Origin of the sequence: Azospirillum sp. TSH58, from assembly GCF_003119115.1 — a bacterium.
Classification (GTDB): domain Bacteria; phylum Pseudomonadota; class Alphaproteobacteria; order Azospirillales; family Azospirillaceae; genus Azospirillum.
Map to the genome: position 1 here is coordinate 1,496,512 of NZ_CP022364.1, position 447,207 is coordinate 1,943,718.

Below are 447,207 nucleotides of genomic sequence, written 5' to 3' on the forward strand. Positions count from 1 at the left end.
CGCCCCCTTCGCCGCGGCCTTTTGCTGCGGCGCAGCATTTTTCGAAGGGTGAAGGCGTTATCCATGGTTTTCCTGTTGCACTACCTGCCGTCCCTGTCGCTGGTCGCGGTGAGCGGGCTTGCCGGTCTGGCGTTGGGCGTCCTGTCCACGCTGCTTCAGGACCGGCGGGCGATCCTGACCGCGCAGGCCGGGGCCGGCGCGCTGTTCGTCCTCCACTTCTTCGCTCTGGGTGCCCATACGGGCATGCTGATGTGCGCGCTCGGCCTCGTGCAGATGGCCGCCGCCTATCCGGAACGGCGCCCGCGCTGGCTGCGCGTGCTGTTCGCCCTGACCGTCCCGGCGGCGCTGGCCGTCGCGGCGGCGACGTGGCAGGGACCGATGTCCGCCCTGTCGGCCACGGGCTTCATTCTTGGCACCATCGGGCGCTGGCAGGGCACGGTCGGGCGGATGCGGCTGTTCTTCCTGTCCTCGACGGTGGTGGGGGCCGGCCACAACGCGCTGGCCGGCTCGGCCTTCGGGCTGGCGTCGGACGCGATGACGCTGTCGGGCCATCTGCTCAGCCTGTGGCGCGCCCGCCCGGCGGTTCGCCGGCGGTCGGTCCTGGCTCTGCATTGACGAACGGAAGCCGCGCCGGGGACGGTGCCCCGGCGCGGTCCTGGCGATGCGTTGGGATGATCAGCGCTTCGCTTCGGCGGTGCCGGCGGTTTCCCGGCGCTCCAGATAGGTCTTGGTGAGCTGCGGCAGGCGCTGTTCCAGCCACGCGGCCATTTCCAGCTCCTCGTCCAGGCTCGGCTGGAGCATGCGGGCGATCTCCGGCTCCCCGGCCTGCTCCGCGGCGGCGATCAGGGCGCGGTAGTTGGCGATCTCGAAATGCTCGAAGGAATAGTCGAAGATCGACGCCTTCACGATCTCGTCGGACGCCACGACGCCGGACAGCGACTGGGCGTTGCCGATCAGCATGGCGACGCCGGTCTTGATGGCCGAGGTGTCGGTGCCCAGACGCTGCAGGCACTGCTTCAGCCGGTCGGCCTGCCGGTTCGACACCTCGATGTGTTCCTGCACCTTGGCGAGGACGTCCGGGTAATTCTTGATGCGCTCCGCCTGCCGCTCCAGCATCTCGATGGCCTGGCTTTCCATGGCGTGGGCGTCGCGGAGCCAGTCGATCAGGGTATCCTTGGTGGTGTTGGCCACAGATCCTCTCCCTCGTTGTGTTATCGGACAGTCCATTGGGGATGGACCGACAACAGGCGCGGCTGTGGTTCGTCACCATCGGGCGATGCGGCCCGACCAACCGGAGCACCCTTCGGATGCATCAAGGAACCTTCACCGGGGCGGGAGGTTTTCCAAGCGGATGGGCAGCCTGCCAGGGGAGGGAGCGGCCATGTCGGCACATGAACCGGCCATGATGGGAAAAGACCAGATCGTCGACACCCTCAACGATCTGATCCGCATCGTCGAGGACAGCCACGAAGCCTATCGCCAGGCCGCGGAAGCCTTGGAGGACGAGGATCTGAAGGCCCTGTTCAACGATCTGGCCGCCCAGCGCGGCGCCATCGTGCGCGAGGTGCAGCGCCTCGTCGCCGAACAGGGCGGGGCGCCGGACATGGGCGGCACCGTGATGGGCGGCGCGCACCGCTTCTTCCTGGAATTGAAGACCAACGTGCTGGGGCATGACCGCGAGGCGATCCTCGCCGAGGTGCAGCGTGGCGAGGGCGAGTGCGTCCGCGCCTACGAGGAGGCTCTGGCCAAGGAGCTGCCCCTGCCGATCACCGCGGTGGCGGTGCAGCATCTCGACCGCATCCGCGCCGACCGCGACCGCATGACCCTGCTGCGCGGCGGCGCCGCGGCCTGATCCGGCGTTCCTGAAAAGAAGGCGCGAGGCTACTCCGCGGCGGCGGCCTGCCGGTTCTCCAGATCCGCCAGCAGGGCGCGCTTCTGGTCGGCGTCCATATGCTTCCAGCCGCGGATCTCCTCCAACGTGCGCAGGCAGCCGATGCAGTAGGCGCGGTCGGCGGTCAGCTTGCACACGCTGATGCAGGGGGACGGGACGAACTCGTTCTCGGCGGCCAAGGTCATTGCAAAATCCAGATGACGGCGGGACGGAGCGCGGCGGCCTGCGTTGCGGCGGCGCCACCGTCGCTCCGGCCGGGAGTGCCCGCTTCTGAGGCATTTTGGCGGCTTTGACAAGCCCTACCGTGGCTGTCGGCTATCTTGCCCCAACGACGGGAAGAGTGCCCCCATCGCAATCAACCCCTGCGCCACAAATTTGTCGACAAAAGGCCGAAAAGCCGAACTTTTCCGACAAGAAGTCTCCAAAATTGCAGATCACAAGATGGTTTGCCGCGACCCGCGGCATCCAACGAGGGAGATTTCCGTGAAGCGAACGTCGGTGGGGGGCTTGCTCGGCGTCATGGTGCTGGGCACGGTGTTGACGGCTTGCGGAGTGACGCCACAGGTGCCGGTGTCGTCGATAAGGCCCGGTTCCAGTGAGAATCTGGTTGGATACCCCGCCGCGCCCTCCGTCGCGCCGGCCCCTGCGGCCCGCTCCGCCGGAACTTCCTTTCCCGCTTCGGAGATTGCCAGATCGCCGGGGCGGTTCGACACGGCATCGCCGAACGGATTCGTGCCGGTGACCGAAGCGCCTGTCTCCACCTTTTCCGCCGACGTGGACACGGCGTCCTACGCGGTGGTCCGCCGCCTGCTGAACGAAGGGCACCCCATCCCATACCCCGTCTTGCGGGTGGAGGAGATGGTCAACTATTTCCACTACGATTACCCGCGCCCGGAGTCGCCCGCCGCTCCCTTCCGCCCGACGGTGGCGGTCTATCCATCCCCCTGGACGGAGGGCGCGCGCATCCTGCACATCGGCATCCGCGCCTACGACGTCGCCCGCAAGCAACGACCCGCGCTGAACCTCGTCTTCCTGGTGGATGTGTCCGGCTCCATGGCGCCGGGCGACCGGCTGCCGCTGCTCAAGCAGGCGCTGCTGATGCTGGTGGACGATCTGCGGCCGGATGATCACGTGGCCATCGTCAGCTACGCCGCCAACAGCGGCGTGGTGCTGGAGCCCACCGCCGGAACGGACAAGGAAACCATCCGCGCGGCCATCCAGGGGCTGACGGCGGGCGGCCTCACCGCCGGCGACGGCGGAATCCAGGCGGCCTACGCGCTGGCGGAGAGGAATTTCGACAAGGCGGCGGTCAACCGGGTGGTGATCGGCACCGATGGCGATTTCAACGTGGGGATCGTCGATCCCAAGTCGCTGGAGACGCTGATCGCGGGGAAGCGTGAGACGGGAGTCTACCTGTCGGTCCTCGGCGTCGGGTTGGGCAATCTCAACGATGTGGTGATGCAGCGGCTCGCCCAGGCGGGCAATGGCAACGCCGCCTACATCGACGGCATGCAGGAGGCCAAGAAGGTCCTGCGCGACGAGCTGTCCTCCACCATGGTGCCGGTTGCCGACAATGTGAAGTTCCAGGTCGAGTTCAATCCGGCCCTGGTCGGGCAGTACCGGCTGATCGGCTATGAGACGCGGGCGCTGCGCCGCGAGGATTTCAACGACGACCGGGTGGATGCGGGCGATGTCGGCGCCGGTCATGCGGTGACCGCGCTCTATGAGTTCCTGCCGCCGGGGGCCAAGGGCAAGGGCGTCGATCCGCTGCGCTACGAGGCCAGCCACAAGGCCAGCCACAAGGCCAGGACGACCAAGGATGCGGCAAACGCGGACGAGTTCGGTTTCCTGCGCCTGCGCTACACGCTGCCCGGCCAGTCCCAAAGCCGGCTGATCGAGCGTCCCATCCGCAAGCGCGAAGCTCTGGCCTCCGTCGAGGCCGCTCCCGCCGAGGCCCGTTTCGCCCTGGCGGTGGCGTCCTTCGCCGGGAAGCTGCGCAGCGCGGGGGGCGGCGAGACGATGTCCTACGCGCAGATCGCCGATCTGGCGCGCGGCGCCCGCGGCGGCGACCCCGACGGCACGCGGGCCGAGTTCATCCGCCTCGTCGAACTGGCGGGCAGCCGGGCCGCGCGGTGACGGCGGTCATTGCCGCAAAAGGAAACGGGGCGGCGCCGGGCCACCCCGTTCCTGAAGCGCAAGGCGTTCCGCCCCACGCTCGGACGTCTCAGTCGGAGATGTTGGGCGGGTCGGGATCGTCCGACCAGTCATCCTTCGGAGCCGGGTAGCGCTCCAGCCACTTGCGGACCAGGGCGACGTGGCCGGCCTCCTCCTCCGCGAACTCGCGGGCGAGGCGGGCGACCTCCGGGTCCTTGGTCTCGGCGGCGACCGAGGCGTAGTAGTTGTTGCCCTGATGCTCGCTCAGCAGCGCCATCTTCAGCGCGTGGTGCGGCTTCATCAGGTAGTGGGCGTTCTCGAAGGCCGCGGCCTCCGGCGATTCGGTGGTGGCGTCCCACTGGAACTCCCAGGGGGCGACCTTCGGCAGCGGGCCGAACTCGCGGGCGATCTGCTTCACCTCCTCGGCGTGCTTGCCCGAATAGGTGGCCAGATCGCGGAACAGCTTGGCGACCTCCACATTGTTGTGGGCCTCCATGCTGTCGGCCAGTTCGGTGTAGCGCTCCGCCGCCTCGATCTCCAGCGCCAGCGCGTGGGCGAGGAACAGGCCGACGTTGGCGGCCCCGTTCAGCACTTTCGTCTTCATACCGCGAACCCCTCTTCGATCTGGGCGATGCTGCGGGTGGCCGCCGATTCCGGCTGGAACGGACGGCGGTTGCCGGCGAGGAAGATGCCGAGGCCGAACCCGTCGTCCTCAAGGACGGCGCGCATCGCCTCGTTCGGGTCGTCCGTCGGCTCGCGGCCGTAGGGATGGACCGTGCTCTTCCAGTTGCGCTGCTCGGGGCGGAAGGTGACGCAGGGCGACAGGATGTGGATGACCGAGAAGCCGGGGTGCCGCACGCCTTCCACGATGAGGCGGGCGACCTCGTTCGGGTTGTTGGAGAAGCCGCGGGCGACGAAGTTGGCGCCGCAGGCCAGCGCCAGGGCGACCGGCTGGATCGGGTTGACGCCCGGCCCTTCCGGAGTCAGCTTCGACTCGCACCAGTCGGCCTCGGTGGTCGGCGAGGCCTGACCCTTGGTCATGCCGTACACCTGGTTGTCCATGACGATGTAGGTCATGTCGACGTTGCGGCGGCAGGCGTGGAGGAAGTGGTTGCCGCCGATCGAGAAGCCGTCGCCGTCGCCGCCGAAGATCAGCACGTTCAGCTCCGGCCGGGCCAGCTTCACGCCGGACGCCACGGCCAGCGAGCGGCCGTGCACCGTGTGGTAGCCGTAGACGCTGGTGTAGGCGGGGATGCGCGACGAGCAGCCGATGCCCGACACCACGACGGTGTCGTGGCGCTCCAGCCCCATGGTCGCCATGGCGCGGGTGATGCCGGCCAGCACGGAATAGTCGCCGCAGCCGGGGCACCAGATGGGCTTCACGTCGGACTTGTAGTCGCCGGGCAGCGGGCCCACGACATCGTCGGTCAGATGGGTATCCATGGATTTCGTGCTCCGGCCGGTCAGATCAGGGAAAGAAGCGTCTCGTGCACCTCGCGGGCGCGGATCGGCAGCGGGCCGGGGCGGCTGAACACCGACACCTTGCCCGGCAGGTCGTAATGCCCGCGGAGGAACTTGTGGAACTGGGCGCCGTGCGTCTGCTCGACGACCAGAACCTTGGAGACGCCGTCCAGCGCCGCGGCCAGCTTGGCCGGCTGGACCGGGGAGATCAGGCGGATGGCGACCAGCCGGGCCTTGGTGCCGGCGGCCTCCAGCCGGCGCACCGCCTCGCGCGACGGGCCGGTGGCGGAGCCCCAGGTGACGACGGCGATCTCGCCCTCGCCCTCGACGTCGGCCCAGGCGTCGCCGTAGTCGTAGCTGGTCAGCTTGCGCAGGCGCTTGTCGAGCTGCTTCTGGTGGTCCGACGCCTGCGAGGACGGCAGGGCGTTCTCCGCATGCTCCAGCCCATCGGCGGTGTGCTCGCCGCCCGGCATGCCGGGGATGGCGGCGGGGGAGACGCCCGATTCGGTGTTGGCGTAGCGCAGGTACTTGCCCTCGCCGCCGAGATCGGTCGCCAGCAGGCGGTTGGCCTTGTGGGGGGCGTCGGCCGGCTTGTCGACGATGGCGCGGGACTGGCCCATCGCCTGATCGGACAGCACGATCGCCGGAGTCTGCAGCGCCTCGGCCAGATGCACCGCCCACTGGGTGGTGAACAGGCAGTCGCCGATGGAGGTCGGGCCGACCACCAGATGCGGGGCGTCGCCGTGCAGGCCGTAGACGGCGATGTTGAGGTCGGACTGTTCGGACTTGGTCGGGATGCCGGTGGACGGGCCGCCGCGCTGCACGTCGACGATCACCACCGGGGTTTCGGAGGCGACGCCCAGGCCGATGCATTCGGTCATCAGCGACAGGCCGGGGCCGGCGGTCGCGGTGATCGAGGGCACGCCGCTGAAGGAGGCGCCCAGGCACATGGCGATGGAGGCCAGCTCATCCTCCGCCTGGACCAGCTTGCCGCCGGTCTTGGCGAGGTTGGGGGCCAGCCACTCCAGGATCTCGGTCGCGGGCGTGATCGGGTAGGCGGCGCAGAACTTCACCCCGCCCTTCAGCGCGCCCAGGCCGGCGGCCTCGTTGCCGGAGATGTTCCAGCGGGTGGCGCCCTCCTTGTTGGGGGCGGCCAGCTCCAGGCCGAGGTTCCAGCCGGCGGCCTCCTTGGACCCGGCGTCGATGCCGGCGTTGGACGCCTGGATGGCGGCGTCGCCCTTCTTGCCCAGCGCCTTCTGGATCACCGCGTCGATGCCGGCGCGCGGCAGGCCGACGATCGCCGCGACGGCGCCGAGGCCGACCATGTTGACGCGCCCGCCGGGGATGCGCCCGGCCAGTTCCTTGATCGGCAGCTCGACCTGCTTGGCGCCGCTGGCGGCCAGGACCGCGGGCACCTCGCCCTGGCTGGGGTCGGTGATGATGACGCTCTTGTCCGACAGCGGAAGCTCGGCCGCGAAGCGCTCCACATTCTGCCAGTCGAAGGCGATGATGATGTCGAAGCGGTCCCCCGGACCGTGAACGGGTGTCGGCGACAGGCGAACGAGGGCGGCGGCTTCACCGCCACGGATCTGCGGGCCGGTCGACCGCGACATCAATCCGTACCATCCCACGTTGGCGGCGGCATCCAGCAGCATCTGTCCGGCGGTCATCGCGCCGGCGCCACCGCTGCCCACCAGGGCAATCGTGACCGAGTCCACTGTCATTGGTTAATCCCTTGCGTCCGAATGTGAGTCGCCCGACGCCCGTACGGCTACGTCAGCATTGCGGAACAGGGGAATGATCTGGCGCAAATCGGACGGAAGACGTCACGATTTTGCGAAGTCGCGTCATGGAATGGCCCGACCAATTTCTTGCCCGGCGACCGGGAATCCCTTTGCGCCGACTGGTGCCGGGATTGTTTCCGGACCGGAATGGCAGGCGCCGTCGCAGGCTACTCGCTGTAGCGTTCTTCCCGCCAGGGGTCGGCGTCATTGTGATAACCGCGGACCTCCCAATAGCCGCGACGGTCCTCCGCCAGGACCTCGATTCGCTTCACCCACTTGGCGCTCTTCCAGAAATAGAGCTTCGGCACGACGACTCGGACGGGCCCGCCATGGTCCCGGCTGATCGGCTGGCCCTCCCAGCCGGTGGCGAGCAGCGCGTCCTCCGCCGCGAAGGCCTCCAGCGGCAGGTTGGTGGTGTAGCCGTCCGAGGAATGGCAGAGGACGAAGCGGGCCTCCGGCCGCGGCCTCACGACCGACAGCAGGTGCCGCGTCGACACCCCGTCCCAACGGTTGTCGTAGCGCGACCATGTGGTGACGCAGTGGATGTCGGAGACGACGCGCTCCCGCGGCTGGGCCTGCAGGTCCGCCCAGGTCCAGGTGACGGGATTCTCGACCAGCCCGTCCACCGCCAGGGTCCAGTTCGCCTCGCTCACCCGCGGCAGGATGCCGAGGTCGAGCACCGGCCAGCTTTCCACCAGGCGCTGGCCCGGCGGCAGGCGGTCGCGCGCCGGGTCGGCGGTCTCCCCGGTCAGGCCCCTGCCCTCGCGCGCCCATTGCTCCTTGGTGGCGACCAGCTTGTCGCGGATCCGGCCGTCTTGCGGGATGTCCCGGGGGCCGTCCTGTGGCCCGTCTTGCGGGGTGTCGTCGGCCATGGCGGTCCTCCGAAGGGGTGGATCGGCAGCGATGTCTCTGGTGGGCGGTAAGGATTTATGCATGGATGGGCGCCGGTGTCAGCGCCGATGCCGTGGTTTCTTGCGGTGCGAAAGACTGATCCGCCGCCCTTTCGTCCCATTTTCCACGGTTGGACTGGAAATAGACGGTTCGGACGGTCGCCCTGCCCCTGTTCACGCCCTGTCTTGCTCTGATAGCATGTCCGCTATGCATTACCTGCCACGTTGCCGCCCATGACCACTGCCCTGCCCGTCGCCCCGCACGCCGATGCGGCGCCCACCGGGCTGGATAGGGCCGGGCTGGATAGGGCCGGGCTGGATAGGGCCGGGCCGGACAGGGCTCCGGAGGATGTGGCTGGGTTGGCCTGGCTGGACGCGCTCGCCACGCCGCTGTGGCTGCTCCATCCCGATGGCCTGACCCTGTGGCTGAACGGCGCCGCCCGCGCGCTGATCGGCCTGGAGCGCGACGCGCCCGCCGCCGCCGTCCGGGTCGGCCTGTCCAGCCGATTTCCCGCCGCGCTGGAGCAGGCCGCCGCGGGGCGGACGGTGGAGGCGCGGGCGACCATCCACGCCCCCTGACCATACCGCTGGAGGTGGATCTCCGGCTGGTTCCGGCGCCGCGCCCGAGCGGGCTGATCCTGGCGGAAGCGCCCGCCGACAGCGGCGCCCGGCAGGAGATGATGCGGCTGAACGAGCAGCTCATCGCGCTGTCCTACGCCTATCCCGACATCCGCTTCGAACTGCTGCGCGACGGCACCATCCTCGACTTCGCCGCCGCCAGCCCCGGCGACCTGAACGTCCCCGCCGAGCGTTTCCTGGCCCACCGCGTGCAGGAGGTGCTGCCCGATCCCGCCGCCGGGATGCTGGCCGCGGCGCTGGGGCGGCTGAACGAGGGGCAGACGGTCATCGGCCTGGATTTCTCCCTGCCGCCGCCACCTGGCCAGACGGGGGCTGGCCAGACGGGGGCAGGGCAGACGGGGGCAGGGCAGACGGGAGCCACCAAATTCTTCGAGGCGCGGCTGGTCGCTTTGCCGGACAGCGACCGGGTGATGTGCAGCATCCGCAACGTCACGGAGCGGGTGCAGGCGGAAAGCGCGGCGCGGCGCGCCCATCATCTGCTGTCCGACGCCATCGAATGCATCACCGAGGGCTTCGTGCTGTACGACGCCCAGGACCGGCTGGTGCTGTGCAACGGGCGCTATCGGGAGCTGTTCTCCGCCAACACCGACCTCATCACGCCGGGCGCCAGCTTCGAGGAGGTGCTGCGCGGCGGGGTGGAGCGCGGCGTCTATCAGGTGCCGGACGGTGACCTGGACGGCTGGATCGCGCGGCGCATCGAGCAGCACCGCGGAGCCGGCGCTCCCATGGAGGTGCGGCTTCACGACGGGCGCTGGATCCGCATCGAGGAGTGGCGGACCCACGAGGGCGGGACCGTCGGCATCCGCGCCGACATCACCGACCTCAAGGCCCGCGAGACCGAACTGAGCGCCGCCCGCGACGAGGCCGAACAGGCCAACCAGCGCAAGTCCGACTACGTCCACCATCTGAGCCACGAACTGCGCACGCCGCTGAACGCCGTGCTCGGTTTCGCCCAGATCATCCATGACGAGATGATGGGGCCGAACAACCCGCGCTACCGCGAGTATGCCGGCCAGATCGCGGCGGCCGGCGTCTACATGCTGGACCTCATCAACAACCTGCTCGACCTCGCGCGGATCGAGGCGGGGCGGATGGACCTGCACGAGGAGGCCTGCAACCTGTCCCTGCTGGTCGATCTGACCTTCGGCATGATGCAGCCGCGGGCGTGCGAGGCGGCGGTGGCGCTGTGCATGGAAATCCCCGACGATCTGCCGAGCCTGCACGGCGACGCCTCGCAGATCCGGCAGATGCTGACCAACCTGATCGGCAACGCCATCAAGTTCTCCCCACCCAAGGACGGGCGCGTGCGGGTGCGTGCGGAACTGACGGAGGACGGCGGCATCGCGCTGACCGTCGCCGACAACGGCATCGGCATGCGGCCCGAACAAATCCCGGTGGCGCTGGACGCCTTCGGACAGGTGCATGGCCGCAACCAGGGCCATAATCAAGGCCGTGACCGGGCGGCGGAGCGCGGCTCCGGCCTGGGCCTGCCGCTGACCCGCGCGCTGATCGCGCTGCACGGCGGCACCTTCCACATCGACAGCCGGGTCGGGGCGGGCACGACCGTGCGGCTGACCTTCCCGGCCTGCCGGGTCGGTGGGGGTGTGCAACGGTTCTGAGGGCCGGCGGCGCTCTGCCCTGAACAACGCTCTGCCCTGAAACGCGCCCCTCTGAAACGCGCCCCTCTGAAACGCGCAACGGCCGCGCGCGCGGAACGCGCGGCGGCCGTGGACTCACAAGACGAAACCCGCAGGAAAGACGGGCAGCCTGTCGAGGCGCGCGGACTTGGCCTTAAGCGGCCTTGCGGACGGCGGCGGCCTCGGAGAAGACCTTCACGACCTGCTCGACGAAGGCGGCCAGCTCGTCATGGCCCAGCGCCGTGATGGTCACGTTGTCCACCACCAGGGCCTCGTCGCTGATCTTGCCGCCGGCGGCTTCCAGCTCGGCGCGGACGGCCTCGGGGGCGGCCAGCGTGCGGCCCTTCAGCTTGCCCGGGATGGCCAGGAGCTGGATGCCCTGGTCGATCGCGGCGATCGGCTTGCCGGCGTCCAGGAAATGGCCGACGATGCGGCGGGTGTGGGCGCTCTGCTGGAGCTTGGTGACGCTGCGCTCGCCACCCGGCAGCAGCAGCATGTCATAGTCGGCACCCAGAACCTCACCGACCTGCTTGTCCACCGGGAAGTAATGGCCCCAGGACTTGCCGTGCCAGCCGTTCACCAGACCCTGTTCAGGGGAAATCGTACGAAGAGTAGCGCCGGTCTTGAGGAGAGCCCGTTGCGGCTCCGTCATCTCCAGTTCCTCAAAGCCGTTGGCGACGAGAATGGCAATGCTCTTTCCTGCGAGGGGTTGATCCATACTGTCTTGTCCTTTCATCGTTCAACCAGAATGCGCGGGCCATCGCCGAGAATGCGCCGTCGGGGAAAAGAAACGGCGCACGCCGCGCAAGATCTTGCGCGGCGATGGGACCCGCAGCCGGCCCTCGTCACGTGAGGTCCGGCGGGGGGGCAATTACGCCCCTGATCGGTTTGTGGTGAGCATGGAACACAAGTGGCGGCAACGAGGTCCCAAGTCAATGGCTTATTCCGCACTGCAACGCAGCTTCCCCACCATCGGGCAGGGCAACCGGCGCGGCGATTTCGCGGTCGCGCTCAAGACTTAATCACGATTTCCCGATTGTGGCGGTTGGGATGGCGCAGGTCAGCCATGCCGTCACGGCGCGGCTATGAAAACGGGGTGTGACAACGAATGGTCGCAGAAAACGGACCGCCACAAAAAAGAAGCGGCCGGAGGCGGACCCCCGGCCGTTTGAAGTCAATAGCGTCAGCCGTTCGAAGAGATCCGGCTCGCACACCGGATCGGGAACCACCGGTCACCGGGGCGGCGGGCCGAAGCCAACCGTCCGGAGGATCGGCGCAAACCGGTCATACGGCCCGAGCCGGGGAGGCTGCCGCGATGGGCGGCCGTATGACCCTTTCACACTTTGCGGGGGCAAAGTGCTGTCTCGTTCGAGGCGGGCGCGTCCGGCGAATGGCGCCGGGCGCGCCCACCGGATGATCAATGGAACTGATCGGCCTCGGTGGAGTCCTTGTAGGCGGTGGTCGAGGACTGGCCGCCCGAGATCGCCGTGGCGACCGCGTCGAAGTAGCCGGTGCCGACCTCGCGCTGATGCTTGGTCGCGGTGTAGCCTTCGGCCTCCGCCGCGAACTCCGCCTCCTGCAGCTCCGAGTAGGCGGCCATGCCGCGCGCCGCGTAGCCCTTGGCCAGCTTGAAGGCCGAGTAGTTCAGGCTGTGGAAGCCGGCCAGCGTCACGAACTGGAACTTGTAGCCCATGGCGCCGATCTCGCGCTGGAACTTGGCGATGTCCGCCTCGTCCAGGTTGGCCTTCCAGTTGAAGCTCGGCGAGCAGTTGTAGGCCAGCAGCTTGTTCGGGAACTCCTTGCGGATCGCCTCGGCGAAGCGCTTGGCCTCCTCCAGGTTCGGACGGGAGGTCTCCCACCACAGCAGGTCGGAGTAGGGGGCGTAGGACAGGCCGCGGGCGATGCAGTGCTCCACACCCGTGCCCTTCTTCAGGCGGAAGAAGCCCTCCGAGGTGCGGCCGGCGTCGAAGTCGATGAAGGGATGGTCGCGCTCGTCAACGTCCGAGGTGATGAGCTGCGCGGACTCCGCGTCGGTGCGGCAGAGCACGATGGTCGAGGTGCCCATGGTGTCGGCGGCCAGACGGGCGGCGTTCAGCGTGCGGATGTGCTGCTGCGTGGGGATCAGCACCTTGCCGCCGAGATGGCCGCACTTCTTCTCCGACGCGAGCTGGTCCTCGAAGTGGACGCCGGCGGCGCCGGCCTTGATCATCGCCTTCATCAGCTCGAAGACGTTCAGCGGGCCGCCGAAGCCGGCCTCGGCATCCGCGATGATCGGCGCGAACCAGTAGGTGTCGCCCTTGCCCTCGGCCGTCTGGATCTCGTCGGCGCGCTTGAAGGTGTTGTTGATGCGCTCGACCACCGCCGGCACCGAGTTGGCCGGGTACAGGCTCTGGTCCGGGTACATCTGGCCGGCCAGGTTGGCGTCGCCGGCGACCTGCCAGCCCGACAGGTAGATGGCCTTCAGGCCGGCCTTCACCGCCTGCATCGCCTGGTTGCCGGTCAGGGCGCCCAGCGTGTTGATGTACGGCTCGGTGTTCAGCAGTTCCCACAGCCGCTGGGCGCCCAGTTCCGCCAGCGTGTACTCGATCTTGACCGAGCCGCTGAGGCGCTTCACGTCGTCCTGGGTGTAATCGCGCTTGATGCCTTCGAAGCGCGCGGCGCGGAGAGCGGCCTTGGTCTTTTCATCGAGCGACATGGTCGTTTTCCTTCTTTTCGTCACCGTTGCGCTGCTTTTGAGCGCTGCCCTGACAAAACAACTAAAACGACCTTCGCTGCCTTGCAACATGCCCTTGTTTGTAAAAGGGTCTGTTTGTAAACTGCTGTCTGAAAAGCTCTGTAAATCGGTAAATATTGTAAATCAGCTCAGCTGGAGTTGGGGCGGTCATGGACAAGAAGGCGATGCTGGGTCCGAAGGTGCGTCGGCTGCGCCGCGACCATGGGCTGACCCAGGCCCAGATGGCCGAGCAGCTGGGCATCTCCCCGAGCTACCTGAACCTGATCGAGCACAACCAGCGCCCGGTCACCGTGCCGCTGCTGCTGAAGTTGGGCCAGAATTTCGGGGTGGACCTGCAGAGCTTCGCGGAGGACGAGGAAAGCCGCCTCGTCGCCGGGCTGCGCGAGGTGTTCGCCGACCCGCTGTTCGACGGCTCGGACATCAAGAACCAGGACTTCCGCGAACTGGCGGCGGTGGCCCCGACGCTGGGGCAGGCGGTGGTGGCGCTCTACCGCGCCTTCCGCACCAGCCGCGACGACCTGCAGACCCTGTCGGAACGGGTGGCCGACCGCGAGAAGCTGCATCTGGTCCAGACCTCCTCCTTCCCGCAGGACGAGGTGCGCGACCTGTTCCAGGCCCATTCCAACCATTTCGCCGATCTCGAGGCGGCGGCGGAGGAACTGTGGCAGGAGGGCCGGCTGGAGAAGGGCGACCTGTACCGCGGCCTGACCGATTACCTGCTGAACAACCACAGCGTCCGCGTCCGGCTGCTGCCCTCCGACATCATGGGCTACGCGGTGCGCCGCTTCGACCGGCACGGGCGGCGCATCCTGCTGTCGGAGATGCTGGCGCCGTCCGGGCGCAACTTCCAGCTCGCCTGCCAGATCGCCCTGCTGCGCCACCGCGACCTGCTGAACCAGATCGTCGAGTCGTCCGGTCTGACGGGGGACGAGGCGCGGCGCTTGGCCCGCATCGGTCTCGCCAACTATTTCGCGGCGGCGGTGGTGATGCCCTACGCCCGCTTCTGGGAGGCGGCCAATCAGGTTCGATACGACATCGAAATATTGCGGCGCCGGTTCGATGCCTCGTTCGAACAGGTCTGCCAGCGGCTGACCACGCTGCAGCGGCCGGGGGCGAAGGGCGTTCCCTTCTTCCTGATGCGGGTGGACAGCGCGGGCAACGTGTCCAAGCGCTTTTCCGGCGCCGGCTTCCATCTGGCGCGCTTCGGCGGCGGCTGTGCCCGCTGGATCGTCTACGAGGCCTTCCGCACGCCGGGAAAAATCCACAGCCAGCTGGCCCAGATGCCCGACGGCACCACCTACTTCTCCATCGCCCGCACGGTGGTGAAGGCCGGCGGCGGCTTCCGCAGCCCGCCGCAGCAGTTCGCCATCGCGCTGGGCTGCGATCTCCAGCACGCCGCGCAGATCACCTATGCGGACGGTGTGGATCTTGAAAACACCGAGGCGGCGACGCCCATCGGTGTGAATTGCCGGCTCTGTCCGCGGTTGGACTGCTCGCAGCGCGCCTTCCCGCCGCTGAACCATCGCCTGATTGTCGATGAGAATCTGCGGGGTTTGTCGCCCTATCTCTTCGCCCCGCCGGCGGGAGAGTAGGGCCGGCTATTCCGCGATATCGTCTTGTGGTAAGCGAAAAGCCACAACAAAATTGTTGGTATAAATTAGTGGTCTGTTGACGAATTTGTTGTTAAAGAAATGTGCTGCAATGCGGCACGGCTTGGCTTCTGAAACGACACCGGCCACAGCATGCCGGTCACCGAAACGGACCTGCGGATTCCATGAGCAATCTGATTCATGAGCGCGTCCTGCGCGTTCACCACTGGACGGACACGCTGTTCAGCTTCACCACCACGCGCGATCCCTCGTTCCGTTTCGATCCCGGACAGTTCACCATGATCGGCCTGGAGGTGAACGGCCGTCCGCTGCTGCGCGCGTACAGCCTGGTCAGCGCCAGCTATGAGGAGACGCTGGAGTTCTTCTCGATCAAGGTGCAGGACGGCCCGCTGACCTCGCGCCTCCAGCACCTCAAGGAAGGCGACACGCTGCTGGTCAACCGCAAGGCGACGGGCACGCTGGTCACCGACAACCTGCTGCCGGGCCGCAACCTGTACCTGCTCAGCACCGGCACCGGCCTCGCCCCGTTCCTCAGCATCATCAAGGACCCGGAGATGTACGCCCGGTTCGACAAGGTGATCCTGACGCACACGACGCGTACGGTCGGCGAGCTGGCGTACGGCGACATCATCAACACCGTCCTGCCGGAGAACGAGTTCTTCGGGGAGGACGTGAAGCAGAAGCTGATCTATTACCCGACCGTGACGCGCGAGCCGTTCCGCAACCAGGGCCGCATCACCGACCTGATCCGCGACGGCAAGCTGTTCTCGGACGTCGGGCTGGCCCCCTTCGACCGCGAGGTCGACCGCGTGATGATCTGCGGCAGCCCGGCCATGCTCGACGAGACCAGCGGCATCATGAACGAGCTGGGCTTCTCCATGGGCCACAACGGCGAACCCGGTCATTACGTGATCGAAAAGGCTTTTGTGGAGCGCTGAGCGGAATCGCTGGAATAAAGCGGGCCGTGGTTCGTTGATGGGACGTGACGATGGCACGTCATCAACTCCAGTCGGCCCATCGGGCCAGACCGGTCCTTGACGGGCGCGCCTCCCTCGCGGGGGCGCGCCCGTTTTCCTTTTCGCCAGACCGTTTTGCCGATCCCGCATTTGGTGTAGACATCCCCTCCATGCGCCTCATCACGATCCTCGCCGTGCTGCTCGTGGCCGGCCTCGCGAATTTTGCCGTCTGGTCGCTGCCGAACCAGCCGGTGCCGCTCGACCCGCCGCCCGGCGGCAAGCTGAAAAGCGTGTCCTTCGCGCCCTTCCGCGACGGGCAGAGCCCGCTGACCCAGACATTCCCCAGCACCGAGCAGATCGACGAGGATCTGGCCGCGCTCGCCCCGCAGGTGGCGGGGGTGCGCACCTACACGTCGCTGGAGGGGCTGGAGGTGGTGCCGGAGCTGGCCCGCCGCCACGGCATGCAGGTCACCATGGGGGCGTGGCTGTCGTCCCGGCTGGACAAGAACGAGAAGGAGGTCGCCTCCCTCATCGACCTCGCCAACCGCTACCCGGACGTCATCACCCGCGTGATCGTCGGCAACGAGGTGCTGCTGCGCCGCGAGCTGACGCCGGAGCAGGTGACCGGCTACATCGACCGCGTGAAGGCGGCGGTGAAGCAGCCGGTGTCCTACGCCGACGTCTGGGAATGGTGGTTGAAATACCCGCAGATCGCCGATCACGTCGATTACCTGACCATTCACCTGCTGCCCTATTGGGAGGACGTGCCGACCGACGTGGCCGGCGCCATGGAGCGCATCCGCGGCAGCTACCGCACGATCGCCCAGCGCTTCCCCGGCAAGCCGATCCTGGTCGGCGAGACCGGCTGGCCGACGGAGGGCCGGTCGCGCGGCGCCGCGGTCACCGGGCTGGTCAACAAGGCCAAGTTCGTCAACGGCTTCGTCCGCCTCGCCGAGCAGGAGGGCTTCGACTACAACGTGATCGAGGCCTTCGACCAGGGCTGGAAGGCCAAGCTGGAAGGCACGGTGGGCGGCCACTGGGGCCTCTACACCGCCGACCGTCAGGCGAAGTTCGCCCTGGCCGGGCCGGTGGTGGAGAACCGCCAATGGCCGATGCTGTTCGGCGTGTCCTCCGGCCTCGCCCTGCTTCTGGTCGTCGGGCTGACGCTGCGGGGCCGCCCGCTGACCGCCGGGGCCTTCGCCGCCCTGGCCGTCCTGGCGCAGGCTCTGTCCACCCTGTTCGTCCACGCCGTCTGGGGGGCCCTGCACGGCAAGCACTACCCGCAGGACGTGGCGCTGTCGGTCGTCATGCTGGCCGCGACCGCCGTCCTGTCGATGGCCGTCCTGCTGGCCGCCCGGCGGGCGCTGGGCAGCGGCGGTCTGGCGCTGGAGCCCCTGGCGCCGCTGCGCGGCCGTCCGGCGCTGTCGCGGCTGGAGACGGTGGGCAAGGCCTCTGCCGTCCTGCTCGCCCTTCTGGGGCTCGTCTGGAGCTTCCTGATCGTGTTCGACGGGCGCTACCGCGACTTCCCCAATTGGTACTTCGCCCTGCCGGCGCTCGGTCTGCTGGCGCTCGGCGCCATGCGCGCCGCGCGGCGTCCGCAGGGCGTGGGGGCTCTGGCCGCCTGGGGGATCGGCGGGCTGTTCCGCCCCGCCGTCCCGGTGGCCGATGCCCCGGCGAAGGGCCTGTGCGGCGCCGTCCGCCGCCTGCCGCTGGAGACGGCTCTGGCCGTCCTGCTGCTGCTCGGCGCGGCGCTGACCGTGCTGGCCGAAGGCGTGGTGCCGATGGAGTCGCTGATCTACGGGCAGCTTCCCTTCATGGAAGCGCTGCACGAGGTGGTGTGGACCAGCCCGAACTGGGAAGCGCTGTCCTGGGCCGGGCTTCAGCTTCTGCTGGCGGTGCCCTACGCCGCCGCCGTCCTGGCCGCCCGCCGCGGCGAGACCGCGCGCGCCGGCCACCCCTGGGTCCGCGTCGCCGGACCGTGACGCCGCCCCCCCTCCCCCGCCCGGCGCGGCGGAGGGGGAACGCCCCGCCTCAGGCCGCCTTTTCGCTTTTCCGGCGCTTCTGATGCTCCGCGGTCCAACGCTTGGGATCGTGCAGGAAGGCGTGGATTTCGCCCTGGGCCTGCGCGTCCAGGTAATGGCCGCGGTTCGCCACCTCCAGCACGTCCCACCAGGTCGCCAGCGCGTGCATCGTGATGCCCAGCGGGGCCAGATGCTCCTGGATCTCGTCGAAGATCCCGTACTGGAACAGCACGAACAGGTCGCGCACGTCGCAGCCCGCCTCCTTCAGCGGCTGGGCGAAGCGGACCTTGCGGTGGCCGTCGGCGGCGATCTGCTCGACCAGCAGCACGCGCCAGCCCGGTTCCACCCGCCCTTCGATCCGGTGCTTGTAATCCTGCTCCCCCTCGGGCGCCTCCTTGCGCACGAAGACGAGGGGAAGGCCCATCCGGTCGGCGATCAGCGCGGCCCAGGGCACGCCGGCCCCCTCGGCGGCGGCGATGGCGTCCAGTTCGCCGTCGCCGATCTCCTGCCCGATCATCCGCAGGGCGAAGTCGAGCACCTCCTCGCGCACCGCGGGGTAGGAGAACAGCCGCCGCCCCTCCAGATGGACCGGGCTGACCAGCCCCGAGCCGTGGCGGCACAGATGGTCGGGGTCGTACCGGACGCAGCCGGTCTCGATCAGATGGCGGGCCACGCTGGTGGCCCCTTCGCGCAGTTCGATGTCCCAAGCGTCCGGAATCATGGCCTTCCCCCGTCGTTTTCGTCGTTGTCAGCCTCGCGCCTTCCCCCGGATGATCACCCGTTCGGGGCGGTCCGCAACCCCTCCACACGCGCCGGGGCGGGCGCTTTGGCGGTAGCCGGAACGGGGGAAGACAACGCGCCGCAGCCTTCCTTCGCCTGCAGTCGTGTGCGCAGAGACGCCGGAGCGGTTGACACGAACCGCGACAAACGTTGAAAAAGAGAATCGAATTGTAGCCATGCAGCTTCGCAGGGCGGGGCGGGGAGCGACGGTGATGTCGGACATCCAGGGCTGGGGCCAGGGCGAGGACGACGACCTGCTGTTCGCCGACGAGGACGCTCCGGACCCGTCGTCCGCGAATTCCGGCCCCGCCGCCGCCCCCTGGAAGCTGCTGATCGTCGACGACGATCCGGAGGTGCACGCGATCACCCGCGTCGTGCTGAACGACGTCACCTTCGACGGGCGCCGCCTGCACTTCCTGTCCGCCCATTCGGGGGGCGAGGCCCAGGCGATCCTGTGCGACCATCCCGACATCGCCGCCGTCCTTCTGGACGTGGTGATGGAGACGGAGGACGCCGGCCTGCGGCTGGTCCACCACATCCGCGAGGTGCTGGGCAACCGGCAGGTCCGCATCATCCTGCGCACCGGCCAGCCCGGCCAGGCGCCGGAGCGGCAGGTGATCGTCAACTACGACATCAACGACTACAAGGCCAAGAGCGAGCTGACCGCCCAGAAGCTGTTCACCACCACGGTGGCCGCCCTGCGCTCCTACCAGCACATCGACGCCATCGAACGCAACCGGCAGGGGCTGGAGACCATCGTCGACGCCGCCGGCGCCCTGTTCGAACAGCGCTCCATGGACCGCTTCGCCGTCGGCGTGGTGGAGCGCGTCGCCGCCCTGCTGCCGCGGGCGGCCGGCGCCTTCCTCTGCGCGGTACCGCCCGGTCCGAATCCGGACGGAGCGGCGCCGGACGGCCGGACCCGGGAGGCGGAGGTGCTGTGCGGGACCGGCGTCTTCGCCGAGGCGGCCGGCCGGCCGGTCAGCGCCGTGCTGCCCGGCGCGGCCTGCGCCGACATCGCCGCCGCCCTCGCCCGGGGCCGCAGCCTGCACCGCGACGACCACAGCGTGGCGCTGTTCCAGACCCAGAGCCCCGGCCCCGGCGCGCTGTTCATCGGTGGGCACGGCGGCCTGCCGGAGGTCGAGCGGCGGCTGGTGGAGATCTTCTGCTCCCGGATGTCGGTTGGGTTCGACAACGTGTCCCTTTACGAACAGCTCCGCCTCGCCCAGATCGCCACGGTGCACGCCCTGGGCAAGCTGGCCGAGTACAAGGACGAGGTCACCGGGGAGCATGTCCGGCGCATCGGCCGCTGGGCCACCGCCATCGCGCGGGAACTCCAGGCGCGCGGCACCGGCGGCGGTGACGCCGACGACCGCTTCTGCGAGCTGATCGGGCTGGCCAGCATGCTGCACGACGTCGGCAAGGTCGCCATCCCCGACCGCATTCTGCGCAAGCCCGGCAAGCTGGACCCCGAGGAAATCACCCAGATGCGCGAGCACGCCACCATCGGCGGGCGCATCCTGCGCGACGCCTCCGGTCCGGTCGGCGGGCGCAACTACCTGACGATGGGGGCGGAGATCGCCGAGAGCCACCACGAGAAGTTCGACGGCACCGGCTATCCCCATGGGCTGGCGGGCGACGCCATCCCGCTGTCGGGCCGCATCGTGGCGGTCGCCGACGTCTATGACGCCCTGCTGCACCGCCGCCCCTACAAGGAGGCGTGGGAACTGGCGGCGGTGATCGATCTGATCCGCGCCGAGTCGGGCCGGCATTTCGACCCGCATGTCGTCGACGCCTTCGTCGCGATCCTGGAGCGCGGCGGGCCGGAGGCGTAGCGGCCATCCGGGCCGGAGGCCGGCGGGATCGGGGCGGGACCGCTCAGGCCGGTTCGGGGACCCGGTCGTCGGCGACGATGCGGTTCTTGCCGGACTGCTTGGCCGCGTACATGCGCTGGTCGGCCAGATCGACCAGCCGTTCCCAGTCCACCGGGCGGTCGTGGAGGTATTCGGCGACGCCGATGCTGGCGGTCTGCGGGGTTCCGTCCGGGCGCTTGCCCAGCCCCCGCTCGTGCAGCCGTTCCACCGCGGTCAGGGCGCCCTGACGGGACGTGTTGGGCATGATGACCACGAACTCCTCCCCGCCCCAGCGGACCAGCACGTCGGACTGGCGCAGCATGGCGCGTATGGCCTCCGCCGACCGCCCGAGCTGCTTGTCGCCCTGGTCGTGGCCGAACCGGTCGTTGATCGACTTGAAATTGTCCAGGTCGAAGAAGATCACCGACAGCGGATGGTCCGAGCGCTGGGCGTGGGCGAATTGCAGCCTCAGAAGCTCCTCCCCGATTCGGCGGGAGAAGGCGCCGGTCAGCCCGTCGTGCGACGCCTGATCGACCAGGGCCATCATGAAGTGGAGCTGGCTCATCGCCGCCAGCGTCGCCACCACCATGATGAGCACCAGCAGCCACAGGGCGCCCAGATAGGAGGGGAAGGGGAAGACCAGCGAGCCGTAGACACCGGCCAGCATGTGGGCCGCCAGCATCGGCGTCGCGAAGGCCAGCCCCTCCAGCGCGGTCAGCGGGAAGACGCTGAGCCCCGCCACCATCACGAAGGGCAGGAAGGCGTAGCCGGCGGCCACCGCCAGCGCGCTTCCCGCGATCATGTCCTCGTTCAGCATGGGGTGCGAGGCGAGGAAGAAGACCGTCGGCACCGACAGCAGCAGGGCCAGCCCGCGCCACGCGCTGCCCATGTCGTCGCAGATCCGGTAGCCGAGCGCCAGCGCGCCGAAGGCGAAGCTGGACACCAGCCGCAGGCCGGCCAGATAGCCCCACAGGGGCCAGGGGAAGATGAAGACGTCGATGACGATCCACAGCGGCGTCAGCACCGCGAACACGGCCGCTACCATGCGGACGCGGGAATGGATCAGCACGGCCCGGCGACGCTGGATGATCGGGGTGTGTCCGCCCGGATGCATCAGGTCGCGCAACTGCTCGAAGGAGAGATCGCCGCTCACCGCCTGGAATGCCCTCTCCGCGAACCGCCTGAGGAGATTAAGCGCTTGTTGATACACGCGATGCCCCCCATCGGCAACGGCAATTGCTGTGATTTCCAGGGATACGTGCGTATGCGGCGCGGCCTGTGGCATCAACGCATTTGTACGTGATTTGCCGGGACAGTCTTCCCGCCGTCCGCCGCTGTCAACGCCGAAGTGGTCATACCACTGGGGCAAAAGCACGCGGCCCGCCATGAAAAAAGGCCCGGCGACGGGCCGGGCCTCTTCATGCGGTCGGAACGCAGGAGAACCGCTCAGTCCTTCAGGTCTTCCCACAGCTCCTTCACCTTGGCGAAGAAGCCTTCGGACTGCGGGTGGGAGCCTTCCTTGCCGGCGGTGTCGAACTCGCGCAGAAGCTCCTGCTGCTTCTTGGTCAGGTTGACCGGAGTCTCGACGACGGCCTGGATGTACATGTCGCCGCGCTGCTGGCTGCGCAGCACCGACATGCCCTTGCCCTTGATGCGGAACTGGTGGCCGGACTGGGTGCCGGGCGGGACCGTCACCTTGGTGCGGCTGCCCTCGATGGTCGGCACCTCCACCGTGCCGCCCAGCGCGGCGGTGGTCATCGGGATCGGCACCCGGCAGTGGATGTTGGCGCCGTCGCGCTGGAAGATCGGGTGCGGCGCGATGGCCAGGAAGATGTAGAGGTCGCCCGGTGGCGCGCCGCGCAATCCCGCCTCGCCCTCGCCGGCCAGGCGGATGCGGGTGCCGTCCTCCACGCCCGCGGGGATGTTGACCTGGAGGGTCTTCTCCTTGCGCAGGCGGCCGGCGCCGCCGCAGCTCTTGCAGGGGTCCTTGATGACGCGGCCCTGGCCATGGCAGGCCGGGCAGGTGCGCTCGATGGTGAAGAAGCCCTGCTGGGCCCGCACCTTGCCGTGGCCCTGGCAGGTCGGGCAGGTGACCGGCTGGGTCCCCGCCGCCGCACCGGAGCCGCTGCAGGAGTCGCAGGCGACGGTGGAGGGAACGCGGACGTTGGCCGTGGTGCCCTTGAAGGCCTCCTCCAGCCCGATCTCCAGATTGTAGCGCAGGTCCTGGCCGCGGCCCGACGCGGCACCGCCGCCGCGGCGCCCGCCCATGAACTCCCCGAACATCTCGTCGAAGATGTCGGCGAAGCCGCCGCCGCCACCGCCGAAATCGAAGCCGCCGAAGCCGCCGCCGGCCCCGCCGCGCCCGTTCTCGAAGGCGCCGTGGCCGAAGCGGTCGTAGGCCGCGCGCTTCTGCTCGTCCTTCAGGACGTCGTAGGCTTCGCTGATTTCCTTGAACTTGTGCTCGGCGTCTTTGTCACCCTGGTTGCGGTCCGGGTGATACTGCATCGCCATCTTGCGGTACGCTTTTTTGATCTCGTCCGCGCTGGCGCCCTTCGCCACCCCGAGCAGCTCGTAATAGTCCTGTTTCGCCATGGGCCCCGACCGCCTTCACATTCAACAGACCAATCGTATCTCCGGCCCGCCACCGCAGGAAGGATGACGGGCCGGACGATACTGCATGGCGCCGGGTTCTCCCGGCTGTGACACCGGAGGCAACGGGCGGTTGCCCGACGATTGCCTCCGGTTCCGAACGCTTACGCCGACTTCTTCTTGTCGTCGTCCACTTCCTCGAAGTCGGCGTCGACCACGCCCGGCTCGTTCGGGGCGGCACCCGAAGCACCGGCGGCACCGGCACCGGGGGCCTCGCCCTGGCCGGCCTTGTACATGGCCTCGCCCAGCTTCATCGACACCTGGGCCAGGGCCTCGGTCTTCGCCTTCACGGCCTCCAGGTCCTCGCCGTCCATGACCGACTTCAGCTCGGCCACGGCGGCCTCCGCGGCGGTCTTGTCGGCGGCGGGGATCTTGTCGCCGTTCTCCTTGATCGTCCGCTCGGTGGTGTGGATCAGCGCGTCCGCGTGGTTGCGGGCGTCCACCAGCTCGCGCCGCTTCTTGTCGTCGGCGGCGTGGGCCTCGGCGTCCTTGACCATCTTGTTGATGTCGGCGTCCGACAGGCCGCCCGACGCCTGGATGCGGATCTGCTGCTCCTTGCCGGTGGCCTTGTCCTTCGCCGTGACGCTGACGATGCCGTTGGCGTCGATGTCGAAGGTCACCTCGACCTGCGGCACGCCGCGCGGGGCCGGCGGGATGCCGACGAGGTCGAACTGGCCGAGCAGCTTGTTGTCCGCGGCCATCTCGCGCTCGCCCTGGAAGACGCGGATGGTCACCGCGTTCTGGTTGTCCTCGGCGGTCGAGAAGGTCTGCGACTTCTTGGTCGGGATCGTCGTGTTGCGGTCGATCAGGCGGGTGAACACGCCGCCCAGCGTCTCGATGCCCAGGCTGAGCGGGGTCACGTCGAGCAGCAGGACGTCCTTGACCTCGCCCTTCAGCACGCCGCCCTGGATGGCGGCGCCGATGGCGACCACCTCGTCCGGGTTCACGCCGCGGTGCGGCTCACGGCCGAAGAACTGCTTCACCGCCTCGATGACCTTGGGCATGCGGGTCATGCCGCCGACCAGGATCACCTCGTCGATCTCGTTGGCCTTCAGGCCGGCGTCGCGGAGCGCGGCCTTGCAGGGCTCGATCGTGCGGGCGACCAGCTCGTCCACCAGGGCTTCCAGCTTGGCGCGGGTCAGCTTGACGTTCAGGTGCTTCGGGCCGGACTGGTCGGCGGTGATGAAGGGCAGGTTGACCTCGGTCTGCATGGCCGAGGACAGCTCGATCTTCGCCTTCTCGGCGGCTTCCTTCAGACGCTGCAGGGCCAGACGGTCCTTGCGCAGGTCGATGCCCTGCTCCTTCTGGAACTCGTCGGCGAGGTAGTCGATGATGCGGGCGTCGAAGTCCTCACCGCCGAGGAAGGTGTCGCCGTTGGTCGACTTCACCTCGAACACGCCGTCGCCGATCTCCAGCACGGAGACGTCGAAGGTGCCGCCGCCCAGATCGTACACGGCGATGGTGCCGGCGCCCTTCTTCTCCATGCCGTAGGCCAGAGCGGCCGCCGTCGGCTCGTTGATGATGCGCAGCACTTCCAGCCCGGCGATCTTGCCGGCGTCCTTGGTCGCCTGGCGCTGGCTGTCGTTGAAATAGGCCGGGACGGTGATGACCGCCTGGGTCACCTTCTCGCCCAGATAGTTCTCCGCCGTCTCCTTCATCTTCTGCAGGATGAAGGCGCTGATCTGCGACGGGCTGTACTTCTTGCCGACGGCCTCCACCCAGGCGTCGCCGTTGTCGCCGGGAATGATCTTGTAGGGGACGAGGCCCTGGTCCTTCTTGGTCAGCGGATCGTCGTAGCGGCGGCCGATCAGACGCTTGATCGCGAAGAGGGTGTTCTCGGGGTTCGTCACCGCCTGACGCTTGGCCGGCTGGCCGACCAGACGCTCCGCGTTCTGCGCGAAGGCGACCATGGAGGGCGTGGTGCGAGTGCCTTCGGCGTTCTCGATCACCTTGGCGCTGGAGCCTTCCATGACGGCCACGCAGGAGTTCGTGGTGCCGAGGTCGATGCCAATGACTTTGCTCATGTTCAGCCTCTGTTGTTCGGCAGATGCGTGGCGGCCCGTTTGGTCCGGCACCGCCGCGATCCCCTTGGGGTCGGTGGAACGGTTGGGTGGATTCACGTCTGTCGCCGGAGATATAGGCAGGTGCGTTTCGGGCTGCAACGTCCTGGTCATTCCGCCAACCGTCAAAAGACCAAAAGGTGACGCGCACGCCGGGGCATATCGTCGCGCCTGCGGCTTCGCGCCGCAAGTGAATACCGGGGTATTCAGAAGCATAAGGCGTGCAACGGACCTCCTTCGCCACCCCGTTGCGCCGGAAGCGCTCTGTTACAGGGCTTTAACACAAGCAAAACCCCCGCAACCCAGCCATGTTAACTTTTCATTAACAAGTAATGGTGTGCATTAATGCGCACAATCAATTGCCGGTTGCCTTGCTTCTTTGTTGTCCGAAGATTCTAATAGTGGAGAATCGAAGGAAATATGATATATCCCTCGGTGGTAAGGGGGCCGCTTTTGCTCGCAGGCATGGCTTTCCGAAGCGGGACCGTGTGCAGCATTCCATGGGGGATCAAGATGATGGACGAACGGCGCGACATGGCTCTGGCCATCAAGTCCTGCCTCGACAGCCTTATGGACGACGCGACGAAGTGCGACCTGGACGATCTGGCGCGCTTCATCAGCCTCGCCGCCCTGGCGGCGGAGGAGGCGGCCATGGCCTTCGATCCGAAGGCGGCGCAGTTGAAGGCCCTGATGTCCGGCGGCGCCGGTCACTGCTGACCCGCGGACTTCCGACCGCCTGAACGCGGATCGCCCGAACCGGCGCGGGAACGCCGGGGACATCGGGCCTGCACGGTCAGGTTGCAAATTCCAGTTTGCGAAGTCCAGCTTGCAAAGTCAGGCCGCGAAAGAAAAAGCCGCCCTCGCCGGGGCGGCTTTCCTGTTTCCGGGCGCTTGCCGAAACCTTCTACAGGATCTCCGCCGCGCGGATCGCGCCGTCGAGCAGGGCCAGCGTGTCGGCGCAGGACTCGTCCCCGTCCATGACCATGGGCAGGCGGTAGCTGAACATGGCCGCCGCCGCCTTGCCGTCCCGCTCCGCCCCGACCAGCCAGAGGTAATGGGCGTCGGTGCCGCCGTCCTCCTCCGTCACCATCACGGCCTGGGCCAGCACGCCGTCGTCGCCCCAGGGCTCGACGATGCGGTCGCTGGCGCGCTGGTCGTCGGGGCGCACGAAGCGCAGCGCCATCTCGCGCAGCACCGCCACGGCGCCGTCCGGCCCGTCCTTGGGCGCCACCCGGTCGGTGACCAGCCGCAGCACGCCCCCCGCCGGGGCCGGCGGGTGGAAGGCGGCCACGGCGTGGCCCTCATGCTCCTCCACATCCGGGCGCCAGCCGTCCGGCAGCCGGAATCGCACCACCCCTTCCCATTCCACGCTGTGGCCCATCCCATGGCCCGCTGCGTGGCCGTCCTCTCCGCCCGTCACGGCATCCTCCCCTGATCCTGTGCCGGCACTTTAGGCCGAAGCGCCGGCGAATCCAGCCTTGATCGCGGCCCGCCGAGCCACCATGGTCCGGCGATGATCATTTCCGCCAGCTACAAGACGGACATCCCCGCCTTTTACGGGCGCTGGTTCCTGAACCGGCTGGAGGCCGGGCATTGCCGCATGGTCAACCCCTACGGCGGCCAGACCTACCGGATCGGCCTGACCCGCGCGGAGGTCGACGGCTTCGTCTTCTGGACCAAGAATCTCGGCCCCTTCCTGCCGGCGCTGGAGGAGGTGACGGGGCGCGGCTTTCCCTTCGTCGTCCAATACAGCGTCACCGGCCTGCCGGGCGCGCTGGAGCGCTCCGTCCCCGACGCGGAACGCGCGGTGGAGCATATGGCCCGGCTGCGCGACCGCTGGGGGCCGCGCGCCGCCGTCTGGCGCTACGACCCCATCGTGACGGCACCCATCGTGAAGGGGGGGGCCACGCCGCCGTCCTGGCACCGCGAGACCTTCGCCCGGCTGGCCGGCCGGATGCGCGGCCTGACCGACGAGGCGGTGGTGTCCTTCCTCCAGCCCTACCGCAAGACGGCGCGCAACCTGGACGCCGCCGGCGTGCCCTGGCGCGACCCGGCCCCGGAGGAGAAGCGCGCCCTGCTCGCCGATCTGGCCGGCATCGCCGCGGAGCACGGCATGGCGCTGACGCTGTGCACCCAGCCGGAGCTGGCCGGCGTTCCCGGCACGGCGCCGGCCCGCTGCATCGACGCGCAGCGGCTGTCCGACGTCGCCGGACGGCCCGTCGCGGCCAGGGAGAAGGGCAACCGCCCCGGCTGCCTGTGCGCGGAAAGCCGCGACATCGGCGATTACGACACCTGCCCGCACGGCTGCGTCTACTGCTACGCCGTCGCCAACCGCGCCACGGCGCAGCGGCGCTTCGCCGACCACGATCCGGCGGGAGAGTTCCTGTTTCCAAGGCCGTCGGCCTGACCGAACGGATGAGGCCGGGGCCCTGCCGCGTATGACGGAAGCTTGCGGCAACGGAGAGCCTGCATCCTTCTTCCTACACAAAACAATGAATTCGTCATACTCATACCGGATATAATTGAATAGGCATCGCCTGAATATTTATGACAGAGAATATTTCTCGTATTCCGCTTCTTATGGCTGAAAAGTGTTTCATTGATAATGAGATTTTGAAAATTGTTGCAATAATTTTGATGTTATTTTTGCCGGGCCGTAGACTTTCACTTTCGCTGTGTCAATATGCCCCATCAATGAAAACCATGGGGTCTGGCCATGCTCGGCATGCTTCGGAAAGACTACAAGATAAGTCATAAGACAACGGCGCTTGATACCGTTCGCGCCAACATCATGATCGCCGACAATGATCTGAAGATCACTTATATCAATCCATCGGTCACATCATTTCTTCGTGAAGCCGAAGCGGACCTGCGCAAGGAACTGCCGAACTTCAACGTCGACACTCTGGTCGGCAGCAAGATCGACGTGTTCCACAAGAATCCGGTTCACCAGCAGCGCATGCTGGGCGCCATGACCCGCCCGCACAGCGCCACCATCCGGGTCGGCACCCACCAGTTCGATCTGCTGGTTTCCCCGCTGATGAAGGACGGGCAGCGCATCGGCTACGTCGTCGAATGGGCCGACGCCAAGGAGCGTCTGCTGAACCTGGACTACGCCGCCCAGGTCGCGGCCATCCACCGCTCCCAGGCGGTCATCGAGTTCGACACGGACGGCACCGTGAGAACCGCCAACGAGAATTTCCTGACGGCGTTCGGGTACCAGCTGGGCGAGGTCCAGGGCAAGCACCACAGCCTGTTCATCGATACCGACCACAAGACCACCCCGGAGTACAGCGCCTTCTGGGACGACCTGCGGCGCGGCACGTACCGGTCGGGCCAGTACCGCCGGATCGGCAAGCAGGGCAAGGTGGTCTGGATCGAAGGGTCCTACAACCCGATCTTCGACGAGCACGGCAAGGTGGTGAAGATCGTCAAGTTCGCCACCGACATCACCAACCAGATGAATCTTCTGAGGGACCTCAAGGTCCTCCTCGACCAGAATTTCGGCGAGATCGACCAGGCGATGGCGCAGTCGTCCTCCGAGGTGCGTTCCGCGGCGCTCGCCGCCGAGCAGACCTCGGCCAACGTGCAGACGGTCGCCGCCAGCGCCGAGGAGCTGGCCGCCTCCATCGGCGAGATCTCGCAGAGCATGGCCAACTCGCGGACCGCCGCCGACACCGTCTACGACAAGGCGAACGCGGTGGGCGCCAACGCGGCGCGCCTGACCGACGCCGCCCAGTCGATGAACAGCATCGTCGGGCTGATCCAGAACATCGCCAGCCAGATCAATCTTCTGGCGCTGAACGCCACCATCGAGGCGGCGCGGGCCGGCGAGGCGGGCAAGGGCTTCGCGGTCGTCGCGTCGGAGGTGAAGAATCTCGCCAACCAGGCGGCCAAGGCCACCGAGCAGATCACCCGCGAGATCGACCTGATCCAGGCGACCTCCGCCGAGGTGGCCGGGGCGCTGGACGGCATCCGCTCCGGCATCGAGACCGTGCGCTCCTTCGTCACCGCCACCGCCTCCGCCGTCGAGGAGCAGAACAGCGTGACCCAGAGCGTGTCCGGCAACATGCAGAGCGCCGCGACCTCGGTGCAGACGGCGTCCGCCAACATCGCCGGCATCTCCACCGCGGTGTCGCAGATGGCCCAGGCGGTCGAGCGGACGCGCAGCGCCGCCGTCGTGCTGGTGCGGTGACCGGAGGAGGAAGCTTTACGGGCAGACCTTCTTCACGGTCTCGACCAGCTTGTCCGGGTTGAAGGGCTTGACCAGCCAGCCGGTGGCCCCGGCCTCGCGGCCGGCGGTCTTCTTGGCGGGATCGGCCTCGGTGGTCAGCAGCAGGACGGGAGTCGCGCGGTTGAGCGCGCTGCCGCGGATGGCCCGGGTCAGGGCCAGACCGTCCATGCCCGGCATGTTCAGGTCGGTGATGATGCAGTCGAACTTCTGCCGGTTGACCTCCGCCAGACCGGCGGTGCCGTCCGCCGCCTCGGTGACGCCATAGCCGGCGTTGCGCAGCGTGAAGGCGACCATGTCGCGGATGGTCTTGGAGTCGTCGACGGTCAGAATGGTCTTGGCCACGGGTCCGGTTCCCTGAATGGGCGGCGGCCCCGAACGGGCAATTCACGGGTCGCCGCGAGACTCCCCGACGCGAATCGGGGTTGCGATGCGAATAGGCGAAGGAACCGCCCGGCGCAAGCCCTTCGGTGCGCGAGGGACCGCGGGCGGACGCCCCCTCGGGAGACGGGCCAGGTAAAAAAGCGGCGCGCCGGACCATGCCGCCGCGCCGCCGCAAGAGACGTGCCTCCTGCCGTCCGGAAGACGGTCAGGCTTTCGTATCGACGTGCTGGCCGCCCATTTCGTGAGGACCGGCCTTGGCGACGCCCACCATGGCCTCGCGCAGCAGGCGGCCGTGGATGGTGTAGCCGGGCTGGAGCACCTGCACGACGGTGCCGGCGGGCTTGCCGGTGTTCTCGATCTCGAACATCACCTGATGGAAGTTCGGGTCGAACAGCTCGCCGGTCGGGTCGATCTTCTTGATGCCGGCACGCTCGAAGGCGGAGATGAGCTGGCGCTCCGTCGCCTCCACGCCGACGGCGAGGCCCTTCAGCACGTCGTCGTTCTCGCGGCCCTCGGCGGGGACGGCCTCCAGCGCGCGGCGCAGGTTGTCGGCCACGGTCACCAGCTCCTTGGCGAAGCTGGACACGGCGAACTTGCTGGCGTCCTCGCGGTCGCGCTGGGCGCGGCGGCGGGTGTTCTCCACCTCGGCCATCTGGCGCAGGAGCTGGTCCTTCAGGCTGGCGACCTCGGCCTCAAGCTGGGCCACGCGATCCCCGGCACCGGCGTCCGCGGCCTTGTCCTGGGCGGCCTTGTCCTGGACGGCTTCGGTCTGCTCCACCTCGGCTTCGGCGGGCTTGTTCTGCTCTTCGCTCATGGCTCTCTCGTTGTCGTCTTGGGTCGTCGTCTGGTGGGGGATGGGTGAAGCATTGCCAAGGGCGTCACCCGACAAGGCGGCTGATGACCTTGGCTGTATAATCCACAAGCGGGATGATCCGGGCATAATTGATGCGGGTCGGGCCGATGACGCCGATGGCGCCGATCACCTGCTCGCGGCTGTTCTGGAACGGCGAGATGATCAGCGAACAGCCGGAATGGCCGAACAGCACATTCTCCGCGCCGATGAAGATCTGCACCCCGTCGCCCTTCCCGGTGGCGTCGAGCAGGCGCAGCATGGTCTCCTTGGTCTCCAGCGCCTCGAACAGGGCGCGCACGCGCTCCAGGTCCGACAGGGCGGTGACGTCCTCCAGCAGCTTCGCCTGGCCGCGCACGATGAGCTGGCCGCTGTTCTGCCCGCCGCTGCCTGCCCAGGTGGCGAGGCCGGCGGAGACCACGCGCTGCGACAATTCGTCCAGCTCGGTCTTCTGGTCCTCGATTTCGCGCAGCACGGCCTGCCGCGCCTCGTCCAGCGTGCGGCCGACCAGCTTCGCGCTGAGGAAGTTGGAGACCATCTGCAGCGTCGCGGCGGGCACGCCGACCGGAACCTCGATGACGCGGTTCTCGACCAGCCCGTCCTCGTTGACCAGCACGACCAGCGCCCGGCCGGGGGCCAGCGAGACGAACTCGATGTGCTTCAGCGGCCGATCGGTCTTGGGCGCCACCACCAGACCGGCGCAGTGCGACAGGCCGGACAGCAGGGTCGACGCCTCGCCCAGCACGTCCTGCAGCGACCGACCGGAGGAGGCGCATTTCGCCTCGATGGAGCCGCGCTCGTCCTCGCTCAGGCTGCCGATCTCCAGCAGGCCGTTGACGAACAGGCGCAGCCCGGCTTCCGTCGGGATGCGGCCGGCGGAGGTGTGGGGGGCGTAGAGCAGCCCCTGTTCCTCCAGGTCGGCCATGACGTTGCGGATGGTCGCGGGCGACAGGGCCATGCCGAGCCTCCGCGAGATCGTGCGCGAGCCCACCGGCTCGCCGGTCGCCACATAGGCGTCGACGATCAGCCGGAAGATCTCGCGGGACCGTTGGTTCAGCTCGGTGATCATGGCGGGGCGGGAACCGGACGATGCTGTTGGGTTGCGGAAGGGGCGTCCCGAATTTAGGCAGGTGTCCCCGCCGAATCAACGTGCGCCCCGGTTGCGCGCTGGACGGCGGGGGCAGCGGGCGCTAGCTTGCCGCCGATTTCAACAGATTTGCGGATCATGCCCGATGCGTCCCTCCGGCCGCGCCCACGACCAGTTGCGCACCATTTCCCTTGAGCCCCATTTCAGCAAGCACGCCGAGGGGTCCTGCCTGGTGCGTTTCGGCGACACGCACGTCCTGTGCACCGCCAGCGTGGACGAGGGCGTTCCCCGCTTCCTGAAGAACACCGGCCTCGGCTGGGTCACCGCCGAATACGGCATGCTGCCGCGCTCCACCCACAGCCGCACCGACCGCGAGGCCGCCAAGGGCAAGCAGTCGGGCCGCACCCAGGAGATCCAGCGCCTGATCGGCCGCGCGCTGCGCGCCGTCACCGACCGCGCCGCCATGGGCGAGAAGCAGATCAAGATCGACTGCGACGTGATCCAGGCCGACGGCGGCACCCGCACCGCCGCCATCACCGGCAGCTTCGTCGCCCTGCATCTCGCCTTCCAGCATCTGATGCAGATCGGCGCCCTCAAGACGATGCCGCTGACCGACCATGTGGCCGCCGTCTCCTGCGGCATCTACAGGAACGCCAGCGTCCTCGACCTCGACTACGCCGAGGATTCGACCGCCCAGGCCGACGCCAACTTCGTTCTGACCGGACAGGGCGGCATCGTCGAGGTCCAGGGCACCGCCGAGGAGCGCCCCTTCAGCGAGCCGCAGTTCATGGAGCTGCTGGCGCTCGCCCGCAAGGGCATCGACGAGCTGGTGGCCTTGCAGAAGGCGGCGATCGCGGTGAAGTAAAGGCGCGGTTGCGCATTGCCCCCACCCTGACCCTCCCCTGCGACAGCGGGGGAGGGAGGGACCCGCGAAGCGGGAGGGTGGGGGCAACAGTCCACATCGAAGGAACTTCCCATGACCACGCCTCCCCGCCGCTTCACGGGCGGCACGCTGGTGATCGCCAGCCACAACAAGGGCAAGGTCCGCGAGATCGCGGCGCTGCTCGGCCCCTACGCCGCCTCCTTCGTGTCCGCGGGCGAGCTTGGCCTGCCGGAGCCGGAGGAGACGGGGACCACCTTCGTCGCGAACGCCGAGCTGAAGGCCCTGGCCGCGGCCAAGGCGGGCCATGTCGCGCTGGCCGACGACAGCGGGATGGTGGTGCCGGCGCTGAACGGCGACCCCGGCATCTACTCCGCCCGCTGGGCGGGTCCGGAAAAGGACTTCCAGATGGCCATGGGCAAGGTCGAGGACGGGCTGAAGGGCCAGACCGACCGTCGCGCCTGGTTCGTCTGCGCCCTGTCGCTCGCCTGGCCGGACGGCCATGTCGAGACGGTGGAGGGCCGCTGCCCCGGCACGCTGGTCTGGCCGCCGCGCGGCGCGCATGGTTTCGGTTACGATCCGATGTTCATGCCGGATGGCCACGACATCACCTTCGGCGAGATGGACCCGGCCAGGAAGCACGAGATGAGCCACCGGGCCGACGCCTTCCGCCAGCTTGTGGAGCGATGCTTCAAGTGACTCCTGATCCTGGCTTCGGGATCTACATCCACTGGCCCTTCTGCAAGGCGAAGTGCCCGTACTGCGACTTCAACAGCCACGTCCGCGACCGGGTCGAGCATGACCGCTGGCGCGCCGCGCTGGTGCGGGAGCTGGATCATTACGCGGACGCAACGCCCGGCCGCCGGGTCACCTCGGTCTTCTTCGGGGGCGGCACGCCGTCGCTGATGGAGCCGGCGACGGTCGGCGCCGTCCTGGAGCGCATCGCCGCCCGCTGGACGGTGGGCAGCGATTTGGAAGTGTCGCTGGAGGCCAACCCGACCTCGGTCGAGGCCGACAAGTTCCACGCCTTCCGCGCCGCCGGGGTCAACCGCCTGTCGATGGGCATCCAGGCGCTGGACGACGCCGCGCTGAAGTTCCTCGGCCGCCAGCACAGCGCGGCCGAGGCGACCGGCGCCATCGCGCTGGCCGCCCGCACCTTCCCGCGCTTCAGCTTCGACCTGATCTACGCCCGCCCCGGCCAGTCCGTCGCAGCGTGGGAGGCGGAGCTGACCCAAGCGCTGGACCACGCGGTCGGCCACCTGTCGGTCTACCAGCTGACCATCGAGGAGGGCACGGCCTTCTTCCCCCTGCACGCGCGGGGCGATCTGGTGCTGCCCGACGAGGATCTGGCCGGCGACCTCTACGAGGCGACGCAGAGCCTGCTCGATCGCGCCGGGCTGCCCGCCTATGAAATCTCCAACCACGCCCGCCCGGGCGAGGAGAGCCGTCACAACCTGACCTACTGGCGCTACGGCGATTACGTCGGCGTCGGCCCCGGCGCCCATGGACGGCTGACCCTGGACGGCGAGAAAGTCGCCACCCGCGCCCACCGCGCCCCGGAGATCTGGCTGGAGCGGGTGGAGCGCGACGGCCACGGCGCCGCCGCGCCCGAACCGGTCGCCCGCGAGTCCCGCGGCTCGGAACTGCTGATGATGGGGCTGCGCCTGCGCGAGGGGGTGGCCCGCGCCCGGCTGGTCGAGGAGACCGGCCGCGACCTCGACGGGCTGGTCGATCCCGCCGCGCTGGAGCGTCTGGTGGCCGGCGGTTTCCTGGAGATCGGCAAGGACACGTTGCGCGCCACCCACGAGGGGCGGCAACGGTTGAACGCCGTGCTGGGGGCTCTTCTGGCCTGACCGCGCCAATACCCGGAAACGTGGTGTGACAAAGGCGCCCAGTCCCCGGCGCGCGCCGCATTTTTATACGTCCGTTTATGTTTTTCCTGTGACTGTCGATCATTCTTGGAGTCCCGGCAAAGACAAAGGCAAACAACCGCCGCTTGCCGGGACGCGGGACAGGGCAGACAGTTTCAGGCAGACATCCCATGATCCTCACGAGGCTTTCCATTCGGGCCAAGCTGTGGGCGCTCGTCGTCGCGGCTTCGGTCGCATCCTTCGCCATCGCCGGCGCCGGCCTTTATCTCAATTACAGCCGTATGCACGCCGACCGGCTGGAAACGCTGCACAGCATCGTGGAAACCGGGGTCACCCTGGCCACCTCGCTGGAGGCGGACGCCGCCGCCGGCAAGATCACCCGCGAGGAGGCTCAGGCCCGCTTCAAGGCCGCGGTGGCCGGCATCCGCTACGCGGGCGGCAAGGAGTATCTCTTCGCCCACACCTTGGACGGCTACGGCTTCGCCCACGTCAACGCGAAGCTGATCGGCGCCGACGTCAAGCCGCTGAAGTCGGCCAACGGCGTCCACATGATCGTGGAGTTCATCCGCATGGTCCGCGCCACCGGCGACGGCCTGCTGGAGTACGACTGGCCGCGCACGGTCGGCGGCACCGACATGGCCGTGAAGCTGGGCTATGTCCGCGGCTTCGCGCCGTGGAACATCTTCATCGGCAGCGGCATCTTCATCGACGACATCCGGGCCGCCTTCCTGGAGCAGCTGTGGACTCTGGCCGCGGTCATCCTGGTCCTGGCGGTGCCGGCCATCGGCCTGATCGCCTGGGTCGGCACCGACATCAGCCGGGTGCTGCGCGGGCTGGGCGCCAAGATGCGCTCGCTGGCCGACGGCGACCTGTCCACCCGCTTCCCCGAGGCGGAGCGCGGCGACGAGATCGGCGCCATGGCCAAGGCCGTGCTGGTCTTCCAGAACAACGCCCGCGACAAGCAGCGGCTGGAGGCCGAGCAGGCCGCCTCGGCCCAGCGCGCCGGGGAGGAGAAGCGCCGCGCCATGCTGGCGCTGGCCGCCAGCTTCGAGCAGAGCATCGGCGCCGTCGTCCGCACCGTCTCCGACGCGGCGGCGACGATGGAGGAGCGCGCGGCCGAGATGAACCGCGCCGCCGCCCAGACCGACGAGCTGGCGACCTCGGTCGCCGCGGCGACGGAGCAGACCTCCGCCAACGTGCAGACCGTGGCCGCCGCGTCGGAGGAGCTGGCCGGCTCGATCCAGGAGATCAGCCGTCAGGTCGCCGAGTCGTCGCGCATCGCCGGCGAGGCGGTGACCCTCAGCGGCCGGGCCAACGGCAAGGTCGGCGGACTGGCCGAGGCGGTGCAGAAGATCGGCGCCGTGGTGCAGCTCATCAACGATATCGCCAGCCAGACCAACCTGCTGGCGCTGAACGCGACGATCGAGGCCGCCCGCGCCGGCGAGGCCGGCAAGGGCTTCGCCGTGGTGGCGAGCGAGGTGAAGGCGCTGGCCAACCAGACCGCCAAGGCCACCGAGGAGATCGCCGCCCAGGTCGCCAACATCCAGTCCGTGACCGGGGACGCGGTCGGTGAGATCCAGGGCGTGACCCAGGTCATCCTGCGGGTGAACGAGATCGCCACCTCCATCGCCTCGGCGGTCGAGGAGCAGGGGGCGGCGACCCGCGAGATCAGCCGCAACGTCCAGGAGGCGGCGGGCGGCACGCAGGAGGTGTCGGCCAACATCACCGGCGTCACCGGTGCCGCGACCCGGAGCGGCGCCACCGCCCGCGACGTTCTGGAGATGTCGCGCCAGCTCGGCCACCAGCTCGACACGCTGCACCGCGAGGTCGGGGGCTTCCTCCAGCAGCTCCGCGCGGCGTAAGGTGGGGTGAACGGACCGGGAAAGGGGTTGGGATGCGCATCAGTCTGGTGGTGGCCGCGGCGCGCAACGGCGTGATCGGCCGCGACGGCACCCTCCCCTGGTCCCTGCCCGGCGACCTGAAGCGCTTCCGGGAGCTGACGATGGGCAAGCCGGTCCTGATGGGCCGGCGCACCTGGGAGTCGCTGCCCCGCAAGCCCCTGCCCGGCCGCGACAATCTGGTGGTCAGCCGCAGCGTCCCGCCGGGCGAGCGGGACGGCGCGCGCTGGTTCGGCACCCTCGACGCGGCGCTGGACTGGTGCCGCGATCACGGAGTCCCGGAGGTCGCGGTGATCGGCGGCGCCGAGCTGTTCCGCGAAACCCTGCCGCTGGCCGACATCGTCCACCTGACCCGCGTCGAGCGGGATGTGGAGGGCGACACCGTCATGCCGCCGCTGGGGCCGGAGTGGGTGGAGACGGAGCGTGGCCCGCTGCTGACCGAGAACGGTCTGGATTACCGGTACCTGGACCTCGTGCGGCGCCCTGCCGGCGCCAAGGCGTGATGGGTCAGGCCAGGAGCGCCCGCACCCTCTCGGCGTCCTCCGGGCTCGCCGGGTTGTAGACGAGCATCGTCAGGTCCGGCCGCCCGTCCACGGCGAAGGCCGAATATTCCAGCTCCAGGGTGCCCAGCGTGGGATGGCGCAGGCGCTTGACGCCCTCGCCGAAATGGCTCACGTCGTTCGCGGTCCACAGGGCGGCGAATTCGGGACTCTGGCGCGACAGGTCCTCGACCAGCGCCCGCACCGGTTCGTCGGCACCGGCACGCGCCGCATCCGCGCGGAAGGCGCCGACGACGAAGCGCGCCACCCCCTCCCAATCGAACTGGGCGGCCCGCACGCGCGGATCGCAGAAGATCAGCCGCAGGATGTTGCGCCGGGCCGCCGGCAGGGCCCCATAGTCGGTCAGCACGGCAGCGGCGGCGCGGTTCCAGGCGACAACGTCCCAGGTCGCCGTCTTGATCAAAGCGGGGCTGGGATTCAGCGCGTCGAGCACCCGCTGCAGGCGCGGCGTGACCGCTTCCCCCACCGGATAGCGCAGCGTCGGCAAGCGGTTGAGGCCGAGGAGGAAGAGATGCTCGCGCTCCGCGTCGGTGAGCATCAGGGCGCGGGCGATGCGCTCCAGCACGTCGGCGGACGGCGCTCCGCCGCGCCCCTGCTCCAGCCAGGTGTACCAGGTGGTGCTGATGTTCGCGCGCTGGGCCACCTCCTCGCGGCGCAGGCCGCGGGTGCGCCGGCGCTCCGCGGAAAAGCCGAAGGCCGCGGGATCGAGCTTCGCCCGGCGGTCCTTCAGATAGGCGCCCAACCGGCTCTCGGCGGGGCGGTTCTCGGGGGGGCGGTTCTCGGCGGGGCGGCTCTCGGTGGAGCGGCTTTCCCCAGCCGCGTTCGCCGTCTTGGACAACGTCTCCGTCATGGCGCGCCGGCCCGTCCTGTTGGTCATTATACCCCGATAACGTCACGACTTTACCAGGATAAGCCCCCGGCGGACAGTGGCCCCCGACCCTGATCGGAAGAGGTTTCCCCATGCGTGTCTTCGTCACCGGCGCCACCGGCTTCGTCGGCTCGGCCATCGTCCAGGAATTGCTCGCCAACGGCCACCGGGTGCTCGGCCTCGCCCGCTCCGACGCGGCGGCGGCGGCCCTTGCCACGGTCGGGGCGGAGGTCCACCGCGGCTCCCTCGACGACCTGGAGAGCCTGCGCGCCGGGGCCTCCGCGGCCGACGGCGTGATCCACACTGCCTTCAATCATGACTTTTCGCGCTTCGCCGACAACTGCCGGGAGGATCATCAGGCGATCCTGGCGCTGGGCGAAGCGATGGAGGGCAGCGACCGCCCCCTGCTGGTGACGGCGGGCGCGGTCGTCGCCGCGCGCGGGCCGGTGGCGGTCGAGAGCGATCCGCACCGGGCGCCGTCCGACGCCCTGCCCCGCCGCACCGAACTCGCCGCCGAGGAACTGGCCGCCCGCGGCGTCCGCGTCGGCGTCGTGCGCCTGCCGCCCTCGACCCACGGCGTCGGCGACCATGGCTTCGCGCGCATCCTGCACGACATCGCCCGCCGGACCGGCGTCTCGGCCTATGTCGGCGACGGTGGGAACCGCTGGCCGGCGGTGCACCGCCGGGACGCGGCGCGGCTGTACCGGCTGGCCCTGGAGGCCGGCGCCCGGGGCGGTCCGTTCCACGCCATCGCCGAGGAGGGCGTGCCGCTGCGCCGCGTCGCCGAAGCCATCGGCGAGCGGCTGGGGCTGCCGGTGGTGTCGAAGGCCCCGGAGGAGGCGGCCGCCCATTTCGGGTGGTTCGCCTTCTTCGCCGGCATCGATTGCCCGACCTCCAGCGCCCACACCCGCGCCCTGCTGGGATGGGAGCCCCGCGAGACCGGTCTCATCGCCGACCTCGGCCAGCCCGGCTATTTCGCGGACTGACCGGCGGGGGGTGCTGGGGAGCTTCGGCCCTCAGGCCCCCTTGTTCTCGCCCTTGTTCTCGCCCTTGTTTTCCCGGTGGCGGCGCTCGATGGCGTCCCACAGCGTGGCCTCCAGCGCCGACCCGTCGAGCCGGTTGATCTCCTGGATGCCGGTGGGCGAGGTCACGTTGATCTCGGTCATGTAGTCGCCGATCACGTCGATGCCGACGAAGACCAGCCCCTTCTCGCGCAGCACCGGGCCGATGGCCTTGCAGATCTCCTGCTCGCGCGGGGTCAGCTCCGTCTTCTTGGCGCTGCCGCCGGCGTGGAAGTTGGCGCGGGCCTCGCCCTCCTGGGGCATGCGGCTGACGGCGCCGGCGGGCTCCCCGTCGATCAGGATGATGCGCTTGTCGCCCTGGCGGATCTCCGGCAGGTACTTCTGCACGATCACCGGCTCGCGGTAGAGCTGGGTGAACAGCTCCAGCAGCGAGCCGAGATTCTCGTCGTCCGGCTTCAGGTGGAAGACGCCGGCCCCGCCGTTGCCGAACAGCGGCTTGACGATGATGTCCTTGTGCTTCGCCCGGAACTCCAGGACCGCCTGCTTGTCGCTGGTGATCAGCGTCGGCGGCATCAGGTCGGGGAAATGGGTGACGAACAGCTTCTCCGGCGCGTTGCGCACCTCCGCCGGGTCGTTCAGCACCAGCACCTTGGGCTGGATGTGCTCCAGCATGTGGGTGGCGGTGATGTAGGCCATGTCGAAGGGCGGGTCCTGGCGCATCAGCACCACGTCCATGGTCGACAGGTCGACGATCCGCGGCTCGCCCAGCGTGTAGTGGGCGCCCTTCTGGCGGACCACGGTCATCTCGCGCACGCGGGCGGTCAGGACGTTGCCGGTCAGGCTGAGGTCGCGCGGGTGGTAGTGGTACAGCGTGTGCCCGCGCTTCTGCGCCTCAAGCGCCATCATGAAGCTCGAGTCGGTGTCGATGTTGATGGACTCGATGGGGTCCATCTGGAAGGCGACGGCGAGGCTCATCCTGCGGGTCTCCGAAACGGGCTTTTGAATGGGATCAGTTCAGTTGGTTCTTGAGCTGCTGGATCAGCGCGGCGACCTGATGGCGGTGCCGTTCGCTGGCCGTCAGCTCCAGGAAGGTTTCCAGCGCGGCGATGGCGACGCCGAGGTTGCCGTTGTGGGCCTCCAGCAGGCCGGTTTCCCGCCACAGCGACGCCTCGCCCGGCGCGAACAGCCGCATCGCCTCCAGCACCTCCAACGCGCGCGGCACGTCGCGGGCGGAGAGGTGGCGCAGCTTGATGTTGTTCTGGAGCCGCAGCAGGATCTCGCGGTTGGACACCGTCTGGTAATGGCCGGGCTCCAGCTCCGCGGCGCTGCCGGCGGTGGCCTTCAGCAGGTCGCGCAGGTCCACGGCGGTGCGCACCTGCCCCTCGTTGAAGGGGTCGAGGATGGCGCGGGCGCCGTCGGCCTCCAGCCGCACCAGGAAATGGCCGGGGAAGTTCAGCCCCAGCATCGTCCAGCCCTGCGAGCGGGCGGCGTGCAGATACAGGATGCCCAGCGCCACCGGCAGGCCGCGGCGGCGGTCGATGACGCGCAGCAGGTTGGCGTTCTGAAGGTCGTCGTAGGTCTCGTGGTCGCCGGCGTAGCCGTGCCGCTCCACGATGACCTCGTGCAGCCAGGAGATGCGGGCCTCCAGCCCATCGAGGGTGGGCGAGACGCGCTCCGCCAGATCATGGGCGATGTCGGCGAGGTGACGGCGGTAGTCGGCCAGCGCGGCGCCCGGCACCTCCAGCGCGCCCAGCGCCAGGGCGGCTTCGGCCAGATCGATCTGCTCGTCCGGCTGCTGCCCCACGCGGCGCAGGATGTCACGGGCCTCGGCGCGGCTGGTCACGGGCGGCGTCCTTCCTCTTCTTCAGCCTTCGCGTCAGGCCCGCCACGCGTCCGGGACGTGGCGCGGCCACGACCAAGGGGTAACGAGCATGACGTCGAAGCGCAAGACATAGCCGGCATACTGCGGGTTGGCCCCAAGATAGGCGTGGGCGGCGCGGGCGAGGCGGCCCCGCTGGCGGGCGTTGACCGCCTCGTTCGCGGTGTCCCAGTCGGCGCGGGCCTTGACCTCGACGATCGCCAGAGTGTCGCCCCGCCGGGCCACGATGTCGATCTCTCCCATCGGGGTGCGCAGGCGGCTTTCCAGGATGCGGTAACCCTTGAGCCGCAACGCCATCCGGCAGAGCTGTTCGGCGTAGCGGCCGTAATTCTCCGCCCGGCGGCGCAGGGCGTCCGGGGCGCTCATGGTTTCCCCTCCCGCGACAGCTCCAGCGCGCGGGCATAGACGGTCCGCTTGTTCTGGCCGGTGCGGGCGGCCACGTCGGCGGCGGCGTCGCGGACCGACAGGCGGGTCAGCGCCTCGCTCAGCAGGGCGTCCACGTCGGCCTCGGTCGGGGTGGCCTCCTCGCCGGGCGGGCCGATGACCAGGACGACCTCGCCCTTCGGCGGGCCGGCCTCGGCGTAGTGGGCGGCCAGCTCCGGCAGGGTGCCGCGCCGCACCTCCTCGTAGAGCTTGGTCAGCTCCCGCGCCACCGCGGCCTCCCGCGCGCCCAGGATGTCGGCGAGGTCGGCCAGCGACTCGGGCAGGCGCTGCGGCGACTCGAAGAAGACCAGCGTGGCGGGAACGTTCTTCAGCTCCCCGGCGGCGGCGCGGCGCGCGCTGCTCTTGTTGGGCAGGAAGCCGGCGAACAGGAAGCGGTCGGTCGGCAGGCCGGACAGCACCAGCGCCGCCAGCGGGGCGGAGGCGCCGGGCAGCGTGGTGACCGCCACCCCCTCCGCCACGCACTCGCGCACCAGCTTATAGCCGGGGTCGGAGACCAGCGGCGTGCCGGCGTCGGTGACCAGAGCGATGGATTCGCCCGCTTTCATGCGGCCGATGAGGACCGGACGCATCTTTGCCGCGTTGTGTTCATGATAGGAGACGAAGGGCGTGTGGATGCCATGGATGCCCATCAGCTTCGCCGTCACCCGCGTGTCCTCGCAGGCGATGGCGTCGGCGCGGCGCAGCGTGTCGAGCGCGCGCAGCGTGATGTCGGCGGCGTTGCCGATGGGGGTGGCGACCACATAAAGGCCGGCGCCGAGTTTACTTGCGGCCCTCGGCTCGCTACCTTCAGCCTCACCAGAGACGCCGGGCCCGGAAACGGGCTCGGGCGCCGGACCGGATGTGGAGATCGTTGGTGGCACGCTTGACGACACCTTTCTCGCGCGCTTGGGGGCAGCGGGCTGCCGCCGCCCTGTTGGTTGTCGGCACGCTTTCGGCCTGCTCGACTGTAAAGGCCCCGGCGCCGCCGACTCAAGCGCCGCAAGCGCCCGTCGCCGCCGTTCCGGCCGCCCCGCAGACCTTGAAGGTGGCGATCCTGCTGCCGCTGTCCGGGTCCAGCGCCGCCATCGGGCAGGCCATGCTGGAGTCGGCGCAGATGGCGCTGTTCGATCTGGCCGGCGACCGGTTCGAGCTGCTGCCCCGCGACACCAGGGGCACGCCCACCGGCGCGGCCGACGCGGCGCGGCAGGCGATCGCCGAGGGGGCAAGCCTGATCCTCGGCCCGCTGTTCGCCGCCGACGTGGCGGCGGTGAAGCCGGTCGCCCAATCCGCGGGCGTGGACGTGCTGGCCTTCACCAACGACTGGACCCAGGCCGGCAACGGCACCTATGTGCTGGGTTTCGTGCCCGCCGATCAGGTGACCCGCGTGGTCGGCTTCGCCCGCTCGCGCGGCGCCACGCGCTACGTCGCGCTGGCGCCGCGCACCGCCTACGGCGACGCCGTGGTCAACGCCGTGCAGGCGGCCTCGCGCCAGTTCGGCGGACAGGTGGCGCAGGTCGAGCGCTACGACCCGGCGGTGACCGACCTCGCCCAGCCGGCGCGGCAGGTGACCCAGGCCGGCGTTCAGCCGCAGGCGGTCATGCTGGCCGAAGGCGGGCCGCGCGCCCAGGGTCTGGCGTCGGCGCTGTCGGCCAACGGGCTGAGCACCCAGCAGGTGAAGCTGCTCGGCACCGGCCTGTGGGACGAGCCCGGCCTGGGCCAGGAACCCGCCCTGGCCGGCGCCTGGTTCGCCGCCCCGGCCCCGCAGAGCCGCGCCGATTTCGAGGCGCGCTTCGAGAGGACCTACGGGCGCAAGCCGCCGCGCATCGCCACCCTGTCCTACGACGCCACGGCGATCGCCGCGGTGCTGGCCAAGATGCCCGACGCCTCGGGCCGCTTCGACCGCGCGGCGCTGAACAACCCCAACGGCTTCGAAGGCATGGACGGCGTCTTCCGCCTGCGCGCGGACGGCGTCGTGGAGCGCGGTCTGGCCGTCCTGGAGGTCACCCCCGGCGGTCCCCGCGTGATCGATCCCGCCCCGTCCAGCTTCGAAGTGCTGGGGCAGTGATCGTAAAGCGCTGAGACACAAAGGTTCTTAACCACAAGGGCACAAAAGCACGACGACGTTCGTGTCTTTGTGCCTTCGTGGTGAGCCCAACCTTATCCGTGCAGCTTCGCCAGACGGCGGGCGTTGGCGCGGACGGTGCGGTAGGCGGGGGTCATGCCGGCCTGGGTCAGGGCCGTGACCGACTCGACCATGTAAAGCGCGGCGTGGATGCCCGCCTCCACCGACTCGGTGACGGTGCGGTGCTGCAACTCCACCAGATCGGCGGGGCTGCGGCACTGGCCGAGGCCGCTCACCATCACCATGGCGACCTGAAGCTGGCCCTGCATCAGGGTCATCCAGGCCTGCTGCATCTCGCCGATGCCCTTGGCGACGGCGTGGGTGGCCTCCACCATCGCCTCCACCTTCTCGGAGCCCATGCGGACGAACTCCGGGTTGGCGAGGTCGATGGGGTTGTTCATGGCCGCCGCCATCATCGCGGTGCGGTAGCCGATCGTCTGGGCCGCCGCCACCCCCATCTCGCCGGTCTTGACGCCGGTCCGGGTCAGATCGCCCGCCACCGTCAGAAAGCGTTGCGTCGGTTCGCCGTTGCCGGCCTTGCGTCTCGCCATTCGCTCCACCTCACCAAAGGCCCGGACCGGGCCAAAAAATCCGTCCGGGCCGAAAAACCGTGACCCGGACGCCAACGCTGCACTGCAGCATTTGGTTCCGGGTCCAGTCTTTACAGGGAAGCGAGCGCGCGGTCGAGGTCTTCGACGATGTCCTGGGCGTCCTCCAGCCCGACGGACAGGCGGAGCAGGTTGGGACGGATGTTCGCCGCCGCCTTCTCCTCCACCGTCAGCTTGGAATGGGTGGTGGTGTCGGGGTGGGTGATCAGGCTCTTCGAGTCGCCCAGATTGTTGGAGATCATCACCATCCGCAGATCGTTCAGGGCGCGGAAGGCCTCCTCCTTGCCGCCCTTCAGGAAGATCGACAGCATGGTGCCGCCGCCGGTCATCTGGCTGCGGACGAGATCGTGCTGCGGGTGGCTGGGCAGGCCCGGATAGAGCACCCGCTCCACCTTCGCGTGGCCTTCCAGGAACTCCGCCACCGTCAGGGCCGCGGCGCTCTGCGCCGACACGCGCAGCTCCAGCGTCTCCAGCCCCTTCAGCAGAAGCCAGGCGTTGAAGGGCGAAATGGTCGGGCCGGTGTGGCGCAGGTAGGGGTGGATCACCTCCGACCCGTACTGCTTGTCGTTGGTCAGAATGATGCCGCCCAGACAGCGGCCCTGGCCGTCGATGTGCTTGGTCGCCGAATAGATGACGACGTCGGCCCCCATCTCGAACGGGCGCTGCAGCACCGGCGTGGCGAAGGCGTTGTCCACCACCACCTTGGCCCCGGCCTTGTGGGCCAGCTCGCTGACGGCGCGCAGATCGACGACCTCCAGCCCCGGGTTGCTGGGCGTCTCCAGGAAGACGACCTTGGTCGGCTTGGCCAGCGCCTCTTCCCACTGGGACAGGTCGGTGCCGTCGACGAAGACCGCCTCGACCCCGAAGCGGGCCGACAGCTCCTTGATCACCCAGTAGCAGGAGATGAACAGCGAGCGCGGCGCCACGATGCGGTCGCCGGTGCGCAGGTTCGACCACAGGGCGCCGTGCACCGCGGCCATGCCGCTGGTCGTGGCGTAGGCCCAGGCCGCCCCCTCATACTCGCACAGCCGGTCCTCGAACATCGCCGTGGTCGGGTTGCGGAAGCGCGAATAGACGTGGCGGGAGCCGTCGTTGACGAAGGCGCTCTCCGCCTCCTCCGCCGAGCCGTAGACGAAGCCGGAGGTCTGGTAGAGCGCCTCGCAGGTCTCGTCGAAGGACGAGCGGCGGACGCCGCCATGGACCAGACGGGAGCGCGGGCGAAGCCCCGCGACGTTCGGATTGCGATGATCGGTGCGCGCCATGGCCGCTTTGTCTCCTCTGTCCGCCGGCGGGGCAGACCGGCACAACAAAAAACGCCCCGACCGATCGGGTCGAGGCGCGGACGCGGCTCGGACCTTTTTAGCGGGTTGTTTTACGTGGCCCGCAAGCCGGTCGACCAAATCACCACGTGTCCTCGCTTGTAGGACCGCCGCGTCGCGCCGTCAAGGGACAAGGAAGCCGTGATAAAAAGAGGCCGCCCTGCGTCAACATCGCGCAGGACCCGAGGGCGCCGCCCGCTTGCCCGGCGACGGCCCGGACCGGATCATGGCCGCCGGACGTCGGAAAGGGGTGCGGGCCGTGCAGTATCGCAAGGAGCAGGAGCGGCACTTCGCCCGTCTGGTGCTCACCGGGCGCTTCACCAGCCAGGACGCCGGCCCGGTGCGGCAGGCCATCGCCGACGTGAAGAACGGGGCCGAGCGCCGGCATCTCCTCGACCTGACCGGGCTGGAGTTCATCGACAGCGCCGGCATCGGCCTGCTGCTGGTGATGAACGGCGAGGCCCTGTCGGCGGGCAAGGCGCTGTCCCTGCTCTGCGCCTCCGGGCAGGTGCGCAAGGTGGTGGACCTGACCCGCATCGCCATGATCATCCCGGTGCACGAGACGGTCGCCGACTACATCGCCGCCAGCGTGCCCGAGGCCCTGCTGGCCGCCACCCATCCCTGCGCGCCGGGCGAGGACCCCATGGCCGTCGCCGCCCGCGCGCTCCACGCCAAGCCGGTTCTGCCGCCCGCGGTCGTGCCGCCGGACACCGCCGAGCGGGACAGCGCTTCCGGATAGGCCGCTCGCAGGACTGGCGCGGGCTTCCCATGTGAAGCACTGGACAGATCCCGTTCCGCGTTGGGGGAGGCACCGAATGGTTCATCTGCACAAATCGCTGGAATCCGCAGCGTCCAAGGCCGCCGAGCGGGAGGGCCGCTCGCTCGACCAGTTCGTGACCGAGGCGGTGGAGGAGAAGCTGCGCCACGCGCAGCGTCATGTCACCCCCATCCGCGACCGCGGTGCCCCGTTGGACGAGGACGCCGTGGAACGGGCGTAGCGCCCATGGGATGGGATTGCGACGGCTGTGGTTCAGCGCTATATTTCCCGTACCAGTGGTCAATAGACGACACCTCCGGTACCGCACGCTCGGAAAGGCCGATGGCCGGAACGGCGTGCACACGAAAAGAGGGGCGGCGCTGCTACGCCGCCCCTCCGTCGTCTGGGTTACAGCACGGCGACGAGCAGCGCGAGGATCGCGACGACCGTCTGGATGACCGTGCAGATCACCAGCACCTTACCAGGGGTCAATAAACACACCCCCTTTCCGCCGCTTGGATGACAGCGCCCATCCTCCGGAGGACGAAGCGCTGCGGCGGCGGGTTTTCATACAATGGCGTGTTTTTCTTCGCAATTACTCCCGCTTAAGAGAGCAATCCACGCAACCGGTACAACTCGTCGAGCGCCTGCCGCGGCGTCAGGCTGTCCGGGTCGATGGACTTCAGCGCCTCCTCCACCCGCGACGGCTCCGGCGGGGCGGCGGGGGACGTCGCGGGGGTTGGCGGCTGACGCTTCAGGGCGGCGCTGAACAGCGGCAGGTCTTCGGCCAGACGGTGGATGGCGGCGTTCTGGTCGCCCGATTCCAGGATGGTCAGCACCTCCTCGGCGCGGCCCACCACGGCGCCGGGCAGCCCGGCCAGCTTCGCCACATGGATGCCATAGCTGCGGTCCGCCGCCCCCGCCGTCACCTCGTGCAGGAAGACCACGTCGCCCTGCCATTCCTTGATGCGCATGGTGTGGCAGGACAGGCCCGGCAGCTTGCCGGCCAGCATGGTCAGCTCGTGGTAGTGGGTGGCGAACAGCGCGCGGCAGCGGTTGACGTCGTGCAGATGCTCCACGCAGGCCCAGGCGATGGACAGGCCGTCGAAGGTCGCGGTGCCGCGCCCGATCTCGTCAAGGATGACCAGCGCGCGGTCGCCGGACTGGTTCAGGATGGCCGCGGTCTCCACCATCTCCACCATGAAGGTGGAACGGCCGCGCGCCAGATCGTCGGCGGCGCCGACGCGGCTGTAGAGCCGGTCCACCACCCCGATGTGCGCGCTTTCCGCCGGCACGAAGCTGCCCATCTGGGCCAGCACGGCGATCAGCGCGTTCTGGCGCAGGAAGGTGGACTTGCCGGCCATGTTCGGGCCGGTCAGCAGCCACAGCCGGTTGTCCGGGGCGAGGTCGCAGTCGTTGGCGACGAAGGGGCCGGCGTTGCCGGCGTCCAGCACCGCCTCCACCACCGGGTGGCGCCCGCCCTTGATCGAGAAGGCGAGGCTGCCGTCCACCACCGGCCGGCGGTAGCGCCGCTCCGCCGCCAGCTCGGCCAGCGAGGCGGCGACGTCCAGAGCGGCCAGCGCGTGGGCGGCCTGGGCGATGGCCTCGGCGCGGCTGGTCACCTCCTCCACGAGGTCGTTGAACAGCTCCAGCTCCACGGCCAGCGCCTTGTCGGCGGCCTCGGAGATGCGGCGCTCCAGGTCCGACAGCTCGACCGTGCCGAAGCGCACGGCGTTCGCCATGGTCTGACGGTGCATGAAGACCTCGCGCCCCTTCTCGGACATCAGCTTGTCCGCGTGGGTCGCCGTCACCTCGATGTGATAGCCGAGCACGTTGTTGTGCTTGATCTTCAGCGCCGGCACCCCGGCGATGCCGGCGTATTTGACCTGGAGCCCGGCGATCAGCCGCCGGCTCTCGTCGCGCAGGGTCACCAGCTCGTCCAGCGCGTAGGAATAGTCGCGCGCGATGAAGCCGCCGTCGCGGGCGAGCAGCGGCAGTTCCGGCGCCAGCGCCTGGGTCAGCTGATTGACCAGCTCGCTGTGCTCGCCCAGCCCCTTGGCCACGGCGCCCAGCCCGTCGGGCAGCGGGCCGCCGGGATGGCCGTTCAGCAGCAGGCGGATGGCCGAGGCCTGGGCCAGAGCGTCGCGCACCGACGCCAGATCGCGCGGGCCGCCGCGCCCCAGCGTCAGGCGGGACAGGGCGCGCTCCAGGTCCGGGCAGCGGCGCAGCGCCTCGCGCAGGTCGGCGCGCAGCCGCTCCTCGCCCAGCGCGAATTCGACCATGTCCAGCCGCTTGGCGATGGCCGCCGGGTTGGTCAGCGGCGCGGAGAGCTGGGCGGCGAGCAGACGCGCGCCCGCCCCGGTCACCGTGCGGTCGATGGTGGCGAGCAGGCTGCCGCGCCGCTCGCCGGTCAGGGTGCGGGTCAACTCCAGGTTGCGGCGGGTCGCCGCGTCGATCTCCATGACGGCGCCGGGGCCGAGCCGGCGCGGCGGCGACAGGCGCGGCACGCGGCCCTTCTGCGTCAGCTCCACATAGGCGACCAGCGCGCCGGCGGCCGCCACCTCGGCGCGGGAGAACTGGCCGTAGGCGTCCAGCGTGCCGACGCCGTAGAGGGCGAGCAGCCGCTGCCGCCCGTTCTCGCTGTCGAAGCGCGGGGTCGGCTGCACGGTCAGGCGGGACTTCCACTCGCCCCACAGCTCGTAGAGGTCGGGACTCTGGCACAGCTTCTCGGAGACCAGCACCTCCTGCGGGTCGAGGCGGCCGAGCGCGGCGCCCAGCCCGGCGCGCTCCACCGGCTGCACGACCAGCTCGCCGGTGGACAGCTCCAGCCAGGCCAGCCCGAGCCCGCCCGCGGCTTCCGCCACCGCGGCCAGCCAGTTGGAGGCGCGGGAGTCGAGCAGGCTGTCCTCGGTCAGCGTGCCGGGGGTGACGATGCGGATGACGCCGCGCTTCACCACCGACTTGGAGCCGCGCTTCTTGGCCTCCGCCGGGTCCTCCATCTGTTCGCAGATGGCGACGCGGAAGCCCTGGCGGATCAGGCGCTGCAGGTAGGATTCGTGGCTGTGGACCGGGACGCCGCACATCGGGATGTCCTCGCCCAGATGCTGGCCGCGCTTGGTCAGCGCGATGTCCAGCGTCCGGGCGGCGTTCACCGCGTCCTCGAAGAACATCTCGTAGAAGTCGCCCATCCGGTAGAACAGCAGGCAGTCGGGATGGGCCTGCTTGATCTCCAGATACTGCGCCATCATCGGGGTGGCGTCAGGGGGAATGGTGATGGGCGGAATGGCGGCGGGCGCGTCGGACACGGGTCTTCAACCGGTTGCGTTGTGACGGGCAAGGTCGGGCCGGCACCCTAGCACGCCCGCGCTGGTGCCGCGATGACCGCTTCGTTAGACTGTTCGATGCCCGTAGAACGAGCAAGCCGAAGCCGAAGGAGACCGCCGTGACGCAAGCGCCCGACAACACAGATGGCCCGACCACGAACGGCCAGGACACCGTCCGGGAGGTGCGCGAGGTCGTCGCCCTGTTCAAGACCCGCGAGGCGTTCGACAAGGCCGTGGCCGCCCTTCTGGACGCCGGCTTCGACCGCGACGACCTGTCGGTGCTGGCCAGCCACACCTCGCTGGAGGCCGCCGACCGGCGCCCGCCGGCCCCGACGGACGAGGCCCTGACCGGTCTGGTCGGTGAGCTGAAATACGCCTTCCCCCTGACCACCGCCGGGCTTCTCGCCATCGTCGGCGGCCCGATCGCCGCGCCGCTGGCGGCCATCGTCGCCGCCGGGCTGGGCGGCGTCGCCATCAAGGATTACCTGGACGAGCTGACCAGCCACCCCGACACGGACGAGTTCAGCCGCGCGCTGGAGGCCGGCGGCGTCATCCTGTGGGTGCGCACCGCCGAGGTGGAGGACGAGGTGGAGGCCGCGGAGATCCTGGAAGGCAACGGCGGCGCCAACATCCACCTGTCGGTGCGCGAGGAGTAAGCCGAGACCAAAACGCCGTTCGTCAGGCGGCGCAGGCGCGCCAGTCGCCTCCGCCGCCGACCACGGTCAGGCCCCGCAGGCGGAACTGCGCCCGCACCACGGCGGCCCAGCCCTTGCGGATCTGGGCGATCTTGACGGCGTCGGACGCCTTGGCGTCGGTGGCCGTGCCGCAGATCTCGAACAGAAGCGCGTCGCCGATGGAGCCGGGGCACAGCGCCAGGGCGTGGACCAGCCAGGCCATCAGCTCGGCCGGGGTGTGGCGCGGCAGGCCGCGCTCCGCCAGGGTCAGGGCGTTCCCGAGGTTCGCCAGCTCCCGCCGTGCCGTTCCGGGGTTCGGGATCATCAATGGCCTCCCTCGCGCGTGTCTCACGGACGACTCCTTACCTCTTTGGAATGGAGCGCGTCAGTGACGGCCATCACAGCACTGCCGTCCCTGCGGCACTCCGAATGGGATCATGCAGGAAACAGACGGCAGCCACTTTTGGTGTGCCGCGTGCGAATTATCCTCTTTCCCGTTATAGTCAGGACGCCGCACGGTCCGTCGCACCCCTCGCAGTCCTGGGAAGGCTCACGTTTTGCCGATGCTCTCCACCCGCGCCGCCTCCGCCGACGCGTCCGACGCCAAGGACGCCGGCACCGCCAACATCCCCAACAAGCGCGCGATCCTGTCCCGGCGCAAGCTGGCGGAGGACCTGGAAACGCTGGTGGCGGAGCATGGGACCGGCGACAAGCTGCGCCCCGCCCTGATCGCCCGGCTGCGCGGCGCGCTGAACGACGGGCGGGCGGAGGTGCGCGCCCGGTTCGAGGCGAAGGGATCGGGCGAGGACTGCGTGCGGCAGAACTGCTACCTCGCCGACGGGGTGGTGCGCTCGCTGGCCGACCTGACGGTCACCCACATCTTCCCCTCGCCCAACCCGACCTCCGGCGAGGTGTTCGACATCGTCGCCACCGGCGGCTACGGCCGGGGCGAGCTGGCGCCCTTCTCCGACATCGACCTGCTGTTCCTGCTGCCCTACAAGCGCACCCCGCGGGTGGAGCAGGTGGTGGAGTACATGCTCTACATCCTGTGGGATCTCGGGCTGAAGGTCGGCCACGCCGTGCGCAGCGTCGACGACTGCATCCGCCAGTCCAAGGCCGACGTCACCATCCGCACCGCCATCCTGGAATCCCGCTACCTCTGGGGTCCGCGCAAGCTGTTCACCGAGCTGCGCCGCCGCTTCGACCGCGAGGTGGTGGCCGGCACCGGGCCGGAGTTCGTCGAGGCCAAGCTGGCCGAGCGCGACAACCGCCACCTGAAGCTGGGCGACAGCCGCTATGTGCTGGAACCCAACCTGAAGGACGGCAAGGGCGGCCTGCGCGACCTGCAGACCCTGTTCTGGATCGCCAAGTACCTGTACCGGGTCGAGGATGTGGACGATCTGGTCGGCAAGAAGGTGCTGCTGCCGGAGGAGGCGCAGCGCTTCGCCAAGGCGCAGAACTTCCTGTGGACCGCGCGCTGCCACCTGCACTACCTGACCGGGCGCATGGAGGACCGGCTGACCTTCGACGTGCAGACGTCGATCGGCAACCGCATGGGCTACACCGACCACGCCGGGACCAAGGGCGTGGAACGCTTCATGAAGCATTACTTCCTGGTCGCCAAGGACGTGGGGGACCTGACCCGCATCTTCTGCGCGGCGCTGGAGGCGGAATCGAAGCGCCCGCCCAAGTTCAACATCCTGCGGCTGGCGGCGCTGGCCCGCCGCAAGGACGTGGACGGCTTCGTGGTGGACGGCGAGCGGCTGAACGTGCGCAGCGACCGCCAGTTCAAGGACGAGCCGCTGGACATGATCCGGCTGTTCCACACCGCCCAGCAGAACGACATCGACATCCACCCCAACGCGCTGCGCGCCATCACGCGCTCGCTGTCGGTGGTGGGGCCGAAGCTGCGCGCCGACCTGGAGGCCAACCGGCTGTTCCTGGAGATCCTGACCGGCCGCAAGGACCCGGAGATCACGCTGCGCCGCATGAACGAGGCCGGGGTGCTGGCCCGCTTCATCCCCGACTTCGGCCGGGTGGTCGCGCAGATGCAGTACGACATGTACCACGTCTACACGGTGGACGAGCACACGCTGTTCGCGCTCGGCATCCTGCACAAGATCGAGATGGGCGAGCTGACCGACGAGCTGCCGCTGTCGTCGGAGGTGATCCACAAGGTGGTGTCGCGGCGCGCGCTCTATGTCGCCGTGCTGCTGCACGACATCGCCAAGGGCCGCGGCGGCGACCATTCCATCCTCGGCGCGCGGGTGGCGGAGAAGCTGTGCCCGCGGCTCGGCCTGACGGCGGAGGAGACGGAGACGGTCGCCTGGCTGGTGCGCTGGCACCTCGCCATGTCCTACACCGCCTTCAAGCGCGACCTGGAGGACGACAAGACGGTGCGCGACTTCGTCTCGCTCGTCCAGTCGCCGGAGCGGCTGCGGCTGCTGCTGGTGCTGACGGTGGCGGACATCCGGGCGGTCGGGCCGCAGCGCTGGAACAACTGGAAAGCCACGCTGCTGCGCGAGCTGTACAACCGGTCGGAGGAGGTGATGTCCGGCGGCCTGTCGGTCGAAGGGCGCGGGCGCCGCATCCAGGCCGCCCAGGCGGCGCTGCGGGCCGAGCTGTCCGACTTCGACGACGCCGATTTCGAGCGGCATCTCGCGCTCGGCTACCCCGCCTATTGGCTGGCCTTCGACGCGGAGACGCTGGGCCGGCAGGCGCGGCTGGTGCGCGAGGCGCTGCGCGACGAACGCCCGCTGACCGTCAACACGCGCATCGACCGCGGCCGGGCGATCACCGAGGTGACGATCTTCGCCACCGACCACCACGGCCTGTTCTCCCGCCTCGCCGGGGCGCTGGCGGCGGCGGGGGCGGACATCGTCGACGCCCGCATCTTCACGATGACCAACGGCATGGCGCTGGACGTCTTCACCGTGCAGGACGCGGCGGGCGGCGGCGCCTTCGAGAGCGGCGACAAGCTCGCCAAACTGTCGGTGATGATCGAGAAGGTGCTGTCCGGACAGTTGAAGCCGCTGCACGACCTGACCAAGCGCAAGGCCCCGCACGCCAGCCGCACCCGCGTCTTCCACGTGCCGCCGCGCGTGCTGATCGACAACAACGCCTCCACCACCCACACGGTGATCGAGGTGAACGGGCGCGACCGCCCCGGCCTGCTCTACGATCTGACCCGCGCGCTGACCAACCTGACCCTGCAGATCTCGTCGGCGAAGATCTCGACCTACGGCGAGAAGGCCATCGACGTCTTCTATGTGAAGGACGTCTTCGGCCTGAAGGTCACCCACGAGAGCAAGCTGGCCCAGATCCGCGAGCGGCTGCTGCACGCGCTCGCCGATCCGTCCGCATAAAAGCCGGGCCTCAGGACAGCCGGTCCTCCGCCCAGCCGTCGAGCGCCTTGGCGGCCAGACCGGCCAGCACGCCGGTCGCCATGCCGGCGGCGTAGTCGGACGCCCAGTGCCGCTCGGTGGCGAGGCTCGACCAGCCCACCGCCGCGGCGAAGCCCAGGCTGACCATGGTCGCCGGGGAGAGGCCGCGGTTCAGCCCGACCGCCGTGGTCAGCGCCGACACGTTGATGGCATGGCCGGAGGGGAAGGAGGCGTGCTTGCCGTCGGCCTTGCCCCAGCGGCTGGGGTCGCGGCCCTGGTTCGGGCGGGCGCGGCAGACGACGCGCTTGATCCCCTTGCCGGCCACCGTCCCCAGCGCGATGGCCAGCAGCCCCTGCCGGGCGAGGCGCGACCAGCCCGGCTTCTCCATGCCCAGCCCGGCGGCCCACAGCGCTCCCAGCGCCGGCATCAGCACCATGCGGGAACTGGGCACCTGAAGCCCGTCGCGCAGGGCCGGCACCTCCGCGCCCAGGGCGACGGCCTTGCGGCGGGCGGTTCCGTCCAGCCCGTTCACGCCGTCCAGAACGCGGTCCGTGAAACCCTCGTCGCTCATCTCGCGGATCTCCCAAAGCACGCCCCCGTCGCCGCGGAGGCCAAGCGTAAACAGCCGCGCTGCCGTTTCGTGCCCGCATGGTCCCGCAAGGCAGGGGTGCCCGGCGCGAGGGGGGGACCGGCTTGGCAATCGCCGACCATTCGGCTGTTCGCCCACCCAGTCCTCCCTCCCGCCGCGGGAGAGGGTGGCGCCGAAGGCGCCGGGTGAGGGTCATTCCAAGGATCACGGACCCAACCTCCGCGGCACCCTCACCCTTCCCACGCTGCGCGTGGGCCCCTTCCCTCTCCCGGGGCGGGAGAGGCTGGAGTCGGCGATTGCCAAACCGGTCCGCCGCGGCGCCTTGGCAATCGCCGACCATCCGGCCAGCCGCTGGCCGGACATCCGCCAGACATCGGCAAGACCAGACCATGAAATCCCGAGTCGCGACTCGCCCGCTTGGCCCCGCCTTGGCAATCGCCGACCAATGCCCGAGTCGCCATAAGTCTGGGCCGAGTCTCCGATGATTCCCACAAGGGTCCTTGGCGAACACCGACGAGTCTTCTGGCAATCGCCGACGCACCCCCGAGTCGTCCCCAGGCAATCGCCGACCTAGCAAATAGACTCCAGCAATTAGGTCTCAATTAGCCTCGTCGGCGATCGCCAAATGGACTCTCCCGGCGGTGCATGATCGACTGCAGGCAGAATGGACGGGGGGACCTATGGGCGACGTGCACCAACTCATCATGACGCATGGCCGGCGCGAGGCGCGGAACCTCGTGGACCCGAAGCGGGCCAGCGTCGTCGATGTCGCGGCGGCGGTGCTGGAGGACGAGTCCAACGCGCTGGGCATCACCTACTCCGGATTCTGCCTGACCAGCCTGCCCCACCGGAAGCTGGCGCCGGACGCCGAATGGCGCCGCGACCAGGGCCGCGTCACCCTGCTGGTCGAGCCGGGCAAGGAGCGCAAGCGCGACGGCAGCCTGATGCCGGTCGGCGTGCCCTACGGCGCCAAGGCGCGGCTGATCCTGCTCTATCTCCAGACCCGCGCCATCCAGGACAACAGCCGCGAGATCGAGCTTGGCCGCTCGATGAACGACTGGCTGGACCGCATGGGCGTGTCGGCCGGCGGCTCCACCTACAAGGCGGTGCAGGAGCAGGCGACCCGCATCAACCTGTGCCGCCTGACCTTCTTCTGGGACAAGGACGGGGCCGAGGGCTTCGCCAAGGAGAACATCGTCAACGGCGGCATCCGCCTGCGCGACGACGACGGCCAGGGCACGCTGTGGCGCGAGACGGTGCAGCTGTCGGAAACCTTCTTCGCCGCGCTGAAGCGCTCCCCCGTCCCGATCTGGGAGCCGGCGATCCGCCACATCGGCGGCTGTTCGATGGCGATCGACGTCTATGTCTGGCTGGCCTACCGGCTGCACGTGCTGCGCGACCCGATTCCGGTGACCTGGAAGGCGCTCTTCACGCAGTTCGGCGGCGGCTACAAGGAGCTGAAGCACTTCAAGCCGGAGTTCCGCGTGGCGCTCGATCTGGCGTTGGCCGTCTACGAGGCGGCGCGGGTGGAGTTCTCCGACACCGGGGTGCTGCTCTACCCGTCGCCCCCGCCGATTCCGGAGCGCAAGATCCTCCCCGCCGCGCGCGGGTAAGTCGGCGATTGCCAACCCTTCCGGCTCCGGAATCGGAGTCGGCGATTGCCAGAGCCCCAGCGGCCGGGGCTTCGCCTACCCGCCTTGCCTGCCCTGCCTTGCCTAGCCTGCCTTGCCTAGCCTGCCTTGAAGGCCTGCACGTTGCCGCCTTCCCGCGTGTAGACCTGCATCGGGCGGCAGGTCTCGTCCATCTTGACGATGAGGACGCCGGCCTTGTCGCGCGGATAGAGCCACATCTCGTACTGCGACACCCGCGCGCTCGGCCCGGTGCGCGCCTCGCTGTAGATCGCGGTCCGGAACTGCCCGACCGGAATCCCCTCCCCGGCGAGGACCGAGGCGACGGGACGGTTGCAGGGGCCCTTCACCATGCCGTTCAGCGCCTCCACCGCTCCGGGCGCCGGGTCCGCGGTGCGCGGCGGCCCCAGCGAGGCGCAGGCGCCGAGGCCGAGAAGGCCGGCGCACAGGATGATCCCGGCGGTCCTGCGATTGCGCGAACGGCGTCCGGCGTGGCGATGCATCGCGGCCTCCCTGCCCAATGACGGTGTTGGTGACGGTGTGCGGTTACCTCTGCGCAAACACGGCAACGGGGAAAAGGTTCTCACCGGCCCTTGGCAATCGCCGACCATCGGGAATCCGGCGGGCAGGCGGACAGAAAAAAAGGCGGGGCGCAGCGGCCCCGCCTTCCTTCCTTTCCGAATCGGCCGGATGGACTCAGTCCACCTGGACCTTCTCGCCGTTCTTCCAGGCCCAGAACACGTAGCCCGGCTGCTTCAGGTCGCCCTTGTCGTCGAAGGACAGCGAACCGACCACCGTGTCGAAGGACGGGCCGGCGCGCAGCGCCTTCGCCACGGCGTCGGACTTGGCGCTGTTGGCCTTCTGCACGGCCTCGGCGTAGGTCTGCACCGCGGCGTAGGCGAACAGGGTGAAGCCGTCGGTGCGGATGTTCTTGGCCTGCAGGGCCTCCACCACCGGCTTGGCGGCGGGGTTGCGCTGCGGGTCGGGGGAGAAGGTGAACAGCGTGCCTTCCGCCGTCTCGCCCGCGATGTTCCAGTAGGACTGCGGCTGGATGCCGTCGGCGCCGATGATCTGCGGGCGGAACTGCTGGTCGGCCGCCTGACGGGCGATCAGGCCCAGCTCCTGGTCGTAGCCGCCGTAATAGAGCACGTCCACCCCGTCCGACTTCAGCCGGGTGACGAGGGCGGAATAGTCCTTCTCGCCGGCGGTGATGCTGGTGAAGGCCGCCTCGGTGATGCCGGCGGCGTTCAGGCGGCGCTTCACGTCGTCGGCGAGGCCCTGGCCATAGGCCTGCTTGTCGTGGACGATGGCGACCTTCTTGCCCTTGTAGCGGTCGGCGATCAGCTTGGCCGCCACCTCGCCCTGCTGGTCGTCGCGGCCGCAGACGCGGAAGACGTTCTTCAGGCCGCGGTCGGTGAGCTGCGGGCTGGTCGCGGTGGGGGAGATCATCACGATCCCCTCCTCGCCATAGACGTTGGAGGCGGCGATCGAGGCGCCGGAGCAGACATGGCCGATCACCGCGGCGACGTTCTGGCTGACCAGCTTGTTGGCGGCGGCCACCGCCTGCTTGGCGTCGCAGGCGTCGTCGGCGATGGTCAGGACCAGCTTCTGGCCGAGCAGCCCGCCCTTGGCGTTGATGTCGGCCACGGCGGCCTCGACGCCGGCACGGGTCTGCTCGCCGTAGGCGGCGGCAGCTCCGGTCATCGGGCCGGCCAGCGCGATGGTGATGTCGGCCTGGGCGGCCCCGGCCCACAGGCCGGCCCCCAAGGCGACGGCGGCGGCGGTCACAGCCAGCTTCGCACGGATCATGGGTGGATTCCTCTCTCCGGGAACAGGTTCTTTTTATCGAACGTCTTTTGGGAGCGGAGACCGCGGGTGCTGCCTCCGAAACAGGCAGACAAGCAAAGGGGCGGGGCGGGCGCAACGGTTAAACAGGCGTAGGCAGCCGCACGCCCGGCGCATGGCAGGCCGTCCCGGCGGCAGAGCCGGATCAGTCGGCCAGTTCGCGCTGCAAGGGATCGGGGTCCGTCAATCCATTTGGAGCCAATCCATTCGAAGCCAATCCATTCGAAGCCAGAGCGGTCGGCGCCAGGGCCAGGGCGATGGCCCGGCGCAGGTCGTCGGCCAGGACGGGCTTGTGCAGGATGCTGAACTTGCCGGCCTCGGCCTCGGCCAGACGCTCCGGGGCGGTGTCGCCGGTCACCAGGACGCCGGGGATCGGGCGCTTCGACCGCCGGCGCACCTCGCGGATGGTCTCGGTGCCGGTGTGCCCTTCGCCCAGCCGGTAATCGGCGACGATCACGTCCGGATCGGGGTGGCGGCGCAGCACCTCCACCGCCTCGCCGAAGCTGGCGGCGGGAAACACCTCGTGCCCCCATTGCCGGATCATCGCGCACAGCCCCTCGCGGACGATGGGGTCGTCCTCGACCACCAGCACGCGGGCGCCGGCCCGCATCCGGGCGGTCACGGGAAAATCGTCCGGCAGGGTGTCGGCCGGGGCGGGGGCGTCGGCGAGCGGCACCTCCACGCGGAAGACCGATCCCCGCCCCGGTTCGGAGCGCAGGCTGACCGGGTGGTTCAGCATGCCGGCCAGCCGGCGCACCACGGCGAGCCCGAGGCCCAGCCCCTGGTCGCGGTCGCGGCTGGCGTTCCCGACCTGCACGAACTCCTGGAAGATGTCCTCCTGCCGGTCGGTGGGGATGCCGATGCCGGTGTCCCACACCTCGATCCGCAGCACCGCGCCGCGCCGCCGGCAGCCGACCAGGATGCGCCCGCGGTTGGTGTAGCGCAGCGCGTTCTCCACGAGGTTCTGCAGGATGCGGCCGAGCAGCATCGGGTCGCTGTCCACATGGGCGCCGCAGGGTATGATGTGCAGCAGCAGCCCCTTGCGCACCGCCACCGGGCGGCTGTTGGCGGCGATGCGGTCCAGAAGCTCCGTCACCGGGAAGACCGCGCGCTTCGGCTCCACCGCCCCGGCCTCCAGCCGCGACACGTCCAGCAGCCCGTCGAGCAGCAGCTTCAGGGCGCCCAGCGCGCGGTCCATCGTCGTCAGGATCTTGCGCATGGCGGGGTCGGTGGCGCGGGTGGACAGCGCCTCCATCAGCAGCATCAGCGACTGCACGGGCTGGCGCAGGTCGTGGCTGGCCGCCGCCAGGAACTTCGACTTGCCGATGTTGGCCCGTTCGGCCTCCCGCCGCGCCTCGGCCAGCGCGGCCTGGGCGGTCTTGTGCTCGGTGATGTCGCGGACGGTGGCGATCACGCTGACCAGCCTCCCGCCGGGGCCGCGCACCGGCGAGGCGCGCAGCTCCAGCCAGACCTCCGGCGCACCGCCGGCCGCACCGGTGCCCCCGCGCCGGAACTCCGCGCTCATGTCCCCGGCGTCCTCGGCGCCGTCGCACAGCGGGCACAGCCCCGACTCGTCCCCCATCAGGCCGGCCAGCACCTCCCGCGCGGCGCGCCCGTCGGCGGCGCCGGGAGCGATCCCCATCAGCCGGGCGAAGGCGGGGTTGGTGTAGACCACCGGCACGCCGGGCCGGGTGGCGTCGGCGATCAGGATGCCGTCGCCGCTCCATTCCATGGCCCGGTTGCGGATGCGCAGCGCCCGGTCGCCGTGACGCCGCCGCTGAAGCTCCACCAGGAAGGCGGTGGTGAACAGCAGGATCACCGCGGTGGTGGCGGCGGCCCAGACGATCGAGACGAAGCGGTTCTGCCTCCACGCGCCGAACACCGTCTCCACCGACTCGCCGACCACCGTCATGAGCGGGTAGTCGGCGGAGGCGCGGAAGGCGTAGATGCGCTCGACCCCGTCCACCGGGCTGACGACGCGGTGATGCTGGACCGTTCCGCTGCCGGCCTCCGGCCACAGGCCGGAGCCGCGGAAGCTGCGCCCGAACACCTGGTCCTGAAGGGCCTGGCGGGCCAGAAGGGGGCCGTCCGCGCGGGCGATGGCGACCGAGCTGTCGTGCGGCAGGTCCAGCCGCCCGTAGAAACGGGAGAAGATCTCCGCCGGGACGTCGATCACGGCGACCCCGCGGAACATCCCGTCCGCCCCCTCCAGACGGCGCGACACCGGGATGAACACGTCCGACGTGCCCGGACTGACGAAGGGCAGGCCGATGACGAAGCCCTTCTGGTTCCCCTTGCGGTGGACGCCGGACTTGTGCCGGGCGAACTCCTCCCACTCCAGCACCGGGTTGCGGGTGGTGGTCCGTCCCAAGCCCATGGACAGCCAGCCGTGCGCATCGTAAATCCGGATGGAGGCGGCCAGCCCTTCCTCGAACGACCGCCGGGTGGGAATCAGGAGCGGAATGTCCTTTTCGACATGGGAGGCGAGGTCGATCAGAAGATCATCCAGCCGGCGGAAGGTGGCGATGGCCTGTTCCTCGACCAGCTGCGCCATCGCCGCCGTGTGCTGGCGGGTCGTCTGGTCGAGGAAGCGTTCCTCGCGGTCGATGCGGGTCAGCAGCGTCCACCACAGCGCCGCGATGGCGACGGCGACCGCAACGGCGGGAAGAACGAGACGGGCCTCCATCCCCCGCGGAAAAGCGATCCATCGTCGCACTGCCGACCTCAAACACTGCCTAAAGGTCATTATGCGCCAGCCGACCTCCCCCTTCAATGGACAAACCGGCGACCAATGATACAAAAAGTAGAGAATAATCAAACTTTTGCGGGTTGTTTGGCACCGCTGCCGCGGGAACTGGCGCCGAATGCGGCGGTCGGCGGATGAGCTTCGCCCGCGCCATCGCCACCGTCGGCAGCCTGACCCTGCTGAGCCGGCTGGCCGGCTTCGCCCGCGACATCCTGACCGCGGCGGTGCTCGGCGCCGGGCCGGTGGCCGACGCCTTCTTCGTGGCGCTGAAGCTGCCGAACTTCTTCCGCCGCCTGTTCGCGGAGGGGGCCTTCAGCGTCGCCTTCGTCCCGCTGTTCGCGGCGGAGCTTCAGCGCAACGGCCGCGCCGCCGCGGTGGCCTTCGCCGAGCAGGCGCTGGCGATCCTGCTGTCGGTGCTGCTGCCCTTCACCGCGCTGGCCATCCTGGCGATGCCCGCCCTGATGCACGTCCTGGCACCGGGCTTCGTGGACGAGCCGGCGAAGTTCGCGCTGGCCGTCGACATGGCGCGGCTGACCTTCCCCTACCTGACGCTGATTTCGCTGGTGGCCCTGCTGGGCGGGATTCTGAACGCGCTGGACCGCTTCGGCCCCTTCGCCGCCGCCCCCATCGCCTTCAACCTGACGCTGATCGCAGCCCTGCTGACCGCGCCGCGGCTGGGGCTGGAACCGGGGCGGGCGATGGCCGCGGCGGTGACCCTGTCGGGGGTGGTGCAGCTGGTCTGGATGGGCTGGGCCTGCCGGGCGGCGGGGGTGACGCTGCGCCTGACCCTGCCGCGGATGACCGAGGGGATGCGCCGCCTGTTCCGGCTGGTCGGGCCGGGGGCCATCGGCGCCGGGGTCATGCAGATCAACCTGTTCCTGAACGTCGTGCTGGCCTCGCTGCTGCCGTCGGGCGCGGTGTCCTTCCTCTATTACGCCGACCGGCTGAACCAGATGCCGCTGGGCGTCATCGGCATCGCCATCGGCACCGCCCTGCTTCCCGTGCTCGCCCGCCACGCCGCGGCGGGGGACGAGCGGACGGTCCGCCATTACCTCAGCCGCGCCCTGGAGTTCAGTCTGCTGCTCGGCCTGCCGGCGGCGGTGGCGCTGGGGGTGGCCGGGGCGCCCATCGTGTCGGTGCTGTTCGAGCGCGGCGCCTTCGGCCCGGCGGAGGCGCAGGCGACGGCCTGGGCGCTGGCCGCCTACGCCATCGGCATCCCCGCCCATGTCATCGTCAAGGCGCTGAACGCCGCCTTCTTCGCCCGCCAGGACACGGCGACCCCGGTGCGCGTCGCCGTGGTGGTGACCCTCGCCAATCTGGCGCTGGGGATCGCGCTGATGCCGGTGCTGGGGCATGTCGGGATCGCGCTGGCCACCGGGCTGACCGCCTGGTTGAATCTCGCCTTGCTGGCCCATGCGCTGCACCGCCGGGGATTCCTGCAGCTGGACGGGCGCTTCCTCGGCCGCGCGCCGCGCATCGCCGCGGCGGCGCTGGGCATGGGGGCGGCGCTGCTGGCCGGCGCGGCGCTGCTGGCGCCGGGGCTGGAGGCGGCCTCCACCCTGGTCCGCTTCGGGGCGCTGGCCCTGCTGGTCGGCGGCGGCGTGGCGGTGTTCGGGACGCTGGCGCAGCTGACCGGCGCCACCGATCTGGCCGACCTGAAGGGCTTCCTGCGCAAGGACACCCCGGAATTGGAGCCGCCCGTGTCTTGACCCCGCCCGGTTCCGGCGCGATAACAGCCGCCTTCCAGAAGTTTCGAGCGAGAGTCCTCCCGTGAACCGCATCTTCTCCGGCATGCAGCCGACCCGGCAGCTTCACCTCGGCAACTATCTGGGGGCGCTGCGCAACTGGGTCGAGCTGCAGAACAGCTACGAGTGCATCTTCTGCGTCGTCGACCTGCACGCGCTGACCATCGACCAGGACGCGGAGGTCCTGCGCAACAACATCCGCGAGGTCACCGCGGCCTACATCGCCGCCGGCATCGACCCGGAGAAGAACATCCTCTTCAACCAGTCCTTCGTCCCGGCCCATTCGGAGCTGGCCTGGATCCTCTCCTGCCACACGCCGCTCGGCTGGCTGAACCGCATGACGCAGTTCAAGGAGAAGGCCGGTAAGCAGAAGGACATGGCCAACCTCGGCCTCTACTCCTACCCGGTGCTGATGGCCGCGGACATCCTGCTCTACAAGGCCACCCACGTCCCGGTGGGCGAGGACCAGAAGCAGCATCTGGAGCTGGCCCGCGACATCGCCGGCGCCTTCAACCGCCGCTACGACACCGAGTTCTTCCCGCTGCCCAAGCCGCAGATCCTGGGCGAGGCGACGCGCGTGATGTCCCTGCGCGACGGCACCAAGAAGATGAGCAAGTCGGACGAGTCCGAATATTCGCGCATCAACATGACCGACGACGCCGACACCATCGCGACGAAGATCCGCAAGGCCAAGACCGATCCGGAGCCGCTGCCGGACAATGTCACCGACCTGGAGAAGCGTCCGGAGGCCGACAACCTCGTGACCATCTACGCCGCCCTGTCCGGCCAGACGCGCGAGCAGACGGTGCAGCAGTTCGCGGGCGCCCAGTTCTCCGGCTTCAAGGCGGCGCTGGTCGACCTGTCGGTCGCCAAGCTGGCCCCGATGACCACCCGCATGAAGGAGCTTCTGGACGACAAGGCGGAGATCGACCGCCTGCTGCGCCGCGGCGGCGAGCGCGCGGCGGCCATCGCCGAGGCGAACCTGAACGGCGTGAAGGACATCATCGGCCTTCTGCGTCCCTAACTTCACGACCGAAAGGCGTCCGCCGTGACGGCTCCCATCCTGCTCACCGGGTTCCAGCCCTTCGGGGATCACGCCGTCAACCCGACGGCGCTCCTCATGGAGCGGCTGGCCGGCGAGCCGGGGGTCGTCACCGCGGTGCTGCCCGTCGAATACGACGCCTGCGGCGCGGCCTTCGCCGCCCTGCTGGAGGAGCACCAGCCCGCCGCCGCCCTGTGCTTCGGGCTGGCGGCCGGGTCCGAATACATCAAGATCGAGCGGCTGGCCTGGAACCGCGACGAGAGCGAGCAGGCCGACAACGCCGGGGTGGTGCGCACCGACGACGCCATCGAGCCGGACGGGCCGACCGCCTACGGCTCCACCCTGCCGGTCCCCACGCTGGTCCGCGAGCTGGCCATCGCCGGCCTGCCGGTGACCTTCAGCGACCACGCCGGCGGCTTCGTCTGCAACCACCTGTTCTACCGAGCCCGCCACGCGATCGAGACGGCGGACCTCGACGTTCCCATGGGCTTCATCCACCTGCCGCCGCTGCCGGAGCAGGTCGCCGACCAGCCGGGCCGCTCCGGCCTGACGCTGGACCAGCAGGAACAGGCGGTGCGCCGGCTGGTCGGGCTGCTGCGCCAGGGGCTGGGGATCGCCGCCTGATTGAAAAGGTACTGATCTTTCACGGATTTCGCGGATTTTGGCACGGATGGACCGGATAAACGGATTTCGCGAAATCCGTGTTCAAATCCGCGAAATCCGTGAAGACCCTGTTGTCTGGCGACGGAGCGCACACCCCATCACGCCCGCTGCGCCAGCCGCTCCATCTCCTTCGCCCAGCCCGCGTAGTTTTTGTAAAACTCGGCCAGCGCCGGATCGCTCCGGGTGCGCTCGGCCATCGCCTGCATCAGCGGCGCCTGGGCCGCCGCCAGTTCCCGCGCGTCGGTCCGCCGGGTCGCCGTCAGGAAGGACGACAGGCTGGTGACCAGCTTTCCCCCCGCCGGGGCCGCGGCCATCTTCGCCAGATCGTTGACGATCCACGGCATGTATTTCAGCACATAATCGGCGTAGATCCGCATGACCGGCGCCTGCTCCAGCAGGTCGGCGCGCTCGCGGTCGAAGTCCGTACGGTCGAGGATGGCGTGGTTGCGGTAGACGACCGGCGCCTCCGCCGAAACGTCGCACTCCCAGCCCTTGCGCGGGACCAGCAGGTCGGCCTGATCCTTTTCCTCGCGGTAGGGGTAGAAGGGCATGGTCCGGCAGCGCGACGGCTTGTCGGCGTGGATGCCGCAGAGGTTGTCGGCCTGCAGCGCCGGGCAGGGGAAATGGTTCGGCAGATAGGCGGAGGGCTGGATCAGCACCGCCACCGTCTTGCGGTTGGGCAGGCGCACGGTCGTGCCCAGCCGGGCGGCGAGGTCGTAGGATTTCGCGTTCGACCGCACCACCGTCCAGACCAGCGCCAGCGGGAAGCGGACGGCGTGGGCCACCGCGTCCTTGAGCGTCAGCGGCAGCAGCCCGTGGCAGCATTTTCCGCAGGCGGTGCAGGCGAAGCGCGGTTCCATTCTTCGGGTCCCCGTCCGGCCTCTACCGGCCGCAGCAGGCCTTGAACTTCTTCCCCGACCCGCAGGGGCAGGGCTCGTTGCGGCCCACCTTGACGACCCGGCGCGGCTCGCCCTTCGGGTTCACCTCGCCCGCGCTGTAGAGCCATTGGCCATCGACGCGGCGGAAGGACGCGCGCTCGTGATGGCGCATGTCCTGGCCGTCGCGGCGGAAGTGGATCAGGAACTCGACGGTGCCCTCGTCGCCCTCCTCCGTCGCGCGCAGCACGTCCAGCCGCTGCCAGTCGCACTCGTCGGCCACCCGCTCCGCCTCGGCGCGGTTGAAGTCCTCGCGGATCTCCGGCGCGTGGGTGCGCTCCACATGGTCGAGGTCGTGGCGCACGAAGGCGGTGTAGCGCGACCGCATCAGCGCCTCGGCCGTCGGAGCGGGGGCGCCGGCCAGGATCGGGCCGCAGCAGGTGTCGAAGGAAAGGCCCGAACAGCAGGGGCAGGCGGAGGAGGTCATGGCGCGCGCGTCCGTCGGTGGGTCCGGGGGTGGTGTGGCAGGACAGGCCACCCCGGTCAAGCGCCGCTGACCAAACACAACGGATGGGCAGGGTGCTTCAGGCCGAACGGGCGCGGCGCGGTTCGGACGGGGTGTGGACGGTCGGCTTCACGATGGCGCGCAGCTCCTCAAGGAAGGCGCGGCCGGTGTCGGTGAGCGTGACGATCTTGCGGCGGCGTTCGCGCGGGTCTTCCTGGGCCTGGACGAGGTCGAGTCCGGCCTTCCCGAAGCTGTGCCAGCGGCTGAGCGCGGCGACGTTGCGCGACGCGGAGGATTGGGCGATGCCCAGGCGTTCCGCAAGCTCGCCGATGGAAATCCCTTCGTTCCCCGCGATCGTCATGAAGGACAGCGCGTATTGGATCGGCAGGTCGGGATCGAGCTTGCGAAACGCCTCGAGCACATGGACGACGGTGGTCACCTCGTCAGCGCGAACGTGGGCCGGCATCAGCGACCCTCCCCGAGCGAGGACCCCATCGGGCCGGTGTGTAGATGATGTTCAGGCGTCCAAGCCATACCACGAATTCCCCGTTATCCCGCCGGGCGTCGAAAAAACGATCCGGAGAGGCCCAGTGGGCGTGCTCAACGAAGACCGAACGACCGCAAAACCCCAAAAAGACACACATGGCTTCCTCTCGATATCCGGAATTCGCGTTCCAATGCGCAAGGTTGAAGAAGGGAGCCGGTAGCTCGCTGGGTGGTATGGTTGGACCAATCGCCCTGTCGGCGATTCGGGATGGTGGATACGATGGCTTTCATCGTGGTCTCCGTGGGTTGAAGGAAGGCGCGGCCCCGAAGGGAAACCGCAGGATCGGGTATCGCCTGTCAGCGATACGCTTGCAACGTCAAAAATGACCGGGCATCCGAAAGGTTCCGCTCCCGGATGTGTTGGGCCGGACCATAGCCCGCTTCGGTTCCGTCCAGCCCGATGTCGCGCCGCAGATGGGCGCTCAACGTCTCCACCCCGGCGTCGTCGCCGGCGGTGTCCAGCCACTGCCGCAGCAGGGCGTTCCACAAGGTCTGCATGACTCCTCTCCTTGGTGCAGAGGAGCAATTAATCCGCTATCGGATGATTTCCGTCAAGCCTGATTCAGCCCTGTCGGACCAAGCGGTTGGGCTGTGCCGACATTCGTGCATCCGGGCAACCCTGCGGTTCCGCCCTTGGCGATCCGCTTTTCCCGCCGTATAGAGTCCCGTCATGAAGGCGAGCCCAAGTACCACCTGCATCGTGCTCTGACGCGTTTGACGCGGAGAGCCTGAACGCGCGCGCCCCGGAGGGGAGCCCGCGGTGTGTGTCTGCGCCCGTGTGCAGGCGGAAAGCCGCCGGATCGGCGGCTCACATGCAGTGAGCAACGTCATGGAAAACGTCTTCGAAAGCCCGTTCAAGGGCATGTTGCTGGAGAAGCAGGTCACCAACCCGAACATCATCGTCGGCCGGTACAGCTATTATTCCGGCTATTATCATGGCCACAGTTTCGATGACTGCGCCCGGTTTCTTCTCCCGGATGACGGTGTCGACCGGTTGGTGATCGGCAGCTTCTGCTCGATCGGGTCTGGCGCGGCCTTCATCATGGCGGGCAACCAAGGCCACAGGAACGACTGGATCAGCACGTTTCCCTTCTTCTGGATGCCCGAGGTGCCGTCGTTCGCCGGCGCGCGGAATGGCTATCGGCCTGCCGGCGACACGGTGGTCGGCAATGACGTCTGGATCGGTTCGGAGGCGATCGTCATGCCCGGCGTCACCATCGGCGATGGCGCGGTGATCGGCACGAGAGCTCTGGTGACGCGCGACGTCGAGCCTTACGCGATCGTGGGCGGCAATCCCGCCCGAGTGATCCGGAAGCGCTTCGAGGACGATCTCATCGCGATGCTGCTTGAGATGAGGTGGTGGGATTGGTCCGACGACCAGTTGCAGGTCGCCATGCCGATCCTGACCAGCGGCGATGTCGCGGGGCTTTATCGCCACTGGCGAGATGTGATCGAACGCGACTGACGGAAACCAAGGCGGCTTCGCCTGTTCACGCCGGAACCGGCGAAGCCGCCTCGCGGCCGGGCGATGCCGGACGCGTCCGGAACGCTCAGGGCGGTGGGCGGCGGCCGACGCGGGCGTCCCAGCCCAGCATCGCGACCTCGGCCACGGCTTCCAGTTCGGCGCGCTCCGCGCCGTCGCGGGCGAGGATCGACATGCCGGCCTGCACCGTCTGCACGAAACGGGCGAGCGCGTGGAGGTCGACCGAGGCCGGAATTTCGCCCTCGGCCACGGCGCGCGTCAGGCGCTCCGTCAGGATGTCGACCGCCGAGGCGCGCGCCGACCGCACCACCTCGCCCAGTTCGGCGTGACCCTCGCTGCCGACCGCGGAGAGCGTCACCATGCAGCCGCGCGGCATGTCGCCGCGGCAGCCGGTGAGCGCCGCGGCCGAGTCCATCAGCAGCGCCATGACCGCCTCGCGCGCCGTGCCGGCGGCGGCGAACCGCCCCCAGACCAGCCCCTCGTAGCTCTTGCGGTAATGGTTCACCGCCTCGACGTAGAGCGCCTCCTTCGAGCCGAAGGCGGCGTAGAGGCTGGGCGAGGCGATCCCCATGGCCTCCGTCAGGTCGGCGATGGAGGTCGCCTCGTAGCCCTTGCTCCAGAACAGGCGGGTGGCCTGGGTCAGGGCGGCTTCGCGGTCGAACGCGCGGGGCCGTCCGCGTCCGCGGGCGGGCGGCGGCGTGTCGGTGCGGTGGTCCGCGGGCGGTGTCGGGCGTGATTTCTGCATCGATCACTATGTAATCCCGCCGCCGCGTGGGGGCAACGGGCCTCGGCGTCCGTGGTCCATATTCTGTATCGATCAACACAAAAATCATTGACCGACGCGGCAAACGCCTCTAGCTGTTTTTGTATCGAACGACACAGAAAGGTTGGGTCATGGGTGAGGCGATTGGTGATCTGGTTGGAAAGCGTGCCCTGGTGACGGGCGGGTCGCGCGGCATCGGCGCCGCCATCGCGCTGGCGCTCGCGGAGAAGGGCGCGGACGTGGCGATCTCCTACGAGCGGTCGGCCGAACGCGCCGCCGAGGTCGTCCGGGCGATCGAGGCGAAGGGCCGGCGCGGGGTCGCCGTCCAGGCCGACAGCGCCGACCCGGCGGCCATGGCGACCCTGGTCGGCCGGACGGTGGAGGCGCTCGGCGGCCTCGACATCCTGGTCAACAACGCCGGCATCGCCCGCCAGGGCATGGTCGCGGAGATGAGCCTCGCCGACATCGACGCGCTTCTCGACGTCAACGTGCGCGCCGCGGTGCTCGTCGCGCAGGCGGCCATCCGGCATCTGAAGGAGGGGGGGCGCATCGTCTTCATCGGGTCGTGCCTCGCCGACCGCATCACCGCCCCGGGCGTCACCGTCTATTCGATGACCAAGTCGGCGCAGATCGCCCTGACGCACGGCCTCGCCCGCGAACTCGGCCCGCGCGACATCACGGTGAATCTGGTCCAGCCGGGGGCGACGAACACCGACATGAATCCGTCGGACGGCGCCCATTCCGAAATCCTGCGCTCGCAGACGCCGCTCGGCCGCTACGGCCAGCCGGAGGACGTGGCGGCGGCCGTCGCCTTCCTGGCGAGCCCGGCGGCCCGGCAGATTTCCGGGGCCACCCTGACGGTGGACGGCGGCCTGAACGCCTGAAGCCCAAACGCCTGATTCCGGAACCGGTTCGGGGAAGCCTTTGTTCGAAAAGGCTCTCCCGGACGGCTTCGGCCAAGGATTAACGATCCGTTAACGACGAATATGGGGCGACCCGAGGAGCGCCACGCCAACACCGACGCCAGCAACGGAGACGCCACAGATGCGGCACGCACCGATGAGAACGGCCGATTTCCCCGCCACCCGGCCGCCGCCGCAGGGTGCCGCCTGATGAGCCGTTCCGCGACGCTCGACGGACTGCGAGGCTATTTCCTCGTCTTCATGATGGTCAACCACGTGGTGCTGGCCGGCGGCGTGCTGCTCGCCAAGGTCAACCACGCCGAACTCGGCTATGTGCAGGACGCCCAGGGCTTCGTGCTGCTGTCGGGCATCGTCGCCGGGATGTACTACACCCGCGTCTGGACCCAGCGCTCCCCCGAGGCGGCCCGGCGGCGCCTGTTCGCCCGCGCCCGCGAGCTGTACGTCTCGACCATGCTGGTGATCGCGCTGGTCACCGCCATGGTGGTGCTGGTCCCCGGCGCGCGGGAGCCGCTGGGCGGATTTCTCGGCCATCTGGCGTGGCTGGAGCCCGGCACCCTCCTGGCGAGCGCGCTCCTCCTGCACTCCCCGACCTTCACGGATCTGCTGATCCAATACATCCTCTACCTCGCCGCGACGCCGCTGCTGCTCCGCCTGATCCTCGACGGCCATGCCCGCAAGGTCGCGCTGGGCAGCGCCGCGCTGTGGGCCGCCGTGCAGATGGGCCTGCACGTCCCGGTGCTGAGCGCGCTCGACGACGGGCTAGGGCGGCTCAGCGACGGGCTGGCGGTGCGCGGGCCGTTCAACCCGCTCGCCTGGCAGGTGCTCTACGTCGCCGGGCTGCTGATCGGCAGCGCGGTGCAGCGGGGCCGCTTCGACGCCGACCGCTGGTTCCCGGTCGAGCGGCCGCCCTGGCTGGTGCCGGCGCTGGTCACCGTGGTGGTCTGCGCGGCCTGGCACCTGTCCTTCGTCCATGAGCTGGTCGGCCCGGCCGTCGGCGAGCGCTTCCTGCGCTACGTCGACCGCACCGAGTTCAGCCTCGTCTACCTCGCGAACTTCGCGGCGCTGGCCTACGTCGTCTCCTGGCTGCTCATCGCCGGGCCGCGGTCGTCCCACCCGGTCGCCGCCGGCACCGCCCGGCTGCTCACCGCGCTGTTCAACCTGCCCTTCCTTCGGCTGCTGGGGCGGCACTCGCTGCAGGTCTATCTGTTCCACGTCCTGGTCGCCTACGCGATCCTGCTGATCGACCTGTTCGGCGGCCCCTTCAACCAGCTCACCAAGGCGGTCCTGCTGCTCGCCAGCGTCGCCAGCCTCGCCATCCCTGCCCTGTGGCGCGAGCGGAGCCGCGCCAAGCCGGCGGAGCGGGGCGCCGTCCGGATGGGCTCGTCGCGGGGGTGAGGCCGCGGGGGCGCGGACGGACAGGACCCGTCTTGTCCTGGACAAGCCCGCCCCGCTGGGCCAAAGAGAAAGCATCAAAAGTGGTGGGACCGCTGGAAGGGCCATCGCCCGGCCGATCCCCGCCCGCCCTTTCGCTGCTGAGGACGATCGACCCGCGTGACGAGACGCGCCCATCATCGGTGGTTCGGGACCCTGGCCGCCGCCCTGCTGGCGGTGGCGCTGGCTCCGGTGCCGGCCCAGGCCGACCCCCGCTTCGTGCCCGGCCCCTGCTGGTTCTCCGTGCCGGAGGGCGAGGCCGCGCTGTGCGGGACCGTCGGCGTGCCCGACCGGCGCGACCGGCCGGCGGCGCGGGCCTTCCGCCTGCCGGTCGTCGTCCTGCTCTCCACCGCCAAGCAGCCGTCCCCCGACCCCGTCCTGTTCCTGGAGGGCGGCCCCGGCGCCTCCCCCTTCGGCAGCGGCGAGGCGGTGGAGGAGCGGATGGAGGTGTGGTGGTCGCTGACCGCCGGCTTCCGCCGGTCGCGCCACGTCGTTCTGTTCGACCCGCGCGGCGCCGGGCGGGCCGAGCCGGACACCGACTGCCCGGAACTGGACGTGCTGGGCGCCTCGCCCCGCCTGCGCCCGGTGTCGCGGGACCGCCGCGCCGCGCTGGAGCGCACGGCCATCGCCGCCTGCCGCGACCGCTTCACCGCCAACGGGCTGGACGGCGCCATGTTCACCACCCCCATCGCCGCCGACGACGCCATGGACGTCGCCGCGGCGCTGGGCGCGCAGCGGGTCAATCTGTTCGCCGTGTCCTACGGCACGCGGGTGGCGTTGGAGATCCTGCGGCGCCATGGCGGGCGGGTGCGCACGGCGGTGCTCGATTCCATCTACCCGCCCGACGTCAACGCGACGGAGGAGGCGCCCTGGCTGGTGCACCGGGCGTTCCGGCGGCTGTTCGACGACTGCGCGGCCAACCGCGTGTGCCGCGCCGCCTATCCGGACCTGGAGCGCCATCTTCTGGAGCTGGTGGAGCGGCTGGGCAAGGCCCCGGTCGACGTGCCGGTGGGCGATCCGGAGATTCCGCGCTGGGCGCGCATGGACAGCGCCGCCGCCCTGTCGGCCCTGCTGGAGGCGATGGCCGAGGGCGAGAGCGTGCCCCGCCTGCCCGCGCTGATCGAACGGGCGTGGCGCGGGCGCTACGACCGCCTGACCGACTGGGTGCCCGCCCCCTGGCTGGGCGACCCCGACTCGGCGGAGGGCATGGCGTTCTCCATCGAATGCCGGGAGACGGTGAACCCCGCCGACCCGCTGCGGCTGGCCGACGCCGCGCGCCGCTTCGCCCCCTACGGGGCCGTCACCGCCGACGATCCCGGCCGGCGCGTCTGCGCCCAATGGCCCGCCGCCGCGCAGGAGGCGTCGGAGCGGCTGCCGGTGGCCAGCGCGGTGCCGGTGCTCCTGCTGTCCGGCGCCTACGACCCGCTGACCCCGCCGGACTGGGCGGAGCGCGCCGCGGCGACCCTGCCGAAAAGCCGGCATCTGGTCTTCCGCAGCGCCGGCCATCTGGTCACCGCGTCGGACGACTGCGCCGTCGCCGCCGCCACCCAGTTCGTGGACTCGGAAACCCTGCCCGCCAACGCCTGCCCGGCGGCGGCCAAGCCGCCGGGGTTCCAGCCGCCGTGAGCCCCAGGGACAGGCTTACTTCAGCGCGTCCAGCATGAAGGCCGGCAGGGCGAAGCTGGCGACGTGGATGTCGGGCGTGTAGTAGCGGGTGGCCAGCCCCGCCGCGGCGAAGCGCGGACGGATCGCCTCCGCCGTCTGGCGGCGCAGCGCCGCGTCGTCGGTCGCCCAGCCGAAGGCCATGAAGCCGCCGTAGTAGCTGGGCACCGGTGCCACGAAGAAACTCGCGTCCCCGAACAGCCGGCCGAGCCGCCGGTGGCTGTCCTTCAGCTCGCCCGGCTGGAGGAAGGGCACGCCGTTCTGGGTGACCAGCACGCCGCCGGGGGTCAGCCGCGCCTTGCAGTCGGCGTAGAACGCCTCGGTGAAGAGGACGGCGCCCGGCCCGTGGGGGTCGGTGGAATCGACGATGATGACGTCGAACCGCTCCGTGGTCTCCTTGACGCCCTTATTTTTTACGAAGGCGCAGCCGTCGGCGATCACCAGATCGGTGCGCGGATCGTCGAAGGCGCCGGCGCTGATCGACGGCAGATGGGCGATGGACAGGTCGACCACCGAGCGGTCGATCTCCACCATCGTCACCCGCTCCACCGCCTTGTGCTCCAGGCAGCGGCGCAGCATGCCGCCGTCGCCGCCGCCGACGATCAGCACGCGGCGGACACGCCCATGCGCCAGGATCGGCACATGGGTCAGCATCTCGTGATAGACGAACTCGTCGCCCTCGGTGGTCTGGACGACGCCGTCGAGCGCCATCACGCGGCCCAGGACCGGGTTCTCGAAGATCACCAGGTCCTGGAGGCCGGTGCGATCGCGGTGCAGGACGCGGCCCATGCGCAGGCGCTGGGCCACGTCCTTGTGCAGCGTCTCGTCGTACCAGCCGGAGCCGGAGTCGCTCATGACCCGGTTTCGCCGCGCAGCAGTTCGTCGCACTTCACGCCCGTGGGCTTGAAGGCGCGCTCCAGCACCGGGATGGCCTTCATGGGCTGGGCGTCGCCGCACATGAAGATGTCCAGCGCGGCGTAGCCGCGTTCCGGCCAGGTGTGGATGCTGATGTGCGACTCGGCGAGCACCGCCACGCCGGAGATGCCGCCGTTCGGCGTGAAATGATGCAGATGGATGTGCAGGAGCGTCGCCCCCGCCACCTCCACGGACTCGATCAGCGTGGAGCGGACATGGTCCAGCTCGTCCAGACGTTCGGCGCCCCACAGATCGACGATCAGGTGCGTGCCGGCGCAGACCTTGCCATCGCGGACGATGAAATGATCCTTGCGGTCGTCTGTGGATTCCTTCCAGGGACCAGAAGTCACGTTGGTCCGGTTGGAGATTTGTCCTTCCGTTTGGGCTTTCCTTGGATCGCTTCCCAAGTCCATCCCCAATTGGAAGAGAGAAGCGGTCTTCGCCATCGTTCTCCCCCATCAGCAGATGTTCCGCGCAGATGGCGCGGAGGAGGGGGGCATATGGGACAAATTCGCATGCGAATCAACACAATTCTGTCCCGGCATCTCCTTTGTGCTTGGCGGCAGGCCTCTGGCGCGGTGCGCGGCGGCGGCGCATAATCGCCTGTCCGCCGCCTTCCGGAGCGGTTTGGCAATCCTGTCTGGAGGTCCCCGCCATGACCCGCAAGCCGCTGATCGGCGTTCCCGCCTGCACCCGCATGATGGGGGAGCATCCCTTCCACGTCGTCGGCGACAAGTATGTCCGCGCGGTGTCGGACGGGGCCGGCGGCATGCCGCTGCTGATCCCGGCGCTGGGAACGGCGCTGGACATGGACGAGGTGGCCGGCCGGCTCGACGGGTTGCTGGTCACCGGAAGCCCGTCGAACGTCGAGCCGCACCGCTACGGCGGGGCGCCCAGCGAGCCGGGCACCATGCACGATCCGGAGCGCGACGACACCACCCTGCCGCTGATCCGCGCCGCGCTGGAGATGGGCGTGCCGCTTCTTGGCATCTGCCGCGGCTTCCAGGAGCTGAACGTGGCGCTGGGCGGCACGCTGCACCAGCGGGTGCACGAGGTGCCGGGCTACGCCAACCACCGCGAGGACAAGGAGGCGCCGCTGGCCGTGCAGTACGGGCCGTCGCACAGCGTGCGGCTGACCCCCGGCGGCGTGCTGGAGAGGCTGGCCGGCGGCGAGGCGGCGGTGACCGTCAATTCCCTGCACGTGCAAGGGATCGACCGGCTGGCCGACGGGCTGATCGTGGAGGCGATGGCCGAGGACGGGCTGGTCGAGGCGGTGCGGGTGGCGGGGGCGCCGGCCTTCGCGCTGGCCGTGCAGTGGCACCCGGAATGGCGGTTCTGGGAGAACCCGCTGTCGGCGGCGATCCTGCGCGCCTTCGGAAGCGCCGCCGCCGACCGGGCGCGGCGGCGCCTTTCCTGAAAATATGATTTCAGGACAATAGATCAGGTCAACAATTGGCGGGTGCCGCGTGCCCAGGAATTGGGCACGCCGCCCTCAACCCATCGGCGTCAGCCGGCCCGCGAGATGCGGCGGAGGAAGTCGATGAGCTGCGCCTGCTCCTCGGCCGAGAGATCCTTCACCATGGCCTTGTCATGGGCCTGGATGCGCGGAATCAGCTCGTCCAGCAGCTTCTCCCCTTCCGGGGACAGGCGGAGCGCGTAGGAGCGGCGGTCGTTGGGCGAGGGCGCCCGGATGACCAGACCGCGCGACTCGAGCCGGTCGATGACCGCGACCATGGTCGAACGGTCGATGCCCACCGCCGAGCCCAGGTCGGACTGCGACAAGCCCTCGTTCTCCTTGATCATGATCAGGACGCCGAACTGTCCCGGCGTCATGTCGTGGGGCGCCACGGCGTTCTGGAAGCTCTGGAACACGGCCACCTGCGCCTTGCGCAGATTGTAGCCGACGAGCTCCGGCAGAGGGCCGAGGGCCATCTTTCCGGTCTTGCTCGGACGCTGGCGGGTGCGCCGGTCCGAGGGGGTGGGGCGGTCGATGTCGGTCAACGTGAAAGCCGTCGTTTATTGACTGGTCTATTGGTCGTGTAAAATGCAGGCAGGTGCCGATTTTGTCAGCAAGAACCACACAATCCGCTCCGAATGCATAGCACCCATTCCCGTTACGCATTGGTTCCACCCGGAAGCGGCTCCACCTCTAGCCCTATGAAGTGATCGCGCTCCTGACCCCGGACCCCCCGGAAACAGGCATGCCGGCGCGGTTGCCCGCCGACGGTTCATTCCCCTGCCGCAGACGGGTTCCAAAAACGGAGCTTCCGACGCCCGGTCCCCCCCAGGCCGGGCGTCTTCGCGCCAAAGCCCCGGCCCAACGGCTGGGGCTTTTTTCTGGGGCTCTTTCCGGTAGGGTGGTTGCCCGAACCGCACCCCCTCCGAAAGAAAGGCGCGCCATGGCCTACGCCATTCCCCTGTGGCCCCAGCCCACCGTTCCGGTCGCCGGCGGCGATCCGTTCCCGGTCCGCCGCATCTACTGCGTCGGCCGCAACTACGCCGCCCACGCGCGCGAGATGGGCGCCGATCCGGACCGCGAGCCGCCGTTCTTCTTCATGAAGCCCGCCGACGCCATCGTCGCCGACGGCACCGCCATCCCCTACCCGCCCAGGACGGCCAACCTGCACCACGAGATCGAGCTGGTCGTGGCGATCGGCACCGGCGGGCGCGACATCCCGGTGGAGCGCGCGCTGGACCATGTCTACGGCTATGGCGTGGGGCTGGACATGACCCGCCGCGACCTGCAGAACGCGGCGAAGAAGGAAGGCAAGCCCTGGGACATGGGCAAGGGCTTCGACCAGTCCGCCCCCTGCGGCACGCTGCGCCGCGCCGCCGACATCGGCCACCCCGACAAGGGGGCGGTGACGCTGTCGGTCAACGGCGAACTGCGCCAGAAGGGCGACCTGTCGGACCTGATCTGGTCGGTGTCCGAGACCATCGCCTACCTGTCCGGCCTGGTCGAGCTTCAGCCGGGCGACCTGATCTACACCGGCACGCCGGAGGGCGTCGGCCCGGTGGTGGCCGGCGACCGGCTGGAGGGCGCGGTCGAGGGCGTCGGCGCCATCGCCGTCACCATCGCCTGACGTCGCCATTACGGATCACCGGACGATGCGCATCGCCACCTGGAACATCAACTCCGTCCGCATGCGGATGGACCTGCTGCTGCGCCTCATCGACGAGGCGCAGCCGGACGTCATCTGCCTTCAGGAGACCAAGGTCGTCGACACCGACTTCCCCATGGCCCCGCTGGCCGAGAAGGGATACGTCCACGCCCACATCCACGGGATGAAGAGCTACAACGGCGTCGCCATCCTGTCGAAGCTGCCCTTCGCGTCGCGCGACGTGCAGCACTGGTGCGGCAAGCAGGACTGCCGCCACGTCTTCGCCGAACTGCCCGGCGGGATCGAGCTGCACAGCGTCTACATCCCGGCGGGCGGAGACATTCCGGACCCGGAACAGAACGACAAGTTCGCCCACAAGCTTCAGTTCGTGGACGAAATGACCGAGTGGTGGACGACCCGGCGCAGCCCGGACCGCCGGATGGTCATGGTCGGCGACCTGAACATCGCACCGCTGGAGAACGACGTCTGGAGCCACAAGGAGCTTCTGAAGATCGTCTCCCACACCCCGGTGGAGGTGGCGAAGCTGACGGCGATGCAGGCGTCCATCGGCTGGGTGGACGCGGTGCGCCATTTCGTTCCGCCCACGGAAAAGCTCTACACCTGGTGGAGCTACCGCGCGAAGGACTGGGCGGCCTCCGACCGCGGCCGGCGCCTGGACCACATCTGGGTCACCCCGCCGCTGAAGGACGCGCTGACCGGCCACCGCATCCTGCGCGAGGCCCGCGGCTGGGAGCCCAAGCCGTCCGACCATGTTCCGGTGATGGTCGATCTGGCCGTTTGATCTGGACGTGTGAACTGGCCCCGTGATCCGGACATGTGATCCGCCGGGTCACCGCTCCGTCAGAGGCACGTTCATCGCCACGACCGACGGCGTCCCGTCCTCCGCGACCCGGAAGCGGTGGGCGCAGCCGTCGGTCAGGCGATGGGCGGGCTTGCCCACCATGTCCCAGCCGGTGGCCAGCGCGTAGAGCGCCCGCATCACCCCGTTGTGGGCCACCGCCCCGGTCGGCACGCCCCGCGCGCCCACCTCGGCCAGCCAGGGGATCAGCCGCGCCTGCACGTCGCGCGGGCTCTCCCCGCCCGGCGCCCGGAAGTCGAGGCCCATGCGCTCGCGGTCCGCGGTCAGGGCGCCGCTCGACCGCAACTCCTCCAGCAGGCGGCCTTCCCACGCGCCCCAGCTCATCTCCACCAGACGCGGTTCCGGCGCCGGGTCGAGGCCGAGCAGCCGGGCCGTCTCCCAGGCCCGCCGCTTCGGGCTGGCGACCCAGCGGTGGCCCAGCACGTCCGGCGGCAGCCTCCAGGTCGCGACTCGGGCGCGGCCCTCGTCGGAGAGCGGCTCGTCGATGCCGCCCTGGAGGCGGTGCGCGGCGTTCCAGGCGGTCGGCCCGTGGCGCAGGATGATGAGGTCGGTCATGGGGTCCCTTTCCGCGCGGCGCGCCGGACGACTCCGTCCAGAACCGCCACCGCGTTGCTCAGATCGTGCTCGGCCGCGGCGATGCGGCGCGCGGCCTCGCCGAAGCGGCGGCGTTTCCCGGGGTCGTCGAGCAGCGCCCGGACCGCGGCGGCGAAGGCCTCCGCGTCGCTCACCGGCGGCAGCAGGCCGGTCACCCCGTCGCGCACCACGTCCGGCACTCCCCCGGTCCGCCCCGCCACCACCGGCAGCCCGGCGGCCTGGGCTTCCAGCAGGGCCATCCCGTAGGCCTCGTTCACCGCCGGCCAGACCAGCAGGTCGGCGGCGGCGTAGAGGGCGGTGAGGGCGGAAGAGCTTTGCTGGCCGAGGAACAAGACTCCCTCCCCTGCGAAGCGGGGGAGGGTCGGGGTGGGGGCAAGCGCGCCTCCCCCGAACAGCGCCTCGATCCGGGAACGCGCGGGACCGTCGCCGGCGATCAGCAGATGCGGACTCGCCCCCACCCCGGCCCTCCCCCGCTGGGCGGGGGAGGGAGAGAGGGCTTGGGCCAGAATCTCGTAGGAGCGTTCCTTGTCGCCGCCGCGCATCATGCCGACCGCCAGCAGCCACGGGACGTCCGGGTTCAGGCCGTAACGCGCCGCCAATTCCGCCCGGTGCCGGTCGCGCTCCGCGGCGGCCGCCGCGAAGGGACGCGTGTCGAGGAAGGGCCGCAGCCGCACCAGCCGGTCCGGCGATTGCAGCAGCGGCAGCACCCCCTCCGCGTCGTGGCCGGCGAGGGTGACGACGGCGGCGGCCTGCCGGATCGCCGCCTCGGCGGCGCGGTGGCCGGCGGCGAAGGGGCCGGTGGCGCGCTTGGCCGCGAAGGACGCCTCCGCCACCACATAGGGGATGCCGAAGCGGCGGCTGACCGCCGGGCCGATCCAGTCCGGCGCCTTGTGGTACAGGTGGTAGGTGAACCAGAGGTCCGGCGGGTCGTCCCGCCAGCGCGCCGTCAGGCGGTCGGCGCAGCGCGCGCCCAGCGCGGCCAGACGCTCCGCCCGGCCCGGACGGCGCCCGTCGTCCCAGCTGCGCAGGGTGCTGGCCAGGGTCACCGCGTGCCCGGCCCCCTCCAGCGCGGCCATCAGCAGCCGGGCCATGCGCCGGTCGCCCGAGGGCACCGGGTGGGTCGGGGATTTCAGCGGGGCGTAGAAGGCGATGCGCATCGCGGCCCCGGGGTCATGATGGACAGGACGCTCAGAACGGGGTCGGTTCCCGCGCGCAGACGACCCGGTTCCGCCCGGCGGCCTTGGCGCGGTACAGCGCCTCGTCCGCGCTGGACAGCATGGCGTCCACATCGCGCGTCCCGGCCGCGCAGCAGGCCACGCCGATCGACACGGTGAAGCGCACCGTCTCGTCCCCCGCCGGGACGGCGAGTTCCGCCGTGCGGCGGCGGATGCGCTCGGCCACCATGCGCGCCCCGGCGATGTCGGTCTCCGGCAGCAGGATGGCGAACTCCTCGCCGCCGGTGCGGCCCAGCAGGTCGTTCTCCCGCAGCAGGGCGCGGCTGGCGGCGGTGAAGGCGCGCAGCGCCTCGTCCCCCACCGCGTGGCCGTGGGTGTCGTTGATGCTCTTGAAATGGTCGAGGTCGAGCATCAGCAGGGTGACCGGCCGGCCATAGCGGCGGGCGCGGGCCAGCTCCTGCTCCGCCGCCTCGACGAAGTGGCGGCGGTTGGACACGCCGGTCAGGGAGTCGGTGATCGAGAGCCGGCGCAGCCGCTCCTCCGACTCCTTCAGCGCCGTCACGTCGTTGATCAGGACGTAGATGACCGGCAGCCCGTCCCAGGGCAGGGGCGACATGCTGACCTGGACGCAGGTGCGCTGCCCGTCGGCGGACATCATCACCCCGTCCTGGGACCGCACCAGCTCCCGCTTGCGCAGGCAGCGCAGGAAGGCGTCCCGCTGGTCGTCGATGCCCGATTCCTCGACGAAGTCCAGGAAATGGCGCCCGACCAGGGCGTCGCCGCTCTGGCCCAGGATGCGCGCGGCTTCCTGGTTGGCGAAGACGATGCCCATTTCCTGATGGATCAGCAGCCCGGCGGGCAGCAGGTCGAGCATGTCGCCCAGCTTGCTGCGCGTCAGCGACAGCTCGTGGCTGGTGGCCACGGCGTCCCTGTCGTCGTCGAAGTCGATAAAGGAAAGGGTGTCCGGTTCGGAAGAGCTGTACAGACTCGACATGACGTCGCAAAGGTGGAGCAAAGCCGCACTCTATCCCGTCGTCAGCCGCCGTGCAATGCACAGCATCCTCCGAAGGATGGAAGAAACGTCTCGCTATTTTCAGTTGTGAAACACTCGTGCAGCCGGTCGATGCCCGAGTCGCTGCCGAAGTCGCGCCGCACCCGCGCGGCACCCGCCGCCCCCAGCGCCGCGCGGCGGGCCGGGTCGCGGAGCAGCGACTCGAGCGCGCCGGCCAGCGCGGCGGGGTTCTCCGGCTCCACGAGCGTGCCGGTGACGCCGTCCTCGATCAGCTCCGCCACCGCGGCGGCGCGGGTGGACAGGCAGGCCAGCCCCTGGCTCTGCGCCTCCATCAGCACGTTGGGCAGCCCGTCGCGGTCGCCGTCGCGCGCGGTGCGGCAGGGCAGGACGAACAGGTCGGCGCGGCGGTACTGGGCGATCACCGCGTCCTGGGCCTTCGCCCCCTGCCAGTCGATCCGTCCGTCCAGCCCCAGCGCCGCCGCCTGCGCCTTCAGCGCGGGCAGCCGGTCGCCGCCGCCGATGTGGGTCCAGCGCCAGTGCAGCCCGGCGGGCAGGCGGGCCAGCGCGTCGAGCAGCAGGTCGAAGCCCTTCTTCTCCACCGCCCGCCCGACCGACAGAAGCCGCACCGGGTCGGCCGGATCGGACCCGTCGCGCGCCGGGCGCGCGTCCGGCGGGTCGGGGAAGCGGCTGAAGTCCAGGCCGTGGTAGAGCAGCTCCACCCGGTCCGGCTCCGGCGCCAGGGCGCGCAGGCGGGCGAGGCCGAGCGCGGTGCAGGTGACGCCCCAGCGCGCCTCGGCCAGCTTGTCCCGCAGGTCCCAGTCGGGGGAGGTCCAGATGTCCTTGGCGTGGGCCGAGAAGCTCCAGGGCAGGCCGGTCAGCAGCGCGGCGTAGCGCGCGACGCTGGCCGGGGTGTGCAGGAAATGGGTGTGCAGCCAAGTGACGTCCGCCGGCAGCTCCGCCGCCAGCACGCAGGCCTGGCCGAAGCGGCGCACGCGGTTGCGGCTGGGGTCGCGCCGCAGGTCGGCCAGCCAGGCGGCCCGCGCCGCCGGCCAGCCGGGACGGCGCCGCGCCGCGGCCAGGGCGCGCAGCACGCGGCCGGGCGCGTCGTGCAGATATTCGGGCAGATAGGTCACCGGGGCGGTGACGCGGCGGTTCAGCTCGTGCACCGCCTTGTCGGTCGGTTGACGCAGACTGACGATCAGTTGACGCAACCCCCGCCGCTCCAGCCCCAGGATCTCCTGCGCGATGAAGGTTTCCGACAGGCGGGGCCAGCCCTTGACGATGACGGCAACGGTCACGCGGCGTCCCCGGCGGCCATCCGGCGTTCGGGCGCGCAAGGGGACTGCGACGGCCCCAGGGCCGGAGCCGAGGCCGAATCCGGCAGGTAGCGCGCCGACAGGCGGTTGACGCTCTCCAGACCGCCGAGCAGGCCCGGCACCACCACCGAGGAGGGCGGGGCCTGCCAGGGCAGCCGGCGCAGCGCCGCCGCCATCGCCGCGGCGTCGCGCACGCCGTCGTCCATCAGGACGGAGACCAGACCCAGTTCCTGCGCGCGGGCGGCGCGGATGGTCTGCTCGCGCCGCGGCACCTCGCGCGGGACGATCAGCGCCTTCTTGTCGAAGGACAGGATCTCGCAAAAGGTGTTGTAGCCGCCCATGGCGACCACCCCCACCGCCCCCTGCATCAGCCGCTCGATCCGCGCCTCGAAGGCGGTGGCCTCGACGTTGGGCAGGGCCTCCGCCCGGGCCAGGAACTCGGCCTGGAGGTCCGGCTGCATGAAGGGGCCGAACACCAGGACGGCGCGGTAGGGGATGCCGGGATCGCTCTCGTAGGCGCGCAGCACCCAGTCGACCAGCGCCTCGCCGTCGCCGCCGCCGCCGGGGGTGACCAGGATGTAGGGCTCGTCCGGCAGGCCGGGGCCGTGCGGGACCGCCGGGGGCACGGTGCGGTGCAGGTAGCCGGTGTAGACCATCTTGTCGCGCACCGACTGCGGGACCTCGATCCCCTCCAGCGGGTCGCAGATCTGCGGCAGGCCGTAGGCCCAGATCTCGTCGTACAGGTTTTCCAGCGCCGGCAGGACCTTCTTGCGCTCCCACTCCGGGGCGAGCAGGGCCGGCTCGTCCATCACGTCGCGCAGGCCGAGCACCAGCGGCACGCCGCGGCCCTTCAGAAGCTCCAGCGTCTCCCGCACCTCGCCGCGCAGGCCGAGCGGTTCCTTGTCAACGATGAACAGGTCGGGCTGGTAGATCTCCGCCGTGTGGCGGATCAGCGAGGCCCGCATGGACAGGATCTCGTCGATGTCCAGATGCAGGTTCAGCGCCGTGTATTCGCCGTTGCGCAGCTTGATGACGCCGGGGATGCGCACGAAGTCCACCCGCGTGCGGAAGTCGAAGCTGCCGACGATCGGCGAGCCGGACAGGATCAGCACGGACAGGTTGCCGTAGCGCTCCACCAGCGCATGAGCGATGGCCCGGCAGCGGCGAAGATGGCCGAGGCCGAACGTGTCATGGCTGTAGATGAGCACGCGGCCCGAGGTCGGACGTTCGCTCATAGACTTCCTACCTCTCCCGATTGGCCTCTTGTGTCCGGCCGCGGCTTGGCCGATGAACGGGTGTGCGCCGTGCCGCCGCCGGGATGGCGGCGGACCGCTTGCGGGCTCACCATATCCTCAGCGGCCAGGCGGCAGAGGGGGTAAGGTGTCTGCCCGCTCCCGGCACCGGCGTCCCCTTGCGTAGATTGGCGCTATGGAATCCAGCATTTTCCGATTCATCCTTCGGCACAGCGTCCGTCAGCAGATCATGCTGACCCTGATGACCCTGGCGTCCTTCCCCTTCCTTTATGCCTCGCTCGACCTGCCGAAGCGGATCGTCAACGAGGCGATTGCCGGGAAGAAGCTGCCTGAGTCCTTCCTCGGATTCCATCTCGATCAGGTGACTTACCTGTTCGTCCTATGCGGACTGTTCCTGACTTTGGTGCTGGTCAACGGCGCGTTCAAGTATGTCATAAACACCTACAAGGGCCGCCTGGGCGAGCGGATGCTGCGCCGCCTGCGGTACGAGCTGTACGTGCGCGTCCTGCGCTTCCCCCTGCCCCGCTTCCGCAAGATGTCGTCCGGGGAGATCATCCCCATGATCACGGCCGAGGTGGAACCGCTGGGCGGCTTCATCGGGGACGCCATCGCCATCCCGGTGTTCCAGGGCGGCACCCTGCTGGTCTACATCGCCTTCATCTTCGTCCAGGACCCGGTGCTGGGGGCAGCGGCGGTGTCGCTGTACCCGTTCCAAGGCTGGCTCATCCCACGGCTTCAGCGCAAGGTCAATCAGCTTGGCAAACAGCGCGTACGTGCCATGCGCCAGATCGCCGACCGCATCGGCGAGACGGTGTCCGGCATCCAGGAGGTCCACACCCACAACACGGCGTCGTGGCATCTCGCCGACCTCAGCCACCGCCTGGGTGACGTGTACCGCATCCGCTTCGAGATTTACCAAAGAAAGTTTTTTGTCAAATTCCTGAACAATTTCATAAACCAGCTCACCCCGTTCTTCTTCTATTCGATCGGCGGATATCTGGTGATCCACGGCCAACTCTCCTTCGGCGCGCTGGTCGCGGTGCTGGCCGCCTACAAGGACTTGGCCGCTCCTTGGAAGGAACTCCTCGACTGGTACCAGCAGAAGGAGGACAACCGGATCAAGTACGAGCAGGTGGTGGAGCAGTTCCACGTCCCCGACCTGCTGGCCGAACGCCTGCTGCGCGAGGAGGAGGACGTTCCCTTCACGGGCAGCCTGTCCTTCCGCAACGTCGGGTTCGGGGAGGACGGCGGCTCGCCCATCCTGGAGGGGGTGACCTGCGACATCCCGCTGGACGGCCACACCGCGCTGATCGGCGTCGGCTCGGGGCGGGACGAGCTGGCGCAGCTCGCCGCGCGCGTGCTGCTGCCTTCGTCGGGCCAGATCCGGCTGGGCGAGCATGATTACGCGGAACTGCCGGAAAGCGTCACCGGGCGGCGCGCCGCCTATGTCGGGGCCTCCCCCTACCTGTTCTCGGCCTCGCTCTACGAAAATCTCGTCTACGGGCTGCGCCACCGCCCGCTGCGCGAGAACGGCGAGAGTGAGGAGGCGGCGGAGCGGCGCAAGAACCGGATGACCGAGTCGGTGCTGTCCGGCAACGCCACCGACGACGTGCACGCCGACTGGATCGACTACGCCGCCGCCGGCTGCGACGGGCCGGAGGATCTGAAGGCGCGCATCCTGCGCGTGGTGACGATGGTCTCCCTTCAGGACGACGTCTACGGGATGGGTCTCAACCGCACCGTCGATCCGGAGCGGCGCCCCGACGTGGCCGCCCGCGTGATGGAGGCGCGCGACGCCATGCGCGCCATGATGCTGAACAACCCGGATCTGGGACGGCTGGTGGAGCGCTTCGACCCCGACCGCTACACCATGAACGCCACGCTGGCGGAAAATCTGCTGTTCGGCACGCCGGTCGGTCCGATCTTCCAGACTGACGCGCTGGCCTCCAATCCCTATATGTTGCATGTGCTGGACAAGGTGGGGCTGACCGACACCATCCTGGAGACCGGCCACAAGGTGGCGGAGACCATGGTCGAGCTGTTCGCCGGCCTGCCGCCCGGCCACGAGTTCTTCGAGCGGTTCTCCTTCATCGGCTTCGCCGAGCTGCCGGAGTACCAGGCCATCCTGGCGCGCACCGCGAAGGAAGGGCTGGGGGTGCTGCGGCCGGAGGAACGGACGCGGCTGATGACCCTGCCCTTCAAGCTGATCGGCGCCCGCCACCGTCTGGGCCTGATGACCCCGGACCTGGAAAAGAAGCTGCTGCAGGCGCGGCATCTCTTCGCCAGCGACCTGCCGGCCGACCTGAAGCACGCCGTCGCCTTCTTCGACCCGGATGCCTACAACGCGGCGGCCAGCATCCAGGACAACATCCTGTTCGGCAAGATGGTCTACGGGCAGGCGCAGGTGCAATCCAAGGTGGGCCGCATCGTGGCGGAGCTGGTGGACCAGCTTCACCTGCGCGACACCATCGTGGAGGTCGGACTGGACCATCAGGTGGGGGTGGCGGGGTCGCGCCTGTCCGCCGCGCAGCGCCAGAAGGCGGCGCTGGCCCGCGCCCTGCTGAAGCGCCCGGACCTGCTGGTGCTGAGCGAGGCGACGAGCGGCCTGGACACCAGCAGCCAGAGCAAGGTGCATTCCGCGATCCTCGGGGAACGCAAGGGATGTGGTCTTGTGTGGGTTCTGCAGCGAGCCGGCTTGGCACGGGCGTTCGAGCGAGTCATTGTGATGAAGGACGGTCGAATCGCCGAGCATGGCCGCTTCGACGAGTTGAACAAGCCCGGTACGTTGTTGCATGAATTGATATCCGCCGAATAAAGCCGGCGGCGTTGAGGAGGCAGACGGCATGAGCATCGCCGAAGAAGTCAATTGCCTGCGCAGGATTCCCCTGTTCGCCAACATCGACACTTCCAAGCTCAAGCTTCTCGCCTTCACCAGCGAGCGGTTGAGCTTCCGGTCGGGCGACATCCTGTTCGAGCAGGACGAGATGGGCACCTGCGCCTACATCCTGCTGCGCGGGGAGGCGGAGGTGATCATCGCCGGCCCCGGCGGACCGCTCGCCGTCGCGACGCTGGGGTCGAACGAGATCGTCGGCGAGATCGCCATCCTGTGCGACGTGCCGCGCACCGCCACGGTCCGCGCCAGCACCGACCTGGAGGCGCTGTGCGTGCCGAAGGACCATTTCCTCCAGATGATCGCCGACTTCCCGCAAATGGGGCTGGAGATCATGCGCTCGCTGGCCCACCGCCTGGAACAGACGACCATGCGCCTGCGCGAAGTCCTGGCCGCCCAGGCCACGTGAATTCCGGCGACCGGACGGCCCATGCGTGTTCTCTTCCACGTCCAGCATCTGCTGGGCATCGGCCATGACCGGCGCGCCGCGCTGATCACCCGCGGGCTGGCCGAGGCCGGCGTCGCGGTGACGGTGCTGCGCGGCGGGCATCCGGTGCCGGGGATCGATTACGGCGCGGCGGCGGAGATCGTCCAGCTTCCCCCGGCCCGCGCCGCCGACAGCAGCTTCAAGACCCTGCTGGACGAGCACGGCCGGCCCATCGACGACGGCTGGCGCGCCCGGCGCCGCGCCGCGGTTCTGGAAGCCCACGACCGCGTGCGGCCCGACGCGCTGCTGGTCGAGTCCTTCCCCTTCGGGCGCCGCGCCTTCCGGTTCGAGCTTCTGCCGCTGCTGGAGGCCGCGAAGGCCGGCGGGGCGGTCACCGCCGCGTCGGTGCGCGACATCCTGGTGACCAAGGCCAAGCCGGAGCGGCTGGAGGAAACCGTTTCGACGGTGGAGCGGCTGTTCGACCATGTGCTGGTCCATGGCGACCCGGAGCTGATCCCCTTCGCGGCGACCTTCCCCGCCGCCGCGCGGATCGCCGACCGCGTCCGCTACACCGGCTATGTCGCGGCCCCGCAAGGCGCGGACACCGCAACGGCGGACGGAACGGACGAGGTGGTCGTGTCGGTCGGCGGCGGGGCGGTCGGCCTGCCGCTGCTGCGGGCGGCGCTGGCGGTGCGTGCGTCAACTCCCGCCGGACTTGACGCACCCTGGCGCCTGCTGGCCGGGCCGGACGTGCCGGAGGCGGATGTCCGCGCGCTCGCCGCCGATGCCCCGCCGGGCACCGTCGTGGAACGGGCGCGGCCCGACTTCCCCGCCCTGCTCCGCCGCTGCCGCCTGTCGATCAGCCAGGCCGGCTACAACACCGTGCTCGACCTGCTCCAGGCCGGCTGCCGGGCGGTGGTCGTCCCCTTCGCCGCAGGCAGCGAGACGGAACAGGCCACCCGCGCCCGCCTGCTGGAGGAGCGGGGCCGGCTGGCCGTGGTCGACGAGGCCACCCTGACCCCGGACACCCTGGCCGCGGGCGTGGCCAGGGCGCTCGCCCTGCCCCCGCCGCCCGCCATCCCGCTGCGCCTGGACGGCGCCGCCGCCACCGCCCGGCTGCTGCTGGACGCGGTGGCCGCCCATCATGGCAATCGTCTGGGCAACCGGCGCTAAACCAATCAAGACGCTTGGATTTTTCCAGTGCGGAGGCCATGCTGAGGTCACCGCGTTCGCTGTCCTTCTAACCCTCTCCCCTCTGGGGAGAGGGGAGGGTGAGGGGGGTGCGCAAGGCGGTACGTCCGGCACAAGCGCAACCCCCTCACCCCAACCCTCTCCCCAGAGGGAGAGGGAACAGAACAGGCGATGACCGTGACCGCAACCGCCCCTTCCGACAGCCCGCCGCGCGCCGGTTGGGACGAACTGGCTGCCGAGTTGGACGCCTGGGCCGCCGCCGGACGCACCGCCACCCTCTGGTGGCGCGACGACGACGCCGTCGAGCCGACACCCGACCTTGACCGGATGATCGCCCTGTCCGTCGAGACCGGCGCGCCGCTGGCTCTGGCGGTCATCCCGGCGGGCGTCAAGGACACTCTCGCCCCCGTTGCCGACGCGGCCCCCGCCGTCGCGGTGCTTCAGCACGGCTGGTCGCACGCCAACCACGCCGCTCTCCCCGCGAAGAAGGCGGAGCTTGGCGCGGCCCGGCCCGCCGCCGCCGTGCTGGCCGAACTGGCCGAGGGACGGAACGTGCTGGACCGCCTGTTCGGGCCGCGCGCCCTGCCCGTCCTGGTGCCGCCCTGGAACCGCATCGCCCCCGGCGTCGCGGCGGGCCTGCCCGCGGCGGGTTTCGCCGGCCTGTCGGTGTTCGGGCCGCGACGTGTGTCAACCGTCAACATGATGTGTGTCAATACACACATCGACCCGGTGGCTTGGAAGGACGGCAAGCGTTTCCTGGGCGACGCGGAGTCGCTGGGCATGGCGGTCGCCCATCTGCGCGCCCGGCGGCTGGGCGCGGCGGACGCGGCGGAGGCGACCGGACTGCTGACTCATCATTTGGCGATGGACGACGAAACCTGGGCCTTCACCGCGCGTTTCCTGAGCGTGACCCGCCGCCATCCGGCGGCCCTTTGGCTGTCCGCCGATACCCTGTTCGCCGCAGAAGGACCTCGCTGAGACATGGCCGAGCTGCCCATGGCCCGATCCTCGACCGGGGAGACGCCGACCATCGCGGAGATGCGCTACCCCACCGGGGCGCTGGCCGGCGACTACGCGCGGGCCGGGGCGGGGCTGGCGCTGACGGCGCTGCCGCTGGCCTTCCTCCCCGTCACCCCCTGGATCGCCGTGCCGCTGGCGGCCTGCGCGCTGCTGTTCGCCGTCTTCGCGGCGCGCACCCTGCAACGCCAGCTGACCCGCCTGACCATGGACGGCGAGGGCCTGCGGGCCGACGGGCCGCTCGGCGGCGCCGTCCGCTGGGACGCGCTGTCCGGCCTGAAGCTGCGCTACTACGCCACCAAGCGGGGGCGCGACGACGGCTGGATGCAGGCGGCGCTGACCGGCGGCGGCAGGACCCTCCGCTTCGACAGCACCCTGGAGGGCTTCGACGCGGTGATCGAACAGGCCGCCCTCGCCGCCGGGCGCAACGGCGTGGCGCTGACCCCGGTGACGGTGGACAACCTGATCGCTCTCGGCATCGAGCCGCCGGAGGACCCCAACGAAAAGAGGCCGGCGCCATGAGCCGCACGCTGCTCCGGGTGGAGGACCTGAAGGTCGATTTCCAGGTGCCGGGCGGCGTGGTCCACGCGGTGCGCGGTGTGTCCTTCCGGGTGCGGGCGGGCTCCACCGTCGCCCTGGTCGGGGAATCCGGGTCGGGCAAGTCGGTGGCGGCGCAGTCGATCCTGCGCATCCTGCCCCGCAACGCCGTCATTGCGGACGGAAGAATCCTGTTCGACGACGGGCTGGTCAACGATGGCGTCGGCCCCGTCGACATCGCCGGGCTGAAGGCCGACGGCACGGCGATGCGGGCGCTGCGCGGCGGCCGCATCTCGATCATCTTCCAGGAGCCGATGACCTCGCTGTCGCCCATGCACACGGTGGGCGACCAGGTGGGCGAGGCGGTGCGGCTGCACCAGCGGGTGACCGCCCGGCAGGCCCGCGCGCAGGCCGAGGACATGCTGCGCCGGGTGCGCTTCCCCGACCCGAAGCGGGCGCTGGACACCTACCCGTTCGAGCTGTCGGGCGGCCTGCGCCAGCGCGCGATGATCGCCATGGCGCTGGTCTGCCGCCCCGCCCTGCTGATCGCCGACGAGCCGACGACCGCGCTGGACGTCACCATCCAGGCGCAGATCCTGAAGCTGATCAAGGATCTCCAGGCCGATCTCGGGATGGCCGTGCTGCTCATCACCCACGACCTGGGGGTGGTCGCCAACCTCGCCGACGAGGTGGTGGTGATGCACCGCGGGCGGATCATGGAGTCCGGCACGCGCGAGGACATCTTCGCCGACCCCCGCCACCCCTATCTGAAGGCGCTGCTGAACGCCGTTCCGCGCTTCCACATGGCGCCGGGGGAACGGCTGGTGCCGATCCGCTCCATCACCTCGCAGGGCGGCAGCCTGCTGGAGAAGGACCACCGGCCCTGGCCGCCCGGCGCCGACGCGGCGGGGCCGCTGCTGGCGGTGGAGGGGGTGCGCAAGCGCTACGGGGCGCGCAAGGCCGGCTGGTTCGGCGCCAAGGCCGGGGCGGGCACGCTGGCGGTGGACGATGTCAGCTTCGCCATCGCGCGCGGCGAATGCGTCGGGCTGGTCGGGGAATCAGGCTGCGGCAAGACCACCCTGTCGAAGATCCTGATGCGCGCCCTGACCCCGGACGCCGGCAGCGTCCGCTTCAACGACCATGGCCGGGTCGTCGACGTGCTGGGGCTGGAGGGTGCGGCCCTGACCGCCTTCCGCCGCAAGGTGCAGTTCGTCTTCCAGGACCCCTACGGCTCGCTGAACCCCCGCATGACCGTCTTCGAGATCATCGCCGAACCGCTGGTCATCCACGGCATCGGCGACGAGGCGGAGCGCGCCGCGCGGGTCAAGGAGCTGATGGGGCTGGTCGGGCTGGACGCGCGGCATCTGCGCCGCTACCCGCACAGCTTTTCCGGCGGCCAGCGCCAGCGCATCGGCATCGCCCGCGCGCTGGCCCTGCGGCCCGAGCTTCTTCTGCTCGACGAGCCGGTGTCGGCGCTCGACGTGTCGATCCAGGCGCAGGTGCTGAACCTGCTGAAGGACCTGAAGGAACGGCTCGGCCTGACCTACCTGTTCGTCAGCCACAATCTGGCCGTGGTGGATTACATGGCCGACCGCATCCTGGTGATGTGCCGCGGGCGGATCGTCGAGTCGGCCCCGCGCGAGGATCTGTTCCGCAACCCGGTCCACCCCTACACCCGCGCCCTGCTGGCCGCCGTTCCGGAGCCGGACCCCAGCCGCCCGCTGTCGCTGACCGACCTGGAGGAGGGCCGCGCCTCCGACCCCGCGCGCTGGCCGGCCCCCTTCACCATCGACGCGGACCACCAGCCCCATCTGGTCGATCTCGGCGGCGGCCATTGCGTGCGCGCCGACGCCTCCATCCGCGTGCGGGAGGTGGCGTGATGATGTGGACTGTTCCCACTCTGATGCCCAATACCCTCTCCCCCCCGGGGAGAGGGAAGGGTGAGGGAGAATGGCGGCGACGTGCCCTGCTCCTTCTCGCCTTCCTGGGTCTCAGCGCCTTCGACGCGGTCGAGACGCCGATGCTGGCGAACGCGGTCGGTGCCGGATCGCTGCCGCCGGTGGAGAAGCGGCTGCCGCTCACCCCGCTGGTCGAGCCGATGGACCGCCCCTGGCAGTCGCCGGGGCGCCATGGCGGCGACCTGCGCCTGCTGATGGCGCGGACCAAGGACACACGGCTGATCTACGTCTACAGCTACGCCCGGCTGGTCGCGCTGACCCCGAACCTGCGCATCGTGCCCGACATCCTGGAGCGGGTGGATGTCGAGGAGGGGCGGATCTTCACCTTCACGCTGCGCCGCGGCCACCGCTGGTCGGACGGCCATCCCTTCACGGCGGAGGACTTCCGCTACTGGTGGGAGGACATGGCGAACAACGCCAAGCGCTCCCCCGGCGGGCCGCCGCCGGAGATGCTGGTGGCCGGGGAGGCGCCCAAGTTCGAGGTGCTGGACGCCGCCGCCGTGCGCTACACGTGGTCGCGCCCCAACCCCTTCTTCCTGCCCATGCTGGCCGGGGCCAAGCCGGTGGAGATCTACGCCCCGGCCCATTACCTGCGGCGCTTCCACCCCCGCTTCACCGAACCGCTGGAGCTGAAGCAGCGCGTGGAGGCGGAGCGGCAGAAAAGCTGGCAGCAGCTTCACAACCGCAAGGACAATCTGACCGAGTTCGACAACCCGGACCTGCCGACCCTGCAGCCCTGGGTGCCGACGACCGCTCCGCCCGCGGAACGTTTCATCTTCGTAAGGAACCCCTATTTCCATCGGGTGGACCCGGCGGGGCGGCAGTTGCCCTACATCGACCGGCTCATCATGACGGTGGCCGACGCCAAGATCATCCCGGCCAAGACGGGGGCGGGCGAGAGCGACCTCCAGGCGCGCTACCTGCGGTTCGACAACTACACCTTCCTGAAGCAGGGGGCGAAGCGCAACGACTACCGGGTCACGCTGTGGCGAACCGGCATCGGGGCGCAGATGGCGTTGTTCCCCAACCTGAACTGCAACGACCCGGTGTGGCGCGCGCTGAACCGCGACGTGCGCTACCGCCGCGCCCTGTCGCTGGCCATCGACCGCGAGGAGATGAACCAGGTCATCTATTACGGCCTCGCCATTCCCACCAACAACACGCTGCTGGAGGTCTCACCGCTCTGGACGCCGGCCTACCGCGACCGCTGGGCGCAGTTCGACGTCCGGCAGGCCAACCGGCTGCTCGACGAGATCGGCCTGACGGAGCGCGACGTCAACGGCGTCCGCCTGCTGCCCGACGGCCGCCCGCTGGAGATCGTGGTGGAGACCGCCGGGGAGAGCACGGAGGAGACCGACGCGCTGGAGCTGATCGCCGACGGCTGGCGGCGCGTCGGGGCGCGGCTCTACATCCGCTCCTCGCAGCTCGACGTGTTCCGCAACCGCATCTTCGCCGGCGACACCTGCATGTCGATTTCCCGCGGGCTGGACAACGCCATCGCCACCGCGGAGATGAGCCCGGCCGAGCTGGTGCCGGTCGATCAGGCCAAGTACCAGTGGCCGAAATGGGGCCAGTTCTTCCAGACCATGGGCAAGGACGGCGAGCGCCCCGACATGCCCGAGGCGCGCGACCTGCTGGAGGCCTTCCGCGCCTGGCGCGACGCGCCGGACGAGGCGGGGCGGGCGGCGGCCTGGACGCGCATCCTGACGCTCAACGCCGAGCAGGTCTTCACCATCGGCACGGTGGCCGGGGTGCCGCAGCCGGTGGTGGCGCGCCGCACCCTGCGCAACGTGCCGGAGGAGGGTCTGTTCAACTACGACCCCGGCGCGCATTTCGGGCTGTACCGGCCCGACGGCTTCTGGTTCGACGGAAAGGGGTGAGGCCATGCTGGGCTACGTGATCCGCCGCATCCTCATCATGATCCCGACGCTGCTGGCGATCAGCGTCATCACCTTCGTCATCATCCAGCTTCCCCCCGGCGACTATCTGACCACGCTGGTCAACGAGATGCAGAGCCGGGGCGAGAGCATGGACCAGGGCCGGCTGGCCATGCTGCGCGAGACCTACGGCCTCGACCGGCCGATGCACGAGCAGTACGCGCTGTGGCTGGCCGGCATGCTGCGCGGCGACTTCGGCTATTCCTTCGAATACAATCTGCCGGTGTCGGACGTGGTGGGCGACCGGCTGTCGCTGACCGCCATCGTGTCCTTCGCGACCATCCTGTTCATCTGGGTGGTGTCCTTCCCCATCGGCATCTATTCGGCGACGCGGCAGTACAGCCTGGGCGACTATGTCCTGACCTTCCTCGGCTTCCTGGGTCTGGCGACGCCGAGCTTCCTGCTGGCGCTGGTGATGCTGTACTTCGCCAACGTGTGGTTCGGCACCTCGATCGGCGGGCTGATGGACCCGCGCTACATCGGCCAGCCCTGGAGCTGGGGCAAGGCGATGAGCGTGTTCGAGCACATGTGGATTCCGGTGATCGTCATCGGCACCGCCGGCACCGCCGCGATGATCCGCCGCCTGCGCGCCAACCTGCTGGACGAGCTGCACAAGCCCTACGTCGTCACCGCGCGGGCCAAGGGCCTGCCGCCGGGCCGGGCCCTGGTGAAATACCCGCTGCGCGTGGCGCTGAACCCCTTCGTGTCCGACATCGGCAACCTGCTGCCGCAGGTCGTCTCCGGCGCCGCCATCGTGTCGGTGGTGATGTCGCTGCCGACGACGGGGCCGATGCTGCTCCAGGCGCTGCGCAGCCAGGACATGTATCTGGCCGGCTCCTTCCTGATGTTCCTGGCGGTTCTGACGGTGATCGGGGTCTTCCTGTCCGATCTGGCGCTGGCCGCGCTCGACCCGCGCATCCGCCTGAGCGGGGGAGCCAGCCGATGAGCAGCACCCTTCCGACCCGGGCTGCCCTGCCCAACACACCCCTGCCCCACACCGTCGACACCGCCCCCTGGGACCCCGACGAGGTCGAGCGGCTGTCGCCGGAGCAGGAGCGCTTCACCACCGCCTCGCAATGGAAGATGGTCTGGTGGAAGCTGCGGCGGCACAAGCTGGCGGTGGCGTCGGGGATCGTGCTGCTGCTGCTCTACGCTTCGACCCTGGTCAGCGAGGTCCTGGCCCCCTACGCGGTGGACAGCCGCAATTCCCACTTCATCCACGCCCCGCCGCAGGCCGTGCATCTGTTCCACGAGGGGCAATTCGTCGGCCCCTTCGTCTACGGCTACAGTTATCGCCTGGACATGGAGATCCTGAAGCGGGAGTACACGCCGGACACCACGAAGGTCGAGCCGATCCGCTTCTTCTGCCGCGGCGACCGCTACGCGTTCTGGGGGCTGGTGGAGAGCGACTGGCACCTCGCCTGCCCGGCGGACGGCGGGACGCTGTTCCTCATGGGCACCGACCGGCTGGGGCGGGACCTGCTGTCGCGGATGATCTACGGGACGCGCATCTCGCTGACCATCGGGCTGATCGGCGTCGCGGTCAGCTTCGTGCTGGGGATCGTGATCGGCGGCATCGCCGGCTATTACGGCGGCTGGGTGGACAACCTGATCCAGCGGCTGATCGAGATCATCCGCTCCTTCCCCGAGCTGCCGCTGTGGATGGCCCTGTCCGCGGCATTGCCCGTCACCTGGAACCCGATCTTCATCTATTTCGGGATCACGGTGATCCTGGGCCTTCTGGAATGGACGGGCCTCGCCCGCGCCGTGCGGTCCAAGCTGCTGGCCCTGCGCGAGGAGGACTTCACCACCGCCGCCCAGCTGATGGGCGCCAGCCCGGCCCGCATCATCGGCCGCCATCTGCTGCCCAGCTTCATGAGCCACCTGATCGCCTCGGCGACGCTGGCCATCCCCGGCATGATCCTGGGCGAGACGGCGCTGAGCTTCCTCGGCCTCGGCCTGCGCCCGCCGATCACCAGCTGGGGGGTGCTGCTGACCGAGGCGCAGAACATCAACGTGGTGGCGCTGTACCCCTGGCTGATGCTGCCGGTGCTGCCGGTGATCGTGACCGTGCTGAGCTTCAACTTCCTCGGCGACGGCCTGCGGGACGCCGCGGACCCGTATCGGTGAGCTTCAGGGCTTCTTCTTCGCCGCAGGCTCCGGCTGCTCCTTGAGGGAGGCCAGCACCATGCGGACGCGGGCGAGGTCGGCGTCGCCGCCTTTCGCCGGGGCGGAGGCCGGCGCGGCCTTGCCCGGGGCGCGCTTCGGCGGGGCGGGCTCCGCCGCCGCGACCTGAGTCCGCGGGGCGGCGGGAGCGGGAGCGGGCTTGGTGGCGACCGCCTTGCCCGACGCGGCCTTCGCGGGGGTCGCCCTGGCCTCCAGGATGCGGGGGTCGCCGCCCTTCGGGCTCCAGGTGCGGACCGGGCCGGTGTCGACATGGACGTGGCCGGTGTGGGGGTAGAGCGCGTAGCCGCCGCGCTGCAGGGCCGCGGCCTCGTCGGCGAGGCGGCGGGGCGGAACGCCGGGGATGGAAATGTCGGCGGCCTGCCCGCGCAGGTGATAGCTGTTTTCCGCCACGTTCGGGTTGCTGCGCGCCAGCGTGACGTTGGTCAGCGGCGAACGGTAGCCCGAGGTGATGTGGACCGGCGTGTCGGGGCCGGCGCCGCAGCGGTCGCGCAGGTCGGCCAGAAGCTCGACCAGCGTGGGATCGACGGGCACCGTCTCGCCGGTGCGGCGGTCGCGGAACAGGGTGGCGATGCGGTCCAGGGCCTGCGGGTCGTAGCCGTCGGCGCGGCGGTAGGTGACGCTGACCGTCTCGCCGCTGGCGGGATGGTGCAGGACGATCGAGCGGGGGCCGCCGTCCAGCGAGGCCTGGGGACCCGGAGTGGAGGCGCAGCCGGCGAGCGTTCCGCCGGCGAGCAGGCCCAGCAACGATAAGCGCAGAAGATGCCGCATGCGTCTCCCCAGAGTTCTCTCTGCGGTTGCAGGCGGTTTTCATACCATAATTGTCACACGATCCGGCAGTGACAACCGGCCACGGGACGCGAACGGAGGCTTGGCCGTGTCCCCGGCGCATCACTGTCCAAGGGGATAGGTGTCAAGTCAGAGAGGAAGCGCCATGCCTTCGCGGGCGACCAGCGTGCCGGGGCGCCGGGCTTCGGCGGCGGTGGCGATGACGTCCAGGTCGGCGTCGCTGCGCCGGGGGTCGTGGTGGAAGATGACCGCGCGCTTCACATCGGCCTCGTCGGCGATGCGCAGGCATTCCTCCCAGGTCGAATGGCCCCAGCCGACGCGGGCGGCGTATTCGGCGTCGGTGTAGGTGCAGTCGTAGATCAGCAGGTCGCTGCCGCGCACCAGCTCCATCACGGCGGGGTCGCGCCCGTCGGCGGGGTGCTCGGTGTCGGTGACGTAGCACAGGCTGCGCCCGGCGAACTCCACGCGGTAGCCGGTGGCCCCGTCCGGATGGTTCAGCGCGACGGTGCGCACGGTGACGCCCGGCTTCACCGCCAGCGTCTCGCCGCTGACGAAATCGTGGAAGGTGCAATCGGCGCGGAAGATCTCCACCGGGACCGGGAACAGCGGCGCCGACATCATGCATTCCAGGACGGAGCGCATCGTCCGCTCCCGCTCCAGATGGCCGGCCCTGATCCGCACGCGGCTGGCCGCGTCGAAGGCCGGCGCGAAGAAGGGCAGGCCGCAGATGTGGTCGAGATGGCTGTGGGTCAGCAGCAGATCGACGTCCACCGGCTCCCCCCGGCGCATCAGCGCCTCGCCCAGCGGGCGCAGGCCGGTGCCGGCGTCGAGGACCAGGAGAGCATCCCCGCAGCGCAGCTCGACGCAGGGGGTGTTGCCGCCGTAGCGGACCGTATCCGGTCCCGGGGATGCGATGCTGCCGCGCACGCCCCAGAAGCGGACGGTGAATTCCGGCGGGGTGTCAGGCGCACCGGAACAGGCGTCGGAAACGGTTCGTGCCGTCATGGTACCGACAATTTGGCGGTAGGACCCTCGCGAGTCGAGTGAAAAGGTTGTTTCACGAAACGACCCTCCGGCGCGTTTATTTGCCGGTCCGGCGGCAAGAAGACAGACGTTCCGCCTCGATGGAAGGGGGGATGGCGCAAGACGGGGGTAGGAGGAAAAGGCGTGCCGCACCGCCGAGATGTGGAGATGCCCAATCCAATAAGATGTGGTAGTTTGCGCCCGTTCGCCCATCGACGCGAAAAATCGCCTCCGGACCCCGACCCCTCGGATGGACCCAGACAAACTCGCCAAAGTCCTCGCCATGGCCGAGTCGGAGCATCAGGGCGAAGCCCAGTCCGCTCTGCGCGCCGCGCGCATCATGCTGTCGAGGGCCGGCCTGTCGTTCCGCGATCTCGCCCGCGGCGCCCGTCCGCTGTCCGCCACCCCGGAGCCGCCGCCCGCCGCCAGCGCCCCGCCCCCCGACCGTCCGCCGCCGCCCGACCAGCTCGTCCAGGGGCTGCGCCGCCAGGTGCGCGATCTGGAGCTGGAGGTCGCCGGGCTGAAGCGGCAGCTTGAAAAGAGCAACGGCGACATGGAGCGCCAGCGGGAGGAGGCCGACCGCTGGCGCGGCCTCGCCCGCGAGACCGCGGAAAAGCTCTGGGACCTCGGCAAGGCGCTGGAGCGCAAGCACAGCCGCCACACCAGCCTGGACAAGCGCCGCGCCATCCTCGACCTGCTGCAGGACCCCGGCAGCGCGCTGCTGGCCGATCACGAGATCGCGCGGCGGGTCGGCACCTCGCCCAAGCTGGTCGCCCATTGGCGCCGCCGGCTGGCCATCGTCGGGCGGAAGATCCGCCTGCTGCCCGTGGTGCCGCGCGGCCGCGGCCTGTGGGGCGGCGGCCGTCCGGCCGGTACCGCCCGCGGCGGGGCGGCGCTGGAGGGAAAACGCCAGCGCTGGATGGGCTATCCGATCGCCGTCACCATCTCCGACCGGTCAGGACCGCCCGGCAAGCGGCCCTGACGCGGCGTTCCCGTTTCAGTTGGACGATCCGTTCCCGTCGGTGGTCGCGCTGCCCATGTCCGCCGGTCCCTGGGCGGTGGGCGAGCGATCCGTCACCGCGACGCGCCAGACCGTGTTCGACAGGTCGTCGGCGACGATCAGGGCGCCCTTCGGGTCCACCGTGACGCCGACCGGCCGGCCATAGGTGTTGCCGTCCTCACCCATGAAGCCGGTCACCACCTCGACCGGATCGCCGGACGGGGCTCCGTCGCGGAAGGGGACGAAGATCACCTTGTAGCCGCTGGGCACGCTGCGGTTCCAGCTGCCGTGCTCGCCGACGAACACCCCGTCGGCGAAGCGTTCGCCCATCACCGGCGAGGAGAAGGCCACGCCGAGCGCCGCGACGTGCGAGCCCAGGCTGTAGTCGGGCTTGATCGCCGCGGCGACCATCTCCGGCTTCTGCGGCTGGGCGCGCGGATCGACGTTCTGGCCCCAATAGCTGTAGGGCCAGCCATAGAATCCGCCCTCGCGGACCGAGGTCAGGTAGTCGGGGACGAGGTTCGGGCCAAGCTCGTCGCGCTCGTTCACCACCGCCCACAGCGTGCCGGTTCCCGGCTGGATGGCCAGCGCGGTGGGGTTGCGCAGGCCGGTGGCGTAGGGCCGGTGCGCGCCCGTCCGGGCGTCGATCTCCCAGACCATCGCGCGGTCGGCCTCGGCGGGCATCCCGCGTTCCGTGATGTTGCTGTTGGAGCCGATGCCGACATAGAGGAACCGACCGTCCGGGCTGGCGGCCAGCGACTTGGTCCAGTGGTGGTTGATGTAGGAGGGCAGGTCGGTGACCTTCTCCGGCGGTCCCTCGGCGCGGGTCTGTCCCTCGCGGTAGGGGAAGCGCACCAGCGCGTCCTGGTTCGCGACATAGATCTGGCCGTTCACGAAGGCCAGCCCGTAGGGCGCGTTCAGATGGTCGGCGAAGACCGTGCGCTCCTCGTATTGCCCGTCGCCGTCGGCGTCGCGCAGCAGGGTGATGCGGTTGCCGCTGGGCACCGAGGTCGTCCCCCTGGCCTTGATGACGCCCGCGATGACGTCCTTGGGCCGCAGCGCCGGGGCCGAGCCGCCCCGGCCTTCGGCGACCAGGATGTCGCCGTTGGGAAGGACCAGGGTCTGTCGCGGGATGCCGAGGTCGGTGGCGATCGCCGTGACGGTGAAGCCCTCCGGCACGGTCGGCTTCCGGTCCCCCCAGTTGGCGGGATTGGCGATCTTCATGCTGGGCAGAAGACCGTGCTGCTGCTCGGGCAGAGGCGGGTTGGCGCCGTAGACGGGCGGCGACGGGTTGCTGTCGTCGCAGGCGGTGAGCAGGGCGACAAGCGCGGCGGCGGCCAGCAGGCTGGAGCGTGTCATCGCGTGTCTCCCATGCGGTGGCCCATAGGCTGGCCCACGCGGAGGCTGGAGAAGCCGAACCAGGTCGCCAGGGCGGCGGTCAGGGTGACGGCCGCCGACAGGATCAGACCTTCCGGCATGATTCCCCAGGCGTCCCGCGCGTGCACGAAGGCGTTGACGAGGCCGAGCGCGACCGTGATGAACAGCAGGACGAAGTAGGCGAGCCCGTGACCGCGGCGCCGGCCGGCGCGGAACAGGTCGATGAAGGCCCAGAGGAGCGAGACGCCGGCGAAGACCATGCCGCCGGCGATCAGCCAGGCGGCGAAGTTGCTCCACTGGATCTCGAAGCTCCTGGAATAGGCGATGTCGCAGAGAAGGCCCCCCAGGAACAGCGGAAGGGAGGCGGCGAGCAGGACCGCGTGCAAGGGATGGATGGCCCTTGCCGGTCTGCCGTGATCGACGATGGCTACCAAGACGTCATCTCCTTGCCCGACCGGGGTCCGCGCCGGGACGGCGCGGAAATCAATCCTTTCAATGGGCAAGCAGGAAGATGGTTCCGCGCCGCCGCGGGCCGGCGATCAGGGCACCAGCCGGTAGCCGCCGGGCTCCGTCACCAGGATTTCCGCGTTGGACGGATCGCGCTCGATCTTCTGGCGCAGGCGGTAGACGTGGGTTTCCAGCGTGTGGGTGGTGACCCCGGCGTTGTAGCCCCACACCTCGCCCAGCAGCGTCTCCCGCCCGATCACCGCGCCGCCGGCCCGGTACAGGTATTTCAGGATCGCCGTTTCCTTCTCGGTCAGGCGGATCTTGCGGGCGCCGCCGTCCGCCAGGAGCAGCTTGCCCGCCGGGCGGAAGCTGTAGGGGCCGATGGCGAAGACGGCGTCCTCGCTCTGCTCGTGGACGCGGAGCTGGGCGCGCAGCCGGGCCAGCAGCACCCCCATGCGGAAGGGCTTGGTGACATAGTCGCTGGCCCCGGAATCGAGCCCCAGGATGGTGTCGGCGTCGGAGGCCGCCGCGGTCAGCATGATGACCGGGCAGCGCACCCCCTCGCGCCGCAGCAGGCGGCACAGGTCGCGCCCGTCCATGTCCGGCAGCCCGACGTCGAGCAGGATGGCGGCGAAACCGCCTTCCCGCGCCACGGCCAGGGCCGAAGCGCCGTCCCCGGCCTCCACCGTCTCGAATTCCTCCAGAAGCTGGAGCTGCTCGGCGAGGGACTGCCGGAGGGCGGTGTCGTCGTCGATCAGAAGGATGCGTTTCGCAAGCGTCATGCGGGGGCGTTCACCGGTGGCTCCGGGCGCGGAACTTATCATGGCCCGTGCGGGATTGCCCTAGCCTTATCGGAAGGGCCGCCTGTGCGGATCGTCAGGTCCCCCACAGGCTGTCCAGCCGGGCCGCCCCGGCGGCGTCCGGGGGAAGGACGACCGCCGCCTCCGGGGCGAGGCCGAGATCCGCCACCGCCCGCGCCGCCGCCGCGTCCGGCACGGCGACGGCGCGCATCAGCGCCAGCGCGCCCTGCTCCAGATGGCGGCGGGCGGCGGCTTCCTCCTCCGTCAGGCCGGGCTCCAACCAGAGGAGACGGTCCACCAGCGCGACGAGCCTCAGGCGCCGGTTGTCCATGGCGAGGGCGGCGGCGAGGCCGGGCAGGGCGCCGCCGTCCACCAGCACCCGCGCGCCGTCCGGCAGGCGCGACAGCGCGATGTCCGCCGCCAGCACCGCCGAGGGGTCGAGCCGTGGGTGATCTCCCGGCAGGGCATGCCGCGCCAGGCTCCGTCCCTGCGCCTCCAGCGCCAGCGCCATGCGTTCCGCGTAGCCGTCCGGCGCCCGGTTGGCGGGGAAGAGGACATGCAGGGCCGGCTGGTCCGCCATGGCGATGGGTCTCGCGTGCAAGGGAGGGAAGGAGAGGCGGCGAGCATAGCGCAAGCCGGATTCGCCCGCACCGGCGGCGGTTTGCGCCATCGTTGCACCGCCGGCAACGGTGTGGCGCGCGGGATTTGCTGGACAGGGGTGCGCCACCTGCGCTTTGCTTCCGGCGCTCTCCGACCCATGTCGGGATCTTTCGCCCTTCGGGGCGCAGCACGCGAAGCCTCCGTTATGTACGCCGACGCCCCTTCCGACTCCGCCCCGCCCGAAGCCGTCCTGCCGATGGACGAAGCCGCCATGCGCGCGGTGGACCGCGCGACGGCCGCCCTGCGCCGGGGCGAGGCCGTCGCCATCGAGACCGCCGACGGCAGCGTCGGCGCCGCGGTGTCGGTGGAATCCGTGGCGATCGACGCCGTCCAGCGGCTGGTGCAGCTGACCGGCGCCGCGCCGGTCCTGGCCGTCACCCGCCGCCGCGCCACGGTGCTGAAGCTGATGGGGGAGGGGACGGGCGTCGTCGCCCTGTCGCTTCCCCGCTGCCTGACCGCGGACGAGGCCCACGCGCTGGCCGATCCCGAACACCGCCCGGACGGCGACATGCCGGACGGCCTGACCGCCACGGCCATGGACCCCGGCTCGCGCGAGACCGCGGCGGTGGACCTCGCCCGGCTGGCGCGCCTGCTGCCGGCGGCCATCGTCGCACCCGCTACTGGACACACGGCCACCGGCCACACCGGCAGCGCCGCGGAATGGGCGGCGAAGCACGACCTTCTGCTGGTCCGCGCCCGCGACATCGCCGACTACCGCGTCCATGTGGTGCGCACGCTGCGCCGGGTGGCCGAGGCGCGCGTGCCGCTGTCCGGCGCCGAGAACACCAGCATCGCCGCCTTCCGTCCCATCGACGGCGGGCCGGAGCATCTGGCGATCATCGTCGGCAACCCGGTGGCGGGCGAGCCGGTGCTGGCCCGCCTGCATTCGGAATGCTTCACCGGCGACCTGCTGGGCAGTCTGCGCTGCGACTGCGGCCAGCAGCTGCGCGGCGCCATCGCCGAGATCGCCCGGCAGGGCAGCGGCGTCCTGCTCTATCTGGCGCAGGAGGGGCGGGGGATCGGCCTCGTCAACAAGCTGCGCGCCTACCGCATCCAGGACCGCGGCTTCGACACGGTGGACGCCAACGAGATCCTCGGCTTCGAGGCGGACGAGCGGGTCTATCTGCCGGCCGCGGAGATGCTGCGGCAGCTCGGTTTCACCGCCGTGCGGCTGATGACCAACAACCCGGAGAAGCTGCGCCAGCTCGCCCGTTGCGGGATCGAGGTGGTCGAACGCGTTCCCCACATCTTCCCGTCCAACGGCCACAACGAAGGCTATCTGCGCACCAAGGCGGAGCGCAGCGGCCACATGTTCTGAGACCGCTCGTCCTAAGAGTCGACTCTTCGGGGGGCAGGAAACGCCCCTTGCCCGGCAGCTCTTGCCGGGTCGCGGTCCGGACCCGGGCCGAAAGCGCCCGAGGACGCGGGATTTCAGCCCAAAGGACTGGCACGCCGGTTGCTTAGGGTAGGGCTGGACACCGCGACGGGAGACCGCCCATGGCCATCGACGCCACCACCATCGACGCCGCCGCCGCTTCGCGGCCGGTGCAGCGCGAGCGGTCGCCGGCCCAAGCGGTCCCCGCCCTGACCGTCATGGAAAGCCGGGACAGCCCCGACCGGTACGAGGCCGAGGCCGAGATGTCCTTCGGCGACTTCCTGGACATCATCAACCCGCTCCAGCACATCCCGCTCGTCAACACCGTCTACCGCGAGATCACCGGCGACACGATCAAGCCGTCGTCGAAGGTCATCGGCGGCATCCTGTTCGGCGGCCCGTTGGGCGGCATGGCGTCCATCGCCAACGCGGTGGTGGAGCAGGCCCAGGGCAAGGACATCGGCGGGCAGATCATGGCCTCGCTCGGCTTCGACGGGGACGCCGCCACCGGCCATCCGCCCACCGGCAGCGCCGGAACCACCGCGGTCGCCGCCTTGCCGGACTCCGCCGCCGGCACCTCGGCGCCGGCTACAGCCACTGCGGCCGCTGCGGCCGCGGCCGCCCAGCCGGCCCGCACCGTCACGGCGGAGTTGCCGGACGCCAAACGGTCCGCAGCGCCGCCGCATGGGGTGGGAGCGGCGGTGGCCGGGTCCGGGCGCGACGGACTTGCGGACCCCGCCACGCCGCATCCCTCGCGCATGCCGGCGCGCGACACCCCGCTGGCGAACAGCATGATGGCCAAATACGCCGCCGCCAAGCCGCACCCCTCCACCATCGGCTTCGCCGCCGCGGCGGCCCCCACCGGGGCCCGGAAGGCGGCGGAAACCCAGGCGCCGGGAGCCCAGCCGCCCGCCACCCAACCGAACGCGGCGGCCGACGGCGGTGCGGCGAACGCGGCCAACGCGCCGGCACCGGCGAACGCCGCTCCGGCCGCCGCCAACAGCAACGCCTTCGCGCCCGTGACACCGGACATGCTGTCTGAGACGATGATGCGCAATCTGGCCAAGTACGAACAGGGCCGGCGGGCCGCGCAGGCCCCGGCGCCCAGCCTGCGGGTGTCGGGCTGAGCGCGATGACCCCGGTTTCGGGTGAGGGAAGGGGCGATGGAGATCACGGTTCGTCTTGAGGACCCGCCGTCGGAAGGCCGTCTCGACTGGCCCGGCGGGTCGTTCCGCTGCGTGCTGGGCCGCGGCGGCATCCGCTCCGACAAGCGGGAGGGCGACGGCGCCACCCCGGTCGGCCGCTTCGCGCTGCGCCGCGTCCTGTGGCGCGCCGACCGGCTGGAGCGGCCCGAGACGGGCCTGCCGGTGTCGCCCATCGCACCCGGCGACGGCTGGTGCGACGACCCCGCGGACCCCGCCTACAACCGCCCGGTCAAGCGTCCCTACGCCGCCAGCCACGAGGAGCTGTGGCGCGAGGACCATGTCTACGACGTCATCGTGGTGATGGGGCACAACGACGACCCGGTCGTGCCCGGCCTGGGCAGCGCCGTGTTCATGCATGTGGCACGGCCCGACCGGGCGCCCACGGCGGGCTGCGTCGCGCTGCCCCTGCCGGACCTGCTGCGGCTTCTCAAGGAGTGCGCGCCGGGCACCGCGCTGACCGTGGCGGACCCGGCGGGGTGAGGAAGCCTTACCCGGCGGCGGGGGTGGGGCGCGCCCCGAAGATCGCCGTGCCGACCCGCACATGGGTGGCGCCGAAGCGGATCGCCGTCTCGTAATCGCCGCTCATCCCCATGCTGACCTCGGGCAGGCCGGCGCGGCGGGCCATGTCGGCGAGCAGGGCGAAATGCATCGCCGGCTCCTCGTCCACCGGCGGGATGCACATCAGGCCGGTCACCGGCAGGTTCCAGCCGTCACGGCAGGCGGCCAGGAAAGCGTCCAGCTCCGCCGGGGGGATGCCGGCCTTCTGCGGCTCCTCGCCGGTGTTGACCTCGATCAGGCAGCGCGGGCGGCGGCCGCTGCGCGCCATCTCCTCGGCCAGGGCCTCGGCCAGCTTGGGCCGGTCCACCGTCTGGATCACGTCGAACAGGGCCACCGCGTCCTTGACCTTGTTGGTCTGGAGCGGGCCGATCAGGTGAAGTTCCAGGTCCGGAAAACGCTCGCGCAGCGCGGGGAACTTCGCCTTGGCCTCCTGCACGCGGTTCTCGCCGAAGACGCGCTGGCCGGCGGCCAGGGCCTCCTCCACCGCCTCCACCGGGTGGGTCTTGGAGACGGCGACCAGCGTCACCGCGCCGGGAGCGCGCCCGCTGGCGGCGCAGCCGTCCAGGATGGAGCGGCGGACGGCGTCCAGCCGGGCCGTGACGGTGCCGTCCGGTGTATCGGTGTGCGATGCGGACATGCCGGTTTTCCCCTTGTTCTGGCCCCTTGCTCTGGCCCCTTGCTCTGGCCCCTTCCGCGGCGCCTGCCTGTACAGGGACCGGAGGGCGTGGTAACGGACGCACCGACGAAACGCAAGCACCCCGAGGAGAACACGGCATGCGTGGTTGGATGCGTCCCCTGATCCTGTCGGCGCTCATTCTGGGGGCCGCGCCGTTCACGGCCGGCAGCGCCCTTGCCCAGAACGCCGCGAACCCAAACGCCGGGAACCAGAATGGCGGCAAGCCCGCCGCTGGCAAGGAAGCCCCGAAGGAGGCGCCCAAGGAAGCTCCCAAAACGGCAGCGGGGTCGGCCATCGCCCAGGCTCCCTTCGCCGTGCAACCGTTCCCGCTGCAGGACGACGGCACCTACAAGGAATTCTTGGGCGCCGCCGCCGCTGACCTCAACCGGCGCTGCACCAAGCAGGAAAATTATGGTTGGGAGTTCAAGAAGGACGACGACGCCCGCCGTGACCAGATCCTTGAATCCACGCTGGGCGGCTTCCGCAAGGCTGGCTGGAAGCTGGGCGAGGTGAAGGTCCGCTCCATCCGCGATCCGGGAACCACCGCCTACACGGCGGAGAAGGCCAAACAGCGCCTGCTGGCCGTCTGGACCCCGATGGAGAACGCAGCGATCTTGCTGCTCTGCGAGACCGAAGCGGCGCCAGCGACCAAGAAGTAAGAACCAGCGACAAAAGGAAAACGGCGGCGGATGGGTATCCGCCGCCGTTTTTGTCAGACCTGCCGCAAGGCCGATCAGAAGGCCAGACGGGTGTCGATCATGATGATGTGCGCGCGGTCGTCGGGGCTGATGCCCCCGTTGTCGATCGTCGTCATCTTCGAGTCGAGGTCGAGGTAGCTGTACTCCAGGCCCGTGGTCAGGCCGGGCGCGATGGTGTAGGTCACGCCGGCCTGATACAGCTCGGCCTTGACCGGGGCCACGAAGCCGGTGTTCGGGCTGGTGCCGTTCGAACGCGACTGCGAGTAGTTGGCGGCCAGGATGAGCGGGCCGGTGGCGTACTGGGCGCCGACGATCCAGATGTCCTGCTTCTCCTTCACGGTCAGCGACTTGTCGTAGCCGCTGTCGCCGCTGTAGGCGTAGCTGCCGCCGATCTTGAAGTCGCCGTAGCCGACGTTCAGGCCGGCGTGGACCGAGCTGAGCTTCTCGAAGCGGGTGGCGCCGACGCCGACGCCGTCATCGACCGCATCGCCGAACTGGTAGAAGGCGCTGGCCGCGACGCTGAAGCCGCCGAACTCGTTGGTGTAGGTGCCGCCGGCCTCGACCACGTCCTGGAAGCCGCCGTTGTCCTGGCGACGGTTGATCGAGGTGTGCGAGTCGCCGGTGCGCGGCGTGTAGGAGACGCCGCCCTGGAAACCGGCGATGGTCGGGGTCAGGTAGATGACCTTGGTGCCGACGTCGCCCGAGGCGAAGGCGCGGAAGTTGTTGGTGGTGGTCGGCAGCAGCGAATAGGTCTGCGAACCGCCCAGGAACTCCACCGTGTTGTTGTCCGGACCGCCGGCGATGCCTTCGACGTTCGGGCCGATGATGCCGAACTCGTCCGACAGGCCGTTGATCGTGCCGGCCTGCAGGGTGCCGAAGCCGCTGTTCACGAAGATGAAGGCGCGGTCGGCGTCCATCGTGCGGACGTTGCCGGCGCCGTTGGCGGCGCGCATGCGGACACGGCCGCCGTACTCGAGGCCGTTGTCGGCCGTGGCGACCGGCGTGACGGTCACGCGGAAGCGGTTGGCGAACTCCGTGGAGCGGGTGCCTTCGTCACGGTCCTGCTCGACATAGGCGCCCTGGAAGAACGCGTCGCCGCCGATCTTGACCTCGAACTTGGTCTGGGCGGAAGCCACGCCGCTGCAGGCGATGATCGCGATGGCTGCGCAGCCCGTAACAAGAGAACGCTTCATTGATGGTCCATCCTTCTAGCAGGCTCCCAAGGAGACTGGAGCCGTGCGGTTGTGCTTCCCACCAATTACTAAGCCACCCGTTCGTTTACCCGGCAAGGGCGATTTAACAGGGGAAACGGTTCAACGGTAACACAGTGGCCATTCCGACACAGTCATAAGTGTTTGATCACCAATGGTTTTTCCCGTATGCCGTAAATATAGCACATTGCCTGTCCAGATTTTGAGCGCAGTGAACAAACTTTACGCACAGAAATGCGCCATGTGGACAGCCCGCCGGACGGGGAACGGCGCACGGAAAAGGCGCAGCGCGACGGACGCGGCGCGATGAACAAGGAGGATGAACAAGGGGAGTGCACAAAGAAAAAGGGCGGTGGCCGAAGCCACCGCCCTTCTCCATCCACGGATGACCGCAGATTAGAACGCCAGGACCGTACGGAGCAGGACGACGTGACCGTCGTTGTCCAGGTCCGCAGCGGCCGTGCTCAGGTCGCTGTCGGCCTTGAAGTAGTCGTACTGAGCCTGCAGGGTCAGGCCCGGAGCGACGGTGTAGCCGGCGCCGAACTCGTAGACTTCGATCTTGCGGCTGCCCGGGGTGTACAGGCTGCCGGCGTCCTTGCCGTTCTTGTAGTTGGCGCCGACGACGATCGGGCCGGCGGTGTACTGAGCGCCGACAACCCAGAGGCGGCTCTTCTCGTTGTCCGAGGTCGCGGTCTGGATCTGGCCCGACTCACCGAAGTCGGTGTACGAACCGCCGAGCGAGAAGCCGGCGTAGCCAACCTGGGCGCCAACCTGCCAGGCGTTCAGGTCCTCGACGCTGGCGCCGACCGTGGTCGTGCCGGCGGCGTTGCCCCAGTAGTAGCCAGCGCTGGCCTTCAGCGAGACGCCGCCGAAGGTGTTGCTGTAGTTGGCGCCGACTTCGACCAGATCCTCGAACGTGGTCGAGAAGCCGCGGCCGGTGGCGGTGACCGAGGTCAGGTCAGCGCGGTTGACCGAGGCGTGCGAGTCGTCGTTGCGCGGGGTGTAGCTGGCGCCCACCTGCAGGCCGGCGAAGCGCGGCGAGAAGTACACGATCTTCGTCGCGTTGTTCTCGACGACCAGCGACTGGCTCAGGATCGAGCCGTTCAGGCCGGCGAGGCCGCCGGCGATGTCGGTGGTCTGGCCGATCCAGGCGGTGACGCCGTCATAGATGCCGAGCTGCAGGTAATCCTGCGGAGCGGTGACGTAGGTGGCGTCGTTGAAGGAGTTGGTCACGCCCATCTGGACCTGACCGAACGCGCCCTGCGCGAAGATGTAGCCGCGGTCGGCGTCCATCGTGCGGGCGTTGTTGGCGCCCGAGTTGGCGCGCATACGGATGCGGCCACCGTACTCCAGACCGTTGTCGGCCTTGGCGGTCGGGGTCACGATGACGCGGAAGCGGTTGCGGAAGTCAACCGAACGGGCACCCTCGTCGCGGTCTTCGTTGACGTAGCCGCCTTCGAAGTAGGCGTCGCCGCCGACCTTGACTTCAAACTTGGCCTGAGCGTTGGCGGCGCCGGCACCCAGAGCCAGAGCGGCAGCGGCGCAGCCCGCGAGCAGATAACGGTTCATGATTGTTGCCTCCATCCTGGCAGCAGAATTTTCAGCCCGGTTAACGTCCTGGCTGGCTCTGTGGTACGCAGATGCGGGGACGCCAGCAAGCCGGAAATCGCAAAGTTGCAGCAATGAAGGAACAGTGTGTCCGACGGAACACACTCGTCTTGTGCACCGCCGTCGTGATTCCGCAGCGCGCACGGACCGGCTGAGCGGGCTCCGGCGATGCCCCGGACACAGCAAAGGCACAGGCTGCGGTCCGCATCGGCTGTTGCCGCGGGCGGGCTTTTATGGTCTTTTCACCCGCATCCGCCGCGGTATCGTGCGCGGTACCCCGAATTTATGATCCAGGTTCCGACCATGCGCCGTTCCCGTGTCCTTCGCCTTGCCCCCGTCGTGCTCGCGGCGTCGCTCGCCGTGGCCGGTTGCTCCAGCTGGGGCGGCCAGACGGAAACCGTCGATGAGCAGATCAAGAAGGAATACAAGTTCGGCAGCCTTCTCGGCACCGACGGCGGCTTCAGCCTGTTCGGCAAGAACAAGCGCAACGGCGCCGAGCAGGGCGATCCCAACGGCATCGGCGTCAACAGCTTCCTGTGGCGCGCCTCGCTGGACACGCTGTCCTTCATGCCGATCGTCTCGGCCGATCCGTTCGGCGGCGTCATCCTGACCGACTGGTACACGCCGCCGGACACCCCGAACGAGCGTTTCAAGGTCAACCTGTACATCATGGACCGCCAGCTCCGCGCCGACGGCGTGCGGGTGTCGGTGTTCAAGCAGCAGCGCGCCGGGTCGGACTGGCGCGACAGCACGGTCGGTCCGGAGACGGCGACGACGCTGGAGGACGCGGTGCTGACCCGCGCCCGCCAGATCCGCGTCGCCCAGCAGGCCGCGGCGCGCTGAGCGGACGCGCCGGCCGCTCAAGCAAGGCGGGGCGGGGCGCCGGACATCGGTCCGCCGCCTGTCATCCCGCCGCCGGCGTCTTATTTCTCTAGACCCACGAAACTCACGGAACGGCGTCTGCGGTCATGTCGCGTTACAATGTCAAGGAAACCGAAGCGAAGTGGCAGGGCGAGTGGGAGCGGCAGGGCTGCTTCACCGCGCGCGAGGACGCTTCCCGTGAGAAGTACTATGTGCTGGAGATGTTCCCCTACCCGTCGGGGCGCATCCACATGGGGCATGTCCGCAACTACACCATCGGCGACGTGATCGCGCGCTACAAGCGGGCCCGCGGCTTCAACGTGCTGCACCCCATGGGCTGGGACGCCTTCGGCCTGCCGGCGGAGAACGCCGCGCTGGAGAAGAAGACCCACCCGGCCAAATGGACGCGCGAGAACATCGCGGCCATGCGCGCCCAGTTGAAGACGATGGGCCTGTCGATCGACTGGGACCGCGAGATCGCCACCTGCGACGTGGAGTATTACCGCCACGAGCAGAAGATGTTCCTGGATTTCCTGAAGGAAGGCCTGGCCTACCGCAAGGAGTCCTGGGTCAACTGGGACCCGGTCGACAACACGGTTCTCGCCAACGAGCAGGTGATCGACGGCCGCGGCTGGCGCACCGGGGCGCTGGTGGAGAAGCGCAAGCTGTCGCAGTGGTTCCTCAAGATCACCGCCTACGCCGACGAGCTGCTGAAGGGGCTGGACACGCTGGACCGCTGGCCGGAGCGCGTGCGCCTGATGCAGGAGAACTGGATCGGCAAGTCCACCGGCGTGCGCTTCCGCTTCGACCTCGTCGGGCGGGCGGACAAGCTGGAGGTCTTCACGACCCGGCCCGACACGCTGTTCGGCGCCTCCTTCGCGGCGATCTCGGCCAACCATCCGCTGGCCGCCGAACTGGCCGCCGGCAACCCCGCGCTGGCCGAGTTCATCGCCGAATGCAACCGCCTGGGCACCAGCGAGGAGGCGATCGAGACCGCCGAGAAGCGCGGCTTCGACACCGGGCTGAAGGTGGTGCATCCCTTCGACCCGTCCTGGGAGCTGCCGGTCTACGTCGCCAACTTCGTGCTGATGGACTACGGCACGGGCGCCATCTTCGGCTGCCCGGCCCATGACCAGCGCGACCTGGACTTCGCCCGCAAGTACGGCCTGCCGGTCACCCCGGTGGTCGTCCCGGCGGACGCCGATCCCGCCGCCTTCACGGTCGGCGACGAGGCCTACACCGGCCCCGGCCTGCTGCGCAACTCGCGCTTCCTCGACGGGCTGGAGGTCGAGCCGGCCAAGCAGGAGGTCGGCAAGCGGCTGGAGGAGCAGGGGCAGGGCGAGCGCACCACCCAGTACCGGCTGCGCGACTGGGGCGTCTCCCGCCAGCGTTACTGGGGCTGCCCGATCCCGGTCATCCATTGCGAGAGCTGCGGCATCGTCCCGGTGCCCGAGCGGGATCTGCCGGTCGTCCTGCCGGAGGACGTGACCTTCGACAAGCCCGGCAACCCGCTGGACCACCACCCGACCTGGAAGCACACGAGCTGCCCGAGCTGCGGCAAGCCGGCGGTGCGCGAGACCGACACCTTCGACACCTTCATCGAGTCGAGCTGGTATTTCGCCCGCTTCTGCTCGCCCAAGGCCGAGGACGTCGCCTTCACGCGCGAGGCGGTGGACTACTGGCTGGCCGTGGACCAGTACATCGGCGGCATCGAGCATGCCGTGCTGCACCTGCTCTACTCCCGCTTCTGGACGCGGGCGATGAAGCAGTGCGGCTACCTGAACGTGGAGGAGCCCTTCGCCGGCCTCTTCACCCAGGGCATGGTCAACCACGAGACCTACAAGGACGCCGGCACCGGCGCCTGGCTGGCGCCGACCGACATCCGCAGGAACGATCTCGGCGACTACATCCGCAACGACAACGACGGCCCGGTGACGGTCGGCCGCGTCGAGAAGATGTCGAAGTCCAAGAAGAACGTGGTCGACCCGGCGCACATCATCGGCACCTACGGCGCCGACGCCGCCCGCCTGTTCATGCTGTCCGACAGCCCGCCGGAACGCGACCTGGAATGGACCGAAGCCGGCATCGACGGCGCCTGGCGCTACATCAACCGCCTGTGGCGGATGGTGACGGAATCGCCGGTCGCGCTGCCGCCCGTCGGCGCGCCGAAGCCGGACGCTCTGAGCGCCAAGGCCGAGGCCACCCGCCGCATGGTCCACAAGGCGATCGCCGGCATCTCGGAAGACCTGGAGAAGTTCCGCTTCAACAAGGCGGTGGCCCGCGTGCGCGAGCTGTCCAACGCCCTGGCCGAGCTGGACGGAACGGGCGAGGGTGAAGCCTGGGTCCTGCGCGAGGGCTTCGAGGCCACCGTCCGCCTGATCGCCCCGATGATGCCCCATCTCGCCGAGGAGCTGTGGGCGCGGCTCGGCCACGCCACGCTGCTGGTCAACCAGCCCTGGCCGCAGGCCGACGCCGCCCTGGTGGTCGAGGACTCGGTTACCATGGCGGTGCAGGTCAACGGCAAGCTGCGCGCGACGCTGGAGCTGCCGCGCGACATGGCGAAGGACGCCGCGGAGCAGGCCGCCCTGGCCGACCCGAACGTCCAGCGCGCCCTGGAGGGCAAGCCGGTGCGCAAGGTCATCGTCGTCCCGAACCGGGTGATCAATGTCGTCGTCTGACCTTCATAACGACAATGGCCATAACGACAATGGCCATAACGACAATGGCCATAACGGCAAGGCCGGCGTGCGGCGGCGGGGGCTTCTCGCCCTCACCCTGCTGGCGCCGGCGGTGCTTGCCACGGCGGCCTGCGGTTTCCAGCCCATGTATGGAACGCTCGGGTCCAACAGCATCGGCACCGCCGAGCTTCAGCAGGTGGACATCGGAGTCATCCGGGACCGCTATGGCCAGAAGCTGCGCAACCTCCTGATCGACCGCTTCTACGCCGACGGCCGCCCGGCCGCCCCGCGTTACCGGCTGGAGACCACGCTGACCGCGTCGGAGCAGAAGCTGTCCCTTCAGAAGGACGCGACCGCCACCCGCGCCCAGCTCGTCGTGAACGCCCCTTACCAGCTTATCGACGCGGCGACGGGCGCGATCCTGTTCCAGGCCAACGCGCGGTCCTACATCAGCTACAACGTGCTGGAGCAGCAGTACGGCGCCCTGGCCACGGTCGAGAACGCCTACGACCGCGCGCTTCTGGAAATCTCGAACGAGATCACCACCCGCGTGGCCGCCCAGCTCGGCCGCAAGCTCTGATCCGCACTGGACAACCGGAGGCCGGACCTCCGCCACCGACGGTGTCTTCGTGAAGCTGCAAGCCCGGGCGATCGACGGCTTCCTGCGCAGTCCCGATCCCAAGATCCGCGCGGTTCTGCTCTACGGCCCGGACACCGGTCTGGTGCGCGATCGCGCCATGGGTCTGGGCCGCACCGTGGTCGCCGACCTGTCCGACCCCTTCCGAGTGACGGAGATGCTGGGCCGCGCCGTCGCCGACGACCCGGCGCGTCTGGCCGACGAGGCAGCCGCCCTGTCCTTCACCGGTGGCCGCCGGCTGATCCGCGTGCGCGAGGCGGAGGACAACGTCACCGCCGCCTTCACCGCCTTCCTGGCCGATCGGACGCCCGGCGACAGCCTCGTCATCGTCGAGGCCGGCGATCTCGGCAACCGGTCGAAGCTGCGCACTCTGTTCGAAGGGGCGGACGGCGCCGTCGCCATTCCCTGCTATGTGGAGGAGGAGGCGGCGCTTGGCCGGGTCATCGCCGACATCCTGCACGGCCACGGACTGACCGCCGACCCCGACGCGCTGACCTTCCTTGCCGGCAACCTGGTCGGCGACCGCATGGTGGCGCGCGGCGAGATGGAGAAGCTGGCGCTCTACATGGGCACGGAGACGCGCGTCCGGCTGGAGGACGCCCAGGCCTGCGTCGGCGACAGCGCGGCCCTGTCGCTCGACGAGCCGATCTGGGCGGCGGCGGAGGGCGACTTCGCGACGCTCGACCGCTCGCTGGCCCGGCTGTTCGCCGAGGGCATGTCCCCGGTGCCCATCCTGCGCGCCGCCCAGCGCCATTTCCAGCGCCTGCAGCTGGTCGCCGGGCAGGTGGCGGCCGGCAAGTCGGCGGACGCCGCGGTGGAAGCGCTGCGCCCGCCGGTGTTCTTCAAGATGAAGCCGCGGCTGACCGGACAGGCCCGCCGCTGGCCGGCACCGCTGGTGCGGCAGGCGCTGGAGCGGCTGGTCGAGGCCGAGGCGGACTGCAAGCGCACCAGCATGCCCGACCAGACGCTCTGCGCCCGCGTCCTCTTCCAGCTCGCCTCGCTGGCGCGCCGCTGAACCTCTTCCTTACGTCGCGGCCCCTTACTTCGCGGCCAGGAACTGCGGCACGCGCAGCAGGATCAGCTCGTTGTGGTCCTGCTTGCCCAGCTCGCGGCCCGACGAGTAGGGGAGGTTGTTGTCGTTGCCGACGACGATGTGCTCGGCGTCCACCACGTCGACATTCTCGATGGTCACGAAGGGAAAGGTGAACTTGCCCTTGTCCCCGCCGAGCCGGGCGACGCCCTTCGGATCGTCGATGTCCATCAGGTCGACGTAGCCGACCTTCTTCACGAAGCCTTCCGCGTCGGCCTGGGCGAAGTCGATCTTGTAGACGCGCTTGAACTGCGCCGGCGCGTTGAAGCAGTCCGGGGTGGGCTGGCCGGCGCAGCCCTTGGCCGGGTTGCCCTCGCCGTTGTCGCGCTCGATGATCAGGCCGGTGGTGGCGTCGATCATGTTGAAATCGCCGATGTTGTTGCCGTTGGCCTCCAGAAGGTACTTGAAGCTGCGGCCCGTGAAGTCGCCCTTGGCGACGTCGAATTCGGCGATGCGCAGATACTCGCGCCCGTCCTTGGTCTCCCAGGCACCACCCGTCCACAGCGGGCCTTCGAACAGCGGATAGAGGAACCGACCGTCCTTCGACGCGGCCATCCCTTCGAAACCGCGCGAGCGGCGCACCTCGAAGCCGACGGCGCCCGGCACCGCCGGGGTGGACACCGCGTAATGATCGGGGGAGCGGACCGGCTTGCCGTCGACCTTGCTCTCATGCAGAGACAGCAGCGTGCCGGTCCGGTCGGTCACCAGGATGTAGGGGCCGAACTCGTCACCGAAATACATCCGCTCGCCGACAATCTGCACGCTCTCGACGTCGAAATCGGCGCCGGTCAGATAGCGTTCCTTGGTCGCCTCGGTGACGATGGGGAAGGGCACCTTGCGGTCGGGATCGCGCAGGAACAGCGTCTCGGCCACCGCCGCCTTGCCGGTCTTCCAGTCGATGGTCAGCCTGTGCACCGTCAGCATCGCGTCGGCGGAGTTGCCCTTGCTGCCGAAGCCGTTGTCGGTCAGCACCAGGAAGCTTCCGTCGCCCAGCGCCTTGATGCCGGAGAAGCCCTGGACCGGCTGGCCCTCGAAGGGCAGCGCCATGCCGGTGCCGCGCGCCGCGCCGGGGGCCGACAGGAAGGACGTGCCGTCGATGCTGCGGAGTTGGTCGACGCGCTTGCGGTCGGCCGCGGTGAACTTGCCGGAGGTGCGGAACAGGTCCGGCGCGTCGGCGGGCGGGGCGACGAAGGTCGCGGCGTCGATGACGCCGTGGCCGGCCAGTTCCGCCGGGAATTTCTGGTCCGCAAGAGCCGGACCGGCGAGCAGGGTCGCGGTGAGGCCGGCAAGGCATAGGCCGTGGATGGGCTTCATGAATCTCCCCCTCTGTGTCGGCTCCGGCCGCGTCGATGCGGCCGGACGACCCTGTTTAGGGGGAGATCATGTTAGTGCCGTTTCACTAAAGTGACAGTTTGGTTCCGCGACGTCCTACTCACCACCGAGGCGCCGCAGCACGTCGTCGAGCTGGTCCAGCGTCTGGTAATGGATGGTGATGGAGCCGCCCTTGCCCTGCGGCGTGATGGCGACCTTCAGCCCGATGCGGGCCGAGATCTCCTCCTCCAGGTTCACCAGATCGACGTCCTTGAGCGTCGGGTCGGTGGCGGCGCCGCCGCGCCCACCACCGGCCTTCTTCGGCTTGGTCGGGGCGCCGCCGCGCATGAGGTCTTCGGTCTGGCGAACGTTCAGCCCGCGCTTGACCACCTCGCGCGCCACCGACACCGGATCGGAGGAGGTGAGCAGCGCGCGGGCGTGACCGGCGCTGAGCGCCCCGTCCTGCACCATGCCCTTGACCGGGTCGGGCAGGGCGAGCAGGCGCATCATGTTGGCGACGTGGCTGCGGCTCTTGCCGACCGAGCGCGCCAGATCCTCCTGCGTGTGCTCGAACTCCTCCATCAGGCGCTTGTAGCCTTCGGCCTCTTCGAGCGGGGTCAGGTCCTGGCGCTGGATGTTCTCGATCAGCGCGATTTCCAGCGCCTCACGGTCCGACAGCTCGCGGATGACGACCGGCACCTCGTGCAGGCCGGCGACCTGGGCGGCGCGCCAGCGGCGTTCGCCGGCGATCAGCTCATAGGAGTTGGTCGTCTCCGAATCCCGGCGCACGAGCAGGGGTTGGAGGATGCCCTTGTCGCGGATCGACTCGACCAGCCCCTGCAGCGCCTCGTCGTCGAAGGTCCGGCGCGGCTGGTATTTGCCGGGATGGATGAACTCGATGGGCACCTGCTTGGACTGGCGCACCTTGTCGAGCGCCGAGTAATCCTCGGCCGCCTCGCCGAACAGGGCGGACAGGCCACGGCCCAGGCTGGCGCGGCGGGCACCGCCGTCCGAACGTTTGGTATCCTCCATCACGCGCTCAGCCTCTTCTCACGGCGCAGCACCTCGCCCGCCAGATGGATGTATGCCTGCGACCCGGGGCAGCGCATGTCGTAGATCAGCACCGGCTTGCCGTGGGACGGCGCCTCCGACACCTTCACGTTCCGCGGGATGACGGTGTCGTAGACCTTCTCCCCGAAGAAGCCGCGCACGTCGGCGGCCACCATGTCGGACAGGTTGTTGCGCTTGTCGAACATCGTCAGGACGACGCCATGGATGTCCAGATCGGGGTTGAAGGCGCGCTTCACCCGCTCGATGGTGCGGACGAGATGGCTGAGGCCCTCCAGCGCGTAGAACTCGCACTGCAGCGGCACCATCACGGCATGGGAGGCGACCAGCGCGTTCAGCGTCAGCAGGCCGAGCGCCGGCGGGCAGTCGATCAGCACGTAATCGTATTCGAGCGCGCTCTTGTCCACCGCCTCGCGCAGCCGGAACTCGCGCCGCTCGGAGGTGACAAGCTCGACCTCGGCGCCGGACAGATCGACGGAGGAGGTGATGATCGACAGGTTCGGCACTGTCGACACCGTCGCGGCGTCTTCCAGCGGCATGCCGTCGAACAGCACGTCGTAGATGCCGACCCGCCGGTCGGCGCGCGGAATGCCAAGACCGGTGGAGGCGTTGCCCTGGGGATCGAGATCGATCACCAGCACGCGCTTGCCGATGGCGGCCAGGGCGGTTGCCAGATTGATGGTGGTCGTGGTCTTGCCCACGCCGCCTTTCTGGTTGGCAATCGAGATGACCCGAGCGGACGGGGCAGCGGAAGAATGGGCAGAGGGCATGTCAGCCTCTCGGGAAGCCTCGGAGCGGGAATGCATCAGAGTCGCGGTCTTAGACACGGGCGATACCACTCACACGCAGGATGGTTCCGGTGGGGTCGGTGCGGCTGTCGAAGCGCTCGGTCCGCATCTTCCAATATTTGGTGGTATCGGTCAATTCGTCGGCCACATTTTGACCCTTGGGAAACAGTGCCGCACCCCTGTCTTGGAGGAAGGGATGGGCCCAGGTCAGCAGGTCGTTCAGCGGCGCGAGAGCGCGGGCCGTCACCACGTCGGCGGCGATCGGCGGCACCGCCTCGATCCGCTTGTTGTGCACCGTGACCGACGCTCCGGCGACGCGGGCCGCCTCGCGCAGGAAGGCGCATTTGCGGGAGTCGCTCTCCACCAGATGCACCTCCGGCACGCCCATGATGGCGAGGACGAGGCCGGGAAAGCCGGCCCCGCTGCCGAGATCGACCAGCACCCGAGCGCCTTCGGGCAGCAGCGGATGGAGCTGGGCGGAGTCGAGGAAGTGTCGGCGCCAGGCGTCGGGCAAGGTGGAGGGGCCGACGAGGTTGATCTTCGGCTGCCACTTGCGCAGCGTCGCCTCGTAAGCGGCAAGCCGGTCCAGCGTTTCACGTGAAACACCGGTTTCCGCCTGGAAGGCCGCGGCATCGAACAGACTCATCAGACGGCCACCTTCACGTCGCGCCGTTTCACGTGGCGGAGCAGGGCGACCAGCGCCGCCGGGGTCATGCCGGGAATGCGGGCCGCGGCGCCGAGGGTCGCCGGGCGGGCCTGCCGCAGCTTCTGCCGGATTTCCGCCGACAGGCTGCCGATGCCGTCGGGGTCGAGATCGTCGGGAAGCTCCAGCGCCTCGTCCTTGCGGAAGGCGCGGATGTCGGCCTCCTGCCGGTCGAGATAGCCGGCGTATTTGCCGTCGATCTCCAACTGCTCGGCAACGTCGGCGGGGATCGCCGACAGCTCCGGCCACAGCCGGGCGAGGACCGACAAGTCGAGATCGGGATAGCGCAGCAGATCGGCGGCGGTCCGGCGCACACCGTCCTGGTTGACCGCGATGCCCTGCCGCTGCAGCTCCGCCGGGGTGGCCTGAAGGGCGCGCACCAGTGTGCGGCCGGCGGACAGCGCCTCGGCCTTCGCCGTGAAGGCGTCGCGCCGCGCCGACCCGACGCAGCCGATGGAGAGCCCCTTGGGCGTCAGCCGCTGGTCGGCGTTGTCGGCGCGCAGGATCAGCCGATACTCGGCGCGCGAGGTGAACATCCGGTAGGGCTCGTTGGTCCCGCGGGTGATCAGGTCGTCGACCAGCACCCCGATGTAGGCGTCGGCGCGGTCGAGGACGAAGCCCTCCGCCGACCCACCGGCCAGCAAAGCGGCGTTGATGCCGGCCATCAGGCCCTGCGCCGCCGCCTCTTCGTAACCGGTGGTGCCGTTGATCTGGCCGGCGAAGAACAGGCCGGGGGTCCGGCGGGTCTCCAGAGTCGGCTTCAGCTCCCGCGGGTCGACGAAGTCGTATTCGATGGCGTAGCCGGGGCGGATCATCACCGCGCGCTCCAGCCCCGGCATCGTCTTCAGGAAGCCGAGCTGGACGTCGCGGGGCAGGGAGGTCGAAATGCCGTTCGGGTAGACCGTGTCATCGTCCAGCCCTTCCGGCTCCAGGAAGATCTGGTGGCGCTCCTTGTCGGCGAAGCGCACCACCTTGTCCTCGATGGACGGGCAGTAGCGCGGGCCGGTGCTCTGGATCTGGCCGGAATACATCGGCGCGCGGTGGAGGTTGCCGCGGATCAGCGCGTGCATCTCCGGCGTCGTCCAGGTGATCGCGCAATCGATCTGCGGCGTGTCGATACGGTCGGTCAGATAGGAGAAGGGCGGCGGCGGCGTGTCGCCGGGCTGCTTCTCCAGAGCGTCCCAGTCGATGCCCTTGCCGTCGAGGCGCGGCGGCGTGCCGGTCTTCAGGCGGCCCAGCGGGAAGCCCAGACGCGCCAGCGTGTCGGACAGGCCGATGGACGGCGCCTCGCCGACGCGGCCCGCCGGGGTGGTCTCTTCACCGATGTGGATCAGGCCGCGCAGGAAGGTGCCGGTGGTCAGCACCACGGCCCCCGCGGCGAGGGTCTCGCCGGAACCGGTCACCACGCCGGTCACGCGCCCATCGTCGGCGACGGTCAGGTCCTCGGCGCCGCCAGCCTCGATGGACAGGTTCGGCTGCTCGGCGAGGATCGCCTGCACCGCCTGCCGGTAGAGCTTGCGGTCGGCCTGGGCGCGCGGGCCGCGGACAGCGGGTCCCTTGCTGCGGTTCAGAATGCGGAACTGGATGCCACCGCGGTCGATGGCGCGGGCCATGACACCGTCGAGCGCGTCGATCTCGCGCACCAGATGCCCTTTGGCCAACCCGCCGATGGCCGGGTTGCAGGACATCTCACCGATGGTGTCCAGCTTGTGGGTGAGCAGCAGGGTGCGCGCACCCATGCGCGCCGCGGCGGCGGCAGCCTCGCAACCGGCGTGGCCTCCGCCGACAACAATGACGTCGAACGTTCGCATGGCCGGACCATAGCCGAGTCAGCGCCGGACGCCAAGCTCTGCGACGCAGCACAGCCCGTGTTTCACGTGAAACAGGGCGGGGCGGCGCGTTTGTCACGCCGCCCTCCGATCATTTGCCGATGCAGAAGTCCCGGAAGATCACGTCCAGCAGGTCTTCGACATCGACCCGTCCGGTGATCCGGCCAAGGGCGCGGCTCGCCAGACGCACATCCTCGGCCATCAGTTCCGGCAAAGGCGCGGTCAAGGCGCGGCGCAGGGCATCCCGGCACTCCTCCAAGGCGGAGCGGTGCCGCGCGCGGGTCAGGGCGGGGGCGCCGCTGCCGGCCAGCCGGTCGGCGGTAAACGCCGTCAAACGCCGTTCCAACTCCGGCAGGCCGGAGCCGGTCCGAGCCGAGACCGCAACCGCGGTTTGGTCACCAACCGTGGGGACAGCCGTCCCGGCAAGGTCGGTCTTGTTCAGGACGACGACCGTGTCGGCGTCCACCAGGGCGACCGTCGCCGGGTCGAGCGTGGGCAGGGCGGTCGCGTCGAAGACCGCCACCTTCACGTCGGCGCGGGCAGCGCGGTCGAGCGCGCGACGGATGCCTTCCTCCTCGACCTCGTCGGCGGCGGCCTCGCGCAGGCCCGCCGTGTCGGCCAGGACCACCGGGTAGCCACCAAGGTCGAGATGGACCTCGATCACGTCGCGGGTGGTGCCGGCGCGCGCCGAGACGATGGCGGCCTCGCGGCGGGCGAGGGCGTTCAGCAGGCTCGACTTGCCGGCGTTGGGCGCGCCGACGATGGCGATGTGCAGCCCCTCGCGCAGCCGCTCCCCGCGGCCGCGGTCGTCGAGATGGGCGTCGATCTCGGCGGCGAGGGCGTCCAGCACCGGACGCGCGGCGTCCGACACACCGGAGGGCAGGTCCTCGTCGGGGAAGTCGATGTCGGCCTCGATGTGGGCCAGCGACCGGGTCAGCCGCTCCCGCCAGCCGTCGTAGAGCGTGCCGAGCGCGCCTTCCATCTGGCGCAGCGCCTGACGGCGCTGGGCGGAGGTTTCCGCGTCCACGAGGTCGGCGACCGCTTCGGCCTCGGTCAGGTCGAGCTTGCCGTTCTCGAAGGCGCGGCGGGTGAACTCGCCGGGTTCGGCGACGCGCAGGCCGGGCAGGGTGGACAGCGCGTCCACCACGCCGGCCACCACGGCGCGCCCGCCATGCAGGTGCAGCTCCACCACGTCCTCGCCGGTGAAGCTGCGGGGGGCGGTGAAGCGCAGCACCAGGGCGTCGTCCAGCGCCTCGCCGGTCTTGGGATCGCGCAGCCGGACGAGGGTGGCCATGCGGGGTTTGGGAAGGGGTTTGCCGGTCAGGGCGGCGAGCGCGTCGCCGGAGGCCGGGCCCGAAACGCGAACCACCGCCACACCGGCGCGGCCGGGGGCGGTGGCGAGGGCGAAAATGGTCGGGATCATCGTGCCAACTGTCATCGTGCCGGATCCGGAACGATCAGCCGACCTGTTCCGGCAGCAGCTCTTTTTGTTCCGGCTTCAGCATGAGCCGCTCCACACGGCCACCATCGACCAGATGAGTCTCCAGGATCGCGTCCACGTCGGCGAAGGAGCGGTAGGTGTACCAGACGCCCTCGGGATAGACGACCAGCACCGGACCCAGCTCGCAGCGGTCCAGGCAACCGGCGGCGTTGATCCGCACGCGGCCATCCAGCCCCAACTCGCGGGCGCGGGCCTTCATGTAGTCGCGGAGCTTTTCGGACCCCCGGGCGGCGCAGGAGCCGCGCTTGTGTCCGTCGGGGCGGCGGTTGGTGCAGGAGAAAACATGGGCTTCGAAGTAGGGCTTCGGATCGGTCACTTGCGTCCATCCTGTCCCATGGCGGCGGCCATCTGGGACCAAAACATCTTCTGAAGCTGCTCCATGCCCTGAATTCCCGCCGGCAGCCACGTCTTCATCATCGTCTCGGGGTCCATGGCGAGCAGGGAGGCCTGCATGCGCTCCTGGATCTCCTGCATCATGGCGTCCTGCATGGGCTTCACGTCGGGAAGGCCCAGGAAGTGGCGCGCCTCCTCGGGTGTGCAGTCGATGTCGATGGTGATCTTCATGGCCCCATTCCCTTTGAAAGCGCGCGGTACGCAGGAAATTAAGGGTTGAGCGACGCTTCGGCTCATGCCCCACTATACAGATAGGAAGCCCTGGCGCAACGGCACCGCCGCGCCAGTTTATTCCCAACCACGCCACAGACCGGAAACGCCTGCGATGCCCGCGAACCTGCTTTGCCGGGAGACCAGCCCCTACCTGCTCCAGCACAAGGACAACCCCGTCCATTGGATGGCCTGGGGTCGCGACGCCTTCGAACGGGCCAAGCGCGAGAACAAGCCGGTGCTGCTGTCGGTCGGCTACGCCGCCTGCCACTGGTGCCACGTGATGGCGCACGAGAGCTTCGAGAACCCGGAGATCGCCGGTGTGATGAACGAGCTGTTCGTCAACATCAAGGTGGACCGGGAGGAGCGGCCGGACGTCGACCAGATCTACCAGTCCGCCCTGGCCATGCTGGGGCAGCAGGGCGGCTGGCCGCTGACCATGTTCCTGACGCCGGACGCCGAGCCCTTCTGGGGCGGCACCTATTTTCCGCCGGAGTCGCGCTACGGCCGGCCCGGCTTCCCCGACGTGCTGCGCGGCGTGGCGGAGACCTACCGCAGCAAGCCGGAGAACGTGACCCGCAACGTCGCCGCGCTGAAGGACGCGCTTGGCAAGCTGGCCGAGAACCGGGCGGCGGGGGAGGTCGACCTCGCCATGCTCGACCAGATCGCCGACCGGCTCGTCCGCGAGGTCGATCCCTTCCACGGCGGCATCGGACACGCCCCGAAATTCCCCCAGGTGCCGATCTTCACGCTGCTGTGGCGGGCCTGGCTGCGCACCGGGAAGGAGCCCTACCGGGAGGCGGTCACCAACACGCTGGCCCACATGGGCCAGGGCGGCATCTACGACCATCTGGGCGGCGGCTTCGCCCGCTACTCGGTGGACGAGATGTGGCTGGTGCCGCACTTCGAGAAGATGCTCTACGACAACGCCCAGCTTCTCGACCTGATGACGCTGGTCTGGCAGGCCGAGCGGGAGCCGCTGTTCGAGGCGCGCATCCGTGAAACGGTGGGCTGGGCGCTGCGCGAGATGATCGCCGAGGGCGGCGGTTTCGCGGCGACCCAGGACGCCGACAGCGAGGGCGAGGAGGGCCTCTTCTACATCTGGAACGAGGAGGAGATCGACCGCCTCCTCGGCCCCGGCGCGGAGGTCTTCAAGCGCGCCTACGGCGTCACGCCGCAGGGCAACTGGGAGGGGGCGACCATCCTCAACCGGCTGCACCGCATCGAGGCGCTGGACGCCGAGACCGAGGCGACGCTGGCCGAACAGCGGGCGATCCTCTGGCGGGAGCGGGAAAAGCGGATCAAGCCGGGCTGGGATGACAAGGTGCTGGCCGACTGGAACGGCCTGATGATCGCCGCCCTCGCCCAGGCCGGGATGGTCTTCGACGAGCCGGAGTGGATCGCGGCCGCCCAGCGCGCCTATGTCTTCGTGCGCGACCGCATGACCGCGGACGGGCGGCTGCTGCACAGCTGGCGGGCCGGGCAGCTCAAGCACCGGGCGACGCTCGACGACTACGCCCACATGGCGCGCGGCGCGCTCGCCCTGCACGAGGCGACCGGCGATGCCGGCGCGCTGGAACAGGCGCGGGACTGGGTGCGGGTGCTCGACGCGCATTTCTGGGACGCCAAGGCCGGCGGCTATTTCTACACGGCGGACGATGCCGACGACCTGATCGTCCGCACCAAGTCGGCCGGCGACGCGGCGACCCCCAGCGGCAACGGCACCATGCTGGCCGTGCTGGCGACGCTGCACCACCGCACCGGCGAGGCCGCTTACCGGGAGCGGGCGGACGCCCTGGCCGCCGCCTTCTCCGGCGAGCTGAGCCGCAACTTCTTCCCGCTGCCGACCTATCTGAACGCGGCGGAGCTTCTCCAGACGGCGCAGCAGATCGTCATCGTGGGCGACCCGCAGGCGCCGGACACCCGGGCGCTGCGCCGGGCGGTGCTCGACCGCCCGCTCCCCGACCGCATCCTCACCGTCCTGCCGCCGGGGACGGATCTGCCCGCCGGGCACCCGGCGCATGGCAAGGGCATGCAGGGCGGGGTCGCGACCGCCTATGTCTGCACCGGCATGACCTGCTCCCCCCCGGTGACCGCGCCCGACGCGCTGGGCGCCGCCCTGGCCCGGAGATGACCGACATGGCGCAGACCCCAAACAACGCAGCCATCGGCAGCCTGACCGTCGACAGCCCGCTGGGCCTGCTGACCCTGACCAGCGCGAACGGCGTCGTCGTGGCGCTCGATTGGGGCCGGCTGGGCCAAGACCGGCCGGACCCGGTGCTGGAGGAGGCGGCGCGCCAGCTCCGCGACTATTTCGCCGGGACGCGGTTGGATTTCGACCTGCCGCTGGCCCCCCGCGGGACGGCCTTCCGGCAGACGGTCTGGGCGGCGATGCAGGCCATTCCCTACGGCGGCGTCCTGACCTACGGCGACGTCGCGCGGCTGCTGGACACGGCGCCGCGCGCCGTGGGCGGGGCCTGCGGGGCCAACCCGATCCCGGTGATCATCCCCTGCCACCGCATCGTCGGGGGCGGCGGGGCGCCCGGCGGCTATTCCGGCCTGGGCGGCCTGCGGACCAAGGACTGGCTGCTCCGCCACGAGCGGCGGTACCGGGTGACACCGGAACAGGCCGGCGATACGCTGGAGCTTCAGCTTCTATAGGAAGGGAAGGGACCGACCACCATGGTTCACGCGATCCGCATCCACGAGTACGGCGGACCCGAGGCACTGCGCTGGGACGAGATCGAGGTGGGCGACCCCGGCCCCGGTCAGGTGCGCCTGCGCCAGACCGCCGTCGGGCTGAACTACATCGACACCTACCACCGCTCCGGCGCCTACAAGCTGCCGCAGCTTCCCGCGATCATCGGGACCGAGGGCGCCGGCGTGGTCGAGGCCGTGGGGCCGGACGTGACGACGCTGAAGGTCGGCGACCGGGTGGGCTACGCGCCGCTGATCGGCGCCTACGCCGAATCCCGCCTCGCCCCCGCCGACCGGCTGATCCCGTTGCCGAGCTGGATCGAGGACCGTCAGGCCGCCGCCATGCTGCTCCAGGGCATGACCGCGCAGTTCCTCCTGCGCTCCACCTACACGGTGCAGCCGGGCGACACCATCCTGGTCCAGGCCGCCGCGGGCGGCGTCGGCCAGATTCTCTGCCAGTGGGCCAAGCATCTGGGCGCCACCGTGATCGGCACGGTCAGCAGCGACGAGAAGGCGGAGCTGGCCCGCGCCGCCGGCTGCGACCATCCCATCGTCTACACGCGCGACAACTTCGTGAACCGCGTGAAGGACCTGACCGACGGGCAGGGCGTGCCGGTGGTCTATGACGGCGTCGGCAAGACGACCTTCATGGACAGCCTGGACTGCCTGCGGCCGCGCGGCTTCATGGTGCTGTTCGGAGCGGCGTCCGGCCCGGTCCCGCCGCTGGATCTGCAGGTGCTGGCGGCCAAGGGCTCGCTCTACGTCACGCGCCCGACCCTGTTCAGCTACGTCGCCAAGCGCGACGACCTGATGGCCAGCGCCGCCGACCTGTTCGAGGTGGTGCATTCCGGCGGGGTGACCATCAACGTCGGCCAGACCTTCGCGCTGCGCGACGCCGCGGAGGCCCACCGGGCGCTGGAGTCGCGCGCCACGACCGGGTCCACGGTGCTGCTGCCGTAAGGGGGAAGAAGGGGGTTCGGCACAAGTGCAACCCCCTCACCCTAACCCTCTCCCCGGAGGGGAGAGGGAATAACATCTCACTCGGCGGCCCAGAGCGGGTTCTTCAGCTTCTTGAGGAGTTCCGCGTGGGCGGCCAGCTCCTCCTCGCTGGGGGCGTGGGCGCGCGGGGCGCGGTAGGGGCGGTCAATGCGGATCGACGCGGGACCGCCCGCCGCCGGGCCGGAGGCCAGCGCCAGACCGGCCTGACGGCCGCCGCGCAGCTCCAGATACACCTCGGCCAGAAGCTGGGCGTCGAGAAGCGCGCCGTGGTAGGTGCGGCTGGAATTGTCCACGCCGAAGCGCTTGCAGAGCGCGTCCAGGGTGGCCGGCGCGCCGGGGAACTTCTGCCGCGCCATCAGCAGCGTGTCGATGGCCCGGTCCTTCGGCATCACCGGATAGCCGGCGATCCGCAGCTCCCAGTTCAGGAAGTGCATGTCGAAGGCCGCGTTGTGGATCACCAGCGGCGCGTCGCCGATGAAGGCCACGAACTCCGCCACCACGTCGTTGAACAGCGGCTTGTCCGACAGGAACTCCGTCGTCAGCCCGTGCACCGCCACGGCGTCCGGCGGCACGTCGCGCTCCGGGTTGACGTAGCAGTGGAAGGTCTTGCCGGTGGCGACGTGGTTGTGCAGCTCGACGCAGCCGATTTCGATCAGCCGGTGCCCTTCCTCGGGCTTGAAGCCGGTCGTTTCCGTATCGAGGACGATCTCACGCATGAACCACCTGTCCGGGCTGGTATCCCCGCGGCGGCCATTGCCGGCCGCGGCGCCGCTTCACGTCGGCGAGGATGTTGCGCAGCGCCCGCCGGGTGGCCCGCCGCCCGTCGCCGGTCTTGACGACATGGTCGGCGCGCCGCCGCTTCTCGGCGTCGGGCGTCTGCCGGGCCAGAATAGCGGCGAACTTCTCCGCCGTCATGCCCGGCCGCGCCATCACCCGTGACTTCTGCACCAGGAAGGGGGCGGTGACCACCACCGTGCGGTCCACCTTGCGCTCTCCGCCCGTCTCGAACAGCAGGGGAATGTCCAGAACCGCCACGCGGACGCGCCGCCGCGCCGCCTGCTTCAGGAAGCGCCGCTGTGCGGCCTGCACCGCCGGGTGGAGGATCGCCTCCAGCCGCTTCAGCGCCGCCGGGTTGCCGAACACCGCCGCGCCCAGCGCCCGCCGGTCCACCGCGCCATCCACGACCACGCCGGGAAAAGCCGCCGCGATGGCCGGCACGGCCGCGCCATGACGCCCCAGCAGCCCATGCACCACCGCGTCGCTGTCGCAGACCGGCGCACCCATGCGCTTCAGCATGCGCGCCGCCGTGCTCTTGCCCATGCCGATGGAGCCGGTGAGTCCCAACACGATCATCGCGCGCCCTCAGCCCTGGAGAACGGCGGCCTTCAGCGCCTCGGTCACCTCCGGCTCCCGGCCGAACCAGGCGGCGAAGCCGGGGCGGGCCTGGTGGAGCAGCATGCCGATGCCATCCACCACGCGGTTGCCGCGGGCCTGCGCCGCGGCCAGCAGCGGGGTCATCAGGGGGGTGTAGACGATGTCGGTGACGACGGCGGAGCCGGGCAGGGCGCGCAGATCCAGTTCCAGCGGCGGCTGGCCCGCCATGCCCTGGGTCGTCGTGTTCACCACCAGCGCCGCCCCTTCGAGGAGGGTTTCACGTGAAACCCAGTCGGCGGTCTCGATGGCGCCTCCGATATCGGCGGCCAACTCGTCGGCCCGCGCCCGCGTGCGGTTGACCAGCCAGACCCGCGGCGCCCCTTCGTCGAGGAGGGAGGCGACGACGGCCCGCGCCGCGCCACCGGCCCCGATGACCAGCGCCGGCCCGTCCGCAGCCTTCCAGCCCGGCGCGCCACTCCTCAAATTCTCGATGAAACCGAAGCCGTCGGTGTTGCGACCCTCCAGCGACCCGTCCTCGCCGACCACGATGGTGTTGACGGCGCCCATCCGCTTGGCGGTAGCGTCCAGCCGGTCAACCGTGCGGTAGGCGGCCTCCTTGTGCGGCACTGTGACGTTGCAGCCACGGAAGCCGAGAGCGGGCAGGGCGCGGATGGCCTGCTCGATGCGGTCGGGCTGTACGGCCAGCGGCACATAGGCGCCGTCGATGCCGTACTGCTCCAGCCAGTGGCCGTGCAGCCGGGGCGAGCGCGAATGACCGATCGGCCAGCCCATCACGCCGGCCAGCTTCGCCTTGCCGCTGATCGTCATTCCGCAATCACCCCATGCACCCGCAGGAACCCGAGCAGCGGCAGCAGCGGCAGCCCGAGGATCGTGAAGAAGTCGCCGTCCACCCGATGGAAGAGCTGCGCGCCCAACCCCTCCAGGTGATAGGCGCCGACCGACCCCAGCACGTCGTCGCCCGCCGCGTTCAGATAGGAGTCGAGGAAGGCGTCGCTGAAGGGACGCATGGTCAGGCGGGCGCGATCGACATGGTGCCACAGCCGCTCGCCGTCGCGGATCACCACGGCGCAGCTCACCAGCCGGTGCGTTCGGCCGCGCAGGTCCTGCAACTGCGTCCGTGCCGCGTCCCGGTCGGCGGGCTTGTCGAACCAGCGGCCTTCGCAGTCGAGCATCTGGTCGGCGCCGATCACCAGGGCGCCGGGGTGCTTGCGGGTGACGCGCTGCGCCTTCAGCTCGGCCAGAGCCTCGGCCACATCCTCGACCGGGGCTCCCTCGGCGCGGGCGGCCAGCTTGATCTCCTCCTCGTCCACCGCGGCGGGAGCGAGCGTGACGCGCACCCCGGCGCGCTCCAGCATCTCCGCCCGGGTGCGCGAGCCGGAGGCGAGGACGACGGTGGGAACCGCTCCGCTCACGTCAACGGCCCCTCTGGAACGACGCCGGGCAGGCCGCCGCTCTGGCGGCGGGCGAGCAGCATCATGATCTCCGCCGCCGTCTCCTCGATGGAGCGGCGCGACACGTCGATCACCGGCCAGCCGCGCCGGGTGAACATCCGCCGCGCGTCGGTGACCTCGGCGCGCACCACCTCGGGATCGACGTAGGTCGAGGACTCGTTCTGGTTCAGCAGCTTCAGCCGGTTGCGGCGGATCTGCACCAGACGGTCCGGGTCCTTGGTCAGGCCGACGACCAGCGGCCGGGTCAGCTTCTCGATCTCCGGCGGCATCGGGCATCCGGGGACGATCGGGATGTTCGCCGCCTTGATGCCGCGGTTCGCCAGATAGATGCAGGTCGGCGTCTTGGAGGTGCGCGACACGCCCATCAGGATCACGTCGGCCTCGTGCAGGTCCCAGCTCGACTGGCCGTCGTCGTGCGCCAGCGCGAAGTCCATCGCGTCCATGCGCCCGAAATATTCGGCGTCCAAGGCGTGCTGGCGGCCGGGCTGGCGCTGCGATTCCACGCCGAGGAAGGCGGCCAGCGCGTTGATCAGCGGGTCGAGCACCGGGATGCAGGGGACCTGCACCTCGCGGCAGAAGTCCTGGAGGCGGCGGCGCAGCTTCTCGTCGACCAGCGTGAACATGACGAGGCCGCGATTCTCCTGGACACCCTCCAGAACCATGTCGAGCTGCCGCTCGGTCCGCACGAGATTCCAGAAATGCTCGACCGGGCGAACATCGTCGAACTGGATGACGCAGGCGCGGGCGACGCTGTTGATCGTCTCGCCGGTCGCGTCCGACACAAGATGCAGGTGGAACTGTCTCATCCGTCCCCAACGTGTTGTGGAGAACCCGTCCGAATCTGTGGACAACGGGGATCTCCTGGATTCTGTCCCTCCGGGCGGGACTCGTCGCCCCCGCTGGCGCCCCCTTCGGGACAATCCGCGCGCCCTCTTCGGAACATGGGTACAATGACTCGCGCGGACCATGTTATCCACGGGATTCCCAGGCTTCCCGATATAGCATTTCCGCCATTTCCGGAGAAAGCGTCCGGAGTCGTCCACAGAATCCGATTTTCGTCCACAACGCGCCGTCCCGCCTGTGGACGATTCCGCGCAAAGCGGGGATTCCCGTTTTCCACAGGCACCCACCACCCCTTCTTTCTTTCTCTCTTTAAAAAGAATACTGAGTAGAGGGGAGACAACCCGCAGACCCGATTCACTCATAGGGGAACGATCCGCCGTGTCCGAGGCCGTGACCAAGATTGCCAAGCCGATGCTCGCCGCCCTCGCCGGCGAGGTGCGTTCGCGCCCGCCCTTCTGGCTGATGCGCCAGGCCGGCCGTTACCTGCCGGAATATCGGGAATTGCGCGCCAAGGCCGGCAGCTTCCTGGACATGTGCTACAACCCGGACCATGCGGTGGAGGTGACCCTGCAGCCGCTGCGCCGCTACGACATGGACGCGGCGATTCTGTTCTCCGACATCCTGGTGGTGCCGCACGCGCTGGGCCAGCCGCTGGCCTTCCTGGAAGGCGAGGGGCCGAAGCTGGACCCTGTGAGAAGCGTGGAAGACCTCAAGCGCCTGTCGCGCGACCGGTTCCACGAGCGGCTGGAGCCGGTCTACGAGACCGTCCGCCGCCTCTCCAGCGCGATTCCGGCGCACACCACGCTGATCGGCTTTGCCGGGGCTCCCTGGACCATCGCCTGCTACATGGTCGAGGGAGCCGGGTCCAAGGAGTACGCGCATGTCAAGCGCTGGGCCTACGGCGACCCCGCCGGATTCGGCGCGCTGATGGATCTGCTGGTCGAGGTGACCGCCGATTACCTGTGCACCCAGATCGAGGCCGGGGCCGAGGTCGTCCAGCTTTTCGACAGCTGGGCGGGTGTCCTGCCGGCCGGAGAATTCCGCCGCTGGGTGATCGAGCCGACGCGGCGGATCGTGGATCTCATCAAGGCGCGCCACCCCGCGATTCCGGTCATCGGTTTCCCGCGCGGTGCGGGCCTCTCCTATGAGGCCTACGTGGTGGGCAGTGGGGTGGATGCCGTCGGGCTCGACACCACCGTCCCGGTGGCTTGGGCGGCCGGGAATCTGCAATCCAGATTGCCGGTGCAGGGCAACCTCGACCCGATCATGCTCGCCGCCGGTGGCGAGGCCCTGCGGACCGCCGCGTGGGAGATTCTGGAGGCGCTCGCCGGCAAGCCCTTCGTCTTCAATCTGGGCCATGGCGTGATCCAGACCACGCCGCCGGACCATGTCGCCGAGCTGGCCCGTCTGATCAAGGACTGGCCGAACCGCGGCTGAGGCCCCGGCAGGTTAAAAAAGCGCGCAACAGGAAGGGAAGGGGAGACCGGTGCTTTATCTCTGGGTCAAGGCTCTGCACGTCATCAGCATCATCGCCTGGATGGCCGGGCTTCTCTATCTGCCGCGGCTGTTCGTCTATCATTGCGAGACGGCGCCGGGCTCCGAATCCTCGGAACGGTTCAAGGTGATGGAGCGCCGCCTGCTGCGCGCCATCATGAATCCGGCGATGGGTGCTGCCTATCTCTTCGGAATCGCGATGATCGTGATGGAGCCGGCCTGGATGAAGCAGGGCTGGCTGCACGCCAAGCTGCTGTTCGTGTTGGCGCTCACCGGCACGCACATGATGATGGCGCGCTGGCGCAAGGACTTCGAGGCGGACCGCAACACCCGCCCGCAGCGCTTCTTCCGCATGTGGAACGAGGCGCCGACCCTGCTGATGATCGGCATCGTCATCTTCGTGATCGTGAAGCCGTTCTGACGGGATGGGGCGGTGGTCAGCCCCGCCGCCCCATCACCCGGCGGGTGACCGCCTTCTCCGCCTCCACCGCCAGGAAGATCGCCAGACCGGCCGCCGTCATGGCCACCCACTGGGTCCAGTCCACCGCCGCCGTGCCGAACAGGCTCTGCAGGGGCGGGGCGTAGGTGAAGGCGAGCTGGAAGACCAGCATCAGGCCGATGGAGATCCACACCGGACGGCTGCCGAACAGCCCCTGCCGGTTCAGCACCGAGGCGGTGACCGCCCGCGCGTTCAGCAGGAAGAAGATCTCCCCCATCACCAGGGCGTTGACGGCCATGGTGCGGGCGACCGGCGTGGGGTCGCCGTGCCCTTCGTGCAGCAGGAAGAATCCGAAGCTGGTGGCGACCAGAAGCGCCATCACCAGCACCATGCGCCCGATCAGGAAGCCGGGCAGGATCGGCTCGTCCTGCGGACGGGGCGGGCGCTTCATCACCGCGGCCTCGGGAGGCTCGAAGGCCAGCGCCAGGCCCAGCGTCACCGCGGTCACCATGTTGACCCAGAGAATCTGGACCGGGGTGATCGGCAGGGTGTAGCCGGCCAGCACCGCCACCAGGATCACCAGCGCCTGGGCGCCGTTGGTCGGCAGCATGAACAGGATCGTCTTGCGCAGGTTGTCGTAGACCGTCCGCCCTTCCTCGACCGCGTGGGCGATGGAGGCGAAGTTGTCGTCGGCCAGCACCATGCTGGCGGCCTCCTTCGCGGCCTCCGTCCCCTTGCAGCCCATGGCGACGCCGACGTCGGCGCGCTTCAGGGCGGGGGCGTCGTTCACCCCGTCGCCGGTCATCGCCACCGTGTGGCCGGCCGTCTGGAGCGCGCGGACGAGGCGCAGCTTGTGCTCCGGCGTGGTGCGGGCGAAGACGTCGGCGTCGCGCGCCACGGCGACCAGCGCCGCGTCGTCCAGCCGGTCCAGGTCGGTCCCGGACACGGCGTCGCCCGACAGGTTGAACCGACGCCCGATGGCCTGGGCGGTGCCGGCGTGGTCGCCGGTGATCATCTTGACGCGGATTCCCGCCGCCTGGCACTGGGCCACCGCCGCCACCGCCTCCTCGCGCGCCGGATCGATGAAGCCGCACAGGCCGAGCAGGGTCAGCCCCTCCCGCACATCGTCCATGTCCAGCACGGTCTGGCCGGGCAAAGCGGGGCGGCCGGCGAGCGCCAGCACGCGCTGGCCGCGCGTCGCCAGATCCTCCACCCGCGCCAGCCAGCGGGCGGCGTCCAGCGGCGCGCTGCCGCCGTCCGCGGCCCGTACGTGCGTACACATGGACAGCACGCGCTCCGGCGCGCCCTTGACGTACAGCAGCCCGTGGCCCTCATGGTCATGGTGCAGGGTGGCCATGAACTTGTGTTCGGATTCGAAGGGGATGACGTCGGTGCGCGGACGGCGGGCGGCCTCCTCCCGCGCGTCCAGCCCGGCCTTCATGCCCAGCGCCAGCAGGGCGCCGTCGGTCGGGTCTCCGGCCACCGTCCAGCCGCCGCTGCCGTCCCCGCCATCCTCGCCGCGCTGCAGCTCCGCGTCGTTGCACAGCAGGGCGGCGCGGGCCAGCTCGGTCAGGACGGGATCGGCGGCGGGGTCCAGGGCGGCGCCGTCGCGGCGGAACTCGCCTTCGGGGCGGTAGCCGGTGCCGGTCACCGCGCAATCGCCCGCCGCGGTCACCACGGTCTGCACGACCAGCTCGTTGCGGGTCAGCGTGCCGGTCTTGTCGGAGCAGATGATCCCGACCGAGCCCAGCGTCTCCACCGCCGGCAGGCGGCGGATGATGGCGTTGCGCCGGGCCATGCGGGTGACGCCGATGGCCAGCGTGATGGTCATCACCGCCGGCAGCCCTTCCGGGATCGCCGCCACCGCCAGACCGACCGCGGCCATGACCATGTCCGCCCAATGCTCCCCCTGGACCAGCGAGCCGTAGAGGAAGGTCAGCGCGGTCAGCGCCAGGATGCCGATGGTCAGCCAGCGGCCGAAGACGGCCATCTGGGCGAGCAGCGGCGTGGTCAGCTCCTCCACGCCCGCCAGGAGCGTGCCGATGCGCCCCAGCTCCGTCCGGTCCCCCGTGGCCACCACGACGCCGGAGGCCTGTCCCTGGGCCACCAGCGTGCCGGAATAGGCCATGCCGCCGCGCTCCGCCAGGGGAGCGTCCACGGCCACCGCGTCGGCGCTCTTGGCGACCGGCACGGATTCCCCGGTCAGCGCCGCCTCCTGCACGCGCAGGCCCTTGACCCGGACCAGCCGTAGATCCGCCGGCACCTTGTCGCCCGAGGCCAGAAGGACGCGGTCGCCGGGCACCAGATCCTCCGCCGGAACGGTCACCTGATGGCCGCCGCGCAGCACCACCGCCTGTGGCGACAGCATGTTGCGGATGGCGTCCAGCGCCTGCTCCGCCTTGCCTTCCTGGACATAGCCGATGGCGGCGTTGATCAGCACCACGCCGGCGATCACCGCGGCGTCGACGAACTCGCCGAGCAGGACCGTGACGATTCCCGCGCCGATCAGCACATAGATCAGCAGGTTGTCGAACTGGGCCAGGAAGCGCATCAGCGCCGACCGCCGGGGCGGCGGGGTCAGCCGGTTCGGACCGTACCGGTGCCGGCGGCCGGCCGCCTCCTCCGGGGTAAGCCCGTCGTCGGGGCTGTCCAGCGCGGCCAAGGCCTGGTCCGGAGGCTGGGCGTGCCAGGGCAGGGGGTCGGTGGAGGCTTCGGGAGCAACGATGGTTCCGGTTCCGGAACGGTCATGCGGGCTCATGATGTCAACCAAACCGTTTCTGTCCTGAACGCCCAGGTCGTGCCCTGGTGGCCTGGATAACAGGGGATGCGGCATCATGACCCGGACGAGGTGATCCGGACAGGGACGCGCAAGATTCCGCCCCGTTTCCAAGAATTCGCTTTCATTTGACTTGCAGACGGCGTTCCGCTAACCATCTTTCCCACCACGGGGCGGCAAGCCTCGCGGGCACCCATCCCACATCCGCCGTTCCGTCCCTCCCCAACGATCTGGGCGCGACGTCCGACAGGCATTCCCAGCCTTCAGCGCCGTCCGACGCTCAACCGACGCACCCTGCGCCGGCCCGGGACCTCTGGCACTCCCCCTCGCATGACCGATTCCCTTAAGGCACCCCCATGCATCTCCAAGAGCTGAAGTGCAAGAGCCCCGCCGAACTGCTGGCGTTCGCCGAGGAACTGCAGATCGAGAACGCCAGCACGCTGCGCAAGCAGGACATGATGTTCGCCATCCTCAAGCAGCTGGCGGAAAACGATGTTCCGATCTACGGCGACGGCGTGCTCGAGGTTCTTCAGGACGGCTTCGGGTTCCTGCGCTCGCCGGAGGCCAACTATCTTCCCGGCCCCGACGACATCTACGTCAGCCCCAGCCAGGTGCGCCGCTTCGGCCTGCGCACCGGCGACACGGTCGAAGGGCAGATCCGCGCGCCCAAGGACGGCGAGCGCTACTTCGCCCTTCTCAAGGTCAACACGATCAACTTCGATGCGCCGGACAAGGTCCGCCACCGCATCAACTTCGACAACCTGACCCCGCTCTACCCGGAAGAGCGGCTGCGCATGGAAGTCGACGACCCGACCAAGAAGAACTACACGGGCCGCATCATCGACCTCGTGGCGCCGCTGGGCAAGGGCCAGCGCGGGCTGATCGTCGCCCCGCCGCGCACGGGCAAGACCGTGATGCTGCAGAACATCGCCCATTCCATCGCGACCAACCACCCGGAAGCCTACCTGATCGTCCTGCTGATCGACGAGCGTCCGGAAGAGGTGACCGACATGGCCCGCTCCGTGCGGGGCGAGGTCATCAGCTCCACCTTCGACGAGCCGGCGACGCGCCACGTCCAGGTCGCCGAGATGGTCATCGAGAAGGCCAAGCGCCTGGTTGAGCACAAGCGCGACGTGGTGATCCTGCTGGACTCCATCACCCGTCTGGCCCGCGCCTACAACACCGTCGTTCCCTCCTCGGGCAAGGTGCTGACCGGCGGTGTCGACGCCAACGCGCTGCAGCGCCCGAAGCGCTTCTTCGGTGCCGCCCGCAACATCGAGGAGGGCGGCTCGCTGACCATCATCGCGACCGCGCTGATCGACACCGGCAGCCGCATGGACGAGGTGATCTTCGAGGAGTTCAAGGGCACCGGCAACTCGGAGATCGTGCTGGACCGCAAGCTCTCCGACAAGCGCACCTTCCCGGCCATCGACATCTCCAAGTCGGGCACCCGCAAGGAGGAGCTGCTGGTCGACAAGGGCACCATCTCCAAGATGTGGATCCTGCGCCGCATCCTGATGCCGATGGGCGTGACCGACGCGGTGGACTTCCTGGTCGACAAGCTCAAGCACACCAAGTCGAACTCGGAATTCTTCGAGTCCATGAACCAGTAGTCGAGGATTGTCTCTCCCCCCGTCCGGTCGAAGGGCGGGGGAGGGCACGAAAAAAGGCGGGAGGCCCCGTGGAGCCTCCCGCCTTTTGTTTGTCCGAAACCGATGGCCCGGATCAGGACGGTGCTGTCAGAACCGCGTCATCAGAACGGCGACTGCGGGGCCTCTTCGGCCTGGGCCTGCTGGCCGGCGGTCTGGCGGCGGTACAGGTCGACGAAATCGATCGGGTTGATCATCAGCGGCGGGAAGCCGCCGTCCTGGGTGCAGCCGGCGACGATGGCGCGGGCGAACGGGAAGAGCATCCGCGGCGCCTCGATCAGCAGCACCGGGCGGTGATGCTCCTGCGGCAGGCCCGGAAGCTGGAACAGGCCGCCGTACGCGACCTCGACCAGGAAGGCGGTCGCCTCGGCCTGCTTGGCCTCGCAATGCAGCTTCAGCACGACCTCGTAGACGTCCTCGCCCATCGGCTGAACCTGCACGTCCACGCCGATGTTGACCTGCGGCTGCGGCTGGCCGGGCAGCAGGCTCTGCGGGGCGTTGGGGTTCTCGAAGGACAGGTCCTTCACATACTGCGCCAGCACATGCATCGGCAGCGACGAGGCGGCTTCCTGATCTTGACCGTTGATCTGCTGATCGGACATGGACAACTCCTGGCCGCTGGGCGGCATCACGATGGAAAGGTCTTCAAGACCCGCTGGCTAGCACGGAACCGCGGGCTCCACAAAGTGAAACCGGTGCGTTTCACCCGCGGTCGTTGCGGTGGGGCGAACCGGGCGGCGCCCAGCGGGAGTCACCCAGCTTGGGCATGTCGTCGGGCCCGTCGCGGTCCGCCGGACCGGCGCTTCCCGGACGGCCGCCGTCGGGGTCGACCTCCTGGTAATCGACGTCGATCACGCCCGGCGGCGGGCGGTTGCGCGGGTGGCCTTGGGGGCCGCCCTCCGATCCGGCGGGACCGCCGCTGCTCCAGGTCCGTCCGCCCATCCGTCCGCCCATCTGGTAGGACGCGACCCCCTTCATACGGTCGAACAGCCAGCGGCCCAGGGCGTTGCGGATGGGGCGCACGAACAGCAGGATTCCGACGATGTCGGTCAGGAAGCCGGGGATGATCAGCAGCAGGCCGGCGACGACGACGCAGAAGCCCTCGAACACCGCGCCGACCGGGCTCTCGCCGCGCTCCGCCGCCTGCTGAGCGCGCTTCAGGACGGACAGGCCCTGCCAGCGGATCAGCACGGACCCGAGAATGGCGGACAGGATCACCAGCCCGACCGTCGGGCCGGCGCCAATCCAGTCACCGACCTCGATGAAGGTCGCGATTTCCGCGATCGGCAGCAGAAGGAACAACAGCAACAGTGGATTCATGGCCGTCCTTGCTCTTTCAACCCCAAGGGCCTATCTACACCAGGGTACGCACCCGATCTTTGGTTGGAAGAACAGCTCCGGCACGGGTCATCGGGTGGAATCCTCGGCGGAGAGAGCGAGCAGGGACTTGGTCCCGGCACCGTTCCGGTACACTTAATGCTCACCCGCCGAAGGGTCCAGTAGTGGATCAAGCGGGGCCGGTGTTTTCGGGGCCGGCCTTCAGTCACCCGGAAGGATGGATGATGGGAGATGGGTTTGTGTTCGTCGAGATCCTGATCTTCGCGATGATCGCGGCGTTTCTCGTGTACCGGCTGCGCAGCGTGCTCGGCCGCCGCACCGGTGAGGAGCGTCAGCGGCCGAACCCCTTCACGGCCCGCCCCAACAACCAGCCGGACAACGTGGTGGCGATGCCCAACCGCGAGCGGCCTGTGCCGAACGCCGCGCCGTCGCCCGACGAGCCGGTGTCGCTGGCCACCGCGCTGGAGCAGATCAAGGCCGCCGACCCCAGCTTCGACGAGAAGTATTTCCTGCAGGGCGCCCGCGGCGCCTTCCAGATGATCGTGGAGGCCTTTGCCAAGGGCGACACGGCCACCCTGCGCCCGCTGCTCTCCGACGAGGTCTACGACAACTTCGCCCGCGCGGTGCGCGAGCGCCAGGCGGCGGGCGAGACGCTGGAGACCCGCATCGAGACGATCACCGACGCCGACGTGGTGGAGGCCCGCATGGACGGCCGCACCGCGCTGGTCACCGTGAAGTTCGTGTCGGAGCAGATGAACGTCGTGCGCAACAGCGCCGGCGCTGTGGTGGACGGCGATCCCAACGCCGTGGTCGAGGCCGTGGACGTCTGGACCTTCGCCCGCAACACCCGGGCCAGCGACCCGAACTGGTCGCTCGTCGAAACCCGCACCCCTCAATGACCGATCGGTTCTGATGCTCTCTCTTCCGGTTGTTCGTCTCAGCGCCGCGGCAGTCCTTGCCGCGGCGTTTCTCATTGGCTGCGAGCGGAAGGAGGAGGAGGCCAAGGCGCCGCCGCCCCCGCCGCCCGAGAAGCTGGTCCTCACCCCCGTCGCCTTCAGCGCGCTGCCCGGCTGGAACGCCGACCGCGTGGCGGAGGCCGTCCCGGCCTTCCAGCGCTCCTGCGCGAAGGTCAGGGCGCTGGCCGCCGACCGCTCCATCGGCCCGGACGGGGTCGGCGGCAAGGCGGCGGACTGGCAGGGCCCTTGCGCCGAGCTGGCCAAGCTGCCGCCCGGCGACGATGCCGCGGCACGCGCCTATTTCGAGACGTGGTTCACCCCCTACGCCGCGGCCAACAACGCCGAGCGGCGCGGCCTCTTCACCGGCTATTACGAGGTCGAGCTGAAGGGCAGCCGGACGGCGGACCCGGCCTTTCCGGTGCCGCTCTACAAGCGTCCGGCCGATCTGGTGATGGTCGATCTCGGCGAGTTCGCCGACCGCTGGAAGGGCGAGCGCATCGCCGGGCGCGTCACCGCGGGCCGGCTGAAGCCCTTCGAGGACCGCGCGGCCATCGAGGCCGGCGCGCTGAGCGGCAAGGGGCTGGAACTGGTCTGGCTGCAGGACCCCATCGCCACCTTCTTCCTGCACATCCAGGGATCGGGCCGCGTCAGCTTCCCCGACGGGACCGAGACGCGCGTCGGCTACGCCGCCCAGAACGGCCACAAATACGTAGCCATCGGGCGGGAGCTGATCGACCGCGGCGCCCTGAAGCGGGAGGAGGTGTCGCTCCAGACCATCCGCGCTTGGCTCCAGGCCAACCCCGGCGAGGCGGCGGCGCTGATGAACAAGAACCCCTCCTACGTCTTCTTCCAGGAGCTGAAGGGGGAGGGGCCGAACGGCGCCCAGAACGTCGCCCTGACGCCGGGACGCAGCCTCGCCATCGATTCCAAGTTCCTGCCCTACGGCGTGCCGGTCTGGCTGGACGCCGAGGACCCGCTGGACGCCCGGACGCCGCTGCGCCGCCTGCTGATCGCCCAGGACACCGGCGGCGCCATCCGCGGCCCGGTCCGCGGCGACGTCTTCTGGGGCCACGGTCCGGAGGCGGAGGCGAAGGCCGGCGTGATGAAAAGCGCCGGGGAATACTACGTCCTGCTGCCCAAGACGGTCGCCCCGGCGAGCTGACCGCCGCCTGTTTCCCCCCGCCGAGGAACCGAAGCGCAGCGGCTTCGGTTGTGTCAACCACCGCCGATCTTGGTCGTTCTGGCCAACGGCGGCTCTGGTTGACACACGGGGGGAGGGGGCCATGACCCCGCTCGAACGCCAAATCGACAGGCTCAATGAAATCGAAGGGCTGGCGCGGCTCGGCTACGCCGCGCGCGGCCTCGTCTATCTGATCGTCGGCTGGTTCGCCGTCACGGCGGCCTATGGCAGCAACCGGCCGACCGACACCAAGGGCGCGCTGGTCGAGCTGTTCCAGCACCCCTTCGGCTCCGTCCTGCTGGCGCTGACCGCCCTTGGTCTGGCCGGCTACGCGCTGTGGCGGGTCATGCAGGCGGTGCTGGACGTCGATCATGCCGGGACCTCGCCCAAGGGGCTGGTGGTCCGCGCCGGCTTCGCCGTCGCCGGGGTGATCCACGCCGGTCTGGCGGTCTTCGCCATCAAGCTTCTGGCCGGGCGCGGCGGGGGCAGCGGCGATGGCGAGGCGGCAGCGCACGACTGGACGGCGTGGCTGCTCACCAAGCCGATGGGCCGCGTCCTGGTCGCCGCGGTGGGGGCCGCCATCATTGGCGCGGCCATCGCCCACGCCGTCAAGGCCTACAAGGCCAGCTTCCGCCGTGAACTGGACGCCGACCCGAACACCATGAAGGTGATCTGCCCGATCGGCCGCTTCGGCTTCGCCGCCAAGGGGCTGGTCTTCGCGGTGGTCGGCAGCTTCTTCATGGTGGCGGCGTGGCAGTCGGACTCGTCGGAGTCCGGCGGGCTGCTCAAGGCTCTGCAGTTCCTTCAGCAGCAGCCCTACGGTCCCTGGCTGCTCGGGGTGGTGGCCGCCGGGCTGTTCGCCTTCGGCGCCTTCAGCGTTGTCCAGGCCGTCTATTGCCGCATCGACGGCGAAGCGGCGGAGCGGCAGATCCGCGCCATGGTGTGACCAGGGCACCGGACCGGAAAGGCCGGGCCAAAAGGAAAGGGCGCCGGGGGTTTCCCCGGCGCCCTTCTGTCTCAGGCCGACGTTTCAAGCCGACGTTTCAAGCCGATGTTTCACGTGGATCGTCTGCCGAGCCTCACCCCTGGGTGATCATCGGGCCGAGGCGGCGACCGGCGAAGACGTGGATGTGCAGGTGCGGAACCTCCTGGTTCGCATCCTCGCCGCAGTTGGACAGGATGCGGTAACCGGGCTCGGCGGCGCCGGCGCCGCGGGCAACCTCGCCAACCGCGCGGAACAGGCCGGCGATCTCCGCCTCCGTCGCGCGGGCGCTGAAATCGTCCATATCGACGTAGGCGCCCTTCGGGATCACCAGGATGTGCGTCGGGGCCTGCGGGTTGATGTCGTGGAAGGCCAGCGCGTGCTCGGTCTCCAGGACCTTCTTGCACGGGATCTCGCCGCGCAGGATGCGGGCGAAGACGTTGTTGGGATCGTAGGTCTTGGCCATCGCGTCGTTTCCCCTTCCGCCTTGAACTTCGTTAAGCCTTGCGCGCCTTCTTCTCGGCGATGCCGCTGGTGCCCTCGCGCTGGGCCAGCTTCTCCCACACCTCGGCGGGCTCCAGACCGGCGTCGGCCCACAGCACCATCAGGTGATAGAGCAGGTCCGCCGATTCCGAGGCCATCGCCGCCTTGTCGCCGCGCACCGCCTCGATGACCGTTTCCACCGCCTCCTCGCCGACCTTCTGGGCGATCTTGGCGGTGCCGCGGTGGAACAGCTTGGCGGTGTAGGAGGTCTCCGGATCGGCGCCCTTGCGCGCCTGGACGGTGGCGTAGAGCCGGTCCAGGACCTCGGCGTTGACGGCCTTCTTGTCCTCAGACATTGGACGCCTCCACCCTGCGCGCCGGGCGCACCGGGATGCCGGCGTCGGCGAGCGCCGCCTTGGCCTGTCCGATGGTGTAGGTGCCGAAATGGAAGATGGAGGCCGCCAGGACCGCCGTGGCGTGGCCTTCGCGGATGCCCTCCACCAGATGGTCCAGCGTGCCGACGCCGCCGGACGCGATCACCGGAATGCGCAGGCCGTCGGCCACCTTGCGGGTCAGGGCGAGGTCGAAGCCGCTCTTGGTGCCGTCGCGGTCCATCGAGGTCAGCAGGATCTCGCCGGCGCCGTAGGACTCCATGCGCTTGGCCCATTCGATGGCGTCGATGCCCGTGGCCTTGCGCCCGCCGTGGGTGAAGATCTCCCAGCGGCCCGGCTCGACCTGCTTGGCGTCGATGGCGACGACGATGCACTGGGCGCCGAACTTCTCCGCCGCCTCCTGCACGAACTCCGGACGGTGGATGGCCGCGGTGTTGATCGACACCTTGTCGGCGCCGGCCAGCAGCAGCTTGCGGATGTCCTCGACCGTGCGCACGCCGCCGCCGACGGTCAGCGGCATGAACACCTGCTCGGCGGTGCGGCGCACCACGTCGTAGATGGTGTCGCGGTTCTCGTGGCTGGCCGTGATGTCGAGGAAGGTCAGCTCGTCCGCCCCCTCCCGGTCATAGACGCGGGCCTGCTCCACGGGGTCGCCGGCGTCGATCAGATCGACGAAGTTGACCCCCTTGACGACCCGCCCGTCCTTGACGTCCAGGCAGGGGATGACGCGCATCTTGAGCATCAGCCGGCCTTTCCGGTGACGGGGGCGGGGGAGAGCAGGTCGAGCGCCGTCTTCGGATCGATGCGCCCGTCGTAGAGCGCGCGGCCGCAGATGACGCCCTGGATGCCGGTGTCCTCCTCCTTCTTCAACGCGATCAGATCGTCGATGGAGGAGACGCCGCCCGACGCGATCACCGGGGTGGTCAGGTGGAAGGCGAGGTCGGAGGTCGCCTCGACGTTCACGCCGCCCATGGCGCCGTCGCGGTTGATGTCGGTGTAGATGATGGCGGCCACACCGCTGTCCTCGAACTTCAGCGCCAGATCCAGCGCCTTGATGGTCGAGGTCTCGGCCCAGCCGGCGACGGCCACGTAGCCCTCGCGCGCGTCGATGCCCACCGCGACCTTGCCGGGGAACTCCTTGCAGGCCTCGCGGACCAGCTCCGGCTCGCGCAGGGCGACGGTGCCGAGGATGACGCGGCTGACGCCCTTCTCCAGCCACATGGCGATGGTCTTCAGGTCGCGGATGCCGCCGCCCAGCTGCACCGGGATGGTCACGGCGCCCAGGATGCTCTCGACCGCCTTGCCGTTGACCGGCTTGCCCTCGAAGGCGCCGTTCAGATCGACCAGATGCAGCCATTCGAAGCCCTGGCTTTCGAACAGGCGGGCCTGGTCGGCGGGTTCGGTGTTGAAGACGGTCGCCTGGCTCATCTCGCCGCGCAGCAGCCGAACGCAGGCACCGTCTTTGAGGTCGATGGCGGGATAGATGATCATCGCGGTGTCTCGTCCTATGGCGTGTCGTGAAGCGTGTCGGGGGTGAGGTCTTTCACATAGAAATGTCCGGCCAGCCTGTTGCCGTCCACCAGCGCATAAAAGGGATGCGTGCCCCAGCGCTTGAAGCCCAGATCCTCGTACAGCGCGATGGCCGCGCTCTGGGTCTCGCGCACGTCGAGGTTCAGCACGCGGAAGCCGGACGCCCGCGCCTCCTCCTCCACCGCCACGGTCAGGCGGCGGGCCAGCCCGTGGCCGCGCGCCCAGGGGGCGACGAAGCTGGTGGTCAGGGTGGCGGCGTGGGCCTGCGCCTCGTTGTTGCGGGCCGGCTTGACGAGCTGGGCGGAGCCGGCGATGACGCCGTCCAGCCGGCCGACGAACAGGATGCGCTCCGGCACCACCAGAACGCCCTTCCAGTAGCGTTCCATGATCTCGCGGGCGGGCGGCGCCACCCAGCCGAAGCCGCCCCCCGCCTTCACGGCGTCGTCGGCGGCGTCGCACAGGTCGTGCAGGTCGCCGGTCTTCAGCGTGTCGATGCGTTCGACCGTGACGTCGGCCATGGTCAGACCCGCCAGGTCAGGAAGTTGGCGACCAGGGCGAGGCCGGTCTCCTGGCTCTTTTCCGGGTGGAACTGGGTGCCGACCAGATTGTCGCGCCCGACCACCGCGGCGAAGGGTCCGCCGTAATCGGCGCTGGCGATCACGTCCTCCGGCCGCTCCACGGCGAAGCGGTAGGAGTGGACGAAATAGGCGTGCGCCCGCTCCGGCAGCCCGGCCAGCAGCGGATGCTCCCGCCGCACGTCCAGCTCGTTCCAGCCCATGTGCGGGATCTTCAGCGCCGGGTCGGCGGGCTCCAGCCTCACCACCTCGCCCTTGATCCAGCCCAGCCCCTCGGTCACGCCGTATTCGCGCCCGCGTTCCGCCATCAGCTGCATGCCGACGCAGATGCCCAGGAAGGGGCGGCCCTTGCCGTGCACCACCTCGTCCAGCGCGTCGAGCATGCCGGGGACCTCCGACAGGCCGCGCTTGCAGTCGGCGAAGGCGCCCACGCCCGGCAGGACGACGCGGTCGGCCTTGCGCACGGCGTCGGCGTCGGAGGTCACCAGGACCTGGAAGGAGGCGTGGCACTCCGCCGCCGCGCGCTCCAGAGCCTTGGCGGCGGAACGCAGGTTGCCGGAGCCGTAATCGATCAGCGCAACGGTTTCCATGAAACGAGGACCTTCAGGAGAGACCCGGCCTTTTCGGCGCAGCCGGTATTTCAGAGTTCGAAGCCGCCGGTTTTTTTAGAGGGAGCCGCCCAGCGTCCCCTTGGTGGAGGGCACGGCGTCGCGCTTGCGCGGGTCGATTTCGATCCCGGCCCGCAGCGCGCGGGCAAGCGCCTTGTAGCAGCTTTCCACGATGTGGTGGTTGTTCTCGCCATAGAGGCATTCGACGTGCAGCGTCACGCCCGCGGCCATGGCGAAGGCCTGGAACCACTCGCGGAACAGCTCGGTGTCCATGTCGCCGATCTTGTCGCGGCTGAAGGACACCTTCCAGATCAGGTAGGGCCGGTTGGAGAAGTCCAGCGCGACGCGGGTCAGCGTCTCGTCCATCGGGATGTAGGCGTGGCCGTAGCGCTGGATGCCCTTGCGGTCGCCCAGCGCCTTCGCCACCGCCTGTCCGATGGCGATGCCGCTGTCCTCGGTCGTGTGGTGGGCGTCGATGTGCAGATCGCCCTCCGCCGCCACCGACAGGTCCATCAGGCTGTGGCGCGACAGCTGCTCCAGCATGTGGTCGAGGAAGCCGACGCCGGTCTTCACGTCATAGACGCCGGTGCCGTCCAGATTCACGGCGACCCGGATCCGGGTTTCGGTGGTGTTCCGCTCGATCGAGGCGCGGCGGACGCCATTGGCAAGGCTCTGGTCCATGAGTCCGGGTTTTATCAGGAAGCGCGCGGGCGCGCCAGTGGCGCAGCCTCCGAAAACGCCTATGACCGTCGGTCGCGATGCCGCATAATGCGTGTGTGCTCATCACCGTGCACACGTTCAACGCGCATAATGGGATATGCCACCGGACATGCCGACGCCCGGACGCCTTTTCCCGGCCCTCGCCGCCCTTCTGGCGCTGGCCGCCTGCATGGGCGGGGACCTGCCGCAGACCCGCAAGGCGCCGCCCGTCGCCCGCGGTTCGACGGAGCCGGTCCGCTTCGACGGCCTCTCGCTCGGCTCCATGCGTCGGGGCATGGTGACGGGACGCTATGTCTGGGCGCTGGAGTGCTGGCCGCCCTACGAGGACGTCCATTGGACCAGCGGGCGCAGCCTGCACGAGAACTCCACCTTTCAGGAGCGTTTCGCCGAGGTTCTCGCCGACGCCGGCTACGACGTGGCGGGCGTCCAGGGCAGCGACTACGAGGCGGAGTTCGACCGCAAGCGCGCCCGCTACATCCTGCGCGGCGACCTGCGCGCGGTGAACAGCGACCTGTGCCGCCGCCGGAGCTGGCTGACCGGCCGCAGCGAGGGCGTGTCGGGCGTCGGCAGCCTGCGGGTGGACTGGGCGGTCTACGACGCCGTGACGGGCCGGCTCGTCCACCGCGTCACCACCACCGGTGTCGCCCGCAAGGACAGCGGCGTGCCGCAGGGCGACGTTCTGCTGATCGAGGAGGCCTTCGGCACGGCGGTGGAGGCGCTGGGCGCCGACCCCGGCTTCCGCGCCGCGGTGTCGCGGGGCGGGGCGATAGCGTCAAGTGGCCCCGCCATAGTGTCAAGTGGCCGGGGGGGAGTGTCAACCGCCCCCCAGAGAGCGTCAAGTGTGGCCCCGGTAGTGTCAAGTGGGGTGGCGGGTGTGTCAAGTGCGCCCCCGGATGCGTCAAGTGGCCCGGCTGTGGTGTCAACCGCGGCGGTCAAATCTGTGATGGTCGATCCCGGCGGCGCCTCCGCCGGACCGGCTCCCTTCCTGGAGGAAGCCCGCCCTCCAACCCTGATCCTGCGCGTCGCCGACCCGCTCCAGGGCTACGCCGACGACCCCGCCGCCCGCGTGTCCGCCGCCACGGTTCGCGTCGGGCCGGAGGAACGCAAGGGCCGGGGGATCGTGCTGGGGGAGCTGGACGGCCAGTCGCTTCTGCTGACCCTCGACGCCGGGCTGGACGCCACCGTCACCGTCGCGCCCTCCCGCGGTGTCGTGCTGGACGGGACGGTCATGGCGCGCGACGTTCCGGGCGGCATCGCCCTGGTCCGCGTGCCGGCGCGGCTGCGCGCGGCCCCGCTGCGGCTCGGTGACCCGGCGGTCAGCGAGCCGGTGATGGCGGTGCTGAGCCGTGGCGACGACACGGCGGCGGGCATCCTGGCGGCCCGGCGCGCCGACCCGCAGGCGGCGCCGGGGGTGGAGGCCACGCTGCTCCAGGCCGACCTGACCGGGCCGGACCCGGCGCCGGGCGATCCGCTGGTCGACGAGGCTGGCAACCTGCTGGGCGTGGCCCGTTCGGGTCCGCTGCCAAGCGGCGCGCACGGCCTGTCCGCCTTCGTCCCGGTGATGGAGGCGCTGGCCCGCCTGGGGGTGGAGGTGACGCAGCTCTCCCCCCGGTCAATTCCGTCCCGTGGGATACCGGCCCATGACGCCAGACTTGACGGGACCCGCCGTCCCCCCACATAGACCCGTGTTCCGATGTGCCTATGTCGGCCGGCGTCGCGCCGGGCCGTTCGGGCACGGGCGATCCTTCCTTCGAACACGGTCCCGATGACTTCCCACGATCCCATCCAGTGGCACGGCACCACCATCCTCTCGGTCCGCAAGAACGGGCAGGTGGTCATCGCCGGCGACGGCCAGGTGTCCGTCGGCCAGACGGTCATGAAATCGAACGCCCGCAAGGTGCGCTGGCTCGCCGGCGGCACGGTGATGGGCGGCTTCGCCGGCGCCACCGCCGACGCGCTGACCCTGTTCGAGCGGCTGGAGACCAAGCTGGAGAAGCACCCCGGCCAGCTCCTGCGCGCCTGCGTGGAGATGGCCAAGGACTGGCGCACCGACCGCTACCTGCGCCGGCTGGAGGCCATGATGGCCGTGGCCGACCGCAACGTCAGCCTGATCCTGACCGGCAACGGCGACGTGCTGGAGCCGGAGGACGGCCTGATCGGCATCGGCTCCGGCGGCGCCTACGCCCTGTCGGCGGCGCGCGCGCTGGTCGACGTCGATGGTCTGGACGCGGAGGCCGTGGCCCGCAAGGCGATGAAGATCGCCGCCGGCATCTGCGTCTACACCAACGAGAACGTCACGCTCGAAAAGCTCTAACCCTCAGACCGGGTCCCACGCCATGTCCGCCCCCAGCACCGCCCCGAGCATCGCCGCCGCCACCGCCGCCTTCAGCCCGCGCGAGATCGTCTCCGAACTCGACCGCTACATCGTCGGCCAGCACGAGGCCAAGCGCGCGGTCGCCATCGCGCTGCGCAACCGCTGGCGCCGCCAGCAGCTCCCCGAGGGGCTGCGCGAGGAGGTTCTGCCCAAGAACATCCTGATGATCGGCCCGACCGGCGTCGGCAAGACGGAGATCGCCCGCCGCTTGGCGAAGCTGGCCCAGGCGCCCTTCCTGAAGGTCGAGGCGACCAAGTTCACCGAGGTCGGCTATGTCGGCCGCGACGTCGAGCAGATCGTCCGCGATCTGGTGGAGGCCGCCATCGGCCTGACCAAGGAGCGGCTGCGCAAGGAGGTCGCCGCCAAGGCCGAGCTGCGCGCGGAGGAGCGCGTGGTGGACGCGCTGTGCGGCGAGAACGCCAGCCCGGAGACGCGGCAGAAGTTCCGCAAGATGCTGCGCGAAGGCACGCTGAACGACCGCGAGATCGAAATCCAGGTGGCCGACACCGCCGGCGGCCTGCCGACCTTCGACATCCCCGGCATGCCGGGCGCCCAGATGGGCATGCTGAACCTGAACGACCTCTTCGGCAAGGCGATGGGCGGGCGCACCAAGTCCCGGCGCATGAGCGTCGCCGAGAGCTACACCGTTCTGATGGCGGAAGAGTCGGACAAGCTGCTCGACCAGGAAAAGGTCGTTTCGGAAGCGATCCAGGCGGTCGAGCAGAACGGCATCGTCTTCCTCGACGAGATCGACAAGATCTCCGCCCGTTCCGACTACAAGGGCGGCGCCGACGTCAGCCGCGAGGGCGTGCAGCGCGACCTGCTGCCGCTGATCGAGGGCACGACCGTCAGCACCAAGCACGGCGCGGTGAAGACCGACCACATCCTGTTCATCGCCTCGGGCGCCTTCCACCTGTCCAAGCCGTCGGACCTGCTGCCGGAGCTTCAGGGCCGCCTGCCGATCCGCGTCGAGCTGAAGGCGCTGGAGCAGGACGATTTCCGCCGCATCCTGACCGAGCCGGAAGCCAGCCTGATCAAGCAGTACAAGGCGCTGCTGAAGACCGAGGAGGTCGATCTCGTCTTCACCGACGACGCCATCGACGAGCTGGCCCGCCTCGCCACCGAGATCAACGCGACGGTGGAGAACATCGGGGCGCGGCGCCTGCACACCGTCCTGGAACGGCTGCTGGAGGACATCAGCTTCACCGCCAGCGACAAGGCCGGCCAGACCGTGACCATCGACGCGGAGACCGTCCGCGCCCAGGTCGGCGGCCTCGCCAAGAACGCCGACCTGTCGAAGTTCATTTTGTAAGCCGTCATACGGTGCCGCGGGGCGGTCCCCCGCGGCGCTTTTCCCCACCCGCCTTGATCGGCGGCCCGGCTGGCCTTAGGATGGCCGGCGTCTCACCACGGCAGGATGCGCAGAACGATGGATTTCAACCCGACCGCAACGTCCGTTCGTTTCGTCTTCGGGGAAATCCGCATCCATGCCTGCTTCCATCACACCGCCCGCCATCACCCTGGCGAACCTGTCCTGGTCCACGCCTGACGGGCGCACCGTCCTATCCGACATCAGCCTTGGGTTCGGCCTTGAACGGACCGGGCTCGTCGGTCGCAACGGCACTGGGAAATCGACCCTTCTCAAGCTGATGACGGGCGCGTTGCGTCCGCAGTCCGGGACGGTGTCCGTCCGCGGCAGCCTGGGTATCCTGCGTCAAAACCTGTCCGTGGGGCCGGACGATACCGTCGCCGGGCTGTTCGGCGCGACGGCCATGCTGGAGCTGCTGCGCCGCGCCGAGCGGGGCGACGCGGACGCCGACGCGCTGGCCGAGGTGGATTGGACGCTGGAAGGCCGCATCCGGTCGGCGCTCGGCCGGGTGGGTCTGGATGCGGAGCCCGAGACGCCGCTGACGCGCCTGTCCGGCGGGCAGCGCACGCGCGCCGCCCTGGCGGCGGCGATCTTTCCGGAGCCCGATGTCCTGCTGCTGGACGAGCCGACCAACGATCTCGACCGCGAGGGGAGGGAGGCGGTCATCGGTCTGCTGGTCTCCTGGCGGGTCGGGGCGGTGGTGGTCAGCCACGACCGCGACCTGCTCGACCGCATGGACGCCATCGTCGAGCTGACCTCCCTCGGCGCGACCCGCTATGGCGGGAACTGGAGCCAGTACCGCGCCGGCCGGGCGCTGGCTCTCGACGCCGCCCGCCACGATCTGGCGGACGCCGAGAAACGCGTGGCGGAGGCGGCCCGGACGGCGCAGGCCACCGCCGAACGGAAGGCGCGAAAGGACCGGGCGGGGCAGCGGAAGGCGGCGAAAGGCGATCTGCCACGCATCCTCCTCGGCGGGCGGAAGGAGCGCAGCGAGGCCACCGGCGGCGACAACGCCCGCCGGGCGGCCCAGCAGAAGGCCGACGCGCTCGACGCCGTGACCGCCGCCCGCGCGCGCATCGAAGTCCTTCAGCCGCTGTCGGTCGTCCTGCCGCCCACCGGCCTTCCGCCCGGCCGGACCGTGCTGACGCTCGACGGCGTCACTGGCGGCTATGAAGCGGGGAGGCCGGTCGTCCGTGACCTGTCCTTCACCATCACCGGGCCGGAGCGCGTCGCCATCACCGGACCCAACGGGTCCGGCAAGACGACCCTGCTGGGGCTCGTCGCGGGCCACCGTTCCCCCTGGTCCGGGACGGTCCGCGTCCTTGCCGGCGCCGTCATGCTCGACCAGCGGGTGAGCCTTCTCGATCCGTCGGGGACGATCCTGGACAATTTCCGGCGTCTCAACCCGCGGGAAGGAGAAAACGCCTGCCGGGCGTCGCTGGCCCGCTTCATGTTCCGCGCCGACGCCGCGTTGCAACGCGTGTCGACCCTCAGCGGCGGGCAGACGCTGCGCGCCGGCCTCGCCTGCATCCTCGGCGGTGCGGTCCCGCCGCCCCTCCTGATCCTGGACGAGCCGACCAACCACCTGGACATCGATTCCATCGAAGCGGTGGAAGCCGGGCTGCGCGCCTACGACGGGGCGCTGCTGGTGGTCAGCCACGACGACGCCTTCCTCGACGCCATCGGGATCACACGCCGGCTGGACCTCACCAGTCGGTCAGGAAGCGGTCCTTCGGCAGGTGGATGACCACCGAGGTGCCGGCCCCCTCCAGCGAGCGGATCTCCAGACGGCCGCCGTGCCGTTCCACCAGCGACTTGGCGATGGACAGGCCCAGCCCGATGCCCTCGAACCGGCGGGCCAGCGAGGAATCGCCCTGGAAGAAGGGCTGGAAGACGGTTTCCAGACGGTCCTCCGGGATGCCCGCCCCGCTGTCGAACACCTCGGCCACCAGGGCGCCCGCGGAATCCACGCGGGCCGACACGCCGATGCGCCCGCCCTCCGGCGTGAACTTGATGGCGTTGGACAGGAGGTGCAGCAGCACCTGTTTCAGCGCCCGCGGGTCGGCCAGCAGGGGCGGCAGCTCGCTGGCGATGTCGGCCTCGACCTGCAGCTTGCCGCGCTCCGCCCGCTTGGCGACCAGACGGACGCAGGACACCACCACGTCGCGGAAATCGCAGAGCGACTCCTCCAGATCCACCTGACCGGCCTCGATGGTGGCCATCTCCAGCAGGTCGTTGATGTTGGCCAGCAGCAGCTCGCCCGACCGTTTGATCTCCGCCGCGAAGGTGACGTACATGGGGTTTTCCAGCGACCCCAGCATCTGCTGGTGGATCACGTCGGCGAAGCCGAGGATGCCGTTCAGCGGCGTGCGCAGCTCGTGGCTCATGTTGGCGAGGAAGGCGGTCTTGGCGCGGTTGGCCAGCTCCGCCGCCTCCTTGGCCTCGATCAGCGCCTGCTCGGCGGCCTTGAAGGCGCTGAGGTCGCGCAGCATCGCGACGAAGACGTGGAATCCCGGCAGATCGATCTCCGACAGGGAGAGCCAGACGACCATCCGGCTGCCGTCCCGCCGGAGGACGGTCACCTCCCGCCCCACGCCGATGACCTGCCGGACCCCCGTCTCCCTGTAGCGGCGCATGTGGTCGCCGTGCTGCGCGGCCTCCTCCGGCGGCATCAGGACGGCGATGTGCCGGCCGGTCAGCTCGTCCGGGCTGTAGCCGAGAAGCAGCTCCGCCGCCTGGTTGGCGGCCAGGATGACGCCGCGGGCGTCCACGGTCAGGATGGTTTCGACCGCCTGTTCCACGATGGCGCGGTTGCGCGCCTCGCTGCGCTGGAGTTCCTCGTCGGCGGCGCGGGCGGTCGTCACGTCCTCCATCACCGCGGCCAGCGCCCGCACCCGCCCGTCGGGGCCGTGCAGGCAGGACGGGCGCATGGCGGCGCGCATCACGCCGCCGTCGGCGCGCAGGAAGCGCTTTTCGAAGGGCTGCGGCGCTGCTTCGCCCCGCACCACCCGGTCGAAGCGCAGGCTTTCCCACGCCCAGTCCTCCGGATGGGTGACGTCGGCCAGATGACGGCCGGCCATGTCCTGGGGGCTGTATCCCAGGTTGTCCGCGAAGGCGGGGTTGGCGGCCAGAATGCGCCCGTCCGGCGCGGCCACGATCATGCCGACCGACGCGCTGTCGAAGATGGAACGGAACAGGGCGTCCGTGACGCCGTCCCCCGGCATCATGGACCCGACCTCGGCGGTCATACGATAATCCCGTCTGGTCAAGCCTGGATTCGGGGTTTCCCGGATCGGATGGTAAGGGATTTGGCGCGGTGAAAGCGAACGCGAAACGTCCGGCTGCCTATGCCGAAGGTGCGACCGATTAACCCACAAGGCAATTCAGGGCGTTACGCGGCGTTCCCGTCCTATCGGCGGCGGGGAGCCGCCCGCCGCCGCACCGCCGCGCCGCCGCGGGCCGGCGCCTCGTCCAGCAGAAGCAGCAGCCGGTCCAGCGTGCCGTCGTCCAGGTCGTGGATGCGCTCGGCCAGACGGTTCGCCAGCTCGGTCGCCTTCGGGTTGAGCCCGGCGGTGTCCACCGTCACGCGCGGGTGCGACAGGTCGGCCAGCCGCTCCAGCTCCTCCGCCTCGTCCCAGATGATGCCGAAATAGGCGCAGATCTGCCGGACGAGCTGGGGCGAGGGCTGGCCCCGCTTGCCATGCTCCAGCGCCGACAGATAGGCCGAGGAGATGTGCAGGTCCGCCGCCATCTGCTTGAGCGTCACGCTCTTGCCCTCGCGCAGCGCGCGGACCCGTTCGCCGAAGGGTGTCATGGCGGCCCCGTCCTATCGGTGATGGTCGCGCCGCCGCTTGACGAGGACGTACAGCGCCCCCTCGCCGCCGTGCCGGGGCTGCGCCGGGCGCACCGCCAGCACCATCGGGCGCAGGGAGGCGTCGGCCAGCCAGCGCGGCACCGACTGGCGCAGCACGCCGGCCCCGCCGGTGTAGGTGCCCTTGCCGGTGATGACCAGCACGCAGCGCCGCCCCTCGTGCCAGGCGCGGTGGACGAAGCCGGACAGGGCGCCGTGGGCCTGGGCCTGGCTCATCCCATGCAGGTCGATGCGCCCGTCGATCTCCATCTCGCCGCGCGCGAAGCGGTCGGCGGTGCGGCGGTCGATGTTGTCGAGGTTGCCGACCTTCAGCGGCGGCTGCGACGGGCGCCCGCCCTTCGGCACGCCGCCGCGCGGCGGCAGGGTGGGGGGCGGGGAGGCGGTGGTGGCGACCGGTTCCGGCTCGCCCGCCGGGGCGGCGGGAGGATCGGGGTCCTCGACGATCCGGCCCGGCATCGGCTCCGCGTCGCGCATGGCGATCCGCCACAGGCGCCGCTCCTCGGTGGAGACCGAGCGGCGGCGGCTCATGGCAGGGACCTCGGCGCGGCCCGTCCGGGTGCGCGGGTCGAAGGGCGGGGCGGATCAAACACGGTTATGCAGGGGGCTGGGCACGGGTTCCGGCACGGACGATTCTCCGATAAACCCTTGAACGCTCAGCCGTGTCAATCCTCCACCAGCAGAATGTGGAGGCGCCGCGGCCCATGGGCGCCCAGCTCGATCCGCATCTCGATGTCGCCGGTCCGCGACGGCCCGGTGATGAAGTTGACGGTGCGGGGCAGGGCGCCGTTTCCGCCATCCGTGCCCCCGGCCGCGCGCAGCCGGTCCCAGGCGTCCTCCATGGTGCCGACGATCTGGCCGCGCCGCAGCACGACGATGTGGGTGTCGGGCAGGAAGTTCAGCGTGGTCGGTCGTTCCGCTCCCGAAAGGAGCATCAGCGAGCCGGTTTCCGCCACCCCGGCGAAGGCGCCGGTCAGCGACGCGCCGTCGCTGTCGCGCGCCCGTCCCCTGGTCACGGTCAGGGTTGGGCGCTGGTCCCAGGGGATGGAGTCCAGGGCGGCGTCCGGGGCGATGCGGACCTCGGCGGGCAGGTTCAGCCCGGCCAGATAGTCGGCCACCGCCCCCGGCACCTCGGCCATCCCGCCCAGCAGCTCCACGGTGGCGGAGACCTCGGTCGCCATGGCGGCGAACAGCTCGACCTGCCGGTCGTGGGGATGCTGGGCGCGGGCCGGGATCAGGTTGCGCGGGTGGGTGGCGAGCCTTTGGCGCGCCTCCTCGGAGCCCTCGGCGGACTTCAGCGCCTTGCGGATGCCGCCCAGGATCTGGGCGCGGGCGGAGCTGGTGTCGGCCATGGTCAGCGCGTCCCCTTCTTTTCGGCCGAATTCTTCTCGGCCCACATCTGCTGGAAGGTTCGGCCCTCCGGCGCCGGCATGTCGCGGTGCTGCGTCCAGCCCCGGGCCAGCGGCAGGCTGGCGAAGCGCCCCTTGCCGCGGCCCAGGGCCCCCAGCGCCCGCACCGCCATGCGGGTGGCCGCGTGGTACAGCGCCGGGCGCCGCGCGAACCAGCCCCACAGGGCCAGCCCCCGGCGCATGGCGGCGGGCTGGAGATTCTGTTCGAACTCCTTCTCCCGCCAGTGGCGCATCATCTTGGGCAGGGGGATGCGCATCGGGCAGACCGCCTCGCACCGTCCGCAGAAGGTCGAGGCGTTGGGCAGGTGCCCGGCCTCCTTCACCCCGAGCAGGGCCGGCTGCATCACCGACCCGATCGGCCCCGGATAGACCCAGCCGTAGGCGTGCCCGCCGACCGAGCCATAAACCGGGCAATGGTTCATGCAGGCGCCGCAGCGGATGCAGCGCAGCACGTCCTGGAACTCGGTGCCGAGCAGCGCCGACCGCCCGTTGTCGAGCAGAACGACGTGGAACTCCTCCGGCCCGTCGAGGTCGCCGGGGCGGCGCGGCCCGGTGGAGAAGGTGGTGTAGGCCGACGCCTCCTGCCCGGTGGCGGAGCGCGCCAGCAGGCGCAGCACCAGCGCCGCGTCCTCCAGCGTCGGCACCACCTTGTCGATGGTGGCGATCACCACATGGACGCGGGGCAGGATCTGGGTCAGGTCGCCGTTGCCCTCGTTGGTGACGATGACGGTGGAGCCGGTCTCCGCCACCATGATGTTGGCCCCGGTGATGCCGACGTCGGCCTGCTGGAACTTGCGGCGCAGCACCTGCCGCGCCTCGGCGATCAGCACCTTGGGCTCGTCCAGCACGCGGTCCGCCGGCAGGTCGGTGTGGGCCTGGCGGAAGGTGCCCTCCACGTCCGTCTTGGACAGGTGGAAGGCCGGGGCGATGATGTGGCTGGGCGGCTCGCGGCGGAGCTGGATGATGTACTCGCCGAGGTCCGTCTCGATGGGGGTCAGGCCGTTGGCCTCCAGATGGTCGTTGATCCCGATCTCCTCGGAAATCATCGACTTGCCCTTGGTGACGGTCTTCGCCCCGACCTTGCGGCAGATGCCCAGGATGGCGTCGCGCGCCTCCTGGTCGGTGCGGCACCAGTGCACATGGCCGCCCTGCTCGGTGACCTTGCCCTCGAAGGCCTCCAGGTAGGTGTCGAGGTTGGCCAGCACGTGGTTCTTCAGGTCGCGGCCCTGGTCGCGCAGAGCCTCGAACTCCGGCAGCCGGTCGGCGGCTTGGCGGCGGCGGTTGACGAAGCCGGCCGGCGCGATGGCCAGGACCTTCTGAAGCCGCTCGTCGCTCAGCGCCTTGCGGGCGTTCTCGGGAAAGGCGTGGGTGGTCGGCTGCATGGCGTTATGCCTTCTCGCCAATCGGGGGGGTGTCGGTGACGCCGGCCAGCACCTCCGCGACATGGCGGACGCGGACGGCGGAGCCCTCGCGCTTCAGCTTGCCCGCCATGTTCAGCAGGCAGCCCATGTCGCCGGCCAGCAGCGTGTCGGCCTTCGTCTCCTTGATGTCCGCCGTCTTGGCCTCGACCATGCGGTTGGAGATGTCCGGGTACTTGACGCAGAAGGTGCCGCCGAAGCCGCAGCAGACCTCCGCCCCCGGAAGCTCGTTCAGCGTCAGCCCCTCGACCTTGGCCAGCAGGCGGCGCGGCTGTTCCTTGACGCCCAGCTCGCGCAGGCCGGAGCAGCTGTCGTGGTAGGTGATGGTGCCGTCGTAGCGCGCGCCGGTGTCCGTCACCCCCAGCACGTCGGTCAGGAAGGACACCAGCTCGTGGGTGCGCGCCGACAGGTGGCGGGCGCGGGCCGCCCAGGCCGGATCGTCGGCCAGAAGCTCCGGGTAATGCTTGCGGATCTGCCCGGCGCAGGAGCCGGATGGGACGACCACGTGATCGAACCCCTCGAAGGCGGCGATGGTGCTGCGGGCGAGATCGCGCGCGGTGGCGCGGTCGCCCGCGTTGAAGGCGGGCTGGCCGCAGCAGGTCTGGGAGGCCGGAACCTCGACCGTGCAGCCGGCGTCCTCCAGCAGCTTCACCGCGGCGAAGCCGACCGTCGGGCGGTAGAGATCGACGAGGCAGGTGACGAACAGCCCCACTCGGGGGGCGGGGCGGGTGTCGGCCATGGTGTCCTGTTCTTCTTGTGTGCTTGTCCCCTCACGGTGGCGACTGTAGGTCGTCCCGCCGGGGATGGCAACGGGCCGGGCCGGCGGCGTCCGGTCGCGGCCCGTCTGAAAAACACCCCTTGGTTGCAAAAATAAGAAGAAAAGAAAATCAAACAGAAAGTGAAACAAACAATACGAAAAACGCGCCTCCTATTTCCAAAAACATGGGAAAAGTTTTTACCGAATTGAAATCTAAATTCACATATTTTCCGTATACGAGGACAGGCCGGCTGATCGTTTCGGTCATGGGTCTCTGCTGAAGGTTGTATCGATTATCGTGCGAGGGGAGGGGGACAAGGCGATGAGTCTGATGAGTTTTTTCCGGGGTGGACCGGCTGGTGGCAACGGGCGCGGCGCTGAACTGGCCGAGCTGACCGAGGCGCTCGACCTCTATGGCAACCACGCCGGCGTCGGCCTGTGGGACGCGGTGTTCCACAACGGCGACCCGGCGCATCCGCAGAGCCGCTGGACCTGGTCCGGGCAGTTCCGCCGCCTGCTCGGATTCGAGGGCGAGCAGGATTTTCCGAACCTGATGACCTCCTGGTCGGACCGCCTGCACCCGGACGACAGCGCCCCGACCTTCGCCGCCTTCGGCGCCTTCCTGGCCGACGCCAGCGGCCGCACGCCCTTCAACGTGCGCTACCGCGTCAAGATGCGCGACGGCTCCTACCGCTGGTTCCGCGCCATCGGCGGCTGCCGGCGCAACGCGGCCGGCGTGGCGCTGCGCGCCTGCGGCTCGCTGATCGACGTCCAGGAGGAGGAGGAGATGCGCCAGCGCGCCGGCTCCCTCGCCGCCGACTTCGACGCGAAGGTCAGGAGCGTGGTGCAGGCGGTGTCTGGCACCTCGACCGACATGCAGGGCGTGTCGCGCCAGCTTGGCGCCCTGTCGGAACGGTCGACCCGCCAGAGCGCGGAGGCCGCCACCGCCACCGCCCAGGCGGCGTCCAACGTCCAGGCGGTCGCCGCGGCGGCGGAGCAGCTCTCCGCCTCCATCGCGGAGATCGGCCAGCAGGTCGAGCGGTCCGTCGCCATCGCCCGCGAGGCGGTGTCGCGCACCGAGCAGATCGGCGGCACCGCCGACAGCCTCGCCCAGTCGGCGCAGCTCATCGGCGACGTGGTGAAGCTGATCCAGGGCATCGCCGGCCAGACCAACCTGCTGGCGCTGAACGCGACCATCGAGGCGGCGCGGGCCGGCGAGGCGGGCAAGGGCTTCGCCGTGGTGGCGAGCGAGGTGAAGAGCCTCGCCAACCAGACCGCCAAGGCGACCGAGGACATCTCCGCCCAGATCGCCGGCATCCAGGGGGCGACCAACCAGACGATCGGCGCCATCCAGGGCATCGGCGAGACGATCCGCTCGATCAACGAGATCTCCACCACCATCGCCTCGGCCGTGCAGGAGCAGGCGGCGGCGACCCAGGAGATTTCCAACAACGTCGCCCAGGCCGCCCGCGGCACCGACGAGATCGCGCGCAGCATCGAGGCGGTCAGCGTGGCGGCGAACGAGACGGCGCAGGCCTCCAGCCTCGTCATCCGCTCCTCCTCCGACCTGTCGGGCCAGTCCGACAGCCTGAAGCATCAGGTCGAGACCTTCCTGCAGGCGCTGAAGGCGTCCTGATGGAAATCCGGCGCGGGGAAGGGGGATTCCCGCGCCGGCCTTCTATCGACATCCCATTGCTCAAGCCACCAGACTCACCGCGATCGCGCACATGACGACGCCGATGCCGGTGTCGAGCGCCCGCCACGCGCCGGGCCGGGCGAAGACGGGCCGCAGCAGCCGCGCGCCGTAGCCCAGCGCGAAGAAGAACAGGACGGACGCGGTCATCGCCCCCAGCGCGAAGGCGTGTTTGCTTTCGGCGAACTGGGTGGACACCGACCCGACCAGCACCACCGTGTCGAGATAGACGTGCGGGTTCAGCCAGGTCAGCGCCAGGCAGGTGGCCAGCGTCGCGCCGAGCCCCGCCGGAACCGCCGTCGCCGGGTCCAGCGCGCCGCCCGCCCGCCAGGCCGAGCGGAAGCTGCGCAGGCCGTAGACCAGCAGGAAGGCCGCCCCGGCGTAGCGGGTCGCCGTCTCCAGCCAGGGCAGCCATTGCGCGGCCTGGGCGAAGCCGCCGACCCCGGCCAGGATCAGCAGGGCGTCCGACACCGCGCAGGTCGCGCAGACGGCCAGCACATGCTCCCCGCGCAGGCCCTGGCGCAGCACGAAGGCGTTCTGCGCGCCGATGGCGACGATCAGGCTGAGACCCAGCAGAAGGCCGGGAAGGAAGGCGGAGAGCATGGCGGCCCCATTCGTTGGCGATATCGGTGGCGGAGGCCGTTCCCCTACCATCGCCGTCTGGATTAGAATAACTAAAGTCCCTTATCCCGATTAAGGAACGCTAATCCATGCTGGACTACGCCCTGCTCGCCGCGCTGGCCGCGGTCGTCCGCACCGGCAGCTTCGAACGGGCGGCGGCGCAGCTCCACGTCACCCCCTCCGCCGTGTCGCAGCGGGTGAAGCTGCTGGAGGAGCGGATGGGGACGATCCTGGTGGTGCGCGGATCGCCCTGCACCGGCACGCCCGCCGGCCTGCGGCTGAGCCAGCACGCGGAGCGGGTGGCGCTGCTGGAAAGCGACTTGCGCGACGGGCTTCCCGGCCTGCCGCAGGACGGGCCGGCGGTGACGGTGCGCATGGCGGTCAACGCCGACAGCCTCGCCACCTGGTTCGTTGCCGCGATGGCCGGGACGCCGGACGTGCTGTTCGACCTCGTGCTGGATGACCAGGAGCACAGCGCCGACTGGCTGCGCCGGGGGGAGGTGCTGGCGGCGGTGACGTCCGGCGCCCAGCCGGTGCAGGGCTGCGACAGCACCCCGCTGGGCGCGCTGCGCTACGTGGCGACGGCCAGTCCGGACTTCCTGCGCCGGCACTTTCCCGGCGGGGTGGACGCGGCGGCCCTGGCCCGCGCGCCGCGCCTGACCTACAACAGCAAGGACCGGCTGCAGACGCAGTGGACCCGGCAGGCCTTCGGGGTGGAGATCGCCTCGCCGACCCATTGGATGCCCTCCACCCACGCCTTCGTGGACGCGGCGCTGGCCGGGCTCGGCTGGGGGATGAATCCGCAGCCGCTGGTCGCCGGCGCTTTGCGCGACGGGCGGCTGGTGGCGCTGGTGCCCGACCAGCCGCTCGACGTGCCGCTGTTCTGGCAGCGCAGCCGCATCGCCAGCCGCACCCTGGCCGACATCACGCGCTCGGTGTTGACGACGGCGCGCGCCCACTTGACACAAGTGTGACGCCTACCGGTTCGCCACCGGCACCATCATGCTCGCCAGGAAGAGGGCGGCGGCGGCGACCACGATGCTCGGCCCGCCCGGCAGGTCCCAGTTCAGGGAGGAGAGCAGCCCGCCCAGCACCGCGGCGATCCCGAAGACCGAGGCCAAGGCGGCCATCGCCTCCGGCGTGCGGGAGAAGCGGCGGGCCGCCGCCGCCGGGATGATGAGGAGCGAGGTGATCAGCAGGATGCCGACGATCTTCATCGCCGCCGCGATCACCAGCGCGATCAGCAGCATGAAGGCCAGCCGCAGCGCCTCCACCGGCATTCCTTCCACCCGCGCCAGATCCTCGTCCACCGTCACCGCCAGCAGGCGGCGCCACAGCAGCAGCAGACCGCCCAGCGCCGCTGCCCCGCCGGTGTAGATCCAGGCCAGATCGCTGGCGGTGACGCTCAGGATGTCGCCGAACAGATAGGCGACCAGATCGACGCGCAGCGTCTCCAGGAAGGCGATGGCGACGAGGCCCAGCGACAGCGACGAATGCGACAGGATGCCCAGCACGGTGTCGGAGGCCAGCGCGCGGCGCCGCTGCAGCCCGACCAGCGCCAGCGCCAGCGCGACGCAGACCCCGACCACCCCGATCAGCGGGTTGACGCCCAGCAGGAAGCCCAGCGCCACCCCCAGCAGGGCGGAATGGGCCAGCGTGTCGCCGAAATAGGCCATGCGCCGCCACACCACGAAGGAGCCCAGCGGCCCGGCGACCAGCGCGATGCCGCAGCCGGCGGCCAGCGCGCGCAGAACGAAATCATCCATGGCAGCAGTCCCCGTCATGGCCGGGCACCACGGCGCCGTCGGTGGCGTGCGCGTGGTCGTGGTGGTGGACATAGACGGCCAGAGCGTCGGCGTGGCCGCCGAACAGCGCGCGGTATTCCGGGTGGCGCCGCACGTCCTCCGGCGCGCCCTGGCAGCAGACATGGCCGTTCAGGCAGAGCACGCGGTCGGTGCGGGCCATCACCGTGTGCAGGTCGTGGCTGACCAGAAGCACGCCGCAGCCGCGGGTGCGGCGCAGCGTCTCGATGCGCCCGAACAGCTCGGCCTGCCCATGGACGTCCACCGCCTGGTCGGGCTCGTCGAGCACCAGAAGCTCGGGATCGCCGAGCAGGGCGCGGGCCAGCAGCACCCGCTGCATCTCGCCGCCCGACACCGTCTGGACCGGGCTGGCGGCGAGGTGGGAGACGCCGGCCTCCTCCAGCGCCGCGGTGATGCGGGCCTCACGCACCGGGCGCCACAGCGCCAGGAAGCGGCGGACCGTCAGCGGCAGGGTCGCGTCGACCGTCAGGCGCTGCGGCATGTAGCCGATGCGCAAGCCCTTGCGGCGCTCCACCACCCCGGACGAGGCGCGGACGAGGCCCAGCACGGCGCGCACCAGCGTCGTCTTGCCCGCACCGTTGGGGCCGATCAGCGTGACGATCTCGCCGGGCCGCACCTCCAGGTCCACGCGGTCGAGGATCGTCCGCCCGCCCAGCCGCACCGTCAAACCCTTCGTATCGATCAGGGGAGGGGCCAGGGACGGGATCGGCGATCGCGCCGCGTGGGGGGACGCGTGATGGGCCCCGTGATGGATTGACATGTTATGTTATAACGTGACATTGCTGGAAACGAAGACAGCTATGCGCCGGAAAGACCCGGCTGTCCAGTCAGACGATGAGGAACCCACCCATGCGCGCCGCGATGCGTCCCCTGCCGCTCCTTGCCCTTGTTGCCACCCTGGGCGCCGCGTTCCCGGCGCTGGCCGAGGCGCCGAAGGTCGTCGCCTCGATCAAGCCGGTCCATTCCCTGGTCGCCGCGGTGATGGAGGGGGTGGCGGAGCCGGCGCTGATCGTGCGCGGCGCGGCGTCCCCCCACACCTACGCCATGAAGCCGTCGGACGCGAAGGCGCTGGCCGCCGCCGATCTCGTCTTCTGGATCGGGCCGGAGCTGGAGGGCTTCCTCGACAAGCCGGTGACGGCGAACGCCAGGAAGGCGACGTCCGTCACGCTGCTGGAGGCGCCGGGCGTCACCCTGCTCGACGCCCGCGAAGGCGGCGCCTGGGAGGCCCACGACCACGGTCATGAACACAAGCACGATCACGACCATAAGCACGATCACAGGCATGACCATGAGGACGATCACGGGCATGACGAGGTGAACACCCACATCTGGCTGGCCCCCGCCAACGCCCGCGCCATGGTCGCGGCGATCGCCGAGGCGCTGTCGGCCAAGGACCCGGCCAACGCCGCCGCCTACACGGCCAACGCCGAACGCACCGCCCGCTCCATCGACGCGCTGGACGCGGAGTTGAAGGCGACGCTGGCCCCGGTGGCCGGCAAGCCCTTCGTCGTCTTCCACGACGCCTACCAGTATTTCGAGGCGCAGTACGGCCTGAACGGCGTCGGCGCCATCACCGTCAACCCGGAACGCCGCCCCTCGGCCAAGCGCCTGTCGGAGATCCGCGCCAAGATCGGCGGCCTCGGCGCCGCCTGCGTCTTCGCCGAACCGCAGTTCGAACCGGCCCTGGTGAACACCATCGTCGAGGGCACCCCGGCGAAGAAGGGCGTGCTCGACCCCGAAGGGGCGGATCTGAAGGACGGCCCCAGCCTCTACCCCGCGCTGATGCGCAGCATCGCCGCGTCGCTGAAGGACTGCCTCGGGTCCTGATCCTTCACGGCGCTTAAGCCCCGCCCCCGGCTGTGCTAGACCCGTGTCGGAATTCTCCCAGGGAGGCAGGCATGAAGATCGGGGTCGTCGGGTGCGCGGGGCGCATGGGGCAGATGCTGGTGCGCGAGATCGCCGCCACGCCGGGCTGCACGCTGGCCGGCGGCACGGAGCGGGTGGGCGGCCCCGCGCTCGGCAAGGACATCGGCACGCTCGCCGGCATCGAGCCGCTGGGCGTCGTCGCCATCGAGGACACGGCGGCGCTGTTCGCCGAGGCCGACGCGGTGATCGACTTCACCAGCCCCGACGCCAGCGTCCGCCACGCGGCGCTGGCCGCCCAGTCGGAAACGGTGCTGGTCATCGGCACAACCGGCATCGGCCCGGCCCAGCAGGAGGCCATCGCCCAGGCCGCCACCCACACCCCCATCGTCCAGTCGCCGAACATGTCGCTGGGCGTCAACCTGCTGTTGGCTCTGGTCGAGCAGGTCGGCCGTGCGCTGGGCGACGACTACGACATCGACATCCTGGAGATGCACCACCGCAACAAGGTGGACGCTCCCTCGGGCACCGCGCTCGGTCTTGGACGGGCGGCGGCGGCGGGGCGCGGGGTGGCTCTGGAGGATGTCTGGCAGAAGGTCCGCGACGGCCACACCGGCGTGCGCCCGCGCGGCGAGATCGGCTTCGCCACGCTGCGCGGCGGCGACGTGATCGGCGACCACACCGTGGTCTTCGCCGCCGAGGGCGAGCGGGTCGAGCTGACCCACAAGGCGTCGGGCCGGCAGATCTACGCCAAGGGCGCGGTCCGCGCGGCGCTGTGGGCCAACGACAAGCAGCCGGGCCTCTACAGCATGAAGGACGTGCTGGGGATGTGATCCCCTACGCTGCGGCCCCCTTATGCCGCAGCCTCGTCCTCCGGCATGGCGTGCCCCTGCTCCCAGGCGAGCAGGGCGCGCTTGCGGGGGACGCCATAGCGGTAGTTGTGGATGATCCCCGACTTCTGGATCACCCGATGGCAGGGGATCAGCACGCAGACCGGGTTGCGCCCCACCGCCGCCCCAACCGCCCGCATGGCGGTCGGCTGGCCGATGGCGCGGGCCACGTCCTCGTAGGACACGACGGCGCCGGAGGGGATGCGCAGCAGCGCCTCCCACACCTTGATCTGGAAATTGGTGCCCTTCATCAGAAGGCGCAGCGGTTCACCCCCTGTGGAACCGTCCTTGGCGGAACCGTCCCAGCGGAAGGCGCGGGCGGCGACCGGGCGGGTGGCGTCGGCGTCCTCGACCAGACGGGCGGCGGGCCAGGCGGCGGCCATCTCGGCCAGCGCGTCGCGCCCGTCCTCCTCCTCGGCGAAGCTCAGCCAGCAGACGCCGCGTTCGGTGGCGGCGACCAGCGACGGGCCGAAGGGGGTCGGGTGCAGGCCCCAGCGGATGGTCAGCCCGCCGCCCAGCGCCTTGTACTCGCCCGGCGTCATCGCCTCGCAGGCGACGAACAGGTCGTGCAGACGCGACGGGCCGGACAGCCCGACGTCCAGCGCCACGTCCAGCACGCTCTGGTTCGCGGCGAGCAGCCGCTTGGCGTTGTCCAGCGTCAGGAATTGCAGGAACCGCTTCGGGCTGATCCCCGCCCACTGGGTGAACAGCCGCTGGAAATGGAACGGGCTCATGCCGGCGACCGCGGCCAGCTCGTCCAGTCCCGGCTGGTCCTGCCAGTGGTCCACGAGGTGGCGGATGGCGGCGGCAATGGCGCGGTGGCGCCGCGCATCGACTGGATCTTCGGCGCGATTCAGGCACGACATGGCGGTTCTCTCCCAGGCTCCATGACCGGCGCAGGATGCGCCGCCGGAGCGGGCCGACCAACCCGATTCTTGCGCAAACACCCTGCGGTCAGGGCACCGGTTCGGGATGGCAGGGGGTGCTGCGCCACCGCGCCAGAGCGCCGCGCAGCGCCTGGGCGAAATCCGCCCGCTCGTCCGGCGTCAGAAAGGCGCCGACGGTCACCGACTGCCCATGCGAGGAGAGGGTCACCTGGCTGCCGTGCCGGGGCGGGTCGTCCATGGTGACGCGCAGCCAGTTGGGCTGGAAGCTCCAGCGCCGCTCCGGCTTGTTCCAGACGACGCGCTGGACGGTCAGGTCGGTGTCGGTCAGGCGCACCCGCTCGTAGAGCCGGGCGGCGCGGTTGTTGACGCGGAAGGCCAGCCAGAGGATCAACACGTCCAGCCCGCAGAAGGGCACCACCGGCCACGCCCCAGTGGCGGCGAAGATCCCGGCGATCAGCAGGTTGACGAGGATCACCACGCCCATCAGAACACGGAATCCGTGCCGTCCCAGGCTGCGGTGCGGGTGCAGGATCGCGTCGAAGAAGACGCGGGGAGCCGGGGGCAGGCTATGACGGGCCATGGTCATGCACACAAACTAGTGCGGCCCGGGCGCGCGTTCCAGCCAGCGCGTCGGCCCCTTCGCCATGTTTGCATGGATGGCCAGGGTCCCGCTATGCTGCGCGCCATGAAGCCCGCCGCCGTCCAGGAATTCTTCCGCCGCCTCAGCGCCGCCAACCCGGAGCCGAAGAGCGAGCTGGAATACGTCAATCCCTACACCCTGCTGGTCGCCGTCGTGCTGTCGGCCCAGGCCACGGACGTGGGCGTCAACAAGGCCACCGGCCCGCTGTTCCGGATTGTCACCACGCCGCAGCAGATGGTGGAGCTGGGTGAGGAACGGCTGCGCGGCTGCATCAAGACCATCGGCCTGTTCAACACCAAGGCCAAGAACGTCATCAAGCTGTCGGAAATCCTGGTCGCCCAGTATGGCGGGGAGGTGCCGCGCGACCGCGAGGCGCTGGAAACCCTGCCCGGCGTCGGGCGCAAGACCGCCAACGTGGTGCTGAACGTCGCCTTCGGCGAGGAGACCATCGCGGTGGACACCCACATCTTCCGCGTCGGCAACCGCACCGGCCTCGCCCCCGGCAAGACGCCCGACGCGGTGGAGGCCAAGCTGCTGAAGGTGGTTCCCAAGGCCTACCGCCGGCACGCCCACCACTGGCTGATCCTGCACGGCCGTTACGTCTGCAAGGCCCGCAAGCCCGACTGCCTCGTCTGCCCGGTCAGCGACCTGTGCGGCTTCAAGGACAAGGTCCTGCCGGCCGCCGTGGTGTGAGGCGTCGTGTGATGTTTCCCGTGAAACGCCTGCGATAACTGGAAAAAGAAAAAGCCCGGCGGAGGTTCGATCCCCGCCGGGCTTGATCGCGAAGCCGCGTTTAACGGCGTTTAGCCGTCCACCACGATGGGGTCGAGCGCCGACGCCGTCGACGCTGGGGCCGGGGCCGCTTCCACCGGGGCGGCGGGAGCCGCGGCGGGCTTGGACGCCGGGGTGTATTTGCCGATCTCGCCGTTCAGCAGGGCGCCGGCCTCCACCGCCAGCTCGCCGTACTTGATCGAGCCGTTGATCTTGCCGGTGGAGCGCACGGTCAGGCGGCCGCGCACGATGATGTCGCCCTCGAAGCGGCCGCCGATGTCGGCCTCGTCGATCTCCACGGCGCCCTTGAACAGGCCGGTCTCGGCGATCTCGATGGACCGGCCGTCGCGCAGCTTGGCCTCCACCGTGCCTTCCACGACCAGCACGTCGCAGGACCCGATCTCGCCGTTCAGCGAGATGTCGCGGCCGACGATCAGACGGCGCTGGTCGCTGGCGAGCGGAGCGGCGGGCGCCGGAGCGACCGGGGCGGGGGCAGCGGCGGGCGCTGAAGCCGGAGCGCCGTACCCCTCGGGGCGGCGCGGCGTGGCACCCGGCAGATCGACGGTGCGGCGCGGAATGTCCGTCGGCTTGTAGCTCGAACCGGGGATCGGGGCGCCGGCCGGCGGCTTCGGGGTGCTCGTGTTCATCTCGGGTCCCTTGGAGGAAATCGGCTCGGGTTGCGGCGCGCGGGCGGCCGGGGCGGGGGCGGCCGGCGGCTTCGCCGCGGACGGGTTGCTCAGGGAGGCGAGCGGCGACACCGCCGCCGCGGGTTCGGCGGCGCCCGCCTGCGGTGCGGCCGGGGTGGCCGGGTCGGCGCTTTGGGTCTTCGGCGCACCGACGGGCGGATTCTTTCGTCCGAACAGCATGAACGTTGATCCCCAGGTCAGTCAGGTCGTTGAGGTCGGGTCATCGGAGGCGGTTTCGCATGAACCGGGCCCGATCGACGGCAGCCAAAAGACCACCCCGCCGGGGTAACACGGTCATCCGGCCGGCCGCAAGTGGGCTTTGGTGCACGGTCGGGGCCGCGCCGCCCGGCGGTCCGTCACGCCCCTTCCCGGCGGGGAAGGCCCGTCATGGACCCCGTCATGGAATGGTAGATATGGACCATGAAGGCGCTCGCGATCACCGGCACCAGCAGGTTGACGAAAGGAATTGTCGAAAGAAAGGCAATTACCGCGCCAGCCAAAAATGGTTTCAACGGGCTGGAACGCCGCAGAAACCCCGCCTCCTTCCGTCCCATCCGCCGGATCGCCACCATCTCGAAGTATTCGCGGCCGAGGAGATAGCCGTTGGCGGTGTAGAAGATCAGCAGGTTCAACCCCGGCACCATCAGATACAGGGGCAGGGCGAACAGGTTGACCAGCAGGACGATGGCGAAAAAGCGCAGCGCGGTCAGCAGTTCTTCCCCAAGGCCGGTCTGGCGGGGCGGCGGCAACTGCGGATAGTGGCGCCGCTCCACCGCCTGCACCACCTCGTCCAGGAAGAAACTGGACACCATGCCGACCGTGGCCGGAAACAGCACCCAGGCCAGCAGCAGGACGGCCAGCCCGCCCAGAACGTCCAGCACCCCGTCCACCCAGGCGTAGCCGGTCAGCGCCGTGTGGAACAGCGCCCACCACACCGCTCCGGCCAGAAGGGCGAAGGCCAGGATGGCGGACAGCACGCCGATCCACACGACGCGGCGGGATGCCGGGTCGGAAAGCTGTCCGATGGCGAGAAGCAGGGCGCGGATCATACGGGCTCTCTTTTCGATGGGGCCGTGGCGGTCGGGCGACGCTTATCTACGACGGCGGGCCGCTCCGTTCCAGTGGTCCCGCCCAAGGGACGCGGCCTGGCGGCCTTGCGCCGCGCTTGAGATGTGAAGACGGGCCGCTATACTCGCGCCCGGTTTTCATCCACGGTCCAGACACCGCATTTCCCCGCATCTCAAGGAGCGCCCATGGCCACGGCCGAATTCGACGTCACCGGCATCGGCAACGCCATCGTCGACGTGATCGCCCATGCCGACGACGCCTTTCTCACGGCCAACGGCATCGAGAAGGGGGCGATGACGCTGATCGACGCCGCCCGCGCCGAGGAGCTGTACGGCCGCATGGGTCCGGGCATCGAGGTGTCGGGCGGCTCCGCCGGCAACACCATGGCCGGCATCGCCTCGCTGGGCGGCAAGGGCGCCTACATCGGCAAGGTCCATGGCGACCAGCTCGGCCAGGTCTTCCGCCACGACATCCGCGCCGCCGGCGTGCATTTCGAGACGGCGGCCGGCCATGGCGGCGCCCCGACCGCGCGCTGCCTGATCCTGGTGACGCCGGACGCCCAGCGCTCGATGAACACCTTCCTTGGCGCCTGCGTGGAGCTGGGGCCGGAGGACATCGACGAGGCGCTGATCGCCAACTCGCAGGTCACCTATCTGGAAGGCTATCTGTGGGACCCGCCCCGCGCCAAGGAGGCCTTCCGCAAGGCGGCGTCCACCGCCCACGGCGCCGGGCGCAAGGTGTCGCTCTCGCTGTCCGACAGCTTCTGCGTCCATCGCCACCACGCGGAGTTCCTGGACCTCGTCGAGGGCCATGTCGACATCCTGTTCGCCAACGAGCATGAGATCACTGCCCTCTACAAGACCGACCGCTTCGAGGACGCGCTGGAGGCGGTGAAGCGCCTCGGCAAGACCGCCGCCCTGACGCGCAGCGAGAAGGGCGCCGTCATCGTCTCCGGCGGCGAGGTGGTCGAGGTTCCGGCCGCTCCGGTGGCCCGTGTGGTCGACACCACGGGGGCCGGCGACCTCTACGCCGCCGGCTTCCTCTACGGTTTCACCCGTGGCCTGGCTCCGGAGGTCTGCGGCCGCATCGGCGCGCTGGCCGCGGCGGAGATCATCAGCCATGTCGGCGCCCGCCCGGACGTCGTGCTGGCCGATCTGCTGCCCGATCTGCTGAAAGGCGCGGGCGTTCCGGCCTAATTGCCGGAACAGCGCCTGTAGGGTATAAGCTGGCGGACCTTCCCGTCCGCCGGCTTTGCCCCCATGCAAGTGTATCTGCCGATCGCCGAGATGTCGGTCAACGCCCTGCTCGTGCTCGGCATGGGGGGGCTCGTCGGCTTCCTGTCGGGCATGTTCGGGGTGGGCGGCGGCTTCCTGATGACGCCGCTGCTGATCTTCATCGGCGTTCCGCCCGCCATCGCGGTGGGCACCCAGGCCAACCAGCTCGTCGCCGCCAGCGTGTCGGGCGTGCTCGCCCACTGGCGGCGCGGCAACGTGGACGTGAAGCTCGGCGTCGTCATGCTGCTGGGCGGCATGGTGGGCACGGTGGTCGGCGTCTGGATCTTCTCCATTTTGCAGCGGATCGGCCAGATCGACGCGGCGATCACGCTGTCCTACGTCTTCTTCCTGGGCACCATCGGCACGATGATGATGGTGGAGGCCAGCCGCGCGCTGATCCGCCGCCGCGCCCCCACCGCCAAGCGGGGCAAGCTGCACCGCCACATGTGGCTGCACGGCCTGCCGCTGAAGATGCGGTTCCAGCGTTCCAAGCTCTACATCTCCGCCCTGCTGCCGGCCGGGATCGGGGCGGTCGGCGGGATGCTGGTGGCGATCATGGGCATCGGCGGCGGCTTCATGCTGGTGCCGGCGATGATCTATCTGCTGAACATGCCGACCGGGCTGGTGGCCGGCACCTCGCTGTTCCAGATCATCTTCACCACGGCCATGGCGACGCTGCTCCAGGCGGCGACCAACCAGACCGTGGACGTGATGCTGGCGCTGCTGCTGCTGATCGGCGGGGTGGTCGGCGCGCAGTTCGGCACCAAGGCCGGCGGCCGGCTGCGCGGCGAGCAGGCGCGCCTTCTGCTGGCCTCGCTGGTCGTCGCGGTGGCGCTGAAGCTCGCCTTCGATCTGGTGGTCGAGCCCAACGACGTCTTCACCATCTCGACGAGGATGTCGTGACGGCTGTCGGCAAGGGCGCCGGGCGGCTGTGGTCCGTCCGGGTCGCCGGCGGGCTGGCGGGGCTTCTGGCGGGGGTGTTCCTGGCCGCGACGGTGTGGGCGCAGCAGCTCGTCGCCGACCTGTCGAGCCATCTCATCGCCATCACCACCGGCTTCACCGGGACGGAGGTCGTGCTGTTCGGCACCACCGACGGGGCGGGCGACGTCGCCATCGTGGTGACCGGCCCGCGCACCCCGGTCACGGTGCGCCGCAAGGAGCGCATCGCCGGCATCTGGATCAACGCGCGCAGCGTGCGGTTCGAGCAGGTGCCCGGATACTACATGGTCGCGACGAACCGGCCGCTGGACCAGTTCGTCGGCCGCCCGGTGCTGGAGCGCCACCAGATCGGCCTGCCGAACCTCCAGCTCGGCCCGCGCGAGCAGCTGGCCCCGGACCAGCTCGCCCTGTTCCGCTCCGCCCTGATCCGCAACAAGCAGCGCGCCGGGCTCTACGGCATCACGCTGGGGCAGGTGTCCTTCCTGGGCGAGCGGCTGTTCCGGACCAACATCTATTTCCCGGCCAACGTGCCCACGGGGCTGTACAATGTGGAGGCGCTGCTGATCCGCGACGGCGAAGTGGTCAGCGCCCAGACCACGCCGCTGGTGGTGTCCAAGGTCGGCTTCAGCGCGGAAATCTACGACTTTGCGCGCAACCAGCCGATGATCTACGGTGTTGCCGCGGTGATTGGCGCCATCGCCGCCGGCTGGCTGGCCGGCGCCATCTTCCGGAGGGTGTGACCGATGTCCGATCCGATTGCGACCGATCCGATTGTGACCGATTCCACGGCGACCGGCCCGGCCGCAGCCGAACCGGAGGCCGCGGCCAAGCCGCCGGTCCGCATCTTCCTGGTCGTGGTGGACGAGAGCCCGGAGCTTCAGCTCGCCCTGCGCTACGCCTGCCTGCGCGCCCGCAAATCGGGGGGCAAGGTGGCGCTGCTCTACGTCATCGAGCCGGGCGAGGTGCAGCAGTGGCTGGCCCTGGAAAACCTGATGCGCGAGGAGCAGCGCGCGGAGGCGGAGCAGAAGCTGCAGAAGCTGGCGCGCGACGTGAACCGCCTGACCGGCACCCTGCCGGCCCTGTACGTGCGCGAGGGCAACCGCCGCGACGAGGTTCTGGCCCTGATCGACGAGGAGCCGAGCATCTCCATCCTCGTTCTGGCCGCTGGCGTCGATCCGGAGGGGCCGGGGCCGCTGATCTCCTACTTCACCAACCGCGGACTCGCGAAGATGCGCATTCCGCTGACCATCGTGCCAGGGGGCATCGGCATCGACGCGCTCGACGCCATCACGTGACGCGTCAACGCCCGTAAAGGGCGGTGAGGCTGCGCTGGTCGATGTCGGACCGGTCGTCGGTCAGCACGGGATGGCCCTCCAGCCCGGCGGGGGCCAGCGTCTCCAGGATGCGCGAGGCCGCGTACGCCGCACCCGCCGGAGCGGCGCGCAGACGTACGCTCAGATCCTCAAGCGTACGCGCCTCCTTCGTGGCGATCAGCAGGTAATTCCCCCGCCCGGCGTCGGCGACGTACACCGACGGGAAGACCGCGCCCTGCGTCGCCGCCAGCGGCCCGACCAGGGCGTCGCGGTCCATGGGAGAGGCGACGTTCATGACCAGCACGCCGCCCGGCGCCACCCGCCGCTCCACCGCCGCGAAGAACTCCCGGGTCGCCGTGAAGAAGGGGATCAGCGCGGTCGAGTAGAGATCGACGATCACCACGTCATGCTGCTCCGGCGACCGCTCGACATGGCGGCGGGCGTCCTCCACGGCGACGCGCACCTCGGGCCGCAGGCCGAACCTCTCGCGCGCCACCTCGACCACCGCGGGGTCCAGCTCCACCCCCAGGATGTCGGCGCCGGGCCAGACGTCGAGGATCTCCTTGGCCGCCGCGCCGCCGGCCAGCCCCAGCACCAGGACGCGCGTGCCGTTGCCCAGGGCCGGGACAGCGGCGAACAGGTCGTAATAGAGGCCGGTCCGCCCGCCGTCCTTGCGCAGCCGCGACTGGGTCGCCCAGGCCACGTTCAGATGCAGGCGGATCTGCTCGGCGTCCTCCTGCACCATGATGGTGTTGTGCGGCGTCTCGCGGTAGAGGGCGAAGCCCTGCCCCTCGCCATGGCCGGCGGCCCAGGCCAGGGGAACCGCCAAGGCCGCGACGGCGGCCACCCGTTTCCCACCCGGAACGAACAGGCAGGCGAGCGCCGGCAGGACCGCCGCCAGGGCGTAGCCCGCCGACACCCCGACCTGCGGGATCGCGTAGAAGGAGGCGAAGAAGGTGCCGCCGATGCTGCCCAGCGTGCCGACCGCGTAGATCCGCCCCGCCGCCGCCGCACCCGTCAGGCTGCTCAGGCCCGCGCAGATCGGCGACACCATGGCCAGCGCGAAGGACGGCAGGCCGAGGATCAGCGCCGCCCCGACGACCGACCCCTCCACCGCGTTGAAGCGGCCCGCGGCATCGGCCAGCATCGGCTTGCCCAGCCAGGGCGTCAGCGCCGCCGCGGCGACCCCGGCCAGCAGGGCGGCGCGCAGCGCCGGCACCGCCTTCGGCCCGTCGCCGAGCTGCCCGCCGGTCCAGTAGCCGGCGGCCATGAAGGTCATCACCACGCCGATGACGGCGCCCCATTGATAGACCGAATAGCCGAAATGCGGCGCCATCAGCCGCCCGCCCAGGATCTCCATCATCATCAGCGACCAGCCCGCGGAGAAGGCGGCGGCGGCCAGCGCGACGGGGCGGAGGGACGGGCGGGCGGGGGAGGGATCGGGACCGCTCAAGGCCGGGGCCCGGGGGTTCGTTGCAGCGCCCAGTTCATCAAACCAAGTCTTCCATCAGCCCGTGTGTTCTCCCTTCAGCCCATAGACCTCGATCGGGTCGTTCAGCCCCTTCACCGGATGCCAGCCGACCGGGACGAGGCGGCTGGCGCAGGCTTCGGCCACCTCGGCGGAGGTCAGGACGTTGCGGTCCAGGCGGCTGCACAGCCCCTCGATCCGGCTGACCAGATTGACCGCCGGGCCGATGACGGTGAAGTCCAGCCGGTTGGCGGAGCCGATGTTGCCGTACATGACCTCGCCCATGTGCAGCGCGATGCCGCAGCGCAGGGTCGGCTGGCCCCAGGCGGCGCGTTCGGCGTTGCGGGCGGCCATGTCGGTCAGGGCCTCCTCCGCGGCGTCCAGCGCCTTGGCGCAGGCGGCGGCCCCGGTCGGGTCGCCCTCCTCCAGCGGGAAGATGGCCAGCATGGCGTCGCCGATGAACTTCATGATCTCGCCGCCGCGGCTTTCCACGGCGCCGCCCATGATCTCGAAATAGCCGTTCAGCAGGGCGATCAGCTCCTCGCGCGGCAGCCGGTCGGCCAGCGAGGTGAAGCCGCGCAGGTCGCAGTACCACAGCACGGCGCGGACGTTGGCGCCGGTGCCGCGGCGGATGTCGCCGGACAGGATGCGCGCGCCGGTGCGGTGGCCGACATAGGTGTCCAGCACCGTCGTCGCCAGCCGCCGCAGCGCCAGCGTCTCCAGCACCGCGCCCAGCGCCGGCAGCACCGCGTCGACCAGCGCCAGATCGGCGGTGGAGAAGCCGCCGGGCCGGTCGGTGGTGAAGCTCAGCACGTTGCGCCGCCCCCCGGCGAACAGCACGGTCATGGCGACATAGTCCGTCGCCCCCTGCGCCCGCAGCTCGGCGAAGACCGGGTAGGGCCAGGGCGGCTCCATCTGCTCCAGCCGGTAGCGCAGGCCGTCGGCGCCGTCCTCGATCAGGGTGGCGAAGGGGCTGGTCAGATATTCGGTGCTGTTTTCCGTGCCGTGGGCGCGGGTGGTGGTCTCCACCTGATCGGCGTTGCGGCGCCAGAAGAAGGCGATGGTGCGGATCTGCGGGTGCAGCAGGGGCAGGGCGCAGACCGCGCGCAGCAGCGGGACGCCGGACGCCATCAGGCGCCGGCAGAAGCGGTCCATCATCGGCTCGAAGCCGGGGGCGTGCCGGCCTTCCAGCAGCAGCCATTCGACGACCTCCCGCGCGGCGTCGTCGATGGAAGAGGCCGCGGGGGTGGCTGGTGCGGTGGCCGGTGCGGTGGCCGCGGGCGGTGCCATGCTCACGGATCGATAACCATAAAGATGCGATGCTTGATCTGTCGGCGGATTCTGCCCAAGTTTCGCCTACGCCGCCAGTGTTGTTCGGCGCCGATGGAGGATATCACCATGTTCATTCAGACCGAGCAGACGCCCAACCCGGCGACTCTCAAGTTCCTGCCGGGGCGTGACGTGCTCGGACGCGGCACCGCGGACTTTCCGTCCCGCGATGTTGCCGCCGCTTCGCCGCTGGCCCAGCGGCTGTTCGAGATCGACGGCGTGCAGGGCGTCTTCCTGGGCGCCGACTTCGTGACCATCACCAAGGCCGGCGACAAGGAGTGGTTCCTGCTGAAGCCGTCGATCCTCGGCGTCATCATGGAGCATTTCACCGCCAACCGCCCGGTGCTTCTGGAAGAGGCGGCCGGCGACGGCCACGCCGCCAGCGCGGACGACGACGAGATCGTCACCCAGATCAAGGAGCTGCTGGACACCCGCGTGCGTCCGGCGGTGGCCCAGGACGGCGGCGACATCACCTTCTACGGCTTCGAGGAAGGCGTGGTGTATCTGGAGATGAAGGGGGCCTGCTCCGGCTGCCCCAGCTCCACCGCCACGCTGAAGGCCGGCATCGAGAACATGCTGCGCCACTACATCCCCGAGGTGGTCGAGGTCCGCGCCGTCCGCTGACGGCACCACCGGACGGGCGCGGTCGGCACCGGCGGACCGCGCCCGCCGGCGTGCCCCCGCGCCTATTCCGGAACCACGAACTGCATGCCCAGCCAGCGCCAGCGCCCTTCGGGGGCGGGCAGGGTGCAGTTCACGCGCGTGCGGCCCGGCGGGAAGGGGTCGCGGATGCGCACCTCCACCCGGTCCTCCGTCACGCGCTCCAGCGTGGTGCGGCCCTGGCCGGCGGCGAAGCAGGCCAGCCGCGCGATGTCGCCGACCTCGTCCGACACGGTGAAGCCGATCGACGGCGGGTTGACGGCCAACAGCGGATCGTCGGGCGTCAGGTCGGTCACCGGCAGCGGCAGCGCGTTGGCGGCCAGCCGGAAGCGGTCCACGCTGCCGAAACTCTCGTTCATCACGAAGCGGGGCAGGGCCGCCCGGTCGGCCTGCGGGTGCAGGACGCCGGACTGCTGGCCGAAGGCCGCCGCGAAGCCCTGCTCCGTCACGATGGTCCGCACCGCCGACGACACCTCGCCCTGCGGGTAGGCGAACAGGGTGGGGCGCTGCCCGGTCTCCGCCTGCAGGCGGTCGGCCATGCGGCGCAGCTCCGCCCTCACCTCGTCGGCGGGGCGGGACACCAGCGACTGGGTGGAGGCGCCGAGCCCGCCCAGCGTGACCCCGGCGGCGGCGAGCTGCCGGACCTCCGCCCAGGTCATGTGGGCGGGCGATCCGCGGTCGATGGCGTCGGTCGCCACGAACAGGGTGAAGGGCAGCCCCGCCGCCTTCAGCCGCGGCCACGCCTCGCGGAAGGCGGAGCGGCTGGCCTCGTCGATGGTGATGGCGACCGTCCGGTCGGGCAGCGGCGCGCCGCTGCGCAGCGCCTCCAGGATGCGGGGTAGGGGCAGGACCTGATAGTCGCCGTCCTGAAGCTCGTCGAGATGGGCTTCGAACTGGTCGATCCGGATGCTGATGGACGGGGTCTGGTCCTCGCCGAACCGGTCGTAGGCGAAGACGACGGCGGTGTTCGCCGTGCCATCCGCCGCAACGCCGGGCGCCGCAACGCCTGGGCTTCCCGCCAGGGCCTGGAAAGCCCAGGCGGCGGCCACGGCGAAGAGGGTGGCGGCGCGGCGGAACGGCATGGCGGCCTGTCGTGGGTCCGGAACGGTCGCGCGGCCGGACGGGTGGTCCGGACTGCGCCACGGCTGATGTGGCACAGGCACGCCGCCGGGAACAAGTCCGCAACACATACGGTGCGCTTCAGGCGCCGTCGTGATGCAGCCTTGCAACAACCCCTGTGACATCCGGCCGCGGAGCCGGCGCCCGAGGACCGGGCCGGCGGGGGTCAGCCCATCGTCAGGCCGCCCATCATCAGACCGCCAAGCGCGGCGTCGGTCAGCAGGGGGTAGCGCTGCTCGTCCGGCAGTTGATAGTGCCACCACTCGCAGCTGTAGTGCCGCCAGCCCGCCGCCGTCATGACGCCGAGAAGGGCGGCGCGGTTGCGCTGCTGCTCCGTGGTCAGGTCGGTGCGGCCATGGTGGGACCGCTCGGTCATGTCGTCGAAGCCGGTGCCCATGTCCAGCGGGCGCCCGGTCCCGTCGGCCAGCGTCAGATCCACCGCGATGCCGCGGGAATGGGTGGAGCCGCCCGACGGATCGGCGATGTAGGAGGGATCGGGCAGCGCCCGCCACAAGGCCCATTGCGCCTCGACCGGGCGGAAGGCATCGTACAGCCGCAACCGGCAGCCGATGCCGCGCGCCAGCCGGATCGCCGCGCGCAGCGCCGCCGCCGCGTCGGGGTGCAGCAGGCAATGCGGGTGCCGGTAGATGGGCACCCCGGTCAGGTTGTCCGGCGTGGCGTACAGAAGCTCGATGTCGACGTCGAAGTCCGGTGGTGCGATGGGTGTGAGCATGATCCATGCCGTCAGGGAAGGTCGGGGCTGTCTATCACGCTCTTGACCCAGGCTTGAAGTGGGGCTTTGAAGATGGCGGATCCGACGACGCGTGTGAGGCGATGAGAGTTCTGGGACTGGACACGGCGACTTCCGGCTGTTCCGCCGCGCTGTGGGACGACGGTGCCGTCACGGTGCGGCGGCGCGAGCCGATGGCCCGTGGGCAGGCGGAAGCGCTGGTGCCCCTGGCGCAGGCCGCGCTGGCGGAGGCCGGCTGCGCCTTCGACGCGCTGGACCGCATCGCGGTGACCGTCGGGCCGGGCGCCTTCACCGGGCTGCGCATCGCTCTGGCCGCGGCGCGCGGCTTCGCCCTGGCCGCCGGGCTGCCGGTGGTCGGCGTCACCAGCTTCGACGCGATCGCCCATGGTTTGCCGGAGGCGGAGCGGGACGGCCGCGCCCTGCTGGTCGCCGTGGACTCCCGCCGCAGCGAGCCGTTCCTGCAACTGTTCCATCCGGACCTGACGCCGTTCGGCGAACCGGCGATGCTGGAGCCCGCCGCGGTGCCGGGCTGGCTGGACGGTCTGCTCTCCGGCGATGCTGGAACCGGGGCCGCGGCCGAACCGCTGCTGGTCGCCGGGGACGGGGCGGCGGCGCTGCGCCCGCTTCTGGAAGGGCGCGCCGACACCGTCTTCGCCGAAGGTCCGGGCACGCCCGACGCCGCCGTGGTCGCCGCCCTGGGCGCCCGGCGGGAGGTCGGGTTGCCGGCCCAGCCCTTCTACCTGCGTCCGCCCGACGTGTCCCTGCCGCGGAAGACGGCATGACGGCGGCCCCGTCCGAGACCTCCCACCCCAGGACGTCCCATCCGGTCCGCCTTCAGAGCGCCGGCTTCGCCGACGCCGCGGTGATCGCGGCGTTGCAGCAAGGCTGTTTTCCCGACGATCCCTGGGGCAGCGAGGCCGTCGCCAGCCTGATCGGCCAGCCCGGCTTCTTCTCCGTGCTGGCCTTGCGGGAGGACGGGGAGGGCGACGATCCGGTCGGCTTCCTGCTGGCGCGGGTCGCCGCGGAGGATGGCGAGATCATCGCCGTCGGCGTCCGTGCCGACGCGCGGGGGCAGGGCACCGGGCGGCGGCTGGTCGCGGCGGCGCTGGACGGCGCGCGGGCGCTGGGCGCCACCGCGCTGTTCCTTGAAGTCGCCGAAGACAATGGTATGGCGCAATCCCTGTATAAATCCTGTGGTTTCTTTGCCGTGGGCCGTCGTCCCGGCTATTACCGCAGGGTGGACGGAAGGGTTGCCGCCCTGGTGTTGCGGTATTCGTACACCGACGAATAAACCTTAACCTTTTTGAATCAACAAGCGGTGCACCCCGTCCGGCTCATCCGGATTTTCGGGCGTCACGGCGAGAATGGAGTGACCCAGTTCGGCTAAGGATCGGGGTACATTCTCCAAGGGTTCGCCAGCGTTCAGCCGGACTTCAAGCGTCTGCCCGGCCGCCATGCGCTCCACCGACAACTTGGTCTTGACGAAGGTTAACGGGCACACCTCGCTGGTGATGTCCAAAAACAAATCCGGAGAATTTTTTTCGTACACTGCTTCCTCTTTAAGAGCAAAGGATGGATATTGCGCGCGGCCACAAACCTCTTTATATGGAGAGGAACGCCAAGCTGCGGAGCAAGCTTACATGAGCAATGGTAACCCTTCCAACGCGCTGTTGTCTCTGACCACGGAGATCGTGGCGGCGCATGTCTCGAACAATACAGTCGCTCTCGGCGATCTTCCGACGCTGATTGAGCAGGTGTACAAGTCACTCGCGAATGTCGGGACCGAGCCGGTTGCGACTGAGGAGCGTCCGCAGCCCGCGGTGCCCATCAAGAAGTCCGTCACTCCCGACTACATTGTATGTCTGGAGGATGGCAAGAAGCTGAAGATGCTGAAGCGCCATCTGAAGACGGCCTACGACATGTCGCCTGAGGAATACCGCGACCGCTGGGGCCTGCCGGCCGACTATCCGATGGTCGCCCCGAACTACGCCCGCCAGCGCAGCTCGCTGGCCAAGCAGATCGGTCTCGGCACCCGCGCCCGCCGCGGCGCGGCCTGAGGTTCAACGGGCCTGAGGTCCAATGGGCCTGAGGTCCAATGGGCTTGTGCGTTGGTGTCCGGCGGACCGCCGCCGTTCGGTCCGGTCCGCCCCGGAACCCCACCGCCCGGATGTGACCGTCTCTTCCCTCCCGCGTGATCATCGCAGTCCCGCCTTGCCGCCGTCCCCGTCCGCCGGGGCCGGACCTTGTGGCTTGCCCGGAATCCGGGCTTGCCGGGGACGGGTTCGTCACGTCGCGGTTGACCGGCAACCGGCCATTCGTGTTATCCCTGTTCCGTGCCCGACCGGGCTCCGGATGGAGAACCGGCGGTTGCCGCGACCCGAACAACGCCAGCGAAGCGTCGAGTATGGCTGATACAGGCACGGACCAGGGCAGCTCTTCGGATCTGCGCATGGGCTCCCTCGAAGTGCGGCTGGCCGAAAGCGCCGCCGAGATCGACTGGGCCCAGGCGTTGCGCTACCGCGTCTTCTACGAGGAGATGTCGGCGGTGCCGTCGCCGGACATGGCCGCGCGCCATCGCGACTTCGACGATTTCGACACCATCTGCGACCATCTGCTGGTCATCGACCACGCCCGCGGCGACGGCCCGGAATCCGTGGTCGGCACCTACCGGCTGATCCGCCGCCCGGCGGCGGCCAAGGCCGGGCGCTTCTATTCCAGCGACGAATACGACATCGGCCGGCTGGTCAGCTATCCGGGGGAGATCCTGGAGCTGGGCCGGTCCTGCGTCGACGCCGCCTACCGCACGCGCGGCAGCAGCATGCAGCTTCTGTGGCGCGGCATCGCGGCTTACGTCTTCCACCACGACATCGCGGTGATGTTCGGCTGCGCCAGCCTGCCGGGCACCGACCCGGTGGCGATGGCCGAGCCGCTCGCCTATCTGCATCACTTCCATCTGGCTCCGGAGGAGTTGCGCCCGGTGGCGCTGCCGGAACGCTATGTCGGCATGGATCTGATGCCCCGCGACCGGATCGACCCGAAGCGCGCGCTGACCGTCCTGCCGCCGCTGATCAAGGGCTATCTGCGGCTGGGCGGCTTCATCGGCGACGGCGCGGTGATCGATCACCAGTTCAACACCACCGACGTGTCGATCGTGGTGAAGACCGACCTGATCACCAACAAATACTCCAAGCACTACGAGCGGCGCAGCCGCGACGCCCAGATCGCGTGACCCACATCGCATCAGCAAGCGGGCGCACCGGGAGACGGATGGCATGACGGCGGTGGATGCAACCGGTGCGCGTGCCATGGGGTCGTCGGTGCGGGGCGGGCTGCGTCTGGCCGCCTATGTGCTGTGGACGCTCCTGCTGGTCCCGGTGCAGGCGCTGGCCGTCGCGCTGCGGTCGCCGCTGCGCTTCCGGATACCGCGATTCTATCACCGGGTCTGCGCCGCCATCCTGGGCATCGGCGTCGTGGTGCGCGGCGAGCGCGCGGCGGACGGGCCGGTGCTGTTCGTCTCCAACCATTCCTCCTACCTCGACATCACGGTGCTGGGGTCGGTCATTCCGGGCTCCTTCGTGGCGAAGAGCGAGGTCGCCGGCTGGCCCTTCTTCGGGGCGCTGGCGAAGCTCCAGCAGACCGTCTTCGTGGAGCGCAAGGCCCGCGCCGGGGTGGAGAAGCAGCGGGACGAGCTGGGCGCCCGGCTGGACGCCGGCGACAGCCTGATCCTGTTCCCCGAAGGCACCTCCAGCGACGGCAACCGCACGCTCCCCTTCAAGACGGCGCTGTTCGCGGTGGCCGCCCGGCGCATCGGGGACCGGCCGCTGACCGTGCAGCCGGTCAGCATCGCCCCGACGCGGCTGGACGGCATCCCGATGGGGATCGCCTTCCGTCCCTGTTACGCGTGGTACGGCGACATGGATCTCGCCCCCCATCTGTGGACGGTCTTCACGCTGGGCCGCATGACGGTGGAGGTGGAGTTCCATCCCCCGGTGACCATCGACGGCTTCTCCAGCCGCAAGGCCCTGGCCGACCATTGCCAGCGCGCCGTCGCCCGCGGCGTCGAGCGCGCGGTGTCCGGAAGGCCGCTGCCTTCCGCAACACCGTGACGGAAACTTTCCACACCACGAAATGGAAAGACGACCTGCGGGCACGATTGACTCGTTTTCCCGCACTCGTGCTACCATATCGGCAGGGTGCGATGCCGCGACGCGGCGGGTCGCGCGCCGGATTGCGCCGCTTGGACCGGTGCCGTCCAGGCGCGCGTTTTTGTATTGGTCGAGATCGCGGTTGGCCCAGATCGCGGTTGGTCGGGATCGTTCAGCGCTGTGGAAGGGATCGTTGAGTAAGAAGCTCTTCATCAAGACCTGGGGTTGCCAGATGAACGTCTATGACTCCGCCCGCATGGCGGATGTCCTGGCACCCCTGGGCTACCGGCCGGTGGACGAGCCGGACGGCGCCGACATGGTGATCCTCAACACCTGCCACATCCGCGAAAAGGCCTCCGAGAAGGTGTTCTCGGAACTGGGCCGGCTGCGCCAGCTCAAGGACGTCAAGGCCGAGGCCGGGGACGGCCGGATGATCCTCGCCGTGGCCGGCTGCGTCGCCCAGGCCGAAGGCGAGGAGATCGTCGCCCGCGCCCCCTTCGTGGACATGGTGTTCGGGCCGCAGACCTATCACACCCTGCCGGAGATGGTGGCCAAGGCCAGCCGCAAGGCGGGCAGCGTGCTGAACACCGACTTCCCCGTGGAGTCCAAGTTCGACTTCCTGCCGGACGAGAGCGCCAGCCAGGGCGTCTCCGCCTTCCTGGCGGTGCAGGAGGGCTGCGACAAGTTCTGCACCTTCTGCGTGGTGCCCTACACCCGCGGCGCCGAGTTCTCGCGCCCCAGCGCCCAGATCCTGGCGGAGGCCCGGCGCCTCGTCGCGAACGGCACGCGGGAGATCAACCTGCTCGGCCAGAACGTCAACGCCTGGCACGGGGAGGGGCCGGACGGCACCACCTGGGGCCTCGGGCGGCTGGTCCGCGAACTGGCGGACATCGACGGGCTGGAGCGCATCCGCTACACCACCTCGCACCCGCGCGACATGGAGGACGACCTCATCCGCGCCCACGCCGAGGTGCCGCAGCTCATGCCCTACCTGCATCTTCCGGTGCAGGCCGGGTCGGACCGCGTGCTGGCGGCGATGAACCGCAAGCATACGGCGGACGACTACCGGCGCCTCGTCGACCGGTTGCGCGCCGCCAAGCCGGATCTGGCGCTGTCGGGCGACTTCATCGTCGGCTTCCCCGGCGAGAGCGACGCCGATTTCGCGGCGACCCTGCGCCTCGTCACCGACGTCGGCTACGCCCAGGCCTATTCCTTCAAATACAGCGCGCGTCCCGGAACCCCGGCGGCGCTGGAGCACGGCCAGCTGCCGGAGGATGTCAAGGACGCCCGTCTGGCCGCGCTCCAGCAGTTGCTGAACGCGCAGCAGCAGGCCTTCAACCAGAGCTTCGTCGGGCGCACCGTGCCGGTCCTGTTCGACCGCGTCGGCAAGCGCGCCGGCCAGCTTCTCGGCAAGAGCCCCTATCTGCAGTCGGTGCACGCCGACGCCAACGAGCGGCTGCTCGGCCGCATCGTCGAGGTGCGCATCGACGCCGCCCATCCGAACAGCCTTGCCGGCAGCGTGGCGACCGGTGAATACCGCAGCTCCGCCACCGGCACGCAACCCGTGGAGGCGACCGTTTGAACGGCTTGCCCGATCAACGCCCGGATCAACGGATTGATCTGAACTTCGACGACAACCGGCTGCTGCCGATGCTGTACGGGGAGCATGACCGCCACCTCGCCCGCATCGAGAACCAGCTGGGCGTCTCCCTGATTTCCCGCGGCAACACGCTGACCATCGCCGGTCCGGCGGAATCGTCGGAAGCCGCCCGTTCGGCCATCGACGCCCTCTATGAGCGGCTGAAGCGCGGCATGAGCGTCGGCACCGGCGAGGTGGACGCCGCCGTCCGCATGGCGACCGGCGTCGGCGGCGCCCTGCGCGACCAGAATCTGGCGACGCTCAGCCGGGGCGAGGTCGCGGTGCGCACGCGGCGCAAGGGCGCGATCACCCCGCGCTCCCCCATGCAGGCGGCCTACCTCCAGGCTCTGGCGGAAAGCGAGATGGTCTTCGGGCTCGGCCCGGCCGGCACCGGCAAGACCTACCTCGCCGTCGCCCAGGCGGTGGCGCTGCTGACCACCGGCCAGGTGGACCGCATCATCCTGTCGCGCCCCGCCGTCGAGGCGGGGGAGCGGCTGGGCTTCCTGCCCGGCGACCTGAAGGAGAAGGTGGACCCTTATCTGCGCCCGCTCTACGACGCGCTGCACGACATGCTGCCGGCGGAGCAGGTGAAGAAGCGCCTGGAGTCCGGCGAGATCGAGATCGCCCCGCTCGCCTTCATGCGCGGCCGCACGCTCGCCAACGCCTTCGTCATCCTGGACGAGGCGCAGAACACCACGCCCATGCAGATGAAGATGTTCCTCACCCGCCTGGGCGAGGGGGGCCGCATGGCGGTCACCGGCGACATCTCCCAGACCGATCTGCCGGCCGGCGCCAAGTCCGGCCTGCGCGAGGCGCTGGACATCCTGGAGGGGGTGGAGGGCATCCGCTTCGTCCATTTCACCGCCGCCGACGTGGTGCGCCACCCGCTGGTCGCCCGCATCATCCGCGCCTATGACCGTGCCGAGGGCGCCCGCGCCGACGCCCAGCGCAAGCCTGCCCCCCGGCGGACCACCGCCGCGGACGACGGTGGGCCGGACGCGGATGCGGAGGGAACACCGTGATGGCCGTCGATGTCGTCGTTTCACGTGAAGCGGGCGAGTGGGCGGACAACGCCGAATGGCTGTGCGAACGCGCCGCGCTCGCCGCGCTCTCCGTCACCTACGACGAGGAGGAAGGGCCGGCGGAGCTGTCCGTCGTGCTGGCCGACGACGCGCTGGTGCACCGCCTGAACCGCGAATACCGCGGCAAGGACAAGCCGACCAACGTGCTGTCCTTCGCCCTGACCGAAGCGGAGGAGCCCGAACTGGGCGAGGACGCGCCGGTCATGCTGGGCGACGTGATCCTGGCCTGGGAGACCGTCGCCCGTGAAGCCGCCGAGCAGGGTAAAACCCCTTCGGACCATATGACCCACCTTGTGGTGCATGGCGTTCTTCATTTGCTCGGGTATGATCACGAGACGGATGACGAGGCCGAGGAGATGGAGCAGCTCGAAACCGACGTGCTCGCGACCCTCGGCATCGCCGATCCGTACGCCGCCACGCGCTCTCCGCCCGGAGAGCCGAACCTGGACGAACAACCACCGGACCGATGAGCGAGATTTCCGACAGTCGAACGCCCCGTGAAGACGGGGCCGAAGATCAACAATCCTTGGGCCACCTGTTTCGCGGGTGGATGAGGACCGTTTTGGGGGGGCGCGATGACGCCACCCTGCGCGCCACGATCGAAGACCTGATCGAGGATCAGGACAGCGGCGAGGGATCGCTGGGGGCGGGCGAGCGCGCCCTGCTCGCCAACATCCTGAAACTGCGCGACCGCACCGTCGACGACGTGATGGTGCCCCGCGCGGACATCGTCGCGGTGGATGTGGACACGCCGTTCCCCGCCCTCGTCCAGCGCATGGCGGAGGAAGCCCATTCCCGCCTGCCGGTGTTCCGTGAAACGCTCGACGACGTCGTCGGCATGGTCCACATCAAGGACGTGCTGGTGGCGATGGCCAGCCGGACGCCGGTCGAGCTGAAGGACATCGTGCGCGATCTCAGCATCGTCGCGCCCAGCATGCCGGTGGTCGACCTGCTGGTGCAGATGCGCCAGAAGCGCCAGCACATGGCGCTGGTGGTCGACGAGTTCGGCGGCATCGACGGCCTCGTCACCATCGAGGATCTGGTCGAGGAGATCGTCGGCGAGATCGAGGACGAGCACGACGAGGAGGCGACCCCCCATTTCGTGGAACGTCCCGACGGCTCGATCATCGCCGATGCCCGCGTCTCCATCGAGGATTTCGAGGACCGTGTCGGCACCTTCCTGACCGAGGAGGAGCGCGAGGACATCGACACGCTCGGCGGTCTCGTCGTTTCGCTGGCCGGGCGGGTGCCGGGCAAGGGGGAGACGCTGATCCACCCCTCCGGCCTGGAGTTCGAGATCGTCGAGGCCGACCCCCGCCGCATCAAAAGGCTGCGCGTCCGAACCGCGCCCGCCGAGAATTCCGCCCTGGCCGAGGTCGGGTAAAACCCCGCAGGGTTTTTCACCACGAAGACACGAAGGACACAAAGACGGCACAAAGAGGCTCTACCGCATCCCCGGCATCACGGGCGGAGCGGAGAGCGCTTTGTGACCTTCTTCGTGCCCTTGTGCCTTCGTGCCCTTGTGCCTTCATGGTGATTCCGTTTCCAGACCAGCACCCGCCCCGACAGCCGTCACCGGCCCACCCGCATCCGGAGTGTTCCCCCCTTGACCGCCACCGACATGACGACCACCCCGGCCCGGCTGGGCCGCCTGTCCGCGGGTCTGGCCGGGCTGGCCGGCTGGCGTCGGCTGCTGGCGGCGGCGGGCTTCGGCGGGCTGGCGACGCTGGCCCTGCCGCCGGCCGACGCGGTGCCGCTGCTGCTGATCGCCTTTCCGGGGCTGCTCTGGCTGCTCGACGGGGCGCGGACGAAGCGGCAGGCCTTCGCGGTGGGCTGGTTCTTCGGCTTCGGCCACCACCTGCTCGGCCTCTACTGGATCAGCGCGGCGCTGTTCACCGACATCGAACGCTTCTGGTGGGCGCTGCCGCTGTCGGCGGCGGGGCTGCCGATCCTGCTGGCGATGTTCTCCGGCTTCGCGACGCTGCTGGTCTGGATGCTCCGCGCCAGAGGACTGGGGCAGGGGCTGGGGAGGGTGGTTCTGTTCGCCGCCTCCTGGGCGCTGTTCGAATGGCTGCGCGGCCATGTCTTCACCGGCTTCCCGTGGAACCTCGTCGGCTATGGCTGGACGGGCTTTCTGCCGGTTCTGCAGGGCGTCTCGCTGATCGGCGTCTACGGCCTCAGCCTGCTGACCGTGCTGGTGGCGTCGCTGCCGGCGGCGCTGGCCGACGCGGCGGTGCCGCGCCGCCGCGCCTGGGGCGCGCTGGCCGCCGGGCTGGCGCTGTTCGCGGCGCTGGGCGCCTGGGGCGGGCTGCGGCTGGCCGGGGCGTCGGAGGCGACGGTTCCGGACGTGCGGCTGCGGCTCGTCCAGCCGGCCATCGACCAGCGGCTGAAATGGGCGGCGGGCGAACGGGTGCGCAACATCCAGCAGCAGATGGAGTTCTCCGCCGCTCCCTCCCGCGAGCCGATCACCCATGTGATCTGGGCGGAGACCGCCGTGCCCCTGTTCCTCGACCAGGACGCCAGCCTGCGTCAGGCGCTGGGGTCGGTCACCCCGCCCGGCGGGCTGCTCATCACCGGGGTGCCGCGCATGGAGGCCGGGCCGGAGGGCGCGCCCCTCTATTACAACAGCCTGGCGGCGGTCGACGGCAGCGGCGCGGTGACGGGGCGCTTCGACAAGTTCCACCTCGTGCCCTTCGGCGAATACATGCCGCTGCGCCGCTGGCTGCCGGTCGGGGCCATCGCCGGCAACGGGGCGGAGTTCTCCGCCGGTCCGGGTCCGGTGTCGCTCGATCTCAAGGGCCTGCCGCCGGTCAGCCCGCTGATCTGCTACGAGGTGATCTTCCCCGGCGCCGTCCTGCCCGCCACGGAGGACGGCGCCGGGCGGCCACGCTGGATGCTGAACCTGACCAACGACGCCTGGTACGGCAACACCGCCGGGCCGCACCAGCATTTCGCCATCGCCCGGACCCGCGCGGTGGAGGAGGGGATGCCGCTGGTCCGCGTCGCCAACACCGGCATCTCCGGCGTGGTGGACTCCCACGGCCGTGTCACAGCCATGCTGCCGCTTGGTCACAGGGGTGTGGTCGATGCGGCCTTGCCGGAAGCGCTGCCCACCCCCACTCTCTACGGACGAGTGGGCGATGGCGCGTTTGGGTTGCTTCTTTTGACCTGTTTCGCGGTGGGCCTGCGCACACGACATCGCGGTTAGCGCAACCGAGACTCTTTTTTCAATCACGCGCATCGGGAGCGCTCGGGCGCCCTTGACTGCATACATGGATATGTCGTATCAAGGTTGCACAACTGTTTCAGGGAATTAGAGCAATGCCAGCAACAGAAACGCGGGGCCGCCGGGCCGCTGCCGGTCGCCCCAAGACGGGCAAGCCGAACCCGATCGACGTTCACGTCGGCTCCCGCGTCCGGTTGCGCCGGACCCTTCTCGGAATGAGCCAGGAGAAGCTGGGCGAGGCCATCGGCCTGACCTTCCAGCAGGTGCAGAAGTACGAACGCGGCGCCAACCGCATCGGCGCGTCGCGCCTGTTCGACCTCAGCCGCGTCCTGGACGTTCCGGTGTCCTTCTTCTTCGACGACATGCCGGCGGAAGCCGCCGCGGCCCCGGTTGACGACGACGAGAGCGGCGCCGCCGGTTTCGAGGAGCGTTCGAGCGGCTACGAGCCCGATCCGATGGCCAAGCGCGAGACGCTGGAGCTGGTGCGCGCCTACTACCGCATCAACGACCCGTCGGTGCGCAAGCGCCTGTTCGAGCTGACCAAGGCCGTTGCCAATTCCGGCATGGTCGAAGCGGCCGAGTAACACGGTTCAGAGACCCGAGCCGAGCAACCGGAAGCAATCCGGACGGCAGGAAGATTGGGGAACGCGGCCCTCCGGCCCGTTCCCCAAAGTTTATTCTAGGCGAATTTCCGTGGCTCTCCCCCAACCTCGGGGAGATCGCTTGACCTGGAACGCAAACCTTGTCACATACGGAAAATGACTGGCTTACCGTGGGTGCTGCGCCGGTCTTCCTAAATTATTCTGTAAAATAGCCCCCGCCCATTGCCGAGGTTCGCCGTGGCCAAGCTCAACTACGTGTTCACCAGCGAGTCCGTGTCCGAAGGCCATCCGGACAAGGTGTGCGACCGCATCTCCGACGCCATCGTGGATCTGTACCTGTCGCACGACCCCTACGCCCGCGTGGCGGTGGAAACCCTGGCGACCACCAACCAGATCGTTCTGGCCGGTGAGGTGCGCGGGCCGGAAAGCATCACCCCCGACATGCTGGTCCAGGTCGCCCGCGCCGCGGTGAAGGACATCGGTTACGAGCAGGACGGCTTCCATTGGGAGAAGATGGACGTCAAGTGCTTCGTCCATTCCCAGTCCGCCGACATCGCGGTCGGCGTCGACGCCGCCGGTGAGAAGGACGAGGGCGCGGGCGACCAGGGCATCATGTTCGGTTACGCCTGCAACGAGACCCCGGCCCTGATGCCGGCGCCGATCTACTACAGCCACGCCATCCTGAAGTCGCTGGCCGAGGCCCGCCACTCCGGCGCCGCCCCGCAGCTCGGCCCCGACGCCAAGAGCCAGGTGACGCTGCAGTACGAGAACGGCAAGCCGGTGCGCGCCACCGCGGTGGTCGTCTCCACCCAGCACGCCGACGGCCTGACGCAGGAGGAGGTGCGCGAGATCGTCCGTCCGCACGTCATCAACTGCCTGCCCGCCGGCTGGATGTGCGACGAGGCGAACTTCTACGTCAACCCGACCGGGCGCTTCGTCATCGGCGGTCCGGACGGCGACGCCGGCCTGACCGGCCGCAAGATCATCGTGGACACCTACGGCGGTGCCGCCCCGCACGGCGGCGGTGCCTTCTCCGGCAAGGACCCGACCAAAGTCGACCGTTCGGCCGCCTACGCCGCGCGCTACCTCGCCAAGAACGTGGTCGCCGCCGGCCTGGCCGACCGCTGCACGATCCAGCTCTCCTACGCCATCGGCGTGTCGAAGCCGCTGTCGGTCTATGTCGACACCCACGGCACCGGCACGGTCGACGAGGACAAGCTGTCGGAGGTCCTGCAGAAGCTGGTGGACCTGTCCCCGCGCGGCATCCGCACGCATCTGGGCCTGAACCGTCCGGTCTACGCGCGCACCGCCGCCTACGGCCATTTCGGCCGCGATGCGGAGGCCGACGGCGGCTTCTCCTGGGAGAAGACCGACCTCGTCAACGACCTGCGCGCCGCTTTCTTCTAAGAGCGGCTTCTTCCAAGACCGGACCCGATCGTCCGGGATGCAGGGGCCCCACGGCCCCTGCGTTCGTTTTGGGACCCTGCTGTCACGATGACCGACTCCTTCCTGGACTCGTCCAAGAGGCTCTACGGGCGGCGCAAGGGGCGTCCGCTCCGCAAGCGCAAGACCGAACTGCTCGACGGGCTCCTGCCGTCGCTGGAAATCCCGGTGCCGCAGCCGGGCGACCGCATCGATCCCCACGCCCTGTTCGCCAACCCCATGCGCGACGTCTGGCTGGAGGTCGGCTTCGGCAGCGGCCACCACATGGCGTGGCAGGCGGCGAACAACCGCGATGTCGGGGTGATCGGGGCGGAGCCCTTCATCAACGGCGTGGCCGGCCTGCTCAAGCTCGTCGACGACGAGGGCGTGCAGGACAACGTCCGGGTCCTGCCGGACGACGCCCGTCCGCTGCTCGACGCCCTGCCGGACGCCTCCATCGGGCGCGCCTTCGTGCTGTTCGCCGATCCCTGGCCGAAGAAGCGCCACTGGGAACGCCGCTTCATCGGCCCGGACAACCTGCCGCGCCTCGCGCGCGTGCTGAAGGACGGGGCGGAGCTGCGTCTGGCCAGCGACGACATGGGGCTGGTGCGCTGGATGCTGGAGCACACGGTGCGGCACCCGGATTTCGAATGGACCGCGCGCGGCCCGTCCGACTGGCGCCACCGCCCGGCGGACTGGCCGCCCACCCGCTATGAGGAGAAGGCCATCGAGGCCGGGCGCAAGCCGGTCTTCATGCGCTTCATCCGCAAGGCGCGGGGGTAGACACCACCGGGTCGCCGTAATGCTCCACCACCGGGAACGGGTCGTAGAAGTGGTGGAGCAGCGCCTTCCAGCGGGCGTAGCGGTCGGACCCGCGGAAGCCGTCGGTGTGGTCCTCCAGCCGGTCCCAGCGGACGAGCAGAAGGTAGCGGTCCGCCGCCTCCAGGCAGGGCCGCACCTCCAGCCCGAGGAAGCCCGGGGTCGCGGCGATCAGGGGCTGCGCCTCGGCCATCGCCCGTTCGAAGGCCCCGCCCTGGCCGGGCCTGACCGTCAGGAGGGCCGTTTCAAGGATCACGGTGATCGGCCTTCTCAAGGTGTTTTCCGTGCGGCGCGACGGCCGCCGAAGGCTTGACCTTACCCCGGCCGGACCCGCTCACCAAGCGCCGGGCATAGGACCTTGCGGAAAAGCGCTTGCGGCCTGCTCCGGAATGTCTATATTCACCGCATGAACCCATACGGATCGGCGGCTCGGGAAACCGGGCCGGCGGGACGCTTTGCGGGTGGGCTTTGGCCCACTTATTTTTTTATCAGCGTATGGAATCCCCGTGTTGGTCCCAAGGCGCTGTGCCAGGGGAGACCGCGGGGGCGGGTCAGGTGGAATGGAAGCAACCGGTCGTATCGAGCAGATCATCACGCCGTCGGTCGAGGCCATGGGCTACGAACTCGTGCGTGTGCAGTTGACCGGTGGGCAGCGCATGGTTCTGCAGGTCATGGCGGAACGCGCAGACGGCGCGCCCATGACGGTCGAAGACTGCGCCGACATCAGCCGCGCGATCTCCGCGGTGCTCGACGTTGAAGATCCGATCAAGAGCGCCTACACGCTGGAGGTCAGTTCGCCCGGCATCGACCGGCCGCTGACCCGTCTGAAGGATTTCGAGCGTTTCGCCGGTTTCGAGGCCAAGCTGGAGACCCGGCTCGCCGTCGATGGCCGCAAGCGCTTCAAGGGCATGCTGAAGGGCGTCGACGACGGCCTCGTGTGCATCGAATCGGAACAGGGAGCCGCCCGGCTGGAGTTCGACAACATCCTGCGCGCCAAGCTGGTTTTGACGGATGAGCTGATCCGCGCCAGCCAGGGCCAGGGTTGACGGCCGCTCCGGGCTTCACTCGAAGAACAAACGCCAGTCCAGGAAGTGTGACGGATGGAACTGCTGCAAGTCGCTGACGCGGTTGCCCGCGAAAAGAACATCGACCGGGACGAGGTCCTGGAGGCGATGGAGCAGGCGATTCAGAAGGCCGGGCGCTCCAAGTACGGCCACGAGCACGACATCCGCGCCCGCATCGACCGCAAGACGGGCGATATCCACCTGACCCGCCACCTGGAGGTGGTCGAGGCGGTGGAGAACGAGGCGACCCAGGTGACCCTCGCCTACGCCCAGCGCCGCAAGCCCGGCGCCCAGGTCGGCGACTTCCTGGTCGATCCGCTGCCGCCCATCGACTTCGGCCGCATCGCCGCCCAGACGGCCAAGCAGGTCATCGTCCAGAAGGTCCGCGACGCGGAGCGCAAGCGCCAGTTCAACGAGTACAAGGACCGCACCGGCGAGATCGTCAACGGTCTGGTCAAGCGCGTCGAGTACGGCAACGTCACCGTCGACCTGGGCCGCGCCGAAGCGATCCTGCGCCGCGACGAGCTGCTGCCGCGCGAGCACTTCAAGAACGGCGACCGCGTGCGCGCCTACATCTTCGACGTGCGCGAGGAAGCGCGCGGCCCGCAGATCTTCCTGTCGCGCACCCATCCGATGTTCATGGCGAAGCTGTTCGCCCAGGAAGTGCCGGAGATCTACGACGGCATCATCGAGATCAAGGCGGTCGCCCGCGACCCGGGCTCGCGCGCCAAGATCGCGGTGATCAGCAACGACAGCTCCATCGACCCAGTCGGCGCCTGCGTCGGCATGCGCGGCAGCCGCGTCCAGGCGGTCGTCGGCGAGCTGCAGGGCGAGAAGATCGACATCATCCAGTGGAACCAGGAGCCGGCGACGTTCATCGTCAACGCCCTGGCCCCGGCCGAGGTCGCCAAGGTCGTGATGGACGAGGACAACAGCCGCATCGAGGTGGTGGTGCCGGACGACCAGCTGTCGCTGGCCATCGGCCGCCGCGGGCAGAATGTGCGGCTGGCCACCCAGCTCACCGGCTGGGACATCGACATCCTGACCGAGCAGGAGGAGTCGGAGCGCCGCTCGGACGAATTCCGCACCCGCTCGCAGCTCTTCATGGAAGCGCTGGACGTGGACGACGTGATCGCCCATCTCCTGGTCGCCGAAGGCTTCACCTCCGTGGAGGAGATCGCCTACGTCGAGACCGAGGAGCTGGCCGAGATCGAAGGCTTCGACGAGGACGTGGCGGAGGAGCTGAAGCAGCGCGCCCTGAACTTCCTCGACGAGCAGGACGTCCGCATGACCGAGAAGCGCCAGGCGCTCGGCGTCGAGGACGCGGTGGCGGACGTCACCGGCTTCAGCCCGACCCTGCTGGTGAAGCTGGGTGAGAACGGCGTGAAGACGATGGACGACCTTGCCGATCTCGCCGCGGACGAGCTGCGCGACATCCTCGGCAAGGAGGCCCCGACGGAAGACGAGGCCAACGAGATCATCATGGCCGCCCGTGCCCACTGGTTCGATGGCGAGGAAGGCGCGCCCACCCCGGCGCAACCCTCGGCCGACGACCAGGCGGCGCAGAGCTGAGCCGGGATTTGGGACGCACAAACGGTACGGATGGTTGGGCTGAGCGACAGGAACGAACAGACTCCGGCGAACGGTGACCCGGACGGCCTCGCGGCCGAAGGGGAGGCGCTGCTGCCGGCGGACCTGGAAAAGGGTCCGCTGCGGCGCTGCATCGCCACCGGTGCCGTGCAACCCAAAGACGGCATGATCCGTTTCGTGGTATCACCCGACGGCGAGATCGTGCCCGATCTGGAGGAACGGCTTCCGGGCCGCGGCCTCTGGCTGTCGGGGGACAAGGCGGCCTTCACGAAGGCCATCGCCAAGAACATGTTCGCCAAGGCGGCGCGGCGCGCGGTGCGCGTCCCGCCCGATCTGGCGGAGCGGCTGGAGAGGCTGCTGGAGCGGCGGTGCCTGGATGCCTTCGGGCTGGCGCGCCGGGCCGGGCAGGCTCTGGCCGGATACGAAAAGGTGCGCGAGGCGCTGAAGACCAATCAGGTCGGACGCGCCGGACCGCCCTATCTGCTGGTCGAGGCCAGCGATGGTTCGCCCGACCAGCGGGGCAAGATCACAGCGCTGGCGCCGGATATGCCGGTCGTGGACCTGTTCGACGCCGCGGCGATGGCCGCGGCACTGGGACGGGAAAACGCCGTGCATGCGGTGGTGGCGCGCGGGAAGCTGGCCAAGGGATTGGCACGCGACTCCGCGCGTCTCAAGGGTATCAAGGGCTTTGTCGCCGGCTCTCCGCCGGCCGGCCACGTAAGCAACGTCTGACCATTCGGGAACCGATGACCGACAGCAACGACCAGGACCAAAAGAAAGTCTTGCACCTCTCCGGCTCCGGCAAAGGGAAGCTGGAGCTGAAGAAGCCGGTCGAGACCCAGGTCCGGCAGAGCTTCTCCCATGGCCGGTCGAAGCCCGTGACCGTGGAGGTCAAGCGTAAGCGGGCCGTGGAGAAGGGCGCCCTGCCGGGCGTGGCCGACGGCGGCGCCGCCGCGCGTCAGGCCGCCCAGGGCATCCCCGTCCGCGGCGTGCCGGGCCAGCGCCAGCGCGGCGGCGGCGGTGCCGTCCGTCAACTGACCAACCAGGAACGCGAAGCGCGCATCCGCGCTCTGCAGGGGGCGGCCGAAGACAACCGCCGCCGCGCCGAGGAGGAGGCCGAGGCCGCCGTCCTGGCCGCCGAAGCCGCTGCCCGCGCCGCCGAGGAGGCGGCCTCCCAGCCGGCCCAGGCGGTCGAGGAGGAGCCGGAGATTCTCGACGCCGAGACGCTGCGCCAGCGCGAGCTGGCCGAGCTGCGCGGCATCGAGGAGGCGGAGCGCGCCAAGGCCCAGGAGGCCGAGCGCCGCCGCCAGGAAGAGGAAGCCAAGCGCAAGGAGGCCGATGAGGCCAAGCGCAAGGACACCGAACAGACCCGTCCGCAGGGCGCGGGCGCCCGTCCCGCCGCCGGTGGCGCCGGTGCGCGCACCGCGGCCACCACGGAGGCTCCGGCCGCCCGTGGTCCGGGCGCTCCGGCCGCTCCCCGCTTCGGCGAGGAAGAGGACGACCGCCGCGGCAAGCCCGGGAACAAGAAGGCCCCGGCGCCGGCTCCGGTCCGCAAGGCCGCTCCGGGCGCCGATCGCCGCAAGGGCTCCAAGATGACCGTCTCGCAGGCGCTGAGCGACGAGGGTGGTGAGCGCACGCGCTCGCTGGCCGCCGTCCGCCGTGCCCGTGAGCGCGAGCGGCTCCGTCAGATGAGCCGTCAGGAGACGCAGAAAGTGACCCGCGACGTCGTGCTGCCCGAGGTCATCACCGTCCAGGAGCTGGCGAACCGCATGGCGGAACGCGGCGCCGACGTGATCAAGCAGCTCATGCGCATGGGCGTGATGGCCACCATCAACCAGACGATCGACGCCGACACGGCGGAGCTGATCATCGCCGAGTTCGGCCACCGGGTGCGCCGCGTGTCGGAGGCGGACGTCGAGGTCGGTCTGCGCCTCAACGACGATGCGGAAACGGCGCTGGTGCCGCGTCCCCCGGTCGTCACGATCATGGGCCACGTCGACCACGGCAAGACCTCGCTGCTCGACGCCCTGCGCCAGACCGACGTGGTCAGCCGCGAGGCTGGCGGCATCACCCAGCACATCGGCGCCTATCAGGTGCAGCTGGAGTCGGGTGCGAAGATCACCTTCATCGACACGCCGGGCCACGCCGCCTTCACCGAGATGCGCGCCCGCGGCGCCAACGTCACGGACGTGGTGGTGCTGGTCGTCGCCGCGAACGACGGCGTCATGCCGCAGACGATCGAGGCGATCCATCACGCCAAGGCCGCGAAGGTTCCGATCATCGTCGCCATCAACAAGATCGACCTGCCCGACGCCAAGCCGGACCGTGTCCGCCAGGAACTGCTCCAGCACGAGCTGGTCGTGGAAGAGCTGGGCGGCGACATCCAGACCGTGGAAGTGTCGGCCAAGGCCAAGCGCAACCTGGACAAGCTGGAGGAGGCCATCCTCCTGCAGGCGGAAATCCTGGAGCTCAAGGCCAACCCGGAGCGCACCGCCGAGGGCGTCGTGGTCGAGGCCAAGCTGGAGCGCGGCCGCGGTTCGGTCGCCACCGTGCTGGTCCAGCGCGGCACGCTGAAGGTCGGCGACGTGTTCGTCACCGGGTCGGAGTGGGGCCGCGTCCGCGCCCTGGTCAACGACCGCGGCCAGAGCGTCGAGCAGGCCGCCCCGGCCAGCCCGGTCGAGGTGCTCGGTCTCAACGGCACGCCGCTCGCCGGCGACGACTTCACCGTCGTCGAGTCGGAAGCCCGTGCCCGTGAGATCGCCGAGTTCCGCCAGCGCAAGAAGCGCGAAGCCGCCAACGCGGCGTCGGCGCGCGGCTCGCTGCAGGACATGTTCAGCCGCATCCAGGCCGGCGAGGCCAAGGAACTGCCGGTCGTCATCAAGGGCGACGTGCAGGGCTCCATCGAAGCGATCTCCAACGCCCTGGAGAAGCTCACGGCGGAGAACACCGAGGTCAAGGTCCGCGTGCTGCACGCGTCGGTGGGTGCGATCAACGAGTCCGACATCACGCTGGCGAACGCCTCCAACGCGATGGTCATCGGCTTCAACGTCCGCGCCAACCCGCAGGCCCGCGACATGGCCAAGCGCGACGGCGTCGAGATCCGCTACTACTCGATCATCTACAACGTGATCGACGACGTGAAGGCGGCCCTCACCGGCATGCTGTCGCCGACCCTGCGCGAGCGTTTCATCGGCTACGCCGAGATCCGCGAGGTGTTCAACATCACCAAGGTCGGCAAGGTCGCCGGTTGCATGGTCACGCAGGGCACCGTCAAGCGCGGCGCCGGCTGCCGCCTGCTGCGCGACAACGTCGTCATCCACGAGGGCACGCTCAAGACGCTCAAGCGCTTCAAGGACGAGGTCAAGGAAGTGCGCGAGGGTTACGAGTGCGGCATGGCCTTCGAGAACTACGACAACATCCTGGCCGGCGACATCATCGAGGCCTTCGAGATCGAGGAGGTGGCGCGCGAGCTGTAAGCCCGCCGCCGCACCCCGGTTCGTTGACCGGCTGCAGTTGACGTTACAGATGATGACGTTACAGATGACAAGGGCGCCCATGCGCCCTTGTCGCGTTTTCGCGGAGGGGCGGACCCCTCCCGCACCGCATTCGGGATCGACAGCATGAGAAAGAAACACGATCTGGCCGGAAAGCCGCCGTCCCAGCGCCAGCTCCGCATCGGCGAGGAAATCCGCCACGCCCTGGCGGACCTGTTCCGGCGCGGCGACTTCCACGACCCCGAACTGGCGGACCTGAACGTCACGGTGACCGAGGTGCGGATCAGCCCGGACCTGCGCAACGCCACCGCCTTCGTCACCCCGCTGGGCGGCGGCGCGATGGACGAGACGCTGACGGCCCTGCGCCGCGCCGCCCCCTTCCTGCGCGGCCAGGTCGCCCGCGCCATCAACCTGCGCCACGCCCCGACGCTGAGCTTCGAGGCCGACACCTCCTTCGACTATGCCGGGCGCATCGACGATATCCTGCACAGCCCGGCGGTCGCCCGCGACGTCGGCTACCGCTCGCTCGCCGACCGCGTGAACGGCGACGACGACCATGACGACGAGGACGACGGCTGGGACGAGGAGGAGGACGAGAACGCAACGGACGACCTCGACGGCGATGACGACATCGACGACGGGGACGACGACGACGAGGATGAGGGCAACGGCGGCGAGGGCGAGGGGCGCCGTGGCTCGTAAGCGCAAGGGCGAGCCGATCCATGGCTGGATCGTGCTGGACAAGCCGGCGGGGATGACCTCGACGCAGGCGCTGTCCAAGGTGCGGCGCCACCTCAACGCCGAAAAGGCCGGGCACGGCGGCACGCTGGACCCCATCGCCACGGGCATCCTGCCCATCGCGCTGGGCGAAGCGACCAAGACCGTCTCCTACGCCATGGACGGCGAGAAGACCTACCGCTTCACCGTGGCCTGGGGCACCCGCACCACCACCGACGACCGCGAGGGCACGGCGGTGGAGACCTCCGCCGTGCGCCCCGACGCCGAGGCGATCCGCGCCGCTCTGCCCGCCTTCCTGGGCTTCGTCGAGCAGATCCCGCCGCAATACTGCGCGCTCAAGATCAACGGCGAGCGCGCCTACGACATGGCCCGCGAGGGGGAGGTGGTGGACATCGCCCCGCGCACCGTCCGCATCGACCGGCTGGAGCTGATCGAAACCCCGGACGCCGACCATGCGGTGCTGGAGGTGGATTGCGGCAAGGGCACCTATGTCCGCTCCATCGCCCGCGACCTCGCCCAGCGGTTGGGGACGGTGGGCCACATCCGCGATCTGCGACGCCTGCGCGTCGGGTCCTTCACGCTGGACGGGGCGATTTCCCTGGACGATCTGACGGCGATGGAGCAAGGTGCCGCGGTCGAAAGACTTCTGCTGCCGATCGAGACCGCGCTGGACGACATCCCGGCGCTGGCCCTGACGGACGCGGAAGCGCACCGACTGAAGCACGGCCAGACGGTGGCCCTCCTCACCCGGCAGGACCGCGAACGCCTCACGGCGCTGCGCGGTGACGTTGGTGGGGATGGCACCGTTATTGCGCTTTTCGGTGGCAAGCCGGTGGCGCTGGCGCGCGTGGAGGGGGCGGAGGTCCGTCCGGTGCGCGTTCTCAACCTATGAACGATGGAGACCCCGATGTCGATCACGCCCGATCGCAAGCAGGAACTCATTAAGGACTATTCCCGCGGCACCAACGACACCGGTTCGCCCGAGGTCCAGGTCGCGATCCTGTCCGAGCGCATCCGGAACCTGACCGAGCACCTGCAGGGCCACAAGAAGGACTTCCACTCCCGCCGTGGTCTGCTGGTGATGGTCGGTCAGCGCCGCCGTCTTCTCGACTATCTCAAGAAGAAGGACAACAGCCGCTACGCCACGCTCATCGAGCGTCTGGGCCTGCGTCGCTGATTTCCAAAAGGCGTCCGTCCTGGTGACCGAACATCCGTCCCGATCAGCGCTCGACCCGCCGCACCGCGTTCCGGTGCACAGGGAAGCGGCGCGCTGGTTGGGGCGTTCGGCTGTTAGCGAAGGTATGTTCTAGTCAGACGGCCGGCCCGGACCTTCCGGGACCGGCCGTTTGGTTTTTTTAGCCCTTTTCGGGTTTTGCCCTTTGTTGGGTTTTCACATGCGGGGTCCGACGACCGATGACCCCGGCTTAGGCCAGCAATCCGGCGGGCCTAGGTGTCGGATGGAAGGAAGAATCCATGTTCAAGGTTTTCCGCAAAGAAATCGAATGGGGTGGACGCAAGCTGACGTTCGAGACGGGCAAGATCGCCCGTCAGGCCGACGGCGCGGTGCTGGTCACCTATGGTGAGACCACGGTCCTCTGCACGGTCGTCGGCGCCAAGTCGCCGAAGCCGGGCGTCGATTTCTTTCCGCTGACGGTCAATTACCAGGAAAAGTCCTTCGCAGCCGGCAAGATTCCCGGCGGCTTCTTCAAGCGTGAAGGCCGTCCGACGGAGAAGGAGACGCTGGTCAGCCGCCTGATCGACCGTCCCATCCGTCCGCTGTTCGCCGATGGCTTCCGCAACGAGACGCAGGTCATCTGCACCGTGCTGAGCCACGATCTGGAGAACGATCCGGACATCGTCGCGATGGTCGGCACCTCCGCCGCGCTGACGATCTCCGGCATCCCGTTCCTGGGTCCGATCGGCGCCGCCCGCGTCGGCTACATCGACGGCCAGTATGTGCTGAACCCGACCATGGACGCCGTTGACGGTTCCGCGCTCGACCTCGTGGTCGCCGGCACCCAGGACGGCGTGCTGATGGTCGAATCGGAAGCCAAGGAGCTGTCCGAGGAGGTCATGCTGGGCGCCGTGATGTTCGGTCACAGCGGTTTCCAGCCGGTCATCGACGCCATCATCGATCTGGCCGAAGAGTGCGCCAAGGAGCCGTGGGACCTGCCGGAGCCGGCCTACGACCGCGCCGCGCTGAAGGCGAAGCTGCGCGCGACCGTCGGCGCCGACGTGGAGGCCGCCTACACCGAGACGGTCAAGCAGGTCCGCTACGAGAAGATCGGCGCCGCCAAGGCGAAGGCGCTGGAGGCTCTGGCCGAGGCCCATGAGACCCAGGCGATCGTGACCGAGTTCAAGGAGCTGGAGGCCGACATCCTGCGCGGCGCCGTTCTGAAGACCGGCCGCCGCATCGACGGCCGCGACACCAAGACGGTCCGCCCGATCGTGTCGGAGGTCGGCGTGCTGCCGCGCGCCCATGGTTCGGCGCTGTTCACCCGCGGCGAGACGCAGGCGCTGGTCGTCACCACGCTGGGCACCAGCCAGGACGAGCAGATCATCGACGCGCTGCAGGGCGAGTACCGCGAGCATTTCATGCTCCACTACAACTTCCCTCCGTACTCGGTGGGCGAGGCCGGCCGCATGGGCTCGCCGGGCCGCCGCGAGATCGGCCATGGCAAGCTGGCGTGGCGCGCCATCCACCCGCTGCTGCCGAAGAAGGAAGACTTCCCCTACACGCTCCGCGTGGTGTCGGAAGTGACCGAGTCCAACGGCTCGTCGTCGATGGCGACGGTCTGCGGCACCTCGCTGTCGCTGATGGACGCCGGCGCTCCGCTGGCGCGCCCGGTGGCCGGCATCGCCATGGGCCTGATCAAGGAGGACGACGGCTTCGCGGTCCTGTCGGACATCCTGGGTGACGAGGATCACCTGGGCGACATGGACTTCAAGGTGGCCGGCACCGACGCGGGCATCACCGCGCTCCAGATGGACATCAAGATCACCTCGATCACCGAGGAGATCATGAAGATCGCCCTGGGCCAGGCCAAGGACGGCCGCCTGCACATCCTGGGCGAGATGTCCAAGGCCCTGACCGGCGCCCGCGAGGCGGTGAACGAGAACGCCCCGCGCATCACCGTGATCAACATCCCGAAGGAGAAGATCCGCGACGTGATCGGCTCCGGCGGCAAGGTGATCCGCGAGATCGTGGAGCAGACCGGCGCCAAGATCGACATCGAGGACGACGGCACGGTGAAGGTGGCCGCGGTGGACACCAAGGCCGCCCAGGCCGCCATCGACTGGATCAAGGGCATCGTCGCCGAGCCGGAAATGAACGTCGTCTACACCGGCAAGGTCGTGAAGGTCGTCGATTTCGGCGCCTTCGTGAACTTCCTGGGTTCCCGCGACGGCCTCGTCCACATCTCCGAGCTGGCGCAGCAGCGCGTCGGCAAGGTGTCGGACGTGGTGTCGCAGGGTGACTCGGTGAAGGTGAAGGTCATCGGCTTCGACGACCGCGGCAAGGTGAAGCTGTCGATGAAGCAGGTCGATCAGGCCACCGGCGAAGACCTGACCAAGAAGGACGCTCCGGCGGCGCAGTAGCTTGTATGTTTTCAGGAATATGTGGGTGGAAACGTCCACATATTCCTGAGCTTCATTTTTTCGGATTCCGACTCCTTAGATGATCTTTTTGGGCTTCGCTCAAACCGTATACTCCGTCCAAACAGGCGTTTGATAGATCTGCTCCATCAAACTTGGCTCCCGAAAGGTCTGCGCGCATCAAATTTGCGTTGGACAGATTGGAATCACGAAAATCTGCATTTTGTAGGTTTGCGGCAGTAAAGTTTGCACTGATTAGATCGCATTTTATAAATTTTGCAGACGGCATATGCGTACCGTTAAAATCTGCACGACGCATAGACGATTCTCTGAAACTTGCATCAAAGAGTTTTGCAACTGAGAAGCGGGCGTTGCTCAGGTCGCATTCCAGGAAAGCTAAACTATTAATATCAGAACTGGAAAAGTTCGCACTTTCAGCATTGCACTCAGTAAAATTAACATTTTCTCCGGTTGCGTTCGCAAGATTAGCGTGGCTCAAGTTAGTCTTCACAAATTTTGTTCTAGTAATATTGCAGCGGCGAATGTTGCTATTTTCCAGGTTTGATGATTCAAATATTGAACCTGTTAAAACCGCACTTTTTAGCACACCGCCTGGGTAAATGAGGTTCTTAAAATGAAAGAATTCAAGAATTTCTAATGGTAAGTGGTCTTGATCTTTGTCGAAATCACCTTCTAGAGGAATTCTAAATTGCCTGGTAATTCTTGACAGTAGTTCACCAGCGTCATCACCATTGGGCCAATCGAATGTTGACGAGCTGCCTCTTTCTTCCTTATTAGACGCGCGCATGCACGAGCTTATACACGCAACTAAAGCGATTTCTGCGTTCCGAACAGCCCGCAAAGCATCAGAAAAATGTGTAAATCGCCCATCACTGATAAGTACACCATGTCGGGCAGAGTTTTCCAATAGTACCTTCAATAGGCTAGCAAATTGATCGCGACGAGATTGGCCAATTCTATCAATTTCCTCACGCAACATTATTAAGAGATCATGATCTAATTGGGTATTGCCTGTAAGTTCAACCCAATTTAGCAATGAAGTATCAACATATTCACTTTTCTTGGTCATAGAAATAGATAAGCTTTCCACTTCACGAACTATTCTTTTTACGCAAAGAAATTCCTGAAACGACTTATGAGTAAATTCGAAAGATCTCTCGTTAAACCCCTCTCGAGGGACGCAAAAGAAGCTTTCAAGAACAACATTTAACCCGACGTCAAAAGCAGGAAATGCACCATCAAGAAGATAAGAAATAGAGTTTTTCTGAAAGTGATTACCAACAAACTTGTAGCTCACTGTACGAGAACCTGAATGCCATGCTGCGACTGCAATTTCTTCTAGTGTTTTGGACAGCTGTGCTGGAGTAAGAACATCAACTGACTCTTTTGTGCGATTTTCACGATGAACTCGTTCGGTGACAAGAGTGAATATACGGTTATAGAGACTAGAAATGTCTTTGATGTTCTGAATAGAGTGCTCACCCTCAATAAGAACGAGTTGTGCCAATAGATAGTTTAAAAGGGGCTGCCGTGTTAAATCTTCTAATCTTCTATCGGATCCACAAAGAAATTTAGGCATACCGTTCTCAAAGCCGAATCCTCGCCACCAATCGCCTCTTTGGTCGACATTAAGATCAGGACTTAGGTATCTTAGCTTGCGTGCATCATCGTCGTTAATAACGTATGGAAGGATATTCAATGTAAGGTGATGTGAGCTAATTGCCGCCGATGTGACAGTAGCCGAAACCGGTCTCCCGGCAATTAGGAGCAAGATTGTGGTTGAGCGTTCATTGAGAGAAAGAGCGTATCGTTCTAGATCAGTTGTAAAATTCCGCACTATATTCTCGGACTCCTCACCGGCTCTCGCCAGCTCATCGAGTCCATCGAGTATAAGGATAATTGGATCACCAATATGGCCATTGAACTCTAAAAGAGGGTTATGACCTAAAGACCTTTCCAGGTAGCTAGACAGGGCTGCTTCAGAATTTCCACGATAGTTGATGCGGCTCAGGGGAATTAGAAGAACCTTTCTGTTCGACTGCGCCAACTGAGCTGCAAACATCTTAGTGAAGCTTGATTTCCCAGAGCCTGGTTCCCCGGATATAACTCTTATAAACTCATTCTTCGATTGCTTGGAAATCCAGCTATGCAACTCCTGGTCAAGCCAAACAACATCCTTATCTTCAAAAATAGGTTGTTCACCTTGGTCTGCTTGCCCTATCTCATTTCTAGAAACTACGGGCTTCGAAGCTCTGGCTCGTATATAGACACTTCTAAGGTTCACAGCCGGTACCTTTTCTGCGTCGAGACAGAATAATGGTTCATCAACTAATACAACAAGCCGTTCTCTATACTCGCACCACTCCTCCATTTGTTTTGCCATGGAGTCCGCAAATGTTGGGAGAAGTATACTTTCCAAGGGTGCATACGAATTCCTATTTTTTCTCAACTCCCTTGCAATGAACTTTATGAAGTTCATCCTAATTGATCTGCTAATAGCATCCCTATGAGCTATAGGAACTCCAACAACGTTCTGAACATGGGATAGCATCGATATGACATCGTCAACAGCCTCCCATGACCAAGGCTTTCGGAACGCATCAGGCGTTAGTTCTATTGGTTTGCTGTGAGCAATTCCACCAATCCTATTTTCCAGCTCCCTGATATCTACACTCGTAATAAGCTGTGGAGCCTTACGAAGGTAATCCTTCATTGTGCATTCTACAGCGCATAACAATGAAACATGGATGAGTTGATGTGCCAATCGCTCCGCATCATTACAAAATTTCTCATCCTCAGAAAGGTTAATGTTGAGAATATCAACTGATGTTTTCGCAGCTTCATAATAATCACCTTTAAACACATCCACGCTGACCTTTAACAATGTCTGTGCGATCCTTTTCCAATCAATTCTGACGTACACCAACTCACTCCATCGGCATCTCTCTCGGAAATGTCGATGATGTTACTCTATGTTTCTGTAGATGAGCAATATGGCGTGGTCGTAGCGGCCACGCTCATGCAGCTGCTTCACCCGGTAGCGGTCTGTGGTGGGGTAAGAACGCGGATCAAAACCCCGTCTCCATGCGTTCAAGCCATTGATTTTGCTCAGCATAGCGAAGGTTTTGATCTGCACTCTAAGTCCATTTTAGAACCGCTACAGCCGCCCCGCCCCGAACGTGTCACAGGCGTTCAATTCGCCCCGCTCCAGACCGGTGCGGAACCATTGCACCCGTTGGGCGGAACTGCCGTGGGTGAAGCTGTCCGGCGTCACCGTGCCGCGCGACTGCTTCTGCAAGCGGTCGTCGCCGATGGCGCTGGCCGCCGTCAGGGCCTCCTCGACGTCGCCGGGCTCGATGATCTGGCGCTCGCGGTTGGCGTGGTTGGCCCACAGCCCGGCGAAGCAGTCGGCCTGAAGCTCCAGCCGCACCGACAGCCCGTTGGCCTCGGCCTGCGATCCGGCCTGCCGCTGGGCCTGCTGCACCCGGTCGGAAATGCCCAGCAGGTTCTGCACATGGTGGCCAACCTCGTGGGCGATCACATAGGCCTGGGCGAAGTCGCCCGGCGCGCGGAAACGGTCGCGCAGGTCGCGGTAGAAGCTGAGGTCGATGTACACCTTGCGGTCCTGCGGGCAGTAGAAGGGACCCATCGCCGCCTGGGCGAAGCCGCAGCCCGAATCCACCGTGCCGGAGAACAGCACCAGCGCCGGGTCCTGGTAGGTGCGGCCCAACTGCTGGAACTGGGCGGACCAAGTGTCCTCCGTGTCGGCGAGCACGACCGAGACGAAGCGCTTCAGCTCGTCGTCGCCACCGCCGCGCGGGGCGTCGGACTGCTCGTAACGGGCCTGCTCCTGCGGGGCGGTGCCTTGCAGCAGGTCCAGCGGGTTGATGCCCAGCAGGAGCGACACCACCACGATCACCGCCAGACCGCCGATGCCGATTCCGCCGCGCCCGATGGGGATGCCGATCCCGCCCGTGCGGAAGCCGCCGCTTCCCGGCGCGCCGCGCCGGTCCTCGACATTCTCGCTCTCGCGACCGTCCTGCCACCGCATCGCCCGATCCTCCCCCGACGCATTGCCAGAGGAAAACCGGCGAGGGGGCGTGGCTGTTCCGGCGCTCCGCCGGATGCGTCAACGCGGGCGCTTGACCGCAAGCGGGGCCGTGCCATCTCCTAAGGCATGAACCACCGCTCCTTCGTCCCGACGGAACCCGCAACCGACACCGGCCCGCTGCCCTTCCGCGTGTACTGGTGGCAGGCTTTGGTCTTCTGGCTGCTGACCAACACCTATGGTGTGTTCGAGCGGGGTGGGGAACCGTTTCCCGGCTATCAGCCCTCGCCGCTGCAGCCGCCGGGCTGGGCCTTTCCGGTCGTCTGGTTCAGCATCAGCCTGATCCAGCTCTGGGGCTGCGTGCGGCTGCTGAACGCCCCCTGGACGATCCGCTGGCGCCCGGCGCTGATCGGGATGCAGGGGGCGCTGTGGCTGCTCTACGCCAGCTTCGGATTCGCCTATTTCACGATGGGCAGCCCGATCCTGGCGGCGGCCTGGACCATCGCCTACTTCATCATCGCCTCGACCTGCGTCCTGCTGGTCTGGCCGGACGACCGGGCCATCGCGGCGAGCTGGCTGCCGCTGGTGCTGTGGACCGGATTCGCCTCCATCGTCGCGGTCCATGGCGTCGTCCTGAACCCGGATCCGCTGTTCGGGCTGGGGCCGGGGCTGGGAACGCGCTGATCAGCCGCGGTAGCGGTGGGTCGCCCCGGTGAAGTCCTCCGCCACATAATTGCCCTCGCCGTCGGGCCGCACCCAGCCCGGCGCGGCGGGGGCCTTGCCATGCCCGCCGGGGATGTCCAGCACATAGGTCGGCTGGCACAGGCCGGAGACACGCCCGCGCAGTCCTTTCACCAAAGCCTGTCCCTCGGCCAGGGTCGGGCGGAAATGGCTGGTGCCGGCGGCGAGGTCGGGATGGTGCAGGTAATAAGGTTTGATCCGGTTGCGCACCAACCCCCGGAACAACGCCTCCAAAACCGCCGCGTCGTCGTTGATGCCCTTGAGGAGCACCGTCTGGCCGAGCAGGGGAATGCCGGCCTCGGCCAGACGGGCGATGGCGCCGCGCGCCTGCTCCGTCAATTCGTCGGCGTGGTTGACGTGGATGGCCATCCAGGTCGCCAGCTCCGGCGCCTTCAGCGCTTCGACAAGCTCCGCGGTGACGCGCCCAGGGTCGGCGACGGGGATGCGGGTGTGCAGCCGGACCACCCCGACATGCGGAATGTCCGACAGGCTGCGGACGATGTGGGAGAGGCGCCGCGGCGACAGCAGCAGGGGATCGCCGCCGGTCACCACCACCTCCCAGACCTCGGGATGCGTACGCACGTACGCCAGGGCGGCGTCCAGCTCGTCGGGCGACAGGGCCTCGCCGCCGGGGCCGACCATTTCCCGTCGGAAACAGAACCGGCAATAGACCGCGCAGGCGTGCAGCGGCTTCAGCAGGACACGGTCGGGATAGCGGTGGACAATCCCCTTCACCGGGCTGCGCGCCACGTCGCCGATCGGGTCCGCGCGCTCCTCCGGCGCGGTGTACGCCTCCTCGGGGGAGGGAACGTACTGCGCGTACAGGGGATCGCCGGGTGCGGCGTCCGCCAGCGTTTCCAGCAGGTACGGCGTCAGGGCAATGGCGTAGCGGTCGGCCACGGCGGCCACGGCCTCGCCCGCCGCGGGCGTCATCAGCCCGGCGGCCACCAGATCGGTCACGCTGTGGGCTGCCTTCATCGCTCGTTCCCGATTCACCGCTTTGCGCCTAGTATGAGAGGCCCGCTCTTACTCCCGCAGGACCCATGCTGTCGACTCTTCCCCGCCTGATCGGCCACCGCGGCGCCAAGGAAAGCGCGCCGGAAAACACGCTCGCCAGCCTGCGCGAGGCCGCCCGCCAAGGCGCCGCCTGGGTCGAGGTCGACGTGATGCTCACCCGCGACCGCGTGCCGGTGCTGATCCACGACGACACGCTGGAACGCACCACCAGCGGCGCCGGGCCGGTGCCGGACCTGACCCTGGCGGAGCTGAAGGCGCTGGACGCCGGCTCCTGGTTCGACGCCCGTTTCGCCGGCGAAACGGTGCCGACCCTGGAGGAGGCGCTGGGCCTGATCCGCAAGTTGGGCCTGGGGCTGAATCTGGAGATCAAACCCTATCCCGGCCAGGAGGTGCCGACGGCGGAAGCCGCGCTGGACCTGCTGAAGCGGCTGTGGCCCGGTGGCCTGCCCCTGCTGGTGTCCAGCTTCGAGGTGCCCTGCCTGGAGGTGGCGCGCGATCTGGCGCCGGACATTCCGCGCGGTTACCTGCTGTGGGACCCGCCCGCCGACTGGGCGGCCATCGCCGACCGCATCGGCGCCGCCACCCTGAACGTCCACCAGAACCGCCAGACGGCGGAGAGTATCGCCGCCTACCGCGCCACCGGGCGCCCGGTGCTGGCCTACACGGTCAACGACGCGGCGCGGGCGCGGACGCTGTTCGGCTGGGGCGTGGCCGGACTCTTCACGGACGCGCCGGGCCGGCTGGCGGCGGAGCTGGCCGGGCAGGCGCCCTTGTAAGGCGGTTGCAAAGCGGTTGCCCTTGGGGTCGCCGGTTGACGTTTGGGGCAAAGTCGCCGTGACAGATTTTTTTCTAACACCGCGAATCCGCTCGTCCGCACGGAAATTTCCTCATATATAGATCGCTCATGGCGGCTGGGCCGTCGGGGGCATGACTCCCGGCGGCGTTTTTCGTCGTCTTTCGGGTCGCGCTGTCCGGGCGCCCGCGCGCGGGCGCTCTCATGGTCTTGGAGGTTTCGTTGAAGGCGCTTAAGCCGTTGCTGATGTCTGGCCGGGAGGTTCTGCCGCTCGTCGAGGGTGGCAAGGGAATTGCCGTCTCCAACGGGGAAAGCTCGGGCGCCTGGGCGGCGGCCGGGGGGATCGGCACATTCTCGGGCGTGAACGCCGACAGCTACGACGAGAACGGGAATCTCCTGCCGCAGGTCTATCACGGCAAAACCCGCCGCGAGCGCCATGACGAGCTGATCAAGTTCGGCATCCAGGGCGGCATCGCGCAGGCCCGCATCGCGCACGAGACGTCGAACGGCCAGGGCCGCATCCACATGAACGTCCTGTGGGAGATGGGCGGCGCCGAGCACATCCTGCACGGCGTGCTGGAAGGCTCCCAGGGCCTGATCCACGGCGTCACCTGCGGCGCCGGCATGCCCTACCGCGTGGCGGAGATCGCCGTGCATTACGGCGTGCACTACTACCCCATCGTGTCCTCGGCCCGCGCCTTCCGCGCCCTGTGGCTGCGCGCCTACCACAAGTTCCGCGAGAACCTCGGCGGCGTGGTCTACGAGGACCCGTGGCTGGCCGGCGGCCACAACGGCCTGTCCAACTCCGAGGACCCGCTGAAGCCGGAAGATCCGTTCCCCCGCGTCCTGGCGCTGCGCCAGATGATGAACAGCTTCGGCCTGAACGACACCCCCATCGTCATGGCGGGCGGCGTCTGGTGGCTGTCCGACTGGGAAGACTGGATCGACAACCCCGACCTCGGTCCGGTGGCCTTCCAGTTCGGCACGCGCCCGCTGCTGACCCAGGAGAGCCCGATCTCCAACGCCTGGAAGCAGCGCCTGCTGACGCTGAAGGAAGGCGACGTCTTCCTGAACCGCTTCTCGCCGACGGGCTTCTACTCCTCCGCCGTCAAGAACCCGTTCCTGATGGACCTGATGGCCCGCTCGGAGCGTCAGGTGGCCTATCTGCCCAAGCCGGTGGGCGAGCATTCCGCCGAGCTGCCGCTGGGCCCGCGCGGCCGCCCGGTCTATGTGACCGAGACGGACAAGGCCCGCGCCGAGGGCTGGCTGTCCCAGGGCTTCACCAGCGGTCTGAAGACGCCGGACAGCACGGTCATCTTCGTCACGCCGGAGCAGGCGGAGCGCATCCACCGCGATCAGGTCGATTGCATGGGCTGCCTGTCGGCCTGCAACTTCTCCAACTGGGCGCAGAACGAGGAAGGCACGAACGGCAAGCGCGCCGATCCGCGCTCCTACTGCATCCAGAAGACCCTGCAGGCGGTCAGCCACACCGACGACTGCGAAAACCAGCTCATGTTCGCCGGTCACAACGCCTTCCGCTTCGCGTCGGACCCCTACTACAAGGACGGGTTCATCCCGACCGTGAAGCAGCTGGTCGAGCGGATCGCCACCGGCTACTGACGCCGGCGGTACGCGGGTTTGCGGGGGGCGCTTGCCCCCCGACCTGAAATCGTTCTAAAGTGAACGGGCTGCGGCGGATCGCCGCGGTCCGTTTCGCGTTTCGACTTTGTGACCTGAACCACGGCGAACAGACGACGATGACCGGCACCCGACCCTTCAAGCGCGCCCTCGACCGCCTGCAGACGGCCGGCTTCCGCCCGACGCGCCAGCGTCTGGGGCTGGCCCGCCTGCTGTTCGAAGGGGAGCACCGCCACGTCACCGCCGAGCAGCTCCACACCGAGGCCATGGGGGCGGACCTGCGGGTGTCGCTGGCCACGGTCTACAACACCTTGAACCAGTTCACCGCCGCCGGCCTGCTGCGCGAGGTGGTGGTGGAGGCGGGCAAGTCCTACTTCGACACCAACACCAGCGACCATCATCATTTCTTCCTGGAAGGGACGGGCCGGCTGGAGGACATCCCCGGCGACGACGTGGTGGTGCAGCATCTGCCGCCGGCCCCGCCGGGCACGCGCATCGCGCGGGTGGACGTGATCGTCCGGCTGAGCGCGGACCAGGGCGACGACCGCTGAAGGCTCGCGGCCGCAGGCCGCTTCCGGAAAAAATCCGTCTCCCGACCGGGCCTTCAGGGAATTTCCGGAACATTGACGCGTTTTGGGAGCAATGGCATAAGCCGTAGCCGAGGCTCGGCCGCCGGAGGCCCCACGCCCGCGCGCGGCCGGGCCGGACAGAACCCCGTCTGGAGAACGCCGCCATGTCGCTGAAGGGCACGAAGACCGAGCAGAACCTCAAGGCGGCCTTCGCGGGGGAGAGCCAGGCCAACCGCCGCTATCTCTATTTCGCCCAGAAGGCCGACGTGGAAGGCCACAACGAGGTCGCCGCCGTCTTCCGCTCCACCGCGGAGGGCGAAACCGGCCACGCCCACGGCCATCTGGAATTCCTGGAGGAGGCCGGCGACCCGATCACCGGCTTGCCCATCGGCGACACGGTGAGCAACCTGAAGGCCGCCATCGCCGGCGAAACCCACGAATACACCGACATGTATCCGGGCATGGCCCGCACCGCCCGCGAGGAAGGCTTCGAGGAGGTCGCGGACTGGTTCGAAACGCTGGCCAAGGCCGAGCGCAGCCACGCCGGGCGGTTCCAGAGGATGCTGGACCAGCTGTCGTCATGACGGCGCGCCGCACCGCGATCACCCGCGCCGACATCCTTCCCCCGGACCGCTACGCCCTGGAACGCGCCGCCCGCCGCAGCGCGCTGGTCGCCGTGAAGAAGACGCGCCGCGTCGCGGTCGGCCCCGACGCCCTCGTCCTTTTCGAGAATTACGAGACGATGTGGCAGCAGGTCCACGAGATGCTGTTCATCGAGCGGGGCGGCGAGGCGCAGATCGACGGCGAACTGCGCGCCTACAACGGCCTGATCCCTCAAGGGGCGGAACTGGTCGCCACGGTGATGTTCGAGATCGCCGACCCGGCGCGCCGCGCCGCCGAGCTTGGCCGGCTGGGCGGGGTGGAGCGCACGGTGACGCTGCGCTTCGCCGGCCACACGGTGACCGGCCGGCCGGAGGAGGACGTGGAGCGCACGAACGGGGCCGGCAAGGCGTCCGCCGTCCATTTCCTGCATTTCGATTTCACGGCGGAGCAGATCGCCGCCTTCCGCACGCCCGGGACGGAGGTGATCCTCGGCATCGGCCACCCCCGGTACGGCCACATGGCGGTGATGCCGGAGGCGGTGCGGGCGGAGCTTGCGGGGGATTTCGGGTAGGGGAGACCCTTGCCCCCTCCCTGACCCTCCCCCGCTGTCGCAAGGGAGGGGATAAAAGTCCCTCTCCTGCGAAGCGGGGGAGGGAAGGGGCCCGCGGCGCCAGCCGTGGGAAGGGTGGGGGCAAACGAAGGGTGGGGGCACGCCGCCCCCGTTACTCGAACGTCTCGTCCTTGTAGGCGCCCCAGAACTCTCCACGGCTCATCCAGCCGCGATAGCCCTTCAGGTCCACCTCGCACCACTCGCCCTTGCATTTGCGCAGCCAGCCGATCACGCCCGGCTGGGCGCGTGCCACGACGGCGGCGTCGCCGCGCGGCTCCTTGCGGACGGTGCGGATGTCGCCGGTGATGACGATGCTGCGCTTGCCCGACAGCATGCTCTGGTGCACCCAGCCCTCGCTGCCTTCCCAGTCGCGGATGCGGCGCCAGGTGTCGAATTCCTGCGTGATCTCCACCGGCATTTCCTTGCGGGTGAACACCCATTCGATGGGGTAGCGCACGTTGGGGCCGGTGCGCGCATTCACCTCGCCCGAGCGCAGCGACACGAAACGGGGGATCGGCAGGCCCGAGGCGTGGGTCGGGTCCTTCTCGCGCCGCCCGCCTTCCGACGCGTCGGCGGTGGACGGCGTGACCGGCGCCAGGGCTGCGACGGCCAGCGCCAGAACGGCGAGAGCGCGGCGGATGGCAGACGTCGTCGGCAACGGCAACACCGGCAGCCCCGTGCTGTGGAGATCGGAAGGATTTGAGTCGGACGCACTATAATTAGGGGTAGCCGCCGGGGGCAAGCGCAAGGCGCGGGCGGGCGTGCGACGTCGGTTCTTGTCACATGGCGGGGCGGTTCATCAGGCTGGCCGCCGCGCCGAATCGTCACTGCCATCTGGACAGCTTCCCAACCGCTTGATAGGACAAGCGTCGGCCCGGAATGGGGGAGGCACCGTCCAATGACCGAAAAGAAGAAGCCGCTCGTCGTCGTCACGCGGAAACTGCCCGACGTCATCGAGACGCGGATGATGGAGCTGTTCGACGCACGGCTGAACTCCGACGACGAGCCCTTGACCCACGCGCAGCTCATCGACGTGGTGCAGACGGCCGACGTGCTGGTCCCCACCGTCACCGACCGGATCGACCGCGAGGTGATCGAGAAGGCCGGGCCGCAGCTCCGCCTCATCGCCTCCTTCGGGACGGGCGTGGACCACATCGACCTGAAGGCGGCGCGGGAGCGCGGCATCAGCGTCACCAACACGCCGGGCGTCCTGACCGAGGACACGGCGGACATGACCATGGCCCTGCTGCTGGCGGTCGGCCGCCGGGTGGCGGAAGGCGAGCGGCTGGTGCGCTCCGGCCAGTGGAAGGGCTGGGGGCCGACGACGATGCTCGGCCACCGCATCCAGGGCAAGCGGCTGGGCATCCTCGGCATGGGCCGCATCGGGCAGGCGCTGGCGCGCCGGGCGCGGGCCTTCGGCATGTCGATCCACTACCACAACCGCCGCCGCGTCTATCCGGACGTCGAGCAGGAGCTTGAGGCGACCTACTGGGAAAGCCTGGACCAGATGCTGGCGCGTATGGACGTGGTGTCCATCAACTGCCCGCACACCCCGGCCACCTACCATCTGCTGTCGGAGCGCCGGCTGAAGCTGCTGCGCCCGCACTGCTTCATCGTCAACACCTCGCGCGGCGAGGTGATCGACGAGACGGCGCTGACCCGGATGTTGTCGAAGGGCGAGATCGCCGGCGCCGGCCTGGACGTGTTCGAGCATGAGCCGGCGGTGAACCCGAAGCTGCTGCGGCTCGACAACGTCGTCCTGCTGCCGCACATGGGCTCCGCCACCATCGAGGGCCGCATCGACATGGGCGAGAAGGTCATCATCAACATCAAGACCTTCGCGGACGGCCACGCCCCGCCCGACCGCGTCCTGGAAACGCTGCTGTAAGGCGGTGGAAGAGGGCGTCTAGAGGACGCCCTCATACAGGACGCGGTCGGGCGGGGTGCCGGATCGCTCATGCCGATGAGTATGGCCCTCTCCCTCGTCGCTTCCAAGTGGGCGCCATCCAAGGGCTCGCTGCGGTTACTCCGCGGCCAGCCCGCCGCCCAACTCGATGCGGACCTCGACGACACCGGGCTCGTCCAGGTTCTCCTTGCGGATGAAGCCGAGCGCGCGGCACATGCCCAGCATGCTGGTGTTCTCGCGCAGGACCTCGCCGTAGACCTCCTTGATCCCGCGGGAGCGGGCGTAGTCCAGGATCTTGTTCATCAGCTGGTAGCCCAGCCCCTGGCCCTTCATGTCCGAGCGCACCATCACGGCGTATTCGGCGCGCAGGTTGTCGGGGTCGGCGGTGATGCGCACCACGCCGTACATGATGGTGTCGCCGGTCTCGGGGTCCGGCCCGACGGCGACCAGACCCATCTCGCGGTCGTAGTCGATCTGGGTCAGGCGGGCGGCGGCCTGGTGCGACAGGCGCTTCAGCGGCGCGAAGAAGCGCAGCCGCAAATCCTCCTGCGTCTGGTTGGCCACCATGTGGTGCACCAGCGGCTCGTCCTCCGGCAGGATGGGGCGGACGAGGAACTGGCGGCCGTCCTTGATGGTGATGCGGTCCTCCAGCCCCTTGGGGTAGGGGCGGATGGCCAGACGCTTGGCGCCGGGCAGGGCCGGCACGCCGACCTTGATGCGGGCGTCGAGCGCCAGCACGCCCTCCGCGTCGGCGAGCAGGGGGTTGACGTCCAGCTCGGCGATCTCCGGGAAATCGACGATGAGCTGGGAGATCTTGTTCAGCGTCAGCGCCACCGCCTCCAGATCGACCGCGGCGCGCGAGCGGTAGCCCTGCAGCTGGCGCCAGATGCGGGTGCGGCCCATCAGCTCCGTCGCCAGCTTCATGTTCAGCGGCGGCAATGCCAGCGCATAGTCCTCCACCACCTCCACCCCGATGCCGCCCTCGCCGAACAGCAGGACGGGGCCGAAAAGCTCGTTCTCGGTCATGCCGACGATCAGCTCGTAGGCGTCGGCGCGCACCGCCATCTCCTGGACGGTGAAGCCCTCGATGCGGGCGTCGGGCACCGCCTCGCGCACGCGGGCCAGCATCGCCTCGGCCTCGGCCTTGACCTCCGCCGGCTCGGTCAGGTGCAGGGCGACGCCGCCGACGTCCGACTTGTGGGTGATGTCCGGCGACAGGATCTTCAGCGCCAGCGGCCCGCCGATCATCTCGGCGCAGTGGGCGGCCTCCTCCGGCGTGTCGGCGCGGCGGGTGTCAACCACCGGGACGCCGTAGGCGGCGAGCACGCGCTTGGCCTCGTACTCGCTCAGCCAGTCGCGCTTCTCGGCGATGGCGCGGGAGATGATCTTGCGCACCGTGATGCCGTCGGGCTGGAAATCCTCCGGCACCGACGGCGGCGTCTCCATCAGCAGCTCCTGGTTCCGGCGGTATTCCACCAGATGCAGGAAGGCGCGCACCGCGTGGCTGGGCGTGTCGTAGGTGGGGACGCGGTTGGCGGCGAACAGCTTGCGCGCCTCCGCCGCCGTGTTGTCGCCCAGCCAGCTGGTCAGCACCGGGTGCTTGCGCGTCTTGTTGGCGATCATGGTGTCGACCACCGCCTGCGCGGCGGCCCGCCCGTCGGTCACCGCGGTCGGGCAGTTCAGCACCAGCACGGCGTCGTTGTTGGGGTCGGCCATCAGCGCGTTCAGCGCGTCGGCGTAGCGCTTGGGCGGGGCGTCGCCGCCGATGCGCAACGGGTTGCGGGCGCTGCCGGCGCCCAGCGCCTTCTCCAGCGCGTCCATCGTCTCCGGCGCGAACTGGGCGAGCCGCCCGCCGGACAGGATCAGGCTGTCGGTCGCCATCACGCCCATGCCGCCGCCGTTGGTCAGGATGGCCAGCCGGTCGCCGGTGATCGGCGCGCCGGTGCCCAGCGTGCCCACCGCGTCGAACAGCTCGTCCAGCCCGGTGACGCGCAGGATGCCGGCGCGGCGGAAGGCGGCGTCGTAGACGGCGTCGGACACCGCCAGCGCCCCGGTGTGGGAGGTGGACGCCTCCAGCGCCTCGTCGGTGCGGCCGGACTTGATGACGATCACCGGCTTCTGGCGGGCGGCGGAGCGCGCCGCCGACATGAACTTCCGGGCGTCGCTGATGCTCTCGATGTAGAGCAGGATGGCGCGCACCGTGGCGTCGCCGGCCAGATAGTCCAGCAGGTCGCCGAAATCGACGTCCGCCTTGTCGCCCATCGAGATCAGGTGCGAGAAGCCGATCCCCCGCGCCGTCGCCCAGTCGGCGATGGAGGTCACCACCATGGAGGACTGCGCCACCAGCGCCACGTCGCCCTTCTTCGGCGTGACATGGCCGAAGCTGGCGTTCAACCCGCGGCCCGGCACCATGATGCCCAGGCTGTTGGGACCCAGGACGCGCATCAGGTGGGGCTTCGCCGCCTCGCGCAGGGTCTGGGTCTGCTCCTTGGAAAAGCCGCTGGAGATGACGATGGCCGCCTTGGTCCCGCGCTTGCCCAGCGCCTCGACGGTGGCGGGCACCGTGGCGGCGGGGGTGCAGATCACCGCCAGATCCGGCGTGATCGGCAGATCGTCCACCGTTTTGTAGGTCAGCACCCCCTCGACCGCACGCTCGCCGGTCACCGGCATGATCGGGCCGTCGAACCCGGCGTTGAACAGGTTGCGGGCCACCACGGCGCCGATGGTGCTCGGCTTTCGGGTCGCCCCGATCAGAGCGATGGATGCGGGTTTGAACAGGCGGTCGAGGTTGCGAACGGTCATGGCCGGGTTCCGGGGGTTCGTCTCACACAGCAAGGCTCGAACAGCCGCCACTCCGTTAAAGATCGGACCGGGGCCGTCGACTTGCAATCAGCGGTAAGGAGGCAATCGCAGGACGGGAACGCGACCGATCGCCGCTCATGTTGCGGTGCAACATACACATTGGTCATACCTTTGTACAGGCGCCCTTTGTCGCGCCCCCCTCCGAAGCGGATATCCCCGCTGCGCATCGGGGCTTGAGCGGGCGGGCGCGATGCTCCACCCTGTTGACCCTCAACGGAAAAACAGGGAGCGGGAGCCATGAAGGTCGGGATCGTCGGGGCCGGCGCGGTGGGCGCCACGGCGGGATTCGCCATGGTGATGAGCGGTTCGGCCAGCGAGGTCGTGCTGGTCGACATGAATGAGAAGCTGGCGGCGGCCCAGGCGCAGGACATCGCCCACGCCGTGCCCTTCGCCCGCGCCGCCCAGGTGCGCCAGGGCGGCTACGCGGCGCTGGCCGGGGCCGGCGTGGTGGTGCTGGCCGCCGGCGTGGCGCAGCGGCCCGGCGAGACGCGCCTGCAACTGCTGGAGCGCAACGCGGCGGTGTTCGGCGCGATCATCCCGGCGGTCCTGGCGGCGGCGCCCGACGCGATCCTGCTGGTGGCGACCAACCCGCTGGACGTCATGACGCAGATCGCCACCCGCATCTCCGGCCTGCCGCCGTCGCGGGTGATCGGCTCCGGCACGATCCTCGACACCGCGCGGTTCCGCGCGCTGCTGGCCGACCGGCTGGGGGTGACGGCGAAGTCGGTGCACGCCCATGTGGTGGGCGAACATGGCGATTCGGAAGTCCTGCTGTGGTCGGGCGCCTCCGTGGCCGGACTGCCGGTGGACCGCGCCGCCGAGCGGCTGAAGCGTCCCCTGACGGCGGAGGACCGTGCCGCCATCGACGAGGGGGTGCGCCGGGCGGCCTACCGCATCATCGACGGCAAGGGCCACACCGCCTTCGGCATCGCCGGCGGCCTGTCGCGCATCGTGGCGGCGATCGCCGGGGACGAGCGGGCGGTGCTGACCTGCTCCATCCTCAACGACGAGGTGCTGGGGGTGCCGGACGTGGCGCTGTCGCTGCCGCGGGTAATCGGGGCGGGCGGCGTCCTGGAGACGGTGATGCCCGACCTGTCGGAGGATGAGGCGGCGGCGCTGAAGCGCAGCGCGGACATCCTGAAGGAGGCGGTGACCTCGGTGGAGAAGTCGCTGCCGTGATGGGGTGAGGAGGAAAGCGGGGCCGGTTCGCGTTGCAGGACCGGCCCCGCGGTGCGGAGCCGGTCCTTGCAACCCGTCCAGTCGAGAGGCGCGTCAGACCACCGGGCCGAGCTGACCCTTGGTGGCGGCGGCGGCGCGCTCCATGCCTTCCTGGATCTTCTTGGCGGCTTCCTGCTCGTCGCCCCAGCGCAGGATCTTCACCCACTTGCCCTTTTCCAGATCCTTGTAGTGCTGGAAGAAGTGGGCGATCTGCTCGGTGGTGATCTCCGGCAGGTCCTTGTAGGACTTCACGTTGCTGTAGAACGGGTGCAGCTTGTCGACCGGAACGGCCAGCAGCTTCTCGTCCTCGCCGCCCTCGTCCTCCATGAACAGCACGCCGATCGGGCGCGAGCGCAGCACGGCGCCCGGGATCACCGAATGGCGGCCGACCACGCAGACGTCCACCGGGTCGCCGTCACCCGACAGGGTGTGCGGGATGAAGCCGTAGTTGCAGGGGTAGTACATGGCGGTGTGCAGGAAGCGGTCGACGAACATCGCGCCCGACTCCTTGTCGATCTCGTACTTCACCGGCTCGCCGCGCAACGGGATCTCGATGACCACGTTCACGTCCCACGGGGCGTTCTTGCCGACCGGAACCTTGCTGAGATCCATGGAAAACCATCCTTCGACTGCAAAAGCGGGTTGCGCTTGGTTGTGGACGCGGGCCAAAGCTCCCGGCGCCGCGCGCGCGGAGTTTAGGCAGATGCGGGCATAAGTCAAAGCCACTTGCGCAGGTGCGGCAAAGGGACGAGCCTTCGCCATGCCCTTCATCCTTCTTGCGCTGCTCTGTCTCGCCTTTTTTCCCCTTGCGGCGCGGGCCGAACCCCCCGCGAAGGCTGTCCACGCCATCGCGATGCATGGGGACCCCGCCTATCCGCCGGGCTTCGCCCATTTCGCCTACGTCAACCCCGACGCGCCGAAGGGCGGCGCCCTGCGCCAGGCGGTGACCGGCGGCTTCGACACGCTGAACCCCCATGTGGTCAAGGGGGTGCCCGCCCTGGGTCTTGGTTTCGTCTTCGAAACGATGCTTGCCCGCTCGTGGGACGAGCCCTTTTCCCTCTACGGCCTGCTGGCCGAGAGCCTGGAGGTGCCGGAGGACCGCGGCGCCGCCACCTTCCACCTCAACCCCGCCGCGCGATGGCACGACGGGACGCCGGTGACCGCCGCCGACGTGCTGTTCTCGCTGGAGGTCCAGCGCGCCCACGGCACGCCGAACCGCCGCCAGTATTACGCCAAGGTGGCGAGCGCCGCGGCGCCGGACGACCGCACCGTGCGCTTCGTCTTCGCCCCCGGCCCGGACGGGCGTTTCGACCGCGAGATGCCGCTGCTGATGGGGCTGATGCCGATCCATGCCAAGGCGTGGTGGGCGGGCCGGGACTTCGCCGCCACGACGCTCGACCCGCCGCTGGGCAGCGGCCCCTACCGGGTCAAACAGGCGGAGGCCGGGCGGCGCATCGTCTACGAACGGGTGGCCGATTACTGGGGGCGGGACCTGCCGTCGCGGCGCGGGCTGTTCAATGTCGATGCGCTGGATTTCACCTATTACCGCGACGACTCGGTGGCGCTGGAGGCCTTCCTGGCCGGGCAGGGCGACGTGCGGCGCGAATCCGATCCCGCCAAATGGGCCACCGGCTACGACGGCCCGGCGCTCCGCGCGGGGCGGATCGTGCTGGAGGAACTGCCGCACCGCCGCCCGGAGTTCGCCCGCGGGCTGATCTTCAACACCCGCCGCCCGCCGTTCCAGGACATCCGGGTGCGGCGGGCGCTCGGCCTCGCCACCGATTTCGCCTGGATCGGCAAGACCCTGTTCCACGGCGCGCTGGTCCGCACCGCCAGCTATTACCCGAACTCCGAACTGGCGGCGGAGGGCCTGCCGGGGCCGGAGGAGTTGACGGTGCTGGAGCCCTTCCGCGACCGCCTGCCGCCGGCGCTGTTCACCGAACCCTTCACCCTGCCGCACACCGACGGCGGCGGACCGGCGGGGGCGCGGGGCAACCTGCGCGAGGCGCTGCGCCTGTTGGCGGAGGCGGGCTGGCGGGTGAGGGGCGGGCGGCTGACCGACGGGGCGGGACGCCCCTTCGCCTTCGAGATCCTGCTGGGCAATCCGGCGGACGAGCGGGTGGCGCTGGAATACGCCCGCTCGCTGGAGCGGCTGGGCATCGCCGCCACGGTGCGCACGGTGGACAACGCGCAGTATCAGGCGCGCCTGGATCATTTCGATTTCGACATGACCCTGCGCTGGTGGATTTCCAGCCTCTCGCCGGGCAACGAGCAGCTTTACTATTACGGGTCCGAGGCGGCGGACCAGCCGGGCAGCCGCAACTATCCGGGCATCCGCGACCCGGTGGTGGACGCCATCGCCGCCTCCATCGCCGAGGCGCGGACGCGCGCCGACCTCGTGGCCCGCGTCCGCGCGCTCGACCGGGTGCTGCTGTGGGGCCATTACATGGTGCCGCTGTTCCACAGCCCGGCGGACCGCATGGCCCGCTGGTCGCGGCTGAAGCACCCGGAGGCGACGCCCCTCTACGGCCCGCTGGTCGAGTCCTGGTGGATCGGGGAGGGTGGCTGAGCCTCACCATGCCCGCCATGGACCCGGTAGGCGTGCAGGATCACATCGGCCACGGCGTCCAGATCGGTGAAGCGGTCGGTGTTGACGATCAGGTCGTACTGCAGCGGATCGCCGTTGGAGACCTTGAAGAACTCCTTGAAATACTTGGCGCGGGCGGCGTTGATCCGCTGCACCTCGTGCAGCGCGTCGGCCACCTTGGCGGGATCGCCGCCGGCCAGCCGCGCGGCGCAGACCTCGTCCGAGCCGACGATGCGGACGCGGAAGCGCGGCGCCCCGCGCAGCAGCAGATGCGCCCCGCGCCCGACGATCACCCCGCCGCGGAAGGCGATGCCGTTGACCACGCGGGTCAGCAGCCGCTGGTACTCGGTCAGCGGGTCGTGCAGCCCCATCAGGCTGGCGTAGAGGAACATCCCCGCCCGCCCCGGCAGCTTCTCGTCGAGCTGGCGCATCAGCGCGGGATCGGAGGTGGCCGTCGCCACCACGGCGTCGAGGATTTCCTTGTCGAAGCAGGGCACCCCCAGCGACTCGGCGAGCTTCGCCGCGATCGCCTCGCCGCCGGTGCCGTGCTCGCGGGCGATGGTGACGACGGGGGGCGGGGACTCCAGCGGGCCGGAGCGGGGCCGGTGCGGCTGGAACTGGTCGGTTCGGACGTAGGTCAGAAGCGCCTGGAATTCGTCGCGGGCCATGGCTTCCCTCCGCGAACGGTTGCGACGAGTCCAGTGTCCGGCGGGGCGGCGGCGGGGTCAACGACGCCCAAGGGGGAGAGGCACGCCGCCGCACCCCTTCCGCGCGCCGCCGGAAAGGACCCTACAGCACGCGGACCGCGATCACCGTCAGCAGGACGACGATGATCCACAGGGCGATGCGCTCGCTGATCCGGCGCTCCACCCAGCGGTCGAGCATGTGCTTGACCGAATGGGGGTGCAGGCGCAGGCCGCCGTCGGCCAGTTCGGCGGCGGCGCGTTCGGCCTGGTTCACCAGCCGGGGCAGGCGGCGGATCGTCGACACCGCGGCCTCCAGATCGTCGAGAATCTGGGCTTCCGGCCCACGGTTCTCGCGCATCCAGTCCTCGATCAGCGGGCGCGCCAGCTCCCACATGTTGATGTCGGGGTTCAGGATGCGGCCCACCCCCTCCGCCGTCAGCATGCTCTTCTGGAGCAGGAGGAGCTGCGGCTGGGTCTCCATCTCGAACTGCTCGGTCACCGCGAAGAGCTGGGCGAGCAGCCGGCCGACGGAGATCTCGCTCAGCGGCTTGTTCTGCAGCGGCTCGCCGATGGCGCGGCAGGCCTGGGTGAAGACCTCGATCGACTGGTGGCGGGGGACGTAGCCCGCCTCGAAATGCACCACCGCGACCCGGCGGTAGTCGCCGGTCAGGAAGCCGATGAGCATGTCGGCGAGGTAGGTCCGCGTCGCCCGGTCCAGCCGGCCCATGATGCCGAAATCGACGGCGGTGATGTTGCCGTCCTGCGTCACGAACAGGTTGCCGGGGTGCAGGTCGGCGTGGAAGAAGCCGTCGCGGAACACTTGGTTGAAGAAGCTGGCCGAGGCCTTCGCCAAAATCTCGTCGCGGTTGAAGCCGGCGGCGTCGAGCCTTTCCGACTCGTCCACCTTGAAGCCGCGGATGCGCTCCAGCGTCAGGACGCGGCGCGCCGTGCGGTCCCAGTCGATGGCCGGCACGTTGAAGGTGGGGTCGTCCTTGAAGTTGTTGCCCAGCTCCGACGCCGCCGCGGCTTCCATCCGCAGCTCCATCTCCAGGCGGGAGGTGCGGGCGAAGGTGTCCACCACCTCGCGCGGGCGCAGCCGCTTCAGCTTGGGCATGACCATGACGGCCAGCTCGGCCAGCCAGTAGAACAGGTCGATGTCCCGCTCGAAGGCGTTCTCGATGCCCGGCCGCAGCACCTTCACCGCGACCTCCCGCCCTTCGGCGGTGACGGCGAAATGCACCTGCGCGATGGAGGCGGCGGCGACCGGCACCTCGTCGAAGCTGCGGAACAGCTTCCCGATCGGGGCGCCCAGCTCCTCCTCGACGATGGCGCGGGCTTGGGCGCCGGGGAAGGGCGGCAGCTTGTCCTGAAGCTCGGCCAGATCCAGCGCCATCCGCTCGCCGACGAGGTCGGAGCGGGTGGACAGCAGCTGCCCCAGCTTGATGTAGGTCGGCCCCAGATCGGCCAGCGCGCGGGCCAGCCGCTGGCCGACGCGGCCCGGCTCCTTGGCGTTGCCGATCCAGCGCCAGAACAGCGCGAAGCCGGGGGCGGTCTGCGGCAGCGTTTCCGGCAGCGCGTTGTAGCGCGCCAGCGTGCGGCCGATCACGAAGAGGCGGCCGATGTTTCGGGCGGTCCGGAACAGCATCCGGTCAGATCCGCCAGCCGGAATGGATCGCGGCGATGCCGCCCGTCAGGTTGCGCACGCGCACCGCGCCGAAGCCCGCGGCCTCGATGCGCTTGACCATGGCCTGCTGCTCGGGGAAGCGGCGGATGCTCTCCGCCAGATAGCGGTAGCTGTCCTCGTCCCCGGCCACCATGCGGCCGAGCCGCGGCAGGACCTGGAAGGAATAGACGTCGTAGATCTCGCGCAGGACCGGAAGGACCACGTGGCTGAACTCCAGGCAGAAGAACTTTCCGCCGGGCTTCAACACGCGGCGCGCCTCGGAAAGCGCGGCGTCGATGCGCGTGACGTTGCGCAGGCCGAACGCAATGGTGTAGGCGTCCACCGAACGGGAGGCGATGGGCAGCCTTTCGGCGTCGCCGACCGTCCAGTTCACGCCGGTCAGCAGGTTCCGGTCGTAGGAGCGGTCGCGCCCGACCCGGACCATCGACTCGGTGATGTCGCAGACCACGGCCCGCCCGCCGCCGCGCTCCAGGAAGCGGAAGGCGATGTCGCCGGTGCCGCCCGCCACGTCGAGCAGCGTCATGTCGGCGCGCGGCGCCACCATCTCCATCAGCGTGTCCTTCCACAGCCGGTGGATGCCGCCCGACATCAGGTCGTTCATCAGGTCGTAGCGCCCGGCCACGCTGTCGAAGACGGCGCGGACGAGGCCGGACTTGGCGTCGGGATCGACGGGGCGGTAGCCGAACCAGTTCCCTTCGGCCCCGGCGGACACGCCGGTGGCCTGGGCCGGAGCTGCGGGCTGGGACGGGGCGGAGGGGGTGCGCGGATCGGTCATGGCGCGCAACATAGCGCGCGACCTGGGCTTGCGCCAGCCGGGGCGTTGCCGTGACGCACCCCCGGCGCGCGGTTTTTGCGGGCTTGACCCCGCGCCCCGCCTTCGCCACCGTGCCGCGGGTGGACGATGGGGGACGGACGGGGGGACCATGGCCACGCTGCAGGAAGCCCTGCTGATCGCCTTCGACCTCCAGCGGGAGGGGCGCTTCGCCGAGGCCGACTCGGTCTACGGGCAAATCCTCGACGCCGTTCCCGGCCACCCGCCGGCCCTGCATCTGCGCGGCCTTCTCCTCGCCCAATGCGGGCGGCTGGAGGAGGGCTGCGCCCTGGTCGGGCAGGCCGTCGCCGGGGATGGGAGCCAGCCCGACCCGCAAGCCAACCACGCCAACCTGCTGGAGGCTCTGGGCCGGTTCGGCGCGGCGGCGGAAGCGCTGGCCCGCGCCGCCGCCCTCGATCCGGAGCGGGTGGCGCTTCTCAACAATTTCGCGGTGCGCCGGCTGGCCGCCGGCGACCCGGCGACGGCGGAGCGGGCCCTGCGCGCGGCGGTGGAGCTTCGGCCGGGGCTCGCCGACCCGCGCATCAACCTTGCCCGGGCGCTGGACGCGCTGGGCCGGACGGACGCGGCGCTGGCCCAGCGGCGGGCGGCCGCGCTGCTGGCGCCGGACGACGCCGGCCTGCTGGGCGCGCTGGCCGCGCGGGCCGACGCGGGGGAGAGGGACCTGCGCCGCGCCCTGCGGCTCGACCCGGAGCGGGCGGCGCTGTGGAACCGGCTGGGGGCGTGGCGGAAGGACCGCGGCGCGCTGCCCGCCGCCCGTAGCGCCTATGAGCGCGGGCTGACGCTGGACCCCGCCGACGCCGCGCTGTGGAACAACCGGGCCAACGTGCTGAAGGGGCAGGGCGATCCGGACGGCGCGCGGGACGCCCTGCGGCGGGCGGCGGCGCTCCGGCCGGACTCGGCGGCCATCCGCAACAACCTGTCCGACGCCCACACGCTCTGCGGCGATCCGGCGGCGGCGCTGGCGGAGGCGGAGGCGGCGCTCGCCCGCGATCCCGCCCTGGCCGACGCGCGGCTGGCGCGGGCCTCGGCGCTGCTGGCGCTCGGGCGCTTCGCCGAGGGCTGGGACGCCTGGGAGGACCGCTGGTCCGCCGAGCCCTGGTGCCGCACCGCCGGGCGCTTCCCGCAGCCGCTGTGGACCGGCGGGCCGCTCGGCGGCGGACGGCTGCTCGTCTGGGGGGAGCAGGGGGTGGGCGACGAGCTGATGTTCGCCACGCTGCTCCCCTTGTTGACGCAATCGTCAACGAAAGAGACGCAATCATCAACGGGGGCTTTGGCGGGCTGCCTGTTGGAATGCGACGCCCGGCTGGCGCCGCTGTTCGCCCGCGCGCTGCCGGGGGTGGAGGTGGTGCCGCGCGGCCCCCGGCCGGACCCGCGCCTGTCCGCCCCGGACATCGCGGCGCAGATCCCGTCGGGCAGCCTGCCGCGCCTGCTGCTGCGCGCCGAGGAGGATTTCCGCCGGCTCCGCCCGATCCTGAAAGCCGATCCGGCGCGGGTGCCGGCGCTTCGGCGGACCGGCCGGCGGCCCCTGGTCGGCATTGCCTGGCACACCACCAACCCGAAATGGGGACGCCTGCGCAACGTGCCGCTGGCCGATCTGGCGCGCACGCTGCACGGCGCGGGCGCCGAGATGGTGGTGCTGCAATACGGAGACTGCGCGGAGGAGGTGGCGGCCCTGGCGGCGGAGGGCATCGCCATCGCGCTGCCTGCCGGGCTGGACCGCAAGGACGACCTGGAGGGGCTGGCCGCGCAGATCGCCGCCACCGACCTCGTCGTCACCATCGACAACGCGACCGCCCATCTGGCCGGCGCGCTGGGGCATCCGGTCTGGCTGCTGCTGTCCCACGCGCCGGACTGGCGCTGGCTGATGGGACGGGACGACAGCCCCTGGTACCCCTCCGCCCGCCTGTTCCGCCAGACCCGGAGCGGCGACTGGTCCGGCCCGGCGGAGGCGGTGGCGCGCGCCTTGCGGGGGCTGGTGGACGGCGCGGAGGGCTGAGGGCGCCATTCCGCCGCCGCCGCGGGCGACCCGTTCCCGAATGGGCGTCGACAGGTGCCCCTTGCGTCAACCGGCGCTTCCCACCATCCTCCTTGCCATCATGCCCGAGCTTCCCGAAGTCGAAACCGTCTGCCGTGGCCTCGCCCCGCATCTGGAGGGGCGGACGCTGGTCCAGGTGCTCCAGCGCCGCGCCAACCTGCGCGTTCCCTTTCCGGCCGGCTTCTGCGAGCGGCTGACCGGGCGCCGCGTCGAGTCGGTGCGCCGCCGCGCCAAATACATCCTGGTCCATCTCGACGACGGGACGGTGCTGATCGCCCATCTCGGCATGTCGGGCCGCATGATCATCACGCCGGAACGGCCCGCCGCCTGGGGCGCCCACGACCATGTCGTGCTGGAGACCGACGCCGGGACGGTGGTGACCTTCAACGACGCCCGCCGTTTCGGCCTGATGGACCTCGCCATGGCGGAGACGCTCGCCGAGCACCCGCTGCTGCGCGCCCTCGGGCCGGAGCCGCTGGGCAACGCCTTCTCCGGACCGGTGCTGGCCGACCGGCTGGCCGGGCGGATGACCAGCATCAAGGCCGCCCTGCTGGATCAGAGCGTGGTCGCCGGGCTCGGCAACATCTACGTGTCGGAGGCGCTGTTCCTCGCCCGCCTCAGCCCCACGCGCATCGCCGCCACGGTGACCGGCGCCAAGGCGGAGCGGCTGGCCACGGCGATCCGCGAGGTGCTGGAGCGGGCCATCGCCGCGGGGGGATCGTCCTTGCGCGACTACCGGCAGGCGTCGGGGGAGCTCGGCTACTTCCAGCACCAGTTCTCGGTCTACGACCGCGAGGGCGCGCCCTGTCCGGGCTGCAGCTGCGACGTGGCGAAGACCGGGGGCATCCGCCGCATCGTCCAGGCGGGCCGTTCGACTTTCTATTGTCCGCAACGCCAGCGTTGATATAGGTGGAGGGTATGACGGCTCCATCGGCCACCGCCAGGGCGGCGCTCGCCGCCCTCCTCCTCGCCGGCCCCGCCCTTGCGGGTCTGGCCGGGGTTCCATTGCCCGCCACCTCGTCCGCCTGGGCGGCCGACTCCGCCCGTTACGTCGAAGGGATGGGGGACGTGCCGGTCATGCCGGGCCTTGCCCCCGCCGAGGAGGCGCCGCTGGTCTTCGACAAGCCCGCCGGGCGCATCGCGCAGTCCGTCATGGCGGGCGCCATGGACCGCAACGCGGTCCTGTCCTTCTACAACCAGACCATGCCCCAGCTCGGCTGGAGCCGCACCGCGCAACGGGCGGGCGGGGGCGCCAGTTTCCTGCGGGAGGGCGAGGAGCTGCGCCTGGAATTCGTCGAGCCGGCCCCCGCCACCGCCGCGAGGGCCACCGCCCGGAAGGCGGCGGCCACGGTCGTCCGCTTCTCGCTGATTCCGCGCTGAGTCCTCCGGAAGAGGCCAAGAGCAAACCAGAAGCACCCCCGCCCGGAGCGAGGGGGCAAACCACGGGAGCCTGCTGCATCATGCCGTACGAAACCATTCTCGTCGAAACCCGCGGACCGGTCGGGCTCGTCACGCTGAACCGGCCAAAGGCGCTGAACGCGCTGTCCGACCTGCTGGTGACCGAGCTGGGCCAGGCGCTGGACGCGCTGGAGGCCGACGACTCCGTCGGCGCCATCGTGGTCACGGGTTCGGAGAAGGCCTTCGCCGCCGGCGCCGACATCAAGGAGATGCAGAACTTCTCCTACATGGACGTCTACAAGGCCAACTTCATCACCGCCAAGTGGGAGCGGCTGGCCAAGTGCCGCAAGCCGACCATCGCCGCGGTCGCCGGCTACGCGCTGGGCGGCGGCTGCGAGCTGGCGATGATGGCCGACTTCATCCTCGCCGCCGACACCGCCAAGTTCGGCCAGCCCGAGATCACCATCGGCACCATCCCCGGCGCCGGCGGCACGCAGCGCCTGACCCGCTTCGTCGGCAAGTCCAAGGCCATGGAGATGTGCCTGACCGGCCGCCTGATGGACGCCGCCGAGGCCGAGCGCGCCGGCCTCGTCAGCCGCGTGGTGCCGGCGGCGGAGCTGGTGGACGAGGCGGTGAAGGTCGCCGAGAAGATCGCCAAGCTCTCGCGCCCGGTCGTCATGATGGCCAAGGACGCCGTCAACGCCGCCTACGAGACGACCATGTCGGAGGGCATCCGGGTGGAACGCCGAATCTTCCACGCGACTTTCGCCATCGAAGACCAGAAGGAAGGCATGGCCGCCTTCGCCGAAAAGCGTCAGCCCGATTGGAAGCATCGCTGACATCCCCCGACTCCTCCCCCGTATCTAGCGGGGGAGGGGCAGAAATCCGTCAAGATCTCGTAATCTTTCCTTTGCCGAAAAACAGTGTTGGACGGTGCCTTGACTCCCATTCGGCTGGAGCGTATAAGGCCCCCTCGCACTGGGACAGGCGTGTCGTCCGGAGTAGGGTTTTCATGGCCAATCATAAGTCTGCTGAAAAGCGCATTCGTCAAACCGCGCGTCGTACGGAGATCAACCGTAACCGCGTCAGCCGTATCCGCACCTTCGTGAAGAAGGTCGAGACGGCGATCTCGTCCGGCAACAAGGCTGAAGCCGCTGAGGCTTTCAAGGCCGCGCAGCCGGAACTGATGCGTGGAGCCTCCAAGGGCGTTCTGCACAAGAACACCGTGTCGCGCAAGCTGTCGCGCCTGTCGGCCCGCATCAAGGCTCTCTGAGTTTACTCGGCGTTATAAAGCCGCGCACCAGGTCTGGGCGCGGCTTTTTGCGTTTTTGATAAGTACAGTCTCCGTTCCTTCCGAGTCCTCCGGCAATACTCCGGCGGGGCAGGGGATCACGGCTGCTGGATGGCGAGTCGCCTCCAGCGGTTCTGGTCTTGCGTGAAGGCAGGGGCGGGGGGCGGGGACGCTGCGTGATTTTTGCCGCAGTCCGGACCGTTCGCTTTCTGTCCTATTGCCACGGCGGGGGCGGCTGATTAGACTTTCCATCCGTTGGGAATGGCGCACCGATGTTGTCTTTGATGTCACGCGTCATTCGCTGAAGGACGGAGACGTTCAAAGCGGCGGGCAAGGCTGCGGGGCGCTCAAGAGGCTCGACTCAACCCGTTGCTCCTGGAGCGATGCTTTTCTTAAAACTCGACGTGGCAAAGGCGGAGTCCAACTTCGCCGAAGGGATAGTATTGCCGCCCAGTTGGGAGGCATCCACCGTTGGAGTCTTCAGGAGAGGAACGTTTTGAAGGCGCGGGACCTAAGTTAAGGGGTCTGAGTTGAGTCGGCGGGACGGTGCCCCCTGCGGCGCGGGGCCGTCCGGGGGGAAAGGAGCGGGGTAGGGGAAGCATGTCGGTCGGCGCGTCGTTGGATCAGCAGTGGGCCCGCATCCGGGGCCGCCTCAAGGACGAGGTGGGCGAGATCGCCTACCGCAGCTGGCTGCAGCCGCTTTCCTTCGCCGGCATCCGCGGCGGGGAGGTGCGCATCGTCGTGCCCACCCGCTTCATGCGCGACTGGGTGCTGACCCACTACGCCGACCGCATCCGCAACCTGTGGGCCGGCGAGAATCCGGACGTGCTGTCCATCGACGTCGTGGTCGCCTCGGCCAACGCGCCGTCCATGCTGATGCCGGACGAGAATGGGGGCGAGGCGTCGCGCGACTCCGATCCGGTCGACGGCGCCGTCGGCGGCGGTCCGGTTCCCCCGGCGCCTGCCCCGCGGGCCGCGGCGTTCAGCCAATCCGCTTCCTACGGCGCGACCTCCTACATCGGCTCCTCCTATTCGGCGGGGCCGCCCTCCTTCGCGTCGGACGAGTCGCCCACGGCGGTCGCCTCGGTGCTGGAGGACCGGACGGACATCTCCGCGCCGCTGGACCCGCGCTTCACCTTCGAGAATTTCGTGGTGGGCAAGCCGAACGAGCTGGCTCACGCCGCCGCCCGGCGCGTCGCCGACGCCACCTCGGTCACCTTCAACCCGCTGTTCCTCTATGGCGGGGTCGGGCTGGGCAAGACCCACCTGATGCACGCCATCGCCTGGCAGATCCGGCGGAACGATCCGAACCGCAAGGTGATCTACCTGTCGGCGGAAAAGTTCATGTACCAATTCATCCGGGCGCTGCGCTTCAAGGACACCATGGCCTTCAAGCAGCAGTTCCGCTCGGTGGACGTGCTGATGATCGACGACGTGCAGTTCATCAGCGGCAAGGACAGCACCCAGGAGGAGTTCTTCCACACCTTCAACGCGCTGGTGGACCAGAACCGTCAGGTCATCATCTCCGCCGACAAGAGCCCGTCCGACCTGGAAGGCATGGAGGAGCGGCTGCGCTCCCGCCTCGGCTGGGGCCTCGTCGCGGACATCCACCCGACCACCTACGAGCTGCGGCTGGGCATCCTCCAGGCCAAGGCCGACGCGCTGAACGCGGCCATCCCGCTGAAGGTTCTGGAGTTCCTCGCCCACAAGATCACCTCGAACGTGCGCGAGCTGGAGGGGGCGCTGAACCGCATCGTCGCGCACGCCGAGCTGGTCGGGCGGGCCATCTCGCTGGAATCGACGCAGGAGGTGCTGCACGACCTGCTGCGCGCCAACGACCGGCGCGTCACCATCGACGAGATCCAGAAGCGGGTGGCGGAGCATTTCAACATCCGCGTCGCCGACATGCATTCGGCCCGCCGTGCCCGCGCCGTGGCCCGGCCGCGGCAGGTCGCCATGTACCTCGCCAAGCAGCTCACCGCCCGCTCCCTGCCGGAGATCGGGCGCAAGTTCGGCGGGCGCGACCACACCACCGTGATGCACGCGGTGAAGAAGGTGGAGGAACTGCGCACCACCGACCCCGCCTTCGCCGAGGACGTGGAGCTTCTCCGCCGCATGCTGGAAAGCTGAGCGGGCCGGTTGGCCGGCTCGGAAAGCGGCAGCGGCGTGGAATGCCCCTTCCAAAAATGATGGCATTTTATACAAAACCCTTGTAAACACCCCGCTGGTGCCTGCAAGGGGTGGCTGCCATGAAGTCCGGCTCAACCGCGGAGACGAACGTTCTCGTCGCCGACGACTCCTCCGTTGTCCGGAAGATCCTGAAGGACCACCTGGAGGCGTACGGTTACCGGGTCCTTCTGGCGCGCGACGGGCGGGAGGCGCTGGACCTCTACCACCTCCACGACATCCACATCCTGATCACCGATCTGGAAATGCCGCGGATGGACGGGCTGGAACTGTGCTGGCTGATCCGGGCGGAGGACGACCAGCACCGCACCTTCTCCATCCTGATGACCGCGGACGACGACATCCAGCGCCGGATCGAGGCGTTCGACGCCGGCGCCGACGAGTTCCTGACCAAGCCCATCGACATGCCCATGCTGCGCGCCCGCGTGCGCGCCGGCGAACGCATCACCCGCACGCACCGGGTGATGGCGGAGATGCTGAACACCGATTACCTGACGGGCGTCCTGAACCGCCGCCGCTTCATGGAGCGGCTGGAGCAGCAGCACCGGCTGCTTCAAGGCGGAAACGGAACGGACCAGGCCACGCCCTTCGCCGTCGCGCTGTTCGACATCGACCATTTCAAGCGCGTCAACGACACCTATGGCCATTCCAACGGCGACCTCGCGCTGACGCTGTTCGCCCAGACCTGCGCGGCCCGCGTGCCGCCCGGCGGTTTCCTCGGCCGCCTGGGTGGGGAGGAGTTCTGCATGGTCCTGCCCGCCCCGCAGGTGGAGACGGCCATCGCCAAGGCGGAGGAGATCCGCGTGGCGACCGAGGCGCTGACCGCCCGCACCGCCGAGGGCGCCCTTTTCGCCTTCACCGTCAGCATCGGCATCTGCCCGGCGGACGGGACGGAGACGGTGGCCGATCTGATCAAGCGGGCCGACGAGTCGCTCTATTTCGCGAAGAACAGCGGGCGCAACCGCACCGTGGTCTGCGGCATCGACGGCGTGGTGGTGAAGGCCCGCTTCTACGTGATGTGAGCCCGGCGGCGCCTATGACAGGCCGATGAAGTTTGCGCCCACTCCCGCTTGAGCCATGGACGGCGCCCGGATATCGCGGCACAGTTGCCGCTGCGGCGGAGTCCGGCAGGACCGGCCCCGCGACCGGCAAAGCCAGCATGAATTCGGGCCAATAAGAAAAGGGGAGAGTAGGTGCCATGACCAAGGTTCCGCAAACCACCAGCCTGGAACAGCGCTCCAGCGCCGAGACCCAGCGCGCCGCCAAGGGCTTCACCCGCCGCCTGCTGCTCCAGGGCGCTGCGGCCGTCGCGGGCGTCGCCTCGGTCGGCCCCTTCATCCTGCGCGAGGGCCACGCCGCGTCGGGCAGCGTCAAGATCTTCTCCTGGGCCGGCTACATCAGCCCGGACATGCTGGCCGACTTCGAGAAGAAGACCGGCATCAAGGCCACCCTGACCGAATACGGCACCAACGACGAGCTGCTGAACCAGCTCAAGGCCACGGGCGGCGCCGGCTTCGACATCATCCATCCCACGGTGGACCGCGTGCCGAACTATGTGGAGTTCGAGCTGGTCCAGCCGCTGGACGAATCGAAGGTCAAATGGGACGGCTGCCTGAAGTCGGCGGTCGAGGGCTCCGCCGCCATGGGCGGCGTGGTCGGCGGCAAGCGCTTCTTCGCCCCCGCCGACTGGGGGACGGAGGCCATCGCCTACGACCAGGCCAAGGCGCCGCTGACCTACGGCACCGCCAGCTACGGCGACCTGTGGAAGCCGGAGCACGCCGGCAAGGTGACGGTGCGCGGCCATTCCGGCCTGATCGGCATCGGCCTGTGGCTGGAAGGCCAGGGCAAGCTGCCCCACCCGATCCGCGAGCAGTTCAAGGACGAGGCGAAGGCGCGTGCCAACTTCGACGCGATCCTTCAGGTCGCCTCGGCCAACAAGAAGGCCATCGGCCAGTTCTGGTCGAACGAGAACGAGGCGCAGGGCGCCTTCCGCACCAACGGCTGCGTCATCGGCCAGACCTGGGATTCGTCCGCGGTCGCCCTGCGCAAGGAGGGGCTGCCGATCCGCTTCCTGGCGCCGAAGGAAGGGGCGCTGGCCTGGATGGAGGGCTTCGCGATCCCGGCCAAGGCGGCGAACCTGGAGCAGGCCTACGCCTGGATCAACTGGTTCTACACGCCGGAGGCGGGCGCGCTCTACACCAACCATTCCGGCATCTCCAGCACGGCGGTCGGGGCGGAGGCGCATCTGTCCGACCTGAACAAGCAGTTCTTCGCCGACGCCTATCCGGGCGACGCGCTGCAGAAGCTGTGGTGGTGGCCGATCCAGGAAGCCTGGTACGTCTCCATCCGCAACGAGTACCAGGACCGCTTCCTGGCGGCGTGACAATTCCCCTCTCCCGTCCCCATCGTCCCCTCTCCCCCCTGGGGAGAGGCAGGGTGAGGGGGATGCGCTTTTGCCGGACGCACCGCCACGCGCAACCCCCTCACCCGGCCCTCCGGGCCACCCTCTCCCCGGAGGGGAGAGGGTTAAGGGCGGCGGCCCAACCGGGGATTTCCAGCATTCCAATCAGGTGCCTATGAGTCAGGACGTCCAGCTCGAGTCCGTCACCATGCGGTTCGGTTCCGTCACCGCCGTCCGCGACGTGTCGCTGACGGTCGGGGCGGGGGAATTCTTCAGCTTCCTCGGCCCGTCGGGCTGCGGGAAGACCACCATCCTGCGCATGGTCTCCGGCTTCATGGAGCCAACGGAGGGCGCCATCCGCATCGGCGGCCGCGACATGCGCGGCATCGGCCCGAACAAGCGCCCGACTGCGCTGATCTTCCAGAACCTCGCCCTGTTCCCGCTGATGACGGTGGCGGAGAACATCGGCTTCGGGCTGGAGGTGCGCGGCGTGCCCTCGGCGGAGCGCCAGGGGCGGGTGCGCAAGCTGCTCGACCTCGTGGCCCTGCCGGACGCCGCGGACAAGAAGGTGACGGAGCTGTCCGGCGGCCAGCGCCAGCGCATCGCCATCGCCCGCGCGCTGGCGGTCGAGCCCGCCGTCCTGCTGCTGGACGAGCCGCTGTCGGCGCTGGACCTCAAGCTGCGCCAGCACATGCGCGCCGAACTGCGCGACCTGCAGAAGCGGACCGGCGTGACCTTCATCTACATCACCCACGACCAGGGCGAGGCGCTGACCATGTCCGACCGGATCGGCGTGATGTCCAAGGGCGTGCTGGAGCAGGTGGGCGACGGGCGGGCCATCTACGACCATCCGGAAACCGCCTTCGTCGCCTCCTTCGTGGGAGAGAACAACCGCTTTGCCGGCACCGTCGCCGGGTCGGCGGACGGCATGGCGGCTCTGGACACGCCCCGTGGCCGTCTGGTCGGGCGCAACCCGCGCCGCCTGTCGCCCGGCGACCGCGCCACCCTGTTCGTCCGGCCGGAGCGCATGGCGGCGGGGGCGGGGGCGGAGAACGCGCTGGAGGCGCGGGTCACCCACCGCGATTTCGAGGGCGCCTTCATCAACGCCTTCCTGGAGGGCGGCATCACCGTCCAGGTCCCGCACCTCGGCGACGAGCCGCCGCTGACCCCCGGCGAGCCCGCCCGGATCGCCTTCCGGGCGGAGGACGCGGTGATCCTGCCCGACGCCCCGGCCTGAACGGGTTCAACGCCCGACCGTCACCGCCACAGGGATGGCCGCGCGGAAGGGCACCTTCTCGAAGTCGCTGACCAGCGCGTCCAGCCGCACCGCCCAGGAGCCGGCCACCGGCAGGGCCACCCCGTCCGCCGCGTAGACGCCGGGCGCGACCTTCGGCAGGGGGCGGGTGATGCCCTCGATCCCGGCGGCGGGCAGGGCCAGCTCCGCCGACACCTCCAGCGCGTCGAGCGGCGCGCCGTCCGGTCCGGTCAGGCGCATCTCGACGCGGTTCGGCCCCGGCGTGGCCGGAGTCACCGTGACGATGGCCATGCGCCCGCGCGCCACGACCGCGGTGCTGAAGCCCGCCGGCTTCTCGGCGAAGACCGGCAGGGCCTGGGTGCGCGGCGGCGGGGTGGTGCCCAGCCCGGCGGTGAACAGCACGACCAGCGCGGCCACCACCATCTCCGTCTGGACGCTGGCGCGCAGCCGGGCCGCGGCTTGCCCGCCCATGGTCTCCAGCCGCGGCGTCAGCCGCCACCGGTTGACGGCGGCCAGCGCCAGCAGGGCCAGCGCGCAGACGATCTTGCCGGTCCAGATCTGGCCGTAGGCGGTGGTCAGGATGGCGCGCGGGTCGGCGAGCTGCAGCGCGCTCAGCCCCGCCCCGGCGAGCAGCAGGACGGCCACCGCCGGAACCGCCCCGCCCGAGAAGCGGCGGACCAGCCGCAGCGACTCCGCCGGCGTCTCCGTCCGCAGCAGCACGGCCAGCGGCCAGAAGCTCCCGATCCAGAAGGCCACCGCCAGTCCGTGCAACGCCACCAGCGGCACGCTGAGCCAGCGAGGCTCCGCGGTCGCCGCGTGGCCGGTGGCGGCGAGCGCCAGCGCCGCCCCGACCGCCCCGGTGACCAGCAGGACGCGGCCCGCCGTCCCTCGCTCCTCCAGCGCCAGCCCCAGCGCGGCGGCGATCAGGCTGAGCAGGGCCAGGAGGGCGCTCGCCCCCGCCGTGCTCGTCAGCCCGGCGATCCAGGGAGAGCCTCCGACCAAGGCGGACAGCGGCGCCCCTTCCAGCACCGCGCCGGCCAGCCCGGCGTTCAGCACCGCCACCAGGGCGGCGACGCCGATGCCCAGGCACAGGCCGGGGCGCAGGCGGCGGTTCAGCGGACTCCACCGCCCCGCCACCAGCACCAGGAACAGCCCGCCGCCCACCGCGGCGAGCAGGCTTCCGTAATGGAGCGCCCGCAGAGCGGCGGCGGCCAGCAGCGTGGCCGGCGGCGTCGCGCCGCCCAGCGCCGCCGGTCGTTCCGGTTCCACACCGATCCCGAACAGGAGCGATCCGGCGACCGGATGGCCGTCCGCCGAGCTGACGCGGTAGCTGAGGACATGGGTCCCCACCGCCAGCCCGCCGGGCAGGGCGACGCGCAGCGCCCCGTCCCCGGCGGCCGGGGCGGGCAGGGGAAGCGTCATCCCGCCGGGGCCGATCAGCGTCACCGAGACCGGCCGCACCGGCTCGTTGAAGCGCAGCACGGCCTCGGCGGGCGGGCCATCGAGCCGCGCCCCGTCCTCCGGGGCGCTCTCCACCAGCACGGCATGCGCCAGGGCCGGCGCGGACAGGGACAGCAGCATCAGGGCGGCGATCCACCCCACGACCAGCCGGCGCATGCGTTTCCCCTTCCCTTACGGCTTGGCGGTCAGGGTGACGCCGGGGGCCGGCTCCTTGACGTCGTGGTCGGTCTTGCCCGGCTCCGGGATCTCGATCCAGCGGTGCACGCCCGTCTCGCACTCCTGCACCACGGGGAAATAGACCACGGTGCCGGGCGCGGCGTCGGGCAGGCGGGCGCGGAAGACGAACTCGTCGTAATGGGCGTCGGGCAGGGAGCCGCCGGTCCAGGCGATCTCGGTGACGCCCTTGCTCAGCGACTCGCCGTAGTAATCATAGGCCTTGGCGTATTGGCCTTCCTTGATCGTCAGGGTCCAGCCGGGCTTGGGCATCGGCTTCACCGCGATGACGCCCTCCGGGATCTGCACGCGCAGGGCGACGGTGGGGGAGGCGCCGCAGCCATGGCCGACGCGCAGCACGCCCTTGTAGGTGCTGGCGGCCGGGGCCTGCTTGGTCTCCAGCGTGGTGTGGGCGAGGGCGGCGGAAAGGGGCAGGCAGGCGAGGACGGCGGCGGCCAGCAGGGCGCCGCGGGTGTTGCGGATCATGGGAACTCTCCGGTGTGTGCACAGGCGCCGGATGCGGCCGTAGGGCTTGTTCCGACCGACGGGGTTTCCGTTCCCGCAGCGGCCCCCACCCCGGCCCTCCCCCGCTCCGCAGGGGAGGGAGAGGGCCGCGACGCGGCGTCCGTCCCCTCCCCTGCGAAGCGGGGGAGGGTTAGGGAGGGGGCACCGTCACCGACGACGGGGAGACGGAAAGAGAAGCGGTCGCGTGTCGGGAAAGGCCGTTCAGCGGCGGGTCCGTGCCTGTGGATGCGTGTGTGTCTGCGAGGGAACTCGGTTCAGACACCCACCGGAGGCGCTCGGGCGGAGAAGGCGCGCGGGGGTCTCCCGACTCCGGCCGCGTCGTCCGCGGGCAGCGGAAGGGCGGCCAGCGCGATACCGGCCGGCGGCAGCGGGGCCGGCGCCACGGCCGGACCCAACAGGGACCCGCCGCCCAGCGACAGGCAGATCGGGCAATAGGTGACGTGACCCGGCGTGCCGTCGGGGACGGGGCCATGGTCGGCGTGCGGCGCGGCGGAAGCATCGGGCGCGGCGCCGGAATGGCAGATCGAGCCGGCCATGGCGAATTGCGCCGACTCCGCCAGCACCCTGGCCAGCGGCGCCGGGACGTGGGTGGCCATGGCCAGGGCGTGGAAGACCAGCACCAGCGCGGCTACCCACGCTGTTGCCTCCCTCATCACGCCGGATGTCCGCCATGCACGCATGGCGCCACTATGGGCACAGTCCGGCGACCGAAAAAAGGCAATAAAATTGTGGTTATTGGGCGGGGCATGGCCTCGCTTGCGCTCCGGCCCGGGGTCGTGAGAGGCTTTCGATCCTAGAATATCGGCGGGTGGGGGATGGTCATGGGCGGCGTGCTGCGCCGGTACGGTCCGGTTCTGACCGCGGCGATCCTGCTGGCGGTGGCCGCGTGGCTGCTGCTGCTGGTCGTGCTGCCGCAATTGCTGATGGTGGACTTCTCCTTCCGCCCGTCGCTGCCGCCCAGCAAGGCCGGCGGGCCGGAGGACGTCTACACGCTGCGCAACTATGCGACGCTGTGGACCAACCAGATCCATCTGGCGATCTTCCTCAAGACGATCTGGGCGAGCAGCCTCGTCACCGCCGTCACGCTGGCCGTCTGCTACCCCGTGGCCTTCTACATGGCGCAGGTGGCGCCGCGGCGGCGCCTGCCGCTGCTCGTGTTGATGCTCGTCGTTCCCTTCTGGATCAACGAGCTGCTGCGCACCTTCGCCTGGTACATCATCCTGGCCTTCAACGGGCCGCTGAACGCGCTCCTGGTCGGGCTCGGCCTCTTCTCGGAGCCGCAGCGGCTGCTCGGCGGCGATGCCGGGGTGATCATCGGGATGGTCTACGTCTACATTCTCTTCATGGTGTTCCCGATCATGAACGCCATGGAGTCGCTGGACCGCAACCAGATCGAGGCGGCGCGCGACCTGGGGGCCGGCTGGCTGCGCATCCACCGCCGCATCGTCATCCCTCACGCCAAGCCGGGCATCGCGGTCGGCTGCATCATGACCTTCATGCTGGCGGCGGGCAGCTACGCCGTGCCGGCTCTCCTTGGCGGACCGCAGAGCCGCTGGTTCACCGAGGTCATCTACAACTGGTTCTTCGAGGGCGGGAACTGGAACCAGGGGGCGGCCTACGCCTTCATCCTGCTGATCCTGTGCATCGCCTTCATCCTGCTGATGATGCGGCTGTTCCGCGTCGGCCTCACGGACATCGCCAAGTGACGGGTAACGCGACATGACCGCCGCCACCTTCCGCCGCTGGGTCACCGGAGCCTATCTGGTCCTGTTCTTCGGCTATCTGTTCCTGCCGCTGGGGATCATGGCGGCGGCGACCTTCAACAGCAGCCGCTTCCCGACCGTCACCCCCTGGATGGGCTTCACGCTGCAATGGTTCGGCGCCCTGTGGGCCGACCAGCGCATGTGGCAGGCGCTGGGCACCAGCCTGCTGGTCGGGGCGGGGGTGATCGCGGTGGCGGTGCCGCTGGGGCTGGCGGCGGCGCTGCTGCTCGACCGGCTGCACAGCCGGGCGCGGACCTTCCTCTACGCCGTGATGGTGTCGCCGCTGCTGACGCCGGGGGTGATCGTCGGCATCTCCACGCTGGTCTTCTGGCGGGAGTGGTTCGGGGTGACCGGCGGCCTGTTCCTGACCATCCTGGCGCAGTCCAGCTTCATCGCGGCCTACGCGATGCTGCTGTTCCTGGCACGGCTGCAACGGTTCGATGCGACGCTGGAGGAGGCGGCGCTGGATCTGGGCGCCACCCACGGGCAGGTGTTCCGGCGGATCACGCTGCCCTATCTGACGCCGGCCATACTGTCGGCGTCCTTCCTGGCCTTCCTGCAGAGCTTCGAGAACTACAACACGACGCTGTTCGTCCGCGGGCTGGACACCACGCTGACGGTCTACATCGCCTCGAAGGTGCGCACGGGCCTGACGCCCGCGGTCAACGCGCTGTCGCTGATCCTGATCGCGCTGACCATCCTGGGCGCCGTCGTTTACGAAATCCTGCGCCGGCGCGAAGCGCGCCGGCAGCCGGACCCCGCGTGACGGCGGCGCTTGAAGCGGATGTTCATCCGCTTCGGACCGCGACGGCGGTCCCGGCCGCACATGCGGCCGAAGCCCGCCTCTCGCAGGAACATTGTTCCCGCTGACGGCAGGCGGATGCCATCGGCATCCGCTGAGAGCCGGCGAATGAGGCGTTAAAAACTAAAGCGAACGAAGTTCGCCTTACTCTTCGCTTTCGTCCGCATCCGCTTCGATCTGGGCGGCCAGATCGCGCAGCATGTCGATGACGTCCTCGTGGCTGGTCTCGTCCACGGCGGTGTTCACGGCGGCCTCGATCATGGCGACGGCGATGTAGGGGCCCAGGACCCCGCCTTCCTTGATCGCCGCCTCGAGATGCTTCTCGGCGACCGACAGGGCCTTCTCGAACAGGGCCTCGGCCGTCTGGTTGGTGCTGTCCTTGCTCATCTTGCGGTCCGTTGCGGGTGTATGGTGCGACTCCTATAACACCGGCCCGCCCGGCTTGGCGCGGCAAATCGGGACGCTGCGGGGAATGACCGTCATGCCCGGGCTTGCCCCCGCCCGCCGCACCGGCCACATTCGGCCCGAACCATCATCCGACAGGCGACCATGACCGATCCGACCCGTCCCGACCTCTACCGTTTCTGGATCGCGGAGCATGTGCGCTTCGCCGACCTCGACGCGCTCGGCCACGTCAACAACAACGCCATCGGCGTGTATTTCGAGCAGCTCCGCGTGTCGCTGGTCCATGAGTGCGGCGGTTTCCGCAGCGACTCCCCCTGGACCGTGGTGCTGGCGCGCAGCGTCATCGACTACAAGGCGGAGCTGCTGTTCCCGGCAAACATCCGCGTCGGCGCGCGGGTCGCGAAGGTCGGCAACACCTCCGTCGTCCTGGGGGCGGCGATCTTCGACGGCGACCGCTGCATCGCCGTGCAGGAGGCCGTCTGCGTCATCGTCGACAAGGACAGCCACCGCCCGACGCCGGTGCCGGCCGACCTGCGCGACGCCCTGGCCCGCTACGTGTGAGGACGCCGTGCCGCCCGTATTCCTCGACCGCCGCAAGCTGCTGACCGGCTCCGCCCTGCTGGCCGGGGCCGCCCTGCTGCCGCGCGCGGCCCGAGCGGCGGTGGTGGAGGAGGGAGGGGTGGTGAACCTGTCCGCCGGCCCGGCCCGCGTCAATCTGGCGGGGGCTGGCTTCCCCGACACGGCGGTCTGGGCTTATGACGGACGGATTCCGGGGCCGGAGCTGCGCTTCCGCCAGGGCGACACGGCGCGCATCGCCTTCGCCAACGCGCTGCCGGAGCCGACGACCATCCACTGGCACGGCCTGCGCGTTCCCAACGCCATGGACGGGGTGCCCGGCCTGTCGCAGGCCCCGGTGCCCGCAGGCGGGCGGTTCGACTATGAATTCCCCCTGAGGGACGCCGGCACCTTCTGGTACCACCCCCACGTCAACAGCGGCGTGCAGGTGGCCCATGGCCTGACCGGCGCCTTCGTCGTGGAGGAGCGCGAGCCGATCCGCGTCGACCGCGACCTGCTCTGGCTGCTCGGCGACTGGCGGCTGACCAGGGAGGCGGAACTGGCCGGCGGGTTCGGCCATCCCATGGACGCCACCCACGCCGGGCGCATCGGCAACACCGTCACCATCAACGGCGCCGTCCGGGACAGCGTGCCGGTCCGCGCCGGGGAGCGCGTCCGCCTGCGCCTGATCAACGCGGCGAACGCCCGCGTCTTCGCGCTCGACTTCCAGGGGCACGCGCCGCGGGTGATCGCGCTCGACGGCCAGCCGGTGACGCCGCACGCCCCGCCGGACGGCAAGGTCGTGCTGGCGCCCGGCCAGCGCGCCGACCTCGTGATCGACATGGAGGGCAAGCCGGGGGAGGGGTTCGACGTGGTCGACGGCTTCTACCCGCGCATGGCCTACCGGCTGACCCGGCTGACCTACAGCGGCGAGGCGCCTCTGCGCCACTCGCCGCTGGACGCCCCGGTCGCGCTGGCCCCGAATCCGCTGCCCGAACCCGACCTTGTCGGCGCCGTCCGCCAGGACGTGGTGCTGGACGGCGGAATGCATGGCGCCATGCCAAAGAATGCCGGGCCGCGCGGCCCCTTCTGGGCGCTGAACGGCGTCGCCGCCCCAGGCCATTCATCCATGGGGCTTCACCATCTGGAACCGCTCATCACCGTCAAACGCGGTCAAACGCAGGTGACGGCTTTCGTCAACGAGACCGGCTGGTGGCACCCCATGCACCTGCACGGCTTTCCCTTCCGCGTCCTCTCGCGCAACGGCCAGCCGGCCGAACACCGCGAGTGGCGCGACACCGTCCTGCTCGGCCCCCGCGAGACAGCCGAGATCGCCTTCGTGGCCGAAGAGGCCGGCGACTGGATGCTCCACTGCCATGTTCTGGAGCATCAGGAGACCGGCATGATGGCCGTCCTGAGAGTGACCGCGTGAAACGACCCGCCCCCAAACACCGCCCGTCCCCCCGCAGCGCTGCCCCCCGTACCGCCGAGGTGACCGTCACCGAGGTCGGCGCCCGCGGCGACGGCATCGCCGCCTTCGAGGACTCCAAGGTCTTCGTGCCGCTGACCGTTCCCGGCGACCGCGTGCGGGTGGCCGTCAAAGACCCGGCGAACGCCAAGGGCGACGGTCTGCGCGCCGACCTTCTGGAGATCCTGGAGCCCGGCCCCGGCCGCGCCGCGCCGCCCTGTTCCCATTTCGGAACCTGCGGCGGCTGCACGCTCCAGCATATGGAGGACGCGGCCTACGCCGCCTGGAAGGTCGGGCTGGTGCGGGGCGCGCTGGCCCGCGTCGGGCTGGGCGACGCGGTCCTGGAACCGTTGTCCCGGACGCCGCCGGCGGCGCGGCGGCGCGCCCGCTTCGCCGCGCTGAAGCGGGGGCGCCGCGTCTGGCTCGGCTTCAACGAGCGGATGAGCCACCGGCTCACCGACCTGACGGAGTGTCCGGTGCTGCGGCCCGCCCTGTTCGCCCTGGTGGAGCCGCTGCGCGGGCTGCTGCTGTCGGTGCTGCCGGACGGTGGCGGCTGCGACGTGATCGCCACCGACCTGGAGGGCGGGATCGACCTCGTGCTGGTCGGTCCGCGCAGCCTGGACCGCGCGGCGCGGGAGCGGCTGGTGGCGTTCGGCGAGGCGGAGGGTGTGGCGCGCATCTCCTGGCAGGCCGATGAACGGCAGCCGGATGGCCGCGGCGCCCCGGAACCCATCGCCCACCGCCGGCCGGTGGCGGTGTCCTTCGCCGGCCTGCCGGTGACTCCGCCGCCCGGCGCCTTCCTCCAGGCGAGCGCCGAGGGGGAGGCCGCGCTGGTCGCCGCCGTCCTCGCCAACATCGGGGAGCCGAAGCGGGTGGCCGACCTGTTCGCCGGGCTGGGCACCTTCGCGGTCCCGCTGGCCCAGCGGGCGGCGGTCCATGCGGTGGAGGGGGACGCCCCGGCGCTGGCCGCTCTGAACAAGGCGGCGGGCGCCCTGCGCCTGACCACGGAGCGGCGCGACCTGTTCGAAAACCCGCTGACGGCGAAGGAGCTGGCGCGGTTCGACGCGGTGGTCTTCGACCCGCCGCGCGCCGGTGCCGCCACCCAGGCGCAGGCCCTGGCCGGGTCGAAGGTGCCGCGGGTGGTGGCGGTGTCCTGCAACCCCGCGACCTTCGCCCGCGACGCCCGCACGCTGGTGGATGGCGGCTACGTGTTGAGCCGCGTTTACCCCGTGGACCAGTTCCTGTGGTCCGCCCACGTCGAGGTCGTCGGGGTGTTCAGCCGCCCGTAGGGTCCGCGAGGGGGAACCACGATGGCACGACGATCGTCACCATCGTCGTGCCATCGTGCCGGGGGCCCCTCAGTCCAGCTGCATCACGATGGCCTTGAGGTAGGCCGATTCCGGCAGATGCGGGTGCACCGGATGGTCCGGCCCGGCCCCGGCGCTGCGCAGGATGCGCCCCGTCCGCCCGGCGTCGTGCAGGCCGCGGGCGACCTGCTCGGCGAAGGTCGGCGGGTCGACGTTGTGGCTGCAGGATGCGCAGAGCAGGAAGCCGCCCGGCGCCGTGATCTTCGCCGCCAGACGGGTCATCTTGCGGTAGGCGCGGCAGCCGACGGCGAGGTCCTTCTTGGACTTCACGAAGGCCGGCGGGTCGGCGATGACGACCTCGAACGTCTCGCCCGCCGCGTTCAGCCGCTCCAGCTCGTTGAAGGCGTCGGCGCGGCGCGCCTCGAAGCGGTCGGCCACCCCGTTGGCCTCCGCCGCGCGGGTGGCGTTGTCCAGCGCCCCCTGCGAGCGGTCGACCGACACCACCGACGACGCGCCCTCGACGGCGCAGAGCACGCCGAAGCCGCCGTTGTAGCTGAAGAAGTCGATGGCCCGCTTGCCCTTCGCCAGCTTGGCGATGAAGGCGCGGTTGTCGCGCTGGTCGTAGAACCAGCCGGTCTTCTGCCCGCCCAGCGGGTCGGCGAAGAAGGTGGCGCCGTTCTCCTCCAGCCGGATCGGGCCGTCGATCTCGCCCTTCACCAGCCGGCTTTCCTCCGGCAGCCCCTCCAGCGCGCGCTGGGTGCTGTCGTTGCGCAGGATGACCGCGCGGGGCGCCAGAACCTCGTCGATGGCGGCCAGGATGGCGTCGATCCGCTGGTCCATGAAGACGCTGTTGGCCTGCACCGTCACCACGTCGCCGTAGCGGTCCACGATCAGCCCCGGCAGCCCGTCGGCCTCCGCGTGCACGACGCGGTAGAAGGGCCGGTCGAACAGCGCCTCGCGCATCGCCACCGCGCGCCTCAGCCGCTCGGCGAGGAAGGCGTGGTCGACCACCGTCGCCGGGTCGCTGGAGAGCATCCGCGCGGCGATCAGAGTGTGCGGGTTGAAGGTGGCGATGCCCAGCGGAGTCCCGCCGGGGTCCAGCAGGCGCACCGGGCTGCCCGGCGGGATGGCCTTGGCCGCCGTGTCCATCTGGACTTCGTTGGAATAGACCCAGGGGTGGCCGTGCAGGACGCGCCGCTGGCGGCCGGCCTGCAGATGGATCGCCCGGTATTTGACGGGGGTGGTGGGGGTGTCGGTCATGATGGCGCATCCTAGCCGCTCGCGCCCGCCGAGCAAACGGTCACGTCGATGGAGTCGTGGGAAACGGGGCCTGGATTCGCGGGAGGGAGGGGGATGGCGGCCCACTCCGGCGGGGCTTACGGGATGCCGAGCGGGGTTTCCGCCTGCGACCGATGCGCGCGGTTGTCGTTGGCGCCGTCCATCGCCTTGCACAGCCGCAAGGTTTCCGTGCGGTGCCCGTCCTGGTGAAAGCAGCTCAGCAGCGAACCGCGCGACCCGGCCTCCCCGGCCAGCAATTCCGGCAGCGAGGTGTGGATCGCCGTGCATCCGTGGCCGCGCGCCAGACGATCCATGGAGCGCAGCAAAGTCTCCGCCGGGCCCGTCATGTCGAAAAGGTCGAGCACGACGAAATTCTCCACGGCCAGAATTCGGCCATGGCGAAGATGCTCCGCAATAGCGTATGAGAAAAGTCCATGGAGGTACCCCCGTGCATTCTGCACGGTCATGATGCCGGTCGGTGTCGCGGGGGTATCAACCGGCCCGATAAGTGCTGCGGCAAATGCGCGCCATTGCTCCACCGGCAGGTCCGGGAATATGGCCCGCACCAGTGGATAGGCCTGGTCGATCTGACGCTGACCGAGAGGTTTCGCGATGAAGCTTTCGTCCATGCCCGTCCGACCGCGTGAAGGACGGTGAACGATGGCAGGCACCGGTAAGACCGGTCGTTGACGTAGATCAATGTTGCAAGGTCCACCCCTACACATATTGGGATTATTGGAGGCAGGCGCAACCGGCGTCCGCATAAGAAGTGCATCGTATGTGAACCTGCCCCCCTCCTTAACAGTACGTACCCAGCGGTGGTGCAACCTCAGAGGGAGCGGCCCGAGCCGCCCGGGGCAAACGGGAGAGATTGAATGACATCAGCGACTCTGACGCCAGGGGCCGCCCTGGGCAGCCAGCGGGTGTCGGAAAATGTGCGTTACTACGAAGACGCCGTCCGACTCTTCGTCATCGCTGCAGTGTTCTGGGGCGTCGTCGGCTTCCTCGCCGGCGTCTTCATCGCGCTGCAGCTCGCTTTTCCGGCGCTGAATCTCGGCCTTGAGTGGACGAGCTTCGGGCGCCTGCGGCCGGTCCACACCTCGGCCGTGATCTTCGCGTTTGGCGGCAACGTCCTGTTCGCCACCTCGCTCTACTCCGTGCAGCGCACCAGCCGCCAGTTCCTGTTCGGCGGCGAAGGCCTCACGAAGTTCGTCTTCTGGAACTACAACATCTTCATCGTCCTGGCGGCGCTCAGCTACGTGCTCGGCTACACCCAGGGCAAGGAGTATGCGGAGCCGGAGTGGATCCTCGACCTCTACCTGACGGTCATCTGGGTCCTCTACGCCATCCAGTTCATCGGCACGGTGATGACCCGCAAGGAGTCGCACATCTACGTCGCCAACTGGTTCTTCATGGCGTTCATCCTGACCGTCGCGATCCTCCACATCGGCAACAACGTCAACGTCCCGGTGTCGCTGACCGGGATGAAGTCCTACCCGTTCGTCTCGGGCGTGCAGAGCGCCATGGTGCAGTGGTGGTACGGCCACAACGCGGTCGGCTTCTTCCTGACCGCCGGCTTCCTCGGCATCATGTACTACTTCGTTCCGAAGCGCGCGGAGCGGCCGGTCTACTCGTACCGCCTGTCGATCGTGCACTTCTGGACGCTGATCTTCCTCTACATCTGGGCCGGCCCGCACCACCTGCACTACACGGCCCTGCCGGACTGGGCGCAGACGCTGGGCATGACCTTCTCGGTCATGCTGTGGATGCCGTCCTGGGGCGGCATGATCAACGGCATCATGACCCTGTCAGGTGCCTGGGACAAGCTGCGCACCGACCCGGTCCTGCGCTTCCTCGTGACGTCGGTGGCCTTCTACGGCATGTCGACCTTCGAGGGCCCGCTGATGTCGGTGAAGCCGGTCAACGCCCTGTCGCACTACACCGACTGGACGATCGGCCACGTGCACTCCGGTGCGCTCGGCTGGGTGGCCTTCATCTCCTTCGGCGCGATCTACTATCTGGTCCCGGTCCTGTGGAAGCGCTCGCAGCTCTACAGCCTGCGTCTGGTCAGCTACCACTTCTGGACCGCCACCATCGGCATCGTGCTCTACATCACCGCCATGTGGGTGTCGGGCATCATGCAGGGCCTGATGTGGCGCGCCTACGACAACCTCGGCTTCCTCCAGTACTCGTTCGTCGAGACGGTCGCGGCCATGCATCCCTTCTACGTGATCCGTGCTCTGGGCGGCGTCCTGTTCCTGGCTGGTGCCCTGATCATGGTCTACAACCTGTGGCGCACGGCCAAGGGTGACGTCCGCATCGAGAAGCCCTATGCCTCCGCCCCGCACAAGGCGGCGGTCGGTGCGGCCTGACGCCGGAGGAACTGAGAAAATGGCTGAGCAAAAAAAGGGCTTTAGTCACGACACGATCGAGCGGAACACGCTTCTGCTCATCGTTCTGATCCTGATCACCGTGTCGATCGGCGGCCTCGTCCAGATCGTCCCGCTGTTCACGATCGAGTCGACGATCGAGAAGGTGGATGGGGTCCGTCCCTATTCGCCGCTCGAACTGGCTGGCCAGAACATCTACTTCCGCGAAGGCTGCTACAACTGCCATAGCCAGCAGATCCGTCCGTTCCGCGACGAGGTGGAGCGTTACGGTCACTACTCGCTGGCCGCGGAAAGCATGTACGACCATCCCTTCCAGTGGGGCTCCAAGCGCACTGGTCCGGACCTGGCCCGCGTGGGCGGCAAGTACTCCAACGACTGGCAGGTGGCCCATCTGGTCGATCCGCGCGCCGTGGTGCCGGAGTCGATCATGCCGGGCTACGCCTGGATGAAGGACCGTCCGCTGAAGTACACCGACATCCAGGATCACATGAAGACCCTGCGCATCGTCGGCGTCCCCTACACGGACGAGCAGATCGCCAGCGCCAAGGCCGACCTCGAAGCGCAGAAGAACCCGGACGCCGACACGGCCGGTCTGACGAAGCGCTACCCGAAGGCCGTCGTGGCGAACTTCACGGGCAACAAGGGCGTCACCGAAATGGACGCGCTGGTGGCCTACCTGCAGGTCCTGGGCACCATGGTGGATTTCACCAAGTACCAGTCGCCCAAGCAGCTCCAGCAGTAACCGGGAGGGATCCATGGACTTGGATTCGATCACTGTCGCCCTGCGGTCCTTCTGGACCGTCTGGCTGGCCCTGCTCTTCACCGGCATCGTGGTCTACGCCATGTGGCCAGGCAACCGGGGCAAGTTCGAAGACGCCTCCCGGATCCCGCTCAAGGATGATGGTCAGGAGTTTTAGGCCATGGCACAGAAAGAAAAGGACGCCCTGTCCGGCGTCGAGACCACCGGTCACGAGTGGGACGGCCTGCGGGAGCTGAACAACCCCCTGCCCAAGTGGTGGCTGTACATCTTCTACGTCTGCATCGCGTGGTCCCTCGTCTACTACGTGTTCTACCCGGCCTGGCCGCTGGGCAAGAGCTACACGAAGGGACTGCTCGGCTACTCGCAGCGCGAGGAGCTGGTGCAGAAGGTCGCCGACGGCAAGAAGGCCCAGGAAAAGTATCTGACGGCCATCGCGGCGACCTCCGTCGAGGACATCCAGAAGAACAAGGACCTCCTTGCCTTCGCGATGGCCGGCGGCCGCTCCTACTTCAACGAGAACTGCGCGGCCTGCCACGGCGCCGGCGGTCAGGGCGCCAAGGGCTTCCCGACGCTCGCCGACGACGTGTGGCTGTGGGGCGGCTCCAGCGCCGACATCTACAAGACCATCCAGCACGGCATCCGTGCGGATGACGGCGACACCCGCGGGACCGTCGGCATCGGCATGACCGCCTTCGGCCGGGACGGCATCCTGAACCGCGAGCAGATCGGTCAGGTCGCCGAGTATGTCCTGTCGCTGAACAAGCGCTCGACCGACGCCGCCGCGGCGGCGAAGGGCAAGACCGTTTACGAAGAGAACTGCGCCGCCTGCCACGGCGAGAACGCGCAGGGCTCGGTCGCGGTTGGCATGGACGTCGGCGCTCCGCCGCTCGTCACGGCCAACTGGCTGTATGGCGGCGACAAGGCCACGCTGGTGGAGACCATCACGAACGGCCGCGCCGGCGTGATGCCCGCCTGGTCGAAGCGTCTGGACGACGCGACGATCAAGTCGCTGGCCGTCTACGTCCACAACCTGGGCGGCGGCAAGTAAGCCGTCCAGCCAGGAAGGACCGGCCGGGAGGGGAATTCCCCTCCGGGCGGGTTCGCCGGACTTCGGTGCCGGGGAGGCGACTCCCCGGCATTTTCTTTGTCCGGGCCGCCATGTTCCGGCCCGCGATGGCTGCGCCGGGGAGGTCGGAAGTGCCCCGATCCGCCCCCCAATCCGCCGCCAAATCCTTTGATCCAGCGCAATGCCCCTGTGACGTTCTGCCGCCATAGTCCCCTCGCCACGGCCGAACCATGTCGGCATGGCCAAGCCGCCCCAAGGGCGGACGCCAGAAGAAGAGGGCGAGGTCATGAGCACGACCACCGAACAGCCGCCATCCCGAAGCGATGTCTTGGAACGCCCGGCCACTGGAGACGCGCCCGCCGCCCCGCCGAAGGCGCAGCGTCGCGCGTCGCGCTCGATGTACCAGAAGCACGCCAAGGTCTATCCCAAGGCGGTGCACGGCACCTTCCGCCGCATCAAATGGACGGCGCTGGCGGTTCTCCTGGCGATCTACTACGTGCTGCCCTGGGTCCGCTGGGACCGCGGGCCGAACGCCCCTGACCAGGCGGTCCTGCTCGACCTCGCCAACCGCCGCTTCTACCTGTTCTTCGTGGAGCTGTGGCCGCAGCAGATCTACTACCTGACCGGCGCGCTGATCCTGGCGGCGCTGGGCCTCTTCCTGGCGACCTCGCTGGCCGGCCGCGTCTGGTGCGGCTACGCCTGCCCGCAGACGGTGTGGACCGACCTCTATGTCTGGGTCGAACGGCTGGTCGAGGGCGACCGCGGCGAGCGCATCCGCCTGGACCAGGGCGCCTGGACCGCCCGCAAGGCCGGGCGCAAGCTGTTGAAGAACCTGATCTGGCTGCTGATCGCGCTGGCGACCGGCGGCGCCTGGATCTTCTACTTCACCGACGCGCCGACCCTGCTGGGCGAGATGCTGCGGTTCGAGGTGTCCTCGACCGCCCTCGGCTTCATCGGGCTGTTCACCGCCACCACCTACCTGCTGGCCGGCTTCGCGCGGGAGCAGGTCTGCACCTACATGTGCCCGTGGCCGCGCTTCCAGTCGGCGATGATCGACGAGGACAGCCTGGTCGTCACCTACCAGGACTGGCGCGGCGAGGGCCGCAGCCTGATGCGCAAGTCGCAGAGCTGGGAGGAGCGCAGGGCCGAGGGGCTGGGCGACTGCATCGACTGCTTCAACTGCGTCCAGGTCTGCCCCGCCGGCATCGACATCCGCGACGGGCTGCAGATGCAGTGCATCGGCTGCGGCCTGTGCATCGACGCCTGCGACGAGATCATGACCAAGGTCGGGCGCCCGACCGGCCTCATCACCTTCGACACCCAGACCAATCAGGTGGCCGTCGCCACCGGCGGCCAGCCGGTGCCTTTCCGCCTGCTGCGCCCGCGCACGATCCTCTACACGCTGATGATGCTGGTCATCGCCGGCGGCATCGGCGTCGGGCTGCTGCTGAAGCCGGGGCTGGACATCAGCGTGCTGCGCGACCGCGCCCCGCTGTTCGTGGCGCTGTCGGACGGGTCGGTGCGCAACGCCTTCACCTTCAAGATCTCCAACATGACCCGCGACCCGCGGGCCTACACGCTGGCCGTGTCCGGCGTGGCGGGGGCCAGCCTGTCGGTGGCCGGCGAAGGCCAGGACGAGCAGGCCGGCACCCAGCGCCTGACCGCCGGTCCGGACATGGTGGCGACCTACAGAATTTTCGTGACCGCGCCGCGCACCGGTTTGCAAGGCGCCTCCCAGCCCCTTACCTTCAGGCTTACCTCGGCCGATGGTGAGGTGGCGACCTATGACTCCGTCTTCATGGGGCCGGCCAACTGATCCCGACCGGCTCTTCGCGCTGCATTCACCAAAGGTCAAGACGACGATGACGCTGTCCACCGACGCCGGAACCCGCCGCACCCCGCCCTGCCGGACCGGCCGCCAGCCCGGCTGGTACATCCCCTGGATCTTCGTGGCCGGTTTCGCCGTCGTGATCGCGGTCAACGGCGTGATGCTGCACTTCGCCCTGTCGAGCTGGACCGGCGTCCAGACCGAGCAGCATTTCATGAAGGGGCTGAAGTACAACGAGGATCTGGCCGGCGCCCGCGCCCAGGCCGAGCGCGGCTGGAAGGTTGCCACCGACTTCACCGCCACCGAGGCGCAGAAGGGCATCCTGGCGCTGACGCTGCACGACAAGTACGGCAACCTGCTGAAGGACGCCGAGGTGAAGGTCGCCTTCATCCGCCCGACCAGCGAGGGCCACGACGTGCGCCTCGACCTGCCCTATCTGGGCGAGGGCCGCTTCGCCGCCCCGGTGGCGCTGCCGCTGCCCGGCCAGTGGGACCTGCGCGTGGAAATCCACCACGCCACCGGCGACTACCAGGACGAACGGCGCCTCTTCGTCAAGTAAGCGGCCCGTCCGCAACGCCCCATCCGCAACGCAACAGCACACCAGCACACGGGTTTCGTGACATGACCGTCTGCCTCCACTGCGGGCAGGAGCATCCCGAGGGCACCGGCACCACCGCCTCCGACGGCGCCGGCCCCTTCTGCTGCACCGGCTGCGCGGCGGCCTACGACCTCGTCCGCGGGCTCGGACTGGAACGCTATTATGAGCGGCGCTGCGTCGATCCCGCCGCCCGGCCCCTGCGCCCGGACGGCGAGGCGCCGCCGCTCGACTACGCCCCCCACGCCAAGCCGGGGGCCGACGGCACCGCCTCGCTGCACCTGATGATCGACGGGCTGCAATGCGCGGCCTGCGTCTGGCTGATCGAGACGGCGCTGGCCCGCCAGCCGGGGGTGACCCACGCGCGGCTGAACATGACGACGCGCCGCCTGTCGGTGACGTGGCGCGAGGCCGAGACCGACGCCAACACCGTCGTCGACACCGTCGCCCGCATCGGCTACCGCGCCGTGCCCTTCGACCCGGAGCGGCTGGGCGACGCCCAGGCGAAGACGGAGAAGGAACTTCTGCGCTCGCTCGCCGTCGCCGGCTTCGGCGCCAGCAACGTGATGCTGCTGTCGGTGTCGGTCTGGGCCGGCCACGCCACCGGCATGGGCTCCGCCACCCGCGACCTGATGCACTGGCTGTCGGCGCTGATCTGCATGCCGGCCATCGCCTACGCCCTGCGGCCCTTCGCGCGCTCGGCCTTCCAGGCGCTGCGGCGCGGGCGGACGAACATGGACGTGCCGATCACCATCGGCGTCCTGCTCGCCACCAGCATGAGCCTGTTCGAGACGATCAACAGCGGCCAGCACGCCTATTTCGACGGCGCGATGATGCTGCTGTTCTTCCTGCTGATCGGGCGCTACCTCGACCAGCGGGCGCGGGGCCGCGCGCGCTCGGCGGCGGAGCAGCTTCTCGGCCTGCACGCCACCTCGGTGACCGTGCTGAGCGAGGACGGGCGCAGCGCCATCGTCCCGCCCGATCAGGTCAGCCCCGGCTCCACCGTCCTGGTGGCGGTGGGCGAGCGGGTCGCGGTGGACGGCACGGTGGCCGACGGCGTATCCGACCTCGACACCGCCCTGATCACCGGCGAGACGGTGCCGGGCAGCGTTCGCCCCGGCGACCGCGTGTTCGCCGGCATGCTCAACCTCACCGCCCCGCTGCGCGTGACCGTGACGGCGGTGGGGGAGGGCACGCTGCTGGCCGAGATCGTGCGGCTGATGGAGGTGGCGGAGCAGGGCCGCGCCAAATACGTCGCCATCGCCGACCGCGTGTCGCGCCATTACGCCCCGGTCGTCCATGTGGCGGCGCTGGGCACCTTCCTGGGCTGGCTGCTGCTCGGCGGGCTGCCCTGGCAGGATTCGCTGATGAACGCCGTCGCCGTGCTGATCATCACCTGCCCCTGCGCGCTGGCGCTCGCCGTGCCGGTGGTGCAGGTGATCGCCAGCGGGCGGCTGATGCGGCAGGGCATCCTGCTGAAGACCGCCACGGCGCTGGAACGGCTGGCCGTCATCGACACGGTGGTCTTCGACAAGACCGGCACCCTGACCGAAGGGCGCCCCGTCCCGCAGCTCGACGGGGTGGCCGAGGACGACCTGCGCCTCGCCGCGGCGCTCGCCGGGGCCAGCCGCCACCCGCTGGCCCGCGCCCTGACCCGCGCGCTGCCCAACGTTCCCGTCGCCGCCGGCGTGCGGGAGGTGCCCGGCGCCGGCCTCGCCCTGGACGGTCCCGAGGGGGAAATTCGGCTGGGCAGCCGCGCCTTCACCGGCGCGCCGGACGCGGCGGAGGACGCCGCGGGGCCGGAGCTGTGGCTGGCCCGCCCCGGCGCCACCCCGGTGCGCATCACCTTCCTCGACGCGCCGCGCGCCGACGCCGCGGCGGTGGTGCGCGGGCTGAAGGCGCGGGGCCTGGACGTCCGGCTGCTGTCCGGCGACCGCCGGGGGGCGGTTGCCGCCGTGGCCGCCCAGCTGGGCATCGAGGATTGGCGCGCCGGCCAGACGCCCGCCGACAAGACCGCCGTTCTGGACGCGCTCGCCGCCGAGGGGCGGAAGGTGCTGATGGTCGGCGACGGGCTGAACGACGCCCCGGCGCTGGCCGCGGCCAGCGTGTCGATGTCGCCGTCCACCGCGGTGGACGTCAGCCAGACCGCCGCCGACGTGGTGTTCCAGGGCCGCCGCCTGCGCCCCATCCTGGAGGCGCTGGAGGTGTCCCGCCGCTCCGGGCGGCTGGTGCGCCAGAATTTCGCCATCGCGCTGGTCTACAACCTCTTCGCGGTGCCCATCGCCATGGCGGGCATGCTGACGCCGCTGCTGGCGGCGCTGGCCATGTCCTCCTCCTCTCTGATCGTTATCGCCAACGCCCTGCGGCTCAGCCGCGGCGCGGTGACCAAGGACCTGACCGATGACCGAGCTTCTCTATCTGATCGCGATCGCGCTGAGCCTGGGGCTGATGGGCCTGGGGGCGTTCCTGTGGGCTCTCAAGTCCGGGCAGTTTGACGATCTCGACGGGGCGGCCCACCGCATCCTGTTCGACGACGAGCCGCCGCGCCCGAACGCCGAGCCGTCCAGCCCGCCGAAGGGCCGCTGAGAGACCGCTGAGAGACCGCTCTTAAGGCGTGGCTATGGCAATTCGGCCACGGCCCCTGCGAGCACCGTTGCGAAACAGACCGAATATGACGATTATGGGAGCGTTGTACGGCTAAGGGTTGGGTCATGCCATGCCACCCTTTGACATGGGGCGCGCCCGCGAAAAGGGCGCGGCGAGTGAGATGAATCCCTGTGGGGCCTGTCCCGTGCGCAGTCTGACCGTCTGCGCCGCCCTGGACCCCGAGGAATTGCGCCGTCTCGCCGACATCCTGCAGACCTCCCGCGTCGAAGCCGGCCAGACCCTGTTCAGCGAGGGCGACGCGGCGGACGCGCTCTACAACGTCACCGCCGGCACCGTGAAGCTCTACAAGCTGCTGCCGGACGGGCGCCGCCAGATCACCGGCTTCCTCGTCACCGGCGACTTCCTGGGGCTGGCCGTCAACGACAGCTACGCCTACACCGCGGAAACGGTCACGGCGGCGACGCTCTGCCGCTTCCCGCGCAAGAAGATCGACGCGCTGATGGACGAGTTCCCGAAGATGCAGCGCCGTCTCTTCTCCATGGCCTCGAACGAGCTGGCGGCGGCGCAGGACCAGATGCTTCTGCTCGGCCGCAAGACGGCGAAGGAGAAGATCTGCTCCTTCCTGCTGATGCTGTCCCAGCGCGCCGCCCGGCGCGGGCACAAGGAAAACCCCGTCTACGTGCCGATGAGCCGGGCCGACATCGCCGATTACCTGGGCCTGACCACCGAGACGGTCAGCCGCACCTTCACCCAGCTGAAGACCGCTGGGGTGATCTCGCTGCAGGAAGGCAACAAGGTCCTGATCAGCGACATGGACGCCATCTACGACATGGCCGAGGGCTGCTGAGCCTCTTTCCGGACACGAAACGATTTGTTCGGTCATCGTTCGTGATCTGATATGTCGTATTCCAGCAAAAATTCGCATCTTTCGTGCGATCCCGCTCTGGCGGGACGCGCCCGCGCGGGCTAACATCCGCCGCCCGACCGGCCGGAACCAGTCACAACAACGACGGCCGGCCCAAAGAAGAACGGCTGCAACAGCCTACGCTCAGGAACCGAACCCCGATGACCGAACCCGATACGAAGCGCGTCACCGACGAAGAAGCCCTTCTGCTGCACTCCTCCGGGCGTCCGGGCAAGCTGGAGATCGCGCCCACCAAGCCGCTGACGACCCAGCGCGACCTGTCGCTGGCCTATTCGCCGGGCGTGGCCGTCCCCTGCCTGCGCATCGCCGAGGACCCCAGCACGGCCTACGACTACACGGCCAAGGGCAACATCGTCGCCGTCATCTCCAACGGCACGGCGGTGCTGGGGCTGGGCGACCTCGGTGCGCTCGCCTCCAAGCCGGTGATGGAGGGCAAGGCGGTCCTCTTCAAGCGCTTCGCCGACGTGGACGGCATCGACCTGGAGGTCGATACGAAGAACGTCGACGAGTTCGTCAACTGCGTCCGCTTCCTCGGGCCGAGCTTCGGCGGCATCAATCTGGAGGACATCAAGGCGCCGGACTGCTTCATCATCGAGGAGCGCCTGCGCGAGCTGCTGGACATCCCCGTCTTCCACGACGACCAGCACGGCACCGCCATCATCGCCGCCGCCGGCCTGATCAACGCCTGCGACATCACCGGGCGGAACATCAAGGACATCACGATGGTGGTCAACGGCGCCGGGGCGGCGGGCATCGCCTGCGCCGAGCTGTTCACGACCATGGGCGTGCCGCGCGAGAACATCATCCTGTGCGACACCAAGGGCGTCGTCTACCGCGGCCGCACCGACGGCATGAACCAGTGGAAGTCGTCCTTCGCGGTGGAGACGGACAAGCGCACGCTCCAGGAGGCGGTCGCCGGTTCGGACGTCTTCGTCGGCCTGTCGGCCAAGGGCGCGATGACGCCGGAGATGGTCAAGTCGATGGCGGCGAAGCCGATCATCTTCGCGCTGGCCAACCCCGACCCGGAAATCACCCCGGAGGAGGTGAAGGCCGTCCGCTCCGACGCCATCGTGGCGACGGGCCGCTCCGACTACCCGAACCAGGTCAACAACGTCCTGGGCTTCCCCTACCTGTTCCGCGGCGCGCTCGACGTGCGGGCGACCACCATCAACGAGGCGATGAAGGTCGCCGCCGCCAAGGCGCTGGCCGCCCTGGCGCGCGAGGACGTGCCGGACGAGGTGGACGCCGCCTACTCGGGCCGCCGCCTGCGCTACGGGCCGGAATACATCATCCCGGTGCCCTTCGACCCGCGGCTGATCGTGACGGTCCCCGCCGCGGTGGCCCAGGCCGCCATGGAATCCGGCGTGGCGCGCAAGCCCATCGTCGATCTGGCGGGCTACCGGAACGCGCTGCGCACCCGGCTCAACCCCACGGCGGACAGCCTCCAGCTCATCCTGGAGAAGGTGAAGGCCAACCCGCGCCGCGTCGTCTTCGCCGAGGGCGAGGAGGAGCGGACGATCCGCGCGGCGCTCGCCTACCGCGCCGCCGGCTTCGGCACGCCGGTGCTGATCGGGCGCGAGGAGGTCATCAAGGAGCAGCTGGCGGCGATGGGCCAGTCCGGCGTCTCGCTGGAGATCCACAACGCCCGCGTCTCCGACGCCAACCGCCGCTACAGCGACTATCTGTACCGCCGGATGCAGCGCAAGGGCGCCCTGCTGCGCGACTGCCAGCGCATGGTGAACCAGGACCGCAACGTCTTCGCCGCTCTGATGGTGGCGCAGGGCGACGCCCACGCCATGGTCACCGGCCTGACCCGTACCTTCGGCGTCGCCTTCGAGGAGATCCGCCGGGTCATCGACGCCAAGGCGAACGAGCCGGTCTTCGGCCTGCACGTCTTCCTGACGCGCAACCGCACGGTGCTGATCGCCGACACCACGGTCCATGTCCGGCCGAACGGCCAGACGCTGGCCGACATCGCCATCGGGGCCGCGGCCAAGGCGCGGCAGATGGGGCACGAGCCGCGGGTGGCGCTGCTGTCCTTCTCCAACTTCGGCCAGCACCCGCACCCCCACACCGACCCGCTGCGCGAGGCCATCTCCATCCTCGACAGCCGCCGCGTCGATTTCGAGTATGACGGGGAGATGTCGGCGGACGTGGCGCTGGACTATCAGCTGATGAAGCGGGTCTACCCCTTCTGCCGGCTGTCCGGCCCGGCCAACGTGCTGATCATGCCGGGGTTGCATTCGGCCAACATCACGGCGAAGCTGCTCAACAAGATGGCCGGCGGCCAGATGATCGGCCCGCTGCTGATCGGCTTGGACAAGCCGGCGCAGATCGTCACCATGGGCGCCTCGGTCAACGATCTGGTCACCGCGGCGGCGCTGGCGGCCCACGACTCGCTGCCCTGGTAAGCGGCGGAGCGCTCTTCGGACGACGCGCGGGCCGGGTGTCGACCCCGGCCCGCGCGTTAATCTTTTGTGACGCCCGCTCACCGGATTGCGGGATGGTGTAAAAGCGGAGTTCCGTCTCCAAAGCCGTCCGCATGACGCACGAGAAGCGCCGATCATGACTCCCAAGCCGATGCCGCCCCTCCGGTTGATCGTCGCCGCCGCGCTGGTGCTGGCGCCGCTGCTGCCGGCCCTGTGGGGGCTGTGGCGGCAGGGGACGATCGGGCCGCTGGTGGCGATTCTGGGGGGTCTGGCCGGGGTCGGCGGGGTGGCGCTGATGATCCGGCTCTATTTCCGCGACTTGCGGACGGTGGCCGCCCACGCGGCGCGGCTCGCCGCCGGCCCGACGGAGCCGGTTCCGCCCTTGCCGGCCACCGCCTCCGCTCCGGTGCGGGCGGCGGCGGCGGCGGCGGTGCGGCTGCACCGGGTGATGAACGGCCGCACCGAACTGGCGCTGGCCCAGCTCGAAGCCAACGAGTCGATCATCGAGGCGCTGCACGACCCGCTGGTCCTCGTCGGGGCGGAGCGGCAGGTGGCGCGGGCCAACCAGGCGGCGCGCGCCCTGTTCGGCGACCGCATCCTCGACCGCGACCTCGCCGCCTCGCTGCGCAACCCGGCGGTTCTGGAGGCGGTGGACGCCGTGCTGAAGGGCGGCGCCTCGCGCATCCTGGAATTCAGCCTGCCGGTGCCGGTGGAGCGCATGTTCGAGGTGCGGGTCAAGCCCTTCCAGCGGCGCGTTCCCCGCCCGGCCCCCGGCGAGGACGGGGTGCCCGCCGGAACCGTGCCGGGGCGGATGGTCATCCTGACGCTGCACGACATCACCGCGCTGCGCCGGTCGGAGCAGATGCGCGCCGACTTCATCGCCAACGCCAGCCACGAGCTGCGCACGCCGCTGTCCTCGCTGCTCGGCTTCATCGAGACGCTGCGCGGCCCCGCCCGCGAGGATCTGGAGGCGCACGAGCGCTTCCTGTCGATCATGCAGGACCAGGCCAGCCGCATGGCCCGCCTCGTCAACGACCTGCTGTCGCTGTCGCGGATCGAGCTGGACGAGCACATGCCGCCCGCCGGCACGGTCGATGTGCTGGACCGGCTGGACGGGGTGATGGCGGCGCTGGAGCTGAAGGCCGCCAGCCGCCGCATCCGCCTGACGCTGGAGGCGCCGGACACCCTGCCCGCGGTGGTCGGCGACGAGGACCAGCTCACCCAGGTCTTCCAGAACCTCGTCAGCAACGCGATCAAGTACACGCGCGAGAACACCGACGTGACGGTCGCCGTGTCGCTCGCCGACGGCATGGCGGTCGGGGTGTCCGGCCCGGCGGGCCGCGGCGGGCGGGGGATGCCGATGGTCGCCGTCGCCGTGCGCGACCAGGGGGAGGGCATCGCCCGCACCCATCTGCCGCGCCTGACCGAGCGCTTCTACCGCGTCGACGCCGCCCGCTCGCGCGCCATGGGCGGCACCGGGCTGGGGCTGGCCATCGTCAAGCACATCGTGAACCGCCACCGCGGCCGCCTGACCATCGAAAGCGCGGTGGGGGTGGGCAGCACCTTCACGGTCTATCTGCCGGCGTCGTCGGAGGAGTCGGGAGAGGGCCGCGCCGCGGAGCCCGCGCGGCGCCAAGCCTAGAGGTTGCGGGCGCCCCCATCCGGCGTGACCGAAAGTGGGCGCAGTCACGAAACTGTCATAAAAGCGTAATCAGCGCGTCGCGGACCCCGACTAGTGTCCGCCCCGCAAGCCGCCCGCCCCTGGGGGAAGCGGCACGGGGTTGAACCATCGCGTTCCCCGGCAAAGGGGCAACCGGACCATCGGAGGGATCACCGTGAATTCCAAGAAGCTCGCCGTCACCGCCGCCGCGGTCGTCGCCATGACCGCCGCCTTCGCGGGTGCTGCGAACGCCCAGTCGCGCGACCAGATCCGCGCCGTCGGCTCCTCAACCGTGTTCCCGTTCACCACGGCGGTTGCCGAGGCCTTCGGCAAGGGCGGCAAGTTCAAGACCCCGGTCGTCGAGTCGACCGGCACCGGCGGCGGCCTGAAGCTGTTCTGCGCGGGCGTCGGCCCGCAGCACCCGGACGTGGCGAACGCCTCGCGCCGCATCAAGAAGTCCGAGGTCGAGCAGTGCGCCGCCAACGGCGTCGCCCAGATCACCGAGCTGAAGATCGGCTACGACGGCATCGCGCTCGCCTACTCCAAGCAGGCCCCGCACACCGACCTGACCACCCAGATCCTGTGGAAGGCCCTGGCCAAGGACGTGCCGGTGGACGGCAAGATGGTCGCCAACCCCTACAAGAAGTGGTCGGACATCGACCCGAAGCTCCCGAACAAGGAGATCGAGGTCCTCGGCCCGCCCCCGACGTCCGGCACCCGCGACAGCTTCAACGAGCTGGTGATGCTCGAAGGCTGCAAGAAGGTCGCCGAGGTGAAGACCATCGTCGCCGACGAGAAGGCCCGTGAAAAGGCCTGCATGACCATCCGCGAGGACGGCGGCTACGTCGAGGCCGGCGAGAACGACAACCTGATCGTCCAGAAGCTGACCGCCAACCCCGACGCCTTCGGCGTGTTCGGCTACAGCTTCTACGACCAGAACCGCGACAAGCTGCAGACCGCCAAGATGGACGGCGTCGAACTGTCGCCGGAAGCGGTCCAGGCCGGCAAGTACGAGCTGTCGCGCCCGCTGTACATCTACATCAAGAACGCCCATGCCGGCGTCATCCCCGGCATCCGCGAGCTGGTCGCCGAGTTCACCTCGGAGCGCGCGATGGGCGAGGACGGCTACCTGTCCGACAAGGGTCTGATCTCCCTGCCGAAGGCGGAGCGCGACGCCGCCCGCACCTCGGCGACCAACCTGACCCCGCTCCAGCTCTGACCGGCTGACGGAGCCGGCGGCTCTCCCCGGAGGGCCGCCGGTTTCCCGTTTGTGCCAGGAGCCAACTCTCAGCCCATTTCCGGCGGTTTCGCATGCAGCTCACGGTACTGCTCATCATTCTGGCCCTGCTCACAGTGATCGGTTACCAGATGGGCCGGTCGCGTGCCGTCGCCTCCGTCGGCGGCCGCATCGTCGAGCTTCATTCGGTGCCGTCCTACCACGGCTTCTACGTCGCCCTCTGGGCGGGGCTTCCGGCCCTGCTGCTCTTCGCCTTCTGGGGGGCGTCGGAAGGCTGGCTGGTCATGCAGATGGTCCTGTCCGGCCTGCCGGACCGGCTGGTCAACGGCGACGCCCAGTCGCTCGGCCTGCTGCGCGCCGACATCCTGAACCTCGCCCACGGCGTCGCCACGGGCCGCGAGCCCGACCCGGAGGTGGTCGCGGCGGCGGAGCGTTACCTGCGGCTGCACGCGCTCGGCGACTGGAGCCTTCTGGTCATCGGCTGCTGCATCGCCATCGGCGGCCTGCTCTACGCCCGCGGCCGGATCGACCCCGACCTGCGCGCCCGCAACCGGGTGGAGCGCACGGTCAACATCGCGCTGGTCATCTGCTCGCTGGTCGCCATCCTGACCACCATCGGCATCGTGCTGTCGCTTCTGTTCGAGGCGATCCGCTTCTTCGCGGTGGTCAACCCGCTGGACTTCCTGTTCGGGACGCATTGGAGCCCGCAGATGGCCATGCGCGCCGACCAGGTGGGCTCCAGCGGCTCCTTCGGCGCGATCCCGCTGTTCGCCGGCACGCTGCTGATCACCGGCATCGCCATGGCGGTGGCGGTTCCGGTCGGGCTGATGGCGGCCATCTTCATGTCGGAATACGCCAGTCCGGGCCTGCGCACCTGGCTGAAGCCGATCCTGGAGGTGCTGGCCGGCATCCCGACCGTGGTCTACGGCTTCTTCGCCGCCCTGACCATGGCGCCCTTCGTCCGCGACGTGGGCAACAGCCTGGGGCTGAGCGTCAGCTCCGAATCGGCGCTGGCCGCCGGCTTCGTGATGGGCGTGATGATCATCCCCTTCGTCAGCTCGCTGTCGGACGACGTCATCAACGCGGTGCCGCAGAGCTTGCGCGACGGCTCCTACGGGCTGGGCGCCACCAAGTCGGAGACGATCCGGCTGGTCGTGCTGCCCGCCGCCCTGCCGGGCATCGTCGCCGCCGTCATGCTGGCGGTCAGCCGCGCCATCGGCGAGACGATGATCGTCACCATGGCCGCCGGCCTCACCGCCAACCTGACCGCCAACCCGCTGGACGCGGTGACCACGGTGACGACGCAGATCGCCACGCTGCTGGTCGGCGACCAGGAGTTCGACAGCCCCAAGACGCTGTCGGCCTTCGGGCTGGGCCTCGTCCTGTTCGTCGTGACCCTCACCCTCAACATGGTCGCCCTCCGGGTGGTCCAGAAGTATCGAGAGAAATATGACTGACCTCGTGGAACAGGATACGCGGGCCATGTCGGTCGCCGTCACCAAGTCGCGCTACCAGAGCGAGGAGTTCTCCGCCCGCCTGCGCCGCCGCTACGCCGCGGAGCGCCGGTTCCGGATCGCCGGGATGCTCGCCGTCGGGATCGCCTCGCTGATGCTGGTGGTTCTGCTCGGCTCCATCGTCAGCAAGGGCTACACCGCCTTCTGGCAGGCGCAGATCCGGCTGGAGGTGACGCTGGACAAGCAGCAGGTCGAGGAGCGGAACTACACCGCCATCGTCCGGCAGGCGCTCTACGCCCAGGTCCCCGCGGCCACCGACCGCGCCACCCGCCGCTCGCTGAACGACCTGCTGTCCTCCGGCGCGCCGTACGAGCTGGAGGCGATGGTCAACGCCAACCCCTCCATCGTCGGCACCACGCAGACGGTCTGGGTCCGCGCCGACGACGAGATCGACCAGTTCATGAAGGGCTTCATCCGGCGCGACGTGCCGGAGAGCGAGCGCCGGCTGAACGATGTCAAGATCGCCGCCATCGACGCGCTGGTCGCCAACGGGTCGATCCGCAGCACCTTCAACACCACCCTGTTCACCGCCGGCGACAGCCGCGAGCCGGAACAGGCGGGCATCCTGGGGGCCGTCGTCGGCTCCGCCCTGACGCTGGTGGTGACCATGCTGCTGTCGGTGCCCATCGGCATCGCCGCCGCGGTCTATCTGGAGGAGTTCGCGCCGAAGAACCGCTGGACCGACCTGATCGAGGTCAACATCAACAACCTCGCCGCGGTGCCGTCGATCATCTTCGGCCTGCTCGGCCTGGCGGTGTTCCTCGGCTTCTTCGGGCTGCCGCGCTCCGCCCCGCTGGTCGGCGGTCTGGTGATGGCCCTGATGACCCTGCCGGTCATCATCATCGCCTCCCGCGTCGCCCTGAAGGCAGTGCCGCCGTCGATCCGCGAGGCCGCGCTGGGCGTCGGCGCCTCGCCGCTGCAGACGGTGACGCACCATGTCCTGCCGCTGGCCCTGCCGGGCATCCTGACCGGCACCATCATCGGCATGGCCCGCGCGCTGGGCGAGACGGCGCCGCTGCTGATGATCGGCATGGTCGCCTTCATCGTGGACATCCCCGGCGGCCTGACCGACAGCGCCACGGCCATCCCGGTGCAGATCTACATGTGGGCGGACAGCCCCGAGCGGGCCTTCACGGAGCGCACCTCCGCGGCGATCCTGATCCTGCTCGCCTTCCTCATCCTGATGAACGGCCTGGCCGTCTTCCTGCGCAAGAAATTCGAGAGGCGTTGGTAACCCCATGAGCGTCCAGACCCACATCCCGGCTACGGCCATGGCTTCGCGTCCCGCCGCCGGCATCCACGGCACCAAGATGGTCGCCCGCGACGTCAAGGTGTTCTACGGGGCCAAGCAGGCGCTCAAGGGCATCAACCTGGAGATCCAGGAAAACCGCGTGATGGCCCTGATCGGCCCGTCCGGCTGCGGCAAGTCGACGTTCCTGCGCTGCCTGAACCGCATGAACGACACCATCGAGAACTGCCGCGTCGAGGGGCTGATCGCGCTCGACGGCGAGGACGTCTACGGCAAGAACATCGACGCCGTGCAGCTCCGCGCCCGCGTCGGCATGGTCTTCCAGAAGCCGAACCCCTTCCCGAAGTCGATCTACGACAACATCGCCTACGGCCCGCGCATCCACGGCATCGCCAGCCACCGCGACGAGATGGACGAGATCGTCCAGACCTCGCTGCAGCGCGCCGGCCTGTGGAACGAGGTGAAGGACCGCCTGCGCGAGCCGGGCACCGGCCTGTCCGGCGGCCAGCAGCAGCGCCTGTGCATCGCCCGCGCCATCGCCGTCAGCCCCGAGGTGATCCTGATGGACGAGCCCTGCTCGGCGCTCGACCCCATCGCGACGGCCCACATCGAGGAGCTGATCGACGAGCTGCGCGAGAACTACACGATCGTCATCGTCACCCACAACATGCAGCAGGCGGCCCGCGTCTCCCAGAAGACCGCCTTCTTCCACCTGGGCGACATGGTGGAGTGCGACGACACCGAGGAAATCTTCACCAACCCGCGGGACGAGCGCACCCAGGGCTACATCACCGGCCGCTACGGCTGATCGCCGGCGTCTGATCCCCGGCATCTGACCCTCGGCATCGCCGCTCCTCCTCCATCAGCGAAGGACGTGAAGCATGAGCACCGAACACATCGTGCGCTCCTTCGCGCACGAACTTGAGCGCCTGTCCAACCTGATCACCCAGATGGGCGGCGTCGCCGAAGCGCAGGTGGACGCCGCCGTGAAGGCGGTGGCCCGCCGCGACGTCGCGCTGGCCGCCCAGGTCATGCAGGCGGACCGGCGCATCGACGCCTACGAGCGCGACATCGACGCCGAGGCCGTGCGCCTGCTCGCCCTGCGCCAGCCGCTGGCCCAGGACCTGCGCGAGATCGTGTCGGCGCTGAAGATCGCGTCGGACCTGGAGCGGATCGGCGACTACGCCTCCAACATCGCCAAGCGCTCGCTGGCGCTGGCCCAGGTGCCGGTGGTGCGCCCGGCGGTGGCCATCCCGCGCATGGGGCGGCTGGTCGAGTCGATCATGAAGGACGTGCTGGACGCCTACATCGAGCGCGACGTCCAGCGCGCCATCGCCGCCTGGGAGCGCGACGAGGAGCTGGATGACCTCTACACCAGCCTGTTCCGCGAGGTCCTGACCTACATGATGGAGGACCCGCGCAACATCACGCCCTGCACCCACCTGCTGTTCATGGCGAAGAACCTGGAGCGGATCGGCGACCACGCCACCAACATCGCCGAGACCATCCATTATCTGGTGGTCGGGACGACGCTGCGCGCCGCGCGTCCGAAGAACGACGGCAGCAGCTTCGCCGTGGTCGAGCCGGACGGTTCGGTCATGGATGCGGCCACGGAGGCTGTGGAACGGGGATTGCCGCGGGACGGCGGCCCGGATAACGATGGAGCGGGACATGCCGCGTGACGGCGAGACGCGCAGTGGGAGCGGGACAAGCATGAATTCGGCGCTGAAGCCGCTCGTCCTCATCGTCGAGGACGAAGCCGACATCGTGACGCTGCTGAAGTACAATCTGGAGAAGGAAGGCTTCCGCGTGAACGCCGCCACCGACGGCGAGGAAGCCCTTCTGCTGGCCGGCGAGCAGACGCCGAACATCGTCCTGCTCGACTGGATGCTGCCGCTGATGTCGGGGCTGGAGGTCTGCCGCCAGATGCGCCGCAACAGCAAGATGCGCGACATCCCGATCATCATGCTGACCGCCCGCGGCGAGGAGGCGGACCGCGTGCGCGGCCTGAATTCCGGTGCCGACGACTACATCACCAAGCCCTTCTCCCCGACCGAGCTGGTCGCCCGCATGCGCGCCGTCCTGCGCCGCTCGGCCCCCGGCATGACCGACGAGACGCTGCAGTTCGCCGACGTGACCATGGATCTGGCCGCCCACCGGGTGCGCCGGAACGGCCGTGACGTGCATCTGGGGCCGACCGAATTCCGCCTGCTGCGCCATTTCATGCAGCATCCCGGCCGCGTCTTCTCGCGCGAGCAGCTTCTCGACGTGGTGTGGGGCCACGACGTCTATGTCGAGCCGCGCACCGTGGACGTGCACATCCGCCGCCTGCGCAAGGCGATGAACGAGGAGACGGAGATGGACCTGATCCGCACCGTCCGTTCAGCGGGCTACGCGCTGGACAGCAAGTCCATCTGACCGTTTTCCGGCGGAAATCGGCGCAAACCGTGCCCCCACCCTAACCCTCCCCCGCTGCGCAGGGGAGGGGACTGCCGCCGTTTCGCGCCCATCTCCCTCCCCTGCGCAGCGGGGGAGGGCCGGGGTGGGGGCCCACGTGCCGGAGCTGTTCACCCCTCCAGCAGCCCCACCGCCTCCCGCAGTATGTCCACCTTCGGGCCGAAGCGCTTCGCCCGGTCGCTGTCTTCGATGAAGCCGATCATCACGCGCAGGGCGTGCGCCACCCGCGGGGCGAGATCGGGGTGCGCCGTCACGTGCTGCGCCAGATGGGCCAGCGCGTCCCGGTAGGGGTGGCCTTCGAAACCCTCCGCGGCGATCGCCTCGAAGCGGTTCGCGTATTCGATCACCAGGCTGTGGTCGTCGGTCATCGCGCTCACACGAACAGGATCGCGCCGGTCTTCGGCGCGTCGTTCAGGAAGGTGACGACTCCGCCGGTCTTCACCGGCACGTCGGGGCGCATCGGCACCCCGGCGGGCAGGCCGAGCGCGCGCAGCCCCATCTCGCAGGCCATGACCGTGACCTTGAGCATCACGCAGGCCTCCAGAAGCTCTTCGAACCCGGCCAATCCGTTGGCGGTGAAAAAGGCGTCGCGCTCCGCCGGAGAACCGCCGTCGTCGGCGGGGTCCAGCCGGTGCCAGCCCGGCGCGCCGTCCGCGTCTGCGGCGAGCAGCGTGTTCAGCGCCCGGCCGGTAAAGAACAGGGTGACCTTGCGGTTGGTCGCCGCCGCCGCGCTGGCCATCACCAGGGCGTAGTGAACCCGGTCGAAGCCGCCCGCGAACAGGACGATGGACAGGGACTCGGGACCTTCCATGGTTCAGGGCTCTCCGAGGCGCCGCTCAATGGGCGGACAGGTCGTGGATGGTCGGGTGGGCGCCGCACAGCGGGCAGTCCGGGTCGCGCCGCACCGTGATGCGCTGGAACGAGGCGTGCAGCGTGTCCAGCATCATCAGGCTGCCCGATAGGCCCTCGCCGATGCCCATGATCTCCTTCAGCACCTCGGTCGTCTGGAGCGAACCGACGAAGCCGGCCAGCGCCCCCAGCACGCCGCCCTCGGAGCAGGACGGCACCAGACCGCGCGGCGGCGGTTCCGGGAACAGGCAGCGGTAGCAGGGGTGCGGGTCGCCGAGATGGGCCTTGAAGGTGGACACCTGCCCGTCGAAGCGCAGGATCGCCGCCGACACCAGCGTCTTCTTCGCGAAGTAGCAGGCGTCGTTCAGCAGGAAACGCGTGGCGAAATTGTCCGACCCGTCGGCGACGATGTCGTAGCGCCCGATCAGGTCCAGCGCGTTGTCCCGGGTCAGCCGCGCCTTGTGCACCTCCACCGCCACGTCGGGGTTCAGCGCGCGGATGCGGGCGGCGGCGCTCTCCACCTTCGGGACGCCGAGCGACGATTCGTCGTGGATCACCTGCCGCTGCAGGTTGGACAGGTCCACCGTGTCGTCGTCGATGACGCCGATCGTGCCCACCCCCGCCGCGGCGAGGTAGAGCAGCAGCGGCGCGCCCAGCCCGCCGGCCCCGACGACCAGGACGCGGGCGCGCAGAAGCGCCTCCTGCCCGACGCCGCCGACCTCCGGCAGGATGATGTGGCGGGAATAGCGGTGAAGCTGGGTGTCGGTGAAATCCATGATCCGCAGAATAGCGCGGAACGCCCCGTGCCGCGCAAGTCCCCTCGCTCAGGACCTCGCCGCGGCGGGCGGCGTCAGGCGAGCAGGCTCATCTTGTAGGGGGTGGTCTTCGCCTTGCTGGACGACTTGTTCGCGTCCTCCGCCGCCCACTGCTTCAGCCGGGCCTCGCGCTCCCGCATGATCTTGTCGAACGGGCGTTCCTCGGTCGATTCGGGCGCCTTGGCGACCTTCTGGATGAAGTTCAGCTGGTAGGGGATCTCGCCGATCACGTTCTTCGGCGGGACGATCACCAGCTCGTACTGGCCGGGCTCGATCTTGAAGCTGGGCTTCTTCAGCATGTCCTCGCCCGACTTCGTCGGGTCCATCGTGTCGCCGGAGGCCACGACCTTGCCCTCCTTGCTCATGACGGCCCAGCGCGTGTAGGGCAGGGACATGTTGCCGACGAACTCGCCGCCCTGGGCGACGGTCAGCGAATGCTTCTGGACGCCGCTGTCGTTGCCGACGACGGCGCGGGCGATGCCCTTCATCTGGGCGCCGTTCCCCACCATCATGACGCTCTGGCGTTCGGTGATGTCCAGCGTGTACTCGCGCTCGTTCACCCCGCGCACGGCCTGGGAGATGACCGCGGTGTAGGTGCCGGGGCCGAGCTTCGCGCTGGTCTGCGCCGCCTCGTTCTTCGCCTTCGCCTCGGCGACGACCTTGTTGTTCTGGTCGACGATCTTGATGTTGGTGTTGATGTCGGCGATCTTGAAATTGAATTCGCCGGTCTTCGACACCGTGAACTGGCGGTAGTCGGTGGACGCGAGGTTGGAGTCCAATTCGTTGGTGATGCCGCGGAACTGGAACCAGTTCATCGTCGAGGCATTCGGAATCGCGACGCCCATGGTGGCCTCCCCCGCTGGTCCTGTGCCGTCAGCTCCGCATCGTCGGGCGGCCGCGCCGCAAGCCGGGCCGTCGCCTGAAACGGCGGAGCCGCGCCGGCTGAAACTCCCGGCGCCGACAGGTTAGATTACTAAAATCCAATCTTTTTGTCAAAGCGCCGACCGGTGCGATCGTCGCGCAAAAAGACCGGACGGATCCCACTCTACAGCAGGATGCGCGACGGCGCAATATTCGCCGCCCGGTTGCGCAAGAAAGTGCGCCGGACATCCCTCTCCCACACCCGTGACGAATGTGGGAGAGGGGAGGCCGGTTTACTCCAGCCCTTCGAACAGAGCGGTGGAGAGATAGCGCTCGGCGAAGGACGGCAGGATCACGACGATCAGCTTGCCCTCGTTCTCCGGACGGGAGCCGATCTCCAGCGCCGCGGCCAGCGCGGCACCCGAGGAGATGCCGACCGGGATGCCTTCCAGCTTCGCCACCTTGCGGGCCGTCTCGAAGGCGCGCTGGTTGGAGATGCGGACGACCTCGTCGATCAGGTCCTTCTTCAGGACGTCCGGCACGAAACCGGCGCCGATGCCCTGGATCTTGTGCGGGCCGGGCATGCCGCCGGACAGGACGGGGCTGTCCTCCGGCTCCACCGCGATGGTGCGGAAGCCGGGCTTGCGGGCCTTCAGGACCTCCGACACGCCGGTCAGCGTGCCGCCGGTGCCGACGCCGGAGATCAGGAAGTCGGCCTTGCCGTCGGTGTCCTTCCAGATCTCCTCCGCCGTGGTGTTGCGGTGGATCTCCGGGTTGGCAGCGTTCTTGAACTGCTGGAGCATGTAGGCGTTCGGATCGGTGGCGACGATCTCGTCGGCCCGGCGGATGGCGCCCTTCATGCCTTCCGCGGCCGGCGTCAGCACCAGTTCGGCGCCCAGCAGCTTCAGCATCTTGCGGCGCTCGACCGACATGCTTTCCGGCATGGTCAGGATCAGGCGGTAGCCCTTGGCGGCGGCGACGAAGGCCAGCGCGATGCCGGTGTTGCCCGACGTCGGCTCGACCAGGGTGGTGCGGCCCGGTTCGATGGTGCCGGCGCGTTCCGCGGCGTCGATCATCGCGAAGCCGATGCGGTCCTTCACGCTGGCCAGCGGGTTGAAGAACTCCAGCTTGCCGACGATCTGGGCCTTGGCGCCGGCGTCATCGGCCAGCCGCTGGACGCGCACCAGCGGCGTGGCGCCGACGGTGTCGAGAATGCTGTCGTAGATCTTACCGCGAAACTCGGAACCCGGCATTTTTCACTCCTCCGGTATGTGGTATTTTCCCACTTTCTACAGCATGTGTAGAATTTAACCGTTTTCCGGGTGGGATCAAATCGTAAAATCGATGCGGTCTTCGGTCTCGCTCTCCACGCCGGCGGTGCGGGCGCGCAGGCAGAGATCCTCGATGGTGATGTCGTCGAGCTTCTTCATGCATTCCTCCTGAAGCTCGTTCCACAGCGGGCGGACCACCTTGTGCCCCAGGATGGAGCCGGCCGGCTCCTCGATGGGGTCGGTCGCGGTCTCCATGGAGCGGACGACCTTCACGATCTCGCCCAGCGTGATCCGCCGGCGCTCGCGGGCCAGCCGGTAGCCGCCGCGCGGCCCGCGCACGCCGGCAAGGACGCCGTCGCGGACGAGCTGCTGAAGGACCTGCTCCAGATAGCGCTTGGGGATGCCCTGGCGGCGGGTGATCTCGCCGGACTGCACGGGTTCGGTGCCGGCGTTGTAGGCGATGTCCAGCACCGCCTCGATCGCGAACATCAGCTTCTTGGAAATGCGGAGCATCAGTGCGACTCCTGCGCGGGGGAGGACGTGGCGAACTGGCCGGTGGAGCCGAAGCCCCCGGTGCCGCGGGCGCTGTCGGGCAGGGCGGCCGACTCGGCCCAGGCGGCGCGCTCGTAGCGGGCGATCACCAGCTGGGCGATGCGCTGCCCGCGCTCCACCGTGAAGGGCTGGTCGCCGTGGTTGATCAGGATCACCCCGACCTCGCCGCGGTAATCGGCGTCGATGGTGCCCGGGCTGTTCAGCACCGTGACCCCGTGCTTCAGCGCCAGGCCGGAGCGCGGCCGCACCTGCGCCTCGTACCCGTCGGGCAGGGCGAAGGCGACGCCCGTGGGGATCAGCGCGCGGCGGCCCGGCTCCAGGACGACCGGCTCGGCCAGCGCGGCCAGCAGGTCCATGCCCGCCGCGTGTTCCGTCGCGTAGGCCGGCAGGTCCAGCCCCGCGGCGTGGGCGAGCCGGACGATGGGAACGGGAATGGCGGATGCCGTTGCGCTCACGGAATGGTCTCCTGGGGGGCGGGGGTGGGGGGCGGGTTGAAATGCCGGGCGATGGCCTCGGCCAGGCGGGCGGCCACGGCGTCCTTGCCCATGGTGGGCCAGTCCTCCGTGCCGTCGGCGCGGATCAGATGGACGGTGTTGTCGGCCCCGCCGAAGGTCGTGGTGCCAGGCGACACGTCGTTGGCGACGATCCAGTCGCAGCCCTTGCGCGCGCGCTTGGCGGTCGCGTAGTCCACCACGTTGCCGGTCTCCGCGGCGAAGCCGACGACCAGCGCCGGGCGGCGCGGTCCGGGCTGGGACAGGGTCGCCAGGATGTCGGGATTCTCGGTCAGGGTCAGGCTCGGCGGGCCGCCGCCGTCCTTCTTCAGCTTGCGGTCCGATTCGCCGGCCACGCGCCAGTCGGCGACGGCGGCGGCGCAGACCGCGATGTCGGCGGGCAGGGCCGACTCGCAGGCCGCCAGCATCTCCCGCGCCGTCTCGATGGGGCGCACGGTGCAGCCAAGCGGTTCGGGCAGGCCGGTCGGGCCGGTGACCAGCGTCACCTCGGCGCCCAGCCGCCGCAACGCCGCGGCGATGGCGTGGCCCTGCTTGCCGGAGGAACGGTTGGCGATGAAGCGCACCGGGTCGATGGGCTCCACCGTCGGGCCGCTGGTGACCAGGGCGCGCTTGCCGGCCAGCGGCCTGGGCGCGTCCAGCTCCTCGAAATGGGTGGCGATGGCCTGGACGATCTCCATCGGCTCGGCCATGCGCCCGAACCCGTACTCGCCGCAGGCCATCTCGCCCTTGTTCGGGCCGACCCGGCGGACGCCGCGCTTCTCCAGGAGCGCGAGGTTGTCGCGGGTCGCCGGATGCTCCCACATGCGGACGTTCATCGCCGGGGCGACGAGCACCGGCTTGTCGGTGGCCAGCAGCACGGTGGCGGCCAGGTCGTCGGCCATGCCGGCGGCCATGCGGGCCAGCAGGTTGGCGGTGGCCGGGGCGACGACCAGCAGGTCGGCGTCGCGCGACAGCTGGATGTGCCCCATCTCCGATTCGTCGGTCAGGGACCACAAATCCTGGTAGACGGTGTCCTCGGTCAGCGCCTGCACGGACAGGGGGGTGACGAACTGCGCCCCCGCCCGGGTCAGGACCGCGCGCACGCGCACGCCCCGCTCCTTCAGGCGGCGGATCAGCTCCAGGCTCTTGTAGGCCGCGATGCCGCCCGCGATGACGAGCAGGATGCGCTTGCCGGACAGCACGGATGTTTCGGCCACGGGGGTCCGCCGCTCCTTGCTATGGATTGTGTGGGCGATGGATTTTGTAGAATTCAGATATTCCATCATGGCGTCCAGTACAAGCGTCCTTCGCTCATCCTCACAGCAAATCCGGTGTGAAATGCACATCCATGGCCGGGGTGTGAAACCATGGATGGGATATTTCGTTGCGCGGCCGCATTCCAGGTCTTTCGCCCACGGCCCGTCATCGCGTAGAGTGGATTTTTAAGGATTTGCTGATAACCAGTGCAATCCGACCACTCCGCCGTGATTTTCTTTCGAATCCATACGGTCCATGCCCCCGCGCTCCACACCGATCCTTCTCGTCGAAGACACGCCGTCGCTGGCCCGCGTCTATGCGGAGTTCCTGAAGAAGGATTGCAGCGCCGTCACCACGGTGGAGACCGGAGCCGCGGCGCTGGAGCAGCTCGCCGACGGCGTGCCGCGGATCGTGCTTCTGGACCTCCAGCTTCCCGACATGCACGGGATGGAGGTGCTGAAGCGGATCAGCGCCCAGGCGCTGCCCTGCGCGGTCATCATCATCACCGCCCACGGGTCGGTCGGGGTGGCGGTGGAGGCGATGCGCTACGGCGCCTATGATTTCCTGGTGAAGCCCTTCTCGGCGGAGCGGCTGACCGTCACCGTGCGCAACGCCATGGAGCGGCTGCGCCTCGCCCAGCTCGTCGACAGCTTCGAGAAGGACCTGGGGCGTAGCCGCTACCACGGTTTTCTCGGCTCGTCGCTGGCGATGCAGGCGGTGTACCGGATCATCGACAGCGCCGCCTCCTCCCGCGCGACGGTCTTCATCACCGGCGAGTCGGGCACCGGCAAGGAGGTCTGCGCGGAAGCCATCCACCGCCAGAGCCCGCGGGCCGACCGGCCCTTCATCGCCATCAACTGCGGGGCCATCCCCAAGGACCTGATGGAGAGCGAGATCTTCGGCCACATGAAGGGCTCCTTCACCGGGGCGGTGGCCGACCGCGAGGGCGCGGCGGCGCGGGCCAACGGCGGCACCCTGTTCCTCGACGAGATCTGTGAGCTGGCGCCCGACCTCCAGACCAAGCTGCTGCGCTTCATCCAGACCGGCACCTTCACGCCGGTCGGCGGCAGCCGGCTGGAGAAGGTCGATCTGCGCATCATCTGCGCGACCAACCGCGACCCCCTGCGCGAGGTCGAGGAGGGGCGCTTCCGCGAGGATCTCTATTACCGGCTGCACGTCATCCCCATCCACCTGCCGCCGCTGCGCGAGCGCGAGGACGACGTGCTGGAGATCTGCCGCCAGTTCCTGGCCGATTACGCGCGGGAGGAGGGCAAGGGCTTCGTCCGCTTCTCCCCGGCGGCGGAGCAGGCGCTGCGCACCTACCACTGGCCGGGCAACGTGCGGCAGGTGCAGAACGTGGTGCGCAACATCGTGGTCCTGCACGACGGCGACACCGTGACGCCGGCCATGCTGCCGGCTCCGCTCGGCACCCCGGCGGGGACCGCGGCGCCGCTTCCCGCCAACGGCGGCGGAAACGGCCAGGGCGCAGGCCATGTCCACGCCCAAGGCGCCGTGGCCCAAGCGCCATCCCCGAAGGCGGTGAAACCGCTGTGGGAGGTGGAGCGCGACGCCATCGAGGAGGCCATCGCCGCCTGCGACGGCAACATCCCCCGCGCCGCGGCCCTGCTGGAGATCAGCGCCTCGACCATCTACCGCAAGCGCCTCGCCTGGCAGGCCGAAGGAAAACTCTGAATCCCGGCCGCCCCGGGAATTCCATACCCCGTTCCCGCCCGCCCGCCGCTGGTCCTGCCGAAGCATAGGCTTCGTGTGCGTTCAATTCACGCAAGACCATCGAAAGTCTTGCCGTGCCGGGACCTGCCGCCATCGGCTTATTTCCAAATGACCGGTTTGGCCACATTGGGCATATGCCGTGAAGCCGCCTTGCCGGTACCGGTGCCATCCGGCTAGCCTCCCCTCGCGTTGCTTTGCTTGCGCTTCCGCGTGGCGCCACAGCGGACCGCCGCACATGACCGCCGCACAGCCCATTGTCCTTCGCCGGCCCCTTGCGCCCCGCGGCGCGGACCGGCGGCGGCCCCCGACCGAGGAGCAGGAGTTCGCCTTATGACCACCGGCACCGTCAAATGGTTCAACACCACCAAGGGATATGGCTTCATCGCGCCGGAGGCTGGCGCCAAGGACGTGTTCGTGCACATCACGGCCGTGCAGAAGTCGGGTCTTCACGCCTTGTCCGAGGGCCAGCGCGTCCAGTTCGAGGTCGCGCGCGGCAACAACGGCAAGGACGCCGCGGTCAACATCAGCGTCATGGAGTGAAGCGGCGTCATGACGTGACATAGCCGCGGAGCCGGTAGGCCTCCACGGCTTCCCGGGTCAGGCGGGGGATGTCGCGGCACAGCGACGTCACCTCGCTCACCGCGTTGCTCCGGCAGGCCAGCTCCAGCGCCCGGGCGGCCGCCGACAAGTCGCGGGCGCCGAAGGTCCCGGCGGTGCTCTTCAGCGTGTGGGCCTCCTTCGCCAGTCCGGCGAGATCGGCCGGGCCCCCCTCCGCCGCTTCCGCCCCGCCGCGGGCGATTCTCTCGGCCCGCTCCAGCGTCTCCTCCACGAACTGCCGGATGACGTCGGCCAGAAGCTCCGCGTCGAGATCCTGGGCGAGTTGCTGCAGCACCTCCATGTCCAGCACGTCCATGCCCAGAGCGTCCATGCCCAGAACGTCCATGCCCAGAACGTCCATGTCCAGAACGCCCGCCGCGGTCTGGGCGGGGCTGTCCAAAGACGCTGCGGGCGCGGCGGTCTCCAACGGGGCGGCCTCCAACGGGGCGGCCTCCAGCCAGCGGGCGACGGTTTCCAGCAGATGCGGGCGGTCGATCGGCTTGGCGACATGCCCGTTCATCCCGGCGGCTAGACAGCGCTCGCGGTCGCTGTCCATGGCGTCGGCGGTCATCGCGATGATCGGCACGGTGCCGGCCGGCGCCGGCAGGGCGCGCAGCCGGTGGGTGGCGGTCAGCCCGTCCATCTCCGGCATGGCGAGGTCCATCAGGACCAGCCCGTAGGGCGACGGGCCGGACGCCGCGGCCTCCACCGCCTCCAGCGCTTCCCGCCCGTTGTTGGCGATGTCGACCCGATGGCCGGCACCGCGCAGCAGCAGGGCGGCGACCATCTGGTTGGTCGGACTGTCCTCGACCAGGAGAATCCGCCGGCCCGTTCCGGCGGGGGGCGGAACGGCCGCGCCGTGCGGACGCGGCTCCGCGGTGGGCGGTGCCTCCACCAAGCTCCGCCCGGTCACGGCGGCGAGCAGGCGGGAGGGCCGGGCCGGCTTCGTCACCGTGGCGTCGGCGCCGTTGCCATCCCCGCCCACGGTCCGGTGCGGCAGGGTGAGACGGACGATCCGCCCGACGCCCCGCGCGCGCAGCCGGTCGGGCAGCGAGCCGGCGACCGGGGTCTCCACGCTGCCGATCACCGCGGCATCGGCGGCGGGCAGGGTGCCGGCGTCCAACCCCGCCACCATCGCCACCACGTCCGGCGCGCTGACCGTGGCCCCCCAGGAGCGGAGCTGTTCGGCCAGGGCCCGCCAGGCGACGGGGTTGGATTCCAGAAGAAGGACCGTCTGCCCGGCCAGAGGCGGCGGCTCCGCGCCGGCGGTCCGCAGCGTTCCGGGCTCCAGCGGCAGGGTGAACCAGAAGCGGCTGCCCTGGCCGGCGGCGCTGTCGAAACCGATGCTTCCGCCCATCATCTCCACCAGCCGCTTGGAAATCGCCAGCCCCAGCCCGGCGCCGTCGTGGCGGCGCGACAGGCGGGGATGCACCTGGGAGAATTCGGTGAAGAGGTCGGCCTGGGCGTCCTGTGGAATGCCGATGCCGGTGTCGGTCACCTCGAAGCGCAGGCGCGGCGGCGCCTGGCCGTCGCCGTCCTGGTCCGACACCACCGCCGACAGGGTGACGGCGACACCGCCGCGGTCGGTGAACTTGACGGCGTTGCCGACTAGGTTCAGCAGGACCTGCCGCACCCGGCCCGAGTCGCCGCGCAGCGCCGCGGGCAGGCCGCCGGGGATGCAGACGGCCAGCTCGATCCCCTTGGCGAAGGCGCGGGCGGCCTGAAGCTCGGCCACGCTCTCCACCACCTCGGCGGGCGAGAAGCGGCCCGACTCCAGGGTCAGCTTCCCGGCCTCCATCTTGGAGATGTCCAGGATATCGTTGAGCATGGACAGAAGCGCCTCCGCCGACTCGCGGGCGGTGTGGGCGTAGGTGCGCTGCTCCTCCCCCAGCGGGCCGTCCAGCAGCAGCCCCAGCATGCCCAGGACGCCGTTCATCGGGGTGCGGATCTCGTGGCTGATGGTGCGCAGGAATTCCGACTTGGCGCGGCTCGCCAGCTCCGCCTGCTCCTTGGCGAGGCGGAGCTGCGCCTCGGTGCGGCGGTGGGCGGTGATGTCGCGGAAGGACACCATCGCCATCGTCCGCCCGCGGTAGGGCACGTAGCGGGTCTCCCCCTGCACCGTCAGCCGTTCGCCGTTGCGGCGCAGGCAGACGGTCTCGAAGGGAGTTTCGTCGCGGGCGCGGATGCGCAGCCAGGTGAGTTCGCGGTCCTCCGGCGCCATCATCGCGGTGACGGACTGCCCCGTCAGCTCGTCCGGCGCGTAGCCCAGGATGGCGGCGGCGGCCCGGTTTGCATCGGCGATGATTCCCTGATCATGCACCAGGATGCCGTCCATGGCGGCGTCCGACAGTTTGCGGAAGCGGTCCTCGCTCTCGCGCAGCGCCCGCTCCGTCCGGCGGTGGTCGGTGATGTCCGTGTAGGTCATCAGGACCGAGCGGTCGGGCAGGAAGCTGGCGGTGATCTCCAGCACCCGGCCGTCGGGGCGCGTGCGCTCGATGCGGCTGACGCCCTCGGGGCGCAGGTAGGCCAGGTGGCGGGCGACGATCTCCGCCGTATCGCCGGGGCCGAACTCGCCGCGCTCGGCCATGAAGCGCAGGAAGCCGGCCATGCTCAGGCCGGGATGGAGCGCGTCGTCCGGCAGGTCGAGCATCTCCCGCAGGCGCCGGTTGCAGGTCAGGAAATGGCCGTCGGCGCTCCACACCACGAGGCCCTGCGACATGGCGCTGAAGGTGGCCTCCAGCAGGTCGGACTTGTAGGCCAGCTCCTGCTCGCGCCGTTTCAGCTCGCTGATGTCGGTGCGCAGCCCGACATAGCCGCCGTCGCTGGTCCGCCGCTCCTCGATCTTGAACCAGCGCCCGTCGCCGATCCGCGTCACCTGCGGGCCTTGCGGGTTGCGGTGCCGCTCCATCTGACGCTCGATCCAGCGGTCGATGTCGCCGGTGCCGCAGTCGGGATAATGGCCGGCCTCCGCGCCGCGGCGGATCAGCGACTCGAAGGTGATGCCGGGCTCCAGCGGACCCAGCGGGGCGTAGATCTCGCGGAAGCGGGCGTTGCACTGGACCAGCCGGTCGTCGGCGTCGAACAGCGCGAAGCCCTCGTTGACGACCTCGATGGCCTCGGACAGGCGGCGGTGGGCGTCGGCCGCGCGGCTGTCGGCGGCGCGGGCCTCCGCCTGGGCGCGCCGGGTGGCCTCCCGCTCGCGCAGCACCGCCAGACCCATCACCGCGCCGGCCAGCCCGATCCCGAAGAAGGGCCAGATCAGCTCGTCGGTCCCATGCTCCACAAGATGCTGCAGCGTGTGCAGCGCGCTCGCCATCAGAAGAAGGAGCGCGACCAGGGTGAGCCAGCTCCAACGGCGCAGCCGGCGGTGGGGGAACGGCATTCGACGCTCCGCATGGGACGAGGCGGAAACGTTACGGCTTTTGCGCCTCCGGAGCAATGAATCCGGGGGCGGCGCGCAGCCGGCCGGCGGCGCGGCGCCGGCCCAGCAGGCCGTGGCGCGGCCCGAACAGGACGGCCAGCGCCAGGATCAGCCCGGACGCCACCGCGATCATCCCCGCGGCGTTCAGCGAGTGGGAGGCCCCGAGCAGCATCGGCCCGAAGGCGGCGACGCCATAGCCGGCCAGCGCCGCCAGAACCCCCAGCGCGACGCTGAGCAGTATCTGCGCGGCCAGCCGGTCGGTCAGCAGGCGCGCCGCGGCGGGCGGGGCGATCAGCATGGCGATGACCAGGATGGAGCCGACCGCCTCGAACGCCGCGATGGCGGTGGCGGCGACCAGAAGCACCACCCCGTAATGGAACAGCCCCGCCGGGATGCCCAGCGTGGAGGCCAGCGCCGGGTCGAAGGTGGTGATCTTCAGCTCCTTGTAGAACAGCCCGACCAGGGCGACGCAGAGCGCGAAGACCGCGGCGAGCGTCAGCACCTCCCGCGGCAGGGCGGCCCACACCGCCGGGTCGGCGAGCGACGCCCAGCCCTTGGGGGCCAGCCAGAGGATCGTCTCCAGCTGGCCGTAGAGCACGCAGTCGGCGTCCAGATCGACGCCCCCGGCGGACGCCTGCTCGATCATCACCACACCGGCGGCGAACATCACGGTGAAGACGACGCCCATGGCGGCGCCGGATTCCAGCCGGCCCAGCCGCCGCACCGCCTCGATCAGCAGGCCGGCCAGCGCCGCCGCGGCCAGCGCGCCGAGCATCATCGGCAGCGTCTCCCGCGTGCCGGCGACCAGGAAGCCGCCGACGATGCCGGGCAGGATGGCGTGGCTGACCGCGTCGCCCATCATCCCCTGGCGCCGCAGGACCAGGAAATTGCCGACCAGCGCGCAGGCGGCGCAGGCCAGCACCGCGGCGAGCAGGGCGGGGGCGTCGATCTGCAGGAATTCCTGGACGTCGGGCATCATGACGGGGCGCTCCGCTCCTCCAGCAGCCGGACCATGTCGCCGGGCAGGACCGAGTCGATGGGGTCCACGCCCCAATTGGCGTGGGCGGGCAGCAGGGCCGGATAGTCGGCCAGGAAACGCTCCCACAGCCGGCGGTCGCGCGCCGCCGCGCGGGCGGCGGTCTGTCCGGCGGGGGTCAGGGCGCCGTCATGGGCGTAACCGCGCAGGCGCAGCCAGAGCGCCGGGGCGCCCGCCACCGGCCGGCCGTCCAGAAGGTCGGTCAGGGCGCGCCGCTCCGCGAAGGTCAGGCGCAGCCGCCCCTGGCGCAGCGCGGCGGCGACCAGCCCGCGCGCCGGGGCGAACAGGAAGCTGAGCAGGAAGAAGCCCCCGGCGACCAGGACGATCACCGCCCCCGCCGGCAGCTTGGGCAGCAGGGCCGACAGGGTGGCGCCGAGCCAGCCGGACAGCGCGCCGATCACCGCGGCGGCGACGGTCAGGGCGGGCAGCCGGTCGGTCCAGAAGCGGGCGGCGGCGGGCGGGATGATGAGAAGCGCCACCACCAGGATCAGCCCCACCGTCTGGAGCCCGATCACCGTCACCAGCGTCGCCAGCCCCATCAGCGCGAGGTCGAGCGCCCCCACCGGCCAGCCCTGCACGGCGGCGAAGCCGGGGTCGAAGGCCAGCACCCGCAATTCCTTGAACAGCAGGGCGATGGCCAGCGCCGCCCCGGCGGCCAGCAGGCCGATGGCGATGGCCTCGCCCTGGGCCATGGCGGCGGTCTGGCCCAGGATGAAGGTCTTGAGACCGGCCTGCCCGCCCAGCTCCAGATTCTGGATGACGCTGAGCAGCACGACGCCCAGCCCGAAGAAGACCGACAGCACCGCGCCGATCGCCGAATCCTCGGTCAGCCGGGTGAAGCGGGACAGGACCTGCACCGTCAGCAGCCCGACCACCCCGCTGGCCACCGCCCCGGCCAGCAGCAGCGGCAGCGAGCGCTCGGGCAGGCCGAGCGCCGCCCCGACGAGGTAGGCGATGGCGATGCCGGGCAGGGTGGCGTGGCTCAGCGCGTCGCTGACCAGGGCGCGGCGGCGCAGCAGCAGGAAGGTGCCGACCGTCCCGCCGGCCAACCCCAGCGCGGCGGTCCCGGCGACCACCACGGCGCTGTTGAAGCCGGACTGGAAGGTCAGGACGCGCAACGCCTCCTCGAACAGGGAGTCGGTCATGACGCCTCCGCCCCCAATGCCCCCAATGCCGCGGGGGCCGGCATGGGCCGTCCGCCGTAGGTCCGGGACAGCAGATCGGGCGTCATCACCCGCGCGACCGGCCCCTGGGCGACCACGCGAGTGTTGAGCAGCAGGGCGTGGTCGAAATAGTCGCTGACCGTCTGGAGGTCGTGGTGGACGCAGATCACCGTCCGCCCGGCGGCGTCGAGGTCGCGCAGCACCTGGAGCACCGCGCGCTCCGTCGCGGCGTCCACCCCGGCGAAGGGCTCGTCCATGAAGTAGAGCTGCGCCTCCTGCGCCAGCGCGCGGGCCAGGAAGACGCGCTGCTGCTGCCCGCCGGACAGCTGGCCGATCTGGCGCTTGGCGAAGTCGGCCATGCCCACCCGCTCCAGCGCGTGCAGCGCCGCCTCCTTGTGGGCGCGGGTGACCGGGCGGAACCAGCCGATCTTCCCGTAGCGGCCCATCGCCACCACGTCGAGCGCCGAGACGGGGAAGTCCCAGTCCACGCTTTCCCGCTGCGGCACATAGCCGATCAGGCGGCGCTGCCTGGCGATCGGGCGCCCGAACACCTCGACCGTTCCCGACACGCGCGGGACCAGCCCGAGGCACGCCTTGATGAGGGTCGATTTGCCCGCGCCGTTCGGCCCGACCACGGCGATCAGCCCGCCCGGCGGGGCGGCGTAGTCGACGTTCCACAGCACCGGCCGGCGGTGGTAGGCGACGGTCAGGCCGCGGATCTCCAGGGGCGGCGGCCCGATGGGCGAGGCCTCCTCGGGGGCGGTGCGGCTGCCGGGGGTGCGCCAGAGATACTGCATGGTCCGTTCCTCCTCCGCCGCGTCAGCGCTGCGCCAGGGCGAGCTTGCCCTGGAAGCCGTCGGCCGGCGCCTCGCCGCCCAGCGCGCGGGCGATGGTCGTCACATTGTGGTCGATCATGCCGATGTAGGTGCCTTCATAGCTGCCCGGCGCGCCCATGGCGTCGGAGAACAGGGCGCCGCCCAGCGTCACGCGGTGGCCGCGCGCCCCCGCCCCTTCGACCAGGGCGCGGACGTTGCGGTCGGACACGCTGGTTTCCGGGAAGACCGCCGGCACGCCGCGGTCGGCGAGCAGCGCGGCCAATTCCTCGATGATCCGCAGCCCGGCTTCGGATTCGGTGCTGATCCCCTGGATGCCGCGCACCTCGATCCCATAGGCGCGGCCCAGATAGTTGAAGGCGTCGTGGGCGGTCACCAGCATTCGGGCCTTGTCGGGGATGGAGGACAGGATGCGCCGGGCGTACGCGTCGAGGCGGGACAGTTCCGCCCCGTACGCGTCGGCGTTGCGGGCGTACGTCTCGGCGCCCGCGGGGTCGAGGCGGGACAGCCCGTCGCGGATGGACGGCAGGGTGCCGGCCCAGATGCCCACATCCATCCAGATGTGCGGGTCGTGGGCGCCCTCGAACTCCGGCGGGCTGAGCAGCCGCTCCTTGGGCACGGCGTCGCCCAGCGCCACGACCGGCTTGCCGGACTCGCGCAGCCGGTCGAAGGCGGCGGTCATCTTGCCTTCCAGATGCAGGCCGCTGATGAACACCGCGTCGGCCCGCAGCAGCTTCACCGTGTCGGAGCGGGTGGGCTTGAACAGGTGCGGATCGACGCCTTCGCCCATCAGCGCCTCCACCTCCGCCCGGTCGCCGGCCACCGCCCGCACGAGGTCGGCGACCATGCCGGTGGTGGCGACGATCTTCGGGCGCTCGCCTTGCGGCCGTTCACCCTCGGCCATCGCGCCTCCCGGAAGGAGGAGAGCGGCGGCCAAGCCGATGACGGCGATAAACTTTGTCAGGCTCTTCGTCGCGACGGTTTTTGAACATATGTTCATATTCATTGATCCCGACAAAGATCGGCAAGGTTAGGGCGGGCGGACCAAGTAAACGGGGCGGAGTGCATTTGCGTTCCAAGAATATATGAACCGCCGCACCGGCCTTGCAAGGCGGCTCGTGACGATCCGTGTCTTACCGAACGGAGTGGAGTGCGCTACAGTGGCGGGATGATCGTGCTCTTTACGGATTTCGGGTTGTCCGGCCCCTACACCGGGCAGATGAAGGCGGTGCTGGCGCGGATGGCGCCGGGCCTGCCGGTCATCGACCTGTTCGCCGACGCCCCCGCCTTCGACCCGCAGCTGTCGGCCTATCTTCTGGCCGCCTACGCTCCGGAATTCCCGGCGGACAGCGTCTTCCTCTGCGTGGTGGACCCCGGCGTCGGGACCGACCGCCGCCCGCTGGTGGTGGAGGCCGACGGGCGCCGCTTCGTCGGGCCGGACAACGGCCTGTTCGAGCTGCTGCGGCGCCGCGCCGGGTCGGTGCGGGCCTGGACCATCGGCTGGCGGCCCGAGCGGCTGTCGGCCAGCTTCCACGGGCGGGACCTGTTCGCCCCGGTGGCGGCCAGCCTCGCCATGGGGAACCCGGTCGCGCTGGAGCCCGTCGCCCCGTCCAGCCTCGCGCGGCCCGACTGGCCGGACGATCTGGCGCGGATCGTCTATGTGGACGTCTACGGCAACGCCATGACCGGCCTGCGCGCCGACCGGCTGCCGGAGGACGCGGTGCTGCGGGCCGGCGGCCGCACGGTGCGCCGGGGCCGGACCTTCGCCGACGTCCCGGTGGGGGAGGCGCTGTGGTACGCGAACTCCAGCGGTCTGGCGGAGATCGCCGTCAACCAGGGACGCGCCGACCGCGACGTTGGGCGCGGCTTGGGCGGGCTTGCGGTGGGGATGCCGGTCGAACTGGTCCTATAGCCCGTCCAGGCAGCGGTCGAGCAGCGCCAGATCCACCGGGCGGGTCAGCACGGTGACCGGGCTGTTGCCCGGCTCAGCGTCCAACTGGTCGTCCGGCGCGCCGGCGGTCAGGATGATCCGGGTGTGCGGGTAGAGCATGCAGGCCAGCGCCGCGGCCCGGTCCCCCTCGTCCTCCGGCCGGCGGCGGCGCAGCAGGGCGACGGCGGGACCCTCCGCCCCGATGAGGCCGAGCGCCTCGAAGCCGCCGGACACCGTGGACACGGTGAAGCCGCGTTCGGCCAGATGGCGGGCCAGCGCGTCCCGCTGGCCGGGGTCGTCGTCGGCGACGACGGCGCGGCGGCCCCCCTGGCCGGGCGGGCGGATGTCGGCGTCGATGGAAAAGCCGGCCGTCATGGGGATGTCACCACGGGCTTCCCTTGAACCTGAAGGGCTTCTTTACGCCACGCGGGCCGCGGTTGCAAATCCCCGTGGTCGGCACCCGTCGCCCGATCAGCGGATCTTGACGACGGTGGCGCGGTCGACGATGGACAGCATCGGCAGGTCGCTGGGCCGGTTGCCGTAGCCCCAGGTCTCGCCGAAGGGGCCGTTGGCGGCGATCCAGCCGCGCACCCGCTCCAGCTTGTCCAGCCGGACGCAGTTGCCGGTGCACAGCCGTCCGGTCAGGGTGTCGTTCTCCACCTCCATCCCGGTGGCGAGCAGGTCGTCGACGTTCAACCCGCGCAGCAGGGCCGGCATGTAGATGTCGAGCGCTCCGGTCGCGACCACCACCCGGCGCCCCTCGCGCCGGTGCATCTTCAGCGTCTCGACCAGCGGGGCGTGCCAGCGGATGCGATGGACCAGCCGTTCCGCGGCGGCCAGCGCGTCGGCCACCGGGACGCCGCGCAGCGTCCGGCGCAGCAGGATGGTCTTGACCGACCCCGGAAAATCCACCCCCGGCCCGCGCCCGCGCGCGTGGCGGTGCAGGCCGGAGCGCAGGGCGTCCAGGAAGGCCAGCCGGGCGCGGTTGCGCCCGATGACCTCGCCGATGAACATCAGCAGGCTGTCGCCGTGGATCAGCGTCCCGTCGAAGTCGAAGAAGGCCACCCCCGGCGCGATGGAGGCCAGAGGACCGACGCCATGTGTGACGGGGCCCCCGGTGGAAGGGCCGGAGGCGACGGCGTCGGGAACGGGAGTGGCGCTGGTCTGCATGCGCCCTTATCCGGCGGAACGCGCCGCGTCACAAGTCAAATGCGTTGTGGTGGGCCGTCCGCCGCAGCTTAGTGCAGCGACGGGCTGGGGGAATCGTCCGAATCCTCCGCCTTGATCAGCAGCTCGCCCGCGGCGATCTCTCCGGCGCATTCCTCCAGCCCCGCCTTGACGGCGATCAGGAGGTTGATGATCTCGCCGTTGTCCTGCTCCAGGATGCGCAGGCGCTCCTCCAGCTTGTCCAGACGGCGGGTGACGCTGTCGGTCAGACGGTCGAGGCGGGCGAGAACCGGGTCGTTGTTCGTGTCGTCCATGGCGGCGGTTGGTCCGTCGATGATTCGTGTGCGTTCCTGAAGCTAGGACCACGCATCGCCTCTGGACAGACCCGCGCCCGGCGCAACCCGCAATTGATGGGATTATCGTCCGGATGGTGCCCGGAGAGTCCCAAAGGACTCAACGCCGGGCACGCCCGGGCGTTACTCCCCCTCCGATGTGGTGGTGCGGCGGCGCAACGGAACACCATACAACTCGAGCCTATGGCCGAGCAGTTCATAGCCCAATTCGCGGGCTATGACTTCCTTCAGCCGTTCGAGATCTTCATTCTGGAACTCCACCACCTTTCCGGATTCGAGATCGATCAGGTGATGATGGTGCTCCGACCCGGCTTCCTCGTAGCGGGCGCGGCCGTCGCCGAAGTCGAGCCGGTCGATGACGTTCGCGTCCTCGAACAGGCGCATCGTCCGGTAGACGGTGGCGATGGAGATGCGCGGGTCGATGGTGGATGCCCGGCGGTGAACCTCTTCCACGTCGGGGTGGTCGGCGGCCTCCGACAGCACGCGCGAGATCACCCGGCGCTGGTCGGTCATCTTCAGCCCTTTCTCGATGCAGAGCTGTTCGAGGCGCGAAGGCATGGAAGTCCCCTTGTTGTCGTCTCACTGGCGCGCGCGGTCCGGCCCCTGTGGATTGGCCCCTGTGGATTGGCCCCCGTGGCCCAGGCCGCGCGTTGGCCGCCGTCCCTCCCCGGCACGGCCACCCGAATGCCCGAGCACCATACTGTGATTCGGAACCATTCACAAACGCCGACGTTTGGTGTCGGCTTACGGAAAGGGCGCGCGCCATGATGACCCTGGACATCCACCACACCACCACCTACCGCTACGCCAACCCGGTGACCTTCGGCGACCATCGCCTGATGTTCCGGCCCCGCGACAGCCACGATCTGCGGCTGATCGAGACGGGTCTGGTGATCAGCCCGCCGCCGGCCTCCGTCCGCTGGCTCCACGACGTCTTCGGCAACTCCATCGCGGTGGCGAGCTTCGACCAGCCGGCGACGGAGCTGCGCTTCGAAAGCCACATCCGGGTCGATCACTTCCCGATGGGCGAGCTGGAATTCCCGATCGAGGAGTACGCGCGTTCCTACCCCTTCAGCTATTCCGCGGAGGAGGTGCCGGATCTGGCGCTGACCACCCAGCGGCACTATCCGGACCCCGAGCATCGGGTGGACGAGTGGGCGCGGCAGTTCGTGACGCTGGGCGAGGGCGGGCCGCCCGACACGCAGGACATGCTGGTGTCGATGACCCGGGCCATCAAGGAGACCTTCACCTACCAGGCCCGCGACCTGGAAGGCACCCAGAGCCCGGTGGACACCCTGGCGTCGAACAGCGGCTCCTGCCGCGACTTCGCGCTTTTGATGATGGAGGCGGTGCGCTCGCTCGGCTTCGCGGCGCGCTTCGTGTCCGGCTACCTCTATGATCCCGCGCGGGATGGGCAGGACGGGGCGATGACCGGCGGCGGGGCGACCCACGCCTGGGTGGAGATCTACCTGCCGGGCTGCGGCTGGGTGGAGTTCGACCCGACCAACGGCATCATCGGCGGCAAGAACCTGATCCGCGTCGCCGTCGCCCGCGACCCGTCGCAGGCGGTGCCGCTCGGCGGCTCCTGGACCGGGTCGCCCTCGGATTTCCTCGGCATGACGGTGGACGTGCAGGTCACGGCGACCGGCGGGACGGGCGGAAACGGCGCCGCGAAAACCCCGATGCCGGCGGCCGGCGCCGCCTGATACGGCAACCAATTGCAAACGAACGTCTGGCAGAATGGAGGGTCCGGGGCCGTTCCGGTTCCGGACCGACCGACCCATTCGACAGACGAGGCTGCGTCACCCCGTGCTCGATCCCGATCCGACCAGTCCCGCCCCCGGCGGCACGCCGGAAACGGAGGCCGCTCCCGTCCTGACGGCGGCCCTGCTGGCCGTCCGTGAGCCGTCCATCGGGCCGGACGCGCCCTGCCGCGCCCTGCGGGACCGGCTGACCGCCCAGCCCGGCCTGCCGGCGCTCGCCGTGACCGCGGAGGACGGGCGCGTCCTGGGGCTGGTGGACCGTCTGGCGCTGGCGGGGCTGGCCGACCCGGAGGCGCCGGCGCGGATGGCGATGGACCGGGACGCGCTGCTGGTCGAGGCGGACCTTCCGCTGTGCGAGGTCGCGCGGCGGATCATGCAGGACAAGCCCGGCGCGCTGGCCTCCGGCTTCGTCGTGCTGGAGAAGGGGCGGTACCTCGGCATCGGGTCGGGGGTGGCCCTGCTGGCGCGGACGGACGAGCAGATCATCCAGCGGACCCGCCAGCTCGACGAGGCCCGCCGCGCCGCGGAGCGCGCCAACCGGGCCAAGACCGCCTTCTTCGCCTGCATGAGCCATGAGATCCGCACCCCGCTGAACGCCATGATGGGCTTCGCCGAACTGCTGGAGCAGGAGGTTCTGGGGCCGATCGCCAACCCGCTCTACCGCGACTACGCCCGCGACATCGCGGAAAGCGGCCGCTATCTGATGGACCTCATCAATGACCTGCTCGACCTGTCGAAGGCCGAGGCCGGGCGGCTGGAGCTGACCGAGGCCCTGGTGGACGTGCCGCGCGTCGCCGTGGGCAGCGTCCGCCTGCTGTCCGACCGCGCCGGGCGGGCCGGCGTCGGCATCGACACGGCCCTGCCGCCCGACCTGCCGCCGCTGCGCGCCGACGAGCGCAAGCTGCGGCAGATGCTGCTGAACCTGCTGTCCAACGCGGTGAAATTCACGCCGCCCGACGGGGTGGTCACTCTGAACGGCCGCGTGGCGGCGGACGGGAGCCTGTGCCTGTCGGTGCACGACACCGGCATCGGCATGACCGCCGACGAGCTGGAAAAAGCGCTGGAGCCCTGGGGACAGATCGACAGCGCGCTGGGCCGCAACCACATCGGCACCGGCCTCGGCCTGCCTTTGACCAAGCGGCTGGTGGAGCTGCACGGGGGGAGGCTGGACATCGACACCGCCCCCGACCGCGGCACCACCATGACGCTGGTCTTCCCGGCGGAGCGGGTGGGCGGGTAGCCTTGCCCCCACCCCGGCCCTCCCCCGCTCTTGGCGGACCGTAGGTCCGCCTGCCGCGTCAGCACAAACCTTTGGTTTGTGCGAGAGCTTCGCAGGGGAGGGGGCAACGGGAAGCCTTACGCCAGCCCCTTCTCCATCGCGCTCGCCAGACGGCGGGCGAAGGCGGCGGGGTCGGGCAGGGCTTCGCCTTCCACGATGCGCGCCTGGTCGAGCAGCAGCCACGCCGCGTCGTCCAGCGAGGTCGCGGCACCGCTCGCCTTGGCGCGCTCGGCGAGGCGCTTGATCAGCGGGTGGGCGGGGTTGACCTCCAGGATGCGCTTGGCCGCCGGGGCGTCCATGCCGAGCTGCTTGTGCTGTTTCAGCAGGCGTTCCAGATGCATGTCCATGTCGTTCTCGTCGGCGACGAGGCAGACGGCGCTGTCAGTCAGGCGCTCGGATGGGCGGACGTCCTTCACCGCGTCCTGGAGCGTCAGCTTGAGAAGCGCCAGCAGGTCGGTCAGCTCACCCTCGGAGGCCTTCTCCTCGGCGGGCTTGTCCTCGCCGCCCTGGATCTTGCCGAGATCGGCGCCGCCGCGGGTCACCGACTTGAAGGGCTTGTCCTGGAAGCTGCCGACCGACGGCACCCAGAACTCGTCCACCGGGTCGGTCAGCAGAAGCACCTCGACGCCCTTGGCCTTGAAGCCTTCGAGCTGCGGGCTGCGCTTCAGCGTCTCGATGTCGTCGCCGCTGATCGTGAAGATGGCCTCCTGGCCCTCCTTCATGCGGCCCAGATACTCCTCCAGCGAGACCAGGCCGTCACCGGCGGTGCTGCGGAAGCGCATCAGCTTCAGCAGATCGTCCCGGTGCTCGTAGTCGTCGTAGAGGCCTTCCTTGAGGACGGCGCCGAAGTTTTCCCAGAAGGTCGCGTATTCCTCCGCCTTCTCGGTGTCGCGGGCCTTCTTGCCCAGCTCCGACAGGACGCGGCGGGTGATGCCGGCGCGGATCTTGGCCAGCATCGGGTTGTGCTGGAGCATCTCGCGGCTGATGTTCAGCGGCAGGTCCTCGCTGTCCACCACGCCGCGCAGGAAGCGCAGGTAGGGCGGCAGCAGACCTTCCGCCGAATCGGTGATGAAGACGCGCTTGACGTACAGCTTCACCCGGTGGGCGCGCTTGGGGTCGAACAGGTCGAACGGCTTGGAGGACGGCACGAACAGCAGGTTGGTGTATTCGATGGCGCCTTCGGCCCGCCAGTGCAGGGTCAGCCACGGATCGTCGAAGGCGTGCCCGACGTGGTGGTAGAACTCCGTGTACTGCTCCGCCGTGATCTCGTTCTTGGAGCGCATCCACAGGGCCGACGCGCTGTTCAGCGACTTGGCGTCCTCGCCCTCGCCGAAGAGGATCGGGATGGCGATGTGGTCGGAATACTTGCGGACGATGGCGGAGAGGCGGTGTTCCTCCAGATACTCGTCGTCGCCCTCGCGCAGGTGCAGCCGGATCTGGGTGCCGCGCGGCAGGTCGGCGACGTCGGAGATAGTGAACTCGCCCTTGCCGTCCGACAGCCAGCGCCAGCCCTGCGTCTCCCCGGCCTTGCGGGTCAGCACCTCCACCCGGTCGGCGACCATGAAGGCGGAGTAGAATCCGACGCCGAACTGGCCGATCAGGTTGACGTCCTTCTTGGCGTCGCCGTCCTTGGCGCTTTCCTTCAGGTTGCGCATGAAGGCGGCGGTGCCGGAGCGCGCGATGGTGCCGAGGTTCTCGACCAGATCCTCGCGGTTCATGCCGATGCCGTTGTCGGCCACGGTGAGGGTCCGCGCCTCCTTGTCCACGATCAGCCGGACCTTCAGGTTCGGGTCGTCGGCGGACAGTTCGGGCTGCGTCAGCGCGGCGTAGCGCAGCCGGTCGCAGGCGTCGGAGGCGTTGGAGACCAGCTCGCGCAGGAAGACTTCCTTCTCGCTGTAGAGCGAGTGCGCGACGATGTCGAGCAGGCGGCTGACCTCGGCCTGGAAGCTGAGCCGTTCCTCGGTCATGGTGTCATCCTTGATCGTTCTTGTTGGTGGTGGGCTTGTTGATGGGCTTGCCGATGGGTCCGAAGGACGGCGCAGATATGTGCGAGCGCACCGCCCCATGCAAGAGCGATCGGCTGGCGTTGTGCGGGAGTTTCGCAACCGGAGTGGTGGGTTGAGGGAAGTATTGCCCCCTCCCTGACCCTCCCCCGCTGCGCAGGGGAGGGGACTGGAATTCCCTCCCCTGCGCAGCGGGGGAGGGAAGGGGCCCGCGGCGAAGCCGTGGGAAGGGTGGGGGCGACCCGCCCCCAAGCCTCAGCGCTTCTTGCCCTGGATCGGCTCCGGCTCCGGCGCCGGCTGGCCCATGCCCATCATCGCGCTCATGTCCGCCCCGTTCAGCAGGAGCTGGCCGGTCTCGGTCACGTCGATCTTGTAGCTGCGCACATCGTTGCCGGCCTCGTCCTTGGACGCCTGCCCGAAGGCCTGGAGCATGGCGATCACGCCCAGCGCGTTCTGGGTGCTCTCGTCGGCCTTCTTGCCCGGCTTGGGCTGCATCGCCTTGGTGGCGGCGTCCAGACCGCGCAGCAGCACGGTGCTGCTGCCCACCGCGCCGAAGGCGGAGTTGGCGGCCATGCGCATGGCGCCGGTCATGGTGCCGGAGGCCGCCGGGGTGTTCACCACGAAGCGGTCGATGCGCAGCTCCGTCCCGACCTCCGCCATGGCGCCCATCAGCCGGTTGCCGATGGCGGCCACCGCCGCCTCGTCGGTCCCGTCGTCCGGCAGGGCGGCTTCCTCCTCGCCCTCGCCGTCTTCCTCGTCCTCCTCGCCCGCGGCCGCCTGGGATTCGGCCAGCGTGGCGAGGTCGGCGAAGGCCCGCCACAGCGAGGCGGTCGGCAGCTTCGCGGTGCTGATCTGGATGTCCAGCTTGTCCGGCATGAAGGCCTTCGGCGCCACCTCCGGCTCCAGCGTCAGGCCGCTGGACTCGATCCCGAAGGTGGTGGAGGCCATCGGCTTGTCCAGGTCCTCGGCGCTGCCGCGCAGGACGAGCTGGCCGAGGGCGAGGCGGGTGCCGTCCTCCGGATTCAGGGCGGTCAGGCCGGACAGGCGGACGCGCCAGCTGGCGCCGCCCATCAGGTTCTGCATCAGGGGGATCAGCTCGGCCGCCGGGGGCTGGGTGCCGGCCAGGGCGTGGGCCTGGGTCAGCCGCTGCATGGCGTCGGCGCGGGCGAGGTCGACGCGGGTGTAGGTGCCCTCCATCGTCAGGCCGCCGAGGTTCAGCACCTCCTTCTTCGTCTCGTCGAGGAAGCGCAGGTTGCTGACGGACAGGGCGCCGGGGCCGCTCCACAGCGGGGTGCCGGCGGCGGCGGTGCCGTCCGGCTTCAGCTCCCCGGCGACGGTGATCGCGCCGACGGTCAGGGCGCTGTCGTCCTTCTTGCCCTTCTTGTCCTTGCGGTCGCTGGTGACCGACAGGTCGCCAAGCTCCGCGTCCATGGACAGCGCCGTCTCGTAGGTGCCGGACCACAGGGCGCTGATGCGCTGGCGGCCCAGCTTGACGGTGGCCGACGGCTTGCCGTTGTCCAGGATGGCGACGCGGTCGGGCAGGGTGGCGGTGACGGCGTGGGTGTTGCCATCCTGCGGCGTCACCGTCAGGTGGATGGTGCCGATGTTGGCGGTGGTGCCGTCGTCCGACACCGCGGTCAGGGCGGGCAGAGCCACCTCGTAATGGTCGCCCGCGGGGGTCGCCACCGGCTCGCCGGTCCAGCGCAGCTCGGTCGCGTCCTCCGCGCCCTTGGGGAACCAGCGGGCCAGCCCGTCCTTCAGCGCGGCGGCGAGCGCCTTGGCCCCGTCCTCGGTCACCGGGGGGGCCTCCGCGCGGGCGGCGGCGGGCGGCAGCGCCAGGGTTGCGAGCATCAGCGCGGCGGCGAGCGGACGGGCGGGAATACGGCGCATGAGGAATCCCTTAGGGTGGAGCGCGCCAGGGTAGACGGGATAACCGGCGCGCGTCCATCGGCCCGAGGTTTTATACCATTCCCGGAAGAGTGCGGCCCCGGATGGTCCTTGCAGCACGGCACGGCCGCCCTGACGCTTGCATTGCCGGTCCCCAGGCCCAAAACTTACGCTTATGACCTCTGTCCTTTCTTCGTCCGGGGGCGGTCTGGGTGCGGGTGGCCGGGTGGTCGCCGTGCTGGGGCCGACCAACACCGGGAAAACCCATCTCGCCATCGAGCGCATGCTCGGCCACCGGACGGGGATGATCGGCTTTCCGCTGCGCCTGCTGGCCCGCGAGAACTACGACCGCATCGTGTCGATCAAGGGCAGGAACGCCGTGGCCCTGGTGACGGGGGAGGAGAAGATCCTGCCGCCCAGCCCGTCCTACTGGGTGTGCACGGTGGAATCGATGCCGCTCGACCGGGCGGTGGACTTCCTGGCGGTGGACGAGGTGCAGCTCTGCGCCGACCCGGAGCGCGGGCACATCTTCACCGACCGGCTGCTCAACGCGCGCGGGCTGGTGGAGACGATGTTCCTCGGCTCCGACACGGTGCAGCCGCTGATCCGTCGGCTGGTGCCGCGGGCCGAGTTCATCAGCCGCCCGCGCTTCTCGCAGCTGACCTACGCCGGCTACCGCAAGCTGACGCGCCTGCCGCCGCGCTCCTGCGTCGTCGCCTTCTCGGCGACCGATGTCTACGCGCTGGCCGAGATGATCCGGCGCCAGCGCGGCGGCACGGCGGTGGTGCTGGGGGCGCTCAGCCCGCGCACCCGCAACGCGCAGGTCGGGCTCTATCAGGCGGGAGAGGTGGACTATCTGGTGGCGACCGACGCCATCGGCATGGGGCTGAACATGGACGTCGACCATGTGGCCTTCGCCCGCATCGTGAAGTTCGACGGCTTCGCCCCGCGCCGCCTGCGCGCGCCGGAGGTGGCGCAGATCGCCGGGCGCGCCGGGCGTCACATGCGCGACGGCACCTTCGGCACCACCGACGAGGTGGGGGAGCTGGAGGCCGACGTGGTCGACCGCGTCGAGAACCACCAGTTCGAGACGATCAAGACGCTGATGTGGCGCAACAGCAAGCTGCGCTTCGACACGCCGGGCTTCCTGCTGAAATCGCTGGAGGAGCGCCCGCCGATCCCGGAGCTGCTGCGCGCCCGCGACGCCGACGACCATCTGGCGCTCCAGGCGCTGGTCCGCGACCATGAGGTGATGGACCTCGCCAAGGGCCGCGACAACGTGCGCCTGCTCTGGGAGGTCTGCCAGGTCCCCGATTTCCGCAAGGTGCTGTCGGACGCCCACACCCGGCTGCTCGGGCAGATCTTCCGGCAGCTGCGCACCGGCATCGGGCGGCTGGACGAGGATTGGGCGGCCAGGCAGATTGCCCGGCTGGACCGCACCGAGGGCGACATCGACGCGCTGGTCGCCCGCATCGCCCACATCCGCACCTGGACCTACATCTCCAACCGGCCGAGCTGGCTGACCGACCCGGTGCACTGGCAGGCGCGCACCCGCGCCATCGAGGACAAGCTGTCCGACGCCCTGCACGAGCGGCTGACGCAGCGCTTCATCGACCGCCGCTCGGCCACGCTGGTCCGCACGCTGAAGGACGGGCGGGACCTGATCGGCGGCGTCCGTGCCGACGGCGAGGTGGTGGTGGAGGGGCACCCGGTGGGCCGGCTGGAGGGCTTCCGCTTCGTCCCCGACGCCCCGGAGCGGTCGGAGGAGGCCAAGTCCCTGCTGACCGCCGCCCGCCGCGCGCTGCGCGAGGAGGTGGCGTCCCGCCTGCGCGCCTTCGAGCAGGAACCGGACGACGTGTTCGCCCTCGGCCCGGACGGGGTGCTGACGGCGGACGGGTTGCCGGTGGCCCGGCTCGGCCCCGGCCCGTCGGTGCTGACCCCGGCGGTCCTGCCCTTCGACGAGGGGCTGCTCGACCAGGGGCAGCTCGACCGCGTGCGCGTCCGGCTGGAGCGCTGGGTGAAGGACCGCATCGCCGCCCGGCTGCGCCCCCTGCTGGCGCTGCGCGACGCGGCCGATCTCACCGGCGCCGCGCGCGGGCTGGCCTTCCAGCTCGTCGAGAACATGGGGGCGATGCCCCGCGCGCCGGTCGCCCCGCTGGTCGAAGGGCTGGAGAAGGCCGACCGCAAGGCGCTGTCCCGCCACGGGGTACGGCTCGGCGTCTCGCACCTCTACCTGACGGCGCTCGCCAAGCCGGGAGCGGTGGAGCTGCGCGGGCTGCTGTGGGCGGTGAAGCACCGTCTGCCCCTGCCCGTGCCGATCCCGCCGCCGGGCCGCGTCTCGGTGGAGGCGGCGGGCGCGCCGCCCGCCTTCTGGGACGCCATCGGCTACCCGGCGGCGGGACCGCGGGCGCTGCGGGTGGACATGCTCGACCGGCTGGAGACCGAGCTGCTGACCGCCGCCAAGGAGGGCCGGGCGGTGGCCGAGCCGGCGCTGGCCCAGATGATCGGCGCCAAGCCGGACGAGCTGGGCGCGGTGATGAAGGGGCTTGGCTACACCCGCTCGGTGGCGGAGGATGGGGCGGTCTCCTGGCGCCGCCGCCGCAACCCGCGCCACAAGCCCCGCCGCGAGACCCCGGTCAACGCCGACCACCCCTTCGCCAAGCTGCGCCAGCTTTCGGGAATTGGATGAGAAACGTGATTTTTCTGGTCACGATTGCCCACACCCTGACCCTCCCCCGCTGGGCGGGGGAGGGGATAACTCCCTCCCCTGCGAAGCGGGGGAGGGAAGGGGCCCGCGGCGCCAGCCGTGGGAAGGGTGGGGGCACCGCATGACCGACCTCGACGACAACGACAACTTCTCCGACTCCGGCTCCGACCCCACCCCGGCGGGCCGGCTGCGGATCGACAAGTGGCTGTGGTTCGCGCGCTTCTTCAAGACGCGCAGCCTCGCGGCGAAGCTGTGCAACGGCGGCGGCGTGCGGGTGTCCGGAACGCTGGTCGGCAAGGCGCACTACGCGGTGAAGCCCGGCGACGTGCTGACCTTCGCGCAGGGGCGGCACATCCGCGTGATCAAGGTGATCGCGCTCGGCAGCCGGCGCGGCCCGGCGCCGGAGGCGCAGGCCCTCTACGAGGATCTCGCCCCGCCGGTGCGGGAGGAGGCGATCCAGGACCCCTACCGCGCGCCGCCGGCCCCGCGGGAGCCCGGCGCCGGGCGTCCGACCAAGCGCGACCGCCGGGCGCTCGACCAGCTCTACGGAGAGGAGTAAGCCGGAACAGCCGGGAAAAGCGGCGGTGAAGCGCGGGCGGGGCCATTGCCATTCAGGGGCCGCAACCTCATCTGCGCAAAATAATCCCGCAACGGCCGACTTTTTCGGAGCCCGCCGCCCCCATGCTCGAACTGTTCTCCGACCCGCAGGTCTGGGCCAGCCTCCTGACGCTCACCGCGCTGGAGATCGTGCTCGGCATCGACAACATCATCTTCATTTCGATCATGGCGGCCAAGCTGCCGGTCCACCAGCAGCAGAAGGCCCGGCAGTTGGGTCTGGCGCTGGCGCTGATCATGCGGCTTCTGCTGCTCGCCTCCATCTCCTGGGTGGCGACCCTGACGGAACCGCTGATCACCGTGCTCGGCATGGGCTTCTCGGGCCGCGACCTGATCCTGCTCGGCGGCGGCCTGTTCCTGCTGGCCAAGGGCACCATCGAGATCCACAACACGGTGGAAGGCCACGAGGAGGGCAGCGCCGCCCCCAAGCTCGCCAGCTTCGGCGCGGTCGTCGGGCAGATCATCGTGCTGGACATCGTCTTCTCGCTGGACAGCGTGATCACCGCGGTCGGCATGTCCAACGACCTGCCGGTGATGGTCACCGCCGTCGTCATCGCCATGGCGGTGATGCTGTTCGCCGCCCGCCCGGTGGGCGATTTCGTGAACCGCCACGTCACCGTGAAGATGCTGGCCCTGTCCTTCCTGCTGCTGGTCGGCGTGGCGCTGATCGCCGACGGCTTCGGCTTCCACATCCCGAAGGGCTACCTGTACTTCGCCATCGCCTTCTCGACGCTGGTCGAGGCGCTGAACCTGATGGCCGCCGCCCGCCGCAAACGGAAGAAGGCCGAAGCGCACTGACGCTCCGGCCTTCCCGAACGGGTCTTCCGACGGGCCGCCCCTTCGCGGGGGCGGCCCGTTCGCATTCCGGGGATCAGGTCCGCATCAGACCGTCGCGGAACTCCACCTCCTCCACCAGATGCTCGTAGGCGAGCTTGAACAGGTCGCGGATCGAGACGATGCCGACCGCGCGCTTGCCCTGGGTGATCGGCAGGTGGCGGTAGTGCTTCGACTGCATCAGGGTCAGCGCGTCGATGGCGTCCGCGTCCGGCGGCAGGGTGTCCGGGTTGCGGGTCATGATCGCCGACACCTCGGTCTCGAAGGCGTCGATCTGGGTGGAGAGCACCTTGTTGTTCAGGTCGCGCTCGGTGACGATGCCGACGAGGTCGCCGTGGTTCACCACCAGGACGGCGCCGATGTTCTTCTCCGCCATCAGCTTCGACACGGTCAGGACGGAGGTGTCCTCCGTCACCAGGATGAGTTCCTGCGACTTCACCACGTCCGGAACCAGCTTCCGCTTCATCATTTCCCCCAATTTGTAATTTGTTTACAAACTCAAGCGCTGCAGGGAAACAATAGCAAATCTCGCGGGTGCGAAACTGCGGCAGAAGACCGCACCTCGGGCGAGGTGGTCCGGATTGGGGATCGGGCGGAACGTCAGCGGCGACGCAGGACGACGGTCAGGTTGTTGGCGGGCATCTCCACCAGCTCGTCCAGGGTGAAGCCGATTGCGGCGCCCTCCACCGCGTCCAGGTCGCGCACGCCCCAGGCGGGGTTGCGGGCCTTCAGGTCGGCGTCGAAGGCGGCGTTGCTGGGCGCGCTGTGCCGCCCGCCGCGCGTGAAGGGGCCGTAGAGCAGCAGCGGCCCGCCCGCCGGCAGCAGGCGGGCGGCCCCGGCGAACAGGCCGAGCGCCGCATCCCACGGGGCGATGTGGATCATGTTGATGCAGACCACCGCGTCGGCGTTGCGGACCGGCCAGTCGGCGGCTGCGGCGTCGAGGTCCAGCGGGTCGCGCAGGTTGGCCAGCGCCGCCGCGGCGGCCCAGGAACGGACGCTGTCGCGCAGGCCCGGGTCGGGGTCGCTCGGCTGCCACGTCACGCCGGGCAGCGCCGCGGCGAAGGCGGCGGCGTGCTGGCCGGTGCCGCTCGCGACCTCCAGAACCAGCCCGCGGGGCGGCAGGACGCGGCGCAGCACCTCCAGGATGGGGGCGCGGTTGCGTTCCGTCGCGGGGGCGTGGCGGCGGGAGTCCTCGGGGTGCAGCGGATCGAACATGGCGGCAGGCTACCCGCGCCCGGCGCCCAGGGCAACCGTGGCGGGGCCGGAACGTCCGGCCATCCAGGCTCCGGCGGCGAGGAGAAGCGCGCCGGCCAGCACCGCGGCCGCCGCCCCCAGCAGGGCGGAATCGAAGCTGCCGGTGCGCGCCACCACCAGCCCCGCCGGCACCGGCCCGATGATCTGCCCCAGCCCGTAGACGGCGGTCAGCGCGCCGATGACGCGGGCCGACGCCTCGCCCGACAAGTGGCGCCCCAGCGTGAAGGACAGGGTGACGATGCCGACGAAGGTCCCGCCGAACAGCACGGCCGACAGCAGGGCCGCCGCCGGGGAGCCGGTGATGGGCAGCAGGATGCCGACGGCCTGTACGACGTGGGCGAGGATCAGCGCCCGCCAGAGGCCGAACCGCCGTCCCGCCGCCGCCCAGACGATGCCGGACGGCATGGCGGCCAGACCGGTGACCATCCAGGCCGCGGCGCCGAGCTGCGCCGTCTCCGGCATCGTCTTCAGGATGGCGACCAGGAAGGTGCCGGTGACGATGTAGCCGGCCCCCTCCAGGAAATAGGCCAGAGTCAGCAGGATCATCGGCGCGGAGGGCGGGCCGGAGGGTCGGGCGGCGGGTCGGGCGGCGGCGTGGCGGGTCTCGTGCGGCGGGTCGCTCACCCACAGCCAGGACAGGGTGCCGAAGCCCAGGCAGGCCAAGCCCAGCCACAGCCAGTCGCCGCGCCAGCCCAGCCGGTCGCCCATCACGGCGACGAACAGGCCGCTCGACGCGATGCCGAGGCCGACGCCGGTGTAGAGCCAGCCGGTCCAGGACTCCCGCCCGGCGCGGGCCAGCGCGTCCAGCGTCATGGCGATGCCCAGGATGAACAGGCCGGCGCTGGCCAGCCCGGAGACGAAGCGCAGCACGGCCCAGGCCGCCATGCCCTCGGTGAAGCCCATGCCGGCGGTGGAGGTGACGCTGGCGATCAGCGCGGTGCGGAAGACGGCGGTGCGCGCCGCGCCCTGCGGCACCAGACCGGCGCCCAGCGCCCCCAGGAAATAGCCGAGGTAGTTCAGCGAGGCGAGCAGTCCGGCGGCGTCGGTGCCCAGCCCGGTGGCCGCCTGCATCGCCGGCAGGATCGGCGTGAAGGCGAAGCGCCCCACCCCCATGGAGATGACCAGCACCAGCACGCCGCCGATCAGCACCCGGACCATGGCTTCCTCCCGCAGGGTCGTGTTTTTCGTGTGCGCCCATCCTCGCGCGGTGGAACCCTCATTTCTAATGATTTGTTTCGATGCTATGCTTCACTGTGAGTGATGGGAGATGTCCGGATCGGGGAGGGGGGCGATGGACCTCGCGGGCCTGCGGGTGGTGAAGGCGGTGGCGGACACCGGCAGCGTCAGCCGGGCGGCGGAGACGCTGAACTGCGTCCAGTCCAACGTGACGGCGCGGCTGAAGCGGCTGGAGGAGGATCTCGGCGTGCCGCTGTTCCTGCGGCTCAGCCGGGGCATGGCGCCGACGCCGGCCGGGCGGGTGCTGGCCGACTACGCCGACCGCGTGCTGCGCCTCGTCGCCCAGGCGCGCGACGCGGTGGCCGACGCGGCGGGGCGGGGCGGGCGGCTGTCCGTCGGCACCATGGAGACGACCGCCGCCGTGCGGCTGCCGCCGATCCTCGCCCGCTTCCACGCGGAGAACCCGGACGTCGATCTGACCATCGTCCCCGGCCCCACCGAAACCATGCTGGGGGAGGTGCTGGCCGGACGCATCGACGGCGCCTTCGTCTCGGGAGCCGTGGAGCATCCGGAACTGGTCAGCCAGCCCGTCTTCGAGGAGGAGCTGGTGCTGGTCGAACCGGCCAGCGGCATCACCAGCGAGTCGGGGCGGAACACCCTGCTGGCCTTCCGGCGCGGCTGCGCCTACCGCGCGCGGGCGGAGACGGCGATGCGCGAGGCCGGGCGGGTCCCCTACCGGGTGATGGAGTTCGGAGCGCTGGAGGCCATCCTGGGCTGCGTCGGCGCCGGCATGGGCGTCACCGTCCTGCCCCGCGTCGTGGTGGAGCGGGAGCCCTGGCGCGGCCTGTTCACCGCCCGTCCGCTGCCGCCGGAACTGGCGCGCATGCCCACCCGTTTCGTCCGGCGGGTGGATTCCATGGAGACGGTGGCGCTGCGCACCTTCCTGGAGGCGGTCGCGGAGGGGAATATGGAGGGTGGGGCTGCGTCGCATGCGCCCACACAACCGGCGGGGTTGATCCCGTCTCGGGCGGCGTGCTAGGCAAGCGCCGCGGTCGGGCCATGGTCCTTTCATGACCTCAGCCGCGCCCACGCGCGAGCACGTCAGTCGAAGCGTCCATCGAAGCGACTCGAACCCCGGCGCGTGAACACCGCCGGAACTGGCGAGAACAGCGGAGAACGAATCATGCCCTACGTCGTGACGGAAGACTGCATCAAGTGCAAGTACACCGATTGCGTCGAGGTCTGCCCCGTGGACTGTTTCTACGAGGGCGAGAACATGCTGGTCATCCACCCGGATGAATGCATCGACTGCGGCGTGTGCGAGCCGGAATGCCCGGCCGAGGCCATCGTGCCGGACACCGACGGCCGCGCGGAGAAGTGGATGGAGCTGAACCGCGACTACGCGGCGCAGTGGCCCAACCTGACCCGCAAGAAGGACGCGCTGCCCGACGCCGACGCCATGAAGGGCGTGGACGGCAAGTTCGACAAGTTCTTCTCCCCGAAGGCCGGCGGCTGAGCGGAGTCGGGACTATTGCTGCGCATGGCGTTGTTTTGCCGCCATGCAAAAACGACAGGTCGGCCATCGGCGGGCAACGTCAGAATCCGGACGGCTGCCCGCGCGTAGCCTTTGTAACCCGGCCGTAACATCGCTATAATACGCGCCCGGAGCCGGCCTCAGCGTCATTGCCGGATTTCCCATCGACCAAGGGCTCAGTGCAACAGTGCGCGGCGTGGAGGACCCCATCCCCACGGTGTGTCGTTGTCACCGGGCCTTTTTCGCCCCCTCCACCGGGGCGGCAAAATGGCGCGATCGCGAGAAGTGAGAGCCAACCCAAATGTCGAACAAGCTTGACTTCGAGGCCGGTGACTTCGTCGTCTACCCGGCCCATGGCGTCGGTCGGGTCGAGGGAATCGAGACCCACAGCATCGCTGGCATGGATGTTCAGCTCTACGCGATCACGTTCGAAAAAGAGCGCATGACGCTCAAGGTTCCGGTCGGCAAGGCCAAGGCCGCCGGCCTGCGCCGCCTCAGCACGAAGGACCGCATCAAGGTCGCCCTGGAGACGCTGCAGGGCCGCTCGCGCGTCCGCCGCACGATGTGGAGCCGCCGCGCCCAGGAGTATGAGGCCAAGATCAACTCGGGCGACCCGGTGGCCATCGCGGAGGTCGTGCGCGACCTGTACCGCGGCGCCGACCAGTCCGACCAGTCCTACAGCGAGCGCCAGATCTATCAGGCCGCCCTGGAGCGTCTGGCCCGCGAGCTGGCCGCCGTCGAGAAGATCGACGAGACCAAGGCCACCGAGCGGCTGGAGCTGGTCCTCAAGAAGGCCGCCTGATCCCGGTTCGGCGTCCTTTCCCACGGCGGGGACGGGAACCGGTTCCAGAATGTGATGTTGACGATGAAGGCGCGGCGCTTTGGCCGCGCCTTTGTCTTAAGTTTTCGTCTTTCGCCGGGCCTGCGCGGCGCCTACACTCCCGCCCCCGGCCTTCGCGTGGCCGGTCCGTGACCGCTGGATGGGGTGAGCGTCTCCGGCATGTCTGAAGCGCAGAAATTCATCGATCTCCGGAACCCGCGGCGCATCTGGGCCGTCGGCTCGATCCACGCGCAGACGGACCATCTCCACGCCGTGCACGAGGTGATCGCGGCGCGCTTCCTGCCCGGCGACCGGCTCGTCTATCTCGGCAACATGGTCGGCTGGGGCGAGCGGGTGCTGGAGACGGTGGACGCCCTGCTGGCCTTCCGCACCTGGCTGCTGAGCTGGCGGGGCATGGAGGCCGGCGACATCGTCTATCTGCGCGGCGCGCAGGAGGAGATGTGGCACAAGCTGCTCCAGCTCCAGTTCGCGCCCGATCCGCAGCAGGTGCTCGACTGGATGACCCGCCATGGCGCGGGGGCCACGCTGGCCGCCTATGGCGGCACGGTGGAGCAGGGCATGGCGGCGGCCCGCGGCGGCACCATGACGCTCGGCCGCTGGACCCAGGGGCTGCGTCAGGCGATGCACGCGCATCCCGGTCACGAAAATGTGTTCAACACCCTGCGCCGCGCCGCCTACTGCACCGGCCCGGAGCAGGGGCAGGGCGGCGTGCTGCTGGTCAGCGCCGGCGTGGACATCCGCCGCCCGCTCAACCACCAGGGCGACGCCTTCTGGTGGGGGGCGCCCGGTTTCGCCCAGATGTCAGAGCCTTACGGCGGTTTTGCCCGCGTCGTGCGGGGCTACGACCCGGCCCGCAAGGGCGTCGCCGTAACCGACCGCGTGGCCACTCTCGATGGCAATTGCGGGTTGGGTGGGCACCTCGTCTGTGGATGCCTGTCGCCTTCGGGTGAGATCCTGGACCTGTTCCAGGTCTGACCCATCTCCCTTTTTCCTACCCGTCCTACCCATTCCTTCGGCCTCCGCCACCGAATCCCTTCCGGTGCGGATGATCCGAAACGTCTTGTGCTGCGTATGACGTGCAACAGGGCGAGGGGAAAGGCTGTTGTCCCAACCGTCGGCACCCCATGGCGAACCGGCCGTGATGAACCGACGGATCATTGGACCTGAGGGGGCCTGTCCCTTCGGACTCCGCAGCACAGGGCACGAGCAGCCTGAAACGCGGCCGCCCAGACGGGAAGGAAGGGACGTATGGCTTACATCGACGATCCCGAGACTCAGCGCGCGAATCTGAGTTTCATCAAGGCCTCCATGCGTGAGCCTCTGCTGACGCGCGACCACGAATTCGATCTGGCCCGCAAATGGCGCGAGGGCGGCGACGAACGGGCCCTTCACGAGCTGGTCCGCGCCTACACCCGGCTGGTGGTGGCGACCGCCGCGCGCTTCCGCAACTACGGCCTCCCCATGGGCGACCTCGTGCAGGAAGGCAATGTCGGGCTGATGCAGGCGGCCAGCCGGTTCGAGCCGGACCGCGAGGTGCGCTTTTCCACCTACGCGGCCTGGTGGATCCGCTCGGCCATGCAGGACTACATCCTGCGCAACTGGTCTATCGTCCGCACCGGCACCACCGCCGCGCAGAAGTCGCTGTTCTTCAACCTGCGCCGCCTGCGCGCCCGCATCGAAAGCCTCAACCAGGGCGGCACCGGTTCCGGCAACAGCCTGACCAAGGAAGGGCGGGAGTGGATCGCCGGCGAACTCCAGGTCGACGTGACCGAGGTGGAGGCGATGGAGATGCGCCTGTCCGCCTCCGACCAGTCGCTGAACTCCCCGGTCGCCGACGGCTCCGACGAGGACTGGCAGGACTTTCTGGCCGACCAGCGCCCCTCGCCGGAGGAGGTGGTGATCGGCATGCGCGACAGCCGCACCCGCTCGCAATGGCTGGCCGAGGCGCTGGGCGAACTCAGCCCGCGCGAACGCACGATCATCCAGGAGCGCCGCCTGCGCGAGGAGGGCGCCACCCTGGAGGAGCTGGGCCGCGAGCTGGGGGTGAGCAAGGAGCGGGTGCGCCAGCTCGAACACCGCGCCCTGCTGAAGCTGCGCCAGTCGATGCTGAAGCGGGTGGAGGGGTTCGGGGATCTGCTGGCGGACGCGTAGCCGACCGCTTGCCCCCACCCCGGCCCTCCCCCGCTGTCGCAGGGGAGGGAGTTATCCGCGACGTGGCGGCAGTTCCCTCCCCCGCCCAGCGGGGGAGGGTTAGGGTGGGGGCAAGCGGTCGGCCTACGCCTTCTCTTCCTCCCGAACCGCTCCGGCGCCATCCCCTCCGCCTTTCTCTCCCTCGCCGTCCAGGGTGACCCGCCACACCTCGGTCGTGCCGGTGCGGCCGCGGAGCGTGCGGTCGCCGACGCAGTCCAGCGGAGCGGCGCCGTCGCCCTGGAAGGCGGTGGCGGCGCTGGACAGGACGATGACCTCCTCGTCCCCCTGCAGGGCGGAGGCCAGCTCCTCGATGCGGGCGGCGACGTTCACCGTGTCGCCGACGATGGTGTAGTTGATCCGGCTCTCGGACCCGATGTTGCCCACCACGACCGGCCCGGAATGCAGGCCGATCCGCACGCGGATCGGCGGAAGCCCCTCCGCCGCGCGGCGGCGGTTGCCCGCGCGCACGGCGCGGGTGATGGCGTGGGCGGCGCGCAGCGCGCGGGCGGCGTGGTCCGGCTGCTCCTCCGGCGCGCCCCAGAAGGCCATGATGGCGTCGCCGATGAACTTGTCCACCGTGCCGCCCTCCGCCTCGATGCAGTTGGCGAGCAGGGTGAAATGCTCGTTCAACAGGGCGGCGGTGTCGGCGGCCCCCATATGCTCGGCCATGCGGGAGAAGCCGCGGATGTCGGTGAACATCACCGTCACCTCCCGCTCCTCCGACTGGAAGCTGGTCAGGCCGCCGCGGCGGTGCATCAGCCGCAGCACCAGCGCCTTGGGCACATAGGTCTCGAACCAGCGCAGCCCGGCGACCATGGCGTTGAAGGCGCTGTTGGCGCGGGCCAGCTCGCGCAGGCGCGAATCGGGCAGCTCGGAAATATCGCGGAACTCGAAGGTCCGGACACGGTCGGCGGCCTCGGCCAGACGGGCCACCTGGGTGCTGATGCGCCGTCCGACGATCAGCGCCACCGCCACCGAGATCAGCAGGATGCCCAGCCCGGCGAGGCCGGTGGTGTAGAGGCGGCGGACCTCCGCGCTGGCCTCGTTGGCGCGGAAGCTGATGCCGATGGTCCAGTCCTGCTGGCCGTAGCCGGCCATGCTGCGCATCAGGAACAGGTAATCCTCGTCCAGCACGTTGACGATCCGGCCCTCCACCCGCTTCTTCAGGGCGTCCACCGGCTGGCCGGTCTGCCACAGCGCCGCCAGCGCCGGATCGGCCACCTGGTCGATGCGCGGCAGGGGCGGGCCGTCGGTCTTGGCGGAGAAGTCGAACTTCATGCCGGCCAGCGACGGGTGGGCCAGCACATGCTGCCGGTCGAACAGGACGAAGGCGTTCAGCCCCTGCTCCACATAGAGCGTGGACAGGAAGCGCGACAGGTCGCCCAGCGACACGCCGACGACCACCTGCCCCAGATAGACGCCGTTGCGCCGCACCGGCTGGAACAGGGTGACGAAGCTGGTCCCCGCCTCCTTCGACCACAGGGGGTCGGCCCAGACGGCGGTGGTGCGGTCGGCGCCGTTGCGCAGTTCGGGCGCCAGCTCCGGCTCGTGGTGCAGGTCTTCCCGCCCGATGTGGAGCTGGTTGCCCAGGCGGTCGGCGCGCAGGCCGGTGCGGTCGGGGTGGAAGAAGGCGATGCCCGTGACGTCCGGCGCCCCGGCCAGCGCGCCGCGCAGCGTGTCCTGGAGCGAGCGCGAATCGGCGGGGTCCAGCTCCCCCCGCTCCATCAGTCCGGCCACGAAACGGGCCATGTCCCGCGCGGGGTTGAGCTGGTTGCGGATGCGCACCTCCACCCCCGACAAGGCGAGGTCGGCGCGGTCGTTCAACAGGGTGAAGGTGTTCCGGCTGGCGCTGACGAGGCCGAGCACCAGCACGCTCGCCACCGCCAGCAGCATCAGCGACCCGAAGCCCGCCACCAGCACCGCCGCGATGGGCAGGCGCAGGCGCGGACGGCCCAGCGCGGGCGGGCGCGTCCGGCGCGGACCACCCTTCTTGCGCACGGCCTCCTTCAGTCCGGAGACGCGCAAGCCGGTTCGCGGAAAACGCCGTTTGGTGGGGTGGTCAGCCATGGCGCGGAGCCTACAGGACGCACGCGGCCATCGGCAATCGGCCATCGCGCCGCGTCCTGTAACGGTCACCCGCTCACCGTTCGGGACTTTGTCAGCCGGTGATGATCTTCACCGGACGTCCGGGCTGGATCGGTGTGCCCGGCGGCAGATCGTTGATGATCCGGAACAACTCCTCCGCGTAGGGCTCCCGCGGCATCTGGCGGACGAAGCTCTCCACGCTGTCGCCGGGGCGGGCGGTCTGCACGCGGATGCGCCTGGGCTGGTAGGAGGCGGCCTCCTGTTGGGTCAGCCGGCGGAAGCTGATGGCGGTCTGGCGGAAGTCGGAGTCGAAGCGCGACAGCGCGCCGCCGGGGGCCAGGAAGGTGAAGCGGTAGAGCGTGCCGGAGTCGGCGCGGATGGCGACCAGCCGCACGTCCACCGCCCCGGCGTCGGTCTTGCCCTGGGTCAGCGCGGTGGCCGCCGGCATGCCGTTGACGGTGAAGGATTGCAGGTCCCGCAACGGCGCCCCCTGCGCCCAGGTGCCGCTCAGATAGGCGGCGGGGTCGCGCACGCCCGGCGCCTTGCCGCCGTCGAAGACGGCCCCATCAAAAACAAGGGCGCCGCCGTTGGGACCCTTGGCGATCACCTGCTCCGCCCCGTTGAGCAGGCTGAAGCCCTGCGGCACGTCGAAGGCGATGCCCAGCTGCGGGTGGGCGAAGGTCCGGCCGCGGACGAAGCCGTTCTCCGGGCTGTCGCCGTAGATCACCCCGTCCATCGCCGCCATGTAGGGGGCGACGGGCCGCGCCCCGCGGGGCAGCTCGCGGGCGATGGCCGCCGCCTCGTCGACGCGCGACGCGGTCTGCGGGTGGGTGGCGAAGAAGTCGAAGCCGCCCTCTCCCGCACCCTTGCCGGAGCGCAGGCCGGTATACTGGGTGTCGCGGCGCATGGTCTCCAGGAAGGTCGCCATGGCGAAGGGGTCGTATCCGGCGCGGTGCAGATACTCGATGCCCAGCCGGTCGGCCTCCGTCTCCTGGCCGCGGGAGTAGCGGGCGAGCAGGGCGGTGCCGCCGATGTTGGCGATCTGCGCCAGCTCCGGGCTGCCCAGCACGAGGCCGATCCCGGCGGCGAGCAGCCCGGCGATGGTCTGGTTGGTCTGCCGCTCCTGGCCATGGTGGGCGATGACGTGGCCGATCTCGTGCCCCAGCACGCTCGCCACCTCCGCCTCGTCCTTGGCGAGCGCCAGCAGGCCGCGGGTGATGTAGACGTAGCCGCCGGGCAGGGCGAAGGCGTTGACCACGTCGCTGTCCAGCACGGTGAAGGTCCAGGGGCCGGAGCGGTCGGTCTGGGCGGCCAGCCGGTTGCCGATGCCGGTGATGTAGGCCTGCAGCCGCTGGTCGGGGTAGGCCCCGCCATACTGGGCGAGGATCTTGGGATGCTCCTGCGCGCCGATCGACTCCTCGCTGCCGCCGAGGAGCTGGGCGCTGGCCGGGGCACAGGCCGAAGTGAGCAGCAGGACCGCCAGCGCCGCGGCGGCGATCCGGCGCAGCGGGGATGATGACTGCATTCGCGATCCCCTCTCCCCCCTGGGGAGAGGGTCAGGGTGAGGGGCGCGCGCTTGTGCCGGACCTCCCGCCACGCGCACCCCCCTCACCGGCCCTCCGGGCCACCCTCTCCCCAGGGGGAAGAGGATTGGATCGGCCGGTTGCCTTGGCGGAGACAGGGAGGACGGCTTGCGTTCGGGCGTCGGTTCGGGCGTCATGAGTCGTCATATCGGAAGGGGGCTCGCAGAGATCAAACTCCCCATCCGCTCCGCCTGTTCCACCGCTCCATGCCCACACCCGCCATGCCGCGCCGCATTCCTTCGCTGATGCTGTCCGCCCTGCTGCTGATGGCGAACACCGCCGGGCCGCCGGAGCTGCGCGTCGCCGCGGTGACCGACGGCGCGACTCTGCTGCTGGAGGACGGGCGCAGCCTGCGTCTGGCCGGCATCGAGCCCGCCGCACCACCCATGGGGGCGGAGCCGGGCGATCCCTGGCCTCTGGCCGAGGCGGCGCGGCAGGCGCTGGCGGAGCTGGCCGTCGGGCAGCGCCTGACGGTGCGGGGGGAGGCGCGAACCGACCGGCACGGGCGGCTGCTGGCCCAGCTGGTGCGCGGCGACGGGCTGTGGCTCCAGGGGGAACTGCTGACGCGCGGCCTCGCCCGCGTGCACACCCGGCCCGACGCCCGCGCCCTGGCCGGCGAGATGCTGGCGGCGGAGGCCGGGGCGCGGGCGGCCGGGCGCGGCATCTGGCGGACCCGCGCCTACGCCGTGCGACCCGCCGACCCGGACGCGCTGCGCCGGGACCGCGACAGCTTCCAGATCGTCGAGGGGCGGGTGCTGCGGGTGAGCAAGGCGGGCGGCGACGCCTATCTGGATTTCGGCGAGGACTGGCGGACCGACGTCACGGTGCACATCGGGCGCACCGCGTTGCGCGCGTTCGTGGCCGCCGGCATCGACCCGCTGTCCTACGAGGGGCGGGTCGTCCGGGTGCGCGGCTGGGTGGGCCTGCGCGCCGGCCCGCTGATCGAGGCGACCCATCCCGAACAGATCGAGCGGCTGGACGGGGCGGCATCGCCCGCCCGCGCCGCACGAGACAATTCGTCCCCGCCGCCGGAGCCTTCCGACGACGAGGACGAGGAGTGAGCCAGTGGCGGAGGCCGGGCCGGCGCCCTACACTCGCTTGAAGGACCGGCATCGGGAATGATTGGGCCGGATTCCTTGGATCGGCTACTCTGGGGGCCGCAAGACCCGGCCCGGACTGACAGGACCTCTTCATGCCCCGCAGCGAGCTTTTCCCGCCCATCGACCCCTACCAGACCGGCTTCCTGCCCGTGGACGAGATCCACACCCTTTATTGGGAGCAGTCGGGCAACCCGCGCGGCGTGCCGGTGCTGTTCCTGCATGGCGGGCCGGGGGCGGGCGCCTCGCCGACGCACCGGCGCTTCTTCGATCCCGGCCATTACCGCATCGTCGTGATGGACCAGCGCGGGGCGGGCCGCTCCACCCCGCTGGGCGAGGTCCGGCGCAACACGACCGAGCTGCTGGTGGAGGACGCCGAACGGCTGCGCCGCCATCTCGGGATCGAGCGCTGGCTGCTGTTCGGCGGAAGCTGGGGATCGACGCTGGCGCTGGCCTACGGACAGACCCACCCGGAACGCTGCCTGGGGCTGATCCTGCGCGGCATCTTCCTGATGCGCAAAGCGGAGATCGACTGGTTCCTCTACTCCATGCGCACGATCTTCCCGGAGGCCTGGGCCACCTTCGCCGCCCACATCCCGCAGGAGGAGCGCGGCGACCTGCTGGAAGCCTACTGGCGGCGGCTCAACGCGCCGGACGCGGCGACCCGCATGGCGGCGGCGCGGGTGTGGAGCATGTATGAGGGTTCCTGCTCCTCGCTGCTGCCCTCGCCGGAGCTGATCGCGACGAGCGCGGAGGACACCCACGCGCTGGGCCTCGCCCGCATCGAGGCGCACTACTTCCGCTCCAACCGCTTCACCCCGGAGGACAGGCTGCTGCGCGACGTGCACCGCATCCGGCACCTGCCGGGGGCGATCGTCCAGGGCCGCTACGACATCGTGTGCCCGATCGCCAGCGCCGACGAGCTGCGCCGCGCCTGGCCGGAAGCCGATTACCGCGTGGTGCCCGACGCCGGCCATTCCGCCATGGAACCGGGCATCCGCGCCGCCCTGGTCCAGGCGACGGAGCGCTTCAAGGAATACCGGTAGGGGAGTACCGGTAGGGGAGTACCGGTAGGGGAGAGGCGGCCGCGCCGGGCCGCCTCATACCTCTCCCGCGATCGCTCCCCCTTGCGTTGCGGCGTGGCCGCGCGTATAACCCTGCGCTCCAACGGGCGGCGAGGCCGGGTCCGAGACCCAGGGCATGCCCAACCGTCAGTCGGGAACATCCAACGCAAGGATTGAAAATGCCCAAGCTGAAGACGAAGAGCGGCGCCAAGAAGCGCTTCAAGGTGACCGCGTCCGGTAAGGTGCGCGCCCAGGCGGCCTTCAAGCGCCACTGCCTGGAGCAGAAGAGCCCGAAGATGAAGCGCAACGCGCGCGGCATGATGACCCTGGCCGAGCCGGACCAGAAGATCGTGCTGAAGAACTGGCTGCGCAACGCTTGATATCGTAAGGGAATCTGAACCATGGCTCGTGTTAAGCGCGGCGTCACCACGCACGCCCGTCACCGCAAGATCCTGAAGCTCGCCAAGGGCTACCGGGGTCGCAACTCCAAGAACTTCCGCATCGCGATTGAGAAGGTCGAAAAGGCCCTTCAATACGCGTATCGCGACCGCCGCAACAAGAAGCGCGATTTCCGCGGCCTGTGGATCCAGCGCATCAACGCCGGTGTGCGCCAGTACGGCCTGACCTACTCGCGCTTCATCAACGGCATCAAGCTGGCCGGCATCGAGATCGACCGCAAGGTCCTGTCGGATCTGGCCGCCCGTGAGCCGGAGGCCTTCAAGGCCATCGTCGATCAGGCCCAGGCCGCTCTCGCCTCCAAGGCCGCCGCCTAAAGGGTTCGCCGCGAAAGCGGAAACCCCGGTCCGGCGCCGGACACGAAAGAAGGGAGCCGTGCCTCTGGGCCGGCTCCCTTTTTCTTTACGCTCGCACTTCCTTATGGCTCGCGGGAAATGACATGCTCGATGCGCTGAAAGACGAACTCCTGTCGCAGGTCAACGCCGCTGGCGACCTCGCGGCCCTCGAAGAGGTGCGGGTCACCGCGCTCGGCAAGAAGGGGCGCATCACCGGCTTCATGAAGGAGCTGGGCGGCCTGTCGCCCGACGAACGGCGCGAGCGCGGCCAGCAGCTCAACGCGCTGAAGGACGAGATCGCCGCGGCCATCGACGGCCGCAAGGCCGACCTCGCCCGCGCCCATCTGGAGGCCCGCCTCCAGGCCGAGCGCATCGACGTCACCCTGCCGGTCCGTCCGGAGACCGAGGGGCGCATCCACCCGATCAGCCAGACCATCGACGAGATGGTGGCGATCTTCGCCGAGATGGGCTTCAGCGTCGCCGAGGGGCCGGACGTCGAGGACGACTTCCACAACTTCACCGCCCTGAACTTCCCGCCGGGCCACCCCGCCCGCGACATGCACGACACCTTCTATCTGCCGGACGCCGGGGACAAGAAGATGCTGCTGCGCACCCACACCAGCCCGGTGCAGGTCCGCACCATGCTGAACAAGAAGCCGCCGATCCGCATCATCGCGCCGGGCCGCACCTACCGGTCCGACTACGACATGACCCACACCCCGATGTTCCACCAGATCGAGGGGCTGGTCATCGACGAGGCGACCCACATGGGGCACCTGAAGGGCTGCCTGATCGAGTTCTGCCGCGCCTTCTTCGACGTGGACGACCTGCCGCTGCGCTTCCGCCCCAGCTTCTTCCCCTTCACCGAACCGTCGGCGGAGGTGGACATCGGCTGCTCCCGCAAGGGCGGCGAGCTGAAGCTCGGCAACTACGGCGACTGGCTGGAGATCCTGGGCTGCGGCATGGTGCACCCCAACGTGCTGGAGGCCTGCGGCATCGACAGCACCAGGTACCAGGGCTTCGCCTTCGGCATGGGGATCGAGCGCGTGGCGATGCTGAAATACGGCATCCCCGACCTGCGCACCTTCTTCGAAGCCGACCTCCGCTGGCTGAAGCATTACGGCTTCGTGCCGCTCGACGTTCCCAGCATGGCCCAGGGCCTGACGCGCTAAAGGAGCCGGACCCATGAAGTTCACGCTGTCCTGGCTGAAGGACCATCTGGAGACCGACGCCACGCTCGACCAGATCGTGGAGAAGCTGACCGCCCTCGGCCTGGAGGTCGAAGGGGTGGAGGACCGCTCGAAGGAGCTGAAGCCCTTCCGCGTCGCCCACGTCGTCTCCGCCGAGAAGCACCCGGACGCCGACAAGCTGCGCGTCCTGGTCGTCGACACCGGCACCGAGAAGCTCCAGGTCGTCTGCGGCGCGCCCAACGCGCGGGCCGGCCTGAAGGGCGTCTTCGCGCCGGAGGGGGCCTACATCCCCGGCTCCGACATCACGCTGAAGAAGGGCGTCATCCGCGGCGTCGAGTCGAACGGCATGATGTGCTCCGAGCGCGAGCTGAAGCTGTCGGAGGAGCACAACGGCATCATCGAGCTGCCCGAGGACGCGCCGGTCGGCGTCGCCTACGCCGAGTATGCGGGGCTGGGCGACCCGGTCATCGACATCAGCCTGACGCCCGACCGCGCCGATTGCGCCGGGGTGCGCGGCATCGCCCGCGACCTCGCCGCCGCCGGTCTCGGCACGCTGAAGCCGCTGGCCGCCGAGCCGGTCAAGGGCGCCTTCGCCAGCCCGTTCGGCGTGACCATCGAGGCGCCCGACGCCTGCCCGATGTATGTCGGCCGCTATTTCCGCGGCGTGAAGAACGGCCCGTCGCCCAAGTGGCTGCACGACAAGCTGGTCGCCATCGGCCTGCGCCCGATCTCCGCGCTGGTGGACATCACCAACTTCATCACCTTCGACCTGTCGCGCCCGCTGCACGCCTTCGACGCCGACAAGGTCAAGGGCGGCATCGTCGTCCGCATGGCCCGCGAGGGCGAGACGCTGGCGGCGCTGAACGGCAAGGAATACACGCTCGACCCGAGCATGACGGTCATCGCCGACCATGAACGGGCCGAGGCGCTGGGCGGCATCATCGGCGGCGAGGCATCGGGCTGCACCGAGACGACGGTCAACGTCTTCCTGGAGGCGGCGATCTTCGACACCGTGCGCACGGCGCAGACGGGCCGCAAGCTCGGCATCGAGTCGGACGCCCGCTACCGGCTGGAGCGCGGCGTCGATCCGGCGGCGGTCGTGTCGGGGATGGAGCGGGCCACCCGCCTGATCCTGGAGATCTGCGGCGGCGAGGCCTCCGACCTCGTGATCGCCGGCGAGGAGCCGCAGTGGCGCCGCACCCTGACGCTGCGTCCGGGCCGCGTCGCCGCCCTGGGCGGCGTCAACGTGCCGCGCGACGAGCAGACCCGCATCCTGATCGACCTCGGCTGCGAGATCGTCGGCGAGGAGGTGGACGGCACGCTGCGCGTCGTCCCCCCCTCCTGGCGCGCCGACATCCACGGCGAGGCCGATCTGGTCGAGGAGGTGCTGCGCATCCACGGCTTCGACGCCATCCCGGCCACCCCGCTGCCGCGCGACAGCGTGCTGACCCGCCCGGCCCTGACCACCAAGCAGCGCCGCGTCGGGCTGACCAAGCGCACGCTGGCCGTCCGCGGCCTGTCGGAGGCCGTCACCTGGTCCTTCATGGCCGGTCCGGTGGCCGAGCTGTTCGGCGGCGTCGGCGAGGGGCTGACGCTGGTCAACCCGATCAGCGCCGACCTGGACGTGATGCGCCCGTCGATCCTCGGCAACCTGATCCAGGCCGCCGGGCGCAACGCCGACCGCGGCTACGCCGACGTCGGCCTGTTCGAGGTCGGCCCGGCCTTCCGCAAGCCGTCGCCGGACGGGCAGGACATCGTGGCCGCCGGCATCCGCGCCGGCAACGCCGTGCCGCGCCATTGGGCGGAGAAGGCCCGCGGCGTCGACGCCTATGACGCCAAGGCCGATGCGCTGGCCGTGCTGGAGGCCGCCGGCGCGCCGGTGACCAACCTGCAGGTCACCACCGACGCGCCGGGCTGGTACCATCCGGGCCGCTCGGGCGTGCTGCGCCTCGGCCCGACGGTGATGGCCCGCTTCGGCGAGATCCACCCGACCGTTCTCGGCACGCTGGGCGTGAAGGGGCCGGTGGTCGGCTTCGAGGTGTTCCTCGACGCCATCCCGCTGCCCAAGAAGAAGGGCGGCACGGCGCGTCCGCTGGTCCAGCTCTCGCCCTTCCAGCCGCTGGAGCGTGACTTCGCCTTCGTCGTCGGCAAGGACGTGGAGGCCGACAAGCTGATCCGCGCCGCCAAGGGCGCCGACAAGGCGCTGGTCAAGGACGTGACCGTCTTCGACGTCTACCAGGGCGCGAACCTGGAGGAGGGCAAGAAGTCCGTCGCCCTCTCCGTCACGCTCCAGCCGACCGAGCGGACCCTGACCGAGCCGGAGATCGAGGCCATCGGCCAGAAGATCGTCGCCGCGGTCGCCAAGGCCACGGGCGGCAGCCTGCGCAGCTGACGTCGGCGCATCCAAAGGCTGCGGATCCGGAAAAGGATTCAATTTCGTAAGACAAAGTTCGGGCCTCCGCCGCAAGGCGGGGGCCCTTTGTTTTTCGATGTCCAGATGGAACGGCTTCCGATCTGGACAGTTCAAAGGATTGTTCCGGCCCCGACATGTCTGGATTCGCGGGACACGCTGCGGCCCGTTGTTTGGAATGCAGCCCGGCATGGCATCCGAGCGTGCTTCATATGCGCTTTTTCAGAGTTGAATAGAGTTTGTCCATCAGATAAAGCGAATGAACATAGGTTTGCAAAGCATGCGTCCGTATTGACGCGATGTTGCGCATCGCGGTCTATAAATTTCAAAAATGGAATGTTTTCTTTCTGCGATACATGGCAGCGATTTCAAAAAGTTTGTTGCGCTGATATTTCGACTTTTTTAATATTTTTCATTCTTTTTTGAAGCGGACATGTTGGAAACGGCGCGGGGGTGCTCTGGCCCCGCCGCCCTCAGACCGGGTGAAGAATCCGATGGTGAGCTTAACGAACGACGACGGCAAAACCGCTCCCGTCCTCGTCATGAACGGGGATGCCGGTGGTGGTCCGGCGGGCGGCGACGGCGCGTTCCGCGACGAGGCCGGTGACGGGGGGACGCCGGGAGAGGCCAGCCGGCTGGTCATCGTGGTGGACGACGACCGGTCGATCGTGGAAGGGCTGGCGCTGCTTCTGGAGGCTTGGGGGTACGACGTTCTGACCGCCCTGTCGCTGGACGAACTGGCGCAGCGGCTGCCCCAGGCGCCGGATCGTCCGGGGCTGGTCCTGGCCGATCACTTCCTCCCGGCGGGGGGCACGGGCGCCCAGGCGGTGGAGATGGTGCGCGCCCATGTCGGCGCCCCGGTGCCCGCCCTGATCCTGACCGGCGACACGATGCCGGAACGTCAGGCCGAAGCCGCCGCCCTGGGCTGCCGGCTGCTGCACAAGCCGGTGCAGATCGGTCCGCTGAAGGACATGGTCGACACGCTGATGAGCGGCGCCGGCTGATCCAGCGTCCGCCCCGAGGCCGCTGGCGTCACTCCCGACGCAGGCTGGCGGACACCGCCAGGAAGGCGTCCACCACCAGAGGATCGAACCGGCTGCCCGACAGGCGCCGGATCTCGGCCACCGCCACGTCATGGTCCAGCGCCTTGCGGTAGGGGCGGTCCCGGGTCATGGCGTCGAAGCTGTCGGCCACCGCGACGATGCGGGCGCTCAGCGGGATGGCATCGCCCCGCAGGCGGTCGGGATAGCCGGTGCCGTCCCAGTTCTCATGATGCGACCGGGCGATCTCCGCCCCCAGATGCAGATGGGTCCGTCCGTCGGAGCGCCGGCTGGCGCGGTCCAGAAGGTCCCAGCCCGTGGTGGTGTGGGCCTGCATGACGGCCCGCTCCTCCGGGGTCAGCGGTCCGGTCTTGCCGAGGATGGCGGGGTCCAGCGTGGCGTTGCCGACGTCGTGGAGGATGGCGGCCAGACCGACCGACTCCAGGAACACCGTGTCGAGAACCGACGGATAGCGCCCCTCCTCGGCCAGCCGGCGGGCGATCCGGTCGGTCACCAGGGCGATGCGCGGGCCGCTTTCGGCCTCCACGCTCGGATGACCGGCGCGCTCCGCCAGGTCGGCCATGGCGATGACCGTGTGCTCCTGGCTGCGCCGGAGCTGCTCGTACAGGTGCAGATTGTCGAAGCCGACCGAGATCTTGCGGCAGAACACCTCGATCAGGTTGCGGTCGAGGTCCGACAGCGGCCGGTCGGAACTCAGATAGACCACATTCTCGCGGTCGTTCGGCGTGCGGATGTAGAGCGTGCAATGGTCCGCGGCGTAACGGTTGCTGCGCGACTCCAGACAGCGCTTCACCTCCGCCAGGACGGCGGGCTCGACATGGTTGGCCGCCGGCTCGTCGATCAGCGTCTCGAACCGGCCGGACCCGGCCAGCACATACAGCCCGTCCGCCGCGCCGCTGATGACCGGGCCGCGCTGCACGCACAGGATGGCGTCCGGCCCGACGCCCAGGATGCCCGAAAGCTGCGTCAGCACGCCCGCGGCGAACAGCTTCATGGAGCGCGCCTGGAACAGCGACGACGACGCCTCGATGATCTTCTCCAGCCCGCGCCGGTTCATCTCGATCGCCATGATGTCCTCGTAGGAGCGCAGGGCGGCGACCGTGGTGGTGAACAGCTGCTGGGCGGTGAGCTGCGTCTTGGCCTTGTAGTCGTTGATGTCGTAGTCGAGGATCACCGCGCGCTCCGGCGCCTGGCCGGGCTGGCCGGTGCGCAGGATGATGCGGACGTGGCGGTTCTTCAGCTCCTCGCGGATGTGGTGGACGAGCTGCAGCCCGGCGTCGTCGGTCTCCATCACCACGTCCAGCAGGATGATGGCGATGTCCTCCTCCCGCTCCAGGATCGTCCGCGCCTCCGCGGCGGAATAGGCGGAGATGAACTGGGCGGAGCGGCCCTTGTAGGCGAAATCGGCCAGAACGAGCTTGGTGATGGAGTGCACCTCCGGCTCGTCGTCCACGATCATCATCTTCCACCGGTTCCCGGTGGCCGGCGACCCGGTTTCGCCGTTGCCGTCGCCGTCCTGGTCGTCCAGAAAGAGGAACTCGTCGTCGGAGTCGGTCATGGGCAGGGCCTGGGGCGGAGCGGGCGGGGGTAACAAAGATTAACACGGCACGGCCGTGCCCGCCTACCGCCACGATCGATGCATTTTCGACGAGAAAGCCCAACAATTTACAGAGATCGCCGGGGTCCTTCCGCTTGGCGGAAGGCGGTGCGGGGATCAGAAGGTCTCCAGCTCGATCACCCAGCAGTCCATGGAGCGCTGCGCCAGCGCACCGCAGACATTGTCCACCTGCGTCCGGGTGAAGGGGCCGACGCCCATCTGGTAGGTGGTGCGGGCGCCGCGGAAGACCGGCCAGACCATCGGCGGCAGGTCGCGGTAGGCCGTCCCCGGGCCGTAGGTGAACTCCTGCCACGCCCGCAGCCCCTCGGCGTGGCTGACATACTCGCCGAGGCGCGCGGCGAACAGCGCCCCCGGCTCGATCGGCGGCATGCCCGGCAGCGGGTAGGGGGCGACCACCCCGATCAGCCCGTCCGCCGTGGCGACCGCCCGCGTCCGGCCGGGCATGCCCAGCGTCACCCGGCCGTTCGCGGAGTCGATCAGGCTGACCACGTCGCCCTTGCGCAGGGTGAAGCTGCGCCGCTTCTTGTTGTCGAGGATTTCGGTCGCCTTGATGGCGTCGGCGGCGACGACATAGCCCTGGGCCGGCACCTGGGCGGCGATCTCCCAGGCGCTGCGCGGCACCACGGCGGCGCTGCGGTGGATGACCGGCGGCTTGCCGGTCGAGGGGGGCGATCCGCCGGCGTTGGCCCCGGCAGCGGTGGCCCCCATGGCGGCGGTGATGGAGCGCGACACCATCAGCGCCGGGTCCAGCGAGTCGGAGGGGACATAGCCGATGGGCTGGCCGCCGATGGCGACCTCCGTCCAGCTGGTGCCGCGCGGCGTGCCGAGCGCGTTCAGCGCCTTGCCGCGCGGCAGGGTCTGGATGATCCGGGCGTCGGCGTTGGGGCCGATGCGCACCTCGATGTCGCGGTTGAGGACGACCTCGCCGGTCAGCGGCGCGCCGATGGCGACGGGGCTCTGCGCCAGGGCGCCGTCCGGGGCGAACCACATCGTCGCCGCGGCCAGGATCAGCCGCAGCGCCAGGGCGCGGAGGGCGGTGGTGGAACGCGTGCGCACGGCGGTGGACCCCGATGGAGGAGCGCCCATTCTGCATCGGTCCGGCCCGCCGGGGCAACCCGGCGCGCGCGCGCCGGCGCGGATGTCACGAAACGGCCGTTACGGAACGGTTGTCACGGAACGGCAGGGCCGGTCAGGCCGCGCGATCGCCACCCTGGCCCCCGTCCCGGCCGCCGCCCACCAGATCGTGGATCGCCTCGGCCAGCAGGCGGACCGGCTTGGCGGCCATGCCGGGGGCACGGTGCAGCGCGATGTCAATGTCCGGCAGGTCGGGGAAGCCGTCCGCCGCGGTCAGCCGGCGCAGGCTGGGCGGGACCGTGCACTCCTCCATGGCGGTGACCCCCAGCCCGCCCAGCACGGCGCCGTGCACCGCCACCACGCTCTTGCTGATGAAGGCGACGCGCCAGCCGCGCCCGATTCCCTCCAGTGCCGCCACGGCGAGGTCGCGCACCACGCAGCCCTTGGGGAACAGGGCCAGCGGCAGCGGGTCCTCGCGCTCGATGGGGGTGGCGCCGGGCGCGGTGGAGCGCGGCGGGGCGACCCACGCCACCGGTTCCCGCCGGACCAGCTCGCCGCTGCGGCTGTCGGGGTGGCGGGTGACGAGCGCGAGGTCGTAGCGGCCCTTGTCGATCTCCGCCACCAGATCGGGGCTGTTGTCGCAGATCACCTCCACCGGCACGTCGGGATAGGCGGCGGCGAAGCGGGCCAGCACGCCGGGCAGCAGCATGGTGGCGTAGTCGTCCGGCGTGCCGATGCGCACGCTGGCCACCGTGGCGGGCCGGCGCATCAGGGCCAGAACCTCGTCGTTCAGGGTCAGCATCCGCCGCGCGTAGGTCAGCAGAAGCTCGCCTTCCCGGGTCAGGTGGACGCTCTTGGTGTCGCGCTGGAAGACGCGGGTGCCCACCACATCCTCCAACCGGCGGACCTGCTGGCTGACGGCGGCCTGGGTGCGGCCCAGCGTGTCGCCGGCACGGGTGAAGCTGCGCGCGTCGGCGACGGCGACGAAGGCGCGCAGAAGGTCGGTGTCGAGGTTGGCCGGCATGGTCACGCATTCAAGCAGAGAGGGCGCGCGGGTTCAACGCGCGGAAGGACCATCACGATCTGTAATGAACCTCATAAAACCTATTCGTTTCCAAGATTTTCCACGCGGGCGCAGGGTGCCCTCCAACGCGACGGAGGGAATGGCGATGGGCGTGTTCGAGGCGATGACGACGGTGGTGCTGGAGGCCGGACGGCTGGACCGCAGGGAGGAGCGCCGCCCGGCGGCGGTGACGCCGCCGCGGCGCTTCCGTCTGCCCCGGATGCCGGCGCTGCCGGTGCTGCTGCTGACGATCCTGGCGGCGTGAGCGCCGGGTCAGGTGGCGGGCGCGCCATCGGCGGGCTTGTCCGCCGGGGCCTCGGCGGCCGGCGCCGGCTCGGCAGCCGGTGCCGCGGGCGGCGTGAGGCGGATGGGCGCCGGCCCGGCGCTGTCGGGAGCCGAGGCCGCCGGAGCTTCCACAGGGGTCTCCACAGGGGGCTCCACTGGGGTCTCCAAGGGGGTGGTTTCCGCCGGGGTGGGGGCGGGAAGCTCCTTCGCCTCGATGGCCTCGGCGGGCTTGGCCTCGCTTTTGGGGTTTTCCTTGGCCGCTTCCTTCACCGCGTCCTTCGCGGCGGGGGCGGGCTCCGGGTCCGTGGAATAGTCCGCGACGATGCGGGCCTGGCTGCCGGCGATGACCAGCACCTTCTGCCCGATCTCGATGGGCTTCTCTTCCCGCTGGGTGACCGACAGAAGCTCGCCGTCCGGCTTGCGGACGATGTATTCCCAGCCCGTGGTGTCGCCGGTCACATGCTCGATCGAGGTGCCGATCAGCCCGCCGATGGCGGTGCCGCCGACCGCGCCCAGCGCCGAATTGATGCCGAAGGTGCCGGACTGCGAGCCGAGCACGCCGCCCGCGGCCCCGCCGGTGACGGCGCCGACGGTGCCGCTGGTGCTGATCTTGACCTGACGGAATCCGATGACGACCGCCCGCTCCACCTTGTTCGCCTGCTGGGTCGCGGTGGCGGCGTAGGTGTTGGGGGAGTAGTTCGGGGTGCAGCCTGCGAGAATGCCGACGACCAGGGCGGCGGCGGGCAGGCCAAACATGACAGTGCGCGTCACAGGACATCATCCGTTTGGAAGCCTGTCCGGGTGATAGGCGATTCCGCGCGGCGAGTCATTCGACTTTTTGTGGGCTCCGGGATGCGTGGACAAAAAGAAAGCGGGTCTTTCCGGACCCGCTTTCCATCACACGGCCGTGCCGCCGGGGCTCACTCGTCGCCCATCTTGAGGGCGGCGATGAAGGCGCTCTGCGGGATTTCGACCTGGCCGAACTGGCGCATGCGCTTCTTGCCTTCCTTCTGCTTGTCCAGCAGCTTGCGCTTGCGGCTGATGTCGCCGCCGTAGCACTTGGCCGTCACGTCCTTGCGCAGCGCGCCGATGCTCTCGCGGGCGATGATCTTGCCGCCGATGGCGGCCTGCACGGCAATCTTGAAGAGCTGGCGCGGGATCAGCTCCTTCAGCCGCTCGCAGAGCTGGCGGCCGCGGCGCTCCGACTGGGAGCGGTGGACGATCATCGACAGGGCGTCCACCGGCTCGGCGTTCACCAGGATCGACATCTTGACGAGGTCGCCTTCCTCGTAGCTGTCCATCTGGTAGTCGAAGCTGGCGTAGCCGCGGCTGATCGACTTCAGCCGGTCGTAGAAGTCGAAGACCACCTCGTTCAGCGGCAGCCGGTAGACCAGCATGGCGCGGGCGCCGGCGTAGGTCAGCTCGATCTGCTGGCCGCGCCGCTCGGTGCAGAGCTGGAGGATGCCGCCCAGATATTCGTCGGGCAGCATGATGGTGGCCTTGATCCACGGCTCGTCGATGCGGTCGATCTTCATCACGTCCGGCATGTCGGCCGGGTTGTGCAGATCCATCACCGTGCCGTCGGTCATGTGCAGCTTGTAGACCACCGACGGCGCGGTGGTGATCAGGTCGAGGTTGAACTCGCGCTCCAGCCGCTCCTGGATGATCTCCAGATGCAGCAGGCCGAGGAAGCCGCAGCGGAAGCCGAAGCCCAGCGCCGCCGACGTCTCCGCCTCATAGTGGAAGCTGGCGTCGTTCAGCTTCAGCTTGCCCAGGCTGTCGCGCAGCCGCTCGAAGTCGGCGGCGTCGACCGGGAACAGGCCGCACCACACCACGGGGATGGAGGGCTTGAAGCCGGCCAGCGGCTCCGCCGCCGGGCGGCGGTCCTCGGTGATGGTGTCGCCGACCTTGGTCAGCGTGATGTCCTTGATGGCGGCGGTGATGAAGCCCATCTCGCCCGGCCCCAGCTCGCCGGTCAGCAGCGCCTTCGGGGTGAAGACGCCGACGCGGTCGACCTCGTGCGCGCTGCCGGCAGCCATGAAGCGGACCTTCTGGTTCACCTTCAGCCGGCCGTCCACCACGCGCACCAGGATGACCACGCCGAGATAGGGGTCGTACCAGGAATCAACCAGCAGGGCCTTCAGCTCGCCGTCGGCGTTGCCCTTGGGCGCGGGCAGGCGCTGCACCACGGCTTCCAGAACGGCGTCGATGTTCAGGCCGGTCTTGGCCGAAATCTCCACGGCGTCGGTGGCGTCCAGGCCGATCACGTCCTCGATCTGCTGCTTGACGCGGTCGGGCTCCGCCGCCGGAAGATCGATCTTGTTGAGGACCGGGATGATCTCGTGGTTGTTGTCGATCGCCTGATAGACGTTGGCGAGCGTCTGCGCCTCCACACCCTGCGAGGCGTCCACCACCAGGATCGAGCCCTCGCAGGCGGCGAGGCTGCGGCTGACCTCGTAGGCGAAGTCGACGTGGCCCGGCGTGTCCATCAGGTTCAGCGTGTACTGCTGCCCGTCCTTGGCCTTGTAGAGCAGGCGGACGGTCTGCGCCTTGATGGTGATGCCGCGCTCGCGCTCGATGTCCATGCTGTCGAGCACCTGTTCGCGCATCTCGCGCGAATCGAGGCCGCCGCACTGCTGGATCAGACGGTCGGCAAGGGTCGACTTGCCGTGGTCGATGTGCGCGATGATCGAGAAATTGCGGATGTGCGAAAGGTCAGTCATCGGTGCCCGGAGCCCTGGTTTGGGGCGGAACATAGGGCGGACGGACGATGCGCGCAATGGAGAAGGGTGACGGCCCGGCTTCGGCCGACGTCGGTCGCGGCTTGCGGCGCGGCTCCTCTCGCGCCCCTTCCCATGGTCCGCCGCGCGACAACCATGCCGCGCGCCGGCCGTGGGCGGTGCCGCCCGGGGCACGGTGCGGCGTCCGGCCTTTTCCCTTTACCGTCCCGCGCCGGCCATGGACTATGGCGGCGCGAAGCGCCGCCTTGGGAGGTCATTCATGAAATGCGCGGTGATCATCCCGGTGGGGCCGGGGCACGATGGGTTGTCCGAGGAAGCGGCAGCCTCCGTCGAGGCGGCGTTCCGGGCCGACCAAGGACCCTTTTCGGACGTGATGATCCTGCGCATCCCCGACCCGGACGGTGCGATCGGCCGTTCGCGGTGCCGGAATTTCGGCGTCGAGCACGCCATCCAGCACGACGCGGAGTGGGTCTTCTTCCTGGACGCCGACGATCTGATGGATCGGAACTGTTTTGCGGCGGTCCGCGACCGTGTTGCGGACTTCGACGCCGTGTTCGGGATGATCGCCGAGCAGTGGTTCGGGTCGGACGCCGTGGCGTTGCGCGAAAGGCAGGTGGGGGCGACCACCCTTCTGAGCGACATCCTCCTGAACGACCCGTATCTGACGCTGCAGATGGGGCATTTTGTCCGCGCGCGCGTGGCGCGATCCATCCCGTTCGACGAGGCCATGGATACCGGCGAGGACTTCAAATACTACCTGGAGCTCTGGCGGACGCACCGATGCTGCAAGATCGGGCAGCCGCTCTTCATCAACCGGCGCGGCGCCCACTCCACCGGGCCGCGCTCGGCCGACGGCGGCGGGTGGCGCCAGGCCGTGACGCGGGTGTTCGGCGCGTTCTTCCGGAACCACCCCATCGTGATCAACTTCGTGGTGTCCGGGGTGAAGGTCGGCTTCGCCATCGCCAACCCGTTCGACATGATCCACCGCAATTACCTGCGCCGCGTGTTCTTCGAGCAGGAGGAGCTGGACTATCTGCGGGGTCTCGTGCCCGCCGGATCGTCGATCCTGGAGATCGGCGCCAATGTCGGGAACCACGTCGTCTATTACGGCCTGTTCATGGCGCCGCGCCGCATCATCGCGGTCGAGCCCAACCCGGCGGCCCTGCATTTCCTGAAGAAGAACGTGGAAATCAACCGGCTCGACCCGGCGACGGTCACCGTCCTGGAGTGCGGCGTCGGGGAGCGTGCCGGCTCCTTCGACCTGTGCATCGCCGATGAGGCCAACCTGGGGGCGGCACGCCTCGTCCCGGCGGAGGGCGGGCGCGTCGCCGTCCACCCCATCGACGATCTCGTCCAGGAGCGCGTCGACTTCATCAAGATCAACGCCGAGGGCATGGAGATGGACGCGCTGTCCGGCGCCCGGAACACGATCGCCCTCCACCGGCCCATCCTGTTCATCGAGGTCGGGAACGCCAACAGGAACGCCTTTTTCGATTGGGCCGGACGGAACGGTTACCGCATCGCCAAGGAATTCCCGTGCGCCGACGCCTCGAACTGCGCGGCCGTGCCGGTGTGAAGCCGCCCGGCCGGGGGCGGGGCGGCCTCGCATCGCCGGCGCGGCCGCCGGACGGGGATCACGGGATGTCCGGCCCGACTCCCACCGGGATGACGCGGACGCCGTCCTGATCGGTTGGGATGTAGCGCCAGGGATCAAGGACCACCGAGCCCGCCGGAAAGCGCAGACTGGCAAAGACGCTGTGCTTCGCCCCGATCAGGTAGGTGGCGACGGGCAACTCGTCCTCGACGAGAGGAGCGGAGTCCATGTGGGGGTCGATCAAGGTGACCGGAACGCCCCGCTCCTCCAGGATTGCGCGCAACAGCAGGGCCGGGCTGCCCGTGGCCATGTCGCAGTCGGACTTGAACGCCCAGCCCAGGATCACCTTGGGCGGCTCATGGGCGCACATCAGGTCGGCAAGCCATTCGGTTTGCTTCTCGCGCGACCTCATGACGGCGTCGAAAGTGTCGAAGCTGAGATCCAGCTCGCGCGCCAGCCAGGACATGGCGATGTTGTCGCGGGGGTGGCATCCGCCGCCGTCGCCCATGCCGCCCCTCAGGTAGCTTGGGCTGATCAGCCGCCGGGACGCCAACGCCAGACAGTCCGTCACCGCGTCCACGTCGGTCCCCGGCAACTTGTGGCACACCTCCATCATCGTGTTGGCGAAGGCGATCTTCATGCCGATGAAGGTGTTGTAGGACACCTTGATCAGTTCGGCGTTCTCGAGGGCGGTGGCGTAGAACGGAGCGTCCGTGATGGTGCGGTAGAACGTTTCGGCGAGCGAGGCGGCTTCGCGATCGTGGCGGCCGAAGAGAACGAACTCCGGTTGGAGAAAGTCGCGCATGGTCGTGCCCATGGCGATGAAGAACGGATTGTAGCAGAGCTTGATGCGGGGCGTCAGGACGGGCAGGACATGGCGGCGGATGGTCCCCGGCAGGACGGTGGAGATGATGACGACCACCGTGTCGCGCGACGCCACCCGCGCCACGTCGCGGCAGGCGGCCACCAGATGCTCGTAGTGGAAATCGGTCCGGCTGTCGGGAAGGCGCGTGATCCCTTCGTACAGGGGATCGTGGGGGGTCTGAACCGCGATGAAAAGAAGGTCGGCGTGGTTGACGACCTCCTCCAGCGTTCCGAACCGCAAGGTGCTTGTTTCGAGATAGGGATCGAACGGTTCGCAGCCGTCCGGACCGGTTTCGGTGTAGGAGCGCCGCCCCTTGTTCATCACGTCGGGACGGACGTCGAATCCCATCACGTCATGGCCCTTCAGCGCCATCGCCACCGCGCAGGGCAGGCCCAGCTTGCCCAGGCCGATCACGCCGATCCTCATCGGGCTTCTCCCGTTTCGACCGGACTGTTGCCGCTGGAACGGATGATGGCCGCGAGCCGGTCGGCGTCGCGCTGCCGCACCGGCCCCGTCCGATCCAGTATCAGCATGTCGCGGGCGATCCTCTCGCGGTTCTCCCCCGACCGATGGCGCAGGTAGGTTTCGTCGAGTTCCGATTTCCCGACGGAGAAGTGGCGATGCTCCACCGTCACGTCGCTGATGAAATGCAGCCGCTCGACCCGCTTGGCCACGTCCATGATCCAGGTGTCGTTGGCGATGAACTCGAAGACGCCGGGGGTGAAATAGCCGAGGGTCTCGTACCAGCGGCGGCTGACGATGGGAAAGGCGCAATGATTCTCGCCATTGATGCCGTCCTCGAACCACATGCAGTAAACGTCGTCGGGGAACTTGGCGATTTCCTGGTCCAGGCGATGGTCCCATCCTGACTGGACATAGACCTGATCGTCGTTGGCCATCATCAGGACATCGCCGGTGCAGGAGGCGGCGAGGTCGTTCCAGGAGAGGGAGACGCTTTTCGGGGGGCCGACCAGCGCCGTGAAGCGGCGCAATTCGACTCCGACTTCGGCCAGCGCCTCGAACATCCGTTTGTAGTCGGGCAAAGCGGGGTCGTCGGAGTCGACATAGGCCAGGACTTCGACCCGTTCCACCGCCCCCGCGGTCGCGGCGACGCTTTCGATCAGCCGCTGCAGCCCATCCGGCCGCCCGCGGGTGGGACAAAGGAGAGAATAATTCAAAAGCCGCATAGGACCGTCCCAGATGTCGCTGTTGCCAGGGTCAGTTAAATTTTCCGGCAACGTTCTGCTGTTTCATGCAAGGACCGACGTTTGGATGGAAGGGAGTGGCTCGCCCTATGGTTGAATGAGGTTGCGAGCGGCCCGACGACCTTAGGGTGTGATCCAATGCAGGTTCCTTGGAACGCACAATAGACCAGGGATGTCCCAACCGGGAAGGGAAAGCGTGGCGGGTTTTATGCCTTCCTGGCGATGTCACGCGCTCTGTCGCTTCGTCGGCTCAGGCGGCTGAAGCGCGGCTCGGCTCGGACCGCGGCCGACGCGATCCGGCGTCACCGATCCTCAACCAACCGGGAAAGCGCGCTGTGGCGTCTTGCCCATTCTCCCCCGTCCCTTGAACGCTCCGTCACCCCACCAGAACCGGCGCCACCGCGCGGTACAGCTCCATGTACTCCTCCGCCGGGCCGTGCCAGCCGAAGTCGCGGGTCATCGCATGCTGCTGCATGGCGTGCCAGCGCTCGGGCTTGCGGTAGAGGGTGGCGGCGCGGCGCAGCGACCAGGTCAACTCCTGGACGGTGGCGTTGACGAACTGGAAGCCCGTCGCGCTGCCGTCGTTCACCGCCGCCGGGTTGGCGTCCACGATGGTGTCGGCCAAGCCCCCGGTGCGGCGGACCAGCGGCAGGGTGCCGTACTTCAGCGCGTACATCTGGGTCAGGCCGCAGGGCTCCGACCGCGACGGCACCAGGAACAGGTCGGCGCCGGCCTGGATGCGGTGGGACAGCGCCTCGTCATAGCCGATGCGCACGCCGACCGACTTCGGGTACCAAGTGGCGAGGTGGCGGAAGCCGGCCTCCAGCGCCGGTTCGCCGCTGCCGAGTACGGCGAGCTGGCCGCCCCAGGCGATCCATTGCGACGCGGCCTCCAGCACCAGATCCAGCCCCTTGTGGCCGGTCAGGCGGCTGACCACCGCGGCCAGCGGGGCGTCCGCCCGGCGGTCCAGGCCGAAGGTCGCCTGGAGGTCGGCCTTGCACAGGTCCTTGCCGCCAAGGTCGGCGGCGCCGTAACGGGCGGCGATGTGCGGGTCGGCGGCGGGGTCCCAGATCTCGTAATCCACGCCGTTCAGGATGCCGGTCAAAGCCTCCGCCCGCGTGGCGAGCAGCCCCTCCAGCCCCGCGCCGTGCTCCGCCGTCTGGATCTCGTGGGCGTAGGTCGGGCTGACCGTGGTCAGGCGGTCGGAATAGAAGCAGCCGGCCTTCAGGAAGCCGACGCCGCCGTAATACTCCACCCCGTCGATCCGGAAGGCGGCCGACGGCAGGCCGAGGTCGCTCATCATCCAGGCGCCGAACAGGCCCTGGTAGGCGATGTTGTGGATCGTCGTCACCGTGCCCGGACGGAACGGCCCGGCAAAGCGGTCGGGACGCAGCTCCAGATAGGCCGGGATCAGGCCGGTCTGCCAGTCGTGCCCGTGAAGCACGTCGGGACGCCACCAGGGATCGAGGCCGTCCTCCGCCGCGAAGCCGGCGGCGCACCAGGACAGGGCGGCGAAGCGCTCCGCGTTGTCGGGCCAGTCCTTGCCGTCCGGCCCCAGATAGGGGTTGCCGGGCCGGTCGTAGAGCGCCGGCGCGTCCAGCACATAGGCCAGCACGCCGTCCGGCATCCGTCCGATGCGCAGCGTCGCCGGGGCGCCGCCGGGCAGGTCGTTGAGCGGCTTGCCGACCGGCTGCAGGTCGCTCAGCCCGTTCAGCACCGCCGGATAGCCGGGCAGCAGCAGGCGGACCTCGGCTCCGGCGCGGTTCAGGGCGGGGGGCAGGGCGGCGGAAACGTCGGCCAGCCCGCCGGTCTTCACCAGGGGGTAGCATTCCGGCGTGACGAACAGGACGCGCATGGAGGCGGGGTCTTTCCGTTTCTTCTTGGTCTTGGTCCATCCTCTCTCCCTCTCCCCTCCGGGGAGAGGGGCGGGGTGAGGGGGATGTCGAGGGACCGGACGCGCAGGCGGCGCAGGCCCCCCTCACCCTAACCCTCTCCCCGCTTTCGGCGGACCAAAGGTCCGCCTGTCGCGTCAGCGCAAACTTCGTTTGCGCGTGAGCGGAGAGGAGAGGGGATTTATCGTCAGTCCTTGGGCAGACGGTCGATCATGTCCTGGGTGATCAGGCAGACGCCGCCCTCGCTGCGGTGGAAGCGCTTGGCGTCCAGCTCCGGGTCCTCGCCGACGACCAGCCCCTCGGGGATCACCACGCCGCGGTCGATCACCACCTTGGTCAGGCGGCAGTGGCGGCCGATGTCGCAATCCGGCAGGACCACCGCCTGATGCAGCTCGCTGAAGGAGTTGACGCGCACCTCGCTGAACAGCAGCGAGTTCTTCACCAGCGAGCCGGAGATGATGCAGCCGCCCGACACCAGGCTGTCCACCGCCATGCCGCGCCGGTTCTCGTCGTCGAAGACGAACTTCGCCGGGGGAAGCTGCTCCTGGTAGGTGAAGATCGGCCACTCGCGGTCGTACATGTTGAGCTGCGGCGTGACGTGGCAGAGGTCGAGGTTGGCCTCCCAATAGGCGTCGATGGTGCCGACGTCGCGCCAGTAGGGCTCGGACTCATGGCCGTTCAGGATGGCCGAATCGGCGAAGTCGTGGGCCATCACCCGCGCCCCGCTGGTCACCAGATGCGGGATGATGTCCTTGCCGAAGTCGCGCGACGAGCCGGGCTCGTTGAAGTCGCGCTCCAGCTGGTCGTAGAGGAACTGCGCGTTGAAGACGTAGATGCCCATGCTGGCCAGCGACTTGTCCGGGTTGCCCGGCATCGGCGGCGGGTCGGCGGGCTTCTCGACGAAGTCGATGACGCGCTGCGTCTCGTCCACATGCATCACGCCGAAGCCGGTGGCCTGGGCGCGCGGCACCTGGATGCAGGGGATCGTCACGTCGGCCTTCTTGGCGATGTGATCGAGCAGCAGCGCGCCGTAATCCATCTTGTAGATGTGGTCGCCGGCCAGGATCAGGATGTATTCCGGCTCGTGGTCGCGCAGGATGTCGAGGTTCTGGTACACCGCGTCGGCGGTGCCCTGGTACCAGGCGGTCTCGCTGATGCGCTGCTGGGCCGGCAGCAGGTCGCAGAACTCGTTCATCTCGCCGCGGAAGAAGTTCCAGCCGCGCTGCAGGTGGCGCAGCAGGCTGTGCGACTTGTACTGCGTCAGCACGCCGATGCGGCGGAAGCCCGAATTGATGCAGTTCGACAGGGCGAAGTCGATGATCCGGAACTTGCCCCCGAAATAGGTGGCCGGCTTGGCGCGACGGTCGGTCAGCTGCTTCAGCCGGCTGCCCCGGCCACCGGCCAGGACGAGGGCCACGGCGCGGCGCGGCGCCAGCCGCAGATCCCGTTTGTCGAGCATGTGTCTCCCCTTTCGGTTCTCTTTTTTGCTGTCGGCCATCCGGAAGCGTCCGGCGGACCGGTTCGGGCGGGGACCGCTTGTCGCCGGCCCCGTCCGGCTCCGCCGGTTGAGAGCGTGACCGTGCCACATTTCACCGGGGCGGGCCAATAGGCCGAGGGGAACAGGCCGGAAATAGAGGGGGCTGCCCAACGGTTGTGCGGAATTCGGGCGCATCTTTGTGCACAAAAAGCAGGCAAGCGCGCGGGAAACGAGCGCGCAGCGCCCGAACGGGCGGCAGCCGGCCCACAATCCACGGACGAATCACGCTGCACTGCAAGGCTTTGGGTGCTCCGATTTTCTGCTCAATTTCTGAGCAGCATAGGTCCGCGACTCGGGGCCTATGCTGCCTTGCGGTCATCCGAAAGGCCGCAACCACCGCGATTCCTAGCCCTTTTGGGTTGGCACGCTTCTTGAAGACAATTCGGCGTACACGGCCCCCTCCCGCCGCCCCGTCTGTACCGGGGACGGGGCGAAACGGGCCAGAAGCATTCGAATAAAGAGGAGCCTCGATGAGCCGTCTCTTCACCCTCGCCGCGCCGACGATGGCGGCGATTCTGGGCTTGGCCGGTCTGCCTGCCGCCGCCCTCGCCCAGGAAGCGGCCGCCGCCGCGGCCGAACCCACCCTGAGCAGCGGCGACACGGCTTGGATGCTGGTCGCCACGGCGCTGGTTCTGTTCATGACCATTCCGGGTCTGGCGCTGTTCTACGGCGGCATGGTCCGCAAGATGAACGTGCTGTCGGTCGTGATGCAGAGCTTCGCGATCTGCTGCCTGGTCAGCATCCTGTGGTTCTTCGCCGGTTACAGCATCGCCTTCACCGAGGGCACCCCGTATTTCGGCAGCCTGTCCAAGTTCATGCTGGCGGGCATCACCAAGGACAGCCTGACGGGCGTCATTCCGGAGACGGTCTTCGTCGTCTTCCAGATGACCTTCGCCATCATCACGCCGGCCCTGATCACCGGCGCCTTCGCCGACCGCATGAAGTTCTCCTCGATGCTGGTCTTCACGGGCCTGTGGTCGCTGATCGTCTACGCGCCGATCACCCACTGGGTCTGGGGTCCGGGCGGCTATCTGGCGGGTGACGGCGTGCTCGACTACGCCGGCGGCACCGTGGTGCACATCAACGCGGGCGTGGCCGGTCTCGTCGCCGCCCTCGTGCTGGGCAAGCGCAAGGGCTACCCGAACGAGAACTTCGCTCCGCACAACCTCGTGCTCAGCCTGATCGGCGCCTCGATGCTGTGGGTCGGCTGGTTCGGCTTCAACGCGGGTTCCGCCGTGGCCGCCGACGGCCGTGCGGGCATGGCCATGCTGGTCACGCAGATCGCCGCCGCCACCGCCGCCATGTCCTGGCTGCTGGTCGAGTGGGCCACCAAGGGCAAGCCCTCGGTCCTCGGCATCATCTCCGGCGCCGTCGCCGGTCTGGTCGCCATCACCCCGGCCTCGGGCTTCGTCGGTCCGACCGGCGCCCTGGTCATCGGTCTGGTCTCCGGCGTGGTCTGCTACTGGGGCGCCACCGGCCTGAAGCGCGCCCTCGGCTATGACGACTCGCTGGACGCCTTCGGCGTGCACGGCGTGGGCGGCATCGTCGGCGCCATCCTGACCGGCGTCTTCGCCCAGGAAGCCATCGGCGGCACCGCCGGCGCCCTGGAAGGCAACGTCGGCCAGATCTGGACGCAGGTCTACGGCATCCTCGCCACCATCGCCTACTCGGCGGTCGGCTCCTTCATCATCCTGAAGGTCATCGACGTGGTGATGGGCCTGCGCGTCGACGAGGACGTCGAGCGCGACGGCCTGGACCTCGCCCTGCACGGCGAGACCATCCACTAAGCACCCTTTTGCAGTCTGGTTGTTTCCTCCATGAACTTCCGCCGCCGGGGCCTCCCGGCGGCGGATTTTTCATTTTGGAGCCCCGACGTCGGAAGCCGTGACGCGCTCAGCGGCGCAGATACATCTTGCCGACGCCGTTCAGCGCCGCGAAAAGCTGGGCGAACTGCGCCAGGAAGGCGTCCCAGGCCAGCGGGCCGGCCTTCTCCGCCACCGCCTGATGGATGGCGCCCAGGCTGGTCCGCCCGTCCACCCGCGCCAGGATCGGCCCGGCCAGACGGGGCAGGGGCAGGGGGACGACGGCACCCATCAGCTCGGCCTCCAGAACGCCGCCGGGGGGCAGGCCCTTGGCCACCGCGGCGCCGTCGAGGTCGCGCAGCACCGGCACCACCTCCGGCCCGTCCGGTCGGGCGACGGCGCCCTCCGCGTCCTCGGGACGGACGAGATAGGCGATGTGCTTGGTCATGCTGCCGGTGACCTGCTCGGCCCAGGCGGCGCGCTCCAGCCGCGACAGCCCGTCCAGCCGCTTCAGCACGCGGGGGTCCTTCACCCAGACGGCGGGGTCGTAGCGGTAGGGGTCCACCAGTGCTGCGACGGCGAGACCGCCCGCCGCGGCCAGCTCCGCCAGCTCCGGCACGGTGAAGGGCCGGTCGCAGGAGTGCAGCAGCAGGTCGTAGAGGTCGGCGTCGGCCTGTTTGTGGTCGTTGATGAAGGGGTTGCGCAGCAGCCAGTTGGACGTCGGCAGACGCTCGATCAGCCGGCGGGCCAGCGCCACCTGCTCCTTCGGCGGCAGGTCCGCCGCGATGGTGCGCAGCGCCGCCTGCATGGGATAGACGCCGGTGCGCCCGTACGGCGCGTAGACCATCAGCCCGATCCCGCCGCCGGGCTTCAAGGCCCCGGCCAGCGAGCGGATGCCCGCCGCCGGCTCGTCCAGATGGTGCAGCACGCCGCAGCAGTCTATGTAGTCGAACGGCCCCCCCTCCTCCAACAGCCCGCCGAGGTCGAGAAGCGAGCCGCGGCGGAAGTCGATGTTGGTCAGTCCGCGCGCCTTGGCCCGCGCCTCGGCGACGCCCCGCGCGGCGTCGGAGAGGTCGAGGTAGGTGACGCGCCCCGGATTGCCGGCGTCGGCCATCTGCTGGGCGATCATGATCGTCCCGTCGCCGGTTCCGCCGCCGGCCACCAGCACCCTGAGGGGCTTGGCGTGGTCGAGGCGCCCGCCGAAGACGTTGTGGTTCACCTCGTCCAGATGGCTGGGCGATCCGGTGATCAGGCGCTTCGTCTCGTCGGCGGGGTTGCGCGCGGGATAGGGGAAGGCTTCGTACTGGGCGCGCAGGGTGTCGATGCTCATGGATCGGGCAACCGGTCAGGTGGACGGGTGCCGGACCATAGCATCAATGGAACGGGCTTGGGGGTGGGGAGGAAGGCCTCCCCACCGCCTCTCAGACGGCCAGCGCATGAACAGGTCCATGATCGGCCGGCCGTATCAGGGCTCCGAACTCAGGTTCATGTTCGGCTCGCCCTGCATCGAATAACCCTCTCCCCTCCGGGGAGAGGGTGGCCCGGAGGGCCGGTGAGGGGGAAACGCCGCCGCTTTGCAGGGCTGATCCGGCCTTCGGCCGCCCCCTCATCCTAACCTTCTCCCAGGGGGGGAGAAGGAATGAGCGTCGTCTCGATTGGCGTTGTTCACCTGAGTTCGGAGCCCTGCCGGCCGTATGACCCTTTCGCACATGGCTGCGCCATGTGCTGTCGGGTTTGAACTGAAGGCGTTTGATGGAAGCCATCAAACGCCTTCGGCATCACGCCAAAGGCAACCGGATCTCGGTCAGCCACTCCTCGGGGGGAAGGGCGCGGGGATTGTTCAGATACTCCTCGACACAGGGGCGGTCGGCCGGCGCGTGGCCGCTCGATGGCAGCCAGTCGCGGTAGAGCCAGCGGTAGGGGCGTTCCAGCTCCGCATAGGGACCCTTGTGGACCAGCACGGCGTGGCGGCCCCCGGCGACCTCCAGGGCATGGACGGCGCCGTCCTCGGGGATCGGTCCGTCGAGCAGCAAGGCCGCTTCGGAGCGGAGTTGGTCGGCGGGAACGGATTCCGGGTCGTCGTAATAGACCGCGAAGGCGCGCACCCGCGGCCCCATCAGCCCACGGGCCGCGGCCCAGGCGTACAGCCGCTCGAAGACCGTGCCGATGTCCATGTAGGGGCCGCTGTGGGCCATGGCCGCAAGACGCAGCGGCGGCAGGTCGCGGATGGTGACGTCGTGCATGTTTCGCTCCTCGTCCGGTCGTTGATCGGGTGGAGGAACCAGGCGGCCTTGCCGCCGGTAGGCGCCGGGGCTCAGGCCGTAGACCTGCCCGAAGGCGCGGGTGAACGCCTCCACGCTGCCGTAGCCGGCTCGCCGCGCGACCTGCGCCATGCCGTCGCTGCCGCCCTGCACCAGATCCCCCGCGGCGCGGTGCAGGCGCAGCCGGCGCAGCGTGTCCGCCACCGTTTCCCCCGCCATGGCGCGGTAGATGCGGTGGAAATGATAGGGCGAGAAGCAGGCGACGGCGGCCAGCCGCTCCAACTCCAGCGGCTCGTCCAGATGGGCGGCGATGTGGTCGATGACACGCTCGATGCGGCGGCCGTAGTCCAGCAGGGTGTCGGGCTTGGTCATGGGTCCTCCATGCCCGACACTCTAGCCGGGGGCCGCTTGATCGCGCTTGCGGACCTTCAGCCCTCCGCCGGGCGGACCACGCCGACTTCCAGGCCGTTGCGGTTGGTCACCGGCTGGTTGATGAGCTGGCCGGCCCGCGCCCACTGCTCGTCCGACAGGACCTTGGTGGCGCGGATCAGGGCGGCCAGGGCGACCTCGCGGGCGCGCGGGGTGCCGTCGTCGATCTTCAGGGCGATGCCCAGCCCCTGCTTGGGCAGGACGGCGCAGCCCACGCCCTCGGCGCCGCCCTTGACCAGGACCAGACCGCCCGCCGCCTGCATCATGCCGGTGTCGAAGCTGTCCTTGCCGGCGATCAGGTGCGGGTGCGACCGCCAGGCGCGGCGGATGCGGGCCACCGCCTCGGCGCGGGAGTCGGGCAGATCCTTCGGGTCGCCGATGCGGGCCATGGCGTAGGCGATGGCGCCCAGCGGGATGCCGATGGTCGGGATGGCGCAGCCGTCGACGCCCCAGGGGGCCTGCGACAGGTCCTGGCCGGTCATCTGTTCCATCACGCCGAGGATGCGCTGCTGCACCGGGTGGTCGAAGCGGACATAGCCCTTGGTCGGCTCGCCCTTGTGCAGGGCGGTGGTCAGGAAGCCGGCGTGCTTGCCGGAGCAGTTGTTGTGGAAGGCGGTCGGCGTCTCGCCGTGGCGGATCATCTCGTGGGCGGTCTCGGTGTCGGTCGGCAGATGCGCCCCGCACTCGTAATCGTCCACGGTCAGGCCGATGCGCTTGATCCAGGCCTCGGCGATGCGGGTGTGGCGGATCTCGCCATGGTGCGAGGAGCAGGCCAGCGCCAGCTCCTGGTCGCCCAGCTCATAGGCGTCGAGCGCGCCGGTCTCGACCAGCGGGATCGCCTGGATCGCCTTGACGGCGGAGCGCGGGTAGACCGGCGCCTGGATGTCGCCCCACTGGGCCAGCACACGACCGTCGGAATCGACGATGCAGGCGCGCCCGCGATGGACGGATTCCACCATGCCGCCGCGCGTCACCTCGACGAGGATCGGCGCCTCCGGCGGTCCGGAGAGGTCGGCGTGCCCCTCGGCGGGGGTGTGCCCCTCGGCGGAGTTGTGCCCCTCGGCGGAGTTGTGCCCCTCGGCGGAGTTGTGATGGTCGGCGTGGCCGTGGTGGTCACCGTGGCCGCCGCAGCAGGAGGAATGGTCGTGGCTCATGGGTGGAGAGCTTGCCTCTGTCCGGGTCGCGAGGCAAGGTGTCGCACCGTCGGACCCGCCGGATCATGGCCGTTTCGCGGTCGATTCGCGGCCGACCCGCGGTGTGTGCGGGCCGAAACTACGAGTGATTGTGCAGCCATGCGTGGATATTTCGCCATCGGGGTGGAGCGGATCAGCAAGCCGGGCAATGTCGGCAACCTGATGCGCTCCGCCCACGCCTTCGGCGCCTCCTTCTTCTTCGCCATCGACCCGGAGCCCGACCTGCACGAGGCGCGCATCGTGGACACCTCCGGCGCGTCGGAGCACCTGCCGCTCTACGTCTACGACCGGGTGGCCGATCTGGCCCTGCCCAAGGACTGCCAGCTCGTCGGCGTGGAGCTGACCGAGGACGCGGTGGAGCTGCCCAGCTTCCGCCACCCGACCCGCGCCGCCTATGTGCTGGGGCCGGAGCGCGGCAGCCTGTCCGAACCGCTGCTGGAGCGCTGCGACTTCACGGTGAAGATCCCGATGAAGTTCTGCATCAACGTCGGGGTGGCCGGCGCCCTGGTGATGTACGACCGGATGATCAGCCTGGGCCGCTTCGCCGAACGCCCGGTGCGCGTCGGCGGCCCGACCGAGCCGCTGCGCGATCACCAGCACGGCCGCCAGATCATGCGCAACCCGGAACGCCGCCGCCGCATGCGCGGCATCCAGAAGCCGGTGATCGTCCGCGACGACGAATGATCCGGAACACCGCTTCATAGCCCCGCGAAACGCCCCCCGCCCCGAACCCGAAGGAGACGCTCGATGTCCGACCCCCAGACCGGTTCTCCGCCGGGACCGCTGTACGACGACCGCTTCTACGACATCCAGGAGGAGGGGTCGCTCCGGTCCGCGCGGGTCATCGCGCCGCTGGTGCTGGGCTGGGTGGATGCGGGGTCGGTCCTCGACGTCGGGTGCGGGGTCGGCACCTTCCTCCGGGCCTTCGCCGAGACGGGGATCACGGACGTCCAGGGGCTGGACGGCGACTATGTGCGCCGCGACCGTCTGCGCATCGATCCGTCCCGCTTCGGCGCCCACGACCTATCGCAGCCTTTCGATCTGGGGCGGCGGTTCGGCCTCGTCCTGTCGCTGGAGGTCGCCGAGCATCTGCCGGAGGAGCGCGCCGAGGGCTTCGTCGACGATCTCTGCCGCCACGGCGACGTCGTGCTGTTCGGGGCCGCCATCCCCGGCCAGGGGGGCAACGGCCATATCAACGAGCAGTGGCAGAGCCATTGGGCCGGGAAGTTCCTCTCGCGCGGCTACGAGGCCTTCGACATCCTGCGCCCCGTCCTGTGGGCCGACCCGTCCGTCGAATTCTGGTACCGCCAGAACACGGTGATCTTCGCCAACCCGGATGGCATCGCCGCCCATCCCGGTCTGGCCGCCATGCGGGGGAAAGGGCTGCCGCTGTCCTGCATGGGGCTGGTCCATCCGGAGCTGCTGGCTCTCCACGCCCGTCAGGCCGCCCGGTCGAGGCGGGTGGTCGAGGTCTTCAACCAGATGGCCGCGCAGGGCGGCAGCTACCGTTTCGACAAGGGCGCGGACGGGTCGGTCAACATCGTGCGCATCGAGTGACGCGGTTGGACGGTGAGCGCTTCCATCGCTTTTCGGCGGTGACCCCCGGCCATCGGACTCACCGGCCGGGAGGCGCGCTCAGAACTTCACGAAGGGGTTCAGGATCAGCCCCAGCGCCCCGGTGAAACGAAGCGGCGCGTCGGTCACCGCCAGGCACAGGCAGCCCTCCTCGTCGGCCACCGGGCGGTGGCGCACGGAGTCGTCGGCGACGGACAGGTCGCCGCGGGCGAACTGGCCCAGATCGTCGGTGAAGCCGCCGTCCAGCACCAGGGTCAGCTCGATCCCCCGGTGGGTGTGGTGGGGCGGCCCGACGCCGCTGGCCAGCCGCATCAGCCGGGCCTTGCCGCAGCGTGCAGACTCGTAGCCGGAACCGGAGCCCAGCGGAATGTCGTAGCAGTCCATGCCGCGCATCAGCCGCTTCCAGGGCAGGCGCGACAGGTCGTTGCCGATGTAGCGGCGCAGCGGTTCGGGAAGCAGCGGCACCTCGGCCGGCCGGCAGACCAGCTTCGGCTTCGGCGCGCGGGGCAGGGGCGGCAGGTCGTCCAGCCGGGCCAGGACCGTTTCCAGGCAGGCGGGATCGACCTCCTCCGGCTCGATGCTTTCCAGCAGGGCGCCGCCGACCGCCTCCATCTCGGCGACGTTCAGGCGGCAGCAGGGGCACAGGGCCAGATGGGTCGCCACGATCAGCGACGCCGCCTCGCCCAGGGCGCCGCCGGCATAGTCGATCAGCAGGGTGTCGCCGGGATGGTGGGTGGGCACGGTCATCGGGAGTCCCTCATGGCCTTGCGCAGCCGTTCCATGGCCAGACGCAGGCGCGACTTGACGGTGCCCAGCGGAATGCCCTGCTCGGCGGAGATCAGGCTGTGCGGCTTGTCCTCGAAATAGGCCAGCCGCAACAGGTCGGCCTGCTCCGGCGGCAGGGTCTTCAGCGCGGCCTGCAGGCGGCCGGCGGTTTCCCGCGCCGCCACCCCGTCGTCGGCGCTCTCCACCGGGTCGGGCACCAGCGTGGGGTCGGCGGGGTCGATCTCGGGCCGCTGCTCCCGCCGCAGCGCGTCGATCCGCCGGTTGCGGGCGATGGTGAACACCCAGGTGGCGGCGGAGGCCTGGGTCGGGTCATAGGTTTCCGCGCGGCGCCACACCAACAGCATCACGTCCTGCACCAACTCCTCCGCACCGCCCGCGTCGCAGCCCTGGCGGCGCAGGTAGGCTTTCAGCCGCGGGGCGAAATGGCCGAACAGCGCCGCGAAGGCCGCGCGGTCGCGGTCCCGCCCGACCGCGGTCAGCAGCTCTTCGAACGTCCGGTCGGCGCCGGCGGCTGGGGAACCGAGATCCTGCATCCACGTCTTCGGGCACGTCTTCGGGGGCGCCGTTTCCGCACGCATGGGCTTCGCGCTCGCAGGCAAGCCCCGCAACACATGGTGCGCGGAGCGTCCCGCTGCAAAGCGTGTTTGGCGCTTCTCGGCATCCTGCGCACCGTCATGGGATCTTGCGGCCAGGGGAGTCATGGGTGTGCTGCGGCGTTCGGTCCGGCGTTGGATCGGGGTTCGATGGGCCTTCTACGCGCCCGGCGCTCCGCCGGATCACCGGCTTTCGATGCGAAATCGAGCGATCGATTGCAGGACCGGTCTTTGGAACAACCCGTGACTTCGCCGCCGGGACGGGGCGGCGGCCCTGGAAAGCCTCCCCGAATTGGGGTAGGGTCCGACCCACTCCCGAACCCGTCCGCGAAACCATTCGAGCCTTCGCCAACCGATGTTGCCCATCCGCACCATCCGTCGCACCGCCGGCGCCGCTCTGCTTCTGGCCGGTCCGATCCTCGCCGCCGCCGTCACCATGGGCACCGCCACCACGGCCGCCGCCGCCGACCCGCGCCTGCTGGGGACCTTCAAGGACTGGAACGCCTTCGCCTTCGACGAGGGCGGGCACAAGGTCTGCTACATGTCCAGCCAGCCCAAGAAGAAGGAACCCGCCGCGGCCAAGCGCGGGGACATCCATGTGCTGGTCACCCACCGCCCGGCGGAGAAGGCGCTGGACGTGGTCAGCTTCATCGTCGGCTATCCCCTCAAGAAGGACAGCGAGTCGACGGTCGAGGTGGGCGGCAAGACCTTCAAGCTGTTCACCGACGGCGAAACCGCCTGGGCGCGCGACGCGGACACCGACAAGGCCGTCACCGCCGCGATGCGCGACGCCAAGGGCAAGTCCATGGTGGTGAAAGGGGTTTCGGGCCGCGGCACGAAGACCACCGACACCTACAGCACCGACGGCTTCGCCCAGGCTTACGACGCCATCAACCAGGCCTGCGGCGTGAAGCGCTGAGCAGCGCTGCCCGTTTCACTTGCCCGTTCCTCGTTTCGTCTTTTGACTCCGGACGCTCGTGGCCCTATTTAGGGGGCCATGAGCGCCTCCAATCACGCTGCTGCCTTTGCCCTGCCGGCTGTTGACGCCGACGGGCGCAAGAACCTTGTCGGCCTGTCCCGCGACGAGCTGGAAGCCGAAATGCTGTCCGTCGGCCTGGAGAAATTCCGGGCCCGCCAGCTCTGGCACTGGATCTACCACCGCGGAGCCACCGACTTCGCGGTGATGACCACGCTCGCCAAGCCGGTGCGCGAGAAGCTGGCGGAGAGCTACGCCGTGGCCCGCCCGACGGTCGTGCGCGACCTGAAGTCGGTGGACGGCACGCGCAAGTGGCTGCTGCGCATGCCCGACGGGCAGGAGGTGGAGAGCGTCCACATCCCCGAGGAGGACCGCGGCACGCTCTGCGTCTCCTCGCAGGTCGGCTGCACGCTGACCTGCCGCTTCTGCCACACCGGCACGCAGCGTCTGGTGCGCAACCTCGACGCCTCGGAGATCGTGGCGCAGGTCATGCTGGCCCGCGACGCGCTGGGCGAATGGCCGGCGCCGCCGGACGGGCGGATGATCTCCAACATCGTCATGATGGGGATGGGGGAGCCGCTCTTTAACTACGAGAACGTCGCCAAGGCGCTGAAGATCGTCATGGACGGCGACGGGATCTCGATCTCGAAGCGCCGCATCACGCTCTCGACCTCCGGCGTCGTCCCGGCCATGAAGCGCTGCGGCGAGGAGCTGAACGTCAACCTCGCCGTCAGCCTGCACGCCGTGACGGACGAGCTGCGCGACCTCATCATGCCCATCAACCGGAAATACCCGTTGAAGGAGCTGATGGACGCCTGCCGCAACTACCCCGGCCTGAACAACGCGCGGCGCATCACCTTCGAATACGTGATGCTGAAGGGCGTCAATGACAGCCCGGCGGACGCCCGCGCCCTGGTGAAGTTGCTGGAGGGCATCCCGTCGAAGATCAACCTGATCCCCTTCAACCCCTGGCCGGGCGCCCCCTACGAGCGTTCGACCGACCGGGCGATCCAGGTCTTCGGCGACATCGTCAACAACGCCGGCTACGCCAGCCCCGTCCGCACCACCCGCGGCGAGGACATCATGGCCGCCTGCGGCCAGTTGAAGAGCGCGTCCGTCCGCCTGTCCGCCGCCGACCGCGCCGCCATCGAGAAGGTGCTGGCCGAGAAGGACGCGGCGCTGGCCGGATAAGGCCGGACCTATCCCTGGGAGTGCTCCGTGCCTGAGTTCGCCGTCGACCCCGGCCTTGTCCTGTTCCTGTTCAACGCAGCGGCGGTCTGGCCGCTGATGCGCATCTTCCGCCGGGCGGGCTTCTCGCCCTGGTGGGCGCTGGTGATCTTCGTTCCGGTGATCGGGCTGGTCGGCGTGCTGGGGCTGCTGACGATGCGGCGCTGGCCGGCGCGCGTCCTGGTCGACGGGCCGGCGCGGCCGCGCAAGGCGCGGAGGGCCGCGTGATGGAGATGCTCGAGTCCGTCGTCGCCCTGCTCAACGCCGTCTACTGGCAACCCTGGGCGGCGATCATGTCCACCGACCCGTGGACGGCCAACCTCGTCATGGCGATCCTGCTGATGCTGAAGCTGATCTTCGGCGGCTGGGTGCTGGCCAAGGGGGGGCGCAGCCCGCTGTGGGCGCTGGTCCTGCTGATCAACGGGGCGGACATCCTGGCGATGTGGCTCTACGCCTACATCCGCTGGCCCTTCGTGGACCGCCCGCCCGCCCGCCCCGCCGCGGAAAGCACCGTTGCGGCCGACGCCGGGACGGATTGAGCGGGACCGATTGATTCGCACCGGTCGTAGGGCTACTGTCCGGCACCGATATTTTTCCCCATCCGCGTGAGTAGTCCCATGAGCGGTGCGTCCGGCAAACAGATCAAGAAAGTGGTGCTCGCCTATTCGGGCGGCCTCGACACCTCGGTGATCCTGAAGTGGCTCCAGGAAACCTATCAATGCGAGGTGGTGACCTTCACCGCCGACCTCGGCCAGGGCGAGGAGCTGGAGCCGGCGCGCAAGAAGGCCGAGCTTCTGGGCATCAAGCCGGAAAACATCTTCATCGACGACCTGCGCGAAGAGTTCGTGCGGGACTTCGTGTTCCCGATGTTCCGCGCCAACACCCTCTATGAGGGCACCTACCTGCTCGGCACCTCGATCGCCCGGCCGCTGATCGCCAAGCGCCAGATCGAGATCGCCAACCAGGTCGGCGCCGACGCCGTGGCCCACGGCGCCACCGGCAAGGGCAACGATCAGGTCCGCTTCGAGCTGGGCTATTACGCGCTCCGCCCGGACATCAAGATCATCGCCCCGTGGCGCGAGTGGGATCTGAACAGCCGCACCCGGCTGATCGACTACGCCGAGAAGAACCAGATTCCGATCGCCAAGGACAAGCGTGGCGAGGCCCCGTACTCGACCGACGCCAACCTCCTGCACATCTCCTACGAGGGGAAGGCGCTGGAGGACCCGTGGGTCGAGCCGTTCGAGGACATGTACACCCGCTCCGTCGCCCCGGAGAAGGCCCCGGACACCCCGACCTACGTCGAGGTCGAATTCAAGCGCGGCGACGCCGTGGCCATCGACGGCAAGGCCCTGTCGCCGGCGGCCCTGCTGACCGAGCTGAACCGTCTGGGCGGCGAGAACGGCATCGGCCGCCTCGACCTCGTCGAGAACCGCTACGTCGGCATGAAGTCGCGCGGCGTGTACGAGACGCCGGGCGGCACCATCCTGCTGGCCGCCCACCGCGCGATGGAGAGCATCACGCTCGACCGCGGCGCCGGCCATCTGAAGGATGAGCTGATGCCGCGCTACGCCGAGCTGATCTACTGCGGCTACTGGTTCAGCCCGGAGCGTCTGGCGCTCCAGGCCCTGATCGACCAGACCCAGGAGCCGGTGAACGGCGTGGTCCGCCTGAAGCTGTTCAAGGGCAACGTCACGGTTGTCGGCCGCAAGTCGCCGAACAGCCTCTACCGCATGGACTATGTGACGTTCGAGGAAGACAGCGTCTACAACCAGAAGGACGCGGAAGGCTTCATCAAGCTGAACGCGCTCCGTCTGCGTCTGGGCGCCATGGCCCGCGCCAACGTCAAGTAAGCGCGAGACCGTTTTGGATGTGGAACGAGGGGGCTTCGGCCCCCTCGTTTCGTTTTGGGCAAAGGCTGTGTGGCGCGCCCGGTCACGCCGCCCGGATGTTGACGAGGAAGCGCTCGACCTCCAGGCGGAGCGTTTCCGCCTGCCGGCTGAGTTCCTCGGCCGACGACAGAACCTGGGAAGCGGCCGACCCGGTCTCCACCGCGGCCTGATGGACCTGGACGATGCTGCCCGACACCTCCGTGGTGCCGTGGGCGGCCTGCTGGACGTTGCGGGCGATCTCCCCCGTGGCCGCCCCCTGCTCCTCCACCGCGGCGGCGATGGTGGTGGCGATGCCGTTGATCTCGCCGATCGTTCCGCCGATGGTCTTGATGGCGCGGACGGTTTCGGTGGTCACCCCCTGGATCGTCTGGATCTGGGTGGCGATCTCCTCGGTCGCCCTGGCCGTCTGGTTGGCCAGCGACTTCACCTCGCTCGCCACCACGGCGAAGCCCTTGCCGGCCTCCCCGGCGCGCGCGGCCTCGATGGTGGCGTTGAGCGCCAGCAGGTTGGTCTGGTCGGCGATGGCCTTGATGAGCCCGACCACCTCGCCGATCTTCTGACCGGCCTCGGCCAGCCCCTGGACCGTCCGGTCGGTGCGGGCCGCCTCCTCCACGGCGTTGCCGGCGATGGATGTGGAGGTGGCGACGTGGCGCCCGATCTCGGTGATGGAGGCGGACAGCTCCTCGGTGGCCCCGGCGACCGCCTGGACGTTGGTGGTCGCCTGCTCCGACGCGGCGGCGACCGTGGACGCCTGCCGGCTGGTCTCCTCCGCGGTGGACGACATGGACTCCGCGGTGGCGCGCATCTCGGTGGCGGCGGAGGCCAGCATCTTCAGCGTCGCGTGCACCGTGCTGTCGAAGCCGACGATGTATTTTTCCACGAGCGCCTGTCGGGCCTCCTTGCGGGCCTGCTCCTGGCGCTGCTCCTCCTCCATCCGGCGGTTCGCGACGGCGGAGTCCTTGAACACCGCCAGCGAGCGGGCGAGCGTGCCGACCTCGTCCATCCGGTCCGTTCCGTCGACGGTGATGCCGAGATCGCCCTTGGCGAGGCGCTGCATGAGTTCGGCCATGGCGCGCAGCGGGCCGACCACGCGGAACAGCGTCGTCGTCACGGCGAAGGCCGCGGCCAGCACGCCGAGCAGCACCGCGATCCCCAGGATCCAGCGGGAGCTGTCGTAGGCGGCGTTGGTCCGCTCATACTCGGCCTCGGCCTCCTTCAGCTGCAGGTCGACCAGCTTTCCGACGGCCGCCGCCACCGGATCGATGCTGGGATAGAGCGTGGACACCGCGAAGGCGTCCAGCGCCGCCTGATCCTTGGCCTGCATCAACCTGCGGGCGGTCGTCGCGGCGTCGCGCGCCTTGCCCATGTGGCGTTCGGCCTCGTTCGCCAACTCCTTTTCGCGGGCGTTCATCGAGGTGGCCGTGAAGGCCGACCAGCGCGTCGCGATTTCGCCGAGCGCGGCATCGATGGACTTGAGACCGCTCTCCCACGTCTCGGCGCCCCCGCGCACCTTGTGCGTGGCATCGACGATGTTGACGGCGAACATGTCGGAGACGACCTTCAGGTCGCGCAACGGGACGACGCGGTCCTTGAACACCGTTTCCATGCCCTGGTGTGCCTGCCCCAGGGCCAGCCAGCCGGTGGCCGCAATCGCTAAAAGAAAGAAGCACAGAACAGAGAGGGCAACCGAAAGGCGTGCTTTGACCGTAGACATCGGCTTGTTCCACGATGCGTTGACGTTGCAGGTCATGGCATCGTGGGTGAAACATATTAATATTAAGCTACATTTTAACGAAAATATATTTCGCCTGAAAGTTACAACTCTCATCAATAAGCGACACCGCCATGACGGTCATGACGGTGTTTTGCTCTGATCGGCGTCAGACGCCTCCCACATCTGTTCGAGCAAAGATTGCAGGGGGCGATGTCTTCCTCACCCCTCCAGCCGGAAGCTCCCGTCCTCGCCCAGCGCGGCGAAGGGGTTCCAGGCGACTTCCCAGGGGTGGCCGTCCGGATCGGCGAAATAGCCGCTGTAGCCGCCCCAGAACACGTCCTGTGCCGGCTTCAGGATGCGCCCGCCGGCCCGTTCGGCCTGGGCCATCACGGCGTCCACCTCCGCCTTGCTGCGCAGGTTGTGGGCCAGCGTGATGCCGCCGAAGCCCGACGTCGGGCCCGACTCCGCCAGATGCGCGTCCTCGGCCAGCGCCTCCCGCCCGAAGAGGGCGAGCGCGACGCCGCCCAGCTGGTAGAAGGTGATGGCGTCCTGGCTGACGGGGGAGGGGGTCCAGCCCAGCCCCTCCTCGTAGAAGCGGCGGCTGCGCGCGAGGTCGGCGACGCCCAGCGTGATCAGGCTGACTCTCTGTTCCATCTCAGCTTCCCTTCCGTTCGGCGGGCGGCATGGCGGCGGGCGGCATGGCGGCGGGCGGCGTGGCGGCGGGCGGCGTGGCGACCGGCAGGCCGGCCTCCTTCCAGCCCTTGAAGCCGCCCTCCAGGTGGCAGACGTTCTCCAGCCCCATCGCCTGCACGGTGTCGGTGGCGAGCGCCGAGCGCCAGCCGCTGGCGCAGTAGAAGACGAAGCGCTTGCCCGACGCGAAGACCGGCTTGTGATAGGGGCTGTCCGGGTCGACCCAGAATTCCAGCATGCCGCGGGTGGCCGGGAAGGCGCCGGGGATCATGCCGTCGCGGGTCAGCTCGCGCGGGTCGCGGATGTCGACGAAGACCACATCGGGGTCGCCGTGCAGGGACAGCGCCTCCTGCGGCGTGATCGCCTGGATGCGGGCGTTCGCTTCGGCCAGCAACTCCTTGTAGCCCTTCTTCATCGGCATGGCGGTTTCCTCCTTCTGACCCTTTGGCCGTAGTCGAACCCTTGGCGGGACCGTTGGCGCGTCTGCGCTGTTATCGCTCTACGCAACTGTGCAACAGGCCGCCCCGCCCGGTCCACCGGGAAGGGCGGCCGGTGCAGGGGGAGCCTGGGGAAAGCCATGCAGACTGCCACCGACGGACCCACCGAAGCCGCCGCCGCTTTGCCGACCGTCATCGATCCGGTGCGCGTGGAGCGGAACGAGCGCTACGTCCGCCGCCGCTTCTGGAACACGCTGCGCGCCAACCTGCACCGCATTCCCTTCCTGGAGCAGGCGCTGGCCGCCTTCTTCTGCGCGACCGACCCGCAGACGCCCTTCAAGGCGAAGGCGATCCTGATGGCGGCGCTGGCCTATTTCGTGCTGCCCGCGGACTCGATTCCGGACTGGCTGATCGCGGTCGGCTTCGTGGACGACGCGGCGGTGCTGGCCACGGCCGTCCATGCGGTGCGGAGCAACCTGAAGCCCGAGCATGAGGACCGCGCCCGCGCCGCCCTGCGCAAGGAACAGCAGATGAAGCCCGCCGCGGACCGTTGAGGTCTTACGCCTTGGCCGCGGTTCCCCGCTCGGCCCGCGACTGCGCGGCGTCGCGGTGCGCGGTGTAGAGGGCGGAGGCCGCGATCACCCCGGCGCCGACCCAGCCCCACAGGTCCATGGCCTCGCCGAACAGCGGCCAGGCGAGCAGGGCGGTGAAGGGCAGGCGGGCGTAGTCGTAGGGCATCATCGCCGAGGCCGGGGCCAGCTTGAAGGCGCGGGTCATCGCCAGTTGCCCCAGGGTCAGGACGCCGCCCAGCAGGACGAGCCAGCCGAGCGCCGTCCAGCTCGGCCACTCCCACACGAAGAGGGCCGGCACCAGGGCCATCGGGGTCAGGAACAGCCCCATGTAGGCGACCACCACCATCACCCCGTCGGAGGTCGCCAGCGCCCGCACCTGGAGCGTGGTGACGGCGGCGGCGACGCAATGCAGGAGCATGACCAGGATCGCCGGGTCCAGGGTGGCGTCGTCGGGGCGGATGACGATCATCACCCCGGCCAGCCCGACCAGAACGGCGGCCCAGCGCCGCGCCCGCACCGTCTCGTTCAGGAACAGCGCGGCCCCGGCGGTGACGAACAGGGGAATGGTGAAGCTGAGCGCCGTGGCGTCCGGCAGCGGCATGTGGGTGACGCTGTAGAACCAGCACAGCATCGCCACCAGACTGGTCGCCGAGCGCGAGGCGTACAGCCCCGCCCGCCCGGTGCGCAGCCGCCCCAGCCCCACCACCGCGATCCAGGGCAGCATGAACATCAGGCTGAACAGGTTGCGGAAGAAGACGATCTCGAAGGGGTGGATCTCGCCGCTGACGTGGCGGATCATCGCGTTGCCGATGGCGATGAACAGCGCCGCGCCCAGCATCCAGAAGGCCGCCTCCAGCGGCTTGCCCGCCATGCCGGGGCCGGAGGCGGGACCTTTGGCGGTGAGCGCTTGGGTGGGCAATCGGTCGCGTCCCTGGCGGATCGGGTCTCTGGCGGATCAGCCTGCGGGTGGCGCGCCTGTCCGGACGCGCCACCCCAGCGTGCATCTCTATCCTGCCCTTCGGGCGCGCCGGGTTGCAAGGGACATTCGGGAGAGGATCAGCCGCCGGCCTTCAGCGAGTCGAGGCGGGCGCGAATCAGCGTGTACTCCGGCTCCTCCGGCTTGAACTGGGCCAGCAGGCGGGTCCACAGGTCGGTGGCCTCGGCGGTCTGGCCGATGCCCGCGGCGTTCAGGCCGAGCAGCCAGAGCGCGTCGCGGTTGTCGGGCTCGGCCGCCAGCGCCTGACGGAGCGAGGCGACGGCCTCCTCCGGCATCGGGCCGGGCTTGCTGCTCCGCGGCTCCGCCGACAGCAGGGCGGAGGCGTAGGCGACCAGAACGTCGGGCCGCTTGGGCGCCTGCTCCCGCGCCTTGCGGGCGGCGTCGATGGCCTTCGCCGACTCGCCCAGCACGCCGTAGGAGCGCGACAGCCGCATCCAGCCGTCCACGTCGTCCGGGTTGGCCTCCAGCCGGGCGGCCAGCCCGTCGACCATGCCGCGGATCATCTGCTGCTGGTCCCCGCCCTCGGTCTGGCCCTGCGCCTGGCCCTGGTTCTGGCCTTGGCCCTGGTTTTGGGCGACCGGCGGCTGTTGCTGCGCGGGCAGGGGCTCCGGCGTCACCTTGGCCGGGTCGAGGTTCAGCGCCCTGGCCGCCTCCGCGATCTGCGTCCGCACGATGGGCACCCAGGGGGCGTCGGCGTGGGACTCGGCGAGCAGGGCGCTCCAGCGCTCCAGCGCGTCCCTGGTGTCGCCGGCCTGGAAGCGGGCCAGCGCGGCGTAGAAGCGGGCGCGCGGCTCCGTCGGGTCCTTCGCCAGCACGCGGTCGAAGGTCTTGCGCGCCTCGTCCGGCACGGTGCCGCCGTTGGCCGAGATCAGGACCTCGCCATAGCTGCCGAGAAGCTCCAGATCGTCGCCGGCCAGCGCCACCGCCTTGCCCAGCGCGTCGGCGGCCTCGGGCAGGCGGCCCATCTTGGCGTAGGCCTGGCCGAGGATGGCCCAGCCCTGCGGGTCGTCGGGGGTCTCGGCGAGCTGGGCCTTCAGCTTGTCCATCGCCGCCAGCACGTTCTTCGGCGGCCCGCCGCGCTCATGGTCCAGGTTGCGCGAGGCCAGCGGCTGGGCCGGCAGTTCCGGACGGCCCAGCTTGCCGTAGACGGCCAGCGTGCCGAGCGGCAGCAGGACGGCCAGCAGGGCGGCCAGCGCCATCGCGCTGCGCGGCGCGCGGACGGCGGGGGCAGCCGCCTTGCCCTTCGCGCCACCCTTGGCGCCGGCCTTGCCGTGGTCGGCGATGGCCAGCATGCGGCGCCCGATCTCGGCGCGGGCGGCGGCGGCCTGCGCCTCGCTGATCAGGCCGCGGCCCTGGTCGCGCTCCAGCTCGCCCAGCTGGTCGCGGTAGACCTCCAGGTCGTAGGCGGCGCGCTCCTCGGCGGCTCCCTCGGGCTTCCTCAGCAGCGGCGGCACGATCAGCAGCACCACGGCCGCCGTCATCGCGGCGGCGACGATCCAGAACAGCATCAGGCTTTGTCCTTGCGGAGCAGGGCGTCCAGGCGCCGCCGCTCGTCCTCAGTCAGCGGGGCGGTGTCGCCGCCGGCAGCAACGGCGGCACCCTTGCGCCCGCGCAGGTACAGGGCCGTGGCGACGCCGCCGATGGCCAGGATCACGAAGGGGCCGATCCACAGGAACAGCGTCGTCGCCTTGAAGGGCGGGCGCAGCAGCACATAGTCGCCGTAGCGGTCGGTGACGAAGCTCAGCACCTGCTGGTTGCTGTCGCCGGCGGTCAGCCGCTCGCGGACCAGCACGCGCAGGTCGCGGGCGAGCGGCGCGTTGGAATCGTCGATCGACTGGTTCTGGCAGACGAGGCAGCGCAGATCCTTGCTGATCTCCCGCGCGCGGCCCTCCAGCGCCGGGTCCTTCAGCACCTCGTCGGGCTGGACGGCGAAGGCCGAGACGGGAGTCAGGGCGAGCAGGGCGGCCGTCAGGGTCGCGGAAAGGAGGGCTCTCACGACGCGCTCCGCAGATGCTTGACCATGGGCAGGATCTGCTCCTCGACCACCTGCGGGGTCAGGGGGCCGACATGCTTGAAGCGGATGCGGCCCTGGCGGTCGAGCAGGAAGGTTTCCGGCACGCCGTAGACGCCCCAGTCGATGGACACGCGGCCGTCCAGGTCGACGCCGATGCTGGCGTAGGGATCGCCGTTGCGGTTCAGCCAGGCGATGGCGTCCTCCGCCTTGTCCTTGTGGTTGATGCCGCGCACCGTCACGCCCTGCTCGCGGGCCAGCCGGGTGATGATCGGGTGCTCGGCCTTGCAGGGGATGCACCAGGAGGCGAAGACGTTCACCAGCGTGACGTCGCCCTTCAGCGTCGCGTTGGACAGCCCTTCCTTGTGGCCCGGCAGCGGCGGCAGCGAGAATTCCGGCGCCGGCTTGTCGATCAGGGCGGAGGGGATGTCGCGCGGGTCGCGGTCGAACCCGCGCAGGAAGGCCACGCCGACACCGACGAACAGCAGCAGCGGCAACAGATAGATCAGGCGGCGCATCGTAGGCTTGTCCTTACTCGGCGGGCTGAAGGTTGCCCTTGGCGGCGCGGCGGCGCTCCGGGGCGCCGACGCGGAAGCGGCGGTCGGACAGGCTGACCAGCCCGCCCAGCATCATCCCCAGCGAGCCGATCCAGATCCACGGCACCAGCGGGTGATGGTACAGCCGCACCGTCCAGGCCGTGCCGTTCTGCGTCGGGTCGCCCAGCGCCACATAGACGTCGGACAGCCAGGTGGTGTGGATCGCCGCCTCGGTCGTCGTCATGCGGGTGACCGGGTAGCTGCGGCGCTGCGGCGTCAGGGTGGCGATGGTCTTGCCGTCGCGGGTGACGGTGAAGACGCCCTGCTCGGCGCTGTAGTTCGGCCCCTGCACCGTGCCGACGCGGTCGAAATGCACGGCGTAGGCGCCGACCGTGGCGTTGTCGCCCGGCTTCATCGCCTTGATCGTCTCGCTCTGCCACGCCGAGGTGCCGGTCATGCCGGCGATGGCGATGCCCATGGAGGCGTGGGCGATGGTCATGCCCCAGGCGCTGCGCGGCAGGTTGACCGCGCGGTTCCAGCTGTCCTTCGCCGGGATGCGGAACAGGCGGATGCGCTCGGCGAACTCGGCCAGCGAGCCGAAGAAGGACCAGGCGGCGAGCGCGACCCCGACCAGCGCCAGCAGCGGCCCGCCGCCGTTGGTCACGTAGGCGGCGATGGCGACGCAGGCCACGGTCGCCACGGCGGCCGTCCACAGCCGGGTCAGGGCGCCCAGCAGGTCGGCGCGCTTCCAGGCCAGGAAGGGGCCGACCACCATGGCGATCACCATCGGGATGGCGACCGGGATGAAGGTGGCGTTGAAGAAGGGCGGGCCGACCGACACCTTGCCGAGGTCGAGCACGTCGAGGAACAGCGGGTAGAGCGTGCCGATGAACACCGTCGCCGTCGCGGTGGACAGCAGCAGGTTGTTCAGCACCAGCGAGCCCTCGCGGCTGACCGGGGCGAACAGGCCGCCGGTCTTCAGGCTGGGCGCCCGCACGGAGTAGAGAAGCAGCGAGCCGCCGGTGGCGATGGCCAGCAGGACCAGGATGAAGACGCCGCGCGCCGGGTCCACCGCGAAGGCGTGGACCGAGGTCAGGATGCCCGAGCGCACCAGGAAGGTGCCCATCAGCGACAGCGAGAAGGTGATGATCGCCAGCAGGATGGTCCAGGTCTTCAGCGCGTCGCGCTTCTCCACCACGATGGCGGAGTGCAGCAGCGCGGTGCCGGCCAGCCAGGGCATGAAGGACGCGTTCTCGACCGGGTCCCAGTACCACCAGCCGCCCCAGCCCAGCTCGTAATAGGCCCACCAGGAGCCGAGCGCGATGCCGGCGGTCAGCGTCGACCAGGCGGCCAGCGTCCAGGGCCGCACCCAGCGCGCCCAGGCCGGGTCCACGCGCCCTTCAATGAGCGCGGCGACCGCGAAGGAGAAGGCGACGGAGAAGCCGACATAACCCGCGTAGAGGAAGGGCGGGTGGAAGGCGAGGCCGGGGTCCTGCAACAGCGGGTTCAGGTCGTTGCCGTCGAGCGGCGCCGGAACCACGCGGATGAAGGGGTTCGACGTGATCAGGATGAACAGCAGGAAGCCGACGCCGATCATGCCCTGGACGGAGATGACGCGGGCCTTCAGCGAGGGCGGCAGGTTGCGCCCGAAGATGCCGACCGCCGCGCCGAACACCGTCAGCATGACGACCCACAGCATCATCGAGCCTTCGTGGTTCCCCCACACGCCCGACACCTTGTAGAGCATCGGCTTCATCGAGTGGCTGTTGGCGACCACGTTCGACACGCTGAAGTCCGACACCACATGCGCCCAGGTCAGGGCGCCGTAGGCGACCAGAACCAGCAGCATCTGGGCGATGGCGGCGGGGCGGGCGACGCCCATCCAGGCGGCGTTGCCGGTGGCGGCACCCACCAGGGGGACGCCGGACTGCACCAGCGCCACGAACAGCGCCAGCACCAGCGCGTAATGGCCGAGTTCGGGAATCACGGGCCCGATGCTCCCTTGAAGAACGGAATGAGGAGGAGTGGGGAAGCCGCCAGCGTCACGAGCTGGGCTTCTGCTCCTTCGAGTTCGCCTTGAAGTGCTCCGCCTCCTTCAGCGCGGCGGCGACCTCCGGCGGCATGTAGTTCTCGTCGTGCTTGGCCAGCACCTCGCGCGCCTGGAAGACGCCGTTGATCATGCGGCCTTCCGTGATGACGCCCTGGCCCTCGCGGAACAGGTCGGGAAGCTGGCCGCGGTAGCTGACGGCGACGGTGTGCACCGTGTCGGTGACGCGGAACTGCGTCGTCACCCCGTCGGGCATCTTGCTGACGCTGCCCTCCTCGACGAGGCCGCCCAGGCGGAAGTTGCGGTCGCCGATGTCCTGGGTCTGCAACTGCGTCGGGCTGAAGAAGAAGACGATGTTGTCCTCGAACGCCGTCAGCGTCAGGGCGGTGGCCGCGCCAAGGCCCAGCAGGGCGAGGCCCAGCATGTAGAGGCGCCGTTTCTTGCGGGTCATCCTTCACCAACCTCCGCCGCGGGCGACGCCGCGGCTCCGTTGCGCGCCCGGCGCCGCCGCGGCGGGCGGCTGCCTTCCAGCGCCTTCAGGGTCGTCTCGGCGCCGCGCAGCGCCTTCAGCGTGGCGACCAGAAGGCCGACCATCACCAGCGCCGCCAGGGCGTAGGACGACCAGACATACGCGGCGTAGCCGCCCATCGCGAAAAACTCTGCCATCCTTGCCTCCGGCCCAGCCTGTTCCCGTGCCTCAGCCCTGCGCCTCGGTCAGGCGCATCGTCTGGATCTTGCGTTGCACGATCTCCGCCCGCAGGCGCAGCAGGACCACCGTGATGAAGTAGGCGGTGAAGCCCAGCGCCATGACCAGCAGCGGGACCAGCATGGACCCGTCGATGGTCGGTCCGCCCATGCGGATGACGCTGGCCGGCTGGTGCAGGGTGTTCCACCAGTCCACCGAGAATTTGATGATCGGCACGTTCACGATGCCGACGAGAAGCAACACGTTGCCCGCCCGCGTCCCGCGCTGCGGGTCGTCGAAGGCGTTCACCAGCGCCATGTAGCCGAGATAGAGGAAGAACAGGATCAGCACGCTGGTCAGCCGCGCGTCCCACACCCACCACGTTCCCCACATCGGCGCGCCCCACAGCGAGCCGGTGACGAGGCAGATGAGGGTGAAGCCGGCGCCGACCGGGGCGGCGGCCTTGGCGAACAGGTCGGCCAGCGGATGCTTCCACACCAGCCCGCAGGCGGCGGCGATGGCCATGTTGACGTAGACGAACAGGCTCATCCAGGCGGCGGGCACGTGGATGTACATGATCCGCACGGTGTCGCCCTGCTGGTAGTCGCGGGGCGAGCCGACCAGCGCGATGTAGAGCCCGACGATCAGCAGGATCACGGTCGCCCCCGCCGTCCAGGGCAGGATCGCCGCCGACAGGCGCTGGAAGCGGGCAGGATTTGCAAATCGATGCATAGGACCTATGGGCCTCTGGTCGTGCTGCGGACGATATAAGCTCAGTGATGCCCCAGCGCGAGGGGTTTCGCCTTGATCTTGGTCAGGAAACATGGCCGCACACCGTGGTGTTTTCAGGACGGTGCGGCGGCCTGTCGCACTGACGGTACGACGGGTTGACGCGGCCTTTCCATGCTACGTTGGTGCAGGGCGGGTGAAAAAGTCCGGCAGGCCCGGCCGAATGGGCGAAGCCGCGCTCAATGGGTGTGCGCGTGGTGGGCGTCCGGAAAGTGGGGGTGCCGGTGCCGCAGGCGTCCATGGCGGTGACGGTGGCTGTGCGGTTCGCTCACCGGGCCGTCGTGATGGTGCCGGTGGTGCTCGTCATGGATGTGCGGGTGGTCGTGCTCGATCTCGTCATGGTCGTGCTCATGGTCGTGGTCCTCGGTCAGGTGCAGCCAGACGCCGACTCCCATCAGGACCGCCGCCGCCGCCAGCCCGAGCGTCACGGGCTCCCCGAAGATCGCCAGGGAGGCGATGCCCCCGACGAAGGGGGCCGTCGAGAAATAGGCCCCGGTGCGTGCGGCGCCGATGTGGCGCAGGGCGACCACGAACAGCACGAGGCTGACGCCGTAGCCGAGCAGCCCGACCAGCATCGCCGCCGCCGCGGTCGGCAGCGCGGGCGCGCCGTCGCCGAGCGCCAGGGCGATCCCGACAGTGACGGTGCCGGCCACCAGACCCTTGATCATGGCGATGTCCGCCGGGTCGGCCAGCGACACCTTGCGGGTCAGGTTGTTGTCCACCGCCCACATCAGGCAGGCGGCGGCGACCGCGGCGGGTCCCCAGCCGGCGGCGAGGTTCGCTCCGTCCAGGCTCACCGGTCCGCCCCAGGACAGCACGACCGCCCCCGCCACGATGGCGGCCATCCCGGCGACGAGGCGCCGGTCGACGCCCTCGCGGAAGACGAACCACGCCAGCAGGGCGGTGAACACCCCTTCCAGATTGAGCAGGAGCGAGGCGGTCGATGCCGGCGTCGCCGCCAGTCCGGCCATCAGCAGAACCGGCCCGGCGACTCCCCCGGCAGCAACGGCGGCGAGCAGCCAGAGCCACTCGGCGCCGCGGAGGCCGCGTTCGCCGCGCTTCCGCGTTCCCGTCAGCCCGCGGACCAGCCGGACCAGCCCCAGCCCGATCCCGGAGCCGAGATAGAGCAGGCCCGCCAGCATCCAGGGGGACAGGTCATGGACCAGCAGCTTCGCCAGCGGCGTGCTGAGGCCGAAAAGGGCCGCGGCCAGGATGGCGGTCGTCGCGCCGGTTCGGGGCATGAGCGCCTCGCACGCCTGTTGAGTGAGGGAACCCTTGCCCCCACCCTAACCCTCCCCCGCTTCGCAGGGGAGGGGACAGACGCCGCTTCGCAAAATCTCCCTCCCCTGCGTCAGCTCTCGCGCAAACCAAAGGTTTGCGCTGACGCGGCAAGCGGACCATAGGTCCGCTGAGAGCGGGGGAGGGCCGGGGTGGGGGCCGGCAGCTACCCCCGCGCCCGCAGGTACGGCGTCATGCGCCACTCCGCGTAGCGGATCAGGCGCGAGGCGATGAAGTTCAGCAGCAGATAGATGCTGCCCGCCACGATGAACACCTCGAACACCGCGAAGCTCTGCGCGATGATCTTGCGGGCGATGCCGGTGATCTCCAGAAGCGTGATGGTGCTGGCGAGCGAGCTGGCCTTGACCATCAGGATCACCTCGTTGCCGTAGGCCGGCAGCATCTGGCGGATCGCCACCGGCATCACGATCCGGCGGAACAGCAGCGTGCGCGACATGCCGCAGGCCCGCGCCGCCTCGATCTGGCCCTGCGGCACCGACAGGATGGCGCCGCGCAGGATCTCGCTGGTGTAGGCGCCGGTGTTCAGCGTCAGCGCCAGGATCGCGCACCAGAAGGGCTCGCGCAGGTAGATCCAGAGGAAGCTGCTGCGCACCAGCTCGAACTGGCCCATGCCGTAATAGATCAGGAAGATCTGGACGAGCAGCGGCGTGCCGCGGAACACGAAGACGTAGGCGGCCATCAGCCGCTCGGTGACGCGGTTGCCGTACAGCCGCAGCAGCGCCACCGCGAAGGCCACGCCCGCGCCGAACAGCAGCGCCAGCCCGACCAGCTGCAGGGTCACCGGAACGCCGCGCAGGAGGGTGGGCACGCTGTCCCACATCAGTTCCCAGTTCATGGGTCAGGCCCTCCGCACGCCGCGATTGGCGTAGCGTTCCGCCCGCTCGAACGCCACCGTCGATACGGTGGTGAGCAGGAGGTAGAGCACCGCCGCGGTGGTGTAGAACAGGAACGGCTGGCGGGTCGACCCCGCCGCCACGTGCGACACGCGCATGATCTCGGCCAGCGCCGTCACGGAGATCAGCGCCGTGTCCTTCAGGGTGAGCTGCCAGACGTTGCCCAGCCCCGGCAGGGCGTAGCGCAGGGTCTGCGGCACCAGGATGCGGCGCAGGATCAGCCAGCGCGACATGCCGCAGGCGCGCGCCGCCTCGATCTGGCCGTGGGGCACCGCCTGGACCGCGCCGCGGATCACCTCCGTCGAATAGGCGCCGGAGATCAGACCGACCGCCAGCACGCCGATGGAGAAGGCGTTCAGCTCGATGTAGCCCTCGTAGCCGAAGACCCGGCCGACGGCCATGACCGCGCCGCTGCCGCCGAAGAACAGCAGGTAGATGACCAGCAGCTCGGGCACGCCGCGGACGACGGTGGTGTAGACCTCCGCGATGCCGGTGAGGGCGAGGTTGCGGCTGAGCTTCGCCGACGCGCCGAGCGATCCGAAGACGAGGCCGAGGACGAAGGCCGACACCGACACGGCGACCGTCATCGCGGCCCCGCCGAGAAGCTGGCCGCCCCACCCGTTCGGGCCGAAGGAGAGAAGTTCGAACATGCGCTCCGAAAGGGCTCCGAAAGGGCTCCGAACCGGGTTCCCCTCCCCCCGCGACGGAGGAGAGGGGGACATCCCTTGCTGCGATAGGGCTTTACTTGATCGAGATGTCGTAGCCGAAGTGCTGGGTGCTCAGCTTGGTGATGGTGCCGTCCTGGTTGGCCTCGGCGATGGCCTTGTTGAACAGCTCCTTCAGGTCGCCGTCGGCCTTGCGCAGGCCCACGCCCACGCCCTTGCCCAGCACGCCGCGCGCGAAGGCCGGGCCGAACAGGGTCATGCCGTTGCCGGCGTCCGCCTTGAGGATGGCGTCCACCGCCGAACGGTCGCCGAAGATGGCGTCGACGCGGCCGGCGGCCATGTCGATGCCGGCGTTGTCCAGCTTGTCGTAGGTGCGGACCGCCACCTGCGGCAGGAGCTTCTCCATGAAGTTCGCCTGGATGGTCGAGGTCTGCACGCCGACCGTCTTGCCCTTCAGCGCGTCGGCCAGGGCGGCGATGGCGGCCTTCGGGTCGTCCTTGGACAGGTCGTAGCGCTCGCCGGGGAAGGTCGCCTTGGCGAGCGGCGAATTCTTCATGGTGCCGAACATCGACGGCTCGGTGCCGTAGGGGCCGGCGAAGGCGATGACCTTCTCACGCTCGTCGGTGATCGACATCGCCGCCATGATGGCGTCGTACTTGCCCTGCTGGATGGCCGGGATCATGCCGTCCCAATCCTGGGCGACGATCTCGCACTCGGCCTTGATCCGCTTGCAGAGCTCCAGGGCGAGGTCCGGCTCGAAGCCGACCAGCTTGCCCGACGGGTCCGTCGCGTTCCAGGGGGCGTAGGCGCCCTCGGTGGCGATGCGGATCTTCTTCCACTCCTTGGCCTCGGCAGCGGTGCCGGCGACCGCAACGATGGCGCCGAGCGCCAGGGCCGCAACGATCTTCTTCACGGGAAAACCTCCTCTGTTCTGATGCCCTTATGGATGGCTCTTATGCTCGGGCAGGCTCTGAGGTTTACGGTTTTACAGCGCCAGTCAAGGGAATTGAGCGGGCCGTCCTCGCGCGACCGATTCAGCCGCCGCCGGACAGGTGACGCGACAGGAACTGTCGCACGCGGTCCGATTCCGGATTGACCAGAACCCGGTCGGGCGGCCCCCGCTCCTCGATCCGGCCCTGGTGGAGGAACACCACCTCCGACGCGACCTCGCGGGCGAAGCCCATCTCGTGCGTCACGAGAATCATGGTGTTGCCCTCCTCGGCGAGCTGGCGGATGACCAGCAGCACCTCGCCCACCAGTTCGGGGTCGAGCGCGGAGGTCGGCTCGTCGAACAGCATCACCTTGGGCTGCATGGCCAGCGCGCGGGCGATGGCGGCGCGCTGCTGCTGCCCGCCGGACAGCTGCACCGGGTAGGACTCGGCCTTGGCCAGGATGCCCACCTTGTCCAGCAGCTTGCGGGCGCGGTCCACCGCCTCCGCCTTCGGGACGCCCAGCACATGGACCGGCGCCTCGATGACGTTCTCCAGGATGGTCATGTGGGTCCAGAGGTTGAAGCTCTGGAACACCATGCCGAGCCGGGTGCGGATGCGGTCCACCTGCCGGGAATCGGCGGGGACGGTCTGGCCGCCGCGCGCCTTCTTCAGGCCGATGGCCTCGCCGCCGATGACGATCCGCCCCTCGTCCGGCACCTCCAGCATGTTGATGCAGCGCAGCAGCGTGCTCTTGCCGGAGCCGGAGGAGCCGATCAGCGTGATGACGTCGCCTTCGCGCGCGGTCAGGGAGACGCCCTTCAGCACCTCCAGCGGGCCGAAGCGCTTGTGGACATTCTCGACGAGGACGGCTTCGGGGGCGTTGGGATTCGTGGGCGGGTGTCGGTGCATGCGGGGCTTGCTGGCGGGGAACGGGGACGGGGCGGGGAACGGTCTGGACCGCCCAACCCTGGACGGTGCCGCTAGGCTAGACCGCCGGACAAACTCCCGCAACGCGGATTTTACAGGCCGCGGGGCAACCGCGCGATGGGGCAAGCCGGCGGGTTTTTCACCACAGCATCAGCACCAGAAGCTGCGGCGCCAGGATGCGCAGGCACATGGCCAGCGGGTAGACGGTGGCGTAGGCCAGCGCCGGCGCCTCCGACGCGACGACCGCGTTGGCGTAGGCGAGGCCCGGCGGGTTGGTCTGCGCCCCGGCCAAAACGCCGCAGATGCTGAGGAAGTTCAGCTTCATCACGCCGCGCGCCAGCAGCCCGGTCAGCAGCAGCGGCACGATGGTCACCAGCACGCCCCAGGCCATCCAGGGCAGCCCGGCGCCGCTCGCCATCGTTTCGACGAAGCGGTCGCCCGAGGCGATGCCCAGCACGGCGAGGAACAGGACGATGCCGATCTCGCGCAGGGCGAGGTTGGCGGCGGGCGGCATGAACCAGACCAGCGGCCCGATATGCCCGATGCGCGCCAGCACGATGGCGGCGATCAGCGGCCCGCCGGCCATGCCCAGCCGCAGCGGCGCCGGCATGCCCGGCAGGAACAGCGGAATGGCGCCGAGCAGCGCGCCCAGCGTGATGCCGACGAAGACCGGGATCATCTCCACCGTCTGCAGCCGCCGTTCCGAATTGCCGATGATGCAGGCGGCGGCCTTGAGGTCGTCGGGCTTGCCGATCACCGTCAGGATGTCGCCGAACTGCAGCTTCAGCGCGGCGTTGGGCACCAGCTCCACACCGGCGCGGTTGACGCGGCTGACCACCACGTCGCACGCCCCCTTGAGGTTCAGCGCGGCGATGGACCGGCCGAGCACCGGGTTGGCGGTGACGACGATGCGCTCCCACCGCAGGTCGCTGCCCTTGGTGGTCAGCCGGACGTCGGCCTCCCGCCCCATCAGCAGGCGGACCTGCTCCAGCCTCGGGCGCGGGCCGACCACGTGCAGCACGTCGCCCTCCTCCAGCCGGGTGTCCTCGCCGGGCACGCGGAGCTGGCCGCCGCGCAGCAGCCGCGACGCGCAGACCCCCAGGCTTTGCAGCATGGTGAGGTCGCCCAGCCGCACCCCGCGCAGGGCCGGGTTGGTGACGGCGATGTCCATGGTGTCGAGCGCCGCGACCTCGGCGCGCCGGGCGGCCTCGAAGGCCCTGGCCTCTTCCTGCGGGTCGATGCGGAAGGCGATCCGCACCACCGCCATGGCCAGCAGGTTGCCGGCGATGCCGAAGGGGTAGGTGACGGCGAAGGCCAGGCCGGGCAGGGCCATCACCGCGGCGTCGGCCCCGACCTCCTTCAGCACCTGCTGCGAGGCGGCCAGCGCCGGGGCGTTGGTCACCCCGCCCGCGAAGACGCCGAGGCCGGAGCCCAGCGGCACGAGGTCGAGCAGCACCAGAAGGGCGGTCAGCAGGATGCTCGACCCGACCATCAGCAGCGCCAGCCCGTTCAGCGCCAGCCCGGACTTCTTCAGCGCCGCGAAGAAGCCGGGGCCGACCTGGATGCCGATGGTGTAGACGAACAGGATCAGGCCGAAGTCGCGGATGAACTCCATCATCTCGCCGTTCAGCGTCACCCCCGCCTGCTTGGCGAAGTGCCCGACGGCGATTCCCGCGAACAGCACGCCGCCGATGCCCAGCCCGACCCCGCGCAGCCTTATGTGGCCGAGCGCCAGCCCCAGGGCCGAGGTGACGCCCAGCATGAACACCACGCGCGCGATCGGCGGCATGGCCAGGAAGAGGTCGATGAGCGCGTGCATGGCCGCGTCTCCTCACGCGAGGACAGACCGCCCGCCGATCCCGTGGGAGGCGCCCCCGCCGGGCCGCCCCTTACCAGAGGAACAGGACGATCAACTGCGGCGCAAGGATACGCAGAAACATAACCATAGGGTAAACAGTGGCATAGGCGAGGGCGGGAGCCTCCGATGCGCTCATTGCGTTTGCAAAAGCGAGCGCGGGCGGGTCCGTCATGCTGCCGGACAGCAGGCCGCAGATCGTCAGGTAGTTCTGCCGGGCGAAGGCCCGCGCGATGAAGCCGACGACCAGCAGCGGGATCAGCGTCACCAGCACGCCGCAGCCGATCCACAGCAGCCCGTCGCCGTGCACCAGCGTCTCGACGAAGCGGTCGCCGGACATCAGCCCGACCACCGCCAGGAACAGGACGATGCCGATCTCGCGCAGCGCCATGTTGGCCGCCGGCGGCATGAACCAGACCAGCGGCCCGATGTGCCCGATGCGCGCCAGCAGGATCGCCGCCACCAGCGGCCCGCCGGCCAGCCCCAGCTTCAGCGGCGCCGGCATGCCCGGAATGTAGAAGGGGATGGAGCCGAGCAGCACGCCCAGCAGGATGCCGATGAAGACCGGCACGAACTCCACCTGCTGGAGCCGCCGCGCCGAGTTGCCCATCAGCGCCGCCACCCGCTGGAGGTCCGACGGCTTGCCGATGGCGGTCAGGATGTCGCCGAACTGGAGGTGCAGGGCCGGGCTCGGCACCAGCTCCACGCCGGCGCGGTTGACCCGGCTGACCACCACGTCGTAGGCGTCGGCGAGGTCGAGCTGGCCGATGGCCTTGCCCAGCACATGCTCGCTGGTGACGACCAGCCGGTCCCAGCGCATGTCCGTGCCCTTGGTGGTCAGCGTCACCTCCGCCGCCTCGCCGAGCAGGCGCTTCGTCGCCTCCAGCTTGACGCGCGGCCCGACCAGATGCACGACGTCGCCGGCCCGCAGGCAGGTGTCCGGGTGCGGCACCTGGAGCCGCCCCTCGCGCAGCAGGCGGGAGACCATCACCCCCTGGTCGCCGAACAGCTCCATGTCGCGCAGCGGCAGCCCCATCGCCGACCGGTTGCGCACGGCGACGTCCAGCGTCTCCAGCGTCTCGACCTGGGCGCGGCGCTTGCGCTCGAAGGCTTCGGCCTCCGCCACCGGGTCGATGCGGAAGACGACGCGGATCAGCCCCATGGTGATGAGGATGCCGACGATGCCGAAGGGATAGGCGACGGCGTAGCCGAGGCTCGGCGTGTTGATCTCCGCCGCCGAGGCCCCGACCTCGCGCAGCATCTCCTGCGCCGCACCCAGCGACGGCGTGTTGGTGACGGCGCCGGAGAAGATGCCCAGCACCGCCGGCAGCGGCACCCCGCCGATCTCGTGGATCGCCACCGCCACCAGCACCCCCAGCCCGACCAGCGAGGCGGCCAGCAGGTTCAGCGTCAGGCCCGACCTCTTCAGGGCGGCGAAGAAGCCGGGTCCGACCTGAACGCCGATGGTGTAGACGAACAGGATCAGCCCGAACTCCCGCATGAAATGCAGGACGTGATGGTCGAAGGTCAGGCCCAGCGCCTTGGCGACGTGCCCGGCGGCGATGCCGGCGAACAGCACGCCGCCGATGCCCAGCCCCACGCCGCGCAGCTTGATCTGCCCCAGCGCCAGCCCCGACGCCGCCACCACGCTGAGCATCAGCATGATGCGGGCGATGTCGGGAAGGCCGTTGAAGAGGTCGATCAGCACGGTCATGGCAGGCACCCGGTCCGGTTGAGCCGCGAAGGGCGAAGGCGCCTATGAATGCCCGCTCCGCTCCGCCCGGGCAATGCCCTGGAATGGAAAGGGACATTCCCCGGATCAAAATTTCGCCACTTTCTGGCCCTAAACCGGACGGAGCCTTACGGCATGAAGTGGCTGGCCGGACCTGTGAACCCCTGCGGTCCGGCCCCTAAGCGACGATCAGGGCTCCGGTTTTCCGGCGCCCCCAGCCAGGCCCCGGCTGGATCGGCGGCCATCGCAAGAACCCCCTTGCGATGGCCGTTTCTTTTTTGGGGCCGTTTCTTTTTGGCGCCCGGACGGGCTGTGCTATAGCTCCCCCCGCCCCGTCCACCGCAAGAGCCCGCCCCGCCGCCATGCCCGTTTTCGCCGGTTCCGCGCTGACCTGCCTCCGTGGCGACCGGCTGGTCTTCACCGGGCTGGACTTCCGGATCGCGCCGGGGGAGGCGCTGTTCCTGCTCGGCCCCAACGGCAGCGGCAAGTCCAGCCTGCTGCGCGTCATGGCCGGGCTGCTCAAGCCGATCCGCGGCCAGCTCTCCTGGGATGGCGTGCCGGTGACCGACGATCCCGACGCCCACCGCGGCCGCATCCATTACGTCGGCCATCTCGACGCGGTGAAGCCGGTGCTGAGCGCGGTGGAGAACCTGTCCTTCTGGGCCACGCTGGGCGGCGCCGCCGACCCGCGGGGCAACGCGCTGAAGGCGCTGGAGCGGCTGGGCGTGCCGCACATCGCCAACGTGCCGGGGCGCTACCTGTCGGCGGGGCAGAAGCGGCGCCTGAATCTCGCCCGCATCATCGCCGCCCCCGCCGCCCTGTGGCTGCTGGACGAGCCGACCGTGGCGCTCGACCGCGCGGCGATCGCCCTGTTCGAGGAGATCATCGCGGAGCACCGGGCCGCCGGCGGCATGGTCGCCGTCTCCACCCATGTGGACATCGCCATGCCCGGCGCCGGCGAGCTGCACCTCGACGACTTCACCCCCGTCCTTCACGGTGAGGACGATGGGGGCGAGGACGACGATCTTCCGGACGAGGAGGACGCGGCATGACCCGCTTCCTGCGCCTGATCGGGCGCGACCTGCGGCTGGCGCTGCGCCAGGGGTCGGACGCCAGCATCGCCGTGATGTTCTTCGTTCTGTGCGTGGTGCTGTTCCCCTTCGGCGTCGGGCCGGAGCCGAACATCCTCGCCCGCATCGCCGCCGGGGTGATCTGGGTCGCCGCCCTTCTGGCCTCGCTGCTGTCGCTGGAGCGGCTGTTCCAGAACGACTACGAGGACGGTTCGCTGGAACTGCTGTCGCTGTCCACCCTGCCGATGGAGGCGGTGGTGCTGGCCAAGACGCTGGCCCATTGGCTGGTGACCGGCCTGCCGCTGATCGCCGCCGCCCCGCTGCTCGCGCTGCTGCTGAACATGGACGCGGAGGGGTTCGGGGTGCTGGTGCTGACTCTTCTGGTCGGCACGCCGATCCTCAGCCTGATCGGCAGCATCGGGGCGGCGCTGACTCTGGGCGCCCGGCGCGGCGGCGTGCTGCTGTCGCTGCTGATCCTGCCGCTCTACATCCCCGTGCTGATCTTCGGCGCCGGGGCCATCGACGCCGCGCTGAACGGCCTGACCCCGCGCCCGCATCTGCTGCTGCTGGGCGGCCTGTTGGCCGGCGCCCTGCCGCTGGCCCCCTGGGCGAGCGCCGCCGCCCTGCGTCAGGCGGTGGAGTAGGGGAGTCTTACGGGGCGCCGTCGTGATCTGGAACGCCATTGCCTGCCGCACCCGGTCTGATAGAGTGCCGCCGCCCTGCACACTTTTGAAGAGACGTTGGGCTTGCGATGGGTATTCCCGATTTTCAGACCCTGATGCTCCCCGTGCTGAAGACCGCCGCCGGGGGTGGCGAGGTCCGCATCCGCGACGTGGTGGACATTCTTGCGGATGAGTTTGCCCTGACCGACGAGGAGCGGGCTCATCTCGTGCCGTCGAAGCAACAGACGACCTTCGGCAACCGCGTGAGTTGGGCGAAGAGCTATCTTAGCAAAGCCGGGTTGGTCGAACTGACCCGACGGGCACATTTCCGCATCACCGAGACCGGCCGGCAGGTGCTGAATTCGCCCCCTGACCGGATCACCGTCCGGTTCTTGGAGCAATTCCCGAGCTTCAAAGGTTTCCGCGATGGCGAGGCTGGGGCGGTCGAGGCGGCCGAGGTCGTGCTTTCGGTTGCCGAGAGTTCTCTGACCCCCGATGAGGTGATGCGGCAAGCCCATGTGCGGATTGAGGCATCATTGGCGGAGGAAATCCTCCAGCGAGTGAGATCCGGGACGCCGGCTTTCTTCGAGAAGACCGTGGTCCGCCTGCTGATCACCATGGGCTACGGCGGGTCGGTGACGGAACTCGACAAGGCTTTGGTCGGCAAATCGGGTGACGATGGTGTGGACGGCATCATCGACCAGGACCCGCTCGGGCTGGATCGGGTCTATGTCCAGGCCAAGCGTTACGCCGACGGGAACACCGTCGGAGCCGGGGCGATCCGTGATTTCTTCGGCAGCCTGAACCTGTTCAAGGCGACCAAGGGGCTGTTCGTTACCACCTCCGCCTTTACCACGTCAGCCCGGGAGACCGCCGACCGGCTCGGCACCCGCATCGTGCTGATCGACGGCATCCAACTGGCCAAGCTGATGATCCGGCACGAGGTCGGCTGCCGGATTGAGGAGACCCTGCACATCAAGCGTGTGGATGAGGACTTCTTCGAGTAGCCAGCGGTTCTATGCCGGGAAATTCTATGCAGGGATGGAGGCGATTCGGTCAAAGCCGTCGTACGACAGAGCGGTGTCACACCGCGGGGAATTCCGCCGCTTCCAGGCGAATTCCTGTGTCGCATCACTGTCTTGGGGGGAATTGGTGGAGCCGAGGAGGATCGAACTCCCGACCTACGCATTGCGAACGCGTCGCTCTCCCAGCTGAGCTACGGCCCCACACACCGTTCCCGGCGTGCGGCGGATAATGGTGATGCTGAGGGGGCCTGTCAAGCCCTCTGAACGCGCCCGATCACGGGCATCGGCGGTTGCGCGCAAGGGGATGCCCAAGGGCATGGCGGTGGACCGCCGCGCAGCACTGGACAGCACTCGCCGCTTGTGCTTAGGGTGCCCCGCAAAATCGGACAATAAAGGGACGGGCCGGGCATGATTGCGCTCTACCTGCTGATCGACACCGTTCTCAGCCTCTATGTCTGGCTGCTCATCGCTTCGGCGGTGCTGAGCTGGCTGGTGGCCTTCAACGTCGTCAACACCCGCAACCGCGCGGTCTATGTCATCGGCGACTTCCTCTACCGCATCACGGAACCGGTGCTGCGCCCGATCCGCCGAGTCCTGCCGAACATGGGCGGCCTGGACCTGTCGCCGATCGCGCTGATCCTGCTGATCTTCTTCATCCGCAACCTGATGGCGGAATACTGGCCGCGCTTCTGATGACGGGACCTTTCGAGGCCGCTCCCTTCGAAGCGGTGGCGGACGGCGTCCGGCTGGCGCTGCGGGTGACGCCCAAGGCGTCGCGCAACGCCATCGCCGGGCTGGCCGCCACCGCGTCCGGAGGAACGGCCCTGAAGGTGACCGTCACCGCCGTGCCGGAGAACGGCAAGGCGAACGAGGCGGTGGTGAAACTGCTGGCCAAGGCGTGGAAACTGCCCAAGACCAGCCTGACGGTGGTGGCCGGCGCCACCGACCGGAACAAGATTGTCCATGTGGCCGGCGATCCGGCCGACCTGATGCGCCGACTGACGGCGCTGGTGGAAACCTCGACCGGCGAGCCGGTGAGCAGCAATGGTGGGAAGAGCGATGGCTGAGGCGAGGATCATCGACGGCAAGGCGTTCGCCGCGGGGCTGCGCGCCCGCGTGGCGGAGGGTGTGGCCGCGCTCAAGGCCAGCCACGGCGTCACCCCCGGCCTCGCCGTCGTGCTGGTGGGCGAGGACCCGGCGAGCCAGGTCTATGTCCGGTCCAAGGAAAAGGCCCTGGCCGACCTCGGCATGAACAGCTTCGACCACCACATGCCGGCCGACCTCGGCGAGGCGGAGCTGCTGGCCCTGGTCGACCGGCTGAACGCCGATCCGGCGGTGCACGGCATCCTGGTCCAGCTTCCCCTGCCCAGGCACATCGACACCGCCCGCGTGCTGGCCCGCATCGTCCCGGAAAAGGACGCGGACGGCTTCCACGTCGTCAACGCCGGCCTGCTGGCGACCGGCGGCGCCGGCGCCATCGTGCCCTGCACGCCGCTGGGCAGCCTGCTGCTGCTCCGCGACACGCTGGGCAACGACCTGAAGGGCAAGCGGGCGCTGGTGCTGGGCCGCTCCAACATCGTCGGCAAGCCGATGGCGCAGCTGCTGCTCCAGCAGGACTGCACGGTCACCGTCGCCCATTCCCGCACCCAGGACCTGCCCGGCGAATGCCGCCGCGCCGACATCCTGGTCGCCGCGGTGGGCCGTCCGGAGATGGTGCGCGGCGACTGGATCAAGCCGGGCGCCGTGGTCATCGACGTCGGCATCAACCGCGTGCCGCACCCGACCGAGCCGGGCAAGACCAAGCTGGTCGGCGACGTCGCCTACGACGAGGCGGTCAAGGTCGCCGGCGCCATCACCCCGGTGCCGGGCGGCGTCGGGCCGATGACCATCGCCTGCCTGATGCTGAACACGCTGGCCGCCGCCTGCCGCGCCGCCGGCGCGCCGGTCCCCGCCGAGGCCCTTGCATGATCACGGTCCACGCCCGGGTGGGCGGCCGCGTGGTCGAGCAGCCGCTCGCCCTCGGCGAGCCGCTGCCGCCCAACACGGTGTGGATCGACCTCCTCCGCCCCGACGAGGCGGAACGCGCGCATGTCGGCGCCGTCACCGGCTGCGACCTGCCGACACGCGAGGAAATGAAGGAAATCGAGGCGTCGAGCCAGCTCTACACCGAGGGGGAGGCCGTCTACCTCACCTCCTCGGTGATCGCGCGGGCCGATTCGCCGATGCCGGAGCAGGGCGAGGTCACCTTCGTGCTGACCCCCCGGCACATGATCACGGTGCGCTTCACCGAGCCGCGCTCCGTCGCCACCTTCGCCGCGCGGACCAGCCGCCAGCCGGAGCTTCTGGCCAGCGCGGAGGACGCGCTGCTGGGCATCCTCGACGCGGTGATCGACCGGGTGGCCGACGTGCTGGAGCTGATCGGCGCCCGCATCGACGGGCTGTCCGCGCGCATCTTCACCGACTCGCTGAACAGCGGCGGGCTCAGCGGTGGCGGCGGTGGCGGGCGGGCCGCCAAGAAGCCGGACGAGCTGCAGGACGTGCTGCGCGGCATCGGGCGGGCCGGCGACCTGACGCACAAGGTGCGCGACAGCCTCGCCGGGCTGGACCGGCTGGTCGCCTTCCTCTCCTCCGTCGCCGCCGGGCGGCTGACCAAGGAGCAGAAGGCCGCGCTGAAGACCCTGACGCGCGACCTGCGGTCCCTGAACGAGCACGCCGGCTTCCTGGCGCACGAGGCGAACTTCCTGCTCGACGCCACGCTCGGCCTGATCAACATCGAGCAGAACGCGATCATCAAGATCTTCTCGGTCGTCTCGGTGGCGCTGATGCCGCCGACGCTGATCGCGTCGGCCTACGGCATGAACTTCCATTACATGCCCGAGCTGGACTGGAGCTTCGGCTATCCCATGGCGATCGTGCTGATGGTGCTGTCCGCCGTGGTGCCGCTCTGGTACTTCCGCCGCCGCGGGTGGCTTTAACCGGAAAAAGGAACCGCCGATGATCGTCCTGTCCGATGCCGCGCTCGACGCGCTCCTCGCCCAGGACGTTCCCTACGGCGACCTGACCACCGACTCGCTGGGCATCGCCGCCGCCCCGGCGCGCATCCGGTTCACGGCGCGCGGCGCCATGGTGCTGGCCGGGACCGAGGAAGCCGCCCGCCTGATCGAGAAGGCCGGCGGCACGGTGACGTCCGTCCGGCCCAGCGGCACGGCGGTGGAGGCTGGGGCGCCTTTCCTGGAGGGGCACGGCCCGGCGGGCGCGCTGCACCGCGGCTGGAAGGTGGCCCAGACGCTGGTCGAATACGCCTCCGGCATCGCCTCCCGCGCCCGCCGCATCGTCGAGGCCGCCCCCGGCGTGACCGTCGCCTGCACCCGCAAGAACTTTCCCGGCGCCAAGGACCTGTCTATCAAGGCGGTGCTGGCCGGTGGGGCGGTGATGCACCGGCTGGGCCTGTCGGAAACCATCCTGGTCTTTCCCGAACACCGCGCCTTCCTGTCCGGCCCGCCGGAGTCCTGGATCGCCGACCTGCGCCGCCGGGCGCCGGAAAAGAAGATCGTGGTCGAGGTCGACACGGTGGCCGATGCCATCGCCTTCGCCCGGGCCGGGGCCGACGTGCTTCAACTGGAGAAGCGCACGCCGGAGGAGGCCCGCGCCGTGGTCGAGGCGACGCGCGGCCTGCCGCGCCCGCCGGTCGTCGCGGCGGCGGGCGGCGTGACGGAGGACAACGCGGCGGCCTACGCCGCCGCCGGCTGTCCCCTGCTGGTCACCACCGCGCCCTTCTTCGGGCGCCCGGCGGACGTGAAGGTGGTTCTGGAACCGGCGTGACGCGCTCCGGACGCGTGGAGATCAGCGCTCGCGGTTCGGGGCGATCTGGTCCACGCGGTGGGCGAAATCGACGTCGGCCTGGGTCAGGCCGTCGGCGCTGCGGGTGCACAGGATGATCTCCACCCGGCCCATGTCGTTGAACCATTCCGGATGGTGGTTCACCCGCTCCGCCAGCAGCGCGACCTGGCTCATGAAGCCCCAGGCGGTGGGGAAGTCGGGGAAATGGTAGGTCTTGCGGATCGCGTCGCGCTCCAGCACCTCCGCCCAGCCGTGCAGTTCCTTCAGCGCGGTCTGCCGCTTGGCACCCACCAGCTTGTCCGACATTCCTTCCCCCCGTTGTTGGTTGACCACTGCAAGGCGTAACGGACACGGATCGATTGTGGATCAAATCCGTCTTCCGGTTTAGCGCCGCTTGGCCTGGGCGGCAAGCGGCGCTACCTTCCCCCGTATGATGCGCAAACCGGCACACACCCATACCGTTCCCCCCTCCACCCCCGACCTCGAGCGGATGGCCGAGGACGCGCTGGAGACGATTCCGCGGGAACTCCTGGCCCCCATCGCCAATCTGTCGATCCATGTCGAGGATTTCCCCGACGAGGAGACCGAGCGCGAGATGGAGCTGGAAAGCCCCTTCGACCTGCTCGGCCTCTACCGGGGCGTCGATATGACGCGGCAGAGCGTCGCCGACCTGCGCAGCGGGCCGGACATGATCTTCCTCTACCGCCGCCCGATCCTGGACTACTGGTGCGAGACGGGCGAGGACCTGTTCGCCATCGTCCGCCACGTCCTGATCCACGAGATCGGCCACCATTTCGGCCTGTCGGACGAGGATATGGAGCGCATCGAAGCCATGGAGGGGTGAGTCACCCGTCCAGGGCGTCCAGGGCATCCAGGGCGTCCGCCACGCGGCGGCGCAGCGCGGGGACCAGCTCCGCGTCGAACCAGGGATTCGTCTTCAGCCAGGCGGTGTTGCGCCAGCTCGGGTGGGGCAGGGGCAGGAACTCCGGCAGATAGTCCCGCCACGCCGCCACCGTGTCGGTCATCGTGCGCCGGCGGCGGTTGCCCAGATAGCGGGCCTGGGCGTAGCTGCCGACCAGCAGGGTCAGCCGCACCCCGGTCAGGGCGGCGCGCAGCGGCGGGTGCCAGAGCGGGGCGCATTCCGGACGCGGCGGGTAGTCGCCGCCCTTCGGCGCCGTGCCGGGGTAGCAGAGCCCCATGGGGACGATGGCGATGCGGCTCTCGTCGTAGAAGGCCGCGCGGTCCATGGCCAGCCACTGGCGCAGCCGGTCGCCGGACGGGTCGTTCCAGGGAATGCCGCTGGCGTGCACCCGCGCCCCCGGCGCCTGCCCGACGATCAGCAGGCGGGCCGACGGGCTGCCGCGCAGGACGGGGCGGCAGCCGTGCGGCAGGACGGCCTCGCACAGCCGGCAGGCGCGGGCCTGCTCGAACAATTCCTTCAGCTCGTCGCTCAAAGGCTCAGCAGCTCGGTCACGAAGGCCGGGACGATCTCGGTCGCCGGGCCGTTGACGGAGTCCGCGAACAGGCTGGCGCCCGCCGACGGCTCCAGGTTCAGCTCCACCGTCAGGGCGCCGGCGTTGCGCGCCTCGGCCACGAAGCCGGCGGCGGGGTAGACGTTGCCGGAGGTGCCGATGGACACGAACAGGTCGCAGGCCCCCAGCGCGCGGTAGATCCGCTCCATCTGGTAGGGCATCTCCCCGAACCACACCACGTCGGGGCGCATCCCGCCCTTGCGGGCGCAGGACGGGCAGATGTCGGCCACCGACAGGTCGCCGGTCCAGTTTTCCACCTTGCTGCGGCAGTGGCGGCAGAAGACGGCGTTCAACTCCCCGTGCATGTGGATCAGCGTCTGCGACCCGGCGCGCTCGTGCAGGTCGTCGATGTTCTGGGTGACCAGCAGCAGGTCGCCCTGCCAACGCCGCTCCAGCTCGGCCAGCGCCCGATGGGCGGCGTTCGGCTGCACCGCGGGGTCGCGCAGGCCGCGCCGCCGGTCGTTGTAGAAGCGGTGGACCAGCGCCGGGTCGCGGGCGAAGCCCTCCGGCGTGGCGACATCCTCCAGATCGACCTTGGCCCAGATGCCGTCGGCGCAGCGGAAGGTGTCCAGGCCGGACTCCTTGGAAATGCCGGCCCCGGTCAGGATGACGATGGAGTCGCTCGGCTTCAGATGGTTGGTGATGGTCGTGATGGCGGCGGTCATATTGGCGATGGTCATGGCGCCCTGGCGGGTTCGGGGAACGGCTGCTAGATCTCGGGCCGGGAAAGCACAGACGGAAACCAAAGAGGAGGAGGCCGGGATGGTCAAGGTCCTGTTCGTCTGCACGGGCAACATCTGCCGGTCGCCCACCGCGGAAGGTGTGTTCCGCGACCGGGTTCGGCAAGCCGGTTTGGAGAACCGCATCGGCACCGATTCGGCGGGCACCCACAGCTATCATGTCGGGGAGCCGCCCGACCCGCGCAGCCAGCGCGCCGCCAAGGGCCGCGGGGTGGACCTGTCGGACCTGCGCGCCCGCAAGGTGACGGCGGCGGACTTCGCCGACTTCGACTACATCCTGGCGATGGACGGCGGGCATCTGGCCCAGTTGCGGCGCATGGCCCCGCCGGACAGCCGGGCGACGGTCGCCCTGTTCCTCGACTACGCCCCCGACGTGCCGACGCGCGAGGTGCCCGATCCCTATTACGGCGAGGGGATGCATTTCACCGAGGTGCTGGACCTCTGCGAGGCCGGGGCCGCGGGGCTGCTGGAGGCGATCCGGCGGGACCGGCTGTGATCCGCCCGCCGGACCTGCGGGCCGAGCTGGAGCAGGCTCTGGGCAGCTCGGTGCGGACGCTCGACCGGCTGGCCGAGGGGCACAACGCGGCGCTGTGGGCCGTGACCCTGGCGGACGGCCGGCGGCTGGTGGCGAAGGTCGCCTCCGGGACCGGGACGGGGCTGGAGCCGGAAGGCTTCATGCTGCGCCATCTGGCCGAACGCTCCGCCCTGCCGGTGCCGGCGGTGCATCACGCGGACGACCGGCTGCTGGTGATGGACCGCATTGACACCGCCGGCGGCATCACCCCGGCGGTCGAGGAGCACGCGGCGGAGCTGGTCGCCGCCCTGCACGGCGTCACGGCGGACCGCTACGGCTTCCCGCGCGACACGCTGATCGGGCCGCTGCCGCAGCCGAACGGGGAGGCGGAGGACTGGATCGCCTTCTTCCGCGACCGCCGCCTTCTGCACATGGGCCGCAAGGCGCTGGAGGAGGGGCGGATCGACGCCGGTCTGATGGCCGGGCTGGAGCGGCTGGCCGCCCGCCTGCCGGAGCTGATCGGCGAGCCGGGGCCGCCCTCGCTGATCCATGGCGACCTGTGGGGCGGCAATGTGCTGGCCCGCGGCGGGCGGGTGGCGGCCTTCATCGACCCGGCGCTGCACCACGCCGACGCCGAGATCGAGCTGGCCTTCACCACCCTGTTCGGCACCTTCGGGGACGCCTTCTTCCGCCGCTACGGGGAGATCCGCCCCCTCCGTCCGGGCTTCTTCGAGCGGCGTCGGGATCTCTACAACCTCTACCCGTTGCTGGTGCATGTGCGGCTGTTCGGCGGCTCCTACGTCGGGTCGGTGGAGCGGACGGTGCGGCGTCTGGTGGGATGAGAATCAGCGCCGGAGCGGTTTGCGCGCCTCGGTGACGGCGTCGTAGCGGGTGATGCCGATGTCCCGCAACTCGTGATCAGACAGGGACAGCAGTTCGGCGCGCTGGCGGCGCTCCTCCCGGATGCGGGCGATCCAGGCCAGCAAGGTGCGGAGGCGGCGGCGGGCCGGCGACGGAGCGGTGCGGGGGAGGACGTGCGGCGTCATGGTGGCCTCCGGCGGGTGCGATGGAGGCACCAGCATCGGGCCGTCCCCGCCGCTCCGGCAAACGGGACCTTTTCATCGTCGGGTGAGCGGATGTCACCCGAAGCGGGTCACCGCCCCTGGGCGAACTCCGCCCGCATCCAGGCGCGGAAGGCGGCGACCTCCGGGCGGCGCAGGCTGTCGCGGGCGGTGACCAGCCAATAGGCGCTTTTCGCGCGCAGGCGCGGCCCCATCACCTCGACCAGCTGGCCGGACTCCAGTTCCGGATCGACGGTCGGGCGCCGCCCGATGATGACGCCCAGCCCGCGCACCGCGGCGTCCACCGCCATGTGGATCGCGTCCAGCCGCAACCCGCGCTTCAGTCCGCCGTCCAACGCGGACGGCGGCAGGCCCGCGGCCTCCGCCCAGGCGGTCCAGTCCTCCGACACGTCGGCGACGTGGAGCAGCGGAACGGTGGCGAGGTCGGCGGGGCAGGCGATGCGCGCCGCCAGGGTGGGGGCGGCCACCGGGACGAGGTCCTCCTCCATCAGCTTCAGCGCGGCCAGACCGGGCCAGTCGCCGCGGCCCAGCCGGATGCCGGCATCGATGCCGTCGCGGGGGAACTCCACCACCCGGTGGGCGGTGTCCAGCGCCACCGTGATGGCCGGGTGACGTTCCTGGAAGGCCGGCAGGCGGGGCATCAGCCAGCGCAGGGCGAAGGTCGGGGCGACGCTGACCGACAGCCGCCCGCTGGGCGCGCGGCCCGGCACGCTCTCCGTCGCCAGCGCCAGGGATTGCAGCGCGTCGCGCACGCGGGGCAGGTAGGCCTGGCCGGCGGGGGTCAGCGACAGGCTGCGGTTGCCGCGCAGGAACAACTCCACCCCCAGCCATTCCTCCAGCGTCTGGATGCCGTGGCTGACCGCGCTGGGGGTCAGGTGCAGTTCCTCCGCCGCCGCCTTGAAGCTCTGGTGGCGGCCGGCGGCCTCGAACAGGCGCAGGGTGTTGAGGGGCGGCAGTCGGTAGGCCATGGCCCGCGCAGTCTGCGGTGCCGACGGGTTGGCCGCAAGGGGGATGTCCCGCGACCACCGGAGCAAAAAGCCCTCGCCCCCCTGGGGAGAGGGAGGGGACCCGCGCCGTAGGCGTGGGGAGGGTGAGGGGGCTGGTGCGCTTGCCGCGCACCGCCAAGGGGCATGCTGCCCCTTGGCAATCCCCTGGCGTGGGCTTGATGCCCACGCTGCCCCCTCACCCTGACCCTCTCCCCGGAGGGGAGAGGGGGTTGGTCTTGCGGTGCCCAAACAAAAAGCCCCGCCGGAGGGGCGGGGCTTTCCGATCGTCCGGGGACGGTGGCTCAGAGAGCCTCGTCGACCCACGAGAACAGGGCGGTCTTCGGCAGGGCGCCGATCTTGGTGGCGGCGACGTTGCCGTTCTTGAACAGCATCAGCGTCGGGATGCCGCGCACGCCGTACTTGGTCGGGGTGCCGGGGTTGTCGTCGATGTTCAGCTTGGCGACGGTGACCTTGCCGCCATACTCCTTGGCGAGGTCGTCGAGCGCGGGAGCAATCATCTTGCAGGGGCCGCACCACTCCGCCCAGAAATCGACCAGGACCGGACCGTCGGCCTTCAGCACGTCCTGCTCGAAGCTGTCGTCGGTGACCTTGATGGGATCGCTCATGTGACCTCTATGCCTGGGTTCAGGGGCACCGCCGCGCCGATTTTCCACCGGCGGCGGACCCATCCCTCATCGGTGGAATTTGGCAAAATGTATGACCGACCCCCCTCGCCGGTCAAGCCGGGGCGCGAATGCGGTCTCGTCAACCCAATCCGCCGTCCCGTGCAACGCGGCCGGGGGTGAAAAGTTCCAGAGGCGGACTATCGCGCGCGCCTCACTCCGGAAGCTCCATCAGGGCCGGGGTGTCGGTCCACAGCAGGACGCAGCGCACGGCCTTCTCCGGGTAGATGGCGCGCAGCGCCGCGCGGTAGGCCTCCATCTGGCGGACATAGACGGGCGGCACGTCCTCCGCCCGGACGGGCGGCGGGCGGTTGGTCTTGTAGTCGACGATCCACACCGCGTCCTCCTCGATCACCAGCCGGTCGACCCGGCCCGACAGGGCGCGCCCGGTCACCAGACCGACCACCTCCACCTCGGCGCGGGAGTTGGGGCCGAACAGCCGGGCGAAGCGCGGGTCGGTCAGGACGCGCATCGTTTCGGTTGCGATTTCATCCTGGCGCTCCGCCGTCAGCTCATGACCGGGGCGGGCGAGGTAGCGGCGGGCGGCGGCCTCCCGCGCGTCGGGCGGCAGGTCGGGCAGGGTCTGCATCAGCCGGTGGATCAGCAGGCCGCGCTTGAAGCGCGCCCCGTCGTCCTCGCCGAGCGGCGAGCGCATCGCCGGCTCGTCTCCGTCCGGGCGGGAGGGGGTGAGGGGGCGCGACGGCTCCGGCTCCTCCGGCGCGGCGGCGGTCAGCCAGGGCGGGGCGGCCTGCGCCGCCAGCACGCGGCCCGCCCCGGCGCCGTCCGGCTTGGGAACGGATGTCTGCGGGTCGGCCAGCCGCCAGCCCTCGCCGCTCCAGCCGTCCGGGCAGAGGGTGGAGAAGTCGAAGGGGTGCGGCACGCCGATCTCCCCCATCGCGGCCTCGACCAGCTTGTACCAGCAGGCGTCGGACGGCTCCTTCCTGCCCTGGTAGCCGCAGACGTACAGCCGGTCCTCCGCGCGGGTCAGGGCGACGTACAGCAGGCGCCTGTACTCCTGGTCGCGGCGGCGGTTGGCGCGGGCGCGCGCCTCGGCGCACAGCGCGTCCTCCTGGGAGCGGCGGGCGGCGAAGAGCGGCACGGCGCAACCCTCGTCCGGCCAGAGGATCGGCGGGCTCTGGGTCGGCGTGCCCAGCGTGTCGGGGAGGAAGACGATGGGCGCCTGGAGCCCCTTGGAGCCGTGCACCGTCATGATGCGTACGCGTCCGCCGCCCTGCTCCAGCTCGCGCTTGATCTCCGCCTCGCTGGCCGCCAGCCAGGCCAGGAAGTTCTGGAGGGACGGCGGTTCGGTCTTCTCGAAGGCCAGGCATACGGCCAGGAACTCGTCCAGCGGGTCCTGCGCGTCGGGGCCGAGCCGCTTCAGGATGGCGCGGCGGCCCGACCCGTCCGGATCGGCCGGGCAGGGGGCGGCCAGCAGCCCGGCGAACAGCTCGTAGGGCGCCAGGAAGTCGGTGCGGGCGAGCTGGGCGCCCAGATAGCGGCGGGCCGGGCGATAGGCCGGGTCGTCCTCCGCCTTCGCCACCAGCGCCCGCCACAGCGTGCCGCGCCGCCCGTGGGCGAGGTCGAACAGCTGGTCCTCGGTCAGGCCGATCAGCGGCCCCTTGAGGACGGTGGCCAGCGTCAGGTCGTCCTCCGGCAGCAGCAGGAAGTCGCACAGCGCCATCAGGTCCATGACCGCCAGCTGCTCGGTCAGAACCATGCGGTCCACGCCGGCCACCGGAACGGCGCGGTCCTTCAGGGCGCGCACCAGCTCCGTCACGAAGGCGGTGCGGCGGCGGACCAGCACCATGACGTCGCCGGGCTGGATCGGGCGGCCGCGCGACTCGAGCGACTCGCCGCGCTGGGTCCAGTCGCGGATGGTGTCGGCGATGACCGCGGCCAGCCGGGCCGACGGCGAATCGGCGGCCTCGCGCTCCACCGGCGGCGCCCAGGCGGGCGGGTCGGCGGCCTCCGCCGGCTTCACCGGGGGCCACAGCTCGACCAGCCCGGCATGGCCGCGGCGGAAGGCGCGGTGGCGGATCACCGGGCTCGTTTCGGAAGCGACACCATCCTTGGCGCTGTCCAGCCGGAACACCGCGTCCACGGTCTGCAGCACGGTGGCGGTGGAGCGGAAGGAGATGTCCAGCTCCACCGCGTGCCAGTCGCGCTCCGCGGCCTTGGCGCGGGTCTGGAAATGGCGGCGCATCCGGGTGAATTCGGCCGGATCGGCGCGCTGGAAGCTGAAGATCGACTGCTTCTCGTCGCCGACGGCGAAGACGGTGCGCGTAGTCTCGCCCCCGTCCCGCGCGCTGAGGCCGGCGAAGAACTCCTCGGCGATGGAGCCGACGACCTGCCACTGCTCCGGGTTGGTGTCCTGGGCCTCGTCGATCAGGATGTGGTCCAGTCCGCCGTCCAGCTTGAACAGCACCCAGGGCACGGCAGAAACATTATTATCATCATCGCCATTGAGAAGCTTGTTCGCTGACAGGATCAGGTCGTCGTAGTCGAGAAGCGCCTTGGCCTTCTTCTTCGCGCCATAAGCGTGCAGAAGCGCCTCGGCCAGAGTCAGCAGGGCGGTGGTGGAAGCCGCGACCCCTGCCGAGCGAACCCGTTTCATCAGCGAAACGAGCCGTTCCGCCTCACGCTCCAGCGCCGTCAGGGCGGCGGGGAAGGATGTCGCCGGCTTCTTGGTGATCAGGGTCTTGCGCGCGCCGCCCTCCGCCGTCAGGAAATGGCGGGCGTAGATCTGGAAGGCGCGGACGCGGCTGTCCGCGGCGTCCAGCCAGCTCTGGATGCCGACTCCGCGCTCCTCGTCGGTCTTGCTGCCGGTGGACAGCGCGCGGCAGGCGTCGCGCAGGCTCGTCCCGTCGAAGGCGTGGTCGGCGCAGGCGTCGCGCAGGATCGCGGCCTCGGTGATGCCCGGCGGCACGCCCAGCGCCTCGTGAACCGCGTCCACCGCGCCGTTCACTCCGCGGAAGCTCTTGAACAGGCGTTGGATTCGCCCGCGCTCGCTGGCCAGTTCAGCCAGGATGTCGGCGAACTCCTCGGCGTTCAGCTCGGCGGTCAGCCGGGCCATCGCCTTGCCGAGCGGGCTGTCGGGGGCGGCGCGCCCGGCGTGCAGCACCTCGTCCCGCGCCTCGGTCAGCAGGCCGGCGGCGGTGCGCTCGTCCATCACCTCGAAATGCGGGGCGAGCCCGGCCTCCAGCGGGAAGCGGCGCAGCAGCGACTGGCAGAAGGCGTGGATCGTCTGGATCTTCATGCCGCCCGGGCAATCCACCACCTGGGCGAACAGCCGCCGGGCGATGGTGCGGGTCTCGGCGCTCGGCCGCTCGCCGCAGAGGTCGGCGAGCCGGTCCTCCAGCGCCTCGTCGGGCAGGGTCGCCCAGATGCCCAGCGTGCGGTTGATGCGGATGGACATCTCCGCCGCCGCCGCCTTGGTGAAGGTCAGGCAGAGGATGCGCGCCGGCGCGGTGCCGGACAGCATCAGCCGCAGCACGCGGTCGGTCAGCACCTTCGTCTTGCCGGACCCGGCGGAAGCGCCCACCCACACCGACGACAGCGGATCGGAGGCGAGCCGCTGCGCGACGTTGGGGTCCAGCGGGAGTTCGCGGACGGGGAAGTCGAGGACGGTCATGGGCGGGTCGTACGGTGTGGGGCGGTTTGGTGCTTGGCCCCCACCCTCCCGCTTCGCGGGTCCCTCCCTCCCCCGCTACGCAGGGGAGGGGCTTGATTCCCTCCCCTGCGTAGCGGGGGAGGGTTAGGGTGGGGGCAATGGTTTTCCCACATCACCCCTCACCCCCATCGCCGCCCGCCGACCATTCCTGCACCCGCGCGAGGTGGGCGTAGTCGGTGTAGCGCGGGGCCATGGCCGGGCGTGGGCAGGAGCGGTAGGGGGTGGCGGGATCGTCGAAGTGGCGGATCAGCTCCTCCAGGCCGGCGCGGGCCTCGGCGGCCAGCGTCGCCGGGTCGCCCTTCACCGCCTTCTCCTCGCCCGGCGGGTCGCCGCCGGACAGGCGCCAGAAGGCCAGCTCGGCCACCCGGTTCTTCGCCACCCCGGCGAAGCCGCCGGCCTCGGCCATGGCGGCCTCCAGCGGCAGCTGCGGGGCGAAGCCCAGCTCGATCTCGCGGGTCGAGGGCGGGGTGCCGGTCTTGTAGTCGATCAGGACCAGCCCCGCGCCGCCCGAATCGATGCGGTCGGCCTTGGCGGTCAGCAGGAAGGGGCCGGCGGGGCCGTTCAGCGCCAGCTCGCCCGACACTTCGGTGGCGAGCGGCTTCAGGGTGCGGCGGCGGTCGCGCTCCTGCCCGACGAACCACTCGGCGATGCGCTCGAAGCGCGGCCACCAGAAGGCCCAGACGTCGGGATGGCTGTGCAGCAGCGGGCCGAAGGACTCGCGCCCCATCGCCAGCAGCCGGTGCAGGGCGTCGTCGGGCAGTTGGCCGGAATGGGCCTTTACGAAGGCGTCCAGGGCCGCGTGGATGAACTGGCCGCGGTCGGCGGCGCCGGGATCGGCGGCGATGGGGTCGAGCTTGCGCAGGCGCAGCACATGCTCGGCGTAGATGGCGTAGGGGTCGCGCATCCACTTCTCGATCTTGGTGACCGACAGCTTGCGCGGGCGGGCGGCGACCGGCGGGCGCGGCTCCGGCGGGGCGACGGGGCGCACGGCGTCCGGTTCGTCCAGCCCGCGCGCCCAGGCCAGCCAGGGCTCCCCGGCCAGCTCGATCCGCCCGTCCAGACCCAGCGCGCGCAGCACCGTCTCCAGCCGCAGCAGCCAACGCGACGGGACGGTCGGCGTGCCGTCCACCCGCTCCGCGCGGGTCAGCACGACCTCCTCCGCGCCGCAGGCGTGGGTGAAGTCGTGGGCGGACAGGCCGACCATGCGCTCCGGGCTGGGCAGGCCGAAATCCCGGCGCATCGGGCGCGACATCCAGGGATCGGCACCGGGGTCGGGCGGCCAGGTCCCCTCGTTCAGCCCGCCCAGGATCAGCAGGTCGAAATGCTGAAGGCGGGCTTCCATCGGGCCGAGGATGTAGAGGCGCGGGTGCAGGCCGAAGCGCGGGCGCACCGGGCGCATCGCCATCAGCGCGTCGAGCAGCGCCGGATAGTCGGTGCCCGGCACGGCGGGGAAGCCCTCCGTCGCCTCCAGCAGCTCATGGACGAAGGTCGCGGCCTCCTCGCCGTCGTCCTGCCGCCACAGGAACTCCGACCCCGGCGCGTCGGTGCGCGAGGCCAGCGCCTCCGCGAAGGCGACATGCGCGCGGACGAGGTCGCTGAGCGGGGCCTCGCTGAACAGCACCTCCATGAAGGGGGCGGCGAGCGTCTCCAAATTTTCCAGCCAGCCGAGCAGAGTGGCCTGCTGGTCCGGGTGGTCGAAGCGGTCGGTGGCCTTCAGCGCGGCGATCAGCCCGGCGAAGCCCTCCGCCGGGCGGGGGCCGCGCAGCACGGTGCGCTCCAGCGCGCGGGCGGAGCGGCGGAACTCCGCCGGGTCGTGCCCGCCGGCGGCCAGCGGGTGCTTGGCCAGCGCCAGCAGGGCCAGCGGATGGGCGCGGCTGGCGGCCAGCTCGGCGGTCAGCCGCAGATAGGTGCCGACCGCGGTGTGGACCAGCGGCTGGCCCGCCGAGTCGTTGACCGCGATGCCCCAGCGCGTCAACGCCATGGCAACCCGGCGGGCGAGGTTGCGGTCGGGGGAGACCAGCGCCGCCGTCTTGCCCGGCGTTTCCAGCGCGTGGCGCATCAGCAGCGCGATGACCGACGCCTCCTCCTCCGCGGTCGGGGCGTCGATGCGGGTCAGCCCGTCCAGGGCCGCGGCGTCCAGCCCGTCCAGCTCCCGCCAGCTTTCCGTGGTGGCGGCGGGGCGCATCGCCTCGGCCAGCAGGCGGGCGCGGGCCGCCCGCGGCTCCTCCGCGTCGTTCCAGCGGCGGACGGCGGCGCGGCCGACCGACAGCCGGTCCAGCAGATGGGCGAGGCCGTATTGCGGGTGCGATTCGTCGGCGCGGATGGCGTCCCAGCTCGCCTCGTCGGCCTCCAGGTCCAGGCCGGGCAGCACGACGGCCCCCTGCGGCAGGGCGGCGACCACCGCCAGCAGGTCGGCGGAGGCCGGGATCGAGCCGGTGGAGCCGGCGGCGATGACCAGCCCCTGCGGCGGCTCCGCCCGCCAGAGCGCGGCCTGCGTCTCCAGCACGAGGTTGCGGCGCTGCGCCGGGTCGGTCAGCGCGCTGGCTCCGAGGATGGCGGGCCAGTGCTCGGTGACGATCTTCAGGAACTCCAGCGTCACCTGCCAGTGCTGGGCGTAATCCTCCGGCACCAGCGAGGCCAGCCGGTCGAAGGCGACGTTCTCCGTCCACACCGCGTCGATCAGCCGCCCCAGGTCGGCGCCCAGCCGCACCGCCTGCGCGGTGGTGGCCGACACGCCGGTCGCCTGGAGGATCAGCCGGGCCAGCATCATCTGGCGCTTCAGCCCGCTGATCGGGTCGGGCAGCTCCAGCGGCACGCCGGGCAGCTCCTCCGCCGAGGTCAGGCTGAGCGAGGCGGCGTCCAGCTCGCCCAGCGGGCTCATCCGTGGCAGCAGCATCGGCTGTCCGCCGGAGCGGCGCAGGAACGCCTCGCGCAACGAGCGGCAGGAGCGGCGCGTCGGCAGCAGGACGGTCACCCCGGCCAGCGCCAGCGGGTCGTTCCCCACACGGTCCAGGATGCCCGCGGCGAGCTGGTCCACGAAGGACACGCCGGTGGGAATCGAATAGACCTTGGGCTCCGCCCTGCCGCTCATGCCTGCCCCGGAAGCTGTATCGTCAGACGCGCGAGGATACTAGATGTGGGGCAATGAGACCACAAAGCGTCAAGGAATACAAAAATTCTCACAAAGGGCCGGCCGGGTGGCCGGTCAGGTGGTGACCACCGACACGTCGCTCATCGACAGCATCTCCTCCGTCTCGGCCAGCGCGTCGGGGGTGCCGATGTGGAACCACAGCCCGTCATGGGCGAGGCCGTAGAGGCGCCCGGCTTCCTGCGCGCGGTCCCAGACGCGGTTGGTGGAGAAGGCGCCGTCGGGGGTGTCCTGCCCGAACAGCTCCGGCTTCACGATCTGGACGCCGGCGTAGACGAAGGGGGCGATCTCCATCTCGCCGCGCCGGGTCAGCCGGCCCAGCGGGTCCATGTGGTAGTCGCCGCGCCCCTCGTAGCCCACCGCCTTGGTGGTCGCCATCAGCAGCAGGAGCGCGTCCATCGCCTCCGGGTCCCAGTGGCGGGCCAGCCGCGCCAGCGTGGGGGAGGGGCCGTCGAGCCACAGGATGTCGGCGTTGACCACATAGACCGGGTCGGCGCCCAGCAGCGGCAGCGCCTTCTTCACGCCGCCGCCGGTCTCCAGCAGCGTGTCCTCCGGCGACAGGGTGATGGCCGGGGCGGTGCGCCCCGCCAGATGGGCGGCGATCATGTCGCCTTTGTAGTGGCTGTTGACCACGGCGGCGGTCACGCCGGCTTCCTCCAGCCGGTCGAGCGCGTGGTCGAGCATCGGCTTGCCCATCACCGGGATCAGGGGCTTCGGGCGCTCCAGGGTCAGCGGGCGCATCCGCAGGCCCAGCCCGGCGGCCATCACCATGGCCTTGGCGGGGGCGGTGGTCACAGGCGGCGTCTTGGTACGGGTCTTCTTCGAGACAGGCGACATAATCAATCCGGCTCCGGAACGACAAGCTCCGCGCGGGTTCCCGGCGGCAGATGGCGGGCGAACCAGTCGGCGACCGGGGCCAGCTCGGGCTTGGCGAGCTGGCCTTCCAGAAGCCGCCAGACGCGCGGCAGGTGTAGGAGATAGCCGCGTCGGCGCTGCAACGCCAGACGCACGAAGATGGCGACGATGCGGGTGTGCCGGATCGCGCCCAGAACGGCGAAGGAGCGGCGGAAGGCGTCCCAGTCGCGATCCGGGAAGGCCGCGCGGTAGCGGTCCAGCAGCACGCCCTCCAGTCCGGCGGGCAGGTCGCGGCGGGCGTCCTCCAGCAGCGACACCAGATCGTAGGCGACGGGGCCGAGCCCGGCGCTCTGGTAGTCGATCAGCCCCGCCGCCCGCAGGCCGGGCCGGGGCAGCCGCATCACGTTGTCCACATGGTAGTCGCGCAGCAGCAGCGACTGCGGCCCGGCGCAGGCCCCCGGCACCACCGCGTTCCACGCCGCGTCGAAGTCGGACCGGGCCTTGTCGGACAGGGGCTTTCCCGTCGCCGCGGGCATGTAGACGTCGGCGAACAGCGCCACCTGCTGCGTGAACAGGGTCGCGTCGTAGAGCGGCAGGTTCAGGCAGGCCGCCTCCTCCACGGGAAAGCGGCGGTGCAGTTCGATCAGCGCGTCGGTCGCCAGCTCGTAGAGCGGGCGCGGCTCCTCCCCCGCGTTGAGCAGGCGGGTCAGGGTGCCGTCGCCGAAATCCTCCTGGAGGGCGAGGCCCGCCTCGACCTCCGCCGTCCGGATGGCGGGGACCGAGAAGCCCAGCCGGTCCAGCGTCGCGCCGATGGCGATGAAGGGCACCAGATCCTCCGCCGGGGCGGGGGTGTCCACCAGGATGAGCGTCCCGCCGTCCGGAGTCGTCAGCCGTTCGTAGCGGCGTGCCGAGGCGTCACCGGCCAGCGGCTCCCGCCTGGCCCCCTCCAGCCCGTGGCGGGCGAGGAAGGCGGCGATCTGCGATGCGCGGTCGGTCACGGCCGGTCCAGTGCGGTGAGGTCCAGTGCGGAAAGGTCGAGTGTGGTCAGGCGCGCCCCCCAGGCGCCATGGCCGGTCAGGCGGGCGCGGCGCTCGGTCGGCCCGGCGAAGCTCATCTCGATGTCGAGGCGGTCGGCGGGAAGCAGCGGACCCAGCCGGTCCGGCCATTCCACCAGCAGAACGGCCTCGGCGCGCGCCTCGTCCCAGCCGAGTTCCGTCACCTCGTCGGGGCCGGACAGGCGGTAGAGGTCGAAATGCCAGACCGGGCCGATGTCGGTGTCGTAGGTCTGGACCAGCGTGAAGGTCGGGGACGGCACCTCGGCGTCCTCCTCCGTCACGGCGCGGATCAGGGCGCGGCACAGGGCGGACTTGCCGGCGCCCAGATCGCCGCGCAGGGCCACGAGGTCGCCGGGCGCCAGCGCCGCGGCCAGACGGCGGGCCAGCGCGGCGGTCGCCTCCTCGCTCGGCAGCGCCACGGCGCGCGTGTGGGGGGAGGATTCGGTCTGGGTCATCGTGTTGGATAGGGCCAAGTCAACGTCGGGAGGCGGCCTTGCGCGGCACCGGGCCGGGGGCGGGGGCAGGGGCGGACTCCGCCGCCTCGACCCGGTCCTCCACCAGACGCGGGGGCTTCTTGAAGTTCATGGTGATCATCAGCGTCAGGGCACCGTTGATCAGGTGGATCATCTTGTCGGATTCGACGGGCAGGGGGATCTTGCGCCCCATGCAATAGGACACCAGCGCCGCCGCGACCTCGGACTCGTGCAGGGTCATGCTGCGGTCGTCGCCCTCGTCCCCGGTCACCTGGATCAGCGTCTCCACCCCGCCGCCGCCGGGCTGGCCGGGGCGGTAAGTGACCTTGCCGACCGTGCCGTTGGGCAGCGGCTCGCGCATCCGGCGGCGGCGGTCGAGCACGGCCTTCACCACCTCCTGGTCGGTGAACACGAGGCAGCGCAGTTCCTTCATCGCCAGTCCTTCATCGCGGGCGCTCCGGCACGGTGGAAACGCGCAAATCCTACCCCACCGCAACCGCACGCCCAGAAGGAAATCGGCAGGTCGTCCCCCATTTTGCGCGGGCCGGCCGTTCCCGGCGTGCAGGGCGGGGCTGACGGCGGGGTTGACCGGGCGCGCGAAACCGGACAATTGAAGGCTTCATCGTTCCCCCCGTTTGCACAAGGCAGCGCGTCCCATGTCGCACACCGTCCATCGCACCGACGTCGTCATCGTCGGCGCCGGCCCCGTCGGTCTCTTCGCCGTGTTCGAATGCGGCATGCTGAAGATGCGATGCCATGTGGTGGACGCGCTGGACATGGTCGGCGGGCAGTGCACCGCGCTGTACCCGGAGAAGCCGATCTACGACATCCCGGCCCACCCGTCCATCGAGGCCGCCGACCTGATCGACAAGCTGGCGGAGCAGGCCGCCCCCTTCAGCCCGGTCTATCATCTGGGCCAGCAGGTCGAGAAGCTGACCCGCACGGAGGAAGGGCGCTGGCTGGTGGAGACCGGCATCGGCACGCAGATCGACACCCAGGCGGTGATCATCGCCGCCGGCTGCGGCGCCTTCGGCCCCAACCGCCCGCCGCTGGACGGGCTGGAGAAGTTCGAGGGCACGTCGGTCTTCTACATGGTCCGCCGCAAGCAGGACTTCGCCGGCAAGCGCGTGGTCATCGCCGGCGGCGGCGATTCCGCCGTGGACTGGACGCTGTCGCTGGCCGACGTGGCGGAGAAGGTCTACGTCGTCCACCGCCGGCCCAAGTTCCGCGCCGCCCCGGAAAGCGTCGCCCGCATGGACGTCCTGGTCCGCGAGGGCAAGGTGGAGATGGTGGTTCCCTACCAGCTCTCCGGTCTGGTCGGCGAGAACGGCCAGCTCTCCGCCGTGCGCGTCGCCACGCTGGACGGCGAGGAGAAGGACCTGCCGGCCGACGCGCTGCTCGCCTTCTTCGGCCTGTCGATGAATCTGGGGCCGATCGCCGAGTGGGGCCTGAACCTGGAGCGCAGCCACATCGGCGTCAGCCTGCCCGGCTGCGCCACCAGCGCCCCCGGCGTCTACGCCATCGGCGACATCGCGACATATCCCGGCAAGCTGAAGCTGATCCTCTGCGGCTTCTCCGAGGCGGCGCAGGCGGCCCACGCCATCCACCCGCTGGTCCATCCGGGCGAGGCGCTGCACTTCGAATACTCGACCTCCAAGGGCGTCCCCGGCGCCGAGTAACCGTCCCGAAAACGGAAACGGGCCGCCGGGGAAACCGGCGGCCCGCTCCGTCAGCGGCTGGCGGGAGGCGGGAGATCAGCCGCCGCGGGGGCCCTTGTCGGGACCGGGACCCGGGCCATGGCCGGGGCCGTGGTGCCGCATGCCAGGACCGCCCATGCCACCGCCCATCATGCCGTGCCCGGCGCGGTCGAGGAAGCGGTCGGCCTGCTTCTGCTGGTCCGGGGTGAGCTGGGCGTAGAGGTCGGTCGCCGCCGGGCGCACCTGCTGGAGCTGGGCGAGGCGGGCCGACATCATGGCCTCCATCCGCTCAAGCCGGGCCGGGGCGGCGGCGGGCATCGGCTGGTCCTTGTACTTGGCGCAGAGGTCCTGGGTGGGCTTCTGGCTCGCCTTCGCGGCGTCGGCGAACTTGGTCCAGGCGGCGCGCTGCTGGTCGGTGATGTTCAGCTTCTTCTCGGCGTAGGCCAGCATGCCGGCCAGCCGGGCGTCCTGATCCTCGCACATCCGGGAGAAATGCCGGCCGCCGTCCGGACCGGGGCCAGGGCCGGCGCCGGGACCCGGCTGCTGCTGGGCGAAGACCGGCACGGCGAGGCCGAGACCGAGAACCAGCGCGGCGGTGGTCATCATAGCGCGTTTCATGGGGATGCTCCTTGTTATCGACGGGGTCTTGCGTTCCCGATGACCCCGATGATGGGCCGGCAACGTATCCGGTTGATGTCCGGCCTTCGGTGAATTGGTAACGCTGTGTAACAGCCGGCCGCCCCGTAACGTGGCGTTACACATTTCTTCTTCACCCCGGCGCCCGCGCGTCGGATCATGCGTTCCATGGACCGCACACCTCACCTGCTGGTGGTCGACGACGACCGCGAAATCCGCACCCTCCTGTCGCAGTTCCTGACGCGGCACGGCTTCCGCGTCACCGGGGCCAAGGACGGGGTGGAGATGATGCGCACGCTGGACACCGCGCGCGTGGACCTGATCGTGCTCGACCTGATGATGCCGGGGGAGGACGGGCTGAGCCTGTGCCGCCGCCTGCGCGCAGCACCCGAGACGGCGCAGACGCCGGTCATCATGCTGACCGCGATGGGCGAGGAGACGGACCGCATCGTCGGGCTGGAGATGGGCGCCGACGACTATCTGGCGAAGCCCTTCAGCCCGCGCGAGCTTCTGGCCCGCGTCAAGGCCGTGCTGCGCCGCGCCTCCGGCCCGCCGGTGGCCGGCGGTGCCGTGGGCAAGACGCTGGGCTTCGAGGGCTGGACGCTCGACCTCGCCAAGCGGGAGCTGCGCTCGCCCGACGGGGTGCTGGTGCAGCTCTCCGCCGGGGAATACGACCTGCTGGTCGCCTTCGTGGAGCATCCGCAGCGGGTGCTGACCCGCGACCAGCTGCTCGATCTGGCGCGCGGGCGCTCGGCGGTGCCCTTCGACCGCTCCATCGACGTGCAGGTCAGCCGGCTGCGCCGCAAGATCGAGCCCGACCCGGCCGACCCCACCATGATCAAGACGGTGCGCGGCGGCGGCTATCTGTTCACCCCGGCGGTGACGGGAGGCTGAGATGACCCGTCCTGGCTTGGAGGCCGCCCGCAAGAGCCGCCTGCTGGTGGCCCGGCGCTGGCTGCCGGACAGCATCGCCTCCCGGCTGGTGCTGACCGTGGTGCTGGCGCTGCTGCTGACCCAGGCGGTCAGCGCGCTGGTCTATCTGACCGACCGCCCCCCGGGACCGCCGGCCCACAGCATGCGCGTCCTGGTCCAGCGCGTGACCGCCATCGTCCAGCTGGTGGAGAGCACCCCGCCGCAGGAGCGTCGGCGGCTGGTCAAGGCGATCGACGACCCCGTGCTGCGGGTGGACTGGAATCCCGAGACGCCGCGCTTCGCCAACCAGCGCGAGGGCTTCCCCTTCGACCGGCTGCGCCGCGCCATCCGCGGCGAACTGGACGATCCCGACCGCGCCGTGGTGGTCGAGGTCCGGCGGGAGCGCCCGATGCCCGGTCCCTTCCCGGTGGACGAGCACCGCTGGGGCGCCGACGTCCGGCTGTCGGTGGGGCTGAAGGACGGGTCCTGGCTGACCTTCGTCGGCGGCGACCCGCTGGAGGGGCCGTTCCGGCTGCTGCGCTTCGCCCTGTGGATGGCCGGCATCGTCGGGGCGGTGGCGCTGGTCTCGGTCTGGACGGCGCGCCGCATGACCGCCCCCATCGCGCGCTTCGCCGACGCGGCGGAGCGGCTGGGCGTGGACGGCGAGGCGCCGCCCCTGCCGGAAGCCGGCCCGACGGAGCTGCGCGCCGCCACCCGCGCCTTCAACCGGATGCAGGCGCGTCTGGCCCGCTTCGTCGCCGACCGCACCCAGATGCTGGCGGCGATGAGCCACGACCTGCGCACGCCGCTGACCCGCCTGCGCCTGCGCGCCGAGCTGGTCGAGGACCCGGAGATGCAGCGCAAGATGCTCGCCGACCTCGACGAGATGGCGGCGATGATCAACGCCACGCTGGCCTTCGCCCGCGACGACGCCAAGCACGAGCCGCGCGGCCCGCTCGACCTCGCCGACCTGCTGCAGAGCCTGTGCGACGACCGCGTGGACGCCGGGCACGAGGCCGCCTACGAGGGGCCGGCGCACGCGACGGTGGACGGGCGCCCGGTGGCCCTGCGCCGCGCCTTCGCCAACCTGATGGACAACGCCATCGCCTACGGCGGCGGCTTCACCGTCCGGCTGCGGCCCGCGGACGGGGAGCTGCAGGTGGAGATCGAGGACGGCGGCCCCGGCATCCCGGAGGCCGAGTTCGAGAAGGTCTTCGCCCCCTTCTACCGGCTGGAGCGCTCGCGCTCGCGCGACACCGGCGGGGTGGGGCTGGGGCTGGCCACCGCCCGCACGGTGGTGCGCGGCCACGGCGGCGACATCGCGCTCTCCAACCGCCCGGAGGGAGGGCTGCGGGTGACGGTGACCCTGCCGCGGTGATGGCAGGGTGCGTCAAAGCCCTCGCCCCTCCGGGGAGAGGGTTGGGTGAGGGGGCGCCCGAAGGGCGGAAACGCAGCCTCATTGCAGAGCCTTTCCGGCCTGCGGCCGCCCCCTCATCCTGACCTTCTCCCCAGGGGGGAGAAGGGATTATGCACCGCAACATCGGCGGCGCATCGGCGGTTATCGGTGCAGGACCGTCCTGACCGGAGACCCGCCGTGCCGCCGATCGACCGCACCCCCTCGCCCGTGGACAGCCGCCCCCATGTCGTGATCGTCGGCGCGGGGTTCGGCGGGCTGGCCTGCGCGGAGGCTTTGGGCGGGACGAACGTCCGCGTCACCATCATCGACCGCAACAACTACCACCTGTTCGTGCCGCTGCTCTATCAGGTGGCGACCGCCGCCCTGTCGCCCGCCGACATCGCCGAGCCGATCCGCCGCATCGTCAGCCGCCATCCCAACATCGACGTGGTGATGGGCGAGGTGACCGGCGTCGATCGCGCCGCCAAGCGGGTGGAGTTGGCCGACGGCGGCTTCGTCCCCTACGACCGGCTGGTGCTGGCGACCGGCTCCTCCTACAGCTATTTCGGGCACGACGACTGGGCGGAGATCGCCCCCGGCCTGAAGACCATCGAGAACGCCCGGCGGATCCGCGCGCGGCTGCTGCTGAATTTCGAGCAGGCCGAGATGTGCGGGGACCCGGCCCGGCAGAAGGCGCTGATGACCACCATCGTGGTCGGCGGCGGCCCCACCGGCGTGGAGATGGCCGGGGCGGTGGCGGAGCTGGCCCGCTTCACGCTGGCCCGCGACTTCCGCCGCATCGACCCGCGCACCGCCCGCGTCCTGCTGGTGGAGGCCGGGCCGCGCATCCTGTCCACCTTCCCCGACGATCTGGGCCAGTACGCCCTCCGCAAGCTGGAGGAGCTGGGCGTCGTCGTGCTGACCGGGCAGGCGGTGGAGAGCATCACGCCGGAGGGCGCCACGGTCGGCGGGCGCTTCATCCCGGCGGGGGCCATCGTGTGGGGCGCCGGGGTCAAGGCGTCGCCCGCCGGGTCCTGGCTGGGGGTGGAGACCGACCGCAGCGGGCGCATCCCGGTCAACGCCGACCTGTCGGTGCCGGGCGTGCCGGACGTCTACGCGCTGGGCGACACGGCGGCGCTGGCCGGCGAGGACGGCAAGCCGCTGCCCGGTCTGGCCCAGGTCGCCAAGCAGCAGGGCGAGCATCTCGGCGGCGGGCTGGAGGCCAGCCTGCTGCGCGGCCAGCCGCTGGAGCCCTTCCGCTTCCGCAACCGCGGCAACACGGCCATCGTCGGGCGCAGCGCCGCCGTCTTCGATTTCGGGACGCACAAGCTGAAGGGCTGGTTCGCCTGGGTGCTGTGGGCGATCGTCCACGTCTATCTGCTGGTGAACTTCCACAAGCGGATGCTGGTCACCATGCAATGGCTGTGGCGCTGGGCCACCTACCAGCGCGGCGCGCGGCTGATCACCACCGACCGCCCGGTGTCGGCGGCGGAGTCCGTCACCGCTCCGCATGGCGGGAGCGCCGAGCCCTTTCGGGGAATGAAGCGCGGCCAGGGCTGAGGGGGCGGGTCAGGAGGGCTTTGGATCGGATGCGGGCGGGAGCGGCAGGACGCAGCGGAAGCGGGTGCCGTGGCCCGGCCACTCCTCGACCTCCAGCCGCCCGCCGTGCAGCTCCATGACGTTGCGCACCAGCGACAGGCCGAGCGCCGCGGCGCCGCGCGGGTCGTTGCGGTCGTAGCGCGAGGGCGGGGCGGCCTCGCCCGGCCCGGTGCCGCTGCCCACGGTCAGCACCAGGGCGTCGGCGGTCCGCTCCCCGGACAGCAGGATGCGGCGGTCCGCCGGCGGGTGGCGGATGGCCCCGACGACCAGGGTGAACAGCGCCTGCTTCAGCCGCCGCTCGTCGCCCTCCGCCTCGCCCAGCGACGACGGGGCGGCGAGGTCGAGCCGCAGCCCCTCGCGCCGCGCCCATTCGCGCGTCAGCTCGCCCACCGTCTCCAGCAGGTCGGGCACGTCGACGGTGCCGCGGTCCAGCGTGGTCACCCCGGCGCCCAGGCTGGTCATGTCCACCACGTCGTCGATCAGCTCCAGCAGCCGCTCGCCCGCGTTCAGAACGCCCTTCACATACTCGATCTGGCGCGGGTTCAATTCGCCGAAATACTGGTTCGCCAGCACCTCGGCGAAGCCGATGATGCCGTTCAGCGGGTTGCGCAGATGGTGGGAGACGTTGGCGATGAACTCGCTCTTCAACTGGTCGGCGGCCTCCAGCGCGGCGTTGGAGGCGCGCAGCGCCTGTTCCAGGCGGGCGCTGTCGGTGACGTCGAGGTAGCTGTTCAGCACGGCCCCGTCGGGCAGCGGCAGGGTGGAGAACTCCACCACCGAGCCGTCCGCCCGCTCCAGACGGCCCGAGCGCACGGCGCGCTCCAGCGTCGCGCCGATCATCTCGTCCTTCAGGCTGTCCCAGTCGCCGCCATTCTCCAGGAAGGGCCGCATCCGCTCGAACAGGCCGGAGATGTGCGGCTCGCCCAGCAGGTCGTCGTCGTCCAGGTCCCAGACGCGCGCGAAGGCCGGGTTGGACAGCTTCAGCCGCCCGTCGCCGCCGAACACGGCGATGCCCTCGGCCAGATTGTCCAGCGTCTCCTGCTGCACGGCGATCAGCGTGTTGTAGGAGGATTCCAGAGCCAAGGTGTTGGTCACGTCCTCCAGAATCTGCATCAGCCCGCCCAGCGGGTGGGGGGCGGCGAGGCTGCGCAGCGTCGTGCCGTCCGGCAGGTGCATCAGCTCCTCGACCGGCTCCAGCAGGCGGGTGTAGCGGCTCAGCCGCTCGCGCTTGTAGCTCTGGTAGTCGGCGTATTCGGGCAGGCGGCGGCGGGTGCGCAACTCCTCCAGGATTTCGCCGTGGGTGGGCTGGCTGCGCAGCCAGGACTCCTCCAGGTCCCACAGCCGGGCGTAGGCCTGGTTGAAGAAGGTCAGCCGCGTGTCGGCGCCGAAGATGGCGATGGCGGCGCCCAGCCGCTCCAGCACCTCGCCGTGGGCGGCGAGGTGGCGGCTCAGCTCGCCGCGCATCTCCTCCACCGCCGTGACGTCCAGCGCGTAGCCGACGACCAGCGTGCCGCCACCCTCCGGGGCGGGCAGGGGGGCCTCGGTGACCTCCAGCAGGCGCCGCTCGGCGCCGATGACGGTGGAGACCCGCTCCGACTGGGCGACCCCGCTGTCAAGTGCCCGCTGCGCCAGGGCGCGCCCGGCGCCGTCCGCGGCCAGTTCCCGGCCGCTGTCCGGAACGGCGGCGGGGTCGGAATCCACGGCGCGGGCGTAGGCGCGGTTGCACCAGGACAGCGTCCGCCCGGCGCCGCGCAGCCACACCGGCAGCGGCAGGGCGTCCACCGCCGCGCGCAGCTCGGCCAGCGCCGATTCGGCGTCGCGCCGCCCGCGGGCCAGCTCCTCCTGCTCGGCGCGACGGTCGGTGACGTCCTCCAGCCAGACGACGTCCTGGTATCCGGTGGCCTGATATCCTGTTGCCTGACGCGCGGTGGCCTCACGCGCGGCGGGCTGGGGCCCGGCGTCCGGCGTTGCGGCGGATGGTGCGGCGGCCCGCCGCCCGTTCAGCAGCAGGCGTCGCCCGCTGCGGGTCGTCGCCTCGATCCGGAAGCCCTCGCCCCCGGCGCGCAGGCGGCGCAGCGCTTCGGCGACCCGGGGGGCGTCGGCGTCGGCGAAGGCGCCCGCGATGTCCTGGCCCGGCGCCACGCCGAGCAGCTTGGCGCAGCCCGGCGCCGCGCTGACGGCGCCATCGTCGCCCCAGGCGCACCAGGGGGTGGGAGAGGCGGCCAGCAGGGCCTCCAGGCGCGCCACCTCGGCCGCCAGCCGGTCGCTGCGGCGGCGCTCCCTGCCGGTCCAGAACAGCCCGCCGAAGCCGGCGGCGCCGAGGACGCCGGCGAAGCCCAGCATGGCGGGCGAGCCGGAGGGTCCGGCCATCAGGCCGACTCCCACTGCCAGCCCCAGCGCGGCAAAGGCGTATGATCGGGTCAGGACGCTCACGCGGGTGAGACTAGTCCACGCCTCCCGGCGGAGCAAGGCGGGCCGGCGGTGGTGCCACTTTCGGGGTGGTGCGGCCCTTTCTCCCGGCTAGACCGCTTCCCCGACCCGCAGGGCGCGGATCGCCGCCTCGACCGCCGGATAGGCGGCGCGCACCGCCGCCAGGGCCTGCGCCGCCCCGTCCGGGTCGCCACGGTGGGCGGCGAGTTCCAGGGCGGAGGCGCTGCGGCCCAGCCACTCGGCCCCCGCCGTGCGGGCGGCCCCGGCCAGCGTGTGGGCGGCGCCGCGAAGGGCCTCCAGGTCGTTGCGCTCCAGGGCGGCGGCGGCCTCGTCCAGCAGCGGGCGGGTGGTCTCCAGGAAGAAGTCCAGCATGTCCAGCGCCATCCCGTCGAGCGCGCCGAAGGTGGTGCGGACATGGTCGAGGTCCAGCGTCCGCTCCGCCGTCCCGCCCGCCTCCGCCGCGGGCGGCTCGTCGGGGGCCGCGGCGCTGCCCGCGCCCAGCGCCCGGTTCAGGGCGGTGGCGAGCTGCTTCAGGGTCACCGGCTTGGCGATGTAGTCGTCCATCCCCGCGGCGGTGCAGCGTTCCATCTCCCCGGCCAGGGCGTTGGCGGTCATGGCGATGATGGCGGTGCGCGGGCGGGGGCCGAGGGCCGACCCGGGGGCCGACCCGGGGGCCGAATCGGGAGCCGACTCGGCGCTGCGGATCTGGCGCGACAGCTCGTAGCCGTCCATGCGCGGCATGTGGCAATCGGTGATCAGCAGCCGGTAGGGCCGCGCCCGCCAGGCGGTCAGCGCCTCCAGCCCGTCACCGGTCAGGTCGGCCTCGAAGCCGAGCTGGCGGAGCTGGCGCAGGATCACCTGCTGGTTCGTCGGGTGGTCCTCCGCCACCAGGATCATCGGCGGGGCCGCGGCATCGTCGGGGGCCGCCATGTCGAGGGTGGCCGGACCGCCGTCCGCCACGGGAGGCGGGGCGTCGGCGTGGCGCTCCGGGGGAACGGCGCGCCCGGCCAGGGCGGCCAGACGGCGGAACAGGGCGTCGCGGCGGATCGGGCGGCCGAGATGGTCGTGTCGCGGCGGTTGTCCGGCGGGCGGGGCGCCGTCCTCGCCGGTTTCCGGCGGGCAGTCGCTGGCCTGCTCCCGCCCGTCCACGAGATGCAGCGTGGGCGGCGGGCGGACCCCGGCGGCGGCGATGAGGCTCAGCACCGCCGGAGCGGACAGCCGCGGGTTGGGCGCGCCGGGCGCATCCTCCGGATGGTGCTCCAGCAGCCCGTCGGCGAGGACCAGCAGGTCGGCGTCGGCCATCGTCAGCAGTTCCACCGCCTCGTCCGCCGTGGTGGCGTCGGCGACGGCGGCGCGCTTGTCCTCCAGCGCGCGGATCAGGACGGCGCGCTGCACCGGGTCCGGCTCGGCCACGATGATGGACAGGCCGGTCAGGTCGGTGTCGTCGCCGGGGACCGTGCGCGGATCGCCCGGCGCCAGATCGACCGTGAACCAGAAGGTGGAGCCGCAGCCCGGGGCCGACTCGACCCCGATGCGCCCGCCCATCATCTCCACCAGACGGGCGCAGATGGCCAGCCCCAGCCCGGTGCCGCCGAAGCGGCGGGTGGTCGAGCTGTCGGCCTGGCTGAAGGGCTGGAACAGGCGGGCCTGGCCGGCGCTGCTGATGCCGATGCCGGTGTCCTCCACCGCGAAGCGCAGGCGCAGCCGGTCCGACCCGGCGGCGGCGGGCTCCAGCCGGGTGCGCAGCACGACCCGGCCGGCGTCGGTGAACTTGATGGCGTTGCCCGTCAGGTTGAACAGGATCTGGCGCAGCCGCCCCGGGTCGCCGCGCACCGCCGCCGGCACCGCGCGGTCGAGGTCGCAGACCAGCAGCAGCGCCTTCTGGTGGGCCTGCGGGGCCAGCAGCTCCGCCACCCCCTCCACCAGCTCGCGCGGGTCGAGGTCCATCTCGTCGAGGTCGAGCTTCCCGGCCTCGATCTTGGACAGGTCGAGGATGTCGTCGATGATCCGCAGCAGCGCCGTCGCGCTGTCGCGCACGGTGGTGACGAGTTCGGTCTGCTCCGCGTCCAGCGGAGTCAGGGCGATCAGCTCCAGCATGCCCAGCACGCCGTTCATCGGGGTGCGGATCTCGTGGCTCATGGTCGCCAGGAACTCCGACTTGGAGCGGGCGGCGACCTCCGCCTGATCCTTGGCGTGGCGCAGATCCTCCTCGGCGCGCTTGCGGCCGGTAATGTCGTAGCTCCAGGCGAGGATGGCCGGTTCCCCCTCGAACTCCGTGCGCTGCAGCGTCTGGAGCGCCCAGACGCGGCTGCCGTCGGGCCGGTCCACCGCCACCTCGACGTCGCGGGCGACCAGCCCGGCGCCGTCCTGCGGGAGGGCGCGTCCCTGCAGGGTGGCGCCGGGCAGGGCCAGCGCGTGGCGGCGCCCGATGAAGGCGTCCAGCGGCAGCCCGGCCAGCTCCGCCGCGCGGGCGTTGGCGAAGGCCACGGAGCCGTCGGGCCGTCCGATCGACACGCCGACCGGGCTCTGCTCCAGGATCGCGCGCAGGCGGCGCCCGCTCTCCGACAGGGCGTGCTCGCGCGAGCGGATGGTGGCGACGAAATAGTGCAGGGCGCGCGCCATGTCGGCGATCTCGTCCTGCCCGTGGGTGGGGATGGCGACGGACCGCCCGGCGGCCGACGCGGTCATGGCCGTCTGAAGCCCGCGCAGCCGCCGCACCACGTTGCGGTGGATGTAGAGGAAGATGCCGAGGGCGCCCAGGATGGAGACCACGGCCATCGCCAGGATGGCGTTCTTGCCGTCGCGGATCACCCGCTCGAACTCGCCGGAGCGGGCGGCGATGTCCTGCTCGATCGCCAGGAAATGGTCCGACACCGCGCCGACCAGCCGGTCGGAGACGTTCTGGTTGCGGGTGATCGACCCCTTGATGGCGCGGGCCAGCCCGATTTCCGTCAGGCGGCTGGTGAACAGGTTGTGCTCCCCCAGCCCCAGCGCCTCCAGCTCCCGGTACAGCGGCTCCAGGTCGAAGGCGGGACCCGGAGGCAGGCCCGACACCGCCTCCGCCGCGCGGTCCATCGCGGCGCGGTAGTCCTGCCGCAGCCGGTCCACCCGCGCCTCGTGGTCGGCACGGGAGGCGGCGACCATCAGCAGGATGGCGTGCTGGGCCTCCGCCGTCCACAGGTCGATCCGCCGTTCGGTGTCCCGGGACTCCTCCCATCCCGTCTGGTTCCGGGGAGCGGCGGTCTTGTCGCGCAGCGATTCCTCGGCGTTGCGGATGCGCTCGGCGAGCTGGATCAGGCGGTTGACCAGCCCGCCCGTCTCCGCGGCGGCGGCGAGCTGGCGTTCCACCTGGGTGTTCAGGGTCATCAGGTTGGCGACCAGCTCGTTCTTGCGGCGCTGCAGCTCGGCCACGTCGGCCACGTCGGTGCCGCGCTCGCGCAGCCGGGTCATCAGGTCCTCCAGCAGGGCGATCTGGTCGCTCAGCCGGGCCATCACCGATTCGCGCACCGACTGGCTCTGCACTGCCACCAGGGCCGGGGCGTTGGCGGCCAGCGTGCCGCTCTGCTGGGCGAGCTGCGAGGCGTTGACGAGGCCCGGCACCTTGGCCGTGGCGATCTGCTCGAACCCCTGGTGGAAGCGGCCGAAGAGGGACACGGCCACCACGCCGGTGGCGGCGGTCAGGCCGGCGATCACGGTCAGCCCCGCGAGGATGCGAAACGCCACGCCCAGCCGGGGAAGCCGCATGCCCGTGCCTCGCTTTCTTGTCGTCCGCTTGAGATAACACGGGCAATCGGCCGGGCGCAATTCACACCCCTTCAGCGCAATCGGACGCTGCGCGATCGGACGCTGCGGAATCAGGCGCCGGGCGGGCTTGACCCGCGCCGGTTGCCGGGCCGAAGCTGACCGGGGGTGGCAGAGGGGAGAGTGGCCGATGGGCTTGGTCCGGTCTTTCGCGCGGGCCGCGATGGCCGCCGCGGTTCTGGCGGCGGCTTTGGCCCTGCCGTGCCGCGCCCCGCAGGCCGAAACGCTGGAGGACGTGCGGGACCGCGGGCTGCTGCGCTGCGGCGTCTCGTCCAGCGGGGCCGGTCTGGCGGCGGTGGACGACAGCGGCAACTGGCGCGGCTTCTTCGTGGACATGTGCCGGGCGCTGGCCGCCGCCGTCGCCGGCAGCGCCGACCGGGTGGAGTTCGTCGAGACCAATTCCGAGAACCGTTTCGCCATCCTGCGCAACGGCGAGGTGGACGTGGTGATGGAGGGGACGACCTGGACGCTGCAGCGCGACGCCACCTTCGGCATCGACTTCCCGGCGGTCTACCTGTTCGACGGCCAGGGATTCATCGCGCACCGCGCCCAGGGCGTCGCCCGCCTGTCCGACGTGCCGCCCGGCGCCTCGGTCTGCGTGATCGAGCAGACCACCACCCTGCGCAACCTGGAGGACTGGATGGCCCGCACCGGCGTGCGCTTCCGTCTGAAGCGGGTGCGCTCGACCGAGGGGGCGCTGTCGGCCTTCTTCAACCACCATTGCGACCTCTACACCAGCGACCGCATCGGCCTGCACGCCCAGCGCCTGCTGAAGGCGCCCGAGCGCGACGATTACGTCATCCTGCCGGAGGCGATCTCCAAGGAGCCGCTGGGGCCGATGGTGCGCCCGGACGAGCGGCGGTGGTTCGACATCGTGCGCTGGGTGTTCCTCGCCACCGTCCTGGCCGAGGAGAAGGGCATCACCGCCGCCAACGCCGCCCGCCTGAAGGAGGAGACGCAGGACCCGGAGATGCGCCGGTTCCTCGGGGCCACCACCGGGGTCGGCTGGGGGCTGGGGATGGACGACGACTGGGCCTTCCGCGTGGTCACCCAGGTCGGCAATTACGGCGAGATCTTCGACCGCCATCTGGGCGCCGCCTCGCCGCTGGGCATCGACCGCGGGATGAACGGGCTGTGGATGAACGGCGGCCTGCACTACGCCCCGCCGCTGGGGGGGTGAGCAGGGCGGGGGCGTGCGAGGGCGGGCGGCGGCGCTCTGCCATGCCGTCCCGCCGGATTGCCTTCGCGGCGGCTTTTCCCATCTTGTGGGCATGTTCGGCGAAAGGTTCGGCGAACGCTTCAAATCCGGGCGATCCGCCGCTATGGTGGCGCCTTCCGGGCGCCGCGCGGCCCGCTTCAGGCAGTTTCCCAGGCCATGACCAGACCCAACACCTACCGTTCCGGTCCCGACGAGCGCGGGCATTTCGGCATCTATGGCGGACGCTTCGTCGCCGAGACGCTGATGCCCCTGATCCTTGAGGTTGAGAAAGCCTACCGCGAGGCCCGGGCCGATCCCGCCTTCGAGGGCGCGATCCGCGAGCATCTCAAGCAGTATGTCGGCCGCCCGAACCCGCTCTATTACGCCGAACGCCTGACGGAGAAGCTCGGCGGCGCGAAGATCTACTTCAAGCGCGAGGAGCTGAACCACACCGGCGCGCACAAGATCAACAACTGCATCGGCCAGATCCTGCTCGCCCGGCGCATGGGCAAGAAGCGGATCATCGCCGAGACGGGCGCCGGCCAGCACGGTGTCGCGACCGCCACGGTCTGCGCGCTGTTCGACATGCCCTGCGTCATCTACATGGGCGAGACCGACATCGCCCGCCAGCAGCCCAACGTCTTCCGCATGAAGCTGCTGGGGGCCGAGGTGGTCCCGGTGACCTCCGGCGCGCGGACGCTGAAGGACGCGATGAACGAGGCGCTGCGCGACTGGGTCACCAACGTCGCCGACACCTACTACCTGATCGGCACGGCCGCCGGCCCGCACCCGTACCCCGCCATGGTCCGCGACTTCCAGTCGGTGATCGGCGACGAGGTGCGCGTGCAGATGCAGGAGCTGGAGGGCCGCCTTCCGGACAGCCTCGTCGCCTGCGTCGGCGGCGGCTCCAACGCCATCGGCCTGTTCCATCCCTTCCTCGACGATCCGTCGGTGCAGATGGTCGCGGTCGAGGCGGCCGGCCACGGCATCGACAAGGGGCCGCTGGCCCACGCCGCCTCGATCACCGGCGGGCGCCCCGGCGTGCTGCACGGCAACCGCACCTACCTGCTCCAGGACGAGGACGGGCAGATCCTGGAGGGCCACTCCATCTCCGCCGGTCTCGACTATCCGGGCGTCGGGCCGGAGCATTCCTGGCTGCACGACATCGGGCGCGTCGAGTACGTCTCGGCCACCGACCAGGAGACGCTGGACGCCTTCCAGCTCTGCGCCCGCACCGAGGGCATCATCCCCGCGCTGGAATCGGCGCACGCGCTGGCGGAGATCGTGAAGCGCGCCCCGAAACTGCCCAAGGACCACCTGATGGTGCTCTGCCTGTCGGGCCGCGGCGACAAGGACATCTTCTCCGTCGCCCAGCATCTGGGAGTGAAGCTGTGAGCGCCCTCAACGACAAGGCCGTCGACAACGGCCGCATCGCCTGGCGGTTCGCCGCGCTGAAGGCGGAGGGCCGCGCCGGCCTCGTCACCTTCATCACGGCGGGCGACCCGGATCTGGAGACCTGCCGCGCCGTCCTGCACGGCCTGCCCGCCGCGGGCGCCGACCTGATCGAGCTGGGTCTGCCCTTCTCCGATCCGATGGCCGACGGCCCGGCGATCCAGGCGGCCAGCCTGCGCGCGCTCCACGCCGGGACGACGGCGCGCAAGACGCTGGACCTCGTGCGCGGCTTCCGCGCGACGGACGCCGACACGCCGATCATCCTGATGGGCTATTACAACCCGATCCACGCCTATGGGGTGGACCGCTTCCTGGCCGACGCCGTCGAGGCCGGGGTGGACGGGCTGATCGTCGTCGACCTGCCGCCCGAAGAGGACGAGGAGCTGTGCATCCCGGCGCTGAAGGCCGGGGTGAACTTCATCCGTCTGGCGACGCCGACCACCGACGAGAAGCGCCTGCCGGCGGTTCTCCAGAACACCTCGGGCTTCGTCTATTACGTGTCGATCGCCGGCATCACCGGCGCCGCCAGCGCCGACAACGCCGCGGTGGGCGCCGCGGTGGAGCGTCTGAAGAGCCGGACCGACCTGCCGGTGGCGGTCGGCTTCGGCATCAAGACGCCGGAGCAGGCGGCCGATGTCGCCCGCGTCGCCGACGCGGCGGTGGTCGGCTCGGCCATCGTCACGCGGCTGGCCGGCGGGCTGGATGCGGACGGCAAGGCCCGTCCGGGTCTGGCCGAGGATGTGCTGGGCTTCGTCCGGGAACTGGCCGGCGGCGTGCGCGGCGCGCGCGCCTGAGAGCGCTGGCTGAGCGGGATATCAGGAAGAATTCGATGAACTGGCTTACCAACTACGTCCGCCCCAAGATCCGCGCCCTCTATGCCCGCAAGGAGGTTCCCGACAACCTCTGGCACAAGTGCCCGAGCTGCGAGGCGATGCTCTTCCACCGCGATCTGGAGGAGAACCTCAACGTCTGCCAGCATTGCGGCTTCCACATGCGGCTGGACCCGATCAAGCGGCTGGCCTCGATGTTCGACGAGGGCGACTACCAGTCGGTCGAGCTGCCGAAGTCGGTGGTCGATCCGCTGAAGTTCCGCGACCAGAAGCGCTACACCGACCGCCTGAAGGAGGCCCAGACCAAGACGGGCCGGCATGACGCCATCGTCGTCGGCTCCGGCCTGATCGGCGGGCAGCCGGCGGTCGTCGCGGCCTTCGACTTCGGCTTCATGGGCGGCTCGATGGGCATCGCGGTGGGCGAGGGCATCCTGGCCGCCGCCCGCACCGCCATCGCCCAGAAGGCGGCGCTGATCGTCGTCCCGGCCTCGGGCGGGGCGCGCATGCAGGAAGGCATCCTGTCGCTGATGCAGATGCCGCGCACCACCATCGCGGTGGAGATGGTCAAGGAAGCGGGCCTGCCCTACATCGTGGTGCTGACCGACCCGACGACCGGCGGCGTCACCGCCTCCTTCGCGATGATCGGCGACATCCACATCGCCGAGAAGGGCGCGCAGATCGGCTTCGCCGGCGCCCGCGTGATCGAGAGCACGATCCGCGAGACCCTGCCGGAGGGCTTCCAGCGCTCCGAGTATCTCCAGGAGCACGGCATGGTGGACATGGTCGTCCATCGCCGCGACCTGCGCCCGACCCTGTCGCGCGTCCTGACCCTGCTGATGCAGCCGGTCCTGGCCGTGGCGCCGGAAGCGCTGCCGGCCGTGCCGGCCGCCGTCCAGGCGGACGAGCCGCGCAGCCAGGCCGAGGCCGCCGACGAGACGCCGTCCCAGGCGGGCGCCGAGAGGACCGGCTCCGAGCAGCCGGCCTGATCCCGCCATGCCGCTCGCTGAGTCGCTCGCCGATCCGGTTCTCGACCGGCTGAAGGGGCTGCACCCCAAGGTCATCGACCTGTCGCTGGACCGCGTGCACCGGCTGCTCGCTGCCCTGGACCATCCGGAGCGGCGCCTGCCGCCGGTGGTCCATGTGGCGGGCACCAACGGCAAGGGCTCCACGCTCGCCTTCCTGCGGGCGATGCTGGAGGCCGCGGGGCTGCGGGTGCATGTCTACACCTCGCCGCACCTCGTGCGCTTCCACGAGCGCATCCGGCTGGCCGGGACGCTGATCGACGACGACCGGCTGGCCGCCCTGCTGGAGGAGTGCGAGGTCGCGAACGGCGGCGGACCCATCACCTTCTTCGAGGTGACGACGGTCGCCGCCCTGCTCGCCTTCGCGCGGGAGCCGGCGGACGTGGTGCTGCTGGAAACCGGGCTGGGCGGGCGGCTGGACGCCACCAACGTGGTGGACCGCCCGGCGGTCACCGCGATCACCCGCATCTCCTACGATCACCGCCAGTTCCTCGGCGACACGCTGGAGGCCATCGCGGGCGAGAAGGCCGGCATCTTCAAGCCGGGCGTCCCCGCCGTGATCTTCCCGCAGCCCGCGGAGGAGGCGGCCCGCACCCTGGCCATCCGCGCCGAGACGGTGGGCGCGCCGATTCACGGCTGGTCGGTCACGCCGACCGATGGCGGGTTCCGCTTCGAAAGCGCCCGCCGCCGCATCGAGCTGCCCCTGCCGGGGCTGGCCGGGGCGCACCAGATCGTCAACGCCGGGGTGGCGCTGGCCTGCCTGGACCATCTGCCGGCCGTGGTGGCGGAGGCGGTGGACGACGCGGCGGTGCGCCGCGGCCTCGCCGCCGTGGAGTGGCCCGCCCGCCTGCAACGGCTGACCCGCGGCCCTCTGCCCGAGTCCCTGCCCGCCGGCTGGGACCTGTGGCTGGACGGCGGCCACAACGATTCGGCGGGCGAGGTTCTGGCGGTCCAGGCCGCGCGTTGGGCGGAGGAGGAGCCGGAACGGCCCCTGCTGCTGGTCTACGGCATGCTGGCGAGCAAGGAGCCGGAGGAGTTCCTGGGGCCACTCGCGCCCTTCGTCACCGCCGCACGCACCGTCGCCATCCCCGGCGAGGAGGCGTCGCTGACAGCGGAGGACACCGCCGCGGCCACCCGTGCCTGCGGCATCGCCGACAGCGCGGCGGCGGCGGACGTGGCGGGTGCATTGGAAAGCCTGACGGGGCGGATCGATGGACCGGCCCGCGTGCTGATCTGCGGCTCGCTCTATCTGGCGGGCACGGTCCTGGCGGAAAACGGCTGAAGCTGAAGGATGGGCAAGCGGGGCTTCAGCGCCCCTGCTTGCCGTCCAGCTCCAGCATGTTGCGCAGCGCGGCGAGGGTCTTGCCGAGCGTCCCCGACTCGTCCTTGGCGGCCTTCTTGCCGGGCTCGTTGCTTTCGGCCCGTTTGCCGGCGCCGGGCTTGGGTTTGTCTTGCTCGTTCACCGGGACCGGCTCCACGAGGTCCAAAGGCTCATCGTCCTCGTCGTCCTCTGGTTCCGGCGCGCGGCGCGGCAGCGGCTTGAAGCCGGGCAAGCTGTCCGCGTCGGGGCGGGCGGGCGCCTCGCCTTTCCAGGCCGGGCGGGGCGGGTCGTCCAGATCGCTTTCCGCCTCGACGAGCGCGCGCAGGGCGCGCAAGGCGTCTTCCATCTCCTGTTCCTGGGCGGACTTGCGCAGCACCGGAGCGCCGTCGTCCCGCGGCGCGTCGTCCCTGTCCGCATCATCGTCCAGGTCGTCGCGGATCCAGAAGGCAGCGTCGGCGTCGGCTTGCCGGTCCTCCGCCTCGTCCTCCTCCGGAGCATCGTCGGCGTCGGGATCGCCATCGACATCACTGTCGGCGTCGTCGACCGGCTTGCGCGACCGGCCGAACAGGGGAGTCACCACGCCGCCGTCGCGGCCCTCGCCGTCCTTGTCGCCGTCCTCACCGCCATCCTCGTCACGGTCGGCGGCGGCCTTCTGGACCATGCTGCGCAGGGCGGCGATGGTGCGGTCCAGCGGTTCGCCGCCGGCGGGCGCGGGGGCGCGGTCGCGCTCCCAGGGGGGCGGGGCCTTGTCCGGATCGCGGATGGCGAAGCCCAGGATGTCGTCGTTGGACGGCTCCGCATCGTCGGGGTCGTCGTCGGGGTCGTCATCGGGGGCGTCGTCGAGCTCGGCTTCGTCCGGATCGTCGGCCTGCGAAGCTCCGATGGCGTCCCGGATCGAAAAGGCCGGCGGCGTGGCGGGCGGCGGCGGCGCTGCCTCTTCCGCGCGGGCGCCGTCGCCGCGGCCGTCCAGGATGCTGCGCAGCGCGGCGATGGTGCGGTCGAAGGAGCGGGAGGCCTCGTCGTCCGCCTCGTCCCGGGCCGCCGGGAGGGTCGTGCGGGCGGGCGGAGCGGGCGGCGGGGCCGTGGCCTCGACCCGATCCGCTTCGCCGTCCTCCTCGTCCGCGTCCCGGTCCGCAAGGGTCCAGCGGCGCGGGTTCCAGTCCTCGTCGTCATCCTCATCCGGGCCGTCGGCGTCCGGCCCGGCGTTGTCCGCCGCGTCGTCGTCGTCATGGCCGGCGAGGTCGGCCAGCGACACCGGTTCCCACAGCGGGCGCCGGCCCGACTCGGGGGCGGCATCGCCATCCGCGACCAAGCGTTCCAGCTCCAGATCCAAATCCAGAGCGGCAGGGGCAGGGGCGGGGGCAGGGGGCCGCAGGACCGGCGTGGCGTCCTCCGCGTCCGGCTCGTCCGCCGCATCGCCGCGGGTCCGCATCGCGTCGAGCAGCCCCTGCAGGGCGGCCAGCGGCCCGGCGAAGGACGGGGCGTCCTCCTCCATGGGCGCCGCGGTCACGGGCGTGGCGAAGGGCGGGGGCGCCGGGCGGCTTTCGGTGTCGCGGGAACTGCAGCGCGAGCAGCGGTAATGGGGGGCGATGGACAGGACGGGGTAATTGGGGCCGAAGCGCCTGTTCATGTCCGCGCGCGGCAGCACGCCCTCGTGGCCGCAGGCGCGGCAACGGACGTGCACATCGACCTCGATGTCGCGCAGGTAAAGCATGCGTGCCATGGGCGCAGTATACGCAGCGGCGTGCCCAAGCCCAGCGGATTCGCCGGCCGCGCCGCGCGGCGCGGCGGCGGCGGTGACCTTTTCGGCATGCCGACCCGGCGCATCGCCGCGGGTGGGCCGCAGATGGGCTGGGGACGGGCCGCAGACGGGCCGCAGACGGGCCGGAGACGGATGGTTGGCAAGTCGCGGCGGAGCCGCTATGTTCAGCGCCGTGGCCCCGTAGCTCATCTGGATAGAGCGACGGTTTCCTAAACCGTAGGCAGCTGGTTCGAGTCCAGCCGGGGTCACCACCTCCTTCCGCGCCCGGTTCCGCCGTCCACCAGCCGGCCATCTGCCGAAGGTCCTGCCCATGACCACCGCCCTGTTGCAGGACGCCGTTCTCGTCACCGGCGCGGGCCGCCGCGTCGGGCTGCATCTGGCCGAGCGGATGATGGCGCTGGGGCACCCCGTCATCGCCCATTACCGCACGTCCACCGAGGACGTGGAGCGGCTGCGCGCCGCCGGGGCGGTCTGCCTGCCGGGCGATCTCGCCGACCCGGACGGCGGGCCGCGGCTGGCCGAGGCGGTGCGGGGCGTGGCGGGCAGCCTGCGGGCGGTGATCCACAACGCCTCCGCCTTCGCGGTGACGGCGGCGGACACCGCGGACGCGTTGCGGCAGCTCGACGTCTTCCACGCCGTTCATGTCCGCGCGCCCTTCGCCCTGAACCGCGAGCTGGCGCCGCTGCTGGGTGCCTGTTCGGCGCGACGGGCCGACATCGTCCACATCACCGACATCTACGCCGACAACCCCAACCCGGTCTTCGACGCCTATTGCGCCAGCAAGGCGGGGCTGCAGAACCTCGCGCTGTCCTTCGCCAAGCGGCTGGCGCCCAAGGTGAAGGTCAACGTCGTGCAGCCGGGGCCGATCCTGTTCAAGGAGTGGCACGGCCCCGAGGCGCGGGCGCGCGTGCTGTCAGAGACGCTGCTCGGCGAGGAGGGCGGGGTGGAGGCCATCGGCATCGCGGTCGAGGCCATCCTGCAGAACCACTATCAGACCGGCGCCGTCGTCGCGGTGGACGGCGGCCGGCGCCTCGCCTAGCCGGTGGGAGCCGCCGCGGCAGCCCGGCATGGCGGCGACGCACAGCTCGCCCTGTGGCGGTGGGACGGGGCGCCCGGTGAGCAGCGCGGCGATCTCCGCGAAGGGGGCGGCCAGATAGGCGTCCGGGCGCAGGGCCGTCAGGCGCTCCGCCGGGAAGGAGCGGCCGACCCGCCCGAGCAGGTCGATGTCGGCGGGGCGGTCGCGCGTCTTGCAGCCGGGATGGTCGCGGTCGCGGCCCAGCGCCAGCTCGATCCCCACGCACATCCCCTTGCAGCAGACGGGGTCCAGCGCGCTCGGCACATAGGCGCAGTAATTGACGAAGGAATGGGCGCTCGCCATGCCGACCGGCGCCGTGCGGTAGAAGCGGCTGAGCAGCACGCCGCCGAAGGCATCGGCCAGATGGGCGGCGATCCGCGCCGCGTTCCGGTCCGGGTCCAGATTCGTTCCGATTCCCAGGACATAGCCGGTCGGCGGCAGCGAGGCGGGGGGAATCGGACTCAGGGCGTCCATGGGCGTTCCGTCGGTCGGGATGTGCGTTGGAGAGATGTGAAATGCCGGAGGAAACGGTGACGCCGTATCATTACAGACGGATCATGGTTGGAGAGAAAAATGAACGAATTTTGGTACACCTTTCCGTATGTAAAAATTAAGAGGGTGATTTTTACAGAATTTTCGTTGGAACGTTCGTGGAAAGCAATCATGATAAAGGTTGCATGGCCGAATTGCCGACGGTTAGCCGATATGGTGAATGGAGTTCTTTGCCGTTTTGTCGCCCTGGCGTTGTTTGTACTTGCCGGCACGGCCAGCGCCGAGACGCTGCCGGAGCCGACGGAGAAACCGATCCTGGTCGTGTCGGGCCTGATCGGCGCGACCAACCGTGACGGCATGGCGGTCTTCGACCGTCCCATGCTGGAGGGGCTGGGCATGGTGTCCTTCACCACCGCCACCCCCTGGTACAAGGAGACGGTGACCTTCGAGGGCGTGCCGCTGGCCCGCCTGATGGAGCGTGTGGAGGCGCGCGGCGAAACGCTGACCGCGACGGCGCTGAACGACTACACCGGCGAAATCCCCATGGACGACGTGCGGAACCGCAAGGTGATCCTGGCGCTGAAGCGCGACGGGGCCTACATGCCGGTCAGCGACAAGGGGCCGCTGTTCATCGTCTATGATTTCGACCATGATCCGGAAGCCAACCGGCAGAAATATTTCGGACGTTCGGTCTGGCAGGTCGCCCGGCTGACCGTGAAGTGAAGGCATCCACCGTGAGTCCGCCGACCGAGACCGCGCCGAAAGGGATCACGCGGCTGTCCCGCCTGCTGGGCTGGGCGTCGGAGGACCGCACGCGCCGCCTGGGGTTCTGGCTGGCCATCCTGACCGGCGGTTTCGGTCTGGCCGCCGCCTATCTGTCGCTGCTGGTGGTGAATTACGGCGAGGCGCTGCGCGGGGCCGCCCCCTACAACTTCGCCTGGGCCGCCGGCCAGACGGTGGGCGAGGTGACGCGGCTGGAGCAGCGCATCCTGGCCAGCGCGCTTCCGGGTGCCAAGGTCGATGCGGAGGAGGTGCAGCTCCGCCTGGACATCGTCCGCAACCGCATCGCCGTGCTGGGGCGGGGGCAGGCCTCCCTCTTCATGGACCGCTACCCGCAGCATCGCCGCACGGTGGCGCAGCTGGAGCAGGCGCTGGACAGCGTCAGCACGATCCTGGCCGGGCCGCTGCCGCCGGCGGAAAAGGCGCTGGCCGCCCTGGCGGTTCTGGAGCCCGTCGACCGCGAACTGAACGCCTTCGCCTCCGTCGCGTCCCAATTCGGCGGGGAACTGGTGGACGAGGGGCACGACCAGCTGCTTCACCTGCATGGGCTGTTCTCCATGCTGGCCGCCGGTCTGGCGGTCTGCGGCGTTCTGTTCATCTCCGTGCTGCTGATCCAGAACCGGGCCATCCGGCGGGCGCACGACCGGATGGAGGCGATGGCCGGCGCCCTGCAAACGGCCATCGCCCAGGCGGAGGAGGCCAGCCAGGCCAAGACCCGCTTCCTGGCGACCATGAGCCACGAGCTGCGCACCCCGCTGAACGCGATCATCGGCTTCTCGGAGCTGATCCGCGATGATGGCGGTTTGCAGGGCGGCGGGCAGCAGGGCGAAGGCCGTTCCTCCGGCGCCGGCGCGCCGGGGGCCGCGAAGGAGAACACCCGCCGGGAGCACGCCCAGTATGCGGGCTACATCCTGGGCAGCGCCCGGCACATGCTGAGCCTGGTCATCGACATCCTGACGGTCGCCCAGATGGAATCGGGCCATGCCAACCTGACCTTCGAGTCGGTGGATCCGCGCAAGGTGGTCGGCACCGCCATCGCCACGGTGCTGGGCACCCAGGCCGGGCGCGGCCGGACGATCCGGACAGCGGCCGGGGCGGTCTGGCCGGTGCTCCAGGCCGACGAGCGGGCGGTGCGGCAGATGCTGCTCAACCTGCTGTCCAACGCGGTGAAGTTCAGCAGCGCCCCGTCGCCGATCGAGGTGCAGGCGTGGCTGGACCCGCAGGGCGGATTCGTCATCGCCGTGCAGGACCAGGGGATCGGCATGACGCCGGAGCAGATTGAAAAGGCCGCCCAGCCGTTCTATCAGGCGGAGGACGGCGCGACCCGCCGTTTCCAGGGGTCGGGGCTGGGGCTCAGCATCGTCAAGAGCCTGATGGAGGCGCATGGCGGCCGGCTGCTGCTGGAGGGTGCAGCGGGGGCCGGCCTCCGGGCGTCGGTTCATTTTCCGGCGGAACGGGTCGGCGGGCCGATGCCGCGCGCGGAGCCGGCCAGCCAGCTTTGAGACCCAGCTTTGAGAAGGCCGGCGCCAGTCTCGCCGGGTGTGGGAAGAAAAAAGAAGGGATCGGGTTTTATGACGGTGCAGGCAAATGTTCTCGCCCTCGTGCAGGAGGCGATGGAGGCGCGCCGGTCGAACGAGGCGCTCGACACGCCGCTGGACGCCGCGGGCGAGGCTGCCATGATCGACTCCGCGGCGCGGAAGGTCGAAGAACTGCTCGACGTGCTGCGGATCGACCATCGCAACGACCACAACACCCGCGACACGCCGCGCCGCGTCGCCAAGATGCTGGTGCGCGAGCTTCTGAAGGGCCGCTTCACGGCGCCGCCCGAGCTGACCGAGTTCCGGAACGCCGAGGAGTTCGACCATCTGATCGTCACCGGCCCGATCGCCGTGCGCTCCACCTGCGCCCACCATCTGATGCCGATCTACGGCACCGCCTTCATCGGCATCCTGCCGGCCAAGGGCGGCAACATCCTGGGCCTGTCCAAGTACGACCGGATCGTCGACCATTTCGCCGCCCGCTTCCAGATCCAGGAGGAGCTGGTCAAGCAGATCGGCAACTTCATCGTCGAGGCCACGCGGCCACGCGGGCTGGCCGTGCGGATCAGCGCCGTGCACATGTGCAAGACCCACCGCGGCGTGCGCGCCGGCCATGACAGCCGCATGGTCAACAGCTCCTTCCACGGCGAGATGCTGGAGTCGCGCGAGCTGCGCGAGGAGTTCCTGAGGGAGTGCGCGACGCTTGAGCGGTCCGCCCGCTGAGCGGACCGTCCCGCCCGCCCGGACCATCCGGACGGGCGCCGAGCGGCGGTCCGGCATCGCGGGGGCGGCGCTGCTGATGGCGGCGTCGCTCGCCCTGGTGCTGACCGCCGGGGCGCTGGCCCGCGAGCTGGGCGCCCGCTACGGCGCGGCGGAGGTGCTGTTCCTGCGCTTCCTGCTGTCGCTGCCGGTGGTCGCCCCGGCGGCCATCGCGATGGCCGGCCGTCGCGCCCTGTCCGTCACCCGGCCGGGCGGCCACGCGGTGCGTGCGCTGAGCGGCGTCGGGGCGGCGCTGATCTTCTACGCGGCGACCCAGCACCTGCCCTTCGCCGATCTGGTCGCCCTGTCCTACGCCGCCCCGCTGTTCGTGGTGCTGCTGTCCGGCCCGGCCCTCGGGGAGCGGGCGGGGGCGGCCTCCGCCGTCTGCGTCGCGCTGGGGATGGCCGGAGTCTTCCTGATCGCCCCGCCGACGCGGCTGGAGCCGTGGAGCCTCGCCATGCTGGGCATGGCCTTCCTGAACGCGGTCTGCATCCTGGCGACCCGGCGCACGGCCCAGGCCGACGGGCCGGCGGCCACCGGGCTGGTCTTCGTGCTGGCGGGGTGCCTGCTGACCGCCCCGGCGGCCCTGCTGAGCGGTTTCCGGACGCCCGACGCGGCCGACCTGCCGGCCTTCCTGCTGCTGGGCCTCGCCGCGGGGGCGGCCATCCTGCTGAACGCCGCCGCCTTCCGCCGGGCGCCCGCGGCGGTTCTGGCGCCCATCGATTATCTGGGAATCGCCGCCTCGGCGGCCATCGGCTTCCTGTGGTGGGGCGAAAGCCCGTCGCCCGCGGTGCTGCTGGGCGGGGCGCTGATCGCCGCGGCCGGGCTGGGCACGCTGTGGGTCGGGGCGCGGCGGCCGGGCTGACCCGCCCGTTCGATCACAGCTCGATCAGCGCGTAGGGCCTCCCCGACTCCTTCTCGATGGTCTGGGCGACGTTGTAGACCGGCGTGCCGCGCAGGGTCTTGCCGGCGTAGCTGCCGTGGTGGGCGTGGCCGTGGACGACCGCCTGGACGTGGAAGCGGTCGATGGTCTCCGCCAGTCGGGAGGAGCCGAGGAAGGGGTAGATCTCGGTCGGCTCGCCGCGCACCGTCTCGGCGATCGGGGCGTAGTGCAGGACGACCATGGTCCGCTCCGTCTCCAGCTGGCGCAGGGCGCTTTCCAGCCGCATCGCCTCGTTCACCGCCTCGTGCACGAACTGCTTGATCGCCGGTTCGCCGAAGGCGTCGAGCATGCGGTTCTCGAAGCCGCCGCCGAAACCCTTCACCCCGGCGAAGCCGACGCCGCGGATCTCCACCGGGTTGCCGTCGAGGAAGCGGACGCCCGCCTGCTCCAGGATGCGCTGAAGCTCCTCGACATGGCCGCATTCGTGGTCGTGGTTGCCCAGCACGGCGACCACCGGGATGCCGATGGCGCGCAGGTCCTCGGCCAGCACCTCGGCCTCGCGCGGCTTGCCGTGGTTGGTCAGGTCGCCGGCCAGCGCCAGGACGTCCGCCCGGTCGGCGATCTCCTGGAACAGCTCGCGGTAGGGGTGGGTGGAGGTCTCCCCCACATGGATGTCGCCGATGGCGGCGACCTTCAGGGTTGCATCAGCCATGCTTCGTTTCCTCGCCGACGACGTCGGCGAACCCCCAGTCCGTGACGTCGATCCGATAATCCTCGCGCGAGAACAGCCGCCCCCGGCAGATGCGGGTCTGCGGCACCGGCAGCTTCGCGCGCTCGTTCAGCCGGTCCAGAAGCTCCTGCAACAGCCAGGCGGGGATGTGGTCGCGCTCGGTCGGGTAGATGAAGCGGAAGTTCAGGACGTGCATCAGCAGCACCTCCCAATACTGCTCCATGTGGCCGAGCAGCCGTTTCCAGTCGATGTGGGCGTGCTGCTTCAGGATCATGTGGACGACGTCGGGACCGTCGTGCTTGTGCCGCATCTGCACGAAGGCCTTGGAGAAGACCATTTCCGTCGGCGGGATGAGCTGGACGTCGGCGCCGCAGACCAGCGCGCGATGGTCCTCCTCGAACCAGCGGTCGTTGACCGGGTTGATGGCGGCGGCGGAGTTGAAGATCACGTCGAAGAACAGGTCGCCGTGCAGGACCTTGCCGATCCAGCGCTCGTCCTCGATCTCCGTGCCGAAGCCGCGGTCCTGGAAATGGGCGAGGATGCGCGGGAAGTCGCCGCCCCGGCAGAAGATGTCGATGTCCTTGGTCGGCCGGGTGATGCCGGTGTAGGCGCTGAGCGCAAAGGTGCCGCCCAGCAGGAAGGGAATGCCGGACTCCTTCAGGACCTTCAGGCTTTCCGTGTAGAAGGCCTCGGCCTCGGCCGAGACATCCGCACGGCCTTCGCGCCCCAGGCTTTCGCGCCCCAGGCTTTCGCGCCCCAGGCTTTCGCGCCCCAGACTCTCGCGCCCCAGACTCTCGCGGTTGCCGTCCATCGCACCCCCTCTCCCCCGCCGTTGTCCGTCGCGCCTTCAACAGGAGGAGCGGGCGAAACGGCACCACCGGACGGTGTCCATGGCGGGAAAAAGGGTCCATGGCGGGAAAAAGGCGGACGGAACCGCCGCACCGCTACACCGGTTGAGGGTGGTATTGCTGATGGGGAGGCAACCGATGGCACGACATCCGATCCCACAGGGCCTTTTGCTCGCCGCCGGCCTCGTGCTGTGCGGTGCCGGTCCCGCTCTGGCGCAGGGAAGCTGCGCCGCGCTGGTCGACCGCTTCGCCGCCGAAAACAACCTGTCGGCCAGCCCGCCGCCGGTCGCGACGCCGCCGGGCAGTTCCGGCTCCACCGCGGGGGACGGGTCTTTGCCGAGCGGCAGTTCCGGCACGACGCCGGACCAGCTCGCCCGCTCGGGCGGGGTGGTGACGCCGCCGGCCTCCGGCGATCAGGCGGTGATCGAGCCGCCGCGCACCGGCGCTCCCATGCCCACCGCTCCGGCGGTGCGGCCCGACGCCGCACCCAACAGCGGCTCCTCCATGGAAAGCGGGTCGATGGGGCAGGCGGCGCGCAACGCCCAGATCGACTCGCTGGTGACCGCCGCGCGCTCCGCCGCGAAGGACGGCAACGAGCAGCTCTGCATGGAGTCGCTGGACAAGGCGCGCGGCCTGACCCGCGCCGCGCCGGGGGCGACCGGCGGCACCATGGGCGGGGGCGGCTGATGGCGACGGCGCGGATGATGGCCGAGCTGATGGCCGCCGACCTGAGCGTTGCCGGTCCCCTTCCTCCCTCCCCGCCGACCCCCGACATGCCGGTGCCGCCGCCCGGCATGCCGGACATGCCCGGCGACCCGTCGCGGCCTCCGATCAAGGAGCCGCCGGACGCCATCCCCGTCCCGCCGGAGGAGCCGCCGCCGAACCCCGAGCGGCTGGCCTGACACCACCCGCCGGGGAGAAAAATGGCACCAGGGCCGCGGGCGCGCGAAACGGCGCGCCTGCGGTCTTGTGATTCGCGCGGGGAAAGGCGATGTGTTCTGTCGGGCACCGAAGGCCGGTGCCGAGTCGCCTTTTGGAGTTCAGTGGGTCTCATGCACCGTCAACCCCCGCGCCAGCACGTCTACCGCCAGCCTGTCGTCCTCGGCACCCAGGTTCAGGCCACCGTCAAGTGGTACGATCCCAACCGCGGCTTCGGCTTCGTCAAGTTCGAGGACGGGTCGCCCGACGCCCTGATCCCCGCCGCCATCGTCGCCACCGCCGGCCACGACTCCCTGCCGGACGGCGCCACCGTCGTGGTGGACATCGTCGAGGGGCGCAAGGGCAATCAGGTTTCCGCCCTGCATTCCGTGGACACCTCCACCGCCGTCCCGGCGCGCCCGGCCCGTGCCCAGGGCCCGCGCCCGTCCTTCGGCGAGCGGGGTGGCTTCGGCGACCGCAACGACCGCGGGGGCGACCGCGGGGGTGATCGCGGGTTCGGAAATCGTGGTTTCGGCGACCGCGGCTTCAATGACCGAGGTGGGGACCGGGGTGGGGACCGCGGGTTCGGCGGCCGGGGAGACAGCCGCGGCTTCAACGATCGCGGTGGCGACCGTGGCGGCGATCGCGGCGGTGACCGGGGCGGCTTCGGCGGCCCGCGCCGTCCGGCGGCGGGCGGCCCGGCCAGCCAGACCGAGGGCACCGTGAAGTGGTTCAACGCCACCAAGGGCTTCGGCTTCATCGCCCAGGACGGCGGCGGCCAGGACGTGTTCGTCCACATCAAGGCGGTGGAGCGCTCCGGCCTTCAGGGTCTGAACGACGGCCAGCGCGTCCGCATCTCCGTCCGCCAGGGCGACAAGGGTCCGGAAGCCGTCTCGGTCGAAGAGGCGTAAAGCGCCGGCCCGCCGAAGGTGGGCCTCCGAAGGTAAGGTGTCGTTCGGCCCGGTTGAACGGCGGCGCAAAGCCGCGCATCGTGGCGGAGCGGGGCGGCGGCGCGACGGCACGCCGCCCCGGCCCGACACGACCAAGAGAGGACGTCCAGTGGTTCCCGTCACCTGTCCGACCACGCCCTTCGACGGCCAGAAGCCCGGCACCTCCGGGCTGCGCAAGGCCGTGAAGGTCTTTGAGCAGCCGCGCTACCTGGAAAACTTCGTCCAATCCATCTTCGACTGCGTCGACGGCCTGTCCGGCGCCACGCTGGTGATCGGCGGCGACGGGCGGTATCACAACCGCACCGCCGTGCAGACCATCCTGCGCATGGCCGCGGCCAACGGCGTTGCGCGCGCGGTGGTCGGGCGCGGCGGCATCCTGTCCACCCCGGCGGCCTCCTGCGTCATCCGCAAGCGCGGCGCCATCGGCGGCGTGATCCTGTCGGCCAGCCACAACCCCGGCGGCCCGGACGGCGATTTCGGCATCAAGTTCAACGCCGCCAACGGCGGCCCTGCGCCGGAATCGATGACCGACGCCTTCTTCGCCCGCTCCAAGGCCATCACCGAATACAGGACGCTGGAGTCGCCGGACCTTGACCTCGACCGGCTCGGCGAGACGACGCTCGGCGGCATGGCGGTGGAGGTCATCGACCCGGTGGCCGATTACGCGGAGCTGATGGAATCGCTGTTCGACATGGCGGCGATCCGCAAGCTGTTCGCGTCGGGCTTCCGCATGGTGTTCGACGCCATGCACGCGGTCACCGGCCCCTACGCCACGGAGATCCTGGAGCGCCGGCTGGGCGCCCCCGCCGGCACCGTCATCAACGGCACGCCGCTGGAGGATTTCGGCGGGCACCATCCCGACCCGAACCTCGCCCACGCGGTGGAGTTGGTGGAGCGGCTGTTCGGGCCGGACGCGCCGGATTTCGGCGCCGCCTCGGACGGCGACGGCGACCGCAACATGATCCTGGGCCGCAACGTCTTCGTGTCGCCCAGCGACAGCCTCGCCGTTCTGGCGGCCAACGCCACCCACGTCCCGGCCTTCAAGGGAGGTCTGGCGGGGGTCGCCCGCTCCATGCCGACCAGCCGGGCGGTGGACCGCGTGGCGGCGAAGCTCGGGATTTCCTGCTACGAGACGCCGACGGGCTGGAAGTTCTTCGGCACGCTGCTCGACGCCGGGCGCATCAACCTGTGCGGCGAGGAGAGCTTCGGCACCGGCGCCGACCATGTGCGCGAGAAGGACGGGCTGTGGGCCGTCCTGATGTGGCTCAACGTCCTGGCCGCCCGCGGCCTGTCGGTGGCCGAGCTGATGGACGAGCATTGGGGCACCTACGGGCGCACCTATTACGGCCGCCACGACTACGAGGCCATCCCGCAGGAGGCCGCCGACGCCCTGATCGCCGAGCTGCGCGGCACGCTGCCCTCGCTGGCCGGCACGGACCTCGGCGGGCGCAAGGTCGCGGCGGCGGACGAGTTCGCCTACACCGACCCGGTGGACGGCAGCCGGTCCGAGCGGCAGGGGCTGCGCGTCGGCTTCGAGGACGGCTCGCGCATCGTCTACCGCCTGTCCGGCACCGGCACGTCGGGCGCCACCCTGCGCGTCTATTTCGAGCGGTACGAGCCGGTCGGCGGCGAGCATGGGCTGGACGCCCCGGTCGCGCTGAAGCCGCTGGCCGATCTGGCCGCGGAACTGGCCGGCATCGAACGCCACACCGGCCGCACCAAGCCGGACGTCGCCACCTGATCGAAGACGGTTGACGGACAAGGCCCTTCCTCCCGCGACGGGGAAGGGCCTTTTCCTTTTTAGAACACCGCCTGGAGCAGGCCGAGCGTGCGCCGCTTGGCCAGGGCGGCGCTCGCCGCGTCGTAGCTGGCCCTCTCGTCGCAGTTGAAGCCGTGGCCGGCGGGGTAGAGGTGCGTGATGGCGGCGGGATGGCGCTGGCGCACCGCCTCGGCCACCGTCAGGGGGATGGCGTGGTCCGTCTCCCCGAAATGCAGCAGCACGGGCGCGCGCGGAACCTCGTCCAGCCGGTTGCCGATGCCGCCGCCGTAATAGGCGACCGAGGCGCGGACCGGCAGGCGCGAGGCGGCGGCCCAGGCGATGGTGCCGCCCCAGCAATAGCCGGCGACGGCCGCACCCTCCGCCCCGCCGAGATGGGCAAGTCCGGCCGCCACATCGGTCAGCGCGTCCTCGACGCTGACCGCGCCCATCAGGTCGCGGCCGCGCTGGACGCCCGCCTCGTCATAGGGCAGCTCCACCCCGCGCTCCGCCCGGTCGAACAGGGCGGGGGCCAGCGTGTGGTAGCCGTCGGCCGCGTAGCCGTCGCAGACGCGGCGTATGTGGCTGTTGATCCCGAAAATCTCCTGGACGATCAGAAGCCGCCCCTTCTCCGGCCCGACGGGCCGGGCTTCGTAGGCGGTCAGCCGGTGCCCGTCGGACGCCGTCAGGTGCGTCCAGGCGCTGCTCGTGCCGGTGGTCGTTCCGGTCATGGCTGGTCTCTCCCTCCATTCCTTCCGTGCAGGGAAGATAGCAGCCTGACGCCGGGTGTCATCCGCGACCGACTGGCCCATATCCCCTAGGACCGTCATCCCGTCACTGGAGCCGCCCGATGTCCGCCCCCGCCGACCGTTCCCCGACCGCTGGACCCTTCGACCTGACGCCGCCGACGCCGGACCAGCGCGCGGTGCTGGTGGAGCGCCTGTCGGACGAGGAGCGGCACGTCCTGCTCAGCCACGGGACGGAGGCGCCCTTCTGCGGCGGCCTGCTCGACAACAAGAAACCGGGCACCTACGCCTGCCGGCTGTGCGGCCTGCCGCTGTTCCGGTCCGGGACGAAGTTCGAATCCGGCACCGGCTGGCCCAGCTTCACCGCGCCCTACGAGAACGCGCATCTGAAGCTGGTGCAGGACAACAGCTACGGCATGGTGCGGGTGGAGACGCTGTGCGCCCGCTGCGGCAGCCACCAGGGCCACGTCTTCCCGGACGGCCCGCCGCCGACCGGCATGCGCTTCTGCATCAACTCCGTCTCGCTGGCCTTCCTGCCCGAGGGGCAGCCGCCGGCCAGGAGCGTTCAGGATTGGGTGGAGGAGGGGGCGGCGTTCTAGCGGCCGCTTGCCCCCTTCCTAACCCTCCCCCGCTTGGCGGGGGAGGGGACCCGATTCTCCCTCCCCTGCGAAGCGGGGGAGGGCCGGGGTGGGGGCAACAGCACCTCCCCCGATCCTCCCGTTTCATTGGAAATCCCCTGTCATGCCCACCGACCACACCGTCCGTTCTCCCCTCTCCGTCCTCGACCTCGCTCCCGTGCCGGAGGGCAGCACGCCCGGCGACGCGCTGCGCAACACGCTGGACCTCGCCCGCCACGCCGAGCGGCTGGGCTACCGCCGCTACTGGCTGGCCGAGCACCACAACATGACCGGCATCGCCAGCGCCGCGACCTCCGTCGTCATCGGCCATGTGGCGGCGGGCACCTCGACCATCCGCGTCGGCGCCGGGGGCATCATGCTGCCCAACCATTCGCCGCTGGTCATCGCCGAGCAGTTCGGCACGCTGGAATCGCTGTTCCCCGGCCGCATCGATCTCGGGCTGGGCCGGGCGCCCGGCACCGACCAGATGACGCTGCGCGCCCTGCGCCGCGACCCGTCGGTGGCGGAGCAGTTCCCGCAGGACGTGCTGGAGCTTCAGGCCCTGCTCGGCCCCGTCCAGCCGGGCCAGCGGGTGCAGGCGGTGCCCGGCGCCGGCACCGAGGTGCCGCTGTGGATTCTCGGCTCCAGCCTGTTCGGCGCCCAGCTGGCGGCGGCCTTCGGCCTGCCCTACGCCTTCGCCTCGCACTTCGCGCCGGACGCGCTGATGCGGGCGCTGCAGGTCTACCGGGAGAATTTCACGCCCTCGGCGCAGCTCGACCGGCCCTACGCCATGGTCGGGGTGAACGTCGTCGCCGCCGAGACCGACGCGGAGGCGCGGCGGCTCTTCACCTCCGCCCAGCAGAGCTTCGCCCGTCTGATCCGTGGCACCCGCGGCCAATTGCCGCCGCCCATCGACGACATCGAGAGCTTCTGGTCGCCGATGGAGAAGGCGCAGGCGATGAACATGCTGTCCCGCTCCTTCGTCGGCTCGGCGGAGACGGTGCGGCGCGGGCTGGACGCCTTCCTGGAGGAAACCGGCGCGGACGAGATCATGGTGGCCTCGGCCATCCACGACCACGCGGCGCGGGTGCGCTCCTACGAGATCCTTGCGGAGGTCCATGGGGCGCTGCGGGCCGCGGCCTGACGGGCTCCAAATTGGGGGAACGGTCCGGCGCAACCGCACAGCGCGCTTCGCGGACTGCGCCATGGACCGCGCCGGAGGAGAGCCCTATCGTCTGTGGCCCGGCGTCGCGTGACGCGGTTCACAGAGATGGAGAGGGGATATGGCCGAGTTTCCCCACGCCAGCAGGGTCAACGTGACGCTTGATCTGCCGCTCGATGTCTATCGGCGTCTGGAACAGCAGGCGCGCTACATGAGCGTTACCGTCGAGGCTCTGTTGAAGACTATCCTGGCGCAGCAGCTCTACGATTCCAGTCTTCGCAATATGGATTAGTTCATTGTCGTGAGGCGGCGCGCACGGCGGCCTCAAGGTCGCCGTGGCTCTCCAGCAGCGCCGCCAGCCCGGCCTCCTCCAGAACGCCGCGGATCGGGCCGGGCACCGCCGCCAGCACGATGCGCACCCCCGCCCGCGCGCCGGCGTTTCCCGCGCCGGGCCGCGCCTGCCGCACCGCCAGCAGCAGCGAGCGCAGCCCCGCCGGGGTCAGTTGCGTCACCGCCGACAGGTCGAGCACCAGCCCGGCCGGCGCCTTCGCGGGCTCGTCCGGGGCGGCGGGGGCCAGTGCGGCGATCAACCGCGCCTCGAACCGGGGGGCGGCGGCGCTGTCGATCGGCCCCACCGGGCGCAGGATCGTCACGTCGCCGCGGGCCTCTTCCGCGATTTGCATCAAACCCTCCGATTTCCCCATCCGGCCGGGCCTGCTATACCTCCTCCGGCGGGGAAGTTCCCATCACACGGATCATCATACAGCAGAGCGGCGGCGGGGGCATGGAATCGGACGGACGCTTCGGCGGCGGGGCGGGCCTGCGGGACGGCGGGGAGTTTTCCGCGGAGTCCGGCGGTGGGCCGCGCGCGCTCCCGGCCTTCCTCGCGGCGGGGCCCGCCGTGGCTCCGGAGGACCGCCCGCAGGCGGAGGCGCCGCCGGAGCAGCCGGCGCGGCTGCGCGGCGCGCTGAACCCGCTGCTGGCCGCCGCCGGGCCGCTGCTCGACCTCGCCGGGTCGCTGCGCGAACGCTCGGGGCACGAGAATCCGGAGGCCTTGCGCGACGTCATCCTCGCCGAGGTCCGCCGCTTCGAGGAGGAGGCCGCCGCCATCGGCGTCCCACCGGAGGAGGTGCGCGTCGCCCGCTTCGCCCTGTGCACCATGCTGGACGACGTGGTGCGGGCCACCCCCTGGGGGGCGCGCTGCCGCTGGGCGCGCGAGGGGCTGGCGGTGGTGGTCGATCCCGGCGCCGGCGGGCCGGACCGCTTCTTCGACCTGCTCGACACCATGCTGAGCGACCCGCGCCTGCACCGGCTGGAGCTGGAGCTGTTCTACGCCTGCCTGTCGCTGGGCTTCGAGGGCAAGTTCCGCGACAAGCCGCGCGGCGCCCATGACCTCGCCCACCTGCGGGACGAGCTGTTCCGCGTGCTGCGCCGCCTGCGCGGCGAGCGGGAGCGCGCGCTGTCGCCGCAATGGCGCGGCGTCGCCGAACGCTTCCGCCCGCTGGGGCACGTCCTGCCGCCCTGGCTGGCCGCGGTGGCGGTGGCGACGCTGCTCGGCGGGCTGTTCCTGAACCTGTCCGCATCGCTGGGCGGCCGGGCGGACGCGGTGGTGGGCCGGCTGGGCGCGCTGCTCCCCGACCGGCCGCTGGAGCTGGTCCGCGCCGTCCCGCCGCCGCCGCCCAGCGCGGGTCCGGCGCTGGCCGTCCGGGTCACCGCTCTGCTCCAGCCGGAGATCCGCTCCGGCGCCGTGGCGGTGCTGGCCGGCGACGACGGGGCGCTGGTCATCCGCATCGAGGGGGCGGGCATGTTCGCCACCGGCAGCGACGCCATCCGCGCCCGCTACCGCGCGGTGGTCGACCGCGTCGGGCAGGCGCTGGGTCCCGAGGCCGGGCGCGTGGTGGTGGTCGCCCACACCGACGACCAGACCCCGCGCGGCGGCGGGCTGCCGACGCCGGAGGCGCTGACCGAGGCGCGGGCGGTGGCCGTTCTGAAGATCCTGGAGCGCACGCTGGGCGCCGAGCGCCTGACCGCCGAAGGGCGGGGCGAGCGCGAACCGCTGGCCCCCAACACCACGCCGGCCAACCGGGGCGCCAACCGGCGCGTCGATGTCCGCCTCTACCCCGAATAGGCCGCGGTCCATGAGCGAACCGTCCCCGCGCACCCGCCCCGACTCCCATTCCCACAACCGGGCCCACAACCGGGCCCACAACCGGGCCCGCAACCGGTCCCGCCACGCCGACCCGGCGATGGCGCCGCGCCTGCGCTGGTGGACCACGCTCGCGGTCGCCCTGTCGGTCGGGCTGCTCGGCTGGGCGGTGATGCCGCTGCTCGGGTTCGGCGGCCTGGCCCGCCTGCTGCCGGCGCTGTTCCTGCTCGGCCTGTGGTACGCGCTGAACCGGCACGAGGACGGCCGGCAGAGCGCCGCCAACGCCCGCTTCGTGGAGGCGCTGGCGGCGTCCCGCGATCCCGAGCTGAAGGCGTCGCTGGACGAGCTGGGCACGGTGCGCGAGCGGCTGGACGCGGTGATCGACCGGCTGAAGACGCAGCGCTTCGGCGCGCGCTGGGGCGGCCAGTATCTCTACCAGCTTCCCTGGTATCTGGTGATCGGCGCCCCCGGCTCGGGCAAGACCACCGCGCTGGCCAACGCCCGGCTGGGCGCGGCGCTGGGCGGCGGGCTGGACGGCATGCCGGTGCAGAATCTGGGCGGCACCCGCAATTGCGACTGGTGGTTCACCGACGAGGCGGTGCTGATCGACACGGCCGGCCGCTACACCACCCAGGACAGCCGCCGGGCCATCGACGGGCGCGTCTGGTCCGGCCTGCTCGACCTGCTGAAGGAGCACCGCCCGCGCCAGCCGGTGAACGGCGTTCTGCTGACCATCAGCCTGACCGACCTCGCCGGGTGGAGCGACGCGGAGCGGCACAACCACGCCATCACCATCCGCCAGCGGCTGGGCGAGCTGCGCGCCCATCTCGGCATCCGCGTGCCGGTCTATCTGCTGTGCACCAAGGCCGACCTCGTGGACGGCTTCACCACCTATTTCGACCCGCTGGACCGGGCGGAGCGCGCCCAGATCTGGGGCATCACCTTCCCGGTGGAAGATGTGCCGCCCGGCCCGCTGGCCAGCTTCCACGCGCAATACGCGGCCCTGCTGCGCCGGCTGGAGGAGCGGCTTCCCGAGCGGCTGCACCAGGAGCCGGACATCCAGCGGCGCGGCGACGCCTTCGCCTTCCCGCTGCGCATGGCGGCGTTCGAGGCGGCGCTGGCCGACCTCGTCGACACCGCCTTCACCGCCGAGGCGGAGGAGGCGGTGCCGCTGCTGCGCGGCATCTACCTGACCAGCGCCACCCAGCCCGGCGCCTCTGCGGAATCGCCGGCCCAGACCTTCTTCCTGGAACGGCTGCTGCCCGAGGTGGTCTTCCCTGAGGCCAACATGGTCGGGGTGGACCGCGCGCTGGAGCGGGCGCGGCGGCGGCGCCACGTCTGGGCGCTGGGCGGGACCGCGGCGGCGGGCCTGCTGCTCGGGCTGGCCGGGCTGAGCAGCCACCGCGCCAACGAGGCGCTGCTGGCGCGGGCGGAGGCCGCCGTGGCGGTGGCGGAGGAGCGGCTGCGCGTCCTCGACACCCCGCCGCGCTCGCTGACGCGGGTGGAGGATTCCGATTTCCTGGCCGTGCTGCCGGCGCTCGACGCGCTGCGCGCGCTGCCGGCCGGCTGGACCGAGCGGGCGGAGCGGCGGGCGTCCCTGCTCGGCTTCGGCCTGTCGCAGGGGGAGCGCGTCGGCCTTCCCGCCGAGGACGTCTACCGGCGCGCTCTGCGCAGCGTGTTCCTGTCGCGCATCGTGCTGCGGCTGGAGGAGCAGCTCCGCACCGGCTGGGCGCGGCCCGACCTGCTGCGGCAGAGCCTGCGCGCCTACGCGATGATCGGCGGGCGGGAGCCGCTGGACCCGGCGGTTCTGGCCGAATGGCTGGCCGCCGACTGGCAGCGCACGCTCCCCGGCCCGGCCCACGAGGCGGAGCGCCGGGCGCTCGGCGACCATCTGGCCGCGCTGGTCGAGGCCGGCTTCGCCCCGGTGCCGCCGGACGAGGCGCTGGTGTCCCGCGTCCTCGACGTGCTGGGCCAGCCGGCCGCTCCGATGCCCCGCGTTCCCAACAACGGCGGGGCGGGCTGATGAGCCCCGGTTTCGCGGTGGGCTTCCACGGGAAGGTGCCGGCGCGCGGCGATTTCGTGGGCTACGGCCTGCCGCGCGGCGTGCTGCTTCCCTGGGACGCCTGGCTGACGGAGGTCCTGGACGCGGCGGTGCGCCAGCTCGGCTCGCCCTGGGAGCGGCTGTTCCAGTCGGCCCCGGTCTGGCGCTTCGCCCTGTCGCCCGGCCTGTGCGGGGAGCCGCCGCTGGCCGGCATCATGATGCCCAGCGCCGACCGGGTGGGGCGGCAGTACCCCTTCACCATCGTCGGCACGCTGCCCTACGGCACCGACCTCGCGGTGGTGCCGGTGGCCTGCCTGCATTGGTTCACCCGCGCCGAATCCATCGCCGCCGACGCCTGCCGCGCCGGGGCCGACGTGGACGCGCTGCCGGCCCGCATGGCGATCCTGGGCCGCCCGGAACCCAACGGGGCCGACCCCACGGTCGCCACGGTGGTCGAGGAGCGGGTCGGCCCGCTGCCGCCCCGCGCCAGCCTGTGGTGGAGCCGCGGCGGCGGGCGGGTTCCGCCCTCGGTGCTGACCTGCTGCGGCCTGCCGCGCTCGACCCGCGCCGCCGCCTTCATCGATGGCGCCTGGGAGCGGCGGGGCTGGGACGATCTCGACGGGTAGGGGGCGGAGGAAAGCCTATCCTCCCAGATTGACGATCTCCACCCGCCGGTTCTCCGCGGCCTTCGGCTTTTTGGGCAGCAGCGGTTCCCGCGCGCCCATCCCGGCGGTGTCCAGCCGGTCGCGGCGCACGCCGTGCCGTTCCGCCAGATAATCCGCCACCGCCTCGGCCCGGCGCTGCGACAGCGTGAGGTTGGCGGCGTCGCCGCCCACCGCGTCGGTGTGGCCGACGATGCGGAAGCGGGCGGTGGCCGCCTCCGGCGCCGTCATCACCGCGCCGATGCGGTCGAGCACCGCCCGCGATTCCGGGCGGATGCGCGCCGAGTTGAAGTCGAAGCCGATCCGGAAGGCGGCGCGCAGCCCGGCCTTCAGCGCCGCGACGGGCGGGTCCGGCGGCGGTCCCGGCAGGGCGGGCACCGCCACCGGGGCGGGGGCCGATGCGGGAGCCGGGGCCGAGGGCGATGCTGGGGGCGATGCCGGGGGCGATGCCGGGGGCGATGCCGCCGCGACGGGCGGGGGCGGCGGGCGCTTCATCACGATGGGCGGGCAGCCGGGCCCGGCGGCGCCGAACAGGGCGGCCTGGATCTCGCACTCGCTGGGGTTGGGGCCGAGCGGGACGGCGGGCGGGGGCGCCGATTGCGCCAGGGCCGGACCCGCGGAAAGGGCCAGCCCGCCCCCCAAAAGCCCGCCCCCCAAAAGCCCGCCCCCCAAAAGCCCGAACGCCAAAACCCCGATTGTTGGGAACATCCGCATTTGCATGCCCGCATTGTCCCAGGCTTGGGGGCGGGCCGTCAAATTCCGCGTGGAACAGTCGTGCGTGCCTCTGTACGATCCCGGTCCGATCTTTCGTTTGCGGTATGCGGGAGGAAACAAGAATGAAGTCGATGAAGGCGCTGTTCGCCGGTCTGGCGCTGGCCGCCATGGTTCTGCCGGGCGTGGTCGCCAGCGGCGCCGCGGCGGCGGACTACAAGGCCGAATACAAGCTGTCCACCGTGCTGGGCAAGCCGTTCCCCTGGGGCATCGGCGGCGACCGCTGGGCCGAGCTGGTCAAGGAGAAGACCAACGGGCGCATCAATGTGAAGATGTATCCCGGCTCCGCCCTGGTGAACGGCGACCAGACCAAGGAATTCACCGCGCTGCGCCAGGGCGTGATCGACATGGCGGTGGGCTCGACCATCAACTGGTCGCCGCAGGTGAAGGAGCTGAACCTCTTCTCGCTGCCCTTCCTGATGCCCGACCACAAGGCGATGGACGCGCTGACCCAGGGACCGGTCGGCAAGCAGCTGTTCGACCTGCTCGCCACCAAGGACGTGGTGCCGCTGGCCTGGGGCGAGAACGGCTTCCGCGAGGTCTCCAACTCCAAGCACGCCATCACCAAGCCGGAGGACCTGAAGGGCCTGAAGATCCGCGTCGTCGGCTCGCCGCTCTACCTCGACACCTTCACCGCGCTGGGCGCCAACCCGACGCAGATGAGCTGGGCCGACGCGCAGCCCGCCCTGTCCACCGGCGCCGTCGACGGGCAGGAGAACCCCGTCGCGGTCTTCACCGCCGCCAAGCTGCCGACGCTCGGCCAGAAGCACCTGACCCTGTGGGGTTACGTCGCCGACCCGCTGATCTTCGTGGTCAACAAGGAGGTCTGGAACAGCTGGTCCAAGGAGGATCAGGAGGCGGTGCGCGCCGCCGCCGTCCAGGCCGCCGCGGAGGAGGTCGCCATCGCCCGCAAGGGCATCACCGCCCAGGACGACAGCCTGCTGAAGGAATTGGCCGGCCAGGGCGTGGCGGTCGTGCAACTGACGCCCGAGCAGCAGAAGGCCTTCCAGTCCGCCACCCGCGCCGTCTACGACAAGTGGGCCAAGACCATCGGCCCCGACCTCGTGAAGGCCGCCGAGACCTCGGTCGCCGGCCGCCAGTAAGCCCGCCCGGCGCCCGTCCGCTCCCGCTCCGGCGGCGGGCGGACGGGCGCCCGTTCCTTCCCCAGTCCGCTCCGGCCCGCCCGTCCCCGTCCAGAGACCCCGCTCATGACCGAAGACCCCGAACTGACGCGGCGCGAAGAGCCGCGCCCGCGCGTTCCCATCCGGATCGAGGAGGCGCTGGCGGCGCTGGCCATCGCGGCGATGGGGGCGATCACCTTCGCCAACGTGATCACGCGCTATCTGACCAACATCTCGCTCGCCTTCACGGAGGAATACGCCATCGCCCTGATGGTGGTGATGACCATGCTCGGCGCCTCGGTCGCGGTCGTGCGCAACCATCACATCCGCATCACCTATTTCGTGGACCGGCTGCGCCCGGTCATGCGCCGCCGGGCCGAGCTGTTCGCCATCGCCATCACGGCGCTGGTCTTCCTGGGGCTGGCCGTCTACGGCTCGCGGATGGTCTGGGACGAGTACCGGTTCGAGGAGACGTCGCCCGGCCTGGGCGTGCCGCAGTGGATCTACTCGATCTGGCTGCCGGTCCTGTCGGTGGTCATCGTGCTGCGGGCGCTGGGCCGCGGCATCCGCGTCGCGCGGGGGGACGAGCAATGACCACCGCGCTGCTGTTCGGCGGATTCTTCGCGCTGCTGATTGCCGGTGTGCCCATCGGCGCGGCGCTGGCGCTGGCCGGGGCCGTGGTGATCGGCGTCGCCGGCCTCGGCATCATGTCGCTGCCCACCACCGTCTACACCGGCATGGCGAAGTACCCGCTGCTCGCCATCCCCATGTTCGTCCTGACCGGCCTGATCTTCGAGCGGTCGGGCGTGGCGGAGCGGCTGGTGAAGTTCGCGCTGGCCGTGATCGGCAAGCGGCAGGGCGCCCTGCCGGCGGTCGCCATCATCGTGGCGATGTTCATGGGCGGCATTTCCGGCTCCGGCCCGGCGACCTCCGCCGCGGTGGGGGCGGTGATGACCGCGGCCATGCTGCGCGAGGGCTACCCGCGCGCCTTCACCGCCAGCGTCATCGGCGCGGCGGCGGCGACCGACATCCTGATCCCGCCCTCCATCGCCTTCATCATCTACAGCGTGATGGTGCCGCAGGCCTCGGTGCCCGCCCTGTTCGCGGCGGGCATGATCCCCGGCATCCTGGCCGGTCTGGCCCTGGTCATCCCGGCGGTCTGGATGTCGCGGCGCAACGGCTTCGGCGAGGTCGCGCGGGAAGGCGAGAAGCGCCCGTCGATCTGGAAGGCCTTCAAGGAGGCGATCTGGGGCCTGATGGCGCCGGTGGTCATCCTGGGCGGCATGCGCGCCGGCCTGTTCACCCCGACCGAGGCGGCGGTGGTGGCCGCGGTCTACGGCCTGTTCGTCGGCTTCTTCATCTACCGGACGCTGACCCTGCGCACGGTCTACGACGTGCTGGTGGAGTCGGCGGAGATCTCCGCGATCATCCTGATGGTGGTGGCCCTGGCCGGCGTCTTCGCCTGGGCGACCGGGACGCTGGGCGTCATCGACCCCATCGCCCGGGGGATCGTCGATCTCGGCATCGGGCAGTACGGCGTTCTCGCCCTGCTGATCGCGGCGCTGGTGGTGATCGGGATGTTCCTGGACGGGGTGTCCACCTTCCTGATCCTGCTGCCGATCCTGGTGCCCATCGCCAACCACTTCAATTGGGACCTGGTGTGGTTCGGCGTGATCCTGACCATGAAGCTGGCCATCGGCCAGTTCTCGCCGCCGATGGCCGTCAACCTGATGGTCACCTGCAAGATCGCCGGCACCACCATGGAGGCGACGGTGCGCTGGGTCGGCTGGCTGATCCTGGCCATGTTCCTGGCGCTGGCCGCGGTGGTGGTCTTCCCCGGTCTGGCGCTCTGGCTGCCGCGCAGCCTGGGCTACTGAGCGTGACGGACGCGGGGGCGCCTTCTGCGTCCCCGCCTCAGCCTTTCCGGCGGGTCGCCAACAGGATGCCCGCCGCGATCAGGCCGATGCCGGCGGCGTGGTAGAGGTGGGGCTGCTCGCCGAGGAACAGGATGGCGAGAATGCTCCCGAACACCGGCATCAGATGGATGCACATCCCCGCCGTGTTGGCGCCGACCAGGGCCACGGCGCGGTTGAAGCAGAGATAGGCGGCGATCGACGGGAACAACGCCACGTAGGCGACCGCCCCCAGCGCCGTCGGGGTGATCGGCATGGGGTTTCCGCCGATGCTTTCCCACAGGTAGAAGGGCAGCAGCATCGCCGCCCCGCCCGCGAAGGTGACGGCGATGAAGCTGAGGCCGTGCACCGTCGGGCGGCGGCGCAGCAGGGCGGTGTAGGCGGCGTAGCCGAGCACCGCCGCCAGCACCCACAAATCCCCGGCGTTGAGCTGCAGCCCGATCAGCACCGCCGGGTCGCCCCGCGCGATCAGCGTCAGGGCGCCGGCCAGCGACACGGCGATGCCCACCCCTTGCAGCGGGGTCACGCGGTCGCCGAACAGGGCCAGGCTCATCAGCACGATCAGCACCGGCATGGAGGACTGCATCATCACCGCGTTCAGCGCCGTGGTGGTGTGCAGCCCGACATAGAGGAAGGTGTTGAAGACGGCGATGCCCAGCGCCGACAGCAGCAGCACGACCGGCCATTGGGCGGCCAGCGCCCGCGCGTCGTGCCGCAGGTGCCGCCACGCGAAGGGCAGCACCAGCAGCATTCCCAGCGTCCAGCGCCAGAAGGCCAGCCCGACCGGCGGGACCTCGCCCGACACCGCGCGGCCCAGGACGGCGTTGCTGGCCCAGAACAGCGGCGGCAACATCATCAGGAGCCACGCCTGATCGAACAGACGGCGGCGGACGGGACTGGCGTTTTCGCTCACGGCTGGCGACTCATCGGTCTGGACGCGTCAAGGGAGGTTCCGCGGCTCAGCCGCGGCGGCGCGGGGAGGCGAAGGGCGAAAGCGGTCCATCGCCACGCGGACCGTCACCGCGCGGGCCATCCGACCGGAAGCTCTCGCTGCGGGAGAAACCCTCGCGGCGCGGGCGGTCGCCACGGGGACCATCACCACGGGGGCCGCGCCCCTCGCCACGGGGACCGTCGCCGCGGCCTTCGCGCGGCGGCTTCGGCGGCTGGCGCATCTCCACCTCCAGCTCGGCGATGCGCTTCATCAGCGCTTCACGGATCGCCGGGGCCGCGTGGGACTTCAGGGTGGCGAGCTGCTCCTTCAACTGCTGGAGCTGAAGCTGCTTCTGCTCCCGCGTGCGCTTGATGGCGACGTTGTCGGAATGCTGGCCGTCGAAGGCGCGCATGAAAAGGTCCTCGTTGCAGAAAATAAGACACCCGCCGTGGCGTCCCAGCGGACGCCCGGTCGGGGAGCGCGGAATATTGGAAAGGCACCGGCGCCAAAGCAAGCCGGGAGTTTGCTTTGCCTGTGCGATAAAGCGGTTGACGGCGCCGGCCCGGATCAATCCTTCCCCGATCCCTCCGTCGAGGGCCGCCGGTCGCGGAACAGCGCCGCCGCCTCGTCGAGATAGCGCGACAGGTCGGCGGCGGCCTCCTCCGGCCCGGTTCGCCGCGACCCTTGGACGCGGGCCTCCGCGGCGGCGGCGGCCAAGGCGGCGGGATCGGCGGCCAGAGCGGCCAGCCGCTCGACGAAAGCGCCATAGTCGGGATGGGTGAAGCGCGGGCCGACGACGCTGGCGACGTCGCCGCCGGGAAGCGACAGCGGCACCGCCCCGGCGGCCAGGGCCTCGGCGGCGCTGGCGCCCCCGCCGGTCCGCCGGGGATTCACATAGGCGTCGCAGACCGCCAGCAGGGCGCCGATGTCCGACACATAGCCCAGGCAGCGCAGCCGCCCGGCGTGGCGCGCGGCGGCCAGCCGCCGGGGCAGTGTGTCAGCCTGCCCGGCGAAGACGGCGACAGCGCGCGGCACCCGGTCGAGCAGAGCCTCCAGCATGGCGAGGAAGGCGCCGTCCGCCTCCGCGTCCAGCCGGTTGCCGACGACGGCGCAGACGAAGGCGCCCTCGTCGAGCCCGAAGGCGGCGCGCGCGGCGTCCGCCCGCGGCGCCGCACCGGCCAGCGAATGCAGGAAGCGGAAGGGCCGCCAGGACCGGGCCAGCGGCCCGTGAGCGGGGGCCGCGCCGCCGCCGAAATCCAGCACGATGTCGGCGAGCGACAGGGTGGCTCCGGTGGTGGTCGGGATGCACAGGGTGGGGCGCGCCCCGGCCATCAGGTCGGCCACGACGCACGACCCGCCGAGCGACAGCACCGCGTCGGGGTCAAGGGCTGCGATGGCCTTCAGGAACCAGGCGATCTTGCCGGGGCTGACGCAAGGCTCGACGGAGGACAGCATGCGAAAGGCGCGCCCATCCGCCTCGATTCTTTGATCTCCGGAGAAGGCGGGTTCCACCGACGCCGCGAAGGACGGCACGAACAGGCTGTGGACCTCCGCGGGCATGATGTTGGTGTTGAGGATCACCACCTCCCGCCCGCAGCGGTCCTCCAGGAGGGCGGCGTAGGACAGCAGGTCGCGCGACGGCTGGTGGCGCAGCGACAGGAACTGGTTGGTCACCAGCACGACCCGCCCGCTGTCCGCTCCCCCGGCCCGGCGGGCGGGCGGGACGATGGCCTGACGGCGGCGGATCTCGTCGAGGATGCGGCGGTAGAAGGGGAACTGCCGCTCCTCGAAAAAGCCGGGACGGCTCTCGGGGTTCATGCGCATCAGAAAGAGCTGGCGCCCGATGCCGGCGTGGATGTGCAGCAGTCCTTCCAGCCCGGATTGCGCGATGTTGCCCTCCACCGCGTCGAGCAGCTCGTCGTAATAGCGCAGGTCGCCCGAGACGGCGGCCATGACCGACAGCAGCAGGACGGTATCCGCTCCCCGCGACAGCCGGGGCAACTCGCGCGCCGCCCGCGCCCGCTCGGCCCTGGGCCGGTCGAGAAAGGCCGCGCAAAGGGTTTCGACGGCCTTCAGGTCCCGCCCGCTCGTCACAGGCCGGCGCAACACGGCGGCGAGGTCGGTGATGAGGGCGGTTGTGGGCGGTTGGGACATCGGCCTTGCTGGGAAAAGGGCGCGATGAAGTCATGCCACATATGGAAAGGCCCCGGAAGGCGTTACCTTCCAGGGCCTTAGAGTGGTGCCGCAGCAGGGATTTGAACCCCGGACCTACTGATTACGAATCAGTTGCTCTACCCCTGAGCTACTGCGGCGCCGACGTCGGTGCGTCGTGGGCGCGGAAATTAACCGGGGGGGCGGACCGGTGCAAGCGCTTTTTTGGGAGATGGATAAAATTATCCTTTCTGGCGGATGACGTCCAAAAAGGGGTCGGCATAACGCTCCAGCTTGCGGGCGCCGACGCCGGGCAGGCGGGCGAAAGCGGCGCGGTCCATCGGGCGCGTCGCGACCATCTCCAGAAGCGTGCTGTCGTGGAAGATCACGTAGGGCGGCACCCCCTGTGCGCGGGCCAGCTCGGTGCGGCAGTCCTTCAGCGCGTGCCACAGCGCGTCGTCGGCGGGCGACAGGGCGCCGCGCGCACCGGCCCGCGACACGCCCTCGCCGGACAGGCCGGCGGCCAAGCTGCTGGAGGAGGCGGAGCCGCCGCGGGAGACGTGGCGGCGCAGCGCGTCGTGGACGCCGCGGCGCTTCTCCACGACGGGGTCCTTGCGCAGCTTCACCGTCTGCTGGCCCTTGATGACCGGGATGCCGGCGTCGGTCAGGCGGAAGCCGCCGTAGCCCTCGAGGTCGACCGTCAGATAGCCGGCGGCGACGAGCTGGCGGTAGACCGACTGCCATTCCGCCTTCGACAGCTCCTTGCCGCAGCCGAAGGTCTTCAGCGCGTCGTGGGCCTGCTGCGCCACCTTTTCCGTGGCGTTGCCCAGCAGCACGTCGATCAGGTGCCCGGCGCCGTAGCGCTGGCCGGTGCGGTAGACCGCCGACAGGGCCTTCTGCGCGGCGACGGTGCCGTCCCAGGTCTCCACCGGCTCCAGGCAGGTGTCGCAGTTGCCGCAGGGCGCCTCCAGCGTCTCGCCGAAATAGTTCAGCAGCACCTTGCGGCGGCAGGCGGAGGTCTCGCAGAAGCCGAGCAGCGCCTCCAGCTTGGAACGCTCGACGCGGCGGTGGGAATCGCCGGCCTCCGACTGCTCCAGCATCTGGCGCAGGCCGACCACGTCGGCCATGCCGTAGCTCATCCAGGCGTCGGCGGGCAGACCGTCGCGACCGGCGCGGCCGGTTTCCTGATAATAGGCTTCCAGGCTCTTGGGCGGGTCGAGGTGGCAGACGAAGCGCACGTTCGGCTTGTCGATGCCCATGCCGAAGGCCACCGTCGCCACCATGACGATGCCCTCGCCCTTGATGAACAGGTCCTGGTTCGCCTCGCGCACCTCCGGCGGCAGGCCGGCGTGGTAGGGCAGCGCCTCCCGCCCCTGCTGGTTCAGCCAGTTGGCGGTGTCCTCCACCTTCGCCCGCGACATGCAATAGATGATGCCGGCGTCCTCGGGGTGGTTCTCCCGCAGGAAGGCCAGCATCTGCTGGCGCTCGCTCTTCTTCGGGACGACGCGGTAGGTGATGTTGGGCCGGTCGAAGCTGGACAGGAAGACGCGGGCCTCGGTCAGCCCCAGCTTGTCCTTGATCTCCGCGCGGGTCTGCGCGTCCGCCGTGGCGGTCAGCGCGACGCGCGGCACGGTCGGGTGCCGCTCGTGCAGGATGGAGAGCTGGAGATATTCGGGCCGGAAGTCGTGGCCCCACTGGCTGACGCAATGCGCCTCGTCCAGCGCGAAGAGGGCGAGCCGGGTGCGGTCCAGCAGGTCGAGGAAGCGCGGGGTGACCAGACGCTCCGGCGCCACGTAGACGAGATCGATCTCGCCGCGGACCATGGCCCGCTCCACCTCGCGCGCCTCGGCGGCGTCGAGGGAGGAGTTGAGGAAGGCCGCCCGAACGCCCAGCTCGCGCAGCGCCGTCACCTGATCCCGCATCAGCGCGATCAGCGGCGAGACCACCACCGTCACGCCGTCGCGCACCAGCGCCGGCACCTGATAGCACAGCGACTTGCCGCCGCCCGTGGGCATGAGGACGAGCGCGTCGCCGCCACGGATGACGTGGGCGATGATGTCGGCCTGCTGCCCGCGGAAGGCGGAATAGCCGAAGACCGACCGCAGCACCTCCAGGGCGGGGTTGCCGTCAGGGTCCTGGGCCGGCTCCGCCGGAGGGGCCTTGAAATTGAAGAGCGAGTCCACGCCGATGCGGTTCAGATGCGGGTCCGTCTCTGGACGATTCAGAATCTGGTGGTCGGGTCAAAATCTGGTGGCCAGGATGCGATCCCGAACACGACGGCTATGATGTGGCACAGATCGCCCGATTCGTGAAGACGCAATCCGGAATGGGTATGGGGACAAGGGTGGCGCATCGCGCGATGCGGGAAAATCTGTGGAGCGAATGCATCCGATCGTGTGTAAGGTGAAAACGGCGGGTGGAATCGGCCACCCGCCGTTTCAAAAGGAGAAAGAGGCATGCCCAAAATGCCCTTTTTCCTGGTGCTCCAGTGGCGGCGATGGCGGATCGAAATCCGCATCACCGTGCGCTAAGCACTAGGAGCGTGCCGGTGGGTGTTCACAGCACCTGCCGGCCACTCCCGACAAGGTAGCGCAATTCCTCGGCGTTGCAAATCCCCAACCGGCTACAACAGGTCGCGCAGCATCGCCACCAGCGGCACATCGGCGGGGGGCATGGGGTAGTCGCCCATGCGGTTCGGGTAGACCCAGGCGAGCTTTTGCCCCTCCCGTGCCGTCACGTCGCCTTCCCAGACGCGGCAGACGAACAGCGGCATCAGCAGGTGGAACGTTTCATAGCTGTGCGAGGCGAAGGTGAAGGGGGCGAGGCAACTCGCCGCCGTGTCGATGCCCAACTCCTCCTTCAGCTCGCGGACCAGGGCGGCCTCCGGGGTTTCGCCCGCGTCGACCTTGCCGCCGGGGAACTCCCAAAGCCCGGCCAGCGACTTGCCGGGTGGGCGCTGGGCCAGCAGGACGCGGCCGTCGGCGTCCACCAGGGCCACCGCGACGACCAGCAGGGTCGGCAGGGAACCGGGCGCCGGGGTGGAGGAGGGATCGAAGCAGGCCGGCATCAGGCGGTCTCCCGGGTAAGGAACCGCCAGCGTCCGGCGGTCAGTTCGTAATGGTCGGCAACGCCCTGCGGCGTGAAGCCGACTTTCTCCAGCACGCGGCGGGAGCGGTGGTTCTCCGGGGCGATCCGCGCCCACAGGCGGGGCAGGCCCAGCGCGAAGGCGGCGGGGACGACGGCCCGCAGCATCTCCGCGCCATAGCCGGCCCCCTGGTGCGGCCGGCCCAGCCAGTAGCCGACCTCGCCGTCCGCCAGGATCACGCCGATGCCGCCGACCGGTTGCCCATCGTCCTTAAGGACCGCCAGCAGGTCGAGCGACGCGCGCTCCGCCCGGTTGCGGGCGGCCAGGGCGACCCAGGCGCGCCCGTCCTCCGGGCCGTAGGGATGGGGCACGCGGGCGAGCCAGCGCGCCACCTCCCAGTCCCCGATCAGCGGCACGAAGCGCTCCACGTCCTCCGCGCGGAAGGGGCGGAGCGTCAGCCGCGCCGTGTCGAGGCGGTCGGGCAGGGGCGCGCCGGTCATGGCGTCAAGGCCGGTCTCAGCTGCGGTAGGAGCCGTTGATGTCGATGTAGCCGTGGGTCAGGTCGCAGGTCCAGACGCGGGCCTTGCCGGTGCCGATGCCCAGGTCGATGTGCACGTCGATCTCCTGGCCCTTCATGTGGGCGGCGACCGGCGCCTCGTCGTAGCCCGGAACCTCCATGCCCTCGGCGCAGATCAGCGTGCCGCCGATGGTGATCTTGATGAGGTCGCGGTCGGCCCGCTCGCCGGCCCGCCCGATGGCGGCGACGATGCGGCCCCAGTTGGCGTCCTCGCCGGCCAGCGCGGTCTTGACCAGCGGGGAATTGGCGACGGTGAGCGCGATGCGCTTGGCGGCGGCGTCGCTCTCGGCGCCGACCAGCGTGATGGAGACGAACTTGGTCGCCCCCTCGCCGTCGCGCACGATCTGCAGCGCGAGGTCGAGCATCACCTCCTCCAGCGCCTTGCGGAAGTCGGCCAGCTCCGGCGCCTTGGCGTCGGTCACCGGAGCGTTGCCGGCCTTGCCGGTGGCGAACAGCAGCAGCGTGTCGCTGGTCGAGGTGTCGCCGTCCACGGTGATGGCGTTGAAGCTGCGCTCGGTGAACTCCGACAGCATGGACTGCAGCGCCGGGGCGGCGATGGCCGCGTCGGTGAAGAGGAAGCCCAGCATGGTCGCCATGTCCGGGGCGATCATGCCGGAGCCCTTGGCGAAGCCGCTGATCGTCACCGTCGTCCCGCCGATGGCGACCTGACGGGTCGAGCCCTTGGCGAAGGTGTCGGTGGTCATGATGGCCCGCGCCCCGGCCTCCAGCGCCGCCGAGTCGGCCTTCAGCGCCGGGACCATGCCCGGCAGCACCTTGGCGATGGCGTCGGCGGCCAGCGGGATGCCGATCACGCCGGTGGAGGCGACATAGACCTCGTCGGTGGCGCAGCCGGCGATCGCGGCCGCGGCCTCGACCGTCGCCTTGACGGTGGCGTCGCCGGCCTTGCCGGTGAAGGCGTTGGCGTTGCCGGCGTTGACCACGACCGCGCGGGCCGAGCCGCGGGGCAGGCTGTCGCGGCACCAGATCACCGGGGCGGAGCAGGTCAGGGACTTGGTCAGCACGCCGGCCACCGTCGTGCCCTCGTCGAGCACGGCCAGCATCAGGTCGTCGCGGCCCTTGTATCGGATGCCGCTGTTGGCGGTGGCGATGCGCACGCCCGCCACGGGCGGGAGCGTCGGGAAGCCGGCGGGTGCCAAGGGGGAGACGGTCGTGGCCATGGGGACGGGCTCTTGGGGCTGGTGTGCGGGGGTGGGGGTGTTGGAGTGTGGGCGCTTGCCCCCTCCCTGACCCTCCCCCGCTGACGCAGGGGAGGGGATTGGCTCCCTCCCCTGCGTCAGCGGGGGAGGGCCGGGGTGGGGGCAAGCGTTGCCGGACCTCAGTTCTTCTTCGGCTCTTCCGCCTTCGGGGCATCCGTGGCCGGGGCCGGCTCTTCCTTCGGCATCGGCGAGCCGTCGAGCTGGAAGGTCTCGACCTTGGCGACCTTGCGCAGATCGTCGACGACGTTGGTCACGATGTCCTTGCTCAGCTGCTGCTCAAGCTGCGGCTTCACCTCGTCCAGGGTCGGCTGCGGCTGGGTGCGCTTGTCCTCGACCTTGATGATGTGCCAGCCGAACTGCGTCTTCACCGGCTCCTTGCTCACCTCGCCCTTCTTCATGGCGAAGGCGGCGTCGGCGAAGGGCTCGACCATCGTGTCCTTGGTGAAGTAGCCGAGATCGCCGCCCTGCTCGGCGGCCACCGGGTCCTTCGACTTCTCCTTGGCCAGCTTGGCGAAGTCGCCGCCCTTCTTGAGCTGGGCGATGATCGCCTTGGCCTCGTCCTCCTTCTCGACGAGGATGTGGCTGGCCTTGACCTCTTCCTGGGCCGGATTCTGCTTCAGGAAGGCCTGATAGGCCTCGTCCAGCTTGGCCGGGGTGATGCGCGACTGCACTTCCTTCTGGATGTAGGCGCGCTGCACCGCGCGCTCCTCGGCGCGCTTGATCTCGTCCTTGACCTCCGGGGTGCCGGCGAGGTTGGCCTTGTAGCCGGCCTCCGCCACCAGCTTGGAATTGACGAGCTGTTCGATCACCGCCGGGTAGATCATCTCCAGCGGCATCTGCTGCACCTGCGGCGGAAGCTGGGCGACCATGCGCTGGACGTCGGAGCGGTGGACCGCCTCGCCGTTGACGCGCGCCACCACCGGATCGGCGTCCGCCGGGGCGGGAGCGGCCGAGGCCGCGGGGGCGGCCGGAGCGGCGGGAGCCGGAGTCTGGGCGTGTGCGGCCAGCGCGAGGCCGCAGGCGGCCATCGACAGCAGGGCGGCGCGGAACACTCGATTCACCATGGAGTCTTTTCCTTCCGGCGGATGTGTCTTGTCACGGTCAATGGCATGACAGGCAAGGGGGCATGACAGGCAAGGGTGTGACAGAACGTCTTATGATTGGCGGCGGCAGTTGATTGGCGGCGGCTGTGCGGACGATCCGGCCCCGCGCCCGAATCCGCGGGGGATTAAGCATGGGTTCGCGGCGCGGGGCAAGCGGTCGTGATGCGCGGCCGTGACGCCTTGCTTCGGCCCCTTGCTTCAATCGTGTTCAAGGCGATATGGCGGCGGAACGGTGGTGCTTCCAGGGCGCGCCACACGCCGATCCACGCCCCATGCAGGGCCGGCACCCCCGCGATGCACCCCTCAAAGGGCCGGGCAAAGGGGCGGGTCTCGTTGACAGAAACTTGCTTCGGGCCTATGTGAGACCGGTCAAAAAGCCGGCTTCACGACGTTCCACCCCCGAGGTTTTCATGTTCGGTGCTCTCGCCCGCAAGATTTTCGGCACCGCCAACACGCGCACCGTCAAGGCGCTGCAAAAATCCGTCCAGCAGATCAACGCGCTGGAGCCCGAGTTGGCGGCGCTCTCCGACGACGCGCTGCGCGCCCGCACCGATTGGCTGCGCGGCCGGCTGTCGCAGGGCGAGACGCTCGACGCCATCCTGCCCGACGCCTTCGCCACCGTGCGCGAGGCGGGCAAGCGCGTGCTGGGGCAGCGGCACTACGACGTGCAGCTGATGGGCGGCATGGTCCTGCATCAGGGCAAGATCACCGAGATGCGCACCGGCGAAGGCAAGACGCTGGTCGCGACGCTGGCCGTCTATCTGAACGCGCTGGAAGGCAAGGGCGTCCACGTCGTCACCGTGAACGACTATCTGGCCTCGCGCGACAGCGCCTGGATGGGCCGCATCTACGGCTTCCTCGGCCTGACCACCGGCTGCATCGTGCACGGGCTGGACGACGATGAGCGCCGCGCCGCCTACGCCGCCGACATCACCTACGGCACGAACAACGAATTCGGCTTCGACTATCTGCGCGACAACATGAAGTTCCGCCTGGAGGACATGGTCCAGCGGCCCTTCAACTTCGCCATCGTGGATGAGGTCGACTCGATCCTGATCGACGAGGCGCGCACCCCGCTGATCATCTCCGGCCCGTCGACCGATTCGTCGGAGATGTACGTGCAGGTGGACCGGCTGATCCCGCAGCTGACGCGGGACGACTATGAGTTGGACGAGAAGAACCGCACGGTCAGCCTGTCCGAGGCCGGGCAGGAGCACATGGAGCAGCTTCTGGCCGAGGCCGGGCTGCTGAAGTCGGGCGGGCTCTACGACATCCAGAACGTGGCGCTGGTCCATCACGCCCAGCAGGCGCTGCGCGCCTACACGCTGTTCCAGCGCGACAAGGACTACATCGTCAAGGACGACAAGGTCATCATCATCGACGAGTTCACCGGCCGCATGATGGAGGGCCGCCGCTATTCGGAAGGCCTGCACCAGGCGCTGGAGGCCAAGGAGAAGGTGACGATCCAGCGCGAGAACCAGACGCTCGCCTCCATCACCTTCCAGAACTACTTCCGCATCTACCCGAAGCTGGCCGGCATGACCGGCACGGCGATGACTGAGGCGGCGGAGTTCGCGGAGATCTACGGCCTGGAGGTCGTGGACATGCCGACCAACGTGCCGGTCCAGCGCAAGGACATGGACGACGAGGTCTACCGCAAGGCGTCGGAGAAGTACGACGCGATCATCGACCTGATCGAGGACGCCCGCAAGCGCCAGCAGCCGGTGCTGGTCGGCACCACCTCCATCGAGAAGTCCGAGCTGATCGCCGAGCTGCTGAAGAAGCGCGGCATCCCGCACAACGTGCTGAACGCCCGCCACCACGAGCAGGAAGCCTACATCGTCGCCCAGGCGGGCCGTCCGGGCGCCGTCACGGTCGCCACCAACATGGCCGGCCGCGGCACCGACATCCAGCTCGGCGGCAACGTCGAGATGCGCATCCAGATGGAGCTGGCCAACCTGCCGGACGGGCCGGAGCGCGACGCCAGGATCAAGCAGATCGAGGCCGAGGTGGCCGAGGCGCGCGAACTGGTCAAGCAGGCCGGCGGCCTCTACGTCGTCGGCACGGAGCGGCACGAGAGCCGCCGCATCGACAACCAGCTGCGCGGCCGTTCGGGCCGCCAGGGCGATCCGGGCGCGTCGAAGTTCTTCCTGTCGCTGGACGACGACCTGATGCGCATCTTCGGGTCGGAGCGCATGGACGGCATGCTCCAGCGCCTGGGCCTGAAGGAGGGGGAGGCGATCATCCACCCCTGGATCAACAAGGCGCTGGAGAAGGCCCAGACCAAGGTCGAGGCCCACCACTTCGAGGTCCGCAAGAACCTGCTCAAGTTCGACAACGTCATGAACGACCAGCGCAAGGTCGTCTATGAGCAGCGCCGCGAGATCATGGACACCGAGGACATCGCCGAGACCGTCCTGGAGATGCGCCATCAGGTCATCTCCAACATGGTCAACAAGGCGATCCCGCCGAACTCCTACTCCGAGGCCTGGGACATCGCCGGCCTGCACGAGGAGGTGAACCGTCTCCTGGGCATGGACCTGCCGGTCGCCGACTGGGCCAAGGAAGAAGGCATCGCCGAGCCGGAGATCGAGGAGCGCGTCCGCGAGGCCGCCGACCGCAAATACGCGGAGAAGGTGGAGACCTACGGCGCCGAAACGATGCGCCACGTGGAGAAGAGCCTGCTGCTGCAGATCCTCGACCAGGAATGGAAGGATCACCTGCTCCAGCTCGACCATCTCCGCCAGGGCATCTCCTTGCGCGCCTACGCCCAGAAGGACCCGCTGAACGAGTACAAGCGGGAAGCCTTCGAGCTGTTCGAGACCATGCTGTCGACCCTGCGCGAGCAGGTGACCGCCGTGCTGATGCATGTCGAGATCCGCATCGCCCCGCAGCCGGAGGAGCTGTACGCCCGTCCGCCGCAGGAGATGCATGAGGGCCGCGACGACCCGGCGCTGGCGATGGCCGAAGCGGGAGCCGGGGCCGCCCAGGGCTATCCGCCGGCCGACGCGCCGCTGCCCGCCGGCATGGTCCGCCGCGAGGCCGCCGCCTCGGTGGTGCCGGGCGCCGATCCCAACGCCTGGGCGAACACGCCGCGCAATTCGCCCTGCCCCTGCGGCTCGGGCCAGAAGTACAAGCACTGCCACGGCAAGGTCGCGTAAGCGCCGCCGCGAAGAACGCCGCCGGGGATGTTCCGGGAGGGGCCGGGCCGCAAGGTCCGGCCCTTTCCTTTTGCGCCCCCGGAAACTTCGGCTGGGCTTTAGCGTTCTAACGCGAAAAGCGGGAGCGCAGCCATGTTGCAGGAATTCAAGACCTTCATCAGCCGCGGCAACGTCGTGGAGCTGGCGGTCGGCATCATCATCGGCGCGGCCTTCACCGGCATCGTCAACTCGCTGGTCAGGGACGTGCTGATGCCGCCCATCGGCTGGGTCATGGGCGGGATCGATTTCTCCAACTACTTCCTGAACCTGTCCGGCGGCCATTACGAAAGCCTGTCCGCGGCGGAGGCGGCGGGGGCGGCGACCATCAACTACGGCCGCTTCATCAACGCGCTGATCAACTTCTTCATCGTGGCGGGGGCGCTGTTCCTCATCGTGCGGCAGGTCAACCGCCTGCATTTCCTCCAGGACTCCAAGCCGAAGGCGCCGCCCCGCCAGGAGGTTCTGCTGGAGGAGATCCGCGATGCGCTGCGCGCACGGCAGGCAACCGCTTCCGGGGACACGACACGACCGGGGGCGTGAAAGAATCTTCTTGGATTGTGCAGCGCAACCCATTATGTAAGGCGTCTTGATCGCTGGAGGCTCGCGCGTCTCTTGAGCGAGACGCGCTTTGATATTTCGGGATGGCCTTCCTTGGGACCCGGCCACCCGTAGCTTCGGACAGACGCCTCTCCCTCTTCCGACCTCCTCCCGGCGAAAACGCCGGCGTTCCACCGCTCACCATCCTGGTGCGGCGGCCGTGCGCCGTCATGGTCCTGAGGAAAGGTTACCCTACTTGTCGTCCATCGAAATGACCGCCGCCGACGCCCTCGTTGCCGAGACCTCTGTCACAGAGGCTGCCGTCGCCGACGCAACCGTGACCGACACCACTGAAACCGCTACCCCCAACGCTTTCGCCGGGCTGGGCGTCCACCCGCTGGTCGTGAAGGCGCTGGAGGCGTTCGAGTACAACGTCCCGACCCCGGTCCAGGCCGAGGCGATCCCGCCGGCCCTGGAAGGCCGCGACATCCTGGCGACCGCCGAGACGGGCACCGGCAAGACCGCCGCCTTCATGCTGCCGGCGCTGACCCGCACCATCGATCTGCCGCGCCTCGGCGTGGCCGCCCCGCGCGTGCTGGTGCTGGCCCCGACCCGCGAGCTGGCCAAGCAGGTCACCGACGCGGCGCGCAAGTACGCCAAGTTCATGAAGTACAACATCGTGGACGTGGTCGGCGGCATGCCCTACCGCGACCAGCTCCGCCTGCTGTCGCGCGCGGTCGATGTCATGGTCGCCACGCCGGGCCGTCTGCTCGACCATGTGTCGCGCAACCGCATCGACCTCAGCGCCGTCGAGGTGCTGATCCTGGACGAGGCGGACCGCATGCTGGACATGGGCTTCCTGGACGATGTGGAAACCATCGCCAAGTGCTGCCCGGACAGCCGCCAGACGCTGCTGTTCACCGCCACGCTGGACCGCCGCATGGCCCAGCTCGCCGGCAACCTGCTGCGCAACCCGGTGCGCGTCGCCGTGGAAAGCGCCACCACCTCGGTGAACGTCGAGCAGCGCCTGCACCATGCCGACGACATGGACCACAAGCGCCGCCTGCTGAAGCACTTCGCGGACCAGCCCGAGGTCGGCAAGGCGATCATCTTCGCCGCCACCAAGCGTGACGCCGACGCGCTGGCCGAGGAGCTGAGCGACGCCGGCCACGCCGCCGCCGCCCTGCACGGCGACATGGACCAGTTCAAGCGCAACCGCACGCTCCAGCGCCTGCGCACCGGTCAGGTCCGCCTGCTGGTGGCGACCGACGTGGCGGCGCGCGGCATCGACGTGCGCGACATCACCCACGTCATCAACTTCGACCTGCCGCGCTCGGCGGAGGACTATGTCCACCGCATCGGCCGCACGGGCCGTGCGGGCGCCTCGGGCGTGGCGATCTCCTTCGCCGCCCGCGCCGACCGCGACGCCCTGTTCCGGATCGAGCGCTACACCGGCACCCGCCTCGACATCCACGTCGTTCCGGGTCTGGAACCGCAGCGTCCGTTCCAGACCGGCGGCGGCGGCCGTCCGGCGGGCCGTCCGGGTGGTCGTCCGGGCGGCGGCAACGGCGGCGGCTACAACAAGAAGCCGTGGGTGCGCAACGCCGGCGGCGCCGAGGGCGCCAAGCCGAACGGTGGCCCGGGTGGCCGTCCGCAGGGCCGTCCGGCGAACCGGAACGAGCCGGCCCGCAGCGAGCACGGCGGCCACGCCCGCCGCGACTCCCAGGGCGGCAAGCCGGCGCACCGGGCGTCCAAGTGGTAACAGCGGTTCGCCGCTGACATGAAAAAGGCGCGGTCCTTCGGGACCGCGCCTTTTTTCTTGGCCAAGCTGGAGGGTGGCGAGCAAGAATTTTCACGGATTTCACGGATCGACGCACGGATTTCACGGATTTTTTTTAATAATAAATATCGGAAACCTGTTTCTCTTGCGCGAGGCAACAGGGGTGGCGGTCCGAGGATAAATAAAAATCCGTGTAATCGTCCGTGCAATCCGTGTGAAGTCCTGTTCCGCGCTCCCGCGCTTCACATCCCCGCGATGCCCCACAACAGCAGCGCCACCAGCAACGCCAGGATCAACCCGGCCACGGCGTAGACCGCCAGCGCCCGCCCGATGTCGGCGGCGGTGGCCCGTGCGCGGCCCTCGCCGATCCAGGGTTCGGTGATGACCACGCCGCCGTCGCGATGCGGCCCGCCCAGCGCCAGACCCAGCGCGCCGGCCATCGCGGCGGTCGGCCAGCCCATGTTGAGGGAGGCCGCCTTGCCGCCGTCCCGCATCATCGTGCGGAAGGCGCCGCCGGCCCGCGCCCCGGCGAAGGGCGCGGCCAGCGCCAGGAGAACCGCGGCCAGCCGCGCCGGGATGGCGTTCAGCGCGTCGTCCAGCCGCGCCGCGGTCTGGCCGAAGCGCTCGTGCCGGACGCCCTGGTGGCCCAATGCGGTGTCGGCGCCGTCCACCACCGCCCAGACCAGCAGGCCGGGCACGCCCAGCAGGGCGTAGCCGAAGACCGGGGCCACCAGCTTGCGGGCGAAGCCCTTGGCGGCGGCCTCGATGGCGGCACGGGCGATGCCGTGCTCGTCCAGGCTGAGGGCATGGCGGCGGGTGAGGGGGGCGACGGCGTCCCGCGCCGGGGCGACGCCGCCCTTGTCCAACGCGCGGCGCACCGCCCGCACCCGCGCCCAGGCGCTCCGCCCGCGCAGCGCGGCGAGGATCACCGCCAGTTCCAGCAGCCAGCCGCGGCTCTGCGCGCCGATCCGCTCGACGATCAGGCCGACGGCGACGGCGGTCAGCACGAGCGCCAGCACGACCAGCGCGCCGCGCAGCAGGCGGGCGGTCTTGCCGCGCTCCACCCGGTTCAGCCGCCGGTCGGCCCAGGCACAGACGCGTTGCGCCAGCGCCGCCGGGTCGGGCAGGACGCGCCCGATCCAGTCGCCCGCGGCGGCGTCGATGGCCAGGGCCAGCAGCAGCAGGAACAGCGGCCCCGGACCGTTCAGGGGGGCGGCGCCGAGGACGGAGGTGAGCAGGGCGTCGCCCATCGCGGCCTCAGCGCGCTCCGGCCTGGCGCAGCAGGTTCGCCACGCGGGCGTTGCGGCTGTCCTGCGCCCAGCTCAGCGTCGTGCGGCCCGTGAAGTCGGAGCGGTCGGCCTGCGCCCCGGCCTTCAGCAGCCGCTCCACCAGATCGACGCGCCCGAAGCGCGCCGCGGTCATCAGCGGGGTGACGCCCTGGCGGTTGTCCTGGTCGACCTTGGCGCCCTTGGCGAGCAGGAGATCCACCGCCTCCGGCGCGTCGGCCTCCACCGCGTAGTGCAGCGGGGTGTTGCCCGCCTTGTCGGCGCGGTTGGGGTTGGCCCCGCCATCCAGCAGAAGCCGCACCAGTTCCGGATGGCCGTTGCCGATGGCCACCAGCAGCACGGGCCGCCCGCTGGCGTCGACCTGATTCGGGTTTTCCCCCTTCAGCAGCAGCAGCCGCAGCGCGCTGGCGTCGTTCGACGTCACCGCCTTGACCATGGAGGGGCCTTCCAGAAGGTTGATCTGGGCCAGGGCCGGAGCGGCGGCGGGGGCGGTCAGGCCGAGGGCCAGCAGACTGAGCAACAGCAGCCGTTTCATGGCGCGTCCTTTTGTGCGATCCGTGTGGGTGATCCGTCTTTCGGCCGGGGATACTATCCAGTTTGGCCCGGTTTGGCGACGGCGACCCGCTGCAATGGAGCCGCCCATGGTCCGCAACCCGCTCGCCCGCCACATCGCGCTGTTCCTGGCGGTGAAGGCCGCGCTGATCGCGCTGGGGCTGTGGTGGTTCCTCGGCACCATGCCGGAGCCGCGGGGCGCGGTGACGCCGCCCGCCGCCGCGGGAAAGCCCTGACGCCGCCGGGTCTGCGGACGGGAACCTCCGCTCGGCGCCCATGGTTGAACAGCGACCGGGAAGCGCAACAGGGGAAGACCGCCATGACCTTCGAAAGTGATGTGAACGCGAACCGCTCCGGCGGCCATCTGCGCGGCGCCGTGCGCGAGGCCGTGGGCATCTTCGCCAGCCGCGACGCCCTGCAGAAGGCCGTCGACGAGTTGACCCTCGCCGGCTTCCAGCGCCATGAGCTGAGCGTCCTTGCCAACGACGAGACCATCCGCGACCATCTCGGCCATGTGCCGCAGCGGGCGGAGGACATCGCCCACGACCCGGACGCGCCGCGCCAGTCCTACGTCTCGCCGGAGGATGTCGGCAGCGTGAAGGGCGTGGCGGTCGGTTTCCCGGCCTATGTCGGGGCGATCCTGGCGACCGGCGCGGTCCTGGCGACCGGCGGCACGGCCCTGGCGGCGGCGGCGGCCGCGGCGGCGGCGGGGGTGGGCGGCGGCGCCATGGGCTCGGTCATGTCGAGCTGGCTGACCGACAAGCGCAACGAGCCGATGCTCCAGCACCTCGACAAGGGCGGCATCCTGCTCTGGGTCAATCTGGCCGACGCCGGGCGGGAGCAGCAGGCGGTGGAGATCATGAACCGCCACGCCTCCCAGCCGGTGGAGGTGCACGAGGTGCCGCAGTCCGGCTCCGAAGGGTGAGCGGGGAGGCGTCCGGGCTCCGTTGACTCAGGTCATGGCCTTCGCGGCGGGCATCTTCTATACACGGGCGGTCTTCCAACCGGAGGTCCGCCTTGGACGCCCATTCGGCCCTGTCGCTTCTCGAAGCCGGCTTGAACCAGTGCGCCGTCGTCATCGACCGTGACGGCGGGCTTCTGGTGGCGCTGCTGACCGCGGGGCTGGTCGGGGGATCGACCCATTGCGCGGGCATGTGCGGTCCCTTCGTCCTGGCCCAGGTCACCGCCCGGCTGGAGCAGGTCCCGGCCTCGCGGATGAGCGAGTTCCACCGGCTGGCCGGGGCGGCGGTGCTGCCCTACCATCTGGGGCGCGGCACGACCTACACGCTGATCGGCGCGGCGGCGGCGGCGGTCGCCGGCCATGTCGGGGCGCTGCCGGGGTTGAAATGGCTGTCGGTGGCGCTGCTGGCCTTCGCGGCGCTGTTCTTCCTCGGTTACGCGGTGAAGGGGCTGAGCGCCTGGGTGCCGAAGCTCGACGGCGCGGTGCAGCGCTGGTGGGGCGACCGGGTGTCGAGGCTGGCCCGCCCCCTGTTCGGCGACCCCACGGGCTGGCGCGGCTACGCCCTGGGGCTGGCGCTCGGCTTCATTCCCTGCGGTCTTCTCTACGGGGCGGTGGCGGTGGCCGCGGCCAGCGGCAGCGCGCTGACCGGGGCGCTGGGCATGGCGGCCTTCGCGCTGGGCACGCTGCCGAGCCTGCTGGCGGTCGGCCTCGCCGGGCATCTGGCGGGGCGCACCTGGCGCTCCGCGGTGGCGCGGGCGGCCCCGGTCATCATGGTGGTGAACGCCGGGGTCCTGGGCTGGATGGCGATCCGGATGATCGGGTGAACGCCTTCCCGCGCCGGCTTACTGAAGCTTCTCCGCCGATCCCTTCAGCGCCTCGCCCAGCGGGATTTCGCCGCAGCCGGGCTTGAGCGGCTGCTGCTGGCTCTCGTGCGGCGACCAGCCGGCCAGATAGAGGATCTGGAAGGTCGCCTCGATGCGCCCGTCCGGCTCGGCGTAGCGCTCGGCGTAGCGGCGGGCGGCATCGAACAGCAGGGCGCGGGTGGCCGGCACCTTGCGGCGGGCCAGGACGGCGTTGGTCTCGCCCATGCCGCGCAGATCGCGCATCAGGCGGAAGGCGTCGCTGTAGGTGACGGTGATGACGTCGCTGTCCACCACCGGCAGGGCGAAGCCGGCGCGCTGCATCAACCCGCCGATGTCGCGGATCTCGGCGAAGGGCGACACGCGGGGCGACACGCCGCCGGCCACCTCCATCTCCGCCTCGTACAGGCAGCGGCGCAGCTCCAGCAGCGTTTCCCCGCCCAGCATGGCCGCGCAGAAGAAGCCGTCGGGCTTCAGCGCCTGCCGCACCTGGACCAGCGCGCCGGGCAGGTCGTTGACCCAGTGGAGGCTGAGGTTGCTGACCACGAGGTCGAAGGTCTCCGGCACGAAGGGCAGGAACTCCTCGTCGGCGGCGACCGCCAGCGGCCCGGCCCGCCGGGCGAAGCCGGGGGAGAGGTCGCAGGCGACCAGCGTTTCGACGCCCTTCCGCCCGCGCAGCGTCCGCCCCATCACCCCGTCATGGGCGCCGAGGTCGAGCACGGTGGGAAAGGGCCGGGCCACGTCCTCCAACCGGTCGACGAGGCGTTCGGCCACCTCTTCGAACAGGAAGGCGTGTTCGGCGAAGGCGGGGACGGCGCGGTCGCGGCGGCGGCGGACGAGCGCGCGGTCGAAGACGGTCATGCTGTCGGGCGTGGTCATGGCCGCAATATAACCAAGCCCCGGCGAGCTACAACCATCGGCGAAAGGGCCATCGGCGAAAGGGCGCCATCGTGCTATGGTCGGCCGCGAACCTGCGGGAGCTTGGCCATGGGCATCGAGGAAGCCATCGGCGCCACCTACGAGGCGCTGATCGTCATCATCAAGATCACCACCCCGGTCCTCGTCGTCACCACGGTGCTCGGCATGCTGCTGACCATCTTCCAGCAGGCGACCAACATCAACGAATCGACGCTGCAGCAGGACCTGAAGATCTTCGCGACGCTGGCGATCCTGTTCATCACCGGGCCGGCGATCTACATCGCGCTGCGCGACTACACCTTCGTGATCTTCGACCGCATCGCCGGTCTGAACTGACCTGAACTGAGGGGGGCGCGCCGCCATGGCCCTTGCGCAGCGGCTGGCGACCAAGGTTCTGGCGGGTGTCCTCGACACGCTGCTGCCGCCGCGCTGCCTGTGCTGCGGCGGGGCGGTGGACCGGCAGGGCGGGCTGTGCGCCACCTGCTGGAGCGGCCTGACCTTCATCGCGCCGCCCGCTTGCGCGTGTTGCGGCACGCCCTTCGACTTCGCGCTGGAGGGGGAGCCGCTGTGCGGCGCCTGCATCGCCGAGCCGCCGGTCTTCGCCCGCGCCCGCGCCGTCCTGGCCTATGACGACGGCAGCCGCCCGCTGGTGCTGGGCTTCAAGCACGGCGACCGCATCCACGCCGCCGGGGCCTACGGCGCGTGGCTGGCCCGCGCCGGGGCGGAGCTGCTGGCCGACGCCGACCTGCTGGCCCCGGTGCCGCTGCACCGCCTGCGGCTGTTCCGGCGCCGCTACAACCAGGCGGCCCTGCTGGCCCAGGCGGCGGGCCGGCAGGCCGGTCGCCCGGTGATTCCCGACCTGCTGGTCCGCCGCCGGTCCACCCCGTCGCAGGGCGGGCTCGACCGCTCGGGGCGGCGGCGGAACGTCAAGGGGGCCTTCGCGGTCCGGCCGGGGTTGGAGCCGCGGGTGGCGGGAAAGCGGATCGTGCTGGTGGACGACGTGCTGACCACCGGGGCCACCCTGTCGGAATGCGCGCGGGTGCTGCTGCGCGCCGGGGCGGAGCGGGTGGACGCGCTGACCCTGGCGCGCGTCGTCAAGACGTGAGCCGTGAGTGTGAGCCATGAAAACGTAACGGGTGACGCCGTGCGGCGGTTGATCTTATAACCGTTCAAAACAGCCAAGGAGCCCTCCGCATGGCCGACGTCGTCATCTACACCACGCCCTTCTGCCCCTACTGCTCGCGCGCCAAGCGTCTGCTCGACAGCAAGGGGGTGGCGTATGAGGAGATCGACCTCTACATGCATCCGGACCGCCGCGAGGAGATGGTGCAGCGGGCCGAGGGGCGCATGACCGTGCCGCAGGTCTTCATCGACGGAAAGCCCTACGGCGGCTCCGACGACATCCATGCGCTGGACCGCGCCGGCAAGCTCGACCCGATCCTGGGAATCGGGGGATGAGCGGCGTCCTGAAGGCCGCCTGCGTCCAGGTCAACGCGGGCACGGAAATCCTTCCGAACCTTCAGGCGGCGGGCGATCTGGTCCGCCGGGCGCGCGACGCCGGGGCGGATTTCATCGCCCTGCCCGAGAATGTCAGCATGATCGTCCAGGGCCGCGCCAAGGTGCTGGAGCGGGTGAGGACGGCCGACGAGCACCCGGCGATCCCCTTCTTCGCCGATCTGGCGCGGGAGACCGGGGCCTGGCTGCTCGCCGGGACGCTGGGCGTCCTGCTCGACGACGGGCGGGTGGCCAACCGCAGCTATCTGTTCGATGGGCAGGGGCGGGCCGTCGCCCATTACGACAAGCTCCACATGTTCGACGTGGACCTGAAGGGCGGGGAGAGCTACCGCGAATCCGCGACCTTCCGGCCCGGCGACCGCGCGGTCCTGGCCGCCACGCCCTGGGGCGGGGTCGGCATGACCGTCTGCTACGACCTGCGCTTCGCCTATCTCTACCGGGCGCTGGCCCAGGCCGGGGCGTCGATCCTGACGGTGCCGGCGGCCTTCACCGTGCCGACCGGGCGGGCGCACTGGCACACGCTGCTGCGCGCCCGCGCCATCGAGACGGGCTGCTTCGTCCTGGCCCCGGCCCAGACCGGCAGCCACGACCAGGGGCGGCTGACCTACGGCCATTCCCTGATCGTCGCCCCCTGGGGCGAGGTGCTGGCCGACGCGGAGGAGGCGGTGGGCTTCGTCCTGGCGGAGCTGGACATGGCCCGCGTCGAGGAGGCCCGCCGCATGGTGCCGGCCCTGACCCACGACCGGACCTTCACGCTGGAGCGGGCCGGCTTCTGACGGGGCGCTCCCGACCGGGCCGAAAGGGGTCAGAGCAGCGTGTGTTCGATCAGGATCTTGGTGCCGATGCCCAGCAGGGCGAGGCCGCCGAGGATTTCCGCCTTGCGGCCGAGCAGCGGGCCGGCCTTGCGCCCGATCAGCACGCCGCTGAAGGCCATGACCGCCGTCACCAGACCGATGACGACGCAGGCCTGGACGATGTTCACGTCGACCACCGCCAGGCTGACGCCGACGGCGCTGGCGTCGATGCTCGTCGCCAGCGCGGTGAGGACGAGCTGCATGGGGCCGAGCTGGCTTTTGCGCGCCGGCTGTTCCCCGGACTCCGGCGCGGACTCCGGCATCAGGCCCTGGCGGATCATGTTGCCGCCGACGAGGGCGAGCAGCCCGAAGGCGACCCAATGGTCGACGCTGGCGATCCAGGCGCTGACGGCGACGCCGACCATCCAGCCCAGGGCCGGGGTGATCGCTTCGAAGAAACCGAAATAGGCGCCGACGCGGAGCGCGTCGACCAGCCGCGCGCGCTCGCTCGCGGCGCCCTTGCCGATGGCGGCGGCGAAGGCGTCCACCGACAGGCTGAAGCCGAGAAGCAGAAGAGTGGTTGCGGTCAAACCGGGAATCCCTTGGGCCAAGACGGACCGACGGCGCGACGGTCCCATGGCCCTCCGGGACGTCGCGCCGTTGGTCTCACCAAGCCCGGCCTCGCCGGTGCCGTCTGCGCCACGGCCGCCCGGACCGAGTCTGTTGACGCAGGCTCCTCCGCCGCGCGGCGGAGGACGGTTACTCCCCAAAAACGCGGGCGGACCCTAGCGACGCCGTTTTCAAGCGTCAATTCATATGAACAGATGTTGAATTATTTGTAATCTTCCGCGCCGTCAGGCCGGCAGGGGGCGTGGCTCCGGGTCGCCGTCCAGGCCGCTTCCGGCCTCCAGGTCCTTGACCGCGCACAGCCGCTGCACCACCGCGGCCTTGGGCGAGGCGACCTCGCCATGCTCGTAGGCGACGACCTGGAGGCGATCGCGCGCGACCTCCAGAAGCTCGCCGTTGCGCAGCAGGAAGGCGGGGGAGGCCGGGCGGCCGAAGCGGGCGTTGCCCAGCGCGAAGGTCTCGTAGAGCAGGATGCCGCCCGGTTCCAGCGCGTCGAGGATGGCCGGGAACAGCGGGCGGTGCAGGTAGTTGGTCACCACGATCGCGGCGAAGCGGCGGTCGCGCAGCAGCGGCACGGCAACCCCGTTCTCCAGATCGGCCTCCACCAGTTCCACCCCCGCCGTCCCGGTCAGGTCGGCCACCCCGCGCAGGTCGCGGTCCAGCCCGGTCACCGGGTGGTTGCGCGCCTGGAACAGCCGCAGGTGCCGCCCCGACCCGCAGGCGAGGTCGAGGACCGGCCCGCCCGCCCGCACCAGCGGCGCGAAGCGCGCGACCCAGGGGGAGGGCGGGCTGATCGCGGCATGGGATGAGCCGACGGGGGATGAGCCGATAGGAGGCGATCCGGCGGAGGACGGGGTGGACAAGGGACGGATGCTCCCGTTCATGTCGTGACACATGTTTGACCGCGACGCCGGCGTCGTGCTGAACTGACGGCCGGTCACCGGCTGTATACCATCACCATCCGGTCTTCTCACCTTGGAGCTTCCGACGGGGACATGATCCTCTTCGTTCTGAAATGCACGGCCGACCACCGGTTCGAAGCCTGGTTCCGCAACGGCGACGCCTACGAGACGCAGGCCGCCGCCAAGGCCATCGCCTGCCCGGTCTGCGGCGACACGCACATCACCAAGGCCCCCATGGCCCCGCGCATCGCCAAGGGGGGCCGTGCCAGGGACGATGCACCTCGGGAGGACGGCGCGCCGGAGGCGGCGCCGGCGTCCGGCGGCGCGGCGGCTCCCGCCGCTCCCCCGGCGTCCGCGACGCCGTCCGTGCCGGCGGAACTGCGCGAGCGCTTCGCGGCGGAGGTCATGCGTCAATTGACGGACATTCGCCGCGCGGTTGAAACGAACTGCGATTACGTCGGGGATCGCTTCGCTGAGGAGGCCCGGCGCATCCATTATGGCGAAACCGATCCGCGCGGGATCTACGGCGAGGCCACCGACAAGGAAGCGGAGGAGTTGAAGGAGGAGGGTGTGACTTTTGGTCGCATACCTTGGCTTCCACGCACCAATTCTTAAGCCCACGCTTCACAATATTTCGTGCACCCCTTGCCCTTTCGCTGCCATGGGTTTGTGAACGAACCTCCGGAACAACGGCCACGGGCTGCGTCAAGCCGCTTTTTAGCGGTTGGCCTGCATCAAAGTTGTTGACGGGATAGTTCGTTACAAAGACCATATGGTCCGAGTGTCTAATATGACCTTGCAAAAATCGCTCGGCACTCGCGAGGGGACGCACTATGAAAGAAAACGCTCAGAGGATTCTCGCGAATCCCAAGTTTCAGGAGCTGGTGCAGAAACGTAGCGCATTCGCGTGGACGCTTTCGATCGCCATGCTCGTCATCTACTTCGGCTTCATCCTGCTGGTCGCCTTCGGCAAGGGGTTCCTGGGTACCCCGATCGGCAATGGCGTGACCACCTGGGGTATCCCCGTCGGCCTTTTCACCATCATCTCGGCATTCATCCTGACCGGCATCTACGTGCACCGGGCGAACGGCGAGTTCGATGAGCTGAACCGGCAGATCATGGAGGAGTCGAAGTGATGCGTTCGCTGGTCAATCGTGTGGGCGTCGCGGCCGTCGCGGCCGGCGCGCTCATCCCCGCGTCGGTGCACGCGGCGGCGGTCGAAGGCGCGGTTCAGAAGCAGGCGACGAACTTTTCGGCGATCGTCATGTTCCTGATCTTCGTGCTGGCCACGCTCGGCATCACCTACTGGGCGGCGCGCCGCACGAAGTCGGCGAAGGACTTCTACGCCGCCGGCGGCGGCATCACCGGCTTCCAGAACGGCCTCGCCATCGCCGGCGACTACATGTCGGCGGCGTCCTTCCTCGGCATCGCCGGCCTCGTCTACACGTCGGGCTTCGACGGCCTGATCTTCTCGGTGGGCTGGCTGGTCGGCTGGCCGATCATCCTGTTCCTGGTCGCCGAGCGGCTGCGCAACCTCGGCAAGTACACCTTCGCCGACGTGGCCTCCTACCGCTTCCAGCAGACCCCGATGCGCACGATGGCCGCCTGCGGCTCGCTCGCCACGGTGACCTTCTACCTGATCGCCCAGATGGTCGGCGCCGGCAAGCTGATCCAGCTGCTGTTCGGCCTCGACTACATGTGGGCGGTGGTGATCGTCGGCGTCCTCATGATCGCCTACGTGACCTTCGGCGGCATGCTCGCCACCACCTGGGTGCAGATCATCAAGGCCGTGCTGCTGCTCTCGGGCGCCTCCTTCATGGCCTTCGCGGTGCTCGCCAAGTTCGGCTTCAGCCCGGAGGCGATGTTCGCCACGGCCACGCAGGTCCACCCGAAGGCGACCGGCATCATGGCGCCGGGCGCCCTCATCAGCGACCCGGTCTCGGCGATCTCGCTGGGCATGGCGCTGATGTTCGGCACCGCCGGCCTGCCGCACATCCTGATGCGCTTCTTCACGGTGTCGGACGCCCGCGAAGCCCGCAAGTCTGTGTTCTACGCGACCGGCTTCATCGGCTACTTCTACATCCTGACCTTCATCATCGGCTTCGGCGCCATCGTGCTGCTGCTGGCCCCGGACGCCACCGGCGCCTATCCGTTCCTCGACGCGGCCAAGCTGGCGGCGGCGGGCGGCAAGCCCAACCCGGCGATGATCATCGGCGGCTCCAACATGGCGGCCATCCACACCGCGCACGCGGTGGGCGGCGACCTGTTCTTCGGCTTCATCTCGGCCGTCGCCTTCGCCACCATCCTCGCGGTGGTCGCGGGCCTGACGCTGGCCGGCGCCTCGGCCGTGTCGCACGATCTCTACGCCTCGGTGATCGCCAAGGGCCGCGCGTCGGAGCATGACGAGATCCGCGTGTCGAAGATCACCACGGTGGTCATCGGCATCGTCTCGATCTTCCTCGGCATCGCCTTCGAGAACCAGAACGTGGCCTTCATGGTCGGCCTCGCCTTCGTGATCGCGGCCTCGGCGAACTTCCCGGTTCTGCTGATGTCGATGTTCTGGGGCCGGATGACCACCCGCGGCGCCGTGCTGGGCGGCTGGATCGGCTTGGTGTCCTCGGTGACGCTGCTGATCCTGGGCCCGACCGTGTGGAAGTCGGTGCTGGGCAACCCGGCCGCCCTCTTCCCGTACGACAACCCGGGCGTCTTCACCATCCCGCTGTCGTTCCTGGCGATCTGGTTCTTCTCGATCACCGACAACAGCAAGGCCGCGCAGGACGAGCGCGAGGCCTACAAGGCCCAGTACATCCGGTCGCAGACCGGCCTGGGCGCCGAAGGGGCCTCTGCTCACTAATGCGAATGGTCGCACCCGCCTTCCGCAGATGAAGGGGCTGGTGTAATCTTCAAGGCGCCTCAAGACCGCGGTCTTGGGGCGCCTTTTTTATTCACCCCACCGGTTCGTGGAGCGGGTTTTGTCCGACGCCTTCGATTTTTCCGTTCCGCCCTTCGACCGCCTGACGCCGGAGCAGCGGCAGCGGCTCGCCGCGGCGCTCGACCTCGGCGTCTACGCGCGGGACGGGGTGATCCTGAGCCGGGACGAGCCGGCGGATTGCCTGTTCGTGGTGCGGCAGGGGCTGGTCCACGAACGCCGGGGCGGCGAGGTGGTGGCGGTGCACGGCGCCCATGACAGCTTCGACCTGCAGGCGCTGTTCTCCGACGGGCAGGCGCGCAGCTTCGTCGCGGCGGAGGACACGCTGTGCGATCTGGTGCCCCGTCCGATCCTTCTTGAACTGGCGCACGAGAACGCCGCCTTCGGCGCGGTGATCCAGCAGGGCTTCGCCGACCGGCTGAGCGCGCTGGCCAACGAGCGGTCCAACCGCGAAACCGCCGCCCTGACCATGGCGCGCATCCGGCAGGCCTATCTGCGCCCGCCGGTCTTCGTCGAGGCCGGGGCGTCCCTGCGCGACGCGGCGGCGGCGATGAAGCGGGAGCAGGCGAGCAGCGTGCTGGTCCGCGACGGCGATCCGAAGAGGGGAGGCCGCGTCGGCATCCTGACCGGCACCGACCTGCGCGACCTCGTGGTGCTGGAGGGGCGCCCGGTGGACAGCCCGGTCGGGCCGCTCGCCCGCTACGAGCTGCTGGCGCTGGACCGCGACGATCTGCTGTTCAACGCGCTGATCCTGATGACCAAGCATTCGGTGCGCCGTCTGGTCATCACCGAACAGGGCGAGGTCGTCGGCCTGCTGGAGCAGACCGACCTGCTGGCCGTCCTGTCCAACCATTCCCAGGTCGTCGCGCTCAAGGTCGACCGCGCCGCCACGCCGGAGGATCTGGGCCGGGCCAGCCAGGACATCGTCGGGCTGATCCGCACGCTGCACGGCACGGGCGTCAAGGTGTCCTTCATCGCCGACCTCGTGACCGAGCTGAACCGCAAGATCTTCCGCCGCCTGTTCGAGCTGCTGGCGCCGCCCGACCTGCTGGCCAACTCCTGCCTGATCGTGATGGGCAGCGAGGGGCGCGGCGAGCAGCTTCTCAAGACCGACCAGGACAACGGGCTGATCCTGCGCGACGGCTACGACTGCCCGTCGCTGTCCCAGGTGACCGACGCCTTCACCCGCCATCTGGTGGCGTTCGGCTACCCGCCCTGTCCGGGGCGCATCATGGTGTCCAACCCGGACTGGACGCGCCCGCTGGCGCTGTACAAGGACTCCCTCTTCCACTGGATTCACCGCCCCGACGAGGCGGCGCAGATGAACCTCGCCATCTTCTACGACGCGGCGGCGGTGGCCGGGGACGCCGCCCTGCTGGACGAGGCCAAGGGCTATCTGCTCGGCCGGTTGCAGGACAACCAGATGTTCTTCACCGCCTTCGCCCGCCCGGCGCTCGCCTTCGACACGCCGTCGGGCCTGTTCGGCGGCCTGTTCGAGCGGCGCCGCAGCGAGGCGGTGGACATCAAGAAGGCCGGCATCTTCCCCATCGTGCACGGCGTCCGCGCGCTGGCGCTGGAAAAGCACATGGCGGAGACCAACACGACCGAGCGCATCTGGGCGCTCGCCGACAAGGGCGTTCTCGACCGCGGCATGGCGGGCGAATTGGCCGACGCCTTTACCTTCCTGTCCACGCTGCGGCTGAAGGCCGGGCTGGACGGCAGCGTGTCCGGCACCCAGACCGACAACCTCGTCCGCACGGAGTCCCTGGGCAAGCTCGACCGCGACCAGTTCAAGGACTGTCTGGCGCTGGTGAAGAAGTTCAAGGAACTGCTCGCCTACCACTTCCACCTGAACCACTGACCCTGAACCACTGACCCGCCGGGACCGCGGGGAGAGGAGGCGGCATGCCGACCGAGACCATTGCCAGCGTGGTGGCCAACGGGGCGGTGGCCGCACCCGTCGCCGACACCGTCGGCCCCCGCGCCGAGCATCCCGACCGCGCCCTGCTGCTGTCGGGGGCGGAGAGCGGGGAGCGGGTGGCGATCCATTGCGAGGCCACCTCCTTCGACGCGGCCACGGCGGATCTGCGCAGCGTCGCCGCTCTGCGCATCCGCGGCGGCCGCGTCCTGACCAGCCAGCGCCTGATCCTCTCCTTCTGGCCCACCGAACCGGCGGAACCCGCGCTGTCCCGCCTGCTGGCCTTCATCGGCAACCGGCCGCTGGTCGGCTACTACCTGGATTTCACCGTGGGGCTTCTCGACCGGCTGGTGCAGCCGATGGTGGGCATGGCCCTGCCGAACCAGCGCATCGAGGTGTCCAGCCTCTATTACGGCCGCAAGGCCAAGGCGCCCGGCAAATACGCGGTCGATCTGCGGCTGGACAGCATCCTGCGCGACCTCGACCTGCCGCCGCGCGCCGGGGAGGATGCCTACGCCAGCGCGCTCGCCGCCGCCATGGTCTATCTGCGTCTGGAGCCGCCGCAGCCCTGACGCTTCATCAAGCCGCCTTCGTCTGGGCCTTGGCGAGGGTCGGCACCGACACGATGAAGCGGGTGCCCGGCCCGCCGTCCGGCTGGCGGTCGATGGTCACCTGCGCGCCGGCCTGCTGGGCCAGCGCCCGGACCAGAACCAGCCCCAGCCCGCTCTGGCGCTTGTCGTTCGCGCGGTTCTGGGAGGCGGACGGATCGGGCGGCAGGCCGGTGCCATCGTCGCGCACCACCATCCGCATGCCTTCACCGCCCTCCGGTAAAAGCTCCACCGTCACCGTGCCGGGATGGCCGGGTGGGAAGGCGTGGAGCAGCGCGTTGGACACCAGCTCGCTGGCGATCAGGGCGAGCGGGGTGGCCTGATCCACGTCCAGGCTCCAGGGCTGGGGGGCGTTCACCGTCAGCCGCGCCCCGGTCGGGTTGGTCGAGCGGACCAGCCCGTCGCAGAGCTGGCGCAGGTAATCGGCGAAGTCGATGCGCGCCGGCTGGTCGGAGCGGTAGAGCAGCTCCTGCATCAGGCTCATGCATTGGATGCGGCGCAGGCTCTCGTCGAAGGCGCGGCGGGCCGGCTCGTCGATGCGAGCGGCCTGAAGGCGCAGCAGGCTGCAGATGACCTGAAGGTTGTTCTTCACCCGGTGCTGGACCTCCTTCAGCAGGATCTCCTTGTCGGTCACCGCCGTTTCCAGCTGGGCGTTGGTCCGCTCCAGCTCCGCCGTGCGCTGGTGAACCCGCTCCTCCAGCGTGTCGTAGGCGTGCTGGAGCGCGCTTTCCGCCTGCCGCTCCCGCCGGGCGCGCTGCAGGGCCATCCCGCCGATCACCGACACCGCGGCCAGCGCGGACAGCGCGTAGGAGATGTAGGTCCAGAGCTGCCCGTGCCAGCGCCCCATGACGCTGCTCACCGGAATGGCCACCTCGGCGGTCAGCGGCAGGCTGTCCACCCGGCGCAGCGCGGTGATCTCCGGCTCCCCGGCGGCCTCCGCCGCGGCGCTGTCGGTGGCGTCCGGCCCCTGGGTTTCGTGCAGCAGCACCGTGCCGTCGACCCGGCGCAGGGTGATGGAGCGGGCGTAGTCGAAGTCGAAGCTTTTGTAGATGTCGCGGACGTAGCGCGGTGAGACGGCGACCAGGGCCATGCCGCGGAATTGCCCCGGTGCTGCGGCCAGCGGGCGCGAGAGCAGGATCAGCGGCTCCTGGCTGTAGCGGCTGCTGTCCAGCGCGGTGATGAAGAGCTGGCCGCCCGCCGCGCTGCCGCCCGTCCGCTGGGCCGCGAAGTAATCGCGGTCGGCGACGTTCATCGCCGGGGTGGGAAAGCGGCGGGTGGTCAGGACGGCGTTCCCTTCGGCGTCGAACAGCCAGATCGACACCAGATAGGGCGTGCCGCGCACCAGCGCCGCGTAGCGCTCCCAGCCCGCCCGGTCGCCGGGCAGCGGAGCGTCCGCCGGCCCGGCGAGCTGGACCGCCTGCTTCAGGATCAGGTCGCTGGTCTCCACCAGCCGGGCCGCGTGCTCCGCGACCAGCAGGCTGGCGTTGCCGGCGGTGTCCTGGGCGTGCTGCAGGGCCGCCGCCCGGTCGCGCAGCGCGAAGCTGGCCGACAGGCCGAGCGTCAGCAGCAGCGCCACCGCGCAGACCATCAGCACCAGCGCCGATCCCGGCATCCGGTAGAGCAGTGGGGAACCTTTGGATCGCAGGGCACGAAGGGGCATGGGGACGGTGCTTCGGGGCATGGAAGGTGGTGGCATTCGTGGCGGACCAACACTTTTTTGCAGGCTCCTGTTCCCTGGGTACGCCCGTTGAACCGCGCCGCGCCACCCCCTATTGTCGCGCCGGGCCGAAAGGCCGAAGCGGCATCGAGCGCGGGGAGTATGGCGTATGAGGATCGACGGCACGGCCTACCGCACCATCTGGCTGGCGAAGGACGGCTGGGCGGTGGAGATCATCGACCAGACGCGGATGCCGCATGATTTCGCCGTCGCGCGGCTGACAAGCCTCGAGGAGGCCGCCCACGCCATCCGCGCCATGCTGGTGCGCGGGGCGCCGCTGATCGGGGC

At 69.8% G+C, this 447,207-nt stretch carries 421 protein-coding genes, 3 tRNA genes, 1 pseudogene and 1 riboswitch (1 of these 426 only partly in view); of the genes and pseudogenes, 223 read left to right on the forward strand and 202 right to left on the reverse strand.

Annotated elements, in window-relative coordinates; translation table 11 throughout:
- Positions 1–63 precede the first annotated feature (63 nt).
- Positions 64–615: a YgjV family protein gene (locus TSH58p_RS10590; RefSeq protein WP_109069856.1), complete on the forward strand. Its 552-nt coding sequence runs from the start codon at positions 64–66 to the stop codon at positions 613–615.
- A gap of 60 nt (positions 616–675) precedes the next feature.
- Here TSH58p_RS10590 and TSH58p_RS10595 read toward each other — a convergent pair whose 3' ends face one another.
- Complete coding sequence (locus tag TSH58p_RS10595; RefSeq protein WP_109069857.1) at positions 676–1,191, reverse strand: ferritin-like domain-containing protein; 516 nt, start codon at positions 1,189–1,191, stop codon at positions 676–678.
- Positions 1,192–1,381: 190 nt separating this feature from the next.
- On the opposite strand from TSH58p_RS10595, the gene TSH58p_RS10600 reads away from it, so the two are divergent.
- On the forward strand, positions 1,382–1,852 hold the full coding sequence (locus TSH58p_RS10600; RefSeq protein WP_109069858.1) for a PA2169 family four-helix-bundle protein: 471 nt from the start codon (positions 1,382–1,384) through the stop codon (positions 1,850–1,852).
- Between the two features lie 29 nt (positions 1,853–1,881).
- On the opposite strand, the gene TSH58p_RS10605 is transcribed toward TSH58p_RS10600, so the two are convergent.
- Positions 1,882–2,076: a DUF1289 domain-containing protein gene (locus tag TSH58p_RS10605; protein WP_109069859.1), complete on the reverse strand. Its 195-nt coding sequence runs from the start codon at positions 2,074–2,076 to the stop codon at positions 1,882–1,884.
- Between the two features lie 334 nt (positions 2,077–2,410).
- Here TSH58p_RS10605 and TSH58p_RS10610 point away from each other — a divergent pair, with 334 nt between their 5' ends.
- On the forward strand, positions 2,411–4,027 hold the full coding sequence (locus TSH58p_RS10610; RefSeq protein WP_256380063.1) for a von Willebrand factor type A domain-containing protein: 1,617 nt from the start codon (positions 2,411–2,413) through the stop codon (positions 4,025–4,027).
- Between the two features lie 88 nt (positions 4,028–4,115).
- On the opposite strand, the gene TSH58p_RS10615 is transcribed toward TSH58p_RS10610, so the two are convergent.
- The 4 genes from TSH58p_RS10615 to TSH58p_RS10630 all read right to left on the reverse strand — a co-directional run bounded on the left by TSH58p_RS10615 (position 4,116) and on the right by TSH58p_RS10630 (position 8,162).
- Positions 4,116–4,649 (reverse strand): ferritin family protein, encoded by a 534-nt coding sequence (locus TSH58p_RS10615; protein ID WP_109069861.1) that lies wholly within the window; start codon positions 4,647–4,649, stop codon positions 4,116–4,118.
- A complete protein-coding gene (locus tag TSH58p_RS10620; RefSeq protein ID WP_014239059.1) occupies positions 4,646–5,488 on the reverse strand; it encodes a 2-oxoacid:ferredoxin oxidoreductase subunit beta in 843 nt (280 codons plus the stop codon). Before TSH58p_RS10620 ends, TSH58p_RS10615 begins: the two co-directional genes overlap by 4 nt.
- Before the next feature lie 20 nt (positions 5,489–5,508).
- Positions 5,509–7,230: a 2-oxoacid:acceptor oxidoreductase subunit alpha gene (locus TSH58p_RS10625; RefSeq protein WP_109069862.1), complete on the reverse strand. Its 1,722-nt coding sequence runs from the start codon at positions 7,228–7,230 to the stop codon at positions 5,509–5,511.
- Between the two features lie 227 nt (positions 7,231–7,457).
- The gene (locus TSH58p_RS10630) at positions 7,458–8,162 is read right to left on the reverse strand and encodes a sulfite oxidase-like oxidoreductase (RefSeq protein ID WP_199230115.1); all 705 of its coding nucleotides are present in this window, start codon (positions 8,160–8,162) and stop codon (positions 7,458–7,460) included.
- Positions 8,163–8,414: 252 nt separating this feature from the next.
- Here TSH58p_RS10630 and TSH58p_RS33090 point away from each other — a divergent pair, with 252 nt between their 5' ends.
- On the forward strand, positions 8,415–8,759 hold the full coding sequence (locus TSH58p_RS33090) for a hypothetical protein (protein WP_162600033.1): 345 nt from the start codon (positions 8,415–8,417) through the stop codon (positions 8,757–8,759).
- 14 nt (positions 8,760–8,773) lie between these two features.
- Positions 8,774–10,438, forward strand: coding sequence for an ATP-binding protein (locus TSH58p_RS33915; RefSeq protein ID WP_109469221.1), 1,665 nt, complete (start codon positions 8,774–8,776; stop codon positions 10,436–10,438).
- 172 nt (positions 10,439–10,610) lie between these two features.
- Here the strand turns inward: TSH58p_RS33915 and TSH58p_RS10645 are convergent, their stop codons facing one another.
- Both TSH58p_RS10645 and aceA read right to left on the reverse strand, forming a co-directional pair.
- A complete protein-coding gene (locus TSH58p_RS10645) occupies positions 10,611–11,174 on the reverse strand; it encodes a DJ-1/PfpI family protein (protein ID WP_094301285.1) in 564 nt (187 codons plus the stop codon).
- Positions 11,175–11,873: 699 nt separating this feature from the next.
- A complete protein-coding gene (aceA, locus tag TSH58p_RS10650; protein ID WP_109069864.1) occupies positions 11,874–13,151 on the reverse strand; it encodes an isocitrate lyase in 1,278 nt (425 codons plus the stop codon).
- Between the two features lie 188 nt (positions 13,152–13,339).
- On the opposite strand from aceA, the gene TSH58p_RS10655 reads away from it, so the two are divergent.
- From TSH58p_RS10655 to TSH58p_RS10665, 3 genes are all read left to right on the forward strand, one after another.
- Positions 13,340–14,782, forward strand: a complete 1,443-nt coding sequence (locus tag TSH58p_RS10655) for a short-chain fatty acyl-CoA regulator family protein (RefSeq protein ID WP_109069865.1) — start codon at positions 13,340–13,342, stop codon at positions 14,780–14,782.
- A 182-nt stretch (positions 14,783–14,964) separates the two neighbouring features.
- The gene (locus tag TSH58p_RS10660; RefSeq protein WP_109069866.1) at positions 14,965–15,738 is read left to right on the forward strand and encodes a ferredoxin--NADP reductase; all 774 of its coding nucleotides are present in this window, start codon (positions 14,965–14,967) and stop codon (positions 15,736–15,738) included.
- A gap of 188 nt (positions 15,739–15,926) precedes the next feature.
- Positions 15,927–17,738 carry a glycosyl hydrolase family 17 protein gene (locus TSH58p_RS10665; RefSeq protein WP_109069867.1) on the forward strand — a complete coding sequence of 604 codons (1,812 nt, stop codon included), beginning with the start codon at positions 15,927–15,929 and terminating at the stop codon, positions 17,736–17,738.
- A gap of 49 nt (positions 17,739–17,787) precedes the next feature.
- Here the strand turns inward: TSH58p_RS10665 and TSH58p_RS10670 are convergent, their stop codons facing one another.
- Complete coding sequence (locus tag TSH58p_RS10670; protein ID WP_109069868.1) at positions 17,788–18,498, reverse strand: orotate phosphoribosyltransferase; 711 nt, start codon at positions 18,496–18,498, stop codon at positions 17,788–17,790.
- 235 nt (positions 18,499–18,733) lie between these two features.
- On the opposite strand from TSH58p_RS10670, the gene TSH58p_RS10675 reads away from it, so the two are divergent.
- Positions 18,734–20,389 (forward strand): DUF3369 domain-containing protein, encoded by a 1,656-nt coding sequence (locus TSH58p_RS10675; RefSeq protein ID WP_247874022.1) that lies wholly within the window; start codon positions 18,734–18,736, stop codon positions 20,387–20,389.
- A 43-nt stretch (positions 20,390–20,432) separates the two neighbouring features.
- Here the strand turns inward: TSH58p_RS10675 and TSH58p_RS10680 are convergent, their stop codons facing one another.
- From TSH58p_RS10680 to dnaK, 3 genes are all read right to left on the reverse strand, one after another.
- Complete coding sequence (locus tag TSH58p_RS10680; RefSeq protein ID WP_109069870.1) at positions 20,433–21,560, reverse strand: diguanylate cyclase; 1,128 nt, start codon at positions 21,558–21,560, stop codon at positions 20,433–20,435.
- A 293-nt stretch (positions 21,561–21,853) separates the two neighbouring features.
- A complete protein-coding gene (gene dnaJ / locus TSH58p_RS10685; protein WP_109069871.1) occupies positions 21,854–22,999 on the reverse strand; it encodes a molecular chaperone DnaJ in 1,146 nt (381 codons plus the stop codon).
- A gap of 161 nt (positions 23,000–23,160) precedes the next feature.
- The gene (dnaK, locus tag TSH58p_RS10690) at positions 23,161–25,332 is read right to left on the reverse strand and encodes a molecular chaperone DnaK (RefSeq protein WP_348981725.1); all 2,172 of its coding nucleotides are present in this window, start codon (positions 25,330–25,332) and stop codon (positions 23,161–23,163) included.
- Positions 25,333–25,629: 297 nt separating this feature from the next.
- On the opposite strand from dnaK, the gene TSH58p_RS10695 reads away from it, so the two are divergent.
- Positions 25,630–25,833: a hypothetical protein gene (locus TSH58p_RS10695; protein ID WP_014239027.1), complete on the forward strand. Its 204-nt coding sequence runs from the start codon at positions 25,630–25,632 to the stop codon at positions 25,831–25,833.
- A gap of 187 nt (positions 25,834–26,020) precedes the next feature.
- Here TSH58p_RS10695 and TSH58p_RS10700 read toward each other — a convergent pair whose 3' ends face one another.
- The gene (locus tag TSH58p_RS10700; RefSeq protein WP_109069873.1) at positions 26,021–26,536 is read right to left on the reverse strand and encodes a hypothetical protein; all 516 of its coding nucleotides are present in this window, start codon (positions 26,534–26,536) and stop codon (positions 26,021–26,023) included.
- A 93-nt stretch (positions 26,537–26,629) separates the two neighbouring features.
- Between TSH58p_RS10700 and TSH58p_RS10705 the strand changes: the two genes are divergently transcribed.
- Positions 26,630–27,523: a DUF1848 domain-containing protein gene (locus tag TSH58p_RS10705; RefSeq protein WP_109069874.1), complete on the forward strand. Its 894-nt coding sequence runs from the start codon at positions 26,630–26,632 to the stop codon at positions 27,521–27,523.
- 318 nt (positions 27,524–27,841) lie between these two features.
- Positions 27,842–29,311, forward strand: coding sequence for a PAS domain-containing methyl-accepting chemotaxis protein (locus TSH58p_RS10710; RefSeq protein WP_348981726.1), 1,470 nt, complete (start codon positions 27,842–27,844; stop codon positions 29,309–29,311).
- 15 nt (positions 29,312–29,326) lie between these two features.
- Here the strand turns inward: TSH58p_RS10710 and TSH58p_RS10715 are convergent, their stop codons facing one another.
- The 3 genes from TSH58p_RS10715 to hrcA all read right to left on the reverse strand — a co-directional run bounded on the left by TSH58p_RS10715 (position 29,327) and on the right by hrcA (position 31,650).
- Positions 29,327–29,692, reverse strand: a complete 366-nt coding sequence (locus tag TSH58p_RS10715; protein ID WP_014239024.1) for a response regulator — start codon at positions 29,690–29,692, stop codon at positions 29,327–29,329.
- 244 nt (positions 29,693–29,936) lie between these two features.
- Positions 29,937–30,545, reverse strand: a complete 609-nt coding sequence (grpE, locus tag TSH58p_RS10720; protein WP_109069876.1) for a nucleotide exchange factor GrpE — start codon at positions 30,543–30,545, stop codon at positions 29,937–29,939.
- A 64-nt stretch (positions 30,546–30,609) separates the two neighbouring features.
- Positions 30,610–31,650, reverse strand: coding sequence for a heat-inducible transcriptional repressor HrcA (gene hrcA / locus TSH58p_RS10725; protein WP_035670634.1), 1,041 nt, complete (start codon positions 31,648–31,650; stop codon positions 30,610–30,612).
- Between the two features lie 163 nt (positions 31,651–31,813).
- Between hrcA and rph the strand changes: the two genes are divergently transcribed.
- The 5 genes from rph (at position 31,814) to TSH58p_RS10750 (ending at position 36,820) form a co-directional block, all read left to right on the forward strand.
- Positions 31,814–32,533, forward strand: a complete 720-nt coding sequence (gene rph / locus TSH58p_RS10730) for a ribonuclease PH (protein WP_109069877.1) — start codon at positions 31,814–31,816, stop codon at positions 32,531–32,533.
- Positions 32,534–32,644: 111 nt separating this feature from the next.
- Positions 32,645–33,247 (forward strand): RdgB/HAM1 family non-canonical purine NTP pyrophosphatase, encoded by a 603-nt coding sequence (gene rdgB, locus TSH58p_RS10735; RefSeq protein WP_109069878.1) that lies wholly within the window; start codon positions 32,645–32,647, stop codon positions 33,245–33,247.
- Positions 33,235–34,401: a radical SAM family heme chaperone HemW gene (hemW, locus tag TSH58p_RS10740; protein ID WP_109069879.1), complete on the forward strand. Its 1,167-nt coding sequence runs from the start codon at positions 33,235–33,237 to the stop codon at positions 34,399–34,401. The genes rdgB and hemW overlap by 13 nt, the downstream gene beginning before the upstream one ends.
- Positions 34,402–34,589: 188 nt before the next feature.
- Complete coding sequence (locus tag TSH58p_RS10745; RefSeq protein ID WP_109069880.1) at positions 34,590–36,281, forward strand: methyl-accepting chemotaxis protein; 1,692 nt, start codon at positions 34,590–34,592, stop codon at positions 36,279–36,281.
- Positions 36,282–36,313: 32 nt separating this feature from the next.
- A complete protein-coding gene (locus tag TSH58p_RS10750; RefSeq protein WP_109069881.1) occupies positions 36,314–36,820 on the forward strand; it encodes a dihydrofolate reductase in 507 nt (168 codons plus the stop codon).
- 4 nt (positions 36,821–36,824) lie between these two features.
- On the opposite strand, the gene TSH58p_RS10755 is transcribed toward TSH58p_RS10750, so the two are convergent.
- The gene (locus TSH58p_RS10755) at positions 36,825–37,727 is read right to left on the reverse strand and encodes a helix-turn-helix transcriptional regulator (protein ID WP_109069882.1); all 903 of its coding nucleotides are present in this window, start codon (positions 37,725–37,727) and stop codon (positions 36,825–36,827) included.
- Between the two features lie 110 nt (positions 37,728–37,837).
- Here TSH58p_RS10755 and TSH58p_RS10760 point away from each other — a divergent pair, with 110 nt between their 5' ends.
- Complete coding sequence (locus TSH58p_RS10760; protein ID WP_109069883.1) at positions 37,838–38,731, forward strand: SDR family oxidoreductase; 894 nt, start codon at positions 37,838–37,840, stop codon at positions 38,729–38,731.
- Between the two features lie 30 nt (positions 38,732–38,761).
- Here TSH58p_RS10760 and gshB read toward each other — a convergent pair whose 3' ends face one another.
- The 4 genes from gshB to rsmI are packed head-to-tail and all read right to left on the reverse strand — an operon-like array spanning position 38,762 to position 41,950.
- On the reverse strand, positions 38,762–39,742 hold the full coding sequence (gshB, locus tag TSH58p_RS10765) for a glutathione synthase (RefSeq protein WP_109069884.1): 981 nt from the start codon (positions 39,740–39,742) through the stop codon (positions 38,762–38,764).
- 34 nt (positions 39,743–39,776) lie between these two features.
- Positions 39,777–40,610: a SirB1 family protein gene (locus TSH58p_RS10770; RefSeq protein WP_109069885.1), complete on the reverse strand. Its 834-nt coding sequence runs from the start codon at positions 40,608–40,610 to the stop codon at positions 39,777–39,779.
- Between the two features lie 33 nt (positions 40,611–40,643).
- Complete coding sequence (locus tag TSH58p_RS10775; RefSeq protein ID WP_109069886.1) at positions 40,644–41,012, reverse strand: YraN family protein; 369 nt, start codon at positions 41,010–41,012, stop codon at positions 40,644–40,646.
- Positions 41,009–41,950 (reverse strand): 16S rRNA (cytidine(1402)-2'-O)-methyltransferase, encoded by a 942-nt coding sequence (rsmI, locus tag TSH58p_RS10780; RefSeq protein ID WP_371732415.1) that lies wholly within the window; start codon positions 41,948–41,950, stop codon positions 41,009–41,011. Before rsmI ends, TSH58p_RS10775 begins: the two co-directional genes overlap by 4 nt.
- 164 nt (positions 41,951–42,114) lie before the next feature.
- On the opposite strand from rsmI, the gene TSH58p_RS10785 reads away from it, so the two are divergent.
- Complete coding sequence (locus TSH58p_RS10785; RefSeq protein WP_247874024.1) at positions 42,115–43,134, forward strand: penicillin-binding protein activator; 1,020 nt, start codon at positions 42,115–42,117, stop codon at positions 43,132–43,134.
- 92 nt (positions 43,135–43,226) lie between these two features.
- Here the strand turns inward: TSH58p_RS10785 and TSH58p_RS10790 are convergent, their stop codons facing one another.
- Both TSH58p_RS10790 and metZ read right to left on the reverse strand, forming a co-directional pair.
- On the reverse strand, positions 43,227–43,742 hold the full coding sequence (locus TSH58p_RS10790; protein WP_109069888.1) for a phasin family protein: 516 nt from the start codon (positions 43,740–43,742) through the stop codon (positions 43,227–43,229).
- Between the two features lie 110 nt (positions 43,743–43,852).
- The gene (gene metZ, locus TSH58p_RS10795) at positions 43,853–45,061 is read right to left on the reverse strand and encodes an O-succinylhomoserine sulfhydrylase (protein WP_109069889.1); all 1,209 of its coding nucleotides are present in this window, start codon (positions 45,059–45,061) and stop codon (positions 43,853–43,855) included.
- Positions 45,062–45,137: 76 nt separating this feature from the next.
- A riboswitch (SAM riboswitch) is annotated at positions 45,138–45,217 on the reverse strand.
- A gap of 127 nt (positions 45,218–45,344) precedes the next feature.
- On the opposite strand from metZ, the gene TSH58p_RS10800 reads away from it, so the two are divergent.
- Entirely contained in the window at positions 45,345–45,857 is a 513-nt protein-coding gene (locus tag TSH58p_RS10800; RefSeq protein ID WP_146205862.1) for an STAS domain-containing protein, read from the forward strand.
- A gap of 76 nt (positions 45,858–45,933) precedes the next feature.
- The gene (locus TSH58p_RS10805) at positions 45,934–46,116 is read left to right on the forward strand and encodes a hypothetical protein (RefSeq protein ID WP_109069891.1); all 183 of its coding nucleotides are present in this window, start codon (positions 45,934–45,936) and stop codon (positions 46,114–46,116) included.
- A 364-nt stretch (positions 46,117–46,480) separates the two neighbouring features.
- Here the strand turns inward: TSH58p_RS10805 and mutS are convergent, their stop codons facing one another.
- On the reverse strand, positions 46,481–49,123 hold the full coding sequence (gene mutS / locus TSH58p_RS10810; RefSeq protein ID WP_109070005.1) for a DNA mismatch repair protein MutS: 2,643 nt from the start codon (positions 49,121–49,123) through the stop codon (positions 46,481–46,483).
- 194 nt (positions 49,124–49,317) lie between these two features.
- Between mutS and TSH58p_RS10815 the strand changes: the two genes are divergently transcribed.
- Positions 49,318–49,854, forward strand: coding sequence for a hypothetical protein (locus tag TSH58p_RS10815; protein WP_109069892.1), 537 nt, complete (start codon positions 49,318–49,320; stop codon positions 49,852–49,854).
- A 22-nt stretch (positions 49,855–49,876) separates the two neighbouring features.
- On the opposite strand, the gene TSH58p_RS10820 is transcribed toward TSH58p_RS10815, so the two are convergent.
- On the reverse strand, positions 49,877–50,197 hold the full coding sequence (locus TSH58p_RS10820; RefSeq protein ID WP_109069893.1) for a hypothetical protein: 321 nt from the start codon (positions 50,195–50,197) through the stop codon (positions 49,877–49,879).
- A gap of 238 nt (positions 50,198–50,435) precedes the next feature.
- Here TSH58p_RS10820 and TSH58p_RS10825 point away from each other — a divergent pair, with 238 nt between their 5' ends.
- A complete protein-coding gene (locus tag TSH58p_RS10825) occupies positions 50,436–53,237 on the forward strand; it encodes a [protein-PII] uridylyltransferase (protein ID WP_247874032.1) in 2,802 nt (933 codons plus the stop codon).
- 10 nt (positions 53,238–53,247) lie between these two features.
- On the opposite strand, the gene TSH58p_RS10830 is transcribed toward TSH58p_RS10825, so the two are convergent.
- Entirely contained in the window at positions 53,248–53,826 is a 579-nt protein-coding gene (locus tag TSH58p_RS10830) for a phosphatase PAP2 family protein (RefSeq protein ID WP_109069895.1), read from the reverse strand.
- A gap of 698 nt (positions 53,827–54,524) precedes the next feature.
- On the opposite strand from TSH58p_RS10830, the gene TSH58p_RS10840 reads away from it, so the two are divergent.
- A complete protein-coding gene (locus TSH58p_RS10840) occupies positions 54,525–55,457 on the forward strand; it encodes a replication protein RepA (protein ID WP_014238998.1) in 933 nt (310 codons plus the stop codon).
- Positions 55,458–55,573: 116 nt separating this feature from the next.
- Here the strand turns inward: TSH58p_RS10840 and TSH58p_RS10845 are convergent, their stop codons facing one another.
- The 3 genes from TSH58p_RS10845 to TSH58p_RS10855 form a co-directional block, all read right to left on the reverse strand.
- Positions 55,574–55,975 (reverse strand): hypothetical protein, encoded by a 402-nt coding sequence (locus TSH58p_RS10845; RefSeq protein ID WP_109069896.1) that lies wholly within the window; start codon positions 55,973–55,975, stop codon positions 55,574–55,576.
- A 193-nt stretch (positions 55,976–56,168) separates the two neighbouring features.
- A complete protein-coding gene (locus tag TSH58p_RS10850; RefSeq protein WP_109069897.1) occupies positions 56,169–57,281 on the reverse strand; it encodes an ABC transporter substrate-binding protein in 1,113 nt (370 codons plus the stop codon).
- Between the two features lie 181 nt (positions 57,282–57,462).
- Positions 57,463–60,003, reverse strand: coding sequence for an ATP-binding protein (locus tag TSH58p_RS10855; protein WP_247874025.1), 2,541 nt, complete (start codon positions 60,001–60,003; stop codon positions 57,463–57,465).
- 194 nt (positions 60,004–60,197) lie between these two features.
- On the opposite strand from TSH58p_RS10855, the gene murJ reads away from it, so the two are divergent.
- The 3 genes from murJ (at position 60,198) to TSH58p_RS10870 (ending at position 63,474) form a co-directional block, all read left to right on the forward strand.
- Complete coding sequence (gene murJ / locus TSH58p_RS10860; RefSeq protein WP_109069898.1) at positions 60,198–61,772, forward strand: murein biosynthesis integral membrane protein MurJ; 1,575 nt, start codon at positions 60,198–60,200, stop codon at positions 61,770–61,772.
- 61 nt (positions 61,773–61,833) lie between these two features.
- Entirely contained in the window at positions 61,834–62,832 is a 999-nt protein-coding gene (trpS, locus tag TSH58p_RS10865) for a tryptophan--tRNA ligase (protein WP_109069899.1), read from the forward strand.
- Positions 62,833–62,856: 24 nt separating this feature from the next.
- Positions 62,857–63,474 (forward strand): pyrrolidone-carboxylate peptidase, encoded by a 618-nt coding sequence (locus TSH58p_RS10870; protein WP_109069900.1) that lies wholly within the window; start codon positions 62,857–62,859, stop codon positions 63,472–63,474.
- A 137-nt stretch (positions 63,475–63,611) separates the two neighbouring features.
- Here TSH58p_RS10870 and TSH58p_RS10875 read toward each other — a convergent pair whose 3' ends face one another.
- The 4 genes from TSH58p_RS10875 to TSH58p_RS10890 all read right to left on the reverse strand — a co-directional run bounded on the left by TSH58p_RS10875 (position 63,612) and on the right by TSH58p_RS10890 (position 65,937).
- Positions 63,612–64,373: a YkgJ family cysteine cluster protein gene (locus TSH58p_RS10875; protein ID WP_109069901.1), complete on the reverse strand. Its 762-nt coding sequence runs from the start codon at positions 64,371–64,373 to the stop codon at positions 63,612–63,614.
- Positions 64,374–64,395: 22 nt separating this feature from the next.
- A complete protein-coding gene (locus TSH58p_RS10880) occupies positions 64,396–64,875 on the reverse strand; it encodes a YchJ family protein (RefSeq protein ID WP_109069902.1) in 480 nt (159 codons plus the stop codon).
- 97 nt (positions 64,876–64,972) lie between these two features.
- Positions 64,973–65,359 (reverse strand): MarR family winged helix-turn-helix transcriptional regulator, encoded by a 387-nt coding sequence (locus tag TSH58p_RS10885; RefSeq protein ID WP_109069903.1) that lies wholly within the window; start codon positions 65,357–65,359, stop codon positions 64,973–64,975.
- Between the two features lie 377 nt (positions 65,360–65,736).
- A complete protein-coding gene (locus TSH58p_RS10890) occupies positions 65,737–65,937 on the reverse strand; it encodes a hypothetical protein (RefSeq protein WP_109069904.1) in 201 nt (66 codons plus the stop codon).
- A gap of 331 nt (positions 65,938–66,268) precedes the next feature.
- On the opposite strand from TSH58p_RS10890, the gene catB reads away from it, so the two are divergent.
- Complete coding sequence (gene catB, locus TSH58p_RS10895) at positions 66,269–66,904, forward strand: type B chloramphenicol O-acetyltransferase (RefSeq protein WP_109070006.1); 636 nt, start codon at positions 66,269–66,271, stop codon at positions 66,902–66,904.
- Positions 66,905–66,989: 85 nt separating this feature from the next.
- On the opposite strand, the gene TSH58p_RS10900 is transcribed toward catB, so the two are convergent.
- A complete protein-coding gene (locus tag TSH58p_RS10900) occupies positions 66,990–67,667 on the reverse strand; it encodes a TetR/AcrR family transcriptional regulator (RefSeq protein WP_109069905.1) in 678 nt (225 codons plus the stop codon).
- 149 nt (positions 67,668–67,816) lie between these two features.
- Here TSH58p_RS10900 and TSH58p_RS10905 point away from each other — a divergent pair, with 149 nt between their 5' ends.
- From TSH58p_RS10905 to TSH58p_RS10915, 3 genes are all read left to right on the forward strand, one after another.
- The gene (locus TSH58p_RS10905; RefSeq protein ID WP_199230116.1) at positions 67,817–68,569 is read left to right on the forward strand and encodes an SDR family NAD(P)-dependent oxidoreductase; all 753 of its coding nucleotides are present in this window, start codon (positions 67,817–67,819) and stop codon (positions 68,567–68,569) included.
- Between the two features lie 228 nt (positions 68,570–68,797).
- On the forward strand, positions 68,798–70,003 hold the full coding sequence (locus TSH58p_RS10910; protein ID WP_158282598.1) for an OpgC family protein: 1,206 nt from the start codon (positions 68,798–68,800) through the stop codon (positions 70,001–70,003).
- Positions 70,004–70,159: 156 nt separating this feature from the next.
- Positions 70,160–71,665, forward strand: coding sequence for an alpha/beta hydrolase (locus TSH58p_RS10915; protein WP_109069907.1), 1,506 nt, complete (start codon positions 70,160–70,162; stop codon positions 71,663–71,665).
- A gap of 15 nt (positions 71,666–71,680) precedes the next feature.
- On the opposite strand, the gene speE is transcribed toward TSH58p_RS10915, so the two are convergent.
- Together speE and speD are read right to left on the reverse strand one after the other, a co-directional pair.
- The gene (gene speE / locus TSH58p_RS10920) at positions 71,681–72,556 is read right to left on the reverse strand and encodes a polyamine aminopropyltransferase (RefSeq protein WP_109069908.1); all 876 of its coding nucleotides are present in this window, start codon (positions 72,554–72,556) and stop codon (positions 71,681–71,683) included.
- Positions 72,553–73,062 (reverse strand): adenosylmethionine decarboxylase, encoded by a 510-nt coding sequence (speD, locus tag TSH58p_RS10925; RefSeq protein ID WP_109069909.1) that lies wholly within the window; start codon positions 73,060–73,062, stop codon positions 72,553–72,555. The genes speE and speD overlap by 4 nt, the downstream gene beginning before the upstream one ends.
- Positions 73,063–73,271: 209 nt before the next feature.
- On the opposite strand from speD, the gene TSH58p_RS10930 reads away from it, so the two are divergent.
- Positions 73,272–74,033, forward strand: coding sequence for a gamma-glutamyl-gamma-aminobutyrate hydrolase family protein (locus tag TSH58p_RS10930; RefSeq protein WP_109069910.1), 762 nt, complete (start codon positions 73,272–73,274; stop codon positions 74,031–74,033).
- An 89-nt stretch (positions 74,034–74,122) separates the two neighbouring features.
- On the opposite strand, the gene TSH58p_RS10935 is transcribed toward TSH58p_RS10930, so the two are convergent.
- Positions 74,123–74,617, reverse strand: coding sequence for a MarR family winged helix-turn-helix transcriptional regulator (locus TSH58p_RS10935; RefSeq protein ID WP_014238979.1), 495 nt, complete (start codon positions 74,615–74,617; stop codon positions 74,123–74,125).
- Positions 74,618–75,015: 398 nt separating this feature from the next.
- Between TSH58p_RS10935 and TSH58p_RS10940 the strand changes: the two genes are divergently transcribed.
- Both TSH58p_RS10940 and xth read left to right on the forward strand, forming a co-directional pair.
- Positions 75,016–75,699: a fumarylacetoacetate hydrolase family protein gene (locus tag TSH58p_RS10940; protein WP_109069911.1), complete on the forward strand. Its 684-nt coding sequence runs from the start codon at positions 75,016–75,018 to the stop codon at positions 75,697–75,699.
- A gap of 25 nt (positions 75,700–75,724) precedes the next feature.
- Positions 75,725–76,519, forward strand: coding sequence for an exodeoxyribonuclease III (gene xth, locus TSH58p_RS10945; RefSeq protein WP_109069912.1), 795 nt, complete (start codon positions 75,725–75,727; stop codon positions 76,517–76,519).
- A gap of 48 nt (positions 76,520–76,567) precedes the next feature.
- Here the strand turns inward: xth and TSH58p_RS10950 are convergent, their stop codons facing one another.
- The 5 genes from TSH58p_RS10950 to TSH58p_RS10970 form a co-directional block, all read right to left on the reverse strand.
- Positions 76,568–77,152 (reverse strand): histidine phosphatase family protein, encoded by a 585-nt coding sequence (locus tag TSH58p_RS10950; RefSeq protein WP_109069913.1) that lies wholly within the window; start codon positions 77,150–77,152, stop codon positions 76,568–76,570.
- Positions 77,149–78,348 carry a glycosyltransferase family 4 protein gene (locus TSH58p_RS10955; protein WP_109069914.1) on the reverse strand — a complete coding sequence of 400 codons (1,200 nt, stop codon included), beginning with the start codon at positions 78,346–78,348 and terminating at the stop codon, positions 77,149–77,151. Before TSH58p_RS10955 ends, TSH58p_RS10950 begins: the two co-directional genes overlap by 4 nt.
- Before the next feature lie 31 nt (positions 78,349–78,379).
- Positions 78,380–79,288: a sensor domain-containing diguanylate cyclase gene (locus TSH58p_RS10960; protein WP_162600034.1), complete on the reverse strand. Its 909-nt coding sequence runs from the start codon at positions 79,286–79,288 to the stop codon at positions 78,380–78,382.
- Positions 79,289–79,401: 113 nt separating this feature from the next.
- Entirely contained in the window at positions 79,402–80,676 is a 1,275-nt protein-coding gene (locus TSH58p_RS10965) for a glycosyltransferase (RefSeq protein WP_109069916.1), read from the reverse strand.
- Positions 80,673–81,929 (reverse strand): glycosyltransferase family protein, encoded by a 1,257-nt coding sequence (locus TSH58p_RS10970; protein WP_109069917.1) that lies wholly within the window; start codon positions 81,927–81,929, stop codon positions 80,673–80,675. The genes TSH58p_RS10965 and TSH58p_RS10970 overlap by 4 nt, the downstream gene beginning before the upstream one ends.
- Positions 81,930–82,122: 193 nt before the next feature.
- Between TSH58p_RS10970 and TSH58p_RS10975 the strand changes: the two genes are divergently transcribed.
- The 9 genes from TSH58p_RS10975 to TSH58p_RS11015 all read left to right on the forward strand — a co-directional run bounded on the left by TSH58p_RS10975 (position 82,123) and on the right by TSH58p_RS11015 (position 94,034).
- Positions 82,123–84,762: an ABC transporter ATP-binding protein gene (locus TSH58p_RS10975; RefSeq protein ID WP_109069918.1), complete on the forward strand. Its 2,640-nt coding sequence runs from the start codon at positions 82,123–82,125 to the stop codon at positions 84,760–84,762.
- A gap of 28 nt (positions 84,763–84,790) precedes the next feature.
- Positions 84,791–85,246 (forward strand): cyclic nucleotide-binding domain-containing protein, encoded by a 456-nt coding sequence (locus TSH58p_RS10980; protein WP_109069919.1) that lies wholly within the window; start codon positions 84,791–84,793, stop codon positions 85,244–85,246.
- Positions 85,247–85,267: 21 nt separating this feature from the next.
- On the forward strand, positions 85,268–86,437 hold the full coding sequence (locus TSH58p_RS10985) for a glycosyltransferase family protein (RefSeq protein ID WP_109069920.1): 1,170 nt from the start codon (positions 85,268–85,270) through the stop codon (positions 86,435–86,437).
- Between the two features lie 189 nt (positions 86,438–86,626).
- Positions 86,627–87,433 carry a polysaccharide deacetylase family protein gene (locus TSH58p_RS10990; protein WP_247874026.1) on the forward strand — a complete coding sequence of 269 codons (807 nt, stop codon included), beginning with the start codon at positions 86,627–86,629 and terminating at the stop codon, positions 87,431–87,433.
- A 3-nt stretch (positions 87,434–87,436) separates the two neighbouring features.
- Positions 87,437–87,994, forward strand: coding sequence for a hypothetical protein (locus tag TSH58p_RS10995; protein WP_109069921.1), 558 nt, complete (start codon positions 87,437–87,439; stop codon positions 87,992–87,994).
- Complete coding sequence (locus TSH58p_RS11000; protein ID WP_109069922.1) at positions 87,991–89,889, forward strand: ABC transporter ATP-binding protein; 1,899 nt, start codon at positions 87,991–87,993, stop codon at positions 89,887–89,889. The genes TSH58p_RS10995 and TSH58p_RS11000 overlap by 4 nt, the downstream gene beginning before the upstream one ends.
- A gap of 23 nt (positions 89,890–89,912) precedes the next feature.
- Positions 89,913–91,847: an ABC transporter substrate-binding protein gene (locus tag TSH58p_RS11005; protein WP_109069923.1), complete on the forward strand. Its 1,935-nt coding sequence runs from the start codon at positions 89,913–89,915 to the stop codon at positions 91,845–91,847.
- Between the two features lie 4 nt (positions 91,848–91,851).
- Positions 91,852–92,850, forward strand: coding sequence for an ABC transporter permease (locus tag TSH58p_RS11010; protein WP_109069924.1), 999 nt, complete (start codon positions 91,852–91,854; stop codon positions 92,848–92,850).
- On the forward strand, positions 92,847–94,034 hold the full coding sequence (locus TSH58p_RS11015) for an ABC transporter permease (RefSeq protein ID WP_109069925.1): 1,188 nt from the start codon (positions 92,847–92,849) through the stop codon (positions 94,032–94,034). Before TSH58p_RS11010 ends, TSH58p_RS11015 begins: the two co-directional genes overlap by 4 nt.
- 3 nt (positions 94,035–94,037) lie before the next feature.
- Here TSH58p_RS11015 and TSH58p_RS11020 read toward each other — a convergent pair whose 3' ends face one another.
- Together TSH58p_RS11020 and TSH58p_RS11025 are read right to left on the reverse strand one after the other, a co-directional pair.
- Positions 94,038–94,859 carry a DUF882 domain-containing protein gene (locus TSH58p_RS11020; RefSeq protein ID WP_109069926.1) on the reverse strand — a complete coding sequence of 274 codons (822 nt, stop codon included), beginning with the start codon at positions 94,857–94,859 and terminating at the stop codon, positions 94,038–94,040.
- Between the two features lie 147 nt (positions 94,860–95,006).
- Positions 95,007–95,882, reverse strand: a complete 876-nt coding sequence (locus TSH58p_RS11025) for an MBL fold metallo-hydrolase (protein WP_109069927.1) — start codon at positions 95,880–95,882, stop codon at positions 95,007–95,009.
- 268 nt (positions 95,883–96,150) lie between these two features.
- On the opposite strand from TSH58p_RS11025, the gene TSH58p_RS11030 reads away from it, so the two are divergent.
- Complete coding sequence (locus tag TSH58p_RS11030; protein ID WP_247874027.1) at positions 96,151–96,882, forward strand: hypothetical protein; 732 nt, start codon at positions 96,151–96,153, stop codon at positions 96,880–96,882.
- A gap of 15 nt (positions 96,883–96,897) precedes the next feature.
- On the opposite strand, the gene TSH58p_RS11035 is transcribed toward TSH58p_RS11030, so the two are convergent.
- The 4 genes from TSH58p_RS11035 to TSH58p_RS11050 form a co-directional block, all read right to left on the reverse strand.
- A complete protein-coding gene (locus TSH58p_RS11035; RefSeq protein WP_109069929.1) occupies positions 96,898–98,259 on the reverse strand; it encodes a sorbosone dehydrogenase family protein in 1,362 nt (453 codons plus the stop codon).
- Positions 98,256–98,711, reverse strand: a complete 456-nt coding sequence (locus tag TSH58p_RS11040; RefSeq protein ID WP_109069930.1) for a DUF2231 domain-containing protein — start codon at positions 98,709–98,711, stop codon at positions 98,256–98,258. The genes TSH58p_RS11035 and TSH58p_RS11040 overlap by 4 nt, the downstream gene beginning before the upstream one ends.
- Positions 98,712–98,816: 105 nt before the next feature.
- The gene (locus tag TSH58p_RS11045; RefSeq protein ID WP_109069931.1) at positions 98,817–99,506 is read right to left on the reverse strand and encodes a response regulator transcription factor; all 690 of its coding nucleotides are present in this window, start codon (positions 99,504–99,506) and stop codon (positions 98,817–98,819) included.
- A gap of 94 nt (positions 99,507–99,600) precedes the next feature.
- The gene (locus TSH58p_RS11050; RefSeq protein WP_109069932.1) at positions 99,601–100,104 is read right to left on the reverse strand and encodes a glycosyl transferase; all 504 of its coding nucleotides are present in this window, start codon (positions 100,102–100,104) and stop codon (positions 99,601–99,603) included.
- Between the two features lie 225 nt (positions 100,105–100,329).
- On the opposite strand from TSH58p_RS11050, the gene ribA reads away from it, so the two are divergent.
- The 3 genes from ribA to TSH58p_RS11065 all read left to right on the forward strand — a co-directional run bounded on the left by ribA (position 100,330) and on the right by TSH58p_RS11065 (position 103,244).
- Positions 100,330–101,502, forward strand: a complete 1,173-nt coding sequence (gene ribA / locus TSH58p_RS11055) for a GTP cyclohydrolase II (protein ID WP_199230117.1) — start codon at positions 100,330–100,332, stop codon at positions 101,500–101,502.
- A gap of 179 nt (positions 101,503–101,681) precedes the next feature.
- Positions 101,682–102,686, forward strand: a complete 1,005-nt coding sequence (locus tag TSH58p_RS11060; protein WP_109069933.1) for a hypothetical protein — start codon at positions 101,682–101,684, stop codon at positions 102,684–102,686.
- A 36-nt stretch (positions 102,687–102,722) separates the two neighbouring features.
- A complete protein-coding gene (locus tag TSH58p_RS11065) occupies positions 102,723–103,244 on the forward strand; it encodes a L,D-transpeptidase (RefSeq protein WP_109069934.1) in 522 nt (173 codons plus the stop codon).
- 7 nt (positions 103,245–103,251) lie between these two features.
- Here TSH58p_RS11065 and TSH58p_RS11070 read toward each other — a convergent pair whose 3' ends face one another.
- Positions 103,252–103,959 carry a YggS family pyridoxal phosphate-dependent enzyme gene (locus TSH58p_RS11070; protein WP_109069935.1) on the reverse strand — a complete coding sequence of 236 codons (708 nt, stop codon included), beginning with the start codon at positions 103,957–103,959 and terminating at the stop codon, positions 103,252–103,254.
- A 137-nt stretch (positions 103,960–104,096) separates the two neighbouring features.
- Between TSH58p_RS11070 and TSH58p_RS11075 the strand changes: the two genes are divergently transcribed.
- A complete protein-coding gene (locus tag TSH58p_RS11075) occupies positions 104,097–104,657 on the forward strand; it encodes a hypothetical protein (RefSeq protein WP_162600035.1) in 561 nt (186 codons plus the stop codon).
- A 74-nt stretch (positions 104,658–104,731) separates the two neighbouring features.
- Here the strand turns inward: TSH58p_RS11075 and TSH58p_RS11080 are convergent, their stop codons facing one another.
- Positions 104,732–105,889, reverse strand: a complete 1,158-nt coding sequence (locus TSH58p_RS11080; RefSeq protein WP_109069937.1) for a porin — start codon at positions 105,887–105,889, stop codon at positions 104,732–104,734.
- Between the two features lie 414 nt (positions 105,890–106,303).
- A complete protein-coding gene (locus TSH58p_RS11085; RefSeq protein ID WP_109069938.1) occupies positions 106,304–107,476 on the reverse strand; it encodes a porin in 1,173 nt (390 codons plus the stop codon).
- A gap of 342 nt (positions 107,477–107,818) precedes the next feature.
- Between TSH58p_RS11085 and TSH58p_RS11090 the strand changes: the two genes are divergently transcribed.
- From TSH58p_RS11090 to holA, 4 genes are all read left to right on the forward strand, one after another.
- A complete protein-coding gene (locus tag TSH58p_RS11090) occupies positions 107,819–108,358 on the forward strand; it encodes a DUF3576 domain-containing protein (protein WP_109070010.1) in 540 nt (179 codons plus the stop codon).
- A gap of 125 nt (positions 108,359–108,483) precedes the next feature.
- Entirely contained in the window at positions 108,484–111,054 is a 2,571-nt protein-coding gene (gene leuS / locus TSH58p_RS11095; RefSeq protein WP_109069939.1) for a leucine--tRNA ligase, read from the forward strand.
- 67 nt (positions 111,055–111,121) lie between these two features.
- Positions 111,122–111,634, forward strand: coding sequence for an LPS assembly lipoprotein LptE (gene lptE, locus TSH58p_RS11100; RefSeq protein ID WP_247895495.1), 513 nt, complete (start codon positions 111,122–111,124; stop codon positions 111,632–111,634).
- A 49-nt stretch (positions 111,635–111,683) separates the two neighbouring features.
- Entirely contained in the window at positions 111,684–112,706 is a 1,023-nt protein-coding gene (gene holA, locus TSH58p_RS11105; protein WP_109069941.1) for a DNA polymerase III subunit delta, read from the forward strand.
- A 24-nt stretch (positions 112,707–112,730) separates the two neighbouring features.
- Here the strand turns inward: holA and TSH58p_RS11110 are convergent, their stop codons facing one another.
- The 8 genes from TSH58p_RS11110 to TSH58p_RS11145 all read right to left on the reverse strand — a co-directional run bounded on the left by TSH58p_RS11110 (position 112,731) and on the right by TSH58p_RS11145 (position 120,545).
- Positions 112,731–114,095, reverse strand: a complete 1,365-nt coding sequence (locus TSH58p_RS11110) for an esterase-like activity of phytase family protein (RefSeq protein ID WP_109069942.1) — start codon at positions 114,093–114,095, stop codon at positions 112,731–112,733.
- A 114-nt stretch (positions 114,096–114,209) separates the two neighbouring features.
- Positions 114,210–115,124: a ParB/RepB/Spo0J family partition protein gene (locus tag TSH58p_RS11115; RefSeq protein WP_199230118.1), complete on the reverse strand. Its 915-nt coding sequence runs from the start codon at positions 115,122–115,124 to the stop codon at positions 114,210–114,212.
- Positions 115,124–115,930 carry a ParA family protein gene (locus tag TSH58p_RS11120; protein ID WP_109069944.1) on the reverse strand — a complete coding sequence of 269 codons (807 nt, stop codon included), beginning with the start codon at positions 115,928–115,930 and terminating at the stop codon, positions 115,124–115,126. The genes TSH58p_RS11115 and TSH58p_RS11120 overlap by 1 nt, the downstream gene beginning before the upstream one ends.
- Before the next feature lie 49 nt (positions 115,931–115,979).
- The gene (gene rsmG, locus TSH58p_RS11125) at positions 115,980–116,594 is read right to left on the reverse strand and encodes a 16S rRNA (guanine(527)-N(7))-methyltransferase RsmG (RefSeq protein WP_109069945.1); all 615 of its coding nucleotides are present in this window, start codon (positions 116,592–116,594) and stop codon (positions 115,980–115,982) included.
- Positions 116,594–118,462: a tRNA uridine-5-carboxymethylaminomethyl(34) synthesis enzyme MnmG gene (gene mnmG, locus TSH58p_RS11130; protein ID WP_109069946.1), complete on the reverse strand. Its 1,869-nt coding sequence runs from the start codon at positions 118,460–118,462 to the stop codon at positions 116,594–116,596. Before mnmG ends, rsmG begins: the two co-directional genes overlap by 1 nt.
- Positions 118,463–118,571: 109 nt before the next feature.
- A complete protein-coding gene (gene mnmE, locus TSH58p_RS11135; RefSeq protein ID WP_109069947.1) occupies positions 118,572–119,903 on the reverse strand; it encodes a tRNA uridine-5-carboxymethylaminomethyl(34) synthesis GTPase MnmE in 1,332 nt (443 codons plus the stop codon).
- 34 nt (positions 119,904–119,937) lie between these two features.
- Positions 119,938–120,297, reverse strand: coding sequence for a ferredoxin (locus TSH58p_RS11140; RefSeq protein ID WP_109069948.1), 360 nt, complete (start codon positions 120,295–120,297; stop codon positions 119,938–119,940).
- Positions 120,294–120,545: a DUF6489 family protein gene (locus TSH58p_RS11145; protein WP_109069949.1), complete on the reverse strand. Its 252-nt coding sequence runs from the start codon at positions 120,543–120,545 to the stop codon at positions 120,294–120,296. The genes TSH58p_RS11140 and TSH58p_RS11145 overlap by 4 nt, the downstream gene beginning before the upstream one ends.
- A gap of 154 nt (positions 120,546–120,699) precedes the next feature.
- On the opposite strand from TSH58p_RS11145, the gene TSH58p_RS11150 reads away from it, so the two are divergent.
- From TSH58p_RS11150 to TSH58p_RS11160, 3 genes are read left to right on the forward strand one after another with little or no spacing between them, the layout of a single operon-like run.
- The gene (locus tag TSH58p_RS11150; protein WP_109069950.1) at positions 120,700–122,718 is read left to right on the forward strand and encodes a thioredoxin domain-containing protein; all 2,019 of its coding nucleotides are present in this window, start codon (positions 120,700–120,702) and stop codon (positions 122,716–122,718) included.
- Positions 122,719–122,723: 5 nt separating this feature from the next.
- Positions 122,724–123,245: a methylated-DNA--[protein]-cysteine S-methyltransferase gene (locus tag TSH58p_RS11155; RefSeq protein WP_109070011.1), complete on the forward strand. Its 522-nt coding sequence runs from the start codon at positions 122,724–122,726 to the stop codon at positions 123,243–123,245.
- A 21-nt stretch (positions 123,246–123,266) separates the two neighbouring features.
- Positions 123,267–124,241, forward strand: a complete 975-nt coding sequence (locus TSH58p_RS11160; RefSeq protein ID WP_109069951.1) for a quinone oxidoreductase — start codon at positions 123,267–123,269, stop codon at positions 124,239–124,241.
- Between the two features lie 77 nt (positions 124,242–124,318).
- Here TSH58p_RS11160 and dnaQ read toward each other — a convergent pair whose 3' ends face one another.
- The 5 genes from dnaQ to TSH58p_RS11185 are packed head-to-tail and all read right to left on the reverse strand — an operon-like array spanning position 124,319 to position 127,932.
- Positions 124,319–124,996, reverse strand: coding sequence for a DNA polymerase III subunit epsilon (dnaQ, locus tag TSH58p_RS11165; RefSeq protein ID WP_109069952.1), 678 nt, complete (start codon positions 124,994–124,996; stop codon positions 124,319–124,321).
- Positions 124,989–125,633: a dephospho-CoA kinase gene (gene coaE, locus TSH58p_RS11170; RefSeq protein WP_109069953.1), complete on the reverse strand. Its 645-nt coding sequence runs from the start codon at positions 125,631–125,633 to the stop codon at positions 124,989–124,991. Before coaE ends, dnaQ begins: the two co-directional genes overlap by 8 nt.
- A gap of 9 nt (positions 125,634–125,642) precedes the next feature.
- On the reverse strand, positions 125,643–126,482 hold the full coding sequence (locus TSH58p_RS11175; RefSeq protein WP_109069954.1) for a shikimate dehydrogenase: 840 nt from the start codon (positions 126,480–126,482) through the stop codon (positions 125,643–125,645).
- Complete coding sequence (locus tag TSH58p_RS11180) at positions 126,479–127,087, reverse strand: nucleoside triphosphate pyrophosphatase (protein ID WP_109069955.1); 609 nt, start codon at positions 127,085–127,087, stop codon at positions 126,479–126,481. The genes TSH58p_RS11175 and TSH58p_RS11180 overlap by 4 nt, the downstream gene beginning before the upstream one ends.
- On the reverse strand, positions 127,084–127,932 hold the full coding sequence (locus TSH58p_RS11185; RefSeq protein WP_109069956.1) for a pyruvate, water dikinase regulatory protein: 849 nt from the start codon (positions 127,930–127,932) through the stop codon (positions 127,084–127,086). Before TSH58p_RS11185 ends, TSH58p_RS11180 begins: the two co-directional genes overlap by 4 nt.
- A 448-nt stretch (positions 127,933–128,380) precedes the next feature.
- Between TSH58p_RS11185 and hemE the strand changes: the two genes are divergently transcribed.
- Both hemE and hemJ read left to right on the forward strand, forming a co-directional pair.
- Positions 128,381–129,406 carry a uroporphyrinogen decarboxylase gene (gene hemE / locus TSH58p_RS11190; protein WP_109070012.1) on the forward strand — a complete coding sequence of 342 codons (1,026 nt, stop codon included), beginning with the start codon at positions 128,381–128,383 and terminating at the stop codon, positions 129,404–129,406.
- A 49-nt stretch (positions 129,407–129,455) separates the two neighbouring features.
- The gene (hemJ, locus tag TSH58p_RS11195) at positions 129,456–129,884 is read left to right on the forward strand and encodes a protoporphyrinogen oxidase HemJ (protein ID WP_038530217.1); all 429 of its coding nucleotides are present in this window, start codon (positions 129,456–129,458) and stop codon (positions 129,882–129,884) included.
- Positions 129,885–129,900: 16 nt separating this feature from the next.
- Here hemJ and TSH58p_RS11200 read toward each other — a convergent pair whose 3' ends face one another.
- Entirely contained in the window at positions 129,901–132,660 is a 2,760-nt protein-coding gene (locus tag TSH58p_RS11200) for a cation-transporting P-type ATPase (protein ID WP_109069957.1), read from the reverse strand.
- A 374-nt stretch (positions 132,661–133,034) separates the two neighbouring features.
- Here TSH58p_RS11200 and rho point away from each other — a divergent pair, with 374 nt between their 5' ends.
- Complete coding sequence (gene rho, locus TSH58p_RS11205; protein ID WP_109069958.1) at positions 133,035–134,291, forward strand: transcription termination factor Rho; 1,257 nt, start codon at positions 133,035–133,037, stop codon at positions 134,289–134,291.
- 140 nt (positions 134,292–134,431) lie between these two features.
- Here the strand turns inward: rho and secB are convergent, their stop codons facing one another.
- Together secB and TSH58p_RS11215 are read right to left on the reverse strand one after the other, a co-directional pair.
- Entirely contained in the window at positions 134,432–134,929 is a 498-nt protein-coding gene (secB, locus tag TSH58p_RS11210) for a protein-export chaperone SecB (protein ID WP_035670309.1), read from the reverse strand.
- 100 nt (positions 134,930–135,029) lie between these two features.
- Positions 135,030–135,647 carry an FxsA family protein gene (locus TSH58p_RS11215; RefSeq protein WP_109069959.1) on the reverse strand — a complete coding sequence of 206 codons (618 nt, stop codon included), beginning with the start codon at positions 135,645–135,647 and terminating at the stop codon, positions 135,030–135,032.
- A 242-nt stretch (positions 135,648–135,889) separates the two neighbouring features.
- On the opposite strand from TSH58p_RS11215, the gene TSH58p_RS11220 reads away from it, so the two are divergent.
- From TSH58p_RS11220 to TSH58p_RS11230, 3 genes are all read left to right on the forward strand, one after another.
- A complete protein-coding gene (locus TSH58p_RS11220; RefSeq protein WP_162600053.1) occupies positions 135,890–136,564 on the forward strand; it encodes a Tim44/TimA family putative adaptor protein in 675 nt (224 codons plus the stop codon).
- Positions 136,565–136,577: 13 nt separating this feature from the next.
- The gene (locus TSH58p_RS11225; protein ID WP_109069961.1) at positions 136,578–137,783 is read left to right on the forward strand and encodes a murein transglycosylase A; all 1,206 of its coding nucleotides are present in this window, start codon (positions 136,578–136,580) and stop codon (positions 137,781–137,783) included.
- Between the two features lie 121 nt (positions 137,784–137,904).
- Positions 137,905–138,747 (forward strand): DUF1206 domain-containing protein, encoded by an 843-nt coding sequence (locus tag TSH58p_RS11230; protein ID WP_109069962.1) that lies wholly within the window; start codon positions 137,905–137,907, stop codon positions 138,745–138,747.
- Between the two features lie 133 nt (positions 138,748–138,880).
- On the opposite strand, the gene TSH58p_RS11235 is transcribed toward TSH58p_RS11230, so the two are convergent.
- From TSH58p_RS11235 to hisB, 7 genes are all read right to left on the reverse strand, one after another.
- Positions 138,881–139,249, reverse strand: a complete 369-nt coding sequence (locus TSH58p_RS11235; RefSeq protein ID WP_109069963.1) for a histidine triad nucleotide-binding protein — start codon at positions 139,247–139,249, stop codon at positions 138,881–138,883.
- A 31-nt stretch (positions 139,250–139,280) separates the two neighbouring features.
- The gene (locus tag TSH58p_RS11240; protein WP_109069964.1) at positions 139,281–139,622 is read right to left on the reverse strand and encodes a phosphoribosyl-ATP diphosphatase; all 342 of its coding nucleotides are present in this window, start codon (positions 139,620–139,622) and stop codon (positions 139,281–139,283) included.
- Positions 139,615–140,400 carry an imidazole glycerol phosphate synthase subunit HisF gene (hisF, locus tag TSH58p_RS11245; protein WP_109069965.1) on the reverse strand — a complete coding sequence of 262 codons (786 nt, stop codon included), beginning with the start codon at positions 140,398–140,400 and terminating at the stop codon, positions 139,615–139,617. Before hisF ends, TSH58p_RS11240 begins: the two co-directional genes overlap by 8 nt.
- Positions 140,400–141,149 carry a 1-(5-phosphoribosyl)-5-[(5-phosphoribosylamino)methylideneamino]imidazole-4-carboxamide isomerase gene (gene hisA, locus TSH58p_RS11250; protein WP_109069966.1) on the reverse strand — a complete coding sequence of 250 codons (750 nt, stop codon included), beginning with the start codon at positions 141,147–141,149 and terminating at the stop codon, positions 140,400–140,402. Before hisA ends, hisF begins: the two co-directional genes overlap by 1 nt.
- 14 nt (positions 141,150–141,163) lie before the next feature.
- Complete coding sequence (locus TSH58p_RS11255) at positions 141,164–141,706, reverse strand: GNAT family N-acetyltransferase (protein WP_109069967.1); 543 nt, start codon at positions 141,704–141,706, stop codon at positions 141,164–141,166.
- Between the two features lie 2 nt (positions 141,707–141,708).
- Positions 141,709–142,353: an imidazole glycerol phosphate synthase subunit HisH gene (gene hisH, locus TSH58p_RS11260; RefSeq protein ID WP_109069968.1), complete on the reverse strand. Its 645-nt coding sequence runs from the start codon at positions 142,351–142,353 to the stop codon at positions 141,709–141,711.
- A gap of 75 nt (positions 142,354–142,428) precedes the next feature.
- The gene (gene hisB, locus TSH58p_RS11265) at positions 142,429–143,052 is read right to left on the reverse strand and encodes an imidazoleglycerol-phosphate dehydratase HisB (RefSeq protein ID WP_038530232.1); all 624 of its coding nucleotides are present in this window, start codon (positions 143,050–143,052) and stop codon (positions 142,429–142,431) included.
- Positions 143,053–143,200: 148 nt separating this feature from the next.
- Between hisB and TSH58p_RS11270 the strand changes: the two genes are divergently transcribed.
- The 4 genes from TSH58p_RS11270 to TSH58p_RS11285 all read left to right on the forward strand — a co-directional run bounded on the left by TSH58p_RS11270 (position 143,201) and on the right by TSH58p_RS11285 (position 148,581).
- Positions 143,201–144,772: a S1C family serine protease gene (locus TSH58p_RS11270; protein WP_109069969.1), complete on the forward strand. Its 1,572-nt coding sequence runs from the start codon at positions 143,201–143,203 to the stop codon at positions 144,770–144,772.
- 84 nt (positions 144,773–144,856) lie between these two features.
- A complete protein-coding gene (hslV, locus tag TSH58p_RS11275; protein ID WP_014238902.1) occupies positions 144,857–145,405 on the forward strand; it encodes an ATP-dependent protease subunit HslV in 549 nt (182 codons plus the stop codon).
- 22 nt (positions 145,406–145,427) lie between these two features.
- Positions 145,428–146,777 (forward strand): ATP-dependent protease ATPase subunit HslU, encoded by a 1,350-nt coding sequence (gene hslU, locus TSH58p_RS11280; protein ID WP_109069970.1) that lies wholly within the window; start codon positions 145,428–145,430, stop codon positions 146,775–146,777.
- Between the two features lie 175 nt (positions 146,778–146,952).
- Positions 146,953–148,581 carry an ABC-F family ATP-binding cassette domain-containing protein gene (locus tag TSH58p_RS11285; protein ID WP_109069971.1) on the forward strand — a complete coding sequence of 543 codons (1,629 nt, stop codon included), beginning with the start codon at positions 146,953–146,955 and terminating at the stop codon, positions 148,579–148,581.
- On the opposite strand, the gene TSH58p_RS11290 is transcribed toward TSH58p_RS11285, so the two are convergent.
- From TSH58p_RS11290 to TSH58p_RS11315, 6 genes are all read right to left on the reverse strand, one after another.
- Entirely contained in the window at positions 148,541–150,082 is a 1,542-nt protein-coding gene (locus tag TSH58p_RS11290) for a PAS domain S-box protein (RefSeq protein WP_109069972.1), read from the reverse strand. The genes TSH58p_RS11285 and TSH58p_RS11290 overlap by 41 nt on opposite strands.
- Before the next feature lie 161 nt (positions 150,083–150,243).
- Positions 150,244–150,648 carry a helix-turn-helix domain-containing protein gene (locus TSH58p_RS11295; protein ID WP_109069973.1) on the reverse strand — a complete coding sequence of 135 codons (405 nt, stop codon included), beginning with the start codon at positions 150,646–150,648 and terminating at the stop codon, positions 150,244–150,246.
- Between the two features lie 12 nt (positions 150,649–150,660).
- Positions 150,661–151,233, reverse strand: a complete 573-nt coding sequence (locus TSH58p_RS11300; protein WP_109069974.1) for a Smr/MutS family protein — start codon at positions 151,231–151,233, stop codon at positions 150,661–150,663.
- Positions 151,234–151,367: 134 nt separating this feature from the next.
- Positions 151,368–152,054: a lactate utilization protein C gene (locus tag TSH58p_RS11305; RefSeq protein ID WP_109069975.1), complete on the reverse strand. Its 687-nt coding sequence runs from the start codon at positions 152,052–152,054 to the stop codon at positions 151,368–151,370.
- Positions 152,055–152,056: 2 nt separating this feature from the next.
- Entirely contained in the window at positions 152,057–153,493 is a 1,437-nt protein-coding gene (locus TSH58p_RS11310) for a LutB/LldF family L-lactate oxidation iron-sulfur protein (protein WP_109069976.1), read from the reverse strand.
- Positions 153,494–153,497: 4 nt separating this feature from the next.
- Positions 153,498–154,268, reverse strand: coding sequence for a (Fe-S)-binding protein (locus TSH58p_RS11315; RefSeq protein ID WP_109069977.1), 771 nt, complete (start codon positions 154,266–154,268; stop codon positions 153,498–153,500).
- Positions 154,269–154,617: 349 nt separating this feature from the next.
- Here TSH58p_RS11315 and TSH58p_RS11320 point away from each other — a divergent pair, with 349 nt between their 5' ends.
- A complete protein-coding gene (locus TSH58p_RS11320; RefSeq protein ID WP_158282599.1) occupies positions 154,618–155,922 on the forward strand; it encodes a PAS domain-containing methyl-accepting chemotaxis protein in 1,305 nt (434 codons plus the stop codon).
- A 60-nt stretch (positions 155,923–155,982) separates the two neighbouring features.
- Here TSH58p_RS11320 and TSH58p_RS11325 read toward each other — a convergent pair whose 3' ends face one another.
- Positions 155,983–156,582 carry a LysE/ArgO family amino acid transporter gene (locus tag TSH58p_RS11325; RefSeq protein ID WP_109069979.1) on the reverse strand — a complete coding sequence of 200 codons (600 nt, stop codon included), beginning with the start codon at positions 156,580–156,582 and terminating at the stop codon, positions 155,983–155,985.
- Positions 156,583–156,689: 107 nt separating this feature from the next.
- Here TSH58p_RS11325 and TSH58p_RS11330 point away from each other — a divergent pair, with 107 nt between their 5' ends.
- Complete coding sequence (locus TSH58p_RS11330) at positions 156,690–157,574, forward strand: LysR family transcriptional regulator ArgP (RefSeq protein WP_109069980.1); 885 nt, start codon at positions 156,690–156,692, stop codon at positions 157,572–157,574.
- 3 nt (positions 157,575–157,577) lie between these two features.
- Here the strand turns inward: TSH58p_RS11330 and znuB are convergent, their stop codons facing one another.
- Positions 157,578–158,366: a zinc ABC transporter permease subunit ZnuB gene (znuB, locus tag TSH58p_RS11335; RefSeq protein WP_109069981.1), complete on the reverse strand. Its 789-nt coding sequence runs from the start codon at positions 158,364–158,366 to the stop codon at positions 157,578–157,580.
- Complete coding sequence (gene znuC, locus TSH58p_RS11340) at positions 158,359–159,120, reverse strand: zinc ABC transporter ATP-binding protein ZnuC (RefSeq protein WP_109070013.1); 762 nt, start codon at positions 159,118–159,120, stop codon at positions 158,359–158,361. Before znuC ends, znuB begins: the two co-directional genes overlap by 8 nt.
- Before the next feature lie 152 nt (positions 159,121–159,272).
- Here znuC and znuA point away from each other — a divergent pair, with 152 nt between their 5' ends.
- Positions 159,273–160,250, forward strand: a complete 978-nt coding sequence (znuA, locus tag TSH58p_RS11345) for a zinc ABC transporter substrate-binding protein ZnuA (RefSeq protein WP_109069982.1) — start codon at positions 159,273–159,275, stop codon at positions 160,248–160,250.
- Positions 160,251–160,321: 71 nt separating this feature from the next.
- Positions 160,322–161,119, forward strand: a complete 798-nt coding sequence (gene dapB / locus TSH58p_RS11350; protein ID WP_109069983.1) for a 4-hydroxy-tetrahydrodipicolinate reductase — start codon at positions 160,322–160,324, stop codon at positions 161,117–161,119.
- 20 nt (positions 161,120–161,139) lie between these two features.
- On the opposite strand, the gene TSH58p_RS11355 is transcribed toward dapB, so the two are convergent.
- Positions 161,140–162,042, reverse strand: a complete 903-nt coding sequence (locus tag TSH58p_RS11355; protein WP_109069984.1) for a methylated-DNA--[protein]-cysteine S-methyltransferase — start codon at positions 162,040–162,042, stop codon at positions 161,140–161,142.
- Between the two features lie 88 nt (positions 162,043–162,130).
- Positions 162,131–162,643: a DUF2244 domain-containing protein gene (locus TSH58p_RS11360; protein ID WP_247874028.1), complete on the reverse strand. Its 513-nt coding sequence runs from the start codon at positions 162,641–162,643 to the stop codon at positions 162,131–162,133.
- Positions 162,644–162,736: 93 nt separating this feature from the next.
- Here TSH58p_RS11360 and nth point away from each other — a divergent pair, with 93 nt between their 5' ends.
- Entirely contained in the window at positions 162,737–163,396 is a 660-nt protein-coding gene (nth, locus tag TSH58p_RS11365) for an endonuclease III (protein WP_247874029.1), read from the forward strand.
- Positions 163,397–163,506: 110 nt separating this feature from the next.
- Here the strand turns inward: nth and TSH58p_RS11370 are convergent, their stop codons facing one another.
- A complete protein-coding gene (locus tag TSH58p_RS11370; protein ID WP_247874030.1) occupies positions 163,507–164,121 on the reverse strand; it encodes a polymer-forming cytoskeletal protein in 615 nt (204 codons plus the stop codon).
- Between TSH58p_RS11370 and TSH58p_RS33920 the strand changes: the two genes are divergently transcribed.
- Positions 164,108–164,449 carry a hypothetical protein gene (locus TSH58p_RS33920; RefSeq protein ID WP_247874031.1) on the forward strand — a complete coding sequence of 114 codons (342 nt, stop codon included), beginning with the start codon at positions 164,108–164,110 and terminating at the stop codon, positions 164,447–164,449. The genes TSH58p_RS11370 and TSH58p_RS33920 overlap by 14 nt on opposite strands.
- Before the next feature lie 67 nt (positions 164,450–164,516).
- Here TSH58p_RS33920 and TSH58p_RS11375 read toward each other — a convergent pair whose 3' ends face one another.
- A complete protein-coding gene (locus TSH58p_RS11375; protein ID WP_109069987.1) occupies positions 164,517–165,209 on the reverse strand; it encodes an EI24 domain-containing protein in 693 nt (230 codons plus the stop codon).
- Between the two features lie 204 nt (positions 165,210–165,413).
- Here TSH58p_RS11375 and TSH58p_RS11380 point away from each other — a divergent pair, with 204 nt between their 5' ends.
- The 4 genes from TSH58p_RS11380 to TSH58p_RS11395 all read left to right on the forward strand — a co-directional run bounded on the left by TSH58p_RS11380 (position 165,414) and on the right by TSH58p_RS11395 (position 168,736).
- Positions 165,414–166,424: an adenosine kinase gene (locus TSH58p_RS11380; RefSeq protein ID WP_109069988.1), complete on the forward strand. Its 1,011-nt coding sequence runs from the start codon at positions 165,414–165,416 to the stop codon at positions 166,422–166,424.
- Between the two features lie 63 nt (positions 166,425–166,487).
- Positions 166,488–167,405 carry a sulfite exporter TauE/SafE family protein gene (locus TSH58p_RS11385; protein WP_014238878.1) on the forward strand — a complete coding sequence of 306 codons (918 nt, stop codon included), beginning with the start codon at positions 166,488–166,490 and terminating at the stop codon, positions 167,403–167,405.
- Complete coding sequence (locus tag TSH58p_RS11390) at positions 167,402–168,181, forward strand: TIGR02186 family protein (RefSeq protein WP_109069989.1); 780 nt, start codon at positions 167,402–167,404, stop codon at positions 168,179–168,181. Before TSH58p_RS11385 ends, TSH58p_RS11390 begins: the two co-directional genes overlap by 4 nt.
- A 3-nt stretch (positions 168,182–168,184) precedes the next feature.
- The gene (locus TSH58p_RS11395; RefSeq protein WP_109069990.1) at positions 168,185–168,736 is read left to right on the forward strand and encodes a universal stress protein; all 552 of its coding nucleotides are present in this window, start codon (positions 168,185–168,187) and stop codon (positions 168,734–168,736) included.
- A 4-nt stretch (positions 168,737–168,740) separates the two neighbouring features.
- Here TSH58p_RS11395 and TSH58p_RS11400 read toward each other — a convergent pair whose 3' ends face one another.
- Positions 168,741–170,207 carry a fused MFS/spermidine synthase gene (locus tag TSH58p_RS11400; protein WP_109069991.1) on the reverse strand — a complete coding sequence of 489 codons (1,467 nt, stop codon included), beginning with the start codon at positions 170,205–170,207 and terminating at the stop codon, positions 168,741–168,743.
- Between the two features lie 54 nt (positions 170,208–170,261).
- A complete protein-coding gene (locus TSH58p_RS11405; RefSeq protein WP_109069992.1) occupies positions 170,262–171,512 on the reverse strand; it encodes an adenylate/guanylate cyclase domain-containing protein in 1,251 nt (416 codons plus the stop codon).
- Between the two features lie 108 nt (positions 171,513–171,620).
- Between TSH58p_RS11405 and TSH58p_RS11410 the strand changes: the two genes are divergently transcribed.
- A complete protein-coding gene (locus TSH58p_RS11410; protein ID WP_094301426.1) occupies positions 171,621–172,175 on the forward strand; it encodes a NifU family protein in 555 nt (184 codons plus the stop codon).
- A 62-nt stretch (positions 172,176–172,237) separates the two neighbouring features.
- On the opposite strand, the gene TSH58p_RS11415 is transcribed toward TSH58p_RS11410, so the two are convergent.
- Both TSH58p_RS11415 and ddpX read right to left on the reverse strand, forming a co-directional pair.
- On the reverse strand, positions 172,238–173,293 hold the full coding sequence (locus TSH58p_RS11415; RefSeq protein ID WP_109069993.1) for a polysaccharide deacetylase family protein: 1,056 nt from the start codon (positions 173,291–173,293) through the stop codon (positions 172,238–172,240).
- 203 nt (positions 173,294–173,496) lie between these two features.
- Positions 173,497–174,063 carry a D-alanyl-D-alanine dipeptidase gene (ddpX, locus tag TSH58p_RS11420; RefSeq protein WP_109069994.1) on the reverse strand — a complete coding sequence of 189 codons (567 nt, stop codon included), beginning with the start codon at positions 174,061–174,063 and terminating at the stop codon, positions 173,497–173,499.
- Positions 174,064–174,164: 101 nt separating this feature from the next.
- Here ddpX and tsaB point away from each other — a divergent pair, with 101 nt between their 5' ends.
- Together tsaB and TSH58p_RS11430 are read left to right on the forward strand one after the other, a co-directional pair.
- On the forward strand, positions 174,165–174,863 hold the full coding sequence (gene tsaB, locus TSH58p_RS11425; protein ID WP_109069995.1) for a tRNA (adenosine(37)-N6)-threonylcarbamoyltransferase complex dimerization subunit type 1 TsaB: 699 nt from the start codon (positions 174,165–174,167) through the stop codon (positions 174,861–174,863).
- Positions 174,860–175,372: a GNAT family N-acetyltransferase gene (locus TSH58p_RS11430; protein ID WP_109069996.1), complete on the forward strand. Its 513-nt coding sequence runs from the start codon at positions 174,860–174,862 to the stop codon at positions 175,370–175,372. Before tsaB ends, TSH58p_RS11430 begins: the two co-directional genes overlap by 4 nt.
- 3 nt (positions 175,373–175,375) lie before the next feature.
- On the opposite strand, the gene TSH58p_RS11435 is transcribed toward TSH58p_RS11430, so the two are convergent.
- Positions 175,376–175,630 carry a sulfurtransferase TusA family protein gene (locus TSH58p_RS11435; protein ID WP_109069997.1) on the reverse strand — a complete coding sequence of 85 codons (255 nt, stop codon included), beginning with the start codon at positions 175,628–175,630 and terminating at the stop codon, positions 175,376–175,378.
- A 91-nt stretch (positions 175,631–175,721) separates the two neighbouring features.
- Between TSH58p_RS11435 and TSH58p_RS11440 the strand changes: the two genes are divergently transcribed.
- The 11 genes from TSH58p_RS11440 (at position 175,722) to TSH58p_RS11490 (ending at position 186,980) form a co-directional block, all read left to right on the forward strand.
- Entirely contained in the window at positions 175,722–176,138 is a 417-nt protein-coding gene (locus tag TSH58p_RS11440; RefSeq protein ID WP_014238866.1) for a MucR family transcriptional regulator, read from the forward strand.
- 347 nt (positions 176,139–176,485) lie between these two features.
- The gene (locus TSH58p_RS11445) at positions 176,486–177,310 is read left to right on the forward strand and encodes a GNAT family N-acetyltransferase (RefSeq protein ID WP_094301432.1); all 825 of its coding nucleotides are present in this window, start codon (positions 176,486–176,488) and stop codon (positions 177,308–177,310) included.
- A gap of 43 nt (positions 177,311–177,353) precedes the next feature.
- On the forward strand, positions 177,354–178,187 hold the full coding sequence (locus TSH58p_RS11450; RefSeq protein ID WP_109069998.1) for a 1-acyl-sn-glycerol-3-phosphate acyltransferase: 834 nt from the start codon (positions 177,354–177,356) through the stop codon (positions 178,185–178,187).
- A gap of 232 nt (positions 178,188–178,419) precedes the next feature.
- Positions 178,420–179,808, forward strand: a complete 1,389-nt coding sequence (gene miaB / locus TSH58p_RS11455) for a tRNA (N6-isopentenyl adenosine(37)-C2)-methylthiotransferase MiaB (RefSeq protein WP_109069999.1) — start codon at positions 178,420–178,422, stop codon at positions 179,806–179,808.
- Positions 179,805–180,887 (forward strand): PhoH family protein, encoded by a 1,083-nt coding sequence (locus tag TSH58p_RS11460; RefSeq protein ID WP_109070000.1) that lies wholly within the window; start codon positions 179,805–179,807, stop codon positions 180,885–180,887. Before miaB ends, TSH58p_RS11460 begins: the two co-directional genes overlap by 4 nt.
- Positions 180,887–181,417 carry an rRNA maturation RNase YbeY gene (gene ybeY / locus TSH58p_RS11465; RefSeq protein ID WP_109070001.1) on the forward strand — a complete coding sequence of 177 codons (531 nt, stop codon included), beginning with the start codon at positions 180,887–180,889 and terminating at the stop codon, positions 181,415–181,417. The genes TSH58p_RS11460 and ybeY overlap by 1 nt, the downstream gene beginning before the upstream one ends.
- On the forward strand, positions 181,414–182,331 hold the full coding sequence (locus TSH58p_RS11470) for a hemolysin family protein (protein ID WP_199230120.1): 918 nt from the start codon (positions 181,414–181,416) through the stop codon (positions 182,329–182,331). The genes ybeY and TSH58p_RS11470 overlap by 4 nt, the downstream gene beginning before the upstream one ends.
- Positions 182,332–182,553: 222 nt before the next feature.
- Positions 182,554–184,155: an apolipoprotein N-acyltransferase gene (lnt, locus tag TSH58p_RS11475; RefSeq protein ID WP_109469223.1), complete on the forward strand. Its 1,602-nt coding sequence runs from the start codon at positions 182,554–182,556 to the stop codon at positions 184,153–184,155.
- A gap of 113 nt (positions 184,156–184,268) precedes the next feature.
- Positions 184,269–184,757: a helix-turn-helix domain-containing protein gene (locus TSH58p_RS11480; RefSeq protein ID WP_109072613.1), complete on the forward strand. Its 489-nt coding sequence runs from the start codon at positions 184,269–184,271 to the stop codon at positions 184,755–184,757.
- A 255-nt stretch (positions 184,758–185,012) separates the two neighbouring features.
- Positions 185,013–186,182: a methionine adenosyltransferase gene (metK, locus tag TSH58p_RS11485; RefSeq protein ID WP_109072612.1), complete on the forward strand. Its 1,170-nt coding sequence runs from the start codon at positions 185,013–185,015 to the stop codon at positions 186,180–186,182.
- A gap of 87 nt (positions 186,183–186,269) precedes the next feature.
- A complete protein-coding gene (locus TSH58p_RS11490) occupies positions 186,270–186,980 on the forward strand; it encodes a tRNA (guanosine(46)-N(7))-methyltransferase TrmB (RefSeq protein ID WP_109072611.1) in 711 nt (236 codons plus the stop codon).
- Here TSH58p_RS11490 and TSH58p_RS11495 read toward each other — a convergent pair.
- Positions 186,958–187,272, reverse strand: coding sequence for an antibiotic biosynthesis monooxygenase (locus TSH58p_RS11495; RefSeq protein ID WP_199230243.1), 315 nt, complete (start codon positions 187,270–187,272; stop codon positions 186,958–186,960). The genes TSH58p_RS11490 and TSH58p_RS11495 overlap by 23 nt on opposite strands.
- Before the next feature lie 304 nt (positions 187,273–187,576).
- Here TSH58p_RS11495 and rimP point away from each other — a divergent pair, with 304 nt between their 5' ends.
- The 8 genes from rimP (at position 187,577) to pnp (ending at position 197,499) form a co-directional block, all read left to right on the forward strand.
- Positions 187,577–188,062: a ribosome maturation factor RimP gene (rimP, locus tag TSH58p_RS11500; RefSeq protein WP_014238849.1), complete on the forward strand. Its 486-nt coding sequence runs from the start codon at positions 187,577–187,579 to the stop codon at positions 188,060–188,062.
- A gap of 54 nt (positions 188,063–188,116) precedes the next feature.
- A complete protein-coding gene (gene nusA / locus TSH58p_RS11505; protein WP_109072610.1) occupies positions 188,117–189,652 on the forward strand; it encodes a transcription termination factor NusA in 1,536 nt (511 codons plus the stop codon).
- 30 nt (positions 189,653–189,682) lie between these two features.
- A complete protein-coding gene (locus tag TSH58p_RS11510; RefSeq protein WP_109072609.1) occupies positions 189,683–190,402 on the forward strand; it encodes an RNA-binding protein in 720 nt (239 codons plus the stop codon).
- A 14-nt stretch (positions 190,403–190,416) separates the two neighbouring features.
- Entirely contained in the window at positions 190,417–193,146 is a 2,730-nt protein-coding gene (gene infB / locus TSH58p_RS11515) for a translation initiation factor IF-2 (protein WP_109072608.1), read from the forward strand.
- Positions 193,147–193,290: 144 nt separating this feature from the next.
- Positions 193,291–193,866 carry a 30S ribosome-binding factor RbfA gene (rbfA, locus tag TSH58p_RS11520; RefSeq protein WP_109072607.1) on the forward strand — a complete coding sequence of 192 codons (576 nt, stop codon included), beginning with the start codon at positions 193,291–193,293 and terminating at the stop codon, positions 193,864–193,866.
- Entirely contained in the window at positions 193,856–194,794 is a 939-nt protein-coding gene (gene truB, locus TSH58p_RS11525; protein ID WP_109072606.1) for a tRNA pseudouridine(55) synthase TruB, read from the forward strand. Before rbfA ends, truB begins: the two co-directional genes overlap by 11 nt.
- Positions 194,795–194,809: 15 nt before the next feature.
- Positions 194,810–195,079, forward strand: coding sequence for a 30S ribosomal protein S15 (gene rpsO, locus TSH58p_RS11530; protein ID WP_035670129.1), 270 nt, complete (start codon positions 194,810–194,812; stop codon positions 195,077–195,079).
- A gap of 296 nt (positions 195,080–195,375) precedes the next feature.
- Entirely contained in the window at positions 195,376–197,499 is a 2,124-nt protein-coding gene (pnp, locus tag TSH58p_RS11535) for a polyribonucleotide nucleotidyltransferase (RefSeq protein WP_109072605.1), read from the forward strand.
- A 52-nt stretch (positions 197,500–197,551) separates the two neighbouring features.
- On the opposite strand, the gene TSH58p_RS33100 is transcribed toward pnp, so the two are convergent.
- Positions 197,552–200,440 (reverse strand): pentapeptide repeat-containing protein, encoded by a 2,889-nt coding sequence (locus TSH58p_RS33100; protein ID WP_146205976.1) that lies wholly within the window; start codon positions 200,438–200,440, stop codon positions 197,552–197,554.
- Positions 200,441–200,674: 234 nt separating this feature from the next.
- Positions 200,675–201,568 carry a neutral zinc metallopeptidase gene (locus TSH58p_RS11550; protein ID WP_109072604.1) on the reverse strand — a complete coding sequence of 298 codons (894 nt, stop codon included), beginning with the start codon at positions 201,566–201,568 and terminating at the stop codon, positions 200,675–200,677.
- A gap of 126 nt (positions 201,569–201,694) precedes the next feature.
- Here TSH58p_RS11550 and TSH58p_RS11555 point away from each other — a divergent pair, with 126 nt between their 5' ends.
- Positions 201,695–202,249 carry a TspO/MBR family protein gene (locus TSH58p_RS11555; RefSeq protein WP_109072603.1) on the forward strand — a complete coding sequence of 185 codons (555 nt, stop codon included), beginning with the start codon at positions 201,695–201,697 and terminating at the stop codon, positions 202,247–202,249.
- Here TSH58p_RS11555 and TSH58p_RS11560 read toward each other — a convergent pair whose 3' ends face one another.
- The gene (locus TSH58p_RS11560) at positions 202,250–203,284 is read right to left on the reverse strand and encodes a lysine-2,3-aminomutase-like protein (protein WP_109072602.1); all 1,035 of its coding nucleotides are present in this window, start codon (positions 203,282–203,284) and stop codon (positions 202,250–202,252) included.
- A gap of 65 nt (positions 203,285–203,349) precedes the next feature.
- On the opposite strand from TSH58p_RS11560, the gene TSH58p_RS11565 reads away from it, so the two are divergent.
- From TSH58p_RS11565 to TSH58p_RS11585, 5 genes are all read left to right on the forward strand, one after another.
- Positions 203,350–204,099 (forward strand): glycerophosphoryl diester phosphodiesterase, encoded by a 750-nt coding sequence (locus tag TSH58p_RS11565; RefSeq protein ID WP_109072601.1) that lies wholly within the window; start codon positions 203,350–203,352, stop codon positions 204,097–204,099.
- Between the two features lie 239 nt (positions 204,100–204,338).
- Positions 204,339–205,736: a nitronate monooxygenase family protein gene (locus tag TSH58p_RS11570; RefSeq protein ID WP_247874294.1), complete on the forward strand. Its 1,398-nt coding sequence runs from the start codon at positions 204,339–204,341 to the stop codon at positions 205,734–205,736.
- A gap of 137 nt (positions 205,737–205,873) precedes the next feature.
- The gene (gene irrA / locus TSH58p_RS11575; RefSeq protein ID WP_109072599.1) at positions 205,874–206,305 is read left to right on the forward strand and encodes an iron response transcriptional regulator IrrA; all 432 of its coding nucleotides are present in this window, start codon (positions 205,874–205,876) and stop codon (positions 206,303–206,305) included.
- A 182-nt stretch (positions 206,306–206,487) separates the two neighbouring features.
- Positions 206,488–206,907 (forward strand): rubrerythrin family protein, encoded by a 420-nt coding sequence (locus tag TSH58p_RS11580; protein WP_014238831.1) that lies wholly within the window; start codon positions 206,488–206,490, stop codon positions 206,905–206,907.
- Positions 206,904–207,497, forward strand: a complete 594-nt coding sequence (locus TSH58p_RS11585; RefSeq protein ID WP_109072598.1) for a DUF3501 family protein — start codon at positions 206,904–206,906, stop codon at positions 207,495–207,497. The genes TSH58p_RS11580 and TSH58p_RS11585 overlap by 4 nt, the downstream gene beginning before the upstream one ends.
- 151 nt (positions 207,498–207,648) lie before the next feature.
- Here the strand turns inward: TSH58p_RS11585 and TSH58p_RS11590 are convergent, their stop codons facing one another.
- Complete coding sequence (locus tag TSH58p_RS11590; RefSeq protein ID WP_109072597.1) at positions 207,649–208,203, reverse strand: SH3 domain-containing protein; 555 nt, start codon at positions 208,201–208,203, stop codon at positions 207,649–207,651.
- A 231-nt stretch (positions 208,204–208,434) separates the two neighbouring features.
- Here TSH58p_RS11590 and TSH58p_RS11595 point away from each other — a divergent pair, with 231 nt between their 5' ends.
- Positions 208,435–209,424 (forward strand): D-glycerate dehydrogenase, encoded by a 990-nt coding sequence (locus TSH58p_RS11595; RefSeq protein ID WP_014238828.1) that lies wholly within the window; start codon positions 208,435–208,437, stop codon positions 209,422–209,424.
- 135 nt (positions 209,425–209,559) lie between these two features.
- Here the strand turns inward: TSH58p_RS11595 and TSH58p_RS11600 are convergent, their stop codons facing one another.
- Positions 209,560–212,244: a bifunctional acetate--CoA ligase family protein/GNAT family N-acetyltransferase gene (locus TSH58p_RS11600; RefSeq protein WP_109072596.1), complete on the reverse strand. Its 2,685-nt coding sequence runs from the start codon at positions 212,242–212,244 to the stop codon at positions 209,560–209,562.
- A gap of 297 nt (positions 212,245–212,541) precedes the next feature.
- Here TSH58p_RS11600 and TSH58p_RS11605 point away from each other — a divergent pair, with 297 nt between their 5' ends.
- Positions 212,542–213,483, forward strand: coding sequence for an L-lactate dehydrogenase (locus TSH58p_RS11605; protein ID WP_109072595.1), 942 nt, complete (start codon positions 212,542–212,544; stop codon positions 213,481–213,483).
- 93 nt (positions 213,484–213,576) lie between these two features.
- Here the strand turns inward: TSH58p_RS11605 and ppa are convergent, their stop codons facing one another.
- Complete coding sequence (gene ppa / locus TSH58p_RS11610) at positions 213,577–214,134, reverse strand: inorganic diphosphatase (RefSeq protein ID WP_014238824.1); 558 nt, start codon at positions 214,132–214,134, stop codon at positions 213,577–213,579.
- 148 nt (positions 214,135–214,282) lie between these two features.
- Between ppa and TSH58p_RS11615 the strand changes: the two genes are divergently transcribed.
- The gene (locus tag TSH58p_RS11615; RefSeq protein ID WP_109469224.1) at positions 214,283–216,091 is read left to right on the forward strand and encodes an extracellular solute-binding protein; all 1,809 of its coding nucleotides are present in this window, start codon (positions 214,283–214,285) and stop codon (positions 216,089–216,091) included.
- Here TSH58p_RS11615 and TSH58p_RS11620 read toward each other — a convergent pair.
- From TSH58p_RS11620 to TSH58p_RS11630, 3 genes are all read right to left on the reverse strand, one after another.
- The gene (locus TSH58p_RS11620; RefSeq protein ID WP_109069259.1) at positions 216,046–216,777 is read right to left on the reverse strand and encodes an AAA family ATPase; all 732 of its coding nucleotides are present in this window, start codon (positions 216,775–216,777) and stop codon (positions 216,046–216,048) included. The genes TSH58p_RS11615 and TSH58p_RS11620 overlap by 46 nt on opposite strands.
- Positions 216,778–216,898: 121 nt before the next feature.
- Positions 216,899–218,440, reverse strand: a complete 1,542-nt coding sequence (gene ubiB, locus TSH58p_RS11625) for a 2-polyprenylphenol 6-hydroxylase (RefSeq protein ID WP_247873942.1) — start codon at positions 218,438–218,440, stop codon at positions 216,899–216,901.
- A 4-nt stretch (positions 218,441–218,444) separates the two neighbouring features.
- Entirely contained in the window at positions 218,445–219,254 is an 810-nt protein-coding gene (locus tag TSH58p_RS11630; protein ID WP_079285102.1) for a class I SAM-dependent methyltransferase, read from the reverse strand.
- 148 nt (positions 219,255–219,402) lie between these two features.
- On the opposite strand from TSH58p_RS11630, the gene TSH58p_RS11635 reads away from it, so the two are divergent.
- The 9 genes from TSH58p_RS11635 to TSH58p_RS11675 all read left to right on the forward strand — a co-directional run bounded on the left by TSH58p_RS11635 (position 219,403) and on the right by TSH58p_RS11675 (position 229,860).
- Positions 219,403–221,307 carry a tetratricopeptide repeat protein gene (locus TSH58p_RS11635; RefSeq protein ID WP_109069260.1) on the forward strand — a complete coding sequence of 635 codons (1,905 nt, stop codon included), beginning with the start codon at positions 219,403–219,405 and terminating at the stop codon, positions 221,305–221,307.
- Between the two features lie 100 nt (positions 221,308–221,407).
- On the forward strand, positions 221,408–222,250 hold the full coding sequence (mutM, locus tag TSH58p_RS11640; RefSeq protein ID WP_109069297.1) for a bifunctional DNA-formamidopyrimidine glycosylase/DNA-(apurinic or apyrimidinic site) lyase: 843 nt from the start codon (positions 221,408–221,410) through the stop codon (positions 222,248–222,250).
- 14 nt (positions 222,251–222,264) lie between these two features.
- Complete coding sequence (locus TSH58p_RS11645; protein ID WP_109069261.1) at positions 222,265–222,726, forward strand: hypothetical protein; 462 nt, start codon at positions 222,265–222,267, stop codon at positions 222,724–222,726.
- Positions 222,727–222,806: 80 nt separating this feature from the next.
- Positions 222,807–223,583 (forward strand): enoyl-CoA hydratase, encoded by a 777-nt coding sequence (locus TSH58p_RS11650; RefSeq protein ID WP_109069262.1) that lies wholly within the window; start codon positions 222,807–222,809, stop codon positions 223,581–223,583.
- Between the two features lie 173 nt (positions 223,584–223,756).
- A complete protein-coding gene (gene rpsT / locus TSH58p_RS11655) occupies positions 223,757–224,017 on the forward strand; it encodes a 30S ribosomal protein S20 (protein WP_094301467.1) in 261 nt (86 codons plus the stop codon).
- A 618-nt stretch (positions 224,018–224,635) separates the two neighbouring features.
- Positions 224,636–226,165, forward strand: a complete 1,530-nt coding sequence (gene dnaA / locus TSH58p_RS11660) for a chromosomal replication initiator protein DnaA (protein WP_109069263.1) — start codon at positions 224,636–224,638, stop codon at positions 226,163–226,165.
- Between the two features lie 119 nt (positions 226,166–226,284).
- Positions 226,285–227,244, forward strand: coding sequence for a diguanylate cyclase (locus TSH58p_RS11665; RefSeq protein ID WP_109069264.1), 960 nt, complete (start codon positions 226,285–226,287; stop codon positions 227,242–227,244).
- Between the two features lie 176 nt (positions 227,245–227,420).
- On the forward strand, positions 227,421–228,605 hold the full coding sequence (locus tag TSH58p_RS11670; protein ID WP_199230084.1) for an extracellular solute-binding protein: 1,185 nt from the start codon (positions 227,421–227,423) through the stop codon (positions 228,603–228,605).
- 193 nt (positions 228,606–228,798) lie between these two features.
- On the forward strand, positions 228,799–229,860 hold the full coding sequence (locus tag TSH58p_RS11675; RefSeq protein WP_109069266.1) for an ABC transporter ATP-binding protein: 1,062 nt from the start codon (positions 228,799–228,801) through the stop codon (positions 229,858–229,860).
- A gap of 6 nt (positions 229,861–229,866) precedes the next feature.
- Here TSH58p_RS11675 and TSH58p_RS11680 read toward each other — a convergent pair whose 3' ends face one another.
- The 3 genes from TSH58p_RS11680 to TSH58p_RS11690 form a co-directional block, all read right to left on the reverse strand.
- A complete protein-coding gene (locus TSH58p_RS11680; protein WP_109069267.1) occupies positions 229,867–231,495 on the reverse strand; it encodes a CopD family protein in 1,629 nt (542 codons plus the stop codon).
- 15 nt (positions 231,496–231,510) lie between these two features.
- Positions 231,511–232,038, reverse strand: coding sequence for a YcnI family protein (locus TSH58p_RS11685; protein WP_109069268.1), 528 nt, complete (start codon positions 232,036–232,038; stop codon positions 231,511–231,513).
- Between the two features lie 293 nt (positions 232,039–232,331).
- Positions 232,332–232,730 carry a DUF2946 family protein gene (locus TSH58p_RS11690; RefSeq protein WP_158282579.1) on the reverse strand — a complete coding sequence of 133 codons (399 nt, stop codon included), beginning with the start codon at positions 232,728–232,730 and terminating at the stop codon, positions 232,332–232,334.
- 168 nt (positions 232,731–232,898) lie between these two features.
- On the opposite strand from TSH58p_RS11690, the gene TSH58p_RS11695 reads away from it, so the two are divergent.
- Positions 232,899–233,783, forward strand: coding sequence for an ABC transporter permease (locus tag TSH58p_RS11695; RefSeq protein ID WP_109069270.1), 885 nt, complete (start codon positions 232,899–232,901; stop codon positions 233,781–233,783).
- 13 nt (positions 233,784–233,796) lie between these two features.
- The gene (locus TSH58p_RS11700; protein ID WP_109069271.1) at positions 233,797–234,606 is read left to right on the forward strand and encodes an ABC transporter permease; all 810 of its coding nucleotides are present in this window, start codon (positions 233,797–233,799) and stop codon (positions 234,604–234,606) included.
- A 180-nt stretch (positions 234,607–234,786) separates the two neighbouring features.
- On the opposite strand, the gene TSH58p_RS11705 is transcribed toward TSH58p_RS11700, so the two are convergent.
- The gene (locus tag TSH58p_RS11705) at positions 234,787–235,029 is read right to left on the reverse strand and encodes a hypothetical protein (RefSeq protein ID WP_035670021.1); all 243 of its coding nucleotides are present in this window, start codon (positions 235,027–235,029) and stop codon (positions 234,787–234,789) included.
- Positions 235,030–235,191: 162 nt separating this feature from the next.
- Here TSH58p_RS11705 and TSH58p_RS11710 point away from each other — a divergent pair, with 162 nt between their 5' ends.
- The 3 genes from TSH58p_RS11710 to TSH58p_RS11720 are packed head-to-tail and all read left to right on the forward strand — an operon-like array spanning position 235,192 to position 238,359.
- A complete protein-coding gene (locus TSH58p_RS11710; RefSeq protein WP_109069272.1) occupies positions 235,192–235,608 on the forward strand; it encodes a thioesterase family protein in 417 nt (138 codons plus the stop codon).
- A gap of 7 nt (positions 235,609–235,615) precedes the next feature.
- A complete protein-coding gene (locus TSH58p_RS11715; protein ID WP_109069273.1) occupies positions 235,616–237,034 on the forward strand; it encodes a multicopper oxidase family protein in 1,419 nt (472 codons plus the stop codon).
- Positions 237,031–238,359: a class I SAM-dependent RNA methyltransferase gene (locus tag TSH58p_RS11720; protein ID WP_109069274.1), complete on the forward strand. Its 1,329-nt coding sequence runs from the start codon at positions 237,031–237,033 to the stop codon at positions 238,357–238,359. The genes TSH58p_RS11715 and TSH58p_RS11720 overlap by 4 nt, the downstream gene beginning before the upstream one ends.
- A gap of 69 nt (positions 238,360–238,428) precedes the next feature.
- Here TSH58p_RS11720 and TSH58p_RS11725 read toward each other — a convergent pair whose 3' ends face one another.
- Entirely contained in the window at positions 238,429–239,637 is a 1,209-nt protein-coding gene (locus TSH58p_RS11725; protein WP_109069275.1) for a class I SAM-dependent rRNA methyltransferase, read from the reverse strand.
- Between the two features lie 116 nt (positions 239,638–239,753).
- Positions 239,754–240,284, reverse strand: a complete 531-nt coding sequence (locus TSH58p_RS11730; RefSeq protein WP_109069276.1) for a hypothetical protein — start codon at positions 240,282–240,284, stop codon at positions 239,754–239,756.
- A gap of 246 nt (positions 240,285–240,530) precedes the next feature.
- Between TSH58p_RS11730 and ccoN the strand changes: the two genes are divergently transcribed.
- From ccoN to phoB, 17 genes are all read left to right on the forward strand, one after another.
- Positions 240,531–242,027, forward strand: coding sequence for a cytochrome-c oxidase, cbb3-type subunit I (ccoN, locus tag TSH58p_RS11735; protein ID WP_109069277.1), 1,497 nt, complete (start codon positions 240,531–240,533; stop codon positions 242,025–242,027).
- A 19-nt stretch (positions 242,028–242,046) separates the two neighbouring features.
- Complete coding sequence (ccoO, locus tag TSH58p_RS11740) at positions 242,047–242,787, forward strand: cytochrome-c oxidase, cbb3-type subunit II (RefSeq protein ID WP_109069278.1); 741 nt, start codon at positions 242,047–242,049, stop codon at positions 242,785–242,787.
- 13 nt (positions 242,788–242,800) lie between these two features.
- Positions 242,801–242,962 (forward strand): cbb3-type cytochrome c oxidase subunit 3, encoded by a 162-nt coding sequence (locus TSH58p_RS11745; protein ID WP_109069279.1) that lies wholly within the window; start codon positions 242,801–242,803, stop codon positions 242,960–242,962.
- 3 nt (positions 242,963–242,965) lie between these two features.
- Positions 242,966–243,853 carry a cytochrome-c oxidase, cbb3-type subunit III gene (gene ccoP / locus TSH58p_RS11750; protein ID WP_109069280.1) on the forward strand — a complete coding sequence of 296 codons (888 nt, stop codon included), beginning with the start codon at positions 242,966–242,968 and terminating at the stop codon, positions 243,851–243,853.
- A 304-nt stretch (positions 243,854–244,157) separates the two neighbouring features.
- Entirely contained in the window at positions 244,158–245,687 is a 1,530-nt protein-coding gene (gene ccoG / locus TSH58p_RS11755) for a cytochrome c oxidase accessory protein CcoG (protein WP_109069281.1), read from the forward strand.
- A 46-nt stretch (positions 245,688–245,733) separates the two neighbouring features.
- Entirely contained in the window at positions 245,734–246,258 is a 525-nt protein-coding gene (locus TSH58p_RS11760; protein WP_109069282.1) for a FixH family protein, read from the forward strand.
- 62 nt (positions 246,259–246,320) lie between these two features.
- Positions 246,321–248,789, forward strand: coding sequence for a heavy metal translocating P-type ATPase metal-binding domain-containing protein (locus TSH58p_RS11765; RefSeq protein WP_109069283.1), 2,469 nt, complete (start codon positions 246,321–246,323; stop codon positions 248,787–248,789).
- On the forward strand, positions 248,743–248,880 hold the full coding sequence (gene ccoS, locus TSH58p_RS33925; protein WP_247873944.1) for a cbb3-type cytochrome oxidase assembly protein CcoS: 138 nt from the start codon (positions 248,743–248,745) through the stop codon (positions 248,878–248,880). The genes TSH58p_RS11765 and ccoS overlap by 47 nt, the downstream gene beginning before the upstream one ends.
- A gap of 205 nt (positions 248,881–249,085) precedes the next feature.
- Entirely contained in the window at positions 249,086–249,748 is a 663-nt protein-coding gene (locus TSH58p_RS11775; protein WP_247873943.1) for a Crp/Fnr family transcriptional regulator, read from the forward strand.
- A gap of 218 nt (positions 249,749–249,966) precedes the next feature.
- Complete coding sequence (locus TSH58p_RS11780) at positions 249,967–252,237, forward strand: NADP-dependent malic enzyme (protein WP_109069284.1); 2,271 nt, start codon at positions 249,967–249,969, stop codon at positions 252,235–252,237.
- A 154-nt stretch (positions 252,238–252,391) separates the two neighbouring features.
- On the forward strand, positions 252,392–253,897 hold the full coding sequence (locus TSH58p_RS11785; protein WP_109069285.1) for an ATP-binding protein: 1,506 nt from the start codon (positions 252,392–252,394) through the stop codon (positions 253,895–253,897).
- 193 nt (positions 253,898–254,090) lie between these two features.
- Complete coding sequence (locus TSH58p_RS11790; protein ID WP_094301490.1) at positions 254,091–255,134, forward strand: PstS family phosphate ABC transporter substrate-binding protein; 1,044 nt, start codon at positions 254,091–254,093, stop codon at positions 255,132–255,134.
- A 92-nt stretch (positions 255,135–255,226) separates the two neighbouring features.
- Complete coding sequence (pstC, locus tag TSH58p_RS11795) at positions 255,227–256,609, forward strand: phosphate ABC transporter permease subunit PstC (protein WP_109069286.1); 1,383 nt, start codon at positions 255,227–255,229, stop codon at positions 256,607–256,609.
- The gene (pstA, locus tag TSH58p_RS11800; protein WP_199230085.1) at positions 256,602–257,900 is read left to right on the forward strand and encodes a phosphate ABC transporter permease PstA; all 1,299 of its coding nucleotides are present in this window, start codon (positions 256,602–256,604) and stop codon (positions 257,898–257,900) included. Before pstC ends, pstA begins: the two co-directional genes overlap by 8 nt.
- Before the next feature lie 37 nt (positions 257,901–257,937).
- On the forward strand, positions 257,938–258,723 hold the full coding sequence (gene pstB / locus TSH58p_RS11805) for a phosphate ABC transporter ATP-binding protein PstB (RefSeq protein WP_174444024.1): 786 nt from the start codon (positions 257,938–257,940) through the stop codon (positions 258,721–258,723).
- A 73-nt stretch (positions 258,724–258,796) separates the two neighbouring features.
- On the forward strand, positions 258,797–259,597 hold the full coding sequence (gene phoU / locus TSH58p_RS11810; RefSeq protein WP_109069289.1) for a phosphate signaling complex protein PhoU: 801 nt from the start codon (positions 258,797–258,799) through the stop codon (positions 259,595–259,597).
- A 31-nt stretch (positions 259,598–259,628) separates the two neighbouring features.
- Positions 259,629–260,333, forward strand: coding sequence for a phosphate regulon transcriptional regulator PhoB (gene phoB, locus TSH58p_RS11815; RefSeq protein WP_014238776.1), 705 nt, complete (start codon positions 259,629–259,631; stop codon positions 260,331–260,333).
- Positions 260,334–260,482: 149 nt separating this feature from the next.
- Here phoB and TSH58p_RS11820 read toward each other — a convergent pair whose 3' ends face one another.
- The 8 genes from TSH58p_RS11820 to coaBC form a co-directional block, all read right to left on the reverse strand.
- Positions 260,483–260,740: a hypothetical protein gene (locus tag TSH58p_RS11820; RefSeq protein WP_109069290.1), complete on the reverse strand. Its 258-nt coding sequence runs from the start codon at positions 260,738–260,740 to the stop codon at positions 260,483–260,485.
- A 5-nt stretch (positions 260,741–260,745) separates the two neighbouring features.
- A complete protein-coding gene (locus TSH58p_RS11825) occupies positions 260,746–261,183 on the reverse strand; it encodes a DsrE family protein (RefSeq protein ID WP_109069291.1) in 438 nt (145 codons plus the stop codon).
- 25 nt (positions 261,184–261,208) lie between these two features.
- Complete coding sequence (locus TSH58p_RS11830; RefSeq protein ID WP_109069292.1) at positions 261,209–261,997, reverse strand: molybdopterin-synthase adenylyltransferase MoeB; 789 nt, start codon at positions 261,995–261,997, stop codon at positions 261,209–261,211.
- A 74-nt stretch (positions 261,998–262,071) separates the two neighbouring features.
- Positions 262,072–262,881 (reverse strand): hypothetical protein, encoded by an 810-nt coding sequence (locus TSH58p_RS11835; protein ID WP_109069293.1) that lies wholly within the window; start codon positions 262,879–262,881, stop codon positions 262,072–262,074.
- A 309-nt stretch (positions 262,882–263,190) separates the two neighbouring features.
- Complete coding sequence (cysK, locus tag TSH58p_RS11840; RefSeq protein ID WP_109069294.1) at positions 263,191–264,150, reverse strand: cysteine synthase A; 960 nt, start codon at positions 264,148–264,150, stop codon at positions 263,191–263,193.
- Between the two features lie 75 nt (positions 264,151–264,225).
- Positions 264,226–264,681 carry an Rrf2 family transcriptional regulator gene (locus tag TSH58p_RS11845; protein WP_014238770.1) on the reverse strand — a complete coding sequence of 152 codons (456 nt, stop codon included), beginning with the start codon at positions 264,679–264,681 and terminating at the stop codon, positions 264,226–264,228.
- A complete protein-coding gene (gene dut, locus TSH58p_RS11850) occupies positions 264,681–265,175 on the reverse strand; it encodes a dUTP diphosphatase (protein ID WP_109069295.1) in 495 nt (164 codons plus the stop codon). Before dut ends, TSH58p_RS11845 begins: the two co-directional genes overlap by 1 nt.
- Positions 265,172–266,428, reverse strand: a complete 1,257-nt coding sequence (coaBC, locus tag TSH58p_RS11855; RefSeq protein WP_109469225.1) for a bifunctional phosphopantothenoylcysteine decarboxylase/phosphopantothenate--cysteine ligase CoaBC — start codon at positions 266,426–266,428, stop codon at positions 265,172–265,174. Before coaBC ends, dut begins: the two co-directional genes overlap by 4 nt.
- Positions 266,429–266,723: 295 nt before the next feature.
- Here coaBC and TSH58p_RS11860 point away from each other — a divergent pair, with 295 nt between their 5' ends.
- A complete protein-coding gene (locus tag TSH58p_RS11860) occupies positions 266,724–268,160 on the forward strand; it encodes a sigma-54 dependent transcriptional regulator (protein ID WP_109072647.1) in 1,437 nt (478 codons plus the stop codon).
- Between the two features lie 369 nt (positions 268,161–268,529).
- A complete protein-coding gene (locus TSH58p_RS11865) occupies positions 268,530–268,739 on the forward strand; it encodes a cold-shock protein (RefSeq protein WP_094301501.1) in 210 nt (69 codons plus the stop codon).
- Between the two features lie 7 nt (positions 268,740–268,746).
- Here TSH58p_RS11865 and TSH58p_RS11870 read toward each other — a convergent pair whose 3' ends face one another.
- The 5 genes from TSH58p_RS11870 to TSH58p_RS11890 are packed head-to-tail and all read right to left on the reverse strand — an operon-like array spanning position 268,747 to position 276,153.
- A complete protein-coding gene (locus TSH58p_RS11870) occupies positions 268,747–272,178 on the reverse strand; it encodes a PAS-domain containing protein (protein WP_109072648.1) in 3,432 nt (1,143 codons plus the stop codon).
- 31 nt (positions 272,179–272,209) lie between these two features.
- Positions 272,210–273,196: a metal ABC transporter permease gene (locus TSH58p_RS11875; protein ID WP_109072649.1), complete on the reverse strand. Its 987-nt coding sequence runs from the start codon at positions 273,194–273,196 to the stop codon at positions 272,210–272,212.
- A complete protein-coding gene (locus TSH58p_RS11880) occupies positions 273,193–274,398 on the reverse strand; it encodes a metal ABC transporter permease (protein WP_109072650.1) in 1,206 nt (401 codons plus the stop codon). Before TSH58p_RS11880 ends, TSH58p_RS11875 begins: the two co-directional genes overlap by 4 nt.
- Positions 274,395–275,213: a metal ABC transporter ATP-binding protein gene (locus TSH58p_RS11885; RefSeq protein ID WP_109072651.1), complete on the reverse strand. Its 819-nt coding sequence runs from the start codon at positions 275,211–275,213 to the stop codon at positions 274,395–274,397. Before TSH58p_RS11885 ends, TSH58p_RS11880 begins: the two co-directional genes overlap by 4 nt.
- A 22-nt stretch (positions 275,214–275,235) precedes the next feature.
- Positions 275,236–276,153, reverse strand: coding sequence for a metal ABC transporter solute-binding protein, Zn/Mn family (locus tag TSH58p_RS11890; protein ID WP_247874299.1), 918 nt, complete (start codon positions 276,151–276,153; stop codon positions 275,236–275,238).
- 264 nt (positions 276,154–276,417) lie between these two features.
- On the opposite strand from TSH58p_RS11890, the gene TSH58p_RS11895 reads away from it, so the two are divergent.
- A complete protein-coding gene (locus TSH58p_RS11895; RefSeq protein ID WP_109072652.1) occupies positions 276,418–277,161 on the forward strand; it encodes an S-adenosyl-l-methionine hydroxide adenosyltransferase family protein in 744 nt (247 codons plus the stop codon).
- Here the strand turns inward: TSH58p_RS11895 and TSH58p_RS11900 are convergent.
- The 4 genes from TSH58p_RS11900 to TSH58p_RS11915 form a co-directional block, all read right to left on the reverse strand.
- Positions 277,156–277,554 carry a response regulator gene (locus TSH58p_RS11900; RefSeq protein WP_109072653.1) on the reverse strand — a complete coding sequence of 133 codons (399 nt, stop codon included), beginning with the start codon at positions 277,552–277,554 and terminating at the stop codon, positions 277,156–277,158. The two genes, TSH58p_RS11895 and TSH58p_RS11900, sit on opposite strands and share 6 nt — an antisense overlap.
- A 96-nt stretch (positions 277,555–277,650) precedes the next feature.
- Entirely contained in the window at positions 277,651–278,349 is a 699-nt protein-coding gene (locus TSH58p_RS11905; protein WP_109072654.1) for an HAD family hydrolase, read from the reverse strand.
- 68 nt (positions 278,350–278,417) lie between these two features.
- Positions 278,418–278,660 (reverse strand): hypothetical protein, encoded by a 243-nt coding sequence (locus TSH58p_RS11910; protein ID WP_199230248.1) that lies wholly within the window; start codon positions 278,658–278,660, stop codon positions 278,418–278,420.
- A gap of 162 nt (positions 278,661–278,822) precedes the next feature.
- Positions 278,823–279,257 carry a Fur family transcriptional regulator gene (locus TSH58p_RS11915; RefSeq protein WP_035679968.1) on the reverse strand — a complete coding sequence of 145 codons (435 nt, stop codon included), beginning with the start codon at positions 279,255–279,257 and terminating at the stop codon, positions 278,823–278,825.
- 206 nt (positions 279,258–279,463) lie between these two features.
- On the opposite strand from TSH58p_RS11915, the gene TSH58p_RS11920 reads away from it, so the two are divergent.
- Together TSH58p_RS11920 and TSH58p_RS11925 are read left to right on the forward strand one after the other, a co-directional pair.
- Positions 279,464–280,405, forward strand: coding sequence for a transglutaminase family protein (locus tag TSH58p_RS11920; protein ID WP_109072655.1), 942 nt, complete (start codon positions 279,464–279,466; stop codon positions 280,403–280,405).
- 103 nt (positions 280,406–280,508) lie between these two features.
- Positions 280,509–281,702, forward strand: a complete 1,194-nt coding sequence (locus TSH58p_RS11925) for a HAMP domain-containing sensor histidine kinase (RefSeq protein ID WP_109072656.1) — start codon at positions 280,509–280,511, stop codon at positions 281,700–281,702.
- A 116-nt stretch (positions 281,703–281,818) separates the two neighbouring features.
- Here the strand turns inward: TSH58p_RS11925 and htpG are convergent, their stop codons facing one another.
- Together htpG and TSH58p_RS11935 are read right to left on the reverse strand one after the other, a co-directional pair.
- Positions 281,819–283,708 (reverse strand): molecular chaperone HtpG, encoded by a 1,890-nt coding sequence (gene htpG, locus TSH58p_RS11930; protein WP_109072657.1) that lies wholly within the window; start codon positions 283,706–283,708, stop codon positions 281,819–281,821.
- Between the two features lie 291 nt (positions 283,709–283,999).
- Positions 284,000–285,634, reverse strand: a complete 1,635-nt coding sequence (locus tag TSH58p_RS11935; protein ID WP_109072658.1) for a hypothetical protein — start codon at positions 285,632–285,634, stop codon at positions 284,000–284,002.
- Positions 285,635–285,806: 172 nt separating this feature from the next.
- On the opposite strand from TSH58p_RS11935, the gene TSH58p_RS11940 reads away from it, so the two are divergent.
- The 3 genes from TSH58p_RS11940 to TSH58p_RS11950 all read left to right on the forward strand — a co-directional run bounded on the left by TSH58p_RS11940 (position 285,807) and on the right by TSH58p_RS11950 (position 289,751).
- Entirely contained in the window at positions 285,807–288,320 is a 2,514-nt protein-coding gene (locus TSH58p_RS11940) for a helicase-related protein (RefSeq protein ID WP_247874300.1), read from the forward strand.
- A gap of 139 nt (positions 288,321–288,459) precedes the next feature.
- A complete protein-coding gene (locus TSH58p_RS11945; protein ID WP_109072660.1) occupies positions 288,460–288,897 on the forward strand; it encodes an RNA-binding S4 domain-containing protein in 438 nt (145 codons plus the stop codon).
- Between the two features lie 122 nt (positions 288,898–289,019).
- The gene (locus TSH58p_RS11950; RefSeq protein WP_109072661.1) at positions 289,020–289,751 is read left to right on the forward strand and encodes a TerC family protein; all 732 of its coding nucleotides are present in this window, start codon (positions 289,020–289,022) and stop codon (positions 289,749–289,751) included.
- A 73-nt stretch (positions 289,752–289,824) separates the two neighbouring features.
- Here TSH58p_RS11950 and TSH58p_RS11955 read toward each other — a convergent pair whose 3' ends face one another.
- From TSH58p_RS11955 to TSH58p_RS11965, 3 genes are all read right to left on the reverse strand, one after another.
- Positions 289,825–290,256 carry a cyclic nucleotide-binding/CBS domain-containing protein gene (locus TSH58p_RS11955; protein ID WP_247895496.1) on the reverse strand — a complete coding sequence of 144 codons (432 nt, stop codon included), beginning with the start codon at positions 290,254–290,256 and terminating at the stop codon, positions 289,825–289,827.
- 131 nt (positions 290,257–290,387) lie between these two features.
- Positions 290,388–291,002, reverse strand: a complete 615-nt coding sequence (locus tag TSH58p_RS11960; RefSeq protein ID WP_109072663.1) for a DUF938 domain-containing protein — start codon at positions 291,000–291,002, stop codon at positions 290,388–290,390.
- 9 nt (positions 291,003–291,011) lie between these two features.
- Entirely contained in the window at positions 291,012–292,199 is a 1,188-nt protein-coding gene (locus TSH58p_RS11965) for a YbfB/YjiJ family MFS transporter (RefSeq protein ID WP_109072664.1), read from the reverse strand.
- A gap of 133 nt (positions 292,200–292,332) precedes the next feature.
- Here TSH58p_RS11965 and TSH58p_RS11970 point away from each other — a divergent pair, with 133 nt between their 5' ends.
- The 5 genes from TSH58p_RS11970 to TSH58p_RS11990 all read left to right on the forward strand — a co-directional run bounded on the left by TSH58p_RS11970 (position 292,333) and on the right by TSH58p_RS11990 (position 296,743).
- Positions 292,333–293,256 (forward strand): LysR family transcriptional regulator, encoded by a 924-nt coding sequence (locus TSH58p_RS11970; protein WP_109072665.1) that lies wholly within the window; start codon positions 292,333–292,335, stop codon positions 293,254–293,256.
- A 144-nt stretch (positions 293,257–293,400) separates the two neighbouring features.
- The gene (gene fdxA, locus TSH58p_RS11975; protein ID WP_014238741.1) at positions 293,401–293,733 is read left to right on the forward strand and encodes a ferredoxin FdxA; all 333 of its coding nucleotides are present in this window, start codon (positions 293,401–293,403) and stop codon (positions 293,731–293,733) included.
- 319 nt (positions 293,734–294,052) lie between these two features.
- Positions 294,053–294,553, forward strand: a complete 501-nt coding sequence (locus TSH58p_RS11980) for a CarD family transcriptional regulator (RefSeq protein ID WP_014238739.1) — start codon at positions 294,053–294,055, stop codon at positions 294,551–294,553.
- 198 nt (positions 294,554–294,751) lie between these two features.
- Positions 294,752–295,567, forward strand: a complete 816-nt coding sequence (locus tag TSH58p_RS11985) for a hypothetical protein (protein WP_109072666.1) — start codon at positions 294,752–294,754, stop codon at positions 295,565–295,567.
- A 273-nt stretch (positions 295,568–295,840) separates the two neighbouring features.
- Positions 295,841–296,743, forward strand: a complete 903-nt coding sequence (locus TSH58p_RS11990) for an RNA polymerase factor sigma-32 (protein WP_109072667.1) — start codon at positions 295,841–295,843, stop codon at positions 296,741–296,743.
- Positions 296,744–296,866: 123 nt separating this feature from the next.
- Here TSH58p_RS11990 and TSH58p_RS11995 read toward each other — a convergent pair whose 3' ends face one another.
- Both TSH58p_RS11995 and TSH58p_RS12000 read right to left on the reverse strand, forming a co-directional pair.
- The gene (locus TSH58p_RS11995) at positions 296,867–298,849 is read right to left on the reverse strand and encodes an adenylate/guanylate cyclase domain-containing protein (protein ID WP_109072668.1); all 1,983 of its coding nucleotides are present in this window, start codon (positions 298,847–298,849) and stop codon (positions 296,867–296,869) included.
- Between the two features lie 91 nt (positions 298,850–298,940).
- A complete protein-coding gene (locus tag TSH58p_RS12000) occupies positions 298,941–300,392 on the reverse strand; it encodes a M48 family metalloprotease (protein WP_247874301.1) in 1,452 nt (483 codons plus the stop codon).
- Positions 300,393–300,656: 264 nt separating this feature from the next.
- On the opposite strand from TSH58p_RS12000, the gene TSH58p_RS12005 reads away from it, so the two are divergent.
- The 7 genes from TSH58p_RS12005 to TSH58p_RS12035 all read left to right on the forward strand — a co-directional run bounded on the left by TSH58p_RS12005 (position 300,657) and on the right by TSH58p_RS12035 (position 308,006).
- The gene (locus TSH58p_RS12005; RefSeq protein ID WP_247874302.1) at positions 300,657–301,511 is read left to right on the forward strand and encodes a thermonuclease family protein; all 855 of its coding nucleotides are present in this window, start codon (positions 300,657–300,659) and stop codon (positions 301,509–301,511) included.
- Positions 301,512–301,642: 131 nt separating this feature from the next.
- Positions 301,643–302,593 (forward strand): prolyl aminopeptidase, encoded by a 951-nt coding sequence (gene pip, locus TSH58p_RS12010; RefSeq protein ID WP_109072670.1) that lies wholly within the window; start codon positions 301,643–301,645, stop codon positions 302,591–302,593.
- 197 nt (positions 302,594–302,790) lie between these two features.
- Positions 302,791–302,991 (forward strand): 50S ribosomal protein L35, encoded by a 201-nt coding sequence (rpmI, locus tag TSH58p_RS12015; RefSeq protein WP_094301526.1) that lies wholly within the window; start codon positions 302,791–302,793, stop codon positions 302,989–302,991.
- A gap of 21 nt (positions 302,992–303,012) precedes the next feature.
- Positions 303,013–303,384, forward strand: a complete 372-nt coding sequence (gene rplT, locus TSH58p_RS12020) for a 50S ribosomal protein L20 (RefSeq protein WP_014238729.1) — start codon at positions 303,013–303,015, stop codon at positions 303,382–303,384.
- A 122-nt stretch (positions 303,385–303,506) separates the two neighbouring features.
- A complete protein-coding gene (gene pheS / locus TSH58p_RS12025; RefSeq protein WP_109072671.1) occupies positions 303,507–304,574 on the forward strand; it encodes a phenylalanine--tRNA ligase subunit alpha in 1,068 nt (355 codons plus the stop codon).
- A gap of 13 nt (positions 304,575–304,587) precedes the next feature.
- On the forward strand, positions 304,588–306,984 hold the full coding sequence (gene pheT / locus TSH58p_RS12030; protein WP_109072672.1) for a phenylalanine--tRNA ligase subunit beta: 2,397 nt from the start codon (positions 304,588–304,590) through the stop codon (positions 306,982–306,984).
- A 512-nt stretch (positions 306,985–307,496) separates the two neighbouring features.
- Positions 307,497–308,006: a response regulator gene (locus tag TSH58p_RS12035; RefSeq protein ID WP_247874303.1), complete on the forward strand. Its 510-nt coding sequence runs from the start codon at positions 307,497–307,499 to the stop codon at positions 308,004–308,006.
- Positions 308,007–308,034: 28 nt separating this feature from the next.
- Here TSH58p_RS12035 and TSH58p_RS12040 read toward each other — a convergent pair whose 3' ends face one another.
- From TSH58p_RS12040 to TSH58p_RS12050, 3 genes are all read right to left on the reverse strand, one after another.
- Entirely contained in the window at positions 308,035–309,621 is a 1,587-nt protein-coding gene (locus TSH58p_RS12040; protein ID WP_109072673.1) for a DUF3369 domain-containing protein, read from the reverse strand.
- 156 nt (positions 309,622–309,777) lie between these two features.
- The gene (locus TSH58p_RS12045) at positions 309,778–310,737 is read right to left on the reverse strand and encodes an SH3 domain-containing protein (RefSeq protein ID WP_109072674.1); all 960 of its coding nucleotides are present in this window, start codon (positions 310,735–310,737) and stop codon (positions 309,778–309,780) included.
- 133 nt (positions 310,738–310,870) lie between these two features.
- Positions 310,871–311,779, reverse strand: coding sequence for a LysR substrate-binding domain-containing protein (locus tag TSH58p_RS12050; protein ID WP_109072675.1), 909 nt, complete (start codon positions 311,777–311,779; stop codon positions 310,871–310,873).
- Between the two features lie 145 nt (positions 311,780–311,924).
- Between TSH58p_RS12050 and TSH58p_RS33105 the strand changes: the two genes are divergently transcribed.
- On the forward strand, positions 311,925–312,083 hold the full coding sequence (locus tag TSH58p_RS33105; RefSeq protein WP_158282665.1) for a hypothetical protein: 159 nt from the start codon (positions 311,925–311,927) through the stop codon (positions 312,081–312,083).
- Between the two features lie 8 nt (positions 312,084–312,091).
- On the opposite strand, the gene TSH58p_RS12055 is transcribed toward TSH58p_RS33105, so the two are convergent.
- Together TSH58p_RS12055 and lepA are read right to left on the reverse strand one after the other, a co-directional pair.
- Positions 312,092–312,859, reverse strand: coding sequence for a hypothetical protein (locus TSH58p_RS12055; protein ID WP_109072676.1), 768 nt, complete (start codon positions 312,857–312,859; stop codon positions 312,092–312,094).
- 164 nt (positions 312,860–313,023) lie between these two features.
- On the reverse strand, positions 313,024–314,826 hold the full coding sequence (gene lepA / locus TSH58p_RS12060; RefSeq protein WP_109072677.1) for a translation elongation factor 4: 1,803 nt from the start codon (positions 314,824–314,826) through the stop codon (positions 313,024–313,026).
- 277 nt (positions 314,827–315,103) lie between these two features.
- On the opposite strand from lepA, the gene TSH58p_RS12065 reads away from it, so the two are divergent.
- Complete coding sequence (locus tag TSH58p_RS12065; protein ID WP_158282666.1) at positions 315,104–316,420, forward strand: FkbM family methyltransferase; 1,317 nt, start codon at positions 315,104–315,106, stop codon at positions 316,418–316,420.
- Between the two features lie 58 nt (positions 316,421–316,478).
- Here the strand turns inward: TSH58p_RS12065 and TSH58p_RS12070 are convergent, their stop codons facing one another.
- The 4 genes from TSH58p_RS12070 to glgC all read right to left on the reverse strand — a co-directional run bounded on the left by TSH58p_RS12070 (position 316,479) and on the right by glgC (position 321,859).
- Positions 316,479–317,729, reverse strand: coding sequence for a nucleotide sugar dehydrogenase (locus TSH58p_RS12070; protein WP_158282667.1), 1,251 nt, complete (start codon positions 317,727–317,729; stop codon positions 316,479–316,481).
- A complete protein-coding gene (locus tag TSH58p_RS33110) occupies positions 317,726–318,481 on the reverse strand; it encodes a glycosyltransferase family 2 protein (RefSeq protein WP_162600036.1) in 756 nt (251 codons plus the stop codon). The genes TSH58p_RS12070 and TSH58p_RS33110 overlap by 4 nt, the downstream gene beginning before the upstream one ends.
- Before the next feature lie 403 nt (positions 318,482–318,884).
- Positions 318,885–320,363, reverse strand: coding sequence for a glycogen synthase GlgA (glgA, locus tag TSH58p_RS12075; protein ID WP_109072680.1), 1,479 nt, complete (start codon positions 320,361–320,363; stop codon positions 318,885–318,887).
- 224 nt (positions 320,364–320,587) lie between these two features.
- Positions 320,588–321,859: a glucose-1-phosphate adenylyltransferase gene (gene glgC, locus TSH58p_RS12080; protein WP_109072681.1), complete on the reverse strand. Its 1,272-nt coding sequence runs from the start codon at positions 321,857–321,859 to the stop codon at positions 320,588–320,590.
- A 548-nt stretch (positions 321,860–322,407) separates the two neighbouring features.
- On the opposite strand from glgC, the gene TSH58p_RS12085 reads away from it, so the two are divergent.
- Positions 322,408–323,724: an ammonium transporter gene (locus tag TSH58p_RS12085; RefSeq protein WP_109072682.1), complete on the forward strand. Its 1,317-nt coding sequence runs from the start codon at positions 322,408–322,410 to the stop codon at positions 323,722–323,724.
- Between the two features lie 106 nt (positions 323,725–323,830).
- On the opposite strand, the gene TSH58p_RS12090 is transcribed toward TSH58p_RS12085, so the two are convergent.
- The 3 genes from TSH58p_RS12090 to TSH58p_RS12100 form a co-directional block, all read right to left on the reverse strand.
- On the reverse strand, positions 323,831–325,069 hold the full coding sequence (locus TSH58p_RS12090; protein WP_109072683.1) for a bifunctional 2-polyprenyl-6-hydroxyphenol methylase/3-demethylubiquinol 3-O-methyltransferase UbiG: 1,239 nt from the start codon (positions 325,067–325,069) through the stop codon (positions 323,831–323,833).
- 448 nt (positions 325,070–325,517) lie between these two features.
- Positions 325,518–326,372 carry a GyrI-like domain-containing protein gene (locus TSH58p_RS12095; protein ID WP_109071820.1) on the reverse strand — a complete coding sequence of 285 codons (855 nt, stop codon included), beginning with the start codon at positions 326,370–326,372 and terminating at the stop codon, positions 325,518–325,520.
- Between the two features lie 56 nt (positions 326,373–326,428).
- Positions 326,429–327,583: an asparaginase gene (locus TSH58p_RS12100; RefSeq protein WP_109071821.1), complete on the reverse strand. Its 1,155-nt coding sequence runs from the start codon at positions 327,581–327,583 to the stop codon at positions 326,429–326,431.
- Positions 327,584–327,721: 138 nt separating this feature from the next.
- Between TSH58p_RS12100 and TSH58p_RS12105 the strand changes: the two genes are divergently transcribed.
- Both TSH58p_RS12105 and TSH58p_RS12110 read left to right on the forward strand, forming a co-directional pair.
- Positions 327,722–328,306 (forward strand): RNA methyltransferase, encoded by a 585-nt coding sequence (locus TSH58p_RS12105; protein WP_109071822.1) that lies wholly within the window; start codon positions 327,722–327,724, stop codon positions 328,304–328,306.
- Between the two features lie 63 nt (positions 328,307–328,369).
- Entirely contained in the window at positions 328,370–329,179 is an 810-nt protein-coding gene (locus TSH58p_RS12110; RefSeq protein WP_109071823.1) for a bifunctional 2-polyprenyl-6-hydroxyphenol methylase/3-demethylubiquinol 3-O-methyltransferase UbiG, read from the forward strand.
- Positions 329,180–329,257: 78 nt separating this feature from the next.
- Here the strand turns inward: TSH58p_RS12110 and TSH58p_RS12115 are convergent, their stop codons facing one another.
- Positions 329,258–329,944 (reverse strand): ChrR family anti-sigma-E factor, encoded by a 687-nt coding sequence (locus tag TSH58p_RS12115; protein ID WP_109071824.1) that lies wholly within the window; start codon positions 329,942–329,944, stop codon positions 329,258–329,260.
- Positions 329,941–330,516 carry a sigma-70 family RNA polymerase sigma factor gene (locus tag TSH58p_RS12120; RefSeq protein ID WP_109071825.1) on the reverse strand — a complete coding sequence of 192 codons (576 nt, stop codon included), beginning with the start codon at positions 330,514–330,516 and terminating at the stop codon, positions 329,941–329,943. Before TSH58p_RS12120 ends, TSH58p_RS12115 begins: the two co-directional genes overlap by 4 nt.
- Before the next feature lie 415 nt (positions 330,517–330,931).
- Between TSH58p_RS12120 and TSH58p_RS12125 the strand changes: the two genes are divergently transcribed.
- The 5 genes from TSH58p_RS12125 (at position 330,932) to TSH58p_RS12145 (ending at position 334,632) form a co-directional block, all read left to right on the forward strand.
- Complete coding sequence (locus tag TSH58p_RS12125; protein ID WP_109071826.1) at positions 330,932–331,495, forward strand: invasion associated locus B family protein; 564 nt, start codon at positions 330,932–330,934, stop codon at positions 331,493–331,495.
- 78 nt (positions 331,496–331,573) lie between these two features.
- Positions 331,574–332,743, forward strand: coding sequence for a 23S rRNA (adenine(2503)-C(2))-methyltransferase RlmN (gene rlmN, locus TSH58p_RS12130; protein WP_109071827.1), 1,170 nt, complete (start codon positions 331,574–331,576; stop codon positions 332,741–332,743).
- 27 nt (positions 332,744–332,770) lie between these two features.
- Positions 332,771–333,007, forward strand: a complete 237-nt coding sequence (locus TSH58p_RS12135; protein WP_109071828.1) for a hypothetical protein — start codon at positions 332,771–332,773, stop codon at positions 333,005–333,007.
- Positions 333,007–333,318: a hypothetical protein gene (locus TSH58p_RS12140; protein WP_109071829.1), complete on the forward strand. Its 312-nt coding sequence runs from the start codon at positions 333,007–333,009 to the stop codon at positions 333,316–333,318. The genes TSH58p_RS12135 and TSH58p_RS12140 overlap by 1 nt, the downstream gene beginning before the upstream one ends.
- Before the next feature lie 78 nt (positions 333,319–333,396).
- Positions 333,397–334,632: an argininosuccinate synthase gene (locus TSH58p_RS12145; RefSeq protein ID WP_035669763.1), complete on the forward strand. Its 1,236-nt coding sequence runs from the start codon at positions 333,397–333,399 to the stop codon at positions 334,630–334,632.
- Between the two features lie 82 nt (positions 334,633–334,714).
- On the opposite strand, the gene TSH58p_RS12150 is transcribed toward TSH58p_RS12145, so the two are convergent.
- The 3 genes from TSH58p_RS12150 to TSH58p_RS12160 all read right to left on the reverse strand — a co-directional run bounded on the left by TSH58p_RS12150 (position 334,715) and on the right by TSH58p_RS12160 (position 337,496).
- Positions 334,715–336,499, reverse strand: a complete 1,785-nt coding sequence (locus TSH58p_RS12150) for a methyl-accepting chemotaxis protein (protein WP_109071830.1) — start codon at positions 336,497–336,499, stop codon at positions 334,715–334,717.
- 105 nt (positions 336,500–336,604) lie between these two features.
- On the reverse strand, positions 336,605–337,039 hold the full coding sequence (locus tag TSH58p_RS12155; protein WP_109071831.1) for a VOC family protein: 435 nt from the start codon (positions 337,037–337,039) through the stop codon (positions 336,605–336,607).
- Between the two features lies 1 nt (position 337,040).
- Complete coding sequence (locus TSH58p_RS12160; protein WP_199230209.1) at positions 337,041–337,496, reverse strand: rhodanese-like domain-containing protein; 456 nt, start codon at positions 337,494–337,496, stop codon at positions 337,041–337,043.
- Positions 337,497–337,652: 156 nt separating this feature from the next.
- Between TSH58p_RS12160 and TSH58p_RS12165 the strand changes: the two genes are divergently transcribed.
- Positions 337,653–338,066, forward strand: a complete 414-nt coding sequence (locus tag TSH58p_RS12165; protein ID WP_109071832.1) for a YkvA family protein — start codon at positions 337,653–337,655, stop codon at positions 338,064–338,066.
- Positions 338,067–338,070: 4 nt separating this feature from the next.
- Here TSH58p_RS12165 and TSH58p_RS12170 read toward each other — a convergent pair whose 3' ends face one another.
- The 15 genes from TSH58p_RS12170 to TSH58p_RS12240 all read right to left on the reverse strand — a co-directional run bounded on the left by TSH58p_RS12170 (position 338,071) and on the right by TSH58p_RS12240 (position 353,434).
- Positions 338,071–339,003, reverse strand: coding sequence for a DMT family transporter (locus TSH58p_RS12170; RefSeq protein WP_109071833.1), 933 nt, complete (start codon positions 339,001–339,003; stop codon positions 338,071–338,073).
- A 137-nt stretch (positions 339,004–339,140) separates the two neighbouring features.
- Positions 339,141–340,589 carry a c-type cytochrome biogenesis protein CcmI gene (gene ccmI / locus TSH58p_RS12175; protein WP_109071834.1) on the reverse strand — a complete coding sequence of 483 codons (1,449 nt, stop codon included), beginning with the start codon at positions 340,587–340,589 and terminating at the stop codon, positions 339,141–339,143.
- Entirely contained in the window at positions 340,589–341,077 is a 489-nt protein-coding gene (locus TSH58p_RS12180) for a cytochrome c-type biogenesis protein (RefSeq protein ID WP_109071835.1), read from the reverse strand. Before TSH58p_RS12180 ends, ccmI begins: the two co-directional genes overlap by 1 nt.
- Positions 341,074–341,610, reverse strand: coding sequence for a DsbE family thiol:disulfide interchange protein (locus TSH58p_RS12185; protein WP_014238694.1), 537 nt, complete (start codon positions 341,608–341,610; stop codon positions 341,074–341,076). Before TSH58p_RS12185 ends, TSH58p_RS12180 begins: the two co-directional genes overlap by 4 nt.
- A 13-nt stretch (positions 341,611–341,623) precedes the next feature.
- Entirely contained in the window at positions 341,624–343,615 is a 1,992-nt protein-coding gene (locus tag TSH58p_RS12190) for a heme lyase CcmF/NrfE family subunit (RefSeq protein ID WP_109071836.1), read from the reverse strand.
- A 55-nt stretch (positions 343,616–343,670) separates the two neighbouring features.
- A complete protein-coding gene (gene ccmE / locus TSH58p_RS12195; protein ID WP_038525715.1) occupies positions 343,671–344,126 on the reverse strand; it encodes a cytochrome c maturation protein CcmE in 456 nt (151 codons plus the stop codon).
- Positions 344,123–344,341, reverse strand: a complete 219-nt coding sequence (gene ccmD / locus TSH58p_RS12200; RefSeq protein WP_035669739.1) for a heme exporter protein CcmD — start codon at positions 344,339–344,341, stop codon at positions 344,123–344,125. Before ccmD ends, ccmE begins: the two co-directional genes overlap by 4 nt.
- A 31-nt stretch (positions 344,342–344,372) precedes the next feature.
- Positions 344,373–345,092 carry a heme ABC transporter permease gene (locus TSH58p_RS12205; protein ID WP_109071837.1) on the reverse strand — a complete coding sequence of 240 codons (720 nt, stop codon included), beginning with the start codon at positions 345,090–345,092 and terminating at the stop codon, positions 344,373–344,375.
- A 236-nt stretch (positions 345,093–345,328) separates the two neighbouring features.
- Positions 345,329–346,390 carry a DMT family transporter gene (locus TSH58p_RS12210; protein WP_109071838.1) on the reverse strand — a complete coding sequence of 354 codons (1,062 nt, stop codon included), beginning with the start codon at positions 346,388–346,390 and terminating at the stop codon, positions 345,329–345,331.
- 203 nt (positions 346,391–346,593) lie between these two features.
- Complete coding sequence (locus tag TSH58p_RS12215; RefSeq protein WP_035669708.1) at positions 346,594–347,283, reverse strand: ABC transporter permease; 690 nt, start codon at positions 347,281–347,283, stop codon at positions 346,594–346,596.
- Positions 347,284–347,286: 3 nt separating this feature from the next.
- On the reverse strand, positions 347,287–347,991 hold the full coding sequence (locus TSH58p_RS12220) for an ABC transporter permease (RefSeq protein WP_035669705.1): 705 nt from the start codon (positions 347,989–347,991) through the stop codon (positions 347,287–347,289).
- A 91-nt stretch (positions 347,992–348,082) separates the two neighbouring features.
- Positions 348,083–348,919 carry a transporter substrate-binding domain-containing protein gene (locus TSH58p_RS12225; protein ID WP_109071839.1) on the reverse strand — a complete coding sequence of 279 codons (837 nt, stop codon included), beginning with the start codon at positions 348,917–348,919 and terminating at the stop codon, positions 348,083–348,085.
- Positions 348,920–349,040: 121 nt separating this feature from the next.
- Positions 349,041–349,847, reverse strand: a complete 807-nt coding sequence (locus TSH58p_RS12230) for an ABC transporter ATP-binding protein (protein ID WP_014238681.1) — start codon at positions 349,845–349,847, stop codon at positions 349,041–349,043.
- A 157-nt stretch (positions 349,848–350,004) separates the two neighbouring features.
- Positions 350,005–351,684, reverse strand: coding sequence for a putative transporter (locus TSH58p_RS12235; RefSeq protein ID WP_109071840.1), 1,680 nt, complete (start codon positions 351,682–351,684; stop codon positions 350,005–350,007).
- 70 nt (positions 351,685–351,754) lie between these two features.
- Positions 351,755–353,434, reverse strand: coding sequence for a putative transporter (locus tag TSH58p_RS12240; protein WP_109071841.1), 1,680 nt, complete (start codon positions 353,432–353,434; stop codon positions 351,755–351,757).
- Between the two features lie 380 nt (positions 353,435–353,814).
- Between TSH58p_RS12240 and ccmA the strand changes: the two genes are divergently transcribed.
- The 3 genes from ccmA (at position 353,815) to TSH58p_RS12255 (ending at position 356,191) form a co-directional block, all read left to right on the forward strand.
- Positions 353,815–354,504: a heme ABC exporter ATP-binding protein CcmA gene (ccmA, locus tag TSH58p_RS12245; protein WP_109071842.1), complete on the forward strand. Its 690-nt coding sequence runs from the start codon at positions 353,815–353,817 to the stop codon at positions 354,502–354,504.
- On the forward strand, positions 354,501–355,166 hold the full coding sequence (gene ccmB, locus TSH58p_RS12250) for a heme exporter protein CcmB (RefSeq protein ID WP_014238686.1): 666 nt from the start codon (positions 354,501–354,503) through the stop codon (positions 355,164–355,166). The genes ccmA and ccmB overlap by 4 nt, the downstream gene beginning before the upstream one ends.
- Before the next feature lie 107 nt (positions 355,167–355,273).
- Positions 355,274–356,191, forward strand: coding sequence for a restriction endonuclease (locus tag TSH58p_RS12255; RefSeq protein WP_109071843.1), 918 nt, complete (start codon positions 355,274–355,276; stop codon positions 356,189–356,191).
- A 143-nt stretch (positions 356,192–356,334) separates the two neighbouring features.
- On the opposite strand, the gene TSH58p_RS12260 is transcribed toward TSH58p_RS12255, so the two are convergent.
- A tRNA-Ala gene (locus TSH58p_RS12260) sits at positions 356,335–356,410 on the reverse strand.
- Between the two features lie 207 nt (positions 356,411–356,617).
- Here TSH58p_RS12260 and TSH58p_RS12265 point away from each other — a divergent pair.
- From TSH58p_RS12265 to modD, 5 genes are read left to right on the forward strand one after another with little or no spacing between them, the layout of a single operon-like run.
- Positions 356,618–356,902, forward strand: coding sequence for a YggT family protein (locus TSH58p_RS12265; protein WP_014238675.1), 285 nt, complete (start codon positions 356,618–356,620; stop codon positions 356,900–356,902).
- On the forward strand, positions 356,902–357,276 hold the full coding sequence (locus TSH58p_RS12270) for a DUF167 family protein (RefSeq protein ID WP_109071844.1): 375 nt from the start codon (positions 356,902–356,904) through the stop codon (positions 357,274–357,276). The genes TSH58p_RS12265 and TSH58p_RS12270 overlap by 1 nt, the downstream gene beginning before the upstream one ends.
- Entirely contained in the window at positions 357,269–358,177 is a 909-nt protein-coding gene (folD, locus tag TSH58p_RS12275; protein WP_109071845.1) for a bifunctional methylenetetrahydrofolate dehydrogenase/methenyltetrahydrofolate cyclohydrolase FolD, read from the forward strand. The genes TSH58p_RS12270 and folD overlap by 8 nt, the downstream gene beginning before the upstream one ends.
- Positions 358,174–359,184, forward strand: coding sequence for a magnesium transporter CorA family protein (locus TSH58p_RS12280; protein ID WP_109071846.1), 1,011 nt, complete (start codon positions 358,174–358,176; stop codon positions 359,182–359,184). The genes folD and TSH58p_RS12280 overlap by 4 nt, the downstream gene beginning before the upstream one ends.
- Positions 359,185–359,203: 19 nt before the next feature.
- On the forward strand, positions 359,204–360,031 hold the full coding sequence (modD, locus tag TSH58p_RS12285) for a ModD protein (protein ID WP_109071847.1): 828 nt from the start codon (positions 359,204–359,206) through the stop codon (positions 360,029–360,031).
- A 21-nt stretch (positions 360,032–360,052) separates the two neighbouring features.
- On the opposite strand, the gene TSH58p_RS12290 is transcribed toward modD, so the two are convergent.
- Entirely contained in the window at positions 360,053–360,355 is a 303-nt protein-coding gene (locus tag TSH58p_RS12290; protein ID WP_109071848.1) for a 4a-hydroxytetrahydrobiopterin dehydratase, read from the reverse strand.
- A 184-nt stretch (positions 360,356–360,539) separates the two neighbouring features.
- On the opposite strand from TSH58p_RS12290, the gene TSH58p_RS12295 reads away from it, so the two are divergent.
- On the forward strand, positions 360,540–360,893 hold the full coding sequence (locus TSH58p_RS12295; protein WP_014238669.1) for a metallopeptidase family protein: 354 nt from the start codon (positions 360,540–360,542) through the stop codon (positions 360,891–360,893).
- Between the two features lies 1 nt (position 360,894).
- On the opposite strand, the gene TSH58p_RS12300 is transcribed toward TSH58p_RS12295, so the two are convergent.
- Complete coding sequence (locus tag TSH58p_RS12300; protein WP_109071849.1) at positions 360,895–361,503, reverse strand: uracil-DNA glycosylase family protein; 609 nt, start codon at positions 361,501–361,503, stop codon at positions 360,895–360,897.
- The gene (cobB, locus tag TSH58p_RS12305; RefSeq protein ID WP_109071850.1) at positions 361,500–362,261 is read right to left on the reverse strand and encodes a Sir2 family NAD+-dependent deacetylase; all 762 of its coding nucleotides are present in this window, start codon (positions 362,259–362,261) and stop codon (positions 361,500–361,502) included. Before cobB ends, TSH58p_RS12300 begins: the two co-directional genes overlap by 4 nt.
- Positions 362,262–362,343: 82 nt before the next feature.
- On the opposite strand from cobB, the gene TSH58p_RS12310 reads away from it, so the two are divergent.
- Complete coding sequence (locus TSH58p_RS12310; RefSeq protein WP_109071851.1) at positions 362,344–362,817, forward strand: low molecular weight protein-tyrosine-phosphatase; 474 nt, start codon at positions 362,344–362,346, stop codon at positions 362,815–362,817.
- Positions 362,814–363,677: a fructosamine kinase family protein gene (locus TSH58p_RS12315; protein WP_109071852.1), complete on the forward strand. Its 864-nt coding sequence runs from the start codon at positions 362,814–362,816 to the stop codon at positions 363,675–363,677. Before TSH58p_RS12310 ends, TSH58p_RS12315 begins: the two co-directional genes overlap by 4 nt.
- A 3-nt stretch (positions 363,678–363,680) precedes the next feature.
- Here the strand turns inward: TSH58p_RS12315 and TSH58p_RS12320 are convergent, their stop codons facing one another.
- The 9 genes from TSH58p_RS12320 to TSH58p_RS12360 all read right to left on the reverse strand — a co-directional run bounded on the left by TSH58p_RS12320 (position 363,681) and on the right by TSH58p_RS12360 (position 375,220).
- On the reverse strand, positions 363,681–363,881 hold the full coding sequence (locus TSH58p_RS12320) for a DUF1127 domain-containing protein (protein ID WP_109071863.1): 201 nt from the start codon (positions 363,879–363,881) through the stop codon (positions 363,681–363,683).
- A gap of 107 nt (positions 363,882–363,988) precedes the next feature.
- Entirely contained in the window at positions 363,989–364,885 is an 897-nt protein-coding gene (gcvA, locus tag TSH58p_RS12325) for a transcriptional regulator GcvA (RefSeq protein WP_109071853.1), read from the reverse strand.
- A gap of 320 nt (positions 364,886–365,205) precedes the next feature.
- Positions 365,206–365,529: a thioredoxin TrxA gene (trxA, locus tag TSH58p_RS12330; RefSeq protein ID WP_035669691.1), complete on the reverse strand. Its 324-nt coding sequence runs from the start codon at positions 365,527–365,529 to the stop codon at positions 365,206–365,208.
- A gap of 211 nt (positions 365,530–365,740) precedes the next feature.
- The gene (gene addA / locus TSH58p_RS12335; protein ID WP_109071854.1) at positions 365,741–369,217 is read right to left on the reverse strand and encodes a double-strand break repair helicase AddA; all 3,477 of its coding nucleotides are present in this window, start codon (positions 369,215–369,217) and stop codon (positions 365,741–365,743) included.
- A gap of 151 nt (positions 369,218–369,368) precedes the next feature.
- Complete coding sequence (gene addB / locus TSH58p_RS12340; RefSeq protein ID WP_109071855.1) at positions 369,369–372,347, reverse strand: double-strand break repair protein AddB; 2,979 nt, start codon at positions 372,345–372,347, stop codon at positions 369,369–369,371.
- A gap of 114 nt (positions 372,348–372,461) precedes the next feature.
- Positions 372,462–373,241, reverse strand: a complete 780-nt coding sequence (locus TSH58p_RS12345; protein WP_109071856.1) for a nucleotidyltransferase family protein — start codon at positions 373,239–373,241, stop codon at positions 372,462–372,464.
- 2 nt (positions 373,242–373,243) lie between these two features.
- On the reverse strand, positions 373,244–374,257 hold the full coding sequence (locus TSH58p_RS12350; RefSeq protein ID WP_109071857.1) for an aminoglycoside phosphotransferase family protein: 1,014 nt from the start codon (positions 374,255–374,257) through the stop codon (positions 373,244–373,246).
- Complete coding sequence (gene tsaE, locus TSH58p_RS12355) at positions 374,254–374,769, reverse strand: tRNA (adenosine(37)-N6)-threonylcarbamoyltransferase complex ATPase subunit type 1 TsaE (protein WP_109071858.1); 516 nt, start codon at positions 374,767–374,769, stop codon at positions 374,254–374,256. The genes TSH58p_RS12350 and tsaE overlap by 4 nt, the downstream gene beginning before the upstream one ends.
- A 19-nt stretch (positions 374,770–374,788) precedes the next feature.
- A complete protein-coding gene (locus TSH58p_RS12360) occupies positions 374,789–375,220 on the reverse strand; it encodes a hypothetical protein (RefSeq protein ID WP_109071859.1) in 432 nt (143 codons plus the stop codon).
- 223 nt (positions 375,221–375,443) lie between these two features.
- Here TSH58p_RS12360 and TSH58p_RS12365 point away from each other — a divergent pair, with 223 nt between their 5' ends.
- Positions 375,444–376,466, forward strand: coding sequence for an NAD(P)/FAD-dependent oxidoreductase (locus TSH58p_RS12365; protein ID WP_109071860.1), 1,023 nt, complete (start codon positions 375,444–375,446; stop codon positions 376,464–376,466).
- Between the two features lie 75 nt (positions 376,467–376,541).
- Here TSH58p_RS12365 and TSH58p_RS12370 read toward each other — a convergent pair whose 3' ends face one another.
- Complete coding sequence (locus tag TSH58p_RS12370) at positions 376,542–377,102, reverse strand: Spy/CpxP family protein refolding chaperone (RefSeq protein ID WP_109071861.1); 561 nt, start codon at positions 377,100–377,102, stop codon at positions 376,542–376,544.
- Positions 377,103–377,288: 186 nt separating this feature from the next.
- Between TSH58p_RS12370 and TSH58p_RS12375 the strand changes: the two genes are divergently transcribed.
- The 3 genes from TSH58p_RS12375 (at position 377,289) to TSH58p_RS12385 (ending at position 380,988) form a co-directional block, all read left to right on the forward strand.
- Entirely contained in the window at positions 377,289–378,014 is a 726-nt protein-coding gene (locus TSH58p_RS12375; RefSeq protein WP_109071862.1) for a response regulator, read from the forward strand.
- A gap of 1 nt (position 378,015) precedes the next feature.
- Complete coding sequence (locus tag TSH58p_RS12380) at positions 378,016–379,410, forward strand: ATP-binding protein (protein WP_247874235.1); 1,395 nt, start codon at positions 378,016–378,018, stop codon at positions 379,408–379,410.
- Between the two features lie 216 nt (positions 379,411–379,626).
- Positions 379,627–380,988 (forward strand): NAD(P)/FAD-dependent oxidoreductase, encoded by a 1,362-nt coding sequence (locus TSH58p_RS12385; RefSeq protein WP_109069231.1) that lies wholly within the window; start codon positions 379,627–379,629, stop codon positions 380,986–380,988.
- Between the two features lie 9 nt (positions 380,989–380,997).
- On the opposite strand, the gene TSH58p_RS12390 is transcribed toward TSH58p_RS12385, so the two are convergent.
- Both TSH58p_RS12390 and TSH58p_RS34540 read right to left on the reverse strand, forming a co-directional pair.
- Complete coding sequence (locus TSH58p_RS12390; RefSeq protein WP_247873937.1) at positions 380,998–383,397, reverse strand: PAS-domain containing protein; 2,400 nt, start codon at positions 383,395–383,397, stop codon at positions 380,998–381,000.
- A 150-nt stretch (positions 383,398–383,547) separates the two neighbouring features.
- Positions 383,548–387,201, reverse strand: coding sequence for an ATP-binding protein (locus TSH58p_RS34540; protein ID WP_109069233.1), 3,654 nt, complete (start codon positions 387,199–387,201; stop codon positions 383,548–383,550).
- A gap of 187 nt (positions 387,202–387,388) precedes the next feature.
- Here TSH58p_RS34540 and TSH58p_RS12400 point away from each other — a divergent pair, with 187 nt between their 5' ends.
- From TSH58p_RS12400 to TSH58p_RS12420, 5 genes are all read left to right on the forward strand, one after another.
- Positions 387,389–388,438 carry an amino acid ABC transporter substrate-binding protein gene (locus TSH58p_RS12400; protein ID WP_109069234.1) on the forward strand — a complete coding sequence of 350 codons (1,050 nt, stop codon included), beginning with the start codon at positions 387,389–387,391 and terminating at the stop codon, positions 388,436–388,438.
- A gap of 195 nt (positions 388,439–388,633) precedes the next feature.
- A complete protein-coding gene (trpB, locus tag TSH58p_RS12405; protein WP_109069235.1) occupies positions 388,634–389,851 on the forward strand; it encodes a tryptophan synthase subunit beta in 1,218 nt (405 codons plus the stop codon).
- A complete protein-coding gene (trpA, locus tag TSH58p_RS12410) occupies positions 389,848–390,702 on the forward strand; it encodes a tryptophan synthase subunit alpha (protein ID WP_109069236.1) in 855 nt (284 codons plus the stop codon). Before trpB ends, trpA begins: the two co-directional genes overlap by 4 nt.
- Positions 390,703–390,737: 35 nt before the next feature.
- Complete coding sequence (accD, locus tag TSH58p_RS12415) at positions 390,738–391,724, forward strand: acetyl-CoA carboxylase, carboxyltransferase subunit beta (protein WP_109069237.1); 987 nt, start codon at positions 390,738–390,740, stop codon at positions 391,722–391,724.
- Positions 391,725–391,731: 7 nt separating this feature from the next.
- Positions 391,732–393,042, forward strand: a complete 1,311-nt coding sequence (locus tag TSH58p_RS12420) for a folylpolyglutamate synthase/dihydrofolate synthase family protein (RefSeq protein ID WP_109069238.1) — start codon at positions 391,732–391,734, stop codon at positions 393,040–393,042.
- Between the two features lie 25 nt (positions 393,043–393,067).
- Here TSH58p_RS12420 and TSH58p_RS12425 read toward each other — a convergent pair whose 3' ends face one another.
- Positions 393,068–394,804, reverse strand: a complete 1,737-nt coding sequence (locus tag TSH58p_RS12425; RefSeq protein ID WP_146205849.1) for a hypothetical protein — start codon at positions 394,802–394,804, stop codon at positions 393,068–393,070.
- Positions 394,805–395,017: 213 nt separating this feature from the next.
- On the opposite strand from TSH58p_RS12425, the gene TSH58p_RS12430 reads away from it, so the two are divergent.
- Together TSH58p_RS12430 and TSH58p_RS12435 are read left to right on the forward strand one after the other, a co-directional pair.
- A tRNA-Arg gene (locus TSH58p_RS12430) sits at positions 395,018–395,094 on the forward strand.
- Between the two features lie 59 nt (positions 395,095–395,153).
- Entirely contained in the window at positions 395,154–395,882 is a 729-nt protein-coding gene (locus tag TSH58p_RS12435) for an SDR family oxidoreductase (RefSeq protein ID WP_109069240.1), read from the forward strand.
- 102 nt (positions 395,883–395,984) lie between these two features.
- On the opposite strand, the pseudogene TSH58p_RS33945 reads toward TSH58p_RS12435, so the two are convergent.
- A pseudogene (locus TSH58p_RS33945) lies at positions 395,985–396,392 on the reverse strand (2-amino-4-hydroxy-6-hydroxymethyldihydropteridine diphosphokinase); the annotation flags it as partial.
- A gap of 270 nt (positions 396,393–396,662) precedes the next feature.
- Between TSH58p_RS33945 and TSH58p_RS12445 the strand changes: the two are divergent.
- The 4 genes from TSH58p_RS12445 (at position 396,663) to TSH58p_RS12460 (ending at position 400,352) form a co-directional block, all read left to right on the forward strand.
- Entirely contained in the window at positions 396,663–397,133 is a 471-nt protein-coding gene (locus TSH58p_RS12445) for a molybdopterin-dependent oxidoreductase (RefSeq protein WP_247873938.1), read from the forward strand.
- Between the two features lie 11 nt (positions 397,134–397,144).
- On the forward strand, positions 397,145–398,692 hold the full coding sequence (locus tag TSH58p_RS12450; protein ID WP_109069243.1) for a sensor histidine kinase KdpD: 1,548 nt from the start codon (positions 397,145–397,147) through the stop codon (positions 398,690–398,692).
- 69 nt (positions 398,693–398,761) lie between these two features.
- Positions 398,762–399,451, forward strand: coding sequence for a GTP cyclohydrolase I (gene folE / locus TSH58p_RS12455; protein ID WP_109069244.1), 690 nt, complete (start codon positions 398,762–398,764; stop codon positions 399,449–399,451).
- Positions 399,432–400,352 carry a DMT family transporter gene (locus tag TSH58p_RS12460; protein WP_109069245.1) on the forward strand — a complete coding sequence of 307 codons (921 nt, stop codon included), beginning with the start codon at positions 399,432–399,434 and terminating at the stop codon, positions 400,350–400,352. The genes folE and TSH58p_RS12460 overlap by 20 nt, the downstream gene beginning before the upstream one ends.
- A gap of 13 nt (positions 400,353–400,365) precedes the next feature.
- On the opposite strand, the gene TSH58p_RS12465 is transcribed toward TSH58p_RS12460, so the two are convergent.
- A complete protein-coding gene (locus TSH58p_RS12465) occupies positions 400,366–401,082 on the reverse strand; it encodes a metallophosphoesterase (RefSeq protein ID WP_109069246.1) in 717 nt (238 codons plus the stop codon).
- Positions 401,075–401,911, reverse strand: a complete 837-nt coding sequence (locus TSH58p_RS12470) for a hypothetical protein (protein WP_199230082.1) — start codon at positions 401,909–401,911, stop codon at positions 401,075–401,077. Before TSH58p_RS12470 ends, TSH58p_RS12465 begins: the two co-directional genes overlap by 8 nt.
- 175 nt (positions 401,912–402,086) lie before the next feature.
- On the opposite strand from TSH58p_RS12470, the gene TSH58p_RS12480 reads away from it, so the two are divergent.
- From TSH58p_RS12480 to TSH58p_RS12495, 4 genes are all read left to right on the forward strand, one after another.
- The gene (locus tag TSH58p_RS12480; RefSeq protein WP_146205850.1) at positions 402,087–402,635 is read left to right on the forward strand and encodes a hypothetical protein; all 549 of its coding nucleotides are present in this window, start codon (positions 402,087–402,089) and stop codon (positions 402,633–402,635) included.
- A complete protein-coding gene (locus tag TSH58p_RS12485) occupies positions 402,635–402,850 on the forward strand; it encodes a hypothetical protein (RefSeq protein WP_109069248.1) in 216 nt (71 codons plus the stop codon). The genes TSH58p_RS12480 and TSH58p_RS12485 overlap by 1 nt, the downstream gene beginning before the upstream one ends.
- Before the next feature lie 150 nt (positions 402,851–403,000).
- Complete coding sequence (locus TSH58p_RS34545) at positions 403,001–403,777, forward strand: cold-shock protein (protein WP_109069249.1); 777 nt, start codon at positions 403,001–403,003, stop codon at positions 403,775–403,777.
- Between the two features lie 148 nt (positions 403,778–403,925).
- Positions 403,926–405,557, forward strand: coding sequence for an alpha-D-glucose phosphate-specific phosphoglucomutase (locus TSH58p_RS12495; protein ID WP_109069250.1), 1,632 nt, complete (start codon positions 403,926–403,928; stop codon positions 405,555–405,557).
- 59 nt (positions 405,558–405,616) lie between these two features.
- Here TSH58p_RS12495 and TSH58p_RS12500 read toward each other — a convergent pair whose 3' ends face one another.
- Positions 405,617–406,303 (reverse strand): dienelactone hydrolase family protein, encoded by a 687-nt coding sequence (locus TSH58p_RS12500; RefSeq protein ID WP_109069251.1) that lies wholly within the window; start codon positions 406,301–406,303, stop codon positions 405,617–405,619.
- 119 nt (positions 406,304–406,422) lie between these two features.
- Between TSH58p_RS12500 and msrB the strand changes: the two genes are divergently transcribed.
- The 3 genes from msrB to TSH58p_RS33115 all read left to right on the forward strand — a co-directional run bounded on the left by msrB (position 406,423) and on the right by TSH58p_RS33115 (position 408,389).
- Complete coding sequence (gene msrB / locus TSH58p_RS12505; RefSeq protein WP_109069252.1) at positions 406,423–406,917, forward strand: peptide-methionine (R)-S-oxide reductase MsrB; 495 nt, start codon at positions 406,423–406,425, stop codon at positions 406,915–406,917.
- A 142-nt stretch (positions 406,918–407,059) separates the two neighbouring features.
- Positions 407,060–408,079 carry an LLM class flavin-dependent oxidoreductase gene (locus tag TSH58p_RS12510; protein ID WP_109069253.1) on the forward strand — a complete coding sequence of 340 codons (1,020 nt, stop codon included), beginning with the start codon at positions 407,060–407,062 and terminating at the stop codon, positions 408,077–408,079.
- A gap of 139 nt (positions 408,080–408,218) precedes the next feature.
- Positions 408,219–408,389, forward strand: coding sequence for a hypothetical protein (locus TSH58p_RS33115; protein WP_014239127.1), 171 nt, complete (start codon positions 408,219–408,221; stop codon positions 408,387–408,389).
- Position 408,390: 1 nt separating this feature from the next.
- Here the strand turns inward: TSH58p_RS33115 and TSH58p_RS12515 are convergent, their stop codons facing one another.
- Positions 408,391–408,780, reverse strand: a complete 390-nt coding sequence (locus tag TSH58p_RS12515) for an STAS domain-containing protein (protein WP_158282578.1) — start codon at positions 408,778–408,780, stop codon at positions 408,391–408,393.
- 101 nt (positions 408,781–408,881) lie between these two features.
- Between TSH58p_RS12515 and icmH the strand changes: the two genes are divergently transcribed.
- Genes icmH through tagF form a run of 3 tightly spaced genes read left to right on the forward strand, consistent with a single transcriptional unit; the run spans position 408,882 to position 412,910 of the window.
- Positions 408,882–410,225, forward strand: a complete 1,344-nt coding sequence (icmH, locus tag TSH58p_RS12520) for a type IVB secretion system protein IcmH/DotU (protein WP_109069255.1) — start codon at positions 408,882–408,884, stop codon at positions 410,223–410,225.
- A 10-nt stretch (positions 410,226–410,235) separates the two neighbouring features.
- Positions 410,236–412,266, forward strand: coding sequence for a type VI secretion system membrane subunit TssM (gene tssM / locus TSH58p_RS12525; RefSeq protein WP_247873939.1), 2,031 nt, complete (start codon positions 410,236–410,238; stop codon positions 412,264–412,266).
- Positions 412,266–412,910, forward strand: a complete 645-nt coding sequence (gene tagF, locus TSH58p_RS12530) for a type VI secretion system-associated protein TagF (protein WP_109069257.1) — start codon at positions 412,266–412,268, stop codon at positions 412,908–412,910. The genes tssM and tagF overlap by 1 nt, the downstream gene beginning before the upstream one ends.
- A gap of 15 nt (positions 412,911–412,925) precedes the next feature.
- On the opposite strand, the gene TSH58p_RS12535 is transcribed toward tagF, so the two are convergent.
- Complete coding sequence (locus TSH58p_RS12535) at positions 412,926–413,588, reverse strand: OmpA family protein (RefSeq protein ID WP_247895497.1); 663 nt, start codon at positions 413,586–413,588, stop codon at positions 412,926–412,928.
- Between the two features lie 194 nt (positions 413,589–413,782).
- Between TSH58p_RS12535 and TSH58p_RS12540 the strand changes: the two genes are divergently transcribed.
- The 3 genes from TSH58p_RS12540 (at position 413,783) to TSH58p_RS12550 (ending at position 416,715) form a co-directional block, all read left to right on the forward strand.
- Positions 413,783–414,820: a DctP family TRAP transporter solute-binding subunit gene (locus tag TSH58p_RS12540; protein ID WP_162600037.1), complete on the forward strand. Its 1,038-nt coding sequence runs from the start codon at positions 413,783–413,785 to the stop codon at positions 414,818–414,820.
- A gap of 105 nt (positions 414,821–414,925) precedes the next feature.
- Positions 414,926–415,432, forward strand: coding sequence for a TRAP transporter small permease (locus tag TSH58p_RS12545; protein WP_109469226.1), 507 nt, complete (start codon positions 414,926–414,928; stop codon positions 415,430–415,432).
- A complete protein-coding gene (locus tag TSH58p_RS12550; RefSeq protein WP_109469227.1) occupies positions 415,429–416,715 on the forward strand; it encodes a TRAP transporter large permease in 1,287 nt (428 codons plus the stop codon). Before TSH58p_RS12545 ends, TSH58p_RS12550 begins: the two co-directional genes overlap by 4 nt.
- Positions 416,716–416,752: 37 nt before the next feature.
- On the opposite strand, the gene TSH58p_RS12555 is transcribed toward TSH58p_RS12550, so the two are convergent.
- The 9 genes from TSH58p_RS12555 to TSH58p_RS12595 all read right to left on the reverse strand — a co-directional run bounded on the left by TSH58p_RS12555 (position 416,753) and on the right by TSH58p_RS12595 (position 425,776).
- Positions 416,753–417,664 (reverse strand): DMT family transporter, encoded by a 912-nt coding sequence (locus TSH58p_RS12555; protein WP_109469228.1) that lies wholly within the window; start codon positions 417,662–417,664, stop codon positions 416,753–416,755.
- 46 nt (positions 417,665–417,710) lie between these two features.
- Complete coding sequence (locus TSH58p_RS12560; RefSeq protein ID WP_109469229.1) at positions 417,711–418,094, reverse strand: hypothetical protein; 384 nt, start codon at positions 418,092–418,094, stop codon at positions 417,711–417,713.
- Positions 418,095–418,249: 155 nt separating this feature from the next.
- Positions 418,250–419,836 (reverse strand): glycosyltransferase, encoded by a 1,587-nt coding sequence (locus TSH58p_RS12565; protein ID WP_109469230.1) that lies wholly within the window; start codon positions 419,834–419,836, stop codon positions 418,250–418,252.
- A gap of 83 nt (positions 419,837–419,919) precedes the next feature.
- A tRNA-Thr gene (locus TSH58p_RS12570) sits at positions 419,920–419,994 on the reverse strand.
- A gap of 81 nt (positions 419,995–420,075) precedes the next feature.
- The gene (recQ, locus tag TSH58p_RS12575; protein ID WP_109469231.1) at positions 420,076–422,016 is read right to left on the reverse strand and encodes a DNA helicase RecQ; all 1,941 of its coding nucleotides are present in this window, start codon (positions 422,014–422,016) and stop codon (positions 420,076–420,078) included.
- A gap of 440 nt (positions 422,017–422,456) precedes the next feature.
- Complete coding sequence (locus TSH58p_RS12580) at positions 422,457–422,900, reverse strand: (deoxy)nucleoside triphosphate pyrophosphohydrolase (RefSeq protein WP_109070640.1); 444 nt, start codon at positions 422,898–422,900, stop codon at positions 422,457–422,459.
- Positions 422,900–423,418, reverse strand: coding sequence for a GNAT family N-acetyltransferase (locus TSH58p_RS12585; RefSeq protein WP_109070641.1), 519 nt, complete (start codon positions 423,416–423,418; stop codon positions 422,900–422,902). Before TSH58p_RS12585 ends, TSH58p_RS12580 begins: the two co-directional genes overlap by 1 nt.
- Positions 423,419–423,434: 16 nt before the next feature.
- Positions 423,435–424,673 carry a bifunctional glutamate N-acetyltransferase/amino-acid acetyltransferase ArgJ gene (gene argJ / locus TSH58p_RS12590; protein WP_109070642.1) on the reverse strand — a complete coding sequence of 413 codons (1,239 nt, stop codon included), beginning with the start codon at positions 424,671–424,673 and terminating at the stop codon, positions 423,435–423,437.
- A gap of 158 nt (positions 424,674–424,831) precedes the next feature.
- Complete coding sequence (locus TSH58p_RS12595) at positions 424,832–425,776, reverse strand: peptidylprolyl isomerase (protein ID WP_109070643.1); 945 nt, start codon at positions 425,774–425,776, stop codon at positions 424,832–424,834.
- A gap of 449 nt (positions 425,777–426,225) precedes the next feature.
- Between TSH58p_RS12595 and secA the strand changes: the two genes are divergently transcribed.
- The 3 genes from secA (at position 426,226) to TSH58p_RS12610 (ending at position 431,314) form a co-directional block, all read left to right on the forward strand.
- Entirely contained in the window at positions 426,226–428,976 is a 2,751-nt protein-coding gene (secA, locus tag TSH58p_RS12600) for a preprotein translocase subunit SecA (RefSeq protein WP_109070644.1), read from the forward strand.
- A 132-nt stretch (positions 428,977–429,108) separates the two neighbouring features.
- The gene (mscL, locus tag TSH58p_RS12605; RefSeq protein WP_109070645.1) at positions 429,109–429,555 is read left to right on the forward strand and encodes a large conductance mechanosensitive channel protein MscL; all 447 of its coding nucleotides are present in this window, start codon (positions 429,109–429,111) and stop codon (positions 429,553–429,555) included.
- Between the two features lie 334 nt (positions 429,556–429,889).
- Complete coding sequence (locus tag TSH58p_RS12610) at positions 429,890–431,314, forward strand: DEAD/DEAH box helicase (protein ID WP_247874092.1); 1,425 nt, start codon at positions 429,890–429,892, stop codon at positions 431,312–431,314.
- A 260-nt stretch (positions 431,315–431,574) separates the two neighbouring features.
- On the opposite strand, the gene TSH58p_RS12615 is transcribed toward TSH58p_RS12610, so the two are convergent.
- Positions 431,575–432,582: a CobD/CbiB family cobalamin biosynthesis protein gene (locus TSH58p_RS12615; RefSeq protein ID WP_109070647.1), complete on the reverse strand. Its 1,008-nt coding sequence runs from the start codon at positions 432,580–432,582 to the stop codon at positions 431,575–431,577.
- Between the two features lie 7 nt (positions 432,583–432,589).
- Positions 432,590–433,153 carry an ankyrin repeat domain-containing protein gene (locus TSH58p_RS12620; protein WP_109070648.1) on the reverse strand — a complete coding sequence of 188 codons (564 nt, stop codon included), beginning with the start codon at positions 433,151–433,153 and terminating at the stop codon, positions 432,590–432,592.
- Between the two features lie 106 nt (positions 433,154–433,259).
- Here TSH58p_RS12620 and TSH58p_RS33620 point away from each other — a divergent pair, with 106 nt between their 5' ends.
- The 3 genes from TSH58p_RS33620 to TSH58p_RS12630 all read left to right on the forward strand — a co-directional run bounded on the left by TSH58p_RS33620 (position 433,260) and on the right by TSH58p_RS12630 (position 434,955).
- A complete protein-coding gene (locus tag TSH58p_RS33620; RefSeq protein WP_199230150.1) occupies positions 433,260–433,406 on the forward strand; it encodes a hypothetical protein in 147 nt (48 codons plus the stop codon).
- Between the two features lie 83 nt (positions 433,407–433,489).
- Positions 433,490–434,095 (forward strand): general stress protein, encoded by a 606-nt coding sequence (locus TSH58p_RS12625; RefSeq protein WP_109070649.1) that lies wholly within the window; start codon positions 433,490–433,492, stop codon positions 434,093–434,095.
- A gap of 92 nt (positions 434,096–434,187) precedes the next feature.
- A complete protein-coding gene (locus TSH58p_RS12630; RefSeq protein WP_109070650.1) occupies positions 434,188–434,955 on the forward strand; it encodes a sulfite exporter TauE/SafE family protein in 768 nt (255 codons plus the stop codon).
- A gap of 18 nt (positions 434,956–434,973) precedes the next feature.
- On the opposite strand, the gene TSH58p_RS12635 is transcribed toward TSH58p_RS12630, so the two are convergent.
- Positions 434,974–435,870, reverse strand: coding sequence for a methyltransferase domain-containing protein (locus tag TSH58p_RS12635; protein ID WP_109070651.1), 897 nt, complete (start codon positions 435,868–435,870; stop codon positions 434,974–434,976).
- 108 nt (positions 435,871–435,978) lie between these two features.
- Between TSH58p_RS12635 and TSH58p_RS12640 the strand changes: the two genes are divergently transcribed.
- The 4 genes from TSH58p_RS12640 (at position 435,979) to TSH58p_RS12655 (ending at position 438,200) form a co-directional block, all read left to right on the forward strand.
- Positions 435,979–436,245: a flagellar biosynthetic protein FliQ gene (locus TSH58p_RS12640; protein WP_035669536.1), complete on the forward strand. Its 267-nt coding sequence runs from the start codon at positions 435,979–435,981 to the stop codon at positions 436,243–436,245.
- A 25-nt stretch (positions 436,246–436,270) separates the two neighbouring features.
- Positions 436,271–437,014 (forward strand): ComF family protein, encoded by a 744-nt coding sequence (locus TSH58p_RS12645; protein WP_109070652.1) that lies wholly within the window; start codon positions 436,271–436,273, stop codon positions 437,012–437,014.
- Positions 437,015–437,103: 89 nt separating this feature from the next.
- Positions 437,104–437,367, forward strand: a complete 264-nt coding sequence (grxC, locus tag TSH58p_RS12650; RefSeq protein ID WP_109070653.1) for a glutaredoxin 3 — start codon at positions 437,104–437,106, stop codon at positions 437,365–437,367.
- Positions 437,364–438,200, forward strand: a complete 837-nt coding sequence (locus tag TSH58p_RS12655) for a carbon-nitrogen hydrolase family protein (RefSeq protein ID WP_109070654.1) — start codon at positions 437,364–437,366, stop codon at positions 438,198–438,200. The genes grxC and TSH58p_RS12655 overlap by 4 nt, the downstream gene beginning before the upstream one ends.
- Before the next feature lie 29 nt (positions 438,201–438,229).
- Here the strand turns inward: TSH58p_RS12655 and TSH58p_RS12660 are convergent, their stop codons facing one another.
- The gene (locus TSH58p_RS12660) at positions 438,230–438,808 is read right to left on the reverse strand and encodes a manganese efflux pump MntP family protein (protein WP_162600038.1); all 579 of its coding nucleotides are present in this window, start codon (positions 438,806–438,808) and stop codon (positions 438,230–438,232) included.
- A gap of 264 nt (positions 438,809–439,072) precedes the next feature.
- A complete protein-coding gene (locus TSH58p_RS12665; RefSeq protein WP_109070656.1) occupies positions 439,073–439,729 on the reverse strand; it encodes a bifunctional 2-polyprenyl-6-hydroxyphenol methylase/3-demethylubiquinol 3-O-methyltransferase UbiG in 657 nt (218 codons plus the stop codon).
- Positions 439,730–439,840: 111 nt separating this feature from the next.
- On the opposite strand from TSH58p_RS12665, the gene TSH58p_RS12670 reads away from it, so the two are divergent.
- The 5 genes from TSH58p_RS12670 (at position 439,841) to TSH58p_RS12690 (ending at position 445,166) form a co-directional block, all read left to right on the forward strand.
- Positions 439,841–440,362 carry a DUF1178 family protein gene (locus TSH58p_RS12670; protein ID WP_109070657.1) on the forward strand — a complete coding sequence of 174 codons (522 nt, stop codon included), beginning with the start codon at positions 439,841–439,843 and terminating at the stop codon, positions 440,360–440,362.
- Positions 440,363–440,580: 218 nt separating this feature from the next.
- Entirely contained in the window at positions 440,581–440,883 is a 303-nt protein-coding gene (locus TSH58p_RS12675) for a DUF485 domain-containing protein (RefSeq protein WP_109070658.1), read from the forward strand.
- Positions 440,883–442,601, forward strand: coding sequence for a cation acetate symporter (locus TSH58p_RS12680; protein ID WP_109070659.1), 1,719 nt, complete (start codon positions 440,883–440,885; stop codon positions 442,599–442,601). The genes TSH58p_RS12675 and TSH58p_RS12680 overlap by 1 nt, the downstream gene beginning before the upstream one ends.
- Positions 442,602–442,719: 118 nt before the next feature.
- The gene (locus tag TSH58p_RS12685; RefSeq protein WP_247874093.1) at positions 442,720–444,537 is read left to right on the forward strand and encodes a putative nucleotidyltransferase substrate binding domain-containing protein; all 1,818 of its coding nucleotides are present in this window, start codon (positions 442,720–442,722) and stop codon (positions 444,535–444,537) included.
- Positions 444,538–444,581: 44 nt separating this feature from the next.
- Complete coding sequence (locus TSH58p_RS12690; RefSeq protein ID WP_247874094.1) at positions 444,582–445,166, forward strand: DNA polymerase III; 585 nt, start codon at positions 444,582–444,584, stop codon at positions 445,164–445,166.
- A 7-nt stretch (positions 445,167–445,173) separates the two neighbouring features.
- Here TSH58p_RS12690 and TSH58p_RS12695 read toward each other — a convergent pair whose 3' ends face one another.
- Positions 445,174–446,862 carry a sensor histidine kinase gene (locus TSH58p_RS12695; protein WP_109070660.1) on the reverse strand — a complete coding sequence of 563 codons (1,689 nt, stop codon included), beginning with the start codon at positions 446,860–446,862 and terminating at the stop codon, positions 445,174–445,176.
- Between the two features lie 166 nt (positions 446,863–447,028).
- Here TSH58p_RS12695 and mtnA point away from each other — a divergent pair, with 166 nt between their 5' ends.
- A protein-coding gene (mtnA, locus tag TSH58p_RS12700; protein ID WP_109070661.1) for an S-methyl-5-thioribose-1-phosphate isomerase crosses the window boundary here: on the forward strand, positions 447,029–447,207 show its beginning. Its footprint extends 928 nt past the window's final position; only the first 179 of its 1,107 coding nucleotides appear in the window; it begins with the start codon at positions 447,029–447,031; its stop codon lies off the right edge, out of view.

Excerpts from the sequence above, each read along its gene's own strand:
- TSH58p_RS11030 (WP_247874027.1), top strand. The coding sequence starts at position 96,151 with ATGGACCCAGACAAACTCGCCAAAGTCCTCGCCATGGCCGAGTCGGAG.
- TSH58p_RS11685 (WP_109069268.1), bottom strand. The coding sequence starts at position 232,038 with ATGATCCGCAACACCCGCGGCGCCCTGCTGGCCGCCGCCGTCCTCGCC.
- TSH58p_RS11705 (WP_035670021.1), bottom strand. The coding sequence starts at position 235,029 with ATGAGCAAGGACAGCACCAACCAGACGGCCGAGGCCCTGTTCGAGAAG.
- TSH58p_RS11025 (WP_109069927.1), bottom strand. The coding sequence starts at position 95,882 with ATGACGGCACGAACCGTTTCCGACGCCTGTTCCGGTGCGCCTGACACC.
- TSH58p_RS11395 (WP_109069990.1), top strand. The coding sequence starts at position 168,185 with ATGTCCGATCCGATTGCGACCGATCCGATTGTGACCGATTCCACGGCG.
- TSH58p_RS12655 (WP_109070654.1), top strand. The coding sequence starts at position 437,364 with ATGAGCGGCGTCCTGAAGGCCGCCTGCGTCCAGGTCAACGCGGGCACG.
- TSH58p_RS11480 (WP_109072613.1), top strand. The coding sequence starts at position 184,269 with ATGCCAGCAACAGAAACGCGGGGCCGCCGGGCCGCTGCCGGTCGCCCC.
- TSH58p_RS12620 (WP_109070648.1), bottom strand. The coding sequence starts at position 433,153 with ATGAAACGGCTGCTGTTGCTCAGTCTGCTGGCCCTCGGCCTGACCGCC.
- TSH58p_RS11015 (WP_109069925.1), top strand. The coding sequence starts at position 92,847 with ATGAGCAGCACCCTTCCGACCCGGGCTGCCCTGCCCAACACACCCCTG.
- TSH58p_RS12255 (WP_109071843.1), top strand. The coding sequence starts at position 355,274 with ATGGGTATTCCCGATTTTCAGACCCTGATGCTCCCCGTGCTGAAGACC.
- TSH58p_RS12635 (WP_109070651.1), bottom strand. The coding sequence starts at position 435,870 with ATGACCACGCCCGACAGCATGACCGTCTTCGACCGCGCGCTCGTCCGC.
- TSH58p_RS10975 (WP_109069918.1), top strand. The coding sequence starts at position 82,123 with ATGGAATCCAGCATTTTCCGATTCATCCTTCGGCACAGCGTCCGTCAG.
- TSH58p_RS12695 (WP_109070660.1), bottom strand. The coding sequence starts at position 446,862 with ATGCCCCTTCGTGCCCTGCGATCCAAAGGTTCCCCACTGCTCTACCGG.
- TSH58p_RS11310 (WP_109069976.1), bottom strand. The coding sequence starts at position 153,493 with ATGCAGCCGACCACCCACGCCTTTCCCGAGAACGCCCGCAAGGCGCTG.
- phoB (WP_014238776.1), top strand. The coding sequence starts at position 259,629 with ATGAATTCGGCGCTGAAGCCGCTCGTCCTCATCGTCGAGGACGAAGCC.
- TSH58p_RS11985 (WP_109072666.1), top strand. The coding sequence starts at position 294,752 with ATGTCTGAAGCGCAGAAATTCATCGATCTCCGGAACCCGCGGCGCATC.
- TSH58p_RS11270 (WP_109069969.1), top strand. The coding sequence starts at position 143,201 with ATGCCGACGCCCGGACGCCTTTTCCCGGCCCTCGCCGCCCTTCTGGCG.
- pstA (WP_199230085.1), top strand. The coding sequence starts at position 256,602 with ATGACTGACCTCGTGGAACAGGATACGCGGGCCATGTCGGTCGCCGTC.
- TSH58p_RS11070 (WP_109069935.1), bottom strand. The coding sequence starts at position 103,959 with ATGTCCGCATCGCACACCGATACACCGGACGGCACCGTCACGGCCCGG.
- TSH58p_RS11200 (WP_109069957.1), bottom strand. The coding sequence starts at position 132,660 with ATGAGCCCGCATGACCGTTCCGGAACCGGAACCATCGTTGCTCCCGAA.
- rpmI (WP_094301526.1), top strand. The coding sequence starts at position 302,791 with ATGCCCAAGCTGAAGACGAAGAGCGGCGCCAAGAAGCGCTTCAAGGTG.
- TSH58p_RS11555 (WP_109072603.1), top strand. The coding sequence starts at position 201,695 with ATGAACCACCGCTCCTTCGTCCCGACGGAACCCGCAACCGACACCGGC.
- TSH58p_RS12370 (WP_109071861.1), bottom strand. The coding sequence starts at position 377,102 with ATGAAACGCGCTATGATGACCACCGCCGCGCTGGTTCTCGGTCTCGGC.
- TSH58p_RS10900 (WP_109069905.1), bottom strand. The coding sequence starts at position 67,667 with ATGCAGAAATCACGCCCGACACCGCCCGCGGACCACCGCACCGACACG.
- TSH58p_RS12120 (WP_109071825.1), bottom strand. The coding sequence starts at position 330,516 with ATGCAGGATCTCGGTTCCCCAGCCGCCGGCGCCGACCGGACGTTCGAA.
- TSH58p_RS11665 (WP_109069264.1), top strand. The coding sequence starts at position 226,285 with ATGAAGTCCGGCTCAACCGCGGAGACGAACGTTCTCGTCGCCGACGAC.
- modD (WP_109071847.1), top strand. The coding sequence starts at position 359,204 with ATGATCGTCCTGTCCGATGCCGCGCTCGACGCGCTCCTCGCCCAGGAC.
- TSH58p_RS11635 (WP_109069260.1), top strand. The coding sequence starts at position 219,403 with ATGGCCACGCTGCAGGAAGCCCTGCTGATCGCCTTCGACCTCCAGCGG.
- TSH58p_RS11320 (WP_158282599.1), top strand. The coding sequence starts at position 154,618 with ATGAGTTTTTTCCGGGGTGGACCGGCTGGTGGCAACGGGCGCGGCGCT.
- TSH58p_RS11155 (WP_109070011.1), top strand. The coding sequence starts at position 122,724 with ATGGCGCAGACCCCAAACAACGCAGCCATCGGCAGCCTGACCGTCGAC.
- TSH58p_RS11880 (WP_109072650.1), bottom strand. The coding sequence starts at position 274,398 with ATGACCGACTCCCTGTTCGAGGAGGCGTTGCGCGTCCTGACCTTCCAG.
- TSH58p_RS11865 (WP_094301501.1), top strand. The coding sequence starts at position 268,530 with ATGACCACCGGCACCGTCAAATGGTTCAACACCACCAAGGGATATGGC.
- mutS (WP_109070005.1), bottom strand. The coding sequence starts at position 49,123 with ATGATGGCGCAGTATCTGGAGATCAAGCAGGCCCATCCCGACTGCCTG.
- ccoN (WP_109069277.1), top strand. The coding sequence starts at position 240,531 with ATGACATCAGCGACTCTGACGCCAGGGGCCGCCCTGGGCAGCCAGCGG.
- mnmG (WP_109069946.1), bottom strand. The coding sequence starts at position 118,462 with ATGCGAACGTTCGACGTCATTGTTGTCGGCGGAGGCCACGCCGGTTGC.
- hrcA (WP_035670634.1), bottom strand. The coding sequence starts at position 31,650 with ATGATCACCGAGCTGAACCAACGGTCCCGCGAGATCTTCCGGCTGATC.
- TSH58p_RS11445 (WP_094301432.1), top strand. The coding sequence starts at position 176,486 with ATGGCTGATACAGGCACGGACCAGGGCAGCTCTTCGGATCTGCGCATG.
- metZ (WP_109069889.1), bottom strand. The coding sequence starts at position 45,061 with ATGGCGCGCACCGATCATCGCAATCCGAACGTCGCGGGGCTTCGCCCG.
- TSH58p_RS11600 (WP_109072596.1), bottom strand. The coding sequence starts at position 212,244 with ATGACCGTTCGCAACCTCGACCGCCTGTTCAAACCCGCATCCATCGCT.
- TSH58p_RS11405 (WP_109069992.1), bottom strand. The coding sequence starts at position 171,512 with ATGGCACCGCCCGCGGCCACCGCACCGGCCACCGCACCAGCCACCCCC.
- TSH58p_RS11875 (WP_109072649.1), bottom strand. The coding sequence starts at position 273,196 with ATGATGCCCGACGTCCAGGAATTCCTGCAGATCGACGCCCCCGCCCTG.
- grpE (WP_109069876.1), bottom strand. The coding sequence starts at position 30,545 with ATGAGCGAAGAGCAGAACAAGCCCGCCGAAGCCGAGGTGGAGCAGACC.
- TSH58p_RS11730 (WP_109069276.1), bottom strand. The coding sequence starts at position 240,284 with ATGGACGAAAGCTTCATCGCGAAACCTCTCGGTCAGCGTCAGATCGAC.
- TSH58p_RS12220 (WP_035669705.1), bottom strand. The coding sequence starts at position 347,991 with ATGTTCGAACTTCTCTCCTTCGGCCCGAACGGGTGGGGCGGCCAGCTT.
- TSH58p_RS12550 (WP_109469227.1), top strand. The coding sequence starts at position 415,429 with ATGACCACCGCGCTGCTGTTCGGCGGATTCTTCGCGCTGCTGATTGCC.
- ccoS (WP_247873944.1), top strand. The coding sequence starts at position 248,743 with ATGGGCCTGGGGGCGTTCCTGTGGGCTCTCAAGTCCGGGCAGTTTGAC.
- TSH58p_RS11650 (WP_109069262.1), top strand. The coding sequence starts at position 222,807 with ATGCCGTACGAAACCATTCTCGTCGAAACCCGCGGACCGGTCGGGCTC.
- TSH58p_RS11065 (WP_109069934.1), top strand. The coding sequence starts at position 102,723 with ATGGAGATCACGGTTCGTCTTGAGGACCCGCCGTCGGAAGGCCGTCTC.
- TSH58p_RS12040 (WP_109072673.1), bottom strand. The coding sequence starts at position 309,621 with ATGACCGACTCCGACGACGAGTTCCTCTTTCTGGACGACCAGGACGGC.
- hisB (WP_038530232.1), bottom strand. The coding sequence starts at position 143,052 with ATGGACCAGAGCCTTGCCAATGGCGTCCGCCGCGCCTCGATCGAGCGG.
- TSH58p_RS10710 (WP_348981726.1), top strand. The coding sequence starts at position 27,842 with ATGCTTCGGAAAGACTACAAGATAAGTCATAAGACAACGGCGCTTGAT.
- TSH58p_RS11215 (WP_109069959.1), bottom strand. The coding sequence starts at position 135,647 with ATGAATCCACTGTTGCTGTTGTTCCTTCTGCTGCCGATCGCGGAAATC.
- TSH58p_RS11185 (WP_109069956.1), bottom strand. The coding sequence starts at position 127,932 with ATGAGACAGTTCCACCTGCATCTTGTGTCGGACGCGACCGGCGAGACG.
- TSH58p_RS11900 (WP_109072653.1), bottom strand. The coding sequence starts at position 277,554 with ATGACGGCCGGCTTTTCCATCGACGCCGACATCCGCCCGCCCGGCCAG.
- TSH58p_RS10590 (WP_109069856.1), top strand. The coding sequence starts at position 64 with ATGGTTTTCCTGTTGCACTACCTGCCGTCCCTGTCGCTGGTCGCGGTG.
- TSH58p_RS11050 (WP_109069932.1), bottom strand. The coding sequence starts at position 100,104 with ATGGCGGACCAGCCGGCCCTGCATGTCCTCTTCCCCGCCAACCGGGCG.
- TSH58p_RS10800 (WP_146205862.1), top strand. The coding sequence starts at position 45,345 with ATGGCCGCCGGACGTCGGAAAGGGGTGCGGGCCGTGCAGTATCGCAAG.
- TSH58p_RS11970 (WP_109072665.1), top strand. The coding sequence starts at position 292,333 with ATGGACCTCGCGGGCCTGCGGGTGGTGAAGGCGGTGGCGGACACCGGC.
- TSH58p_RS11680 (WP_109069267.1), bottom strand. The coding sequence starts at position 231,495 with ATGCGCCGGCTGGTCGTGGGGTGGATCGCCGCCCTGATGCTGCTGTCC.
- glgC (WP_109072681.1), bottom strand. The coding sequence starts at position 321,859 with ATGCTCGACAAACGGGATCTGCGGCTGGCGCCGCGCCGCGCCGTGGCC.
- TSH58p_RS12420 (WP_109069238.1), top strand. The coding sequence starts at position 391,732 with ATGCCGCTCGCTGAGTCGCTCGCCGATCCGGTTCTCGACCGGCTGAAG.
- rpsO (WP_035670129.1), top strand. The coding sequence starts at position 194,810 with ATGTCGATCACGCCCGATCGCAAGCAGGAACTCATTAAGGACTATTCC.
- TSH58p_RS12510 (WP_109069253.1), top strand. The coding sequence starts at position 407,060 with ATGCCCACCGACCACACCGTCCGTTCTCCCCTCTCCGTCCTCGACCTC.
- TSH58p_RS11110 (WP_109069942.1), bottom strand. The coding sequence starts at position 114,095 with ATGAAGCCCATCCACGGCCTATGCCTTGCCGGCCTCACCGCGACCCTG.
- TSH58p_RS11620 (WP_109069259.1), bottom strand. The coding sequence starts at position 216,777 with ATGGCCCGCGACGAATTCCAGGCGCTTCTGACCTACGTCCGAACCGAC.
- TSH58p_RS11910 (WP_199230248.1), bottom strand. The coding sequence starts at position 278,660 with ATGGACGACACGAACAACGACCCGGTTCTCGCCCGCCTCGACCGTCTG.
- TSH58p_RS12230 (WP_014238681.1), bottom strand. The coding sequence starts at position 349,847 with ATGCACCGACACCCGCCCACGAATCCCAACGCCCCCGAAGCCGTCCTC.
- rpsT (WP_094301467.1), top strand. The coding sequence starts at position 223,757 with ATGGCCAATCATAAGTCTGCTGAAAAGCGCATTCGTCAAACCGCGCGT.
- ccmB (WP_014238686.1), top strand. The coding sequence starts at position 354,501 with ATGACCCGCTTCCTGCGCCTGATCGGGCGCGACCTGCGGCTGGCGCTG.
- pheT (WP_109072672.1), top strand. The coding sequence starts at position 304,588 with ATGAAGTTCACGCTGTCCTGGCTGAAGGACCATCTGGAGACCGACGCC.
- TSH58p_RS34545 (WP_109069249.1), top strand. The coding sequence starts at position 403,001 with ATGCACCGTCAACCCCCGCGCCAGCACGTCTACCGCCAGCCTGTCGTC.
- TSH58p_RS11160 (WP_109069951.1), top strand. The coding sequence starts at position 123,267 with ATGGTTCACGCGATCCGCATCCACGAGTACGGCGGACCCGAGGCACTG.
- TSH58p_RS11220 (WP_162600053.1), top strand. The coding sequence starts at position 135,890 with ATGGGAGATGGGTTTGTGTTCGTCGAGATCCTGATCTTCGCGATGATC.
- TSH58p_RS10625 (WP_109069862.1), bottom strand. The coding sequence starts at position 7,230 with ATGACAGTGGACTCGGTCACGATTGCCCTGGTGGGCAGCGGTGGCGCC.
- TSH58p_RS10605 (WP_109069859.1), bottom strand. The coding sequence starts at position 2,076 with ATGACCTTGGCCGCCGAGAACGAGTTCGTCCCGTCCCCCTGCATCAGC.
- icmH (WP_109069255.1), top strand. The coding sequence starts at position 408,882 with ATGGAATCGGACGGACGCTTCGGCGGCGGGGCGGGCCTGCGGGACGGC.
- TSH58p_RS12670 (WP_109070657.1), top strand. The coding sequence starts at position 439,841 with ATGATCCTCTTCGTTCTGAAATGCACGGCCGACCACCGGTTCGAAGCC.
- tsaE (WP_109071858.1), bottom strand. The coding sequence starts at position 374,769 with ATGACCCAGACCGAATCCTCCCCCCACACGCGCGCCGTGGCGCTGCCG.
- TSH58p_RS11285 (WP_109069971.1), top strand. The coding sequence starts at position 146,953 with ATGCCTGCTTCCATCACACCGCCCGCCATCACCCTGGCGAACCTGTCC.
- ccoP (WP_109069280.1), top strand. The coding sequence starts at position 242,966 with ATGGCACAGAAAGAAAAGGACGCCCTGTCCGGCGTCGAGACCACCGGT.
- mnmE (WP_109069947.1), bottom strand. The coding sequence starts at position 119,903 with ATGATCCCGACCATTTTCGCCCTCGCCACCGCCCCCGGCCGCGCCGGT.
- TSH58p_RS11000 (WP_109069922.1), top strand. The coding sequence starts at position 87,991 with ATGAGCCGCACGCTGCTCCGGGTGGAGGACCTGAAGGTCGATTTCCAG.
- cysK (WP_109069294.1), bottom strand. The coding sequence starts at position 264,150 with ATGCCGGGTTCCGAGTTTCGCGGTAAGATCTACGACAGCATTCTCGAC.
- TSH58p_RS11410 (WP_094301426.1), top strand. The coding sequence starts at position 171,621 with ATGTTCATTCAGACCGAGCAGACGCCCAACCCGGCGACTCTCAAGTTC.
- TSH58p_RS11780 (WP_109069284.1), top strand. The coding sequence starts at position 249,967 with ATGACCGAACCCGATACGAAGCGCGTCACCGACGAAGAAGCCCTTCTG.
- TSH58p_RS10660 (WP_109069866.1), top strand. The coding sequence starts at position 14,965 with ATGAGCAATCTGATTCATGAGCGCGTCCTGCGCGTTCACCACTGGACG.
- infB (WP_109072608.1), top strand. The coding sequence starts at position 190,417 with ATGACCGACAGCAACGACCAGGACCAAAAGAAAGTCTTGCACCTCTCC.
- TSH58p_RS11700 (WP_109069271.1), top strand. The coding sequence starts at position 233,797 with ATGACCGCCGCCACCTTCCGCCGCTGGGTCACCGGAGCCTATCTGGTC.
- folD (WP_109071845.1), top strand. The coding sequence starts at position 357,269 with ATGGCTGAGGCGAGGATCATCGACGGCAAGGCGTTCGCCGCGGGGCTG.
- TSH58p_RS11945 (WP_109072660.1), top strand. The coding sequence starts at position 288,460 with ATGACCGACCTCGACGACAACGACAACTTCTCCGACTCCGGCTCCGAC.
- catB (WP_109070006.1), top strand. The coding sequence starts at position 66,269 with ATGGAAAACGTCTTCGAAAGCCCGTTCAAGGGCATGTTGCTGGAGAAG.
- TSH58p_RS11385 (WP_014238878.1), top strand. The coding sequence starts at position 166,488 with ATGCAAGTGTATCTGCCGATCGCCGAGATGTCGGTCAACGCCCTGCTC.
- leuS (WP_109069939.1), top strand. The coding sequence starts at position 108,484 with ATGTCGCGTTACAATGTCAAGGAAACCGAAGCGAAGTGGCAGGGCGAG.
- TSH58p_RS12105 (WP_109071822.1), top strand. The coding sequence starts at position 327,722 with ATGCGTGGATATTTCGCCATCGGGGTGGAGCGGATCAGCAAGCCGGGC.
- TSH58p_RS11325 (WP_109069979.1), bottom strand. The coding sequence starts at position 156,582 with ATGCTCTCCGCCTTCCTTCCCGGCCTTCTGCTGGGTCTCAGCCTGATC.
- TSH58p_RS10830 (WP_109069895.1), bottom strand. The coding sequence starts at position 53,826 with ATGAGCGACGAGGGTTTCACGGACCGCGTTCTGGACGGCGTGAACGGG.
- TSH58p_RS11870 (WP_109072648.1), bottom strand. The coding sequence starts at position 272,178 with ATGCCGTTCCCCCACCGCCGGCTGCGCCGTTGGAGCTGGCTCACCCTG.
- TSH58p_RS10620 (WP_014239059.1), bottom strand. The coding sequence starts at position 5,488 with ATGGATACCCATCTGACCGACGATGTCGTGGGCCCGCTGCCCGGCGAC.
- TSH58p_RS11060 (WP_109069933.1), top strand. The coding sequence starts at position 101,682 with ATGGCCATCGACGCCACCACCATCGACGCCGCCGCCGCTTCGCGGCCG.
- irrA (WP_109072599.1), top strand. The coding sequence starts at position 205,874 with ATGACCGGCACCCGACCCTTCAAGCGCGCCCTCGACCGCCTGCAGACG.
- pstC (WP_109069286.1), top strand. The coding sequence starts at position 255,227 with ATGCAGCTCACGGTACTGCTCATCATTCTGGCCCTGCTCACAGTGATC.
- ddpX (WP_109069994.1), bottom strand. The coding sequence starts at position 174,063 with ATGCTCACACCCATCGCACCACCGGACTTCGACGTCGACATCGAGCTT.
- TSH58p_RS11690 (WP_158282579.1), bottom strand. The coding sequence starts at position 232,730 with ATGAGGGAGGCAACAGCGTGGGTAGCCGCGCTGGTGCTGGTCTTCCAC.
- TSH58p_RS12145 (WP_035669763.1), top strand. The coding sequence starts at position 333,397 with ATGAGCGGTGCGTCCGGCAAACAGATCAAGAAAGTGGTGCTCGCCTAT.
- TSH58p_RS12485 (WP_109069248.1), top strand. The coding sequence starts at position 402,635 with ATGGCGACGGCGCGGATGATGGCCGAGCTGATGGCCGCCGACCTGAGC.
- TSH58p_RS10885 (WP_109069903.1), bottom strand. The coding sequence starts at position 65,359 with ATGCCGGCCCACGTTCGCGCTGACGAGGTGACCACCGTCGTCCATGTG.
- TSH58p_RS12100 (WP_109071821.1), bottom strand. The coding sequence starts at position 327,583 with ATGAGCCACGACCATTCCTCCTGCTGCGGCGGCCACGGTGACCACCAC.
- dnaJ (WP_109069871.1), bottom strand. The coding sequence starts at position 22,999 with ATGGCGAAACAGGACTATTACGAGCTGCTCGGGGTGGCGAAGGGCGCC.
- ccmD (WP_035669739.1), bottom strand. The coding sequence starts at position 344,341 with ATGGCAGAGTTTTTCGCGATGGGCGGCTACGCCGCGTATGTCTGGTCG.
- rimP (WP_014238849.1), top strand. The coding sequence starts at position 187,577 with ATGGAAGCAACCGGTCGTATCGAGCAGATCATCACGCCGTCGGTCGAG.
- fdxA (WP_014238741.1), top strand. The coding sequence starts at position 293,401 with ATGCCCTACGTCGTGACGGAAGACTGCATCAAGTGCAAGTACACCGAT.
- TSH58p_RS10790 (WP_109069888.1), bottom strand. The coding sequence starts at position 43,742 with ATGGCGAGACGCAAGGCCGGCAACGGCGAACCGACGCAACGCTTTCTG.
- TSH58p_RS11820 (WP_109069290.1), bottom strand. The coding sequence starts at position 260,740 with ATGACCGACGACCACAGCCTGGTGATCGAATACGCGAACCGCTTCGAG.
- accD (WP_109069237.1), top strand. The coding sequence starts at position 390,738 with ATGAACTGGCTTACCAACTACGTCCGCCCCAAGATCCGCGCCCTCTAT.
- TSH58p_RS11905 (WP_109072654.1), bottom strand. The coding sequence starts at position 278,349 with ATGCAGACCAGCGCCACTCCCGTTCCCGACGCCGTCGCCTCCGGCCCT.
- TSH58p_RS11355 (WP_109069984.1), bottom strand. The coding sequence starts at position 162,042 with ATGTCGTGCCTGAATCGCGCCGAAGATCCAGTCGATGCGCGGCGCCAC.
- TSH58p_RS12290 (WP_109071848.1), bottom strand. The coding sequence starts at position 360,355 with ATGTCGGACAAGCTGGTGGGTGCCAAGCGGCAGACCGCGCTGAAGGAA.
- TSH58p_RS11290 (WP_109069972.1), bottom strand. The coding sequence starts at position 150,082 with ATGACCGCCGAGGTCGGGTCCATGATGCCGGGGGACGGCGTCACGGAC.
- TSH58p_RS10855 (WP_247874025.1), bottom strand. The coding sequence starts at position 60,003 with ATGGAGGCCCGTCTCGTTCTTCCCGCCGTTGCGGTCGCCGTCGCCATC.
- TSH58p_RS10850 (WP_109069897.1), bottom strand. The coding sequence starts at position 57,281 with ATGATCCGTGCGAAGCTGGCTGTGACCGCCGCCGCCGTCGCCTTGGGG.
- TSH58p_RS11330 (WP_109069980.1), top strand. The coding sequence starts at position 156,690 with ATGCTGGACTACGCCCTGCTCGCCGCGCTGGCCGCGGTCGTCCGCACC.
- TSH58p_RS11010 (WP_109069924.1), top strand. The coding sequence starts at position 91,852 with ATGCTGGGCTACGTGATCCGCCGCATCCTCATCATGATCCCGACGCTG.
- grxC (WP_109070653.1), top strand. The coding sequence starts at position 437,104 with ATGGCCGACGTCGTCATCTACACCACGCCCTTCTGCCCCTACTGCTCG.
- TSH58p_RS12435 (WP_109069240.1), top strand. The coding sequence starts at position 395,154 with ATGACCACCGCCCTGTTGCAGGACGCCGTTCTCGTCACCGGCGCGGGC.
- TSH58p_RS11045 (WP_109069931.1), bottom strand. The coding sequence starts at position 99,506 with ATGACGCTTGCGAAACGCATCCTTCTGATCGACGACGACACCGCCCTC.
- TSH58p_RS10645 (WP_094301285.1), bottom strand. The coding sequence starts at position 11,174 with ATGGATCAACCCCTCGCAGGAAAGAGCATTGCCATTCTCGTCGCCAAC.
- TSH58p_RS12625 (WP_109070649.1), top strand. The coding sequence starts at position 433,490 with ATGACCTTCGAAAGTGATGTGAACGCGAACCGCTCCGGCGGCCATCTG.
- TSH58p_RS12125 (WP_109071826.1), top strand. The coding sequence starts at position 330,932 with ATGTTGCCCATCCGCACCATCCGTCGCACCGCCGGCGCCGCTCTGCTT.
- TSH58p_RS12400 (WP_109069234.1), top strand. The coding sequence starts at position 387,389 with ATGGGCTTGGTCCGGTCTTTCGCGCGGGCCGCGATGGCCGCCGCGGTT.
- TSH58p_RS10745 (WP_109069880.1), top strand. The coding sequence starts at position 34,590 with ATGATCCTCACGAGGCTTTCCATTCGGGCCAAGCTGTGGGCGCTCGTC.
- TSH58p_RS12565 (WP_109469230.1), bottom strand. The coding sequence starts at position 419,836 with ATGTCCCAACCGCCCACAACCGCCCTCATCACCGACCTCGCCGCCGTG.
- mscL (WP_109070645.1), top strand. The coding sequence starts at position 429,109 with ATGTTGCAGGAATTCAAGACCTTCATCAGCCGCGGCAACGTCGTGGAG.
- TSH58p_RS12585 (WP_109070641.1), bottom strand. The coding sequence starts at position 423,418 with ATGACCGGCGCGCCCCTGCCCGACCGCCTCGACACGGCGCGGCTGACG.
- pheS (WP_109072671.1), top strand. The coding sequence starts at position 303,507 with ATGCTCGATGCGCTGAAAGACGAACTCCTGTCGCAGGTCAACGCCGCT.
- TSH58p_RS12050 (WP_109072675.1), bottom strand. The coding sequence starts at position 311,779 with ATGCCGGCCAACCTCGACACCGACCTTCTGCGCGCCTTCGTCGCCGTC.
- TSH58p_RS12035 (WP_247874303.1), top strand. The coding sequence starts at position 307,497 with ATGGTGAGCTTAACGAACGACGACGGCAAAACCGCTCCCGTCCTCGTC.
- TSH58p_RS11955 (WP_247895496.1), bottom strand. The coding sequence starts at position 290,256 with ATGATGAAGCGGAAGCTGGTTCCGGACGTGGTGAAGTCGCAGGAACTC.
- TSH58p_RS10705 (WP_109069874.1), top strand. The coding sequence starts at position 26,630 with ATGATCATTTCCGCCAGCTACAAGACGGACATCCCCGCCTTTTACGGG.
- TSH58p_RS12540 (WP_162600037.1), top strand. The coding sequence starts at position 413,783 with ATGAAGTCGATGAAGGCGCTGTTCGCCGGTCTGGCGCTGGCCGCCATG.
- TSH58p_RS12085 (WP_109072682.1), top strand. The coding sequence starts at position 322,408 with ATGAGCCGTCTCTTCACCCTCGCCGCGCCGACGATGGCGGCGATTCTG.
- TSH58p_RS12270 (WP_109071844.1), top strand. The coding sequence starts at position 356,902 with ATGACGGGACCTTTCGAGGCCGCTCCCTTCGAAGCGGTGGCGGACGGC.
- ccoO (WP_109069278.1), top strand. The coding sequence starts at position 242,047 with ATGGCTGAGCAAAAAAAGGGCTTTAGTCACGACACGATCGAGCGGAAC.
- TSH58p_RS11845 (WP_014238770.1), bottom strand. The coding sequence starts at position 264,681 with ATGCTCCGCATTTCCAAGAAGCTGATGTTCGCGATCGAGGCGGTGCTG.
- tsaB (WP_109069995.1), top strand. The coding sequence starts at position 174,165 with ATGAGAGTTCTGGGACTGGACACGGCGACTTCCGGCTGTTCCGCCGCG.
- murJ (WP_109069898.1), top strand. The coding sequence starts at position 60,198 with ATGAGCTTCGCCCGCGCCATCGCCACCGTCGGCAGCCTGACCCTGCTG.
- TSH58p_RS12560 (WP_109469229.1), bottom strand. The coding sequence starts at position 418,094 with ATGCGCGCCTTCGACGGCCAGCATTCCGACAACGTCGCCATCAAGCGC.
- tagF (WP_109069257.1), top strand. The coding sequence starts at position 412,266 with ATGAGCCCCGGTTTCGCGGTGGGCTTCCACGGGAAGGTGCCGGCGCGC.
- TSH58p_RS11595 (WP_014238828.1), top strand. The coding sequence starts at position 208,435 with ATGACCGAAAAGAAGAAGCCGCTCGTCGTCGTCACGCGGAAACTGCCC.
- pip (WP_109072670.1), top strand. The coding sequence starts at position 301,643 with ATGCCCCGCAGCGAGCTTTTCCCGCCCATCGACCCCTACCAGACCGGC.
- TSH58p_RS10985 (WP_109069920.1), top strand. The coding sequence starts at position 85,268 with ATGCGTGTTCTCTTCCACGTCCAGCATCTGCTGGGCATCGGCCATGAC.
- TSH58p_RS11450 (WP_109069998.1), top strand. The coding sequence starts at position 177,354 with ATGACGGCGGTGGATGCAACCGGTGCGCGTGCCATGGGGTCGTCGGTG.
- TSH58p_RS10615 (WP_109069861.1), bottom strand. The coding sequence starts at position 4,649 with ATGAAGACGAAAGTGCTGAACGGGGCCGCCAACGTCGGCCTGTTCCTC.
- TSH58p_RS11085 (WP_109069938.1), bottom strand. The coding sequence starts at position 107,476 with ATGAACCGTTATCTGCTCGCGGGCTGCGCCGCTGCCGCTCTGGCTCTG.
- hslU (WP_109069970.1), top strand. The coding sequence starts at position 145,428 with ATGTCCGCCCCCAGCACCGCCCCGAGCATCGCCGCCGCCACCGCCGCC.
- TSH58p_RS11115 (WP_199230118.1), bottom strand. The coding sequence starts at position 115,124 with ATGGAGGATACCAAACGTTCGGACGGCGGTGCCCGCCGCGCCAGCCTG.
- TSH58p_RS11295 (WP_109069973.1), bottom strand. The coding sequence starts at position 150,648 with ATGACACCCTTCGGCGAACGGGTCCGCGCGCTGCGCGAGGGCAAGAGC.
- TSH58p_RS11710 (WP_109069272.1), top strand. The coding sequence starts at position 235,192 with ATGACCGATCCGACCCGTCCCGACCTCTACCGTTTCTGGATCGCGGAG.
- TSH58p_RS12320 (WP_109071863.1), bottom strand. The coding sequence starts at position 363,881 with ATGACGCCGCACGTCCTCCCCCGCACCGCTCCGTCGCCGGCCCGCCGC.
- TSH58p_RS11965 (WP_109072664.1), bottom strand. The coding sequence starts at position 292,199 with ATGGTCCGGGTGCTGATCGGCGGCGTGCTGGTGCTGGTCATCTCCATG.
- TSH58p_RS10825 (WP_247874032.1), top strand. The coding sequence starts at position 50,436 with ATGCTCTCCACCCGCGCCGCCTCCGCCGACGCGTCCGACGCCAAGGAC.
- ccoG (WP_109069281.1), top strand. The coding sequence starts at position 244,158 with ATGAGCACGACCACCGAACAGCCGCCATCCCGAAGCGATGTCTTGGAA.
- TSH58p_RS11005 (WP_109069923.1), top strand. The coding sequence starts at position 89,913 with ATGCCCAATACCCTCTCCCCCCCGGGGAGAGGGAAGGGTGAGGGAGAA.
- TSH58p_RS12480 (WP_146205850.1), top strand. The coding sequence starts at position 402,087 with ATGGCACGACATCCGATCCCACAGGGCCTTTTGCTCGCCGCCGGCCTC.
- ubiB (WP_247873942.1), bottom strand. The coding sequence starts at position 218,440 with ATGCTGTTCCGGACCGCCCGAAACATCGGCCGCCTCTTCGTGATCGGC.
- TSH58p_RS10655 (WP_109069865.1), top strand. The coding sequence starts at position 13,340 with ATGGACAAGAAGGCGATGCTGGGTCCGAAGGTGCGTCGGCTGCGCCGC.
- TSH58p_RS10910 (WP_158282598.1), top strand. The coding sequence starts at position 68,798 with ATGAGCCGTTCCGCGACGCTCGACGGACTGCGAGGCTATTTCCTCGTC.
- tssM (WP_247873939.1), top strand. The coding sequence starts at position 410,236 with ATGAGCGAACCGTCCCCGCGCACCCGCCCCGACTCCCATTCCCACAAC.
- dnaQ (WP_109069952.1), bottom strand. The coding sequence starts at position 124,996 with ATGCGTGAGATCGTCCTCGATACGGAAACGACCGGCTTCAAGCCCGAG.
- TSH58p_RS12205 (WP_109071837.1), bottom strand. The coding sequence starts at position 345,092 with ATGCATCGATTTGCAAATCCTGCCCGCTTCCAGCGCCTGTCGGCGGCG.
- TSH58p_RS11150 (WP_109069950.1), top strand. The coding sequence starts at position 120,700 with ATGCCCGCGAACCTGCTTTGCCGGGAGACCAGCCCCTACCTGCTCCAG.
- TSH58p_RS10820 (WP_109069893.1), bottom strand. The coding sequence starts at position 50,197 with ATGATCCCGAACCCCGGAACGGCACGGCGGGAGCTGGCGAACCTCGGG.
- TSH58p_RS10630 (WP_199230115.1), bottom strand. The coding sequence starts at position 8,162 with ATGGCCGACGACACCCCGCAAGACGGGCCACAGGACGGCCCCCGGGAC.
- TSH58p_RS11645 (WP_109069261.1), top strand. The coding sequence starts at position 222,265 with ATGACGGCTCCATCGGCCACCGCCAGGGCGGCGCTCGCCGCCCTCCTC.
- TSH58p_RS10980 (WP_109069919.1), top strand. The coding sequence starts at position 84,791 with ATGAGCATCGCCGAAGAAGTCAATTGCCTGCGCAGGATTCCCCTGTTC.
- TSH58p_RS10755 (WP_109069882.1), bottom strand. The coding sequence starts at position 37,727 with ATGACGGAGACGTTGTCCAAGACGGCGAACGCGGCTGGGGAAAGCCGC.
- coaE (WP_109069953.1), bottom strand. The coding sequence starts at position 125,633 with ATGATCGTGTTGGGACTCACCGGCTCCATCGGCATGGGCAAGAGCACG.
- TSH58p_RS11960 (WP_109072663.1), bottom strand. The coding sequence starts at position 291,002 with ATGTTCGATCCGCTGCACCCCGAGGACTCCCGCCGCCACGCCCCCGCG.
- addB (WP_109071855.1), bottom strand. The coding sequence starts at position 372,347 with ATGAGCGGCAGGGCGGAGCCCAAGGTCTATTCGATTCCCACCGGCGTG.
- znuB (WP_109069981.1), bottom strand. The coding sequence starts at position 158,366 with ATGGATGATTTCGTTCTGCGCGCGCTGGCCGCCGGCTGCGGCATCGCG.
- TSH58p_RS10970 (WP_109069917.1), bottom strand. The coding sequence starts at position 81,929 with ATGAGCGAACGTCCGACCTCGGGCCGCGTGCTCATCTACAGCCATGAC.
- TSH58p_RS10950 (WP_109069913.1), bottom strand. The coding sequence starts at position 77,152 with ATGACCGACCTCATCATCCTGCGCCACGGGCCGACCGCCTGGAACGCC.
- ccmI (WP_109071834.1), bottom strand. The coding sequence starts at position 340,589 with ATGCTGTTCTGGATCGTCGCCGCCGCGATGACGGCGGCCGTGGTGCTG.
- TSH58p_RS12375 (WP_109071862.1), top strand. The coding sequence starts at position 377,289 with ATGGACCGCACACCTCACCTGCTGGTGGTCGACGACGACCGCGAAATC.
- TSH58p_RS11360 (WP_247874028.1), bottom strand. The coding sequence starts at position 162,643 with ATGGCCCGTCATAGCCTGCCCCCGGCTCCCCGCGTCTTCTTCGACGCG.
- TSH58p_RS11630 (WP_079285102.1), bottom strand. The coding sequence starts at position 219,254 with ATGACCGATCCGCGCACCCCCTCCGCCCCGTCCCAGCCCGCAGCTCCG.
- TSH58p_RS12645 (WP_109070652.1), top strand. The coding sequence starts at position 436,271 with ATGGCCCTTGCGCAGCGGCTGGCGACCAAGGTTCTGGCGGGTGTCCTC.
- rplT (WP_014238729.1), top strand. The coding sequence starts at position 303,013 with ATGGCTCGTGTTAAGCGCGGCGTCACCACGCACGCCCGTCACCGCAAG.
- msrB (WP_109069252.1), top strand. The coding sequence starts at position 406,423 with ATGTCCGCCCCCGCCGACCGTTCCCCGACCGCTGGACCCTTCGACCTG.
- rlmN (WP_109071827.1), top strand. The coding sequence starts at position 331,574 with ATGAGCGCCTCCAATCACGCTGCTGCCTTTGCCCTGCCGGCTGTTGAC.
- nusA (WP_109072610.1), top strand. The coding sequence starts at position 188,117 with ATGGAACTGCTGCAAGTCGCTGACGCGGTTGCCCGCGAAAAGAACATC.
- TSH58p_RS11550 (WP_109072604.1), bottom strand. The coding sequence starts at position 201,568 with ATGCGGTGGCAGGACGGTCGCGAGAGCGAGAATGTCGAGGACCGGCGC.
- TSH58p_RS12545 (WP_109469226.1), top strand. The coding sequence starts at position 414,926 with ATGACCGAAGACCCCGAACTGACGCGGCGCGAAGAGCCGCGCCCGCGC.
- ybeY (WP_109070001.1), top strand. The coding sequence starts at position 180,887 with ATGGCCGTCGATGTCGTCGTTTCACGTGAAGCGGGCGAGTGGGCGGAC.
- TSH58p_RS12110 (WP_109071823.1), top strand. The coding sequence starts at position 328,370 with ATGTCCGACCCCCAGACCGGTTCTCCGCCGGGACCGCTGTACGACGAC.
- TSH58p_RS10880 (WP_109069902.1), bottom strand. The coding sequence starts at position 64,875 with ATGACCTCCTCCGCCTGCCCCTGCTGTTCGGGCCTTTCCTTCGACACC.
- TSH58p_RS11490 (WP_109072611.1), top strand. The coding sequence starts at position 186,270 with ATGACCGACTCCTTCCTGGACTCGTCCAAGAGGCTCTACGGGCGGCGC.
- TSH58p_RS12640 (WP_035669536.1), top strand. The coding sequence starts at position 435,979 with ATGGGCATCGAGGAAGCCATCGGCGCCACCTACGAGGCGCTGATCGTC.
- nth (WP_247874029.1), top strand. The coding sequence starts at position 162,737 with ATGCTGCGCGCCATGAAGCCCGCCGCCGTCCAGGAATTCTTCCGCCGC.
- TSH58p_RS11440 (WP_014238866.1), top strand. The coding sequence starts at position 175,722 with ATGAGCAATGGTAACCCTTCCAACGCGCTGTTGTCTCTGACCACGGAG.
- secA (WP_109070644.1), top strand. The coding sequence starts at position 426,226 with ATGTTCGGTGCTCTCGCCCGCAAGATTTTCGGCACCGCCAACACGCGC.
- lepA (WP_109072677.1), bottom strand. The coding sequence starts at position 314,826 with ATGACTGACCTTTCGCACATCCGCAATTTCTCGATCATCGCGCACATC.
- TSH58p_RS11230 (WP_109069962.1), top strand. The coding sequence starts at position 137,905 with ATGACCCCGCTCGAACGCCAAATCGACAGGCTCAATGAAATCGAAGGG.
- TSH58p_RS11375 (WP_109069987.1), bottom strand. The coding sequence starts at position 165,209 with ATGATCCGCGCCCTGCTTCTCGCCATCGGACAGCTTTCCGACCCGGCA.
- TSH58p_RS11950 (WP_109072661.1), top strand. The coding sequence starts at position 289,020 with ATGCTCGAACTGTTCTCCGACCCGCAGGTCTGGGCCAGCCTCCTGACG.
- TSH58p_RS11860 (WP_109072647.1), top strand. The coding sequence starts at position 266,724 with ATGCCCCCGCGCTCCACACCGATCCTTCTCGTCGAAGACACGCCGTCG.
- hemE (WP_109070012.1), top strand. The coding sequence starts at position 128,381 with ATGCTCGCCGCCCTCGCCGGCGAGGTGCGTTCGCGCCCGCCCTTCTGG.
- TSH58p_RS34540 (WP_109069233.1), bottom strand. The coding sequence starts at position 387,201 with ATGCGGCTTCCCCGGCTGGGCGTGGCGTTTCGCATCCTCGCGGGGCTG.
- TSH58p_RS10695 (WP_014239027.1), top strand. The coding sequence starts at position 25,630 with ATGATGGACGAACGGCGCGACATGGCTCTGGCCATCAAGTCCTGCCTC.
- trxA (WP_035669691.1), bottom strand. The coding sequence starts at position 365,529 with ATGAGCGATCCCATCAAGGTCACCGACGACAGCTTCGAGCAGGACGTG.
- hslV (WP_014238902.1), top strand. The coding sequence starts at position 144,857 with ATGACTTCCCACGATCCCATCCAGTGGCACGGCACCACCATCCTCTCG.
- TSH58p_RS10890 (WP_109069904.1), bottom strand. The coding sequence starts at position 65,937 with ATGCAGACCTTGTGGAACGCCCTGCTGCGGCAGTGGCTGGACACCGCC.
- TSH58p_RS12185 (WP_014238694.1), bottom strand. The coding sequence starts at position 341,610 with ATGCGCCGCCTGATCTATCTGTTGCCGCTGCTGCTGTTCGTCGGTGTC.
- TSH58p_RS12365 (WP_109071860.1), top strand. The coding sequence starts at position 375,444 with ATGTCGCACACCGTCCATCGCACCGACGTCGTCATCGTCGGCGCCGGC.
- TSH58p_RS12240 (WP_109071841.1), bottom strand. The coding sequence starts at position 353,434 with ATGACCGTGCTGATCGACCTCTTCAACGGCCTTCCCGACATCGCCCGC.
- TSH58p_RS12360 (WP_109071859.1), bottom strand. The coding sequence starts at position 375,220 with ATGAAGGAACTGCGCTGCCTCGTGTTCACCGACCAGGAGGTGGTGAAG.
- TSH58p_RS12115 (WP_109071824.1), bottom strand. The coding sequence starts at position 329,944 with ATGACCGTGCCCACCCACCATCCCGGCGACACCCTGCTGATCGACTAT.
- TSH58p_RS10775 (WP_109069886.1), bottom strand. The coding sequence starts at position 41,012 with ATGAGCGCCCCGGACGCCCTGCGCCGCCGGGCGGAGAATTACGGCCGC.
- TSH58p_RS12280 (WP_109071846.1), top strand. The coding sequence starts at position 358,174 with ATGATCACGGTCCACGCCCGGGTGGGCGGCCGCGTGGTCGAGCAGCCG.
- rbfA (WP_109072607.1), top strand. The coding sequence starts at position 193,291 with ATGAGAAAGAAACACGATCTGGCCGGAAAGCCGCCGTCCCAGCGCCAG.
- TSH58p_RS11915 (WP_035679968.1), bottom strand. The coding sequence starts at position 279,257 with ATGCCTTCGCGCCTCGAACAGCTCTGCATCGAGAAAGGGCTGAAGATG.
- htpG (WP_109072657.1), bottom strand. The coding sequence starts at position 283,708 with ATGACCGAGGAACGGCTCAGCTTCCAGGCCGAGGTCAGCCGCCTGCTC.
- gshB (WP_109069884.1), bottom strand. The coding sequence starts at position 39,742 with ATGAGCCTCGCCGTCGCCTTCCAGATGGACCCCATCGAGTCCATCAAC.
- TSH58p_RS11835 (WP_109069293.1), bottom strand. The coding sequence starts at position 262,881 with ATGGGCGTCGCGATTCCGAATGCCTCGACGATGAACTGGTTCCAGTTC.
- TSH58p_RS10905 (WP_199230116.1), top strand. The coding sequence starts at position 67,817 with ATGGGTGAGGCGATTGGTGATCTGGTTGGAAAGCGTGCCCTGGTGACG.
- TSH58p_RS11765 (WP_109069283.1), top strand. The coding sequence starts at position 246,321 with ATGACCGTCTGCCTCCACTGCGGGCAGGAGCATCCCGAGGGCACCGGC.
- TSH58p_RS12345 (WP_109071856.1), bottom strand. The coding sequence starts at position 373,241 with ATGTCGCCTGTCTCGAAGAAGACCCGTACCAAGACGCCGCCTGTGACC.
- speE (WP_109069908.1), bottom strand. The coding sequence starts at position 72,556 with ATGAGCGACTCCGGCTCCGGCTGGTACGACGAGACGCTGCACAAGGAC.
- TSH58p_RS11380 (WP_109069988.1), top strand. The coding sequence starts at position 165,414 with ATGGCCACGGCCGAATTCGACGTCACCGGCATCGGCAACGCCATCGTC.
- phoU (WP_109069289.1), top strand. The coding sequence starts at position 258,797 with ATGAGCACCGAACACATCGTGCGCTCCTTCGCGCACGAACTTGAGCGC.
- argJ (WP_109070642.1), bottom strand. The coding sequence starts at position 424,673 with ATGGCCACGACCGTCTCCCCCTTGGCACCCGCCGGCTTCCCGACGCTC.
- TSH58p_RS12665 (WP_109070656.1), bottom strand. The coding sequence starts at position 439,729 with ATGAACGGGAGCATCCGTCCCTTGTCCACCCCGTCCTCCGCCGGATCG.
- speD (WP_109069909.1), bottom strand. The coding sequence starts at position 73,062 with ATGGCGAAGACCGCTTCTCTCTTCCAATTGGGGATGGACTTGGGAAGC.
- ppa (WP_014238824.1), bottom strand. The coding sequence starts at position 214,134 with ATGGATCTCAGCAAGGTTCCGGTCGGCAAGAACGCCCCGTGGGACGTG.
- TSH58p_RS11885 (WP_109072651.1), bottom strand. The coding sequence starts at position 275,213 with ATGCAGTATCTCTGGCGCACCCCCGGCAGCCGCACCGCCCCCGAGGAG.
- TSH58p_RS12390 (WP_247873937.1), bottom strand. The coding sequence starts at position 383,397 with ATGGCCGGACCCTCCGGCTCGCCCGCCATGCTGGGCTTCGCCGGCGTC.
- TSH58p_RS11225 (WP_109069961.1), top strand. The coding sequence starts at position 136,578 with ATGCTCTCTCTTCCGGTTGTTCGTCTCAGCGCCGCGGCAGTCCTTGCC.
- TSH58p_RS11785 (WP_109069285.1), top strand. The coding sequence starts at position 252,392 with ATGACTCCCAAGCCGATGCCGCCCCTCCGGTTGATCGTCGCCGCCGCG.
- TSH58p_RS10805 (WP_109069891.1), top strand. The coding sequence starts at position 45,934 with ATGGTTCATCTGCACAAATCGCTGGAATCCGCAGCGTCCAAGGCCGCC.
- TSH58p_RS12515 (WP_158282578.1), bottom strand. The coding sequence starts at position 408,780 with ATGCAAATCGCGGAAGAGGCCCGCGGCGACGTGACGATCCTGCGCCCG.
- hemW (WP_109069879.1), top strand. The coding sequence starts at position 33,235 with ATGCTTCAAGTGACTCCTGATCCTGGCTTCGGGATCTACATCCACTGG.
- TSH58p_RS12095 (WP_109071820.1), bottom strand. The coding sequence starts at position 326,372 with ATGACCAAGCCCGACACCCTGCTGGACTACGGCCGCCGCATCGAGCGT.
- glgA (WP_109072680.1), bottom strand. The coding sequence starts at position 320,363 with ATGCGCGTCCTGTTCGTCACGCCGGAATGCTACCCCCTGGTGAAGACC.
- TSH58p_RS12595 (WP_109070643.1), bottom strand. The coding sequence starts at position 425,776 with ATGGTGAATCGAGTGTTCCGCGCCGCCCTGCTGTCGATGGCCGCCTGC.
- cobB (WP_109071850.1), bottom strand. The coding sequence starts at position 362,261 with ATGACCATCGCCAATATGACCGCCGCCATCACGACCATCACCAACCAT.
- secB (WP_035670309.1), bottom strand. The coding sequence starts at position 134,929 with ATGTCCGATCAGCAGATCAACGGTCAAGATCAGGAAGCCGCCTCGTCG.
- xth (WP_109069912.1), top strand. The coding sequence starts at position 75,725 with ATGCGCATCGCCACCTGGAACATCAACTCCGTCCGCATGCGGATGGAC.
- TSH58p_RS11075 (WP_162600035.1), top strand. The coding sequence starts at position 104,097 with ATGCGTGGTTGGATGCGTCCCCTGATCCTGTCGGCGCTCATTCTGGGG.
- dapB (WP_109069983.1), top strand. The coding sequence starts at position 160,322 with ATGAAGATCGGGGTCGTCGGGTGCGCGGGGCGCATGGGGCAGATGCTG.
- TSH58p_RS11580 (WP_014238831.1), top strand. The coding sequence starts at position 206,488 with ATGTCGCTGAAGGGCACGAAGACCGAGCAGAACCTCAAGGCGGCCTTC.
- TSH58p_RS12150 (WP_109071830.1), bottom strand. The coding sequence starts at position 336,499 with ATGAGAGTTGTAACTTTCAGGCGAAATATATTTTCGTTAAAATGTAGC.
- TSH58p_RS11430 (WP_109069996.1), top strand. The coding sequence starts at position 174,860 with ATGACGGCGGCCCCGTCCGAGACCTCCCACCCCAGGACGTCCCATCCG.
- ribA (WP_199230117.1), top strand. The coding sequence starts at position 100,330 with ATGTACGCCGACGCCCCTTCCGACTCCGCCCCGCCCGAAGCCGTCCTG.
- TSH58p_RS12425 (WP_146205849.1), bottom strand. The coding sequence starts at position 394,804 with ATGGCACGCATGCTTTACCTGCGCGACATCGAGGTCGATGTGCACGTC.
- TSH58p_RS12090 (WP_109072683.1), bottom strand. The coding sequence starts at position 325,069 with ATGAGCATCGACACCCTGCGCGCCCAGTACGAAGCCTTCCCCTATCCC.
- TSH58p_RS10760 (WP_109069883.1), top strand. The coding sequence starts at position 37,838 with ATGCGTGTCTTCGTCACCGGCGCCACCGGCTTCGTCGGCTCGGCCATC.
- pnp (WP_109072605.1), top strand. The coding sequence starts at position 195,376 with ATGTTCAAGGTTTTCCGCAAAGAAATCGAATGGGGTGGACGCAAGCTG.
- TSH58p_RS10675 (WP_247874022.1), top strand. The coding sequence starts at position 18,734 with ATGCAGCTTCGCAGGGCGGGGCGGGGAGCGACGGTGATGTCGGACATC.
- TSH58p_RS10845 (WP_109069896.1), bottom strand. The coding sequence starts at position 55,975 with ATGCATCGCCACGCCGGACGCCGTTCGCGCAATCGCAGGACCGCCGGG.
- TSH58p_RS11760 (WP_109069282.1), top strand. The coding sequence starts at position 245,734 with ATGACGCTGTCCACCGACGCCGGAACCCGCCGCACCCCGCCCTGCCGG.
- hisH (WP_109069968.1), bottom strand. The coding sequence starts at position 142,353 with ATGGAAACCGTTGCGCTGATCGATTACGGCTCCGGCAACCTGCGTTCC.
- TSH58p_RS12140 (WP_109071829.1), top strand. The coding sequence starts at position 333,007 with ATGGAGATGCTCGAGTCCGTCGTCGCCCTGCTCAACGCCGTCTACTGG.
- TSH58p_RS12380 (WP_247874235.1), top strand. The coding sequence starts at position 378,016 with ATGACCCGTCCTGGCTTGGAGGCCGCCCGCAAGAGCCGCCTGCTGGTG.
- TSH58p_RS10610 (WP_256380063.1), top strand. The coding sequence starts at position 2,411 with ATGGTGCTGGGCACGGTGTTGACGGCTTGCGGAGTGACGCCACAGGTG.
- TSH58p_RS12615 (WP_109070647.1), bottom strand. The coding sequence starts at position 432,582 with ATGGGCGACGCCCTGCTCACCTCCGTCCTCGGCGCCGCCCCCCTGAAC.
- addA (WP_109071854.1), bottom strand. The coding sequence starts at position 369,217 with ATGACCGTCCTCGACTTCCCCGTCCGCGAACTCCCGCTGGACCCCAAC.
- TSH58p_RS11415 (WP_109069993.1), bottom strand. The coding sequence starts at position 173,293 with ATGCCGTTCCGCCGCGCCGCCACCCTCTTCGCCGTGGCCGCCGCCTGG.
- TSH58p_RS12235 (WP_109071840.1), bottom strand. The coding sequence starts at position 351,684 with ATGCACGCGCTCATCGACCTCTTCCTGGCCATGCCGCCGATCGCGCGC.
- TSH58p_RS11825 (WP_109069291.1), bottom strand. The coding sequence starts at position 261,183 with ATGGAAGGTCCCGAGTCCCTGTCCATCGTCCTGTTCGCGGGCGGCTTC.
- TSH58p_RS10955 (WP_109069914.1), bottom strand. The coding sequence starts at position 78,348 with ATGCGCATCGCCTTCTACGCCCCGCTGAAATCCCCGACCCACCCGGTG.
- TSH58p_RS11510 (WP_109072609.1), top strand. The coding sequence starts at position 189,683 with ATGGTTGGGCTGAGCGACAGGAACGAACAGACTCCGGCGAACGGTGAC.
- TSH58p_RS11670 (WP_199230084.1), top strand. The coding sequence starts at position 227,421 with ATGACCAAGGTTCCGCAAACCACCAGCCTGGAACAGCGCTCCAGCGCC.
- TSH58p_RS12295 (WP_014238669.1), top strand. The coding sequence starts at position 360,540 with ATGGCCGAGGACGCGCTGGAGACGATTCCGCGGGAACTCCTGGCCCCC.
- aceA (WP_109069864.1), bottom strand. The coding sequence starts at position 13,151 with ATGTCGCTCGATGAAAAGACCAAGGCCGCTCTCCGCGCCGCGCGCTTC.
- TSH58p_RS11990 (WP_109072667.1), top strand. The coding sequence starts at position 295,841 with ATGGCTTACATCGACGATCCCGAGACTCAGCGCGCGAATCTGAGTTTC.
- TSH58p_RS11725 (WP_109069275.1), bottom strand. The coding sequence starts at position 239,637 with ATGACCGACACCCCCACCACCCCCGTCAAATACCGGGCGATCCATCTG.
- TSH58p_RS12470 (WP_199230082.1), bottom strand. The coding sequence starts at position 401,911 with ATGGACGGCAACCGCGAGAGTCTGGGGCGCGAGAGTCTGGGGCGCGAA.
- trpB (WP_109069235.1), top strand. The coding sequence starts at position 388,634 with ATGACCAGACCCAACACCTACCGTTCCGGTCCCGACGAGCGCGGGCAT.
- TSH58p_RS12580 (WP_109070640.1), bottom strand. The coding sequence starts at position 422,900 with ATGCCGGCCTGCTTCGATCCCTCCTCCACCCCGGCGCCCGGTTCCCTG.
- TSH58p_RS11585 (WP_109072598.1), top strand. The coding sequence starts at position 206,904 with ATGACGGCGCGCCGCACCGCGATCACCCGCGCCGACATCCTTCCCCCG.
- TSH58p_RS11605 (WP_109072595.1), top strand. The coding sequence starts at position 212,542 with ATGAAGGTCGGGATCGTCGGGGCCGGCGCGGTGGGCGCCACGGCGGGA.
- TSH58p_RS11560 (WP_109072602.1), bottom strand. The coding sequence starts at position 203,284 with ATGAAGGCAGCCCACAGCGTGACCGATCTGGTGGCCGCCGGGCTGATG.
- TSH58p_RS11995 (WP_109072668.1), bottom strand. The coding sequence starts at position 298,849 with ATGGCTGACCACCCCACCAAACGGCGTTTTCCGCGAACCGGCTTGCGC.
- TSH58p_RS11020 (WP_109069926.1), bottom strand. The coding sequence starts at position 94,859 with ATGCGGCATCTTCTGCGCTTATCGTTGCTGGGCCTGCTCGCCGGCGGA.
- TSH58p_RS12055 (WP_109072676.1), bottom strand. The coding sequence starts at position 312,859 with ATGTTTGGCCTGCCCGCCGCCGCCCTGGTCGTCGGCATTCTCGCAGGC.
- dnaK (WP_348981725.1), bottom strand. The coding sequence starts at position 25,332 with ATGCTTCTGAATACCCCGGTATTCACTTGCGGCGCGAAGCCGCAGGCG.
- TSH58p_RS12000 (WP_247874301.1), bottom strand. The coding sequence starts at position 300,392 with ATGCAGTCATCATCCCCGCTGCGCCGGATCGCCGCCGCGGCGCTGGCG.
- TSH58p_RS11615 (WP_109469224.1), top strand. The coding sequence starts at position 214,283 with ATGCCCTTCATCCTTCTTGCGCTGCTCTGTCTCGCCTTTTTTCCCCTT.
- hisA (WP_109069966.1), bottom strand. The coding sequence starts at position 141,149 with ATGATCATCTATCCCGCCATCGACCTCAAAGACGGTGCCTGCGTTCGG.
- rho (WP_109069958.1), top strand. The coding sequence starts at position 133,035 with ATGCATCTCCAAGAGCTGAAGTGCAAGAGCCCCGCCGAACTGCTGGCG.
- TSH58p_RS12160 (WP_199230209.1), bottom strand. The coding sequence starts at position 337,496 with ATGCCGATGAAGAAGGGCTACAAGGAGTTGCTGGCCGAAGCGAACGCC.
- rph (WP_109069877.1), top strand. The coding sequence starts at position 31,814 with ATGCGTCCCTCCGGCCGCGCCCACGACCAGTTGCGCACCATTTCCCTT.
- folE (WP_109069244.1), top strand. The coding sequence starts at position 398,762 with ATGACGGTGCAGGCAAATGTTCTCGCCCTCGTGCAGGAGGCGATGGAG.
- dnaA (WP_109069263.1), top strand. The coding sequence starts at position 224,636 with ATGTCGGTCGGCGCGTCGTTGGATCAGCAGTGGGCCCGCATCCGGGGC.
- TSH58p_RS11890 (WP_247874299.1), bottom strand. The coding sequence starts at position 276,153 with ATGGCCGAGGGTGAACGGCCGCAAGGCGAGCGCCCGAAGATCGTCGCC.
- znuA (WP_109069982.1), top strand. The coding sequence starts at position 159,273 with ATGCGCGCCGCGATGCGTCCCCTGCCGCTCCTTGCCCTTGTTGCCACC.
- TSH58p_RS10930 (WP_109069910.1), top strand. The coding sequence starts at position 73,272 with ATGACCCGCAAGCCGCTGATCGGCGTTCCCGCCTGCACCCGCATGATG.
- TSH58p_RS11745 (WP_109069279.1), top strand. The coding sequence starts at position 242,801 with ATGGACTTGGATTCGATCACTGTCGCCCTGCGGTCCTTCTGGACCGTC.
- TSH58p_RS11235 (WP_109069963.1), bottom strand. The coding sequence starts at position 139,249 with ATGGCCAAGACCTACGATCCCAACAACGTCTTCGCCCGCATCCTGCGC.
- rsmG (WP_109069945.1), bottom strand. The coding sequence starts at position 116,594 with ATGAGTCTGTTCGATGCCGCGGCCTTCCAGGCGGAAACCGGTGTTTCA.
- TSH58p_RS12675 (WP_109070658.1), top strand. The coding sequence starts at position 440,581 with ATGAAAGAAAACGCTCAGAGGATTCTCGCGAATCCCAAGTTTCAGGAG.
- TSH58p_RS11035 (WP_109069929.1), bottom strand. The coding sequence starts at position 98,259 with ATGACACGCTCCAGCCTGCTGGCCGCCGCCGCGCTTGTCGCCCTGCTC.
- ccmA (WP_109071842.1), top strand. The coding sequence starts at position 353,815 with ATGCCCGTTTTCGCCGGTTCCGCGCTGACCTGCCTCCGTGGCGACCGG.
- TSH58p_RS10600 (WP_109069858.1), top strand. The coding sequence starts at position 1,382 with ATGTCGGCACATGAACCGGCCATGATGGGAAAAGACCAGATCGTCGAC.
- TSH58p_RS10750 (WP_109069881.1), top strand. The coding sequence starts at position 36,314 with ATGCGCATCAGTCTGGTGGTGGCCGCGGCGCGCAACGGCGTGATCGGC.
- TSH58p_RS33090 (WP_162600033.1), top strand. The coding sequence starts at position 8,415 with ATGACCACTGCCCTGCCCGTCGCCCCGCACGCCGATGCGGCGCCCACC.
- TSH58p_RS11565 (WP_109072601.1), top strand. The coding sequence starts at position 203,350 with ATGCTGTCGACTCTTCCCCGCCTGATCGGCCACCGCGGCGCCAAGGAA.
- TSH58p_RS10990 (WP_247874026.1), top strand. The coding sequence starts at position 86,627 with ATGACCGTGACCGCAACCGCCCCTTCCGACAGCCCGCCGCGCGCCGGT.
- TSH58p_RS11255 (WP_109069967.1), bottom strand. The coding sequence starts at position 141,706 with ATGGCCGACGTCACGGTCGAACGCATCGACACGCTGAAGACCGGCGAC.
- TSH58p_RS12465 (WP_109069246.1), bottom strand. The coding sequence starts at position 401,082 with ATGGCTGATGCAACCCTGAAGGTCGCCGCCATCGGCGACATCCATGTG.
- TSH58p_RS10995 (WP_109069921.1), top strand. The coding sequence starts at position 87,437 with ATGGCCGAGCTGCCCATGGCCCGATCCTCGACCGGGGAGACGCCGACC.
- TSH58p_RS11090 (WP_109070010.1), top strand. The coding sequence starts at position 107,819 with ATGCGCCGTTCCCGTGTCCTTCGCCTTGCCCCCGTCGTGCTCGCGGCG.
- TSH58p_RS10875 (WP_109069901.1), bottom strand. The coding sequence starts at position 64,373 with ATGGAACCGCGCTTCGCCTGCACCGCCTGCGGAAAATGCTGCCACGGG.
- mutM (WP_109069297.1), top strand. The coding sequence starts at position 221,408 with ATGCCCGAGCTTCCCGAAGTCGAAACCGTCTGCCGTGGCCTCGCCCCG.
- TSH58p_RS12500 (WP_109069251.1), bottom strand. The coding sequence starts at position 406,303 with ATGACCGGAACGACCACCGGCACGAGCAGCGCCTGGACGCACCTGACG.
- TSH58p_RS12310 (WP_109071851.1), top strand. The coding sequence starts at position 362,344 with ATGGTCAAGGTCCTGTTCGTCTGCACGGGCAACATCTGCCGGTCGCCC.
- TSH58p_RS12680 (WP_109070659.1), top strand. The coding sequence starts at position 440,883 with ATGCGTTCGCTGGTCAATCGTGTGGGCGTCGCGGCCGTCGCGGCCGGC.
- hisF (WP_109069965.1), bottom strand. The coding sequence starts at position 140,400 with ATGCTCAAGATGCGCGTCATCCCCTGCCTGGACGTCAAGGACGGGCGG.
- TSH58p_RS11240 (WP_109069964.1), bottom strand. The coding sequence starts at position 139,622 with ATGTCTGAGGACAAGAAGGCCGTCAACGCCGAGGTCCTGGACCGGCTC.
- TSH58p_RS11370 (WP_247874030.1), bottom strand. The coding sequence starts at position 164,121 with ATGAACACGAGCACCCCGAAGCCGCCGGCCGGCGCCCCGATCCCCGGT.
- TSH58p_RS11895 (WP_109072652.1), top strand. The coding sequence starts at position 276,418 with ATGATCGTGCTCTTTACGGATTTCGGGTTGTCCGGCCCCTACACCGGG.
- TSH58p_RS12215 (WP_035669708.1), bottom strand. The coding sequence starts at position 347,283 with ATGAACTGGGAACTGATGTGGGACAGCGTGCCCACCCTCCTGCGCGGC.
- pstB (WP_174444024.1), top strand. The coding sequence starts at position 257,938 with ATGGCTTCGCGTCCCGCCGCCGGCATCCACGGCACCAAGATGGTCGCC.
- TSH58p_RS12005 (WP_247874302.1), top strand. The coding sequence starts at position 300,657 with ATGCCCACACCCGCCATGCCGCGCCGCATTCCTTCGCTGATGCTGTCC.
- TSH58p_RS12165 (WP_109071832.1), top strand. The coding sequence starts at position 337,653 with ATGCAGACTGCCACCGACGGACCCACCGAAGCCGCCGCCGCTTTGCCG.
- TSH58p_RS11675 (WP_109069266.1), top strand. The coding sequence starts at position 228,799 with ATGAGTCAGGACGTCCAGCTCGAGTCCGTCACCATGCGGTTCGGTTCC.
- TSH58p_RS11145 (WP_109069949.1), bottom strand. The coding sequence starts at position 120,545 with ATGAAGATCACCATCGACATCGACTGCACACCCGAGGAGGCGCGCCAC.
- TSH58p_RS11470 (WP_199230120.1), top strand. The coding sequence starts at position 181,414 with ATGAGCGAGATTTCCGACAGTCGAACGCCCCGTGAAGACGGGGCCGAA.
- TSH58p_RS12065 (WP_158282666.1), top strand. The coding sequence starts at position 315,104 with ATGAAATGCGCGGTGATCATCCCGGTGGGGCCGGGGCACGATGGGTTG.
- TSH58p_RS12690 (WP_247874094.1), top strand. The coding sequence starts at position 444,582 with ATGCCGACCGAGACCATTGCCAGCGTGGTGGCCAACGGGGCGGTGGCC.
- TSH58p_RS10665 (WP_109069867.1), top strand. The coding sequence starts at position 15,927 with ATGCGCCTCATCACGATCCTCGCCGTGCTGCTCGTGGCCGGCCTCGCG.
- TSH58p_RS11175 (WP_109069954.1), bottom strand. The coding sequence starts at position 126,482 with ATGACGATCAGCGGCAAGGCGAAGCTGGCCGGCGTGATGGGCTGGCCG.
- rdgB (WP_109069878.1), top strand. The coding sequence starts at position 32,645 with ATGACCACGCCTCCCCGCCGCTTCACGGGCGGCACGCTGGTGATCGCC.
- TSH58p_RS10940 (WP_109069911.1), top strand. The coding sequence starts at position 75,016 with ATGGCCTACGCCATTCCCCTGTGGCCCCAGCCCACCGTTCCGGTCGCC.
- ccmE (WP_038525715.1), bottom strand. The coding sequence starts at position 344,126 with ATGACCCGCAAGAAACGGCGCCTCTACATGCTGGGCCTCGCCCTGCTG.
- TSH58p_RS11980 (WP_014238739.1), top strand. The coding sequence starts at position 294,053 with ATGTCGAACAAGCTTGACTTCGAGGCCGGTGACTTCGTCGTCTACCCG.
- TSH58p_RS12070 (WP_158282667.1), bottom strand. The coding sequence starts at position 317,729 with ATGAGGATCGGCGTGATCGGCCTGGGCAAGCTGGGCCTGCCCTGCGCG.
- TSH58p_RS11120 (WP_109069944.1), bottom strand. The coding sequence starts at position 115,930 with ATGCCCTCTGCCCATTCTTCCGCTGCCCCGTCCGCTCGGGTCATCTCG.
- TSH58p_RS12155 (WP_109071831.1), bottom strand. The coding sequence starts at position 337,039 with ATGGAACAGAGAGTCAGCCTGATCACGCTGGGCGTCGCCGACCTCGCG.
- TSH58p_RS10840 (WP_014238998.1), top strand. The coding sequence starts at position 54,525 with ATGGGCGACGTGCACCAACTCATCATGACGCATGGCCGGCGCGAGGCG.
- TSH58p_RS11080 (WP_109069937.1), bottom strand. The coding sequence starts at position 105,889 with ATGAAGCGTTCTCTTGTTACGGGCTGCGCAGCCATCGCGATCATCGCC.
- TSH58p_RS11300 (WP_109069974.1), bottom strand. The coding sequence starts at position 151,233 with ATGAGCCGCCGCCGCTCGGTCTCCACCGAGGAGCGGCGCCTGTGGCGG.
- TSH58p_RS11315 (WP_109069977.1), bottom strand. The coding sequence starts at position 154,268 with ATGGCCGACACCCGCCCCGCCCCCCGAGTGGGGCTGTTCGTCACCTGC.
- TSH58p_RS11305 (WP_109069975.1), bottom strand. The coding sequence starts at position 152,054 with ATGGCCGACACCAGCTCCGCCCGCGCCCAGATCCTGGGCGGCATCCGC.
- TSH58p_RS33620 (WP_199230150.1), top strand. The coding sequence starts at position 433,260 with ATGGTCCGCAACCCGCTCGCCCGCCACATCGCGCTGTTCCTGGCGGTG.
- TSH58p_RS33105 (WP_158282665.1), top strand. The coding sequence starts at position 311,925 with ATGGGCGTGTTCGAGGCGATGACGACGGTGGTGCTGGAGGCCGGACGG.
- gcvA (WP_109071853.1), bottom strand. The coding sequence starts at position 364,885 with ATGGCCTACCGACTGCCGCCCCTCAACACCCTGCGCCTGTTCGAGGCC.
- TSH58p_RS11920 (WP_109072655.1), top strand. The coding sequence starts at position 279,464 with ATGATGACCCTGGACATCCACCACACCACCACCTACCGCTACGCCAAC.
- TSH58p_RS11695 (WP_109069270.1), top strand. The coding sequence starts at position 232,899 with ATGGGCGGCGTGCTGCGCCGGTACGGTCCGGTTCTGACCGCGGCGATC.
- TSH58p_RS12210 (WP_109071838.1), bottom strand. The coding sequence starts at position 346,390 with ATGCCCCGAACCGGCGCGACGACCGCCATCCTGGCCGCGGCCCTTTTC.
- TSH58p_RS10670 (WP_109069868.1), bottom strand. The coding sequence starts at position 18,498 with ATGATTCCGGACGCTTGGGACATCGAACTGCGCGAAGGGGCCACCAGC.
- TSH58p_RS33115 (WP_014239127.1), top strand. The coding sequence starts at position 408,219 with ATGGCCGAGTTTCCCCACGCCAGCAGGGTCAACGTGACGCTTGATCTG.
- TSH58p_RS11830 (WP_109069292.1), bottom strand. The coding sequence starts at position 261,997 with ATGGATTTCACCGACACCCAGCTTCACCGCTATTCCCGCCACATCATC.
- TSH58p_RS11940 (WP_247874300.1), top strand. The coding sequence starts at position 285,807 with ATGACCTCTGTCCTTTCTTCGTCCGGGGGCGGTCTGGGTGCGGGTGGC.
- TSH58p_RS11935 (WP_109072658.1), bottom strand. The coding sequence starts at position 285,634 with ATGCGCCGTATTCCCGCCCGTCCGCTCGCCGCCGCGCTGATGCTCGCA.
- TSH58p_RS12265 (WP_014238675.1), top strand. The coding sequence starts at position 356,618 with ATGATTGCGCTCTACCTGCTGATCGACACCGTTCTCAGCCTCTATGTC.